This is a genomic window from Acidimicrobiales bacterium (genome assembly GCA_041394265.1).
In the GTDB taxonomy this organism is placed as follows: Bacteria; Actinomycetota; Acidimicrobiia; order Acidimicrobiales; family SZUA-35; genus JBBQUN01.
In genome coordinates this window covers 570773-1032145 of sequence record JAWKIO010000005.1, presented here as the reverse complement: position 1 = coordinate 1032145, position 461373 = coordinate 570773, and the positions used below count along the sequence as shown (strand labels likewise).

Below are 461373 nucleotides of genomic sequence, written 5' to 3'. Positions count from 1 at the left end.
CCCGTTGGGATCGAGGTAGTAGAGCGAGTGACACCACCCGTGGTCCTTCTCCATGACCGGCTCGATGCCCTCGGCAGTCATCCGCTCCCTCACGGCTTCTTGCTGCTCTGCGGTCGCGGCAAAGGCGGCGTGATTGATCCAGACCGGCAGGCCGACACCTTGGGAAAGGTCGGTGGTGTAGTCGGCTTGCTCGCCGACTGCGTTGAACTGGAAGAAGGCGATGCACTCGCCGCCGCCGGTGTCGTAGAAGACGTGGCGGAGCCAGGTGTCGCCGGCGCCTTGGACCTCGGTGTAGACGAGCGGGAAACCCATCAGACGTTCGTAGAAGTCGGTGGTGGCCTCGACGTCTCGAGTGGCGTAGGCAACATGATGAAACGGCATGCGGCACCCTAGACCGAGCGTCGACCGCTCGAAAAAGCGCCGACGCCCGAGTGGGCGACGGGCGGGCCGTCAGTCGCCGATCGGCCGAGCGAGACCTTCGACCACCTCGGCCAGCGGGTGGCTCGCGAGCGTGGTCGGGGGGACGAGGAGCTTGCGGTCGCGACTGCCGCCTCCGATGATCAACTGCGACCGTTCCATCACGGCGGCATCGATCCAGACCGGTAGGGGAGTCGAGGTGCCGAAGGGGGTCACGCCCCCGATCTCCATGCCCGTGAGTTCGCGGGTCTCCTCTGCCGAGGCGAACGAGGCCTTGCGGGTGCCGAGCCGCTTGCGGACGGCACGGTTCACGTCGAGCTTGGTCGAGGCGAGCAGCAGACACAGCACGTGCTGCGGCGGATCCGACTTGCCGATCACGACGATGGCGTTGGCCGAGTCGTCGGCCGCATAGCCGTACGCTTCGCAGAACGCTGCGGTGTCGGCCAGTGCCGGGTCACACTCGACGACCTCATGGGGCAGGCCGAGTTGGGCGAGTTGGTCCAGGACGGGATCGCTCATCGACCCCAAACCTACCGGTAGCCTCGGCCGATGGCCGAGGATCGAACCCCGCATCTGGTCGACGTCCGAGGGCGCACCTTCGCCGACGACGTCACGTTCTGGGACGACATCGAGGGCTATTGCGGTGCCCTCAGCTACCACCGTGGTGAGACCCTCGACCTGCACGTCTCCTGCAGGACCGACACCTACGACGTGACAATCGAGCGGTGGGGGGCCCACCGGCGGATCGTGCACCACGTTGCCGGCCTCGCCGGTGTGCATACGCCACCGCCGGCCGACGCCGATGCCAATGGGTGTCGTTGGCCGATCTCGCTGGCGGTCCCGATTCCGACGACGTGGGAGACCGGCTTCTATCTGGTCACCCTCACGGCACACGGTGCCCCCGATGGCCTCGATGTCGCCCACGCCTGCTTCGTGGTGCGGCCCGGCGTGCATGAACCTCGGGCCAAGGCGCTCCTGGTCCTGGCAACGAACACGTGGAATGCCTACAACACCTGGGGCGGCTGCAGTCTCTATACCGGCGGGACGCAGGTGTCGTTCCGGCGTCCGTTCGGGCGAGGCATGCTGTGCCGTCCCGAGGTCGACCGCGACGATCGCAAGGCCCGACCCGCCCGATGGGGTGAGGAACCCGATGTCGAGGGCGAGTGCTTCCAGACGTACCGGCTGAGCCATGCGTACCCGGCGGCCATCGGTTCGTCCGGGTGGTTCAGCCACGAGCGACGCTTCGTCGAGTGGGCCGAAGCTGCGGGCTATGCCTTCGACTACGCCGTGTCGAGCGATCTCGATCACGATGCTCACGCCCTCGACGACTACGAGTTGGTGATCGGGGTCGGGCACGACGAGTACTGGTCGGCGGGCCAGCGTGATGCCGTCGAGCGCCATGTCGCCGATGGCGGTCACTACGCCAGTTTCTCCGGCAACACGATGTTCTGGCAGGTGCGGCTGGAGGGCGCCGGGCCGGCCGCAACCATGGTGTGCCACAAGTACGCGGCCCACCGCACCGACCCGGTCATGGCGACCGATCCGACGAGCATGACCGGGATGTGGGCCGATCCACTCGTCGGCCGACCCGAGGCGGCGTTTCTCGGCGGCGGGTCGGCGTGGGGGCTGTACAACCGGTTCGGCCAGGCGACACCGCGGGGATCGGGCGCGTTCACCGTCTACCGAGACGACCACTGGGTCTTCGAGGGCACCGATCTTCGCTACGGCGACTTGCTCGGGGCCAAGCACGGCGTGGTCGGCTACGAGACGCTCGGTTGTCGCCTCCAGTTCGACGAGTACCAACTCCCCATCCCGGCCGGCGGTGACGACACACCCGATCAGCTCGAGATCGTCGCCTTCACCCCCTCGGCGAACATCGGCCTCGGCGAGTACCCGCTGTCGATCTCGGCCCTCGACGACCAGGGCGATCTCGAGTTCATCGCCGAGCGCCTGCACGGCGGGAGCGACGACGCCCGATCCCGGGCCCGGCACGGCAACGCCGTGATCGCCATCGGTCGTCCGAGCGGCGACGGTGGCGGTCAGGTCGTCGCCGTCGGCACCACCGATTGGGTGTTCGGCCTGGCCGACGACCGTGCGGTCGCCCGGGTCACGGAGAATGTCCTGCGCCGTCTCGGCTTGTCGCCACGGTGATCGTCAGGGGCGGTCTTCGCCAGTAGCGTGACACCGTGACCTCCAACACGAACAGCGCATCGGACCAACTGGGTATCAACGTGATCCGGGGGCTGTCGCTCGACGGTCCTCACGCCGCCAATTCGGGGCACCAGGGCACGGCCATGGCCCTCGCACCGCTGGCCCACGTGCTCTACACCCGCGTCATGCGTTACGACGCGGCCGACACCACCTGGCCCGATCGCGACCGCCTCATCCTCTCGGCCGGTCACGCCTCGATCCTGCTCTATTCCATGCTCTATCTGACTGGCTCGGGTTCGCCCGAGCAGCCGGCGCTCGACCTCGACGATCTGAAGGCCTTCCGCCAGTTCGACTCGGCGACGCCGGGGCACCCTGAAGCCGGCCACACCGCCGGTGTCGAAGTCACCACCGGGCCGCTCGGCCAGGGCTTCGCCAACGCCGTCGGCATGGCCATCGCCGAGCGCAACCTGCGGGCCCGCTTCGGCAGCGAACTCAGCGATCACTACACCTTCGTGATCGCCGGCGACGGCTGTCTGTCCGAGGGCGTGAGCCATGAGGCGGCGTCGTTGGCCGGTCACCTCGGGCTCGGCCGCTTGGTGGTCGTCTACGACGACAACCACATCACGATCGACGGCCCCACCGAGCTGGCGCTCGACGACGACGCCGGCAAGCGCTTCGAGGCCTACAACTGGCACGTCATCGAGGCCGGCGAGATCGGTGAGGATCTCGACGCACTCGAGCAGGCGTTGCTCGCCGCCAAGGCCGAGACCGAGCGGCCCACGTTGATCCGGGTGCGCACCCACATCGGCACGCCCTCGCCGTCGCTGACCGATCATCACGAGGCTCACGGTCTTGCGTTCGGCGCCGCCGAGATCACCGAGGTGAAGAACGCGATGGGCATCCCCGACGAGCCGTTCTGGGTGCCCGAAGAGGTGCTCGAGATGTACCGCTCGGCCGGCGCTGCCGGTTCCGCTGCTCATGCCGAGTGGGACGCCCGGCTCGAGGCCATGTCCGGCGATCAGCGGGCCGAGTGGGATGCCGCGTGGGACGTCACCGGTCTCGACGGTTGGGAAGACGCCCTGCCCGAGTTCGAGCGCGGCACGAAGATGGCCACCCGCAAGGCATCGCAGAAGGTCCTCGACGCCCTGGTGCCGTTCGTGCCCGGGTTCATCGGCGGCTCGGCCGACCTCACCGGCAACACCGGCACCGAGCTCGCCGGTCAGACGGCGCAGAGCGCAGCAAACCCCGCGGGTCGCCAGATCTACTTCGGTGTCCGGGAACACGCGATGGGCTCCGCTCTCGTCGGCATGGCCAAGCACGGCGGCATGCTGCCGCTCGGCGGCACCTTCTTGGTCTTCAGTGACTACATGCGTCCGGCGGTTCGGCTCGCTGCCCTGTCCGGTGCACAATGCGTCTTCGTGTGGACCCACGACTCCCTCGGTGTCGGCGAAGACGGCCCCACTCATCAGCCCGTCGAGCACGTCATGTCGTTGCGTGCCATCCCCGGCCTGCAGGTCATCCGCCCGGCGGATGCGGTCGAGACTGCCGGCGCGTGGCAGTTGGCACTCGACACCGATGGCCCGACCGCGATCATCCTGTCTCGCCAGGATCTGCCGATCCTCGAATACTCCTCGATCGACGGTGTCGCCCAGGGCGCCTATCTCGTCGCCGATCACGAGGCCCCCGAGGTCACGCTCATCGGCACCGGGAGCGAGGTCTCACTGTGCCTCGATGCTGCCGCAGCGCTCGACGAGCTCGGCATCGGTGCACGGGTCGTCTCGATGCCGTGCTGGAATGCGTTCGAGAGCCTGTCGGTCGACGAACAGGACGAGATCATCTCGCCTGATATCCCGTCGGTGTCGGTCGAAGCTGGGGTCACCCTCGGATGGGAACGTCACGCCGACCTGGCGGTCGGTATCGATCGCTTCGGTGCCTCGGCGCCGGGGAGTGTCGCCCTGTCGAACCTGGGTATGAACGTCGACAACATCGTCGGCGCCGTCAACGAACTGCTCGAAGCCGACGACGACTGAACGTCGTCACCCGCCCAACGAACGCCGAACACCGAGGACCACCATGAGCCGTCTGCACGAACTCTTCGAAGCCCAAGGTCAGAGCCCGTGGCTCGACAACCTGCGCCGGGGCTGGATGGCCTCTGGTGAGATGCAGGCCTGGCTCGACCGCGGGGTGCGTGGGCTCACGTCGAACCCGTCGATCTTCGCCAAGGCGATGATGGACACCGACGAGTACGACGCCGATCTCGAGTCACTCGTCCGCTCCGGTACCAGCGTCGAGGACGCGTACTGGTCGCTCGTCGTCGACGACATCGGTCAGGCGCTCGCCCTGCTCCGCCCGATCTTCGACCAGTCGGGCGGAGAAGACGGCTACGTGTCGGTCGAGGTGTCACCGCGGCTCGCGAACGATGAGGCGGGCACGGTCACTGCAGCTCGCGAGCTCGATGACACGATCGATGCGCCGAACCTCTACATCAAGGTCCCGGCCACGGTCGAGGGGGTCGGCGCCATCCAGACACTGGTGTCCGAGGGGCGTTCGATCAACGTCACACTGATCTTCAGCCTGTCCCGCTACCAGGCGGTGATGGAGGCCTACCTCGCCGGTCTCGAGGCGTTTGGCGGCGATCTCTCCACTGTGTCCTCGGTGGCGTCGTTCTTCATCAGCCGGGTCGACGTCGAGGTCGACAAGCGACTGGCCGCCATCGGCACCGACGAGGCGCTTGCACTGCGCGGCAAGGCGGCCATCGCCCAGGGCGTGTTGGCCTACGAGCTGTTCCAGCAGACCTTCAGCGGCGCTCGCTGGGAGGCGCTCGCAGCCAAGGGTGCGCGCTATCAGCGCCCCCTGTGGGCGTCCACGTCCACCAAGGATCCGTCGTATCCCGACACGCTCTACATCGACACCCTCATCGGACCCAACACGGTGAACACCATTCCCGATGGCACGCTGTTGGCCTTCGACGACCACGGCACCGTCGCCCGCACCATCGACGCCGATGTCGCCGGTGCGCACCAGGTGATCGAACAGCTCGCCGAGCTCGGGATCGACCTCGAAGAGGTCGCGTTGCAGCTCGAGGACGAGGGCGTCGCCAGCTTCGCCAAGGCATTCGACGATGTGCTCGACACGCTCGGCACTCGGGCCGCGGAGTTCACCGAGGGCTGACTCTGCCGACGAGGCAGCCTCCGGCCCTGCCTCCGAGGCAGCGGCCGACACGGACAGCGTGGGCGACATCTTCTGGCGCGCCAGCCCGCAGTAGGCGAAGGGCCGACCAACCACCGCGGTGTTCGACCCTCCGCCCTGCGTCATCGTAGTGTGAAATCACGGCCGATTCCTTGTGTTCTCGGGCCTCTCGTGGCACCATCCGCTCCTTCACACCAACGAAGGACTGGGCTGCAATGTTCGTTGACTCCACGGATCGTCGAGTTGAGTAGCGAAGCGGAGTCGAGCGAACGCGGGTCGGTCGAACTCATCGACGTCACCAAGCGGTTCGGCTCGATGGTGGCGGTCGACCGTCTCGACTTGCGGGTGCGTCCGGCGGAGTTCCTGTCACTCTTGGGGCCCTCGGGCTGTGGCAAGACCACCACCCTGCGGATGCTCGCCGGATTCGAACAGCCCGACGAGGGGCGGATCCGGCTCAACGGCCGTGAGATCCAGGGCGTGCCGCCCTACAAGCGAGACGTCAACACTGTCTTTCAGCAGTACGCGCTGTTTCCCCACATGACGGTCGCCGAGAACGTGGCGTACGGATTGCGGCAGAAGAAGACGCCGAAGTCCGAGATCGCCAGTCGGGTCGCCGAGGCGCTCGCGATGGTGAAGATGTCCAAGCTCGCCGACCGTCATCCTCGCCAGATGTCGGGCGGGCAGCAGCAGCGAGTCGCCGTGGCCCGAGCGCTGGTCAACCGCCCGAGCGTGCTCCTGCTCGATGAACCGCTCGGTGCGCTCGACCGCAAGCTGCGCGAGGAAATGCAGATCGAGCTGAAGTTGCTGCAGAGCGAACTCGGGATCACCTTCATCTTCGTCACGCACGACCAGGAAGAGGCGATGGGCATGAGCGATCGCATTGCGATCATGCTCGATGGCCACGTCGAGCAGCTCGCCGATCCGGAGACGGTGTATGAGAAGCCGGCGTCTGCCTTCGTCGCCGGCTTCATCGGTCGCAACAACTTCTGGAGCGGCATCGCCGTCGCCGAGGGCGTCGAGGCCAATGACGGCACCGTGTTCCATGCGACCGATCCCGAAGAGCGCGTCGCCGTCGGCCAGAAGGCGCTGGCAGCGATTCGGCCGGAGTGCGTCCAGCTCGCCGACATCGGCGAGGCCCCGGCCTCCGACCGGCCGATCAATGGGGTGTCGGGCCGGCTGGCGAGCGTGTCGCACTTCGGCGATGTCCGCCAGTTCGTGGTGCGGACTCCCGAGCGCGACGTGCTGGCCCTTCTTCCCCGCCAGAGCGCCCCGCGGCTCTCGGCCGGCGACGACGTGTGGTGTTCATGGAGCGCCGAAGACGTCTACATGTTCTCGGCCGACCAAGCCGACCTCGTGTTGGCCGACCCCGCCGAGGAGGCCATCGCCTGAGCGTCGCACGAGGCGGTCGCATCACTTCGACACCTCACCACTTCGACACAGCACCACGTCGTACCCACGCCGGGCACGACGTGGTGCCAGCAACTTCGCCCGATTCCCAATCCCTCAACCGTTACCGGGAGAAACCAGACCATGACCGAACCAACAGAGCTACGCATTCTTGCGCACCAGTCGTTCCGAGAGAAGCTGGCTCGACGCCAGTTCCTCCAGGTGGGCGGGGCCGCAGGTGCGGGACTTCTGCTCTCCGCTTGCGGGGGCAGCAGCTCGGATGCCGGCTCCTCGAGCGGCTCGTCCGACGGCGGCGGGGGCGAAGGCGTCGCCGAGGCCAGTGGCGACTACAGCCGAGTGATCAACAAGGCGTCAGGCGATCTCGCCATGTACACCTGGGGTGACTACAACGACCCCGACATCGTGGGTCAGCAGGCGGCCGACGCGCTCGACGTCACCATGCGGGTCGACTTCTACTCGAGCAACGAGGACCTCATCGCCAAGCTCGAAGGTTCCAACGGCACCAGCGGGTTCGACATCATCGCGCCGACCGGACCGTACATCCCTCAGATGGTGCAGAAGGGGCTGCTGCAGAAGCTCGACAAGACCCTGCTGCCCAACATGTCGAACATCGATCCGATCTACCTCAACCGTGACTGGGATCCCGACAACGAGTACGGCGTGTGCAAGGACTGGGGATCGACCGGTTGGCTCTACAACAAGACGATGATCTCCACCGAGATCAAGACCTGGGCCGACTTCATCTCGGTCTGTCAGACCGAGGCGTCGGGCAACTGCGCCATTCTCGATTCGCCGCCGAACCTCACCGGTATGTACTTCTGGGCCAACGGCATCAACTGGACCACGGAGGACGCCGCCGATCTGGATGCCTGCGAGGACTTCCTCGTGAACGAGTTCGCCTCGCATGTGAAGGCGTTCGACTCCTACCCGTCCGACAAGATCGCCGAAGGTGCCTACTCCATCGCCATGATGTGGAACGGTGACGCCCGGCAGGCGTACGCCAAGGTGGCCGACGCCGGTGGCAATCCCGACGACTGGGTGTGGCAGCTCGGTGCGCCCGCCACCGAGATCTGGATGGACCTCTACGCCATCCCGACCGGTGCGCCGAACCCCGAGGCCGCACACGCTTGGATCAACTGGTTGCTGATCCCCGAGATCTCCATGAAGGACCTCGCGTACCACGGCTACCACTCGGGCATGAAGAACATCGACACGCTGCTGTCGGAGCTGTATCCCGACCTGCCGCGGCCCGAGATGATCTTCTTCACCGAGGAACAGGTCGCCACCATGCAGACCGGAGCGGTGAACTCGGCGCAGGACCGCATGGTCGACATCTATAACAAGGTCCTGGCCGCCGCCGGGTCATGATCGGATGACACGAATGGCAACCGCCGCCTCCACCTCCGAAGCACCGACGCCCACTGGGCGGAGGCTGCGGTTGCCATCGTTCGCCCTCGCGCTGCCGGAGATCCTCTGGTATCTGCTGTTCTTCATCATGCCGATCCTGTTGATCGTCTGGTACTCGTTCGGCGTCAAGAACAATGCGTCGACCACCGGGGTGCCGGTCGACATGTCGCAGCTGACCCTCGACAACTACCGCAGCGCCTTCGACGACACGTTCTTCACCGTCTTCAAGACCACGCTGCGCATCTCGGTGATGGCCACGGCGCTCTGCCTGCTGATCGGCTTCCCCGTCTCCTACTTCTTGGTCTTCAAGGCGTCGGAACGGTGGAAGGGACTTCTGCTCGGGTTGATCATCGTGCCCAGCTTCACCAGCTTCTTGATCCGCACCCTGGCGTGGCGGATTCCGCTCGCCGCGAACGGCGAACTGTCACGCTGGCTGCAGGACATCGGGCTCATCGGTGGGCCGATCAGTGTGCTCGACACCAAGACGGCTGTGCAGATCGCCATCGTCTACAACTACCTCGGGTTCATGATCCTGCCGATGTTCGTCGCTCTCGACCGGATCGATCCCGGACTGCGGGAGGCCAGCAAGGATCTCGGCGCGAGCAGGCTCCGAACCTTCCTTCAGGTCACCCTTCCGCTTGCCGGTCCTGGCATCGTCGCCGGCGTGCTGATCACGTTCATCCCGATGTGCGGCGACTTCGTCACGGCGAAGCTGCTCGGTGGCACGTCGGGCAACATGATCGGATCGATGATCGAGGGGCAGTTCAAAGCCGCCCAGAATTGGCCGCTCGGCTCGGCGATGGCCGTGATGATGATCGGTGCGGTGCTGCTCGTGCTGATCGTTGCCAGCGCCGTCGTGCGGATCGTTCAGTACGCGCTGCGTCGGCGTCGCTCCTTCTTCCTGGAGGCAACCCCATGACCGCTCCCGCTCGTCAAACGCCCACCGGTCACGCGACGGCGAAGCGATCGATCGACGTCGCCAAGATCGCGATGGGCGTGTGGACTGCGCTCGTCATCACGTTCCTGTTCATCCCGATCCTCATGGTGATCCGCCACTCGTTCAACAGCGGCGGGTCCCTGATCGTGTGGGCCGGGAGCTACTCCACCGAGTGGTGGGGCAACCTGTTCGACGGCGGTCGAGTCGTGCAGGGTCTGCTGGTGTCGATCGGGGTCATCGGGATCAGCGTCATCCTTGCTCGGCTCTCGAAGCGACCGGCTCTCGTCAATTGGGCTGCCCCCGTCGGTGTGCTGCTCGCCGTGGCCGTCAACGCTGTGCTGTCCGGCAGCTTCCGCGATTTCTTCGACAACGCGAACGTCGGTGACACGCTGCGCAACTCGTTCATCGCAGCCGCGGGCGCGACCGTCATCGCCGTGATCATGGGTGGAACGGCGGGCGTGGCGTTGGCCCGACGAACCGGTCACTGGTCGAAGCCCTTCATGTTCGTGCTCTTCCTCGTACTCGTGACCCCCGAGATCATGGACGCCATCGCGCTGTTGGGTTGGTTCGTCCGTCTGGGTGGCCCGTTCAACACCTCGGTCGGTCCGGTCAACAACGGCATCCTCCGTCTGTGGGTCGGCCAGTCGCTCTACACCTCGGCACTGGTCACGCTCATCGTTCGTGCCCGACTCGAGGGCCTCGACGCCTCACTCGAAGAGGCGGCCGCCGACCTCGGAGCCACGCCCTACCGGGCGTTCCGTGAGATCACCCTGCCGCTGATTTCCTCCGCTCTGGTCGCCGGCGGGCTCCTCTCGTTCACCCTCTGTCTCGACAACACGATCATCGCCAATGCCGTCGCCACCGCCGGCTCCACGACGTTCCCCGTGTTCGTGATCGGGACGGCGAAGAGCACCACGAAGCCGTTCGTCGGTGCCGCCGCCGTCGTACTCTTCGGCGTGACCGTGGCCTCGCTGGCCTTCGTGTACTCGGTCCTCAAGCGGTCTGGGCAGTCGTCGAGCGAGATGGCGGCCACCTTCACCGGTAGCTGATCGTCGGTCGCTGCAGTCAGCTGCTTGCGCCCCTGAGGCCAAGTGCGGAGTGCGCTGCGGCCAAGCGGGCCGTGGACCGGTCTGACAAACTGTCCCGATGACCGTCGTCACCGCCGCCACTGCCTCGCACGTTCCCTCCAACGACCTGCTCGATGCCGCTCACGGTCTCGACGCGAACACCATTGAACTGCGGCGCGCCATCCACGCCGATCCCGAACTCGGGCTCGACCTTCCGGCAACCCAGGCCAAGATCCTCGACGCACTCACGGGCCTGGGGCTCGACATCACGCTCGGTGAGTCGCTCACGTCGGTCGTCGCCGATCTCGACTCGGGCAAGCCCGGCCCGACCGTCCTGCTGCGGGGCGACATGGATGCCCTGCCGTTGCAGGAGGACTACGAGACCGACTTCCAGTCCCGGCATCAGGGCAGGATGCACGCGTGCGGTCACGATGCTCACGTTGCGATGCTTGCGAGCGCCGCTCGATTGCTCAGCGAGAACACCGACGAGTTCACCGGCAAGATTCGCTTCATGTTCCAGCCCGGCGAGGAGGGGTTTGGCGGCGCCAAGCTGATGATCGACGAGGGCGTGACCAACGGCGTCGATCGGGCCTTCGCCATCCACGTCATCTCGAACATGCCCGACGGCATGATCTTCACCAAGGGCGGATCGCTGATGGCGAGCGCCGACACCTTCCACATCACGATCCACGGCGCCGGCGGGCACGCCTCGGCCCCGCACCATGCCATCGATCCGATTCCGGCGGCCGCTGCCACGGTGCTCGGTCTGCACACCATGGTCGGCCGTACCATCGACCCCACCCAGTCGGGGCTTCTCACCGTGGGTCAGATCCACGCAGGAACCACCAACAACGTGATCCCTCCGTCGGCGTTCATGGAAGGCACCGTGCGTGCGCTCGACGAAACCACTCGCGCCGAAATCAACGAGAGCATCGATCGGGTGGCCAGCGGCACGGCTGCGGCACACGGTTGTAGCTGCACCACCACGCTGGCCGCCGGCTATCCGGTCACCGTCAACGACATCGAGCAGGCGGCGCTCACCGGACTCGTTGCCTCGAGTGTGCTCGGGGCCCAGAACTACCACGAGATGCCGCGTGCGGTACTCGGCGCCGAGGACTGGAGCTACGTACTCCAGAAGGTGCCGGGGTCGATGGCCTTCCTCGGCGTGACCCCGAGCGATCTCGACCCGTCGAAAGCGGCGCCGAATCACTCCAACCTCATGCGGATCAGCGAAGAGAAGCTTGCCAACGGCGTTGCCCTCTACGCCGCCATGGCGCTGGTGCGTTGACGACCTCGGCTCGTCGGTTCGGCCCTCCGCACCAATGGTGCGTTCGGCCCGGTGGCGTAGTCAGATTGCCCTTCTGACTGCTGGTCTCGCTACCGATAGTGAAGCGTGCCCATCGATTCGCCTCGCGCTCCACGTCGTGCCCCGCGCGTCGCGTCGCTGCTGATTGCTCTGGCATTGGTGCCACTGCTCGGCGCCGGTTGGTTCGCGTTTCGCGAGCTGAGCTCGGTGCGATCCGCCCGAGACAGCGCGGCGGTGGTCGATCGCGACACCAGAGCGCTGGTCCGCTACACCGATCTGCAGGCCAGCCTGCTCGATGAGCGGAACTGGCGGCTTGCCGTCCTCGGCGTGCAGGAAATCGGGATCAGCCCGGACTTGATCACCAAGGTCATCGGCATCGATCTCGTCATCGAGTGGGAGAGCGCTGCCGCGCGGGTCGACGCCGTCGCCGCCGAGATCGACGATCCGGCCATCGACGCAGAACTGGCCGAGCTTCGCGTCGACGACGAGACCGACCTCCGACTCCTCGGCGTCCGCTATCGAGCGCTCGAGGATGAACTGAACGTGCGGAGTGATGCCCTGTTCGATGAACTGCTCGCAGTCGCTGGCGATGTGCCGGACGGCGCCGAGTTGATCGGCACGGCGCGTGTGCTCGAGGCAGCAGCGGCCACGCGCAGCAGCACGGCGCAACAACTCTCGAGCTACTTCAGTGCTCGGTTCTCGGGTGCGGAGACGGCACGGGAAGAGGTCGCCGTACTGCTGCAGCAGCAGACCGTCTACGACGACGCGATCGAACAGATCGAACGCTCCGCCGAGTCTGACTCGATGGCCGCCGAGCAGCTCGGTGTCGTTGAGACCTCCGCCGATGTCACGACGTTCAGCGATGGTGTCACCCAGATCATCGAAACGACGCAGGAACTCCTCGCCAATGGTGACGAGGGCGGCCTTGGATTCGTTACTCAGGATCTCGCCGGCGTCGCCCGCCAGTTCGAAGCGGGCAAGATCTCGTCGGAGCTCCATCTCGATCTGGTGACGGCGGCCGGCAACGACGTGATCATCTCCAGCCAGGCCCTGACCGATCGAGCGGATGCTGCAACCCGCCAGGCAATGGCGACGATTGGATTCCTGACCGTCGTCTCGGTGGCATTCACGATCGCCCTGACCCGCTTCATCGGCCAACCGCTCCACCGCCTGTCCGAGACGGCGAAGTTGCTGCGTGACGGGGCCCACCGCGACGCTGTCGTGCTCGCCGGCCCGGTGGAGGTGCGAGAGGCGGCGTCGGCGTTGAACGATGCCTCGACCCAGCTGCATCTGGCGGAGCGGCAGGCGAAGGCGCTCGCCCGCGGCGACCTCGATGCGGCGGTGCTGGCCGAGACAGCGAGTGGCGGACTTGGTGCTTCGCTGCAGGAGGCCGTGCAGACCCTCGCCGCGTCGATGGGCGAGCGCGAGGAGTTCCGTCGCCGCCTCGCGCACGAGGCCAGCCATGACGGTTTGACGCACCTACCGAACCGGAAGGCGTGCCTCGAGAAACTGCACGAAGCGCTCGCTCGGACCGACTCGAGTCGGTCGGATGTCGCCGTCATCTTCATCGATCTCGACGGCTTCAAGGTCGTCAACGATCAGTTCGGGCATCCAGCGGGCGATGTCGTGCTCGAGACCACCTCGCAGCGTCTGCTGTCGTGTGTTCGTTCCAGCGATCTGGTCGGCCGCCTCGGTGGCGATGAGTTCGTGGTGATCGTGGACCCTGTTGGCGGCATCGACGAGGTTCAGGCTTTGGCCGAGCGCCTGCTCGACGCAATCGGCCAGCCGATCTCCATTGGCAAGGCCACCGTTCGAGTGGGCGGCAGCCTGGGAATCGCCATGGCCGATGACCCCGAAGCGAGTGGTGACGATCTGCTACGGGACGCCGATCTCGCTGTCTACCGGGCCAAGGCGAACGGGCGCAATCAGGTGGTGGTCTGCGACGATGAGCTCCGCTCGGTCGTGGTGCGGCAGAACGAACTCGACGTCGCCATCCGTTCGGCGATCGCGGACGACGAGCTTTCGCTGTACTACCAGCCGATCGTGGATCCATTGACCGAGCAGCAGGTAGGGCTCGAGGCGCTGATCCGCTGGTTCCGCCCTGGTGGCGACATGATGCCGCCGGACTCGTTCATCCCGTTTGCCGAACGTAGCGACCTGATCGTCGAGATCGACTCTTGGGTGGTCGATCGCGTCGCTCGGCAGATGGCAGCGTGGCGGTCCGAGGGCGTGGATCATCTGGTGCCCGTGTCGATCAACATCTCCGGACGCCACCTGAGCGTGGATGCGTTCGTCGATGATGTGATGGCGCCACTCGAACGCTACGGCATCGACCCCGCCCTGATCGTGATCGAAGTGACCGAGAGTGCCCTCCTCGACGACCTTGGCGGCGCCGCAGCGAAGCTCCAGTCGTTGCGCGATCGCGGTGTTCGGATCGCCATCGACGACTTCGGTACCGGCTACACGTCGCTGGCCCACTTGAAGACGTTGCCGATCGACATCCTCAAGATCGACCAGAGCTTCACGAGTGACGACTCCGCCTCGTCACTCGTCAAGCTGATCATCGACACCGGTCACCTGCTCGGCGTCAGCATCACCGCCGAGGGCATCGAAACGGCGGACCAGGCACACGCACTGTCGTCGATGGGCAGTGACGATCTCCAGGGCTACTACTACGGGCGGCCGTGTCCACCCGAGGACATCACCCACCACTTCCCGTCGGCACTCGAAGACCGCTGAGAACGGCCGCTTCCGTCGAAGCCGACCGTCTCAATCCACCTCGACCTCGTTGATCAAGCCGGTGGTGACGTCGTAGACGAAGCCGCGCACGTGGTCCTTGTACATGACGAAGGGTGTGTGATGGAGCCGATGCATCGACTGCTTCACATCGGCGTAGGGATCGACGAAAGACTCGACCGCCCACCACGGCTTGATGCCGAGCTCGGCCTCGAGTTCGGCCTTGAACTGGTCTTCGGTGACTCGCTGGAGGCCGCAGTCGGTGTGGTGGAGGAGGATGATCTCCTTCGTCCCGAGGTAGCGCTGGGACAGGCAGAGCGAACGGATCACGTCGTCGGTGATCACGCCGCCGGCGTTGCGGATGATGTGGGCCTCGCCGTTGCCGAGGCCCAGCAGCTTGAAGATATCCATGCGGGAATCCATGCACGTCACTACGGCGAGATGACGCATTGGCTCGACCTGGAGGTCGGCGTCGTGGAAGTGCTCGGCGTAGGTGTCGTTGTGTTCGATCAGCTCGTCGGTGTTGGGACGAAAGGTGTCGCTCATGGAGTTCTCGTTCTCGTGCTGGGTTCGGCCTGGTGCCGGGACCGAAAGATATCACCTCGAAAGAGCATATTCGAAATGGTCAATATCGCACCCACTCGGCAAAGCGCCGGGATCGTGCTAGACCACGCCCATGATCTCCGTACTCATCATGTATCCACAGACCGCCGACTCGACCTTCGACATGGACTACTACACCTCCACCCACATGCCACTCTTCGCCGAGGTGCTGGGTGACGCCTGCAAGGGCTGGGGTGCCAGCACCGTCAAGGGCGACGAATGGGCCGCCTACGGTTGGGCGATGGTCGAGAGCCAGGAAGCGTTCGATGCCGCCATGGCGGCGGGTGGCGCCAAGGTCATGGCCGACGTCCCCAACTACACCAACATCTCGCCGCAGCTGCTGCTCGGTGAGGTGGCCCACCCGACCAGCTGAGTCGGGGCCTGTCGGCAGCAATCCTCAAGCTTGAAGCAATCGGGTGAAAAATCCTCAAGTCTGATCGGCGGGGTTCCGTTATGAATGAGGACTTCACGGGAAATCTTTTCCGGAGAGTCCCGAGCTGACCGATCCACCGGATCGGCGCTCGTCACACGCCCCCACCCACCCGACCCGAGGAGCTACCACGTGCCCCAGGCTGCCCTTCTTCGACGCGCCATGTTGTCGGTCGCGGCACTCGCCGCCGTCGGCGTGTCGGTCGCAGCAGGTACGGCCGGCAGTGAGCAGGCGGGCTCGGTGCAGCGCAGCCGCAACGAGGTCCATGCCGACTACCTCGCCGCACACGCAACCGTCGCGGCCGATCCGGGGTGGACCGGGGACGGCGCCGCGTGCGATGCCGGGACGATCTCGGTTGCGTATCAGCAGCAGCAGGTCGACCGGATCAATTACTACCGTCGGCTGGCCGGGCTCGAGCACGATGTGGAACTCGACACCGGCATGAGTGCCGAGGCCCAGGAGGCAGCGCTCATCATCTGGGCCAACGCAGCTGTCGATCACAACCCCTCGCCGAGCGCAGCCTGCTACAGCGAGACCGGTGCAACGGGATCGTTCAACTCCGATCTCTACCAGCGCACGGGCTTCGACGCCTTGCGGGGTTTCATGGAGGATCCGGGGGAGGCCAACGTGAGCGTTGGACACCGGAACTGGTTGCTGATGCCGCAGCTGCGCAGCGTCGGGATCGGTGAGGTGCCCACCACCGCCTCCGAGGTCGACGGGGGTTACGCCGTCAACTTCCGAAACGGCTTCGAGCTCGAGAAGGACACCGCTGTGGTTGCCTGGCCCAGCGCCGGCTACTTCCCCGAGGAGCTGGTCGACGAGCGGTGGTCGGTGTCGATCTACGGGGCCGACTTCTCGAACGCCTCGGTTGCGGTCCGCCGAGACGGCGAGCCGATCGATGCGCCGATCGTGTTCAACGAACGACGCCCCGGCGTGCTTCCCGCCTCGATCATCACGTTCACGCCCGAAGGCATCGACGACGCGGTCGACGGAAGAGACACGCGCTACGAGGTGAGCATCACCGGGGTGGTGAGCGATGTCGGGTCGACGATCGAGTACGAGGTCGTCACCTTCGACGCCGAAGCGCCGCTCGCCGACTGACGGCTCATCGCACCGCCGGGCGTCGGTCCATCCGGGGTGCCACACTGCTGGGACGCCCACGCTTCCGGAGGACCACCCATGCTCACCATCACTCCGCTCAGCGGCACGGTCGGTGCCGAAGTGGCCGGGATCGATCTCGCTGTCGATCTCGGCGATGACGAGATCGGCGAGCTCCGGGAGGCGTTCCTCGACCATCACGTGTTGGTTTTCAGGGAGCAACAGCTGACTCCCGAGCAGCAGATGTCGTTCGGCCGACGCTTCGGTGAGCTCGACACGCATCCGTTCGTCGAGTCGAACCCGGCCTACGCCGAGGTGCTCGAGATCGTGACCGAGCCCGAGGACCGAGCGAACTTCGGTGGTGGGTGGCACACCGACCTGACGTTCCTCGACGAACCCGATCTGGGATCGATCCTCTACGCAGTCGAGGTCCCGCCGGTCGGGGGTGACACGCTGTTCGCCAACCAGCACGCCGCATATGACGCCATGAGCGTTCCGATTCGCCAGATGCTCGACGGTCTCGTCGCCACCCACTCCGCCGGTCCGCAGTACGGCGCCGGTGGTTACTCGACCCGATCGAAGGCGATGCAAACCAAGGACGCCGATCTGGTGGATCGCGTCGTCGAACACCCGGTCGTCCGCACCCATCCCGAAACGGGGCGCAAGGGGTTGTACGTCAACCCGGCGTTCACCACCGGCATCCGAGGACTGCGACGCGACGAGTCGCAGGCGATGCTCGACCTGTTGTTCCGTCAAGCGGTGAAAGAACCGTTCACCTGCCGGGTCCGGTGGGAGCCGGGCACGCTGACGATGTGGGACAACCGGAGCGTGCAGCACTTCGCGCTGCACGACTACGCCGGGCATCGCCGTCACATGCGCCGCATCACGATCAAGGGAGATCGTCCGGTGTGACTCGGTGCGGCTCCGAGGCGAACACGCCGAAGAACACCGCCGCCGCTCCGATGAACACGGCGTTGGCGCCGATGGCGACCGGGATCGAGGTGGCGTCCGCCAACATGCCGCTGAGCACCGGTGAACCCACGACGCCGATGTCGCCGAACGTCCGGTACATGCCCATCGCCATGCCTCGTTTTTCGTCGCCCACTAGGTCGGCGACGAACGCCGCCGGTGCGGGCCCGGTGATTCCCGAGCCGATGGCCGAGATCGTGAGCCCGATCACGAACAGCGTGAGCGATTCGGCGACCGAGACCAGACCCATGCCCACCGCCATGAGTGCCGCCGTCGGGACGATGAGGATCTTGCGTCCGAATCGGTCGGCGGCCCATCCCGCAGGCCAGATCAGCACCAGCCCGATCACACCGAGAAGGGTGAACAACAGCCCGAGCTCGGAGACCTCGAGCCCGAACGCCGCGCTGAGGTGGAGCGGCACCAGCGTCTGGCGAACACCGGCTCGGATCGAGAACACGCCGATGGCGACGAAGCCGACGGCCAAGAAATCGACCGACCGCAACAGGTCGAGCCTCGATACCGCGGTGCCGCCGATGCCGGTGTTCGAGCGCTCGTCGGTGGGCGCCGATGTCGGTCGAGTTTCCGGCAGCCGGAGGTAGCCGTAGATCGCCGTGAAGAGGGCGGCGCCGGCGACGACGAGGAACGGTGCCGACAAGCCGTATCGGTCGGCGAGGAAGCCTCCCAACGCCGGGCCCGCGCTCACGCCGGCGAGCAACGCTCCCTGGTTCGTGGCGATGAACCGACCTCGTTGCTCGGGGCCGGCGATGTCGAGCAGGTAGATCTGGGCACCAGTCATGTACAGACCCGAGCCGAGGCCAGCGATGAAGCGGAAGGCGAGCAGGACCCAGATCGACGGCGAGATGCCCGAACCGAACATGCCAACGGCCGTCACGAGCGGGCCACCGATGAGCAGGAACCGTCGACCCCGCTGGTCGGCCACGACGCCGGCGGGGATGTTGACCACGAGCCGAGCCAGGCCGAAGGCGGTGACGGTGGCGCCGATGAGGGCGGTGCTCACTCCGAAATCGTCGGCGTAGAGGGGGAGGACCGGGCTGACCACACCCTGGCCCGCCATCACCATCACCGTGGAGAAACAGATGGCGATCAGGCGCTCGTACTTCATTCGTGCGACGTTAGGTCACGGCGCGGTGCGGCTGTGACTTGTGCCCGGTCGGACCAGCTCGAAGACATCCACCCAAGGTCTTGGCCGTTTGTCTACGTATCGTGGCCTGTTGCTGCAAGGAGCGTTCGCCATGAGTGACCACGAGATCGACCCGTTCTTCCCCGACGCTCAGCCGGTGGACGCCGGCTTCGCGTCGCTCGGACTGCGAGCCGAACTACTGTCGGCACTCGAGGGCCTCGGCTACGAGTCGCCAACCCCGATCCAGCGCGAGACCATTCCGCTGCTGCTGTCAGGGCGCGACATGCTCGGGCAAGCGGCAACGGGCACGGGGAAGACGGCCGCGTTTGCGCTGCCGATCCTCCACGGCATCGGGCCTGGGGCCGCCGCGATCCCGACGGCGCTGGTGCTCGTACCGACGAGGGAGCTGGCCGTACAGGTGAGCGAGGCGTTTGCCGGCTACGGGCGCGATCTCGGGATCAAGGTGGTGGCGGTCTACGGCGGCCAGCCCATCGGTCGGCAGCTCGGCGCCCTCGATCGTGGCGTGCACGTCGTGGTTGCCACCCCCGGCCGTGCGCTCGATCACATCAAGCGCCACTCGCTCGAACTCGATCAGATCCGCACCGTCGTTCTCGACGAGGCCGACGAGATGCTCGACATGGGGTTCACCGAAGACATCGAGGCCATTCTCGAAAAGACACCGGCCGACCGCCAGACGGTCATGTTCTCGGCCACCATGCCTCCTCGCATCAATGCCATCGCCGAGCAGCATCAGCGCGATCCGGCTCGCATCCAGATCGCCAAGGCCGACGCCGATGCTGCGAAGGCGCTCATTCGCCAGACCGTCTACATGGTGCAGAAGGCGCACAAGGCCGCAGCGCTCGGACGCATCCTCGACGTCGAGGCCCCCTCGTCGGCCATCGTCTTCTGCCGGACCCGGTCAGAAGTCGACGAGCTGACCGAGACCATGAACGGCCGCGGCTACCGAGCGGAAGCGCTCCACGGTGGCATGGACCAGCTCCAACGAGATCGAGTGATGGCACGTCTTCGTGAGGGAACGGCGCAGTTGTTGGTCGCCACCGACGTGGCCGCGCGCGGACTCGATGTCGACACGCTCACGCACGTGGTGAACTACGACGTGCCAACGGCACCCGAGAGCTACGTTCACCGCATCGGACGAGTGGGGCGCGCCGGTCGCGAAGGCGTCGCCATCACGCTGGCCGAGCCACGGCAGAAACGGCTCCTGCAGAACATCGAGCGCGTCACCAAGCAGACCTTCACGATGAGCACGGTGCCGACGGTGGCCGACCTGCGAGCTCGCCAACTCGATCTGACCGTCACCGCTGTGCGCGAAGCGCTGGCTTCCGACGACCTCGACGACTTCAACGCCGTGTTGAACGCGCTGGCGGGCGAGGACTCGGATCGCAACATCGCGCTGGCCGCCATCAAGCTGCTGCATCAGGCCAACAACCCGGCGGTCGACGAGATCGACATTCCCGATGCATCGGTGCGGGGGTCGAAGTTCGACCGTTCGAACAAGGGCGATCGCAGTCGCTCGGGTGGTGACCGTGGTCGCGGCGATCGAGGCGACCGCAGCGACCGGGGTGACCGTGGTCGCAGCGATCGAGGTGACCGCAGCGACCGGGGTGACCGTGGACAACGGGGCGGCGACCGCGGCGGTAGGTCGGGTGGCCGACCGAACGAGCGGCGCAGCGGCGAGACGGCATCGATCTATGTGGGCGTCGGTCGGAAGGGTGGCATGCGCCCCGGCGATCTGGTGGGGGCAATCGCGAACGAAGCCGGACTCCAGGGACGCGAGATCGGACCCATCCAGATCAGCGACCACTTCTCGGTGGTCGGCGTGCCCGAGGAAGCCGCCGAGCGAGTGATCAAGGCGATCAACAACACCTCGATCCGGGGCAAACGGGCCAAGGTGCGCCGCTTCGTCGACTGAGCCTCGGGGGCTCGCTGCACCCTGCCACTGGGCGAGAGGGCCACTGGGTGAGAGGGCCACTGGGTGAGAGGGCCACGGGGTTGGAGGGCCACGGGGTTGGACGGCCGCTGCGTTGCAGGGCCGCCGCGTGAGAGGGCCGCTGCGTTCTGACAGACTCGGCGCATGACACTTGCGATCGTGACCGGCGGATCGACCGGTATCGGCCTTGCCATCGTGCGAGCCCTCCTCGACCAGAACGTCGCCTCCGAGGTGGTGGTGTGGGATCTCCGCCCTGCGGCCGATGAGCCGTTGCTCGACGGCGTGACCCAGGTGGTGTGCGACGTCACCGATGAAGACTCGGTGCTCGAGGCGTTCGCATCCCTCGGGCGACCGCCGTCGATCCTCGTCAACAACGCCGGCGGTGACCCCAATCCGCCCGGAACGGCACGCGGAGGTTTGGCGGGGCCTGATCCCTTCGGCTCGGTCGAGGAGTTCCGGCGCATGGTCGACCTCAACTTCGTCTCGGCCCATGTCGTCACGAGCGTCGTCGGTCCGTCGATGCCGTCGGGTTCGGCGATCTGCAACACGGCGTCGATCGCCGGCCAGCGTCCCGGTGGGCTGTTCGCCTACGGGGCCGCAAAGGCGGCGATGATCCATTGGACGAAGTCGATGGCGCTCTACCTCGGCGAGCGACGCGTGCGGGTCAACGCGGTGGCCCCGGGCATCATCCGGACCCGACTCTGGGAGGAGATGGCGCCCGAGCGCGCGGCGTATGACGCCATGATCGAGCAGTTCATGCCGCTGGGTTCCGACCAGTCACCTTCCGACATCGCCAACGCCGTCGCCTTCCTCTGCTCCGACGCAGCCGCCCAGATCACCGGCCAGGTGATCGCCGTCGACGGCGGCATGACCCTCGGCCGCCCACCCGCCAAACCCTGACCCCTGTGCCCCCACCCACCCGAAAACCACCGCACCTTTGGAGAGTTGACACCTCTGAGCGGCATCAACTCTCCAAAGTTGCGATGCCTCAGATGGCGGTGGGGGCGTCGTTCGCGTGTTCGGCGCTGTAGAGGTGATCAACGACGAGGTCGAACACCCAGTCGCCGTCGATGGTCTCGGGCGAGACGGCCTCGTCGTTGAGCACCGATGAGAATCGTTCGCTCGCCTCGGTGGATGCGCCGACGAAGGCCATGTCCCACCCGCCGAACTGTCGGGCTTCGACCGGTTGCTCGGCGATCATCACCACCTTGGCGTGGCGAGGGTCGGCGAGAATCCGTTCGTGGGTGGCGATGACGGCGTCCTCCGGGCCCTCGAGCACCTGGGCGAAGCAGCCGTCGTTGAACATGAGCGCGCCGGTGATCGATGCCTCGGCGTTGCGTTGCCGTGAGGCCACCAGGATCTGCTCGACGGATGCCACCACCTCGTCGCGGCTACCGAGGATCAGGTTCTGGCTGACGTAGATCAGACGAATCAGGTTGCTCTCGATCATGGTTCGTCCTCCGGAGACGCGTCTCGGTCGGAGCTTCGGTCATCGATTCCCCGTCATGAGCCGCCCACCCCAAGGCAACTTTGGCGAGTTGGCACCTCTGAGCGGCATCAACTCTCCAAAGTTGCGTTGGGGTTGGGGTGGGGGAGGCGCAAATTCGGGGCGGGGGAGTGGGGCGTACGACAGACTCGGGGTCATGCGCCACGACGTCGAGCGATGAGGGCCCGTGACCCGCGCCTGATCTATCTGGCGAATGGGGTGATCTTCGTCGCGATGATGCGGGCGTACTGGACCGCGCTCGCCATTCGTGTGGCCATCGACCTGGCGCTGCCACCGCTGCAGCTCGTGCTCCTCGGCACGGCGATGGAACTCACCATCCTCGTGTCGGAAGTTCCCACCGGTGTCGTCGCCGACGTGGTGAGCCGGAAGCTCTCGGTCGTGCTGTCGTTCTTGCTGATCGGTGGTGCCGAGATCGTCGCCGGTTCGGTGTCGGGGTTCCCGGCGCTTCTTGCCACGCAAATGCTGTTCGGGTTCGGCTACACGTTCCAGAGCGGAGCCGAGACGGCCTGGATCACCGATGAGATCGGCTCGGCGGCCGAGGCCGAGCCGCTCGTGCTGCAGCGGGGTCGATGGCAGATGCTGGCGGCCGTGGTGGGTATCGGCGGTGGTGCTGCCCTGTCGCTCTTGACGTCGCTGACAACGACGATCGTCATCGCCGGAGCCGTGACGCTGATCTGGGGTGTCGGGCTGGCCGTGGTCATGCCCGAACACGGCTTCTCCCGTCGCCAGAGCGCCGGTGGATCTCGGAGCAGCATCTCGGAGGGGTTGGCAGACATGCGCGACACATTCCGACTGGGAACGGTGGCGGCGAGGCGGGTGCCGGCCCTGCGCGTCTTGCTCGTCGTGATGATCATGATCGGTGTGGCTTCCGAAGCCGTCGATCGCCTCGATTTGCGTCGCCTCGACCAGGTTGGCCTGTCCGCCGACACCAACGAGATCGCGGCCGTCGCCGTCATCGCCGCGCTTCAGTCGGCACTGGCCGGGTTCGCACTGTGGTTGTCCCGCAACCGGCTGTCCGAGCGTCGCCTCGCCACCGGTTTGGGCGTGCTGCTGGCGCTCGCCGGTGCGTCGATCGCCCTGCTCGCCGTCGTGCCGGTGCTGCCGGTGGCCGCCGTCGGCCTCGTCCTCCAGGGAGCCTTCCGCAATGCGGCCGGGCCGGTGACCGTGGCCTGGACCAACGCGCACGCCGAGAGCAGCCATCGAGCAACGATCCATTCGTTCGTCGGCCAGGCCGAGGCGACGGGAGAGATCGGCGGAGGGATCATCCTCGGGAGCCTCGCCGCACTCACGAACGTGTCGCTGGCAATGTCGTGCTCGGTGGTGCTGTTCATCGGTGCGTCGGTCCTGGCGCTTCGAGCCGAGCGGTCGTGGTGATCTATGGTCCGCTCATGCTGATCTCGTCGACCCCCATCACCCTCACCGGACCGGCCAGAGCCCCGAAGCAGATGCTCGCCGGGCAGACCTATGACGGGCATCTGAGTGTGCACGACGACGAGACGGCCGAGAAGCTCGGGCTGCCCGGTGCGCCAATCGAAGGGCCGACCCACTTCAGCCAGTTCGATCCGATGCTCGCGTCGTTGTGGGGCAGCCGCTGGTTCGAGCGGGGCACGCTCAGCTCGCACTTCCTCACGATGGTGGTGGAGGGCGAGGAGGTGACCGCCTCGGTGTCGATCGACGGACCCGGTGCCACGACGGCCAAGCTGTACGCCGAGAAGGCCGACGGCACGCCGGTGCTCGAAGGCACGGCATCGATCGACGGCCTCGGCTCGATCGACGGAGCGGAGTCCGGAACGGCGCTGGCGACACGACTGGCCAAAGTCCAATCCAGCCCGCCCGGCGATCTCTACATCATCGATCAGATCAGCGTCGGCCAGCGGGGTGAGGAGGCCGAGACCATTCGCATCGGCGTCGATGACCATCTGGGCAACCTCTACCCGTTCTCCCTCCGCCAGAAGCTCGACAAGATCACCGAGCCGATGCGGTGGTACGAGTCCGGTGCCGACGACAATCCATGGGGGCGGCCCATCATCCCGATCGAGATGATGAGTGTGATCACGCACTCGGGCTCGAAGCGAGTGGGGTTCAAAACCCGCCAGCCGTCGGTGGGACTCTTCATCGATCTCGAAGTCCAGATGGTCGCCGGACCGGTCTTCCGCGACCACCCGTACCGCGTCGAACGCGAGGTCGTGGCGCTCGGGCAGAGTCGGCGCACCGAGTCGTACTGGACACTGACCACGTTGACCGACGACGAGACCGACAACCTGGTTGCCAGGGTGCTCCTCCACCAGGGCGTGTTCAAGGCCTCCTACGCCGACTACCCGAGTGATCGCTGAGCGATCAGTGGAGTAGGGCGATCCCGGACTCACCGCCGAAGGCGTAGAGGAGCAGGTCCTCGAACACTGCCGGATCGCGCAACTGATTCACGAGGCCGTACGCCACGCTCCGGCGTGAGGGCTCGACCGGCTCGTCGGCGCCCTCCCAGGCTTCGACCGGACGGATCACCTCGGTGGCCGGGCCCTCACGCCACTGCGTCCACGGCACCGTCGTGTCGATGACCGACCGGAGGATCCGTTCGGGTGCGTCGCCCACTCGAGTCCAGAACACCTCGACGGCTCCGGGGACCACACGAACGGCGCAGTGGCGCATGTCGGGTTCGAAGAGCATTGGCCCGACCTCGGCGATGTCGATCCGACCCTCGGGGAGCCGGTAGAGCTGGCCGGGCATGGCCAGCCCGTAGGTGGCGCCGTCGACGTCGAAGACCCTGAGGTATGTGCGCTCGAGCGTTGCCGGCTCGGCCACGAAGTCGATCCCGTTGTGGGAGACCGCCCGTCGGGTGACCTGGCGGGCGAGGCCCTCGAGTCCGTGGAAGTACATCACGAACTGTCGCCCTCGGATGTGGACATCGGGCGACGCGATGTGTGGTGTGGTGACCTCGGTTCGCACATCGTGCAGCAGTCCGAGCCGGGCGTAACGCGCCTCGATCGCCGCCATCTGCTCGTCGGTGGCGGTTGGCGGTGTCACCGGGAAGCCGGAGTCGGCCAGGTGAAGCGACCCCGGCGCGTACACGGTCCAGGGGCCGGCCGGATCATCGGCGTACGCCAGCCGGATGTAGCTGCCCTTGTGATCGGCGAAGTACAGGTAGATGGCGCCGAGCCGGTCTTCGACCCACGCCGGGACGCGAATCATGCTCGGCCCCTGGATGTTCTCGCCGATGCTTGGATGACTCGAGGCGTCGATCAAGTGGGTGCGGCGCAAGGCCATGACTCGTCGTTCCTCGAGCGACGAGGCGCGCTCAGGTGATGGCGCCGCCGGGATGGCTTTCGTTGTGCTTGACCGTGAGCATCTTCCACACGTCGTCGGCGCTCATGGCCAAGTGCTCGTGTTCGGTGAGCGCATGGATGACCTCTTTGAGACTGGTGGACAGGTGCTCGGACTTGGCGAGCGCCTCGGGATGGATATCGCCGTGGTGCTCCTGGCTCAGGAACGCAGAGAGGTCGTCGGCGCTCGCCGCCAACTGGGTCAGATGGTGAGCGAGCGTGCCGTCCTCGTTGGCTGGATCGGTCATTCCGTCATCTCCATTCGTCGGCATCTGCAGTGTTCGGTGGTTCACCGGCAAGCCTACGCCGGTGAACCACCAGGTGACAGATCGGTCAGGGGGTCGCGACCGTCAGGCGTTCGCCTCGGCGGGAAGCCAGGCGCTGTAGCCACCGATGATGTCGGAGACATCGCTGAATCCGGCTTGACGAAGCACGCTCGCCGCCACCGAGGACCGGTATCCACCGGCGCAGAACACGACGGTCGGACGGTTGGGGTCGAGCTGGTCGACCATGCTCGGCAACTGACCGACGGGAATGAGCGTGGCCCCAGCGAGCGAGCCGAGTGCGTGCTCGCCGGGATTGCGCACATCGACGATCTGGAGATTGTCGAGCGCAGCGGCCCGCTCTTCGTACTCCGAACGGGTGAGGCGTGACGCCTGCTCGACCATGCCCGGGTTCTCGACCATCACCCGGAGGGGCTGGGCGAGGTAGCCGACCACCTTGTCGAACCCGATACGGGCCAGACGGTTCCGAGCTTCGATCTCGAAGCCCTCGTCGACCACGAGCACGATGTCGGCGTCGCTCGGCACGACGGAGCCCGCGAATTCGGCGTAGCGGCCATTGAGCCCGACATTGATGGAGCCGGCGAGATGACCTCGGGCGAACTCTTCGGGGTCGCGGCCGTCGAGGAGGAGGGCGCCGCGGGCGACCTTGTTCTCGACCTCGGCCAGCGTCAGCGCCGTCGGCATCGAGGTCTCGTCGAGCAGCGGACGTTCCTTGCGGTTGAGGATGGCGTCGTAGACGAAGTAGTCCGGTGCCGGTGGCTGGCCCTCGGTGACGAGATCGACGAAGGTCTTCTTGTCGGGAGCGAGCAGCGCGTAGTTGTTGCTTCGCTGTTCGCCGATCGTCGACTGGGTCTCGGTCGACAGGTTCTTGCCGCACGCCGAGCCGGCGCCGTGGCCGGGGAACACCCGGGTGGCATCGGGGAGGGGGAGCAACTTGGTGTGGAGGCTGTCGTAGAGCTTGTCGGCGAGCTCGTCGCGAGTGAAGCCGATCGAGGCGAGCAGGTCGGGACGGCCGACGTCGCCGATGAAGAGCGTGTCGCCGGTGAGGACGCCGTAGGGCACGGTGTCATCGGCGTGTTCGTAGACCACGATGCTGATCGATTCCGGGGTGTGGCCGGGGGTGTGGAGAATCTCGATCTGGACGTCGCCGAGCGAGATGCGCTCACCGTCGCCCAGGGGGCGGAAAGCGAACTCGGGTGAGGCCACCGACGAGAAGCCGATCTCGGCCCCGGTGGCTTCGGCCAGCTCGAGGTGGCCGGAGAGGAAGTCGGCATGGAAGTGGGTCTCGAGGATGAGCTCGATCGTGAGGCCGGCGGCCGCCGCATCGTTGACGTATTCATCGATGTCGCGGCGGGGGTCGACCACCACGGCCCGTCCGGTGGTCTCATCGCCGATGAGATAGGAGGCCTGTGAGAGGCAGTCGAGGTAGTACTGCGTGAACTTCATGCTTCGCTCCCTGTTCGGTGTTCGCTTGGGTATCGATGGGTCTTCGATCGAGAGGTTCGGCGTCGAGCCACCGATCGTGTCGGCCAGTTGTTTGAATGTACGGACAATTGTACACCATGTGATTCCGCCTCGCACCACCATGGGCCATTGGGCCCATTCCGAGGCGCCCTGCCCATGTTGCCGAGGGTTGCAACTGGTGCACGCTGGAGTCCATGACCACTCGGCTCCGCCTCCGTCGCACCCTCACTGCCGCCGCTCTCAGCCCCGTGCTGGCGCTGGCAACGCTCGGTCCGGCCGCAGCGCTCGATCCGCCGACGGTCAACGATCCGGCGGTGGAAGTGGCGACCGACAACGGCGACCTCTTTGCCTCGCCATGTCCGGAGATGACCGACTCGGTGTACCGGCTCTACCGGGCATTCTTCGGACGGGAGCCCGATGCCGTCGGGTGGCAGTACTGGATGGAGGTCTACGTCGCCCCCACCACCAATCTCGAGACGATCGCCAACGACTTCGTGCTCTCCGACGAGTTCCGTGCGACCTACGGGCCGCTGAGCAATGGCGACTTCGTGCGGCTGGTCTACAACAACGTGATGGGGCGCGAACCCGACCAGGCGGGCTACGACCACTGGGTCGGCTCGCTCGACACCGGCTACTCCCGGGGCGCGGTGATGATCGCCTTCAGCGAATCGGCCGAGTACGTGGCGCTGACCGACACCTGGCCTCCGCTCGCCGGGTACCTCCAGTGGTACGGACGTCCCCTCCAGTTCGCCTGCGGCAACGGACCGGTCATCGTGACGCCCGAACAGCAGACCGCCTTTGCCGACCTGATGATCTGGAACGACGCAGGCGAACCCGTCAGCTACCGCATGGGCGTCGAGACACCCGGCGGCACACTGATGGACGACTACCACCAGCTCGACGCCTCGAGCTACTCGATCTACTGGAACATGGAAATCGCGGTGATCGGCGGACGCTCGCTCATCATCGAGTTGCCCGACCGCAACGACGTGTTCTGGACCGCCGTGTTCTACGACGCCCCGCACGCCCCCGATCGTTCGCCCTACACCGATGGCTTCGGGGTGTTCGCTCGTACCGGTGCGCCGGTCGACGATGCCTCGTCGCTGCTGGCCGCCGTCGACGGTGGCGCTGAGATCGGGTTCGCCGACTGGGGTCGATGAACCCGACCCCGGCCGGTCACGGTCGGGCGAGCCGCTCGGCCACCGCTGCTCGATAGCGCCGGACGTTGGCGAGCTTCACGGTGTCGAACCCTCGGACCATGTCGGCGAGCGACGCAATCTCGACCGCTCGTTCGTAGGAATCGGCGGTGAGATCGCCGAGCAGGAGATCGACGAGTTCGGTGTATTCGCCGATGAGGGCACGTTCGGTTCGCCGCTCCTCGGTCCGGCCGAACGGATCGAGTCGGGTGCCCCGCAGCTTCTTGGTGCGCAGGATGCCCTTGAACATCGCCCGGCCTGCCGCCTCGGGAACGGCCACCTTCTTGTCGTAGCCGACTGCCTTCATGGTGGGCGGCTTGAGCTGGTAGCTCATGGATCCGGCGATGCCGCTGGACTCCTGGTCGAACCGGAGGGCCAACCGAGCCACCTCGTACTCGTCCTTGTAGGCCATGAACTTGTAGAGATGGCGGGCCACCGCCTGACTCAGCTCGGTCCTCGATCCCACGAGCCCGGCCTCGAGCGTGCGCACCTCACGGATCTTCGCCACGTAGCTCTCGGCGTAGGCGGCGTCTTGCCACTCGATCAGTTCGGGGATCCGCCACGCCAGGATGTCGGACAGCGCCGGATCGACACCGAGGTCGGCGGCCATCGAGTCGAGCGGTGGCGGGACGGCGACGGTGGCGTCGTCGACGTCGAGCGCCTCGAGAAGGCTGGGGTCGGCAGCGATGCGGCGACCGAGGCGGAACGCTTCCAGGTTGGTGGCAACGGCGACACCATTGAGCTCGATCGCTCGCTCGAGGCTTGCGCTCGACACCGGCAGCAGGCCCTGCTGGTAGGCGAGACCGAGCACCAGCACGTTCGCTGCGGGCTGTGACGACCACTGTCGGCGGGCGATGCCGGCGGTATCGAGCCAGAGGCTGTCGAGCGTGGCGGCCTCGACGACGGAGCGGAAACGCTCGAGCGCCGGGAAGGTCTCGTCGCCTCGCCCCGACACCATGGCACCGGTCGGGATGAGGCCGGTCGAGATGATGGCGCGAGTGCGGTCTTCGCTGGCCCGGTCGAGGTTCTTCGATGCAGCGACGAGGTCGAACACCAACATGGCATCGGCAGTGTCGACCCGATTCGATGCGCTGGCACCCGACGTATCCGCCGATGCGGGGTCGTCGGCGGTGATCCTCACGTTCGAGACGACCGGCCCGCCCTTTTGTGCGAGCCCGGTTTGATCCAGGCCGTTGGAGTGTTTGCCGTCGAGCATGGCGGCGGTGGCGAGCACCTGGCTCACCGTGACGACACCCGTGCCACCGATGCCGATGAGCAGCACGTCGGCCGAATCGGGGATCGCGGGTTCAGGCGGCAGCTCGCCGTCGGCGACCCTGGCCGGCGAGCCGCCTCGACGAGGGGTCGTCGGCGGTGCGTCGGGGTCGATCTCGATCGTGACGAAGGCCGGGCAGTTGCCGTTGAGACAGGTCAGGTCGTAGTTGCATGACTCCTGATGGATCTGGGTCTTGCGGCCGAACGGGGTCTGTACCGGGTGCACGCTGGCGCAGTTCGACACCTCGCCGCAGTCGCCACAGCCCTCGCAGATGGCTTCGTTGATCACCACACGAGTGGTCGGGGTCGCGACCAGTCCCCGTTTGCGATCACGCCGGAGTTCGGCGGCGCATCCCTGGTCGTAGATCAGCACGGTGACGCCTTCGATCTCGCGAAGCTCACGTTGCACGGCGTCGAGCTGGTCGCGGTGCTCGACCCGAACACCCTTGGCCATCGGCTCGGTGTAGCGCTTGGGGTCGTCGCTGACCACGACGGTCGTGTCGACACCTTCAGCGGCCAGCCAGTGCGTGAGTGCGGGGACCTCGATGTTGCCGGCGGCGTCCTGGCCACCGGTCATGGCGACGGTGCCGTTGTACAGGATCTTGTAGGTGATGGTGGTGCCGGCGGAGACGGCCTGGCGGATGGCGAGCGAGCCGGAGTGGGCAAGCGTGCCGTCGCCCAGGTATTGGAAGCGGTGCGTGTCGTCGACGAACGGCGACATGCCGACCCACTGCGCACCCTCGCCGCCCATGTGGGTGACACCGTGGACGCCGCGCTCCATGTAGAGCGACATCGAGTGGCAGCCGATCCCGCCGTGGGCGACCGAGCCTTCAGGAATGACCGTGGAGCGGTTGTGCGGGCATCCCGAACAGAAGTGGGCGGTACGGCCGGGGAGCTCGGCGGTGATGAGCGGGATGCGTGCCCGCTCGGACGCCAACCGGTCGGCCGGAAGGAAGACCTCGAGCCGTCGACGCAGCGGAGCGACGAGGTCATCGGCAACCAGGCCTCCGTGGCTCGCGAACAGCTCGCCGCGATCGTCGCGTTTGCCGTGAACGGCGGGCGTGTCGGCATGCCCATAGAGGAGGTCGCGGATCTGGCTCTCGATGAACGATCGCTTCTCCTCGACGACGACGATCTCGCGGAGGCCTTCGGCGAACCGCCGCAACGACGACGGCTCGAGCGGCCAGATCATGGCCGGCTTGTAGAGGCGGATGCCGGAGGCGGCGAGGTCGGCATCGGATCGCAGGCCGAGCCGCCCGAGCGCGTCGCGCAGTTCGCCGTACATCGAGCCGGCGGCGACAATGCCGAGTTCGGCTGGGCCCGCACCGATGATCCGATCGATGCCCTGCGCGGCCACGAACGCCTTCGCAGCATCGAGGCGACTGACCATCATCTCGCGCTCGAGTTCGAGTGAGAACGGGGCGATGAGCGTGGAGCTCTGCGAATGCCGCCACTCGAGATCGACCGGCGCGATGGTGAGTCGGCCCGGGTGGGGGTCGACCGTGGCGAAGGCGTCGGCAACGTTGGTGACGATCTTGAAGCCGACCCAACTGCCGGAGAACCGAGACAGTTCGTAGCCGTAGCGGCCGAAGTCGAGGACCTCCTGCACCGATCCTGGGTAGAGGGTCGGCATGGCGAGGTCGGCAAGGGCCCACTCCGACGCCGAGGCGATGGTGGAGGACTTGCAGGAAGGATCGTCACCAGCCACTGCGAGCACGCCACCGCAGTGGTCGACGCCCGAGGTGTTGGCATGGCGGAGGGCGTCGCCGGAGCGGTCGACGCCGGGACCCTTGCCGTACCACATGCCGAGGACGCCATCGAAGCGTGCGGTCGGTTCGAGTGCCGCTTGCTGGCTGCCCCAGACGATCGTGGCGCCCAGGTCTTCGTTGACGCCGCTGATGAACCGGACGTTGTTGGCCTCGAGCACAGCTCGATCGGCATCGTAGGCACCATCCATACCGCCGACGGGTGAGCCGCGATAGCCGGCGATCATGGCGGCGGTGCGCTGCCCTCGCTCCGCGTCGGCTCGGATCTGGTCGAGCGGGATGCGGATGACGGCCTGGATGCCGCTCATCGCCACGGTCCGGTCGGTCGCCTCGATGCGGTCGGTCAGCTCATAGTCGGTCACGCCGTGACACTACTGACTCTGCCCGAGCGGCGAGGATCGGAGGAGAACTCAGCCGAGGTCGGCCCAGGCCTCGACCGCGGCGATGGTGTCGCTGGTATCGGCCGCCGGCACGTTGCCCAACTCTTCGTGGGCGTAGCGGATGAACGCAGCCAGCACCTCGGCCAGTCGAGTGCGGTCGTCGACATCGAGCGTCAGTTTTGCCGGTACCCAGTCGTGAAGGAACACCTCGACCGACACCTCGCTCCAGCGCAGCGGATCGTAGGTGCCAACGCCGCCCTTGAACCACAGGAGCCGCTCGAGCAGCGGGAGATGAGCGTCGCCGAGGTCGGCGGCGTGTGGAGAACGAAGGAAGTCCTCGGTCAGCGCCTTGCTGGCGGCTCTGGTCAGCGGTTCGACGAGCGGGGCAACCCCGCCCTCGGGCAGGCGGCCCAGTACCCATTCGGTGAGCGGTCGGATGTCAGGCCAAGTGTCGGTCTCGTAGGGCGGCACGGTGTTGAAGCCGAGATCGATGGCCTCGGCGATACGGGCTCGAGCGACGGCAAGGTCGAGCGGTCGTCGGCTCATGCCGTCCTCGAGTCCCTCGTCGATCACACGGCTGAGATCGTCGAGGTCCATCGGCACGGCGAAGCCGTCGGTCACGACCACACCCTGGTTGTTGTCGATCAGCACGACGATCGAGAAGACCTTGCCGCCGGGGAACCGGACCTCGAGCGTCAGCTGGTCGGCATCGCCCAGGACGTCGACCAACTCGAAGCCGCGTTCGACGGTGGCATCATCGATCCGTCGCAACCAGGTGGGTAGCCAGTCGGTGGCGCCGATGCGCTCGCGTACCTGCTCGAGGGCATCGGTCCGGGGGAGGAGTGAGGCGACGGCGATCGCCAAGGCATCGGTCTCGCGTGCTTCCAGCCCGGCGAGTTCGAGCAGTTGGTCGATGACCTCGTCGTCGGCACGCTCCGACGCATCGAACATCGACTCGGCGCGCTGATCGTTCGAATCGACGAAGGCGGAGGCGAGACCGAGGAGCTCGATCGGATTGGCATCGATCGCCATGCGGATCGAGCGGAACAACGCGAGGTCGCCCTCGTCGAACTCATCGCCGGCGCTCGCGGCAGCGTCGAAGCCGCGCCGAGGGTCGAGTGGCGGAGGGCTGTCGGTGGTCTTCTTCGGCGTGGTGCGACCGCCGCCTTGTTTCTTGCGCGCCATGTGGTGTCCTTCGAGTCCGGGTGTTCAGCGTGACTTGCCCGCAAGGAACAGGCCGATCGACTTGTCGATGCGACGCTGGCGGGTGTCCGCAGCCTTGGCGCCGTTGATGTTGTCGATGTGGTAGCGCTGCAGGCTATTGGACAGGCCGTCGAAGAAGGCTTTCGCCTCGGGATGGGTGACGAACGCAGCAGCGAGGTCGTCGGGAATCTCGACCGAACGCGGCGTGGCATCGACGGTGGCGACCACCACGACCTCGTCTCCGGCCGACAATCCGGCTGCGGTGCGGACGGCAGCACTCACGGGGATCATCGATGTCCCGTTCATGACGCCGACCGTGGTGCGGTACTCGTGACCGTTGAGCGACACACGCAGCGGTGGTTTCTTCCCGGCGCCGAGCTGCTCGATGACCTCGGGCGGTACGACGATGCCGGTCGCCTTCTTGCCTGCGGCCTGATGGAGTTCGGCGGCGAAGGTCGCCGTTGCGGGTGATGCAGCCATCAGGCGGCTCCTCGATCGTCGTCGGTGTGAGAAGGAGCGTAGGTCTGCGATCATGGCTTGACTCGACGAGACCCGACGACCGACGGAGCGTGGGTGATGGCAGAACCGAATGGATCGACCGGCGAGCAGCGTCGACTTCACTCCGTGGAACAGCTGGCCGAGCTGGTGATCGCTGCGTCAGCAGGTCGTAGCCGCTTCGTCGTCGGGCTCGTCGGTCCGCCCGGCGTCGGCAAGTCGACGGTGTCCGGTGCGCTCACATCACTGCTCGATCCCGCTCCTCCGATCGTCGGGATGGACGGCTTCCATCTCGCCAACCAGGTGCTGGTCGACCGGGGGCTGATCGACCGCAAGGGCGCTCCCGACACCTTCGATGCCGATGGGTTCGTGGCCATCCTCGAGCGGCTCCGCTCGGCCGACACCACCGTGTGGTGTCCCCGGTTCGACCGCTCCATCGAGGACTCGATCGCGGCTGCCGTCGCCGTCACGCCCGCCGATCGGATCGTCATCGTCGAGGGCAACTACCTTCTGCTCACCGACGCGCCCTGGGACCGAGTCGCCGACCTGCTCGATCTCGCCGTCTACCTCGACCTCGCTCACGCGGCGCGGGTCGGCCGCTTGATCGCTCGCCACATCGAGTTCGGCAAGTCCGAGACCGACGCCAGGCGCTTCGTGGAAGTCTCCGACGAGGTGAACGCTGCGATGGTCGCTGCCTCCCGCTCCCGGGCGGGAGCGACGCTGACGCTCTCCTGAATCGTCCCGGTGACCTGAGCGTCCCAGTCGCGGGTCACGTGGGCCAACGCTCGGAGTCGGGCAACCGTGGGAGCGAGAGGGTCGCCGAGCACCATTGCGGCGACCCAGTTCGGGTGGCGTGCCAGGGCGCTGGCGGCGAGGTGGTCGATGGTGGCGGCGTGGGCCGCGAGGCCGTCCACGGCGACGGCGTCGCCGAGCATCTGCAGGTGGCTGACCGGGGAAGACGTGGTGATTGGTGGCATACGTCGACGGTACGCCCGAGCATTCATTACGAAAAGCGATGATTGTGAATGGAGGTGATCAGTTGTGCTGATGTATCAGCGACACTACGGTTGCAGCGCATGTGGAACGACATCAGCGCCCGCCATCTCCTTGCGCTTCGGGCGGTGAGCGACGAGGGCACCTTCGGCAAGGCGGCCCAACGGCTGGGGTTCACCCAGTCGGCGGTGTCACAACAGATTGCGGCGCTGGAACAGATCGTTGGCCAGACGCTGTTCGATCGGCCATCCGGACCGTTCCCTCCCCGGCTGACGCCTGCTGGCGCACTCCTGTTGGAACACGCCGCCGACATCATCGATTCGTTCGAGACCGCCGAACGCGAATTGGCCCGGCTGGCGCTCGGCGTCACCGGCCACCTGCGGGTCGGAACGTTCCAGTCGATCTCGGCGCGGGTCATCCCTGCCGCACTCGGCCGGCTCCACCTCGAAGCGCCCGACGTCGAGGTCACGTTGGTCGAGGGCGATCCGGAAACCGACGCTCGGATCGAGGCGATCCGACGAGGCGACCTCGACCTGGCGTTCGTGATCGGCGACGTCGACATCCCCGGCGGTTCACGTTGGTTGGGCGACGACCCCCATGTTGCGGTGGTGCCGGCCTCGACGCCCGACGGTCCGCTCGAACTGGCCGAGATGGGAACGCAGCCGATGATCGGCCAGCCGCCCGAAGACACCTGCGGGTTGCTGGTGGATCGGGAACTCGAGCGGCTCGGGATCACCCCGCGCTATGTGTTCCGCTCGCACGACAATGGCGCGGTGCAGGGCATGGTCGGGGCGGGTGTCGGGATCGCCATCGTGCCGTTGCTCGCCGTCGACGTTGCCGATCCGACCATCTCGGTACGGCCGACGGTCCCGCCCGTCACGCCGCGACGGGTGTCGATCATCTGGGACCCACAGCGGACGTTGCCGGCGACGGCCGAGCGATTCCTCGATCTCGTCACCGAGATCTGCGAGACCCGCCTCGACACCGGCGGGCGCCTGCTGGCGTCGGCGGAGTAGCTGCTCAGCTCCGGACGAGTCGACCGGGGAGCTCGCCGGTGAACGAATCGTTGACTCGGGTCACGACCCCGCCGACGACGGTGGCAACGTAGCCCTTGGCATCCTGCAGGAGGCGGGTGCCGCCGGCCGGGAGGTCGGCGACCAGGTGCGGCTGACCCAGCTCCAGATGTTCGAAGTCGATGACGTTCACGTCGGCCCGCTTGCCGACGGCGAGCACACCCCGATCGGTGAGCCCGAAGAGTGCGGCGGTGTCGCTGGTCATCTTCTTGATGACGAAGGGCAGCTCGAGCTTCGGTCCGCGGTGACGATCACGGGCCCAGTGCGTGAGCATCCAGGTCGGGGTGGAGGCATCACAGATGAAGTTGGCGTGGGCTCCGCCGTCGGCGAGGCCGAGCACCGAGCTCGGGTGCGACAGCATCTCGTAGAGGGCGTCGCCACTGCCGTGGCTGTAGCCGAGGAACGTCATGAGCAGGAAGTTGCGACCCTCGTTGTCGAGCAGGCGGTCGTAGAGCTCTTCGAGCGGGTCGACGCCACGGGCCGCGGCGCGTCCGCCGATCGAGTCTTCTTCGGTCGGCTCGTAGTTGATCGGCGTGCCGAGAACGTAGGTGCGGTTGAAGGTCTGGTTGAGCAGGGCACGAAGGGGGTCGGCGGCGGCCGCCGCCTCGTCGGCCGCTCGGCATTCCGCAAGCAGGGTCGCCTTCAGCTCGGGGTCGGCCATGGCGGCGGCCCGCTCGGCGAGCGGGAGGTCGAGCAGGGGAGCGAAGCTGGGGAGGTCGACGAATCGGTGACGGACCGACAAACCGAGCAGCACACCGAAGGGGCGGCCGGCAACCTGAGGGATGACCTGGTGGCCGTCGGCCTGCGCCTGCGCCGACAGGTCCATGAACGTTTGCCACTCGTCGGGTTCGACCAGGTTCTGCAGCATGAGCCAGGTGACCGGTCGCTCGATCTCCTGGGCGAGACGGATCATCCAGTCCATTTCGCGCTTGGGAGCGACGAGGTCTTCGCCAGCCAGACCGGCGGGCGCCACTTCGAACAGGCCCCGACCGGCCCGCTTCATCGCTCGGCCGATGGCGAACAGCTCCTCTTCGGCGGCGAACGTGCCCGGCACCGGTTCACCGCTCATCGCTCGGTGGCCGATGGTGCGGCTGGTCGAGAAGCCCATGGCGCCGGCCTCGATGGCCTCCTGCACCAGCCGTGGCCATGGCCGCGATGTCGTCGGAGCTGGCGGGTTCGTTGTCGGCACCACGCTGCCCCATGACATAGACCCGCAGTGGCCCGTGTGCGATCAGGGCAGCGACATCGGCGGCATAGCTGCGACGCTCGAGCGCATCGAGGTAATCGGGGAAGCTCTCCCAGTCCCAGCTCAGCCCCTCGCTCAGGGCGGCACCGGGGATGTCCTCGACGCCCTCCATCAGCTCGATCAGTTGGTCGTGGTCGGTCGGTTTGGCGGGGGCGAAGCCCACGCCGCAGTTGCCCATCACGACCGTGGTGACCCCGTGCGGGGTCGACGGCTCGAGGTAGGGGTCCCACGTGGCCTGGCCGTCGTAGTGGGTGTGGATGTCGACGAAGCCGGGTGTCACCAGCAGGCCCGAGGCGTCGATCTCGCGCTTGCCCGGTCCGAGATCGGGGCCGATGGCCACGATCATGTCGCCGTCGATGGCGATGTCGACCCCGTCGACCGGATCGGTGCCGGTGCCGTCGATGACCCTGCCGTTGCGGATGACCAAGTCGTGCATGTGTGTCCCCCTGCCGAGTGCGCGCCGTCGGCGCTCTCGAGACCATAGTCACGATCTTCGCAACAGGAACAATGCGGCGCCGTGCCGGAATGGTGCCGCCGACCGGCTGGTTTCGCCCCCATGCGCCCCGTCTCTCTGTTGGCAATATCGGTCTTGGTGCTCGCCTCCGCGTGCTCGCCGCAGACCGACCGGTCGAGCCCCCCGTCGTCGACCATCGAACCGGCGCTGACCGCAAACGAGATCGACTCGCAGATCGCACTCGACCCCGAGCGGGCCGTTGAATCGTCGGCGCTGCCGCCGCGGCATCTCGACACGAGCGCGTTCCCCGAGTCACTCGTCGATCGGACGTTGATCGTCTCGGGCGGCCCGCCGCCAGACGGGATTCCGTCGATCGACGCTCCGACCTTCGCCCCCGTCGGTTCGATCGACTGGCTGGACGACGACGAGGCGGTGCTCGTGCTCGATGTCGAAGGCGACGTCCACATCTACCCGACGCAGATCATGGTGTGGCACGAGATCGTCAACGACGAGATCGCCGGCCGGCCGGTGGCGGTCACCTTCTGTCCGCTCTGCAACTCCGGTCTCGCCTTCGAGCGATCGGTGCCGCATCCCAACGGAACGCACATGGTCCTCGACTTCGGTACATCGGGGTCGCTCTACCAGTCGGCGATGGTCATGTACGACCGTCAGACCGAGAGTCTGTGGACGCACTTTGACGGGCGGGCGGTCATCGGTGATCTGGTCGGCGTGGAACTCGACCGTCTCCCGCTCGGAATCACCTCGTGGCACGACGCCCGTGCGGCCCACCCCTCCGGCGAGGTCCTGCAGCGCCCCGCCACCGATCGCGACTACGGTCGCAATCCGTACGAGGGGTACGACCAGCTGGATGGCCCGATCGGTGGGTTCTTCGACGGTGACATCGACTCGAGGCTGCCGGCGATGACCCGAGTGGTCGGCCTCGACATCGGCGGCGAGACGTTGGCGATCACCCTCGACCACCTGGCCGCCGAGCGGCTGGTCGCGTTCGAGATCGGGGGTCAACGAGTCGTGCTCTGGCACCAGCCCGGCCTCACCTCGTCGCTCGAGGCGGACACCGTGGCGGGTGGTCGCGACATCGGGGCGGTCGCTGCGTTCGTCACCGACGACGTCTTCCTCCTCGGCCCCGACGGGCTGAGCGATGAAGCCACCAACAGCACGTGGAACCTCTTCGGCCGAGCGATCGCCGGTTCACGATCCGGCGAGCAGCTGACGGTGGCCGAGAAAATCGACACGTTCTGGTTCGCCTGGTCGACCTATCATCCGGCCACCGCAGTCGTCGATCGAGAGGGACCACCATGACCGAGCTCGCCACCATCGCTCCCGCGTTCAGGGACATGGCCCATCGCATCGTGTGGTGCACGGCCGCAACGGTCGACGCCTCCGGGCGGCCCCGGACCCGCGTCCTGCATCCCATTTGGGAGTGGACCGACGGCGAACTGACGGGGTGGATCGCTACGTCACCCAACTCGGTGAAGGCCAAGCATCTTGCCCATCAATCGGCGCTGTCGCTCACCTACTGGGACACCTCACACGACACCTGCACGGCCGATTGTGACTCGAGCTGGGAGACGGGCGACGCCGTGCAGGCGGGCTGGGATCGATTCGCCAACGGGCCGGCGCCGGTGGGCTATGACCCCAGCATCATCCCGCAATGGACGAGCGCCGAGGTCGCCGACTTCGGTGTGTTGCGCCTGACGCCGACCCGACTCCGGGTCATGCCGGGGACACTGATGACCGCCGGGAGCGGCGAGCTCCTGAGCTGGCGACGCTGACATCGTCGCCCGTCGGCGCTGCGACTGCTGGTTCGAGGGGCCGCTGACTCGAGGGGTTTACCGGTTCGAGTCGAAGCGCGCAACGGCAACCACGTCGCAGCGAAGCGTCTCATCGAAGGCGACCGTCGTGTACACCTCACCGGGGGTCGGCGACCCGACGGCCGCGTTTTCGACGAACGAGGTGCCGTAACCGCGTCGCACGTTCTCGGCGTCGATGAGGGCGACTTCGATGGTGTAGTCGGCAGGGGTCGCCCCACTGTTGGTCACCGTCAGATCGGCCTCGATGTAGCCGTAGCCGTTCGGTTCGCGGATCGTGCACGCCGTGAGGTCGGCGAACCTCTCGGTGGCGCTCGCCTCGTATCGGTCGGCGCCGATGACCTCGCAACCGACCCCCGCGTCGCTGAACACGTAGCTCTGCTCGATCGTGCGCTCGCCGGCGCGGAGGCTGCTCACGTAGACGTTGTCGTCACCCACCCGGACCCCGTCGGCGTCCAGGTAGGCGACCGTGAGCAGATAACTCGCCGTGCGGTCGGTCGTGTTGCGCATGTCGATCTGCAAGGTCGAGGCGTCCAGGCGCGTACAGCTCTCGATGTCGCTGAGGTCAGCTTGCGTCGATGAGGCCGGCTGGACGACACCGAGTGCAGGGTCGGCGGCCCCCGTCTCCTCGGCAGCATCGAGGAGCGACGATGTCGTGGTCGTCGCTGCTGCCTCGCCGGCGATGACCGAGCTCGAGCCGTCATCGCTCGCGGTCAGCGTGTACACCCCAGCGATCAACCCGAGCACGGCAACGGCGCCGACGACGGCCGTCAGCACTCGCCGATTGGGTGGCGTCGGGATTTCGTCGTCGGCCGCACGATCGTTGGCATCCGAGGTACGGCCCTCGGCCCCGGTGGCAGGGTTCTCGACGCCGGTGGGCATTGATGTTTCATCGCGACCAGTAGGCGAGGCGTCGGTATCCGGGAGCTGCCACGTCGGCGTCGACGATTCGATGGATTCCGGATCTGCGATGGCCGGAGCGGGCTCGGCGTGACTCCCGAACCATCCGGGCTCGACGGATGACTCCGGCGTGGACTCGAAGGTGCCATGACTCGTTGCGGGTTCCGGTTCATCGGCGGTGGTACTTGCGAACGGCTCGGGCTCGACGTCGGAGGCGAACGTCTGCTCCGGCTGGAATGGCTCGGGGTCCGATGCGGAGGGCTCGGGCTCAACTACGTAGTCGGGGTGGAGTTCGGGCGCGTACCAACGATCGTCGCTGGCGATCCAATAGCCGGTCGGCGGAGGCCAGGCGTGCACGGTGCCGTAGCCGTCGGTCCATGAATTTGGTGTGTCGGTCACGTGGTCACCCTTGGTCTGCGTCGTCGCTCTCAGCCCTCATCGGCAGGAAGAGGGATGATTTGACCCTCTGACTGGCATCGTCAGCGTCCATGGCGTAGCCAATGTCCATGACCGACCGCACCGTGCCGTCCGACCCTGCCCGCCGAGTCGATCCGCGTGAACCGGTGTTGGCGGGGGTCACGGTGGTCGATCTTTCGCAATATCTCGCCGGACCCACCTGCACCCGCATGTTGGTCGAGCTGGGTGCCGACGTGATCAAGATCGAGGTCCCGCCCTACGGCGACCCCGGTCGGTCGTTCGCTCCCCGCAAGAACCAGCGGGCCGGCTTCCATGTCCAACAGAACCGTGGCAAACGGTCGGTGTGTGTCGATCTCGGAACGGTCGAGGGGGTCGAGGTCGTTCGGCGTCTGATCGCCAAGGCCGACATCGTGGTCGAGAACTTCAGCCCCGGAGTGATGGCCCGAAAGGGGCTGTCATACGACGAGCTGAGCGCCGATCACCCTGGCCTCATCATGGTGTCGATTTCGGGCTTCGGCCAGACAGGGCCGCTGGCGTCGAAGCCTGCGTTCGACTTCATCGCCCAGGCCTATTCAGGCATCATGCACATGACCGGCGAGACCGATGGCCCGCCGCTGTTCGTCGGGATCGGGCTCGCCGATTCGAACGCCGGCGTGCATGCGTTCGCCGCCATCGGCCACGCCTTGTTCCGCCGGGAACGGACCGGTCGAGGCACCCACCTCGACATTTCGATGGTCGACTCGTTGGTCCACATGCACGAGACGGCGGTCTACGCTCCGTCGATCACCGACGGTGCGTACGAACCGATTCGCCAGGGTCGGTTCTACCAACCGGCCCAGCCCGGCGGCGTCTACCGCGGGCCGCAGGGGTGGATCGTGATCTTCTGCACCCAGGGGCAATTGGGCAATCTGTGGACCGCAATGGGTCACCCCGAGTTCGCCACCGATCCGCGTTTCGACAACAACGAGGCGAGGCTCGCCAATCGCGACGCGCTGACCGACGAGATCGAAACGTGGCTGGCAAGCTTCGAGTCGGATGCCGCTGCGCTGGCCGTGCTCGATGAACACCGTGTGCCGGCCAGTCGGGTCAACTCACCGGCCGATCTTGCGGCGAGCGACCACCTTCGCTTCCGAGGGTCGATGCGGACGGTGCACGATCCTCGGCTCGGGTCGGTCGACACGCCGGGGTTTCCGCTCGTGTTCGCCGGCGACGATGCCCCCCGAGTCATGGCCGACGACGTGGTGGCTCCGAACCTGGGCCAGCACAACCGAGAGGTCTTGGCGATGGCGGGCTACAACGACGACGAGATCGAAGCGCTCGAGGCCGCGGGAACGCTCGGTTCCAAGGACCGCTGATTCAGCGTTGAATCCAGCCGGTCGAGTACCGCTTGGACTCGTCGGCCGAATCGAACACGATGCGAAAGACCGACTGGTCATCGTGTCGGCCGACGAACATGCCGACCGATCGCTCCAGGGGTGTCACCTGCTCCGGTGAGACGAGGTGAGCGCGTGTGAAGTCGATGAGATCGTCGCAGCTGACGGCCATGACGTCGGGGCCATCGACGCGTACCGCTACCCGGCCGGGATGGAAGTCGTAGACGTAGTCGATGACGCCGACCGGTCCGTTGCTCGCACGTCGCGTCGGTACCTCGTGGACGTGCAGTTCGCCCACGATGGTCTCGGGCACCGGGGCGTGCTGCGACTCGGCCGAGCCGGGGTCGTTGCTGAACTGGGAAAGAGACATCGGTCACCTGGGGCTGCCACGGGAGAGCGTACCTTGCATCTCGCCGATCCCTGACGCGCCCGGTTCAGCCATCGAAGGGCGTCGAGCCCGGCGATTCCGAGGTGAGTCCCCTGACCTGGCCGGATGACGGCGCGGGGACGACAGATCCAAGAAAGTTTCGCTGCCGCCACGCCTCATAGACGACGATCGCTACGGCATTGGCGAGGTTCAGGCTGCGGTTGCCTGCCACCATCGGAATCGTGAGGATCCGCTCGGGCGAGAGGGCCTCCAGCACGGTCGCGGGCAGGCCCGTTCGTTCGGCGCCGAACACCAGCACGTCGTCGGTCTGGTACTCGATGTCGCTGTACCGGGTGATACCCGATGAGGAGAAGGCGAACCAGCGTCCGGGCAGGTGGTGGCGGGCCGCGTCGAGGTTCGCGTGCACCGACACGTCCACCAGCTCGTGGTAGTCGAGCCCGGCGCGTCGCAGCGATCGTTCATCGAGCGAGAACCCCAGCGGTTCCACCAGATGGAGGTGGAGTCCGGCGTTGGCGCACAGGCGGATGATGTTGCCCGTGTTCGGGGCGATTTCGGGATGGACGAGCACGACGTGCATGGTGGCGCCCTCAGTAGGTCGACGACGTGGCGATGTTGCCTGATGGATCGATCAGATACGCCGTGTCGCCATCGTTGTTCCAAATGGCCGATGTCGTGCTGCACCAGTGGAGCTCGGTTTCGGTGTCGTCACCGCATCCGGAGTAGACGACGACGTCCGCGCCGGATCCGAGCTCGATAGGTGGGAAGAGGAAGCGATGGGTCGAGGAGTCATCGCGCAGCTGCCACCCGTCCAACGCAACGGGCGACGGGCCAACGTTGACGATCCGCACCCACTCACCGTTGAGCTCGATCGAGTCGTCACCCGGGGCGTCGAACTCGATGTGGTCGATCCTCAGGTCGGTCGGTTCCCCGGCGAGGTCGGTCGAGCGCGGCCCGCAGGCGTCGGGGTCCCAGCGACCGAGGACCGCTGCTGCTGCCGACGCCTCGGCTTCCTCGAGCCGCTCGGCTTCGGCGACATCGGGGGGATAGCGGCGGGCAACGGCGAAGCCGCTGGCGACTTGTGTTTCGTTGACGAAGACGTCGCCGACCCAGGCATAGCGCAGCAGTCGGCCGAACCGATCACGATCGGTGGTGTCGACGACGAGTTCGACGTCACGACCGGCAAGGAGTTCGGCGAGCGCATCGGTGGCGGCGTCATAGAGACAGTCGCTGCGTTCCGGCGTGTCGATGCCGATCAACCGGACGCGTTCGATGTCGCCACCGATATTGACGTCGAAGGTGTCGCCGTCGATGACCGCCACCACGGTGGCCGTTGTCGAATCGCCGACCGTCGGCATTGTCGAATCGCCGACCGTCGGCATTGTCGGACCACCGACGGGCGGTGCTGTCGGAGCGTCGACGGTCGGCGTCGCCCCGTCGGCCGTCGTTGGGGTGGCGGCCGGTCCCTGGCGGCTCGTGATCGTCGTCTCGTCCGCCGCCGAATCCGGCGTGCAGCCAACGAACACGGCCAGCCCGAGGGTGATCACGGCGACGATGCCCGTTGCGGCTCGACGCCGGAGGCGGCGCTCAGCCATCGCGTCGGTCGAAGTGCTGATAATCCTGTCCGCCGGCCCAGCTTCCGCCCCATGCCCAGCCGATGGTGGCGAAGCCACTCGTGACGGCATCACCGGGTTGGATCATGCCTGGCACCTGCTGGGATCGATCGGCATAGGCCGATCCTTCGGGCGGGTCGATGCCGTTGGGCGTCACGTAGGGGTTGACGAGCGGGTTGAGGTCGATCGCCCGGCCGAATGCATGCCACGACCAGGTGGACGTGCCGGCGACGAAGCGGCAGTTGAAGGCGGAGGTGTTGTTCGCCTGCATCGAGCGGAGGTCGTCGGCGCCGAAGTCGTCGACCAGGCGCAGCGATTCGATCGGGAATGCGACAGCGAAGAGTTCGGCGAAGACGGCGACGATGTCCTCGGCAACTTCGGCATCAACGACCAGTTCGCCGACGGCCTGCCCCCCATCGGGCGTGTGGTGGGTGACCTGGACGTAGCGAAGTTGGTCGAGCGGGAACGGGCACCCCTCGGTCCAGCTCGATCCGACCATGCGATCGAGTACGACGGCATCGAGTTCATCGATCGATGACGTGAAGGCGTGCGGTGTCAGCTCGAGCGGTGACAGCGATCGAGGGGGGAGGGTGACGGAGGTGCGGGCGCTCGAAGGGACGGTCGTCGGTGACTCGCTCGTTGGTGGCGTCGACGGGGTTGGGAGGTCTGCGTCATCGGTCGCTGGGGTCACCGACGCGGCGGTGTCGGCTGCGGCGGCACTGTTGGCGGCGGCACTGTTGGCAGCGGCACGGTCGTCGGAGCATCCCGACGAGGCGGCGACACACATGATGGCGCCGGCGAGAATGGCCGAACGAGCGCAGCGTCGGCGCACCACTCGGATTCAGTCTTCCAGCGTGGCGAGGAGCTCGTCGATGGTGTGGTTCTCCTCGAGTGGGTGCCGCAGCGCAACGCCGGAGACGATCTCGTAGCGGTTGCGACGTCCGACGCGCTGGCGTCGGATGTACCCGCCTTCTTCGAGATCATCGAGGATGCGCTGGACGGCGCCCTGCGTGATCCCGACCACCTGTGAGATGTCGCGCTGGCGTAGGTCGCCGTTGCGGCTGATGGCGATCAACACGTGCGCATGGTTGGTGAGAAAGGTCCAACCGTGCTTCGGAGTGTCGAGATCGAGCAATGCCATTGCTCGATCATATGCATTCTGCTGGGTGTGTCGGTGCTCGTCGGGTTCCGCCATCTCACTCCCCCTGCTCCGACGGCCGAGCGACGGACCGTGTGGATCGGCGGCGCCGGTCCGCCGCGAACGCTTCGGCCCCGACGAGGGCGTCGGTGACCAGGTGCGTGCCCGACGTCGTGCGGTGAGTGGCTCGGAAGAGGAGATGGACACCGACGGGCAGGGTGAGGATCATCGCAGCCACGGCGACGCCGAGCAGGATGATGCCGTCCCACGTCAGTTCGGTCATGGCGCCCAGGGCAACGAGGATAAACGCAACCGGGCTTGCCTTGCCCGCCGCGTGGAATCGGGCATAGGGCGTGCGGAACCGCAGCATGCCCAAGCCGGCGGACAAGGCCAGAAGGGCACCGGCGATCATGAGACTTGCGCCGACCGGGTTCATGGTCGCTCACCGTTCGGCTGGGGCCCGAAGCTCTCGTGCTCGATGAAGCGGCTGGCAGCGACGGTTGCGGTGAAGCCCACGATGGCGACGACCAGGATCAGAGCGAGGTTCGTTGCGTCCTGACGGAACCCGGCGTCGGCGGCGATGGCGGCCATGAGCGCGACCAGCATGACGTCGAGCGCTGCCACGCGGTCGGCGAGGGATGGTCCGCGCGCCACCCGCGTTGCGCCGGCGAGAGCGGTCATGCCGAGTGCGCTGTAGACGATCACGGTCACGACGTTCATGAGGTCGCCTCCTTCGGGGTCTGGGAGCTGGTGTCGGCGGCCGGGAGCGCAGCAGCGACGAGCGCTGCCAGCCGTTCGACTTGTCGAGTGGTTGCGCTGCGGCGGTCGTCGTGGAGCAGGTGCAGGTAGAGGACACCCGAGTCGGGATCCGCATCGACGACGGCGGTCCCCGGGGTGAGGGTGATCGCGATCACCATGACGAGGAGGTGAGCCCGTGCTTCGCTGGGGAGGGGGACCTCGATGACCGACTCCTGGGTGTGGTCGGTCGGTGTAAGGGCCTCCCACGCAACGTGCACCGTCGAGGTGGCGAGATCGGCGAGCACGGGGCCGACGAGCCGCAGCAGAGCCACCGGGCGGACCCGCTCGGCGAGCGATGCCTGTCCGAGGACTGGCCAGGCGGCAACGACGGCGACGACCGAACCGGAGGCAACATTGGCAAAGCTGAACGAACCCCAGAGTGCACACCACACGAGGATCAGCGCGGCGACACCAACGATGGCCAGTGGCGAGCGCCACGGCGCAGCGCGATGGGTGGCGGCGTCACTGCTCATGGCCAGACCGCCTCGACGTAGGGCCGGGCGTCGATCAGCTCGATGGCGGCACGCTCGCTGAGATCGAACAGGGTCCCGGCAAACAGGGCGATACCGAGCGTGCCGGCGATGGCGAGGGTGGTGGCACCATTCATGATCCACTTCGACGTACCTGAAGCAGAACGTGCACGGGCACCGGGGACGGGCTCGGACGGTGTCCCCCAGAACACGCCGAGCCAGATCTTGGACATCGACAGCAGGGTGAAGAGGCTGACGACGAGCGAGACGACGACAATCGGGACCGAGCGTACGGCGATTCCCGCATCCACGAGCGAGAGCTTGGCGACGAAGCCGGACAGGGGCGGCAGGCCGGCGAGGTTCATCGCGGGCAGGGCGAACAGTGCCGCCAGGTACGGCCGGCGCGCTGCCAACCCGCTGACACGTTTGAGCGAACTGGTTCCCTGATCGTCCTCGACCAGACCGCCGACCAGGAAGAGCACGGTCTTCACCGGCATGTGGTGGATGAGGAAGAGCATCGCGCCGGCAATGCCGGCCACCGAGAACAACCCCAAGCCCATGAGCATGTAGCCGATCTGGCTCACGACGTGGAACGACAGGATCCGCTTGACGTCGTCCTGGGCAAGGGCGCCGACGACGCCGACGACCATCGTCGCCCCGGCGAGCACCAGCACGATCGGACCCAGGTCGTCCATGCCGGTGAGTACTTGGAATCGGATCATCACGTAGACACCGATCTTGCTGAGCAGCCCGGCGAACACGGCGGTGATGGTCGTCGGGGCGGTGGGGTAGGCATCAGGAAGCCAGGAGAACAGTGGGAACATCGCCGCCTTCGTGCCGAACACGACGAGGAACCACAGCCCGATCCCGAGGCGAAGCGGATCTGGCAGGTCAGGAATGCGCTCGGCGAGCAGCGCCATGTTGACCGTGCCGGTCGAGGCATAGACGATCGCCAGGCCGAAGAGGAAGAAGGTCGACGCAAGCAGATTGATCACCACGTAGGTCATGCCGGATCGAATCTGCGACCGCTGCCCCTGATGGGTCAACAGGACATAGCTCGACACGAGGATGAGCTCGAACGCGACGAACAGTGTGAACAGATCGCCGGTGAGGATCGACAGGGCAACGCCAGCCGTCAGGACGAGGAGGACCGGACCGACCAAGGAGGGGTCGACACCGGCAATGGTCCGACGCTGGCCGATGGCGAAGAGTTCGACGACCAGGATCGTGCACATCGCAACGACGAGGACCAACACGGCGAACAGGTCGGCGACCAGCACGATGCCGAGATCGGGACGCCAACCGCCGACCCTGAGCACCTGGGTGCCGTTGCGAGCAACGTCGACGGCGATCACGGCGCTGGACCCGGCGGTGAAGAGCAGTGTGATCAGGGTGACCAGATCGCGTCCGAGGTGTCGGTTGCCGGCGACGAGCACGACACCGGCCGCCAGCAGCGGCCCGAGGACGAGGAGCGCCATCAACGTGGTCATGACCACACCTCCGGTCCCGGGTTGGCTTCGACTCGTTCGGCCTCGGCCCGAGCGGCCGCCTCACGAGCGTCCTCGGCATCGGCATCGGCCGCAACGCGGTGATCCTCGAGGTCGTCCTCGACCAGGTCGTCGCCGGTGAGTTGTTGCTGACGCCGAGCGAGGGCGAGGAGGAACAGGGTGAGGCCGAACGAGATCACGATCGCCGTGAGGGCGAGCGCTTGGGGCAACGGATCAGCCGCGGCTTCGACGGTGGTCTGATCTGCGATCGGAGCATCGCCTGCCGGTCCGCCCGCAGCCAGGAGGGCGAGCACGGTCGCGTGGCCGAAGAGCGAGAACCCGAGAACGATCCGGCTGAGTGAACGCGAGGTGATCAGGTAGGTGCCGATCGTGGCGAGACCGGCGATGGCGAAGATGAGTGATGCACTCATTCGGCCGCTCCCAACTCATCGGCACCGAGCCCGTCGAGGACGGCGACGATCAGGCCAACGACGACGAGTGTGACGCCCAGGTCGAACACGAGGGCGGAACCGGCCTTCACCGTGCCGAGCAGCGGCACGCTGGTCTTGACGACGACCTGATCGAGAAGGACCGCGCCGCCGACGATCGGCGCCAGCGCCACGAGGGCGATCGTGGCGATGCCGGCGGCGAGGAAGCGAGTCGGCGCTGCGGGAAGCGGCAGGCCGGCAACGGTCCGCAGGGCAATGACGGCGCCGAGGAGCAGGCCGGCGGCGAAACCACCGCCCGGACGGTTGTGCCCAGCGAAGAACAAGAAGGTCGCCGTCATCAGTGCTGGCGGCGTGGCGGCTCGGACCCCGAGCCGGACAATGGGGGATCGGGTGGCGATCATGGTGCGTCCTCTGCTGTTTTGCTGGGTCGAGCAAGGGCGAGCACTCCGAGCGCAACGACGGCGAGGACCACGACCTCGCCGACGGTGTCGAGCGCACGAAGGTCGGTGAGGATGACGTTGACGAGGTTGTTGCCCCCTCCCTCATTGACGGCGCCGTCGGCCAGTTCGGCCGATGACGACGCAACCGTTGGTGCGGTGGCCGTAGCGGCGAGCGCAATGGCGACACCGCCACCGACGAGACCCGACACGACCACTCGCGTCGTTCTCCACACCTGGCCGCTGCGGGGGAACTCCTGATCGAGATGGCCGAGGCCGACGACGAACCCGACGACGACGACGGTTTCGACCAAGAGCTGGGTGAGGACGAGGTCGGGGGCGCCGTGGACAACGAACAGCCCGCTCACCGCGATGCCGACACTGCCCAGGGCCAGCGCGGCGCCCAGTCGAGAGGTCACGAGCAGGGTGGTCGACGCGGTGCCCACGGCAGCCAGGGCCAGCGCACCTTGGACGGGGAGGTCCCACCACCGCAGGGACGAGGTGTCGAGACTCCAGAGGAACGGTGTGGTCGCAAGGGCCGCAACGCTCGCCATCGTGGCCACGTACAGCGGGAGTGAACCATGTTGGACGCGGCCGGTGACGCGGCGTGCTCGCGAGATGGCTTCATCGATCGAAGCGTCGACGAGTGACGCCCCGAGCGGACGTGGCACCGTGGTCGAACGCCGGGCGATCGACCAGCCAACGGCGCTGCCGACGGCGACGATCGCAACGGAGAGCGCCAGCCCCACCGTCAGCCCCGGCCAACGGTAGAGCGAGTAGACGTCGGCACCCGCGTTGATTCGGACGGCCGCGGGGGACACGAGGTCGTTGACGACCCCGAGGAAGAGGTAGCCGATGACTCCGGTGGCGCCGAGCACGACCGACGGGAGTCCCAGCGTGGGTCGCGCCTTCTGGACCGGGGTCGGCGCCGCCCCCGGGTTGGAGCCGAATGGGCCGAAGACGCCGAGGAGGAACCGCACGGTGTAGGCCACGGTGAGCACCGATCCCCCGACGACGATGCCGCCGACGAAGAGCCGTTCCGCTCCCTCGAGTTTGACGATGGCCTCGACGGCCGCCTCCTTGGCGGCGAAGCCGAGCAATGGCGGCACCCCGGCCATCGAGGCGCCGGCCGCAACGGCGGTCGCAAACGCAAGGGGCATGCTGCGAGCGAGGCCACGGAGTTCGGTGATGTTGCGAGTGCCGGTGCGGACGTCGATCTCGCCGACGACCATGAAGAGGGCGGCTTTGAAGATGGCGTGTGCGAAGAGCAGTGAGATGGCGGCAAAGGCCGCCTTCGCCGTGCCGATGGCGAGCAGTGACACCAGAAGGCCGAGCTGCGACACCGTGCCCCACGCCAAGATCAGCTTGGCGTCGTGGTGGCGCAATGCACCGATGGCACCCCAGAGCATCGACGTTCCACCGAAGAACAGACCGAGTGGGGTCCACCAACTCGACGAAGCGAGCATCGGTGCCGTGAGGGCCAACAACAATACGCCCGCCTTGACCATGGTGGCGGAGTGAAGGAACGCGCTCACCGGCGTTGGGGCGGACATGGCTCCCGGCAGCCACACGTGGAAGGGGAACTGGGCGGACTTGGTGGCGGCACCAACGACGATCAGTGCAGCGGCCGCGGCGGCAGAGGTGGTCGGGAGCTCGGCGCCGTTGGCGATGGCCGCGGCCATCTCGCTGAGCCGGTCGGTGCCGGTGGCGTCGACCAGCACGACGAGTCCGGCGAGGAGAGCGAGGCCTCCGGCAACGGTGATGGTGAGTGCTCGGCGAGCGGCCGTTCGGCTCGCCGAATCGGTGTTCTTGAATCCCACGAGGAGGAAAGAGGTGATCGACGTGGCCTCCCAGAAGATGAAGAGGGTCCACGCCGAGTCGGCCCAGACGAGTCCGAGCATCGAGGTCGTGAAGGCCATGAGCGTGGCGCCGAACCGACCGAGGTTGGCGGCGGTGTCGGAGAAGTAGCCGTGGGCATAGACGAAGACGAGGGCACCGATGCCGCCGACGAGCAGGGTCATGAGCCGCGCCACCGGGCCGAGCTGGAAGGTGAGCGAGAGATCGAGGCCGCGGACCCAGCTCGCCGAGGCGGTGGGTGCTCCTGGGTTGCCTGCAGCCCAGAGCGCTGTTGTGAGCGTGGGCACGGCACCGATCAGCAGCCCACGTCGACCGAGGCGGTTCGCAGCCAGCGCGATGGCAGGAATGGCCGCAACGTGGAGTGCGAGAAGGGCAACGATCATCGTCGATCAATGTAGACACCTATCAAAATCAACGCAATAAAATACACATAAAATAATATGTCTTTCTTGTGAACGTTGTCGGCGCCGTGTGAGGGGAGATCGACACGGTCGAGTTGACGCGGTATTGAAACGTTCTTGTCAATTGCTACGCTCGGTTGCCGGCGGCCCCCACTCTCCCTGCCTCGGAGTCATGGCCACACCACCGCGTTCGCAAATCGATGTCTCAGAACAGAACCGCTCGTTGGTGCTGACGGCGCTCGTCGAGCGGTCGATGAGCCGGGCGGACCTCACTCGGGTCACCGGGTTGTCGTCGCCGACGATCACCCGGATCATCCAGTACCTCCTCGGCTCGGGGCAGGTGGTGGCCGCCGGGACCGACACCAGCCGACCGGGCCGACCGGGTGAGGTAATGCAGTACAACCCGGCGTATGGCTCGCTCCTCGGCATCAGCTTCCAGGACGGTGTCGTGACCGGAGTCGTCGCCGACGCCAGTGGCGACGTCGTCGGGCGAGTGGAGCATCGTCCGGATGATCTCGGAAGCTCGCTCACCAAGGACCTTGCGCTCGAGTACTGTTCGGTGACGCTCGGTGAGGCAAAGGCGTTGGCGGCCGACCTTGGGCTGCCGGTTCGGGCCGTGACCATCGGGGTCCCCGGACTGGTCGACTCGGCCCGCGGAATGGCGCTCGACGCCCCGAACCTCGACTGGAACGACGTGCCGCTGGGCCCGACCTTCGAGCGTCACTTCGACCCCAACGAGGTCGTCTTCATCGTGGAGAACGATGTGTCGCTCGGTGCCTACGCCCACCACTGGCAGGGTCAAGCCGTGGCCCTCGAGAGCTTCGTGGTCTTCTCGATTGGTGAGCGCGTGGGGTCGGCCATCTTCTCCGGCGGAGCGTTGCTGCGAGGTGCCCACGGCGCCGCTGGCGAGATCGGCTTCTTGATCTCGAGCATCGACAAGCTCTACTCCCGTCGTGCCGGTGGGCGTGGCCCGCTCGAGCGATTCATCAACGCCGCAGGCATCGTCGAGCGCTGGCAGCAACATCCGGATTTCGACCCGGCGGCGCTCGCCAAGCGAGAGCTCTCGGTTGCCGGGGTGCTCGATGCCGCCGAAACCGGAGACGCTGCGGGCATGGCCGTGATCGATGACACCCTCGACTACGTGATCTCGAGCATCGTTGCGCTGAGCGCACTCATCGACCCGAGTCGCATCATCATCGACGGCACGACTGGTCGAGCGCTGGCGCCCTACATTCGCTCGTTGAACGACGGCTTGCGCCGCAATCTCCGGCTGTACCCCGACGTCGTGGTTTCGCAGATCACCGATGGTCCGACAGTGAGCGGCCCCGTCCGAGCGGGACTGCTGGCCCTGCTCGGGCCAGCAGTCGGCGCCCTGGCACCGGTCGAGGTCGACCTCTCGCTCGGCTAGGAACGGCCCGAGGCGACGAGTATCGCTGCGCTCACCCGGGGAGCAAGACGCTGTCGATCACGTGGATCACGCCGTTGCTCGCGATGATGTCGGTGGTCGTGACGGTGGCGTCGTTGATCATCACCGTGTCGCCGTCGACGCTGATCGAGACCTCGGCGCCGTTGACGGTGGCGACGGACGTGCCGTCGAGCGCCACGACATCGGCCGCCAGCACGTTCCCGGGAACGACGTGATAGGTCAGGATGTCCGCCAGGTCGTCACGGGCGAGGAGGTCTTCGGCGGTGACGCCGAGGTCGGCGAGGGCTTGCTCGAACGCGGCGTTGGTCGGAGCAAACACGGTGAAGGGGCCGTCGCCGGACAGGGTCTCGACCAAGCCGGCCTCGGTGAGGGCACTCACCAGGATCGAGAAGTCGGGGTTGCCGACGGCGACGTCCACGATCGTGCCCGACGCCTCGGCGTCGGTCGCAACGACTTCCTCTTCCGCTGCGCCCTCGTCGTTGGCCGCAGCGGGTGTCGTTTCGGTGGTTGCACCCTCGGAGTCGTCAGAGCTGCAAGCAGCCGCCGCCATCGAGAGCGCGAAGAAGAAGGCCAAGAGGCCACGAAGGTTGAACATGTTGGTACTCCAGGGGTGAAGGGTCGAAGTGGTCTTCACGTCCCCTTCGTGGGTGAGTACCCGACTGGATGCACTAGTGTCCGCGCCATGGGGGGAATCGACGAAGCGACAGAGGACGGCGTACCAGCAGCACGGGAGGGGGACACACGAGCGCTGTGGCAGCGATCAGCCACCGACCTCGCTCATCTGATCGAGACGAAACAGGTGAAGAGCCGCGAGGTCATCGATGCTCACCTCGAACGGATCGCCGCCGTCAATCCACGGCTCAACGCGATCACGGTCGAGATGGCCGAGTCAGCGCAGGCCGCCGCCGACGCTGCGGACGCCACCATCACGGCGCACCAAGACCCGGGTTTCGGTCAGGGAGCTGGACTGGGCGAGCGGATCGGGCCGCTGCACGGTGTGCCGTTCACGATCAAGGAGAACATCGATCAGGTCGGCTTCCCGACCACCCAAGCGGTGGCGGCACTGGCCGAGGCGTTCCCACCACGAGATGCCGTGACCGTGGAACGAGTGTTGGCGGCCGGCGCGATTCCGATCGGGCGCACGAACATGCCCGAACTCGGGCTTCGGGTATCCACTGACAATGCCTTTCGCGGTTTGACCCGCAACCCATGGCACCACGACCGCACCGCCGGTGGTTCGAGCGGGGGCGAGGGTTCGGCCATCGGCTCGGGCATGTCGCCGTTCGGTCTCGGCAACGACATCGGTGGCTCGATTCGCAACCCGGCGCTGTGCTGCGGGGTCATGGGTCTCAAGCCGGGCTATGGACGCATCGGGCGGGCGGCGTCACTCCCGCCGTTGGATCCCGGGATCTCCGGTGCTCTCATGTCGGTCGAGGGCCCGCTCGCCCGTCATGTCGAGGACCTTCGCCTCCTGCTCGATCTGCTCGCACCACCGACATCGCTCGATCTCCGCACCGCGCCGGTGCCCGTCGATGGCGGTGAGTATCTGCGTCGTGCCGGTCTCGTCCGCTCGCTGCCCGGCGCCGAACTCGAACCGGGACAGCTCGACGCACTCGATGCGGCGGCCGCTGGTCTCGCGGCAGCGGGGTGGGAGGTCGTCGAGGTGGAGCCACCCGAGATCGAACGCACGAAAGACCTGTGGCGCCATCTCCTCGGGTTCGACTTCGCGGTGTCGATCCCGCTGCTCGAACCGATCATGGGCAGCGATGAGATCCGGGTGCTGCAACGGTTGGTCGACAGCTGCGACTTCGACCAGCTCCCGCCCCAACTCATGTTCATCGAGCGGCACCGACTGATGCGGTTGTGGGCGGAGATGTTCAACGACACGCCGGTGGTCGTCGGGCCGGGGTGGAACCGAGTGCCGTTCGAGCACGGCGCCGACATCGTCGACGGCAACGAGATGCGGGTGCTCGACGACCACCTCGGGTTCATCGTGCCTGCCAACGTCCTGGGTCTCCCCGTCGTGGCCATGAGCAATGGCGTCCATGACGGTATGCCGACCGGCGTGCAGATCTACTCCAGCCACTGGCGTGAGGACCGCTGTCTCGACGCCGCCGAGGCGGTGGAGCAACATTGCGGCGTCCCCGGCCCGATCGATCCCACCTGGAGTTGAGCATGGCGAACCGCCGCGACGTCGACCCGTACCACAGCCACTCGTTCGAGGAACTGTGCTCACTCGACACGGTGTACCGCGACGGTCTGTTCACCGACCAGGTGGTCCTGATCACCGGTGCGGCCGGCGGGATCGGACAGGCGATGTCGGTGTTGTTCGGTCGTCTTGGCGCCACCATCGTCGCCACCGGGCGCACCGAAGCAACCCTCGATGACCTCGCCGCCAAGCTGTCGACGATCGACGTGGGCTGCCAGACCATTCCGATGACCGTGCGCGATCCCGACGCCGTGCGAGCCACCATCGACGCGGCCTGGGCCGAGCACGGTCGGCTCGACCATGTGATCAACAACGCCGGTGGTCAGTTCTCGGCGCCGGCGTTCGACATCACGCCGAAGGGATGGAACGCCGTCGTCGAAACCAATCTCTACGGCCCGTGGTACATGATGCAGGAGGCGGCGCGCCGGTGGGCCGCCGAGGCCACACCTGGCAACATCATCAACATCTCGACCATCCAGGGCCGAGGGTCGATCGGCATTCCGCACACCACGGCCGCTCGAGCGGGAGGTGTGGCGCTCACCCGCACCCTCGCGGTCGAGTGGGCCCAGTACGACATCCGCGTCAACTCGATCGGTGTCGGTGTGGTCGCCAGCGAGGGACTCACCAACTACCCGCCCGAGGCCAAGGCCAGCTTCGGTCACAACCCGATGCGCCACCTCGGCGACGTGTGGGACATCGCTCAGGCGGCGATCTATCTGGCGGCGCCGTCGGGCAACTTCGTCACCGGCACCCATCTCGATGTCACCGGTGGCGAACACGTGTGGGGTGAGTACTGGCCGCTCGGCAAACCCGACTACTACCGCACCGAACAGGACTGAACCCGAAGGAACTCTCACGATGGCCGAACCCCGCGTCGACTCCACCCGCCTCCAGCACCTCGCCCGTGCATTCACCCAGTCGGCGGTGTTCTACGCCGCCATCGACATCGACCTCTTCTCCCACATCTCGGCGGGCGCCGACTCGATCGCATCGATCGCCACGGCGACCGGCATGAGCGAACTCAACGCCGAGCGGCTGGTCACGGTGGCACTGGCCATGGGCCTGCTCGAGTACGACGACGAGCGGCGCATCGTCAATGCCGCCGACTGCGAGAAGTTCCTCGTCAAGGGCACCGATCGCTACGCCGGCGCGTGGATGAACTTCACCCGGCCCGAGGTACCCCAGTGGTTCTCGATGACCGAACGGCTCCTCGACCCGACCCCGCCTCGTGAGCTCGGCATGTACGACGATCTCACCGTCGAGCAGGCCCGCCGCTATCACGCTGCCACCTACAGCATCGGCATGGGAGCCGGCCGGCGGTTCTGCCGTCAGGTCGACCTGAGCGGTCGAACGAAGCTGCTCGACCTCGGTGGCGGATCGGGGGCCTACTCGATCAACGCCGTGCAGGCCTTTCCTGGGCTGTCGGCCGTCGTCTTCGACCTCCCGCCGGTCACGGTGGTCACCCAGGAGTACCTCGACCGGAACGGCGTGGCCGACCGGGTCACGACGCACGGCGGTGACTTCATCAACGACGAGCTCCCGCAGGGCTGCGATGTCGTGGTCATGGCATCGAACCTGCCGATCTATGACGCGAAGAACATCGCCAAGGTGGTGGCCAAGGCCTTCGATGCCTTGGAGCCGGGCGGTGAGATGCATCTCGTCGGTGAGACGCTCGACGCCGACGGCGTGGGACCCCTCGACGCGGCACTGTGGGGTCTGGCCGAACTCAACTATGGCAGCGGCGGTCGGGCTCATTCCGATGCCGAGTGCATCGGCTACTTCGAAGCCGCCGGTTTCGTCGATGTCGAGAACGTCGACTTCGTCGCCGGCACCCTCACCCGCACGTTCGGCCGCAAACCCGCCTGACCGCCGCCGTTCCCGAAACCCTGCCCGTTCTCGAGACCCTGCCGTTCTCGAGACCCTGAGCGTCAGTTCTGACGCCCGGGGTCTCCGAAACGGTGGGAAATGTCGCTCGGCGTCTCGACTTGCGACGCCGAGCGGCGACGACTGGGCCTCAGCGGATGGGGTTCTTGTAGGTGTCGAGGTAGGTGATCTCCTCGACGGGCGGACGGTTGGCCGGCTTGAAGTCGGTGCCGAGGGTGTAGGCGACCGGCAGCAACCCGGCCTGGGTCATGTGGTCGGGGATGCCCAAGAGCTCGGCGGCCTCGGCTTCGGCGCCGAGATGGAGCGTGGTGTAGCAGCTGCCCAATCCCCGGCTGCGCAGGGCCAGTTGGAAGCTCCACATGGCAGGAATGATCGATCCGAGGAGCCCCGCAGCCGAGTTGGTGGTGCCGTCGTCGAGTCGTCCGATGATGAGCGGGATCACCATGACCGGAACACGCTCGAGGTTCTCGGCCAGGAAGTTCGCCGAGTCCATGACGCGTCCGGTTTGCGACCCGGCCTCGGTGGTCTTGGCCGCCTCGGCCAGGTAGGCGCCACCCACACGGCGGTAGATGTCGGCCAGCGCCAGCTTCTTCTCGGCGTCGCGGATGACCATCCAGCGCCAGCCCTGCCGGTTGGATCCCGTCGGTGCTTGCACGGCGAGCTGCAGGCACTCGAGCAGGACGTCGTCGGGGACCTCGCGGTCGAAGTCGAGGCGCTTGCGCACGGCGCGGGTGGTCGAGAGGAGGGCGTCGGTCTGGGCGAGGTCGAATTCCATGCGGTGAGTCTGCCGGGTCTCCCGGTCGCGCACCAGGTGAGTGAACGAACGAGTTGCCTCGACTCCTTGCGTCCAGCAAGCTGAGGAGATGTCAGCCAGCAGCGAGTCCAGCGCCACCGGCGATTCGAAGATGAGGAGCCTTGGCGACGCACTGCCGGTGCCGACCTTCGACACCACGCCGTGGGTCCAGCCGAAACCACTGAGCGAGTCGACCGTCGCCATCGTCACCTCCGCGGCGTTGCACCGAACGAGTGATGACCCCTTCGCGGCTGGTGACACCAGCTATCGCTTGCTCCCGTCCGATGCACGCGACCTCGTGCTCGGTCATTGGAGTCCGAACTTCGACCGCACCGGCGTGGCCATCGACCTCAATGTCGTCTACCCGATCGATCGCCTCGACGAGCTTGCGGCGCAGGGGATCATCGGCGCCGTCGCACCCCGTCACGCCTCGTTCGCCGGCAACCAGCCCGACGACGTCTCGACCATCCGCCTCGACTCGGGGCCGCGAGCGGCGGGCGAGCTGGCCGCCGACGGTGTCGACGTGGTGGTGCTCACCCCCGTTTGACCGCTTTGCACGCGTACCGTGAGTACGCTCGCCCACGTCTTCGAAGCCGCCGGAATCGCCACCGTCGTATTGGCCTCGACCCGCTCGGTCGCCGAGCGCATCGCTCCGCCTCGGGCCTTGTACTGCGACTTCCCGCTCGGTCGGCCACTCGGTCGGCCGAGTGACAGCGAGTTCCAGCATGACGTGCTCACTCGTGCGTTCGCGCTGCTCGCCGAGCCGTCGGGACCCGTGCTCGTCGACCACCCGGTCACCATCACTGCCGACGAGATTCCGCTCACCTGCACGCTGCCGCCTCGATTCGACCCGAAGCTGCCGGCTTCGGTCGACGAGGCCAACGGGCTTCGCAAGGCGTTCGACCGGGCTCGAGCCCGGCGCGGGGTGACCTCGGTCGGACGCGTCGTCGAGCCCGACGGCATTCCCGGAGCGCTTGCGGTGTTCGACGCGATCGCCAACGGTGCGGCGTGGAAGGAGGCGGGGATCCCGGGCGGCAACACCACCGCGATCTGTCACGACATCCGCACCTACTACGAGGAGGCGGCGCTCGAACTGGTTGACGGCCCGCCGCCCGATGGACGTGCCGCCGAGGCGTGGTTCTACGAACAGACCGAGGCGGGCAAGACCATCATGGCGGCCCGAGCGGCGATCAAGGAACAGGGTGCACCGCATCCGGTGTGGTTCTACATGGCCCCTGGCCATCGTTGATTGCTCGTCGGGCGGGACGGTCGTTGGCGCGCTTACGGTGTCGCCATGACTCGAATCGACCGTCACCCCACGCACACCATCAGTTGGACCGATCTCGCCGCGTCTGACATCGAAGGTGCCACCTCCTTCTACGGCGACCTGATGGGATGGTCGGTGTTCGAGGTCGAAGGTTCGCCCTACCGAATGTTCATGAGCGGTGACCAGCCGGTTGCCGGCGCGATGCAGATCACGCCCGAGATGGCGGGAATGCCGCCGGTGTGGACGGTCTATGTCGCCGTCGATGACGCCGACGCCACCGCAGCTGCCGTCACCGGTGCCGGCGGCATGGTGGCGCAGCCGCCGTTCGTGATCAACGCCGACGGGCAGCGGATTGCCATCGTGCTCGACCCGGCCAACGCGGCACTCGGGATCTTCGAAGGGTCGGCCGACAACGGCATCAGAGTGCTGGATGAACCGGGCGCTCCGTGTTGGTTCGACTGTCGGACTCGCAACGCCGACGCTTCCGAGGCGTTCTACCGGTCGCTGTTCGGCTGGTCGTTCACGGCGATGGATGGGCCGATGGACTACCGAGTCGCCGAGCTCGGCGGTCAGCCGATTGCCGGGTTGATGGCCATGGGCGATGAGGTGCCCGCGGCCGTTCCTTCTCACTGGGGCGTGTCGTTCTCGGTGCCCGACGCCGACGCAGCAGCAGAACTGACGGCGAGCCGGGGAGGGTCCGTGACGATGCCGCCGATGGACACACCCTTTGGGCGGTCCGTCTCGCTGGTCGATCCGTGGGGAGCGGCGTTCATGGTGATCGACCGCTCGAGCGCCACTACCTGAGGGTTGACGTTTGCGTCGGAGAATGAGCTAGAACGCCGGTGTGACGACCGCCGCTGCTCCCAACGCAACCGACCACATCCCGCGCGAGGCGTGGCTGGCGTTGATCATCGCCACGCTCGTCTTCTTCCTCGTCGTGGTCGATGTCTCGGCCGTCAATGTGGCCTTCCCGTCGATTGGCCGAGACTTCGAGGTCGATGAAACCACGCTTGGCTGGATTCTGTCGGGCTACAACATCACGGTCGCTGCGCTGCTCATGGTGAGCGGGCGCCTCGCCGACAGCCTCGGTCGCAAGAAGATGTTCATGCCGGGCGTCGCCATCTTCGGCCTGGGTTCACTGTTGTGCGGGCTGGCGCCCAACACGAACGTGCTGATCCTCGCTCGGGTGGTCCAGGCGATCGGTGGGGCCATCGTGTCGCCGACGGCGATCGCCGTGGTCCTCCCCGAGTTCCCGGTGGCGAAGCGCAGCATGGCGATTGGGATCACTGGCGCCACCGCCGGGCTCGGCGGGGTGTTCGGGCCTGCCGTCGGATCGCTGCTCATCGATGTTTGGTCGTGGCGAGGCATCTTCTTCATCAACGTGCCACTGTGTCTCGTCGTCTTGGTGTTGAGTCCGAGATTGCTCCGCGAGTCGAAGAACCCGGCGGCCACGGGGAAGATCGATCTTCTGGGCGTTGCCATCGGCACCGCGGCGGTCTTCCTCGTCATGTTCGCGATCGTGCAGAGCGAGACCCGTGGCATCGGCGATGTGCGTGTCCTCGCCATGTTCGTCGTCGGGTTGGCGCTCGTTCCTGTCCTGATCCGGCGATCGAGCCGCCATCCCGAGCCGCTGATCGAGCTCAACCTGTTCCGGAAGCGTTCGTTCTCGAGCACGAACGCCGGCTTGGCGTTCTACTCGATGGCCTTCACCTCGGGCTTCCTGGTCAATTCGCTCGTGCTTCAGGACCTGTGGGACCAGTCGATCACGACCACCGGCAAGGCGCTGGTCTTCTCTGCCGGCACCTCGGCGGTCCTGTCGCCGATCGCCGGGCGCATGGCCGACCGGATCGGCCACCGCTGGATCCTGATGGCCGGGTCGCTGTGCTGTGGCACGGCCTTCCTGCTCTTCCAGCTGCTACTCGACGCAGAGCCCCACGTGTTCGACCGCTACGTTCCCATCAGCCTGCTGCTCGGATTCGGTGTCGGGACGTCGATCTCGACCTGGTCGAGCGCCGGCCTGAGCGATGTCGATCCGGCACAATTCGGTACGGCGAATGCGTCGATCCGCACCACTCAGCAGGTGTTCTACGCCCTCGGGATCTCGGTGGTGATCACCCTGCTCGCTTCTCGCTCGGGCATCGGGGGCTTCCGCCTCGCGTGGGGCTGGGTGACGGCGATGTACTACCTGAGCGCAGCGGTGATCGCCTTTGGCTTCCCGGCGGGCACGAGCGCCGGACGGGGTCAGGTCACCTCGTAGCGTGGGCGATCGTCGCCCGGTTCTTCAGCACGAGGTCGCGCCGGCCGATACTCGGGCAATGGACATCTCCACCCGACTCCCGCTGCCCGAGCCCGTCCGACCGGGCCTCCTGGTGCGCACCCTCGGCACGGTGGTTCCCGGCGTGCGCCGGACGGGTGAACAGATCGAAGCGTTCGCAGCCGAGTGGCATCGCCGCAACCTGCTTGCGCTCGATTCCGATCAACCACTGCTCGTTGCGCTCGGCGACTCCCTGGCGCAGGGCATCGGGGCGACCTCGGTCGACCACGGGTACGTCGGTCGCCTCGCCGAGGCACTCCAGGATCGAGCGACGGTGCTGAACCTCTCGGCGTCGGGAGCAAAGATCTCCGACGTGCTCGATCGGCAGCTGCCCACCCTCGAGCGTCTGGGCGTCGAACCGGCCGTGGTGACCGTGACCGTCGGCAGCAACGATCTGCTCCGAGGTCTGAACCCGGCAACGCACGCGGCTCGAATGCGCCGCCTGGTCGAGGTGCTCCCCGTCAATGCCGTTGTCGCCACGCTGCCCGATCATGGATCGATGCTGGCTCGCCGGCTCAGCGCAGTCGTGCGCGCGTCGGGTCGGGAGCGAGGTGTGGCCGTCGCCGACGTCTCGGCCGAGATGGCGGGCTGGCGGGGCAAGATGGCGCCTGACGGGTTCCACCCGAACGACGCTGGCTACGACGCGTGGGTGCGAGCGTTCCTCCCGGCCGTCAGCGAGAAGCTGGGCTGACGTCCGACGACGGGGCGGTGTCGGCCTCGGGACTCGTGGACACGAGTGCGAAGCCGATGAGCGAGATCAACCCGAGTGCGCCGGCGAGGATGAACGCAAGCCGATGGTGGTCGAGGTAGATCGGCACCAAGATGATCGGTCCGACGGCGTGGCCGAGAAAGCGGAAGGCGAGCACCGACGAGAGGGCGCCGCCTCGATTGGTCGGGACGGCACTCGCTGCGAGGTGCGTGAGTGCGACGACCACTGCGGGCACGAGTGAGGCGCCAAGGAACCAGCCGACGGCGAGGAGCGGCAGGGTGTCGGCGAAGCCGAGGGTGGCAACGATGAGGCTGGCGACCGCCGTGCCAATCAGCGAGTACGTGCGGATCCCGAGCCGGTCGAGCAGGGAACCCCATCGCGGGCCGACGATGGCTGCGCCGCACCCGCCAGCGAGCAACAGCAGTCCGCTCTCGGTCGACGAGGCGTCGAGACCCTTGCGGCTGGCGACCCCGACCACGACGCCGATGCCCACCGGGCCGGTGGCGGCGGCGAACCCGGTGATCCACAGCAGCACCATGCGCCACGTCAGCAGCGGCTTGATTGGCGGCGCCTGGGCATCGGGGCGCGGTTCGCCCGGAGGCGGCCGGAAGCTCAGAAGGAACGACATGGCGGCGATGACGACGAAGGCGTAGCGCCAGTCGTAGCGGGCGGCCAGACCGCCGGCGATGGGGGAGAGTGCGCCGCCGGCGGCTTGGAAACTCGAGTACATGCCCATGACTCGACCGAGTCGCTTGGGTTCGGTGATGTCGGCCAGCCCGGCCAGCATGAGCGGCGTGAAGAAGGCGTTGCCCAGCCCCTGCAGGACCCGGGCGGCGATGAACCAGCCGAGCGACGGGGCAAGGATCGCGAGCACCGTGGCGATCGCGTAGCCGATGTAGGTGATGCGCATCACCCGGGCCCGACCGTAGCGCTCGCCGATCGTGCCCGACACCAGCATCATCACCGCCATCGGCAGGAAGTAGCCGCTGAAACCCCAGTTGACCGCCTCGGACGATGCGCTGAAGCTCTTCTCGAGCTCGGGGTAGATGGGCGTGACGACCAGCGTGCCGAACGGGCCCAGGAACCCGCCGACGTAGTAGGGGAGCGTGGCCCCGTTGACGAGACCCGGCGCCCGGTCGGAGCGCGTTCGCGTCACCGGGTCCAGCTGCCGTCGGCGCCGGGCGTGAAGCCGAGCGAGCGGTAGGTGGCGTCGACCAACGACTGTCCGCGTTCGTTGAGGAGGATGCCCGGTCCCTGCTGATTCATGACGTAGGCGAAGCTCAGGCCGGCCGATGGGTCGGCGAACCCGATCGAACCACCAGCGCCGACATGGCCGAACGCACCGGCCCCGATCACGGCGGAGTCGCGTTGGCCGGCCGGCTGATCCCGATTGTCCATCGAGAGCATGAAGCCTTCGCCGAATCGGGTGCGCACGAGGAGGGTGCGGTCGATCTCGCTGATGGTGGTGGGTCGGGCGAGGCGTTCGATCGACTCGGGTGAGAGCAGCGAGGAGTCGTTGGCCGCAAGCGGGCGGTAGAAGGTGGCGAGGCCTCGGGCCGACGCCGTGCCGTTGGCGGCACCGATCTCGGCCTCCCACACCGCCGGGTCGTTGGCGCTGAAGCCGCCACCATTGAGCAAGGCCTTCGCCTGGAGGCCCTCACGGTCGGCGACGAGTGCCTCGGTGAACGACGACGACCATCCCGGCTCGGGCCGCCAGGCCGACACCTTGGCCATGCGGTGGTGTTCGGCCCGGTCGAGCCCGATGTGGAAGTCGGCCCCGACCGGCTCGGCGATCTGTGTGCGGAAGTACTCGCCGAGGCTCATCCCCGACACTCGGCGAACGATCTCGCCCACCGTCCATCCGAAGGTGAGCATGTGATACCCATTGGCCTCGCCCGGTGTCCACCACGGTTCGGTGGCCTCGAGCGCTGCGACCATGGTGTCCCAGTCGACGCAGTCGTGCGGTCCCAATGGTCGTCGAACCGCAGGGAGGCCGAGGGAGTGGTCGAGTGCCATGTGGACTCGGGTGGGCCCGTTCGCCGCCGGCGTGGTGGCGGCGAGGAGCTCGGGCCAGATGTCGGCGAGCGGCGTCTGGAGGTCGACCTCACCCCGGTCGGCGAGCAGATGCAGACAGGCGGCGGTGGCCGCTTTCGTGCAGGAGAACACGGTGACGAGCGTGTCGGGCTGCCAGTCGGCGGCCGGGCGATCCTCACGAGGCGCGGCGACCGAACCGCCCCACAGATCGACGACTCGTTCACCGTCGACCATCACCACGACGGCGGCGCCGAGCTCGCCCCGCTCGGCGAAGTTGCGCTCGAACTCGCGCCGCACCGCAGCGAAGTCTGGGTGGTGGGTTCCGTGCACGGCGATCGAGTCGGGGTCGGTCGGACGGTCATCGGTGCTCATGGGCGCACACTATTGGACCGCACCCGATCCCTCCAGCCCGTGACGATGGGCACGTCGATGCTGGTGTTGGCGGCTCGTTCGGGTGACGCCTGACGCACCGATGCCTGATCGTTGCCCGTTCAGCACCTGATGTTCATCTTCGTCCCCCTGGCGGTTCACCTGGCACCCATAGCGTCGATTCCGTCAGGCCGGGCCTGACGACACACGATGACCTAGGAGAGGTTCACATGATGACCACGAGTGCCCAATCGGGGCGCTTCCTGAAGATCACCTCGTTGCTTGCCGCACTGGCGCTCTCGGCCAGTGCCTGCGGCGGCAGCTCTTCAGATGCGGCGACGGATGCCGGCGGTGGCGACAGCGGATCCGGGCTGTCCGGCACGCTCGTCGGTGCCGGTGCCTCCTCACAGGCGGCCGCCATGCAGGGTTGGCAGGCCGGTTTCCAGACGGCCAACCCCGACGTCACGGTCGAGTACGACCCGATCGGTTCCGGTGGCGGTCGTGAGACCTTCCTTGCCGGCGGCTCGAGCTTCGCCGGTTCCGACCGTGCGATCAACGAAGAGGAATACACCGCGTCGAAGGACGTCTGCGCCGGCGATCAGGGTGCGGTCAACCTGCCCCACTACATTTCGCCGATCGCAGTGGCCTACAACCTCCCCAGCGTCACCGACCTGAAGCTCACCACGGCCGCCCTCGCCGGCATCTTTGCCGGTGAGATCACCAACTGGAACGATCCGGCCATCGCCGACGCCAACCCCGACGCCGAGCTGCCGGACCTCACCATCAACCCGGTGCACCGCTCCGACGAGTCCGGCACCAGCGCCAACTTCACCGACTATCTCGGCGCGGTCGAGCCCGACGTGTGGACCTTCGGCTCCATTGAGGTGTGGCCGGACGTCGGCGGCGAGGGCGCACAGGGCACCTCCGGTGTCGTTGCTGCCATCGGCGCCGGCGAGGGATCGATCGGCTACGCCGACGCCTCGCAGGTCGGTTCGCTCGGCACTGCCGCCATCCAGGTCGGCGAGGACTTCGTTCCGTACAGCCCCGAGGCTGCCGCCAAGATCATGGACGTCTCCAACCGTGTCGCCCTGAGCGACAACGACTACTCGTTCGAGCTCGTGCGTGATACCACCGAATCGGGGACCTATCCGATCGTGCTCGTGTCCTACCACATCGTGTGTCTCGAGTACGCCGACGCCGCCACGGCTGATCTCGTCCGCGAGTTCATGCTCTACGTCGGCTCCGCCGAGGGCCAGGAGGCCGCTGCGGCCTCCGCCGGCTCGGCGCCGATCTCCGACACGCTGCGGGGCCAGCTCGAGGCGGTCGTCAACCAGATCACCGGCGGCTGATCCCGGTCGTCAACAGTTGCACACCAGGGCGCAGCGGGACTGTTCGTCTCGCTGCGCCCAAGTGTTCACCTGATGTACACCTCATCGCCCGATTGACCCACCACGATGAGAGAGCACTCGACACCGATGGCGACGAAAGCGACCCCCTGGTGACCACCACCGCCGAACGTACCCCTCCGGTAGGCCTCGACCAGGTCTCGCGACTCGGCGATCGGGTTTTCGGGAGCCTCTCACGAGGCGCTGGGGTCCTGATCCTCGTGACCTTGGCAGCAGTTGCCACCTTCCTGGTGAGCGAGGCGCTTCCGGCCTTCACCAACGACCTCACCGAACTCGAAGGCGATCGCACGCTCGGCGAGTACGTGGTGCCGCTGATCTTCGGCACCATCTGGGCGGCCGGGCTGGCGTTGCTGATCGCCACGCCGATGGCCGTTGCCGTTGCGCTCTTCCTCAGCCACTACGCACCGAAGAAGGTGGCAGCGACGCTCGGCTACTTCGTCGATCTCCTCGCTGCGATTCCCAGCGTCGTCTACGGCCTGTGGGGCATCTTCGTCCTGGCACCGCTGTTGGGCACGCATGTCTATCCCTGGCTCGAGGACAACGCCGGGTTCGTCCCGTTGTTCAAGGGACCGGCCGCTGCCAGCGGTCGAACGATGCTGACCGTCGCACTGGTGCTGGCCGTCATGATCCTTCCCATCATCACCGCCATCTCGCGCGAGGTCTTCATGCAGACGCCGAGGCTGCACGAAGAGGCCTCGCTCGCCCTCGGTGCCACTCGGTGGGAGATGATCCAGCAGGCGGTCATCCCCTACGGCCGAGCCGGCGTGATCTCGGGTGCCATGCTGGGTCTCGGCCGAGCACTCGGCGAGACCATGGCGGTGGCCATCATCCTGTCGCCGACCGAAGGACTCATCAGCACCAACCTGGTGTCGGTGTCCAATCCGAACACCATTGCTGCCAACATCGCGCTGAAATTCCCTGAGTCACACGGCCTCGAGGTCAACCGCCTGATCGCAAGTGGCCTGATCCTGTTCGGCATCACCTTCATCGTGAACTTCTCCGCCCGCCGCATCGCCAATGCCGGATTCTCGGGAGCAGCAGGATGAGTGCAGCCATCAGCCACGACACCAGCTCACGCTCGCCGATGTCTATGACCTCGGGCCATCTTCCCGCTGGCGCCAGCGTCGGTATCGGCATCGCAGCGATTGCCGTCGGCTCGGGACTCGCGGCCGCGCTCGGCGGCTTCCATCCCGTCAAGGCCGGGCTGATCGCTGCACCGCTGTTCCTCGGTCTCCTCTACGCCATCTCGGCCTCGGTCGAGGGTGCACGCAAGGCGAAGGATCGTGTCGCCACCGCCACCGTCACCGGAGCGTTCGGGCTGGTGATGATCCCGCTGGTCTCGCTGCTGTGGACCGTCGTCACCCGCGGGTCCGGACGCATGGACGCCACCTTCTTCACCGACACCATGCGTAACGTCGTCGGCGAAGGGGGCGGTATCAAGCACGCCCTGATCGGCACGTTGATCGTCACTGGGCTGGCCACGCTGTTCTCGGTGCCCTTCGGCCTGTTCACCGCCGTCTACCTCGTCGAGTACGGCGACACCGGGTCCCGGCTCAGCCGAGTGATCACGATGATGGTCGACGTCATGACCGGCATCCCATCGATCGTTGCCGGCTTGTTCGCCTACTCACTGTTCGTGCTCTTCCAGGGTTCGGGCGCTCGGTCGGGCCTGGCCGGCGCCGTTGCTCTCACCGTGCTCATGACCCCGGTGGTGATCCGATCGTCCGAGGAGATGCTGCGGCTCGTGCAGAACGAGCTCCGCGAGGCGTCGCTCGCCCTCGGGGTGCCGAAGTGGAAGACCATCACGAAGGTCGTGCTGCCCACCTCGATCGGCGGCATCCTCACCGGTGCCACGCTCGCCATCGCCCGAGTCATCGGCGAGACGGCGCCATTGCTCGTCACCGCCGGCCTGGCGCAGGACACCAACTGGAATCCGCTCAGCGGCCGTATGACCACCTTGCCGGTTCAGGCCTACTACAGCTTCGCCCAGCCCACGCTTCCGCCCGAGCTCTCGATCGATCGGGCGTGGGGGGCGGCGCTCGTCCTCATCATCGTCGTTGCCATCCTGTTCACACTCGCTCGAGTGCTGGCGACCATTCTGAAACCAAAGGGACTCCGATGACCCCCTCCACCTCGACCACCTCAGCCACCGGAGAGATCACCGTGACCGAGACCGCAGCCGACGCCGGACCGGTGATCATCGCCGACCGCCCGGGTGACGACCACCGGATCGAGGTCTCGAATCTCAACATCTACTACGGCAACTTCCGAGCGGTGGAAGACGTCAACATGCGCATCGAGGGTCGCTCGATCACTGCACTCATCGGCCCATCGGGGTGTGGCAAGTCGACGTTCCTTCGGTCGATCAACCGGATGCACGAGGTGATCCCGGGTGCCCGTGTCGAGGGCACGATCGAACTCAACGGGATCGATCTGTACGGTGCCGATGTCGATCCGGTGGCGGTACGGCGCAAGGTCGGCATGGTGTTCCAGCGTCCGAACCCGTTCCCCACGATGTCGATCGCCGAGAACGTGCTCGCCGGCAAGCGACTCAACTCCAAGCGCCTCAAGAAGGCCGACGCCGACGAGCTGGTCGAGTCGTCGTTGCGTGGTGCGAACCTGTGGGATGAGGTGAAGGATCGCCTCGACAAGCCGGGCTCGGGTCTCTCCGGCGGCCAGCAGCAGCGGCTGTGCATCGCTCGGGCCATCGCCGTCGAACCCGACGTGCTCCTGATGGACGAGCCGTGTTCGGCCCTCGATCCGATCTCGACCCTTGCAGTCGAGTCGCTGATGATGGAGCTCAAGGAGCGCTACACCATCGTCATCGTGACCCACAACATGCAGCAGGCCGCCCGTGTGTCGGACCGCACCGGCTTCTTCAGCATCGAGGGCACCGGCAAGCCGGGCAAGCTCGTCGAGATGGACGACACCGTCGTCATCTTCTCGAACCCGAAGCAGCAGGCAACGCAGGACTACGTCGAGGGTCGCTTCGGCTAGCGTCGTTCGGCTCGCTGTCGTTCGCTCGCTAGCGCTCGCTCTCTTACCGAGTTGTTCGCTGGGGCTCACAACTCGCAACGCTTCCGACCTCGTGGAGCGGCCCACTCATTGGACAAGCATCACCAGGAGTGACAGATCGCCACAAGTTGGTCGATGCTGTTTTGTGATTGGGGCCAAAGAACCATTGAGGAATGGGTCGATTTGTGCTCCAATGAACGACGTACCGAAGCGCAGCTGGTGGCTCCCACCAGCTGAAACAGGTGCGAAACACCAAGGAAATACAGAACACGAATAACGCATATCTACAACGGTGAGGCCCTGGTGCGCTCCGGTGACTCAGGGCTGAAGTGCCAAGTCAAGCTTGGCAGATAGGAGCGAGTTCCTGTGAGTACACGCCATCGGGCCGACGCCCTTCGATCGGATCGAGCCGACGAGATTCTTCTCCGGCCGGACAAAGACCTCCGCTCCAAGGAACACCGAAAGGCCCGGCATCGTGCCACACAGGAACTCCACACCGTTGCCGATCCCGAGGGTGAAGTGTTCACCCGACCGAAGTTCGATCACCCGCCCAGGGTGAAGCCGAAGAAAAAGAAGAAGACCAGGCACTGGAAGACCAAGGCGTGGAAGCGCCGCACGATCGAGCGCCGCCGTCGCAACCTCGAGCAAGAGCGTCTGCTCCAAGAAGCAGCCTGAACGAGGTCGAACGGGTCGACGCAGCGAACCACCCCGCCAGCCACCGCTGGCGGGGTGGTCCGGTTTTCAGGTGCCGTCTTCAGGTGCCGGTAGGCAACCCGGTGTTCAGGACCCAGTGGCGGCGTCGGGCGTCGAGGAGATACTCGAGCACCATTGTCACCTCGTCGGGATCGGCCACCCGCCACGGCGCGGCGGTCGCCCCTTCGCCGACCTTGATGCCGACATCGCCTTCGACGAGGATCTCGAACGCATCCTCGTCGGTCACGTCGTCGCCGAGATACATCACCCGCTCGACACCGCTGTCGTGGCGGATCGCCCCGATGGCGTGCCCCTTGTTCGCCGTGAACACGGCCAGTTCGATGACCATCTTCCCGAACTTCGTCTCGATGCCGGCCAACGCTCCCGGGCCGTCGAGCACCGTCGAGCGCAACGACGACGTCAGCGATGGGTCGACGTTGCGATAGTGGAACGCCACGCTGCCACTCTTTTCCTCGACGCTCGCTCCGTCGGTCGAGTTGGCGAGCGTACGAAGATCGCTGGTGACCAGATCGAGCAAGTGTTGTTGCTTCGGCTCCAACGCCGCCGGCGGACGATGACCCAGTTCGGCACCGTGGCTGCCGGCGAGCCACACACCGCTGGGTGCGCCGGGGATGTTCTGAAGGAAGTCGAGCGATCGCCCGGAGACCAGCGCGACCTCGGTGTTGTCGAGCGAACCGAGGGCGGCCAGCGCCTCGAGTGAGCCCGGCCGAGCCTGCACGGCGGCGGGGTCGGCGACGATCGGTGCGATCACGCCGTCGAAGTCCGACGCGACGAGGAGCGAGGGCGCGGTCGCCAGATCGTCGAGCGCAGCGGTCAGGGCGGGATCGAGCGTCATGTCATCCTGTGTAGCGGCTCACGCTGCGCCTCCCATGGGTGGCTCACGTCGCGCTCTCCCTCGGCAGGCCGCGCAAGGCGAGGAGTCCGGCGACGGCCAGCGCCGTCACGAGGAGGTAGGAAGCCGTGAACGATCCCCGCCAGTCGGCGATCGCTCCGACGAGGAATGGTGGCGGCACCGCGGCCATCGCGTAGAAGATCGTCATCGTGCCGTACGCCGCGCCGAACGTGCGGTCTTCGAGATGGTCGCGCATGTACGTGGCCGTGAGCGTCGGATAGCTGGCCCACATGCCACCGACGGTCAGCACGGTGAGCGCCAGCAGCGGGCCGGTGACGAGCGCGACGGTGGTCGACACCATCATGATCATGATCATCACGGCCATCAGGGCCCGCCGCCGACCGGCCCGATCCGAGATCCACCCCATGAGCGGGGCGCCGAACAGCGACGTGATCCCCAAGCCGATGTAGATGTTGGCCACGGCGGAGCGAGACAACCCGCCGTCCTCCTCGAGCGCCTCGGCGAGGAACGAGGTGTACCCCGAGGCAATGGCGCCGAACATCACGTACGCGATCGTGATCGCCTTCCAGCCCGGAACGGTGCGCAGCCCGACGAGGGAGATCCGGCCACCGGGGGTACGGGCCGTGACCCGAGCGCGGACGCCACCAAGCACGATGAGGAGCACGGCCACGGTGACGACGGCCTCGACGGTATAGATCGGTCGCCACAGGTCGGCGTTGCCGGTGCTGGTGCGGGCCAGGCGAGTGCCGAGCGCGACGGCCGAAGTGCCGAGGCCGATGGTGCCGGTGAGCAGGCCGATCACGATGCCTCGCCGGTCGGCGGCAACCCCTTCGGTGGCGAGCAGTGGGGCGGTGATCCAGATGCCGGCGCCGCCCGAACTCGACAGCACCAACCCCAGCAGTAGGAACGGAAACGATGGCGAGAGCGCGATCAGCACCAGGCCGAGGCCGGAGACGGCCAGCCCGCTGCGAAGGATCGTGACCGGTTCGACCGCTCCCGACACCAGCGTCACCACGATCACCCCCGTGAGGTAGGCGGCGAAGATGGCCGTACCTCCGACCCCGGCCTGGGTGTTGGACAACACCATGTCGTCCTTGATCGCCGGCAGGAGGAGCGGATAGGACGAGCGCGCGAACGAATGCGACACGATCGTGGTGAGAGGGACGATCACCGCTGCGGTCGAGAGTCCGGCAGCGCCCAGGCGTCGTGCGATGATCCCCGAGCGTGCCGTCACGCACGCAACCTACGTGCCTGGTCGCAGCCATGCCAGCCTGTGCATTCTCGTTCGGCTCGCACACGGCCCACCGATGGGGAAAGCTGGCGCCATGATCGAACAGTTCTTCGACCTCACGACCGCCGACGGCGACATGCCGGTGTTCAGCGTCCGCCCCGACGGCGACGGGCCCTACCCCGTGGTGGTGTTCTTGATGGACGCACCGGGCATGCGCGAGGAGCTGCGTGACATGTGTCGCCGCCTCGCCTCGGCCGGCTACTACCTGATCGCTCCGCAGCTCTACTACCGCAAGGTCCGAGAGTTCAACGTCTTCGAGACCGAGGATCGCGACACGATGTTCGAGTTGATGAACTCGTTGTCCAACACGATGGTCGACGGCGATGTCGGCGACCTGCTCGCCCATCTGGCGAAGGATCTGGCGACCGGCACGGCTGTCCGACATCACGATCCAGCGGCCGACACCAGCCGAGTGGGCACCGTCGGCTATTGCATGAGCGGCCCGTTCGCCATCACCGCAGCCGCCGCCTTCCCCGATCAGGTGAAGGCCGCGGCGTCGATCCATGGCGTTCGGCTCGCCACCGAGTTCGACGACTCGCCGCACCGCAGCCTCGCCCGGTCGAATGCCGAGGTCTACATCGGATGTGCCGAGACCGATCATTGGGCGCCGCCCGAGCTCATCGCCGAGTTCGAAGCGGCCATGGCCGAGCACGGCACCCGGGGCCGAGTCGAGTGGAACCCGGGCACCGAGCACGGCTACGCGTTCTCGCAGCGGCCCAGCTATGACAAGGCGGCCTCGGAGCAACACTGGGAACGCCTCCACGACCTGTTCCGCCGAAACATCGGCTGACCCGCAAGGAGCGCGACATGAGCGAGCAACGGCAGACGGCGATTGCCGAGTGCATGGAAGACATCCGCAACATCGAAGCGACGCAGGGCGTGACGCGATCGGGCGTCGAAGCGATCAGAGATCGTCTGCTGGCGCTCACCGCGCAGCGTGACCTGTTCCCGCTCGAGGACTTCCCGCCGCCGTCGGCCGACGAACCCTCGAAGAGCCGCCTCTACCGCATCGCCCAGGACGACGATGACCGGTTCGTGCTCTACGCCAACGCCAGCCGAGGGTCGGCTTCGAGCCCGGTGCACAACCACACCACCTGGGCCGTGGTCGTCGGCTTCCATGGGCAGGAACTGAACCGCTTCTTCGATCGCAGCGGCTCGGGCGTGTCTCAGAAGGGCGAGCACATGGTCGAGGCGGGCACCGGCGTTGCGATGCTTCCGGACGATCTCCACTCGATCCACATCGGCGGGCCCGCCCTCAACTTTCACTGCTACGGGCTCGCCCTCGAACGTCTCGACCGACGCGAGTACTACTCGGAACGCACCGATGAGTGGAAGATCTTCCCTGCCCACTCTGACATCACCGAGGCCCGCCCCGGTCGTACCCTCCTGACATGAGCGACATCACAGTGGCCCGCCCCGACCGCACGCCGTTGCCATGAATGACGGCACCGTCTCGACCGTCGATCCGAACACGCTCGCCGCCTGGCTGACCGACGGCGACGAACTGGCCCTACTCGACGCTCGCGAGGAAGGTGTCTACTTCCAGTCGCATCTCTTCCACGCCACGAATGTGCCGGTGTCGAAGCTCGAACTCGTGCTCGGCGACCTGGTGCCCCGGTTCGATACTCGGCTGGTCTGGTGTGACGACGGTGCCTCGGGCTTGGCGAGCCGAGCGGCAGCCCGAGCCGGTGAACTCGGTTGGAGCAACCAGTTTCTCCTGACCGGCGGCACCGAGGGCTGGCAGTCCAGCGGCCACGAGTTGTACGCCGGTGTCAACGTGCCCTCGAAGGCCTTCGGCGAGTTCGTCGAGCACACCTACGGCACACCGCGTCTTCCCGCCGACGAGGTGGCGAAGCTGCTCGACACCGGAGCCGATGTGGTCGTGCTCGATTCGCGGCCGCTCGGAGAGTTTCGACGCATGTCGATCCCGGCCGGTGTCGATTGCCCGGGCGCCGAACTCGTGCACCGAGTCAAGGAGGTCGCTCCCGATCCCGACACCCTCGTGATCGTCAACTGCGCCGGTCGTACCCGGAGCATCATCGGCGCCCAATCGCTGATCAACGCCGGACTCGAGAACCGAGTGGTTGCGCTCGAGAACGGCACGATGGGGTGGCAGCTCGCCGGACATCAGGTCGCCACTGGGCTCGAGATCGCCGCACCGGCGCCGAGCGACAGCAGTCGGGCCTGGGCGATCGAACGGGCCGACCGGGTGCGGGAACGCTTCGGTGTCGAGGTGATCGACGACGTAATCCTCGAGGAATGGCTCGAAGACCGAGACCGCACCACGTACCTGTTCGACGTGCGCTCACCCGAGGAATACCTCGAGGCGCACCGGCCGGGAACCCGGCATGCCGCCGGCGGGCAGCTGGTCCAGGCCACCGACACGTACATCGGCACCCGAAATGCGCGAGTGGTGCTGTTCGACGACGACGGCGTCCGTGCGTCGATGACCGCATCGTGGCTGCGCCAGATGGGTTGGCGCGACGCGGTGGTGATGACGCCTGCCCCGAGGATCGGGGAGTCCGGGCCGTCGGGTTCTGCCCGAATCGTTGCCGATCCACTGGCGCCGGTCGATCCGACCACTCTCGTCGACGGTGTCCCCGACGGCACCGTCGTGATCGACCTGGCGTCGAGCCTCGCCTACCGCAGGCACGGCCACCTACCCGGCGCCTACTGGGCGGTCCGCAGCCGACTGGCCGAGGCGAGGGCGGCGATCGGTGACGCCGAGCGCGTCATCGTGACCTCGTCCGATGGTGCGCTTGCGGCGCTCGCCGCCGGTGAGGTGGCGACCCGTTGGCCGAACGCCTCGGTGTCGGTGCTCGCCGGCGGCACCCGAGCGTGGATCGCAGTCGGCGGCGCACCCGAGCTCGGACTCACCCGACCCACCACCGAGATCGACGACATCTGGTACAAGCCCTACGACCACGATGACGATGTCCCCGAGCAACACATGCAGGACTACCTCACGTGGGAGGTCGCGCTCGTCGAACAGCTCGCACGCGACTCGACCGTCAGCTTCGAGCCCTTTTCCTAGCGGCCGGACTCAGTCGACGATCGTCGGGTCGGGCACGAGGTCCTTCACGAGCCACTGGAACAAGCGCCACCCCACCTCGGCTGGTTGCAGGGTCGAAGCCGCGATTCGAGCAGACTCTTCGGAGATGGGCTTGGCGTTGGGGGCTTTCACATGCACCTCGGCCACCCGCTCGGCCATCACGAAGAACCCGACCGCACCCTCGACCGTGGGGGAGACGGTGAGCAGCCCATGGTTGCGGAGGATGCAGAGCTTGTTCTCGCCCAGGGCAGCGGCGATCCGCTTCCCGCCGTCCGGGGAGAGCACCTCGACCTCTTCATCGTCGAAGATCGCCTGATCGAACACGAAGGCGCACGACTCCTGGCTGATGGGCTGGAACGGCTCGACGTTGGCCGACCACGGCGTGCCGAAACCGGTGTGGGTGTGAGCGGCGCTGACAACGTCGGGACGAGCAGCGAGGAGCGGAGCGTGAATGTTGTAGCCCGCGGTGTTGACGGCTCCGGTTGCTTCGCCGTCACCGTTCTTCACCGATCCGTCAGGGCCCACCAGCACGAGATCGCCGACGGTGGCCGCCCGGAACGGGATGCCCCAGTCGAGCACCCAGAAGTGGTCCGTGTACTCGGGGTCTCGGGCCGAGATGTGCCCGTCGCCGAGTTGACCCCAGCGCAGGGCACCGAAGATGCGATAGCCGAGCGCGCACATCCGCTTACGGTGGGCCCGCTCGGCTTCGATCGATCGCTCAGTGTCGATGGGCTCGACACCTTGGAATGGGGGATAGGGGCTGTGGGCCATGCCCCGAGGCTACGCCCGTCGGGTCGTGACTGTCAGCCTTCGAGCATGCTGCGGAGCATCCATGCCGTCTTCTCGTGCACCTGTAGACGCTGGGTGAGGAGGTCGGCCGTCGGCTCGTCGCTCGCCTTCTCGACGATCGGGTAGACGCTGCGTGCGGTTCGGGCGACTGCCTCGTGGCCCTTCACCAGCCGCCTGATCATCTCGGTGGCGTCGGGTTGATCGGTGTCTTCGTCGATCGTGGACAGGGCGGCGAACTCGCGGTAGGTCCCGGGTGCCGGCTCCCCCAGCGAGCGGATGCGCTCGGCGATGAGGTCGACCGCGAGGGCGAGTTCGTTGTAATGGGTCTCGAACATGAGGTGGAGCGTGTTGAACATCGGGCCCACCACGTTCCAGTGATAGTTGTGGGTCTTCAGGTAGAGCGTGTAGCTGTCGGCGAGGAGACGGGACAGGCCGTCGGCAATCGCCTTGCGGTCGTCCTCGCTGATGCCGATGTCGATGGTGATGGATTCGGACACGATGACCTCCAGAAGTGAACTTGCTACTCACGATAACCGAGCTGGATGTACGTACATTCCCGCCGTTGCGTCGAATCGGGAAGTGCGTCGCCCTCAGCTTGCTTCGGCGGCCAGTCGGTCGGCCTTGTTCTGATACTGCGGCTCGTCGCTGCGCTCGGTGCGAGTATCGCCGCTCGGACGGTCGGATGGCGCGTCGCCGGCGTCCTCTCGTTTGCGTGACCAGCTCAGCGGGTCGGCGCGCCAGTCGTCGTTCGGCCAGCGGTAACCCGAGTCGACGATCGAACCAGACGGGAGGTCGAGTTCGACCAGACCGAGCGCCATCTCGACGATCCCACGCCCGACCTCGGGCTCGTGCTTGGGGCCGGCGGTATGGCCCAGTGGTGCGTCGACGAACAGCGACCGAGGCGGCATGACCCGTTCGGTGATGGACAGGGCAGACGTGAGGGTGACGGTGGTGAAGCCGGCGGCTTCGATGCTGCGTGCGGCCAGACCGACCGACTGATGGCAGACCGGTCAGACGGGTACGAGGAGGACGACGTCGGGCTCTTCCTGCTCGCAGAGCGAGATCAGCGAGGGCACGGTCTCGGCCTCGAACCGGCGGACCGAGTAGATGCCGCCCATGAAGGCCGCGGCATGGTCGGTCATGCCGCCGATCACACCCTCGGCGGCGAGCTCACGCAGCCGGCCGAGGGGGAAGACACAATTCGGATCTTCTCTGGCATCGGTCTGGTCGTAGGCGAAATGCGCTGTCCGCAGTTCGCTGGCCGCCGTCTCGCTGGCAATGGTGCGGATGGAGGTGTCGTCCTTGGTGGCAAAGGCCACTTGGCCGTGGCGATAGATCCCGCCGGATCCGATGAGCAGCACTCGGCTGTCCGACAGCGATCGAGCCGGCGCCACGAGTGGCACCGGCTCGGTTCGTTCGGCCCAGCGGTAGGGCGTGTAGCCGAGGCTGTCGTAGAGCGATCGGGTTGCCTCGAGATAGTCGGCGGGTGCGGGCGTTGGAGCGTTCGACACCCCGCCAGTTCACTCGACCGATGGGGTCGGCATCAACCGCATGCCCCCATTGCGGTGTCCATCGCTTCGGAGGCTGCCGCCGCGTCCGGGTCGTCGTACTCCGGGAATCCTCCGAGGAACTCGTAGGTCATCGCCAACACGATCTCGTCGTCGCTGACGGCGATCTCGCAGTCGGGGGCCATGGACCGCATCGCGCCGGCAATGTCGACACATCCCAGGATGGCATCGAGCGCGACGCGCTGGACGTCGTATTCGTCGGGCAGTTGGGTGTCATCAGGGTTGTCGGCGGTGATGCCGTAACTGTTCAGCGTCTCCAGACCGACCGATGAGACGAGCGCCTCGTTGGCACATTGGACCTCGGCCTTCTCGAACGGGTTGCCTTCGGTGTACGAGCTCGCGGTGAGCGCGTCGGCCAGTGCCTGTTCGTCGGCCGAGAGGTCGCCGCTGCTCTCGGCGTCGTCGGCGTCGTCGGTGGTCTCCTCGGTTGCGGTGTCGTCGGTGGTCTCTTCGGATGCGGTGTTGTCGGTCGCTGCCTCGGCGTCGGCCCCGGTGTCGGTCACCGCCTCACCGGCGCCGTCACTGCTCGCTGCGTCGGCCGCAACGACGTCGGCAGCCTCGTCGCTGCCACTCCCGCACGCACTCATCAACAAACTCGCCGCAAAGGCCGCGGCCATCAACTTCTTCATGGTGAGGTTCCCTCCCTCGGAAATGGTTGGCGGCACCGTAGCCGCGCGTCCGGTGAACACCACGATCCAACGACGTGGTGGCGACGCGGTGTTCGGTGCTGACTAACCTCGGCGACCATGGGAGTTCACGTCATTGCGGTGTACCGACCCAAGCCCGGCGGGCAGGAAGCCCTCGAGGCCGAGGTGCTCGATCATGTGCCGCTGCTGCGGCGCATCGGTCTGGCGACGGACACGCCGTCGCTCGTCCTCCGGGCCCCGGATGGCACGATCATCGAGCACTTCGAGTGGGCGAGCCACGACGCCATCGAGGCTGCCCATTCCCATCCCGAGGTGCTCGAGATGTGGGGCCGCTACGACGCGTGTTGTGAGTACGGCACCCTCGCCGACCTCCCCAACGCCACCACGATGTTCGCCGAGTTCGAGTACGTGGGCAGGTACTGAGTCACTGCGCCGTTCAGCCGAGTCCGACTCGTTCGAGCTGTTCGGTTGGCGCCTCCAACTCGACCAGTGCAGATCGGATGAGCTCGCACAGCTGTTCGTCGAGGCGACCGCCTGCGAGGTTCTCCTGCTCGTCGGGATCGTTGGCGAGGTCGTAGAGGTGGTGCCGGCCGATGATGTGAGGGCCTCCCGCCCACATCGGCATACGGTCGCCGGCGGCGTACGGCTGGCGGATCACCGGGAGCTCGGAGCCGGGCATGGTGTCGAGCCAGGCTCGCTGGTCGGGGAGGGGGAGTGTCTCGAATCCCGGGAAGTGCACCGGCATGGTCGACCAACGATTCGAGAACATCGAGATCGGCAGGTTCGACTCGACAGGGGCGCGAGCGTACTTGTACCGGCCGTCCGTGATCTGGATCCAGTTGCCCCACACGCCGCCGATCGCCCAGTCACGCACCGACTCGGCCGAGCCGTCGAGCAGCGGCACGAGTGAGCGACCGTGGGTCCGATGTGCGACCTCGACGTCGAACACATCGACCAGCGTGGCGAACAGATCCACATTGGTGGTGAGCGCATCGATCGTGGCCCCGGGCCGCGCCCCGCGGTCGCCGCTGGCCCCAGGCCAGTGGATCAACAGCGGCGTGTGACCGAGCGGCTCGAACTGAGGTACACCGGGCTTGCCCCAGATGTCGTGGCCCTCACGAGGGTCACCGAGGTAGTGGCCGTGGTCGGTGCACACGATGAGGGCGGTGTCATCCCACAGGTTCCGGCGGTCGAACGCATCGAGGATCCGGCCGAACCAGTGGTCGATCATCGACAGTTTGGCGCCGTAGTTGGCCCGCAGATGCCGGGCTTCGGCCTCGGTGAGGTGCCCCTTCGAGACCCCTCCGTGGACGTACGGGGGCCAGATCATGTAGTCGGCGTCCCACGATCCACCGTCCTGGTACATCGACGCCCATGGCTCGGGTGTGTCGAACGGCTCGTGGGGGTCGAACTCGTCGACGAAACAGAACCAGCGATCGTGCTGTGGGGCTTCGTCCTCGAGGAAGCGGGCAGCATCGACCATGGTGCGTGGGCCGGGATAGTCGGCCTCGTCGCGGAACCAGGTGCGGCTCGTGTCGTACGGCCGGTCGTGCACCTCCTGCCCCAGCATCTTCGACAGGAACCAGCCACCACCCTGCGCCGGCACCGCGGGACGTTCGGGATTGCCGATCCACGATGGGTCGGGCACGGTTCGCCACGGATCACCCTCGTGACCTCGCACGTAGTGCCAGGCGGAGAAGTCGGTGTGGTAGTTCTCGCCACCAGTCTCGAACAGGTGTGGATGATCGGTGGCCAGGTAGCTCGTGATCCCCTTGTCTCGCAGCACTCGCGTGATCGGTTGCTCCCAGATCTCGATCGAGCCCCACGGCTTCCACAAGAAGTCGAGCGCGCCGACCAGGATGTCGTGACGGGCAGGCATGCAGGGCAGTGATCCGGTGACGTGACGCGTGAACCGTGCGGCGCGCTCCCGGGCGAAGCGGTCCAGATTCGGGGTCTCGAACTCGGTCGACCCGTACGACCCGAGCATGTGGCGGTTCAACGAGTCGAGCAGGATGACGCAGACGTTCTTCGGTGCCATGAACCTCAGCCGTTCGACTTGAGCTCGGGGAACTGGTCGTCACGCCACTCCCTCCCCCCGGCAGCGGCGATGTCGCCCTCCTCACGTTGGCGCAGCTCGATGCGACGGATCTTGCCCGAGACGGTCTTGGGGAGTTCGTAGAACTCGATCCGGCGGACGCGCTGGAACGGGGCGAGGTTCTCGCGAGCGTGCCGCAGGATCGACAGCGCCGTGTCGTCGTTGGGCTCGTGGCCTTCGGCCAACGCGATGTAGGCCTTGGGCACCGCGAGTCGGATCTCGTCGGGCGCCGGGACGACGGCGGCCTCGGCGACGGCGGGGTGCTCGATCAGCACCGACTCGAGCTCGAACGGGGAGATCTTGTAGTCGGAGGCCTTGAAGACGTCGTCGGTGCGGCCAACGAAGGTGATGTAACCCTCGTCATCGATCTCGGCGACATCGCCCGTGTGGTAGAGCCCGTTGGCCATGACCTCGTTGGTGCGCTCGGCGTCGCCGAGATACCCGGTCATCACGTTGACAGGATTCGACGACAGGTCGATGCAGATTTCACCTTCGCGGACACCGACTTCGCCGGTGACGGGGTCGGCGATGACGACCGGCACGCCGGGCAGGGCACGACCCATCGAGCCAGGCTTGATCGGCTGCCCAGGAGAGTTCCCGACCTGTGCGCTGGTCTCGGTCTGGCCGAACCCGTCGCGGATGGTGCGTCCCCATGCCCGCTCGACCTGGGTGATCACCTCGGGGTTGAGCGGCTCGCCCGCCGAGATCAGCTCGCGGAGACTGCCGGGTCCGTCGGCCAGGTCGGCCTGGATCAGCATGCGCCACACGGTGGGTGGCGCACAGAAGGTGGTGACCGAGCTCGTGCGGAGTTGCGCCAGGAGTGCGGCGGCGTCGAACCGGGTGTAGTTGTAGACGAACACACACGCTTCGGCGATCCACGGGGCGAAGAAGCAGCTCCAGGCGTGCTTCGCCCAACCGGCCGAGCTGATGTTGAGATGGACGTCGCCAGGCTCGAGACCCAGCCAGTACATGGTGCTCAAATGTCCGACCGGGTACGAGATCTGGGTGTGCTCGACCAGTTTGGGCCGGCTGGTGGTGCCGGAGGTGAAGTAGAGCAGGAGCGGATCGTCGACGGAAGTGACCGAGGTGAATGGCTCGGGTTGGTCGACGTCGTAGCCGTCGGCGAAGTGCAGCCAACCGTCGACCGCTCCGCTGACCGAGATCCGGGTGTACTCCCCGGGTACCTCGTCGAACTTGGCGGCCTCCGCCGACGCCACGATCACGTGTTTGGTACCCGTCCGTTCCATTCGGTCGACGAGGTCGGACGAGGGGAGCGCCGTGGTGGTCGGCATGATCACCGCTCCGAGCTTGAAGATGGCGAGCATGGCATCCCACAGCTCGACCTGGTTGCCCAGCATCACGATGACCGGGTCACCCTTGGCCACGCCGTTCGCCGCCAGCCATGCTGCGATGCGATCGGAGCGCTCGACCATGTCTCCGAAGCTGTAGACGTCTTCCGAGCCGTCCTCTTCGACGATCCAGAGCGCCGGGGCGTCGTTGCCGCGGGCGTAGCGCTCGAACCAGTCGATCGCCCAATTGAAGGTGCCGGTCAGTCTCGGCCACTCGAAATCCGCCGATGCTGCGGCGTAGTCGTCGCGCAGGGCGAACAACTGGTCTCGGGCGGCACGGTAGGTCTCGGTGTTGGTCATCGACGGGTTCCTTGCGAGGCGAATGTCGGCGACGGCGACGCTAGGCGATCGGAGGGTACGGCTGCATCCGGGACCCGGATGGTGTGACGGTGTCTGGCACCGCGAGATCGGCCCCTTCGATGTCGATCGTCGGAAGGAGTCGGTCAAGCCAGGCCGGGAGCCACCAGTTGGCATCGCCGAGCAGCTTCATCGTCGCCGGCACCAGCACGCAGCGCACCACGGTGGCATCGATCAGGATGGCCGAGGCAAGCCCCAGTCCCATCATCTTCACGACCGGATCGTCGCCCAGCGAGAAGGCGCCGAACACCGAGATCATGATGAGGGCCGCCGAGGTGATCACCCGCCCGGTGCCCGCCAGCCCGGCCACCACGGAGGCTTCGTTGTCGCCGGAGGCCACGTACTCCTCACGCACTCGGCTCAGCAGGAACACCTCGTAGTCCATCGACAATCCGAACAGCACGGCGAACATGAACATGGGGACGAAGGACACGATCGGTACCGTCGTCTCGAGTCCGATGAGTGATGCGCCCCAGCCCCACTGGAAGACGACGACGAGCAGTCCATAAGCGGCGCCGATGGAGAGCAGGTTCAGCAGCGCAGCCTTGAGCGGCACCAGGAGCGAACGGAAGACCACGGTCAGCAGGAGGAACGACAGCACCACGACGGACGCCACGAACAGCACGAGTCGATCGCTGACCCGCTTGGCCACGTCGCCGAAGTTCGCCGTCATCCCGCCGATGTGCGCGCTGACGCCGGTGCCGTCGAGCACCCCGGGGAAGACATCGGCGCGCAGTCGCTCGACGGTGGCATAGGTGGCGTCGTCCTGCGGCGCCGATGTGGGGAAAGCCACCAGCGTGGCGATGCCGGCGTCGGACGCAATCTCGGCCGGCGCAACGGCGGCGACACCAGGGTCGGTGGCGATCGCGGCAGCGAGTGCGTCGACCACCGCCGGCGCGGTGTCGGGGTCGTCACCGAGGTCGACGGCGATGACCAGCGGGCCGTTGACACCGGGCCCGAAGCCCTCGGCAGCGAGATCGTACGCCCGTCGCTCCGTTCGGGACTCGGGCTGGGTCCCCTCGTCGGGGAAGCCGAGCTCGAGTGCGACGACCGGGGACGCTGCAAGCAAGAGGGCGGCCGTCACGCCGACGGCGTACGTCCAGGCATGGCGCGATACGTGTGCCCCCCATCGGCGCCATCCGGCGCTGGGTCCCGATGCCGCGGCGTGACCGCGACGGTGGAGGCCGAGCCGATTGATCCACTGGCCACTGAGGCCGAGAAAGGCGGGCAGGAGGGTCAACGAGGCCACCACCATGAGGGCGACGATCAACGAGACGGCCACCGCCATCGCCGTCAGGAACGGAAGGCCGGCGATCGACAGGCCGAGAATGGCGATGACCACGGTGCCACCAGCGAACAGCACCGCTTGACCGGCGGTGGCCACCGCTCGCCCGGCTGCGTCCTCCACGCTGCAACCTCGGGCCAGGAACTCCCGATGTCGTGTCACGAGAAAGAGGGCGTAGTCGATGCCAACGCCGAGTCCGATCATTGCGCCGACGTCGGGTGCCCAACTCGACACCGGGACGAGATAGGCCACCAGGGGCATGGCCGAGACACCGAGGGCGAGACCGAACACGGCGATGCCGATCGGCAGGCCCATGGCGATCAAGGATCCGAACGCCACGAGGAGGATGACCACGGCAGCGCCCAAGCCGATGAGTTCGTGCGCCGACCCTGCCGGCTCCTCGTAGGTGAAGAACAGCTCGCCCCCGGCCTCGACCTGGAGGTCGACCTCGGTGCGAAGCTCTACCATCGCGTTCTTCAGGTGATCGAGATCCTCGGGCGCCATGTCAGAAAGCAGGGGGTACTGCACCTCGACGACGGCCACGGTCTCAGACGGCGCAATGGTCGGGACGGCGTTGATCACCTTGGGCAACGCGGACAGAGTCGTCACCACCGTGCCGAGGTCGCCCTGAGCGGTCGGGTCGGCGAAGCTTGCGCCGGCCGGGGCTGCTGCGATCACTCGTGCTGTCACACCGGCGCGGTCGGAACCGGCAGAGGACAGCAGCTCGGTCGCCAGCTGGGAGTCGACACCGGGCGCATCGAAGCTGTCTTCCAGCTGGCGGCCGACGCTGAGCGATGCCGTGATCACAAGTGCGGCAGCCGCGAGCCACAGCCCGATCACACGCCACGGTCGCAGGGCGGAGTAACGCCCCAGTCGATAGAGCAAGCCGGTCATGTCGGTCCTTTCGAGAAGTCACCTCGATCGTCGCGACGGGCTGTTCCGGCGGCATCGGGTGATCGGCTCGTTCCGGGTTGGCCGACCGGCGGGTTCGCGGATCGTCCTTTCGGCCGATCCACGTCGCTGACTGGCTGCCTACGATGGCAACCGTGATTCCGGCCAGTTGGCGAGCGTTCGCTGCGGAACCCGCGGTGCCGAACGCACCGCGACGCGTCAGCCGTGACTGGGTGATCGTCGGCGTCAGCAGCGCGATCGCCCTTGCGGAAGTGATCTTTCGGACAGATCCGGACTTCGAGGGTCTCTCGATCGCGTGGCGGGCCGCGACCATGCTCGTCTTCCTGGCCGTCGCTCCCTACTCGCTGCTGATTCGTCGCACCGCGCCCTTGCGAGCCGTGGTCGTCGGGTTCGTCCCCACCATGGTGTTCGGCGTCATCGTCCGAGTCGCCACCGGTCACGTCGGCGGGGTCGTGGCCAGTGCCGTGATCCTGATCTCTGGCTACGCCCTGTTCCGGTGGGGATCGGGACGCGACGCGCTGCGCGGGGGAGCCGTGATGGCCTGGGCCGGAGTGGTCGGCATTCTCACCGATCCCGGCACGATTGGCGAGGCCGTCGGTGGCACGATCGTGCTCCTCCTTCCGATCGAGATCGGACTCATGGTTCGGTACCGCGCTGCCGCCCAGAAGCGTGCCCTGTCCGAAGCCCAGTCACGTGAACGCGAGCTACTGGCGCGGGAGCTACACGACACCGTCGCCCACCACGTGTCGGCAATCGCCATCCAAGCCCAGGCGGGCCAGGCCATCGCCGCCACGGATCCCGAGCGGGCCCTGCGCGTCCTCGCAACCATCGAAGGCGCAGCGTCTCGTACGTTGGCGGAGATGCGAACGATCGTGTCGACGCTGCGAGCCGGGGCCGAGGCCGACCTGGCGCCGCGACGCGGTGCGGCGGATCTCCACTTGCTCGTCGACATCGTTCCCCCGTCGTTGCAGCTCGATGTCACGGTTGCCGACACGCTTGGCGTCGTCGATCCTGCGGTCGATTCGGCGATCTATCGGATTGCGCAGGAATCCATCACGAACACCGTGCGTCATGCTCGCCATCCGAACGTCGTTCACATCCAGGTCGACGGCGACCCCGGCACGATTCGGGTCCGCGTCGATGACGACGGCAACGCCGTCTCGGGCCCCGTCGACGGCCAGGGGTTCGGTCTGTTGGGCATGGCCGAGCGGGCGCATCTGCTCGGCGGTACGTTCCGGGCCGGACCGCGACCAGGCGCCGGCTGGCAGGTCGAGGTCGAACTTCCACGGTGGCCGGCACGATGAGCGACGGCGCGCCCCTGCGGCGAGTGTTGGTCGCCGACGACCAGGAGCTGGTACGAACCGGTCTGACCATGATTCTCGATGCCCAGCCGGGCATCGAGGTGGTGGCGCAGGTGGCCAACGGGCGCGAGGCGGTCGACACCGCCCGACGGTTGCGGCCCGATGTCTGCCTCCTCGACATTCGTATGCCCGAACTCAACGGGATCGAGGCCACCCGCCTGCTTGCCGGGCCCGATGTGGTCGACCCGTTGGCGGTCGTGGTGATCACGACGTTCGATCTCGATGAGTACGTGCACGGCGCGCTGAAGGCCGGTGCTCGAGGCTTCCTGCTGAAGGACGCCGGTCCGGCGCTGCTGGCCCAGGCCATCCACGCCGCAGCCGATGGAGACGCCCTGATTGCGCCCAGCGTGACGGCCCGGCTGTTGGCGACGTTTGCCTCCGGAGCACCGACCACCACCGTGCAGCCGATCGAGCCGCTTACCGAGCGGGAAGAGGAGGTGCTGCTCACCGTGGCCAGTGGCCGGACCAACGCCGAGATCGCCGACGAGTTGTTCATCTCGCTCAGCACCGTCAAGAGTCATCTGGCGAGCCTCATGACCAAGCTGGGTGCCCGAAACCGGGTCGAGATCGTGATGTGGGCCTACGAGACCGGACGGGTCGCACGCCGGGAGCGCTGATGCCTTGAACCGCAGGTGGGGCCCGAGTGGTGCTACTGCAGGCCGGCCGAGTCGGTGACGTCGACGCCGAGCGCCACCTCCCACGACCCCCAGTGGCCATGGTCGGCCATGAGGTCGGAGCCGCAGCTGCTGCACTTGTTGGCGGCATCGGCATGGAGCGGAGCGTGGCAGTTCGGGCACAACCCCGACGTCGCCCGGCGGCGCCGCCCCGCCCCCTCCTCGCCGAACCGTTCGAACCCGATGCGCATGTTGTCGGGTCCGTTGAAGTCGACGTAGTCGATCGTGCCGGACGCGAACAGATCGACCTCGCCCTTCGAGGTGTACGACACCGTGCCGCTCTCGTTGCGCCGGAACGACTGGCCGTTGTAGGTGATCGACTTGTCGTCGGGACCGCCCTTGACGTCCCACACCTCGACGTCGGACCACAGCGTTGCTCGGGTCCGATCGAAGTTCTCGACAGCCACCCACAGCCGTTCGCCGTCCTGGTGCTCGACGAGGTGCTCGATCCAGCGGTCGCCGTCTTCGGACAACAGGAGCGTCCCCTTGATGACGCCCCGCCGGCCGTTCACCGATGTGCCGGCGCCGATCGGTGCGTTCGCCAACATCTCCAGCTTCTTCGTGCGGTCGCGGCCCTTGCCGAACTTTCCGAACATCAGATGACTCCCTCCGTCTGGCTGATGTGATGTGGGTGCACACTAATCGGTGCGCTGGGTTACACCGGCACGACGAGCGAGATTGCGCTACTCTCGGCGTCGCCGAGCCACAGGAGGGAACCATGGGCCAAGGCATCATGCTCAGACGACCGCCTCGCGTCCGGCCTCCCGTGGTCACCGCACTGGCGATCGACGTAGAGAGCGTCGACACCGACGGTCGAGCGCTTCGCCTGCACACCGGTCCGACACCGCATCATGCCGTTCGCACACTCGCCGTCGACCTGGGTCCGTGGCGAGTCGATCTCGACATTCTTTCCGCCTCGCACCGAGTCACCGTCCGAGCAGGTGATGGGGCAACCGAGCTGCTGGTCAGGGAGACGGTGGCATGCGGCGCCTCCGATGACGCTGTCGACGCCGACACCCTGCCGGGCACCTACGGGTGGAGCGTGAACGAGTGGGAGGTGCAGTTCACCTCGAAGACGGTCGTCGGCGACGACGCCGTTCGGATGGCGGCCAGCCAACTCGAACATCTGCACGACGTGCCGACGGCGATCGTCGGGCGGTTCCCCGGCGACGACCTCGCCCTCACGGCCCTCGTTGCCGACCTGCAGATGCTGCCCATCAGCGGAGCTGCTCAACTGGCCTGGCACTCATGGCATCTCTATCCGGGTGTCGACCCGCACGCCGTCATCACCCATACGGTCGCTCGCCCGCCGGCGGGTGCGCGCTCGTCCATGAGCGTCGACCGCCAGCGAAAGGACCTCGTCCGATGACTGCTCTTCGCCGCCCGTTCGGGATCGTCATCGTCTTCTTGCTGTTCGCTGCCTCCTGCGGATCGAAAGGCCCCGACCTCGCCACCACGGTCAAGGACATCCCGGGTGCCGAGTCGGTCTCGCCGTCGGATATCGGAGTGAGCGCCACCGATGCGTCCGGTGACAAGGTGACGGGCACCTGGCGGATCAACGGTGAGCCCGCCACGGTGGCCGATGCCATCGCCGCCAAGGAGAAACCCGACGAGCGCACCGACGACGCCGGCGGCGACGTCTTCCTGCTCTACAAGTCGGGAACGCTGTGGCTCTCGCCCAACGAGACCGGCTCGAACGTCGTGCTCTATGCCGACAACGACAAGGCCTACAACCGCCACAGTGGCGTCTTGCTCGCCAGCAATCGGTGGGGGAGCCGCATCAACACCTACCGTTCGAGCGGTTCGAGCAGCAGCAACAGCGGCAACGGCTTCCGGGGCGGCGGGTCGTCGTCCGGTAAGTGATCGTCGGCGAGGGAACCGGCCAAGCCGCTGAGATTCGAGCAATGACAGAGGGACCAACGACATGAGTGATTTCATCAACGACCTCGGCAACACCTTCGCCTGGTTGGGAACGGCCATGGCGCTGATGGCGCTGGGATTCGTGGTCGTCGACCTCCTGACGCCCGGCAACCTCCGGGCCCAGGTGTCGCAGAACCTCAATGCCGGTCTGCTGGTCGGCGGCAAGATGGTCTCGGTCGGGATCATCATCTTCGTCGCCATCTGGACTGCCCCCGACGCCCTCGACGAAGGACTGCTCGATGCTGTCCTGTACAGCGTTCTGGGATTGATCATGTCGGCGATCGTCTTCCTCCTCGTCGACCTCGTCCTGCCGGTGCGACTCCGCCAATTGGTGGAGGAAGACCGGTTCGACCCGGCGACGTGTGTTGCGGTCGGGGCCGAGATCGGCTTGGCTCTCGTCGTTGCCGCCGCCATCTCCTGACCTCGTCGAACCGTCGACTTCCGGCGCCGAACTGATCCGGCGCCGGCGGCTCCTGCTCTTCGTCGCGGCCGTCATCGCCGGGGCTGGCGTCGCCTACGAACTGTCGCTGATGCTGCTGGGTACGGTGACCATCGGCAGTACCGAGCGGGCCAACGCCATCGTGCTCGGTACCGCCATGCTCGGGATGGGGGTCGGGGCAACGAATGGTGGCCGCTGGGCCGGCCGGCCGGTGGCGGCCTTCATCCGGGTCGAGATGGTGTTGGCGCTCCTCGGCGCCGGCGCCGCACCGCTGCTCTACTGGACCTGGGCCCGACTCGACGCCTTCTGGGGTCCGCTGCTTGGTGTGGCCTTCGCGATCGGCGTGTGCATTGGAGCCGAGATGCCACTCCTTGCGGCGTTGAACGAGCGGCTGGCTGCCCAATCGCCAACCAAGGTCGTGGCCGACTACACCGCCGCTGATTATTTCGGTGCCCTCGTCGGCGCCATCGCGTTCGCCTTCGTGGTTCGACCGTTCTTCGGCATCGTCGAGGGCACGGTGCTGGTGGCCGTGGTCAACCTGTTGGCGGCGGCGGCCGTTGCGTTGATCGTCCCTGGCTCCGACCCTCGTCGGGTGGTGCCATTGCTCGTCGGTGGCGCCGGCGCGCTGGCCGCATTGGCGCTGGTGTCGCCGACGATCGTGGCCGACGGCCAGCAGGCCCAGTTCCGCGATCCGATCGTGGCCGCCGTCGACTCCGGCATCCAGGAATTGGTCGTCACCTCCCGAACCCACCCTGGTGGTGTGGTCGACACGCGTCTCTTCCTCGACGGTGATCTCCAGCTGTCGAGTGTCGACGAGTTCCGCTACCACGAGGCGCTGGTGCATCCGGCCGTGACCGGCGCCGCCAACGTGCTGATCCTCGGTGGTGGCGACTGCCTGGCGGCGCGAGAGATCTTGCGCCATCCCGAGGTCGAGTCGATCACGATGGTGGAGCTGGATTCCGGCGTGGTCGAGTTGATGCGTACGGTGCCGGAACTGGCGGTGCTCCCGAATGGTGCGTGCGACGATCCTCGCCTCCAGATCGTCAACGACGACGCCTTCACCTGGGTCGACCGGAGGGCAAGCGAGGGTCGTGTCGGTTTCGACGCGGTGATCGTCGACTTCCCCGATCCCGACACTCCAGCATTGGGCCGGCTCTACTCGGTGGAGTTGTACGAGCGAGTGGGGCGACTGCTGCGGCCCAACGGTCGGGTCGTCGTCCAGTGTGGATCGCCGTTCTTTGCTCCCGAGGCGTTCTGGACCTGTGCCGACACGCTCGAGGCGGCTGGCTTCGTCACGCTGCCGTATCACGTCGACGTGCCGTCATTCGGCGATTGGGGCTTCCACCTCGCCACGCTCGACTCGTTGCCTCCGACGACGTTCGTGGCCCTGCCCGACAACCGGTTCCTCACTGCCGCGATGTTCGCCGCGGCCCAGAACTTCTCGCCCGACGTCGCCCGCTCGAACGTCGACACCCGGCCCTCGACCATCCTCGACCCGTCGATCGTCGAGGCCGCTCAGGGAGCGTGGATCGGCTACGGGGGCTGAGGCGCGACCGCCTCAGCTGTCGACCATGTCGGGCGCGGTGGGCGCCGCAGCCACCAGCGCGTTGAGTGCATCGACGTGTCCCTGCATCGCCGATCGACCGTCCTTGGTGATCTTGAACCAGGTCTGGCGGTCCCGGCCTCGCCCCGTCTTCTTGACGGTGACGTAGCCGGCCTCGGTGAGGGCGCTCATCTGTTTCGACAGGTCGGAGTCGCTGAGGCCCAGCACCTCACGCAGGAAGGCGAACTCGGTGTTCTTGGAGTTCGCCAGCACGCCGAGCGCTGCGAGCCGCTTGGGCTGGGTGAGCAGCGGATCGAGGTCATCGAGGCTCATCGGAGGACCTCGGGCTCGTCGATGGTCATGCGGTGATCCCTGCCTCGACCTCGGCGCGATGGGCGGCCTCGGCGTAGCGACGCTCATAGACCGCAATGCCGATCGTGAACCCGACGAACGCAACCAGCGCTCCTGCCCACCAGCCGATCGCCAGGTAGGCGGCGAGGATCGCCCCGATGAGGATCGTCAGGCCCACGAGGTAGATCACCATCTCGTGCTTGATCGGGGCGGGCGCCTGCATGGGATTCGGTGCTGCACCCCGCTTGGCGACGTACCAACGCATCAGGGCGCCGGCCGTTGATCCCAGCACGACCCAGACCAACAACGAACCCCACACCGGGAGCGCATAGGCAGCCACCCATCCGGCGGCCGCCGCGCCGAACAGTGGTGGATACCACGGGCCGAGCTTCGGGTATCGGGTGTGGGCAAGGACCTGTGCCTTGCGCAGATCGTCAAGTTGCGTGAGGGGAGTGGGTGCCGCTTCAGATTCCATGTTGGAAATTGAATACTTCACTTTCCAACATGTCAAGTGAAATGTCCGACCTGGTGGGCGGCAGCGGCCCTCGTGTCATGGCGGGCGGCAGCGGGCCCTCGTGTAGGGTGCGGCCCATGGAGCTACGTGGTGTGCATCATGTGTCGATCAATGTGAGTGATCTCGACCAGACCGTCGCCTTCTACACCGACACCCTTGGGCTCGAGCTGCTCGACCGGCCCGACGATGCGATCGCTGTCCCCGGTCGCTGGCTGAGCTGCCCCGACGGTCGTCAGATCCACCTCTTGCTCAATGACATGCCCGAGGGAAAGGGTCAGCACTTCGCGTTCGAGGTGGCCGACATCGCGGCCGTCGTCACCGAACTCGATGCTGCCGGGGTGAAGACCGGTCGGGTCTCGACCATGGACGGCATCTGCCACCAGACGTTCTGCTCCGACCCGTCCGGCAACCTCGTCGAGTTCAACCAACGCCTCTGACGGAGCTCCGCTCCACACCGCACCGCCGGCTTCCACACCGCACCGCCGGCTTCCGCCCCGCAATACCAGCGCTGCCAACCTTCGGGCCTCCGTCCAATCCCAGCCAAGCTCCGGGGCACCGTACGAGGAGCGACGCGCAACCCCGGAGGTTGTGGCGTTTTGGACGCAGCCCCGAGGGTTCGGTCCGGGTCAGGCTTCGGAGCGGATGACGTCGACCCCGCTCGGGTCGACCAGTGAGTCGAACATGAGCTTGTTGTGACTGTGGCCAACATGGTGGAGGCCGAAGGCCGACTGGAGCGAGGTGTACATGCCCATCGCATCGAGCGTGTTGTTCACGCTCTGCTTGGCGAGGGTCAACCCGATCATGGGGCGCTTGGCGATGTGGGCCGCCATCTCGAGTGTGGCGGACTCCAGCTCGTCACGCGGCACCACCTTGGTGACCATGCCGTGGCGATGGGCTTCTTCGGCGGTGATCGCCCGGCCGGTGAAGAGCATCTCCTTGGCGAGCCGTGCCCCGACCTCGTAGGGATGGGTGAAGTACTCGTGGCCGTTCACGCCGAAGGCGACGACCGGATCGGAGAACGTGGCGTCGTCGGCGCAGATGATGAGGTCCATCGGCCACACCAGCATCAATCCGCCGGCGATCACCTTGCCCTGGACCGAAGCGATCGTCGGTTTCGGGAGGTTGCGCCAGCGCCAACACAGGCCCACATACATCTCGGCCTCCCGGGCCATGTAGCCCTCGGCGCCGGGTGCATCGAAATGGCACTGGGTGCCGATCGTCGGCAGATCGTTGATGTCGGTGGTGTCGCGCAGGTCGTGACCCGATGAGAAGTGTTTGCCGTCGGCGGCAAGGACGATGACGCGGATGTTGGTGGCGCGAGCCGCAACGTCGAACGCCTCGTTGAGTTCGCTCAGCATCTGGTAGTCCTGGGCGTTGGCGGCCTCGGCCCGTGCGAGCGTGATGCGTCCGACGCCCGGGGCCGGCTCGTCGTAGCGCACCCGGCTCCACTCACGATTTGGTGAGTCGCTCGGCGTGGGCTCGGAGGCGGGAGCGTCTGATGCATCGGTCGTCATGACGCTGTGTATACACCCTCGCCTGCCGGCGGGTCGAAGTGTCGGTGCCATCGGCGGTGGGCGTAGCCTGCGCCGGTGGCCACTTCCCTGCAGCAGCGACGCGCCGACACCGTCGCTGGGCTGCGAGCCAGGGGCGCCTACCAACGATGGGTGCTGATCACCTGTCTGGTCGGTGTTTTTGCGACCTCGTTCCCCGTCACGATCCTGACCGTGTCGCTCGGCGACATCGCCAAGGACTTCGACACCTCGGAAACCACCATCGCCTGGGTGGTGTCGGCGCCCATGCTCGCCGGTGCGGTCGCGCTTCCGCTTCTCGGTCGACTCGGCGACATCATCGGCCAGCGCCGGGTGTTCCTGGTCGGCTTCTTCCTGTCGGCGGTCACCGCTGCGCTCACGGCCGCGGCATGGTCGGCCCTCTCGCTCATCGCCTTCCGCACCCTGTCGCAGGTCATTGGTGCCGGCACCGGACCGAGTTCGATGGCGCTGATCATGCGCGAGATCCCTCGCCGAGAACGGGTGAAGGCCATGGGCTGGTGGTCACTCGTCGGCGCAGGATCGCCGGCCCTCGGTCTCGCGGCCGGCGGGCCTCTGGTCGAGCTGATCGGTTGGCGCTACGTGTTCGTTGCCCAGGCGGTCTTCTCGGTCCTTCCCGTGGTCATTGCCTGGTTCGTGCTGGAGGAGGTCGAGGCCAGCGACGGGTCACGGAGTTTCGACTTGCTGGGCGCACTCACCCTGGCCCTCTCGGCCGGCGGCGTCATGTTTGCGCTGACCCAAGGTCGAGCGTGGGGATGGACACATCCGGCGGTGCTGCTGGCCGCCGGATTCGGACCGGTCTTCGGGTTCGCGTTCGTCGCCGTCGAACGGCGAGCCGAATCACCGCTGCTCCCACTCGGCTTGCTTCGACGCCCTCACTTCGTGCTGCCGCTCGGGACCGAGTTCTTCACGAGCGCGGCCTACATGGGGGCGTTCGTCGTCACACCGCTGATGATGCGGGGCGTGCTGCGATGGGAGCTGTCGGCCGTCGCGCTCATGATGCTGTTGCGGCCGGCGGCGCTGAGCCTGTCCTCGCCGGTCGGAGGTCAGCTCGGCGCCAAGGTGGGGGAGCAACGAGCGGCGCTGTCCGGAGTCGTCCTCCTCACGATCTCGATGGGAGTGTTCTCGATTGCTGCCTTCCGAGAGATCGTCGCGCTCGTCGCCGTCGCCCTCGTGCTCCAGGGCATCTCCATGGGAACGCTGGGCCCGTCGATCGGTGCGATCTACGTGAATTCGGTCGACGACGACTCCATCGGGATGGCGACCGCCACCCAACGGATGGTGCAGCAGGTGGGCAACGCGCTCGGCATCTCCCTGCTCGTTGCGGTCTACGGCGGCGTCGCCACCACCACGGCCTTCGGGCGGGCGTACGTGGCTGCCATGGTCGTCGCGATGATCGGGCTGGGCTTTGTCAGCTCGATCGGACGGACCGGACCGCTGCGGAAGCGGCCAGCGTCGGTAACGGCTGGCGATGGGTCGGACACCGACGCCTGACGGTCGACGTCAGTCGCGAAGCGAACAGAGCCACGTCCAGCAAGCATCGACTTCCGCTCGAAGTGCGGCCTCGTCGGCAGCATTGGTGATGACCCGATCGGCGACGGCTCGACGATCCTCTTCGGAGGCCTGCCGCTCCACTCGACGACGTGCATCGGCCTCGTCCATCCCGCGCTCGACCGCTCGGGTCACGCGCAGCTCCACCGGCGCCTCCACGGTGATGACCGTGGTGTAGCCCCAAGGCGGGTCGAGGCGACCGAGTTGGCTCTCCACGAGGATGGCCATGTCGAGCACGACGATCTCACTGGTGCTCGCCTGCAGTCGATCGAGGAGTTCGGCGTTGATAGCTGGGTGGCTGATCGCGTTGAGACGGGCCAGCGCCTCGGGGTCACCGAAGACCTTGCCGCCGAGCGCCGGTCGGCTGATCGTTCCGTCGTCGGCGACGATCTCGGGACCGAACGCGTCGATGAGTGCGTGATAGGCCCGACCGCCCGGCTCGAGCACGAGGTGGCCGAGACCGTCCATGTCGATCACCTCGGCCCCATGCTCGGCCAAGGCCCGGGCGACGGTCGACTTGCCGGCGCCGATCCCACCGGTGAGTCCGACGATGAGCGGTGGCTGTTGCTCACCGCTGCCCGTGGTCACAGACCCTCGATGAACTCGGCGATGAGGTCGGCGACCTCTTGGGCGTGGGAGTCCTCGTGCATGGCGTGCTCGCCACCGGCGATCGAGACGAACCGAGCGTTCGGCATCTTGCGCTCGAGGTACTGCCCGGCGCCTGCGTACTCGGGACGGTCGGCGTCGCCGGCCAACACCAGGGTCGGGGTTGCCGTCTCGGCCACACGATCCATGACCACCGAGTCCTCCTGCAAGTTGAGTTCGGCGGCTTGCGGCACCACGCCGAAACGGTGGGCGTTCCGGCGCGAGCGGTCGTTCCACGCCTCTCGCTTCTCCGGATCACGGAACCCTGGGCCGGTGTTGAGCACCACGACGCCACGGGCCACACCGGGCCTTGTTGCCGCATGGGCCAGGGCCAGGTAGCCGCCGAGCGAGTGGCCGACGAGCACGGCCGGCTCGTCGAAGGTGGCGAGCAGTTCGTCGATGTCATCGAGGGCACGGTCACGTGTGTATTCGGCCGGATCGTCGGGAACCGGTGAGGCTCCGTGGCCCATGAGGTCGATGGCAGCCACCGTGTAACGATCCTGCAGCAGTGACATGCCGGTCGCCCAGGTGGCGGAGCTCGACCCGATGCCGTGCAGGAGGACGATGGGTGGGCCGGATCCGGCAGTGGTGACGTTGACACGCATCGTCGCACCCTACTGGTCCGGCGGTGCGCGCCCCAGTTGGGCTGCGGCCCACGCCGTTCGGAGGCCGTACCCTCACGCACATGAACACGACCACGCCCGGCTGGCAGGACCGGTTCTTCGCTCGTTGTTGGTCCCATCTGGCCGGCGGTATCGACGCGACGTTCCGCCCGCACAAGGACGAGACCCTCGTGGCGCTGCCCGACCGGATCATCGAGATCGGACCGGGCCTCGGTTCGAACTTCCGCCGCTATCCGGCGGGCGCGTCGGTGCTGGCGTTTGAGCCGAATCGGGCGATGCACGATGGTCTGCGCCGGGCTGCTGTCGACGCGGGGATCCAACTCGAGATCCGATCGGACGACCTTCGGGAGGCGGGGTTGGCCGATGGCAGCGTCGCCGCTGTTGTTTCGACCCTGGTGCTCTGCAGTGTCGGCGATCAGATCGCCATGGTGCGCGAGATCCACCGGATTCTCGAGCCCGGTGGCCGCTTCCTCTTCATCGAACACGTGGCGTCCGAGCAGCCGGTGGTACGTGGACTCCAGCGAGCCATTCGTTGGCCGTGGGGTCTGGTCGGTGATGGGTGCGATCCGGCTCCCGACACCGTCGACGCCATCGAGGCCGCCGGCTTCGCCGAGGTTCGTGCCACCCGAGACACTCTCGGCAGCAAGCTCAACCCCGCCCATCCCATCTACTGGGGTGTCGCCATTCGCTAGGACGGTGGTGGAACGGTGAGCATGCTCTCGACCAGTTCCTGGACGGCCAGCGCCTCGGCGAAGTTGGCGAGTGTGTGCGATTCCCCGTCGAGCATTCGAGCCAACTGATCCAGTTGTGAGTGGTAGGCCGACGTTCCAAGTGCGAGGCGATCGTCGCCGAGGAGGTCGGCCCACTCGCCTCCGTCGGTGGCCTGCAAGCGGTACCAGTCGAGGACCCGGAGCGATCGACTGCGTCCTCGCACCGTCAGATCGACGACGTCGGGTCCGACTCCCTCGCTGGTTCCGATCATCGTCAGCGGACCACGATCGGAGGTGAGACGGGCAACGGCGTCGCACTCGGCCGCCACGCCATCGGTGCCATCGGGGAACGAGACCGACGAATGCTCGAGTGTCAGCGGTCCGAGCAGCCGCCCGGCGAGGAAGAGGAAGTGTGAGACGACTTCGCGAATCCAGCCGCCTTGGTCTCGCAGCGCCAGCCACGCTGCCTTCTGGTGCCAGATGCGCGGCCAGTGAGCGAAGTGCAGACGGAGGTCGCACCGCACGATCTCGCCGAGTTCGCCCCGCTCGACGGCGTCGACGAGACGGAGCGCCGACGGCGCAGCCCCGAAGACGAAGTTGACAGCTGCGGGCAGGCCGCTCGCTGACACGTCGTCGACCAGCTTGCGACTCGCCGCAACATCGATCCCGAGCGGCTTCTCGCAGAAGATCGCCTTTCCTGCGGCGATGCACGCCTCGACGTACTGGCCGTGGAAGAGGGGTGGTACGGCGATGTACACCATGTCGGCGGCATCGATGACCTCTGTCGGGCCCGGCTTGATGTCGACGGCGTGCGCCCGAGCGTCGCAGGCACTGGGATCCGGGTCCCATGCGGCGACGACCTCGAAGGCAGGATGCAGCGAGAACTGCTCGACGAAGCGGGAGCCGACCGTTCCGAGACCGATGATGCCAACGCGATGAGTCACGGTGAGAACGTACCGAGATCGAGCCCCACGCGCCCGAACCTCGTCTGGGTCGGCGATGGTCGACCCTCTAGAGTGCGCAGATGGAGCTCGAGAACGCAGTTGCTGTCGTCACCGGAGGCGCATCGGGATTGGGTGAGGCGACAGCCCGGGAGCTGGCGGCGGCAGGCGCATCGGTGGCGATCCTCGACATGAACCGAGAGCGTGGTCCCGAGGTGGCGAAGGAGATCGATGGACTCTTCGTTGCGTGCGACGTCGGATCGGGCGACTCGGCGGTGGTCGCAATCGAACGAGTCGTCACCGAACTCGGTGTCCCGCGAGCGCTCGTCTGCTGCGCCGGCATCGGGGCAGGGAAGCGGATGGTCGGGCGTCGCCAGCCTCATGATCTCGAGCTGTTCGAGCGGGTCGTGCGCGTGAACCTGACCGGCACGTTCAACCTGTGCCGGCTCTTCGCCTGGGAGTTGCGAGACGCCGAGCCCCTGGGCGACGACGGCGAGCGGGGGGTGATCGTCACCACCTCCTCGATCGCAGCGTTCGACGGCGTCGACGGCGGTGTCGCTTACTCGGCGTCGAAGGGCGGCGTTGCGGGGATGACACTTCCGATGGCTCGTGACCTCGCACCCGAGGGCGTCCGGGTGATGTCGATCGCTCCCGGATCGTTCGAGACCCCGATGGTCGCCGGGATGCCCCCCGAGTTCGGTGAGGCAATGGCCGACTCGACCCCGTTCCCACCCCGGTTCGGCAATCCCGCCGAATACGGACGGCTCGCCCGCCACATCATCGAGAACCCGATGCTCAACGGTGAGATCATCCGCATCGACGGAGGCCTGCGCATGAGTCCATCTCGCCTCCGGTGACACCGATGACCACGGACCACGACATCGATCTGTTGGCAGCCGAGTGCGTCGATCGTCCCCACGAGTACCTGGGGCGTGTTCGAGACCGTGCGCCCATTGCTTGGAGCGACCGACACCGCGCGTGGGTGATCACCGGTCACCCCGAACTCGAGGCCGCCTTCACCGATCCGCGACTGTCGACCGAACGGATGGACGGCTTTCGCTCCCGGCTGAGCGGCGCTCGGGCCGAGGCGCTCGACGGCGCGATCCGTCTCCTCGAAGGGTGGATGCTGTTCCACGAGCCGCCGGATCACACACGACTCCGTTCGCCGCTGTCCCGATCGTTCACCCCGAGGGCCGTTGCGCCGCTCACATCGGCGATCGAGGGGTACGTCACACGATTGTTGGATCGCTTGGCGGTCGACCTCGCCGACGGCGCGATCGTCGACCTGGTCGAGGCATTCACCCATCCACTGCCGGCGGCCGTGATCGCCGAGCTCTTCGGTGTCCCCGAGGACGAAGGGCGCTGGCTTGCCGATTGGTCACAGAAGTTCGGCGTGGTCGTCTTCGGTGCGACCGGCCGGGCCGACTACGACGAACTCGCTCGTGCCGCCGGCTCGGAGCTGGAGCAGAACCTAGGGGCGCTCATCGAGCGCTATCGCCGGGCGCCCGAGAACAATCTGCTGTCTCTCCTCCTCGAATCCGAGTCGGATCCGAGCGGCCTGACGTCGGCAGAGATGCTGGGCGCCTGTTCGCTTCTGCTCTTCGCCGGTCACGACACGACGACGTCGCACCTCGGTTCCGCCACCGCGGCACTGCTCGACGATGGACACGCGGCTCGCGACCTCCGGCACGGTGATGTCGACATCGCGCCGGCCGTCGAGGAACTCCTACGGTTCGAGAGTCCGGCGAAGGCGATGATGCGCACGGTCGCCGAGACCCACGACCGCGACGGCTGTCGCTTCGAGCAGGGGCAGACCGTGTTCTTCACGATCCTCGCCGCCAACCGAGATCCGCGTGTGTTCGAACGTGCCGAGCGTCTCGATCTGCGCCGAGATCCCAATCCCCATCTGGCGTTCGGGAGGGGTCACCACTTCTGCCTCGGGGCGTCCCTCGCTCGGCTCGAGTCGAGCATCGCCATTCCGGCGCTCCTGCGACGGTTCCCGACGCTACGCCTTGCTGGTCCCGTCGAGTGGAAGGCGACGATCAGCGATCGTTCCGCCCGGTCGATCCCCGTGGCGATCGACGGCTGACACCGGCCCGCCGGGTAACGACATCGAGTGTCGGTGTGGCCTGCCCGGATGCCGGCGTGTCGAGTCGCTACCATCGCCATCATGTCGACACCCGCCGGTTGGTATCCAGATCCCGCAGGTGACCCTGCCCTCGTCCGCTACTGGGACGGGACGGCCTGGACCAACGAGACACAGCCCGCCCAGCCGACCCCACCGCCTCCAGCGGCCGAGCCGACCCCTCCGCCTCCGGGTCCGAGTTCGACCCCACCGCCCCCGGGTCCGGGGGCCTCAGCCTCCGCCCCGATGGGAGGAGGAACCGGAGGCATCCGCTCGGAGCTTCTCGATGATCGCTACGCCGAGGTCGGGTCGGGATCGGGCCAGCGAGTCATCCGACAGAACACCAAGATGCTGAAGGTGACCCTGGGGGAGCCGGTCCTCGCCCGCCAGGGATCGATGGTGGCGTTTCAAGGCGACATCGACTTCGACTACGAGGGGTCGGGCAGCGTCGGCAAGTTCATGAAGAAGGCGCTCACCGGCGAGGGTGTGCCGCTCATGCGCTGCAGCGGTACTGGCGAACTGTTCCTCGCTCACGAGGCCGATCAGGTCCACATCCTGCATCTCGAGGGCGCCGGACTCACGATCAACGGGAAGAACGTCCTTGCCTTCGAGCCGACGCTGCAATGGGACGTCGTTCGTGTGCCGGGGGCCGGCATGGTCGCCGGTGGCATGTTCAACACGCAGATTGCGGGTCACGGGTGGGTCGCGATCACCACTCAGGGTGAGCCGGTCGTGCTCAAGACGGATCAGCCGACGTTCGCCGATCCCGATGCGGCGGTCGCCTGGAGCTCGTCGTTGTCGACGTCGCTCAACCGGACCGTGAAGGCGAAGGCACTGATCGGCCGCGGCTCGGGCGAGGCGTTCCAGTTGGCGTTCACCGGAAGCGGCATCGTCATCGTGCAGCCGGCCGAGGGGCGGATCGCTCCCACTGCCACGGCCTGAGGCGCCGCTGGCCGGGTAGTCAAGGCCTGAGGCGCCGCTGGCCGGGTAGTCAAGGCCTGAGGCGCCGCTGGCCTGGTAGTCAAGGCCTGAGGCGCCGCTGGCCGGGTGGCCGCGGCTCCGGAGGCTCAGTCGTCGGTGTCGACGGTGCCCTGGTCGAGGTAGTCGGCGTACTGGATCGGATCGACCGAGGTCCGAACGATGCCGATCAGGTTGGCCACGATTCGCTTGAGGTATCGGTAGTAGATGGCGCGGGGGACGACCTCGTGGCCGGGCCGATCCGAGCGCATGAACTCGTCGATCTTGGCCTGGGTGTCGGCGACGATGGTGTTGGCGCGGGCGACGTAGTCATCGGTCGGCACTTCTTCGGCACTGGCGAGCATCTCGGCGGCCTCGGCGAAGAGCGCCGACACGGTCGAGCGTTGAGCGAGCATTGCCTCGGTGTCGGGCTGGTTCGACAAGAGGACGCCGCCCTCGGCCAGGTCGAGAATGTTCTTCGCCTGGTCGCCGATGCGCTCGATCTTCTTGAGCAGGAGGATCAGGCCGAGCACCGTGCCGATGTCGGTGGCGCCTTTCACGGTGACGTGCACGACGAGCTCGGAGCGCAGCTCCTGCTCGGCTCGGTTGATGCGGGCGTCAGTCTCGCGGATGTCGTCTGAGACGGCGTCGACATCGGCGCCGGTGAGCAGGGCCAGCGTTGCCAGGTCGAACGAATGCCGTGCGTCGCCGAGCATCGTGACCGAGCGGTGCACGATGTGGTCGAGTCCGCCGCCGGGCGACTTCTTGAAGAAGGAGAGCATGTGCGTTACCGCCTTGTGAAGAACGCTGGGGTCAGCGGAGGAGTACCACGCCGATCAGCGGGAGGACGATGAAGGACACCAAGACATAGCCGAAGGCGAGCGAGCGGCGCTGGACGGCGATGGTTGCCAGCCCTTCGGCGAGCCTGATCGGTACGTCCCGGGCGAAGGGGAGGACGTAGAGGAACAAGATGCCGAGCACGTTGAAGGTGGTGTGCGCCAACGCAACGGTGAGTGAGTCCGGACTCGAGGCCGCGAGGGCAGCGAGGAGGGCGGTGATCGTGGTGCCCACGTTTGCGCCGAGGGTCACCGGATAGGCGTTGCGCAGCGAAAGTACGCCGGCGGCGGTGAGTGGGATGAGAATCGAGGTGGTGATGCTCGAGGACTGCACGGCGATGGTGATGGACAGGCCGAGCACCAATGCGATCACTCCGCCGCCCTTCGACAGCACGGCGTTCATGGATCGCTCGACCCGATCGGCAACCAGGGTACGCATGTTCTTGGTGATGAGGGTCAAGGAGGCCAGCACGATCAGCAAGCCTGAGATGACCATGAGCGTGCCGAGCAGATTGCCCGAGGCCACGTTCTCCCATACCCCTTCGATCGCCTGGACCGGCCACTTGACCCAAGCCTTGACCGGTGACTTCCACTCCGATCCCGATGAGCCGACCAAGGTCTCGGAGATTCGCTGCGCGGTCGTCGACACGATGCCGGTGAGCAACTCGAGTGGGAGCAGCGTCGCTACGGCGAGGACGTTGAAGAAGTCGTGCACCGTGGCCGCGGCAAACGCCCGTTTGAACTCGGCCGACTGGCGTACGTGACCGAGCGACACGAGCGTATTGGTGACGGTGGTGCCGATGTTGGCGCCCATGACCATCGGGACGGCCTGGTCGACCGAAATGGCCCCCGACGCCACGAGCCCGACGATCACCGAGGTGCTGGCCGACGACGACTGCACCAGCACCGTCCCGAGAACGCCGACGCAGAGACCGGCCACCGGATTCGTGACCGCCGAGAAGAGCCGTTCCTGGGTGTCGGCCCCCATGATCTTGATGCCGGTCTCGAGGCTCGAGACGCCGACGAGGAAGAGGTAGATGAACCCGACGACGAGCACCGAGCGAACCGGTGTCGGGAGCTCATGACTGGCAGATTCCGAGGGGGCGGTGGTGGCACTCACGTCGCAGGAACGCTAGCGCGAGGATGAACTCGATGTGACCAACAGGCAAACAGTTGATGTTGGTCTGCTCGGGCCGGCGGACACCGGGTGTGACGTCGGACTCATCTCCGTCGTCCGAGCGCCGATGGTAGGGGCAACCCGTGCCGCCCGATGTGGCGTCAGCCGATGCCAGGCGACAGGGTGGTCTACGCTCGGAATCGCCCGGGGGGTGATGGGAAACGATGTCTGACTCGTCCGCACAGGTCAAGGGTGCCCTGGTCGATGCCGTGGTCGATCTGGCGCAGCGGCGCTACCGCGGTGATGACCCTTCGGAGAGCAGTCGGGTGATGCGCCTGTACTACCGCCGGATTCCCGCCCACGACCTTGCCGACAAGGAGCCGCTCGAGCTGTACGCCTCGGCGGTGCGCCACCTCGAGATGGCCCACACCCGCCAGCCTGCCGAGACGCTGGTGAGTGTGTACAACCCACGCACCGAGGTCGACGGCTGGTCGAGTCCACATACGGTGATCGATGTGGTGTGTGAGGACATGCCCTTCATCGTCGACTCGATCCTCGCCCTCCTCGAACAACTCGACTTGCAGGTCCACCTGCTGGCGCATCCGATGGCTCATGTCCAGCGCGACGAGCACGGCGACATCGTCCGGATCGAGGACGTGTCGAACGACTGCCCGAACGAGTCGCTGGTGCACCTCGAGGTCGACCGGGTGTCGGGAACCACGGGAGTCCGCGACCTTCAAGGCGAGGTCGAATCGGTTCTCGCCGACGTCCGCAAGGCGGTCGAGGACTGGATCCCGATGCGCAATCAGGCGCTGACGCTGGCCGAGGAACTCGACGGCTGGGCGGCCGAGGCGGCGACGGGTTCGCGCCGGTACGAATCATCGATCGGCAACGATCCGGCCGAGGTTGCTGCGTTCCTGCGGTGGATGGCCGAGGGCTTCTTCACCTTCACCGGCTACCGTGAGTACGACTTCGTCGACGACGCCGAGGGCGTTCGCAACGTTTCCCGCCCGAGCACCGGTCTCGGCCTGCTTCGACAGAGCGAGCCGACGGTGCGCCACTTCGGCGAACTCCCACCGCAGATCGCCGAGATGGCGCGTCGGCCCACCATCTGCAACCTGACCAAGGCCAACTCGTACTCGACCGTGCACCGAGCGGTGCCGCTCGACTACGTGGGGATCAAGGAGATCGACGAGCACGGTCATGTGACCGGCGAGCGTCGATTCATCGGGCTCTTCACGTCGACCGTGTACACGGGCCGCGTGCAGGACATCCCGATCGTGCGGGCGCGAGTGGCGGGTGTCATCGAGCGAGCCAAGTTCCCGGCCGGCAGCCACGATCGGAGCCGGCTGCTCAACATCTTGCAGACCTATCCTCGCGATGAGCTCTTCCAGACCGACGTCGATTCGATCAGTCGGATGTCGCTCGAGATGCTCGATCTGCGAGATCGTCGCCAGGTCAGTCTGCTACTTCGCCGTGACGACTTCGGCCGGTTCCTGGTCTGCATGGTCTTCGTTCCCCGTGACCGCCACACCACCGATGTACGGCTCGAGATCCAGCGCATCCTCATGGAGGCCTACCGGGGCACATCGTGTCGTTTCTCGACCGAGATCAGCGATGCGCCACTCGCCCGTCTGCAACTGGTGATCTACACCGACCCGAGGAACACCCACCCGCTCCCCGACCCCGAAGCGTTGCAGCAGCGCCTGAGCCGGGTGATCCGCAACTGGGACGACGACCTGCGAGCGGCGATTGTCGAGGAACACGGCGAAGACGCCGGGCTCGCGCTGTACGTCCGCTACCGGCGGGTGTTCGGCGACAGCTACCGCAACTCGGTGCTCGCCGAAGCAGCGGTGTTCGACATCGAGCGGCTCGACGCCCTCGGGCCCGACGATCTCGACGCCTGGTTGTCGCGTCCTCTCGAAGCCCGCAACGGCGAGATGCGCTGCAAGGTGTACCGCAGTTCCGAAGCGATCACGTTGTCGGAGTTCATCCCGATCCTCCACGATCTGGGCGCCATCGTGACCGACGAGCGCCCGTACGAGCTCAACATCCCAGCGGCGGGTCCCGCCTTCATCTACGACATCGGTCTGCGGTTCCCGAACCCCATCGACGCCGAGGACCGCGCTCGCTTCCGCAGCGCGCTCTTGGCGGTCCACAACCACGCGTCCGAGAGCGACGTGCTGAACCGCTTGGTCACCACCGCCGACGTCGAGTGGCGCTGGGTTTCGGTGCTCCGGGCCTACACGAGGTATCTCACCCAGCTCGGTGGCAGGTTCAGCCCGAGCTATGTGCACGAGATCGTGATCCAGTACGCCGACATCGCCCGAGGGCTCATCGATCTCTTCCGGGCCCGGCTCGACCCCGAGCATGCCGATCCATCCGTGGCCCAGGCGGTCCGGACATCGCTCTTCGAAGCGATCGACGTGGTCCCCAGCCTCGATGCCGACCGGATCCTAAGGGCCCTGGTGTCCCTGGTAGAGGCGACCGTGCGTACCAATGCGTGGCAGATCGGCGACGACCCGAGCCGAGCGATCGCTCTCAAGTTCGACCCTTCGCAGATCCTCGGCATGCCCAAACCCGTGCCGGCAGCCGAGATCTTCGTCTACAGCCCTCGCAGCGAAGGTGTGCACCTGCGGGCCGGTCTCGTCGCTCGCGGTGGTCTCCGCTGGTCGGATCGGATGGAGGACTATCGCACCGAAGTCTTGGGACTCATGAAGGCGCAGTCGGTGAAGAACTCCGTCATCGTGCCGGTCGGCGCGAAGGGCGGGTTCGTCTGTCGACATCTTCCCGACGGCGATCGCGCTGCGGTTCAGGAGGAGGTCGTTGCCTGCTACCAAATGTTCGTCTCGGCGCTCCTCGACGTCACCGACAACCTCGACGGCGACGAGGTGGTCCCGCCACCCGACACCGTCCGTCTCGACGGCGACGATCCGTACCTCGTGGTCGCCGCCGACAAGGGCACGGCCACGTTCTCCGACATAGCCAACGCCATTGCGGTCGACCGAGGCTTCTGGCTGCACGACGCATTCGCCTCGGGCGGCTCCGCGGGCTACGACCACAAGGCGTTGGCGATCACCGCCCGTGGCGCGTGGTGCTCAGTGGAAGCTCACTTCCGCCAGCTCGGCCATGACCCCGACACCGAGGACTTCACGGTCGTCGGCATCGGTGACATGTCGGGCGACGTGTTCGGCAACGGGATGCTTCGCAGCCCCCATATCCGGCTGGTGGCCGCGTTCGATCATCGCCACGTCTTCATCGATCCGACTCCCGATGCCGCGACCTCGTTCGTCGAGCGCCAGCGCCTGTTCGAGCTCCCGCAGTCCAGCTGGGACAGCTACGACCGCACCCTCATCTCCGAGGGCGGAGGGGTCTTCCCCCGCACGCTCAAGTCGATCTCCCTCACGCCGCAGATGGTCAGTGCGCTCGGTTTGCCGCTCGGCGTCTCGGCACTCAGCCCCAACGAGCTCATCCACGCCATCTTGTGTGCGCCGGTCGACTTGCTGTGGAACGGGGGTATCGGCACCTACGTGAAGGCATCGAGCCAGACCGACCTCGACGTCGGCGACCGTGCCAACGACGCGGTGCGAGCCGACGCCAACGAGTTGCGATGCCGCGTGGTGGGGGAAGGCGGGAACCTCGGATTCACCCAGCAGGCCCGCATCGAGTACGCCCGAGCCGGTGGACGGATCAACACCGACGCCATCGACAACTCGGGTGGCGTCGACTGCTCGGACCACGAGGTCAACATCAAGATCTTGCTGTCGAAGGCGATGAGCGATGGCGACCTCACACGCAAGCAGCGTGACCTCCTCCTCGAGTCGATGGCCGACGACGTGTGCCGGCTCGTGCTCGACAACAACATCGTCCAGAACGAGACCCTCAATGCGGCCGAAGTCCAGGCCGGCGGCATGGTCGATGTGCACCTGCGCCTGCTCGATTGGCTGAGCGAGCGGGCGGGTCTCGACCGAGAGCTCGAGGCGCTGCCGACCGACGCCGAACTCCTGCACCGGCACATCGACAACGACGGTCTCACCCGGCCCGAACTCGCCGTGCTGCTCGCCTATACGAAGAACCTTCTGACCGCCGACCTGTCGAGCTCCGATCTCCCCGACGATCCGTGGCTCGAGGAGCGGCTGTTCGCCTACTTCCCGCCGTCGCTGCAGCGCGACTTCGAGGGGCTGATCCACTCGCACCCGCTACGCCGTGAGCTGCTCAGCACGCTGGTGGCCAACGACATCGTGAACCACGGCGGCATCTCGATGACCCACCGGCTGATCGGCGAGACCTCGGCATCGACCTCGGACGTGGCCCGGGCGCACCTGGCCGCGTGGAGGATCTACGACCTGGCCGACCTCCAGGCTCAGGTGCGCGGCCTCGCCGACCAGGTGTCGGCAGCGACCCAGATTGCGATCGATCAGGAAGTCAAGCGGCTCGGCGAGCGGGCGGCTCGTTGGCTGCTTCGCAACGAGTCGCAGCCGCTGGCCATCGGCCGAGTCATCGAGGCCTACCGGGAACCCGTCGAGGTGTTGCACTCGATCGTCTCGGTCGACGTCGATGCATCGGCGCTGATCGAGGCCGGGGTTCCGGGCCCGTTGGCCTCGCAGGTTGCCACGCTCGGTGCGGCCTACGGATTCCTCGACTTGTCACACGTGGCGTCTCGCACGGGTTCGTCACTCGAGCAGGTGGCGGCCATCTACGGGGCACTTGACGCCGAACTCGATTTGTCGTGGCTGCGTGAGCGGATCACGGCGCTGCCTCGAAGTGACCACTGGGAGGCGTTGGCCCGGAGCGCGCTGCGCGACGACTTCTTCCGGGAGCACGCCGAACTCACGGCCACGGTGGTGTCACGGGCGCAGCGGTCCGACGACGGTGCGCCGTCCGACCTCGTCGAGGCGTGGATCGCCCGGAATGCGGTGGCGGTGGACCGTTGCCGTCGCACGTTCGAGGGCATTCGCCACGACGCCGAGCGGGATCTCGCCCGAGTCTCGGTCGCCGTCCAAGCGATGAGTCAGCTCAGCCGAACGGTCTGACACCTCCAGACCGAGTCGGGTCCGCCGGACCATCCAACCCGAATCCGGTTCGGGTGCTCAGCGGCCCGTTCATGGTGGCAGAGTGGGAACGTGGACTTCGTGGCCCCTCCCGGTGTGCGGCACCTTCGCTCGATGTCGCGCTCGGATGTCCTGGCCGACCTCCTCGCCGGCCTCGTCATCACGGCCTTTCTCGTGCCGGTCGGCATGGGCTACAGCCAGGCGTCGGGACTGCCGCCGGTGTACGGCCTCTACGCCACGGTCGTCCCGCTGCTCGTCTACGCGGTCCTCGGCCCCTCGCGAATCCTGGTGCTCGGCCCCGATTCGTCCCTCGCGCCGCTGATCGCCGCAACGATCGTTCCGCTGGCCGCGGGCGATCCGGATCGGGCGGTGGCGCTGGCCGGGGCGTTGTCCATCGGCGCCGGCCTCGTCGCGCTGGCGGCGGGCATCGGCAAGTTCGGTTTCGTCACCGAGCTGCTGTCGATGCCCGTTCGGATCGGGTACCTGAACGGGATCGCCGTGGTCGTGATCATCGGCCAGCTCCCCAAGTTGCTCGGCATCTCGGTCGAGAGCGACATGCCGGTGGGGGAGTTCGTCGACCTCGTCGCAGCGTTGGGCGACATCGAACGGACCACGGCGTCGGTCGGCGTTGCCTCGCTGCTCGGTCTGGTCGCTGTCCGGGTCGTCGCGCCGAAGCTGCCACGGTCCCTGGTGGTCGTGATCGGCAGCATCGTCGCGGTCGAAGCACTGGACCTCGGCGGCGATCTTGCGCTGGTCGGGTCGCTGCCGTCGGGCTTCCCCGTCCCGGCGATTCCGCGCATCGGATGGGGTGACTTCTCCGAGCTGGCGGCGGGTTCACTGACCATCGCCGTCGTGTCGTTCGCCGACACGAGCGTGCTGTCACGTGCCTACGCCAAACGACTCGACGCCGACGTCGACCCCAACGCCGAGTTCATCGGACTGGGCGCAGCGAACGTGGTCGCCGGCTTCTTCCAGGGGTTCCCGGTGTCAGCCAGCTCGTCGCGCACGCCGGTCGCCGAGTCGGCGGGGGCGAAGACCCAACTGACGGGCGTCTTTGCCGCACTCATGATCGTGCTGCTCTTGGTCGGTGCGCCGGGGCTGCTCGCCTCGCTCCCGATTGCGACCCTCGCGGCCATCGTGATCCTGGCCGTCATCGACTTGGTCGATGTCCGCACGGTGTTCTCGCTTGCTCGTTGGCGACGCAACGAGTTCTTGCTGTCGATGATCGCGTTCGTCGGCGTCGTGGTTGCCGGTGTGGTGTGGGGCATCGGCGTCGCCGTCGGCGTGTCGCTCTTGGCGTTCGTCTCCCAGGCTTGGCGACCCCATGTCACCACGCTGGTCCGTATCGACGGCGTGAGCGGCTATCACGACATCGACCGACATCCCGAAGGTCGACAGGTCGATGGCCTGCTGTTGTTCCGTTTCGGAGCGCCGCTGTTCTTCGCCAACGCCGACGGTTTCCGAGCCGAGATCCTCGAGCGAGTGGCGGAGACGCCCGACGTGCAGTGGGTCGTGGTCACGGCGGAACCGATCACCAGCATCGACGCCACCGCTCAAGCCGTGATCCACGAACTCCACGACGACCTCGCCGAGCAAGGCATCGAGCTGGGATTCGCCGAGCTGAAGGGCGTTGTGCGGGATCAGATCGCGCCCGGTGGAACCATTGCGTTGATCGGCCACGACCGTCTCTTCCCTACGGTCGGTGAGGCGGTCAGCGCCTTCGTCGCAGCTACGGGCAGTGACTTCACCGACTGGAAGACTCGTGAGCGACCGGAAGGGAGTAGCCGTCGTGGTGAGTAGCCAGCCCGCCGCGGAGATCGATATCAGCCGCGAACTGGTGGCGGCACTGCTTCGAGACCAGATGCCCGATCTGGCCGAACTCGAGCTCGTGTTCATCGCCAACGGTTGGGACAACGCGATCTACCGACTCGGCCCCACACCAGGCGGCGAGTTCCTTGGTTTGCGATTGCCCCGGCGCCAGCTCGGAGTCGACCTGATCGTCAACGAGCAGCGCTGGCTCCCCGTGGTGGAGCCGCTGCTCACGATGAATGCTCCGATCCCGGTGCGTGTAGGAGAGCCGGGCAGCGGGTACCCGTGGCCGTGGTCGGTCTGCCGCTGGGTCGAGGGAGTGCCGGCGCTCGATCGTCCGCCTGCCGATGCCCGTTTCGCCGCCATCGAGCTGGGGGCCTTCCTCGCCGGCCTCCACGTTCGGGCGCCGCTCGACGCCCCCCACAACCCGCATCGTGGCGTGCCGCTCGCCGACAAGCGCGCCGGCTTCGAGGCGAATCTGGCGAAGGCCGGCAAGCTCGTCGATGCCGATCAGCTGTGGTCGGCGTGGACCGAGGTGCTCGCCACGCCCGCGTGGACCGGCCCCGATGTCTGGCTCCACGGCGACATGCACCCACTGAATCTGTTGGTGCACGAAGGACAGTTCTGGGGTGTCATCGACTTCGGCGACATCACCGCCGGCGATCCGGCCAGCGACCTGGCGGTGGCCTGGATGCTGTGGCCGGACCGGCCCGAGGTCCGGTCGGTCTTCCGCACCATGTTGCCCCACGATGACGCCACGTGGGAACGAGCTCGGGGCTGGGCCCTGTCGCTGGGCCTGGTGATCGCCGTGAACTCGGCCGACCGCCCGACCTTCGCCGCCATGGCCCACCGCACCATCACCGCCGCCCTCACCCCCTGACGCCCTCGCCTCTCCACCTGCCCATTCGGCGGCATCCACCCGTTCACTAGCACGTTCACGACCCGGAAATGGGTCGCCGATCCACTATCGAACTGCGCCGAACCGGTTCGACGGGCGAATCGCTACGGTTGGTTCCTCGGAGTGGCCACTCCCGTCGTTGTCAGACGAGGGAGACACCTCATGCCCCGAGAGAACGTCGGCCCCATCCGCTCCGCCATCGAACGGCGAGCGCTCGATCGGCACGGCGTGATCCTGCGCTCCGATGCCCTGACCGCAGGGATGACCCCGGCACAAGTCGACCGCAGAGTCCGCCGCGGCCAATGGGTGGTTGGACCCGGGCGAGGCGTGCTCTTGCTCGCAGCTCATGGGAACGACCCGCTCGCCAAGCTGTGCGCTGCGACGCTGTTGATCGAGGGCTCCAACGCCCATGGGCGGTCGGCGCTGGCACTGTGGGGGCTTGTCGAACACCCGAACCTCCCGACCGTGGTCACGGAGCGCCAACGAAGAGTTCGGGGTGTCGCAGTGACCACACGAGCAGGTGCGTCGGCGTTTCCCACTACCCGGCGTCGGGGGATCCCGACGGTGACGCTGGAGGTCGCCGTGGCGTCACTCGCACCGTCAAGTTCGGTCGGGGAACTGCATCGCCTGATCGACGAGGCGCTGCGGCGCAAGCTGACGACCACCGAACGCGTGCTTGCGGCGTGCGAGCTGGTGGCCGTCACTACGCGCTCCGGGCGGTCGGTCCTCCGCCAGCTGATCGACGAACGCACTGACGCCGTCGTTCCTCGGCCCTGGGGGCCTCGGCACTTGCGGAGTTGCTCGCTGGGGCTCGCAACTCCCGTGTGGTGGGGTGGGTGGTTGGTGTCGTGCCTCGGCCCTGGGGGCCTCGGCACTTACGGAGTTGCTCGCTGGGGCTCGCAACTCCCTCTCGATGGCGAGACACGGGTGCACGATTGCTGGCAGGCCGATGATTTCGATTTGGCGTCGTTCGAGAACGATCGACGTCGCGACATCGACATCGGCGACCAGGGCTGGATCGTGGACCGCATCACCTGGCGACAGTACGTCGAGGAGTGGGACTGGATCCTCGGCGTTCTCCGCCGGCGGCTGGGGATGGGGGAGAGCCTCAGATTTGTTCGGCGGCAGCGGCTTGCTCTTCGTCGACTTCTTCGCCGGCGGCGAGCTGGTCGAAGATGGCCGGCGGGTCACGCCACGGATCGATCGGGGTGCCGGCCCGTGCGGCGGTGATGTGTTCCCACACCCGTTGCGGCGTGCACGGCATGTCGATGTGGCGGATGCCGAGGTGCGACACCGCGTCGATCACGGCGTTCTGCACCGCCGGGGTGGAGCCGACGGTGCTGGCTTCGCCGATGCCCTTGGCCCCGAGCGGGTTGAGATGCGTCGTGGTCACCGTGTGCGAAGCCTCGAAGCTGGAGAACTCGGCGGCCGAAGGGAACGTGTAGTTCATGAAGTTGGCCGTGATGGGATTGCCGTCGGCGTCGTAGGCGACCTCCTCGTAGAGCGCCTGCGACGCGCCCTGGGCAATGCCGCCCTGCTGCTGGCCCTCGAACACGACGGGGTTGACCACGGTGCCGGCGTCGTCGACGGCGATGTGGCGGAGCATGGTGACCTGCCCGGTTTCGGTGTCGACCTCGACCACCGAGATGTGGGTGCCGAACGGGAAGGTGCCGTCGGCCTGCTTGAAGTCGAGTTGGGCGGCCAGGCCGACCGACTCATCGGATTGGTCGAGCACGCCGTCGGGCAGCTCACGAGCGGCGGCTTCGGCCAGTTCGCCCCAGCCGAGCGCCTTGGCGGGCACGCCGGCAACGCCGACCGTTCCCGCTTCGGTGTCGATGATGATGTCGTCGACACCGGCTTCGAGGAGGTGGGCCGCGAGGCTGCGGGCCTTGTCGACCAGGGCCTCGGTGGCTTCGTGTACCGCCGAACCACCGAGCTGCAATGATCGGGCGCCGCCGGTGCCGCCGCCGGTGCGTACCAGATCGGTATCGGACTGGATGAGACGGATGCGCTCGACCGGGATACCGGTGCGATCGGACACGATCATGGCGTAGGTGGTCTCGTGTCCCTGGCCGTGGGCCGACGTGCCTGCCTTCATGGTGGCCGAGCCGTCGGGGTTGACCTCGACCGAGGCGTACTCGCTGCCACCGCCGCCCGAGGTCACCTCGATGTAGGAGGCCACCCCGATGCCCAGCTGGAGCCGATCGCCACGCTCGCGCCGTGCGGCCTGCTCGGCCCGCAGCTCGTCGTAGCCCGCAATCCGGGCTGCCTCGTCGAGCGCCTTGGTGTAGTCGCCCGAGTCGTAGGTGACGCCGGTGAGCGTGGTGAAGGGGAAGACGTCGTTGGGGAGGAAGTTGCGACGCCGCATCGCGAGCGGATCGATGCCGAGCTCGAGGGCGGCTTGGTCGACGACGCGCTCGACGAGCGAAGCAGCCTCGGGGCGCCCGGCACCGCGATAGGCGCCGGTCGGCGTGGTGTTGGTGACGGCCACGGCGATGTCGAACCGCAGTGCCGGGAGCGCGTAGGTGCCGTTCGACATCCGGCGTGTACCTGCGGAGAGGAGCGCCCCGATGTTCGGGTAGGCGCCGGCGTCGCCGATCAAGCGCACTCGCAGCCCGGTGATCGTGCCGTCGTTCTTCACCCCGAGCTCGACGTATTGGATCTGGGCCCGAGAGTGGGCGAGCGAGAGCATCGACTCGCTGCGGGTCTCGGTCCAGATGACGCTGCGGCGCGTGAGAAGCGCGGCCTTCGCCACGACCCCATGCTCGGCGTACAGCCCGGCCTTCGCGCCGAAGCCTCCGCCGACATGCGGAGCGATGACGTGGATGGTCTTGTAGTCGACGCCGAGGGCGGCACCGAGCTGGCGCTGCAACAGGTGCGGCATCTGGGTGGCGGCGTAGAAGGTGAGGCGACCATCGTCGGCCGGAACGGCGGCGACAGAGTTGGGCTCCATGGGCGCCCCGGCAACGCGCTGGTTGACGTAGCGGCCCCGCACGACTCGATCGGCATCGGCGAGGACGTCGACATCCGGGTCGGTCGAGGTGGTGGCGAGGTTGTCGCCCTTGTCGGGATAGATCAGCTCGACACCCTCGTCGAACGCCGACTCGGGATCCACGATCGCCGGAAGCGGAGTGATGTCGGCCACCACCAGCTCGGCGGCGTCGACGCCCTGCTGGAACGTCTCGGCGATCACGACGGCGATCGGCTCGCCGACGAAGCGGACTCGGCCGTCCGCCAGCGGCGACCGAGCGAAGGCGTCGTCGACCTTGACGAACCCGTGATGCGGCTCGATTCCGAGCTCGGCAGCGGTGTACACGGCCACCACGCCGGGCGCTTGTGTCGCGGCCGTGGTGTCGATGCTGTTGATCACGCCGTGGGCGACGATCGAGCGTACGAACACCGCATGGGTGGTGTCGGGGCCGACGATGTCGTAGACGTAGCGAGCGGCGCCGGTGAGCAGCGCCGGATCTTCGATGCGTTGGACACGGTTGCCGAGAATTGATCCTGCCATGGCGCTCAGCTTGGCAGGTCAAGCTTCTTGCCGGAAACCCGACCGCAAGATTGTGCCGCACCCTCACGAACTGGGCCTTTGCCACCGAAGCTGGTCGAATGCACTTCGTCGACCGGCTTCGCATCCGGCGGGTGATCGCGCTCATCGCGATTCTGCCGATGCTGGTGGGTGCTGTCGCGGTCGGTCTCCTGGCGATCGGCGAGAGCCGAGCCCGTTCGGAGGCGGTGCAGGAGCTCGATGACCTCGAGGTGTTGCTCGTCGTTCGAGAGATGCAGTCGGGTCTGGCTGCCGAGATCGCGTTCTACGAAGGCTGGTTCTCCCTCGTCTCGGCCACCGATCGCCTCGACACCAACGGTCTCGTGAGTCCTGCCGTCCGCGCAACGATCAGCGCAGGAGTGCGTCCACTCGGCGATTCGGCGATGGCCGCCGTCGAGGGCGCGGACGTCTCGGCGACCCACCGTGAACAGCTCGACACCTTGATCGGGCATTGGCTGAAGATGCGCGAAGCGTTCGACCGTGACGATGTTGCTGCTGTGCAGGTCGAGGTGGCCGAGCTCGGTGTCGCATCCGACACGCTGGAAGCGATCGCCGATGAGCTGGTGGCCCGACAGGGCGCGCCGTGGCTTCCGGTCGATCGACAGTCTCGGTTCGGCGTGACGTTGGCGGAGGAGATGTCGTTCACCGGCGTGCTGCTGATGTCGGGAGGAACCAGCGAAACGGATCGGGTCCGCGCCGCCGTGCTGGCCGATCGGAGCATTCTGGCCTTCGACGCCATGATGGCGGTCTCGACGACCGACCAACGAGAGCGGCTCCAGTCCGTGGCGGACGCAGCCCAGATCAATGCCTTGCGCAGGCAAGCGCAGCTCGAAACGATGACATTGGCGAACAACGAGGTGATCACGGCACTCGTGCAGCTCGCCGACGTGACGAGCGTCGTGAACGATGTGCGATCGGAGTCGGCCGAAACGATTCGTGCCACTGCAGCGGACAAGGCCGCGCTGGCCTCGACCAAACGAGATCTCGCCCTTGCGCTCGTTGTTGCGGTCGTCGTCGCTCCGCTCGCACTGCTCGTCACGGTCGGCGGGCGACTGTCTCGCCGCCTCGAAGTTCTCGCCGAAGCCGCCCGCCGGGTGGCAGATGGTGAGATGGACATGCGCATCGCCGATACGAGCGGACGGGACGAGGTGGCCGAGGTCTCGGTGGCCTTCAACGATGTGGCCGAGACGATTGCGCGCTCGCATGACCAGATCTCGGCACTGGCCGAGGGCCGAATCGATGACCCGATCCTCGACGACGAACTCCCCGGCGTCATTGGCCAGACACTGCGGCTCGCACTCCGGCGCCTCGGGAATGCGACGGCCGAGCTGGCGCATCAAGCGAACCACGACAAGCTGACCGGGCTGCTGGATCGACGTGGTCTGCAGGCCGGGCTCGACTCGCTCGTCGCGCGAGACGCCGACGGTGTGCCCGTCGACCGCGGCATGATCCTCGTCGACCTCGACGACTTCAAGCAGATCAACGACGTCCACGGCCATGCCGCCGGTGACGCGGTCCTGCGAGAGGTCGCCAAGCGACTCGTTGCCGGCACTCGCAGCGGCGATCTCGTGGCGAGACTTGGTGGTGATGAGTTCCTCGTGCTGACGTCGTCGCACAGCAGCTGCGAAGCGACGGTGGATCGTCTGGCCGAGCACATCGCCATGCCGATCGAGTGGAGCGGGCTGATGCTCCCGGTGACCGCATCGATCGGCTGGACCTCGATCGGCGTCGACGAGCACTTCGAGGACGTCCTCCACCGGGCCGACAAGGCGATGTACACAGCGAAGCGGAGCGGGAAGAACCAGTCGCTGTCGAGCGAGCGGTGAACGACGGTCCGCCGACGACGGGGCATGAAGCCGGAGTGTCTTCGGAACCGTCGTCCCCTCGTCGACGACGAGTGTCGCCGCTCGATCGCGTCGGATTTCGACAGCTCATCTTGCTCATCGTCCTCGTCCCGATGGTGATCGGGAACCTGGCGACGCTCCGGCTCGCCTCGAATGCGCAGGCGGCCGAACGGCTCGCCAATGAGGAGCTGGCCGACCTCGAGCAGCTGCTGGCCCATCGCAACTTCGAGACGGCGGTGATCGCCGAGTTGGCGCTGTACCGGGGATGGCCGACGGTTCTCGCGTCGAGCGCGATCCGGGAGGACGATCCCTCGATCGTCATCACTCGACAGGTGATCGAAGGTCTTGTCCAGTCGGCAACCGACCTGGCCGCGGCGGGTGTTCGCCAAACAGCACTCGGAACCGACGAATTGGCAACGTTCGACGACATCGCGCGCTCGCTCACCGACCTGCGCGTCGGGTTTGCAGAGAATCCTCGCACCATTCGGTCGGACGAGCTGACTCGCGTCGACGCCGATCTGGCGATCTGGTCGCACCAGGTCGATTACCTGGCCCTGGGGAGGAGTGCTGCCTGGATGTCGATCGACCGGCAGGCGGAGTTCGCAACGGCGCTGTCGACCGAAGTGATCTACGCCGGGGGGCTGCTCCTGGCCGGCGAGTCGACCGAGGCCCAGCGCCAGGCGGCCGCCGTTGCCTTGGCCACGACCGACGCCGCACTCGAGCGACTTCACGTCGTCGTCACCGACGAGCAGCGGCAACGTCTCGAAGTGGCCTACGCCGACAACGAGTACCTGACGACGGTGCGATCGAGAGTGCTCGACCTCCCCAATCGATTCGAACCTCTCGGGGCTCCGGACCTCGTGTCGTCACTCACCGGACTCGCCTCGTTCACCGCGGTCACGGTCGAGATCCAGGGGGAGTCCGTCGCCTCGGTGCGCGCCGCTGCACTCCTGCGGTCGGACCGGGCGCGACACAATCGCCAACTGATGATCGGCGCCGCCCTGGCGACCCTGGTGGTTCCGGGGCTGCTGGTGGCGGTGGTCGGCGGTCGGACGACTCGCCGGGTGCAGCGTCTCGCGAGGGCGGCGGAGCGAATCTCGCAGGGCGAGCTCGGGGTCGTGGTCGACGACGTCACCGGCACCGACGAGCTCGCCGTGTTGGCGACCGCCTTCAACCAGGTCTCGGCCTCGGTGCTGATGGGCCACGATCAGGTGGCAGCGCTCGCCGACGGCCGGCTCGACGATCCGGTGTTCGACCGCGACCTGCCCGGGCCGATCGGACACACGCTTCGCGTCGCCCTTCGTCGGCTCGGGGACACGACCGCAGAGTTGGCGCACCACGCCAGCCATGATCGATTGACCGGACTCCTCGACCGCCGAGGCTTCCACTTGGCCGCGGCGGAGCTGTCAGCCGACCAACGTCGAGCCGTGTTGCTCCTCGACCTCGACGGGTTCAAGAAGGTCAACGACACCTTCGGCCATGCCGCAGGCGATGCCGTGCTCGAGGACGTCGCCGAGCGACTCCGCCGTTCGATCCGGTCGTCCGATGTCCTTGCCCGATTGGGAGGCGATGAGTTCGTCATCGTGACCGAGCGATCCGATGCCGAACGACTCGCTGCTCGTCTGCAAGGAGAGCTGACGCGAACCATCCGATGGAATGGCGAGGACCTCCGTGTGTCGGGGTCCGTGGGTTGGACGACTCTCGACCTCGGTGAGCCGGTGGGTTCGGCCCTCGCACGAGCGGATTCGGCGATGTACCGAGCCAAGGGACAGGGGCCGGGTCGAGTCGAGCACGTGGAGCATGCTGGATTTCGCGTCGAGGAGCGGGCCAAGTAGCGTCGGCGTTCATGGCCGAACGCAAGATCATCACCGTCCTCGAACCCAGCGACGAGTACTGCCACGAGCCCGACGAGGCGACCAATTACAACGAGTCGATGTATCTCAACGCCTTTGATCTCGAGCAGGAGGTCGGGGGCTGGTTCCGGCTCGGGAACCGGGTCAACGAGGGCTACGCCGAGATGACCGTGTGCGTGTACCTGCCCGGCGGTCGGGTCGGGTTCGTCTACGCCCGACCGGAGATCACGTCCAACACCGAGATGTCGGCGGGTGGCTTGACCATCGATGTCGTCGAACCGTTCGAACACCTGAAGGTGACCTACCGGGGCAAGGTCTGCCTGCTCGACGATCCCTCGCAGATGGCCGAACCGAGGGTGGCGTTCAAGGAGAATCCGTGGGTCGAGTGCGAGATCGATCTCGACTTCCATGGCGTGTCGCCCATGTACGGCGGGCGTCAGGTCTACGACGACGGCACCGAGATCGAGGTCGAGGCCGAGAAGAGTTTCGCCAAGGCGCACTACGAGCAGCACGGATCGATGAAGGGAACCATCCGGGTGGGCGAAGAGGTCATCGACCTCGACGGGTTCGGTCTCCGGGACAAGTCGTGGGGACCCCGATACTGGCAGGCCATCTCCTGGTATCGCTGGCTGCCGTTCGTCTTCGGCGCCGACTTCGCCATGATGGTGTCGACAGTCGGCGGTCGCTCCGGCGGGATGGTGCTCAAGGACGGCGCCTATCACCTGATTCGCAACGCCACCATCGAGTCGACCTGGGATGACGACAAGTACCAGACGGCCATGGTCTGCCACGTCGAGACCGACGATGACACCTACGAGGTGCGAGGCGAAGTCATCTCGCTGATCCCGTTGCGCAATCGTCGGGCCGATCCCGAGGGCAACCAGTTGGTCACTCGGATCACCGAGGCCATGACTCGTTTCGAGTGCGACGGCCGAAAGGGCATCGGGATGAGCGAGTATCTCGACCAGATCGTCGACGGTGAGCCGGTGGGGCCCGACGTCGCATGACGTCGACCCGACCCTGCGTCGGGCTCGGGATCAGCTCACGACGATGCCGACGATGCCGGCCAGGATCATTGCGCTGGCGAGGTACTCGCGCAGATGGTGCCGTTCGTGATGCACGACGATGCCGATCGCGAAGGCCAGCACGAGCTCCACCTGTCCGAGCGTTCGGACCTTCGTCGGTCCTTCGATCGCGATCGCCCAGGCCCAGCTGGCGGACCCACCGAGTGAGAGCACGCCGACCGGAAGCGCAGCTCGCCATGCCTTCAGCACCCGGACCAGTGACTCGTTCGGGGCGACGGCGAGGCCCAGCCCGTTGATCACGACCTGCGAGGAGAGCATGCCCGCCAGCGTGATGAGCGCATGTTCGAAGTCGCTGCCCCCGTCGATCGCTCGGGAGGCCGAGCGGATGCCGATCGACGTGAGGGCGAAGAGGCCGCCGGCAGCGAGCCCGAGCAGCGCCGCGGGGTCGAGGCGAGTGAAGGCCTCACCGGGGTCGGCCACGCGCTGGCTTGCGAGCCACACGATCCCTATGAACACCACGACGACACCAACCCATCCGAGCGGGCTCGGCACCTCGTGGATCAGGACGGCGGACGCTATGGCGACCAGGATGACCTCACCCTTGGAATAGACCGTTCCGACGGCGAAGTCTCGGACCCGAAACGACTGCAGCAGGCAGATGGTCCCCAAGATCTGGCAGACACCGGCGGCGATGACGATCGGCACGAACCGTGAATGCACGGTGGGGGCAGCGTCCCACGTAAGGGACGTGATGCCGAGTCCGGCAAGGGCGAACGGGAGGGCGTAGAGATACCGGACGGATCCCGCCTCGGTGACGCTCAGGACCGAACGAAGGCGGTGTTGCTCGGACGTGCGAAGGATCTGGAACACGGTCGCAGCCAGCGTGATCACGATCCACATCGCCCGACCTCCGTCTCAAATTGTGAGACACATATCTCACAAGGTGAAATCGTACCTGGAAATGATCGGGCTGACGATTCAGATGGGAGCGAAGGGGAACCGGGCGATGAACTCGTCGCCGGCGGCGACCCATCGCACGACTCCATGAGGGAGCAACACACCACGCCGAACCTGGTCGAGCCAGTAGGCCTGTCCTGCCGGGTCGGCGTCTCGGCCCAGGACGTTCCGGTAGAGCAGGGCGATGAAGGCCTCGTCGGAGAGGGCGCCGTAGCGGGTGCGGAACTCCGTCGAGGCCGCGAAGGCCCAGGCGACATCGTCGAAGGTGGCGCCCTGGTCGACGCGAGCCAGCCAATACTTGGTGCCAACGACGTCGGGGTCGCGATCGAAGAAGGCTCGGTAGAGGCGAAGGAAGGCAGCGTCGCTCGGCTGGTAGTCGGTGGCGGCGAGCACCTCGTCGAGGGTGGTGGCGTCGGCGATCGGGCCACGAGCCACATCGGGCGGCGCGGGCGACGGCGGCACCGAGTTGGTGACGAGATACACCATGTTGTTCTTCTTGGAAGTGATGTAGAGCTCGCCATCGGGCCCCTGACCGAAGCGGACGTCGGCCCGTGAGGTGCGATAGGTCGGCGCATCGTCAAACACGTCAAGCAGGGAGGTGCGAACGACCGATGGGGTCGCCGGGTTGTCGTCGTGATCGAAGAGGATCGTGCTTCGCCGCAGCGTCGCCTGGGTCAGCGTCGACGGCGGCTGCCCCGGAGCGAGTCGGCGAACGGTCGAGACCAGTTCGGCGATGGGGACGTCGAAGAGCTCACCAGAGATCGGGAAGTCCGCGGCGAAGAAGTGGCCGTCGAGTGCCGACCCGTTGGTGATGCCGAACCCACCGGCGATCGATTCGCCGGTGACCGAGGCACCTGGCGTCCCGTCGTGGCCGTACTGTGCTGCGGGGTAGGTGTAGCCACGAGTTGCTTCGTCGGCGGGCAGCGGTGCGATGCCGTTGATCACGCCACCCCCACCGTTCACGTGGACGAAGGTGCCCTCGCGGTCGGACCAGCCGTAGTCGCCTCCGGCCTCGATGATGTTCAGCTCCTCGACGTTGTCGCGGCCCGGCTCACCACTCACGAGGATGGTCTGCCCTCCGCCGATGGGCACGAATGCCAACGTGTGCGGGTTGCGGTGACCGAGCGAATAGACCTCGTCGAGCATGGAGGGGTCGCCGACGAACGGGTTGGAGGCGGGCACGGTGTAGGGCGCTGCGCCGTTCACTCGAGGGTCGATTCGCAGGATCTTGCCGAGCGCGTCGTTGCGCTGACCGCCGCCGGCCGTTGCCGAGACCTCGCTGCCGTCACCGTGTGCGATGTAGAGCAGGCCACGGTCGGGGCTACCAACGGGCGCGTAGCGGTTGAAGGCGATTTGGCGGATCGTGTGGTCGTAGACCGGCATGCCGACCCGGAAGACCTCGCGATACGAGTTCGGGTCGACCACCCCTCCCACCTGACGGAACTCGAGGAGGACGCTGTCGGCAGCCACCGGCGTGGCGACGTCGCTGAGATAGTGATGTCCGGTGGTCGACGCCGGACGAGTCTCCATCGCCGATACGTAGAGCAACCCGTTGGTCGCGAAGTCAGGGTGGAAGGCCAACGATCGCAGACCGCTGTGCATCGGATTGGACTCGTCGAGGTCTCGACCGGTCACCGACTCGATGGCGGCATCGACGTCGAGGAACACCTCGAGCCGGGGCGTTGTCGACCGGTCGAGGATCTCGTAGATGATCCCGTCGTGCTCCTCGACGACGAACAGTCGGTCGCCCGTCGTTGCCATCGCGTTGATGCGCGGAGGGTCACCGCCGTCGGTATCGGGAACCTGCACGAATGGCCGAAGCTCGACCGTGACGCCGCCATCGACGATGGCATTCGGTAGCGAGTTGTCAGCAGCTGCGGGTGGTGGCGGGAATCCCGCCACGGCGATGGCGAGCGTTGTAGCCGCCAGCAATCGCCACGAACGCGAGGCGGTGGCCATGGTCATCGAATCCCTCAATTCGTGTGTTGTCGTTCCCGACGTGTGGCCGGGCGGCCGCCCGCGTGGATGGTAGCTACTGCATCGCCTGCCAGACGCGCTGCGGCGTGAGCGGGAGGTCGACGTGCTTGACGCCGAGATAGGCGATCGCATCGATCACGGCATTCTGCACGGCGGGCACCCCGCCAATCGTTCCGGACTCGGCGATGCCCTTGGCCCCGAGCACGTTGCCAGGGGCGGGGTGCTCGGTCAGGTGGGACTCGAAGGACGGGAATTCGGCGGCAGATGGAATGCCGTAGTCGAGGAAGCTGGCGGTGATGGGGTTGCCCTCGGCGTCGTAGGCGAACTCCTCATAGAGCGCTTGCCCGATGGCCTGGCCGAGGCCGCCGTGCACCTGGCCCTGCACGATGGTCGGGTGGATCATCGTGCCGGCGTCGTCGACGGTGACGATCCGGCGAAGTTCGACCTCGCCGGTCTCGGTGTCGACCTCGACCACGGCCGCGTACATGCCGTAGGGAACGGTCGGGTTGGCCTGCTCGTAGTCGGTCTCGCACTTGAAGCCGTAGCCGGCCTCGTCGCTGTCGTCGGATGCCGCACCCTTCAGAGCGGCGATCTCGGCCCACCCGACCGTGGCTGCTGCCGGCGATCCCGCCACGGCGAAGCGGCCCGAGGTCGGATCGAGGACGATGTCGACTTCGTTGGCCTCGAGCAGGTTGGCCGCCGCCCGCTTGGCCTCGTCGACCAACATGTCGGTGGCGATGGCCACGGCAGAGCCGGCCTTCTGCGCCGATCGGGAGCCGCCGGTGATTCCGCCCCTCGGCACGATGTCGGTGTCGCCGTGGACGACGTCGATCATGTCGAGCGGAACGCCGGTGCGTTCGGCGACGAGCATCGCCCACGTGGTGTAGTGGCCCTGGCCGTAGGGCGACGAGCCGGTGAGCACGCGCATCCGCCCATCGGGCATCAGTTCGAGTGAGCCGTACTCGGTGCCGGGCACGCCGGCGGTGCGATCGATGAACGACGACAGGCCGATGCCCAGCGCCTTGGTGTCGCCGTTGGCCTGACGGTTGGCCTGTTCGTGCCGCACGGCCTCGTAGCCGACGTAGTCAGCAACGAGTTCGAGGGCTTCGGGATAGTCGCCCGAGTCGTACAGCACACCGGTGGGGTTGGTCCACGGCATCTGGTCGGGCTTCAACAGGTTGAGCCGGCGGACATCGAGGGGATCGAGCCCGGCTTCGGCGGCGTAGAGGTCGATCGCTCGGTCGACCATCGCTCCGCCCTCGGGTCGACCCGCTCCTCGATAGGCGGCGGTCGGCGTGGTGTTGGTGACCAGCGCCGTGGTGGTCCACCGGACGTTGGACACGTCCATCGGACCTGGCATCACCATGCCGGCGTTCTTGGCGAGCACCGGACCGGCGACGGGGTACGCGCCGCAGTCGACCTCGATGTGGGCCTCCATGGCGTGGATGCGGCCGTAGCGGTCGCCGCCGATGGTGATGGTCTGGCGCTGGGCTCGGGAATGGCCCAGCCCGATCATGTCCTGGGAGCGGCTCGGCAGCCACCGCACCGGGCGACCGGCCCGCTTGGCCAGGAGGGGGAGGAGGAGGTCTTCGACGTAGAAGCGGCCCTTGGCGCCGAAGCTGCCACCGACATCGGCCGTGATGACCCGCACATCGGCGAGGTCGAGCCCGTACAGCGCAGCGATGCCCTTCTGGAACGGGTGCACACCCTGGCAGCTGGCGTACTGGGTGAGTCGGCCGTCGTCGCCCCACACCGCAGCGGCGGCCCGGGTCTCGAGCGGGCACGGAGCCAACCGCTGGTTGATGAAGGTGGCGGTGACGACGTGCTCGAAGGCCGAGAAGTCGATCGGATCGGCGACGCCCCCGTTCGCTCGGTGCATCACGTTGGTGCCGACCGATTCGAAGAGGAGGGTGTCGTCGCCGGCGGCGGCATCGAATCCGATCACGGCCGGTAGCGGTTCGTAGTCGATCACCACGAGTTCGGCGGCGTCGACCGCCTGGGCCTGGGTCTCGGCCACGATGGCAACGATCGGCTCACCGACGAAGCGCACCCGGTCGGTGGCGAGTAGCGGGCGGGCCGTGCCCTCGGGGTAATCGGGAGGACTGCCGGGAAACGCCCCGAGCTCGTGGTCGTGGCCGGTTACGACATCGATGACACCGGCCGCGTTGGCCGCCTCGGCGACGTCGATGTTGGTGATCAGGGCGTGCGCCTCGATCGAGGTGACGAAGTGGACGAACGCACAGCCGGGAAGGTCGACATTGGCGACATAGGTGGTGTCGCCGACGAGGAGGTGTCGGTCCTCGAGCCGTGACGGGTCGCTCATGAGCCGGTGAACTTCGGCGGTCGCTTCTCGAAGTACGAGTCGATGCCTTCCTTGAAGTCGTTCGACTTGAACAACTGCATCACCTGGAGCAGCACATGATGACTGTGCGACTCGAAGTCTTCGGTCCAGGCATGGCGGTAGAGACGCTTCATCGCCTGCACGGCGAGCGGCGCGTTCGCCGCGATCTCGGCCGCCCAATCACGGGCGATGTCGCCGAGTTGCTCGTCGTCGGCGACGAGGTTGACGAGCCCGTAGCCCTCGGCCTCCTCGGCCGAGAGGTTCCGGCCCAAGAACCCGATCTCGGCGGCCTTGGCGTGGCCGATGAGCCGGGGGAGGTACCAGGTGCCGCCGCTCTCGGGGACCACACCTCGCTTGGCGAAACCAGGAACGATCTTGGCCGAGCGGGCCGCCAGCCGGATGTCGCAGCCGAGGGCGAGGTCGAGGCCGTAACCGGCGGCAGCGCCGTTGAGGGCGCAGATGGTGGGCTTGTCGACGTTGAACAAGATGTTGGTCGGCAGGGTGCGGGTGCTCATGTGCCGCATGCCCTTCATGGCCTGCTCGCCGCCGATACCGGATCCTTCGGCCGCATCGACGAGGTCGAGACCGGAGCAGAACCCTTTGCCTGCGCCGGTCAGGATGATGCACCGCACGTCGTCGTCTTCATCGGCCTGTTCGAGCAGACGCCCGAGGGTGGCAAGCATCTTCGACGAGATGGCGTTGAGGCGATGGGGACGGTTCAGGGTGATCGTGGCGACGTGGTCGGCCACCTCGTAGAGCACCTCGGGTGCCGGTTCGTCGGTGGCAGAGGCGTTCGGTACGGCGGATTCGGTCTCGGACATGGAGGCCTTTCTAGCCCGCGTCGGCGTAGTGAACGAACTCGACCCAGTTTCCGTCGGGGTCCTCGACCATGGCGATCGTGACCCCTGGTCGGATCTCGGTGGGCGGCACCGCCACCGGCGCACCGGCCGCTTCGCAGGTGGCCGCCATCTCTGCCACGTTCGAGCAGTTGATCGTGAAGTAGCGGATGCCCGAGGCCCCGGCGAGACCGCCGGGCGCAGCCGTCGCTGCCGGATTCGTCGGGTGCTTCACCAACTTGATCATGGTGTCGCCACACATCAACCGGTGCATGGTCGCACCACCCGATGCCGGCGTGTCGCCGATGTGCTCGAGCCCGAGGGTGTCTCGGTAGAAGGCGAGCGACGCCTCGGAGTCGGTGATGACGATGCCGAGGTCGATGGCGGATTTGGTGAAGGCGATTCCCATGCACGCGGACGCTACACCACCGTCGTCCATCGGACCGGCGGGCGCCGATCGCCGGGTGGTCGCTGACAAACGCAGTGAGGCCGCCGATCCGGCAGTGCGATACTCAGACCATGCTGACTGCCGAACGACTCGTCGGATTGCTCGCGGAACCCGACCGGCGCCGTGTGGTCGCAGCGATGGTGCTCGGAGCGATCGCCCTCGACGACATCGCCACCACCGCCGGGATCGCCACCCGAACGGCCATCGACGCCCTGCATCGTCTGGCCGATGCCGGTTTGGTCGAGTCGGGCGCCGAGGACTCCTGGATTCTCATCGAGGGCGCGTTCAAACAGGCGGCCCGTGCGGCTCGCCCGACCGGCGATCCGACGGCGCACGCCGACGAGCCCGACGATCGACGGCGGGTGCTCGAGGTGGCGTTCCGCGATGGCAAGCTGGCCCAGTGGCCGGCGAAGCGAACCAAGCGGCTGGTGGTGCTCGATCACCTGGCCCAGCGATTCGAACCGGGCGTCCGCTACTCCGAGCGCCAGGTCAATGCACTGCTCCGCCCGGTCGACGACGACACCTCGACCATGCGCCGGTACCTGGTCGACGAGGGCTTCCTCGATCGAGCCGACGGGGAGTACTGGCGCAGCGGCGGCACCGTGTGACCGAATCGACCCGTGAGACTGGACGGATCGGATACACGAACTGTCCGCACCCGAGCCCAAAACTCGGAACTGTCGACACTGAAGCTCAGAAGGGGGCTTCAGCGTCGACAGTTCGCCGGGATGGGCTCCAGCGTCGACAGTTCGCGTGCGGTCAGGCCCCGCCGAGGACCTCGCCAACGAGAGCTCGGGCGGCGTCTTGCACCTCGGCCAGGTGCTCGGCGCCGCGGAAGCTCTCGGCATAGATCTTGTAGACGTCTTCGGTGCCCGAAGGGCGGGCGGCGAACCAGGCGTTCTCGGTGGTGACCTTCAGGCCACCGATCGCGGCGCCGTTGCCAGGCGCCGATGTGAGCTTGCCCGTGATGGTCTCGCCTGCGAGGTCGGTGGCCGTGACCTGGTCGGGTGACAACGCCTTCAACACGTCCTTCTGCTCACGGTTCGCCGGAGCGTCGACCCGTGCATAGGCGGGGGCGCCATGACGTTCGGTGAGCGCGGCGTATCGTTCGCTGGGGCTCGACGAGGTGACGGCGGTGATCTCGGCGGCCAGCAGGCACAGCAGCAGGCCGTCCTTGTCGGTGGTCCAGGTGGTGCCGTCGGTGCGGAGGAACGAGGCGCCGGCGGACTCCTCGCCGCCGAAACCGACCGACCCGTCGAGCAGTCCCGGCACGAACCATTTGAAGCCGACCGGGACCTCGACCAGCGTCCGCCCGAGTTCGGCGGCCACACGGTCGATCATCGAGCTCGAGACCAGGGTCTTGCCGATGCCCGCGCTCGCTGACCATCCGGGACGATGGGCGAAGAGGTACTCGATCGCGACAGCGAGGAAGTGGTTCGGATTCATGAGTCCGCCGTCGGGCGTGACGATGCCGTGCCGGTCGGCGTCGGCATCGTTGCCGGTGGAGAGGTCGAACGCATCACGGTTGGCGATGAGCGATGCCATGGCGTCCGGCGACGAGCAGTCCATGCGGATCTTGCCGTCCCAGTCAAGGGTCATGAACCGCCACGTGGGATCGACCAGCGGATTGATGACGGTCAGATCGATGCCGTGATGCTCGGCGATCGCACCCCAGTAGTCGACACTGGCGCCGCCGAGCGGATCGGCGCCGATCCGCACGCCGGCCGAGCGGATGGCATCGAAGTCGATGGCCGTGGCGAGATCGGCGACGTAGCTGGCCCGGTAGTCGAACGTGTGCGTCGTGTTCGCGCGCATTGCGTCGGCGAGTCGCATTCGCGTGACGCCACGATTGCCGTTGGCCATGAGTTCGTTGGCCCGGTCGGCGATCCAGCCGGTGGCGTCGGTGTCGGCCGGGCCACCGTGCGGCGGGTTGTACTTGAAGCCGCCGTCGGTCGGGGGATTGTGTGACGGCGTGACGACGATCCCATCGGCCTGAGCGTTCGTACCTGAGCGATTGTGTCGCAGGATCGCCAGCGAGACCGCCGGGGTCGGCGTGAAGCGGCCGTCGACGTCGATCATCGTGGTGACACCGTTGCCTGCCAGCACCTCGAGCGCCGTTGCTGCGGAGGGCTCGGACAGGGCGTGGGTGTCCTTGCCGAGGAACAGCGGGCCGGTGATGCCCTGGGCCGCTCGGTACTCGCAGATCGCCTGGGTGGTGGCGGCGATGTGATCCTCGTTGAAGGAGCCATCGAGGCTCGTGCCTCGATGGCCCGAGGTCCCGAAGGCCACCCGCTGGTCGGGGTCGCCAGGATCGGGATGCACCGTGAAGTAGGCGGTGACGAGAGCGGCGACGTCGACGAGGTCGTCGGGGAGAGCGAGCTGGCCGGCACGTGGATGTGACATGGCTCGATGGTACGTCCCCGGTCCGTCGGACGTTGAGACCCAGCACGACACCTCCCATCGTTCTCGAGACGTAGAGCGACACATCTGTCGGCTCAGATCTCGAGTTGGTGGGGGAGTGTCGTTGTGCGTCTCAGCTACCAGCAGGAACTATGGTCGGCGACATGCGGATCATCGTGGCAGGTGCAGGGATCGGTGGGTTGGTGACGGCGATGAAGCTGCACAGTCGCGGTCACGACGTCGTGATCTATGAGTCGGTGCGTGAGCTGGCGCCGCTCGGCGTCGGGATCAACATCCTCCCGCATGCCATGGCCGTGCTCGACACGCTCGGAATGGTCGAGCCCCTGCTCGGACTGGGGGTCGCCACCGAGGAACTGGCGTTCTTCAACCGCCACGGTCAGCTGATCTGGCGTGAACCTCGTGGCCGGCACGCGGGCTACCCCGTGCCGCAGATCTCGATTCATCGAGGCCGCCTGCAGCTGGCACTGTTCGAGGAAGCGAAGCGAGTGCTCGGCGATGACGCCATCGTCCTCGGCCACGCGATCACCGGCTTCGAGCAGTCGCCGGGCACGGTCACGGTGGAACTGCTCGACCGGCAGAACGACCGAACGGTCACCGACACCGCCGAACTGCTCGTCGGGGCCGACGGGATCCACTCGACCGTCCGTCGCCACTTCGTCCCCGACGAGGGACCGCCCCAATGGAGCGGCAACATGCTGTGGCGGGCCACCAGTCAGCACGAGCCGTATCTCACTGGACGATCGATGTTCATGGCCGGTCATCGGCCGCACAAGTTCGTTGCCTACCCGATCACCGAGCCCGAGATCGGTCTGCAGACGATCAACTGGATCGCCGAACTCGACTGGACGGCGCACGGCATGCCGGCCCGGGAGAGCTGGAACCGGGTCGTCGAACGGAGCCTGTTCGACGCGGAGTTCAGCGACTGGGTGTTCGACTGGCTCGACATTCCCGAACTCATCGCCGGCGCCGACACGGTGCTCGAGTTTCCGATGGTCGATCGCGATCCCCTCGAGCGATGGACCCATGACCGAGTCACCCTGCTTGGCGATGCCGCTCACCCGATGTACCCGATCGGTTCGAACGGGGCGTCGCAGGCGATCCTCGATGCGCAGGCCCTGGCCGACGCCCTCAGCGAAGAGGTGGCACCCGGTGGAGGCGGGGTCGACGTTGCGCTCGAGCGGTACGACGTCGAGCGGCGAACGGCGACGGGTGCGATCGTGCTCGCCAACCGGGGCCACGGCCCCGAGGTGGTCATGGACTGGGCCGAGGAGCGGGCGCCCGAGGGCTTCGACTCGGTGAGCGACGTGTTCGCCGAGGGTGAACTCGAAGCTGTCAGTGATCGCTACAAGCGGGTCGCCGGCTTCGTCCGGCCGACCTGATCGTCCGGCCGATCGATTCCATCTGTCACCCGTAGATCTCGAAGGCGGTCTCGATCGAGGCGAGCGCACCGAGGACCACGTCGTCGAGGTCGAGGTCGGCGAACCCGAGACCTTCGGCGCTCACGGCACGGAGGTCGTCGAGCATGTCGGCAACGAGCTCACGCAGGGCGGGGTGTTCGGTGCTCTGGTAGAGATCGAGCAACCAGTCGATGCAGCGGTCGATCGACAGCATGGCCTCGCGGGCCTCGTCGAACGCTGCCGACCAGAAGCTCTCGCTCTGATCGATCGTCGTGTTCGGGATGTGGGTGGCGGGGGTGTGGATCATGGTCATCGTTCTGGCTCCTGGTCGGTGTCGGTGAGACGAACCTACGACGACCCCGGTTCCGGCGAATCGGGGATGTCCCCCGGCTCCACCACTAGGGTCGGGGTGTGAGTTCGTCGATCGATCGCCGCCCGTCGCCTGAGGGGACGCTGCGGATCCTCACCCTCAACATCGGCTCGTTGTTCGAGCCGGACTGGGATGCCCGCCGGCACGAGATCGTTGCCTGGATCGATCGTCTCGACCCCGACGTGATCACGCTCCAAGAGGTCCAGGAGAGCGAGGGCACGCCGAACACCGCCGGGTGGCTCGCCGACGCCGCGGAGGCCTCCTGGCACTGGGCCTTCGGTGGTGAGGGATTCGACGATGGGATCTGGCCCGACACGTCCATGCGCTTCGGGTCGGCGGTGTTGTCGCGCTGGCCGATCGAGTCGACGAGCTATCACCGTCTCGGCGTTGCCGACGGCGCCGATCGCATCGTCGCCGGGATCCCGTGGGAACTGTTCGGTGCCCGCACACAGGGGATCGACGTGTTCTCGACCCACCTGGCGCCTGCTCCGACACACGGCGCCCATCGTCAACGGCAAGTGGTCGAGATCGATCGGCTGATTCGATCCGCCAGAGGAACGCTCGATGACCTCGTGCCTGGTCGGCCACGAACCGGTCTGCCGCCGATCCTGTGCGGCGACTTCAACGCCGAGGCGGGGAGCGACGAGATCCGTTTCCTGTCCGGCTTCACCCTCCTCGACGGCGTCACGACCGCCTTCCAGGACGCGTGGGCCGTGGCCGGAAACGGCGGCGCCGGCTTCACCAACGACTGGACGATCAATCCCTATGCCGCGGCGCTGAACGTGCATCGCAAGCGGATCGACTATGTGTTCGTCGGGGATCCGTTCATGCGTTCCGGAGGGGCCGGCCGGGTGCTGGCGTGCGCCGTGGTTGCCGATGCCCCGCTCACCGGCATCGTCGCCAGCGACCACGCGGGCTTGGTGGCCGACATTGCCTGGCCCGACCGCCCAGCCTGACATCGCCCTCGAGTCGGTCGTGCGCTGCCACACTGCACCGATGGGCTTCTCTGTTCGCCGATCGTTCTGCGGCGCCACGACGCCACCCGTTGCTCTCGCCAACGTGTTCGTCGCCGCGGTGCTGGCCGTGGTCGGGGCGGTGGCGATCCAGCCCGCGTCGACGGGGGCGATGGTGGAACAGCCGGATCCGATCGAGATGGTCGCGGTGGGCGACATGGCCGACTGCCCGGCCACGGCGCCGGCCGAGGTCGGCGTGCTGCTCGACGAGCTGCCAGGTGAGATCCTCGGGCTCGGCGACTACACCTATACCGGCGGGACCGCTGCCGCCTTCGCGAACTGCTTCGGCCCGGCGTTCGGGCGCCACAAGACCCGCTTCCTGCCTGCCGTCGGCAACCACGAATACGACTCGGGCTCGGCGCAGCCCTACGTGGACTACTTCGGGCCGATTGCCGGCGACATCGACGAGCTCTACTACGTCACCCAGCGCGGCAACTGGCAGATCTTGGTGCTCAATTCGAATTGTTGGGAGGTCGGCGGGTGTGCCGTCGGCAAGCCGCAGTACAACTGGCTCCAGGGCGTGTTGGCTGCGTCGGCGCCCGACGTGTGCCGGATCGTCACGATGCATCACCCTCGCTGGTCGTCGTACTCGACGTACGGCTCGCAGCAGTACCTCGCACCGATGCTCGAGCTGCTCGAAGCGGCTGGCACCGACCTGCTGCTGACCGGCCACTCGCACCACTACGAACGGTTTGCTGCTCAATCGGTCGACGCCGAACTCGATGACAAGGGCATCCGACAGATCACGGTGGGAACGGGTGGGGTGGCCCTTCGCACCCCCGATGTCGTCGCCCCGAACTCACTGGTGCGACGCACCGACTACGGGGTGCTGACCCTGGATCTGTTGGAGGATTCTTGGGGCCTGGAGTTCGTCGGCGTCGGCGATGCCGGCGTCCTCGACCGGGCGTCGGACACCTGTGTCAACGCTCCCGTCTTACAAGTGACCGAGTCGCAGGCGCCGCTGTACCGGCTCTACAAGGCGGTGTTCCTCCGCCGTCCGGATCAGGCCGGGCTCGACTACTGGACCGGCATCTCGAACGAGGGGGTATCGCTCATGTCGATCGCCGGCCTGTTCGCCGACAGTGCCGAATTCACCAATCGCTACTCGGCGGTCGGCGACGACGAGTTCCTCACCCTGCTGTACCGCAACACGCTGGGACGGACACCGGATCCCGCCGGCTACGCCTACTGGCAGCAGCAGATGGCGAGCGGTGTCGACCGTGGCCGCATCGTGATCGCCTTCAGCGAGGCCGACGAGTTCATCCGCCGCACGCCGCTGCGCTGATCACGCCCGGCTGTTGTCACGTCCGGTCGACGGCGGCGGCACCGTCCCAGCGGTGCGACATCGAGACGTAGGTGACGGCCAAGCCGCCGGCGATCATCACGCCGCCGGCTACGAGCCCGAGCACGGTGAACGACCCGGCGGCGACGAGGGCGCCGCCGACGGTCGGCCCGATCACCCGACCCATCGACATGATGGCCTGGGCGTCGCCGATGCGATCGGCGGGGTGCCGTGATCGCTCGCTCAGCAGCGCGTAGGTCTCCGGCACGGCCAACCAGAAGGTCATGCCCCAGATAGTCACGATGGCCATGAACATCACGGTGCTGTCGGCGACGGTGAGCAGGAAGGCACAGCAGCCGGTCAACATGATGAAAACGCCCGGGAAGCGGCGACGGCCTGCGTAGCGAGCGGTCGGGATGCCGGCGACGGCATTCAGGCTGAGCGCGATGGACAGGGTGACGGTCGACATGCCGATCTGGTCTCGGGCGATGACGCCGATGAACACGAACACCGCCGACCCACCGAGGGTGAGCCCCGCCATGCCCAAGAGCACGGGCAGGATGCCCTTCGCTTCGATCGGGCGGCGACCGTGCGAGATGGCAGCTTCGACCGTGATCGGCAGGAGCATGCACAGCACGGAGACGACGGCGAGTGTGCCGTAGATGGCATCGAGCCCGCCGACGTTCACGGCGACGGCGAGCAGGGGTGCAGCGACGGCCGACGTGAGGGGGCCGACCGCAGCGATGCTGCCTCGGCGGGTGTCGTCGTCGGCCGAGTCGGCCCACGCGATCCACGTGAAGAGGCCCATCGCCAGGCCACACAGGAAACGGAGCATGACGAGCAGGGCGAAGTTCGGAGCGAAGACCGACACAAGATTCGTCACGACCATCACACCGAGGGCGCCCCGGGCCATGTCGGCCGACGGGACCAAACGCCTGCCGCCGACCAGGTTGGTCAGTGTGAAGCCACCGACCTGGGCGGTCGAGATGAGGACGGCGGCGCCCGCTGAGACCCGATAGTCGTCGATCACGGCGGGTACCGCGAACGAGGTGGCCACGAAGATCGTCGAGGTGGCGGCCGAACCGAACAGGAGCCCGGGTGACGCCGATGGCCGAAGCCGGCTCGACAGTCTGATCGGGGCGGCGAACGTCATGAGCAGCAGGGTAGGAGGGGATCGTTGCGCTGCCCCGCAGCGGCTGGGTCTCAGCCCCGCTTGCGAAGTTGGAAGCGGCGAGGGGTTCGGGCATCGAGCCAGAAGTCATCGACCGTGGCACCCAGGATGGCAGCGATGAGTTCGTCGACCGCTGACGTTTGATGGGGGAGCGAAGCGGCGTCGGGGTCACCGGCTTCCGGCCCGCCGGTCACGACGATTTCGGCCCCCTCACGGTGGATCATGATCACCATGCGGGCCGAAGGTGTCGGGTCGTCGATCATCCACGTGACGGCTTCGTTGACCGCCAAACGGAGGTCATCGAGCTGTTCGACATCCAGGTCGAGATGAGCCCCGTAGGCGGTGACATTGAGGCGGGCGATCCGCAGGAAGTCGGGGTGAGCCGGGAGTTCGACACGGATGGCCTCCCGGTCGGCGGTCACTCGTGGATCCCGAAGGTCGCCAGCAGTCCCGTGATCTCGAGCACGCGCCGGACGTTGGGGGCCGGGTGGGTGAGGCGGAACGTGGCGCCGGCGTCGAGCGCCATCTGTCGGAGTTCTACCAGGCGGCTGATGCCGGACGAGTCGATGAACTCGAGCTTGGCCACGTCGATGACGACCTCGTCGACACCGCCGGCAATCCCGCGTCCGATCTTCGTTGTGAGGACGTGACCGTTGGCGGCATCGATCTCCCCATCGATCGTCGCCGCCAGCGTGTTCGCCGTTCGGCTGATGATGACGTCCACCTGTGGCCTCCTGCGGTCGTTCGGTGTGTTCGGATGTCGGACTCGGAATGCGGTGACCCGGGAAGGGCCCCTGGTCACGGTAGGTCGATGTGCGCCCTCGGTACGACATCGGGTGAGCGTTCCGGCGTCGTCGATGATGGTCGTGATGCCCGGCTCGTGGTCTGGGTCCGCTAGACAGGTCCACCATGTTGTGGAGGATGCAGGCCGATGTCGACGTCGACGAGCTGTCGCGCCAAGTCGATCTCGACAAGATCGGTTGGACCGAGTTCGCGACCGCAGGAACGATCATCATCGTGACGTTCGTGGTGGCGAGGGTCGTGCGCTCGCTGCTGGCGCGGGCGCTGAAACGCGGGCAGGCCGACGACTTCATCTCCGAGCTGATCGGCCGCGTCGCCAGCTACCTGCTGCTGGTCTTCGGCTTGATCTATGCACTCGAGGCCCTCGGCATCGCCATCGGTCCGGCACTCGGTGCGCTCGGCATCGTGGGGATCGCGTTGGCGTTCGCGCTGCAGGACCTGCTCGAGAACTTCGTCGCAGGGGTCCTTCTCCAGCTACGGCGACCGTTCCGTCCCGGCGACGAAGTGCAAAGCGTCGACCATGAGGGCGCCATCGTGCGCATCGACTCGCGGGCGGTGGTGATCCACACGCCCGACGGCGAGATCGTTCGCATTCCGTCGGCGGCCGTGATCAAGCACCCGATCATCAACCTGACCGCCCGCAAGGCCCGCAGGACCACCGTCGAGGTGGGAGTCGCCTACGGTTCGAGTCTTGCGGAGACCACACGCTTGCTCAGCGATGCCGTGGCCGGGGTGCCGGGCGTCTACGCCTCACCGGCCCCGCAGGTGTACAGCACGGGATTCGGCGAGTCTTCGATCGACTTCGCCGTTCGCTACTGGCACGAGCCGACCATTGCCTCGATGTGGCGAGTCCGCCATGAGGTGGTGCTGTGCATCGAGCAGACGCTCGCCGATGCCGGCATTGTGATTCCCTTCCCCCAGCGGGTGGTGCACGTGGTCGGCGACCGTTCGCCTGGCGCCGAGTCGAGCGACGCCGATCGGGTCACAGACGAGGAATGACCTGCTCGCCAACTCGATGGATGGTCTCGTACCGGGGCGCCAGCGGGGGCAGCATCATCACCTGACCGAGGCCGGCGGCGTCGAGCTCGCCGAGACGCTCGACCAGTTGATCGGCGGTACCGATCATGCACGACGCCGCCATGAGTTCGGTCGTCACGAAGGGGGCTTCGTCGGGAAGGACCCAGCAGTTGTGCCCGGCATGAATCCGCTGGTGGCGGTGGGACTGCGGTGTCTGCTCGACCACGGCGACATAGTCGTCCCACACCTCGAGCATGGCAGGCGACGTAGGACGGCGACCGAAGTTGCGCCACTGCTCGTACGCATAGTGCAGGCCCGACACGGCGAACGCGCCACAGTGTTCGAACACTCGCGGCGAGTCGATGGTCTCGCCCTCGTCGAGGACGACGATGGTGGTGAGGGTCGTCAACGGGAACGTGTCGCGAGCGACCGTGCGACCGACGGCGGCGGCGCCTCGCTCGATGCTCGACCACACCCGCTCGACGAACTCGGGCTGAGGCGGGATCGACAGGACGGCGCCGTCGCCGTGGGCGCCGGCCAAAGCGAGTGATCGAGGGCCGAAGCCCGAGACGTACATCGGGATGCGCGGTTCGAACTGGACGAAGCCGTCGTCTCGCATGATGTGACGCACCGGCGCCGTGGTGCCCCGCCAGGTGACCTCGGCTTCCTCGCCTCGCAGCAGTGGCGCGAGTTCGCCGAGGTAGCGGTCGAACTCGTTGATCCGCATCGGTGGGTGGCCCATGATGCGCATCGCCGTGTTCCCCGTGCCGATGCCGAGGAATGTTCGTCCTGGCGCCAGCTCGTTGATCGTTGCGATCGACGCCGCCGTGACCGGTGCCGGCCGAGTTGCCGCAACGGCGACGCCGGTGCCGAGACGGATGGTCTTGGTCCGGGTGGCGGCGACGGCGAGGGTGGCGTAGACGTCGCTCCAGATCATCTGGGAGTCGGCGAGCCAGGCATGGGTGAACCCAAGCCGTTCGGCCTCGACGATGTAGTCGATGTCGTCGATCTTCGATGCCACACAGATCCCAAGTTCCATGGTGTCTCCTCAGTTGGCAGGGTCGCGGCGCATACCGGCCATGGGTGGTCCACCGTCGGCGGCGAACTCGGCGGTGACCCGGAACCCCAAGCGTTCGTAGAACGGGATGTTGCGGGGATTCGACGATTCCAGGTAGGCCGGGAGGCGATGGTGGTCGCAGAGATCGAGCACGGGCTGCATCACGACCTTGCCGTAGCCACGGCCCTGCCACTCGGGAGCAACACCGATGAAGGGGAGGTAGAAGTGGGCCTCGGTGAGGTGATGTTCGGCCAGGATCTCGCTGAGCTGGCCGGTGGCTGCCGCCCGCTCGGGTCCGATGGCGCCGACCACCAACTCGCCGACCGACGGTGCGTGTTCCGGGTTGAACATGCCGTGGGCACCCGGCGGCGACCAGTAGGCCACCGCCTCCCAGCCCGGTGATCGGTAGAGGTGGCCCCGGGTGAGGCCGCTGGCGATGGCGATCGGGAAGAACGAGTCGATCGCGGCGACGACATCGTCGGCCCCGGCGAAAAGCCAGTTGAGGACCGGGTCGTCGTGGAAGGCGCGAGCCAGCACGTCGGCTGCTTGCGCAGCCTCGGCCGGCAGCACGAGGCGGGCGTCGTTCGGTGGGTGAGCGGTCACGACGAGCAACGTAGTGCAGGCTGACCGATGGTCAATTCGGGCGTGCGGCCAATTCCTCGCACAGACTGATGGCCAGGCGATTCGAGCCGACACTGGTGTCCGTGCGCACTGTGTCAGGACCTCGAGAGGCTGTGTCAGGACATCGAATGGTGGTGGCGATCGTTGCGTTCGCCGTCGTGACGCTGCTCGGTCCGCCGATGGCATCGGCACAGATGGTCGATGACGAAGAGGCGAGGTCGGCCCTCGTCGATGCGATCGATCTCCTCACCGAGCTCGAAGGTGCGACCAAGGCAGTAGCCGCAGGCGGAGCGGCAGCTGCCGACATCGACGTGCTGGTCAGCCAGGGACCCGGCGTCCTACGACGGCTCTATCAACACCAGATCGATGTGCCGCCGCTCGCTCGCCTGGCGCTGTCGGGCGACGCCATGATCGACCTCGACGCCGCCAACGCCGACCAGTCCCTGCCGATCGTGTTCGCTACCGCCGCCGATCAGCTCGAGACCATCGCCGCCGATGGGAATGGCGACGCCGGCGGCAGCTCGATCGGGCAAGGCGTCTCCATCCCGCTGATTGCACTGGTCGGCGTGGTGGTCGCACTGCTGCTTCCCATCGTCGCCATGAGTTGGTTCCGCCGCCGCGCCGAGCGGATGGAAGCCCTCAGCTTCGTCGACCCGCTGACCGGGCTCGCCAACCGCCGGCGGTTGGATCAGGACCTGGCTCGACTCGATGCCGAGCGCACCGCTGCTCGCCAGCCGGTGAGCGTCGCCATGGTGGACGTCGACGAGTTCAAGCGTTTCAACGACACGTTCGGTCACAGCGAGGGCGATGTGGCGCTCCGCAACGTCAGCACGACCATTGCTGCCGCCGTCCGGTCCAGCGATTCGGTGTATCGCTACGGCGGCGAGGAGTTCCTGGTGCTGTTGCGCAACGCCCCGCAGCATGCGGCGGTCGACGTCTGTGAGGGCATCCGGTTGGCCGTCGCAAGCCTGCCGAATCTCGTCACGGTGTCGATCGGTGTCGCCACCGGTATCGATGAACCGCTCCCGACGCTGACGGTCGCCGCCGACGAAGCCCTGTATCGAGCAAAGGAAGACGGCCGCAATCGCATCGTCGCCACGTCGGTCATCAATCGCGGAGGTGCCCGGGTCTCCTCGGTCTGATCGACACTGCTCGTCGAGCGGGTTGCCGCTTCAGGGGCGGGTCGCTGCGAACTCGCCGAGCAGGCGAGCAAGTGGTTCGGTGGTAGTACCCCGATGAACGGCGAACATCGTTCGCTCGATGGCGAGTTCCTCATCGGCGACCGTGAGCGCTGGTGCCCGTCCGAGCAGCAGCTCAGGGACGATGGTCACGCCATGGCCCGCCGACACGAGCGCAAGCAGCGTCGTGTTGTCGGCAACGACGGCGGCGACCGTCGGACGGAGGCCGGCCGTTTCGAGGATCTGTGTCGTCGCAGCGGCGCAGCGAGTGCCCTGGCCATTGATCAGCCAGTCGGCGTCACCCAGGTCGGCGACCGTCGTGGTGGGTGAGCGGTCTGGAGGAAGGACGAGCCGGAGGCGGTCGGTCACGAGTGGCGTGTAGGTGAGCGCCGGATCTCGGTCGGTTCCACCCGGCAGGCTGCGCACCCCGCGGTACTCCTGAACCAACACCAGATCGACGGTGCCGAGTCGGAGGTCGCGTAGGGCATCGGCATCCTCGCTCTCCACGATCTCGAGCCGCAGATGCGGACGGAGTCGCTCGAGCCGAGGGACGACGAGCGCATCGATGGCCGAGGCCAGCCCGGCGACGACGATGCGAGGTCGCTGCTGGGGCGAACGGGCGACCTGGCGGCCGCGGGCTTCGAGATCGAGCAGCTCGAGTGCGATCGGTAGCAGCGCCTTCCCGGCGTCGGTGAGGCGGAGCCGGCGCCCGGCCCGATCGAACAAATGGGTGCCGATCTCACGCTCCAGCTTGGCGAGGTGTTGCGAGACCGCGGGAGCAGTGAAGTCACGAGCGGTGGCGGCCGCGGCGATCGTGCCTCGTTCGGCGACCTCGGCGAAGGAACGGAGGTGTCCCAGATCCATCATCGAAAGCAAACGTTATCTCGATCCGAAGAACTCGGAACTGTTCATTACGAGTCGTGTCGACGACGATCGAGCGATGACCACCAACTCGAGAACCGATCTGACGGGACTGTGGATCCCGATCGTCACCCCCTTCAGCAGCGACGGCGCACTCGACCACGTGTCGCTCCAACGGTTGGCGGAAGGGCTGTTGGCCGACGGCGCGGACGGCATCGTGGCGCTCGGCACCACTGGCGAAGCCGCCACGCTGACCCTCGAGGAGCGACGCGAGGTGGTCTCGATCTGCGACGCCGCATGTCGAAACGCCGGCCGCCCCCTGATGGTGGGCGTCGGCACGAACAGCACGCAGACAACGGTGCACGAGCTCACCCAGTTGATGTCGGTGGGCGAGGTGGCGGCCGCTCTGGTCGTCGTGCCGTACTACACCCGGCCATCCGAGGAAGCGGTCGTCGAACACTTCGGCTTGGTCGCCGACGCGAGTCCCGTGCCGGTGGTGCTCTACAACGTGCCCTACCGTACAGGACGGGGGTTGGGCGCTGCTGCGCTGCTCGAGGCGGCCCGACACCCGAACATCGCCGGTCTCAAGCAAGCCGTCGGCGCCGTCGACGTGGTCACCCTCGAGGTACTTGCCGGGTCCGGAGCGGAGTTCGCCGTTCTGGCGGGCGACGATGCGTTCATCGCTCCGATGATGGCGCTCGGGGCGCAGGGCGCGATCGCCGCCGCAGCGCACGCCTGCACCCGGCTCTTTGCGCAGTTGGTGGCACAGGCTCCGGGCGGAAACGAGACCGTCGGTTCGCCGGGCGTGCGAGCGTTGGCGCAGGCACTTCTGCCGGTTGTCACCGCAGGGTTCGCCGAGCCGAATCCGGCGGTGTGGAAGGGGTGGCTGGCCGCTGAGGGCACCATCGAGTCGCCCACGTTGCGGCGTCCGATGACCGAGGCATCCCCAGCGAGCGTCGCTCGTCTGACCGCTGCGATCGGTGAGGCGCTCACCTGGGCCGATTCCACCGCTGCGCTTTGCTCGCCCGGCCCGGTTGGTCCACTATCTCCCCCGTGATCGAACATCTGAACGCTGCTCGCGACGTCCTCCAGGCCGAGGACTCTCTCTTCTCCGTCACCGAAACCGAGGTGCGGGGGATTCCCATGAGGGTCTTCTCGAAGGCCCCGGCCACGATGCGCGACCTGTGGGCCCTGGCGGCCTTCCACGGCGACAAGACCTACATCGTCTACGAAGACGAGCGCTACACCTATGCCGAGATCGACGCCCAGGTGCGAGCGCTCGCTCACCTGCTCCGCAACGAGTACGGCGTCGCCTCCGGCGATCGAGTCGCGCTCTCGATGCGGAACTACCCCGAGTGGGTGGTGAGCTACTGGGCGATCGTGAGCGTCGGTGCCGCGGTGGTTGGGATGAACGCTTGGTGGACCGGTCCCGAGATGGAATACGGCCTCACCGACTCGGCACCGAAGGTCTTGATCGTCGACGGCGAACGGCTCGAACGAGTCGTTGCACATCTCGACACCGTGCGAGCCAAGAGCCCGTTGGCCGTGATCGCCGTACGGGCCGAGGGCGACCTCCCCGATGGCGCCGTTCGCTGGGACGACGTGGTCGACGCAGCCAACGCTCCGGCTGCCCTTCCCGACGCCGAGATCGACCCCGATGACGACGCCACCATCTTCTACACCTCCGGCACCACCGGATTCCCGAAGGGCGCCCAGCTCACCCACCGCGGGTCGGTGCACAACATCATGCACATCGCGTACATGCCCCGTTGGTTGGGGCTCGCCGTTGCCATGGAGGACGGCACGGTCGACGCCTACCAGGCCGAGCAGGTTGCCGAGCAGCCCCAGTTGGTCTTCATGGCGCCGACCCCGCTGTTCCACGTCACCGCCTGCAACTGTCTGATGCACCCGGCCACCATGGTTGGCGCCAAGTTGGTGCTCACCTACAAGTGGGACGCCGGTCGGGCCCTCGAACTGATCGAGCGAGAGGGCGTCACGAACTTCTCGGGTGTGCCCACCATGAGTCGGGAGATGCTGATGCATCCCGACTGGAACACTCGTGACACCTCGACCCTCGTGGGTATGGGCGGTGGCGGCGCGCCGCTGCACGCCGACCTGGTGGCCAAGATCGACCAGTCGCTGAAGAACGAGAAGGCCAGCCCGTCGACCGGCTACGGGCTCACCGAAACCCACGGCATCGTCACCGCCAACTCGTCTCGGACCTACCTGGCCAAGCCGGAGTCGTGCGGGCCGCTCGTCCCCACGCTCGAGGCCAAGCTCGTCGACGAACTGGGCAACGAGTTGCCGTCCGGGCCCGACACCGTCGGTCAGCTGTGCGTGCGTGGCCCCGTGGTGATCAAGGGCTACATCAACCGACCGGAAGCCACGGCCGAGGCCATCGTCGACGGCTGGTTCAACACTGGCGACGTCGCCCGCATCGACGACGAGGGCTTCGTCTACATCGTCGATCGGGCGAAGGACATGGTGCTGCGAGGCGGGGAGAACGTGTACTCGTCCGAGGTCGAGACGGCGATCTACCAGCATCCGGCGGTGGCCGAGGCGGCCGTGTTCGGTATCCCCGATGACCGGCTCGGCGAAGACGTCGCGTGCGCGATCGTCCTGCGTGAGGGACACACCCTCACCGCCGACGAACTCCGCGAGTTCCTCGCTCCCATCCTGGCCAAGCACAAGATTCCTGGCCACATCTGGTTCCGCACCGAGGCGCTGCCGCAGAACGCCAACGGCAAGTTCCTGAAGCGGGAGCTGCGAGACGCCATCCTGGCCGAGAACGCGTGATGCGGTGAGCGACCGGTCCGACCTTCGAGACCGACTGGTCGCCGCGCACACCACCATCGACCTGGATGGCGACGTCCACCTCTGGGACTTCGGAGGCAGCGGCCCGCTGATCGTGCTGGTGCACGGCCTCGGCGGATCCCGCTCGAATTGGGTGAGCGTCGTCGACGACTTCCTTCCCCTTGGCCGAGTGATCGTGCCCGATCTGATCGGCTTCGGCTCGACCCGCCTCGACGGTCGGTCCAGCGCGGTCAATCACCAGGTGGCGATGATCGCCGACCTCATCGAGCACTTCGACCAGGGCCCAGCCATCCTGGTCGGGAACTCGATGGGCGGACTGATCTCGCTGTTGGTGGCGTCTCGCCACCCTGACGTCGTCGACCGATTCGTGCTGGTCGATGCGGCCCTGCCGACGACGGAACCAAGGATCACCCCGGCGACGGCGATGCGGCTCGGGCTTCCGTTGCTTCCGGGGATCGGACCTCGGCTGTTCGAGCGACTGGCGAAGGGAAAGTCACCGCAACGGTCGGTCGACGATCTGATGAAGCTCCTCATGGCCGATCCGAAGCGGCTTCGTTCGGAGGATCGGGAGCTGTTGATCGAGTTCGCCGCCGAGCGCCGCACCATGGCGTGGATGACCCGGGCCTTCGCCGATGCGTCCCGGTCGATCGCACGCATCCTGGTGTCGCCACAACGCTTCGAACGCAGCGTGCAGCGGGTGGGTGCCCCGGGGTTGATCATCCAGGGAACGAGCGACCTCATCGTGCGGCCGTCGTCGGCTCGCTGGTTGGCCAAGCGGCGTCCGGACTGGCCGCTGGTCATGCTCGAAGGGGTCGGCCACGTCCCGCAGCTCGAGGTGCCCGAGCAGTTCAGCGAGGTCGTGCTTGGCTGGTTGGATCAGACGACACCGGACGCCGGAGCACCACGACACTGATCACCTCGTTGACCGAGACGAGTGAGCGGACGCAGATCGGCCGCTCGATCGCAAGTTCGGCCAGCGGCGACGACGGCGTCTCGACGAGATCGGCCCGAATCGGATGGGTGGCCGTTCCGAGGCTCGAGGGTGGCTCGAGATTGGCCAGTGTGACGTGCTCGAATCCCAGCCACGATCGGGTGAGTGCGAACTGGGCCTTGTAGAGCGCCTCCTTGGCGCTGAAGACGAGCGTGGCGAACCGGTCGGCATCGGTGTCGGACAGCGAGGCCCAGAGGCGTTGCTCGGCGCCGGTCATGATCGATGGAATCATTTCGGGTTCGATCCGTCCCCGCTGCTCGACGTCGATGCCGACAGCGACGTGGGTGCCCGTTTCCGAGGGTTCGGCGAGGCCGACGATCGCGTAGGCGGTCGTGTCGGTGTGGCTGATCGAGCCAACGATGCCGGTTGGCCACTGGGGCGCCCCGCCCGTGCCGATCGTGACCGGGCTCGGTGGTTCGCCGAGGGCGCCGAGTGCCGCAGCGGCCGCTGCGCGCCCCGCGGTGAAGGTGGCGAGCCGTCGTTGCGACATCGCCGTCGTGAGGCGTAGCTCATCGGGGTGCAGTTCGGCGTCGCCGGCGCCGACGACCGCCCGCATCACGACGAACCGCTGCCGACCCGAGGCGGCAACGAGTTCCTCGATCGGGGCGGAACGGGCAGGTGGCATCGCCACCAGTCTGGCCGGGACGCGCTCGGATGTTGGCGTTGCTGACTAGGATCGGTCGGGCGGAAGTGGCAATGGCGAGCGGGAGTCAAGCACATGGTTGAGGCATCGAGACGCGACGACGCGGACTGGTTCGGTTTCGGCCGATCCAGGGATCGGGTCGAATCGAGCGAGGTCGAGGTCACGACCGCTCCGGTCACCGCCTGGGGATCCGACCACCGTCGACGCCTCTTGCAGACACCGGCAGCGAAGGGGCTCGTGCCCGTGATGGGCGTGGAACGGGTCGACGATCAGTTCCGTGCCTTCGAACTGCCGGCACCAGGAGCATCGCTTGCAGCTGCCGAAGCTGATGGCAAGCGCACGAAGTGGCGTGAACAAGCAGGCATCGTCGAGGGCGCTGCGCGTGCTACTCACGAGGGTCATCTGCTCGGACTCGAGCATGGAGCGCTGAACGAGGAGTCGGTGCATGTCGCCGACCGCGAGGTGGCGGTGTCGGGCATGGGCCTGACCCGAGGCGCAACGCTTCCCAGCGATCCCGACATCGTCGCTCCCGAGGTCCTCGCCGGTGGCGCACCCACCGTTCGTTCGGATGTCTACAGCCTCGCCAAGATCCTCGATCGCGGGCTCGAAGCCGACCGAGCCGCCGCACCACTGGCGCTGCGTGAGCTGGTGCAGTCGGCCACGTCGGACGATCCGTCGCAGCGGCCCGCCTCGGCGCAGGCATTCGCCGACGCCATCCGCGCCGCCGGTGGGCCATCGATGCCGACCTACGGTCTAGCCGCACTCGGCGGCTCGACTGCTGGGCGCTCGCTGGGCAATGCGCTGGCTCGCCGAGGCGGCACACCGGTGGCGGCTCGAGGCCGTGGTGCGGCAACCGCCGCTGCTGCCGGAGCCGGGGCGCTGGCGGCCGGTGGACTTGCAGCCGCTCGAACCGTCGGCTCCTCGGGTGGATCGGGCACCGATGCTGACGCCGCCGCCGGAACCGGTGCGGCAGCCGCGTCGGGACCTGCCGCTGCCGCCGGTACGACCGCTGCTTCCGACCCACTTGCCGATCGGCCCCGCCGCAGCAAACGAGGCGCCGTGGCTGCGGGGGCGGCCCTCGTCGGCATCGCCGGGCTCGGGCTGTGGGCGGCGAACAACGACACGAACAACTCATCCGTCGCCCTGGGCGGACGCGTCACCACCACGGTTGCCTCCACCGCAACGGACGACGACGGCGACGCAGCGGGCGAGGGCACTGCGAACGAGGGCACAGCGGGCGAAGGCACCGCCGGCGGCGGTGCCGCCGAGGGCTCGACGACCACCGAGGCGTCGACCACCACTGCTGCTCCGACGACCGCAGCACCCACGACCACCGAGGCCCCGTCGACCACCGCTGCACCGAGCACGACCGAGGCTCCCAGCACGACCGAGGCGTCGACGACCACTGCTGCCCCGACCACCGCAGCACCGACCACCACCGAGGCCCCGTCGACCACGGCTGCTCCCACCACGACCGACGACGCGACCACGACCGAGGCGCCGACCGCGTCCACGGTGGCGCCGGCAGCGGTGCTCGATGCCGCAGCGGCCGCGACCAGCTACGAGATCCTCCACGCGATCCCCGGTGTCGCAGCCGACGCCTACCTTGACGGCGAGCTCGCCGCCGCCGGCTTCCAACCGGGCATGGTGGCCGGCCCGCTCGACGCCGCTCAAGGGCTTGGCACCCTGTCGCTGTTCGCGGCGGTCGACTCGCCGCCGGCATCGGCGGCCGACCGAACCGACACCCCGCTGCTCGAAACGTCACTGGCCGACGCTGCTCCGGGAACCCTCGTCGCCTACCTCGACGGTGACACGCCGACAGTGTCGGCATTCGCCAACGATCTGGCGAACACTCCGGCGGGTGAGGGTCGGGTTGCCATTCGGCAATTCAGCCCCGATGTCGCCACCGTGTTGGTCGACGGCGAACCCGTCGAGGTGGCAGCGGCACCCGCCGACGGCGCCACGCTCGACCTCCCCGCCGGTACCCACACCGTGAGCGCCGTCGATGCATCCGGCAACGTGCTCTTCGACCAGACCATCGAGGTCGCCGATGGTCGCCTCGCATCGCTGTTCGTGCGACCGGGCGACGACGGCACCGGTGCCGCCCTGTCGGTACGCGAGGTCGCCGGGTTGTCCTCGGCACCCTCGGGGATTCCCAGCGGAACCGGTGGACTCCTCGGCGAGGATCGGCCTGACGGCCTGGTGCCGGCGCTCGTGGTGATGCTCTCGCTCGGCGCCGGTGGTGTCGTCATCCAACAGCGGCGAGTGCGCCGCCTGTGATGCAAACGTGGGCGTCACGATGACGACGCACCGCTGATGCGCAGCTCCATCGTTGCGGCGATCTGCTCGATGCTCGCGCTCGGTGGGCTGGTCGCGGCCGGCCTCGACGTCCCCGACGAGGGGCTGGTGTACGAGGTCCGTGGCGGCGACGATGGTGCCACCTCCGACGTGGCTGCGCAGGACCGGGGGCCGAGTGCACTCGCCGCCGTCAGCGGTCCTCGAGCACCGTCGGTCCCAGCCTTGGCGCTGCGTTCGGCATCGCCGACGACCACGACGCCGGCGGTGCTCGCGCTGCCGGTTCGAGTCCGCGTGCCGGCGATCGACATCGACGCCCCGGTCGTCACCGCCGGGGTCGATGACGAGGGATCGCTCGAGGTGCCGGATCCACGACAGGTCGGTTGGTATGAACACGGCCCCATCCCGGGCGAGGAGGGCGCCGCGGTCCTGGCGGCGCACGTCGACCTGGGCCACGTTGCCGGCATCTTCTATCACCTGGACGACGTCCTCCTCGGTGACCGGGTGTACATCGACTACGACGACGGATCGACCCAGGTGTTCGAGGTGGTCGACGACGTGCTCTACGCCAAGACGGCGCTCCCGGCCGACGAGCTGTTCCGTCGCACGGGCGATCCGGTGCTCCACCTCGTGACCTGCGGTGGCGTCTTCGACCCCGAGACCCACCACTACCTGGGCAATCGGGTGGTCACCGCCCGCCCGGTCGATTGACCATGTGACGGGAGCATTTCGCGGTTCCCCGATCCCGGTGGCATGATCGGGGAGTTCGATCGATTCGACACACCAGACAGAAGAGGAACCTATGCCGGCAAACCCACTGAACATGGACGACTTCGGTGGCGAGATGTACCAGCTCGCCATGTCGAAAGAAGCGCAACCGCTGCTCGACGCCGTGAAGAAGTTCATCGCAGAAGAGGTCGATCCGTGGACCCAGGAGTTCCATGAACTCCAGGCGTCGCAAGAGGATCCCTGGACCTACCACCCGCGTGCGCTCGAACTGCTCGAGGGGGCCAAGGCGAAGGCCAAGGCTCAAGGGCTGTGGAACTTCTTCCTTCCCAACGCCGAGACCGGCGAAGGCCTCTCCAACCTCGACTACGCCTACATCGCCCAGGAGCTCGGCAAGAACTCGCTCGCCTCGGAGTGCCTCAACTGCGCCGCTCCCGACACCGGCAACATGGAGGTCATCGAGCGGGTCGGCACTCCCGAGCAGAAGAAGCAGTGGCTCGAGCCGCTGCTCGCCGGTGAGATCCGCTCCTGCTTCGGCATGACCGAGCCCGAGGTCGCCTCGTCCGACGCCAAGAACGTCTCCACCACTGCCGTCCTCGACGGCGACGAGTGGGTCATCAACGGCGAGAAGTACTACATCTCCGGGGCTGGCGATCCCCGCTGCAAGATCATGATCTGCATGGTCAAGACCAACCCCGACGCCGCCCCGCACCTGCAGCAGTCGCAGATCCTCGTCCCGATGGACACCCCGGGTCTGACGGTCGTCGGTCCAATGCACGTGTTCGGCAACATGGACGCCCCCCACGGTCACATGCACCTCAAGCTCGAAGACGTCCGCGTTCCCAAGGAGAACATGCTCCTCGGCGAGGGTCGTGGCTTCGAGATCTCGCAGCTCCGCCTGGGCCCGGGCCGTATCCACCACTGCATGCGTTCCATCGGTGCCGCCGAGCGTGCGCTCGACCTCATGGTCAACCGTGGCCTCACCCGCAAGGCGTTCGGCAAGCCGCTCGTCCAGCTCGGTGGCAACCTCGAGATGATCGGCAAGGCTCGCATCGAGATCGAGGCCATGCGTCTCATGGTGCTGCGGGCCGCCAAGGCCATGGACCTGCTCGGCAACGCCGAGGCCCGGGTCTGGGTGTCGGCGGTCAAGGCGATGGTTCCGATCCGCGTGTGCGAGATCGTCGACCAGGCCATCCAGATGCACGGTGCCACCGGTGTGTCGCAGTGGACCCCGCTGCCGCAGATCTACCACTCGCAGCGCACCCTGCGACTGGCCGACGGCCCGGACGAGGTCCATTGGATGGTCGTTGGCCGGGCCGAGGTGGCTCGTCACCCGTCGCCGAAGGACCAGGCGATGGATCGACGGGCCGAGAGCATCGGCGGCCTCGTCGCCGGACCCGCCTGATCCACCTCGGTCACCAAGCGCCGCGGTCGCCCTCGGGCGGCTGAACTCTCGGCGCTCGAGCCCACCCACGCGCAACTGTCGGCGCTGGAGCCCACTTCTGGGCTCTGGCGCCGACAGTTCGCTTTTGATGGGCTCGACAGCCGACAGTTCGGGCGCGCTTGGTGTCGCGCCGTCGAGATCGGTGGGGGAGCGGTCTCCATGGGCTGCTCCCGGGCCTCGTCATACGGTCATCTGCATGACCAGAACGACACGTTTCCCACGCTTGCGGTGGTGGCCGGCGATCACTGCACTGGCGCTGGCCGCGACGGCATGCACCGTCGAGTTCAGCCCCGACGACTCTCAAGCTCGGCGGAACATCGAGGCGCTCCACCAACGTCCGACCAGTGGCGTGACCAACGAGCCGGTCGCCGATGGGGACGAGGATTTCGTGCTCATCATGGAACGGCTCGCGACGGTCATCGCCGACGCCTTCGGTTCGGGTGATGTCGAGCTGCTGAGGACGGCGTCGACCCAGTCGGCTCAGCTCCGATTCCTGGAAGTCATGGTGAGTCGCGGCCAGTACTACTCGGCGACCGAGGCGGAGTACTCGGTCGAGTCGGTCGACCTCTGGCACCGATTGGCCGACGATCGCGCCGTAGTGGTGACGCAGGAGCGGTGGGGTGCTCCCGCTCACTGGTACGACGTGTGGACCGACGAGGTCGTGCTGCCGTCGTCGTGGGCGTCGGAGGAAACCCGAACGTCGCTCGTCCTCCTCGAGCGTGGACCGGACCTACGATGGCGAGTGTCGGCAGCGATTGCGGTGCTGTCGGACGCCGCCTGGGCATCCGATCCACAGGCCGTCGCCGATCGAGTGACCGCTGGCGACCACGAGGTGTATCCGTACGTCGCAGGTGACGGCAGCGTCTGCGCGCTCGTGGTGGAGCCGCTCATGACCCATTGCGTCTCGCCGTCCGACGTCGCCCTGCTCGCGGAACGACCGGCAATGGCCACCACCCGTACGTGGACCAATCCCGCGGCCGGCAAGAAGCCGGGTGCGATCGCGATCGTCGAAGGGCACGATCACCTCGAAGTCGACGGCACCCTCGTCGACACCGTTGCCATCGGGCACGGGCTCGTCCTGGCGGTCATCGAGGGCGTGACTCGCGAAACGAAGCTGACGGCCATCGCTCCCGACGGGGAGACCGTGACCATCGAGCTTCCCCTCGGGTGATCGAACCGTCGGCGCTCGAGCCCACCCGCGCGCAACTGTCGGCGCTGGAGCCCACTTCTGGGCCTAAGCGCCGACAGTTCGCTTTTGATGGGCTCGACAGCCGACAGATGGTGTTCGTCGGCCGAGGGCGCGCCGGTGGAGTCAGGGGCGTTCACCGAATTGGGGGCCGACGGTGCGGGACCGCTTGAGCTCCCAGAAGCCCTCCACGTTCATCATGGCGACGAGCGCATCCCACATGGCGAGGGAGTCCTCGGTGGGCGGCACGGCCGAGATGACCGGGCCGAAGTACGCCTGCTTCACGCCCTTGCGGTCGTTGAAGGCGATGATCGGCGTGCCGACGTCTTGGCCGGTCAGTTCGAGACCGGCATCCATCCGGGTGCGGATCTCGGCGTCCCACGCCTCGTCGTCGGCGGCCGACGCGAGCTCGGGGTCGAGTCCGACCGCCGTGAGTGCATCGGCGATGTCGAAGTCACGATCCTTGTCGTGATGGATGCGCCGCCCGTACTCGTAGTAAAGCTCGCCGAGTGGGGCGTCGCCGTTCGCAGCGCGCACCGCCTCGAAGACCCGCAGCATCTTGTGGGTCGTGAGGACGGGTGCGTAGTAGTCGGAATCTTCAGCGGGCTCGTTCTTGAACAGCAGGCTGATGGGTTGCCACGTGATGTTCAAACCACGGGCGGGTGCCACTTCGTCGACGACCCAACGGGCCGTCACCCAGCACCAGGGTCATATGGGGTCGATCCAGAATTCGATGTCGGTCGTTTCGGTCATGGCCCCAGTGTGTCACGGGTGCTTCAGAACCGAACCATCGGCGGCATTTCTCCCCGAAGCGTCGGTCGGGCGTAGTGTCGACCGTTGATGGATCTGCTTGCCGATGTTGTCGAACTCGAACGTGCCGCCGACGAAGGCTGGGATGGCACCGAGTTCGAGCCGGTGGCGATCGAGCGCACCCGCCCGGCTCCCACGGCGAACGTGCACCCCGACCGATCCCTGGGGTGGATCCGGCGCATGCTGCCGGTCGTCCTCGACAACCGCCTGACCTACTTCGGCACCATCGCCCTGGCGGCCACGGCGATGCTGCTGCAGGTGGCACTGCCGGCGGTGCTGCGCTCGGCGATCGACCAAGCGCTGACCCAACGATCGGTCGGGCTGAACCGGTTCGTGATCGCCGTGCTCGTGATCGGCCTCGTCCGGTCGGCGCTCACGCTCACGTATCGCTTCCTGTTGTACCGAGGTGCGTTCCAGATCGACACCGACCTTCGCATCCTGCTCTACGACCATCTCACCAAGCTGTCGTTCGGCTTCTACGATCGCACCCAGTCCGGCCAGGTGATCTCGCGAGCCAACTCCGACATCCGCTCGGTCCAGATGTTCCTGACCTTCGCGCCGCTCATCTCGATGACGACACTGACGTTCACGTTGGCGATCGGGTTCATGCTGTCGGTCAACGTGCCACTGACGCTGGTCGCCATCGCACCGCTGCCGGGCGTGTATTGGATGGGCGTCCTACTCAGGAACCAGGTGTTCCCGCTGTCGTGGATCGTGCAGTCCCGGCTGGCCGAGGTGGCGACGACGGTCGACGAGAACATCAACGGCGTGCGCGTGGTGCGATCGTTCGGGGCCGAAGAGCGCCAGATCAACCAGCTGGCCGATGCAGCCACAAGGGTGCGCTGGGCCAACATCAAGACCGCCGACGCACAGGCGAGCCACAATCCCCTCATCGAGAACCTGCCCCGTGTCGGCATGGGCCTGGTGCTCGTCTACGGCGGTTGGCTGGTGATCCAGGGCGAGGTCACCGAGGGCACATTGTTCGCGTTCACCGCCTACGTCACCATGCTGCAGGCGCCGTTCCGCATGCTCGGCATGTTCCTCATGCTCGGACAGCGAGCGAAAGCATCAGCCGAGCGCATCTTCGAGATCCTCGACGAGGTGCCCGATGTCCACGACCGGCCCGATGCGGCGCACCTGCGCAACGTCCGGGGTGAGATCGAGTTCGACGACGTCACCTTCGGCTACGAGTCCGCCGACCCCGTGCTGCGACACTGCAGCTTCCGCATCGAGCCGGGGGAGACCGTGGCGCTCGTCGGCCGCACCGGCTCGGGCAAGTCGACCGTGGCCCGATTGCTCAGCCGCTACTACGACATCGACGAGTCGAGCGGTGCAGTGAGGGTCGATGGCCACGACGTTCGAGACCTGACCCAAGTCAGCCTGCGGGCGAACATCGGTCTCGTTGCCGACGACCCCTTCCTGTTCTCGGTGAGCTTGGCCGACAACATCGCCTACGGCCGTCCGGGCGCGAGCCGAGACGACGTGATCGCCGCCGCCAAGGCCGCCCAGGCGCACGACTTCATCACGGCCTTGCCCGAGGGCTACGACACCGTCGTCGGCGAACGGGGCTACACCCTGTCCGGCGGCCAACGCCAGCGCATCGCCATCGCCCGTTCGCTCCTGGTGAACCCGAAGATCCTCGTGCTCGATGATGCGACGAGCGCCATCGACGTGCTCGTCGAGGAGCGGATCCACGCTGCGCTCGAACAGCGCCTCGCCGAGCGGACCACCATCGTCATCGCCCACCGGCTCTCGACCATCGCCCTCGCCGACCGGGTGCTGCTGCTCGATGAGGGGCGCGTCGTTGCATCGGGTCGCCATCGAGACCTCATGGAGTCCGAGCCTCGCTACTCAGCAGTGCTCGCCCATCTCGATGACGAGGTCGACGCCGACCCGCTCGATGACGCAACCACGACCGACGGAGGCGAACGATGAGTTTCGGACCTCCCGCCGGCTCGCCGTTCTCCGGTCCGTCGGCGTCGCAGACCGCCGCCCGCAACGGCCTGCCGTTCGCCGGCGTGCCGAGCGAATTGGCGGAGCGAGCCAAGGCGATCCTCGACACCGAACCCGAGCACCCGAAGGCCAACGTCACCTTCGTCCAGGCGGGCGCGGAGACGCAGCCGTTCACGCTCCGATCGTTCCTGGCGCCGAACCGCAACAAGCTGGTCTTTGTCGGGCTTCTCGTGATCATCGAGACCCTGTCGCTGCAGGCCGGGCCACTCCTCACGCAGCGCGGCATCGACCGCGCCATCGTGCCTCGAGACACGACGGCCCTGTGGTGGATCGGGCTCGCCTACGCGGCGTCGATCGTCGTGAACCTGGTGGCGGGAGCGGTACGGATCCGCTTCGCCAACCGCGTGGGCGAGGGCCTGATGTACGACCTGCGGGTGCGGGTGTTCTCACACCTCCAGCGGCAGTCGCTCGACTTCTTCACCCGGGAGAAGGCGGGCGTCCTGATGACCCGCATGACGTCCGATATCGACGCGCTGACCGTGCTGTTCCAGGACGGATTGGTGAACCTGGCGGTGCAGGGGCTCACGCTCGTCATCATCACGGTGGTGATGTTCACCCTCAACTCGACGCTGGCGGCCATCCTGCTCGTCATCGTGGTGCCGTCCATGCTGGCCCTCAGCGTGTGGTTCAAACGGGCGTCGGAGCGGAACTACGCCCTGGTGCGCGACAAGATCGCGCTCGTGCTCGCTGATCTGTCGGAGAGCCTGGCCGGGGTGCGGGTGATCACGGCGAACAACCGTCGCCGCCACAACAACATCCATCACGCCAACGTCGTCAACGAACACCGAGACGCCAACGTGCGAGCCTCGACGATCGGTGCCATCTATGGCCCGGCGAACGAGGCGATCGGGGTCATCGGTCAGGCGCTCCTGCTGCTGATCGGTGGACGCATGGTGCTCGATGGTCGGTTGACCGTCGGCGAGCTGTTCGCCTTCCTCCTCTATCTGACCGCCTTCTTCGCCCCGATCCAGCAACTGGTCCAGTTGTACAACTCGTACCAGCAAGGGCAGGCGGCCGTCACGAAGATCCGGGGGCTCCTCGCCACCCAACCGAGTGTGGTCGAGGCCCCCGGCGCCCACGTGCTGCCACCCATCGAGGGTCGGCTCGAACTCGAGGGGGTCACGTTCGGATACTCGCCCGACGAGCCGGTGCTGTTCGACCTCGATCTCGTGATCGAACCGGGCGAGACGATCGCCGTGGTGGGGCCGACCGGCGCCGGCAAGTCCACGGTTGCGAAGCTCGTCACTCGCTTCTACGACCCGCAGGCGGGCACGGTTCGACTCGATGGTCACGACCTGCGCGAGGTCACGATCCATTCGCTGCGGTCTCAGCTCGGTGTGGTGCCACAGGAACCCTTCCTCTTCAACGGAACGATCGGCGACAACGTGTCGTTCGCTCGCCCTGGCGCCACCGAGGCCGAGATCCTCGAAGCCTGCGCAGCGGTCGGTTTGTCCGACATGCTCGCTCGGCTGCCCGATGGCATCGACACGATCGTCCACGAACGCGGCTCGTCGTTGTCGAGCGGCGAGCGTCAGCTGCTGGCACTCGCACGGGCCTTCATGGCCAGACCCCGGGTCCTCGTTCTCGACGAGGCGACCTCGAATCTCGATCTGGCGTCGGAGACGATCATCGAGCGAGCGCTCGACGTGGTGCTCGAGGGGCGGACGGCCATCGTCATCGCCCACCGCTTGGCCACGGCCATGCGGGCCGACCGGATCGCCGTGATCGACGGTGGTCGGCTCATCGAGCTCGGCACCCATGACGATCTGGTCGCCAACAACGGCCACTACGCCGCGATGTTCGCGAGCTGGGACGCCCACACATCAGCCTGACCGTTTTCGATGGCCATGACTGCGACGTGAAGCGAAGGCGACCCTCGCCGAATCGGGCGCAGCTCAGTACCGACTGGGTTGACGCCCGTTCCCGCCGAACATGCGGGCCAGTACCAGGAGCAGGACCGCGCCGAACACCGAGCCGAGGAAACCGCTCGGCGCCACATCGAAACCGCGGCCGGCCAGGATGTCGATCACCGTGCCGCCGACGATCGAGCCGATGATGCCGAGTCCGACCGTGCCGATGCAGCCCAATGCATGCGGACCTCGGACGAGGAGCCTGGCAACCGCCCCGACGATCAGTCCGGCGATGATCCACGTGAGCAATCCCATGCACCGATTCTCGCACGGCCGGCGGGAGTTGGAGATTCGGGCAGCGAGGTGCAGGCTGATCACCCACGTTGTTCGAGAAGGAACCCATGTCGCGTTTCGAAGCTGCCGCCATCTGCACCCCCGGTCTCGAAGCCGTATGCGAGCAGGAACTGCGTGCTCTGGGCATCAAGCCGAAGCCCGGGGCCCACGGTGTGGTGGAGTTCTGGGCGACACCTCGCCAGCTCTACGCCGCCAACGTGTGGCTACGCACCGCGGCGCGAGTGCTGATCCGCATCGCCAAGTTCCGAGCAACCGACTTCGCCCATCTGCAGGAGCGGGCGGCCGAGATCGACTGGGCCACCTGGATCGCCGACGACTACGCGCCCCAGTTCCGGGTGACCGCACACAAGTCGGCGCTCTACCACACCGACGCCATCGCACAGCGGCTGCACCAGGTCGTCGGACCGCCCTCGATCGGCGAACCCGAGCAGCCGTTCATCGTGCGATTCGACCACGACATCGCCACCGTGAGCGTCGACTCCAGCGGTATCCCCCTGCACCGGCGCGGCTGGCGAGTCGACATCGGCGTTGCGCCGCTGCGCCCCACCATGGCCGCAGCGCTCTTGCTCGCCGCCGGCTACGACGGCACGGTCCCGGTCGCCGACCCGTTCTGTGGATCGGGAACGATTGCCATCGAGGCGGCGCTCATTGCCCGCAACCTGCCGCCCGGCGGTGCTCGGCGGTTTGCCTTCCAGACCTGGCCCGACTTCGACACCGGTTCGTGGGCCAGCGTGAACGGTGGGGCGAAGTCGATGGCCCGAGAGGTCGACTTCGTGATCGAGGCGAGTGATCGAGATTCCGCCGCCGTCGAGGCGACCCGAGCGAACGCCGAGCGGGCCGGGGTTGGCGACATCGTGAAGGTGGAGCAGCGGGTCGTCGCCCACCTGACCGGCGCGACCGGTCCCGGCCTGGTCGCCTCCAATCCGCCCTACGGCAAGCGAGTCGGCGACGGTGATCTCGGTGCGCTCTACAAGCGCTTCGGGGCCGTCGTGCGAGAACGCCGCCCGGAGTGGGGACTTGCGGTCGTCGCATCCGACCCCCGGCTGGCCCGAACGGCCGACAACCGGCTCCGGCCCCTGACCTCGCTGGGCCACGGAGGGATCAACGTCGAATTCCTGGCTCGCACTCCTGACCCCGCCGATCTCGCCACCGCTGAACCGGCTGCGCCCGAGGCAGCGCAGGATTCAGCCGGCTCGGAGTAGCACCAGCTCGCTGTCGGGGCCCGAAAGTGTCAGCTCGTCACCGCTGGTCGACCAGGTCTCGACCGCTCCGATGGCGGAAGCGAAGGATCGGTCGATGGCGAGGAGCCACGGCTCGGTGTCGTCGTCGCATGCCGGCTTGGTCCCGCCGGGCAACGTGAAGCCCGCTCGGCCGTCGTCGAGAAAGGTGAACGAACCGAACAGGGTCCGGCACCCGGTTGCGGCCTCGACCGAGGCGAGGCTGGTGTCGATGTCGACGACGATCACGTCGGACGCCAAGTCGACGGGCTCGCCATCGATCACCATCGACTCGACCGTCCATGTCGCATCGAAGACGGGGTCGGGCTCTGCCGCATACCCGGTGCGAGCACACCCTGCCCCCAGCAGCGCCATGAGTCCCGCCACCGCCGCCGCCGTTGGTCCACCTCGCCGCCATCGCCCCACGCACCCATTCTGTGCGTCAAACCCACCGCCATCCCCGTTCTGTGCGCCAAACGCGTCGTCTGCGGGAACTTTGACGCACAGAACGGGATGGGTGGGAAGTTTGACGCACAGTTCGAGGGGGGCGATGGGGGACGAGCGGGGCACACGGCAGGGCACACGACGACGGTACTGGTCGCCGTGAGGGTCGTGACCCACGCGCGGCACGCGAGCTAGATAGGCTTTCTATCTATGTCGGAATCCATGCTTCCTGCCGGCTGGCTTCGGGGTGTCCTCGATCCGTGCCTGCTCTCTCTGCTGTCCGAAGGTGAGGCCTACGGCTATGAACTGGCCGGGCGACTCGAAGCGGCCGGACTCGGCCGCATCCCCGGAGGTACGCTCTACCCGGCGCTCTTGCGGCTGGAGAAGCAGCAGCTCCTGTCGGCCGAGTGGCGGGCTGGCGAGGGTGGGCCCGGCCGCAAGTACTACCGGCTCAGCGACGCAGGGCGGGCAGAGCTGGCCGGCAACGCGGCCCTGTGGGGCGAATTCGCCACCTCGGTGGCAGCCGTACTGGCGATCGGCGCCCAAGCATGAGAAACGACTCGTGGCTCGATGCGTTCGCCCACGAACTCGAGCTCGCCGGTCTGCGAGCACTGGAGCGGGCCGAGATCCTGGTCGAGACCGACGGGTTCCTGTCCGACGCCGACGTCGGCGCCTTCGAGCACTTCGGCTCGCCGGTCGACTACGCGGCCGAGATCATCGCTGCGATCGGCGGGCAAAGCCAGCGTTTGGTGGCGGCTGATGCGCCGAACGTGCTCACGGTGTCAGGCGTGTCGAAGCGCTACCGACGACGACCGGTGCTGAGCGACGTCAGCTGCGACGTGCCGAGTGGGGGACTGGTGGTGCTCACCGGTCCGAATGGTGCCGGCAAGTCGACCCTCCTGCGCATCATTGCCGGACTCGAGTCGCGTGACGCGGGTTTCATCGACTGCGACGGCTCCATCGGCTACGTGCCGCAGTCCGGCGGGCTCGACCCCTACTTGCGACCGTCCGAACACTTCGCGCTGACGGGTGTGGCGGCCGGGCTGGCCGCACCCGCCGCCATCCGAGAGGGCCAACGCCTGGCCGACGAACTCGGCTGGGACGCCGCGGCGGCACCCAGGGCCGGGGAGTTGTCGGGCGGGACGCAGCAGAAGTTGAGCGTGATCATCGCCCTGATGGGAACGCCGTCGATCCTGCTCCTCGATGAGCCCTACCAAGGGATGGACGCCGAGAGCACTCACCGATTCTGGGAGTTGCTCTGGGCCTGGCAATCCGAGGGCGGCTCGACCCTCATTGCCTCCCACGCGCCCGACGCCTTGCGCACCGCCACGTCGGTGGTCGAGATCGAAGGATTGCCGACCCGATGACAACGATCACGTTGGTGACCCTCCGAGCCCGGACCACGCTCTTGGCGATTGCTCGACGGCGCCTGACCGTCGCCATCTTGGTGGCGATGCCGCTGGTGTTCTACCTGGTATCGCACGACGCCGTGGGCCGAGCGGTCCGATCGCTGGCCTTCGGCCTCAGCTGGTCGATCAGCACGGTCGCCTTCTTCGCCGCGCAGTCGGCGCGAGAACTCGAGCCCCGGCTCGGGCTCGCCGGTGCTCGTCGATCGCACCTGCTCCTTGGGCGACTGCTGGGACTGCTCGTCGCTGCGGCGGGGCTGACCACAGTGTTCAGCCTCATCGTGTCGATCGACGAGCCACGGAGCATGGCGGGGGTCGTACTCGACTTTGCCGTGACCTGCCTCGTCGCCATCGGGCTCGGGACGGCGGTCGGCGCGCTGCTCGATCGCGAGCTCGAGGGAACGCTCGTGCTCTTCTTCTTCGCCGGCCTGCAGGCGATCGTGAATCCGTTCGACACCTACTCGCGGCTGCTGCCGTTCTGGTCATCGAGGGAGCTGGGCACGTTCGCCGTCGACGGTCCCGACGTCGGATCCCTTGGCGACGGTCTGACCCATGCCGCCATCACGCTGGCGCTGTGTGTCGTCGTCGTCACCGTGTCGCTGCGAGGGACCGCTGCGAGACCGAGTCGTCTGCGTTGAGCGGCGCTCGTTCAGTCGAGCATGGTCCGCAGGATGGCGACCGCTGCGGCTCGGTTGTCGACTTCGAGTGCCTGGAACACCGCCTCGAGGTGCTTCTTGACCGTGCCCGTGGAGAGTCCGAGGGTTGACGCGAGCTGGGCGTTCGTGCCCCCCGTCTCGGCGAGTGCTCGAGCCACATCGGTCTGGCGCGGTGTGAGCCCAATGCTGCCGAGGTCGATCTTCTCAGCGCTGCTGCCGACCCGGCGTGCCATCAACACGGTCGGGCCGATGGGGAGGGAGCGGATCACGCAATGCCAGCGTTCCTCGCCGATCGTCAGCTCGTGGTGCGAAGCTCGTGGTCGGTCTGTTCGATCGGCCGGAAGCAGCTCGGCGATCTCGGCGGGGACTCGTTGCCTCTCGACCAGCGGGGTGGCCGACCGCAAGCCGGGGGGATGGCGGGGTGACGTGCTCTCGACCGTGCCGTCGGACCTCACGATGGCAACGGTCCAGCCGTCGCGTTCGGCCTCGTGCTCCATTGCGAGCGATCGCTCTCGCACCAGCACCGCCCGGTGGTGCATCGCCAAGTGCGGGACGAGCGTGTCGAGGATGGCGACGTCGCGGTCGCTGAACTCGCCTTGGTCCTCGCGTCGATTGAGGGCATACCCAACGACGACATCGGGGGGTGAGGGCAGGCTCAACACGAGCTGGTACCGCACGTCGAACGCAGCGTAGAACCGTTGGTAGAGGTCGGTGTCGGTGAAGTGCGCGCCCTCGGGTACGTCGCAGAGACGAAGTGCTCCGCAGCCAGGATCGGCAAGCATCCGAGCAACGAGCGGGTGCTGATCGGCGAACCGGTCGTACGCAGGCGCGAGTTCGGTGGCGAGTGCCTCGTCGTCGGGCGGGACGACCAGGTGGCGGTAGTCGCCGCTGGCCATCGTCATGTCGTTGAATGACGCACTGGTGCAGGCGATCAAGGACCGAAGCCCTTCCAGAACATCGGCAAACGGGGGCGGGGGGTCGGCCATCAGGCGCGTGGCGACGTCCAGCACCGCTCGAAGATCTCGCTCGTCCAATCGCACGACGGGCGGGAGACTAGTGCTACGTCGAATGACGTATGGCATCGAGCAGGCGAAACGGGCATGGTGGCGGGCATGGGGAGCGGTTGGTCGATGCTGAGATTCGTGCTGGCTCTGGTCCTGGCGGGACTGCTCGCCGGGTGCGGTGGTAGCGAAGGCGCGGATCAGGAAGGAGCCACCGCCGGCGTATCGATCGAGGAGGGGACCGACCCGTCGACGAGTGGCGATGGGTCGGCGGTCGACGAACAGGCCGACGGCAGTGGTGAGAATGCCGGCAGCGATTCCCTCGAGGACGCGCCGTTGCTCGAGCCGGTGCAGCGATTCGCCGTCGACAAAGGCGACGCCGTCGACATCGGCGGGATCGCCCTCTCGCCCGATGGTGTGACGGTGGTCGTTGCCTTGCTCGACGATCGGGGATCGCCCACGTCCCTGCAGTTCTATGACGCCGCGACCGGCACGCAGTCCCAGACCGTCGAGGTCGACGCCATCGGCATGGGGCCGCTGTACTGGAGCGCTGATGGCCGGCTCACGTCGCTGCTCTTGCAGGACGGCTTCTCCTGGCAGTCATGGGAACCAACGACCTTCGCCCCGATGGCGCCCGTGCCGGCTGATCCCGGATGTGCCGACGGGCAACTCGACAAGGCGACCGGTGCGGTGTTCTCGACCGACGACCTCGGGACGATGGGTGACACGATCTGTCGGGTCGACACCCTCAGCGGCGAAATGGCGGTCGTGCCGGACGGCACCCTCGTCACCCCCGACGAGTTCTGGGTACGCCCGGGATCGGACGAGTTGGTGATCGTGCACTACCCCGACCCCGACGCGAAGGAGCTGCTGGTCCTCGACTCGGCCACCTTCGAGCCCCGATCGAGGACCGAGTTGACCTTCGACCAGTGGGTCAAGGCGGTCGGGGCCACCACCTGGATTCAGGATGTCGCTGCAAGCACCCATGTGCTCGAGCCAGGTAGCATCGCCGCTCCCGCCATCACGGCCCCACTGCGGGCGAGTGGAGCCGGCACGATGTTCATCTCGGCCGATGGCGCGGAGAACCACGTCGTGGTGTCGGCCACCGACGGCTCGGTGATCGGCACGTTCCCGGCACAGATGAACCTGAGCAACTGGTCGGACTGGTCGATCGACGACTCGGTCTTCGCTCGGGCGACGCTCGACGACCACATCGAGATCTTCCACTTCTGACGCGAACCTCACCTGCGGGATTCACACTGCTGTCATCTGGCGACGTTGACGCTGTGTCGTTCTCTGGGCACGCTTCGTGTCATGAACGCTTCGACGTCCATCGTCATCGACCTTCCGGACTGGATCTGGGAGCGTGTGGCGGCGGTGGGTCCGCTGGCCACGGTCGAGGACCGGATGTCGTTCGTGATCGAACTGGCGGCGGCCAATGTTGCCGACGGCGGTGGCCCGTTCGGGGCTGGGGTGTTCGACGCCGACGGCTACCTGATCGCTCCCGGGGTGAACCGTGTCGTGCCGGCGTCGGCGCCGATTGCTCACGCTGAGGTGGTCGCCATCGCCATGGCCGGCCAGCGGCTCGGCACCTGGGACCTTGCATCGGCCGGCGCCTTCGAGCTGGTCACCACCACCGAGCCCTGCGCCATGTGCTTGGGCGCCGTTCCGTGGTCGGGTGTGCAACGATTGGTCTGTGGTGCCCGCGACGAAGACGCACGATCGGTCGGCTTCGACGAGGGGCACAAGCCCTCGGACTGGGTCGAGCGGTTGGTCGCCGACGGGATCGAGGTCGTGGTCGATGTCGAGCGATCGGCAGCCACCAAGGTGCTGACCGACTATGCGAGTCAGGGCGGCTCGATCTACAACGGCGGGGAGGCCGCAGGTGCATGAGGTTCAGCGGCCGGCGATCGAGCCGGTCAACTATGTCGCCCCGACCACGATCGAGGAGGTACTCGAGCTCCTCGCTCGACACGGTGAGCGAGCCAGAGTCGTCGCCGGTGGCACCGACCTCATGGTCGAGCTCGATCGACGGGTCGGTGGCGAGGTCGACGTACTGATCGATCTCACCAGGATCGACGGACTCGATGCGATCTACGAGTCTCGCCACGGCCTCCACCTCGGCCCGCTCGTCACACACAATGCCGTCGCGACCTCGCCGCTCCTGGTCGAGCGGGCGTTGCCGTTGGCTCAGGCCTGCCTCGAGGTCGGCTCGCCGGCGCTTCGCAACCGGGCGACGGTGGTGGGCAACGTCGTCACCGCCAGTCCGGCCAACGACACGATCTCGGCCTTGCGAGCGCTCGGGTGTGAGGTGTCGTTGGCGTCGACTCGAGGGATCCGCTCGGTCTCCCTTGATGAGTTCCACACCGGTGTCCGTGCGACCGTGAAAGCACCCGACGAGTTGGTCACGGGGCTGACGATCCGTCCACTGGAATCCGACGAACGAGGGCTGTACCTCAAGCTCGGCCTCCGCAAGGCCCAGGCCATTTCGGTGGTCCACGCAGCCATCGTGGTCGCCTTCGACGGCGATGTCGTCAGGTCGGCTCGCATCGCGCTGGGCTCGGTGGCGCCGACCATCGTGCGCGCCACCGCCGCCGAGGCGGCACTGATCGGCCGACGGCTCGTCGCCGACGCGATCGAAGCCGCAGCAACCGCGGCCGCTGCTGCCGTCCAACCGATCGACGACCTGCGGGCTCCGGCCGAGTATCGGGTCGACCTGCTATCGGTCATGGTCAGCCGCATGCTCGGTGCCATCGCTCGCAACGAGCAGGGTCGTATGTGGCCGGTGACCGTGCCGGTGCTCGGCGGCCCCGCTGTTGTGCCGGCCACCCCGACCTCCACGGTCGAACTGGGAGAGGGCGATGTCGTCTCGTCCACCGTCAACGGGGTGACGATCCAGGCCCCGTGGATTGGGGGCAATCTCCTCGACTGGCTGCGCGAGTCCGCGGGGCTCACGGGCACCAAGGAGGGCTGTGCAGAAGGGGAGTGCGGATCATGCACCGTGCACCTCGAGGGAACCTCGGTCTTGAGCTGTCTCGTGCCTGCTGGGCGGGCTGAGGGGGCGAACATCACCACCATCGAGGGGCTGGCCGACGGCGGCGTTCTCCATCCGCTCCAACAGGCATTCGTCGATCACGCCGCCGTCCAGTGCGGGTACTGCATCCCCGGCTTCCTGATGGCGGGCTCGGCGCTGTCCCGGGAATGCCCCGATCCGGGCGAGCACGACCTCCAACTCGGGCTGTCGGGCAACCTCTGCCGATGCACCGGCTACTACAAGATCATCGAGGCCCAGGTGTCGCTGAGCGCAACGCAGGAGGTGGCGCGATGACCGGGAGCAACGACACCGGGATGGGGCACGTCGTCGCTCGCCTCGACGCCGAGGACAAGACCACCGGGGCGGCCGAGTATCCCGGCGACCGTTGGCCCGAAGGCGTGGCCCACGCCGTCATCGTGTTCACCGACCAGCCGCACGCTCGCATCACCAAGCTCGACACTGCCGCGGCCGAGGCGGCCGATGGCGTGCTGCTGGTGATCACCGCCGCCGACGTGCCGGTCAACGAATACGGACTCACGATGGCCGACCAGCCGGTGCTCATCGGCCCGGTCACCTCTGGGCGATCGGCGGTTCCGGCCGACGTGTCCCGCTGGGAGGCCGACCAGTTGGCGGTCGTCGTCGCCGACACTGCCGCACAGGCGTTGGCCGCTGCTGCGCTGATCGAGACGGAGTGGGAAGAGCTGCCGATCCTCGCCGATCTCGACGCGGCGCTGGCCGACGGAGCGCCGATGCTCCACCCCGAGAACGGTCAAGGTTCCAACGCCTACTACCACCTCGTGGTGCGCAAAGGTGATGTCGCCGAGGCGTTCGCCCGGGCCGACGTCGTGGTCGAAGGCACCTACGAGTTCCCCTACCAGGAGCACGCCTACCTCCAGCCCGAGGCGGCATTGGCATACGTCGACGACGAGGGTCGACCGACCGTCGAGATCGCCGGACAGTGGACCCACGAAGACCGCGAACAGATCGCCCATGCGCTCGACCTGCCCGACGAGGCCGTTCGAGTGATCTACCCCTCGATCGGTGGTGCCTTCGGCGGTCGAGAAGACATGAGCATGCAGATCGTGCTCGCGCTCGCGGCCCAGCGGCTGTGGGCCAAGGGCATCGAGCGTCCGATCCGGTCGCAGTGGAGCCGCGAGGAGTCGATCGTCGGTCACCACAAACGGCATCGTGGCCGAGTGCATGCTCGCCTGGCCGCCACCAAGGATGGGCTCATCCTCGGGGTCGAGGCCGACGGGTACCTCGACGCAGGCTCGTACAACTACACCTCGAACAAGGTGCTCGGAAACATGCACCTCACCGTCGCCGGGCCCTACGAGGTGCCGAACGCCCGCATCGACTCCTACGCGGTCTATACCAACGCCGTGCCTGGCGGTGCGTTCCGAGGCTTCGGTGGACCTCAGGGTTGTTTCGTGTCCGAGAGCCAGATGAACAAGCTCGCCGAGGCGACCGGGATCGACCCCGTCGAGATCCGGCGCCGCAACGCACTCGGCGAGGGTTCGATCGGGATCACCGGCACCGAGATGCCTCCCGGCGTGTCGATCCCCGAGGTGATTGAGGCCTGTGCCGAAGCGGCCTCGTGGGAGGAACCGCCGAAGCCAGTCATGCCGATCGCCTCGTTCGCTTCGCTTCCGCCGACGAGTGGTTCGGTGCGCCGCGGTCGAGGTTTTGCCTGCGCCTACAAGAACGTCGGCTTCTCGTTCGGCTTCCCCGAACGATCGGTGGCCAAGATCGTGCTGCACGCCGACGACCGCACCGATGCCGACCACGCCGGCGACCGGCCCGACTGGGCCGAGGTGTTCCTGGCCGGGGCCGAGGTAGGCCAGGGCTCACACACCGCCTTCGTGCAGATGGTGGCCGAGGCCGTCGGCCTGCCGTTCGATCGCATTCGGCCGACGTTCTCCGACACCGCCACCACCGGCGACTCCGGGTCGGCGTCGGCGTCGCGGCTGTCGTTCATGACCGGGAACGCCATCCTCGGTGCCGCCGAGCAGGCCGACAAGGCGTGGCGCGACGGTGACCGCCCCGCCGTCGGTGAGTTTCGCTACGTGCCGCCTCCCACGGAGCCGCTCGACCCCGAGGGTGCGCCGACCACACCGAACTTCGCCTACGGCTACGTCGCCGAGGCCGTCGATCTCTCGGTCGACCTCGAGACCGGGCACATTCGCGTACACGACGTCACGTGCGCCGTCGACGCCGGTCGGGTCATCAATCCGCAGCTGGCCGTCGGTCAGGTCGAGGGAGCGATCATCCAGGCCCACGGCTACGCCCTGTCGGAGCAGCTCGTCGTCGAGAACGGACGGGTCCTCAATCCTCGCTTCAGCGGCTACCTGATTCCCGGCATCGGCGACATCCCCGAGCGCGTGGCGTCGGTGCTGGTCGAGGTCCCCGATCCTCGCGGCCCGTTCGGCGTGCGGGGCATCGCCGAGATGCCCCTCATTCCCTACGCCCCGGCGATCGCCGCGGCCCTCCACGACGCCACCGGCGTCTGGTTCGACCACTTCCCGCTCACCCCACCCAACGTTCGAGCCCAACTGAAGGCCGCCGGCGTCATCAGCTGAACCCACCTGCAAACCTCCGGGGTTCCGTTCGATCCAGGCAAAGCTCCGGGGTGGCGTTACTCGGGGCGTACGCAGGGCCGAAGGTTGTGGGGGATTGGACGGTGGACGGAAGGGTGCGGCGGTCGTAGAGTGTCGAACATGTGTTCGATGCATGCAGCTGGGAGTGCCGGGGGAGGGCCGGCGGCGGCGTCGATTCTGCATGCTGACCTCGATGCGTTCTATGCCTCGGTCGAACAGCGCGATCGGCCCGATCTGCGGGGCGTGCCGATGGCCGTCGGCGGCGGTGTCATCTTGTCGGCCAGCTACGAGGCCCGGGTGATGGGAGTGCGCACGGCGATGCCGATCCGCATGGCCCGCGAATGCTGTCCCCAGCTGATCTCGGTGTCGCCTCGGATGGAGGCCTATAGCGAGGCGAGTCGGGCGGTCTTCGAGATCTTCGAAGACACCACCCCGCTGGTCGAGCCCATCTCGATCGACGAGGCCTTCCTCGACGTCTCGGGTCTGTGGCGACTCGTGGGTTCCCCCGAACAGATCGCCTTCGAGCTTCGGCGGCGGGTGGCCGACGAGGTCGGTCTGCCCATCTCGGTGGGTGTGGCCCGCACCAAGTTCCTGGCCAAGGTGGCGAGCGGTGTGTGCAAGCCGAACGGTCTGCTTGTGGTCGAGCCCGACGGCGAGCTCGGCTTCCTCCATCCGCTCCCGGTCGGTCGTCTTTGGGGCGTCGGTCCGAAGACGGCGGCCAAGCTGGCCGAGCGGGGGATCACCACAGTGGGGCAGGTCGCCGACCTGGGCGAGACGGCGTTGGTGTCCGTGCTGGGCAAGGGATCAGGCCGCCATCTTCATGCTCTGGCCCACAACCGCGACCCCCGGCGAGTCGTCACGGGCAAACGACGATCGTCGATCGGCGCGCAGCGGGCATTGGGACGACGCGAGCGTTCGTTCGTCGACCTCGAGGGGGTGCTGCTCGAACTGGTCGATCGGGTGTCGAGGCGGTTGCGCAACGGCCATCGAGTCGGTCGCACCGTGACCCTCCGCTTCCGATTCGGCGACTTCACGCGAGACACCCGTTCGCACACCTTGCACGAAGCGACGGCGTCGACCGCGGCCTTCCTCGACGTCGCCAGGATCCTGTTGGTCGCTCGCCGGGCCGAGATCGAGCAGCGAACCCTCACACTCCTCGGCTTCACGATCTCCAACCTGGCGCCGGCCAATGCGGTGCAGCAGACCTTGCCGTTCGACTCACGGTCGTCGGCCGAGCTCGATGCCGCACTCGACACGGTGAAGGATCGGTTCGGGTCGAAGGCGATCGGTCGGGCCGCGCTCGTCGGCCAGCGGCCTGCGTTCACCGTGCCGTTGCTGCCCGACCCCATGGACGGTTGACCCGCCGAGGGGGCGAGACCGGCTCGAACCGCATCTATTGACAGGCGCTGACCTGGGCTGGACCATGTCCGGCGTGACTGTCACCTCTCCCTCGTCCGCCTTGCAGCACGGCGCCCCGCTGCGTATCGACGCCGCTCGTCTCCAGGACCGCCTTGCGATGCTGTCGAGCATCGGCGGCATCCAGGGCACCACGGGCGCCGCCCGTCTGGCCTTCTCCGACGCCGACCGCCAAGGTCGTGATCTCGTGGTCACCTGGATGGAGGACCTCGGTCTCGAGGTTCGGATCGACGCCATCGGCAACGTGGTCGGCACGCTGGCCGGCACCGAGGACCTCCCGGCGGTGATGACCGGGAGCCACATCGACACGGTGCGAACCGGCGGGCGCTACGACGGCAATCTGGGCGTGCTCGCCGGTCTCGAGGTCATCGAGACCGTGCTGGCGGCCGGCGTCCAGACCCGGCACCCGATCTCGGTCGGCTTCTTCTCCAACGAGGAAGGCGCCCGCTTCCAGCCCGACATGATGGGGTCGCTCGTCTACGTCGGCGGCCTGCCACTCGAGGAGGCGTACGACACCGTCGGGATCGACGGGGCAACGGTGCGAGACGAGCTGGATCGCATCGGCTACCTGGGGGCGGCGCCCGTTCCCGGCCTCGTTCCCCACGCCTACCTCGAGCTGCACATCGAACAGGGGCCGGTGCTCGAAGAGGCCGGCATCCAGATCGGGGTGGTCGAAGGGGTGCAAGGCATCTCGTGGACCGAACTCGAGATCGTCGGGCAGTCGAATCATGCCGGCACCACCCCGATGCGCCTGCGCCACGATCCGGCGTGGGTGGCGGCCGAGATCACCACGTTCGTTCGGTGGCTCGCGCTGGAACTGGGGCACCCGCAGGTGGCCACGGTGGGCCGACTCGAGCTGCAGCCCAATCTCGTCAATGTGGTGGCGGCCCGAGCCACGATGACCGTCGATCTCCGCAACACCGACGACGCGCTGCTCGAAGAGGCCGAGCAGCGACTGGCCGCCAAGGTGGCCGAACTGGCCGAGCGGGAGGGGGTCGACATCACCAGCAGGTCCCTTGCTCGCTTCGAGCCGGTGGCCTTCGATCCTGACGTCGTCGACCGGGTCGAACGTGCGGCGGTGGCTGCCGGGCTCACCACCATGCGGATGCCGTCGGGGGCCGGTCACGATGCCCAGATGTTCGCTCGTGTGGCGCCGACGGCGATGATCTTCACTCCGAGCCATCTGGGTATCAGCCACAACCCGGCCGAGCACACCGACCCCGACGACATCGAGGCCGGTGCGAACGTCTTGCTTTCGGTGCTGCTCGACCTCGCCGAGGTCGTCAGCGAGTGAGATCGTCGGTTGGTCGCGTGACGGCGAGCACCACGAGGAGCAGCGCGGCGAAGCTGGCGCCCAGCGTGGCGTAGGACCACCGGCTGTCGAGGAGTCGACCGGTTGCGCCGGAGAAGGCCACCGTGGCGATCGCTGCGGCCCAGAACATGGCCTGGCGCCGACCGCCGGCGAGGGGGCGGCGCCGGGTGCTCGACGGAGACACCGGTCCGTCCAGCGCGACCTCTTCGAAGGTCGGTGGTCGCGTCGGCGGCGGACCGAACGGCTCGTTCTGGCTGGTCACACTGATGGCATCGGGTCGCAACTGCGGCAGCTTGAGGCTCACGATGCGTGGTCGACGACCGAAACTGAGGCCGTGACGAACGATGAGGCGACAATGGTCGCGCCTCCGACCGGCGGCGGGGAGCGTCGGTCTGGCGGTGCGACGAAGGAATTGATCGACGAGGCGAGACGCTTCGACCTCGCCGACCTGTTCTTCTCGACCACCGATGGGCGCGGCATCATCGCGTCGGGGAACGAGGTCTTCTGCCGGGTCAGCGGCATGACCGAAGAAGAGCTGATCGGCAAACCGCACAGCATCGTGCGCCATCCCGACACCCCGCGAGCGGTGTTCCGCCTGCTGTGGAACTACCTGGAGGACAACCGACCGGTCGTCGCCTACGTGAAGAACCTGGCCAGCGACGGTCGCTACTACTGGGTGCTCGCCGCTGCGTTCCCGGTCGGCGAGGGGTATCTGTCGATCCGCTTGAAGCCGACCTCGCCGCTCGCCACCGCGGTGGCCGACATCTATCGAGAGGTTCGAGCGTTCGAGGTCGAACGTGAGCGCCGCGGTGAGCGGCGGAGTGACGTCGTCAGCCAATCGGAGCGGATGTTGTTGTCGGCGATTGCCGGCGCGGGGTTCGCAACCTACGAAGAGTTCATGCGGGCAGCCCTTGCATCGGAGATCCGACTGCGTCGGGAGGCGATGCAGCGAGCACCGACGGCGCCACCCGACCTCGACGCGCACGACCCGCTCTTCTCCCTCCTCGAGCCGGCGCGGCAGTTGGGTGTCTGGTTGGACGGTCGGTTCGCCGGGCTCGACGATCTCGCCGAGATGGACCAACAGTTGTCGAGCCGGTCGGCCTACCTCCTCTCCCTGGCCGAAGACATCCGGGTGTTCGCCTTCAACGCCGTGCTCGCGGCGAGTCAGATGAACGAAGACGGCGAGGCGCTGACGTCCGTGGCCAGCGAACTCCAGAGCCGCTGCTCGGTGGTGATCGACACGATCGAGAAGCTGGCCGACGAGATCCGCTCGGCGACGACGACGATCAACAGTCTCAGTTTCCGCACCGCCATGACGGCCTTGCAGTGTGAGGTCTTCGAGTTCTTCTGCATCGAGACCATGCTCGGGGCAGGGGTCGGGGGTGGAAGGGTCGACACCGTGCTGCATGACCTGTCCTCGCTGCACGCCGGGATGCGACGTGGACTGGAGCTGCTCGTCGAGCGGGCCCAGAGCCACGAGCAGCACCTCCAGGACCTGCGCCATTCGATCTACGACCTCCAATCGGGGCTCGCCAGCCTGTCGCGCCTCGTGTTGTCCGGCCGCATCGAGTCGGCACGCCTTCGCGACGGGTCGAGCTTCGTCTCGCTCTTCAACGAGGTCGGCGACCAGATCAAGGCCGCCAAGCGAGAGGTCAACCTCTTCCGGGACGTGGCGACGTCCGGCCACCCGATCGATGGCGCCGAGATCGACGGTGCTCGGTCGTCGCTGGCCTCGATCGACGAGCGACTCGCCTCGGTGGTCTGATCCCGGACGGCCAGCCGACTCATCGAGGAAATCTTGGCCTAGGTTCAAGCCATGGCCGAAGTCGAACCCGTGCCCGGTCAGGGCGTCACTCCTGGGCTGGTCTGCGCCCACCATCACCTCTACTCCGCCCTCGTCCGAGGCATGCCGGCACCGCCGCAGACCCCGAACTCGTTCCGCTCGGTGCTCGAACAGATCTGGTGGCGTGTCGACACCGCGCTCGACCTCGAGATGCTCGAGTGGTCGGCCAAGCTCGGGGCCCTCGAAGCACTCGAGTCGGGCTGTACGGCGATCATCGATCACCACGAATCGCCGAACGCGATCGAGGGCAGCCTGAGCGTGATCGCCGATGCCTGCGCCGAGATCGGGGTGCGAGTGAACTGCGCCTACGGCGTGACCGATCGTCATGGACCCGAGGGGGCCAAAGCCGGTCTGGCCGAGAATGATCGTTTCCTTTCCGACGGCGGGCTCGGCATGGTCGGCCTCCATGCCGCCTTCACGTGCACGGAGGACACGATCGACGCCGCTGCTGCGCTGGCCGACAAGCACGGCGTCGGCGTGCACGTGCACGTGGCCGAGGGCATGGTCGACACCGGGCCCGGCACCGAACTCGCTCGTCGAGCCGACTACGACTGGCTCCTCGTCCACGGCGTGAATCTCCCCGACGGGGTCGACTTCGACGGCATCGTCGTCCACAACCCACGCTCGAACATGAACAACGGGCTCGGCTACGCCTATCCGGCCCGGTTCTCGACGCCGGTCGTGCTCGGTACCGATGGCATCGGCGCCGACATGATCGCCGAGTTCCAGCTGGCGTTCCTCAAGCAGCGCGAGGTCGACGTCACCGTCGGCCCCGATCAGGCGTGGGGCTGGCTCGAGGGCGGCTGGGAGCTGATGCCCGACGCCAAGGACGACGTGGTCACCTGGTCGTATCCGGTCATGGACCCGTGGCATCTCGCCTACACCACCGACGTCCGCCCGATCGATGTCGTGATCGAAGGTCGCAAAGTGCTCGACAACGGTGTGGTCACCACGGTGGATGCCGCCGAGGTGCGGGCGAAGGCCGCCGAGCAGGCCAAGCGTCTCTTCGCCAGACTCTGAGGCACCGGTTCTCCATGCATTCGATGGACGACGACGCACAGCGGGCGATCGACTTGGTGCGAATGAAGCGGGTCGCCACGGCGCTGCTGGTGTTCGCTGCGATTGTCTTCGTCGTCGCTCGATGGCAGGAGGCCGACCATCACTGGGTCGGCTACGTCCGAGCCACCGCCGAGGCGGCAATGGTCGGTGCGATCGCCGACTGGTTCGCGGTCACGGCGCTGTTCCGCCATCCGCTCGGTCTGCCGATCCCGCACACGGCGATCATCCAGCGGCGCAAGGACCAGATCGGCGAGAGCCTCGGTGGGTTCGTGCGCGACAACTTCCTCACTCGCGAGGTGCTCACCGAGCGCCTCGACGATGCCCACCTCGGTCGACGTATCGGGCAGTGGTTGACCGACCCGGCGCACGCGCGGGCCGTGGGTGAGCAGAGCGCCGCCATTGTCCGTGGTGCCACCGAGGTGCTCTCCGATGACTCGGTGCAGCGGGGGATCGAGGACCTGCTCGAGCATCGGGTTCGGGCGATCCCGGTCGCTCCGTTCGTTGGGAAGGCCATCGACGCCGGGATCGATGCCGGTCACCACGATGTGGTGCTCAGCAGCACGCTGACTGGACTGAACAAGTTCCTTCTCGACAATCGGACCACGTTCCGGCGGCGGCTCGCCGAGGAATCGCCGTGGTGGGTACCCGAGCCGATCGACGATCGCATCTTCGACAAGATCTACGACGCCGTCGGTCGGTTCCTGTCCGACATCGGTTCGAACCCCGACCACGAACTGCGCCGGGAGATCAACAATCGCACGATCGAGTTCTCCGAACGGCTGAAGACGAGCCCCGAGATGATCGAGCGGGGCGAGCAACTCAAGCTCGAACTGCTCGCTCATCCCGAGGTGCGGGCTTGGTCGAACACGCTGTGGTCACGGGTGAAGTCCGGCATGATCTCGGCGGCAGAGGACCCCGAGTCCGAGCTGCGCCAGCGGCTCGAAGAGGCGCTGGTCGACGCCGGCAACTCGATCGTCGCCGACCCCTCGCTCCAGGCAAAGATCGACGACTGGGTGAGCGGGGCGACCGGCTACGTCGCCGAACAGTTTCGTGACGAGGTCGCCGGCCTCATCGCCACCACCGTTCAGCGCTGGGACACCCAGGAGACCGCCGAGCGGCTTGAGTTGCAGGTCGGGCGCGACCTCCAGTTCATCCGCATCAACGGCACCGTGGTCGGGGGCGTCGCCGGCCTCGTGATCTACACCATCTCCGAGCTGCTGCTCTAGGTTCGAGTCGATGCCTGAGGGACACGTCATCCATCGCGCGGCTCGTCTGCAGGGCCGTCGGTTCAAGGGCAAGATGGTGTCGGTGTCATCGCCCCAGGGTCGCTTCCGTGATGGAGCCGCAACCCTCGATGGTCGTCGGATCGAGCGGATGCACGCCTACGGCAAGCACCTCTTCTATGACTTCGACAACGATCTGTCGGTGCACATCCACCTGGGGCTGTTCGGCAAGTTTCGTCTGTCGAGGTTGCCGGCCAAGGTCGAGCCGTCACCGAACTGCCGCTTGCTGATCGAGAGCGAGACCGATCAGTTGCACCTGGCCGGACCCACCGTGTGCGAGCTCGTCGACGCCGAGGGCATCGAGCGCATCGTCGCTCGTCTGGGACCCGACCCGATCCTCGACCCGCCGGATGGCGCCGACCGGCTGGCCCAGCGGCTGTCGACCCGCAGCATCCCCATCGGCGCCGCCCTGCTCGATCAGAAGGTGATCGCCGGGATCGGCAACGTGTACCGGGCCGAGTTCCTCCACACGCTCGGCATCCATCCGTTTATCCCCGCGAAGCAGGTGCGCCGGCCCGATGTCGACGCGATCTGGTCGCTGGCGGTCGACGAGCTGCGCGCCGGCGAGGCACTCGGTCGCATCGTCACGGTCGATCCCGCCGAGGTCGGACGTGCAAAACGCTCGGACATCCCGAAATCGGATCGGCTGTATGCCTACAAACGCCAGGGCAAACCCTGCCGCCGTTGCGGCACCCCGATCGTGGCCGCCGACATCGACGGCCGGAACATCTGGTGGTGCCCCACCTGTCAGCCCGAGTAACGCTCAGGCCCCGAAGGCGGCGTCGGCGAAGACCTGGAGTTCGCGCTCGATGTCGCCCATCGGCTGGAAGGCGATCTCGGTGACACCCTGATCGGCGAGTCGCTGGATCCGGCCGGGAAGCTCGCTCCCGTGCACCGTGAGCGGGGCAACGTGCATGGCGCTGCCGGTGATCACTTGGCGGTCGATGTCGTTCATGACGGTGAGGTGGCCCGTGTGGAGCGCAAGGTGTCGAGTCTCGGGGTCGAGCGCCGTGGCCAGCGCTACGAACCCCTCCCCGTTGGGGAGTGAGTCGAGGCGGGCATCGCGCTGCTCGAGGAACGCGTGGTAGGCGACGGCGACGCCAGGCCCGGCCGTCTCGATGACGCGGGCGGCGTCGACCGTTTCGTCCGGGTCCATGACCGTGCCGAACCCGAGCAGGATCACGTCGTCGAGGCCGCCGTAGTCGGCATCGGGACGGGGGCGAGAGGTGAACACACCACAGCCCATCTCCTCGGCAACGGCCAGTCCCTTGGGGCCGTTGACCCCGAGCACCCACGGCACCTCGATCGGTCGGTTCGGTGCCTGCCCGTCGCCGTGCAACATCTGGGTGGGCCGACCGTCGACTTCCACGACCTCGCCCCGCAGCAGGGCCTGGACTTGCGCGACCATCGTGGGAAGTACCTTCCAGCTGAGCGGGCGCTGACCCATCGCTCGTCGCCCGGTGAACCCGGTTCCGGCCCCCACGATGACCCGCTCGGGTCCGGCCAGCTCGACGAGAGTGGCGATGGCCGACGCCGTCACCATCGGATGGCGGAGCGATGGGATCAACACGCCCGGACCGAGGCGGATGCGCTTGGTGCGGACAGCGGCGAGGGCCAGCGTCATCCAGCAATCGAGCTGGAGCGCCGGCGTGTCGTACACCCACGCGGTCTCATACCCCAGCGACTCGGCCAGCACGATGTGGTCGGGGGTCTGGGGGACCGGCGGGAACGCAACGCTGAACTTCATCTGCATTCGTTACCAGGATCAGACCCCGTCGTTCAATCGCAATGGCGAGGTCTGCGTTTGGGCAGGCCGGACAACGTCTTCTAGGTTGTGCCCCCATGTCGCTGCCCGAGCCCACCGGCACCTTGATCCATGACCGCACCTACGACGTTGCTGCCTACCGTGAGGGGCCAGACCGCCTCCGGCTGCGGGGCAAGGTCCACGACCAGAAGTCGCCGGGCATCTACATCGAAGACGACCCCGACCCGCTCTCGGTCCACCAGATGGAGGTCGACCTCCTGCTCGACTTCCCGGCCATGACGATCCTCGAGGTCGCGGTCGAGATGCAGACCACGCCACATCGGGGCTGCACGGCGATCGAGCCCGACTACCAACAGCTGGTCGGCATGTCGATCGCTCGCGGGTTTGCTCGCAAGGTGAAAGACACCCTCGGCGGACCGAAGGGCTGCACCCACATCGGCGCGTTGCTCCAGGCCATGGCGCCGGTGGCGATCCAGTCGAGCTGGTCGATGCGGAGCCTGGCCGTCCGCGAGGACCCGAGCGCTGTTCCGGTGTCGTTCACCGCCGATGACCGCATGCGGGCGATGGCCTTCAACCTGAACACCTGCCACATCTGGGACGAGGAGGGTGAGCAGGTGGCCAACGTGAAGGCGGGCGTCGAGATGGAGATCCCTGTCTGGGCCGAGGATCGTCTCGCCGCACTCGGGCGCACCCCCGAGGAGTGGCGCAAGTTCTAGAGGCCGACGATCGGCCGATCGGGGTCGAGGACCAGCGGTTGGGTCGGTAGGCCGGCCGGATCGAACCGAGCGAGCAGGTCGGCCATCGTGACCGGCTCATCGGGTTCGCACAGGCCGAGGGTGGACGCAAGGAACGACCGCACCTGCGCCGGTGTCTCGCCGAGAGCTCCGCGGTCGGCGAGGGTGACCGCACCATCGCGTTTGGCGAGGCGGTCGCCGCTCGGTGACAGGACCAGCGGGACGTGGGCATAGCGAGGAGGGGGGAGGCCGAGCACCCTCGCCACCTCGAGCTGGCGTGGCGTCGACGACAGCAGGTCGTCGGCGCGCACCACCACGTCGATCTCGCTGGCGACATCATCGATCACGACCACGAGGTTGTAGGCCGGCGTGCCGTCGTTGCGCTGGATGACGAGATCATCAACCGGGCCTTCGCTCGGCCCGGCGACCAGATCGTCGAAGCGGATCGAGCGCTCGTCGGTGCGGAGGCGATAGGCCGCTCGGCGGCCGGAACGTTCACGGGCCGAGCGCTCGGCGTGCGACAGATGGCGGCAGGTCTGCGGGTAGCCCTCGTGGGTCGACGGGCCGTTCGGCGCCTGGGCGGCCTCGCGGATCTCGCGGCGCGAGCAGTAGCAGGGATAGGCGAGCCCCTCGGCTACGAGCCGGTCGACCACGTCGTGGTAGATCGCCAGTCGGTCGCTCTGGCGGATGACGGGCTCATCCCAGTCGAGTCCGAGGGCGGCCAGGTCGTCGGCTTGGCGTTGGTAGTACTCGGGGCGGACGGTGGCGGTGTCGAGATCTTCGAACCGGAGCACGAAGGTCGCCCCGTCGCTTCGGGCGAACAGCCAGGCAACCATGGCGGTGCGAAGGTTGCCGAGGTGAAGGTCGCCCGTCGGGCTCGGCGCAAAGCGGCCAGACGGCACGATCAGTCCTCGGGAAGCTGTGGACGTTGGCCGGTCGGTCGGGTCTTGACCCGGAACCGCAGCGGTGGCTCGTCGACCTCCTCGATGGCGTGCGCGATCCAGCCGACCGTTCGGGCGATGCCGAAGAGCTCGCCGGCATCGGCATCCATCTCGGCCAACCAGGTGAGCGCGCCAAGGGCGAAGTCGACGTTCGGTGGCTTCTCGAGTCGGGTGACGATCAGGTAGCGGAGGTGCTCGATCGAGTCGTAGAGCGGGTCGTCGCCCCAACCGTCTTCGACCAGCGCGAGGAGCGCCTCCTCGCGGGGATCGCGCTTGCGGTACACCTTGTGCCCGACCCCGGGGATGGGGTGTCCGTCGGCCAGCTGCCGGCCGAACGCCTGCTCGACACCGATGGAGTCGGCCATCTCCAGGAATCGGTAGACCGCCCCGCTTGCCGCGCCGTGCAGCAAACCGCCGACCGCTCCCAGGCCGGTACTGACGAGGGAGTACGGGTCGGCTCGCACCGACGCTGCCACCCGTACCGCGAACGTCGATGCGGCCAGGTCGTGGTCGGCGAGCAACACGAGCGCGGCGTTGAGCGCCGCCCGCTGCTCCTGTGATCCGGGATCGGGCGCAAGCGCCATCCAGAGTTGATCGGCCAGCTGATCGTGCGGGCCCAGATGCTGTTTGGGTAGCGCTGCGATCATGCCGAGCAACATGCGGCGTCCGGTGGCGACGACCGAGGCGGGTGAAAGGTCGTGACGCAACGGGTCGGTGGCCGACAAGGTGGCGACCGCGACTCGGAGCCGGTCGAGCAGCGGTGTGTCGGGCGGCAGCGCCGCCTGTGTCGCCCGCAGGTGGCCGACATCTGAGGGGTCGAGGAGCCACGGGCCCTCGTGGCCCCAGATCAGATCGGCGACCGCCTCGAACGAGGTGTCGGCCTCGACGAGGCTGACGGCGTCGGTGCCCCGGTAGGTATGGCCCCGATCGGTGACCGTGGTGATCGATGAGGCGATGACGGTGCCGACCTCGCCCGGCACCGATCGATGGCGGCGTGAACGCAGGGCATCGATGTCGGCTGGGTCGAACAGGCTGGTCTTGCCGTCGAGCGACATGGTTCGCTGCAGCAACCCCCGGCTGACGTAGGCGTACAGCGTCTGGCGCTTCACACCCAACCGGGCGGCCGCCTCGGCGGCGGTCAGCTTGCGATCGTCAACCACGTCTGTTGAGCGTAATCGATCATGTAGTTGAGAGCATGATCAACCATCTCGATCATGTTGATCTCCTGGGGTCGCTGTTGGAGATGTCGAACGCACGACCGGTAGCCCGGGTCGCCGTCGCTGCCGGTGTGCCAGTGGCGCCGACGGCGAGCATCGATACGGGTGGGGTCACCACCCGAGATCTGCCGGCGGCGACATCCGAGCGGCACGGGCTCAGGCTCGGACCCATGTGGCCCCGCTGGTGTAGCGGCGAAGGCCGTAGGAGAAGGTGGCGACGGCAGCGACGGCGAACGCCGCGCTGACCGCCGCCAGCCCCAGCCCGAGCGTCAGGTCGAAGTCGTCGAGCAGGCGGACCGGGACCGACGTGACGAAGCCGGCAGGCACGACGGTGTAGAGCAGCACCTTGAACACGCCGGTGAAGATGTCGACCGGGTACGACGAGAACAGCAGGATCGCGTGGAACCCGAGCTCGCCACCTTCGTTGCGCCCGACGAAGAAGGCGAGCGAACCCATCAACAGCAAGAAGCTGAGCGTCAGGGTCGCCGAGCACACCACGGCGAACACGAACACAGCGGCTTGTCGGGGGTCGAAGCGAGCGACGTACAGGAAGAGCGCGATGCCGAATACCACGTCGCCGAGGTTCACCGGCGCCACGGCCCGGACCAGCAAATGGGTGAGGGGATGGACCGGGAGTGCCAGCGCTGCGTCCAGGCCCCCGCTCGACGCCAGTGGGCCGATGTTGCGCACGTTGTGGAACAAGCCGAGCACGAGGCCAGCACTGGTCGTGAGGACGGCGAGGAGGAGCAGGACTTGATCGACGTCCCAGCCGCGTAGCGCGCCGACCCGATCGAAGAAGATGACCCAGAACAGGACCCACACCAGGTCGTTGATCACCATCACCGTCATCTGGATCCAGAGCGCGAGACGGTTGCTCGCCGCCTCTTGCAGCGCGTAGCGCATCGTGATGAGAAGGGCCTTCATGACCGACCGCCCATCAGGTGCCGCTGTCCACGATCGAAGGCCCACCAGGCACCGACCCCCAAGACGATCAACCACCCGGCCTGGATCAGGAGCAGCTCGGGCTCGAAATGGCCAGAGGCCAGGCGAGCCGGCGCATAGGCCATGGCCATGAACGGCAGCCAGCGGGTCACCGACTCGACGGTCGGGGGCAGCACCTCGAGGGGCAGCAGCATGCCGCCGGTCACGAAGACCAGCTTCTGGTAGAGGAACCACGTCGACTTGGCGTCGCTCACCCAGAACGCTCCCGACGCGAACAGGTGCTGAGCGCAGACGTTGAGCAGGAGAGCGAGCACGACCGATGGGGCAGCGAGCAGCAGGGCGGCGGGGCTGAGGGGCGCTCCACCCGACAAGTACGCGAAGCCGAGCCCGAGCCCGGCGCACACCACGAGTCGGGGGAGCACCATCCCGAACTGGGCGCCGATCCGCACCACGATCGGTGGGATCGGCCGCAGCAGCTCGACCGCCAGCGTGTCGTCGGCGATCTCGATGCCGATGTCGTCGATGAGCTTGATCGGCAGGGGGATCGTGACCGACTCCGAGGTTGCGATGTACCACACGAGAGCCGAGGCGCTGTAGCCCGCCACCTCCCCACCGTTGGCAAGTGCGGCGACCTTCCACAGCTCGGACAAGATCGAGGTGACCATGAGATAGAAGAACCCGGCCACGACGAGGCCGCCGCGCCCGACCGCGGTGCGTGCGGCGGTGAGTCGGAGGGACCGGAGGAACGCGGCGACGTAGCGAGGGCGGGGCGCGGCGGCGACGGCGGTCATGGCCCCCCCTCGTAGATCGACGCAATGACCGACTCGAGTGGCGGATGCACCACGGTCACCTCGACCTGGGTCGGCGGCAAGCGGCGCCGCATCACCTCGACGCTGTCGTCGAAGATGACTCGACCGTGGTTCACGACGATCGCTCGGTCGGCGACGTGTTCGATGTCGGCCACGTCGTGGCTCGTGAGGAGGATAGTGGTTGCATGCTCCTCGTTGAGCCGGACGAGTAGTTCCCGGAAGACCTGTTTGCCGGTGAGGTCGAGACCGATCGTTGGCTCGTCGAGAAACAGCACCGACGGTTCGTGGAGCAGACACGCCGCGAGTTCGCAGCGCATCCGCTGCCCCAGCGACAGCGTGCGAACCGGTTGTCCGAAGAGATCGGTGGCATCGAACAACTCGCCGAGCCCGCCGATTCGGCGGGCCGCGGTATCGTCGTCGAGCCCGAAGATGGCGGCGAGCATGCGGAACGACGCCCGTGGGGTCAACTCCGCCCAGAGCTGCGACCGCTGACCGAACAGCGAACCGATCGAGCGGGCCAACTCGATGCGCTGCTCCCACGGCACGAGTCCGAGCACGCTCGCGGTGCCGCTGGTCGGTCGCAGGATCCCGGTCAGCATCTTGATCGTGGTCGACTTCCCGGCGCCGTTGGGACCGATGAACGCCAAGCGCTCACCCGGCTCGATAGCGAGGGTGATCCCTTCCACGGCCACCACCTCTCGGCGGTGCTTGCGGCGACCGGTGGTGAACGTGCGGCCGAGGCCATCGGCACGGATGGCGAGTCCGGTTCGGAGGTGGTCCATACCGCATTGTGAAACAGCTGGTCGGATCTGTCGTCGGAGTTTCCACCGAAGACGTGTCGGCGGTCGGAACATGCTTGACTCGGGGCGTGTGTGCTGAACCGAGCGTCTTGACACCCGACCGACTCGTGACCGCGGCCGAGCAGATCGCCGACGAGATCTTTGCGCCCCAGCGGGGCAACGTCGACCAGTCGGGTGTGATCCCACCCGGTCACCTGACCGCGCTCGCCGACGCCGGTCTCTACGGCGCGGTGGTGCGAGCGCCCGACGACTTCACGACGATCGTCGAGGTGCTCGCACGAGGCTGTCTGGCAACCACGTTCGTTTGGCTCCAGCACCACACGCTCGCCCGTCGGCTGGCGATGCCCGACGCGCCGGCGGAGCTGACCGCCCTGGCCGACGACCTCTGGGCCGGGCGAACACGGGCAGGCATCGTGCAGGCCGGTCTGCTTCCGGGACCCCCGATCCTCGAAGCCCGACCCATCGACGGCGAGGGCAGTTGGCAGATCGACGGGTTCTCGCCGTGGTGCACCGGGTGGGGGATGATCGACGAGCTGATGGTGGCGGCCCGTGTGGCCGACGATCCGGAACAGGTGGTCTGGCTCATGGTGCCGGCGGCCGACCAACCGGGTCTCGGTGTCCGGCGCCTCCCGCTCCAATCGGTCGATGCCACGGCAACCGTCTCCTTGAGCTTCGACAGCGTGGCGGTTGATCCCGGGCGACTGCTGGGGACCGACGACTACGCACGAGTCGGCCACCCGGCGGGACATGGCCTTCGGGGCAATGGGTCGCTGGCGCTCGGCCTTGCCACTCGGTGCGCACGGCTGATCCACGACATCGGCGGCACCGATGCCACGGATCGAGCGGATCGGCTCGTCGACACCATCGATCGTGCCCGGTCGGCGATGGATGCGGCCGACGATGTCACGATGCCGGCCCGACGGGCCGACGCAGCACTGCTCGCCGTCGACGCTGCCGTGGCGTTGGTCGCTGCGCAGGGCGCCTCAGCAGCGATGCAGGGATCGGAAGGGGAGCAGGCGATGCGGGAGGCCACGTTCCTCTTGGTCTTCGGATCACGTCCGACGATCAAGCAGGAGCTGTTGCGTCGATCGTGAACCGGCTCAGCGGTTGGGCGCGCCCGAAGTGATAGCCCTGGGCAAAGCCGAGGTGGAGCTCGCGTAGTTTTGCGACTTGGCTCTCGGTCTCGACGCCCTCGGCCACCACTTGCTTGCCGATCGATGCGGCGAGGTCGCGGATCGAGCGCACCAGCGCCGATTGCCGGGGGTCCCGACCCAGATCCTTGATGAGCGCCCCGTCCAGCTTCACGTACTCGATCGGTAGACCCAGGAGATGCTGCACCGAGGTGTGGCCGCTGCCGAAGTCGTCGAGCGCCAGGCGAACCCCCGACTCCACCAACTCGGTCAGCACCGCGTCGATGTCGGCGACGGTGTGGAGGCGCGCAGACTCGGTGAGCTCCAGGATCAGCCGGCCGTTGGGAATGGATCCGGAGGTCATCAAGAAGTTCACCCGTTCGGTGAAGCGCGGATTCGCAAGCTGGCGAGGCGACACGTTCATCGAGACCGACACCGAGCCCAACGTCGGATGGCGACGCCAGTCGGCGAGTGTCGAGATCGCCCGGTCGAGGACCTGCATCGACAGCTGGTCGATGAGTCCGGTCTCCTCGGCGAGGGGCACGAACACGTCAGGCGGGCAGAACGTACCGTCGGCGCGCGGCCAACGAGCCAGGAGTTCGACGACGGCGGTCTGCTCGGTGTCGAGATCGACGATCGGCTGGCCCCAGCAGACGATGCCGTCGGTGTCGATGGCGTCGCGGAGCGCTCCCTCGAGTTCGGATCGCTCGTCGAAGTCGTTCCGCGCCGCTTCGTCGAAGAACGCCGAACGTCGCCGGCCCTGGCCCTTGGCGACATACAGGGCGTGGTCGGCCTCACGCTGGACCGCGTCGAGATCGAAGGCACCGGGCGGCACCACGGTGATCCCGACGCTGGCCGAGATGCGAGCCTCGAACTTCTCGGTCGTGAACGGCAGCTCGAGCGCACTGATGATCGATCGGGCGATCCCCTCGCGCGCGGTCCGATCGAGCGGCGTGTCGATCAAGATCAGGAACTCGTCACCGCCGAGGCGGGCCACGATGTCGTCCGGTCGTACGGCACTCGTGAGACGATTCGCGACCTCGGCCAGCACCTGGTCGCCCATCGCGTGACCAAAGCGGTCGTTCACCATCTTGAAGTGGTCGAGGTCCACGAACATGGCCGTGACCGGGACCTGCGACCCGAACGATTCGAGTTCAGTGGCCTTGGCCAGGCCGGCTCGGTTGAGGAGGTTGGTCAGGGGGTCACGCAGGGCTTCGTCCTGTGCCGCGTCGGCCCGCCCATCGGCTTGCTCGCGATGGAACAGGATCTCGGCGAGCAACGAGTTGGTCGTCGAGAAGTCGCGGGCGAGGAGGAGGACGAAGAAGACCGTTGCCGACCCGAGGAGGAACTCACCTCGCAGGAAGAGTTCCAACGACCCCGAGATCCAGATCGGGTAGAGCATGTATCGGCCGTGGCCGGCGAGTCCGGCAAGCCCACCGACCGAGCCTGCGGAGATGGCGAGGAGGATGCAGAAGACCGTGTAGTGGAGTTCGGCATCGTCGAAGGCCCCTCGGTCGATCCACAGGAAGCTGGCAAAGCAGAGCCCGCCCGACAGTCCGAAGAGGTTGGCCATCAGCGGGGTGCCGGCTCGGTCCACCCGAAGGTGGAGTGACGGAATGTGGTTGGCGATCAGCAGGCCGGCCGAGATGAGGGTGGCGACGCCGAACCACGCCGACAGCGCCACCGGATCCATCTTGCCGTTGGCCGACCCCAGGAGGAGCAGGGCGCACACCCAGATGGCCGTCGGGGCCAGCCAGTCGTTCTGCCGAAACACGATCTGGGTGAGCTGCGTCTGGACGCCAGGAGTCAGATAGCGGGCGGTTGGCTCGACGACCGGCCTCCTGGTGAAGCGCATGAGGATTCTTCGACAAACCGACGGATTTCTTGAGGCCGCGAACGTGGGTCGTTGTACTCGTCTCACGATGGGCAGCACCCACGTTGATCAGGAACTTTGGGCTCCGCACGAGTTCGAGCGACATGCGGGCGCAGCAGCCAGCGGGCTGCCACCGGCGACGACGATTCCGGTCCGCCCGTTGCCGAGGTCCACCCGCTCGGTGCCGAAGGTCGAACGACCCTGCCGAGACCGGTCCGGGACCGTGGTGGTGGTCTGGCCGTTGGTGGGCGCGCCACTGTCGGGCGATCCATTGTCGGGCGTGCCACTGTCGGGATTTCCGGGTGAGGGCGCGGTGCCCCCTCCAGTGTCACCACCGCCGGTGCCGCCTCCTCCGCCGGTGCCGCCGCCCGAGGTTGGCGGTGCCGTGGTCGGCGTGCCAGCCGAGGGTGTACCGGGTGCCGTGCCGCCGCCCGTGCCTCCGCCTCCGGTGCTGCCGCCGGTCCCGCCGCTGGTCGGTGTGGTGGTCGGCGTGCTGGTGCCGCCGCCACTTCCTGAGCCGGTGTCGGCACCGGCTCCCGAACCACCTCCGCCCGTGCCACCGCCGCCCGTGGGTGGGGCGGTGTAGCCGCTGTCGGCGGTCTGGTAGACGAAACCGTTGCTGATCGTCAGCACTGCGACGCCGTTGCGCATGAGCCGGACCGTGACGGGACCCGCTTGGTTCGACGCTGGAGCCAACGCCACCAGACGCGAGGTGGTCTGGCTGAGCGAGGTCGCCTGTACCGAGCCGAAGTACACCTGGACCGGCTCGGGGAAGGCCCCCGTGAACGTGACCTGCGTTTGTTGGCCGACCGGCCCGACGTACGGGGCAATCGACTGCACGGCGTACTCGCCCTGCTGTACCGGCGAGGGGGCCGGGGTCGTTGCCGGAGGCTGACTCGTGCCACCGTCGGTGCTGCCTCCACCGGTCGAATCGCCGGCACCACCGCCACCGGTGGTGCCACCATCTGTCGAACCACCGGTGCCACCGCCACCGGTGCTGTCGCCGGTGTCGGACGCCGGCGGCGCCGTCGTGGTGGGGCTGGTCGGGGCGGGGTTGCTCGGGGTTGGATTGCTCGGGGTCGGGTCGCTGGTCCCGCCTCCGGTTCCACCCCCGCCGGTGCTTCCGCCGTTGTCGGTTCCCGGCGTGGCGCCACCGCCACCGGTGTCGGGGGTCGACGTTCCACCGCCCGTGCCGCCACCGGTACCACCGCCGGTGCTGTCTCCCGTACCTCCGCCGGTGCCGCCGTCATCGGCGCCGCCTCCGGTTCCGGGATCCGTGGTGCCGGGGTCGCTGGTGGTCGGCTGATCGGTCCCGGCGTCACGAACCGAGAACGATGCAACGAACGGGTTGCCGAGCCGCGTCGTCGGATCGGCCGTTGGCACGGCTTCGAACAGCAAGCCGTAGTCACCGGGCGGGAGCGAGGCCGACAGGGTCACCTCGGAGGTGCCGCTGACGCCGAGGTCGAGGAAGCCGTCGCTGCCGGTCGCGGTCGTCGTACCGGAGACGGCAATCGGGTAGTCGACCAACGCGTAGACCGCGCCGTTCTCGTTCGACAGCAGCGCCGCCTCCCAGCGGTACTCCTCGTCGAACTCGCCGTTCGGCACGGCGAAGCGGACGTTCGACGTGAAGGGCTGGGCCGACGACACGTTGCCGAGCCCAGTCATCGTCACGGCGAGTTCGGTGATCGATGAATTGTCCGGCACGACGCCACCGAGCGCTTCGCCGGCGTTCACCCGTGCCCCGTTGGCGCCGTAGTTCGCGAGCGACGTGGCGATGTCGCTCGTGGACTGCAGGGCGGCGATGACCTGCTGGGGCGTCATCGACGGATCGTCCGACAGCACCAGTGCTGCTGCACCGACGACGACGGGGGTCGCCATGCTCGTTCCACTCATGAAGGCATAGGGGTTGGCCGAACTCGAAACGGGCACGGTCGAGGCGATCGTGTCGCCGGGAGCAAAGAGGTCGACGGCAGTGCCGTAGTTCGAGAAGGACGCCTTCGTGTCATCGGGCGAGGAGGCGCCGATGGTCATCATGTTCGGCTTGTCGTAGGACGCAGGCCAGACCTGAGCCACATCGAGGTTGGTGTTGTCGTTGCCGGCAGCGACGACGACGAGCACACCCTTGGTCCCGGCATAGTCGATGGCGGCGCCGATGGCGGGCGAGGGTGCTCCTCCAGGCTTGGTGCCGAGCGACATGTTGACGACGTCGGCGCCGTTGTCGGCCGCGTAGCGAACGGCCTCTGCGATGGCCGCATCGGACAGTGAACCGTTCACGTTCGACACGTTGAGGTCCATGATTTTCGCGTCGGGTGCGACGCCGGCGACGCCGATGTTGTTGCGGGCCGCGGCGATCGTGCCGGCGACGTGCGTGCCGTGCGAGTGGGCACCGGCGTTGTAGCCCGTCCCGTCTCGGTAGACGAAGTCGAACCCGTGACAGTCGTCGACATAGCCGTTCCCGTCGTCGTCGACGCCGTTGCTACACGTCTCACCCGGGTTGTTCCAAGCGTTGGCGGCGAGATCGGGATGGGAGAAGTCGACACCGGTGTCGATGACAGCGGCAACGACGCCGGCGCCCGTGGCGTGCTGCAGGGCAACCGTGCCGTCGATGTCGGCGTCGAGGACCGTACGCAGGTTGTACGACGCCATCGTGGCGCCGTCGTTCTCGATGAACCACTCGAGCCGTTCATAGGGCTCGGTGAAGAGGGTCAGGTAGGTCTGCTCGACGACTTCGACGGCCAGGCCGTCGAGGGCGGCGGGGTCGCTCAGCGCCACCGAGTAGCTGCCGTCGCCGATGGCGTTGACCGATTCGACGCCGGGAAGGCTCGCGAGTTGCTCCGTCATCGAGGCCTCGGGTGGGAGAGCAGCGAGCGCGTCGAGCTGGCGCTGTCGAGGTGACGGGTCGTTGGCGGCCGGCCCGCCCGCATCGGTCGGTGTCGCATCGCGGTCCGACTCGTTGGTCCGCGTCGGATCGAGGACATCGTCGAGGGGAACGACCGTGCCGTCGGGGTACCGCACGGCCAGGCCGCTCGGCGTGACGACGAGCGACGATCCGGCCGGGGCATTGCTCAGCGCCTCGAGTTCGTCGAGCGAGTTGATCGAACGATCGTTGGTGCCGTCCGTCCCGGACTCGGTGTCGTCGTCTGCACCACCCGACGCGCCGAGGGCGATGTTGCGCACCGAACCCGAAGGACCGGCCGGCGCTTCGGTGTCGATCGGGGTTGCCGCGTGCTCGAGCCGTTCGGTGGTCGGCGTCACGATGAGGTGTACCAGTCCATCATCGGGCAGGACCGGCGCCCCGTTCTCGTATGGCATCACCGGAAGGGTGGGAAGGTCAGGCAGCTGATCGACCTGCTGTGCGTTGCCGAGGTCGAGGCCTGGGATCACCCCGGTCAGCAAGGCCCCTGCGGTCACGACCGACAGGCCCGATGCGGCAAGTCCCCGACCGCCGAGATCGAAGCGCTTCAGGCGCTCGAACCGGCTCGGTTCGGGCGTCGGCTGCGGGGTGATGGCATCGAGGTTGAACTTCTTCACAGGGCTTCCTTGCCGTGGTTACATCCGTTGCGACGCAGGTCGCGGACGCAGCCTCGGAAGGCGATCAGACCGTGTGAGACATCCTCGGCCGAACAATCCGGACGGCCCATTCGAGTGGGTCGTGCGGCCCACACCCAACCGGGGATAGGCGGTTCGAGGCGCACGTCGACCACTGGAACTCAGGGTTCATCGGCATCATGGCGCCGAGAACTTGAGAAGTTTCTCGAGGGCTCGAGCGCTCACGCCCAATCTTCGTCGTAGACGACCTCGAAGCGCTCGAACACCACGCTGATCTCCGCGTGGAAGTCGAGGCCGAGCGCCCGATAGGTCCGTTCGAAGAAGCGGGTGTGGACCTCGAGCCAGTACTCGCGTGACCGGTCGCCCTCTCCCTCGTCGAACGCGAACTCGTCGTCGACCGACGACAGCGGAGCGACCTCGACCTCGATCGTGCGGATCACGGCGACGGGCGTGCCGGCACCGTCGCACGCGATCCATTCGTCGCCGACCTCGGGCATCGGTGCCTGCTCGGACTCATACTCGGCAACCGCGCTGGCCGTTGCCCGTTTCGTCCCGGTCAACACCAGTTCGAGGAGCTCGTCGGCCATCTCCACGGTGTCGCCGAAACTGCCGACATCGTCGAACGGTGTGTCGTCAGGCAGGCCGGCCGCCGCCAGGTAGCGGTCCCAGAAGGCGTCGACCTCGTCCGCGTTCGGCTCGGGAAGGTGCGGAGGGTTCGCGCTCATCGCCACGACGCTAGCGCCCGCACGCCGCTGCACCCTCGACGACGACAGGGTCCTGACGGGTGCTGTTAACAGAGCCGAAACACGGTCGTGATCCTGCTGACCCTTGCTGTTGTGATGCTGACAGCTGCGTGTCGCCGACCTGATCGTTCGCGCCGCGCCTGCCCTGGTTCCCGATCGCAAAGGCTCACACTCGATGGATTCCGGCAACAACGCGTGGATTCTGGTCTCGGCGGCGCTGGTCGTCTTCATGGTCCCCGGCCTGGCGCTGTTCTACGGCGGCATGGCTCGCTCGAAGAACATGCTCAACATGCTGATGATGAACATGGTCTGCCTCGGCATCGTGCCGATCGTGTGGTTCGTCGCCGGCTACAGCCTGTCGTCGACCGGATCCAACAGCCTGTTGGGCGGATTCGACAATCTCTTTCTCTCGGGGATCTCGATCACCAACGAGGACGGCGGCGAGACCCTGCGCAACGTCTTCTTCGCCCTGACCTTCGCCTCGATCACTCCTGCGCTGATCTCCGGTGCGATCGCCGACCGGATGAAGTTCTCGGCGTGGGTCACCTTCGTACCGATCTGGTTGATGCTCGTCTTCGTCCCTGCGTGGGCGTGGGTGTTCCGACCGGGCGTCGGCTGGCTCACCGTACGCGGCAGCCTCGACTTCGCCGGCGGCACCGTCGTCCACGTCGCCGCAGGAGCCGCGTCACTCGCCCTGGCGCTCGTGCTCGGCCCGCGCCGTGGCTGGCCGAACGAGCCGATGCCACCGCACAATCTGCCCTTCACCATGCTGGGCGCAGGGATCTTGTGGTTCGGCTGGTTCGGCTTCAACGCCGGCTCGGCGCTGGCGGCCGATGGCGTCGCCATCCAGGCGTTCGCCAACACCTTCATCGCCGGTGCCGCCGCCATGCTGTCGTGGCTCGTCGTCGAGCGGATCCGAGATGGTCACGCCACATCGCTCGGCGCCGCGTCGGGCATCGTCGCCGGCCTGGTTGGCATCACCCCAGGAGCCGGCTTCATGGGGGTGGCCGGTGCGATGTCGGTTGGTCTCATCGCCGGTGCGCTCTGTGCACTCGCGGTGCGCCTCAAGTTCAGGTTCGGATTCGATGATGCGCTCGACGTCGTCGGTGTGCACTTCGTCGGTGGTCTGGTCGGCGGCATCCTGATCGGCGTCTTCGCCAGCCCCTCGGCGCTCGGTGGTGAGTTCGAGGGCGGGCTCATCGAAGGCGACGGGCTGGGTCTGCTGCTCGAGCAGATCTTCGCCAACGTCGTGGTCGCCGTCTTTGCGTTCGTCGTCACGTGGGTGCTCGCTCGAGCGCTCGACGCCACGATCGGTTTGCGGGTTTCGCCCGAGCAGGAACGAGAGGGCCTCGACTTCACCCAGCACGCCGAGTCCGCCTACAACAGCTGATCTCGGGCCGGGTCGGCGGCGGTCAGGAGGCGTTCCGCTAGTTCGACCAACGCGCTTCGTAGCTCACGTCCTTCGACCACATGGAACGCGTGCGGGACACCGGCCAGCCATTCGCCCGCATACATCGCCGGGTTGCTGGTGGTGCCGCGCAACCGGCACCGGGAGTCGTCGACTGCCTCCAATCGTCCCATTGATCGCTGAATCCACGGGGCGACCTCGGCGGCGGGCGCATCGAAGTCGATGATGACCTCGTGGTTCCAGCCCGTCGCCAGGTGGTTCTCGAGCCACTCGACCGGGTTCAGATCGACGGGAGGCTCGACGTCGACGTTCAGCGGATCGAGGCGACGGATGCGGTCGATGCGCAGCGCTCGCGCCGCCTCGGTATCGCGGGCGAGGCACAGCAGGTACCAACGGCCATGACGGACCACGATTGCCCACGGGTCGATCCGAAGCTCGGCGGTCTCGCCCGATCCGGCGACGTAGTCGACCCGGGCTCCTCGATGGTTGGCAACCGTCTCGACCAGGGCGCTCACGATGGCAGGGTCGGGGCGAGCTGCCCGTCGGTCGGGAGCTGCTCGGGCGTGGTCTCGCACCATCGCTGCGTGGCGAGCGGTGAGCCCGGGTAGGGATCCGATGAGTTTGGCCAGCGCCGACCCGACGGGATCGTCGGCGTCGGCTGCGGCGTGATGGCCGTCGAGCACGGCCATCACCAGACCGAGAGACTCGCCCGCAGTGAAGACGAGCGGCATCGGACGAAGCGACCGTCCGATGCGGTACCCGCCGTGCCGACCCTTCGTCGAGTTGATCGGGATGTCGGCCTCGCGCAGCAGTGCGACGTACCGCCGCACGGCGCGGTCGGTCACGTCGAGACGGTCGGCGATCTCGGCTGCCGTGATGCCCGGGTGCTGCTGGAGCAGTGCCAACGTCCGGAGGACCTTCACGGTCGGGTTGTCAGACGATCCCACGAATCGACCGTAACAGGACGGAAGTCGTCCGGTTGATCCTCTACCGTTCGGCCCCATGGACATCATCCTCATGCCCGGTCTCTGGTTGCCGTCATCGATCTGGGCCGACGTCCAGCGCCACCTCGTCACGCTCGGCCATCGCCCGACCGCCGTTGCGCTCCCCGGTGCCGATGACCGCAACGTCGATGCCACCCTCGATGATCAGCTGGCGGCCGCGCTCGCCTCGGTGGACGCCGCCGATCGTCCACTCGTCGTCGGTCACTCCGCTGCCTCGTCGCTCGCCTGGCTGGTGGCCGATCGACGTCCAGAAGACGTCGCCGGTGTCGTCATGATCGGCGGATTCCCATCGGCCTCAGGGTCGGCCTATGCCGAGTTCTTCCCGGTCGTCGACGGCGTGATGGGCTTCCCGGGATGGGAGCCCTTCGAGGGGCCCGACAGCGACGACCTCGATGCCCAGGCTCGGACTCGATTGGAGGCGCTGGCGGTCCCCGTGCCCGGGGGTGTGGCCGCCGCTGAGGTCGTCTTGGCCGACGAGCGCCGTCGTCACGTTCCCGTCACCATCGTCTGTCCGGAGTTCGGCCCCGACGACGCACGGTCGTGGTTGGCCGATGGTCAGATCCCGGAACTCGATGGCGTCGAGACCCTGGCGTTCGTCGACATCGATTCGGGGCATTGGCCGATGGTGACCCGACCGGCCGAACTGGCTCGGCTGCTCGCCGACATCGCCGAGGGAGCGTGATCATGTCCTATTCGGTGACCGAACTCGACCCGACGACCTGGGATGCCTTTGCGGAACTCGTCGAGCGGAACAACGGGATCTTCGGCGGCTGCTGGTGCACCGGCTTCCATGCCGAGGGGCGTGAGAAGGGAATCGATCGTCGGGCCGTCAAGTTCGAACGAGTCCAGTGTGATCGGACCCATGCCGCCCTCGTGCTCGATGCCGACGGCGTCGCCCAAGGCTGGTGCCAGTGGGGCTCGACCGAGGAGTTGCCGAACATCAAGCATCAGCGGGTCTATCTCAAGGAGCCACCGCCCGAACCAGACTGGCGAATCACCTGCTTCTACGTCGATCCCAAACATCGCGGTGAGGGCATCGCCCGCGCCGCACTCGGCGGAGCGATCGAGCAGATCGCCCGGGCCGGCGGCGGGTTGGTCGAGGCCATTCCCGAGGTGACGGCCGGTCGAGAAGCGCAGGGTCGGTTCCTCTACAGCGCCACGGTCGAGCTGTTCGAGGATCTCGGGTTCGAACGCCAGCGTCAGGTCGGCAAGCACGCCTGGATCGTCAGCCGGGTGGTCGATCCGGCCTGACCGTCCTACCGGTCGGCGAGTCGGGCCGACACCCAGCTGCCGAGCCGAGCCATGGCCTCGTCGGCCTCGGGCAGGAACCCGCCGAATGTGTGCCACACGTGCGGCACACCATCGGTCACCTCCAGGGTGACGTCGGCGCCGTGTGTGGCGGCGCGCTCGGCGAACCGTGTCGAGTCGTCGAGGAGGAGTTCGCTGCTGCTGGCATGGAGGAGGATGGGCGGTAGGCCGGAGAGGTCTCCCCACAGCGGCGAAACGTAGGGCTCACGAAGCTGCTCGGCGTCGGCGTACAGCGTGGCGGTCTCGTCGATCCCGCCGGCATCGAGCATGACCTCGGTCGCAGCGTTGGTTTGGATGGAGTCGCCCGAGTTGGTGAGATCGGTCCACGGCGAGATGGCGACGGCGCAGGCGGGGAGCGGATCACCGGCGTCGCGGAGTGCGAGCAGTGTGGCGAGCGTCAGCCCGCCCCCGGCGGAGTTGCCCACGATCGCGATCGTCGCCGGATCGGTATCGGCGACCAGCCATCGGTAGGCGGCCAGGACCGAGTCGAGCGCCGCAGGAAACCGGTGTTCGGGGGCATTCGGGTACCCGACGTTGAGGACACGGCCGCCGACCGACTCCGACAGCAGCGACGAGAACCAGCGGTTGCTGTGCAGCGACCCAAGGCAGTAGCCACCGCCCCGAAGACTCACGATGGTGGTGGCCGAACCGGCATCGGGAGTGCGGATCCACTCGCACGCCACTCCGCCGGCATCGATGGGATCGATCACGGTGCCGGTCGGGACCTGGCCGATGCCACCCTCGACCGCAGCTCGCTGCTCCTCCAGCGACAGCGATGCGAAGTCCTGGGCACGGAGCAGTTCGTTGATCATCTCGAGTTCTTCGCTCGCCATCCCGGCAACCGTAGGCGCCGGCGATCAGTCGAGCGTCAGAGAAAGAACTCCGTCAGTCGTGCTTCGGGGCTGAGCGCCACGAAGACGATCGACGATGGCAGTTGGTTCGGAAAATGTCCCGCATACTTGGTAGATGCCCGCACTCAGCGCACTCCAGCCCGGTCAGGTCATCGTCTACGGAGGCTCGAAGTACACGACCGTGCCCGAAGCGTTGGCCGAGGCCTTCGTGCCGGGCGACCGGCTCGTCGTGGTCAACGAGACGGGCGATCTGCTGCACGTGCCGGCAGCCGAAGCCGAGATCGCCGCCACGGCGGTGGGGCGTGCGGTCGATGCGTTCGCAGCGCTCGGCGCAGTGGTCGATGAGGCGATCTCCGATTTCTTCGAGCAGTTCGCCCGTCGACTCGAGGACGACACGACATTCGCACCCATCGCCGAGGCCAATGCGGCCGATGTCGCTGGGGCAAAGGCGAAAGGGCGTTCGACCACACGACTCGAGTTGTCGGCGACCATGCGCGCCGACATGGTGTCGGGCCTTCGCAGCTGGCGCGACGCCGACCCGGCTCGCGATGGCGTGATCGAGACGATCAGCCATGTCGGTTGGACCGTCGAGCAGCGGCGCGCCGGGCTCGGGGTCGTCGGCTTCGTGTTCGAGGGCCGGCCGAACGTGTTCGCCGATGCCTGCGGCGTGCTGCGCACCGGCAACACCGTGGTCTTCCGCATCGGCTCCGATGCGCTGGGTACCGCAAACGCCATCGTCGAGCACGCACTCGACCCTGCGCTTGCTGCCGCAGGACTTCCTGCCGGTGCGGCGTCGCTGGTGAACTCGGCAGCGCGCGCGGCCGGGCACGCCATGTTCGACGACCCTCGCCTGGCGCTCGCCGTGGCCCGAGGCAGCGGTCCCGCCGTCGCCCAACTGGGCGCAGTGGCTCGCCAGGCCGGGACCCCGGTGAGTCTGCACGGCACCGGCGGGGCCTGGATCGTCGCCGATGCCAGTGCCGATGCCGATCGCCTCACCGCCGTGGTCCGGCACTCGCTCGATCGCAAGGTCTGCAACACGCTCAACACGGCGGCGGTGGTTCGAGCCGACGCCGATCGGCTCGTGCCGTTGGTGCTCGCCGGGCTCGAGGCGGCTGCGGCCGGCCGACAGGCCAACCCCAAGTTGCACGTGGCCGAAGGCAGCGAGTCGTTCGTCCCCGAGGGGTGGTTCGACGCTCGTGTGGCTGTCGCTCGAGCCGAAGGCGAGGTGATCGAACCCAAGGCCGAAATGATCGGCCGCGACCACCTGGGTCACGAATGGGAGTGGGAGGGTTCGCCCGAGATCACCTTGGTCGTCGTCGACTCGGTCGAGGAAGCAGTGCAGCTGTTCAACACCCAGTCGCCGCGGTTCGTCGCCTCGCTCGTCTCCGACGACCCCGATGCCCAGCAGTCGTTTTGGCACTCGATCGACGCACCGTTCGTCGGCGATGGGTTCACTCGCTGGGTCGACGGACAGTACGCCCTCGACAAACCGGAACTCGGTTTGTCGAACTGGGATGCCGGGCGACTCTTCGCTCGGAGCGGAGTGCTGTCGGGCGACAGCGTGTTCGCCGTGCGCTGTCGTGTGACCCAAGCCGATCCAGGCGTGCATCGTTGACGGGCGGCTCGGTCAGTCGAGCGGCACGGGTGTCGGATCGCCGAGCGCAACCTGGTAGCGCTGCGCCGACTCCACGGTCGAATCGACCAGGATCACGTCCGTCACTCGCCGGTACTCGGCGGTGAGCTGTTGCTCGTCGAACGACAGCAGCAGCCAGCCGTTGTATGGCTCGAACTGAGCCATGTGCGAGTTGAGTAGCGGCAGGAGTCCGGCCGCCGCGGCATAGCGCTCGGGGAACTGCGAACTGATGGGCGGCGCCATGAACTCGGTGGCGACGACGGGCGAGTCGACGTCGCGGCGATCGGGCGAGAACTCGAACACTGCACTGGTGTGGAGGTCGCCCGACACGATGACCCGACCGTCGTGCTTGGCAAACTCGTCCCCGAGCCACCGGCGTTCGTCGGTGTGGCCGTCGAGGGTGTAGGGCAACAACACCTCGCCCTCGCCGGTGTAGATGCCCGACGCGACGACCGGGCTGGCGAGCAGCGTCCATGTCGTCGGTGCGTCGAGTTGCTCGGCGATCCACTGCTTCTGTGGTTCGCCGAAGAGCGTGGTCTCGTTCGCGTACTGGCGTACGTCGACGCCGACGATGCGCAGCCGTTCGCCCAGATCGAGCGAGCGATAGATGTCGTAGGTGGGCGCGCTCGGATCGGGGGCAGGCAAGCGCACCGGCATGAACTCCCACCACGCCTGGTAGGCGGCGGCCCGTCGGGCCGGGTCGACCGAAGCGTCGTAGTCGTTCTCGACCTCGTGATCGTCCCACAGGCAGAACCAGGGATGGGCGGCGTGGCTGGCTTGGAGCACGGGATCGGCGCGGTACTCGGCGTAGCGGTGCCGGTAGCCGTCCAACGTGGTGGCGGTGTCGCCGGTGTGGGCTCGGTCGGGAAGGTTGCTCGAGCCTCCGCCTTCATAGATGTAGTCGCCGAGCCAGCAGAAGACATCGAGGTCGGCGTTGGCGATGTCGACGTGCGCCGCCCAGTAGCCGGTCTCGCGGAGCTGGCACGAGCTGGCGCCGACGCGCACCGGCCGGGTGTCGGCGGCGTCGGGCAGCGTCCGAGTGGCGCCGATCGGCGAGACGTGGTCGCCCGAGCGGAACCGATACCACCAGCGCGAGCCAGGGGGGAGGCCGTCGGCAACGACGTGGATGCTGTGGCCGAAGGCAGCGCTCGTCGACTCGATGCCGGTCGCGAGGAGACGGTCGAAGCTCGAGGTGTCGCTCACCTCCCACACCACGTCGACGCTGTCGGGCAGGTCGCCGACGAGTCGGGTCCACAGCACCACCGAGCTGGCATCGGGATCACCGGAGGCCACCCCGAATCCGAAGCCGTTGGGACCGAGCGGGCTGGCGGGGGAGGGGAGCGGGTCGACACCGGGCTCGGTCGGCACGACCAGCGACGTGTCGGTCGGGGCATCGAGCACCGTGGGTTCGAGCTCGGGTTCGGCGGTTGGGCTGGTCGTCGCCGTCGGGTCGGTGAGCTCGTCGGAGGTTCGAGTGCAGGCCGCAACCACCGTCGCGAGCAGCGAGGCGAGGAAGTGGCGTCGGCGCATCGCCACCATCGTATTTCGATCGTCGTGGCCTACGATCCGGCCATGTCCAACGGCGCTTCTTCGACGGTCACGCACGGAACCCACGATCACCAAGACGATACTCGCAACGCCGAGATCGTGATCGGGCTCAACGGCGAGCTGGTGCCCCGAGCACAGGCGGTGGTGTCGGTGTTCGACTCCGGCTTCATCCTCGGCGACGGCATCTGGGAGGGGATCCGGGTTCACAACGGCAAGCTCGCCTTCATTGACGATCACCTTCGACGGCTCTACGAAGGGGCAGCGGCACTCGACCTCGACATCGGACTGAGCCGCGACGAGCTGACCGATCAGATCATGGCGACACTCGCCGCCAACGGGATGGGTCCCGGCACGGATGGGGTGCACATCCGGCTGATGGTCACGCGGGGCATGAAGTCGACGCCCTATCAGGATCCCCGATTCACGATCACCCCGCCCACGATCGTGATCATCCCGGAATACAAGGACCCCCGGCCCGAGACCCTGACCAAGGGCATCCGGTTGGCGACGGTCAGCGTGCGCCGAGGGCGGCCCGACGTGCAGGATCCGAAGCTGAACTCGCACTCGAAGATCAACTGCATCACCGCGTGCATCCAGGCCACCAAGGCCGGAGCCGATGAGGGGCTGATGCTCGACCCGCAGGGCTTCGTCGCCACCTGCAACTCGACCCACTTCTTCATCGTGCGTGAAGGTGACGACGGCCCCGAGGTCTGGACGTCGACCGGCGACTACTGCCTTCCCGGCATCACTCGGGCCAACGTGCTGCGGTTGTGCCGTCGGTGGGGGATCACCGAACGCGAGAAGAACTTCAGCGTGAGTCAGGTGTACGGAGCCGACGAAGCGTTCGTCACCGGCACCTTCGCCGGGATCGCGCCGGTGACCGAGGTCGACGGGAGGACGATTGGGACCGGTGAACGGGGCCCCATCACCCAGCAGCTCCAGGAGAAGTACCTCGAGCTCATCGCCGAGGCGACTCGGTGAGCGATCGGCCTGTCCGCCTGGCCATGTGGTCGGGACCCCGGAACCTGTCCACTGCCATGATGCGGTCGTGGGAGCACCGGGCCGACACGGTCGTCATGGACGAGCCGCTCTACGCCCACTATCTGGCGGCGACGGGACTCGACCATCCGATGGCGGCGGAGATCATCGCGTCGCAGCCCACCGACCCCGTCGAGGCGGTCGCTAGCTGTCTGGCGCCGTTGCCCGACGGAATCACCGTGTCCTACCAGAAGCACATGTCGCATCATCTGCTCCCCGAACTCGGTCGAGCATGGCTCGATGAGTTGCATCACGTGCTGTTGCTCCGGCATCCCGCTCGCGTGCTCGCTTCCTATCTCGACAAGCGAGAGGAGGTGACGCTCGATGACATCGGGCTGCCCCAGCAACTCGAGTTGCTCGACCGGGCGGAGCTGGTGATCGACGCCGACGACTTCCTGCGCGGGCCTCGCCCGTATCTCGTGGCGCTGTGCGAGTTGATCGGGGTCGAGTTCGACGACGCGATGCTGTCGTGGCCTGCCGGGCCACGGAGCTCCGACGGGGTGTGGGCACCGCATTGGTACGACGCCGTATGGCAATCGACCGGGTTCCAGACCATCGGTCCATCGGCTCCGGCCCGGCCGCTCCCCGCGGCGCCACCGGGGCTCGAAGCACTGCTGGGCGACGCCGTCGCGATCTACGACGAACTGGCCGCTCGCCGGCTCGTGGTGACATCCTGACCCGAGGCCCACAGCAGGTGGAGCGCAAGGCCGGTCAACACGATCGGCGCACCGATCCAGGCGGCCAACGGCGGAGTTTCAGCGAACAGCAGCCAGGTGAGCACTGACGCGCCGATCGGTTCGGCCAGCAGGGCGAGCGAGACCGTGAGCGAGCCGAGCTGTTCCAGCAGGAGATTGAGGACCGTGTGCCCGGCCAATTGGGGCCCGAGGATCATGGCGGCGATGACGAGCCAGGTCTGGGCGTCGTAACCCCAGAGCGGCGTCCGGGTGACGAGTGCGGTTGGCAGGAGCGCAGCAGCGGCGACGGCATAGGCCCGGGCGCCGTAGTCGGTCGTCGACAGTTCCGTCCGAGCCCGGCCGCCGAGCACGAGATAGACCGCCATCGCGACGGCACCGAGGAGCGCCAAGGCGTCACCGGCGAGCTCATCGCTGGACGTGCCGATGTCGCCGCCGGCGATCACGGCGACGCCGAGCAGCGTCACGGCGATGACAAGCCAGTTCCGCCGATCTGGGCGGTCGCCTCCCGCACCCCACTGGAGGAGGGCGACGCCGATCGGCGCGGTGGACACGAGGGTGACCGAGGCCGCCACGGACGTCATCTCCAGCGATGCCAGCCACGACGAGAAGTGCACGGCAAGGGCGAGTCCGGCGCCAACGATGGCCAAGGTCGTGGCGCGGGAGGGGCGCGGTCGGGTGTCGGCCGGCCGGCGCCGCGTGGCGAGCACGAGGGAACCGCCGAGGGTCCGCCAGAAGGCGAGTGCGATCGCCGGTGCCTCGGCCCAGCGAACCAGCACGGCCGAGGACGCGATGGCCATGATGGCGACCCCGAGCAGTGCGAGCGAACGCCGATCGGGCAGGTTCATCGGTGGACGCCCTCCGACCCGGCCGCTCGAATTCTTTGGTCGGTATGCGTGGAACCGAGCCGGCTTCGGCCGACGATGTGAGGGTGAGCAGGACGACGCAGCAACAACCGACCCTTCTGATCATGGCCGCCGGTCTCGGGAGCCGGTTCGGCGGCGTCAAGCAGCTCGCCCGGGTCGGCCCCAACGACGAGGCCATCCTCGATTTCAGCATCATCGACGCTCGGGCCGCCGGGTTCGGCGATGTGGTGCTGATCGTCCGCTCCGACATCGAGGCCGATGTGCGGGCGCACATCGACGCCGTCCACGGCAACGGTGGGCCCGCGGACTTCGTTCGCTACGTCCGCCAGGACGATCTGGGACCGGCTCGCGACAAGCCGTGGGGCACCCTGCACGCGGTGCTCAGCGCAGCAGGTGCGGTGACCAGCCCGTTCTGTGTGATCAATGCCGATGACTACTACGGTCCCGCCTCCTTCCAATTGGCGGCCGACCAATTGGCCAATTCGGCTCCGGGTCGGGGGGCGCTCGTTGCGTTCGAGCTCGGCAAGACCGTGCCGCCCGAAGGGACGGTGTCGCGTGGCATCTGCGACGTGGCCGATGGTGTGTTGGTCGGCGTCGATGAAACCCACGACTGTGAACGGCTCGCCGATGGCACGTTGTTCGCCAAGGGCGGACCAGTGGCCGAGGACACGGCGGTGTCGATGAACATGTGGTGTTTCCACCACGGGATCATGGCCGACTTCGCCCGTCGGTGGGAGGGCTTCTTCGCCGAGCACGGCGCCACCGAGAAGGTCGAGTGCCTGCTTCCGTCGGAGGTCGCCGCGCTCATGGACGAGGGCCTCCTGCGGGTCGAGGTCGTCTCGTCGCCCGAGGAATGGATCGGCATCACCAATCCCGACGACCTCGAACTGGCGAAAGCGAGTCTCGCCGATCGCTGAGCTCACCCTCGTGGGGGCACGGCGATGACGTCGAAGTCGTTCGCTCCGTGGACATCGGGATGATGGACGGCGGCCTCCTCGACGAAGCGTTGCGCACCGCTGCGCCTGCCGGTCGGATCGCCGTGGCCGTAGCGCTGTGAGAAATGGGTGAGGACGACCCGCCGGGCGCCGGCCAGTGCTGCCATGCGCCCCGCCTGGTCGGCAGTGAGGTGGCGGTACTGCTCGGCGAGATCTGCATCTTCCTTGACGAAGGTCGACTCGATGACGAGGAGGTCGACGTCACGGGCGAGGTCGATGATCGAGTCACACACGGCGGTGTCCATCACGAGTGCCATCGACTGCCCGGGGCGCGGCACCGAGACCTCATCGAGAGTGACACGACCGGTTGGTGAGTCGATCTCGCCATCTCGGCGGAGGCGGCCGACGTCGGGTCCGGTGATCTGACGCGCGGCGAGCTCGTCGGCATCGAAGGAGAGGCTGTCGGGTTCCTGCAGCCGGTAGCCAAAGGCGGTGACCCGATGCCGGAGCGGGAGAGCCGTGAGCGTGAGATCACCGATGGTGCCGACGACGCCCGGTGTCTCGATCGGATGGGACGTGAGCGGCGGGTGGTAGGCCGATGCGGTGCACGACTGGAGCTTGTCGTAATAGGCGATGCCGTCGGCCGGGAAGTAGACGTCGAGCGGGTCCGGCACGTTGTCGGCACCTCGGCGGGCAATGAGACCCGGGAGTCCGAGGCAGTGGTCGCCGTGGAAGTGGGTCAGGCAGACGGCGTCGGCCCGGGCGATGGCGATACCGGCGATCGTGCACTGGCGTTGGAACCCCTCACCTGGATCGAAGAACACCAGCCGGTCGTCCCAGCGCAGGGCATAGCCGTTGTGGTTGCGGTGGCGTGTCGGGCTCATGCTGGCGGTGCCGAGCATGACGATCTCGCGTGCGGTCATGCGTCGCGCCTTGCGAGTTCGCTCCGTCGCAGCTTGCCCAGCGCGGTGCGGGGGAGCGAGTCGATCAGTTCGATCCGCCGGGGCGCATACCAGACCGGGAGTTCGGCCCGCACGGCCGCACGAAGCGCATCGAGTGTGGGGGAAGGCGAGCTGGTGTCGTCGTGCGCGACGAGGGCCACCACCTCGTGGCCCCATTCCGGGTGCGGTCGCCCGACGAGCGCGATCTCCCGGAGTCCCAGCTGTCTCGTGATCACCGCCTCGGCTCGTTCGGGCCAGACCTTTTCGCCGCCGGTGATGATCACATCGCCGCGGCGTCCCTCGACCATGAGGCGTCCGTCGTCGGCCCAGTGGCCGAGATCGCCAGTCGGGAACCAGCCGTCGACCTTCGGGTCGGTGCCGTCGCGGTAGGCCCGCAGCAGCATCGGGCCCCGGAGCCAGATCTCGTGCTGGTCGTCGATGCGGATCTCGACCCCGTCGATGGGTGTGCGGTCGTAGACCACGCCCGATCCGGTCTCGGTCATGCCGTAAGTGGCGACCACGTTGGCCGGACGATCGGGAGGAGGAGCGGCGCCACCGATCACGATCATCCGGAACCGATCGGCCGGGATCTGGGCGAGTGCCCGCGTGACGAGCGAGACCAGCGTGGCGCCTCGTCTGGCGGCATCGAGGACGGCGGCGGGGTCGAAGCTCGGGTGGACTTCGAGTGGCGTGCCGGTGTGCAGGGCCCGGGTCACGACCGAAAGACCACCGATGTGGGCGAGCGGAAGGCAGCAGAGCCACCGGTCGGTCGAGGGGTCGGCGTCGATCACCGCCGATGTGGCCCGGGCCGAGGCCTCGACGGCGTCGTGGGTGAGGACGACGCCCTTTGGCAGTCCGGTGGTGCCGCTCGTGGCAACGACGAGGGCGTCGCCCGGTTCGACGGGCCGACCGCCGGTGAGCGAGCGTCGCTCCCCATCGGCTTCGATCACCGCGCTCGGTGCCAGGGCGGCCATGACCCGATCTCGCTCGGCCGGTGGCAGCCGCGGGTCGAGCGGAACGGCAGCATCGCCGTCGGCCCAGACTCGTTCGAGTGCCTCGACGAACGCCGGCCCGCCGGGAAGGTCGAGTGCGACGAGGTCGGGCATCGGTTCAGATTAGTGTCGGGATGTGCATCAGCCCCAGACAGTTTGGATCGACGGCGAGTTGCGCCCGATCGATGACGCCACGATCTCGGTCTTCTCCCACGCCGTCATGCGGGGAACCGCCGTGTTCGATGTGCTGCGGATCGTGCAGGCACCGGGCGGTCCGGCCGCCATCGGATTGCGCCCTCATCTCGCTCGGCTCGAACGATCGATGGCCATGATGGGGATGGAACCGTCGGTGTCGCTGGCCACGCTCGAGCGGGCGGTGAGCGCCGTGGTCGCCGAGAACCAGGGGGCGGCAACGGTCAAGACGGTGGCCGCATGGGCCGAGATCCCGGCGAAGAGCCTGCCGGTCTCGCTCACGCCATCGATCACCATGGGTGCCTTCGTCCCCGACCCGCTCGAGCCCACGATCCCTGCCGCCGAGCCGGTCTCGCTGCGAACGGCGCTGGCTCCGAAGTTGCCGGCCGCCATGTTGCCGCCGGCGCTCAAGGTCGCCGCGTCCTACACGGTCGGAGTGCGAGAGACCATGGCGGCGATGGCCGAGGGCTTCGACAGTGTCATCTTCAAGACCGTCGACGGGCTGCTGGCCGAGGGGACGACCCAGAGCGTGTTCGTGGTGCGCGGCGAACGACTGGTCGTGCCCCCGCTCGACGTCGTGCTCGATGGGATCACCCGGCGCCTCGTCCTCGACGTGGGTGCCTACCTCGGCTACCACTGCGAGGTCCGTCCGGTGACGTGGCCCGAGGTCGAAGCGGCCGACGAGTTGTTCCTTTGTTCGACCAATGCCCCGGTGGCGCCGGTGGCCCGCCTCGACGATCACAAGTGGTCGACGGTCGGGCCGGTGTCGAGCGCCATCGCCAACGAGATCGCCCGGATGATCGCTGACGCCGAGCATCCGCTTGCCCGTCGCTGGCTCACGCCGGTGTGAGCGTGACGCTGAAGGGAACCGGCGAGTTCAGGAACAGCCCGGCGATTTCGACGAACAGGCAATAGCTGATCAACCAGGCCTTGGCCCAGTCGGCACGGCTGAACCGGGCGCCATACTCCCGGCTCAGATGGGCCCATAGGTAAGAGGCCGCGGCGCCGATGTACGGGCCGAGCACGAGGTACGCCAGGTTGACGAAGTGCTGCTCCTCGCTGAGGACTTCGGAGGCGCTGCGGTACACGAACAGCAACGCAAGGGGCACCAACGGGGCGACCAGGATCGGGTGGTACGAACGGGGGTGGTAGCACCTGCGGTAGGCCGCCGGCGGCGGGAGACGCACTGCGTCGGGAGACGGTGGAGGTGGTGTGGTCTGTTCGGTTGTCGCATGTCGTGATTCCATGCCGAGCACTGTGGGCCCGGCGTCGGTCGTGGCGGAATGGGGACTGCGACCCGTGAGCTCGTTGGCGAGGTCTCAGGTGTTGTTGGCGACGTAGGTGTGCAAACCGCCGATGGCCGAGTCGATCGCCCCGCCCAGGATGGTGTCGAGGACGCCGCTCCAGAGGTCGCCGTCGTAGTTCAGGGTGACGTCGATGGTGCTGTGGTCGGATTCGTGACCGTCGGTCACCGCCGCCTGCATGATCCACGCCGAGTGGTCCTTGCCGTCGAGTTCGCGCCGCTCGAAGCGGACCAGCGTGGGTGCGTCGTCGACCACCCGGACCATGCGCAGCCGCTTGCTCCTCGCGAACGGGCCGACCTTGGCCCGGAGCGTGACCCACCATGCGAGCCCGTCGCCGTTCGACTCGGCGACCTCGACCCGGTGGATGAGGCTGAGCCAGTGCTCGTAGGTGCTGAGGTCGGCGACGATCGGATAGACCTTCGGCGGCGTGGCGGGGGCGGTGGTGCTGATCGTTCGATCCACGGAGACCAGTCTGCCGCTTCTACGCTCCATCAGGTGATCTCTCCGATGAACACCCGTCGGCTGCCGCCCGAGCTTGCCGGCGACCACCACCGCTTCGATCCGTTCATGGCCGGGTCCCGCTCGGGTTTGTTGTACGCCCACGGCGACTTCGCGCTCGCCGGGGTCGGCGAGGCTGGTCGGATCCCGATCGAGCGACCGGATGGTGCGGCGCAGGCCCAGGCCATGCTCAGCGTGTTGACCGGCGCCGACGAGGTCGACGTGCCCGGCTCGGGGGCGGTGGCCTTCGGCGCGTTCCCGTTCGATCGGTCGGCGCCCGGCGAACTGATCGTTCCGGAGGTCGTACTCGGGCGAGGCCCGGAAGGGCGGCGGTGGCTGACGACGTCGGAGGACATGACCGACGCCGAGGCGGTCGAGCGGCTCGAGGCATCGGCGCTCGACGCCGATCGTCGCGCGGCCGCAACGCAGGCGACGTCGTACACCCTCACGTCGCCGATGACGCCCGAGGTATGGCGCGACGCCGTGGTTGGCGGGGCGCTCGAACACATTCGCTCCGGCGACGTCGAGAAAGTCGTCATGGCTCGCGAGCTGCGGCTCGAGACCGATCAGCCCGTCGATACGGCGGCGGTGCTCGAGCGGCTGCGTCAATCGTTTCGGGCCGCCATCCTGTTCTCGATCGACGGGTTCATCGGTGCGTCCCCGGAACTGCTCGCCGGTCGGAGCAATGACATCGTGCGGGCACATCCGTTGGCTGGCACCGCACCCCGCTCGTCGGACCCCGAAGCCGATGCCCGCCTGGCCGCCGGCTTGCTGGCGTCCGACAAGAACCGCTGGGAGCACCGCATCACCATCGACTGGTTACTCGACACCCTCCTGCCGTTCTGTAGCTATGTCGACGCCGAGCCCGAGCCGTCGATCGTCACGCTCGCCAACGTCCACCATCTCGGCACGCGCGTCGAAGGCCGGTTGTCGTCACCGCCCGCCTCGATCCTCGAGCTCGTGGCGGCGCTGCATCCGACGCCGGCCGTCGGCGGCAACCCCCAGGGGCGGGCGCTCGAGATCATCTCCGAACTCGAGGGCCTCGAGCGGGGCCGCTACGCCGGTCCGGCTGGTTGGGTCGACGGCGCAGGCAACGGTGCCTTCGCCGTGGCGCTGCGTTCCGCCGAGGTGTCGGGCACCAGCGCCCGCTTCTGCGCCGGTGTCGGCGTGGTGGCCGACTCCGACCCCGAAGCCGAGCTGGCCGAAACCCGCTCCAAGTTCCAAGCCATGCTTTCCGCCCTCGTCCGCCCCTGACCCCCACCCGAACTGTGCGTCAAACCCACCGCCCAACCCGAACTGTGCGCCAAACTTCCCGACTGCGGGAACTTTGACGCACAGAACGGGGAACGCGAGGACTTTGACGCACAGAATGGGTTCGATCAGCGGTACCAGACCGACGCGACGGTGAAGCCGAGGTCCTCGACGGCCGCCCGACGTCGCTCGTCGTCGAATCCGACGGGCACGACGACGAGGGCACATTCGCCATCGACCGCCCGGGCGTAGGCAGCGAGCGAGTCCCGTTCGCCGTCCCATGTGGAGACGAGCGCCACCGGCCCGCCAGGGTCATAGACCGGCGGTGCCGGGACGATCGAGGCGACGGGCAGGTCACCGCTCGCAGCGGCGGGTGAGGCGAAGGTTGCGACCAGTGCCGGGTCGGCGACCCACCACTCCTCGTAGGGCACCAGTGCACAAGTGTCGAGGAGCGCCCGCTGCTCGACATCACGGCTGGCACACACCACGGAGATGCCAGCTCCCAGCTGTTCGCGAGCATGTTCGAGGAGGGCTCGCCCAACCGTCGACCAAGCGCCGGGGCCGGAGACGGCGAAGTCGTCGATGAGCCACGCGCCATCGCGTGGTGTGGCAATCAGGACACCGTCGACGTCGGCCGTCGTCAAACCGACGTTGGCGTCGTCACTCAGCAACCACTGCAGAAACAGCTCGTGCACCTCGACGGCACCGGCCGCCGTTCGCCAGAATTGTGGCGACCACTCGGCGAGCTGTCGACGCTTGGCCGCCAGCAGCGCCTCGACGGCAGCCACATCGTCGGACTCGAGCCTTCGAACGGTGTTCGCCATCCCCCCATTCTGTGCGCCAAACCCACCGCCAAACCCGTTCTGTGCGTCAAACTTTCCGGCTGCGGGAACTCTGACGCACAGAACGGGGAACGCGGGGAGTTTGACGCACAGAAACTTGGGTCGGGGGTGGTCGGGTCAGAAGTAGTAGGGGAAGGCGCTCCAGTTGGGGTCACGCTTCTCGAGGAAGGCGTCGCGGCCCTCTTGGGCCTCGTCGGTCATATAGGCGAGTCGGGTGGCTTCGCCGGCGAAGACCTGCTGGCCGACCATGCCGTCGTCGACCATGTTGAGCGCGTACTTTGCCATGCGCTGGGCGGTCGGCGACTTGCGGCAGACCTCGGCCGCCCACTCCAGAGCAAACGTCTCGAGCTCGGCGTGATCGACGACCGCGTTCACCACGCCCTGGGCGTGAGCTTCGTCGGCGGTATAGGTCTTGCCGAGGAAGAAGATCTCACGAGCGAACTTCTGGCCGACCTGACGAGCGAGGAGCGCCGATCCAAAGCCGCCGTCGAAGCTGGCGACGTCGGTGTCGGTCTGCTTGAAGCGAGCGTGCTGGCGGCTCGCGATCGTGAGGTCGCAGACGACATGCAGGCTGTGGCCGCCGCCCGCCGCCCATCCTGGCACCACGCAGATGACCACCTTCGGCATCATGCGGATGAGCCGCTGGACTTCGAGGATGTGCAGACGACCGGCACGACCCGGATCGATGGCTTCGGCCGTCTCGCTGGTCTCACCTTCGGCCTGGTACTTGTAGCCGTCCTTGCCCCGGATCCGCTGGTCGCCACCGGAGCAGAAGGCCCAACCGCCGTCCTTCGACGACGGACCGTTGCCGGTGAGGAGCACACAACCGACATCGGACGACATGCGGGCGTGGTCGAGCGCCCGGTAAAGCTCGTCGACGGTGTGCGGCCGGAACGCATTGCGGATGTCCGGCCGGTCGAAGGCGACGCGGACGGCCGGGACGTGCTTGGCCCGGTGGTAGGTGATGTCGGTGAACTCGAAGCCCGGCACCTCGTCCCACAGCTCGGGGTCGAAGATCTCGGATACGGCGTTCGGTGCGCTCTCGGTCATGGAGCGACAGGGTACGTGATGCCTCCACCAAGCCCGTAGCTCTGGAAGACTCGGTACATGCTCACGACCGACGACCGGCTGGAACTGCACGAGCTGCCCGGGCGCTATGGCGACGCGATCGACGATCGCGACTGGGAGGCCTTGCACCGCATCTTCACCGACGACGCCGTCTTCGACCTGACCGACCTGGGCGTGCCGCTTCTCGTGGGCATCGAGGAGATCAAGCGGTTCATGGACGAGGATGCCCGGCATCCCCGAACGCACATGATGACCAACATCTACGTCGACGAGACCGACGACGGGGTCAAGCTCGCCTTCCGCATCGTCGCCCTCCAGCCAAAGGGCCTCACCGGTACCGCTTCGTACTACGACGACGTGGTCAAGACACCTGACGGGTGGCGGGTCCGACACCGAGTGACCACGCTGCGCAGGAGACCACGCTGATGGAGCTGGACGATCGGCAGCGGGACAACCTCGCCAACTGGAGCGACCGGGCCCGTGTCCACGCTGCCTCGCAGGACTACGGCGTCGATCGGTTTGCCACCGATCCCGAACATCTCAGCGACGTCGTCCGCTTCGATGCCACTCGTATCGGCGATCTCGCCGGGCTCGACGTCGCCCACCTCCAATGCCACATCGGCACCGACACGGTGTCACTGGCTCGCCTCGGTGCTCGGGTGATCGGGCTCGACTTCTCCGAGGTGGCGATCGAGTCGGCACGGGCGTTGGCCGCGGCAGCTGGCGTCGAGGCCGAGTTCGTCGTCGCCAATGTGTACGACGCCAGCACCGCCATCGGTCGCACGGTCGATCTGGTCTACACCAGTGTCGGCGTCATCAACTGGGTGGCCGATCTCGATCGGTGGGCGGCGGCCATCGCCGGGCTCCTCGACCCCGGCGGGCGCTTCTACCTCCGGGACATGCACCCGTCGCTGTGGACCTTCGAGGAGATCGACGGCGTCATTGCGCCGCACTACCGGACGCTTCGGGCCTCCGGCGAGCCGTTCACCTTCGACCAAGCGCTGACCTATACCGACGGCGACCACTCACAGATCCTCAACACTCGCCATCACGAGTGGTTCCACTCCTTCGCCGACATCATCAACGCGCTCGTCGGCGCCGGTTTGAGCGTCACCAGGCTCGAGGAACACGCCGGGCTGGACTGGCCGATCGGTCCCTCCGCCGTGCTCGAGGGCACGCAGTTCTACCTCCCGGGCGAGCTCCGTCATCAGGTGCCACAGATGTTCTCCCTGTGGGCCGAACGATCGACGACCTGACGTTCACCGATGCCGTCGCCGAGGTGATGGGTGAGCGCCCCGGAACCGTCAAGTCCCTCGTCCACGTGTCGCCGTCTTCCCGGCCGAGTTCACCAGCAGCGAGAACTTCCATGTCGCGGCGCTCGACGCCCTTCCGGAGCTCGAAACGTTGGGCGACGACGTTGCGGTCTACTCGATTGCCGCAACGGAGGGGCCCGACGGGCCAGCTGATCCGTGGCCTTCAGGCGACGAGTGGCCCTTCACTCGTCTCGCTCCCGAGTCGGGCAGCCCGCTGCTCGGCCTCGAGGCCTAACCCCAAACCGTGGTCCTCGGTCTCGGCAACGAAGTGCTGGGATCGTTCGTCGGCTTCGATGACTACGCCGAGCACCTCGCCGAGGCCGGCGTCGACGGTTAGCCCGCAGCCGCCTCGCCGCATCAGACTGGGTCGGTGCCGATTCGTCGTCCCGAACCCAAGACGTGTGCCGTGTGCGGGCGCACGATCGAGTGGCGCAAGAAGTGGGAGCGCTCGTGGGATGAGGTCCGCTACTGCGGCGAGAAGTGCCGGCGGCAACGGCTCGGCGATGTCGACCGTCAACTCGAGCGGTCTATCGTCGAGTTGCTGGGGCGTCGGGCCGCTGATTCGACGATCTGCCCGTCCGAGGCCGCCCGAGCTGTCGACCCAGACGGGTGGCGTTCGCTGATGGAGCGAGCCCGATCGGCGGCTCGACGCCTGGTGGCGAGCGAGCAGGTGATCATCACCCAACGAGGACGAGTGGTCGACTCCTCCACCGCGAAGGGGCCGATCCGCATCGGTCGGGGCCGGGCCTACGGCAGCGACTCGCAGGCCTGACCGTCGTCGTTCCCGTCGAGATTGGCGATATCGCCGTGCTGAGGGAAGTGATGATCGAACCAGGCTTGGGCCTCGGCCTGGGTCGCGAAGTCGCCGCAGTCGACGGCGTCACCCGGATTGGTGGGAGCTTGTTCGGCGAACGGGTAGTTCACGATGAACTCGTCGTTGGCGACGACCCAGCGCACCACGAGGTGTTGCGCCAACCCGCCGTTCATCTGCCCCAGCCAGTACTCGAAGCCCTCGGCGTCAGGGGTGCGTCCGAGCATGTTGTCGTAGAGCAGGGTGAGGAAGTCCTCGTTGCTGAGGGTCCCGTAGCTCGCGATGAACTCGTCGGACTGGGCGAAGCCGTAGGCGAGATCGTCGAGCGTCGAACCGGCCCGAGTCTGCGAGATCCAGTACTTGGCGCCGGGAACATCGGGCTCGCGGTTCAGAAATGCCTGATACAGGCGGAGGGTGTCGGCATCGGACTGCTGGTAGTCAACGGCGGAGACGATGTCGGCCAACGTGGTCGCATTGGCGACATAGCCGTTCGTCGGGAGGGCCGACGCCGCCGTTGCGCCGAGTGTGATGGACAGTGACACCAGGGCTGTGACCAGCCCGAACTTTGCTCGAATCATCCGGCGACCGTAGCGGCAGCCACGGCGGCGGCAACACCGACCGTCGGAACCTGAGTGCCAGAGCGACGTCTCGCGGCGAATCGGAGTCGCAGAGCGTCAGATCTGTCGCTCTGCGTCTCGAGAACGGTGGGTGGGGTGGGTGGTGGGGTGATCAGTCCAGAGCAGCGGTCACGGCGGCGTTGAGCTTGCCGTGAAGGTCGGTGTTCGCTGCTCGGTCGGTGCGAACCCGGAGGACTCGGACGCCGTGCGGCGTGAGCACGTTGGGGTTGACGGTGTCGAGGTCGACGGTGTCGAGGCCGTGCGCCCGCGCCAACGCCAGCACGTCGGTGCCGTGGGGCGTCCCGAAGAGCTGTTCGAACCGGGCGGCGTCGAGCAGGGATCGCTGTGGCAGGAACGAGAAGATGCCGCCGCCGTCGTTGTCGACCACCATGATCGTGAGGTCGCACCGACGGCGTGCGAGCGCGGTGAGCGAGGTGGCGTCATGGAGGAAGGCCACGTCGCCGATGAGGCAGATCGTCGGCGCCCCGGTGAGCGCTACGCCGATGGCGGTGGCGATCACCCCGTCGATCCCGTTGGCGCCGCGGTTGGCGAGGACGCGCACGCCTGGCGCCGGTTGGCCGTACCACTCGACGTCCCTCACCGGCATCGATGCCGACACCACCAGCGCCGGGCTCGGGCCGAGCTGGTTGAGGCCGACCAGCGAGGCGAGTGACGCCCGGGCAACGTCGGGCTCGGTGATCCCGTCGGTGGCGGACAGGGTGGCCGTGATGGCAGCCGCTGCGGTGGCATCGGCGGTCAACCACGCCGAGGCCCGATCGCTCGGCTCGCCGAGATCGAGTGTCAACAACTGATCGGCGAGGTCGCCGCTGTCGATGACGAGCGAAGCGACCTGCGCCGGGTCGACCCAGCGGCCGGTGGTAGCGGCGATCGTTGGGCCGCTGGAGCGAGCCAGCCACTCCTCGGTGATCCTGCTCGTGAGCATCTCGCCCAGGCGCAGGACCATGCCGGGGAGCATTGCTCTGGCGAAGGCTGGGTTGCGCAGCATGGTGTCGGTGTGGGCGACCGACCGGCCGACGACTCGACAGCCGGACCGGTGGTCGGCGATGACCGGCCAGCCGAGCCGCTCACCGAGGCGCAGTACATGATCAGGGTCGCCTGCACCTCGTCCGGCCACGATCACCCCGCCGACTGCCGGATCGATGGCACGGATCATCTCGGCGACCCTGACGGCGTCGGGTCCGGCGGGCGCTCCGACCGCAACGGTTGCAGGCGCATGGACACCGGCGACGGGTGGTACCTCGGCGCCCCGTTCTGGCAGGTCGCCCGGAAGCCCGGCCAGTGGGTCGCGGAAGCTGAGGTCGAGGTGGACCGGCCCAGGCCGACCACTCCAGCCCGTCGCCTCGGCCACCGACCGTCGAGCGAGTGGTCGCCACGTGTTGCTGGTGACGGCGTCGGGCGGGCCGGGCTGGAAGAACCAGCGCGGCGCGCCGCCGTAGAGCTTGGTCTGGTCGATGGTCTGCGGTGCACCGACTTCCCACAGCTCGGGTGGACGGTTGGCGGTGCACACGATCAGCGGAACCGACGACAGTCCGGCCTCGATCACTGCTGCGTGGAAGTGGGCGGCTGCGGTACCGCTGCTGCACAACACCACCGCGGGACGGCCGGTGGCGAGACCGTGACCGAGTCCGGCGAACGAGGCTGATCGCTCGTCGTGGAGGATGTGGACGTCGAATCGATCGTCGCTCGCCAGCGCGAGCGCGAGGGGAGTGGAGCGCGATCCGGGGGCGACGAAGGCGTCGGTCAGACCCTGGTGGGCCCATTCGTCGACCAGGGTGGCGCAGAACGTGGCGGTGTCGGTCACCTGCATGGCGCCCAGCGAACCACACTTTCCGGTCATGAGTCGGCATCCTGAGAGCGTGACGCTTGCAACGACCATCATCGGGCACGGCCCTCGCGTCGTGCTGCTCCACGGTTTCACGCAGAACCGGCGGTGTTGGGGCGCCATCCCCGAGCAGCTGGCGACTTCGCATGAGGTCGTGCTGGTCGATGCGCCCGGCCACGGCGAATCGGCACACGACGACGCCGACCTGTGGACGGCCGCCGAGCTCCTCGCCGAGGTCGGTGGCCGGGCGACGTACGTTGGCTACTCGATGGGCGGCCGAATGGCGCTGCATCTGGCGCTCGAGCATCCCGAACTCGTCGACGGCCTCGTCCTCATCGGGGCGACCGCCGGGCTGACGACCGAGGAGGAACGGGCCACGCGACGGGCCGCCGACGAGGTGCTGGCGCAGCGCATCGAGACGGGTCCGCTTCGTGCGTTCCTCGAGGACTGGTTGGCCAACCCGCTCTTTGCGACGCTGCCCGCCGAGTCTCGCCGTTTGGCCGAGCGTGAGACGAATCGCCCGGCCGGACTCGCCGCCAGCCTGCGGGCCTGCGGCACCGGCAATCAGGATCCGCTGTGGGACCGCCTGGCAGAGCTGGCCATGCCGGTCGTGCTCGTCGCCGGTTCGACCGACGAGAAGTTCACCGCCCTCGCTCATCGCATGGCCGAAGCGATCGGGGCCAACGCCCGGGTGGTGATCGAGCCCGGTAGCCACGCCGTCCACCTCGAGGACGACGCCGCGATCGCCCGAGCGCTCGAGCTACTCCCGGTCGTTCCCGTCGCTGTCGATCCAGTCGCTGTCGTTCCAGTTGAAGGTGGCGCGGTCGAGGGTGAACCGATCGAGTAGTTCCCGGTCGGGCGGGGGCGCCACGCCCGCGGTGGTCGGCACGCTGATCGCTCCGTCGACCATCTCGATGTCGGCGAACGGATCGTCGGCCAGCCAACGGCGTGCGGGGGAGAGATCGCCCGTGATCGTGAAGCCCGGCAGCGAGGCCAGCGCAGCCAGCGCATAACGCCCGAGACCGCTTTCGAGCATCCCGCCGGCTGCGACGCCGACCCCGTTGGCGTGGCACCAGTCGTGCACGGCGATGGCGGGGTCGAGCCCGCCGAGCCGTCCGGGCTTGATCACGACGCCAGTGGCGGCAGCCTCGTCGACCAGTTCGATGATGGTGGCCCGATCGATGGCGGCCTCGTCGGCGAGCACCAAGGCGCTGGTCGAGGAGGCGAGACGAGCACTCGACTTCCGGTCGCCAGGAGCGAACGGCTGCTCGATCGCCGTGACCCCCGACTCGGCCAACGCAGCGAGCTCGTTTAGATCACTGGCCATGCAGGATCCGTTGGCATCGACGTGCAGTTCGACCCCGGGACAGGCGTCGTGCACCGCTGTGACCGGTTCGGTGACTCGGCCCGGCTCGATCTTCAACTTCAGTCGCCTGACACCCTGCTCCGCCCAGGCGATGGCGGCCGCAACGGTGTCGTCGATCGTGGCAAGCGGCAACACGACCCCGGCAGGCACAGAGCCCGGCGGGCTGGAGGCAGCGGTGCCGGACGCACCGTTGCTGAACACCGTGTGCAAGTGCTGCGACAACGCAAGCCCGGCCACTCGCAACCCCAGGTCCAACCTCGCCATCTCGACCCCGGCCATCGCCATCGGTGCCCCACCCCTCGGCCGCCCCTGCGTCGCTTTGAGCAGGTCGAATGCTCCACGCGCCCACTCGTGCGTGTAGCCGGGACGGGTGAGCGCCGAGCATTCGCCGAATCCGGACCGACCCTCGGCGTCGACGAGTTCGACGATCGTGAGTTCGCGCCGCTCGGCGGGACGGGGGTCGTGTGCGGCAGCGAGTTGATCGACCGTGGGAAGCGAGACCAGGCGAATCGTGCATGACACCGCCGACGAACCCTCGGGCAGGAGTCGGCGGGGAGGCGTCACGGCGGCCAGCGTAGACCGGGTTTGCGACTAGGCGGACCAGCCCAAACAGCGGGATTTCACTCAATCGAGTGAGCGAGCGCGCCGATACCTCGACTGGACCAGTCTCATGTCGATCACGACCTCTCCACCACCCGCGCCGGTGGCGCCGCCCTCGAAGCGGAGGTCGGCGCGCCCGGACAGGGACGGCCGCTGGTCCGGCCGGCCGGTCCTCGCCCGACTCTTGCGGGTGTCGATTGCCCTGGCTCCGGTGGTCGTGGCCGTCGGTGCCACCTACGGTGCCGCCGCCGTGCTGCCCGAGCCGCAAGGGATTGCCGCAACGGCCGTGTGGTTCGCCTCCCTGGTCCTACTGTCGGTCGTGGTCATGGCGGCCGTCGAACGGTTGGCTCGCCTCCTCCTGCCACTCACCCTTCTACTGCGCCTCACCCTGGTGTTCCCCGACGAAGCACCAAATCGGTTTTCGCTCGCTCTACGAACCTCGTCGACCAAGGAACTCGAGAGAACCGTTGCCCAGGTCAAGGAGCGAGGACTCGGGAGCACCGAATCGGAAGCGGCGGAAACGCTGCTCGTCCTCGTCGCGGCACTGTCGTCGCACGACCGGCTCACTCGTGGTCACAGCGAACGCGTGCGGGCGTACTCCGAGCTGATCGGTGAGGAACTCCAGCTCTCCGATGACGACCGATCGAAGCTCCGATGGGCCGGCCTGCTCCACGACGTCGGCAAGCTCTACGTGCCCGAGGAGATCCTCAACAAGCCGGGAAAGCTCACCGACGAGGAGTTCGACATCATCAAGAAGCACCCCGAATGGGGTGCGCAGCTGGTCGCACCGCTCGCCGACTGGCTCGGCCCCTGGGCCGATGCGGTCGGACAGCATCACGAACGGTGGGACGGCAAGGGCTATCCCCTCGGGCTCGCCGGCACGGACATCTCCCTCGCCGCCCGCATCGTGTCGGTGGCCGACGTGTTCGACGTCATCACCTCCATCCGCTCCTACAAGGGCGCCAGTTCGGCCGTGGATGCCCGTACCGAGATCTCGAACTGCGCCGGGACCCAGTTCGACCCGACCGTGGTGCGCGCCTTCCTCAACATCGGGATCGGCCGGGTCCGCCGCACCATGTGGCCGCTCACCTTCCTCGCCCAGATCCCTCAACTCGTCGGCGTCCTGACCGCCCCGGTCGCCGGACCGGCCATGTCGGCCACCCTCGCCGCTGCCGCCATGACCACCGGAGCCGTCGCCAGCCCCGCCATCGACGCCACCTTCCAGCGAGAGGAGCCCGCTGCCCTCGCCTTCCTGGTCGACAATCGTGAGGATGGCCTGGAGAGCTTGCGGGGCAAGGAACTCGGGGCCGACGCCGCCGTGCAGGCAGTTATCGACGAGGTGACCGCCACCACCCTTCCTCCCACGACCGCCGGCATGCCAACGACGACCACCAGCACCCCGACGACGTCGCCGGCGACGACCACCGTGACCGCAGCCCCAACGACGTCAGCACCGACGATCGTTGCCCCCACCACATCCCGGCCGACCACGACCACGACCACCAGGCCGACGACGACCACATCGACAGCAGCACCCCCTCCAACGGCGGCGGCCGACGGGGGATCAGCCGCCGCTCCACCACCTCCGCCCGCCTCGACGGTTGGTCGGTCCTGCGTCGAAGCTGACCCCGAGAACGCTGCCGACTGCGACCTCACCGGTGCCGACCTGTCAGGTTTGGATCTGACCGGCGTCGACCTCCGCAGCGTCGATCTGTCGGGCGCCAACCTCGGCGGAGCCAACCTCGCCGACGCCGACCTGCGTGAGGCCGACCTCACCGGCGCGAACCTGGCTGGCGCCGACCTCGGCGATGCCGACCTGCGAGGTGTCGACCTGACCGGTGCGAACCTGTCCGGCGCCGATCTGAGCAAGGCGAAGCTTCGAGACGCCTCGGGCACCAACGCCAACCTCACCGGTGTCAACCTCGACAAGGCCGACCTGCGAGGACTCGATCTGGAGGGTGCCATGGGCGTGCCGTCGTCGTGGGACAAGGCAAAGTTCGAGAACACGACCTGCCCCAACGGCGTCACCCAGAACACCGCCTGCTGGTAGCCAACGTGTGATCCTCCGGCGGGTCACGTAGAGTGCTGACGCCCGAACCATGCGATGGTCAACGTCGCCGGGGCCGAGCACTTCTCATTGCAGCGAAGTCCGGTGAGATCCCGGCGCTGTCCCGCAACTGTGATGCCGATTTCGATCGGTCAGCCAGGTCGCCTGCGGTGGGGAGTTTCCGAACCGTGTCCTCGGAGGAAGGACCAGTCGGCGAGTCACCACCGGGTGGCTCCTGACCTCGAAGCCCTCCGAGCAAAGGAGGCTTTCCGAGTTGTCATCTTCACATCGATCCCCGGCCCGACTGCTCGTCGTGCTCGCCCTCATGCTGCTCGCCGCATCGTGCGGCAGTTCGGCGAGCGACACCGATGCAGCAGCCACCGACGAGACCACGACCACCACCACGACGACGGACGCTGCCGACGAGACGACCACGACGGTCGCAGACGAAGCAGCAGCCGCCGATACCACCGAATATCCGAGTCGAATCGTCTCGTTGTCGGCCACGGCCACCGAGATGCTGTTCGCCATCGGCGCCGGCGACCAGGTCATCGCCGCCGACTCGTACTCCAACTATCCGGCCGAGGCCCCGACCACCGAACTGTCGAGCTTCGAACCCAACCTCGAGGCGATCGCCGCCGAGGAGCCCGACCTCGTGGTCTTCTCCTTCGATCCGGGCGAGCTCGCAACCGGGCTCGAGAGCGTCGGTATCGACGCCATGTTCCTTCCGGCGGCCGTTGCCCTCGACGACGTCTACGCCCAGATCGCCGATCTCGGTGTCGCCACGGGCCACGAAGACGAAGCGGCGGCCGTGGTCGCCGACATGCGGACCCGGATCGACGAGATCGTCGCCGGCGTGGCGGCCGAGGGCGAGCCGATCCGCATCTACCACGAGCTCGACGACACCTTCTACAGCGCCAGCTCGAACGCATTCATCGGCCAGCTCTACGCCCTGTTCGAGACGACCAACATCGCCGACGAGGCCGACGCCGACGGTTATGGCTACCCGCAGCTGAACCCGGAGTACATCCTCGAAGCCGATCCTCAGCTGATCGTGATCACTGACCAGGTCGCCTACACCCCCGACGACGTGGCAGCCCGGCCGGGCTGGGACGCCATCTCGGCGGTGCAGTCGGGAAGCGTTGTCGTGGTCGACGCCGACATTGCCTCTCGCTGGGGTCCACGTCTGCCCGACTTCCTCGAATCGATCGCCGCGGCGCTGGCGAAGGTTCCGGTCACCGCAGGGTCATGACCATGGCCGGGCTGACCACAGCGCACGTCGACCACACCCTCTCTGATGGTGTGGCGACGCGTGCTGCGGTCGCCCGGGCGTTCCGCCTCCCGGGGCGTTCGCTGACGATCTCGTTGCTCGTACTCGTCGCTGCCGTCATGGTGGGCACGCTCGTCGGTCCGGCCGGTCTCGGTCCGAAGGCCGTCGTGCTCGAGTTCGTCGACAAGCTGCCGTTCGTTTCGGCCGAGTCGGGGTTGACCGAGAACCAGCAGGTGATCCTGTGGCAGTGGCGGTTCTCTCGGGTCGTGCTCGGTGGTTGCGTGGGGGCGTCGCTCGCCATGGCCGGCGCTGGGTATCAGGGGGTGTTCCGCAACCCGCTCGCCGACCCCTTCCTGCTCGGCGCCGCCGCCGGTGCCGGACTCGGCGCCACGCTCGTCTTCGCCTTCGACCTTGCCGTCGGTTGGGGGCCGTTCGACTCGGTGGCCGTCGCCGCGTTCGTGGGCGCGCTCCTCGGTGTCGGGCTGTCGGCCTTCCTCGGCCAGAGTGCCGATCGCTCGCCAGCCGGTCTGCTCCTTGCCGGTGTCGCCGTCGCCTCATTCCTCACGGCCGTGCAGACCTATGTGCTGCAGCGTCAGACCGACGTGATCCGCGACGTCTATTCGTGGATCTTCGGTCGGCTCACCACCGCCGGTTGGCAGGAACCGGGACTCCTCGCCCCGTATCTGGTGGTGTGCGGCGGCGTGCTGTTCGTCCATCGCCGCCACCTCGACGTGCTCCGGCTGGGCGACGACGAGGCTCGCAGCCTGGGTGTCCAGCCCGGCCGGGTGCGGCTGATCGTGGTGATCGCCGCCTCGTTGCTGACCGCCGCCGCGGTCGCGGTCAGCGGACTGATCGGCTTCATCGGTGTTGTCGTGCCCCACGTCGTCCGCCTCCTCTTCGGATCGAGCTATCGCATCGTGGTGCCGCTCTCCGCCGTCCTCGGTGCCGCCTTCATGGTGCTCGCCGATGTCGGCGCCCGTACCGTCGTGAGCCCGGGTGAACTACCGATCGGCGTACTCACCTCCTTCGTCGGCGCTCCGTTCTTCGCACTCGTGCTCCGTATGCAACGGCGGGTGAACCTGTGAGGGCGCCGTCGGCCGCCGTCGGGCTCGATGTCTCGGTGCGCAATGTCGGGGTCACGCTCGGCCGCACGCCGATCCTGATCGATGCCAGCTTCGATGCCGCTCCCGGTGAGTGGGTGGGGCTGATCGGACCGAACGGCGCCGGCAAGTCGACCCTCCTCCGAGCGCTCGTCGGTCTTGTCGAGCACACCGGTTCGGTGTCGATCGGTGGTCGGGCCGAGCAGCGAGTCGACCGGGCTCGCACCATTGCCTTCGTTCCGCAGTCACCGGTGCTCCCGCCCGGTATGACGGTGGGGGAGTACGTGCTGCTCGGTCGCACCGCGCACCTGAGCTGGTTGGGTCGCGAGTCGGCTGCCGATCGCGACGCCGCCATCGAGGCGTTGGAACGCCTGGAACTCGGGCGTTTCGTCGATCGCGACGTGACAGCGCTCTCCGGAGGCGAGGTCCAACGAGTGTCGCTCGCTCGTGCGATCGCCTCGGCCTGCCCCGTACTCCTGCTCGACGAGCCGACCAGCGCGCTCGACATCGGGCATCAGGTGGCGGTACTCGAACTCGTCGACGAGCTGCGGGCCCACGACGGACTGACCGTCATCTCGGCCATGCATGACCTGACCTCGGCCGGTCGCTTCGCCGATCGGCTGCTCCTGCTGAGCTGTGGCAGTGTGGCGGCGTTCGGTGCTCCGGACGCCGTGTTGACCGAGGAACTGCTCAGCACGTACTACCAGACCCCGGTGACGGTGATGACGGCCCCTGACGGGTCCTTCGTCGTCGTGCCACTCCGTTCCAGCCAAAGGTGACACGCCATGACCGACGAGATCCCCCGCGAAGCGCCCGACAAGTCCTCGATGGTCGTCGCTCCGTCGCTCGTGCTGGTGAACACGGGCAACGGTAAGGGCAAGTCGACCGCGGCGTTCGGCACCGCCATCCGGGCGGTCGCCCAGGGATGGCCGGTCGCCGTCGTCCAGTTCTTGAAGAGTGGCGACTGGAACACCGGCGAGGAGAAGATCCTGCGCGACCTCGGCGTCGAGTGGCATGCCGAGGGCGACGGCTTCACGTGGGACTCCGAGGACCTCGACGAGAGTCAGGCGCACGCCAAGGGCGCGTGGTCGTTGGCGAAGCGGCTCATCACGTCGGGTGACCATCGCCTGGTGGTGCTCGACGAGATCAGCTACGCCCTGACGTGGCACTGGATCGATCTCGACGATGTGGTCGACACCATCACGAACCGCCCGACCAAGACCAGCGTGATCCTCACGGGACGCGACATGGTGCAGCCCATCGTCGACATCGCCGACACCGTCACCGAGATGCGCCAGATCAAGCATGCGTTCGACAAGGGGATCGTGGCGAAGAAGGGCATCGATTACTGATGCCACGGTCGATCCTGCTGATCGGCGGTGCCCGTTCGGGCAAGTCCCGCACCGGTCAGTCGGTGGCCGAGTCGAGCGGTGAGCCGGTCACGATCGTGGTCACCGCCGAACCATTCGACGACGAGATGACCGATCGCATTGGTCGCCACCGAGCCGACCGCCCGGCGACCTGGACCACCATCGAAGCCCCGCTCGACCTCGCCGACGGTGTCGCCGCAGTGCCCGACGGCGACACCCTCCTCCTGGATTGCCTCACCCTCTGGATCTCCAATCGAATGCTCAACGACACGCCCACCGAGGACATCGAGGCCGAGGCGGAGCGAGTTAGTGCGCTCCTGGCGGCCCGGTCCGGACGGTCGATCGTGATCAGCAACGAGGTGGGTCTGGGAATCGTGCCGGGCGACCCGGTCAGCCGCGCCTTTCGTGACGTGCACGGACGCGTGAACCAGATCATCGCCGACTGCGTCGAGGCCACCTACCTCGTCGTCGCCGGCCGCCTTCTCCCAACGCTCGATCCTCTGCAGGTGCTGTCATGACGCCGCTCGAACATCTCCAGGCGGCCATGGCTGCGGTGCCCGGGCCTGATGAGTCGGCGGTCGCCGCCGTCACCGAGCGTTCCTCGAGTGTGCTTCGCCCGGCTGGTGCCTTCGCCCGTCTCGACGAGGTGGCGATCTGGTTGGGTGGCTGGCAGCGCCGACCCGACCCGCTGGTTCGGCAGGCGGCGGTCGTGATTTTCGGCGGTGACCATGGTGTGGCCGCCCAGGGGGTGAGCGCCTATCCGGCCGAGGTCACCGTCGCGATGGCCGGCGCCATCACCGGCGGACTCGCCACGAGTTCGGCACTCGCCGCCGCACACGGTGCACCGCTGCACTTCGTCGACGTCGGTGTCGGCCAGCCGACCGAGGACTTCTCCATCGGCGACGCCATGGATGCCGAGCGCTTCGCGGCGTCGTGGCATGTCGGCCGTGAGGCGATCGCCGGGCTCGACACCGACCTGCTGATCATCGGCGAACTCGGGATCGGCAACACCACAGCGGCAGCGGCGGTGGCTGCCGGTCTCTTCGGCGGGACGGCGGCTGACTGGGTCGGCCTCGGCACCGGTGTCGACGACGATGGACTGGCCCGCAAGCGAACGGTGGTCGACGCTGGATTGGCCCGCGTCGGAAGCGCCGACCCACTCGAGGTCCTGCGCTGCCTCGGCGGCACCGAACTCGTCGCAATGGCGGGGGCCGCCACCGAGGCTCGGCGGCGCTCGATTCCCGTGCTGCTCGACGGGTTCATTGCCACCTCGGCCATGGCAACCATCGAACGAGCCGCGCCCGGCGCGCTCGATCACGCCCTCGCCGGTCACTGTTCGGCGGAGCCTGGACACCGGCGGCTGCTCGCCGCGCTCGGCAAGCAACCGTTGCTCGATCTCGATCTCCGACTCGGCGAGGCGAGTGGTGCGCTGGTGGCGCTGTCGGTCGTCACGTCGGCGGCGGCCGCGGTCACGAATGTCGCCACGTTCGCCGACCTCGAGGTCACCGAGCCGTCGTGAGCGGGTTCCCTTGACAGCGTTGCGGACGGCGCTGGCGTTCCTCACCCGGCTCCCCGGCGGACGACACCCCGAGAACGGCGAGCAGCTCACCGCCTCGGTCCCGTGGTTCGGTGTCGTCGGCCTGGTGGTCGGAGCGCTCGGTGCTGCGGTGTTCTGGCTGGCCCACCAACTCGAGCTCGGCCCGTGGATTCCCGCTGTCGCAGCGCTCACCGTCACCGGCCTGGCGACCGGTGGCTTCCACGAGGACGGACTCGCCGACAGCTTCGATGCACTCGCCGGCGGGTGGACGGTCGAGGACCGGCTGCGGATTCTCAAGGACTCTCGGCACGGCACGTTCGGCGTCCTCGCCATCGTGTTGATCACGGCCTGGAAGTTCGGCGCACTGGCGGCGCTCGATGCCACCGACGGCGCCGTCGCCCTCGTCGTCGCCCACACCATGGGCCGCTCCGCCGCCGTGGCGCTGATGGGCACCTTCCCGTCAGCCCGCAACGTCGGCCTCGGCGCCGACTACACCCGCGACCTCCGACCGCTGCCCACCGCCGTCGGCGCGTCGGTCGGTGTGGTTGCCAGCGTGGTGGCCTATGGCCTGTGGGCACCGGTCGTGTTGATCCCGGCGGTGGCCGGCGCCGCTGCCGTCGGGTGGTGGGCACTCCGCAAGATCCACGGCGTCACCGGCGACCTCCTGGGCGCAGCAGAACAGGTGGCCGAAGCGCTCGTGCTCGTCGCCGCCGTCTGGCTCGCCAACAACGTCACGTAGCCACGTCCAGATCGAGCTTCTGGCCAGACCTAGTGGGCCTACGGTGATCGACATTACGCGCAATCAATCGATTGCGGTAAGGTGCTGGCATGACGACGGCAGGCATCACCTTCGGGGTGCAGGTCGGTCTCGAGTCCAAGCGACAGCTGCTCGAGACCGCGAAGCGAGTCGAGGCGCTGGGCTTCGACTCGCTCACCGTGGCCGATCATCCCGGCTCCTCTGCGTCGCCATTCCCCGTGCTGGCCGCGGCGGCAGCGGTCACCGAGCGACTTCGGCTCGGTCCCTACGTCGCCAACGCCGGACTGCGACGCCCGCTCGACCTGGCGGTCGATACGGCAACCCTCGACGTCGTGTCCGACGGTCGAGCCTTCCTCGGTCTCGGCGCCGGCCACAGCCCGAGCGAGTGGTCCACCCAAGGCATGGTGCGTCCCGACGGCCGAGGCCGGATCCAACAGCTCATCGAGACGGCCGAAGCGGTGCAGGCGCTGCTGGACGGCGAACGGGTCACCACCAACACGGCGTTCGTCTCGCTCGTCGATGCGTACCTCGAACAGCCGCAGCCGCTACAGGACCGCGTGCCGATGTGGATCGGCGGCAACAACACCGAACTCCTCCGCTACGCCGGCGCCAACGCAGACGTCGTAGCGTTCTCCGGACTCGGCAAGACCCTGCCCGACGGACATCGACACGAGGTGAAGTGGCGACCCGACCAGATCGACCACAGCGTAGGGATCGTCGAGCAGGCCGGTGCGGAGAGAGCAGCGCCTCCCGTGCGCCAGGCGCTCGTCCAGGTCGTCACGGTCACCGATCACCGCAAGCGCGAGGCAGCAAGCATTGCCAGCCGCATCGGCGCACCGACCGATGTCGTGCTCGACTCCCCGTACCTCCTGATCGGAACCATCGAGGAACTGGTCGACCAACTCGTCGCCAACCGCGAACGGTGGGGCTTCACGTCGTATGTCGTCCGTGCGCCCGCGATCGACGCCATCGCCGAGGTGATCGATCGCATCGGGGCGTGAGATATGTGAGCCTGGCGAGATGATCCGACTGGTGGTGACTGACCTCGACGGCACGTTCTGGGACCACGACCTGACCGTTCCCGAAGCGCACCTCAACGCCGTCGACGAACTCCAACGCCGAGGCATCGAGGTGATCGTGGCGACATCGCGGCGCCGGCGTGTCGTCGAGCACCACATGGGTCGGGTCGGCCGCTCGTTCGCCGCAGTGGTCCTCGATGGTGCGATGGGTGTCGATCTCCGCAACGGCACGCGATTCCACGACGCACCGTTCGCCGCCGACGCTGCGGTCGAAGTGCTCCAACGATTTCGCCTCCACGGATTCGAGCCCTGTGTCTACGTCGATGAGTCCGACGTCGACGTGGTCCTTCCAACGATGCCTTCGACCTGTCGGGCCCACGCCGACTACCTGGCGCCGATCGCTCGCACCGGCGATCTCGATCTCGAAGTGGCGTCAGGGCCGGTCTACGGATTCTCCGTTGTTGGTCGACCGCGGGAGGATCTCGCACGCCTCGCCACCGAGCTGACGAACGACGGCGCCGAACTGATGCTGTTCCCGGAACGCACCTACGGCGGTTGGGGCCTGGTCGTCGCCCCGCCCAGCGTGACGAAGTGGTCGGGTGTGCTGGCCTACTGCGAGCCGCGTGGGATCCAGCCCCGCGAAGTCATGGCCGTCGGGGACGGCGACAATGACATCGACATGTTGCGTCGCTGTGGTGTGGCGGTAGCCGTGCGGGGTGGAACCGAGGGTGCCGTTGCGGTGGCCGACGACCTGATCGAGCCTCCCGAGGCACGGGGATGGGCGGCCGTTGTCGACATCGTCGACGGCGCCGGCGGGTGACCTATTCGAACTTGCGGCGGGTGACGGCGATCATCGTCGCCATGAACCAGATCCCGCCGAACACGGCGATCGGTCCCCAGAACTCCGGGCTCCAGCGTTCCACGAACTCATAACCCAGTGCCCGGCCGAAGGCGACGGCAGCGAGGAGCGTCGTCGCCACCTGCACCTTCGGGTTGTACCGGACGATCCCGACGGCTTCGGCGACATAGGCGAGGGTGGCGGGAATCGACAGCAGCCAGATCGGCCACGGATCGATCGACTCGGGCCACGGCGCCAGGCCGATGGCCGACACGATGGCCACGAGGATGCCCAGCGGGTAGAGCGATGCGCATCGGCGGCACACCCATCGGCTTCCGACGTGGACACACCGTTCGGCGTAGTCGTCGTACCAGTGGTGGGCGAGCCACATGTTCTGGCGTGAGATCCGATCCTTCTCGGCCCGGCCCATCGCCGCCAGCCGGGCTTCGAACATCGCCATGGCTGCACCGTCGAGTGCCGCCTCGCTGTCGCCGGTGGCGGCTTCAGCAGAGCGGTGGTTGGCCGCGGGCTGGTCGGCAGCGATGTCGGGGTGGACGGCGCGTTCGTCGATCTCGTTCACCTGGGCCTATCGGCCCAGATCACGCGTTGCTGAGGAGTCGGGGCTCAGCGAGAACCGCCGATGCCGCAGTCGGCAATGGCGGCGTCGATGTCGTCCTGGAAGCCCTCGACCTCCGACGGGTTGCGCGACGCCTCGTTCAGTTGGCTTTGGGAGTAGGCGCCGTCGGCGAAGATGACGTCGGCGACACAGTTCGCCTGCTCGTCGGTGATGTCGCCCGGGTTCTCGCCGCCTCGCTCGGTGAGCATGGTGACCAGGTCGTCTCGGGTGACGTCGGGATCGCCACAGGCGCCCAGGCCAAAGGTGAGAGCGATCACGGCGAAACTGGTACGAACGAGAGGCGCGCGCATCCGGACAGTCAATCGTGAATCAGGCTCGATCGGACCCTGCCCCTGCTGCCCCTCCCAAAACCCACCGCAACTTTGGAGAGTTGATGCCGCTCAGAGGTGTCAACTCGCCAAAGTTGCTGGGGTTCTTGGGTCAGGCGCGGCGGCTGGAGATGACGCCGGTGTCGAAGCCGGCCAGGTGGAGCCCGCCGTGGAATCGGGCGTGTTCGATCTTGACGCACTTGTCCATGACCAGGTCGAGTCCGCCCTCGAGGGCGATCGCCGCCGCCTCCTCGCTCCAGATCCCGAGCTGGAGCCACAATGCCTTCGCCCCGAGCTCGACCGCTTCGCGAGCGACACCCGGGCAGTCGGCCGGGGCACGGAACACGTCGACGATGTCGGGCACGACCGGGAGGTCGGCGAGCGATGGGTAGCAGGTCAAGCCGTTGATCTCGTCGGTGGTCGGGTTGACCGGGTAGAGGTCGAAGTCCGACGAGCAACCCTTGAGGTAGGTGATCACGAAGTTGGACGCTCGTGACGGGTTGGCCGACGCACCGACGATGGCAATGGAACGAGTGCGGTCGAGAAGCTCCTTGATCGAGCGGGCCGACGGAGGGTTCCAACCCTCGATTTCGGTGTGTGCTGTTGCCATGGTGGGCGTCCGTTCGTGATGGGGTGCAGGTGGCGGAGCTTGAGGTGCAGGGAGTCGGGGTCAGTCGACCTGTGAGGCGACGAGTGCCTGGTCGAGGTCCCAGAGGATGTCATCGAGGTCTTCGAGGCCGACCGACAGGCGGATCATGTCGGGGCCGACGCCGGCGGCGGTCAGCTGTTCCTCGGTCATCTGCTGATGCGTGGTGCTGGCGGGGTGGATGACGAGCGTGCGGGCGTCGCCGACGTTGGCCAGGTGGCTCACCAGTTCGAGTGCCTCGATGAAGCGCCTCCCGGATCGGCGGCCGCCCTTGACGCCGAACGTGAAGATGGCCCCGGCTCCCTTCGGTAGGTACTTCGCCGCCAGCGAGCGGTAGGGCGAGTCGGGGAGGTCGGCATGGTTGACCCATGTGACCAGTGGGTGGTCGACCAACCATGACGACACCTCGCGGGCGTTGGCGACGTGGGCGTCCATCCGGTGGGGGAGGGTCTCGATGCCCTGCAGCAGCATGAACGCGTTGAACGGCGACAGGCACGCGCCGACGTCTCGCAACTGCTCGGACCGCAGCGCGGTGCAGAACGCGTACTCGCCGAAGTTCCCGGCCCATTGCAGACCGTTGTAGGTGGGGACGGGTTCGGTGAAGCGGGGGAACCGGCCCGACGCCCAGTCGAAACGGCCGGCCTCGGCGACCACGCCGCCAATGCTCGTGCCGTGCCCACCGAGGAACTTGGTAGCCGAGTGGACGACGATGTCGGCGCCCCATTCCATCGGCCGGCACAGGTACGGGGTCGCGAAGGTCGAATCGACGACGAGCGGCAGATTGGCGGCGTGGGCGACGTCGGCCAGCGCTTCGAGGTCGGCGACGGCGCCGGTCGGATTGCCGATGATCTCGGTGTAGATGAGCTTCGTCTCGGGGCGGATGGCGGCGGCGAACGACTCGGGCTCGGTGTTGGGGACGAAGGTTGTTTCGATGCCCAACCGGGCGAGGGTGGTGGCCATCAGCGTGTACGAGCCGCCGTAGATGCTGGCGGCGGCGACGATGTGGTCGCCGGCGCCGGCCAGCGTGGTGATCGCCATGAACTCCGCCGCCTGACCGCTCGATGTTGCGACCGCGCCGATCGCCCCCTCGAGCGAGGCGATGCGTTCCTCGAACGCGGCGACCGTCGGATTCGAGATGCGGGAGTAGATCGTGCCGTACTTCTGGAGCGCGAACAGGTCGGCGGCGTCGGCGGTGTCTTCGAACACGAAGCTCGTCGACTGATAGATCGGCACCGCCCGAGCGCCGGTCGCCGCGTCGGGTTGGCCGCCGGCGTGCAGTGCTCGTGTTCGGAAGCCCCAGGTGCGGTTCGACATGGTCAGCATCTTGGCACGACGCAGTGGGGAGGGCGACTGGGCAAATATTGGGAATGAATGAGAATTGATGGAGGGTCCTGGTACCGTCGTCGGCATGCACCGCAACGGCCAGTCCGACTGATGGGTCATGACCACGATCACGGCACCGGTCTGGCCCGGGCCGGCGAACGCCATCGCGGCAGGCTCACCGCCGCCTTCTGCGTGATCGCGGCCTTCTTCGTCGTCGAGGCCGTCGCCGGGATCATGACCAACTCGCTGGCGTTGCTGTCCGATGCCGGGCACATGCTCACCGATGTCATCGGTATCGGGATGGCGCTGGCCGCGATCCAACTGGCTTCCCGCCATGCCGATCGTCATGCCGAGGGCCAGTCGAACGGCCACGGTGGCGATGCCCACGACTCGTCCCACACCTTCGGCCTCTACCGGCTCGAGATCCTCGCTGCCTTCGTCAACGCACTCCTGCTGTTCGGTGTTGCGATCTGGGTGTTGATCGAGGCGGTGCGCCGCCTGTTCGGCGAGCCCGAGGTGCTCGGGGTGCCGATGATGATCGTCGCCGTCCTCGGCCTGGCCGCCAACATCGTGGCGTTCCTGCTGCTGCGAGAAGGTTCGAAGGAGTCGCTGAACGTCGAGGGTGCCTATCTCGAGGTGCTGGCCGACACCGTCGGATCCGTCGGGGTGATCCTCGCCGCGGTGCTGCTCGAGCTGTTCGGTTGGACCTGGATCGATCCGGTCGTCGCCGCCTTGATCGGCGTGTGGATCCTGCCCCGTACGTGGCGGCTCGGACGCTCGTCGGTGCGGGTGCTGCTCCAGGCGGCCCCGGCCGACGTCGACCTCGCTGCGCTTGCGGCCGATCTCGGTGCGATCGAGGGCGTGATCGACGTTCACGATCTCCACGTGTGGACGCTCACCTCCGAGATGGATGCCGCCTCGGCTCACCTCATGACCGGCGACGGGTGCGACGCCCACAGCGTGCTCGATCAGGCCCGAGATCTCCTCCAGCGCCAGTACGGCATCGCCCACGGCACGTTTCAGGTGGAGCCGCACACCCACGACGGATGCGGCGACGTCACCTGGTAGCCCTTCTCATCCTGACCGACGCCGGGCTCGCCACCATGCCAGCACCGCTGCCGGCCCAATGATCAGAGCGAGTCCCACCACGGTCTCGGTCCCACTCGGTCGAGCGATCCGATCGACGCCGAGGACCGGTAGCGCCCACACCATCAACACGGCGTTGCGTACCACGTGGCCGATGTCGACCGGTTCGGAGTTGCCGCCGCCGAAGCACGCGCAGGACACCACTCGACCCGCCCGGATCACCCCGATCAGCACCGTGGTGAAGGCCGCCAGGAGCACGAACGCAGCGACGGCTCCCCACCCGGGGGCGACGACGAGCATCAGTGCGACCGCCAGTTCGGCCAGTGGCACCAGGGCGGCGAGGGTCGCCGGTCTCGGTAGGCCGAGCGAGGCGAAGTCGTCGGTCGTACCTCGCCGGTCGCGGAGCTTGAGCACGGCCGCAACCACGAACGTGGCGGCCAAAGTGACGGCCAACAGGCCGGCGATCCCCTCCATGGCGGGCTAGGGGAGAGCTGCGAACTTCTCGGTTTCGGCGACCTCGCCCGCGATCACCAAGATGTCGCCGGCCTGGATCTCGGTTTCCGGCGTGGCGTAGGTGAACCCCATCCCCTCGGGTTTGACGCACACGATCGTGACCCCGTACTTCTCGCGAATGTGAGCGTCGCGCAGCGACAGGCCGATCAACTCGGCAGGCGGCCGCACCTCGGCGAGTACGAAGCCCTCGTCGAGCTGGAAGTAGTCGATGACCTGGCCCGAAACCGCATGGGCGACCCGAATGCCCATCTGCTTCTCCGGGTAGATGACGTGGTTGGCGCCGACCCGTTCGAGGATGCTGCCGTGGTCGTCGCGAATCGCCTTCGCCCAGATGTTCTTCACCCCGACATCGGCCAGCGCCGCCGTCGTGAGGATCGACGCCTCGATGCCGGTGCCGATGGCCACCACCGCAACGTCGAACTCGGTGGCACCGAGTTGTCGGAGCACTTTGGGGTTGGTGGCGTCGGCCTCGCGCACGTGGGTCAGACGGGTCGACCACTCCTGGACGAGGGTGGCGTCGAGGTCGATGGCCATCACCTCGGTGCCGAGCTCGACGAGCGTCTCGGCGAGCGAGGAACCGAAGCGGCCGAGGCCGATGACGAGCACCGAGGATGCCAGCAGGGTCTGGGGTTCGGACTCTTGCCCGGTGAGGATCTGGCGGAGATTGCGTGACACGGAGAGCTCCTTCGAGCGACGTGATGGGGGAGGTGGCCGAGCGGCTGGCTACCGCTCAGCCGACGAGGAGCTTTTCCTCGGGGTAGCGGAACATGTGGGGGCGGCTGCGGAACAGAATGGCCGTGCCGAAGGTGACAGGGCCGACACGGCCGATGAACATGAGCGCCATGATCAGCAGCCGGCTGAAGGTGTTGAGTTCGGTGGTGATGCCGGTCGAAAGGCCGACGGTGCCGAAGGCCGACGCCGCCTCGAAGAGCAACGACTGCAGGGTCAATTTCGGCTGTGACAGCGAGAGCAGGAAGGTGGCGGTGCCGACCGTGCCGAGGGCGGCGATCACGAGCGCCAGCGCTTGACGCTGGAGCGACGACGACAGCCGACGATGGAACAGGTTGACTTCGGTGTCACCTCGGAACTCGGCGATGGAGGTCCACACGACGACGGCAAAGGTCGAGGTCTTGATACCGCCACCGGTCGAGGCGCTGCTGGCCCCGATCATCATCAGGAGCAGCATCAGCAGGATCGAGCCGCCGCGAAGGGCTCCGATCGGCACCGTGTTGAAGCCGGCGGTGCGGGTGGTGACCGACTGGAAGAAGCTGGAGAGCACCTTCTGCGGCACCGAGAGGTTGCCCATGGTGGCGGGGTTGGTCCACTCGATCGCGAGGATGGCCACCGTGCCCCCGACGATCAGCAGCGTGGTCGCCACGATGGTCACCTTGGTGTGGAGCGACCACTGACGAGGCTGACGGAAATGGTGTGACAGTTCCGTGGCGACGGGAAAACCCAGGCCGCCGGAGATGATCGCGATCGAGACGATCACGTTGACCCAGGGGTCGGTGACGTAGCGCTCCAGTCCACCGCCGAGAACCGAGAAGCCGGCGTTGTTGAACGCCGAGATGGCGTGGAACACCCCGAGGTAGATCGAGCCGCCGATCGTGTGTTCATCCTCGAGGATGAAGCGAATGCTGAGCGTGGCGGCGGCCAGGCCCTCGAATGCCAGCGTGTACCGAAAGATGGCACGAATCACCGGACGGAGTTCGCCGAAATCGCCGAGACCGATCTCGGTGCCGGCCAGCAGTCCCCGCTTGATGCCGAGGCGACGGCTGAGGAAGACCGTGGCCAGCGAGGCGAGCGTCATGATCCCGAGGCCGCCGATCTGGATCATCGTGAGGATGACCAGCTCCCCGAAGCGGGAGAACGTGGCGCCGGTGTCGACGACGGCCAGTCCCGTGACGGTGGTCGCCGAGACCGAAGTGAAGAAGGCATCGAAGAGTGAGACCTGGGGAGCGGTCGTCTCGTGGGCGAAGGGAAGGCGCAACAACAGGGTGCCGGTGGCGATCAGCACCGAGAAGCCGATGATGACCAACTGACCCGGGTGAGTCGTCTGCCAATGAAAGCGTGACCGCGCCGGAAGGATCGCCATGAAACGACGATGCTAACTCGCCTCATTCGCCTGAATGCGCGGACCCGGCCACATCCGGTGGCATCATCGAAGACGAACGATGTGCCATCCTCACGATGGCAGGGCGCCGCAGTGAAGGAAGGACGCCGGTTGCGTAGGAGAAGCAGACTCGGAGGACCAATCGCGCTGCTCGCGGCGTTGCTGTGTGCCGTCACACTCACCGTGACGCCCGCTGGTGCCCAGACCGACACGACGGCACCCGACACGACGGCAGCCGACACGACCAGCCCCGAGGCACCGGCCGCTCCCGTGGGCGACGAGCCGGTCGATCCGGCTGACGATCCCGGCGTGCGGGGCAGTGTCGAACGGCTCTACGGCGCCGTCTTTGGGCGCTCCCCCGACCAGGCGGGGTTCGACTATTGGGTCGATGTCTACGTGGCGGGAACACCCCTCACGAGCGTCGCTCGCGAGTTCATGGCCTCTCCCGAGTGGACCTCGACCTACGGCGATCTCGACAACGCCGCCTTCGTGCACGTCATCTACTCGAACGTGCTCGGCCGAGAGCCCGACGAGGCGGGCTATGCGTACTGGCTCGGACTGGTCGACGGCGGTTTGAGTCGAACCAAACTGCTGCTCGGCTTCAGTGAATCCCCCGAGTACGTCACCGCCACGGGAACCGCAGCGCCAGTGGCGCCACCTCCGGTGTTCGAGCCGCTGCCGGCCAATTCCGGCAGTGGTCGCCGCATCGTCTATTCCAACACCGCGCAACGCGTCTGGTGGGTCGAGTCCGACGGTCGGGTGTCGAACAGCTATCTCGTCTCCGGGCGCGACAACGTCCCCGATCCGGCCACGTACTCGATCTACTCGAAATCGCCGATCGCCTACGCCGGACACAACGGCATCACGATGAAGCACATGGTCCGGTTCACCTACAGCAAGTACGGCAACCGGCTCCCCATCGGCTTCCATTCGATCCCGCGCTACGCCAATGGCACCCCGATGCAGACCGTGGAGCAGCTCGGCACGTACCAGTCGGCGGGATGCGTGCGCCAGCGAGACGACCAGGCCGAAGCCCTCTACCAGTGGGCGCGTCTCGGCGACACCGTCGTGGTGCTGCCCTGAAGACGTCGGTCGCTCACGCATGTGACAGAGATTTCACGTCATGACGTTCGGGTGGGCGCCGCGACCCTGTCGCTCACCGAAACTCCACGTGGGAGTAGGGATTCGCGCCGGCGGTGTGCCGTGCGGACCATGACGATTCGGCGCTGTGGGTGGATCAACTCCGCCCGTGATGCCCCATTCGGGGTCGCGAGGTGGCACGATGGACCCCGTGATGTCGAACCTGATCGCAGAACTTCGTACCGCCGAGCTCGCTGCCGCCGAACCGGGGCAGCTGATCGACCGTGGCCGGATCTTCGACCACCTGCTCGATCTCCGTCTCGAAGCCGGTGCCGACTCCGCCCTGGTGTCGATGATCGACGGCGTGCTCGCATCGGTCCCCGGCAAGTCCGTGGTCGAACTGGTGTGGTGGCGCGACACGCTCGACCAGATCGCCGACGCGGCGGAGTGCCTGCCCACCGCCTGAGCGGCCGTCAGCATCGCTACTGAGGCCGCTTGCGCCGCTCCAACCGATCAGCCCCGGGGTCGATGCCCGGGAGTTGCGGCTGGATCGCGCCCTTGGCCGCTGCCAGTTCGATGACGATCGCCTCGACCTCCTGCCAGGTCGATGCCCGCGGGCCGGCGAGCCCCTGGTTGTAGGGCGCATCGAACACGATGACGTCGTTGTCGGCGGCGCGCAGCCCGTCGACGTTGTGCGGCGCGTCATCGATGTAGACATCCGCCTCGACCTGCGGCTTGGCGCCGAGGAAGCAGATGTCTCGATAGGGAATGCGGACGTCGTCGAGCCACGCGACCGTGTCGGCCACCGCTTCGGCGTGACCCCAGTTGGTGTAGAGCCGATGCGTGATGATGCGGATCCAGACCCCGGCATCGGAGAGCCGCCACAGTGCTTCGGCGCAGCCCTCGATGACGGGCAGGGTGCGGAACAGGTGGCGTTCGGTGACGGCGAGGCGATGGAGGCGAGCGAACTCGTCGGGATCGAGGCCCCATTCGGAGAAGTCCCACGACCGTTCTTCGGGGAGTGAGGACGGATCGACACCCTTCTCTTCGGCCACCACGGCCCGGAAGCCGAGGGTGTAGTCGGCGCACACACCGTCGAGGTCGACGCCGAAGACAAAGGACCCAGTCACGGCGGCCACCGTAGCCCCCGGCATCTCTCACTTTTTGTTGAAATCGTTCGGGATTCGCAGATGGGGGTCGGGATCTGTCCATGCTTGCTGGGTGGGCAGCAACGTCGAAACTGCAGGGTCCGGATCCGCTCGCGACGGGGTCGCTGAGCACGTCGTCGTCGTGGGGCCGGGCGTGGTCGATGCCGGGCCCGACGGTCCACTGGCTCGAGCCCGCCTCTTCCACCTCCCGGTGCGCAGCATCGAGCGTTTCGACCTGGCCCACATTCGGGGCGAGCTTTCGAACGAACAGCTGAACCTGCTGGCCGAACGTCTCCTCGTCGAGCCGGTCGGTCAGTGGTGCGTGATCGCCTCGAGCGATGACAACGCCGATCTCAACACCACGCTCACCCAGGGTGACGACCACCGTCTCGTGATCGAAACCGGCCTGCGCCCCGGTGTCACCGACCGAGAAGGCGCCGAGCTGGTTCGCAGTGCCAACCAACTCGGCCTCGCCGTCGAGGCCGCCACCATGGCCAGCCGGTGGGTCGTCGACGCCGATCTCGATGACGCCCAGATCGGCGAACTGGCTCGCCGGGTGCTCCACAATGACGTCATCGAACGGTGGGCCATCGGCTCGCTGCCGGCGGCATTCACCGATACGTCCGCCCAGGCGCCCGACACCACCACGGTGGCCATTCGCGGGCTCGACGCCGACGGTCTGGCCGGTGTGAACCAGCAGCGTCGCCTTGGGCTCGACCCCGAAGAGATGATCGTCATCCGCGACCACTTCGAGTCGCTCGACCGCGATCCCTCCGACGCCGAGCTCGAGACCCTCGCCCAGACCTGGTCGGAACACTGTGCGCACAAGACCTTCCGTGGTCTGATCCACCTCGACACGGGCGAAGTCATCGACTCGCTGATGAAGACCTACCTTCGCTCGGCCACCGACACCATCGCAGCGCCGTGGGTGCGGTCCGCCTTCGTCGACAATGCGGGCATCGTGGCCTTCGAGGACGGGTGGGACGTCGCCATCAAGGCCGAGACCCACAATCACCCCTCTGCGATCGAACCGTTCGGTGGTTCCAACACCGGCGTGGGTGGTGTGGTGCGAGACATCCTCGGTGTGTCCGCCAAACCGATCGCCGTCACCGACATCTTGTGCTTCGGCCCCCAGGACACCGATCCCGACACCCTGCCCGACGGGGTGCTGCATCCCCAGCGAATCCGGGCCGGCGTGATTGCCGGCGTCGGCGACTACGGCAACAAGATCGGCGTCCCGAACATCGCCGGTGCGATCGTGCACGACCCGTCGTACACCACCACGCCCTTGGTCTTCGCCGGCTGCCTCGGTCTGTTGCCGCACGGCTCGAATCCGACGAACGCCCAGGCCGGTGACTCGGTCGTGGTCCTCGGTGGCGCCGTGGGGCGCGATGGCGTCGGCGGTGCCACGTTCTCCTCGCAGACCATGGGCGTCGAGACCGCAGCGGTTGCCGGGTCGTCGGTGCAGATCGGCGACCCGATCGTCGAGAAGGGTTTGATCGACGTCATCGTCGCCGCTCGCGGCGCGGGGCTGTATTCCGCCGTCACCGACTGCGGCGCCGGCGGCCTGTCATCGGCCGTGGGTGAGATGGCCGAGGTGCTCGGGGCTCGAGTCGATCTCGCTCTCGTGCCCCGCAAGTACCCGGGTCTCGCCCCGTGGGAGGTCTGGCTGTCCGAGGCGCAGGAGCGCATGGTCGTCGCCACCGCCGATCCTGCCCCGATCCTGGCGTTGGCCGAGCGTTGGGGTGTCGGTGCCGCAACGATCGGCACGTTCACCGGCGACGGCCGGCTGGTGGTCGTCGACGGAGACGCCGATGTGATCGACCTCGACTGCGGCTTCCTGCACGACGGTCGTCCGCAGCGTTCGATGCAGGCCATCGCCGTCGACACCTCCCGCACCGCACGTCAGCCGTTGCCCGATGGCGCCGACGCTCACGAGCTGTTGCTGGGCCTGCTCGCTCACCCGTCGATCCGCTCCAACGAGTCGGTGATCCGCACCTACGACCACGAGGTGCTTGGCGGCACCCTGGTGCGCCCCTACGGCGGTCCGCACGGCGACGGGCCGGGCGACGGCACGGTGATGGTGCCGCCCGGCACTTCCGGCACCCGCGGGGTGGTGCTCGGCATCGGCGTCAACGCCGTCATCGGTCGTCACGACCCCGAGGCCATGGCCTGGTCGGTCATCGACGAAGCCGTCCGCAACGCCGTCGTCGCCGGCGCCGACCCCGACGAGCTGTCGCTGCTCGACAACTTCGGTTGGGGCAACCCCACCGACCCGGCCACCCTCGGCGGACTCGTCGCCGCCTGCAAGGGGTGCCACGACGCCGCCATCGCCTTCGGTGCGCCGTTCGTGTCGGGCAAGGATTCGCTCTACAACGTCTACGTTCCCGAGGGCGGCGAGCCCGACCCCGTCACCCCCACACTCGTCATCACGGCCATGGGGCTGGTGCATAACCTCGACGTCGTGCCGCTCACCGGGGTGGTGGCTCCCGATGACGAGGTATGGCTCGTCGGTCCCGACGCCGGGGCCCTCGGTGGGTCGCATCTCGATCAGGTGATCGGCACCGATCTCGGCGGCCCGGTTCCCGCCATCGACCCGAGCGCGATCGAGCGACATCGGTCGCTGGCCTCGGCCATCGGTGCCGGACTCGTCCGCAGCGCTCACGATCTGGCCGAGGGAGGACTCGCCGTCGCCGCCGCCGAATGGGCCTTCGCCGGTCGCCTCGGCATCACGCTCGACGCCGTCGACCACACCTCACCCGAGATCCTCTTCGGTGAGGGACCGGGCCGCTACCTGGTCGAGATCGCAGCCGCCGACGCCGACACGTTCGCGTCGTTGGTGCCATCGGCCAGGCGCGTCGGGCGGGTCACCAACGAGCCCCGCGTCGAGATCGGCGAACTCACCTGGACGCTCGCCGACATCGAAGCGGCCTACGTCCACGACCAGCACGCCACCACCGGGAGCAACCGATGACCAAGCCCCGAGTCCTCATTCCCGTGGCCCTTGGCACCAACCGGGACCACGACCTCGCCCTCGCCTTCGAGGCCGCCGGTGCCGAGGCCACCTCGGTGCCACTCACCGCCCTGCGATCCGGCGAGGTCGCGCTGACCGACTTCCAGATGCTCGGCGTGCCCGGTGGCTTCAGCTATGGCGACGCCCTCGGCGCCGGTCGCCTGCTCGGTCTCGACCTCGGCAGCTGGTTCGCCGATCAACTCGCCGAGGCCGTCGCTCGTGAGATGCCGATCATCGGGGTCTGCAATGGTTTCCAGGCGCTGGTGAGCGCCGGTCTGTTGCCGGGCGCTCCGGCGAAGGCAGTGCTCACCGAGAACCAGTCGCACGTCTTCGAGTGCCGCTGGGTCATGCTCCAGCCCGGTCTCGCCAGCAACTCGGTGTGGACCAACGGACTCACCGAACCCCTTCGCTGCCCGGTGGCCCATGCCGAGGGGCGGTTCGTCGCCGACGATCTCGCCGCCCTCGAGGCCGCGGGTCAGGTGGCGCTGCGCTACGCGAACCCCGACGGCACCCTCGCCGACACCGCTTATCCCGCCAACCCGAACGGATCGGCCGGCGATGTCGCCGGCATCAGCGATGCCACCGGCCTGGTGCTCGGCCTGATGCCGCACCCCGAAGACCACATCCTCGATCGCCACGATCCGCTGCGGGGGCGGGCCGGGAGCGACGCCGGGCGTTGTCTCCCGCTGTTCGAAGCCGGCGTCGCCGCGGTGAAGGGATGACCGGCCGATGACCGAGCAGACAACGACCCATCGCCCCCTGCGGGTGGCCGTCGTCATGGGAAGCCAGTCCGACTGGGCGACCATGCGCAACGCCGTCGAGACACTCGACGCACTGGGCGTCGACAACGAGGCCCGCATCATCTCGGCCCATCGCACCCCCGACCGCATGTTCGAGTTCGCCCGGGGCGCTCGCGACGAGGGGTTCGCCGTCATCATCGCCGGCGCCGGTGGCGCCGCCCACCTGCCGGGGATGGTCGCCGCCCTCACCTCGCTCCCGGTGTTCGGCGTGCCGGTCGAGTCCAAGGCGCTGTCGGGCCAGGACTCGCTGCTCTCGATCGTGCAGATGCCGGCCGGGATCCCCGTCGGCACGCTCGCCATCGGCCGCAGCGGTGCCGTCAATGCGGCGTTGCTCGCCGGTGCCGTCGTGGCCCTCCATGATCCCGGAGTCGCCGAGCGACTCGAGACCTGGCGGGCCAACCAGACCGCCGCCGTGGGTTTCGCTCCGATCGACGACACGCCTCCGGCCGAGGGCATCCCCAACTCGTGACCACGATCGGTGTGCTCGGGGGCGGTCAGCTCGGTCGCATGCTGGCGATGGCTGCCGCCCGACTCGGGCACCGAGTCGTCGTCCTCGACCCCGACCCCGAGGCTCCCGCCGCCCAGGTCGCCAACCGGCACCTGTGTGCTGCCTACGACGACGCCGCTGCGCTCGATGAGCTCGCAACGGCCTGCGATGTCGTCACCTATGAATTCGAGAACGTGCCGGAGGTCGCGGTTCACGCACTCGACCAGCGAGTTGCGGTGCATCCCAACGCCCACGCGCTGGCGACTGCGCAGGATCGACTGGTCGAGAAGACCTTCCTGGTCGAACTCGGCATCGGCACGGCGCCATTTCGTGCGGTCGACCATCAGCAGCAGTTGGACGACGCGGTGGCCGACCTCGGCGGCCGAGCCGTCCTCAAGACCCGTCGCTTCGGCTACGACGGCAAGGGGCAGCTCCGGGTCGAGCCGGGGAACGACCACTCGACGGCGTTCGCCGATCTCGGGGGTGTTCCGTTGATCGCCGAGGGGTTCGTCGACTTCGAGTGCGAGATCTCGGCGATCGCCGCCCGCTCGATCGACGGCGAGGTGCGGTGCTACGACCCGGTCCGCAACGTGCATCGCAACGGCATCCTCCACACGTCCACTGTCCCTGCCGCCATCGACGAGGCCACCGCCGAGGCAGCACGCAAAGCCGCCACAGCGCTCGCCAATGCCCTCGACTACGTCGGTGTGCTGGGTCTCGAACTCTTCGTCCTCGCCGACGGATCGGTCGTGGCCAACGAGTTCGCGCCACGGGTCCACAACTCCGGCCACTGGACCGAGGCGGCCTGCGCCGTGTCGCAGTTCGAGCAGCACATACGGGCCGTGACCGGGCAGCCACTCGGAGCCACCGGTCGACTGCGCGATGCCGTGATGACCAACCTCATCGGTCACGACGTCGACCGGGTGCCCGACCTGTTGACCAGGCCTGACACCGTCGTCCATCTCTACGGCAAGCGGGAGGTGCGAGCCGGTCGGAAGATGGGACACGTCACCGAATTGCTCCCTTCCAACGGCGTCGACGAACCCAGAATCTGACTTTTTGTGGAAACCGCGACGATGCTTCCGAACCCATCGGCGAGGTCTCCACAATGAACGGCGTGGGCGTTCTCTCCGACCTGACCCTGGACCTTCCCGGCCACCGCTCCGGCAAGGTCCGTGAGACCTGGCAACTGCCCGGCAGCGAACCCCGCCGGCTCCTGGTCACCACCGATCGGTTGAGCGCATTCGACCGCGTGATCGGTCTGGTGCCGCACAAGGGGCAGGTGCTCAACCAGCTTGCGGCCTGGTGGTTCGAGCAAACATCCGACATCGTCGCCAACCATGTCGTGTCGATGCCCGACCCCAACGTGCTGATCGCCCTCGACGCCACCCCGCTGCCGGTCGAGGTCGTCGTGCGGGCCCGTCTCACCGGCTCGACCTCCACGGCCGTGCTGCCTCGCTACCTGGCGGGGGAGCGGGTGCTCTACGGCTACACCCTGCCCGACGGTCTCACCCCGCACGGCCCCCTGCCCGAACCGATCGTCACCCCCACCACCAAGGCCGCCGACGGCGAGCACGACGAACCGATCACCGTGGCCGAGGTCGCCGAACAGGGCCTCGTCGAGCCGGCGCTGTGGAAGCGGATCCAGCAGGTTGCCCTCGACCTCTTCGCTCGGGGTGCGGCCATCGCCGATGCGGCCGGGTTCGTGCTCGCCGACACCAAATACGAGTTCGGCCTCGGTCCCGACGGTGAGCTCCTCCTGATCGACGAGATGCACACCCCAGACTCGTCGCGCTACTGGGCGAAGGACACGCTCGACGAGCGCCTCGCCAACGGGCAGGCGCCCGACGGCTACGACAAGGAGCCCGTCCGGCTCGCCCTCAAAGCGGCCGGCTACCACGGCGACGGCCAGCCACCCGAGCTGCCACCCGAGGTCTGGGAACAGACCTCGGCCCGCTACGTCGAACTCTACGAACGCCTCACCGGTCGCACGTTCGTGCCCGGAGCCCAACCAGCCCAACAGCGGATCCTCGCCAACCTCTCGGAGCTCGTATCCCATGAGTAGCGCCTTTCACCCCGACGACATGCCCAAGGAGGAATGCGGGGTGATCGGCATCTCGAGTTCGGGGCACGACGCCGCCCGGCAAGCATTCTTCGGCCTGTACGCCCTGCAGCACCGAGGTCAGGAAGCGGCCGGCATCGCCGTTGCCGACGGCAGGGCGGTGCGGGTGCACAAGGGGCAGGGGCTGGTCAACCAGGTCTTCAACCCCGACGTGCTTCGCCCGCTCACCGGTGGGATGGCGATCGGGCACACCCGGTACTCCACCACGGGCGCCAACTCCGATCGCAACGTCCAGCCCTACGTGATCGAGACCATGCACGGGCCGCTCGGTGTGGCCCACAACGGCAACCTCGTCAACACCGACCAGCTCCGTCAGAAGCTGCTCGAGCGAGGGGCCGGTCTCCAGTCGTCGTCGGATTCCGAAGTCATCGCGCTGATGCTTGCAGCGTCTGAGGGATCGACCTGGGAAGAGCGCCTCGTCAACGTCATGCCGCAGTGGCAGGGCGCCTACTCGCTGGTGATCATCGCCGGCACGAAGGTGGTGGCCTGCCGAGATCCATGGGGCTTCCGACCGCTCTCGATCGGCAAGCTGGCCTCTGGCGGCCACGTCGTTGCGTCGGAGACCGGCGCCCTCGAAACCCTCGGCTGCAAGGCGATCCGCGAGATCGAGCCGGGCGAGGTCGTGATGCTGCAAGGGGATCTGGCCCGCTCCACGCATGCCCTGCCGGCCGAGCCGCAGCAGGCGCGCTGCACGTTCGAGCACATCTACTTCTCCCGCCCGGATGCGTTCTGGGACGGCATGAACGTGCACCAGGCCCGGCAGCGCCTCGGCGAGGAGCTGGCCCGTGAGCATCCGGTCGAGGCCGACGTCGTGATCCCGGTTCCCGATTCCTCGATGCCTGCTGCCATCGGGTACGCCGCCGTCTCCGGCATCACCTACAACGAGGGGTTCGTGAAGAACCGCTACATCGGTCGCACGTTCATCGAGCCCACCGACGAATTGCGCAAGCAAGGTGTGGCCCTCAAGTTCAACACGCTCGAGGAGAACATCCGGGGCAAGCGGGTGATCGTGATCGACGACTCGATCGTTCGTGGCACTACCTCGGGTCCGTTGGTGAAGCTGGTGCGCGACGCCGGGGCCACCGAAGTGCACATGCGGGTCACCTGCCCGCCCATCGCCCACCCGTGCTTCTTCGGGGTCGACATGGGCACGTACGAAGAACTCATCGCCCACCAGCTCGGTGTTCCCGAGATCTGCGACCACATCGGTGCCGACAGCCTCGGCTTCTTGTCGGTCGAGCGCATGATGAAGGCGCTGGGCAAGGACGACGGCTACTGCAACGCCTGTTTCACCGGTCACTACCCGATTCCGGTCCAGCTGTCGCTGGCCAGCTCGAAGGCCCGTTTCGACGGAGTGTTCGGCTGATGCGGGTCCTGCTCATCGGATCCGGCGGTCGTGAACACGCCATGGCAAACGCCATCCTGGCCTCACCGCTGCTGAGCGAACTCCAGGTGGCGCCGGGCAATCCGGGCACCGAACCTCACAACGTGGTGCTCGAGGTCGCCGACCACGCCCAGGTGGTGGCGCACTGCCGCGACGCCGCCGTCGACCTCGTCGTCGTCGGACCCGAAGTTCCGCTCGTGGCCGGTCTGGCCGACGCAGTCACCGACGCCGGGATCGCCTGCTTCGGACCCAGCAAAGTCGCCGCACAACTCGAAGGGTCGAAGGCATTCGCCCGGGCCTTCGCCGAACGTCACGGCATCCCCGGCCCGGCCTTCGAGCGCTTCACCGATGCGGACGCGGCGATCGCCTACCTCGATGTGATCGGCGGACCGGTCGTGGTGAAGGCCGACGGTCTGGCCGCCGGCAAAGGTGTCATCATCCCCGAGGGCCGCACCGAGACCGAGCAGGCAATTCGAGAGATGCTGAGCGGAGCCTCGATGGGCGACGCGGGCACGGCCATCGTGCTCGAGGAGCGGATGGAGGGCGAGGAGCTCTCCCTCTTCGGGATCTCGAGCGCCACCCAACTCGATCCGCTCGGCGGCCTCACCGCACAGGACCACAAGCGAGTGGGCGACGGCGACACCGGGCCCAACACCGGTGGCATGGGCGCCTTCGCTCCGGTCCCGGGTGTCGATCCGGCGCTGGTCGCCGAGCTGGTCGACACCTTCCTCGTCCGAGCATCGCAGGGTATGGCCGCCGAGGGCACGCCCTATGTCGGGGTCATCTATGCCGGCATCATGCTCACACCCAAGGGCCCCCGCCTCGTCGAGTACAACTGCCGCTTCGGTGATCCCGAGACCCAGGTCCTGCTCCCGCTGCTCGACAGCGACCTGCTCGCCGTCATGGCAGCCGCCGCCAACGGCGAAGCGTGGACTCCTCTCACCGTGCGCCCCGACACCACAGCCGCCACGGTGGTGGTCGCCGCCAACGGCTATCCAGCCGACCCGGTCAAGGGTGTGCCCATCCCCGATGTGATCGACCTCGATCAGGTCGACGTGCGCGTGCTCCACGCCGGCACCACCCGCACCGCCGACGGCCATCTCGTGTCGTCCGGCGGCCGAGTCCTCAATGTGGTCGGCGTCGGTGCCGACCTCGACCAAGCCCTGCGAAAGGCCTACACCGTGGTCGACGACGTCACCAGCAACACCGAGCTCTTTGCTCGGTCCGACATCGGTTGGCGTCATGCCACCGGCGAACGGGCCGGGTCACTGCGATGACCACAGAGGATGCCTACGCCGCCGCCGGCGTGAGTTTCAGCGCCGGCGACGAAGCCATCGAGCAGATCGCCGAGGCGGTCAAGGAAACCCACACCGAGCGCGTCGTCGCCGGGGTCGGGAGCTTCGGTGGTGTGTTCGACATGGCCAACCTGGGCATGGATCAGCCATTGCTGGTGAGCTCCACCGACACCTGCGGCACCAAGACCGTGCTCGCGGCCGAACTCAGCATGTGGGACAACATCGGCGCCGACATCGTGAACCACGGGGTCAACGACGTGTTGGTGCAGGGGGCCCGGCCGCTCTTCATGCTCGACACGATCTCGGCGGGAGTACTCGACCCCGACATCGTCGGCCGGGTCGTTCGTTCGATGGCGGCCGCCTGCAAGAAGAATGGTTGCGTCCTGCTGGGCGGGGAGACCGCCGAGGTCCCCGATCTCATCGTGGCCGGCGGTGTCGACGTCGCCGGCACCATGGTCGGTGTCGTCGATCGTGGCGAGCTCCTGCCGACCAACGACATCGCCGCCGGTGATGTGCTGATCGGGCTCGAGTCCAACGGCCTCCACACCAACGGCTACTCGCTCGCCCGCCGCCTCGGCGCCGTCCATGGCTACGACACGCCAGTGCCCGGGTCCGATGTTCCGCTCGGCGAAGCCCTGCTCGCCCCACATCGCAGCTACCTCGAACCGTTGGCGAAGGTGCTCGACGCCAAGATCGTCAAGTCGCTGGCCCACCTCACCGGCGGTGGGTTCCCCGACAACATTCCGCGCTGTTTGCCCAAGGGCCTCGGCGCCACGGTCGACACCTCCGCCTGGGAGACCCCGCCGCTGTTCGCCTGGCTGCAGGAAGCCGGTGGGCTCGGTCTGGTCGAAGCCCACCGGATCTTCAACATGGGGATCGGCATGGTCGCCATCGTCGCGGCCGAGCACGTCGAGACCTTCCGCTCGCTGGTCGACGAACCGACCTACGTCCTCGGCGAGGTCGTCGACGGCGAGGGCGTGACCCTCTCCTGAGGGCACCAGAGATGACGACCACCAAACGACTCGTCGTCCTGGTCTCGGGTTCGGGCACGAATCTGGGCGCCGTTCTGGACGCCTGCAACGCCGGGCGGCTCGACGCCGGCGTGGTTGCGGTCGTGTGCAATCGGGCGGGCGCCTACGCCCTCACGCGAGCCGCCGACCATGACGTGCCGGCGCTGCTGCTCGAACGGTTGCCCGGTGAGGCCCGGGCCGACTACGACGCCCGGCTGGTCGAACTGGTCGCACCGTTCGAGCCCGACCTGGTGGTGTTGGCCGGATGGATGCGGATCCTCACCCCGACCTTCGTCGGCCGCTTCCCGGTGATCAACCTGCACCCGGCCCTGCCCGGCCAGTTCCCCGGTGCCCACGCCATCGACGAAGCGTTCGCCGCCTGGGAAGCCGGTGAGATCACCGAGTCGGGCGTGATGATCCACTGGGTCCCCGATGCCGGCGTCGACGAGGGTCCGGTCATCCTGCATGCCGTGGTCCCGTTCGAAGCCGGTGACACACTGGAGACCTTCGAAGCCCGCGTCCACACCGTCGAACATCGCGCCATCGTCGAGGCCATCGACCTGGCGCTCGCCACCGCCGAGGAGCACCATGCCGCACATCAATGACGCCGTCTTCCGTGGCGCCGAAGCCCTGACGTTCGACGACCTGCTCGTCGTCCCAGGATGGAGCGAAGTGCTGCCCCACGACGTCGACACCAGCACCCAGCTCGGCGAGCTGACCCTGCGGGTGCCGCTCATGTCGGCCGCCATGGACACCGTCACCGAAGCCCCGCTGGCCGTGGCGATTGCCCGTGAGGGCGGCATCGGCATCCTGCACCGCAACCTTTCGATCGACGAGCAGGCCGAGCAGGTCGAGCGTGTGAAGAAGGCCCAGTCGGGGATGATCTCGGCCCCGGTTCGCCTCGGCCCCGACGCGTCGCTGGCCGATGCCGAGGTCATCATGAATCGCCACAAGATCTCGGGTGTACCGATCTGTGATGCCGACGACCATCTCCTCGGCATCCTCACCAACCGCGACATTCGCTTCTGCGGCGACGACGAGTACGAGCGGAACGTCACCGAATACATGACCCAGGCACCCCTCGTCACGGCGCCGGTCGGCACCACGCTCGACGAGGCGGTGGCGATCCTGCACAAGCACCGGATCGAGAAGCTCCCACTGGTCGACGCCGACAACCGGCTGGCCGGCCTCATCACGGTCAAGGACATCAACAAACGGATCGAGAAGCCCGACGCCACGCTCGATGCCGATGGCCGACTCTGCGTCGGTGCCGCCGTCGGGGTCACCGACACCGCCGAGCGAGCCGAGGCGCTGGCCGCCTCCGGTGTCGACATGCTCGTGATCGACACGGCGCACGGCCACACCCGTGGCGTGATCGACGCGATCCGCACCATCAAGAAGGGATGGCCGCACGTCATGGTGGTCGGCGGCAACGTCGTCACCCGCGAAGGTGTCGACGCCCTCGTCGAGGCCGGGGCCGACGTCGTCAAGGTCGGCGTGGGTGCCGGGTCGATCTGCACCACCCGCATCGTCTCCGGTGCCGGCATGCCACAGATGTCGGCGATCTACGAATGTGCCGAGGCGGCGCGCTCACACCGTGGTGCCGGCCGGCCGCTGCCGATCATCGCCGATGGTGGCGTGGTGTCGTCGGGCGACATCGTGAAGGCATTCGCCGCCGGCGCCGATGCGGTCATGCTCGGCAATCTCCTGGCCGGCGTCGACGAGGCGCCGGGCGATCTCGAGTTGGTCGACGGCGCGATGTGGAAGACCTACCGGGGGATGGGATCCGCCGGTGCCATGCGTGGCCGGGCGACCGATCGCTACGGCACCGGTCAAGCACCGGGCAAGCACGTGCCCGAAGGTGTCGAGGCCCGTGTCCGCTACGCCGGTGCGTTGACCGAGCTGATGAGCCAGCTGGTCGGCGGGCTGCGCTCGGGCATGGGCTATGCCGGGGCGGCCGAGTTGTCCGATCTCCAGGAGCGCACCCGTCTGGTGCGCATCACCGGTGCCGGCTTGCGCGAGAGCCATCCGCACGATGTCGCAGTGACCCGCGACTGAATTTCACCCCACGCGGAACCGGTCGCGATACCGGGCCGTGAACAGTGCCGGCATCCCGCCGGTATGGACGAACACGATGGTGGTTTCGCCCGTGAACTCGCCCCGTGCCACCCCGCCGATGAGTCCGGCCATCGCGCGACCCGAGTACACCGGGTCGAGCACCACGCCCTCGGTGTCGGCGACGAGTCGCAACGCCTCGAACACCGCGTCGGTGGGCTCGCCGTAGGGCACCGACGCCTGCGAACGATCGAGTCGAACCTCGCCGGTCGGTCGTTCTTGGCCGAGGAGATCGGCGATGGCATCCGCCAACGGGGCGATGTGTGCGTCCACCGTCGGCACCGCAGCAACGTCATAGCCCTGCACTCGCGAATGATCGCCGAATCCTGCAGCGAGCCCCGCGTGGGTGCCGCCGGTGCCGACGGCGGTGACGACCAGTGGGCGGGCCGATCCCGCGGCATCGAGTGCCAACTCGATCTCGGTCGCACACGTGGCGTAGGCGGCGGCACCGACCGGTGACGATCCCCCGAGCGGGATCTCGTAGGGCCGCCGGCCCTCGGACCGTAGCCGCTCGATCGTGGCATCGAAGGCGGCAGCACGCTGCTCGACGGTGGTCCACACGATGTCGATCCCGAAGAGGTCGTCGAGCACGAGATTGCCCTCGGGGACGGTCTTCGGTTCCGACTCGGCCAGCACGGCAACGCAGTCCAGCCCCGCCGCACGCGCCGCCGACCCGGTGGCTCGCACATGGTTCGACTGAGCCGCGCCCCCGGTGACGAGCACATCACAGCCCTGGGCGAGTGCATCCCCGACGAGCAGCTCGAGCTTGCGCGACTTGTTCCCTCCGCCGGCGAGACCCGTGAGATCGTCCCGCTTGAACCAGAGGGTGCCGGCGGGGAGTCCGAGCGCTGCTCCCAACCGGTCGGCCGGCCGGATCGGCGTGTTGCGGGCAGCAAAGTCGACCATGGGTGGGAGCATCAGACCATTCAAGCAGGGGCTCGCCGTGATGTCCGATTTCCGCTCGTCATCCTCGACGAGGTCCGCCAGGATGATCGACATGACACCACCGACGGTCGATCCACCCCTCGAAGCCTGGATGCTCGCGGTCGAGAGCCGGGACGCTCGCTTCGATGGTTGGGTGATCGTCGGCGTGACCTCGACCGGCATCTATTGCCGGCCGAGCTGTCCAACACCGGTCCGGCCCAAGCGGTCGAACATGGCGTTCTTCCCCACGCCGGCCTCGGCGCAGGCTGCCGGCTTCCGGGCGTGCAAGCGTTGTGCTCCTGATGCGTCGCCGGGATCGCCGGAGTGGAACCGACGCGACGATCTCGTTGCCCGAGCGGTGCGAGCGGTCGATGACGGTGTCGTCGACCGAGAGGGCGTCGACGGCCTGGCTCGTCGATTGCACGTGAGTGCTCGGCACCTGCACCGTCTGCTCGCCCGAGAACTCGGGGTCGGTCCGCTGGCGTTGGCTCGAGCCCGCCGGGCCCGAACAGCCCGAGCGCTCATCGAGACGACCGACCTGGCTTTCTCCGACGTCGCGTTCGCCTCAGGTTTCGAGAGCATCCGCCAGTTCAACGACACGATCCGAGAGGTGTTCGCCCAGACGCCGACCCAGCTTCGAGCGGCCACCTCCCACCGACGAGACGTGGCCGCGCCGAACTGGATCGACGTGCGACTCGGAGTGCGCGAACCCTTTGCCGTCGATCAGGTGTGGGGCTGGCTGGCCGCTCACGCGATCGCCGGTGTCGAAGAGGTCGACGGCGCCATCTTCCGGCGGAGTCTCCGCCTCCCGGGCGGGCATGGTGTCGTCGAGCTCGAACCGGTCACCGCGTCGGGTGGTGGTGCCTGGATCCAGGCTCGCTACCGGCTCGACGATTTCGCCGATCTCGCAGCGGCGGTCCAGGCGAGTCGCCGCCTCCTCGACCTCGATGCCGATCCGACCATCATCGACGACGCCCTCACCCGGGACCGCTCGATCGCCGCACTGGTGCAGCGCCAGCCCGGGCTCCGCTCGCCCGGCGACGTTTCGGGCAGCGATGCGACCATCCGAGCCGTCCTGCACCAGCAGGTGTCGTTGGCGAGTGCCCGGGCGATGGCTGCTCGACTCGTCGGGCAGTTGGGTGAGCCGTTAGCCGAGCCGGTGGGCGCTGTCACGACCGTCTTCCCCGGTGCCGAGGTCTGGGCTGCGGCCGATCCGAGTTCGCTGGGACTCACCACGGCCCGCGCCGACACCGTCGTGCGGGTCGCAACCGCACTCGCCGACGACACCCTCGATGTCTCGCCGTTGGCGGACCGAGCCGCGGCGCGAGCACAGCTCCTGGCGATCAAGGGCATCGGCCCGTGGACCGCTTCGATCGTCGCCCTTCGAGGACTCGCCGATCCCGACGCCTTCACCACGAGCGATCTGGCGTTGAACCGTGTCGCGCAGGAGCTCGGTGTCGCCGAGGTGGGTGATGCGGCCGGACTCGAGCGGGCCGCAACGGCGTGGCGACCGTGGCGGTCGTACGCCATGCACCACCTGTGGCACCACTATCTGACGAAGAAGGACGAGGATTGACATGCGTACACCACGAGACGCCACCAGGCACGCGACGGCCACGATCGACACACCGGTCGGTCGGCTCCATGTGTTGGCGACATCGGAAGGGCTCTCCGCCCTGCTGTGGCCCGACCTCGACGCCGAGCTCGAACGCATCCGCGTGAGTCCAGAACAGCTCGATGACCGGCGGCCAGCGATGGCAGGCGACGTCGAGCGGCAGCTCGAGCAGTATTTCGCCGGTGCCCGGACCGAGTTCGACCTCCCGCTCGACCCGCACGGCACCGACTTCCAACTCACGGTCTGGGCGGCGCTCCGGGAGATCCCGTTCGGTCTCACGTCGAGCTACGGCCAGCAGGCCCGGGCCATCAACCGACCCCGAGCCATTCGAGCCGTGGCCGCCGCCAACGGCAGGAATCCGATCTCGATCATCGTGCCGTGTCATCGGGTGATCGGGGCGGACGGATCACTCACCGGTTTCGCCGGCGGACTCGACACCAAAGCCTGGCTGCTGGAGCACGAACGACGTCGCTAGGGTTGAGAGATGTCACTCGTCGATGCATCGCCCCGTCAGATCGGCTCCTTCGAGGTGGGACCGCTCGGGTTCGGTTGTTGGCGCTTCACCCATGCCTCGGTCGACGAGGCCACAGCGATCCTCGAGGTGGCCTTGGACGCAGGGATGAACCTCATCGACACCGCCGATGTCTATGGCCTCGACTGGGGTGGCACCGGCTTCGGGCTGAACGAGGAGATCCTCGGCAAGGTGCTCGCAGCCCATCCCGGCCTGCGCGACCGGATGGTGTTGGCGACCAAGGGCGGCATCCGGCCGCCGGTTCCCTACAACAGCGGGCGCGACTACATCGTGTCAGCCTGCGACGACAGCCTGCGGCGGCTCGGCGTCGAACGAATCGACCTCTACCAGATCCACCGTCCCGACTTCTACACCCATCCCGAAGAGCTCGCCGGAGCGCTCACGGAGCTGCGAACGGCGGGCAAGATCGCCGAGGTCGGCGTGTCGAACTACCTGCCGGCGCAGACCGACGCCCTGCAGGCCTACCTCGACTTCCCGATCGTCACCGACCAGCCGCAGTTCTCGCTGCTGTTCACCGATCCGCTGCGAGACGGCAGCCTCGACCGTGCGATGCGCGTCAAGGCCACACCGCTTGCGTGGAGCCCCCTCGGTGGTGGCTCGTTGGCGACGGGTGAGGGCCTCGACGAGGCACTGCTCGGCGTGCTCGACGGACTCGCTCAGCGCGAAGGCGTCGATCGCGCCGCCATTGCCCTGGCGTGGGTGCTCGCGCATCCGTCGCGACCCGTGGCCCTGGTCGGATCGCAGACGCCGTCGCGCCTGTCGGGCTACGGCAACGCGCTCGGTGTCACACTCGAACGGAGCGATGTCTACGCGCTCCTGCAGGCGGCCGAAGGTGTTCCCTTGCCATGAACCTCGGATCGCTGCCCGGCATCGGCTGGACCGCCGACGACATCCCCGATCAGCAGGGTCGAGTCGCCATCGTTACCGGTGGCAACAGCGGGCTCGGCTTCGAGACGGCGAAGGCACTGGCCAAGGCCGGCGCACGAGTCGTCCTCGCGGTTCGAACCCCGGCGAAGGGTGAGGTGGCTGCCGAGGCGATCGTTCGCAACCTCGGACCGGGCGCATCGGTCTCGGTGACCCGGGTCGACCTGTCGAGCGTGGCGACGGTGCGAGCGGCAGCCGACCAGCTCCTCGCCGATCTGGACCGCCTCGATCTCTTGATCAACAACGCAGGGATCATGGCGACACCACCCCAGCTCAGCGTCGACGGGGTCGAGCTGCAGTTCGCCAGCAACCACCTCGGCCATTTCGCACTCACCGGACTCCTCTTGCCGCTGCTGCTGGCCACGCCCAGCTCGCGAGTGGTGAGTGTGTCGAGCCTGGCCGCCAACTCCGGCTCGCTCATCGACCATGACCCCACCTCGCTGATCGGCTACGAGCGTTTCAAGGCCTATGGCACCACCAAGCTGGCCAACCAGGTCTTCACCGCCGAACTCGATCGGCGCTGCACCGCCGCAGGGGTCGACGTTGCCGCCGTCGCCGCCCATCCCGGGCTGGCGCACACCAACCTCCAGAACGGCTTCTCACTCGGCAGCATCGCCCAGACGCTCACCAACATCGGCGCCAGGTTCGTCACCCAGCCAGCCTCGATCGGCGCCCTCGCCACCCTGCGCGCCGCCACCGATCCCAACGTCCGAAGCGGCGACTACTTCGGGCCAGCACTCCCCGGCGAGTTCTTCGGGACGCCCAAGAAGCTCGAACTCTTGCCCACCGCGCTCGACCGCGAGACGGGTCGAAGATTGTGGGTACGCTCGGTCGAACTGAGCGGTGTCGGCTACGCAGCGTTGGAGGGACGCAATGGCGAGTGAAATGCATCTTCCGACGCAAGCGCGCGACTCGGTCGTTTCCTGGAGAGCCGACGTCGATGAACTCGTCGGCCGACTCCACCGCGATGTCGGCGAGCTGCCGTACGACCCCACACCCGAGCGGCTCTACTGCGCGGCCGATCTCTATGCCGGGTTCGAGGGAGGCTTCGCCAACACCGTCGACCAGCAGATCTACGCTCGAGCCCGCGCCGCCGGCGGTCCCATGCTCGACCCGACCGAGGAGATCGTCCAGCGGCTCCACGATCACGGCATTTCCCTTGCGTTGGAGCACTTCCGCCGAGACCGCACGCTCGTCGGGGTGATGGGTGGCCACGCCATGGTGCGAGGATCGGCGGTGTATCGCAGCGTGGTCGAGCTGGGACGACAGCTGGCGCGCGCCGGCTTTTGCGTGACGACCGGCGGTGGACCGGGGGCGATGGAGGCCGCCAACCTCGGTGCGGCCTCCGCTCACCTGGAGCTGGCGGTCGTCGACGAGATCGTCGCCGAGCTCGCGATGGCACCCTCGTTCGAGGATGATCCGACGGCCTTCGTGGGCGTGGCCCTCGCCATGGCCGGGAGCATCGAAGCCCAGGGAGGATTGGCGACCTCGCTCGCCGTGCCGACCTGGTTCTACGGGCACGAACCGTCGAACCCCTTTGCGTCGCACCTCGCCAAGTACTTCTCGAACTCCGAACGCGAGGCCGGCCTGCTGGCGATCGCCGACGGCGGGATCGTCTACGTACCGGGAGGGCCGGGTACGATGCAGGAGGTCTTCCAGGACGCAGCGCAGAACGCCTATCGCACGTTCGGGGGTCCGTTTCCGATGGTCTTCCTGGATCCTCCCGACGACCCGGACTGGTGGCAACTCTCTGGCATCCTCACCGCGCTCGATCAGGTCTTCATCGACGGTGAAGGTGAGGACCGCCCCGGGCGTGAGTTGCTTTGCTCAGCGAGTTCGGTGGCTGACGTGGTCGCTGCGCTGGTGCATCAGGAGGTGCAGCCCTCGGCGCCGGGCTCGCACTCCGGGACCGTCAAGCGGTCGTAGATCTTCGAGAAGTCGTACTCGAACGTGGTGCTCTGGGCGAGCAAGGCGGCGCCGAGCATCAGACCGACGAACATCCACAGCAGGTACTGTGACCTGCCCCAATTCGCCGTGGGATCGGGAATCGACTCGAGGAACGAGCGCTGCCGCTTGCCTGAACCAAGTTGTTCGGTGGTCGACATGGGGGCTCCCGGCCGGGCGATGAACTCGAGGGTGTGTAAACACCATTGCAGTCGAAGCGAAGGCCAGATTGTAGTCACCCCGCCCTCGGTGCGCCTCCCCCGGCCTGCCGCGATAGCTTGCGACGGAGCATCGCCAGGTTCGACGAGAGGGGGTGATGCCACATGGTCAAACGACTCACCGAGTTCAGCCACGGCGCTGGTTGAGCATGCAAGCTCGCCCCGAGCGAGTTGGCCCACGTGTTGGGCCGTCTCACCCCCAACAGTGACGAACGCATCCTGGTCGACGCCGCAACCGGCGACGACGCCGCCGTCTGGCGTCTCGATGACGACCGGGCACTCGTGTTCACCGCCGACTTCATCACTCCCGTCGTCGATGATGCGACGACCTGGGGTCGGATCGCCGCGTGCAATGCGGTGTCCGACGTCTATGCCATGGGTGGCCGCCCGTTGATCGCCCTGAACCTGGTCGGCTGGAACAACGACGAGCTCCCAGCCGACCTGTTGGGCGACGTCCTTGCGGGCGCCGCCGAGGTGGCAGCCGAGGGTGGGTTCTTCCTCGTGGGCGGGCACACCGTCGACGACCCCGAGCCGAAGTTCGGGCTGGCCGTGGTGGGCGAGGCCGACCCCGATCACCTGATCACCAATGCCGGCCTGCGACCCGATCAAACGCTCGTTCTCACCAAGCCGCTCGGCATCGGCGTGATCTCGACCGCACTCAAGGCGGGTTCGGCGCCAGTCGACGTGGTCGAAGCCGCCGTCAACCAGATGACCAGACTCAACGCCGAGGCGTCACGCGTGGCGCTCGCTCACGGCGCGACCGGAGGCACCGACGTCACCGGGTTCGGACTCATCGGCCATCTGGGCCGGGCCGCCCGTGAATCCGGTGTCGACGTCGACCTGTCGGTCGGTTCCGTGCCGTTCATCGACGGTGTGCGAGCGCTGGCCGACGCCGGCTTCGTTCCCGGCGGTTCCCGACGCAATCTGGCCTCGCTGATCGACCAGGTCGACGAGGGCGACACCGACGATCTCACGGTGCTCCTCCTCGCCGACGCCCAGACCTCGGGCGGTCTCGTCTTCGGTGTCGACCCCGACCATGTCGACGACGTCCTCGCCCAGCTCGCGGCGACCGGCCACACCGCCGCTGCGATCGGCCGCACCCGGGATCCCGACGACGCCGCCAACCCCGGCATGCTCCACCTGCTCGCATGACCCTCCACCGCACCGAGATCTCCGTTCGATGGGCCGAGCTCGACCCGTACGCCCATGTCAACCACGCCGTCTACGTCGGGTATCTCGAAGTGGCCCGTGCCGAAGCACTCGACCACATCGGATTGTCGCTGCCCATGGTGAGCAAGGCTGGCCTGCAATTCGTGGTCGTCGAACTCAACGTGAAGTACAAGCGAGCCGCGGAGATGGGCGACCAACTTGTCGTCGAAACCAGCCTCGACCGGACGAGCCGAGCCACCTCGACCTGGCACCAGCGCATCCTGCGCGGCGACGAGGTCATGATCGTCGGGTCGGTCACCGCCGCCGTCACCGACGCCACCGGCCGTCCGGTCCGCCCGCCCCAGTGGATCTCCGACGCCCTCGAGCGCTTGCGGCCTTGAACTGGGTGTCGATCGGCGACGCCCAGTAGGGTCGCACGCATGGCCGGACCTGCCTTCAACACCGACTTCGAGCCCGAGTACGGCGCCGTCGTCGAGCTCTCCCCACTCATCCGACGCGTCGTCGCTCCCAACGCCAACCCCTTCACGTTCAAGGGCACCGGTGTGTATCTGATCGGGCGGGGTGAGGTGGCCGTGATCGATCCGGGGCCGAGTCTCGACACCCATCTCGACGCCGTACTCGACGCCCTCGACGAAGGGGAACAGGTCACCCAGATCCTCGTCACCCACACCCACACCGACCACACCGCCGGCGTGGCCAAGTTGGTCGAGCGCACCGGCGCCCCCACCTACGGGTTCGGGCCCCATGGCCCGGTGCCCGAGCACGATCCGCTCGAAGCGATCAGTTTCGACGAGTACTTCACCGCCGAGGAGAAGCAGAAGATCGAGAAGATGTGGAACGACATGCCCGAGGAACTCAAACGTGAGGGCCCCGACACCGAGTTCGTTCCCGACCACGCAGTGGGCGACGGCGACCGGATCTCGAGCGAGGCCGGCGGCTGGACCATCGAGGTCGTCCACACGCCGGGCCACACGTCCAACCATGTGTGCTTCGGCCTGGTGGAAGAGAAGACGCTGTTCACCGGCGATCACGTGATGGGCTGGGCCACGTCGGTCATCTCGCCACCCGATGGCGACCTGTTCGACTACATGGCCTCGCTGCGCAAGCTGCTCGAACGAGACGACGAGCGTTTCTGGCCCACCCACGGACCGGCGATCGACGATCCGAAGACCTACGTCCAGTCGTTCCTCGACCATCGCAACGGGCGTGAGGCCCAGATCGTGGCGGCGCTGGGGGAGGGACCCAGCACGATCAAGGACCTGGTTCCGGCCATGTACGCCGACACCACCAAGCAGCTGTGGCGAGCGGCCGCCAACTCGGTCTACTCCCACCTCCTCGCCCTGCATCGAGAAGGGCGGGCCACCACCGACTCGGGCGAACCGAGCCTGGTCGCCACCTGGCGTCTCAGCTGAGCGCTCTGCCCTCGGCCTCGTCGGCGGCCTCGATCTCGTCTCGGCTGATCCCGAGCACGAAGAGCACGGCGTCAAGGTAGGGCACGTTCACCGAGGTGTCGGCCCGTTCGGCCACGATCGGCTTGGCGTTGAAGGCGATGCCGAGGCCGGCGGCGGAGAGCATGTCGAGATCGTTCGCACCGTCGCCGACGGCGACCACCTGGTCGAGCGGGATGCCGTGCTGGGCGGCGATTCGCCGAACGAAATCCGCCTTCGCAGCGCGGTCGACGATGTCGCCGAGCACCCGGCCGGTGAGCACACCGTCGATGATCTCGAGCTCGTTGGCGTGCGCATGGTCGATGCCGAGGTCGGCGGCGAGATGGTCGGTGACCGCCGTGAACCCGCCGCTCACGATGGCGGTGTGGTAGCCCAGCCGCTGCAGGGTGCGGATGAACGTGCGTGCGCCGGGCGTGAGGGTGACCCGCTCCCGCACCGCATCGAGGCGTGCGGCGTCGAGCCCGGCGAGCAGGGCGACCCGCTCCCGCAACGAGGCCGCAAAGTCGAGTTCGCCGCGCATGGCGCGATCGGTGATGGCCGCCACCTCGTCTCGGCAACCGACCTCGTCGGCGATGAGCTCGATGACCTCGTCGGCAATCAGGGTGGAGTCGACGTCGAGCACGACGAGGCGGGCGGCGCGTCGGCCGAGACCCTCTCGATGCACGGCGAGGTCGCAGACCAGATCCTTGGCCACCGTGAGCAAGGCCGAGCGGATCGGTTCGACGTCCACACCTGACACGACCAGCTCGTAGGCCATCACCGGATACTTGGCGAGGCGGACGATGCGGTCGATGTTGCCGTGATTGGCCGAGATGACCGACGCCACTGCACCGAACTCGTTGGGGTGGACATGCGGAGCAATGAGCGTGACGATCAGCCCCTGATGCCGCCGCGGTGAGCTCTCGGGCACGACGTCGAAGTCGACGTCGACGTCGTACTCCCAACCGAAGAGCAGGAGCTCCTTGAGGAGATCCTTGCCCTTGGGGACGGTGATCACGAGGCTGAGCGACAGGCGGCCGCGGATGATGATCTGCTCGATGTCCTGGATCTGGGCGTCGGCGATCCCGAGGACGTCCATCAGCCCGGCGGTGATGCCGGGCTGGTCAGGTCCGGAGATGCGGACCAGGATCGTCTCGGTCGCCCGTTCGTTCACGCGTCGGCCAGTGCGGCGAGAGCGCTCTGGGCGGCGGCGAGGTCGGCCTGGGCAGCAGCGAGCTTCTCCCTGGTCTCGGCCACCAGTTCGGGCTTGGCGTTGTTGACGTAGCCAGCATTGCCGAGCTTGCCCTCGAAACCCTTGATCTGTGTGGTCTTGGCGTCGATCACCTTCGTGATGCGAGCCCGCTCGGCGTCGAGGTCGATCTCGTCCGTGAGGCCCGACAGGAAGACCTGGTGGCCCTCGAAGGCGATGGGGCTGGCGACGGCAGCCTTCGCCTCGGCCGCGGTGACCTCACCGATGCCGGCGAGCGCCTCGATGTAGCCACCGGCCGTGGCAATGAGTTCGAGCACCGGCTGGGGTGCGTGGACCGAGATGCGCTGCTTCGGCTTGACGCCCTGGCTCGAGCGCAGTGACCGGATGGCGGCGACGAGCGCGTCGGCCCGTTCGAAGTCGGCGATGACCGACCGATCGACGAGGTCGACGGCCACGGTCGGCCAGGCGGCACCGGCGAGGACCTCGGCCGGGGGAAGCTCGACCCCGACGACCGAACCGGAACGGGTGGCCGACACATGGGGCCACAGGGCCTCGGTGACGAACGGGGTGACGGGGTGCAGGATGCGCAGGACCGAGTCGAGCACCGTGCCGAGCACGACCTGCTGGACCGGGTCGTCGTCGATGGTCGGCTTGACCGCCTCGAGGTAGCGGTCGCACACATCACGCCACACGAAGTCGTAGAGCGCGTCGACGAAGAAGTTGAACTGGTAGTTGTCGAGAGCTGCCTCGGCAGTGTCGAGGGTCTCGCCCAGGCGAGCGAGGATCCAGCGATCGACGAAGCGAGTGTCGGCTGCACGGACCGGTTCGGCGGCCGGGGACGCATCGGCCAGGCGGCGCAGGGCGAACCGGGTGGCGTTCCAGGTCTTGTTGGCGAAGTTCCGGCCGATGTCGAACTTGGACGAGGTGTTGCGGGCCAGCGGCTGCTCGGTCGAGGGCGTGGCAACACCGGTGGCGGCACCGAAGGCCGACACCATCGTCTTCGAGGGATCACCGGGCGAGGTCTGGATGGGGGCGGCCACCGTGTGGCCGGCGGGCGTGGTGATGAAGGTCGGGGTGAAGGCCTCGCCAGTGTGTGGGCACACCATGTCGACCGGCATGCGGACGTCTTGGGTGTCGGTGGTCATCTGCACGAGCGTGAAGCGCATGGCGTCGGCGCCATGGCTGTGGATGATGTCTCGCGGGTCGACGCCGTTGCCCAGCGTCTTCGACATCTTCTGGCCGTGACCGTCTTGGATCATGGCGTGGATGAACACGTCGGTGAAAGGCAGCTGGCCGTTCATGAAGTAGCGATTGAACATGACCATGCGGCTGACCCACAGGGTGATGATCTCGCGGGCGGTGGTGAGCACCGAGGTGGGATTGAACGCGTCGAGGATGCCGTCGGTCTCGGGGAAGTCGTCGGTCCAGGGCCAGGCCATGGTGGACATCGGCCACAGTCCCGACGAGAACCAGGTGTCGAGCACGTCGGGATCCCGAACGAAGCCATCGGCCTCGAGCGCCGCGACCACGCCCGCTTCGTCGAGGGAGGCATCGGCCCGGTCGAGGCGACGCAGGGTGGCCTGGGGCGGAACGCAGACCGACTCCTCGACCTCGTCGTCGGTGACCCGGCGCACCAGGTGGGCACAGCCGGCGTCGGCCCAGCGGCCCCCGACCTTGACGGCCACGTCGATGCCGACGCCGTCGAGTGCCGCTGCCAGTTCCGGTGCGAGATCGGCGTTGGCGACCAAGCGATTCCACACCGGGATCTGATGGCCCCACCACAACTGCCGAGAGATGCACCAGTCGCGGATGTTCTCGTGCCAGGTCTGGTAGGTCTTGGCGTAGCGCTCGGGGTAGAAGCGCAGCTCGCCGTCGCCAGGTTCGCCGGTGCGGGGGCTGACACCCTCGGGGAGGTCGGCGATCTGCTCGGGCGTCTGGGCTCGCAACGCCGAGCCACGCAGGCGGTCGTCGGTGACGGCCACATACCACTGATCGCTGAGCCACGGCTCGATCGGGACGTGACTGCGATAGGAGTGTCCGACCGAGTGGGAGTAGTCGCGCACCTCGTGCAGCAGTCCGTGTTCGTCGAACCAGGTGACGACGGCCGTGCGGGCGTCTTCTCGGCTGAGGCCGAGGAAGGGCTGGCACTCGGCGCTGGCGTCGTCCCAGCCGTACTGGTCGGTGATCGAGCCATCGGGGCCCATGATGTTGATGATCGGCAGGTCGTGGCGCTGGCCGATCTCGTAGTCGTTGGGGTCGTGGGCGGGGGTCACCTTCAAGAAGCCGGTGGCGATCTTGGCCTTGGCGTCCTCGCCGTCGGGATCGGCCATCACGACGTAGTCGTCCTCGACGATCGGGATGACCCGACCGACGATGGGGAGCGTGACGGTCTTGCCGCGCAGACCGGCGGCCCGAGGATCGTTCGGATTCACGGCGACGGCGGTGTCACCGAACATCGTCTCGGGGCGGGTGGTCGCCACCGTGACGTGGCCGGAGCCGTCGGTGAGCGGGTAGTCGAGGTACCACATGTGGCCCTCGACCTCTTCCATCTCGACCTCGTCGTCGGAGAGGGCGGTGCGACTGACGGGGTCCCAGTTGACGAGCCGCTTGCCCCGGTAGATCAGCCCGTCGTCGAACAGTTCGAAGAAGGCGTGGCGCACGGCGGTGGCACACATGTCGTCCATGGTGAAGCGGGTGCGGTCGAAGTCGCACGAGGCGCCCATCTCGCGCAGCTGCCCGAGAATGACCTCCTCGTACTCGTCCTTCCACTCCTGCGTCTTGGCGATGAACGCCTCCCGCCCCATCTCGAGCCGTTTGGTCCCCTCGGCGAGGAGTCGCTTCTCGACGACGGTCTGGGTGGCGATTCCGGCGTGATCGGTGCCCGGCATCCACAGGGTGGGCACGCCCCGCATCCGGTGGTAGCGGATGAGGACGTCTTGCAGCGTGTTGTTCAGCGCATGCCCGAGGTGAAGGGCCGCAGTGACGTTCGGCGGTGGGATGACGATCGAGTAGGTGTCCTCGTCGGGATCTTCCGGTTCCTCGACGTGGAACACGCCGGCGGCTTCCCACACGGCGAGCACCGCAGCCTCGGTGTCGGCCGGCTGGTAGGCAGTGGGGAGCTCGGGCAGAGAAGTCGCGGAGGTCATCGTGGGCAAAGGGTACCGTGAGGGGATGATCAGGCTCTACGACACCGCACGACGCTCGGTGGTTCCCCTCGAACTCCGCGATCCCGGCAAGGTCTCGATCTACGTCTGCGGTCCCACGGTCTACGCTCCGCCGCATCTCGGGCACGGCCGCATGGCGCTGTCCTACGACATCCTCCGTCGCTACCTGGTCTTCCGTGGCTACGACGTCGAGTTCGTCTCGAACATCACCGACATCGAGGACAAGATCATCCAGCGAGCGGCCGAGGAGGGTCGCCCGTGGCAGGAGGTCACGGCCGAGTTCGAGCGGGTCTGGTTCGACGCGATGGAGCGCATCAACGTCCTCCGCCCCGATCACACCCCACACGCCACCGAGTACGTCGACCAGATGGTGCAGCTCATCGCCGCGTTGATCGAACGGGAGCGAGCCTACGTCACCTCCGACGGCATCTACCTCGCCGTCCAACAGGTCGAGGGCTACGGGCTGCTCGCTCACCAGAGCATCGACGAACTGGTCGAGGGCGCAGGTGATCGAGCCTTGGTGGGCACCGAAAAGCAGCACCCGGCCGACTTCGCGCTCTGGAAGTTCACCAAGGAAGGTGAGCCGTCGTGGCCCTCACCGTGGGGTGACGGCCGCCCGGGATGGCACACCGAATGTGTCGTGATGAGCCTCGACCTCCTCGGCGAGGGGTTCGATCTGCACACCGGCGGACTCGATCTTGCGTTCCCGCACCACGAGAACGAGCGGGCGCAGGCCATCGCCGTCGACCGTCCGTTCGCCAAGCATTGGATGCACAACGGGTTCGTCGAACTCGAAGGCGAGAAGATGTCCAAGTCGCTCGGGAACGTGACCAACCTGCTCGACCTGACCGAGCAGTACGACCAGCGGGCCTACCGCCTGCTGGTCCTGCAGTCGCATTATCGGTCACCGATCGAGATCACCGACACCACGCTCAACAACGCCGAGGCGGCGCTGGGTCGGCTCGACGCCTTCGGTCGTCGGACCGCTGCGCTTGGCGGCGACCCGGATCCGGCCGCAGTCGAGCGATTCACGTCGGTGATGGACGACGATCTCGACACCCCGGGTGCGGTCGACCAAATGTTCCGTCTCGTCCGCGAGACGAACTCGGCACTCGACGCCGGCAACGACGACGCGGCGGCCACGGCTGCCGCCGGTGCGCTGCTCATCGCCGACACGCTCGGTCTCGTCATCAACACCGGTGGTGCCGACGTGCCACCCGAGGTGCAGGCCCTTGCCGAGGAGCGCCAGGCCGCTCGAGCGGCGAAGGACTTCGCCCGGTCCGACGCGATCCGTGACCAGTTGGCCGGCGATGGCTGGATCATCGAGGACTCGCCCGACGGCCCGATCGTCCGACCCGCCTGATCCACCTTCTGAAGAAAGGGGAATCCGGCCCTCCTCAAGCGCCGTTGGTCGGGCGTGTGATGGAGGCGTGACCACCGATCTGCAACCGACGCTGGAGCGAGAGGTGTCGCTCCCGATGCTGGTGCTGTACGGCCTGGGCACGACCGTCGGGGCCGGGATCTATGCGTTGACCGGCGAGGTCGCCGGTGAGGCGGGGATGCGGGCACCGCTGGCGTTTCTCCTCTCCGCCGTGCTGGCCGGTACGACGGCGCTGGGGTTCGCCGAGCTGACAGGACGGTTGCCCAGGGCGGCAGGTGAGGCGGTGTTCGTCGACACGGCCTTCGGTCATCGCCCGTTGACCCGATTGGTCGGGTTCGCGGTGATCGCAGCGGGAGCGGTGGCCGCGGCCACGATCACCAACGCGTTCGGGGGCTATGTCGCCGAGCTGATCGCTGCTCCGGAATGGCTGATGGTCGTCGCCTTGATCGCCGGCCTCACGGTGGTTGCGGTCGCCGGGGCGAAGGAGTCGGTGGTCGCCGCCGCCGTCTTCACGGTCGTCGAGATCTTCGGGCTCGGCCTGGTGCTGTGGGCGGGCCGGGGCAGCCTCGGCGATCTGGTGTCCAACGTCGACGTGCTGCTCGGTCCCCCGACCAGCGTCGAGGGGTGGTCGGGAGTGCTCGCTGGAGCTTTTCTCGCCTTCTTCGCCTTCCTCGGTTTCGAGGACATCGATGCGGTTGCGGAGGAGACGAACGACGCCAGGGTCACCCTGCCCCGGGCGATCGTCGTGACCCTCGGGCTGACCACCGGACTCTATGTTGCGGTGTCGGCGGTCGCCGTGCTCGAGGTCGATCCCGAGCACCTGGCCAACTCGACGGCGCCCTTGGCGCTCATCTACGAGCAGGCGGGCGGCAACCCCGACGTGCTGGCGTTCATCGCCGCGCTCGCCATGGTGAACGGGGCACTCGTCCAACTCGTCATGATCCCGAGGGTGGTGTACGGCCTGTCGAATCTCGGACTCTTGCCCGCCGCCGTCGGCGCAGTGTCGGCCAAGACACACACGCCATTGCGAGCGACGGTGGTTGCCGCCTCCGTGATCGTCGTGCTGGCCGTTGGCGTCGAGCTCGGTTGGCTGGCTCGCGTCACCTCCGCGTTGGCCATGGGGATCTTCGTCGCCGTCAACGCGGCGCTCCTGGTGATCAAGCATCGCGACGGCCCCACGACGACCTTTCAGGTTCCGATCTGGGTGCCTGCAATCGGCATCGTCGCCTCCGCTGCGATGTGGCTCTCCGAACTCGGTCGCCTGATCGGCGTGCTTGACTGAGCGACAGTGGACGGGCTGCTGCGGTGTGTGTCGAGGCGAGCTGCGGTCGCTGTCGCGTGGTGCGTGATCCTGGTCGGCTGTGTGAGCGACGATGCGGCGCTGCCGACGGCAGGCCCGACGGTCCGCGTCGTGGTGGTCGGCGACGTCATGCTCGGACGCGGGGTGGCAGCGGCGATCGATGCCGACGGTCCCGAGGTCTTCGCAGAGGTTCGACACCTCCTCGGCGCCAACGACATCGCCGCAGCGAACCTCGAGTCGCCGCTGACGTTCCGACCACACCAGTCCGACAACCCGAACGCACTCGAGGCGGACCCAGCATTGGCACAGGTACTTTCAGTCGCCGGCTTCGATCTCGTGGCGCTCGCCAACAATCACCTCGGCGACACCGGCCCCGAGGGGATCGGCGACACCATTGCTGCGGCCGAGGCCGCCGCGATGCTCACGGTCGGTGCGGGCGGTGACGCGGCAGCGGCGGCAGCTTCGCAGGTGTTCGATGTCGGCGGCATGCGCGTCGGATTCCTGGCCTACGACGTGACCGACGCCGGCCTGTCTGCCGGCGATGAGGCCGGTGTGTCGTCATGGCGTTCGGAGACGGCAGCCCCGGCCATCGCCGAACTGGCGTCCAGCACGGATCTTGTCGTCGTGTCACTCCACGGCGGGACCGAGTACCTGCCGGTGAACGATCCGGCAATGACCGAGGTCGCCGGCCTCGCCGCGTCGGCCGGGGCCGATGTGGTCTGGGGTCACGGCGCCCATGTCATCCAACCGATCACGGTGCTCGACGGCGCCCGTCCGACCGTCGTCGCCACGTCGCTCGGCAACTTCCTGTTCGATCAGGTCGGTGCCGACCGAACGACCGGCGCCCTCCTCGAGGTGCTCGCCGACCCCGACGGCGTCATCGCGTACCGGGTGGGGATCACCGAGCATGCCGATCGGCGAGTGCACTTCGTCGACTGGCTATCGCCCAGCGGCGATGCGGCCTTGTTCGATCGCTCATGGTGGCAGCTGGTACAGCCGCCGCTCCTCGCCCCGAGTTCGGCGGTAGCGACGCCCGAGTTCCGCCACGGTGACCTCATCGCCGCCGGTGCGGGCGACATCGACGACAATGGCGCCGACGAGATCGTGGCGTCGTTTCGGCGTCCGGCGGAAGCGACGCCGCTCAACGAGTGGCGCTCCGATCTGACCTGGACCGACGACCGGGGGCGGAGCGCCCACCTCGGGGTGTACCGAGGTGACGAGCTGAGCGAGGTGTGGGTTGCGGGCACGGTGATCGAGCCGATCGCTGCGCTCGAGGTGTGCGACGGATCGATGGCGTTGGTGCACGACCGTCTGGACGACACCACTCCCGTTGCCACCAGCGCATGGACCTGGAACGGATTCGGCTTCGACGCCGCCGACCTGCTCGACGGTGGCGGAACACCGGGCTGCGCCGACGTCAACAGCGACGGAAGGACGGAGCCGATCATCCTCCGTCCGTCGGATGACCTTGGCCCCTGATCAGCAGTCGGCGGCGACATCAGACTGCGGTGGCAGACTGAGCTGGCGACCGAAAGGACGACATGCCGACATCGACCATCACCCGGGCCGTCGCCGCCGTTCTGGCATCGCTGCTGCTCCTCGCGGCCTGCACGTCGAGCGCTGACCAGGCCGACCCGGTGTCGACCTCGTCGACGGTGCCTCCGACGTCGGCGTCGAGCACCTCGACCAGCGAGCCTGCCGTCACACCGGGAGTGGCGACGGCACCCTTCGGGCGTCTCGTCGAGATCGAGCGGCTCACCGACGCTGCGACCTACGCCGGTCCGACCCACCCGACGAGCCTCGATGGTGTGATCGTGGCCGAATGGATCCAGCAATCATTGGCCGACTCCGGTGCCGAGCCGCTCCTCACCGCCAACGGCTTCGTCGTCGTTCCCTCTTCCATCAGTCAGTTCCACCACGTCTACGAGGGCGCCGCCTACGACGGCTATCCGGTGTTCGTCACGACCGACGTCGCGTATCACGTGTGGCATCTCGCCTTCGACAAGCTGCTGCGCGAAACCGAACAACAGACGCTGCTTCCGGTGCTGGAGACCTTGGTGGGCGGATGGGTGAACGAGGCCCGTGCGCAGGCCGAAGAGCTGGCGGGCACTGCGCTCGAAGACCAGGCGATGCGCGTTGCCGACTTCTACGAGGTCGCCGCCACGCTGCTCGAACTCGACGTCGGCCCCATTGGATCCAGGGCGGAGGCCGAGGTGGCGTTGGCGCTTGCCGCCGACCAGGTGGCGGTGTCGCCGACGATCGGCATCGACACCGGCTCGGAACTCCTCGCGCTGAAGACCGACTACTCGCTGTTCCGCCCTCGTGGGCACTACACCCGCAACACCGACCTCGAGCGCTACTTCCGTGCGATGTCGCAGCTCGGTAGCAACGGGTTCTTGCTCGAGCCGACGACCCTGCAACTCGGGCTGCTCGCGAGCCGGGTCGTGTTGGCCGATCCCGCTGCGGCCGCCGACTGGCAGACCATCTACCAGGCCACCGCGTTCCTGGTCGGGGCGGCCGATGACTACACACCGTTCGAGGCGACGTCGGCCGTCGACGCGGTGGTGGATTCGGGCTGGGATGACCCGATGGCCTTCGCCGACGATGCGACCGTGCAACGCATCGGTGAGGCGCTGGCATCGTCCAGTCCGGTCGCCATCAATCCCGAGGCGGCGTCGCTCCGCGTGATGGGGACACGTTTCGTGATCGACTCGTATGTGCTCGATCAGCTCGTCGCACCGAACGTCGCCGGGCGCGAAACTGCCTCGCCCCTCGACCTGGCTGCGGCCTTCGGGTCGACATGGGCTCGAGACCAACTCGATCGAACGGGGTCGACAGACTTCGCCGGCTACGACGAACAGCTCGGCGCCATGCAAGAACTGGTCGCCAGCCGTTCGATCGAGGACTGGGGTCGGACGGTCTATGACGCCTGGCACTACGCCATCGAGCCGTCCTGGTTGCCACATGGGGGAGCGTTCCCCGACTTCATGCAGTCGGAGGCATGGACGGCGAAGGCGCACCAGAGTGGGTTCGGGTCCTACACCGAGTTGAAGCACGACACGATCCTCTACGCCAAGCAGGCAGTGGCCGAGGGTGGGGGCGACGAGCCGCCGGTCCCGCCGCGCCACTGGGTCGAGCCCGACCCGGTCGTGTTCCGTCGTCTCGGCGCACTCGCCGACCTGATGGCGAGCGGACTCGACCAACGGGGTCTCCTTCCCACCAATCAGGGTGCACTGCTCGCCGACCTGTCCGACCTGTACGCATGGTTGGGCCAAATCGCCGAGGACGAGCTGGCCGGCCTCCCGATCAGCGACGCCGACAACGATCAGCTCGCCGCAATCGGCGCAGTGCTGGAGGGGTTCTGGATCCGCACCTCCGACAGCGATCACGACATCGACGACGGTCCTGACAATCGCTCGGCGTTGGTCGCCGACATCATGCGCAATGCGTCGGGCGTGCTCGAATTGGGCACAGGCGACGTCGACCAGATCTTCGTGCTCGTCGCGAACGACGAGGGCGCCTTCCAGGTTGCGGTGGGTGGCGTCTACTCGTACCACGAGTTCTGGAGCCCCACTCGCCTCACCGACGAGGAGTGGCGGGCGATGCTCGACAACGGTTCGGCACCCGAGAGGCCAACCTGGCAGGCCAGCTTCCTCGCCGACTGAGCCAAGCCATAGCAGCAACTTTGGTGCGGGGAACATCAAAACGAGTGCCGCAGCACCAAAGTTGGGCTGGTTCGGACCTATTGCGCAGCGATGGGTCCGGTGGTGGCGCCGAGGATGGCGATCAGGTCGGGCGGGGCCAGCACGATCTCGAGCCCACGACGACCGCCGCTCACGTACATCTCATCGAGGCCGAGAGCCGACTCGTCGACGAACGTGGGTAGCCGCTTGCGCTGCCCGAGTGGGCTGATGCCGCCGACCACGTAGCCGGTCGTCCGTTCGGCGACGGCGGGGTCGGCCATCGTCGCCTTCTTCCCCCTGGCAGCTCGGGCCAGCGCCTTCAGATCGAGCATGCCGGTGACGGGGACGACGGCAACGACCAGCGTGGTGTCGACGTTGGCGAGCAAGGTCTTGAACACGATCGACGGGTCGATGCCCAGCGTCTCGGCCGCCTCGGTTCCGTAGCTCGCCGCCGACGGATCGTGGTCGTAGCTGACGGTCCGGTGGGCGATCTTTCGGGATTCGAGCAGCTTGATGGCCGGGGTCACCCGATTATGATGCCAGCGACAACCACGAACCGGGGAGCTCGAGTCAGTCGGGCTGAGAGGGCAGCCAAGGCGTGAGCCGGCGCTGTTGACCCGCCGAACCTGCTCTGGATAATTCCAGCGAAGGGAGACTCACATGCGTTCCATTCGTCCGATTTTCGCCGTTGGTCTGGCCGTGGCGGCAAGCCTCACGGCGTGCACCTCCGCCGACTCGGCCGGCAGCGCCGACTCCGCCGGCGGCGACAACAGCGCCGGCGGCGATGTCACCGGCCAGACCGTTCGGCTCATCACCCACGACTCGTTCCTGGTGACCGACGGCCTGTTCGACCTCTTCACCGATGACACCGGGGTGAACGTCGAGGTGCTCTCGGCCGGTGACGCCGGCGAGGTCGTGGCGAGAGCGGTCCTGACCGCCGGTGATCCGGAGGGCGACGTGCTGTTCGGCATCGACAACACCTTCCTCCAGCGGGGTCTCGACGCCGAGCTGTTCGTGCCGTATGCCTCTCCGAATCTCGATGCGGTTCCCGACGAGTACGAACTGGATCCCGAGCATCGGGTCGTGCCGGTCGACGTCGGCGATGTCTGCGTCAACTACTGGACCGACCGTCTCCCGGGTGGCGAGCCGACCTCGCTCGACGACCTGCGTGACCCGGCGAACGCTGCGTCGTTCGTGACGGAGAACCCCGAATCGTCATCGCCCGGGTTCGCCTTCCTCCTCGCGACCATCGCCCGCTACGGCGAGGACGGATGGGAGCAGTACTGGCAGGACTTGGTCGACGGCGGGCTGTCGGTGACTGCCGGTTGGACCGAGGCGTACAGCGGCGAGTTCATCGCCGGCGGTGGCGACCGCGCCATCGTCACCTCGTATGCCACGAGCCCGGTCGCCGAAGTGGTGTTCGCCGCTGAGCCGATCGACAGCCCACCGACGAAGGTGCTGACCGACTCCTGCTTCCGCCAGATCGAGTTCGCCGGCGTGCTCGCCGGCACCGAGCATCCCGAAGCCGCCAAGTTGCTGATCGACTTCCTGCTGGGACCGGCGTTCCAGGCCGACATTCCGCTCAACATGTTCGTCCAGCCGGTGCGAGACGATGTCGAGCTGCCCGAGGTCTTCACCGACCACGCCGTCGAGATCACCGATCCGCTCACGCTGACGCCCGCCGAGATCGAGGCGGGACGCGCCGATTGGACCGAACGGTGGAACGAGATCGTCGCCGGCTGATGCCGGGGGCGAAGCGTTCGTCGTCGTGGCTCGACGCCGTAGCGGCGGTCATCGCGGTCGGCTTCCTCGTGGCCATGGTCGTGTGGCCACTGGTGGCGATCGGTGAGCGGAGCCTCGCCGGTTCGGGCCTCGGTGAGATCATCGACATCACCCGTCGTCCGGCGACCTGGCGAGTGCTGCGCTTCACCATCTGGCAGGCGCTGGTGTCGACGGCGGCAACGGTCGTGGTCGGACTCCCGATCGCCCATGTTCTCGCTCGCTATCGGTTCGTTGGTCGCAACGTCGTGCGAGTGCTCACCGTGGTGCCGTTCGTACTGCCGACGGTGGTCGTTGCCGCTGCGCTCTCGGCCCTGTTCGACACCGTGGGCATCGACCTCGGTCGAACGTTGCCGGCGATCGTCGCGGCGCACGTGTTCTTCAACCTCGCCGTGATCGTTCGAGTGGTCGGCGGGCATTGGGCGACGCTCGATCGGTCGGCCGAGGAAGCGGCAGCAGTGCTCGGTGCCAGTCCCGTGCAAGTGTTCCGGTCGATCACGCTGCCCCGCATCGTCCCCGTGCTGGCCGGCTCCGCCCTCGTGGTGTTCCTGTTCTGTTTCACCAGCTACGGCATCATCTTGATCCTCGGCGGGCCGGGCACGGCCACCATGGAGACCGAGATCCGGCGGTACGCCATCTTCCGCCAGGAGTTCGACGTTGCCGCCGTCCTGGCGTTCATCCAATTGGTCGTGGTCGTGGTGCTCTCGGTCGCGTCGGCACGACTGCAACGCCGCCTCAGCGTGGCGTCGCGCAGCCGCCGAGTGGCCCCCGGGCTTCGCGTCGATTCCTGGCGTCGTCGTCTGTACGTCGGTGCGGTTCTGCTGGTCGTCGCCGCTGTGGTGGTGAGTCCCATGGTGGCGCTCGTGGAGCAATCGCTGCGGGTCGGCGACCGCCACGGACTCGAGCACTATCGGGCGCTGACCCACGAGCTGCCCCTGCTGCCCGTGTCGCCGGCGACCGCGCTGTGGCACTCGGTCCGCTTGGCGTTCGGCGCGGCGCTGGTGGCGGCACTCGTCGGCGTGCCGGCCGCTCGGGTCATCGCCGGCGGCCGCCGGCTCGGCCGCGTGCTCGAAGCCGCCGTCCTGATTCCTCTCGGTGTGTCGGCTGCGACGCTTGGGTTCGGCTACCTCCTTGCCTTCCGGTTCTTCGACCTCCGCCGCTCACCACTCCTGCTCCCCCTGGCGCACGCCGTGGTCGCGCTGCCCTTCGTGATGGCGGCGGTGGTCCCAGCACTCCGCAACATCGACGCTCGGGTTCGCGAAGCGGCGGCGACGCTTGGTGCCGGCCCCCTCGCCATCGTCCGGTTCGTCGACTGGCCGCTGGCCCGTGCCGGATTGATGACCGGACTCGGCTTTGCCGTTGCGGTGTCGCTCGGCGAGTTCGGCGCGACGTCGTTCATCTCGCGCGGGGCAGACTCCTTCACGGCACCGTTGGCCGTCTTCCGGCTCCTGTCGCAACCTGGCGAGGAGTTGCGAGGCCAGGCGATGGCGGTCAGTGTGATCATCGGCGTCGCCGTGGGGGCGACCGCTGCACTTCTCGAACGAACACGGCAAGGCGGAACAGGTTTCCTATGAGCGGTCAAGTTCATCCATCGCTGGTCGTCGCCGACGTCAGTGTGCGATACGGCGACGTGCTGGCGCTCGACGGCGTCGATCTCGAGGTCGGGGCCGGCGAGGTGGTGGCCATCCTCGGTCCCAGCGGCAGCGGCAAGAGCACGCTGCTGCGAGCCATCGCCGGTCTCGAACCGATCGCCACCGGACGATTGCTCGCCGACGGCGTCGACCTGGCTGGCCTCCCGACGCACGAGCGCGGCCTGGGGCTGATGTTCCAGGATCATGCGCTCTTCCCGCACGAGACTGTTGCCGGCAACATCGCCTTCGGTCTTCGCATGGCCGGTGTCGATCGGGACACGCAGCGGGCCCGCATCCGTGAGCTGCTCGCCATGGTCGGCCTCACCGGCTTCGAGAGCCGATCGGTGTCGCAGCTCTCGGGTGGCGAGGCGCAACGAGTCGCGCTGGCCCGGTCGCTCGCGCCGGCACCGGCACTGCTGATGCTCGACGAACCGCTCGGATCGCTCGATCGGGTGCTGCGCGAACAGCTCACCGACGACCTTCGACTGTTGCTCGGGACGGTCGGCGTCAGCGCCCTGCATGTCACGCACGACCAGTCGGAGGCGTTCGCCGTCGCCGACCGTGTGGTGATCATGCGTGATGGCAAGGTGGTGCAGAGCGGCGAACCCGAGGAGCTCTGGCACCGGCCGGCCACGCGGTTCGTGGCCGAGTTTCTCGGCCATCCCAACGTCTGGGACTTTGGCGGCGAGGTGGTGTTGGCCCCGCTCACCTCGCTTGCGGTCGATCCCGAAGGCGATCTCGACGTGGTGGTCGTCGACGCCGTGTTCGTCGACGGCCGTTTCCGTGTCACCGCCATGGCCGACGATCGACAGGTCGTGTTCGAGGCTCGGCACCGGCCGCAGCTCGGCGAGACGGTCAGGCTGCAGGTCGACGGCAGCCTCATCCGCACCCTGGAGCGGGGTTCGAGCGGAAACTGACGGCGGTTCAGCTGGTGCGGTTGTTCCGGAACTGCGCCGGGGTCTGGCCGGTGAGTCGGGCGAATCGTCGGGTGAAGCTGGCCTGATCGTAGAACCCGACGTCGTTGGCGATCGTGGCCAGTGGTGTGTCGGTGGTCAGGAGGAGCTCACGGGCTCGGTCGACTCGCACCTTCAGCAAATACTGGGTTGCGGTGAGTCCGAAGACCCGTTTCATCCGCCGTTCGAGCTGGGTCTCGGAGCACTCGGCGGCTGCTGCGAGATCACCGACTCGCAGCGAGTCGGCCAGCCGATCGCGAACCAGGTCGACGACTCGACTCAACGTCACGAGCTCGCTGTCGTCGGGTGCCTGCAGATCGCGGCTGATCGACACGAGTCCCGCCACCTCGCCGTCGTCGACGATCGCGAGCTTGGTCGTGAGGTACCAGCCGTGGCTGCCATCAGGTCGTCGGATCAGCTCGAGCTCGTCGCGCAGTGGCGCCCCGGTGGCGAAGATGTGCTGGTCCTGTTCCTCGTACCGCTCAGCCAGAAGCGGCGGAAACAGATCGGCGGCGCGGCGACCGATCACGTCTCGCCGCGACACCTTGCCCGAGCGGTGAACGAAGGCTGGATTGACGGCGATGTAGCGACCGTCGGTGCTCTTGGCACAGAACATCACGTTCACCAGCTCGTCGAGCAGGGCGAGCATCGCCGGCTCGAGCGCACCGCGCCCGAGCAAGGAGGCGTCGGGACCGTTGGCATTGTCGGTTCGATCAGGCATCGGTGCCGGAATCGTACAAGACTCGCAGGAGCGCCAAGATCGACGATGGGGGACATGACCATGACCCTGCAGCGCAATGATGCCGACGAACTGACCGACGATGCCGTCGCACTGGTCGAGACCTGGTTGCGGCGGGCCCGCGAGATCGAGACGGCCAACGACCGCGCCACGTCGGGCCAACTCCACGAACTGATCGAGGACCCCAACGGCGTGGCCTTCACGATGGCCTTTGTCGATCGTGTCGCTCGACCCGACGACGACCGGGCGGCCGCCGACCAGCTCGCATCGCTCGTCGCCGAAGGGGAGCTTCCCGCCTTTCTGTCGCGGGTCGACCGTCTGCTGCTCCAGGCCGGTGCGAGGTTGGCGCCGCGCCTGCCGGCGATCGTGATGCCGCTCGCTCGCCGACGCATGCGAATGATCGTCGGTCACCTCGTGGCCGACGCCCGGCCGGAACGCCTGGCAGCGCATCTCGCCGAACGCCAGGCAGCGGGCTACGCGCTGAACGTGAACCTGCTCGGCGAAGCCGTGCTGGGCGAGGCGGAAGCGGATCGCCGACTCGAGCGAACCAAGGCACTGCTCGACCAACCCGACGTCGACTACGTCTCGGTGAAGGTCTCCGCCGTCGCGTCGCAGCTCAACCCCTGGGCGTACGACGAGGGTGTGGAACGTGTCGCGGATCGTCTGCGAGAACTGTTCCGCCGGGCGGCAGCGTCGGACCCGGTGACCTTCGTGAACCTCGACATGGAGGAGTACCACGACCTCGAGCTGACGATCGACGTGTTCACGAGGCTGCTCGACGAGCCCGAGTTCCAAGCACTCGATGCCGGCATTGTGTTGCAGGCCTACCTACCCGATGCCTTGGGTGCCCTGCAGCATCTCGTCGCCTGGTCGGATCGGCGCGCTGCCAACGGCGGAGCGAGCATCAAGATCCGACTCGTCAAGGGCGCCAACCTGGCGATGGAGAAGGTCGACGCCGCAATGCACGGGTGGGAGCAGACGCCGTACGACATCAAGGCCGACACCGACGCCAACTACAAGCGCTGCCTCGACTGGGTGCTGCGACCCGAACACCTCGGCTCGGTCCGCATCGGCGTTGCCAGCCACAACCTGTTCGATGTCGCCTGGGCTCGGTTGGTGAGCACGCGTCGTGGCGTCGCCGAGCGCGTCGAGTTCGAAATGCTGCAGGGCATGGCCCCAGCGCAGGCTCGGGTCGTCCGCGATGACGCAGCCGGTCTGCTGCTCTACACCCCGGCCGTTGCGCCTGCGGACTTCGACGTGGCGATCAGCTACCTCTTCCGGCGACTCGAAGAGAACGCCGCCCCCGACAACTTCCTGCGGGTGCTCGGCACGCTGGCGCCCGGCACCGTCGAGTTCGCCCGGTCCGCACAGGGCTTTCGCGAAGCGGTGGCTCGTCGGTGGGACATCGAGCTCGGACCACGGCGTCAGCAGGATCGTCTACTCCCGCCGGCCCCGTGGCCCGCCGATCGTGGCTTCGAGAACGAACCCGACACCGACCCGGCGCTGCCAGCCAACCGGGCCTGGGCGGCGGCCGCCGTTGCCGCTCCGTTCATTCCCGTCCAAACCCCGATCACCACGACCATCGCCGGGGTCGACGAGGTGCTCGAACGACTGCGGGCGGGCCAGCCCGCATGGGCGGCGATCGAACCGGCGCACCGGCGGGCCACGCTCTATCGAATCGCCGACGAACTGTCGAAGCGGCGAGCCGAGCTCCTCGGTGCCATGGTCCACGAGGGCCGCAAGACCATTGCCGAAGCCGACCCCGAGATCTCCGAGGGGATCGACTTCGCCCGGTGGTACGGCGACGCCTGTCTCGACCTCGCCTCCGACCAGTGGACCGATGATGGTGCGCTGTGCTTCGAGCCGATGGGCGTCATCGCGGTGGTCCCGCCGTGGAACTTCCCGATGGCGATCCCCGCTGGCGGTGTGTTGGCCGCGCTCGCCGCCGGCAACACGGTGGCGTTCAAGCCCGCCCCTGAGACACCACGCGTTGCGGAGATCGTGGCCGAGGCGTGTTGGGCTGCCGGCGTGCCCAAGGATGCGCTGGCCTTCATCCGTATCCCCGACGACGAGGTCGGTCGACGGCTCGTGATCTCGGCCGACGGCGTGATCCTGACCGGATCGTTGGAGACAGCCCGGCTCTTCCGCTCGTGGAAGCCCGACATCTCCCTGTTCGCCGAGACCTCCGGGAAGAACGCGCTCGTCGTCACGCCGCATGCCGACATCGACCTCGCCGTCGCCGATCTTGTCCGCTCGGCATTCGGCCACAGCGGGCAGAAGTGTTCGGCAGCATCGCTCGGCATCCTCGTTGGCGAGGTCTACGAGTCCCCCCGCTTTCGGCGCCAGCTCATCGACGCCGTGCAGAGCCTCGAGGTCGGCATGCCGACAGACCTCGCCACCACCACCGGACCCCTGATCCTGCCGGCCGAGGGCAAGTTGCTGCGGGCATTCGAGCAACTCGACGACGGTGAGGAGTGGCTGGTCGAACCGCGACAGCTCGACGCGTCGGGGTCGCTCTGGTCACCGGGTGTCCGGATCGGTGTGCGCCCGGGAAGCTGGTTCCACCAGACCGAGTGCTTCGGACCTGTCCTCGGGCTGATGTCCGCCGACACACTCGATGAGGCCATCGAGTTGCAGAACACCACCGACTTCGGTCTGACCGGTGGCATTCACACCCTCGAACCGCGCGAGGTGGACCACTGGCTCGAGCGCGTCGAGATCGGCAACGCCTACGTGAATCGCCACATCACCGGAGCGATCGTGCGCCGCCAACCCTTCGGCGGCTGGAAGCGCTCCTCGATCGGCCCCGGCGCCAAGGCCGGAGGGCCCAACTATGTGATGCAGTTCGGCCAATGGGTCGACGAGCGGCCTCGCAACCAACGGTGGTTGGACGATGCCCGGCGTAGCGACGATCGCTGGTGGCACGAGACCTTCGACCGCGAGCACGACCCGAGCGGCCTGTTCTGCGAGTCGAACGTCTTCCGCTACCGGTCACGGGGTCCGGTCGGTCTGCGCATCGGCGAGGACGCCGACACGTTCGAGCTGCAGCGGATCCGAGAGGCAGCGGCTCGCTGCGGGGTGACGCTCGTGGAATCGTTGTCGTCGACGGAGTCGGCCGAGGAGGCAGTGCAGAGGTTCTGCGCGCTGGGCTGCGAGCGTCTTCGGGTTGTCGGTGGCAGGGAGCACGACCTCGTGACCGCTGCCGCTGCGGTCGACATGGACGTCCTCCATGCTCCGGTGGTCGGCAACGGTCGGGTCGAGCTGCTCCACTACCTGCGGGAACAGGCGGTCAGTCGCACGCTGCACCGCTTCGGGAACCTCGTGGCCAACTCCTGAGGCGGTTTGCTGCATCGAGAACTGGGTCCGCGACCCGTACACTCAGGCGTTGGAACACGGCGCACCACGGCGGGGCGTCCAGCGCGAGGCGGAGCGAGCATGAACACATCTCTGGCGAACCATGGATTCCGGGCGACCCGAGCCGTTGCGGTTGCCCTGCTCATGCTGGCCGGCGTCGTGTTCGGCATCGGCTCGTCGGTGGCACCTGTCGGTGCCGAGCTGGCGTCGTTGCCAACGACCACCTGGGGCGTGAGCGGTCTGCAGACCGGCACCGAGACCGACAACATCGATGCGCCGATCTTCGACATGGCCCGCATCGGGAACGTGCTCTACGTGGGCGGTCGCTTCACCGATGTCACCGATGGCGTGGCCACCGTCGCCCAGTCGAGCCTTGCCGCATTCGATGCCACCACCGGCGAGTGGATCCCCACCTTCACCCCGAGCTTCGACGGCGCCGTCTATGCCCTCGAGGCGTCACCCGACGGCAGCCGCCTCTTCGTCGGCGGTGACTTCACCACCGTCAACGGCACCAGCACCGGGGCCCTCATCGCCCTGGATCCGGCGACCGGCGCGATCGACACCGGCTGGAGCGGGCGGGTCGGTGGCTACCAGCTTGTCCGCGACTTCGACATCGATGGCACCCAGCTCTACGCGGCCGGGGGCTTCACCTCGATCTCGAGCTCGGCCGGCGGCAACGTGGCCAACCGCGTCGCTCGCTTCGACCTCACCACCGGTGCCCACGATCCGTCGTGGCGTCCGGTGCTCAGCAACGGCTCGGTGTGGGGCATCGACGTCTCCCCGTCGGCCGGTCGGGTGTACGCCGTCGGCACGATCAAGATGGCCAACGGTTCGCCCATCGTCGGCGGCTTCGTGAGCCTCGAGTTGTCGGACGGCACCAACACCGTTGGCGTCGAGCCGCTGCAGGTCAATGCCACGAGCATCTACAACCAGTACGCCTACGACGTCCTCGCCGTGAACGGCAAGGTGTTCGTTGCCGGCAGTCAGTACTACCTCCAGGTGCTGAACGAGTCCGACCTGTCGCTCGAGACCTTCCACCTGTCGAAGTATCGGGGCGACTACCAGGTGCTCGAGCTGGTCGGCGACCGGGTGTACGCCGGCTGCCACTGCCGCCAGGACACCATCCTCGCCAGCGCCGATGGCGTCATGTGGGCGGGCACTCCGCCCGTCGGTGAGACCAACGCCGTGCCGTTCGCCCAGAGCCCCAACTCGTGGGTGTCGGCGTTCGATGCCACCACCGGGCTGCACATCATCAGCTTCCGGCCCGACATCAACTCCTCGGGCTCGGGCCTCTGGGCGATCCAGGATGACGGCAATGGCTGTCTCTGGCTGGGCGGCGCACTGATCTCGACCAACAACGTCACCCAGTACGCCATGACCCGGCTGTGTGACACGTCGAGCTTCGACTTCGTGCGGCCCAGCACCCCGGGCGCAGCCCAGGTGACCAACATCGGCGTCGACTCGGTCGATCTGGTCTGGGGAGCGTCGACCGACGCGGTCGGGGTCGAGGGCTACCGGATCTACGACTCGACCACGAACGCCGTGCTACTCGATGCCCTCACCGAATCGGGCACCATCATCGAGCTGGCACCGGGCACCTACACCGTCTACGTGAAGGCCTACGACGCAGCAGGAAACATCTCCTGGCGATCGGGCTTCACCACCTTCACGGTCACCGGCATCCCCGTCGACACCGAGCGCCCGTCCACCCCGGGGTCGCCGAGCATCGTGTCGAACGTGAACGGCACGGTGGTGTTGGACTGGACGCCGTCAACCGACAACATCGGTGTCGCCGGCTACACGCTCTACGACTCGGCAACGAACGCCGTGGTGTCGACCTCGGCAACGGCATCGCTGACGCTCACCGGTCTGGCCGACGGTACCTACAGCTACTACCTGAAGGCGTTCGACGAAGCGGGCAACATCTCGTGGCGCTCCGGCAGCCGTTCGGTCACCGTGGTCACCGGCCCGCCGCCCGACACCCAGCGCCCCACCGTGCCGGGTGCCCCCAACGTCGTGTCCAACATCGATGACACCGTCGAGCTCGACTGGACGCCGTCGACCGACAACGTGGGCGTCGCCGGCTACACGCTCTATGACGCAGCTACGAATGCGGTGGTCGCCACCTCGCCGAGCGAGACACTGACCCTCACGGGGCTGACCGACGGCACCTACAGCTACTACCTGAAGGCGTTCGACGCCGCCGGCAACACGTCGTGGAAGTCGGGCAATCGGTCGGTCACCGTGGTGAACACGCCGGCGCCCGACATCGAGGCACCGACGGCCCCGAGCGATCTGACCGCGATCACGATCGGCGTCGACTCGGTCGACCTGGAATGGCTGGCCTCCACCGACAACGTCGCCGTCGCCGGCTATCAGATCGTCGATCCCCTCACCGACACGGTGCTCCTCGATGTGGTGTCGGTGAGCGGGACCATCACTGGGCTGGCGCCCGGTAGCTACGACTTCGTGGTGCGGGCCTACGACGCGGCGGGCAACGTCTCGGTGGCGTCCGCGGTCCTCACGGTCGTCATCGTCTGACGTTGACCGAGGCCGACGATCAGTCGGTGAACCAGGAGCCGTGGAAGCCGAAGGGCACCCGGCGGGGGAGCTGGACCGTCGCGACGGGCTCGGCAGCGACGTTCGTCGCGTCGAGCACCACCAGTGCACTGGTGTCACTCGGCTTGTCGTAGACGAACGACATGAGCCATCCCTCGTCTTCGCTCGTGGCTGCCTCGGCCGGGACGAACACCGCCTCGCCGGTGATCCGGTCGGTGCCGAAATCGTGGACCTCGCTGGCACCCGACTCGAGGTCGTACTTCACCAGCTGGCTCTTCGGCGCCGAGTCACCGATCTGCTCGGTCGCCACCGCGTAGCCGTAGCGGTTGACCAGGCCGACGAGGTCGTCGTGCACCCGGGGAAACTCGATGAGACGATCGTCGAGGGGTTCCTCGGCGACCGAGCCGGTGTCGAGATCGAGCGTCCAGCGGTGGAGCGCAGCATCGTTGTTGAACTTGGCCGAGTCGGCCCGCCACAGGTCGGGGTAGCGGGCAGTATCGACCACGATCGACGTTCCGCCGCCGGCCGTCGACTGCTCGAAGCTGTTCATGGGGTGGAACACGTAGCAGGGGTCGACGTCGAACCAGCGAACGTCGTTGCCCGTACCGCCTCGGGGCATCACACCGACCCGCGCTGCGTAGTCGTCGTCCCATCGGTAGGGCATGCCGCCCTTCATGGCCAGGTCGAGGTCGAACACGACCGGCAGGTCCATGAACAGCACGTGGTGCTCGGTGATCGAGAAGTCGTGGATCATGGTCGGACCGGCGACGTCGATGACCTCGGACTGCACGAGCTCGCCGTCGGCGGACACCCGGTGGTAGGTGAGGTAGGGCGGGAAGAAGCCGTAGCCGAAGAAGTGCATCTCGCCCGTGAGTGCGCAGATCTTCGGGTGGGCGGTCATCGCCGTGTCGAGGCGACCGTCGAAGTCGTAGACGCCGACCGTGTCGAGCTCGGGGGTCATCTCGCAGGGAAAGCTCGACTCGACCAGCGACAGGATCTTGCCGGCGTGACGGACGATGTGGGTGTTGTTGACACCGATGGTCCGGTCGACCGAGCCGTCGGGTCCGATCTGACGGGCTTTCGGATCGTCGAGGTGCTTGGTCCGTACCCAGCGATTGCGGTACCACGAGGCGTTCCCGCCATCGATGCGCACCCCGTGCAACATGCCGTCACCGGCGAACCAGTGGGGTGAGCGGCCCGTCTTCGGGTTGGCGCCATTGCGGACGTAGAGCCCGGTGAGTTCGGCCGGCAGCTGCCCCTCGACGGTCAGCTCGGTCTCGGTCACCTCCTCGAAGACCGGGGCGTAGTTACCCCGCAGGTGAAAGGGGAGCGGACGATCATCATCGGTCACAGTCACGGCGCGACCCTACCTCTAGCCTGCTGTGCGATGACCATTCCTTCGTCTGCCTTCACCCGGCCCATCGACAAGCACGACGCCTTCATGCGCGGAGCGAAAGCGATGGCGCTGATTGCCAAGGCGGCGGCACGGCTCGACCTCCCCGAGACGCTCGGCCTCGTCGAGAACCGGCCGATGCTGTTTGCCGGTAACCATCGGAGCCTGTTCGACATGGTCGCCACCATGGCCATCTTCGACAAGTTCGGGCTGTCGTGCCGAATCATGCTCCGCGGTGACCTGATGGAGAAGGGTCCCGGTGCCGCCTTCCTCCACGCCATCGGTTGCATCCCTACCTCCAAGGCCCATCGGGAGGAAGCCGAAGCCGATGCGATCGCCAGCCTGCGAAGTGGTCAGCTCGTGGCGATGATGCCCGAGGGGCGACTCGTGCCGCCCGACCAGTGGGTCGACGGCGTCGGCCACGCGCGACCTGGCGTTGCCCGCATCGCCCGTGAAGCGGGTGCTGTCGTCATTCCCGTCGCCTTCTCGGGCACCGAGGTGCTGTGGCCCCGGGGTCGCATGCCGCAACCGCGGATTCCTCGCCCCCCCGTCCGGCTACGGGTCGGGCCGGCAATCGAATTGAGCGGCGACGACGATCCGGCCGACGCCGCCCGCGTCATGGCGGCCATCGCCAAACTTCTTCCGCCCACGACCTGAGCCCATTCGCAGCCCTCACCTGCTCATCCTTCGCCCCGTTCGGCCGATGCTGATACCGGCCGGTAACTTTTCGTTGCGCTTGCTCCTCCCGGAGGCGTATCCTCTTGTTACTCGCCGGTAACAAGTTGCCCGTTTACTCTGGAGGTTCCCCGATGGCCGAGTTCTCGCTCGCACTCAACGAAGATCAGGTGCAGCTGCAGAAGTGGATCCACGGATTCGCCGAAGATGTCATGCGGGTGCAGGCAGCCGAATGGGACGAGCGCGAGGAGTTCCCGTGGTCGTTCGTCCAGGAGGCGGCGTCGATCGGGCTCTACGGCTGGGAATTCATGGCCGAGATGATGATGAACGACCCCACCGGTCAGTCGATGATGGTGGCGCTCGAGGAGATGTTCTGGGGCGACGCCGGACTCGGCATGGCGATCATGGGCTCCGGTCTCGCCGCCGCCGGCATTGCTGCCAGTGGGACCAGCGAGCAGGTGCTCGAGTGGGTGCCCCAGTGCTACGGCACCGCCGACGATGTCAAGGTCGGCGCCTTCTGTGCGTCCGAGCCCGACGCCGGTTCCGACGTCAATGCCTACCGCCTGCGGGCCAAGTACGACGAGGCGAATGACGAGTGGGTGCTCAACGGCACCAAGGCGTGGATCACCAACGGTGGCATCGCCAACATCCACGTGGTGGTGGCCGTCGTCGATCCCGAGCTCGGCTCGAAGGGTCACGCCAGCTTCATCGTGCCGCCCAACACCCCCGGGCTGTCGATGGGCCAGAAGTACGCCAAGCACGGCATCCGTGCGTCGCACACTGCAGAGGTCGTGCTCGATGACTGTCGCATCCCTGGTCGCTGCCTGCTCGGCGGCAAGGAGAAGCTCGATGAGCGACTGGCTCGGGTCCGTGAGGGCAAGTCCGGCAACTCACAGGCTGCCATGCAGACCTTCGAGGCCACTCGCCCCGCTGTCGGTGCCCAGGCGCTCGGTATCGCCCGGGCGGCGTACGAGTACTCGCTCGAGTACGCGAAGGAGCGTCACGCCTTCGGTCGGCCGATCATCATGAATCAGTCGATCGCCTTCATGCTGGCCGACATGGCCACCGAGATCGATGCCGCCCGCCTGCTCGTGCGTCGGGCCGCATGGCTCGGCAAGCAGCGCCAGTTCAAGTGCGCCGAAGGTTCCATGGCCAAGCTCAAGGCCGGCCGAGTCGCCGTCCAGGCCACCGAGCGAGCCATCCAGATCCTCGGCGGCTACGGCTACACCCGGGAGTATCCGGTCGAGCGCTGGCACCGTGACGCCAAGATCTACGACATCTTCGAAGGCACCGAGCAGATCCAGCAGCTCGTGATCTCCCGGGCCATCTCGGGGATGCGTATCGAATAGCGCTGACCTGGACCTTTGCTGCCTCCGAGGCCGATTCGGTCACAGGGGGCAGCAAGGGTCACCAGCGGTCACTCGGGCCGAGGAATCGGTCCATCCCTACTCTCATCCCTACTCCCGTGGGATGCAACGCGACTAGGGTTCACCCCTATGGCGAGCATCCGGGAACGGCGAAGCGGGGTGTGGGAGGTGCGGGGCTACACCGGTCGCGACCGCACCGGAAAGCCGACCCAGGTGTCGCGCACGATCTACGGCACCAAGCGCGACGCGCAGCGTGCGGCGGCCGAGCTGACCGTGAAGCCGGCGCGCAACGCCGGCGGACGCAAGGTCGCGCAGCTGCTCGACGAGTGGCTCGAGACCAAGACGCCGAGCTGGGCGCCGCTGACCGTGCGAGATCAGACCTCGCGGGCGACGCAGGTGAAGAAGGACCCGATCGCGTCGATGTCGGTGGCGTCGCTCGGCGTGTCCGACATCGACCGCTGGGTGGCTCGGCTCCGGCGGGCCGGGGCGGGGGAGGCGTCGATTCGCAACCAGCACACGGTGTTGCGGGCGGCGCTGCAGCAGGCGGTGCGGTGGGAGTGGATCCCGACGAACCCGGCGTCGGCTGCGCCGGTCGAGCAGCCGAAGCGGCGGCAGAAGGGGACGCTCACCAACGACGAGGTGCGGCGCCTGATCGAGGTGGCTGCCGAGGTGCACGAGATGGCGCCGCTGGCGTTCCGGTTGGCGGCCGAGACCGGGGCGCGGCGTGGTGAGCTGGCGGCGTTGCGGTGGGACAAGTTCGTCGACGACAAGGTGGTGGTCGACGGCCAGATCATCGTGTCGACGCAGGGTGGGGTGCGGGCGCCGAGGCTGGAGCCGACGAAGACCGGGAGCCGGCGGGTGGTGACGTTGAGCGCGTCGTTGGTGGCGCAGGTGGGGGAGAAGGCGGCGAAGTACGGCGAGGTGACCGAGTGGCTGTTCACGCCCGATGCGGAGCCGCCGAACCCGGACCGCATCGGTTGGTGGTGGCGCCGGAGTCGTGAGCTGGCCGGTGTCGACGAGTGCTGGCGGCTGCACGATCTGCGGCACTGGTCGGCCACGCAGTCGATCGCCTCGGGCCAGGATGTTCGCACGGTGGCGCACCGCCTCGGCCACGCAGATCCGTCGATGACGCTCCGGGTCTACGCGCACGCCGTCGAGCGAGCCGACGAGGCGTTGGCGCAGATCCTCGGAGACACGCTCGACGAGTAGGGCGGCCTCTCGCAGCCGGGGAGCATGTCAGCGGGCAGGCCTACGATGTGCTGTGCCACTTCGATCCTTCGTCTACAGAGACGATCAGCAGATTGGCGAGTTCCTCGAGCAGATTCAAGAAGGCTCCGTTGCGGAGACGACGGTTCGTCGCAAGGGCCAAACCTCGAAGGGTGGCCGGATCGGGGTCGGCGGGTTCGCCGATGCGAGCCTTGACTCATCGAAGACGACGTCGGAGTCCTTCACGCTCGCCAGCACGCGGGTGAGCCGTGCAGCCCAGCTCGAGAATGTCCTCGGCGATGAGGTTGCACCGCTGAGTCCGATGGATTCCGCGGCGTTCGTTCAGATCACACGAGGCGAGTTCGTACGTTTCGAGGGAGTCCTGGAGGTTCCCGAGATCATCCGGATGGCCTTCGTCGGGGCTGCGCTCGGCCAGCTCGCTGGTCTTGCAAGCGCGCTCGCCAAACCCTTGACGGTGCCGACGAGCTGGTCAGCCAGGTGGAGGCGCTGCAACAGCTCGTTCGTCTCGACGGCTTCCCGATCGTGGCGCAGGAGCGCCACGGCGGGCCAGGGATCATGTTCATCGCCCGACCCGAACTCATAGTCGGGGAGCCGATGGGTCTCCACGGCGAGGAGCTGATCGTCTTCGGCAGGGTCAAGCGCACCATCCAGGAAGGCGACTCGATGTCTCAGAGCGAGATTCTTCCGAGCCTCACGGCCAACCTGCCCCAGCCGAATCGCAAGCAGCGAAGGGCAACCGGTACGAGTCGCAGCGAGGTAACTCTTAGGGGACCAGCCGTGTTGGTTGAACCGATCGCCATCTACTCGTAGCTTGCGGCGGGTCGGCGTTGCTGATCGACCCACTCGTCGATCTCGCGTGGATCGAAGCGTACGAATTTGCCGATCTTCAAGAAGGGCACACGCCGCTCGGACACGAGCCTGCGGACGAACCGAGGCGTGACACCGAGCAGATCGCTCAGGGCGTCCACGTCAAGCAGGCCGGTCGAGCGGGAGGCGTCTGTCCCAGCTCGTCCGATTCGCCCTGTTCGATTGATCGTGTGTTCCATCGCAGGCTCCCTCGTGGTCCCGGTGGGGCTGCTGGTACCTGTGGGGGCGGGGTTGGGCAGGCTGGGACACCGAACTCGACGCCGCTCGCGCGCTGCGCCACGCGAGATCACCAAGCGTGACGGTGGGCCATCTCGCGTGATCTCGCGTTGGAGGTCCCAGCGGGACCTCCAGTTGTGTCTCCGGTTTTCCCTTGTGTGCTGAGCGCGTAGGGTTCAGGATCGTGGGACCGCTGAGCGTGGCTGCGTCGGTGGCGATGCCAGACCTCATGCGGGCGGAGCAAGCGCAGGCATGGTCAGCACGTGGTCGAAGACTGCGGCGACTTTGGCATCGAATACCTCCGGTGGGTACGGGTCGGCGGGCAAGTCCGCGTCGAGGACGTCCTTGATGGTGGTCTTCACCCCAGCGGTGGCCGCGGCCTTGCGGCGCCAGTCGAGGACCAGCTTCTCGTGGAGGTGCTCGAGCAGCTTCTTGGCGCTCTGCTTCACGATCTCGCGCTCGTCGTCGGTCAAGACGGGCTCTGGCTTGGTGAGCAGGTCGAAGACCGCCAGCTCGTGCTCGGTCATCCCTTCGCTGACGGCTCGCTGCTCCTCATCGCTGAGGCCGCCGGACAATGCGATCAGGCGTCGGAGGTACTCGTCGATGTTCAGGCTTCCGGCGTTGTAGTCGGCGATCAGCGCCTCGATGCGCTCCACGAACTCCAGCCGGGAGGGGTTGATGGCCGCTCCTGCCTCGGCTCGGCCCTTGAGTATCGCAGCGAGACGCTCGGTCTCGGCGCGCTTCTTGTTGCCGAACTGCGCAGCCAGGGACTCGAAGTCGATCTGGGAGAGGTCGATGTGCGGGTCGAGCGCCGCATCCTCGGCCGCCGTTCGAATCACGTACTCCTCGGCACCGACGGATCGATCGAGAAGCGCATCGACAGCGTCGGTCACGTCTCCTAGGTCGTAGACGACACGGTTCAAGCTGGCGATGTGTTCCGCGAGTGCTCGGATCACCGCAACCTTCGACTGCCACCGTGCTGCGGCCGGATCGGGCAATACCGCCTTGAAGAGCTTGCGGGCGACGGTGGCCGCCGACATGAACTCGGCCCGTACGTCGGGGTCCGCGATCAGCGCCTCGGTTGCCGCATCGCGCAGACTGATGAACTCGAAGCCGCTCGCCGCCCACAGCTCGTCGAGGTCGACGTCATAGCGCGCACACAGGTCGGCGACCCCCTCCACCGCAGTGCCGAGGGCTTCGACCAGCTCGGACTTGTCCTGAATCGGGGAGTCGACGTCAGCGTTGGCCGCTCCGTAGATGGCGAGCGCCTTCTCGAGATTGCGGAAGACGCCGATGTAGTCGACAATCAGCCCGTTCTCCTTGTCCGGGAAGACTCGATTGGCCCGGGCAATGGTCTGCATGAGCGTGTGGTTGCGCATCGGCCGGTCGAGGTAGATGGTCGACACGCTCGGAGCGTCGAAACCGGTCATCCACATCGCGCACACGAAGACAAGCCGCAGTGGGTCGTCGGCGTCCTTGAACTTCTCGTCGAGTGCCTCGTCGTTCATGCGCTGGCGGTGGGGGCGGATGTCCAGCCCTTTGGCATCGAGATGCGCGAGCTCGTTCTGGCTCTGGCTGACCACGACTGCCATGTCGGTCGTCTCCATCAGCTCAATACGGCTGGCCAGCCACGGCCGTTCGGCTTCGGGGAGCACGTCGTGCTGAGCCCTAAGGCCGTCGAGGTGCGATGCCCATTCCTCTTGGACCAGGTCGAAGATGGCGACAGCCGCTGCCTTGTCGATGCCGACGTACATTGCCTTGCCGGCGAACCCGCGTCCGACGAAATGGGCGACCAGGTCCTTGGCGACGGTTCGCAGCCGTTCGGGCCGGGTGATGAAGGTGTGTTGTTGTGTGAACTGGCGGATCAGCTGCCCCTCGGCGTCGTCGTCGAGTTCCGCCGCTTCGAGAAGTTCCTCCAGTTCGTCCTCGAAGTCCTCGTTGACGAGTTGCAGTTCGGGGATGCGGTTCTCGTAGAACAGCGGAACGGTGGCGCCGTCTTCGATGGCATCACGGAAGTTGTAGGTGCTGACGTACTCGCCGAACTCTTGGCGGGTCAGTTCTTCCCCGGCCAACAGCGGCGTGCCCGTGAAGCCCATGAACGAGGCGTTGGGCAGGGCCTGGCGCATGTTCAACGCCAACGTGTCGTACTGGCTGCGGTGCGCCTCGTCTGTGATCACGATGATGTCGTCGCGATCCGACAGCACGGGCATCTCGGTTTCGCCAGCGTCCTTGTCGATCCGGAACTTGTGGATCAGCGTGAACACGTAGCGGTGGTCGGCGGCGAGCAGCTCTCGCAGGTGAGATGCCGACCGTGCATGCACGTTCTCGGTCTCGGAGATCGCACCGGCCCTCGCGAACTCCTGGTGGAGCTGGGTGTCGAGCTCGGTGCGGTCGGTGACCATTACGAACGTCCACTTGCCGGGCAGCCGGCGCAGCACCTTCTGGGTGAACCACAGCATCGACAGGCTCTTGCCCGACCCTTGGGTGTGCCAGAACACGCCGAGTTTCTTGTCGCCCTGGCTGCGGACTCGGTGCATGTTCTCGATCGAGGCGTTGACACCGAGCACCTGATGGTTGCGCCCGACGCTCTTGACTAGGCCTCCGGGCCGTTCGAGGTAGGCCACGAAGTTCTCGATGATGTCGAGCAGGTAGTCCTGCGTGCACGTGCCGCGGATCGCGGTTTCGAGGGCGACGACACCTCGGTTGCCAGCTGCGTCGATCACCTTCCAGTCGCCAAAGAACTCCCACATGGCGTAGGTGGCGCCGACCTTGGCCTCGGTCCCGTTCGAGATGATGATGAATCCGTTCGGCCAAAAAAGCTGAGGCACGGTGTCGCGGTAGTCGCAGATGTTGTCCTCATAGCCGTGTTCGACGGAGATCGACGCGCCCTTGAACTCGAGCAGCACCAGCGGGATGCCGTTGACGAACAGCACGGCGTCGGGGCGCCGGTCATGCAGTGCTCCTTTGAGCCAGAACTGGTTGACGGCGAGCCAGTCGTTCTTCGTCGAGTCGTACAGGTCGATGTAGCGGACGTTGGCGAACTGCTCCTCCCCCTGGTCGTCCATCCACTGCGCCTGGTAGCCCTCGCGGAGCAGCTCGTGGATCTCTTGGTTGGCCCGCACCGGCTGCATCAGCGAGCGGTCGCGGGTGATCTCGGCGAGGGCTTCCTCGCGGATTGATCCGGGGACTCCGGGATTTAAGACCGTGAGGGCATCGCGCAGCCGATGAGTCAAGAACGCGTCGTGCTGCGAATCCCGACCCAGGGTGCCCGCAGGACCGAGCGCCTCGCTGTAGGCGTTGACGGTCTCCCATCCGAGTTCAGCGAGCAGGTCCATCGCCGGTCGCTCGACGAGCTCGTCCTCGCTGAACTTCTTCGGGCTCACCGGGCCCCCTCGACGACCGCATTCAGCTCCTGCTCCGACATGTCGATCTCGCCGGTGACGAGCTTCGGAAGGAGAAGATCGCGAATAGCGGCAAGCCGGTCGGCGGATTCTCGCAACTCGTCGAGGCTCGTCACCATCGGTTCAACGAGATCCCCAAAACGACCACGGACGGCCTCCTGCGGCCATACAAGTTCGTTCTCTTCGACGAACTTGGGTGAAAGGTGGAGCACCGTCGATCCGTTGGCGTACTCCTTGACCCGTTCGGCGAAGTCGCTGCAGCGGAGGGCGAAGAACAGCGAGAGGCGATCTTCGGGACCCTTCGGGAGGATCCGTGCAACGTCGAGCGAGATGACTCCTGCTTCCTCGGCCAGTCGTGGCACGAGGGTGGCCTGCGCGAGAATCTCACGCCCTTGGGTGAGGTCGGTGACAGCGAGGACGATGTCTCCGTGATACACGAGCTGTGCAGGCTTGTAGTCGCCGGTGTATCGCTTCAGACCGCCGAGCCGGAAACCGCCGCCGCGCATCATGCACTTGAGGTTCACGAACGGTAGGCCGCCCTCCTCGGCCAACTCGTACTTGCGGTACGAGCGCCCGCGGACGACGGTTGCGAGTTCGGAAAGGGGATGGACGTCCCACCCCTCCGGGATTGGACCGAGGGGGGAGTCGACGAAGGTGGCGTCTTCATGGCCGGGGTAACGGAAGTGAACGAACCACTCCTGGTAGATGATCTGTGCCATCTTCTCCAACATCTCGATCCGCCGCCGGTTGTTGTCGATCAGGTCATCGATCGAGCCGAGGGCCTCGGCTGCCCTCGCCTGATGGTCGGCAGGCGGTATGGGCACAGGGAGCGAGTTGACGATCCCGGCGTTCAGGTTCGGCATCGTGGCGCCGACGGCATGCCCTTCGAGGAAGTCGATGACCTGGCGGGACCGCATGAAGTACGCGAAGTACCTGGGTTGCATGCGCTTGGGAGATCCGAGGTGGATGCGGATTGACCCGGTTCCAACCAGCGCCGGGATGTCCGCCTCTCGAATCGAAACGCTTCGGCCAACGTCCCCGCGCCGAGACAAGATGACATCGCCATCCTCGACAAGATGGTGGGCGAGACGCTCGACCGTGTCGTCATCGATCCGCGCAACAGACTCTTGGTCGATTCGGCCGTTGACCATGTCCTTGGGCATGACCACTGGGGTCGCTGCTGGATCATCGACGTAGTCGCGCTTGTGAAGCTGCGAACCGAACGGGCCGGTCCGTACGAAGCCGCCGCCCTCCTCGCAGAGCGCCTCGAGCGTCGCCAACTCCCAGTCGTTCACGCGTCAAGCACTCCTCTCACCGCAGCATCGACCTTCGCCCGCAAGATCTCCGCCTCGTCGCTGAGCTTGGTGAACTCCTCGTACAACTCCTCCAGCTTCTCCTGGAAGTCGACGCCGTCGTCCTCCACCGCGGCGCTGCCGGTGTAGCGGCCGGGGTTGAGGCTCCACCCCTGAGACTCGATCTCGCCGATGGTTGCGACCTTGCACAGGCCGGGGACGTCAACGTAGATACCATCAGGGAAGTTGGCGTCCATCAGCTCGTCGCTGCCGTCGGCGGACTCGGCGTCTTCGCCCCGGTAGAGCCTCACGACGTTGGCGAGCAGCTCGATCTGCTCGGGCAAGAAGTCGCGGTGGGCACGGTCGATCTGGCGAAATAGCTTCCGAGCGTCGACGAACAGCACCGTATCTTCTCGGTCGGTCCCGGCCTTCCCCTTGTCGAGGAACCACAACGTCACCGGCAAGGTGACCGTGTAGAAGAAGTTGGTGCCGATCGCGACCATGACGTCAACGGACTTCGACTCGATCAGCTTCTGGCGGATGTCGCGCTCGCTGTGTCCGGCGTCGCCGGCCGAGTTCGCCATCACGAATCCGGCCCGGCCGCGCTCGTTGAGCGCCGAGGCGAACATCTGGATCCACAGGTAGTTGCCGTTGTCGGGCTTGGGAATGCCGTAGGGGAAGCGCTTGTCGCCGGCGAGGTCGTCCTTGCGGATGCCGTCGACGTTGAACGGCGGGTTGGCCATCACGAAGTCGAACGCGCCGAGGCTCTTGTGGATGTCATCGTAGTAGCTGTTGCCGAGGCCGATCTCGCCTGAGAGTCCGTGCAGCGCAAGGTTCATCTTCGCCAGCGGGACTGTGGCCTCCTTCTGCTCCTGGCCGAAGACCGACAAGTCATCGTTGGCCGAGCCCCGATGGCGGGCGACGAATTTGGCGCACTGCACGAACATGCCGCCCGAGCCGCAGGCCGGATCGAACACGCGTCCGTGAAAGGGCTCGATGATCTCCACGATCAGGCGAACGATCGAATACGGGGTGAAGAACTCGCCGCCAAGCTTCCCTTCGGCGGCTGCGAAGTTCGACAGGAAGTCCTCGTAGATCAGACCGAACGCGTCGCCCGCTAGTGTGCGAGGCAGCGGCGCAAACAGCCGCAGGAGCGCGATCAGAACCTCCTTCTCCATCCGCTGGTAGCCCTTGGGCAGCACATCCTTCAGTTCGGGGTTGTGCGTCTCGATGTGTCGCATCGCCGCATCGACCGCCGCACCGAGGTCGGCGGCTTCCGGTAGTGCGACGAGCGTCGAGAGCCGAGCCTCGTCTGGCACGTACAGCACCGACCGGGCCTTGTAGTCGTCTGCGGTCACAGGTCGCCGGGCAGTTGCCTTGACCTCGAGTTCGGGGCGGACCTCCTCGAAGCGATGCTCGGCGTAGGCGAGGAAGATCAGCCCGAGGACCGGCCCGCGGTACTCAGCCGGGCCGAGCGTGGAGTTCGCCCGCATCTGATCGGCGGCTGCCCACAGCGTTCGGCGCACATCCGCCAGTTCGTCCGTCTTCACGCGATCCTTCCTCCAGACCGATCGTCGATCGGATCAAACTAGAGCCCGCATCGCGCGCCGGCCAGCATTTCGGACGAAGCCCGTCGCGCAAGGTGCGCGGCTCGAAGCGCAGTGCATACCCGAGCTGTGGCTCCTCGCCGGCCTCGCTTCAGCGACCACCGTCCGCAGTCGCCACACATCGTTGATCACGACGGGAAACGTCAGACACAACTGGAGGTTCGTTCGAACCTCCCGGCGCGAGACGCCGCGAGATCACCGAGCGTGCTCGACTACTCGCTTCGGCGCTTCAGTCACCTCTGTCGCTCTGCGTCAAGGCCCCGTGGCAGCCCTGTCGCAGTGGTCCCGTCGACGTCAGGTTGCTCGAACCCGATGGCTCAGCGGGGGTGTCGATTTCAGTCCGGCTGTGCCGGGTCCGATGGGGCCTGGGAGTGTTGAGGCCGAGGAGCGAACCGCAAGCTCGCCTGACCTAGGCTTGGCCTCCGCATCGGCCGGCCGTAGTGTGAGGTCGATGGCATCGGTTGGCCAGAGGCAGATGTTCGGTGTCTTTGAACTTGAATGGTCTTGGCCCCTGCAGCGTGAGGTCCTAGGGCTCGACTTGGTGCTGCGAACAGATTCAGGCATCAATCGGATTCGGATCCCCTCACAAACCAATGCCGGTGCATTGCACTGCGAGCTTCCAAATGGGATGGAGCCTGCTGGGCGCCCGTGGGGCCGGACCCGTGCGGCGGACGAATTTCGTGTCTATGCAGTCGGCTTCAGCTTCTTCTCTGACCTGCGACGCTACTCGCTGAGGGTAGGGGAGCTCGATCGGTCGCTAGCACTAGTGTCCGAGTGGATTGCATGGTCGTGTGGGGAACCGCTCCACGTCGAGCCTCGCATCCACGTTCACGAGGTGCCGCTCTTCATTGGCTCCACACAGCAGATGCTCTCATCCATGCACAGGAAGATCGAACATCAAGGCTCAGGAGGAATCTACGCGTCTGCGGTTGAAGTCAATCGCGCTTTCACGAAGGTTTCTGAGGGAGAGCCCTTGACGATTTCTCGATCCCTGTGGTGCGAGGCCAAGAGCTATTTGAGCCGTAGGCAGGACCGCCAGGCCCTCGTGGCGGCTGTGTCAGCCGCGGAAGTTGCCGTTGAACAGGCTATCCAGCGACACTTCGAGTCGATACTTCAGCCGGAGACAGTTGCTTCGGTGCTCAAGCGAGCAGGCGGTATTGTCGAGAAGCTCCGGATACTTGAGGCCGAACGTGTTCTGCCGCCAGGCCTTCCATCTATTGGAAAGGGGATTGACATAGCAGGCGCGAGAAACCAGGCCATCCATTCTGGATCTTGGCCGGAACGGTCCACTGCCGCCGAAGCTGTCGAGTGGTCTCGCAAAGTAGTCATTGAGTTGGACGCAGACGGATGATCGTTGAGCTCAGGTCAGCGGTCGGCTAGATCGGGGATCATCTTTGGGGTCCTGAAGTTCGTCGCCATCAGCATCTCGAGCGTGACCTGATTGGCAGAGAACTCTTTTAGCGCCTTCTTCACAAGCTGGCGCTCCTCACCGCAGGAAAGAGCCGCCAGCGCTAGAACTCGTCGCTCAAGGGGATGATCGGAGTTCTTGAGGGCGGCTCTTATTGCCGCCCGGTAGTTCTCGGGATCCTTAATGGCAAGTCGGCTCGCCGCAAAGGATGTCTTGGCAAGACTTCCACCGGGCTGACTGATATGTGACGCCAGAAGCTCCCTCATTGGCTTGCGAATATTGGCGACCGGGAACATCGTGGCTAGAGAGGCGACCGACCAATCGGAGACTGCCCAGGAGCTCTTCCAGTGCTTTACAAACCACCCGTGAAGATCCTTGTATGTCTCGGAATCCCGAAAGAGCCTTGCATAGGCATCTGCGGCATGCGGAGCGCGATGGGCAACTTCTACTAAGTCATCGAGCCGATAGTCAACTGCGTGCTCACGCATTCTCCGGAAGGTGAACTTAAATGTAGATCGATTTGATGACTCTGGCGAAGCGATGAGCAGATCAATGAGGTCGCGTAGGGGCTGGTAGTCCTTCGGGTCGCCGAGGAGGGAGGTCTCTGCTGCGCTGTGGGCGAAGTTCAGGATTTCCGCTCTGAGATCTTCGCCCTCGAGCACAGCGGTCTTGGCAATGTTGATGTCTAGGCCGAGATCTCGAAGTATTCCCTCGATCTGTGCCTGCATTGTTCGAAGCTCTCCGACATCCCTGCGAAAGACCCAGATATCATCCATCCAGCGGGCCGATTGACCTCCGTCGAGGATCCGTTCGTACATCATGAGGCTGTGAAAGATGTCGCGCAGGGTTCGACCTCGACGACGAGTGGGCACCCTCACTTTCTCCAGGAGGGCATCATCCAGCGGCTGGAGATAGAGATTCGCCAACAGCGCTGAGGCCGCACTTCTCTGAGGCAGTCCTTTGCGGGGCGATCCGTCCCATGAGGCGAGCATATCGATGAGTCGGTCGGCGGGCTTGGATCTTCCTGCTCGCTCCACAATTCGCTCAGACAGCCGATCGATCGGAATGTTAGAAAAGAAGGAAACAATATCGGTCTTAAGGCCGGACATGCTATCGTGTGCGCCGAACGTGGAAATGTGTCGGCGATACATTTCGTTCTCTGTCCGGTTGGGTGAGTAAGATCCTCTCTCGGGATCTCGGCGTGGGAGCCTCCAACCATAGACGGTTTCCGGTAGGCCGGTCCCCAGTTTCAGGCTGAGAGAATCGACAATCGCCTGGTACGCAAGTCGGTCGATTGGGTCCATTACTATCGCTGGCCGAATGCCGAAGTTCTCTTTGGCGACGTCGATTTTCGCTGCGCGTGCGACACCCTCGGCGCCCAACCTCGCATAGAGGATGTCGGGGCGCTTTTTGGCGACGAAGTCCAGCTCGGGCCAATCCCAGGGATCGCGAAACCAGTCGCCGACGAGATCGTTTTTGACGTTCTTCAACGCTCGGTCGATGTCAACGACCTTGTCCCAATCCACGTGTCTAGTATTACCGACCGATCTCTTCCGATCTTGGATTTGCTCGCTGGGCGGCTTCGCGGTTGGGCGTCGCCTGGAGTCTGGTCAGCCGAATCGGAGCGCTGCGACGGTCCGCGGGAGTCCGGACCGGGAGAGTGGTCGCGCACCTCGGTCACGGTCATCGGTGGGATCTTCAGTGCCGCTGCTTGGGATTGGATGGTCGCTTGAACGGTGCTCGGAGCGAGATCGATCAGGTCGAAACGGCTTCGGGTTGAGGTTGAGCCCGCTCATCCCTACTTTCATCCCTACTTTTCGCTCGGAACAGGGGTCGGCGGCGGTCAACGACGGATCGCGGCGGGCAGCGTTCTCCCAGCTCAATGGCCATATCGGACAGCAACGGCGAACAGCGGAAATCGCTGGGAGAGACCTACGACATCTTCGAAGGCACCGAGCAGATCCAGCAGCTCGTGATCTCCCGGGCCATCTCGGGGATGCGAATCGAGTAGGTATTTGCTGGTCAAATCAAGGCGGGCTTCGTAGGTGGTCGGCTGGCCCTACTCCGCCTCACTCGGCACGTCGGTCGTCGCCAACGGCCGCGAGAGGAGCGTTGCCGTGGCATCATGGTTCCCATGAGTTCCGCCGCTGACCCCGATGCTCTGGCTGCGCTGGTGGAAGATCTGGCCGCCGATATCGAGCGGGGTCGTCGAGGTCGGGCTCGGGTGTACGGGCCCGACGATGAGCTAACGCCAGCGGCCCAAGCGTCGCTCGACCGCATGGCGCCGCTGCTGGAGGAACGGCACAGGACCGTCTTCGGCGACAAGTGATCCCTCGTCCGGTCCGGGTCGCTGGTGCCGCGCTGGAGGACATCGCTCGCCAGCTCGACGATGAGGGGACGATCGTCGTCTACGCCATCGACATCTGGCCGGACCGCTGGCCTACCGAGTAGGGGCCTTGGGCGGCGTTTCGACGACTACCAAGATGCCTCCAAGATCTTCCAGGATCTGTCCCTAGCCGGCCCTAGAGCGCCCTCCGATAGAAAGCGATCTGGCGTCACGAGGTGGACAGCGGAAGCCAGATTCGTCTCGAAGCTTGCCGACCACCCCAACGCTCATGTGACCGTGGCTCCAGCAGTCAGCTCTCCACACCGTCGAGTACGGGACGAGTCGTCGGTCCTGACCGGCGCGGAGTACCGCATCAACCGAGGGCGTTGGAGAGGGACGTAACGATCTCCACGAACGCGTCGCACCCTCGTTCTTCCGGCGTTCGAAGGGCAGTGTCTGGGCCGAATGCAGCCGCTTCGTCGAGTAGGAGCCTCGCTTCGGCTCGCATGAGCGCCCGTATGAGCGGCGATGCCTCCTCCGACGAAAGCGTGAGATCGATCTCGACCATGCCCGAGGCCGTGGTCTGACCTCGGTTCTTGGACAAGGCCCGGAGGAGTTCATGGGCGGACTCGCCGTAGACCAGATTGTGCTCGTTCGCTGTCGCATTGCGTGATGTCATGGCCGAACGGTAATGACGCAGTGTGACATCGCTGGACCGCTTGCACCTAGCCACCGCCGGGCGCGGCAGTGGCCCCGCCTGTGGCGGGGTGCCGGGTGGTTCGGTTGGGTCAGGTACTGGGTGGCCAGAGTCCGAGGTTTTCGAGCCGGGTTTTGTGCCGGTGACACGGAGCACAGACGGTGGTGAGGTTGGTGGGGACGGTGAGTCCGCCGTCGGTGTGGCGGATGGTGTGGTCGGCCTGGCAGTGCACGGCGGAGGTGTCGCAACCTGGACTTTGGCAGTGCCGGTCTCGGATGAGAGCTCCGATGCGCTGGTCTCGGCCGAAGAGGCGTTGTTTCTCTGATCGGGTGAAGTCGCGGGTGGCGGTGTTCATGACGAACAGCTGCACGCGTCCGGCGATGGCGAAGTCGAGGGCATCAGCCGGTGCGATGGGGCGGCCGTGGGCGGTGTGGCAGCGGCGGGTCTTGACCCGTTCCATCACCTCCTCCGCGGTGAGGGGCCGACGCACGGTGTCTTCACCGCGTGCTGCGGCGTCGCGTCGTTCGGCTTCGTCGGCGAGTGTTTGGTGGTCGGCGACGATGTCGGCGACCACGTTCGCAGTGGAGGGGTCGGCACCGATGCCGTTGCGGATCAACCGGAGCAGGGCATCGTGCCGTCGCTGGGTATCGGTGCGTAGGAGGTCGTCCATGGTTGCGTCGTCACCGACGCGTGCTCGGGCTTCGGCCCAGTCGGCTTCGAACATCTCGTCGACCAGGACCTTGAGTGCGGGTTCGATGGTGGCGTAGATGGCGGTGGTGGTGAGGATCTCGAGTAGTACTTGTTGTTGGACGGGGTCGGTGGTGACCATCGACCGATCGGCGTACGCACGGGCGGCGTGGTCGTTGGGGTCGATCGGGTCGACCAGGACTTCCCATGCGGTGAACAGTTCGCGGCACTCGTACCACGGGTGACTGGTGAAGCGGATCAGGCCATCCAGGTCGCGAGCCAGGAACGGCCGTAGGCACGGTTTGTTCCAGATGCGCCAGAACAGGTCGAGGTGGTGTTCGCCGATGCGTCCGTCGCGGAACGCTTCACCGAGTTCGGGATGCGTGGTGAACAGGAGTGAGCCGCGGTTGAGCATCGCGCCGGCGGCGCCTTTGGCCATGCGGAGTGAGTCGGCGAGCCAGAGTGCTTCGTTGCGGTGCTGGTGGATCGACGGTCCCTTGCGGCGTTTGGCTTCGGCGCAGAGCTCGTAGTAGTCGGCCTTCGCCTGCCGGGCCGCGGTCTCGGCAGCGAGCATCCGTTCGTGCAGCTCGGTTCGCGAAAGGTTCGAGAGGTCGCCGGATCCGTCCGCCGTGTTGTTGGTCCCGCCAAGGATCATGGGTCAAGAATAGCGAACATGTGTACCGTAAACAACACTGATGCAACTATTTGTTATGAAGTAAATGGTTGTTGAAGATGTACAAGCGTGATCGAGCGTCGATCAGCGCACCACCCCTCGGAAAGACCCCACTCGCCGCCCGGCTGGATCGGCGGTGTGGGCCGTTTGTAGTGTCCGATGTGGTGAACGCTCAGGGGACAGCGAACGACCATCCGACCTTCGACGCCATCATCATCGGTGCCGGCTTCGGTGGGCTCTATGCGCTGCATCACCTGCGCGACGAGATGGGCCTGTCGGTCCGCGCCTTCGACGGCGCGAGCGACGTGGGCGGCACCTGGTGGTACAACCGCTACCCGGGGGCTCGGGTCGATGCGCCGAGTAGCCCGTTCTACGCCTATACGTTCAGCCAGGATCTGGTCAACGAGTGGGTGTGGCCCGAGACCCAGAGTGCTCAGGCCGACGTGCTCGCCTACCTCGAGCACGTGGCCGACAAGTTCGATCTCCGGAAGGACATCACCTTCGACACGGTCGTCGCCGACGCCCGCTACGACGAAGCGCTCCAGCGCTGGACGATCGAGACCGACGGAGGCCAACAAGCCAGCGCTCGATTCCTGATCTGCGCCACGGGTGCGCTCTTCGTCGCCAACACGCCCGCCTATCCCGGCATTGGCGACTTCGTGGGCGAGATCCACCACACCGGTCGGTGGCCCCACGAACCGGTGTCGTTCGAGGGCAAGCGGATCGGTGTCATCGGTACGGGGTCGTCCGGTATCCAAGCGATCCCCGAGATCGCGAAGACGGCCGACCACGTCACGGTGTTCCAGCGCACACCGCAGTTCTCCCTGCCCGCCCGCAACCAGCCGCTCGCGGAAGAAGACCTCGACCAGTACCGGCAGGAGTGGGACACACTCCGGGGTTCGATGCGTCGCCGAGGCGGCTGGCCGTTCAAGGTGAGCAAGCTCCGCGCCTCCGACTACTCCTTCGAGGAGCGCCAGGCTCGCTACGAGGAGATGTGGGAGCGAGGGGGTATGCACCTCGCCATCAACAGCTACACCGGCGTCTACTCCGACGAAGACTTGAACAACGAGATCGGCGAGTTCGTGCGGGGCAAGATCCGCGACATCGTGCATGACCCCGAGACGGCCGAGAAGCTGATGCCCGACTACGCCTTCGGGACGAAGCGTCTCATCCTCGACAACGGCTACTTCGAGACCTACAACCGCGACAACGTCACGCTGGTCGACCTACGCGCCGACCCGATCGAGTCGTTCACCGAGTCCGGCATCCGTACAACGAGTGGTGAGCATCCGATCGACATGCTCGTGCTCGCCACCGGCTTCGACGCCGTGAGCGGCTCGATGCTCCGACTCAATCCGAAGGGTCGCGACGGCCGGGCGCTGAGGGACAAATGGTCGGAGCGGTTCGACAACCACTTGGGCATGACGATCGCCGGGTTCCCGAACCTGTTCATGATCCATGGCCCGGGAGCGCCCGGGGTGTTCTTCACGATGCCGTTGGGTGGCGAGCTCCAGACCGCATGGATCGACTCGTGCATCCGTCATCTCGACGAAGCCGGGCTCGGCTCGATCGAGGCCACCGAAGCCCAGGAGGCGAGCTGGGACGCCGAGATCAACGGCATCGCCAACCGCACCCTCTACCCCCGAACCGACTCGTGGTACATGGGCGCCAACATTCCGGGCAAACCCCGCCAGTTCCTCGGCCACCTCATGGGGTCGCAGTACTTCGACCGTCTCACGCAGGTCGCCGACGACGGTTTCGAAGACTTCATCCTCGAGGAGCGTCGCTGAGTTCGGCGATCAGGTCGATCGTGCGGAGGATGTCGTCGACGGCTATCGGGCGGTGGCGATCCTCGCTCGCCGCCGTTGGGTCGGGGAGCAGGATGAGACGGTCCACACCGAGGGCGGCGTAGCGCTCCACCGCCGCGGCGTCGATTGGAGCGTTCGGAGTCACCGAGATCTCGAGGCGCCCGAGGTGCTCAGGCCGCTCGATCTCTTGCTGCTCGTTGGTGATGATTGCCATGGCTTCTTCGACGATCGCAAGGTCGGCGTTGAACAGGTACCAGCCGTTCGCCTTCCGGATCGTGCGACGGCGCGCTCCCTCGCTGACGCCGCCGGTGACGATCGGAATGCCTTCCGGGGCCACCGGTCGGGGGAAGGCATTGATCTCGCTGAACGAGACGAGCTCACCGTGATACTCGGGCTGGGGCATGGTCCACAGTGCTCGCATCGCGTCGAGGTACTCGTCCATGCGTCGCCCTCGCTCCGACATGGGAACGCCCATGGCATCGAACTCGGGGACGAGGTGCCCGGCCCCGATCCCGAGGATGAGGCGACCGTTCGAGATCTGATCGATACTTGCGCACTGCTTCGCCAGCATGATCGGGTGGTGCAGCGGCAGCTCGATGATCCCACTCCCGAGGTGGATCCGAGTCGTCTCCGCCGCGAGGAGCGTGAGCGCAACCACGGAGTCGAGGAACGGCAGCGTCGGCGCCATGTGGACGCCGACCGGTTGCGGATCGGGCAGCACGAGATGCTCGCCGGTCCACAACGACTCGAGGCCGGCGTCCTCGGCGTAGCGGGCCACCTGCACCGCAACTGAGGGGTCCGCGCACGTGCCGTAGTTGAGAGCGAACAGTCCGAACTTCACGACGCGACCCTCGGCGCACAACCGCCGACTACAGGCCGCCGCGGGCGTTGTTGGCCTCGATGTCTCGCTGTGTCTGTTCGGGCAAGCGGTCCAACACCCTTGTCCGACGCGCGAGCATCGGTGGGCCGAGTAGGCGCTTCAGCTTGCTGATGATGCTCGAGATCACGTCGGCCTCCTCAGGGATGTTCGGATGGCTGGTTTCGCCACACTAGTCCCGCTTGTTCAAGTGCTCAGGTCGTCGGTCCTGCACCTACCTGTGCTGACCCGAGTCCGTCAGCCGTAGAGATGATCCGCTGCATCAGCACCAGATCCAGCCAACGATCGAACTTTCGACCGACTTCCGGCATTCGAGCGACTTCGACGAAGCCCATGCGTTCGTGGAATCTGATCGACTCGATGTTGGCGCCATCAACGGCGCCGACCATTGCGTGCACTCCCGTCGCTCGGCCGCGCTCGATGAGCTCTTGTAGGAGCGCACGCCCGATGCCTTGGCCCCAACAAGCGCCGTCGACATGGATCGTATGCTCGACCGTGTACCGGTACCCCGGCCACTTGCCCGAGCCGCGAAAGCTGCCGTAGGCAGCGAACCCCACGACATCGCCCGCTTGCTCGGCCACCAGCACGGGGTGGCCAGCGCGAGTCTGACGGGCGAACCACGCCTTGCGCTGCCGGAGTGTCTGATGCTCCTCGGTCCATGCGACAGTGGTCGTGTCGATCAGCGCGTTGTACAGGTCGCGGCAGCGCGCCATGTCCGCAACCGTTGCGTCTCGAACCAGCATCAGCCGACCTCCTGCCGCCACAGCATCGCATAGCCTCATGTCGATCACTCACATTGATCGCGCCACGACGGGAGCACCATGCGACTTCTTCTCACCTCCGCCGGCGTCCGCAACCCCAGCATCCGCGCCGCCCTGGTGTCGATGCTCGGCAAACCGGTGGAGGAGTGCAGCGCTCTGTGCATCCCGACGGCGATGTATGGCCACCCCGTGCTCGGGCCGGGCGAGATGGTGTGGAAGTTCGCCGCCGGGAAGGCTGGCGAGCGCATGGTCGAACTGGGCTGGAAGTCGATGGGCATGCTGGAGCTGACGGCGTTGCCGAGTCTCGACGAGGACCGCTGGGTTCCGGTGGTTCGCGACGCCGATGTGCTGTTGGCATCGGGCGGCGACGCCCTCTACCTCGCCCACTGGATGCGCGAGTCCGGTTTCGCCGACCTCCTGCCCTCGCTCGACGCCGTGTGGGTCGGTATGAGCGCAGGCAGCATGGTGATGACGCCACGGATCGGCGAGCCGTTCGTCGGCTGGCCCTCGCCCACCGGCGACGATCGGGCGCTGGGTGTCGTCGACTTCGCGATCTACCCCCACCTCGACAACCCGATGTTGCCGACCAACACGATGGCCAACGCCGAGGCGTGGGCGGCCGATCTCGACTGCCCGTCCTACGCCATCGACGACGACACGGCCATCGCCGTGGTCGACGGCACCGTCGACGTCATTTCCGAAGGGAACTGGCGCCGCTTCGGTTAGCGAGAAGCCCGCACGGTGGGCATGACCTCGGTGAGGTAGGCCTCGAGCGCCTCCTGGTCGAACGGGGCCCGCAGCGCGATGTTGACCATGTCGGCGCCGGCATCGAGGTAGCGGTTGACCGTGTCGATCGCTTGCTCGGGGAGTCCGCCGATGGCGCCACCCTTCACACGATCGGCCATCGGCCCCCACTGGGCGGCCAGCGCAGCCTCGGCCCGGTCGGCGCCGGCCTGGTCGGCGCCCATCAGGAACATGAGGTTCACCGAGCGCTCGATCGTGCCTGGGTCACGGCCGAGCTTCTCGCACCACTGATCGAGCACGCCGTTGAGGCGCCCGAACTCGTCCGGCGGGATGTAGGCAGCGTTCCAGCCATTCGCCTTCGCTGCGACGGTCTTGAGCGTGCGCTTCTCGCCGACACCACCAATCCACAACGGGAGGTGTCCCCGAACGGGGGGCGGAAGACATGACGCGTCCTCGGCCCGATAGTGCGTGCCCTGGAAGGTCGTGCGCTCTTGGGTGAGCAAGCTCGTGATGAGTTCGGTGGCCTCGTCGAGCATGTCGAGGCGGGTGCCCACGGACGGGAAGTCGTAGCCGTACGCCTTCGCCTCCCATTCGTGCCAACCGCCACCGATGCCCAGCTCGAAGCGACCGCCCGAGATGTGGTCGATGGTGACCGCCGCCTTCGCCAGCAGTCCCGGGTTGCGGTAGCCGACGTAGAACACCAGGCAACCGAGCCGGGCGTTGGTCGTGTCGGCCGCCAACGCACCCAGCGTGGCCACGCCCTCGAAGTGGGGGAGCGTGCCGCCAGCCGGTGGGGCCTCGTAGATGTGGTCCCATGCCGAGATCCAGTCGCAGCCCGCCTCGTCGAGGCGGCGCCACAGCGCCCGCATCTCGTCCATGGTCATGTTCTGCTGACCGACGTGGGCTCCGAGTGACAACGGGAACTGGCTCATGGCGGGATGCTTGCACTCGCCGTGCACCCCGGCCAAATCCCACGGCGAGCCGTCATCCGGCCGGCGGCTCGGACTCCTCGTTGCCCACCGTCACCATCCATTCGGCCACCTTCGCGGTCACCACCGCGAACGCGGAGATCCCGACGAACATGGTCACGATGCCGATCAGCCGTCCGACAGTGGTCACCGGCGCGATATCGCCGTACCCGACGGTTGTGATGGTGGCTGACGACCACCACAGCGCATCCATGAACGACTCGAGTCGCCCGCCCTCACCGACGTCTTCGACCAGGGTGAAGGCGACAGCCGACGACAACCAGGTGAGTCCAGCAGCTCCGAGCGCCAGGTTGCCAGCCTCACGCCGCAGACGCTGCCGGCCCTCGGCCCGAGCCGCCCCACCGATGGCGACGATGCGCGCAGTCACCACCACGATCCGGAGGAGTCGGGCGCCGCGCAACGCCCGCAATACCCCGAACCCGGCAAGGTTCGGGGCGAACACGAGTGCCTGGGCGACCACGATCGCCGCACTGGACCATTCGCTCCGCACGTAGCTCGATCGCCGCCGGGCGAACGCGAACTCGACCCCGTAGTCGACGGCGAAGGCGAGCAGCACGATCACGTTGACCACGTCCAGGAAGACCTGATCGGCTCGAATGAGGTCGTCGCGCTGGATCTCGAGCAGCAGGATCGGCAGCGAACCGATCGCCAGGATCATCAGTGGCGTGTCGGTCCAGCGACGCCAAGCGAGCAGTCGCGGAGTCACGTACTCGGGACGGCCGTTGTTCACCGGGCGACCGATCTATCGGGACGGATCACGGTCCGGCGGAGCGGCCCGACCGTTGCCGCGGCGTGTGCGACCGCTGCGTTGGCGTCGTCGAGCGCAAACTCGTGGAGATCGAAGGTCGAGAGGTCGAGGTGGCCACTGCGGATGAGTGCGATCATTCGCGGAATGGCGCTTCGGGGATACATCCACGTGCCCCGCAGCGTGATGTCGTTCCGCATCAACCACGGGTAGGGCAGCGCAAGGTCGTCGCCGCCTTGCCGACCGACACCGCCCATCAACGAGATGCGTCCACCGTGTCGCACGGCGAGGACGGCCGCTCGAACCTGCGTGGCCGTCGCTTCTCGTGGCAACAGATCGAGGACGCAGTCGATGGGAGCGCCGGCTGCCTCGACAATGCGCCGTCGGTCCTCGGCTTCATCGCCCGACATGGGCGCCGGGACGACACGAGGACCGAGTCGCTCTGCGATGAGCGCCAGTGACGCTTCATTGCGGCCGGTCGCGACAACCGTCGCCGCCCCCATCGCCAGGGCAACCGCAACGCCGGCACTGCCGAAGCCTCCGGTGGCGCCGTTGACGACGATCGTCTCGCCCACCCGTAAGTCCACGGCGAGCAAGCCGCCGAAGGGGACGAGGACCTGACTCAGCCCGCACCAACGGCCGGCGTCGACCTGGTCGATGTCGCCGAGAGGAGTGACGTTCTCGAGCGGGACCAGGACCTGTTCGGCATAGGAACCGTTGTGATATGTCCGATGCAGCGGCAACGAGGCCTCGCTGTGCGCTGTCCAACCGAGCAGCATCTGTTCCGGGACCAGCGCATCGTCGCGCGCCCGGATCGTCGCATCGCAGTACACCCAATCGCCAACCTCCAACCGAGTGGTATCCGGACCGACAGCCCGCACCCGGCCAACGCCGCCTGGCCCGGGGACAATGGGAAGTTCGAGGAGGTAGTTCCTCGCGCCTGAGAGAATTCCCGCGGTGTAGCTGGCGACGCCGGCGGCCGCCACGTCGAGGACGACCTCACCACCGCCGGGGATCGGATCCTCGATGGTCTCGATGCTCAGTGGCTCCCCGAGCGCGTGCAGAACGGCAGCTTTCATCGGTCCCTCCAGGTGGCTTCGTTTGTTGGGCGCAGAGTATCGAAACGGCGACGACGACCTCGAAGCAGCAGGTACCAGCCATGCTCTATCGTGCGGGCATGAATGACGCAGGTTCACATCCCCCCGCCTGGCACCCCGACCCGTCGGGTCGCAACGAGCAGCGCTACTGGGACGGCACCTCCTGGACCGAGCACGTCGCGAACCGGGGTGAGACCGGCGTCGATCCGATGGCCGTTGCCACCCCGCCTGCGCCGAGTGCGCTCGATCGCGTCGACTCCGGACTCACCATCGGCAACGAGGGATCGAAGGTCCAAGAGCAGCTGACGGGGACCGGCTACCGCGGCGTCGGGCTCAGCGGCCCGGTGGCCGGTGGCGGAGGGAGCCTCCTGAACGAGCCGATCCTCGTCGTGAACCAGAAGGCGAAGCTGATCGAACTCAACAACGAGTACAGCGTGTTCGACCAGAACGGCACCAAGATTGCCGCGGTCACCCAGGTCGGCCAGTCGGCGTTCCGCAAGCTGCTGCGCCTGTTCTTCAGCTTCGACCAGTTCCTGACCCATCGCCTCGCCGTCGTCGACGCTGCGGGTTCTGTCCAACTCAAGCTGACGCGTCCCGGCAAGATCTTCAAGTCCAAGGTCATCGTCGAGGATGGCAACGGCAACGAGCTCGGGCGGATCATCCAGAAGAACATGATCGGCAAGATCAACTTCGACCTCGAGTCCGGCGGGCAGACACTTGGCGCCATCAAGGCCGAGAACTGGCGAGCATGGAACTTCCGAATCGAGGACACCTCGGGTACCGAGATCGCCCGGGTCACCAAGACCTGGGAAGGCTTGGCGAAGACCATGTTCACCACGGCCGACAACTACGTCGTTCAGATCAGCCAGCGACCACCAGAACCGCTCAACTCACTGGTCGTGGCGAGCGCGCTTTCGATCGACACCGCGCTCAAGCAGGACAATCGAGGATTCGGCTGATCGAGTCCCGTCGATCAGCCGGCCGGGAGCTCCACGTGCACCGTGGTGCCGACGTGCTCGGCCGGTTCCATCCAGATCTCACCGTCGAAGCCACCGATGATGCGGCGGCAGATCGCCAGGCCGAAACCGAGGCCTGACGTCGCGCCCGGCTCGAGCCGCTCGAGGATGCGGAACACTCGCTCGCAGGCTTCGGCCGGTACACCCTTGCCGTTGTCGGTGAACGACAGACGAACCATCGGCCCGACCCGGCGAGCCGCCACGCTGATGTGCAGCGGCCGATCCGGTGAACGGTACTTCACCGAGTTGGTGAGGATGTTCACGCACACTCGGGCGAAGAGGTCGCGTTCGGCAATGACACGCAGCTCCCCATCGAGGTCGACCGTGGTCGACGCCGCAACCTCGAGCACGTCCGCACTCACCAGATCGAACACCTCTTTGATCAAGGTGTCGAGCGGAAGCACTGCGGTCTCCGGGAACTGCTGGCGAAGTGCCGAATAGTCGAGCATCGACAGGATCATCGAGTCCACCCGGCCCAGGCATTCATCGAGGCGCTCCCCGAACTCGGAGGCAATCGAGTTGGAGTCGCCGAGGGAATGCACGAGCCGATCGGCGAACAGGCGAGCGGTGCGAACCGGCGCTCGCAGATCATGGGCCACCACATGGGCGAAGTCGTCGAGCTCGGCGTCGGTCTCGTGGAGCTCGTTGGTGCGCTTGGTCAGCTCCTGGAGCGTGTGGTGACGGGCCAGTGAGTGCCGCAGCGACCGCTCGAGCATCTCACGGTCGAGCTTCCCCTTCACCAGATAGTCCTGCGCTCCGAGCTCGAGTGCAGCAATCGGGGTCTTGTCGTCGTCGACGCCGGTCTGCACGATGATCGGGCAGTCGGGAGAGTGGTCGAGAATCGTGTGGATGCAGTCGAGCCCACTCGCATCGGGCAGGGTGAGATCGACCACGATCACGATCGGGTCGTACTCGGCCAGGAGTTGCACCGCTTCGCCAAGTGTGGTTGCCCAGATGACCTCGAGCTCGACGTTCTCGATTTGGCGCATCCAGCGCGTCATCCGTTCGGCATCGATCTCGTAGTCCTCGATGAGCAGGACCTTCCCGGACGTGATGCCATAGTGCCGCACGCGCTCACCGGCAGCGGAGCTTCGTTCTGTGGTGACAGGCATCGGTGTCAGTCATCCATTCGAAGCGCTGCTTCGATGTCGTCGAAGATTCGAGGATCGAAGCGAAGTCTCGTCGGATCAAACGTCACGCCTCGCCGATGACGAGTCCTGCTCGGTTTGACTGGAGCAGAGCCCGACACGGTCACGTACTGTCCAATCCGTCGGGCGAAAGCCACCATGTCGGGGAAGCGGCTGGGCTTGGTCTCGAACCAGCGGGCACCACGATCGAAGCTGGTGGTTTGGTCGACCGGTCGGGTCGACGAGGTGTAGACGATCACCGGGATCTGCCAGAGATCGGGATGCTCCTGGAGCTGCTTCAGGGTTCCGTGCCCGTCGAGTCGTGGCATGCGGAGATCGAGCACGATGATGTCGGGAAGGTCGGTCGGATCGTTCACCGACGTGAGGGCCAGCATGAGCTGGGCGCCGTCGTCGAGGAACCGGAAGTCGGCATCCAACCGAGCCTCCTCGGCCGCCATGAGCATGAAAAGATGATCGTTGTAGTCGTCGTCTGCCATCCATACCCGGAATCGGTCGCTCCCTGATCCCGCAAGGCTTCGAGACTTCTCCCTGGTTGCCGCCATGGTCTGCATCTGGTCCCCGATCTCGATAGCTGTTCGGCCTCAGTTTCGGAAGTAAGGGAGCCTCCAGAAGGACCATGTCGCAGAATGAGGCGAGCGGCTCACGCGAACGGGAGCGGATCGGCCACCGGCCATCGGATGGCGACGACCGTGTGCCCGGGCCGGTGGTCGACGATGGCGAGCGAGCCGCCGTGCGCCGCTGCGGTGGCGGAGGCGGTGGCGAGCCCGAGCCCGGACCGACGAGTGATCTGATCCGGTGGCGGCGGCCCGGTGAAGAACGGATCGAATGCGTGAGCAGCCGTGCGCGGGTCCATACCCGGCCCGTCGTCGCTCACCGTGACGGTGGCGAATCCGTCGGCGATCGAGGCGCCGATCGTGATGGTCCCCTCGAGGTCGCCTGGGTTGGCGTGGTGCCAGGCATTCTCGACGACCCGTTCGACGACACGGCCGATGGCGACCAGCGGCAGATGGACGACCGCGCCGCTTGCTTCGACCTCGCACCGGAAACGAGCCGGCAACCCGACGGCGACGATGACGTCGTCGATGATGTCGGCCAGGGTCGTCGGCCGAGGAGCTTCATGCCGGTCCCCGCTACGAGCGAAGGCAGTGAGCGACTGGACGACCTGCTCCATCAGCACGACACGACCGTCGATCCGTTCCAGCAGCTCCAGCGCATCGCCATCGAGCCCGTCGGCCGCGTCCTCACGGAGGAACGACGTCAGACTGCGTAGACCGCGCAACGGGGCGGCGAGGTCATGTCCGGCGCGCCGAGCGAACTCCCGGTGCTGGTCGCGCTCGGTGCTGAGCAACGACCGAAGCGCCTGGATCTCTGTTTCCAGGCCCTGAACGTCAATCATGGGACAAGCTTCGGCCTCTTGCCCTCAACAAGTTGGCATCGCTGTCGAAAGCTGTCGGATGCCTCGCATTCTGGTCGCCGACGACGAGTCGGACATTCGCTTTCTCTATTCCCGATGGCTCACCGCCGGTGGCTACACACCGATCGAAGCCCACGACGGGCCGATCGTGCTCGACAAGTTCGCCGAGAACGACGTCGACATGGTGCTCCTCGACGTGATGATGCCGCGCATGGACGGCTACGAGGTGTGCGAGAAGCTTCGAGCCGGCGGCTGTACGGCGCCGATCGTCATGGTGTCGGCGCTCTCCAGTCCCGCTGATGTGGCACGGGGCGAGGCAGCGGGAGCGACGGCGTATGTCGAGAAGGTGGCCAGCAAGGACAACCTGCTGACGCTCGTCGCTCGCATGCTCGCCGGCTAGACCAATCCGCCGGCCGTTCGGTTCCGAACTCGATCCATCAATCGACGAGAGGAACTGCGACGATGGGCGAGGTGAGCCCCTTCAAACGACGAGCGGCGACGCCACCCGCCGAAGCGGACCGTGCGTCAACGCTGATGGCAGCGGTGTCGAGGGGCGACGAATCGGCCTTCGCCGAGCTCTACGACCTCTTCGCCGGGCTGTTGTTCGGCATCGTCGTGAGCGTCGTTCGTGATCCGGCCCAGAGCGAGGAGGTGACCCAGGAGGTCTTCCTCGAGATCTGGCGCATCGCCCCTCGCTTCGATCGATCGAAGGGCACCGTCAAGAGTTGGATGGCCGCCATCGCCCACCGGCGAGCGGTCGACCGGGTGCGCTCGGAACAAGCGGCCCGCAACCGTGAGGACCGAGAGCACCAGCTCTCGGTCGAAGCGCCGGACCCGATCGCCGAGGCGGTCAACGACGAGCTGCAACACGAACGGGTACGACAGGCGCTGCACACCCTGACCGAGACCCAGCGTTCGGCCATCGAACTCGCCTACTTCGGCGGGCGTACCTACCGTGAGGTCGCCGTGCTCCTCGACATCCCGGAAGGGACCGCCAAAACTCGCATTCGTGACGGCCTGATCAGGCTGCGAGATCACCTGGGGGTGACCGTATGAACCACCACGATGTCCACCAGCTCGCCGGCGCCTACGCACTCGATGCCCTGGACCCATCGGAGCGGGAGGCCTTCGAGACGCACCTCGCAGGCTGCGACTCCTGCTCGACCGCCGTCGCGGAATACTCGCTCACGGCCGCCGAGCTCGGCACGGTGGCCCGCCGTCCACCACCGGCAGGGCTTCGAGCGAAGGTTCTTGCCGATGTTGCCACCACCCGGCAGGTGTCACCGCTCGTCCCGATGCGCCGCACCACTTCCACCCGAGTGCTCGCGGCTGCAGCGGCGCTGTTGCTGGTCGCCGTCGGTTCGGTGGCCGCACTTACACTGAGCCGTCAGGGCTCGAGTGACGTCGAGGTGGCCGCTGCACCCGATGCCATCACGCTCCAACTCGATCCGATCGACGAGTCCTCGGGCGACGCCACCATCGAGGTCGTGTGGTCACCCGAGCAGGATCGAGCGGTTGTGCGCTCGGCGGGCCTCCCCGACCCGGGCGAGGGCAAGGTCTACGAGCTGTGGTTCCTGCTGCCCGATGGTGTCGCCGCCGCCGGGCTCTTCACCCCGGAAGATGGCGACGCCGAGGTCATGCTCGAGCTGGACGACATCGACGGTCGAGGATGGGGCGTCACCATCGAACCCGATGGAGGTTCCGACCAGCCGACCAGCCCCGTACTCTTCGCCGGCGAGCTCTGACGCCCAACCTCAGTTTTCGATCAGGTCACGGATCATGGCTTCAGTCCCGATCGGATGTGTCCGATATCTCCCGCATCCCCCGACCCGGAGCCGACCGACATGAAGAGCAAGAGCCGAGCCGTCCGTCGAACCCTGGTCGCGTCGACGCTCGCCACGATCCTGGCTTCGGCCGGCACCGCTACCGCCCTGGCCGTCCCGGCACCGACCGTGGAGACACCGGCGCCGACAACGGATCTTCACCCGCTGCCCTTCGATCCCTCGCTGCCGTTCGAGGTCGTACCCGGTGGCGACTCGGTCGAGACGCACGTCGACACCGTCGATGAGCAGCCGCTGTCGCCGCAAGAGGTCGAGGCGGTCTTCGCTCGCGCCGAGTTCGACGCGAGCCCTGGCATGGCGTTGGCGACCACGACCAACACCTTCCACTGGCGCAACAGCTCCGACCCGAACAACCCCGCCAACCCCGACATCCTGATCGAGGCCGATGCCAACGTGCCATCCGTCGTCATCGATCTGCTCGGCGAAGTGTTCGTCGACTGGCGATCGGTGATCGACCTCGACATCCCGGCCCCCGAATGGCATCACGTCAGGGTTGCCTGGAGCGACCAGCTCCCGACGGGTGTGCTCGGTGGGGCGGCGACCGGTTGGGTCACGGTCAACCAGAACGGGTCGACGTTCGTGGTCCCGCGCTTCCTGGCCAACGTGAACGGAGCGTCGACGGCGTCCGGTGCGTACGCCCTCGACCTCGTGCTGAACTCACAGATCAACTGGGACTACACCCTCGACCCCAACGACTCGGCGCCCAACGACAACTACTACCTGAAGACGGTCTTGCTCCACGAGGTCGGCCACTCGCTCGGCGTGGCGTCAGGCGTGGATCGCGAGCAGTCGATCGACTCCTCGGTTTTGAGCACCTGGGGCGCCACCTTCTTCGGCAACCAGAGTGCGTCGCAGTCGTTCGCCAGCCTCCGATCCGATGTGGTGCGGACCAACAACCTTTGGTCGATGAACACCGACGGCACGTGGGAGAAGATCTACGACCCGTCGACGTGGAGTACCGGATCCAGCCTGAGCCACCTCGACGAGAACACCTACACCTACCAGCGTGGTCAATATCGCACGCCCGGTGCACTCATGACGCCGTTCCTGACCAACGGTGAAGTGAACCACGTCGACGGAGTGATCGCTGGGTTGCTCAGCCAGGCGGGCTACGAGACCTTCCTGTCACCGGCGGCGCCGCTGGTGTCGGGCTCCACCACAAATGGGGTGCTGACGGTCAACATCACGCCCGGGTTCAACGCCGAGATGAACGTGCCGGCCAAGCAGTGGCTGGTGACGCTCAAGGACCCATCGGGCAACGTGGTGCGCCAGTCCACGCTGCCGGCCACGGCACGCAGCGTCGAGTTCGGCGGCTTCACCACCAGCGGCACCTACACCGCCGTGGTCACCGCCGAGATCGATGGCCAGACCGCCACCGCCAACGGCGTCGGTATCGGCTACTCGCCCGTCGAGCGCACGACCGTCGCCCAGGCCGGGAGCCTCTTCGGCGTGATCTACGCCACCGACTATCGAGCATCCGACGCCGACACGCTCCGCCTCTACCGGGCCTTCTTCGAGCGTGACCCCGACCTGGTCGGTATCAAGTACTGGATCGACCAGTCCCGCAACGGCACCAGCTACGACGACATGGCCTACTCCTTCGCCTACAGCCAGGAGTTCACGACCCGGTACAGCAACCTGACCGACCGGCAGTTCCTCGAGGTCGTCTACCGCAACGTGCTCGGTCGGGCCCCCGACCAGGCGGGCTTCGACTACTGGTACAACGAGATCCTGAAGGGCCTGCCGAGGCATCTCACCGTTCGCTGGGTGGCGGGGAGCACCGAGTTCAGCAACCGCTTCGCCTATCTCCCGCAGTAGCTGCGGGAGCGCTCACAGCAGCTGGCCGTACTCCGATTCGAGCTGGTCGAAGTCGAGGTTGCGCAGGAACCGGCTGAACGCGATCTGCGCCGTGAGGGCCTCGAGATCTCGGAACGGTTCGGGGACGAACTGCGGCGGCTCGAGCAATCCTTCGTCGAACAGATGATTGACCAGGCCCATGGCCTGGAGATCGACCTTGCCGCAGAACAGCATGGGAATGCGGTCGGGGCGCCCCTGGCGTAGTGCCAGGCGGACGTAGACGTATGACAGCACGAGGCCCTTGCCGTAGGCGAGGTCCTTGGTGAACGGGGGACCGGTCGGGGTACTGCCACGGAAGATCCGGGCCGCGATCGACCAGCACTCGTCCTCGGTCAAGCCCTCGGTACGGAAGAACTCGAACAGGTCGACGAAGGTGGCGCCGTCGAGCACGAGCGCCACGCCCCGCACCCGATTGGCGATTCGGCGGAGCCGCCCGGGGTGGCTCCGGAGGGCGAACATCTCGGTGAGGGTGGCGAGGCCCTCCTGGGTCACCGTGGCCGGAGGGGCGGCCTTGCCGAGGAAGTTGCACCACGGCTGCGCCAGCCCGTTGCGGGTAGTGCCGACGTGCACCCAACCCTCGTGGGCCTCGAGCGTTGCCAGGTCTTGCGGGCTGAAGGTCGCGTCGGATCGCAACTTGATGTAGGTCGAGCCGGCGGCAGCGTCGGCGACGAGACCGTCGTCGAGCCGGACGTCGACGGCGCCTGCGCCCATGGAGCTGTCGAGTCGGGCCTGGAGGTCGGCGACCGCCGCCTGAGCATCGAGCTCGTGCGCGGAGGTGTCGATCAGCAACGACGGCTCGAGAGCCGAGAGCGATTCCTCGAGCGACTCGGCCAGGTCGATGACCGTCGGCCCACCGGCGTGGAACACCTCGTCGGGGGTGCCGTAGAGCAGCGTGGCATAGCTGCCGAAGCTCGGCTTGCCCCGGGCGACCAGCATGTCGATCGTGAGGCGATACTGCTCGCAGGTCCGACGCAGGAGCTGTGAGGCTGCCGTCACCGATCCGAGTTGGGTGGCGATCTCGGTTTCGAGGGCGATGAACCGATCGCGCACCTCGTCGGCATCGAATTTGAGCGGATTGCGCTCGTAGTAGTCGGCGTCGACGGCCGGCTGCTCTTTGTACTTCGAGGCGAAGAATTGGTCTCGGATGTCGTCGGTCCACTTCACGGCGTCGAGCACTCGGATCTCGGCCTGCGCCTCGATGAGGCGATCGGAGAGCTCACGGATCGTGGCCCGATGGTCATCCTGCATCTACCCAGTGAACAGCTTCTGCAGGTCGAGAGCACCGACTCCGTAGAATCGTGTGATGACGAAGCCCTTCTTCCAGGTCGATGTCTTCACCAGCGAGGCCTACCGCGGCAACCCACTCGCGGTGGTGCTCGACGCCGAGTCGATGACGTCCGAGGAGATGCAGCGGTTCGCGAACTGGACGAACCTGTCCGAAACGACCTTCCTCCTGCCACCGACCGATCCGGCCGCCGACTACCGGGTTCGGATCTTCACCCCGAGTGTCGAGTTCCCATTCGCCGGGCACCCGACCCTCGGATCGGCGCACGTCTGGCTCGAAGCCGGAGGCCAACCCAAGGATCCGGAGCTCATCGTGCAGGAATGCGGCGTCGGCCTGGTCCCGATCCGGCGGTCGGGCACCTCGCTGGCGTTCGCTGCTCCACCGCTGATCCGCAGCGGTCCGGTCGACGATCTCGACATCGAGCGGGTCGCCACCATGCTCGGCATCGCGCCCGACGCGATCGTCGATGCCACGTGGGCCGACAATGGCCCGGGCTGGATCGCGGTTCGGCTGTCATCGGTCGACGAGGTCCGTGCCCTCCAGCCGGGCCCGTCCGATTTGAAGGTGGGGGTGGTGGCGCTGACCGACGGCGCCGGCGATGCCGACATCGAGGCACGGGCCTTCTTCCCCCGATCGGGAACGACCGCCGAAGATCCCGTCACGGGCAGCCTCAACGCGTCGATCGCTCAATGGCTGCTCGGAAACGGCACCCTGCAGGCCCCGTACGTAGCGGCACAGGGAACGATGCTCGGACGTTCGGGGCGGGTCACGGTCGCGCAGGAGGACGCCCCCGATGGGGGCGAGCCGGTCATCTGGGTGGGTGGCGACGTCGTCACCTGCATCCGCGGCGACGTGGCGCTGGCGTGAGCGGATCGCCACGCGTCGGACTCGTCCTGGGGGCCGGCGGGGTGCCCGGAGGGGCCTACATCCGTGCCGCCCTCGCCGAGCTGGAGACGATCGTCGGTTGGTCGCCAGGGAGTGCAACCACCATCGTCGGCACGTCCGTCGGAGCACTCAACGGGGCTCGCCAACCGCTGCCCGAGGTCTCGTCGCCGGCGACCGACGACCACTTGGTGTCGTTCCAGCGGATGGGTCAGGTGCTCGCTCCGCCAGCATCGGGACCATTCACCCCCGTGGTGGCGCGGGTGCGAAGCATGGGTGGCCGAGTCGTGGCCCGGCTCGCACCGGCCGGCTCGCATGCCCAGGACTACGAGGTGGCCGACGCGCCCTATCACCCGGGCGTCGTCACCATCTCGGTTCGGCGGGGCGGGGGACAACGTCGACCGGCCCGGCTGGTCGACGCCGCCCAACCACAGGCGGAGCTGTACGCGTCGGCGGCCGTTCCCGGCTTCGTGACACCCGTCGTGATCGACGGCGACGAGTGGATCGACGGCGCGGTCTGGTCCTCGACCAACGCCGATCTCGTTCGAGTCGAGGACCACGATGCGCTCGTGGTGATCGCACCGATGGCTGCCCGCACGGGCGGCAATCTCTTGGCCCGCACCCACCGAGCCCAACTCGGCATGGAGCTCCGCCCGTGGCTGGCGTCGGGAAAGCCACTGGTCGTGGTGTCGCCGACCGGCGATGAGCAGAAGCTCCGTCCCGATCATTCGGCATTTGCCGCAGCAGCACTCGAACGGGTCCGCACTGGTTGGGGCGAGGCGGTCGTGGCCCCGTAGGGTGCCCGCAATGGTCCGCCGCCCGCCTCTGGTCTTCATCTTCTCCGTCACCGTTGCGGGGATCCTCGCCAACACCCTTCTCAGCCCGAACATCCCCGACATCCTCGCCACGTTCGACCAGCCCGAGTCTCGGGCTGGTCTGCTGGTGGCGAGCGGCCCGTTGCCGGGTGTCCTGGTGGCGCCCATCATCGGCATCGTGGCCGACCGGCTCGGTCGGCGACGGGTGCTCCTGCCCTGCCTGGTGCTGTTCGGCGGGGCCGGTCTGGCGGTGGCGCTCGCACCGTCGTTCGAACTGCTCCTCGTGGCACGTGTGGTGCAGGGCGTTGGCGGGGCCGGGCTGATCAACCTCGCCGTCGTGATGATCGGCGACTTCTGGACCGGCGTCGAGCGCACCACATTGATCGGACGCAACAGCGCCGTCCTCACGGTCTGCCTGGCGCTGATGCCGTCGTTCAGTGGTCTGATCGCATCGGTGTCGAACTGGCGCTGGTCGCTCGCCTGTTCGTCGCTGGCCCTGCCGATCGCAGCGTTCGGCTACCGAACGATGCCTCGTGTCGACACGGTGGCGACGCGAACCATCGGGGAACAATTGCTCGACACCCGCCGGGCGCTCCGCCAGCCCGTGATCCTGGCGGTCATCGCATCGGCCACCTTGCTGTTCATGGTGATCTTCGGCGTCTTCCTGACCACGCTGCCCGTCCATCTCGAGAAGGACTTCGGCCTCGGTCCTGGCGCCCGAGGCCTCATCCTCTCGGCGCCGGCGATCGGGTCCACCCTCGTGGCCTTCAACCTCGGCCGCATCCGGTCCCGCTCGACCGTGCGAACCGTGCTCGTCGCCTCCAGCGCCCTCATCTCGATCTCGGCGCTCGCGATCGGCATCGCACCCACGGTGGTGCTGATCGTCGTTGCCTCGGTCATCTACGGACTGGGCGACGGTCTGGCCATTCCCACGTTGCAGGACGTCACGGCAAGCTCGGCTCCCGACGGCCAGCGAGCGTCGGTGATGGCGGGCTTCGTTTCCGCCACCCGGCTCGGTCAGACCATCGGTCCCATCGGAGCGTCGGCCATCTTCGCTGCCACCTCCACCTCGGCCGCCATGCTGGTCGGTGCGGCGGTCTTCGCGGTCGTGGCCGTTGGCTTCCTCATCGGGCCGATCGACGAGAAGGCGATCGCTCGTTCGGCCGGCGCTCCCGTTGCCTGATCAGGCGGGTGGATCCCACGGCGTGCAGGCCATGAGCTGGCGGGCCTGGGCGAGGAGGCGGCCGTCGGGCGTCCACGCCTCGGTCTCGGAGTCGACATAGCCGTCGACCGAGATGGTTGCCCGGTTGGTCATCGCGACCCAGCCGTCGTACGGCGTCTCGAGCGTGTCGAACAGGTGCACGGTGAGATCGATCGTGGTCGCCATCAGGCTCGGGCCATCGAGCATCAGCAGTGGGGGCGGCCAGGCGTCGCACAGCGCGACGAGCATGGCGAGATCGACAGGGGAGTGGTCGGCCGGTCGGATCCATCCCGACACCTCGGCCACCGGACCACGCACCGCGGGGAAGCCTCCGACGACGTATCGGGTGTCGTAGCGGGACCGGATCATCTTCGGGTCGGGCCACTGCTCCCGCTCGATCGACTCGGGATCGGGGAAGTCGGGTGCCGAGCGCACATTCCATGCCGGACCTTCACGATCGGCCGCCAGCACGCCGCGAGCCACGGCGAGCAGCTTGCCGTCCCGGCTGAGGTTGGCGTCGATCACCGTGGCCGAGCGGCCTTCGCGAAGGATGCCCGTCTGCAGCTCGGCCATGCCGGGTGTGCCAGGGGCGAGACAGTGAACCGTGAGGGAGCGGAGGTCGCCCCGGCCGGTCGCCGTCAGCAGTCCTTTCGCCAGAAGACCGGCGAGATATCCGCCGTTGGCACCGGCCCCAACGGACCAGCGATCGGACACGTCGACCCGGTACCCGCCGGTGCGGGTTTCCTCGAGGCGGGTATCGGTGTGGAACTCGTTCACGTCGCTCTCCTCTACAGCGCGCCGGCCCCGAGGGCGGCGAAGGCGGCCAGACCGATGGCGATCCGGTAGTACCCGAAGATGTCGAAGCCCTTCTGTTCGAGCCATGCCACCATCCACTTGACCGCCGCCATGGCCGAGATGAAGGCGACCACGAGGCCGATCAGCGGATTCACCACCCCGAACTGGTCGATCAACGCCGGACCGTTCTGCAATCCTTCGTAGGCAGTTGCGGCGGTGAGGGTGATGAGCCCGAGCAGGAAGCTGAACTCGACCGCCGCTTTCAGCGACAGGCCGATGAGAATGCCGGCCAGGATCGTGACGAGGCTGCGGCTGGTGCCGGGCCACATGGCGATGGCCTGCAGCACACCGATCACGAGCGCGTTCTGGGCGGTGATCTCGCCGAGCGCCTTGCCCGGGCGGTTCATGAAGCCGGTGCGGCCGAGCACGAGGATCCCGATGCCGCCGACGAGCCACGACAGCGCGATCGGCCAGACACCGAAGAGGTATTCACGAACCGGATCCTGGATGACGAGACCGATGATGGCCGTCGGGATGAACGCGGTGATCACTGCGATGAGGACGTGTCGACCCTCCTCGCTCCGCCCGATCAGACCATCGAGCATCTGGCGGATGCGACCCCAGTAGAGGAAGAGTACGGCAAGGATCGCACCGGCCTGGATGCAGATGGCGAAGGTCTCGAGCGCGAGATCGGTGGCTTCGTCACCCCCGAGGCCGAGGATTTTCTGGGCGACGAGCAGGTGCCCCGTCGAGCTGACCGGCAGGTATTCGGTGAGTCCTTCCACCAGCCCGAGGATGATCGAATCGAGTGCGGAGAGATCGGCGGAGTTCGACACCTACTCGACGGTACTCCGTCGTGGGCGTGATGCCGGTGAGCAACCCTACGAGTCGATCAGGTCGTCTTCGAGCGGTTTGAGCAGGGCCAGTACCTGGTCGCCCTTCGTCTCGCCGAAGCGCACCGACGGCCCCTCACCGATCGCGGCGAGCACGACATGACGGAGCGGGTCGAGCCGGTCGTGGTCGACGAGCACGATCGTGCTGCCCCCGCCGACCAACTGATCGACCTCCTCGATCGACAGTTCCCCGAAGGCCGGGCGGCTCGTGAGCGTGGCGCCCACGCCACCCTCGGCGTGCGCTCCCGCCAGGCTGTAGATGTTGGCGCGACCGACGTGATGACCGAGCCGCGAAGTGACGGCGGTGGCCAACTCGGTGCGGTCGGACAGCACCAGCACGGTGCCGACGCCGAGTGCATCGGCTGCCTCCTCGGGTTCCTCGCTCTGCAGGTCGCCATCGAAGGCCAGGATCGTTCGTTGTCGGGCTCGCCGCCGCTCGATCTCTCGGTCGGTGAAGACGATGGACGGGATACCGATCTCCTGGAGCCGTTCGGCGACGTCGAGATGCCATTGCGAACCGCCGACGATGGCGATGGCACGATCGGCGGGGCGAGCGAGGTGGAGGAGCCTCGCCATCGGTACGGCGCTGAGGCCGTACAGCAGGACGGTGGCGATGATCACCACGAAGGTTGCCGATGCGAGCGGGCCCGGGTCACGGCCGGCCTCTTCCAGCTCGAGGGCGAACACCGACGACACGGCGGCCGCGACGATGCCTCGAGGGGCGACGCCCACCAGGAACGCTCGCTCTCGCAGCGTGAGCCCGGACCGCACGGTCGAGGTCCAGACGGTCAGCGGTCGGGCGATGACGGCCAACACCAGCGTGAGCACCAGGGCGGGGATGGCGACGTCGGCCAGGTCGGACGGTTCGATCCTGGCGCCCAGCACGAGGAACAGCCCGCCGAGCACCATGTAGCTCAGGTCCTCCTGGAACTCGAGGATGTGGCGAACCGGGGCGATCTTCTGGTTGGCGAGCACCAGGCCGATCACCGTGGTGGCCATCAATCCGGCCTCGGACCGCAACATGTCGGAGACGGCGAATGCGCCGATCGCGGTGGCCAGGGCCAGCGGGTTCTGGAGGTGGTCGGGGATCCAGTGCTGACGCAGCGCCCACAGCAGCAAGCCGCCGGCGGCGAGACCGACGAAGAGTCCGCTTCCCAGCGTGTAGAGCACGTGAACGGCGCTCGACACCGGGCCGGCGTCCTCGATCACCGCATCGAGGACGACGACACCAAGTGTGGCGCCGACGGGGTCGATGACGATGCCCTCCCATCGCAACACCTCGGCGACCGAGCGCCGGGGTCGGGCCAGGCGGAGGAGCGGAATGACGACGGTCGGGCCCGAGACGACGAGCACGGCACCCAGGAGAGCAGCGATCCCGCGGGTGATGTCGAAGATCAGGTACGCCGCAATCGAGCCGATCACCCAGGTGACGAATGCGCCCACGGTGACGAGGCGGAACACGACGCTGCGCACCTCGTCGGTTCGCTCCCAGCGCAAGTTCAGCCCGCCCTCGAAGAGCAGGATGCCGACGCCGAGCGAGATCAAGGGGAACAGCAGATCGCCGAATTGCTCGTCGGGCTCGACCAAGCCAAGCACCGGGCCGGCGAGGATGCCAGCGGGCAGGAGGAGGAGGATCGACGGAATCCGCAGCCGCGAACCGAGCCACAGTGAGGCGACACCGAGGATGGCGATGACGGCGATGGCCGGGGTGACCTCTCCGCCGCTGGCGAGCATCAGGTTGGACAACGGTGCTTCCTCGGGCCGGTGGGCAGGGGGCGAAGGTGACGAAGCGCCGATCCTAGGTGAGGAGTCGGTGTGACTGTCGGCTCAACCGTCTGACGCTCACGAAACCATCACATCGTACCGATACTCTTTCGTAGCGTTATAGGCTGCGAACCGCCCGCCCGACGCCCCGCAGGTCACACGGAGGACTCATCTCATGTTTGCTCGTCTTGGACGCTGGTGTTTCCGCCACCACTGGGAGACCGTGATCGGGTGGGTCGTGCTGTTGGTCGGCATGACCGTCGTGGGGCAGGTCGTGGTCGGTGCGTCCTTCAACGGCGAGTTCTCGATCCCCGCGTCGGAGAGCTCGTCCGGATTCGAGGTGCTCGGCGAGTACTTCCCCGGCCAGGGCACAGGAGGCCAGGTCGGCAACATCGTGTTCAAGGCAGAGCAAGGGGTGAACGACCCCGAGGTCGTCGAGGCGATGTCCGAGCTGTTCGACGAGGTCGACAAGATCGACGGTGTCTCGCTCACGAGTCCGTACACCCCGTTCGGTGCCAGCCAGATCAATCAGTCCGGCGACGTTGCCTTCGCCCAGCTGAACCTCGACGCCGACATCGACCAGACGGAATCCGCCGTCATCGGCGGCGACATCCACGACATGCTCCCGTCGATCGACGGGGTCCAGATCGAGGTCGGTGGCGCTGCGCTCGGCGAGTTCGAGCCGCCCGAGTCCGAGCTCATCGGCCTGGCCTTCGCCATCGTCGTCCTCATCCTGTCGTTCGGCTCCGTGCTGGCCATGGGCCTGCCCATCGGGGTTGCCCTCTTCGGTGTCGGTACCGGCGCCGGAGTGATCGCTCTGGTCTCGAATCTCACCACCATGCCCGACTTTGCCCCGACCCTCGGGGCGATGATCGGCCTCGGTGTCGGCATCGACTACGCCCTCTTCATCGTCACCCGCTACCGCGAAGGCACCCGCGCCGGGTTCTCGCCCGAGGAAGCAACAGTTCGTGCCATGGACACCGCCGGCCGCGCCGTGGCGTTCGCCGGGGTCACCGTCGTGGTCTCGTTGCTCGGGATGCTGCTGATCGGCCTGGCCTTCATCTCCGGGCTCGGCATCGGCGCCGCCGTCGTGGTCACCGTCACCCTTGCCGCCTCGCTCACGCTGCTGCCCGCCATGCTCGGCATTGCCCGCCACCGGGTCGAGATCACTCGCTACCGGGGCCTGATCGCGGCCTCCTTCATCGCCATAGCGCTTCTTGGTGTCGGTCTCGGGATCCGTCCGCTCCTGATCGGTGCCCCTCTGGCGATCCTGACGCTCATCGCGGGCTTCATCCCCGGTGTCCCGTTCCTCGGCAATGAGGTCCCCCGACGCGAACCGAAGCCGGTCCGTGAGACGTTCTCGTACCGCTGGGCCCACCTTGTGCAGGACCACCCGGTGCTTGCGCTGCTCGCCGGCGGCGGCCTGTTGTTGGCGCTCGCCTTCCCCGTGCTCAGCCTCCGCCTCGGCTTCTCCGACGAAGGCAACTTCAGCGAGGAGACCACCACTCGCAAGGCCTACGACCTGCTCGCCGAGGGGTTCGGCCCCGGCTTCAACGGCCCGTTCGTGGTGGTGGCCGAGCTTGGTTCGCCCCAGGATCTCGCCGCCATGCAGGGGCTGCAGGCCGCGCTGTCCGCCGATCCGGGGGTTGCCTTCGTGAGCCCGCCGTTCCCGAACAACATCGATGATCCGACAGCGTCGGAAGCGGCACTCCTCCAGGTGATCCCCACCACCTCGCCCCAAGACGCCGAGACCTCCGACCTCGTCGAGCACCTGCGCGACACCGTCATCCCGGCCGCCATCGAGGGCAGCTCGGCCACGGTGCATCTCACCGGGGCAGTGCCGGCGTCGATCGACTTCACGTCATACCTGGCGCAGCGCATCTTCGTCTTCTTCGGCGTGGTGCTCGCCGTGTCGTTCGTGTTGTTGATGATGGTGTTCCGCTCGTTGCTCGTGCCCCTCAAGGCGGTGGTCATGAACATGCTGTCGATCGCCTCGGCGTTCGGTGTCGCCGTGATGATCTTCCAGTGGGGCTGGGGATCGGCCATCTTCGGGGTGGAGGCGGCACCGATCGAGCCGTTCGTGCCGATGATGTTGTTCGCCATCGTCTTCGGTCTGTCGATGGACTACGAGGTCTTCCTGCTGTCCCGGGTGAAGGAGGAGTATGACCACTCCGGCGACCCAGTCGGCTCGGTGGCCGACGGTCTCGCTGCGACCGCCCGAGTCATCACCGCAGCGGCGGCGATCATGGTCGTGGTCTTCGGCAGCTTCCTGTTCGAGGACAACCGCATCATCAAGCTGTTCGGTGTCGGTCTCGCCGTCGCCGTGCTGCTCGACGCCACGCTCGTCCGCATGCTGCTCGTGCCGGCCACGATGCGCCTCCTCGGCGCCAAGAACTGGTGGCTGCCGAGCTGGCTCGACAAGATCCTGCCGTCACTCAACGTCGAAGGGCCGGTCGACGCCCACGAGCATCACCCCGGCGACGACGATGACGACGGCACCCACGGTCCCGCCGATCGCGAGCCGGCGCTGGTCTGATTCAGTCGGCTCGCAGCTCGTGCAGTGACGGGTCGGCGGCGATGTGGCCGGCCGCGAACGGACAGATCGGGTCGATCCGTCGCCCGTCGGCCCGGATGATCTCGAGCAGGCCGTCCATCAGGCGAGCGCCATAGCCCTGCCCCCGGTGAGGGCGGAGCGTCTCCACATGGGGGACCGCCAAGGTGTTGCCCCGCACTCGGTAGTCGGCGAACCCGACGAGCTCGCCGTCGCGGTGCATCTCGAAGCGATTGGCTTCTGGGTGATCGGTGACCACGAAGTTCGGCTCGGTCATGGTTCGAGTAAACCCGAACGGGCGGGCTGATGCTTACCGATAGCCTCGGCGGATGCGTTGGTCCCAGCTGTTCGTCCCCACCCTTCGCGACGCTCCCGGCGATGCCGTGGCGCCGAGCCACGCCCTCCTGGTGCGGGGCGGTTTCATCCGTCAGCTCCACGCCGGTCACTACTCGATGCTGCCGATGGGGTGGCGGGTCCACCAGAAGGTGGCCAACATCGTGCGCGAGGAGATCAACGCCATCGGCGGCCAGGAGTTCCTGCTGCCCACCATGCACCCGGCATCGATCTGGCAGCAGTCGGGCCGCTGGGACACCATGGGCGAGATCATGTTCCGGTTGAAGGACCGGCGCGACAACGAGCTGGCGCTCGGCATCACGCACGAAGAGATCTTCGCCACCGTCGCCGCCGAGATCAGCTCCTACAAGCAGCTGCCCCAGTGCTGGTACCACATCCAGACCAAGTTCCGCGACGAGGCCCGCCCCAAGTCGGGTCTGTTGCGGGTACGCGAGTTCGCGATGAAGGACTCCTACAGCTTCGACATCGACGAGGCCGGCCTCGACGCCCAGTTCGACGCTCACGACCGTGCGTATCGGCGGATCTTCGACCGCTTGTGCGTCCCCGCGTTCGGCGTACAGGCCAGCTCGGGCGCGATGGGCGGCAACTCCTCGGTCGAGTTCATGACCCCGTCCGACGCGGGCGAAGACGACGTCGCTCGCTGCGCCGGTTGCGGCTACTCGGCCAACATCGAAAAGGCCACGTCGCAGGTCGATGTCGTCGTCGACGACGCACCGCCCGCTGCCCCGGAGATGTTCGACACCCCCGGCGTTCGAACGATCGCTGCGCTCGAGGACTTCGACGGCGGTGCCGCTGCCAATCGCCAGCTGAAGACGCTGGTCATGGTGGCCGACGGCAACACCATCCTCGTCGTCGTTCGCGGCGACCATCAGCTCAACGTGCAGAAGTTGCTCGACTCCACCGGCGCCATCACGATCCGGCCCGCCGAGGCCGAAGAGGCCGTCGCCGCGCTGGGTGCCCACCCCGGCAGCCTCGGCGCGGTGGGTGTCGACCACCTGCCCGTCTATGTCGACGAAGCTCTACGTGGTCGCACCAACATGACCACCGGCGCCAACATCGACGACAAGCACTACCGCGGCGTCGATGTCGACCGCGACCTGCACGTCACCCAGTGGGTCGAGGTGCGCGAGGTCGCGGCGGGCGAGCCCTGCCCCACTTGCGGCGAGCCCATCGAGATCGTTCGCTGCATCGAGATCGGTCACATCTTCAAGCTCGGCACGGTCTACGCCGAGGAGTTCGGCGTCACCGTCTCCGACGCCGATGGCAAGGTGGCGCCCGTCGTTATGGGCAGTTACGGCATCGGGATCGGTCGCAACATGGCGGCGGTGATCGAGGCCAACCACGATGACAAGGGCATGATCTGGCCGGTGTCGGTGGCGCCGTTCGAAGCCGTCATCACGCTGATGCGGGTCGACGAGGAGACCCTGGCGGTCGGCAACGAGCTCTACCGAGACCTGAAAGTTGCCGGTGTCGACGTGCTCATCGACGATCGCGACGCTCGAGCCGGCGTGAAGTTCGCCGACGCCGAGCTGGTGGGCATCCCGTACCGACTCACCGTCGGCCCGAAAGGTCTCGCCGCCGGCGAGATCGAACTCACCGAGCGCCGCAGCGGCGAGACCACCAACGTCGCCCTCGCCGACATCGTGTCGGTCGTTGCCGACCAGATCAATGCAGCCCGGCGCGGGCCCGATTGAGCTGAGCCACCAACACCTGCTCGGTGCCGACATCGGTCGGACCCGGCCGGTCGTGTAGCACGGCGAGGCGGGCCAGTGCTGCGTGGACGGCGTCGAAGCGTCGTCGGTCGGCCTTGGTCAGCTGTCGGCGCGCCGACAGCATCGTCGCGAAGTTGCCGAACAACGCGATCTCGTTCGCCGGCAACCCGTAGCGCTGGGCGAGCCACGGCACGAGCTGGACCAGGCGCCGCTCCTCGGCCCGGCGAGTGCGATACAGCACGATCACCGAGGTGAAGAACAGCAGCACGAACACCACGATGGCGGTGAGGAGCAGCACCGCGCCGGAGTCACCCCACGCCGCAGCGCCGGCCAACGAGCCGTTCCACAGCGCGTGGGAGGCCACCGCGGCGACATAACCCCAGACCGCATTCGGGAACACCGGCTTGCCCTTCGAGACAGCCCGACCGATCGCCAGTCCGGTCCATGCCGTGAACAGCGGGTGGGCGAACGGGCCGAAGAGGGCGCGCAGCACGAAGGTCTGGGCCAGCACGCCGCCGTCGGGCGATTGTGCGAAGTAGCTGATGTCCTCGATCACGGCGAAGCCGAGCGCCACCCAGCCGGCGTACACGATGCCGTCCATGACACCGTCGATCTCCTTGCGCCGTAGGGCGTAGATGATTCCGCAGGCCTTCATCGCCTCTTCGACGAGTGGGGCGGAGACCACGGCCGCCAGGACCTCGCCACCAGCGATGGCGACGATGGTGTTGACGATGCCGGCGACGGTCACCGCGACCGTTGCGCCCCAGAGGAAGGCGTGGATCAACGCCGGTCTCGGTTCTGGTTCGACCCGATCGAGCCACAGCATGACGGGCAGCACGATCACGATCGGGACGATGCCGAGTAGGACCGAGATCGGGCTGACGACGGCGAGGGCAATGAAGCTGGGTACGGCGATCAGCGACGAGAGGATGATCGGAAGGCTGATCCAGTCGGGGAGGCGGCGCTTCGCCTGGTCGCCACTGACGTGCACTGTCCACGCGTGCCCGTCCCACCAACGCCACGGAGAAACGCCCCACGGATCGGGCAGCCAGCCCGGTGGGGTGGAGGCAGGAACGTCGGCGGAGGTCGGTTGGGCGTCGATGTCGGCAGATCCTAGGTCAGGGCGAGCAGGACCCAGAAGACCACCATGCCGGCGGCCATCGTGACGAGCAGGTTCTTCGAGTACCAGGCGACGGGCCCGGCGACGACGACACCGGCGACCTCCGGCAACGAGATGCCGACGTTCGGGGCGTCGGGGTTGGCGATGAGGCTGATCACCAGGGTCGACAGCACCGCCGGCGCCACGTTGCGTAGCGCTCGGGTGACAATGGTGGGGATCTCGCGGTCGGCGAGGGCCAGGATCAGCCCCGCTCGCATGGCGTAGGTGATGGCGCCGACCACGAGAACGAGCGCCAGGGCGGTGATCGAACTCAACGGCTGCCCGCCCCGTTCCGTTCGAGCCGCAGGTCGACCGCCAACCCGGCGAGCACCCCGGCCATCGCCCCGATCAGGAGGCCGACCCGATTCGGCAGGCCGATCGTGAGAAGACACACCGCAGCGCCGACGATCGCTGCCGCCACGGCCGGACGGCGGGACAGGCCCATGACCACCAGGCCGGTGAACATCACGGCAGGTGCGTAGCCCAGGTGCCAGCTGTCGGGGATGAACGAGCCGAAGAACAACCCGGCGATCGTCGCCAGCACCCAACCACCGAGGAAGATGGCCGACGTGACGAGGTAGTACCGGCGGAAGAGGTCGGGGTGGTCCCGCGACCGGGGCTCGCTCAACGCAAAGACCTGGTCGATCAGGGTGAACGGGCCGAGGTAGCGGAACCATCGTGGCTGATGCTTGAACGCGGGCGCCATTGCGGCCGAGTACATGATGTGTCGGGCGTTGATCACCACGGCGGCCAGACCGGCCGCCCACACAGAAGCGGTGCCCAGCAACGTGACCATGGCGAGCTGGGCGGCACCGGCGAAGATCGGCAACGACGAGAAGATGCCGATGCCGTTGGGCATCGGCGACTCCCGCACGGCGAGTCCGAAGACGAACGCGAACGGGATGGCGGGGATGAACAGCGGAACGGCGAGCGAGACCGCCGACCGACTCGCTGCTCGAAGCGCCTCTGGGGTGGGCGGAGTCGAGTGGTCGGCCAGTGACGTCACCAGCCGAAACTATCCGCCTCGGACCTCAGCTCGCGATGAATTGTGCTCGTAGCTCGCGCTTGAGCACCTTCCCCGTGGCGTTGTGCGGAATCTCGTCGATGAACTCGACGGTCTGCGGCACCTTGTAGCGGGCGAGGTTGGTGCGGCAGTGGTTGATGATCTCCTGCTCCGTGAGGGTGGCACCCGGCGTGAGCACCACGATCGCTTTCCCCACCTCGACCCAGCGCTCGTCGGGCACGCCGATCACCGACACCTCACCGATGCCGTCGAGTTGGTAGATCACACTCTCGACCTCGGCCGGATAGACATTCTCCCCGCCGGAGATGTACATGTCCTTCCACCGGTCGACCACGTAGAAGTAGCCCTCGTCGTCCTGACGAGCGGCGTCGCCGGTGTGCAGCCAGCCATCGGTGAACGAGTCGGCGGTCGCTTCGGGCCGATTCCAGTAGCCGGGGGTGACGTTGGCTCCCCGCACCCACAGTTCGCCCGTCTCGCCCTGGACCACGTCGTTGCCCTGGTCGTCGACGATTCGCACCTCGACGTGCATCGCCGGGAGTCCGGCCGAGCCGATCTTGGTGAGCGCATCCTCGGGCCCGAGCGCCAACACGAGCGGCGCCGTCTCGGTCATGCCGAACGCCTGCTGCAACGGCAGTCCCTTGGTCTTCCAGGTCTCGATGAGCGGAACCGGGGTGGGCGATCCGCCGACGCCGGCAGCCACGATCGTCGGGAAGGTCGCATCGGCGAACGCCGGGACCTGGCTCATGAACAAGAAGTTGGCGGGCACACCGAGGAAGTGGGTGATGCCGACGCTCTCGTCGCACAGCAGCCGCAACGCTTCGGCCGGGTCGAACGACCTCATCACGACGGTCGACCCACCCATGTGGAACGACGGGTTGGAGAAGGTGTTGAGGCCGCCGGTGTGGAAGAGCGGGAGGAAGGCGAGGTTCACCATCGAGGTGCTGAGTTGGTAGAACTCGAGCACGTTGACCGCATTCCAGAAGGTCATGCCCTGGGTGATCATCGCCCCCTTCGGGCGACCGGTGGTTCCCGAGGTGTACATGATGGTGAGGACGTCATCGTGGGTGGTGGGCACCGCCGTGGCGAGCGGCTCGACCGTTCGCAGCAGTTCCTCGTAGTCGGCCATCTCGTGGGACCGGGCCGGGTCGACCGGGTCCCAGCAGATGCGATGCGGGATGCCCGGCGAGGCGGCAAGGGTGGCCGCGGCCTCGGCGAACTCGTGGTCGTGGATCATGACCGTCGGTGCGCAGTCACCGACGATGAACTCGAGCTCGGGGATCGTGAGCCGCCAGTTGAGCGGGACGAAGATGGCCCCGAGCTTCCAGCAGGCGAACTGGACCTCGAAGGTGTTCGTGTTGTTGTTGGCGAGCACTGCCACCCGGTCGCCGTGCCCGATCCCGAACTCGCCAGCCAGCGCTGCGGCCAACCGCGACGTGCGATCGTTCATCTCGGCGTAGGTGAACGAGCGATTCGTCGCCAGATCGACCGCCGCCGGAGCATCCGGTCGGTTCGTGGCATGGTGAGCAATCCAGTCGAAGCTGGCAGGCGCAGAGTTCATGGCCCTCGTCTAGCAGAATCCCCCGGACTGTGCGTCAAACGCGTCGGCAGCGGGAACTTCGACGCACAGAACGGTGGGGACCGGTGACAGTGACGCACAGAACGGTGGGTGGGGTCCTACGGTAGGACGATGGTGGTTCGGCGATGATCGAGCGGAGGAGGTGGCTGTTGGTGCTGGCAGCGCTGCTGCTGGCGTCGGCATGCAGCCGATTCGAGCAGGCAACCCAGCCCACCACGACCACCCAGCCGACGACCACCACACAGCCGACGACGACCACGACCGAGGCGACGACGACCACGACCGAGGCGGCAATGACCACGACCGAGCCGCCGGTGGCGCTCGCATCGGGACCGTCGGCCGGCTGCGAACAGCCTCGGCCGGCGTCGCTGCCGACGACGATCACCACCTCCGACGGCGAGACCCGCACGTTCCGGGTGTCGCTGCCCCGGGTGTACGACCAGTCCGTGCCGGCCCCGCTGGTGTTCGACTTCCACGGTCTCGGCAGCGAAGGCTTCCAGGAGGCGTTGGTCAGCGGCGTCGACCTGGCCGCCGACCGAGCCGGCTACATCGCCGTGATCCCCGACGGGGCGACGAACGAACTGCTCGGCACCCGATTCTGGAACCTGTCGACCGACGGCTCCCTGGACGGACTGGCGGTCGACGACGTCGCCTTCGTCACCGAACTGCTCGACTCGCTCGAGGCCCAACTGTGTATCGACACCGGCCGGGTGTTCTCGATGGGGCTGTCGAACGGCGGCTTCTTCTCGACCGTGCTCGCCTGCGAGATGGCCGACCGCATCGCTGCGGTCGCCACGGTCGCCGGGATCACACACCCCGACGATTGTGACCCGGTGCGTCCGGTCCCGGTCCTGCACTTCCACGGCACCGGCGACGCGATCGTGCCCTTCGATGGTGGCGACTCGATCCTGACCCAGGGCGGCGCTGCGATCCCCGGACTCGATGCCGAGCAGCTGGAGAGCTTCGGCGACGATCTGTTCGTGCCGATCGAAGACGAAGTGGCCCAATGGGCGGCGACCGACAGCTGTACCCCAGATGCCGAGGTGATCGCCGTGTCGGACAGCGTCGAGCGGCGGGTGTACGAGCAGTGCGATGCGTCGGTCGAGTTCTATGTCATCGACGGTGGCGGGCACACCTGGCCTGGCTCGTTGGCGACGGCGCTGATCTCGTCACTCGGCCCCACCACGTTCGATGTCAACGCCACACAGCTGGCGTTCGCCTGGTTCGCCGGCCATCCGATGCCAGCCAACTGATCAGCGAACGAGTTCGAGCGGAACCCAGCCCCGGATCGCGTTGATCATGAACAGGGCGTCGGCCGTTGCGAGCTCGTCGACCGTGACCACGCCTTCGACGATCTTGTCGTGGGCGAGCAGCTCGGCTCGGAAGGTGCCGGGCAACAGACCGCTCGACAGCGGCGGTGTGACCAGCCAGCCATTCCGCTCGATCACGATGTTGCCGATCGTGGTCTCGGTGACCTCGCCGCGCTCGTTCCACAAGATCACCTCGTCGGCCTCGGGGTGCTGGGAACGATGATGGTCGTAAACGTGGCGCTGGGTCGTCTTGTGGCGCAGGGCCGGGTCGGTCGATGACACCGGCGTGGTGGCGAGGGCCACTCGCCACGGTCGGCAGGCCGGGCGGGGGAGCGGAGCGAGGGTGAGTTCGAGCTCTCCGTCGGGCAGTGCGAGCAGTCGGACTCGCTGGGGTTCGTCGCCCTGGATGCTGTCGAGGAGTGCTCGCACGGCCGGGAGATCGATCGTGTGTCCGAGCTCTTCTGCCGAACGGGTCAGACGCTCGAGGTGGCGGTCGACGTTGGCGATGCCGAGCGCTGGGTCCCACGACATCGTCTCGATCAGACCGATCGGCTCGCACGCCCGGTCGAGCACTCGGGTCTTGACCTTGGTCTCGACCCACTCGTCGTGTGGGTCGGAGTCCCACACGATCCCGCCGCCGGTGCCGTAGGTGGCCGTGGCCGCCTCGTGATCGACCCAGACGGTGCGGATGGCGACGTTGAAGGTGCTCACGCCGCTGGGGGCCAACACACCGGCGGCCCCGCAGTACACCCCGCGCGGGGTGGTCTCGAGTTCGGTGATGAGCTCGGTGGTGCGCACCTTCGGCGCACCCGTGATCGACGCCGGCGGAAAGCTGGCGGCGAACACCTCGGGCAGCGTGGCCGAGGACGTGGCGGTCACGGTCGAGGTGAGGTGCATCACGGTGGGATAGCGCTCGACGGTGTGCAGCGCCGGCACCCGCACCGATCCGATGTCGGCGATGCGCCCGAAGTCGTTGCGCATCATGTCGAGGATCATCGTGTTCTCGGCTCGGTCCTTGGTGCTCGCCACCAACTCCTCGGCCAGCGCGTCGTCTTCGGCGTCGCTGATGCCGCGACGGCGCGTGCCCTTCATCGGGAGCGAGGTCAATTCGTAGCCACCACCGTCGAGCGGTGTGCGATGGAGGAACAGCTCGGGCGAGGCCGAGCACAGGGCGAAGCGGCCGAGATCGAGATAGACGCCGTACGGCGCCCGCTGGGCATCCATGAGCGAGCGGAACAGCCCGAGTGCCGAGCCGCTGAAGGTTGCGGTCCGGCGGTACGTGAGGTTGATCTGGTAGGTGTCGCCGTCGGCGATGTGCTCCTTGACCGCGCCGACACCGGCCCGGAACTCCTCGGCCATGACCGAATCCGTCCAGTCCCCACACGAGAAGACCCCACCGTCGAGTGGATCGTCGTCGGCGTCGGCGTAGACGCCGAACACGGCGAGCGGTACCCGCTCGTTGCGCAGCGCTCGGTTCGCCCGATCGAAAGCTGGCCCGGCGTCGTAGCTCACGAATCCGACGACCCAGGAGCCCTGTGCTGCGTGCCGTTCGGCGGCGGCGAGAACAGGTGACACTTCGTCGAGGGTCCACGCCGTGAGGGTGGTCAACGGTCGCTCGAACGAGTGCCAGCGGTCGGTCTGTGGATCTCGGGCGATAGCCCGCTCGGCGATCAGTGGCTGGTCGTTGGAGGGAAGCGCAAGAGACAACTGGTTTGCCGTTCGTTGGTACATGCCGCTGGTCAAACGTCAGGCCCAGGCGGAAACGTTCCCGTTACCCTTGCCCACGTGGCCAGCTCCTACGACCCCCGCAACGATATCGACGCCGTGACGTCGATGGTCCAGGAGGCGAGCAACCTCGCGCTGCGTTGGTTCCGCCAGCCGCTCGACGTCGTGAACAAGCTGGCCGGAGAGCGTGCGGTGGGCACCGATGCTGCGCCATTCGATCCGGTGACCGAAGCCGATCGGGCCGTCGAAGATGCGCTGCGCACGGCACTCACCGACCGCTTCCCCGACCACGAGGTGCTGGGTGAGGAACGCGGGCTCACCGGGTCGGGTGACCACCGCTGGATCATCGACCCGATCGACGGCACCCGGGCCTTCATCACCGGTCAACCCCTGTGGGGCACCCTGCTCGGTCTGCGCCACGGCGACGCCATGCTCGCCGGCTGGCTCCACAACCCGGTCCTGGGTGAGACCTACGTCGGCAGCGAGGCCGGTTCGTTCCGCATCTCGACCGACGGCGCCGTGCGGATCGCCACCAGTTCGGTCACTCGTCTCGATCAGGCGGTCGTGCTGTGCACCCACCCCGATCTGTTCGCTCCGGGCCCCGAGTCCGACGGGTTCGCTCGTCTCGACCGCGCCACCAAGATGGTCCGCTACAGCGGCGACTGCATGAACTACGCCCTGCTCGCGTCCGGCTTCGGTGATCTCGTGGTCGAGAACCTGCTCCAGTCCTACGACATCGCCGCGCTCATCCCGATCATCGAACACGCCGGCGGGGTGATCACCGGGCTCGACGGCGGCAGTGCCATCGACGGCGGCTACGTCGTTGCCGCCGCCAACGCCGAACTCCACGCCGCCGCCCTCGCCGTGCTGAACGGTTGACACCTTGCCCCTCGGTCGCCACCTCGTTGCGGTCGCGATCCTGCTGACGGCGATCCTCGGGTTGGCGACCACCGCCGGGGCGGCCCAGGTGCCGACACCGGTCGCCACCTGCGACACGGGCGGACCGTTCGCCTTCGGTGTCGGCATCGACTGCACCATCGCCTTCGACCCGCCGCTCGACCCCGACCAGGTGTACTCGGGCGGACTCGTCGACCAGAACGGCGAGTACTGGCCCTGCGACCTCGAAGCCGAGCGCCTCGAGTGCCGCGGCATCGGCAAGGAGCGGTACGACCTCGCCAGCCGTCGCCTCGATCTCGAACTCGACCATCAGGTCGAGGGCTTCCTCACGTTCGCCGACGTCGCCGAGATCGAGACCACGCTCGACCAGCAATCGACGCTCTACACCTTCATCGATGGGAACGAGCCGGTCGTCTTCGACGGGCGTCCACTCCCGATCGAGCTGTTCGCCATCGGCGAGCTGGACCGCACGTTCATCGTGGTTCGCGACCGCCGGACCGGCGACCTCATCGAGTCGATCGAGGTGTCGGCGCCCGGCCGGGACCGCTCTGTGTCGACCCGACTCGCCATCGATGCACCGCCGGGCCGGTATCGGATCTGGCCCTGTGTCGGTGCCGACGCCGACGCATGCGAGCCACAGCCCGCTGGGTTCGCCGTGCAGGTGATCGATCCGGAGATCGCCGAACTCATTCCCGGTCACAACCGGCCGAGCGCCGAACGGATCAACATGGTGTTCGCCGGGAGCAACCTCGGCTCTGCCGACGACCTCGTGGACGTTGCGACCGCCATGCTCACGCTCGGCGGGCCGGCCGCCGGTCCCTACGACATGAACTTCGGGCCGATGGCCATCGAGCCGCTGGCGTCGAATGCCCACAAGTTCAACTTCTGGTATCTCGTCGATCCGCTGGCCGACGAGCGCTCGCTGCTGGTCGACGGCACCGACCCGACCGCTCTCGCCGGCTTCGACCTCGACAACATGGCGGTCACCGTGTTGTACGGCCCCGGCTACGGGGCGTCGGACGCCCGGCTGACGTCGATGTGGAACCTGATCAACGCACCGGCCGCCGACCAGTTGCGGTTCGGCGGTGCCCGTGTCTCGGTCGACCTCGACGACCCCCTCGCCCGCGCCGCCACGTTGGCGCATGAGTGGGGCCACAGCCTGTTCGAATTGCGCGACGAGTACGTCGGCTTCGACGACCGAGCCGTCCTCACCCAGTACCCGAACTGTGCGCCGACCGCAGAGCTCGCTGACGACTGGTGGGGCTCGCTCGACGGGACGATCGATCCGTTCGTCTACGAGGTGTTGCGGGCCCGTCGGGCGGCCGGGTTCCCGGGCGAACCCCGCGAGGGATCGAACCTCGCCACCAGTGTCCGCATCGGTGTCCACCCCGGCGGCTGCTACGACACCGCCGACGCCAACACGGCATTCCGCCCCAGCAGTGACTCGCTGATGAACTCGGAGATCCCGGTCTGGGGCGCGGTCAACCGTCGGCGGGTGGAGCAGGTGCTCGCCCGATTCTCCGGTCGCGGCCCGCTCGACGATCTCGATGCGATCGAGCTGGCGTGCGAGCGACAGTCGGGCACCGTGGACTGCGCCGGCACGCTCGACCGCTACCTCGATCCGCCCGACCGTCGCGTGGCGCTCGACGGTCGTTCGTGCACACTCGCGCCGCCGGTCGAGGCGTCGAGCACCGGCGAGGAAGGACGAGCGACGATCCAGTGCTCCGCTCCGTCGACGGCCGGACCGGTGACCCTGGTGCTCGGCGATCAGGAGCGTTCGATCACTGTGGTCGACCTGCCCGACCCGGAGCCGGTGACACCTCCTGAGATCGTCGGCGAGCCCTCCACCGAGTCGTCGTCAAACGGGTCACGCACGACGCTGGTCGTCTGGAGCGGTGTCATGATGCTCTTCCTGCTGGTCAGCACCAGTGTGAGGGTGTGGCGTCGCCAGAAGTGAGACACTGGCAACGTCCGATCAAAGGGGGATTCGACATGCAGGTAGCCGACATTCTGGCGCGCAAGGGCACGGCGGTGGCGACCGTGGCTCCCGACGACACGGTGCGAGCGGTCGTGGCCAAACTCAAAGAAATCGGCGTCGGTGCGCTGGTGGTCTCGGCCAACGGCACGACCATCGACGGCATCGTCTCCGAGCGTGACATCGTGCGTCGCCTCGACACCGACGGCGCCGACCTCCTCGATCTGACCGTCGATCAGATCATGACCCGCGACGTCGTCACCTGCTCGCTTCCGGACCGCGCCGACGGCCTGTTGTCGATGATGACCGGACGCCGCATCCGACATCTCCCGGTCATCGAGGGCAACAGCCTGGCCGGGATCGTCAGTATCGGCGACGTCGTGAAGAGCCGCCTCGACGAACTCGTCGAAGAAGCGAAGGCGCTCGAGGGCTACATCCAGAACAGCGGCTACTAGCAGGATGCGGAAAATCGGCTCTCGGCCGGTGTTGCGGGTTCAAGGTTTGCGAGTAAGTGCTCGATGGGGGCGAAGGGCCGGTCCGGGGGCCAGGCTCCAGGCTCGGGGGGTGGGGCTTGCGGGCGTGTCAGCGCCCCCTGTTTCGGGGTTCAGGCGGTCGCAGCGTCGAGGGAGCAGATCCGGATCAGGTTGTAGACAGCGGCTTCGATCTTGAACCAGGCCCGGTTACGTTCTTGGCCGATGTAGCGGAGCTTGCGGCCAGCGCCGACAGTCTTGATCCAACCGAAGGGTTCCTCGACGCGTTTGCGGATCCGTTGGGACACAGCGTGTCCGGCGTGGCGGGTCGTGCGGCCATCGATCGCAGAGCGGCGGTTGCTGGTGTTCTGCGCAACATGCGGAGTGAACCCCAACTCGCGGATACCAGCGACGAAGCCCGCGGTGTCGTAGTTCTTGTCCGCCGCCACGGTCCGGCGACGTTTCGTCTTCGGCAACCGGGCCAACATGTCGGTCGCGCAGTCCCGCTCGGCGTAGCCGGTCGCCTGAGTCAACTCGGCATCCACGATCAACGCGGTCCGGTTCTCGATCAACAGATGCCCCATGTAGGACAGCTCCGCGGCGGCGTTGTTGGACTTGCGGAACAACATCGCCTCGGGATCCGTGGTGGAGGTGTGGGTCTTGTTCGACCGTTTCTGGCCCTTGAAATCGACCTCGGCGTTGCGGCCGGCGAACCCGTTCCCATCACCGTCATCGGGTTGGTCGTTGGGTTTGAAGCTCTTGTTCGACGCCCACGCCTGCAACAGCGTCCCGTCCACCGAGAAGTGATCCGAGGACATATAGCGACGCAGTTTCGCCTGGGTCACGACCGCAGCGAAGAACTGGTCCGCGATCTGGTGGTCGAGGAGACGCTTCCGGTTCTTCGTGAACGTCGTCGCATCGAACGCCCGATCATCGATCGCCAGATCCAAGAACCACTTGAACAACATGTCGTAGTTCAGGCGCTCACAGAACGCCCGCTCCGAGCGGATCGAGTACATCGCCATCAACACCGTCGCCTTCAACAGCGTCTCAGGCGGCACCGAACGGCGACCCGACGCCGCGTACATCGCGTCGAACTCGCCGTCCATCGATGCCAGGACCTCATCGACCACGACCCGGATCCGCCGTATCGGATGATCAGCCGGGATCAGATCCTCGGTCGACAACGACGACAACATCGACAACTGACGCTCAGGGATCCCACGCATGCCCCCATGCTCACCGATACCCGCCCCGAACGCGAGCACCAATCAGGAGAATTTCAGCACCCTGCTAGCCGCGGTTCGCAATGCCGTTGATCGCGTCGGCGATCTGCGGCAGCAAAGGGATCGGCATGTCGTGCCCCATCTGGGCCAGGACCAGCATGTCGGCGTTGGGAACGGCCTCGGCCGTCGCTGCGCCGCCGGACCACGAGATGAGCTCGTCGGCCCGGCCGTGGATCACGAGGAACGGCAGATCGACGTCGGCCAGCCGTTCGGTGCGGTCGCCGGAGGCGAAGATCGCGGCCATCTGGAAGGCCGCACCAACGGGGTAGAAGGCCCGGTCATACGACGCCGCCGTTCGGATGGCGGCGAGTTCACGGTTCCACAGCGGCCCACTGATGGCTTTGCTGCCCTCGATGCCCTGGGCGATCATCGCCTCCCGACCATCGGCTGGCGGCGCCAGTAGTGCGGCCATTGCTGCCGGGGTCGCCTGGCCGACCGACTGATCACCAGTGGTCGACATGATCGAGGTGACCGACCGAAGACGCTCGGGGCACTCGATCGCCATGGTCTGCACGATCATGCCGCCCATCGAGGCGCCAACGACATGGGCGCTGTCGATCCCGAGATGGTCGAGCACGCCGAACGCATCGTTGGACATGTCGGACAGGGTGTAGGGCGCCATCCCGCTCACATCGCCACCCGACATCGCCTGCGCCATGATCGCTGCCGCATCGGGCGGGTCGCCCGGGGTTTTGTGCGACAGGCCGCAGTCACGGTTGTCATGGCGGATCACGAAGTAGCCACGGTCGCACAACGCCTGCACGAACTCGTCGGGCCAGACGATCAGCTGGGCGGTGAATCCCATGACCAGCAGCAACGGCTCGTCGTCGGGGTTTCCGGAGGTCTCGTAGTACAGGTCGATTCCGTTGGCGTTCGCAATAGGCACGCCGGGCATCCTGGCACGAGGCCGGTCAGCCCGTCGACCCCAACCCTCGCAGGCCACCCCAGGCCAGCGTCGCCATGTCGGCGGCAAGCGAGTCGACATCGTGGTCGGCCGCCAGTGAGTGGCGGACCATCCCCTCGGCCAAACCGACCATGCCGTGGGCGAAGGTGATGCGGCGCTCGGTCGACATGCCGGGAACATCGATCAGGTCGGCGATCGAGCGAGCGATCGACCCCTCGACCCGCTGGGTGATCCGAACCCACTCGTCGTCTTCTCGGCTGGTGCCGGTGAACAACAGGCGGAAACCGTCGCCGTCGGTCTCGACGAACTGGAGGTAGGCGCTCAGCCCTCGCTCGACCTGTTCACGCGGTGTCATCGCCTTGGCCGCCGACTGGATGATGTCGTGCTCGAGGCGGCGGCCGACGTCGTCGAGCACTGCCCGGAACAGGTCCCGCTTCGAGGCGAAGTGCTGGTAGAGCACGGGCTTGGTGACGCCCGCCTCGGCCGCGACGTCGTTCATCGATGTTTCGTGGAAGCCGCTCCGGGCAAAGACCATGCGGGCCGTGTCGAGTAGCTGCTGACGTCGCTCCGGGGCGGGAAGCCGCACCGCACTCACCATGAGCCGTCTCGGTCGGCCCGGTCGGCCGCCTTCACGCCGTACTTGAACACCAACGCCGGTGCGAGGAGCATCGACCCGATCACCATCGTCACGATGATCACGATGACGGCCGGTTGCTTGAAGCCGGTCATGAACGACGCGAAGAACACCACGCTGGCGAACACGTAGAGGGCGCTCCCCAGACGGATGCCCTTCGACACGAGGTCGGCCACCTTGGCTCGCTGCACCCGCACCGGGTCGATCGGCTGATTCATGGTTGCCAGCCTGCCTGCTCCAGCACGTAAAGCAACCGCGCCGTCGCCACCCCGATGTCCAGTCGTTCGATCGCCACCGCCCGATTGTGGTCGAGAACGGCAGGGTCAGGCGAGACGATTTCTCGTCGAGCGACCTCCACCACGTCGGGGTCGACCCCGCTGAACACGGGCCACTCGAATCCCATCGCTCGCTGTTCGGCCGCGACCGGATACGAGCCGACGAGGACCGGCCGACGATGGATCGCCGCCTCGACCGGCGGATTGCCGAAGCCCTCCCACGTCGACGGGAACACCACGAGATCGGCGGCGGCATAGAGCGAAGGGAGCGAGACGGCCGGTTCGTGGATCACTCGGGTGCGGGCCGTGTCGAGCAGACGGGCCAGCGTCGGCGCATAGTCCTCCTCGGCCGGACCGGTCAGCCAGTACGTGGCGCCGATCGCCTCGGCCAGGGCCAGCGCAGCCGGCAGATTCTTGCGCTCGATCGCTCGCACCGGGTGCACGATCAGTGGCTCATCGTCGCCAACGCCGAGATGTTCGCGCTGGTCACGACGGAGCTGGGTGCGCTCGCGCTCGGTCAGGGCGGTCGTGTCGAACGGGTTGTAGATCGTCGTGGCCTCGATGCCCCGATCTCGCAGCTGTCGCTCGGTCAACTGGTTGATCGTGACGTGGCGCCACGCCGGGTCGGTCGCCGGGAGTTCCGTGATCGAAGCGAACCGCTCGCGCTGCCACGGCGGGTCGTGATGATGCAGCAGCGCCGGCCGGCCAGCCAACACCTCGGCCGCCACTCGACTGGCCGACAGCTGCATCGGGATCGTGAGCAGGTTCTCGACCACGACCAGATCGCAGTCGTCGAGCGCAGCCTCGAGGTCGGCTCGAGACGGCGGGGTCGCTGATCCGATGGCCAAGCCCTCGATGATCCGGTCGACCGGCCCCTCGCCGGCAACGGTCACCGTCGACCACCCGAGCCGCCCGAACATCGTCTGGCACTGGTCGGCCACGATCGACACGCCATCGGACCCACCGAGTCGAAACGAGAGGAATGCGCACCGGCCCATCAGGCGACGACGGTACCCAACCGCCCGAGATGTGCCATAGCGTCGTGCAGGTGACCGTCGATCGAGAAGCTGTTCGAGCGCTGATGCATGCCGCATGGCGCGACGAGGGATTCTGTGTGCCCAACGACTCGGTCTATCCCTTCCAGTGGCTGTGGGACTCCTGCTTCCACGCACTCGTGTGGGCCGAGCTCGACGACCCCCGAGCCCTGACCGAGATCCGCTCGGCGCTCGCGAACCAGGATCCGGCGACCGGCTTCGTGCCCCACCTCACCTACTGGGCCCGCCCCGACCACCACGCCTCGTTCTGGGGGCGCGAGCTCACGTCGTCGATCACCCAACCGCCGATGTATGGGCACGCCCTCGCCCGGCTGGTCGACCACGGCGTCGACATCGACGACGACACCTTCGCCCGGGCCCGGGCTGGGCTCCGGCACCTCCTCGGCCGTCGACGCGACCGTGAGGCGCTCGTCCCCGTGTTCCATCCCTGGGAGACCGGCTGTGACGACTCGCCGCGCTGGGACGCCTGGGACCGATCGCGGTGGAGGGAGGTCAAGGGTGAACTCGTCGCCGACCTGGTCCTCGACTCCAGCGGTTTCGCCGTCGACTCCGACACCTTCCGGGTCCCGTCGTGCGGCTTCAACGCGCTCGTCGCGTGGAACATCGCCGAGCTCGACCGTGTCGGCCAAGCCGATCCCGAATTGGTGGAAGGAGCGGGCGCCCTGGTGGCAGGTCTGCGCGACCGCTGGGATCCGATCCCGGCCATCTGGACCGACCCAACCCCGTCCGGGTCGATCCGCACCGCCGACGCCCTGCTCTGCATGCTGGTCGACCCCCGGCCCGAGGCGGCGGCCCTGCTCTGCGATGCCGACGCCTTTGCCGGGCCGTACGGGATTCGGGGCGTCCACTGCGACGAGCCGACCTATGACCCCGACACCTACTGGCGTGGCTCGTCGTGGCCGCAGCTCGACTACCTGCTCCTCGTGGCGTTGCGAGCCGCCGGCTTCACCGAGCAGGCGGCCGAGCTGGCCCAGCAGTGCGCCGCCGGAGCGGTCGGATCGGGTTGGGCCGAGTACTGGAACGCCGACACCGGCGTCGGTGGCGGGGCCACGCCCCAGACGTGGACGGCCCTTGCCCTCTTGTTCGGTTAGCCGAGTCCGAGCGCGGCCCGATAGCCGGCGATCCCGCCGGCATAGATGCGGCCGGCAAGGTGCTCGGCCTTCTCGGCCGGGACGCCGTTCGCCTCGAACGTGCCGGTCCAGGTGAGCGTGCACGACTCGGCGTCGTCCTCAGTGACGACCATCGTGGCCGAATAGTCCTTGAACGGCAGTGGACCCGACACGATCGAGTAGGTCAGCGTCATCGCTTCGGGGTCGAGCACGTCGAGCGATTCGATGACCTGCGTCTCACCGGACGGGACCATGCGCCGCATACCGACGCCCTCGCCCTCGGTCGTCACCCCCGTCACGCCCGGCATGAACTTCTCCAGCCCACCGAAGTCGGCGACGAGCTCCCAGAGCGCAGCGGCGGGGACGGCGAATGAACCAGTTTCGGTGACCTCGGACATGGCCACATGCTGGTCGTGTCCATGGCATCCCGCAAGCTCAGCGCTTGCTCGCCACCACCCGGGCGAAGCCGAGCTCGGCTCCCTGATCGGCCACCAGCATGTCGTGCGTCGTTGCCACCTCGTCGACCCACCACCCCTCGACGTGCGGCGCGATGTAGTCGTTGAACTGGAGCCAGTCACGCCACCCGTCCTCGATCAGATCGGCCTGGTCGACCGTCACCTTCTGTGTCTTTGCCCAATGCGTCCGCCACCAGCCGGGCGTGTGGAAGCAGCAGAAGTCCCACTCCCAGTACGGGGCGAGTGTCTCGGGGATCTCCATCCCCAGCTCGCGAGTCGTTGCCGGCATGACAGCGCCCAGCCGACCACCGGCGTTCAGGAAGTCGAGCAGGTAGCCCAGGTAGAGGTCGGCCGTCCCGAAGTACTGGTAGGCGTCGAGACTCACGATCGCATCGAAGAAGCCGGCCGCGTACGGCAACGTGTGAGCCTCGGCGTGGATGGGGGTCACGAGATCGGTGACGCCCGCCTCGACGATTCGCTGCTGGTTCTCCGCCGCCGGGATCCACAGATCCGTCGCCCAGACCTGTGCCCCGAACTCCTTGGCGAGGAAGATCGAACTCATCGCCTTGCCACACCCGAGGTCGAGGACCTTCATGCCCGGCTCGATCGTCATGACCTCGGTGAGCGCCTCGGTCAGCCACAGGGCGTTCGGCCCCATCTGGTTCTCGGTGACCCACGCCGGGTCGTAGCCGTTGGAGCGGGTGTAGCGAGGATGGTGGAGCGTGTCGGGGCTCGTCATGCCGACGTCCTACTTCGCCGACCGTCGAGGTGGCAACATCTTTTCGTGGCGAGCGACGACTTCGAGATCAGATCCGACCGGCTCATCCTTCGACCGTGGCGCAGTGCCGACAGCAGCGACTTCGCACACATGAATGCGGATCCCGAGGTGATGGCCGACCTCGGTGGGCCACTGTCGCGTGCGGCCAGCGACGCCAAGCTCGAACGATTCCGTGGCGTTTGGTTGGAACACGGCATCACACGATGGGTCGTGACTGATCAGCATGACCGTTTCCTCGGCTACTGCGGCATCGTCGTGCAGCCCGACGATCACCCGCTCGGCGCTCACCACGAAATCGGCTGGCGGCTGGCTCGTGACGCATGGGGTCATGGGTTCGCCTCGGAGGCGGCGCGTGCCGCCCTCACCGACGCATTCGGCCGGGTCGGCTGCCAGGAGGTCTTCGCCTACACCGCTGCGGACAACGTTCGGTCCGAGGCGGTCATGGAGCGGCTGGGACTCGAGCGTCGGAGCGAACTCGACTTCGCTCACGACTACGCCGGCGTCGGCCCATGGCACGGGCTGGTCTGGGCGGCAACAGCTCCAACGCCGTAGCGCCAAGCGCGACGCGCCGCCACCCGGATGGGATCCGGGTGGCGACTGCGGGCGGTGTCAAGGCGCGGGTGGCCAGAGGCCGAGCATTTCGAGCCGGGATTTGTGACGGTGGCAGGGTCCGCACAACGGTTGCCCGTTGGTGGGCGTGGTGGCGCCGCCGTCTTCGTATCGAGTGGTGTGGTCGATGTCGCAGTGGCGGGCGTGGGTGTCGCAGCCGGGCCCTTGGCAATGCCGGTCTCTGATGAGGATTCCGGTGCGGAGGGCGCCTTTGAACAGGCGGGTTCGGGGTGATTGGCTGAACTCGCCGGTGGTGGTGTTCATCCGGTAGAGGCGGACGTGCCCGGCAATGGTGTAGTCGAACGCATCGGCGGGGGAGAGGGCCATGCCGGTGATGGTTTCGCAGCGGCGGGTGCGGGCCCGTTCGATCGCTTCGCCAGGTGCGAGCGGTCGTCGGACCGGCTCTTGGCCATTCGCGATGGCGTCGCGGCGCTCGGCTTCTTCTTGGAAGGTCTGGTCGTCCATGACCGCGTTGCCGGTGACGTTGGCGAGCGTCGGGTCGGCGCCGATGCCGTGGCGCATGATGATCACGAAGGCGTCGTGGCGGCGCTGGCTGTCGCTGCGTCCGAGGTCGGCCATGGTGGCGTCGTCGCCGAGCCGGGCTCGGGCGTTGGCCCAGTCGGCTTCGAAGAGTTCGGCGGTCTTGGCTTCGAGCGCAGGCTGGATCTGGGCCCAGGCGGCGGTGGTGGACAGGATCTGGATGAGGACCTGTTGGCTGACGGGTTCGGTGGTGGCGAGGCCCCGGTCGGCGTGGGCTCGCTCGGCGTATTCGTTGGGGTCGATCGGGTCGACGATGGTTTCCCAGGCGTCGAAGAGTTCCTTGCAGGTGGCCCAGTCGTTGCGGGCGAACCCGATGAGGCCATCGAGATCGGCAGTGAGATGGGCCCGGAGTTCGGGACGCCGCCACAGGCGGTGGAACAGGCCGACGTGTTCCTCGTTGATGACGCCGTGGTCGAAGGCGTCGCCGAGGGCGGGGAGGTGGTGGTAGAGGAGCCGGCCTCGGTGGCAGTGGCTGCCGGCGGTGCCCTTGGGGATGCGGAGGGAGTCGGCGAGCCAGAGCGCTTCGTTGCGATGTTGGCTGACCGACGGGCCGGCATGTTCGGCCGCCTCGGCGAGCAGTTTCCAATAGGTGGCGCGGGCCTGTCGGACGGCAGCTTCGGCGTCGAGGATCCGGTCGTGCAGCGACGGCTCGGGACCGCTGGGGGTCGGTTCGTCGGGGGTGGCGTCGCCTGCCCCGTTGCTGCCGCCAAGGAACATCTGCACATGGTAACGAACAATTGTTCTGTAAACAACCTTATATAGCTAACGTGATAGAGTTATAGAGGCGTTCACTGGCCCGACACACCTCCACCTACGCCACACCCGGACGGACCGTTCGGGAGTGATCAGAACCTGGCGAGCCGCGCGACAAGAGCGCCCGCGCCGCCTTTCGGGGCGGGCGGGCCTCCTCCAGGCCGGCGTGGAGCGCCGTCGATTTGCGCCGGCCCGCGTGCGTCCGGGCTTGTTCAGCCTCTGGCGATCCGCCCTCGGGCTGCCTCGGCGTCGGGGCTACTGCGGACCGGACTCGGGTTCGGGGCGGCCGCCGAGTTCGTCGAGGTCGATCGGGTCGTCGTCGAAGTCGGGGACCGAGGCGAACAGGGCGTCGCTGATCGCCGCTCCATCGGGCGCCGGCGCCGCGGCACCGTCGGGCTCGGGCGCCGGCGACGACGCTGGATCGATGAGCTCGACCGACTCGGCTGCGTCGGTGACACCAGCTGCAGGTGACGAACCGGTCGGGCCGATGACGACCACGGCGTCGCGCAGGTCGATGTCGTCGTCGACGTCGATCACGGCGTCGGCGCCGAGACCGGGGAGCCCGGCACCCGGGTTGCTCGCCGTTCGGTCGTCGGCGAACAGGTCGTCGGGGTCGATGCCTCGGGCCTGGCCCTTGAGCACCACATTCATGGCGATCACCATGAGTCCGGCGAGCATGATGAGGTCGCCGAACGAGATCGGGGTGTGCAGCACCGGGGTGGGCACGATGTCGCCCAGGAACGACAGCGAGGTGTCGTCGGTCTCGATCTGCCAGAGCCCGGTGGCAGCGGGGTTGATGGTGACGTCGTTACCGAAGGCGGTGAGCGCATCGAAGCTCACGGGGATGTGGCCGTTCACCACGAGAACCGCCATGTTGAGGGTGACGCCGATGCCGGCGACGGCGGTGCCAGGGATGTGGATGTTGCGCATGGCGCAACCGATCAGGCACAGCAGACCGAGAGTGACGACGAACGGCCGACCGGGAACATCGAAGGACTCACCGATGGTCTGGAGCACGATGCCGGCGGCGAGGAGCGGCCAGGCCATCACTCGGTTCTTGAACACGGCGTCGAGGGTGCCGCCGCGTAGGAAGCCGATGATCAGGCCGATTGCGATTGCGAGGGGGGTCAGCACCATGCCGTTGTCTCCAGTCCAACGGGGAGCATAGTCAGACACGTCGCGCTTGACCTGGTCGAATCAGCCCAGATCCCACTCCTGGAGCGGCGACGAAGGGCTACGGCGCCGGCTCCTCGACGAGGCACACGACCCGGCGATCGTCGAGCCCCCATAGACCCTCGGTCGGCACGAACTCGGTGGCGATGCGCTCCGAGGTGGCGTAGTCCTCCTCGAACCGTTCGGTGAACCGCTGCAGGCAGATGCGGGAAGCAGCGCGGCGAATCGTGCGGTCGCCCGGGTACTCGATCGTCGGGTCGCCGGGGCAGGCCGCCGCCGTGAGGTCGTCGGCGAACTCGGCGTGGGGGCCGAGGCAGAAGGCGGCATACACGGTGCCGTCGTTGTTCTCGGCACAGTCGACCATGGCGACGATGGTCGGGCGGGGCGTGGTGGTCGGGGCGGCGACGGTTGGCGGCACCGTCGGCTCGGTGGCCACCGCCGTTTCGCCCTCCACTGTCGTCGTGGTGGGGTCGGGCACCTGTGCCGTGGGCGGTGGGAGGTCGGCGTAGCACTGGCCCTCGGCCAGTTCGAGGTTGCCGACCAGGGCAAGGATGGGAGCCGGCACCGTCGTGGTGGACTCGGTCGACGAGGTGGACTCGGACGTGTCGACCGCAGCATCGCCGGACGACGACGAGCACGACACGGCGACCACGCAGGCGGCGACGATGGTGGCGAGACGGCGAATCCCCACGGTCAGAGTGCAGGGAGCCACTTGTCGAGGTGCGTGAAGCACCCCCACAGCACATAGAGGAAGACCGGCGTGATGACAACGTACGCCGGGAGCCGCTGCCACGCCCGCCCGAGCAGGTAGCCGGCGAGAGCGACGAGGGCGGCGGCGGCGCCCCACAGGATGGTCGGCCACTTCTCCTCGTTGTTCCACCCCAGTGACTCGGTGAGCACGTTCTCCTCGGGGAGGGCTTCGGCCACCTCGGGTTCGGTCGGTTCGTCGGCCAGCTCGTCGATGGAGGTCGAGGTGGTGGTCGGCAGCTCGGGGGCCGGCGCCGACACGAGCTTGGCCGACACGATGATTCGTTGAGCGGCGGAGTACTTGGGATGGCAGGCGGTGAGCGTGAGCCGATTGTCGCCCTGGTCGTCGACCACCTCGACCGCCGAATCGTCGACGATGAAGTGACCGCTGACGTTGCCGTCGTCGTCGGTCTGCGGGAGGACCTCGTAGTAGTAGGTGCCGTACAGCGTCTCGACGATGATCTGGTCGCCGGGCTGGATCAGGTCGAGATCGCCGAAGGGGGCGCCGTAGGTGGTGCGGTGACCGGCGATGGCGGTGTTGCCCGCTTGGCCGGGGAAGGGAGTGCTCGGATACATGCCCGGGCCTTCACGCAGATCACCACGGCGGGTCCCGTACACGATGCTCTTGTCGACGCCGATCGATGGGATCTCGATGTTTCCCAACACGTCACCGAGGTCGGGGATCAGCTCGTCGCCGAGTTCGGCGATGACTTCGGGGGCGAGCGTGGTCGGCGGCGCCGTGGTCGTGGTCTCGCCGACGATCGTCTCGGGTGGAGCGGTGGTGGTCGTGGTCCCGGTGAGCTCGGCGATCGCCGCCTGCTGCTCGGCGAACTCGTCGTCGAGTGCGTTCTGATTCCTGGCCTCTTGCAGGTTGGTTCCCCACAGCTGGAAGGCAGCGAACGACAGCACGAGCAGACCGAGGGCGATCAGGGTGCGGCCGATACCGCCGACGATGGTGGCTGTGCGATGGTTCATGGGGTCACGGGAGGGAGCGTTGCGGGGTGCCGGGACAGGGTAGAGCCGTCGGCAGATGGAACGGGGTCATGACCCTGATCGGCCCTATCGTGAGCGGTCGTGTCCGAGCCGTCGTCCCCACCGGTGATCCAACTGGCCGGTGCCGTGTCGTTGCTCGGTCAGTTCCCCGCCCTGGCCGGGGCCGACCTCGAGATCGGTGCCGGCGAGATCGCCCTGCTCGAAGGACCGAACGGCGCAGGCAAGTCCACCCTGCTCCGGCTGTGTGCCGGGCTCGCGCCGCTGCACCACGGGTCGGGGCGAGTGCTGGACCACGACCTTGGCGGTCGGGCATCGCGGCGGGCGTTACGGCGTGACGTCGGGCTGCTGTCGCACGCCACGGCCCTGTACGACGAGCTCACGGTCGAGCAGAACATCCGGTTCTGGGCGAAGGCGAACGGCACCGTCGACGCCGACATCGAACCGGCGATGGACGCGCTGGGACTCGCCGGACGGCTCCGCACCGTGCCGGTCGCCGGGCTGTCGGCCGGGCAGCGACGCCGCACATCGATGGCGATCCTGGTGTGTCGCCGCCCGTTGCTGTGGCTGCTCGACGAGCCCCACGCCGGGCTCGACGCCGCCGGCCGCGACCTGATCGACGACCTCGTGCGGCGAGCGGTGGCCGCCGGAGCGACCGTGGTCCTGGCCTCCCACGAATCGGACCGGGCGAACGACCTCGCCACGATGCACGTCTCGGTGGTGGGCGGACACACCACGATCGTTGGCACGCCATGTTGAGCGACGCCCTGCTGATCGCCCGCAAGGACCTGCTGATCGAACGTCGGTCGAAGGTGCTGACCACGCAGCTCCTGCCGTTCGGGATGATCGTGCTGATCCTGTTCGGCTTTGGCCTCTCGCCGGATCGTCGAGTGGCGACGGGCGACGGCGAGGGCCGGGCCGTACTGGCACAGGTGTCGCCCGGGCTCTTCTGGCTCGCCGTCTTCTTCTCCGCCCTCCTCGCCTTCAGCCGGGCCTTCGCCATCGAAGCCGGCGATGGCAACCTCGACGCGCTCCGCCTCACCGGACTCGACCCTGCCGGCATCTTCCTCGGCAAGGCGACCGCCATCGCGGTCGAACTGTTCGTGGTCGAACTGGTGCTCGGCGCCGGCTCGTTCCTCCTCTACGCACCGGAGTTGTCGCACCCGCTGCTGCTGGCCGTGACGGTCGTCTCGACCACGCTGGCCGTGGCGCTGGCGGGTACGCTCTACGCAGCGTTGGCCTCGGGGATGCGCGTCCGAGACACTCTCGTTCCGCTTCTCTCGTTGCCGGCGCTGTCGCCGGTCCTGCTCGGCGCATCCATCGCCACCGAGGCCGCGTTGTTCGGCCCCAGTTCCGACGGATGGGCGTGGGCTGGCCTGCTCGGAGCTTTCGCTCTCCTTTACCTGGGGGCGGGGATCCTGGCGTTCGGACGAGTGCTGGAGGAAGCGTGACGACAACCGACATCCCGGCCAGCACGTCGTCGAAGCTCACCCGCCGCATCGGGTTCGCCGCGCTCGTCAGCATGGCGATCTTCCTGGCCATGGCGCTCGTCATCTCGCCGCCCGAGGTCTCGCAGCGAGACGCCGTCCGCCTCTTCTACCTCCACGTTCCCACCGCCACGATCGCCTTCTACTTCGCTCCCGGCATCGTTGCCCTGGGCAGCGTCATGTACCTGTGGAAGAAGTCGACCTTCTGGGACCTGGCCGCCGGCGCAGCGGGTGAACTCGCCGTGCTCTTCTGCGCGTTCACCCTCGCCACCGGCATGCTCTGGGGCAAGCCCACATGGGGCCTGTACTGGACGTGGGAACCACGGCTCACTGCCACCGCCGTCTCCTTCGTGCTCTTCGTCGGCTACCTCGCCGTACGCAAGCTCGACCTCGACCCCGTGATCCGTTCACAGCGGGCGGCCGTGCTCGGACTCGTCGCCGCCGCCAACACCCTGCTGGTGCGCTACTCGGTCCAGATCTGGAAGGGCGTCCACCAAGGGACCACCATCTCGCCGCTCGACATGCAGATCACCGGTGTGATGTGGGGCACGGCCCTGGTCGGGTTCGGCTCGTTCACGCTGGTCTTCGCCTGGCTCTTGATCCACCGGTTCCGAGTCGCCTGGCTCGAGCATCAGGTGGCGGCGGTCGGGCTCGATCGTGCGATCAGCGAGCGGCGCGCCGAGCGCGAAGGTGTCGAATCGACGAATCTCCCGAACGACGTTCGGCTCACCGGAGAGGGTGCCTGATGCATTGGGAGTATGTGATCCCCGGCTACCTGATCGTCTTCCTCAGCCTGGCGGCCTACAGCCTGTACGTGGTCCGAAAGGGCCGGTCGCTGTCGGAGCAGCTGCCACCCGAGAAGAGGCGCTTCCTTGACTGACGACATCGACCTGACACCCCGCGCCGGCGGAGGGGCCACCACCGAGCGGAAGAGCCTCCGCAACATCGGCATTGTCGGCACCCTCGTGGTGGTGCTCGGCTTCGTGCTGTTCAAGGCGGTCACGAGCGCGTCGGTCTACTACTACAACGTCGACGAGGCGCTCGACCGCCAGGCCGAACTGGCCGACCGCACGTTCCGCCTTCAGGGCACCGTTGTGACCGAACCCCAGACCGACGCCAGCGGGGCCATCTTGTTCGACGTCGCGTTCAACGACGAGAGGGTCTCGGTGCGTCACGTTGGCGAGGAGCCGACCGATCTGTTCGAGCTGTCGATTCCCGTCGTCGCCGAAGGCCACTTCGAGGGCGACGTCTTCGTGTCACGCCAACTGTTGATCAAGCACTCCGAGTCCTACGTCGCCGACAACCCGGACCGCATCGACCCCGAGATCGAATCCAAGATCGACGACGCCGACACGTCGAACCTCGATGCAGGCTGATCGAGCCGGAGCACGTCCATGAACTCGATCCTCGGCTTTGCCTTCACGATGCTCGGACTGACCATGTCGGTCGTCGGTGCCTTCTCGGGTGGCTACGCGCTCATCACCAAGCAGCACCGCCTCCTCGCCAACGTCCGGCAGTGGGCGTGGAGCCTGCCGGTTGCGGGGATCGGGATCTTCGTCGTCATGGAGGTTGCGCTCTTCCAGCGTGACTACGGCGTCAGCTATGTGCAGCGAGTCGGCAGCGACCTCACACCACCGCTCTACAACTTCGCTGCCCTGTGGTCGGCGCTCGAGGGCTCGATCATCCTCTGGGCGATGATCCTCACGTTGTACGTCGGGGCGGTGCTCTACAAGTTCCGAGCGAGAGGGAACGACCCGTTGCTCGGGTGGGCGCTCGTCGTACTGCTGTGCATCAGCGCGTTCTTCTTCGCTCTGCTCGCCGGACCGGCCAACCCCTTCACGCCGGTGACCGTGCCGCTCGGCTTCCAAGGACCCGGACCGAACCCGCTCCTGCAGAACCATCTGCTGGTCGCCTTCCACCCACCCATGCTCTACCTCGGCTACGTCGGGTTCTCCGTGCCGTTCGCGTTCGCCATCGCGGCCCTGATCACCGGCCGGGTCGGTGAGGGATGGTTGATCGAGACCCGCCGCTGGACGGTGGCGGCCTGGGGCTTCCTCACGGCCGGCATCGTGCTCGGCGCCTGGTGGAGCTACGAGGTCCTCGGCTGGGGCGGCTACTGGGCGTGGGATCCGGTCGAGAATGCATCGCTGCTGCCGTGGCTCACCGGCACGGCCTACCTCCACTCGGTCATGGTGCAGGAACGCCGCGGCATGTTGCGAGTGTGGAACCTGTCGCTGCTCTGCGCCACGTTCAGCCTCACCATCCTGGGCACCTTCCTCACCCGGTCGGGCGTGGTCGAGTCCGTGCATGCGTTCGCCGACGGAGCGATCGGACCATGGCTGCTCGCGTTCTTCACGGTCGTCGCCGTCGGGTCGATCGGCCTGATCGGCTGGCGCGGTGATCGCCTGCGTTCGCCCGGTGCCATCGACTCGCCACTGTCACGCGAAGCGTCATTCCTCGCCAACAACGTCGCCTTCGGAGCGCTCACCTTCGTGGTCCTGCTCGGCACGGTCTTCCCCCTCCTCGCCGAGGCCTACGACGACAGCCGGCTCACCATCGGCCGGCCCTACTTCGACTCGCTCGGTCGACCGATCGCCTTCGTGCTGCTGTTCCTGATGGCGTCGGCGCCCGTGCTGCCTTGGCGTAAGGCCTCCGGTGAGTTGTTGGCCGATCGCCTGTTCTGGCCGAGCGTGGCCGGCGTGGCGGCCATGGTCCTGGCCGTGGCGCTGGGCGGGCGTGGTGTCTACCCGATCATCACCTTCGGGCTCGGTGGATTCGCCGGTGGCGCAGCCGTGCGACAGGTGGTGCTCGCCACTCGTCGCCAGGGATGGCGGGGCTTCGTGGGACGCACGAACGGCGGCATGATCGTGCACATCGGTGTGGTCCTCATCGCCGTCGGCATCGCCTCCAGCGAGGCCTACAAGATCGACCGGACCGCCACGCTCGCCATCGGTGAATCGGTCACCGTGGCCGATCACGAGTTCACCTACCTCGGCCTCGGTGCCGACACCAACGACCGTCGCAACCGGGTCTGGGCCGACATCGACATCGACGGCACCGACCTCTATCAGCCGGCGCGTACTCAGTTCCGCCAGATGGGCACACCCGTCGCCACCCCATCGGTTCGGGCCGGGTTCACCGAAGACCTGTTCCTCGTGCTCGATCAGGTGCCATCCGACGCTCAGGGCCCGATCCGGCTGCGGGTGATCGTGCGGCCGATGATCTCCTGGCTGTGGGCTGGTGGCGGCCTCATGGCCCTCGGCAGCGTGCTCGCGATCTTCCCCGGCAAGCGCCGTAGGGGCACCGAAGCTGTGTCGGCCCGACTCGCCACCGGTGCGACAGCGGATGATTCCGCCGAATCCGACGAACCGGCCGAACGAGTCGAGGTGCACACATGACTCCCGACGAAGTCACTCACGACGAAGCCCCACTGCCCGCATCCGGCTCGACCGGGAACACCGCCCGCACGATCTCGATCGTCGTCGGTGTGGTCGTCGTGGCCTTCATCGCCCTCCTCGCCTACGGCGGCACCAACCCCACGCAAGCCTCGAGCCGACTCGTCGACAAGCGGGTGCCGGCCGTCCAGGGTGAGACCCTCGCCGGCGGAACGTACGACATCGACTCGGCCCGCGGTCGCTGGGTGCTGGTCAACTTCTTCGCCACCTGGTGCCCCGGCTGCATCGACGAGCACCCCGATCTGGTCGAGCTCGAGCAGTACGGCAACGAGACCGGCGCCATCGAGGTCGTGTCGATCGTGTTCGATGACGACCCGGACAAGGTCGCCGAACTCTTTGCCGAGCTCGGCGGGTCGTGGCCCGTCCTGGCCGATGACGGTCAGCTCGCCGTCACCTTCCAGATCGCCCAGGTCCCCGAGAGCTTCCTCGTCGACCCGAGTGGGGTCGTGGTCGCGCACGCGACCGGTGGCATCAAGGCCGACGACATCATCGCGGTGATCTCGTGAGCGCAGCCCGTCGGGTGCTGTGGCTACTCCTGCTCGTCGCGGGGGTCGCTGCGCTCAGCATCGCTGCGCTCGACTCGCCGCCCGAGACCACCGGTGAACGCATCCAACGCCTGGCCGACTCCTACGCCTGCCCGACCTGCAAGGGCCAAACCGTCGCCGAGTCGAACGCGTCGGCTGCCACCGTCGTCCGTGACTTCATTCGCGTGAGTGTCGACCAGGGTCGAACCGACGAGGAGATCCGCGACCTGCTCGTCCAGTCCTACGGTGGGCGCGTCCTCCTGACGCCGCGCGCCGACGGCATCTCGGCGCTCATCTGGATCCTGCCTGCGGTCGTCGCCATCGGTGGTGGCGCGGTCGTGGTCGCCTCGCTCCGTCGCTCGCCGCCGGCCCAACGCGTCGCCACCGATGCCGACCGCGAGCTGGTCGCCGCGGCCAAGCGCTCGGCGCAACACGCGCCGGGGGAGGGCGGATCGTGACCCAAGCCAGTCGGCTGAGCCCCGATCGCCTTGCTGCGCTCGAAGAAGAGCGCGACTTCCTGCTGCGTTCGCTCGATGATCTCGAGTCCGAGCACGACGCCGGCGATCTCGACGACGCCGACTACGCGTCACTTCGAGACGACTACACCGTGCGCGCTGCGGCCGTGATCCGCTCGATCGACGACCACGAGACGGAGGTGGCCGCGCTCCATGCGGCCAAGGCGTCACCCACCCGTCGCGTGGCCTGGATCGTCGCCACCTTGGCCGGTGCCATCCTCGCCGGGGTCCTGGTCGCCCGTACCGCAGGCGAGCGGGGGGTCGGTGACTCGCTCACCGGCGCTGTGCCCGAGTCGATCCGAGACCAGGTGCTCGAATGTCAGCAGCTCGGCACCCAGGGAGCCGAGGGCCTGCAGGCCTCGTTGGTGTGTTTCGACACCGTGCTCGATCAGGACCCGAACAACGTCGAAGCGCTCACCTATCGGGCGTGGTACCTCAGCCTCGTCGCCGCCTCCGCCAGCGAGCAAGGGTTCGATGACGACGCCGCCGAGCTCTACACCGCCGCGGCCGGCCAACTCGACCGAGCGATCGAGGTCGACACCACCTTCCCCGACGCGCACGCCTTCCGGGCGGTGGTCGCCGACCGCATGGGCGATCCCGAACGGGCCTGCTCGGAACTGGCCGAGCTCGGCACGCTCGATGCTCCGCCGATGATGGGCCAGCTCACCGCCTCGCTCGACGAGCGCCTCGACTGCGCCGACTGACCGATCCGGTCGCTCAGATCGACTCGGCGTGCTTGCCGACCTTGCGGCCGTTGGTCCATCGCTTGCCGTCGTGGGTCAACACCCAGATCGAGCCCTTCTCACAGCCGTGGCCGCTCAGGTTGGTGCCGTTGTCGCCGAGCCAGTCGATCAGTTCGGGGATGATGTCACCGTGTGAACAGGCGACGAGTCCCTTGTCGACGTGACGCTCCAACAGGGCGAGGACCTGATCGATGGGGCCGCCCTCCCACAACACGTCGGTCTCCTTGACCGCCAGACCCTTCGACGCCGCCAGCGGCTCGACCGTCTGCACACAGCGGGTGGCAGTGCTCGAGACGATGCGGCAGACGTCGATCGAGGCGAACAGCTCGGCGATCGCCTCGGCCCTCGCCTTTCCCTTGTCGCTCAGCTGGCGGTACTTGTCTTGACTGCCACCGGAGCGAGAACCGGCGTGGGCGTGACGGATGAGATAGACGTCCATGGCACCCGGCAGGCTACCGCCCGATCAGGTGTGCTCGATCGTGTCGGGCGCCAGTTCGAGCACCGTCACCCGTCCGGTCGAGCCGTCGACTTCGACCAGTGCCCCATCGGGGATCCGGAGCGTTGCGCCGGCGACCGACACCGCGCACGGGATGCCGAGTTCACGACTGACGATGACGGCATGGCTCATCACGGCGCCGACGTCGACGACGACCGCCTCGGCCGGGATGAACAGTGGTGTCCACGACGGATCGGTGATCGGTGCGATCAACACGTCGCCCGGCTCGAGCCCGTTGGGATCGCCGGGATCGGTGACGACTCGGGCCCGGCCGCGAGCGATACCCGGACAACCCGGTAGGCCGACGATCGACTCACCGACACTGATCGTGCCCCGCAGATCGATCTTGCGGTCCCACGTCTCGAGGGGTGGGAGCTGGCCGCTGAAGGCGAACGGCGGTACCCGAGCATCGAGTTCGGCATGGACCCTGCGGCGCTCGGCGATGGTGTCGGCGAACGAGGCAGGATCGGCGACGTAGGCATCGAGTTCGTCGCTCGTGAGGTACCACAGGTCGCCGGCCGTGCCGCCCGAGCGTTCGACAAGGCGGCGGTCGAGTTCCTTTGCCCGCAGGCGCGATCCGTGGATTGCGAGTACGACCGTGGTCTTGGAGCGTTCACGTCCCCGGCTCCAGACTCGAGCCGCTGCCAGCACCCGGTCGAAGATCGGCCGGATCGGGCGCTTGATCCGAGCCCGGGTCTCGACCTCGAGCTCGGCCGACTCCTTGGCCAGCCGAGTGAGCTGGGTGTGAGGATCGTGGCTCTCGTCGGCGGCTCGCATCCGATCGACGAGCACCATGGCGAGGGCCGGCTTGGTCTCCCAGGTGTCGAACGCGGTGTCCCACTCGTTCGGCCCACGGGAACCGAACGCGGCGAGGAACGATCGGAAGGCATCGGCGAACTCCGCAGCGCTCGGGTCGGCCTGGACGGCAGGCCACAGGGCGTCATCGATGCCCGCGTCGAACCGCGCCGCGAGGGCCGGATTGGCGTTGACGAGGCGGCTCAGGTCCCACAACGCGAGCGACGGTGCGGCCGAGTCGACGTCGCCGAGGCCCGCCAGCAGACGGACGGCCAAGTTCGGGTCGCCGAGCTGCTTGTCGCAGATCTGCGTGAGGAGGCTGACGGCGGTGCTGGCGCCCGCCGTGACCTCGAGGTGGTGTTGGAAGAGGCCTTCGAACATCGTCATGAGTTCGTCGGTGGCGGCGTTCGCCAGTTCGTCGTCGCCGGCAGCCGTCGGGTCGCCGAGCGAGCCGAGGTAGGTGGCCACCTTCGCCTGGTCCTCGCCCAACAGCGGGATCTCACGGGTGCGAACGACCCGCCATACGTAGCGAAGGCCTCGAAGCCCGGCCATGAAGTTCTTCTCGCCGTCGATCGACTCGTGCGGTGGGATCTCCTGACCGACCCCGAAGATCGTGACGTCGGCGTCGCTCGCGTTGCCACCGGGAATACGGGCGGCGAGCAGCCGCTGCATCGACAGGTTGAGATAGGCGTAGCCACCGAAGACGCCGTTGGCGATCCCGGTGCTCAACGGCTTGTCCTCGAACTCGCTGGCGGCGATGAGCCCGGTGCCGAGGACGGCGTTGCGCATTGCCTTCTCGCCGATCTCGGAGGCGATCGAGAAGCTCAGCGGGGTGAAGACCTCGGGGTAGACCTCGCCGGCGTTGCCCCGGGTGTACACCGGGAACTTCTCGCTGACATCGCTGCCGACCCACTCACCGTCGCCAATTGGTTTCCACAGTCCCATGGCGGAGCGTTGTAGCACGCGGAGGTCGCCTGCGTATAGCCAATGCGACACTCGTTCAATAGTCGTCGAGGCCCGGGAGTTGGTCGTTGAACCAGATCTTGCGGCGGAAACGCGGGTTCTTCGACGACATGTCGATCTGGTAGAGCGACTGCAGTGCGGGGCGGGGGAGGCCGAGGGTCACACACAGGTTCAGCGCCAGCCACTGCTCGATCTTGAGCACGACCATCTTCTTGCGCAAACGGCCTTGTACGTCTCGGTTCAGCACGGTGGGGAGCGTGTTGAGCGTGAGGATCTCGTCGATGGCGGGGTGGGCCATCTTCTCGCGGCCTTCGCCGCTCGCGTAGAAGTGCGTGACCCCGAACACGATGCGATTGGGTGCCGCCTTCTGCAGGAACTCGCACGACTCGACCACGGTCGATCCGGTACGCACCATGTCGTCGAAGAGCACGACGTCGCAGCTCCGGATCTCGTCGAGCGTGGTGTCGCTCTCCGGGTCGAGCGTGATCTCGACACTGCGTTCGCCGGAGCGCTCCTTGGACAGCGTGATCAGCTTCGCCTCGCTCAAGCCCAGCTGGTCGTACATGCCCCGCACGAAGTCTCTGGCGCCTTTGTCGGGTGCGCAGAGCACGAGGCCCTCGCCGTTGGTGCCGTAGCTGACCACGTTCGACTTCTCGAGGTAGTCGGCGTAGATCTCGTAGGGGATCAGATTTTGGAATCGCCCCTCGAAGACGTCGTTGAACTCGGCCTGGACCGACACCGAGTGGTTGTGGACCGTCATGACCCGGTCGACGCCGGCCAGGTGGAGCATCTGGGCGTAGAGGCGCGACGAGAAGGGCTGGCCGTCGAACTTCTTGCGGTCGTGCTCGTCGCGTTCGAACGAGGTGCGGCCCTGGTCGGGTCGGGGTCCGCGGTCCTGGGCGCTGTAGTAGAGATCGGGCTCGACGAGCACCACCGATTCGGCGCCGTTGTCCTTGGCCGCACGAGCGAGGAGCAGATTACGCATCGCCAGGTTGTTGCGGGTCATGGTCAGGCTCGAGGTGCTGACGATGACGACCGTCTTGCCGACGAGGTGCTCACCGATGGCCGACAGGTCGTGCTCGTCGTTGATGAAGCGAGGGCAGAACTCGGTGTTCGCGAACGTCTTCATGCTGATGAGATCGGCGATGTCCTCGGTCTGCCCTGCGGCATAGGCGACATCGATGGCGAAGGGATCGTCGGAGAAGTTGCCGACGACGATCACGTCGCTCGGTGCGATGCTCATGCTGTGCGACCCCGGCTCATCGGCAACCCCGCTTCATCGCCCACCGGCGTGATTTCGACCCTGCACGTTGTAGCCGATGGGAGTCCGGATCGGCACGCTGACCTCAAATCGAGGTCCACCCGCCGTCGACGAAGAGGGTCTGGCCGGTGACGTAGGTGGAGGCGTCGGAGGCGAGGAACAGCATGGCCCCCTGGAGTTCATCGATCTGTCCGGGACGACCCATCGGGGTGTTGTCGGTGATGTAGCGCATCCCGCCGTCGGTGGCGAACATGTCGGTGTTCATCTCGGTCTCGAACCAGCCCGGTCCGATCGCGTTGACGCGGATGCCCTTGCGGGCCCACTGTGAGCCGAGCTCGCGGGTCAGGTTGTGGAGCCCGCCCTTGGCGGCTGCGTAACCCGGCACCTTCAGCCGGCCGCCGCCGCCGTGTCCCAGGACCGAGCCGATGTTGATGATCGAACCGGGGCGACCGGCGGCCAGCATCCATCGGGCGGCGGTGCGAGCGAGCTCGTACGGGGCGATCAGATCGATCTCGATCTCGCTTCGGAACTCGTCGATGTCGTCGTCGATCGCGGCAATGACTCGGGAGATGCCGGCGTTGTTGATGACGATGTCGACCGAGCCGTAGGTGTCGACCGCAGCATCGACCAGTTGGGCAGCGGCACCGGGAGCGGTGACATCGCAGGCGACGGCGGTGGTATTCGGCACCGATGCCGTGAGTTCGGCGAGCCGTTCGGCCCGCCTCGCGGCCACCACGACACTGGCCCCGGCGGCCGACAGGGTCCGGGCGAAGCCCTCGCCGAGTCCGGAACTGGCGCCGGTCAGTACGGCCACCTTGCCATCGAGTCGGAACATGTCGGCGATCGGGTCACTCATGCGACTCATCGTGCCACCATGAGGCGATGAATCGCGAACTGATGCCATCCGGCATGGCGCCGCCAGCGGCCAACTACGCCCACGCCATGCTGTCCGAGGTGGCCGAAGGAACGAGGATGCTCCACACGTCGGGGGTGGTGCCGACCCGGCCGGACGGCACGGTGCCAGAGTCGCTCGCCGACCAGGCCGAAGCCGTCTGGTCGAGTCTGACTGCGCTGCTCGCCGAGGCCCGGATGACGCCGAGCGACATCGTGTCGGTCACGACCTACGTCGTGGTGGGCGAGGATCTCGCCACGGTGATGGCGGCACGCGATCGAGTGCTCGGCGACCACCGAGCCGCCTCGACGCTCGTCACCGTTCCCGCGCTGGCCCAACCCGCGTGGCGGATGGAGATCGCCATCGTCGCGATCGCGTGATGGTGGGTCGCGCTCAGTCCGGCGACGTCACCAAGGCGCCGATCAGGCGGCGGGTGGTGATCAGGCCGAGGTAACGGCCGGCGTTGTCAGTCACCATGACGGGCGTGGCGATGTCATGGGCGGAGGTGACGAGTCGTCCGGCCAGTTCATTCGGGTCGGAGTGGACATTGGCCACGAGGCCCCGAACGAGTTCGCCGCTCAGCGCGGCCTCGGCATCCACGAGTCCGAGCGGCCGCCGATGCTGGTCGATGACGGGGACCCACGGATCGCTGCGGCTCGACCAACCGAGGGCCACGTCCTCACCCTGGCGAAGAGCGGCCACCGGGTCGACCAAACGATGCAGCGTGGCGCGGTTGGCATCGACGAAGTCTGCCAGGTCGAGGACCGACGCCGGGTCGATAGCCGCCCACGGGGGTTCGGGGCGAGCGAAGTAGTAGCCCTGGGCGAGTGGCACCTCGAGGTCGATGAGTGCCCTGGCCTCGCCGATGGTCTCGACGCCCTCGGCCAGGATCCACGCGTCGACGCGGTTGGCGAACAGGCCGAGCATCTCGACCAGCGCCTGTTTCGGTTCGTCGGTGTCGATCCCTTCGACGAGCGCACGGTCGAGCTTCAGCAACGACGGACGGAGCTGCAGGATCTGCTGCAGCCCGGAGTACCCGGCGCCGGCGTCATCGACGGCGAACAGCGCGCCGGCCGAACGGAGCCGGGCGACCACCGGTGACAGTGACGCCCAGTCCCACGGGCGGTGCTCGGTGATCTCGATCACGACACCACCGAGGTGGCCGTGTCGAGCGAAGACCTCGAGCACCTGACGCTCGACCAGCGACTCCGGATCCACGTTGACGGTGAGGAAGCAGTTGGTGGGCAGGTCGGCCCGGGCGGACAATGCCGACGACACCGCCGCGGCATCGAGCGCCGAGCCGAGGCCGGCGGCGTGTGCCGCCTGGAACCAGACATCAGGCCCGACGAACGTCCCATCGATCGGATCGAAGCGAGTCAGTGCTTCGTAGCCGACGACCGTCCGCCGCTGGAGGTCGACGATCGGTTGGAAGACGGAGCGGAGGCCGCGTCCGTCGATTGCGTCACCGATGCGGTCGGCCCAGTCGACGGTGGTGGCCGCCGACGTTGGAGTCATCGAGCCGACGGTCGACCCGACCGTCGACCGGGTCTCAGGCAACGACCTGGATCCGTCCGATCACCTGGTCGATGACTTCCTGCGGGATGTCGGTGAGACCGTGGGCCGCGGCGGCGTGCTCGGCGACCTGCGCCAGCACCTCTTCGTCGGATGAGCACACGAAGCGGGCATCACACCCGGGAACGACGTCACCGCAAGCAAACTTCTTCATCGAGATCTCCTGATCGAGTGAGGGATACGTCACCATCGGCAGGAAAGACCATCTGTATGAGGCCTATTGTGGATGAGTTGTTCTGCCCGGAGACGTGAGATTCGGAGGCGTTCGCTCAGCCGTTGCCGACCCGGTCGAGGTCGACGCTTCGACTGACTGCCCAGTCTCGGACGTCGGGGCGGATCTCGACTGGCACCTCGATACGGAACCGCCGCCCTTGCCGGGTCGTCACCGAGAGATAGCGATGGCCGAGGGCAGCCTCGAAATCTCCGACGTCGGCCGAGATGGTGCTGCCGAGGCGCCGATGGGTCAGGTGGTCGTCGTGGAGTTCGCAGCGACGGTAGGCGACCGCACCTGACGCGACGAACAGGGCCAGGGTGGCGGCCATCGGCCACCCGACGACGCTGTCGCGCCACACGATGGCGATCATCGCGCCGCAAACCGCATAGATCAGCGACTGCAGATGGCTGCCACCGATGATCAGCGGCTCGGTCGGTCGGTCCGGCTCGGGGCCGCGGCTCACGGTGTCGTCGCTTGCGGTGTCGTCGCTCACGATGTCGACAGTGTCGCCCGGAGGCGTCGGGCGGCTTCGGTGGTCGGCCGTGTGCCCTTCCACACCAGACGGACAGGTTGTTCGAGCACGGCGTCGGCCACGTTGAAGCGCACGAGTCGGCCGGTGGCCAGGTCGGCCTCGACCAGCTCGGTCGGGAGGATGGCGAGACCTGAACCGTTCACGGCGCTCAGTCTGGCGGCTGCGTTGCTCGGTACCTCCAACTGACGGTGAGTCGGGTCGAAGCCGAACGGCCCGAGCAACGCGTCGACGACGTCGCGAGTACCTGAACCGCTTCGCCGAATGATCACGTCGGCCCCCGCCAGCTCCTGGAGCCGCAGCCGCTTGCGTTGCCGCTTCGTCAGGCGGTGGGACGGCGCAGCGACCACGGCGAGTTCGATGGTGTGGATGACCTCTGACCGCAGCCCCAGTGGAGGGTGGGGGCCGTCGCAGATGCCCATGGCCGCCTCACCGTGACGAACGCTCTCGGCGACCCGCCGGGTCTCGAGCTCGTCCACCTGGATCGTGATCCGTGCCAGTTCGGGGGAGCCGAGGCGAAGCGGGAGGATGTGATCGATGGCCGTGCGGGTGGCGGCGAGGAGGACCGTGTCGGTTGCGTGTCGCTGGTCGGACGCCAGCTCGATGAGGTGGCGGGTGGCGCCGAGGACCTCGCGGCACGAGTCGACGAGGTCGACTCCGGCGGTGGTCGGTACCGATCCGGTCGGGCCTCGCTCGAGCAGTCCGACACCGAGCACTCGTTCGAGCTTCTGGAGGCGGGCCGTTGCGGAGGGCTGCGCGATGCCGCTCCTCGCCGCAGCCTTCGACACGCTGCCGAGCTCCACGACGTCGAGGAACAACTGGACCGCCCCGAGGTCGACGTCGTCGATCGCTTGCCATGTCATCAACGAATCATGCCACCGTCATCGGAATTTTCGATATCGGTGAAGGAAGTTCGGTGGTGCTCAGCAGCGAGCCGAAGTGCTTGGATGAGGGTCGTGCCCACGATCGTGGGCTTGATGAGGAGCGTCACGTGATCCGATACGGGGTCATCGGCACCGGCATGATGGGTGTCGAACACATCGAGAACATCTTGGCGATCGACGGCGCTGTCGTCACGGCGATCGCCGACCCGGTCGAGGCCTCGCGAGTGCAGGGCCTCGCTGCGGCGGCGCCCTCGGGTTCGGAGGTCGTGGCCTTCGAGGGGCACCGTGAGCTGCTGGCGAGCGGGCTGGTCGACGCGGTCGTGGTCGTCACACCGAACCACACCCACATCGACGTCATGCACGACGTGCTCGACGCCGGCGTGCACGTGATGTGTGAGAAGCCGCTGTGCACGACGGTCGAAGACGTCCAGTCGCTCATCGCGAAGGCCGAGGCGACCGGCGGCACCGACGGAGCCCGTAAGGTGTGGGTCGGCCTCGAGTACCGCTACATGCCGGCCGTCGCCGAGCTCGTCGACGACGTCCGATCCGGCACCGTCGGGACACCGAAGATGGTCGCCATTCGTGAGCACCGGTTTCCTTTCCTCGTGAAGGTCGGCAACTGGAACCGATTCTCCGCGAACACCGGGGGCACCCTGGTCGAGAAGTGTTGCCACTTCTTCGATCTGATGAATCTGGTGCTCGATGAGCGCCCCAGCCGAGTCATGGCGTCGGGAGCGCAGGACGTCAATCATCTCGACGAGGTCTACGACGGCCGCCGGTCCGACATCCTCGACAACGCTTTTGTCATCGTCGACTACCCGAGCGGCGCTCGGGCCCTGCTCGATCTCTGCATGTTCGCCGAGGCGACGAACAGCCAGGAGGAGATCTCGGTGGTGGGGGATCGAGGCAAGCTCGAAGCCAACCTGCCGCAGGGCGTGATTCGCACCGGCATCCGAGGTGAGCACTGGATCGGCAAGGTCGATGAGCGTCACGCCGACGAGTCCCACGTCGCCTACGAGGGACTGCACCACGGCTCGAGCTACGTCGAGCATCTTCGGTTCTTTGCCGCGATCAAGGGTGAGAACCCGATCGAGGTGACCCTCGACGATGGCCTGTGGTCGGTGGCAATGGGGGTCGCCGCCCATCGCAGCATCGAGTCCGGACGACCGATTCTCATGAGTGAGGTGTTGTGATGACCACGAACGAATCCCCTGCCGTCTCCTCTGCGTCCGCTGTCGGGCCGGTCGAGATGGCCTGGTTCAGCGCACTGTGCGACGACGACTACGAGTTCCTCGGCGTTCCCGACCCCCAGCTCGCCAGCTCGTTCGAGCACTGCCGGAACATCACCCTGACCGCCGACCGCTATGGGTTCGACAACATCTTGTTGCCGTCGGGCTATGCACTCGGTATCGACAACACTGCGTTCGCGGCGGCGATGGGTCCGATGACCAGCCTCCGCATGCTCCTCGCCGTTCGCTGTGGCGAACTCGTCGTGCCCCAGCTGGCCCGTCAGCTCGCCACCGTCGACCAGATCCTCGACGGTCGGCTGGCCATCAACATCATCTCGAGTGACGTTCCCGGCGAAGTGCTCGACTCCGAGCCTCGATACCGCCGATCGACCGAGATCATGTACGTCCTGCGCGAACTGCTCGACGGGCGCGGCGTCGACTTCCACGGCGATCACCTCGATCTCACCATCGAGCCGCCTCGGGCCCGCACCGTGTCCGGGAAGAGTCCGCTGTTCTACTTCGGTGGCTTGTCGCCCGCAGCGCGCGAGTGCGCCGCTGCCGCCGCCGACGTGTTCCTGATGTGGCCCGATACGACCGAGAAGGTGCTCGAGGTCAAAGCCGACATGGACGCCCGTGCTGCGGCCAAGGGCCGATCGCTGCGCTACGGATGGCGCTCCCACGTGATCGTCCGCGAGACCGAGGACGAGGCCCGCGCTGCCGCACGCCGACTGCTGTCCAAGCTCGACGCCGAGACCGGTGAAGCGATCCGCAAGAAGTCGCTCGACTCCGCCTCGGCCGGCGTCGCCGCCCAGTCCGCACTGCGTGACCGATCCGACGACGACGGCTACGTCGAGCGTCACCTGTGGACCGGTGTCGGTCGGGCACGCTCGGGGGCGGGGGCTGCGATCGTGGGTGACCCCGATCAGGTGCTGGCCAAGATCAACGAACTCACCGCCGCCGGCATCGGCGCCTTCATCCTGTCGGGCTACCCCCACGCGGCCGAGTGCGATCTGTTCGCTCGTCACGTGCTGCCGTCGATCACCCATGCGCGGCTGGAGTTCGAGCCGCATCCGGTGAACCTCGGGTAGCGGTCGGCGAGTGGCAGCCATCAGGAGCGTCGCGCCCGGCCTCGGGCTCGTCGTCGCGCTCTCGGTGCTGGCGACGGTCATTGCCGATCAGGTCGACGCGGTCTCGCCGCTGGTGGCGGGGGTGGTGCTCGGGGCGCTGGTCGTCAACGCCACTGCGCTGCCGGCGGGGTTGCAGCCGGGTGTCGTCTTCGCCGCCAAGCAGCTCCTCCGCCTCGGCATCGTGCTCTTGGGCTTCCGGCTCTCACTGGGCGATCTGGGCGAACTCGGTCTTCGCGGTCTCGTCGTCGTTGCGATGGTGGTTGCCTGCACCTTCTTCGGCACCCAGTGGCTCGGGGCCCGCATGGGCCTGTCGAAGGACCTGTCGCTCCTCGTGGCCACCGGGTACTCGATCTGTGGAGCGTCGGCCGTCGCCGCGATGGACGGGGTGATCGAGGCCGACGAGGAGGAGACGGCCTACGCCGTCGCCCTGGTCACGTTGTGCGGCTCGCTGTCGATCGGCGTGCTCCCACTCATCGGCCACCTGCTGGGGCTCGAGGGCGCCACCTTCGGCACGTGGGTCGGCGCCGCCGTGCACGACGTCGCTCAGGTGGTGGCCACCGCATCGACCGATGGCCCCGCAGCCCTGGAGGCTGCCACGGTCGTCAAGCTCACCCGGGTCGTGCTCCTGGCACCGCTGGTCGCCCTCGTCGCATTGCGTCGACGCCGCAACCACGTCGGATCGGCCATTGAGGGCGACGCGGTGGCGTCGCATCCTCCGATCGTCCCGCTGTTCGTCGCCGGGTTCCTCGGCGCCGTCCTGGTGCGGAGTTCCGGCGTCTTGTCGAGCGAGTCGCTGGCCGGGATCAAGGACGCGGAAAAGGTGCTGCTGACGCTGGCGCTGGTCGGCCTCGGGATGGGGGTCCGGCTGGATCGGCTCCGTCGCCTCGGCGGCCGACCGCTCGTGCTCGGACTCGTGGCGTGGCTGATGGTGGCGGGTGTCGCGCTCGCAGGGGTGGGCATCATCAACGCGTGATCAGGGCAAGATGGGGTCGTGACCTCACGCCTGTTGTGCCGACCGCTCGAAACCTCGTCGATGGCGATGACGATCCACGACATGGACCAGCTCGACACCATGCTCGAGGCTGGGCAGCTGATGTGGCTCGACGTGATCACGACCGACCCCGACGAGCTCGATGCGCTCGGCGAACGGTTCAGCTTCGACCCGGGAGCGATCGAAGACATTCTCGACGTCGAGCAGCTGCCGAAGTTCGAGGACTACGACGACCACGTGTTCGTCGTGATCCACGGCCTGTCGAGCGACGGCGACCGGGTCGACACCCGTGAGGTCGATTGCTTCATCGGTCAGAACCTGTTCGTCACCGTGCACGCCGAGCCGGTCGTCGGCATCGATTGGCTGTGGGACGCCGTGCAACGCCACGAACACCTGGCGGGTGACAGCGCCGACGAACTCTTCGGTCAGCTGGCCGAGGTCGTCGGCCGCCGCTACATCGAGATCGCGAACGAGATCGAGTCCCGGATCGATCGACTGGCAGAAGCCGCCCTCGATGCCGATCCGTCCGTCCTCCAGGAGGTGCAGACCCTGCGCCGCGAGGAGGCCACCGTTCGCAAGATGTTGCGACCCCAGCTGCTCGTCATCCGTGATCTGCGGAAGCGCAACATGAACGAGATCGGCAAGGAGGCAGCCCGGCTGCTCGGCGACGCCTACGACGTGCACCGCCAGGTGGTCGAGTCGCTCTCGGCCACGCGAGGCCTCCTGACCGACACCCTCGACACCTATCGAGGTGCGTCGGCCGATCAGCAGGCTCGGGCCACGACACTGCTGGCGGTGTATTCGGCACTTCTCCTCCCGCTGACCCTGATCACCGGGTGGTACGGCATGAACGTGCGTGGCCTGCCGGCGGCCGAGCGTCAGCACTCGTGGTGGATCGTGACCCTGATCATGCTGGCCATCGCACTGGTGAGTGCGATCGTCTTCGTACAGATCGGGCTGATTCGCCTGCCGGGAACGAGACAGGGGCGGGTCACTGCCGGTCTGGCCGCCGCAGCCAAGGCGCCGGTGAAGCCGTTCACCATGCTGCGCAAGCCGGTGACCTCGGGCAGCAAGACCATCGTGGCCAGTGCCCGACGCGCCACCGGACGAGCGAGCCTCCGGCGCCCGTCGTCCTAGCGACCCGCCTTCGGGCGAACCGCAACCGGCGAGACCGGTCAGCGGATGGCGACCGTACCTGCCGGCGCCAACGCAACCCAGGTCTCACCGGGGGTGAGGAGGATCTCTGCGCCGTTGGCGTCTCGCAGCACCATGCGCGAGTCGACCGTCGGTCGCTGCCACGTACCGGTGACCACAACGCCGTTCGTGAATACGTCGACTCGACCTGAGCCGACCGTGATTGCCTCGGGTGACTCGGCATCGGCAATGCTCACCGCGTAGTCGGTGGTCATCACGATGACGTTCTCGGGGGCAACCTGTGCGCCGCCCGGCTCGGTGTGGAGCGTGCCATCCTGGCGGCGGACCCAGCCGCTGCGGGCACCGTCCCATCGGTACGACACGCTGGTGCGACCAAACTCGATATCGACACCTGTCGACGCACTCGCCGGGTTGGTCACCCCAGCGTCGGCGGGGCGATAGCGGAAGAGCGGCGCCGGGGTCGAGGTGGGGTTCGGGGCGATCGCGTACAGCCTGGATGTGGTCGCAAAGAGGTTGTGCGGTGCCCTGCGGTTGGCGTCTCGGTAGTAGGCGTTGCCCCCGACCAGTGCGTTGACATTCTGCACCGGCGCCGACTCGAGCAGCCGGAGCACGGTGGCGTTGGCACCGGAGGCGGCGAGCATCGGGTTGTTGAACTGGGCGAGGACATCGAAATCGGTCGTTCGGATCGAGCGCACCGGACCGACGACGGCGGGAACGTCCGACTGGAAGATGGCGATCAGCCGAGTGAGATCGCCCTCGACCTTTTCCTCGAACACGATGTCGGCCTGGTTGAGGCCAGTTTGGGGTCGGGCCAGCGGGACGTTGTCGATCTTCACCGCGAGGGCGGTGCGGTTTGCCGCGGCTCGGGTGGCCTCGCCGGTGAGCGGGTTGCGTTCGGTCAGCATCGACGCCAGCCGGGCTTCGTATTCACCCGACTCGAGGAAGCCGGCGATGACATCGGCGTAGGACGTGCCGCCGTTGATCAGCCCCGCCCAGTAGGCGAGCCCTTCGGGTTCCGGTGCCCGGTCGAGCATGCCGACGTACAACATGGTGGCGCGGACATCGCCGTAGGTGGCTCGCCGGTTCTCGGCCGACTCGGAGAACGCGGTCATGACCCGGCCGCGGTCGATCCCCCCGGCCATCTGTTCCAGCCAGTACGCCCGTCCGGCGTCGTCGGAGTTGCGCCCAAGCACGTTGCGGTAGACCAGGTCGATGAACGCGGCGTCGTCGAGCGCGCCGTAGGTGTTCTGGAATTCGGCCGAACCGGCAAAGTTCTGCGAGATGGATTCGATGCCCTGACCGGCGCGGATCCGACCGATCCAGAACTCGAGACCGGCGAGATCTGGAGAGCGGAGGAAGTAGGCGACGTAGAGCCGGACCAGTGGTGCGACCACGCTTTCGAATTCGGGCTGCTCGGCCATCGACTGGATGAGCGTTGCTGGGTGGACGCCGCTGTCGAGTTGGTGGTTCCAGAAGGCGAGGCCGGCCTCGTCGGGGGCTCGGGACAAGAAGTCGAGGTATTGCTGGGTGATCAGATCCCTGCCGGCCGGCGGGGCCGGTGCGTCAGCTGCGGCCGCTGGTGCAACGCCGCCGAGGGCGGTGGACGAGATGGCGGCAGCCAGCCCCGCAGTGGCGATCGCTCGGCGAGCGCCACGGTGCGATGACGGTCGGGTCTGGAGTCGAGAAGCGCCCATCCGCCTGACCATAGTCACCCCGACACACCCCCGCCCCGCCCGCCTGGCCCCCAACCCCCAGCAACTTTGGCGAGTTGTTGCCGCTCACAGGTGTCAACTCGCCAAAGTTGCTGATCGGGGTGGGGTGGGGTGGTGGGGTCAGGGGCGGAGGGCGCGGAGGTCGGCGATGATGCGGGGGAGGGCGTCGAGCGCGGCGTCGATGTCGTCGTCGGTGGTGGACCAGCCGACCGAGAGGCGTAGGGAGCGGTGGGCGTCGACTCCCATCGCCTCGAGGACCGGTGACGGTTCGAGACCCTCCGATGCGCACGCCGACCCGGAGTGGGCGGCGATCCCGGCTCGATCGAGGCCGAGGATCACCGCTTGCGGTTCGATGTCGGCGATGCCCACGCAGACCAGGTGGGGAAGGCGCTGCTCGGGATGGCCGTACGGGGTGATGCCCTCGATGGCGGCCAGTCCCGCTCGCAGCCGGTTGGTCAGCCGCTCGGCTTCGGCCGCTTCGTCGGCGAGGGTCTCGACGAGCTCGGCTGCCGCCGCGCCGAAGGCGACGGCGGCCGGCATGTTCTCGAGCCCGGCTCGTCGGGCCCGCTCCTGTTCGCCTCCGACCAGCAGTGGTGCGATCCGGATGCCGCGCCGCACGACCAGGGCCCCACTGCCCGCCGGGCCGCCGAGCTTGTGCCCCGATACGGCGAGGAAGTCGGCATCGAGGGCTCGCATGTCGACCGGGATGCGACCAACCGCCTGAGCGGCGTCGACCAGCGTCCGGACGCCCCTCGCCTTGGCCCGCTCCATCACCTCGACCACCGGCTGGATCGTCCCCACCTCATGATTGGCCAATTGGCAGCACACGAGTGAGACGGAGCGCCCGCTGCGTTGCTCGTCGTCGATGGCGTCGGCGACCGCCTGCGGATCCACCAGTCCGTGACCGTCGACGCCGACCGTGCGGAGCTTGCCGACGCGGTCGGCGGATGCTCGGACCGCCGAATGTTCGACGGCGGTGGCGATCACCGTGCCCGGGATCGTGGTGAGGCTGCCCCACACGGCGCTGACGATCGCCTCGGTGGCCGAGGAGGTGAAGACGACCTCACTCGCTCGAGCCCCGACCAGTTCGGCCACCGACGTGCGGGCCAGTTCGAGCGCCTGGCGTGTTGTCAGGCCCTCCTCGTGGAGCCGCCCGGGATCGGCCGCCGGGAGTTCGAGCGCCTGAGCCAGCGCAGCGCGAGCGATCGGGCGCAGGGGTGAAGTCGAGGCGTGGTCGAGATAGTGCCGGGTCATGCGGTGGGGTCAGACAGATTCGACGTCGTCGCCGCCGTCGTCGGCAGGGTGCTCGGTGACAGGGTGCTCGGTGGCAGGGTGTTCGGTGACGTCGGTGATGCACGCCTCGTCGCCGCGAGCCACCGATCCGAGGAGCGCCACCTGGGTTTCGCCGTAGAGCGATCCGAGCAGACCCTTCACCATGCCGCGGTCGACGGCGCAGATCACCGGGTGTTCGATCGCCACGTCGCCGAACGGGCAGTGGCCGGAGACGATGCGTAGCTCGTCGCCGTGGCGTTCGGCGTGGGCCGAGAACCCGTGGGCCGACAGGGCGTCGGCCACCACGTGGAGAGCGGACCGGAACGAGCGCTGCCCCTCGTTGGCCTCGGGTCCGTGCAGGGTGGCGGCCATCTGCTTGCCGAACTCGAGACCTACCTCTTCGGCCAACTCGGCCGCCTCGCCGGCCGGCAACCGCGACAGCGCCTTGCCGAGCAAGGTGACGAGGATGTCGTCGTGGCCCACATCGAACTCGAGGTGGAGTTCGGGCTCGGTGGCCCGGTAGACCTTCGCCGGGCGACCGGCGCGTGCCGTGGAGCGCTGGGTGACCTCGAGGTAGGCGCCGTTGACCAGTTTGTCGAGGTGGTGACGGGCCACGTTGGCGTGCAGCCCCGTGCTCTCGGCGACCTCACCGGCGGTCAGGCCATCGGGATGTTCGTGGAGCAAGAGGTAGATACTGCGGCGCGTCGGGTCGCCAAAGGCCGAGGTGATGGCGTTCACCAGATTGGCGAATTCCGTCGGCTTCAACGAGCGAGTTGGGTTGAGGGCGCGGCCGGACACCTCGCTAGCCTACAAAACGAATTCTCCCTATGTGGATAGGAGAAATCATGAGCCGACGAATCCACGACTGCCCGACAACCACCGCCGAGGAGCCCCTGTGAGTCTGAGCCAAGAGATGGTGATCGACGCCCTGCGTCCGGTCGAAGACCCCGAGCTGCACCGTTCGATCGTCGATCTCGGCATGGTTCGTGGCATCGACATCTCGCTCCCGGTCGTCACCGTCGGCATCGACCTCACCGTCGCCGGCTGTCCGCTGCGGGCCGAGATCGACCGCCGGGTCACCGACGCCGTGCTGGCGCTCGACGGAGCCGAGTCGGTCAACATCGAGTTCGGCGTCATGACCGACGAACAACGCCAGGCCGTGCGGGTTGCGCTCCACGGCGATCCCGGCGCCACCGCCGGTTCGCAGCAGGCCCACGGCCACGCCGAGGGCCGGGCCATCCCGTTCGCCGATCCCGACAACCGCACCCGCGTCCTGTTGATCGCCTCCGGCAAGGGCGGCGTGGGCAAGAGCTCGGTCACCACCAATCTCGCCGTGGCGCTCGCCGCCATCGGCAAGAAGGTCGCCGTCGTCGACGCCGACGTCTGGGGGTTCTCGATCCCGCGCATGCTCGGCGTCGATCGTGATCCCACCATCATCGACGAGATGATCGTCCCTCCGGTCGCCCACGGCGTGAGCTGCATCTCGATGGGCTTCTTCGTCGAGGAGAACCAGCCGGTGATCTGGCGTGGCCCGATGCTGCACAAGGCGCTCGAGCAGTTCCTCACCGACGTCTTCTGGGACGAACCCGACTACCTCCTGGTCGATCTCCCGCCCGGCACCGGCGACATCTCGCTGTCGATCTCGCAGTTCCTGCCGCGGGCCGAGTTGATCGTGGTCACCACCCCGCAGCCGGCAGCGCAGAAGGTCGCCCAGCGTGCGGCCTACATGGCCCACAAGGTGAACATCACCGTCGCCGGCGTCATCGAGAACATGAGCTGGTTCACCGGCGACGACGGCAAGCGCTACGAGATCTTCGGGTCCGGCGGCGGCCAGGAGTTGGCCGACCAGCTCGAGGTCCCGATGCTCGGCAACATCCCGCTGGTGCCCCAGCTGCGTGAGGGCGGCGACGACGGCGACCCCATCGCCTCCAAGCCCGACACCGAGGCCGGTGCCATGTTCCTTGCCCTGGCCGAACGCCTCGACACCGAGCTCGCACCCAAGCGTCGCTACCGAAGCGAGCTGCGGGTCATCTGAGCGGATAGGTTCGGAGCCGTCGGCGAACCGGCACGAACATCGTTGGAGGCTTGGTCATGGACATCCGCATCGGCATCGCCCAGAGTGCGTCGGTCATCGAACTCGAGATGAGCGACGATACCGATCGGGCGGCGCTCAAGGCCGAGATCGATGCGTCGCTCGGAGCAGACAGCGGCGTGCTCTGGCTGACCGACAAGCGAGGCAAGGACGTCGCCGTGCCGGTGGCACGGGTCGCCTTCGTCGAGATCGGCAAGGACGACGCTGAGCGTCGCATCGGCTTCGGCGCCTGACCTCGATCGGCGCCTGCTGATCGTCGCCGGCAAGGGCGGGGTCGGCCGGTCGTCGTTCGCCGCCGCGCTCGCCCGACACCGGGCCGACGCTGCGGCTGCGGGTGAGATCATACGAGCCGGTCGAGGAGTCCTCGCCGTCGACTCGATCGCCGACGGCGGGCTCGCCGCGGCGCTCGGACCGTCGGTCCCCGGCGTCGAGTGCCTCGAACTCGACACCGAGGCTGCGCTCGACGAGTACCTGAAGATCTACATGAAGTTCCCCATCCCGCCGAGTCGGTTGGGGCCACTGGCGAAGATCTTCGACTACGTCGCCACGGCCGCACCCGGCGTGCGCGAGATCCTCACCATCGGCAAGATCGCCTGGGAGGTTCGAGAAGGGGACTGGCGGGCCGTCGTCGTCGACGCTCCGGCGACCGGGCACGTGGTCGAGCTGCTGAACGCGCCGGCGAATCTTGCGCGACTCATCGGGGTCGGTCCGCTCGCCGAGCAGACGAGATGGGTCGAAGCGATCCTGGCCGACCCGGCACAGACCGGGGTCGTGCTCGTCACCACCACCGAGGAGCTCCCGGTCACCGAACTCCTCGAGCTGCACCAACGACTGGTGAGCACCACCGCCGTCGACGTCGTCGGCATCGTCGCCAATCGGATGCCACCGCTCCTCGGACCCAAGGCGATGGCCGAGGCTGGCGAGCTGCGTGGAGCGCTCGGGCTGGCGGGACGAGTGGTCGCCGAGCGGTCCGAGGAAGCCCGCACCGGCCTGGCCCGGCTGGGTGCACTCGGACTCCCGATCATCCGAGTGGCCGAGAGTGATCGTCCGGTCGACGACATGGTGGCGGCCATCGCCGAGGCGGCAGGGCGCGGTAGCGCCGCAGTGGCAGGGCGTTCCGGTGCTCCGGACGCGGGCGAGGCACCGACCACCGCAACGACGAGGAGCGCACCGTGAGTCACCCACCCGCCACCGGGATCTTCTGCAACCGCACGCTCAACCTCCGCTCGGTCAAGGTGATCGGCTACGACATGGACTACACCCTGGTCCATTACCGGGTCGAGGAGTGGGAACGCAGCGCGTTCGAGCACGCCCGATCTCGACTCGCGGCGCGGGGGTGGCCGGTCGACGATCTGATCTTCGAGCCCGAACGCTTCACGCTGGGCCTCGTGTTCGATCTGGCGACCGGCAACCTGGTCAAGGCCACCCGCTTCGGCTACGTGGTGCGGGCGCTGCACGGCACACATCTGCTCGACTTCGACTCCCAACGCGAGGCCTACGCCGAGACGGTCGTCGAACTGTCGTCGGAGCGGTTCGAATTCATGAACACCCTGTTCGAGCTGAGCCGGGCCGCGCTGTGGACCCAGCTCGTCGACCAGCACGATGCGGGTCGACTTCCGGGTGTCATGAGCTACCACGACCTCTACTGGCAGATCGACGACGCCCTCGGCTGGGCCCATGCCGAGGGCATGCTCAAGGCCGAGATCCTGGCCGACCCGGAACGCTTCATCGACCCGAACCCCGAGATCGTGCCGACGATCGTCGACCAGCGGCTGGCGGGCAAGAAGATCGTCCTGATCACCAACTCCGACTGGGCCTACACCCGAGCCACCATGGCCCGAGCGATCGACGCGTACTGTGCCGAGGGCACCACGTGGCGCGACCTGTTCGATCTCGTGATCGTCTCGGCCGCCAAGCCTCGGTTCTTCGCCGATCGTGACCCGATCTACCGAGTGGTCGACGAGGAGCGTTCGCTGCTGCAGCCGCACTTCGGACCATTGATCAAGGGCGAGGTGTACTTCGGGGGGCATGCTCGACTGGTCGAGGAGTGGTCGGGTCTGACGCCGGCCCAGATGCTCTACGTCGGCGACCACCTGTTCGGCGACGTGCACGTGACCAAGGACATCCTGCGCTGGCGCACCGCCCTGATCTCACGGGAGCTCGAAGCCGAGGTCGACGACGCCATCGCCTTCGCTCCCCAGGAGCGCCAGCTCATTGAGCTGATGCGGCAGAAGGTCGCCGTCGAACAACGTCAGGCCACGCTGCGCATGGAGCGGCGGCGAGCCATCGCCAGCGGCGACCCGATCGTCGACATCGAACGGTCGCTCGCCGGAGCCGGCGCCGACGCCACCCGTCTCGACGGCGAGGTGGCGCCGCTGGCCAAGGCGGCCACCCAGCTGGGCAACCCGAACTGGGGGCCGCTCATGCGAGCCGGGAACGACAAGAGCCTGTTCGCCCGCCAGGTCGAGCGGTACGCCGACGTCTACCTCTCACGCGTGTCGAACTTCCGGCACGTGACGCCCTACGCCTACCTCCGGGCGGCTCGGGGCTCGTTGCCGCACGACGCCAGCCCGTTGTTCGACGACGGCCAGGGGGTCGACGCGCACGGGGCCGACGACACCGGCGGAGTGGGTGACGACACGTGAGCGCGAACGACGTCGCCACTCGCGATGCGTCCACGCTCGATCGGCTGCTCGCCGAGGCCAAGGTGGTGGTCGTCGTCGGGCCGGGAGGGGTCGGCAAGACCACCCTGGCCGCGGCCATGGCAGCTCGCGCCGCGATCGAGCACGGACGCCGAGCGTTGGTGGTGACGGTCGACCCCGCACGGCGCTTGGCCGATGCGCTGGGGGTGGGCGAGTCGGGGGCGGGGGGTGTCGCCGAGGTGCCGATGAGCGTTCCCCTGGGCCCGACCGCCGACCACGACGGCGGGGCGGGTGCCATGTGGGCCGTGATGGTCGACATGGAGCAGAGTTGGGACCGACTGGTGCGACGCCACGCGCCCGACAACGCAACACGCGACGGACTGCTCGACAACGAGCTCTACCAGACCCTCACCACCCGCTTCGTGCAGAGCCACGACTACATCGCGCTCGACCGACTCGTCGACCTTGCCGATCAGGACGACTACGACCTCGTGGTCATTGACACCCCGCCGTCGGTCCATGCGCTCGACGTACTCGACGCTCCGGACCGCATGCTCGAGTTCTTCGGCAGCCGGTTGCTGACCTGGCTCACGGCTCCCTATCGCACGCGCATGGTGCGGGTGGCAGCCAAGCCGTTCCTGGTGGTGGCCGAGCGGCTGCTCGGCGGCCCCTTCCTCGAGCAGATCGCCGAGTTCTTCTGGCTGTTCTCGAGTCTCCAGCCCGGCTTTGCCCGACGTGCCCGAGCGGTGAAGCGGCGGTTGTCGGATCCCGACACCCGCTACGTGGTGGTGCAGACTCCCGAGGCGGTGCCCCGGGCACGTGGCACCGAACTGGCCGCCGAGCTGCGTCGGCGTGGCCATCCGCCGGCGCTCACGATCGTGAATCGCACCCTCGACCCTTCGGTGCGAGCACTCGACGATGCGGCGATCGATGCGATCGGTCATCGCACGCTGCGTGACGCCGTCCGAACGCTGCGCGATACCGCCGAGGCCGACGCTGCGGCCCCGGCGGCGATCGGGCCCACGCATCAGGTGCTGTGGACTGCGGGTTCGTTGGTGGATGCCAGCGACTTGTCGGCACTGTTCGGCTGAACAGCGGGGGTGGAGTTCGGCTGAACAGCGGGGGTGGAGTTCGGCTGAACGGCGAGGGCGAGCGCATCGGCGAGTTGGCGAGCCAGTGGGCTGGCGGCGTGCGGCGCGTGTGTCGCCAGCAGGCCGAGCGCCCGGAGGAGGACGACGGCGGGGTCGTGCCGATCGAACGGGCACGGGAGACCGGCGTCGTCGGCCAGATCGGTCAGCACCGTGGCGAGTTCGTGCTGCCATCCCGCCAGACGTGCGATGGGAAGCGAACCGAGGATCCGAGCGATGTCGCGTGCCGTCATCGGTGGGATGGCGTCGAGATCGTTCGACCGATCAATGGTCCAATGTTGGTCGATTGGCGCAGGAGCGTTCGTGATCATTGGACTAGTGTCGTGGACCATGTCGGCGAGATCGAGTGCCAATGCCCGGAAATTGGACGCAAACGAGCTGAGCCACCGGTTGGGGCCGTGGTCCGGTGGCGATGGCCCGCTCTATCTCCAGCTGGCGTCGGCGATTGCGACGCTCATCGATGAGGGCGTGCTCGGTGATGGCGATCTGCTCCCGGCCGAGCGGTCGCTGGCGGCCGAGCTCTCGGTGTCGCGAGGAACGGTCGTTGCGTCCTACGAGAAGCTGTCCGAACTCGGCGCGGTGCAGCGTCGGCAGGGGAGCGGCACCCGAGTGGTTGCGAGCAGTGCGTCGTATCGGGCGCTCGATGAGCCTCGTCTCAGCGACTCGCTCTTCGACACTCGCCGCCATTCGATCGACATGCTGTTGGCCGTCAATCAGATCACTCCCATCGTGTTCGACGTGATCCAACAGGTACGCCTCGACGCCCGGCCGGAGCTTCTCGACTCGTCGGAACCGGCCGGACTCGCTCCGCTGCGCGTGGCCATCGCCGAGCACTTCACCCGCAACGGTCTGCCCACTACGGCCGAACAGATCGTGGTCACCAACGGTGCGCAGCAGGCGGTGGCCCTGCTGGTCGACTTGGTGGTGCGCCCGGGCGATGTCGTGCTGACCGAATCGACCACCTGGCCGGGCCTGGTCGACCTCGTCCGGTCGCGTGGCGCTCGGGTGCACGGGGTCGCAATGGACCACGACGGCATCGTGGTCGACGATCTGATCGCGTCGATCGATCGGCTGCGTCCGACACTGATCGCTCTCAACCCGCACCATCACAATCCGACCGGGTCGCGGCTCGCTGCCCATCGTCGGCCGCTCGTCGCCGATGCTGCCGCCGACTACGGCGTACCGCTCCTCGAAGATCGGGTCGTGGCATCACTGGCCTTCGACCACCACGTGGCGCCGCCGTTGGCCGCCTGCCGCCCCGATGGCGTCAACTTCGTTGCGGATTCGATCAACAAGGTGGCGTGGCCCGGGCTACGTATCGGCTGGGTGCGGGCCGACGCCCAGGCCATCCACCAACTGCGGGCGCGCAAGGCGGCCATGGACCTGTTCGCCCCGCTGCCGTCCCAACTCATGGCGCTTGCCGTCCTCGAGAACTTCGATCGCATCCGCGCCGACCGGGTGGCGCAACTCGAGCACCGCTCTCGTGTCCTCGCCGATGCACTCTCGGCCCAACTCCCGACCTGGCGCCAGCATCCGGTGCGGGGCGGACTCGTGACGTGGGTCGAGTTGCCGGAAGGTGCGGCGTCGGACTTCGCCCGCTTTGCGGCGAGATTCGGTGTGAGCGTGGCCGGAAGTCGCGAGTTCGCCTCGTCGTCCTACGTCGACGATCACCTTCGCCTCCCGTACACCAACCCTCCGGCGCAGATCGAAGAGGCAGTCCGGCGACTCGCTGCTGCCTGGGCGGCCTACGAACCCGGGATGGTGGCGTCGCCGATGACGAGCGAGCTGGCAACCGCGTCGCTGGTGTGAGTCAGCGTCCGGCCTGATCGTCGTCGTCGAGGATCGACACCTCGACCAACATCGAGACGAACGAGTCGAGGAACGGCGCAAAGCCGGCGTGTACGGCCTCGGGGCTGCCGCCCATGAGGAGCGGGCGACGCAGGAGTCCAACCAGCGCACTGACGGTCGAGCCCTGGTGGAACTGGTTCTCGGGGATCGTGGGCCACACCACGGCGTCGACGTCGATCGTGGCGATTTCGGCGTCGCTCAGTCCTCGGATCGTCTGACCGCTGAGAAGCGACTCGGTTGCGCCCTCGGGTCCGAGTTCGTCGATCTGGTGGCCGATCAATGCGTCGCTGACCGGATCGCCGGCGGTGGCCGGCCACGCGAGGACGAGCCGAGCCACGAGATCGGGACGGTCGACCGCAAGGCGCAGCGCAGCCGAACAGCCGTTGGATGCTGCCACCACGGCGACCTCTCGCCAGCCTTGCCGGTCGATGATCTCGGCGAGCGCGCCCGCCTCGTCGGACCAGGTGGAGGGCTGGTCCGGCCGATCTTCGGCGGTGTAGACGACGATGTGTCGATCGAGCGCGGGCGTGACACCCGTCGCCGTCCAGAACGCCACCGCCGTCATGTCGTCGTACAGACCCCCGTGCACCAGGAGGAGCGGGAGTCGTGTGGTCGGCAGCGGGTCGGTCACGCCGGTGACGGTACTCTCAACGGCGTGGCCAGCCTCAGCGATCTCGCCCGACAGCACACCTCGCTCGGACCCGAGGAGCGGACCCACCTGCGCCGGCTGGTGGCGTCGTGGGGCCTGCTGGCCGATCTGAGCTTCGCCGACCTGCTGTTGTTCGGGGTTGCCGAGGGCACCGAGGAGCGGTTCGTGATCTTGGGTCAGATCCGGCCGACCACGGCCCAGACGCTCTACCGCGACGACCTCGTCGGCCGCTTCATCTCGGCCGAACATCGGCCGCTGGTGGCGGCAGCCATGGCGGATGGGCAGCGAGTCGATGACGAGATCGACCTGCCATTGGCCGGGCGGCGAGCGGCGGTGCAGGCGGTGCCGGTCGTGTTCGGTGGCCGCCCGATTGCCGTGCTCACCAGCGAGACCCCGCGCCTCGGGGCTCGAATGCCGGGCGAGCTCGAGCACACCTATCTCGGGGTGTTCCAGAAGTTCGTTGCCATGATCCAGGCCGGCACGTTCCCGTTCGCCTACGAAGACGCCGAAACCGAGCAGTCGCCCCGAGTCGGCGATGGCGTGATGGTGCTCGACGAGCGGGGCACCATCGTCTTCACGTCGCCGAATGCGGTATCGGCCCTGCACCGCATCGGGTTCCATGCCAACGCCATCGGTCGAGAGCTCGAAGACGTGGGGTTCCAGGCCGACGCGCTGCGGACGGCCTACCGCCTACGCGTGCCGGTCACCGAAGACATCGAGCGAGGTCCGTCGGTGTCGATGGTGGCCCGGGTGTTGCCGCTGGTCGACAACGATGCCGTCGACGGCGCCATCGTGCTGATTCGCGATGTGTCGGAACTGCGGCGCCAAGAGCGGTTGCTCGTTTCGATGGATGCCACGATTCGCGAGATCCACCACCGGGTGAAGAACAACCTCCAGACCGTGTCGTCGCTGCTGCGATTGCAGGGACGGCGAATGGAGTCGGTCGAGGCGAAGGCGGCCATCGAGGAATCGGTTCGCCGCATCCGATCGATTGCGCTCGTCCACGAGATCCTCGCCCGCAAGGGCGGCGACGACGTGGCCTTCGGCGAGGTCGTTCGTCCGATCGTGTCGATGGTCGAGCAGGCCCTCGTGGCCCCGGACCGGCCGATCACCTTCCGTGTGGTGGGTGACGGTCCGACCCTGCCGGCGAGCACTGTGAGTTCGCTCGCCGTGATCCTCACCGAACTGCTGCAGAACGCCGTCGAGCACGGCTACCCGCCGGGATCGACGGGTGGCACCGTGGTGGTGGAGCTCGAGACCGGTTCGGAGGAGCTGGTCGTTCGGGTGCACGACGACGGGGTGGGTCTGGCGCCCGACTTCGATCTCGAGCGTCAGAACGGGCTCGGTCTGACCATCGTGCGCACGCTGGCGTCAGGCGAACTCCACGGCGACGTCACCATCCGGCCGGCGATCGGCGGAGGTAAAGGCGCAGTAGCCCAGCTGAAGGTGCTCCTCAGTGAAACGCTCTGAGTGAGCCATACGACGTGGAGAGCGAGATTCGCTCCCTGCGTTGCTCAGAGGCGGCTGCGGCGACGCCCGAGGTAGGTGCGGCGGAGGTGGCGACGCTCCTCTTCGGAGGTGCCTCCCCACACGCCGGAGTCCTGATTGCTACGGAGGGCGAACTCGAGGCACTGCAGCTGAGCGGCGCAACCGAGGCAGACTTCCTTGGCTTCTTCGATCTGCGTGATGGCGAGTCCGGTGGTTCCGACCGGGAAAAACAGGTCGGGATCGGTGTCGCGGCACGACGCGATGTCGCGCCAACTGGTGTCGAGTGGGGCATCAGGTCGCTCGGCGACCTTTCGAGCGACCCGATCACCCATGGTGAGTTCGGCCGTGTGAGCATCCCAGGACTCGACGATTGCCACTACTGCTCCTCCAGCGTTTGCAGTCGACCTCGTCGTCGCTGCCGTTGCGCACCGTAGCGAATACTTAGAGCCCCGTAAAGAGTTTGTTAACGACTATTTCCCGGCGGTGAACGGCCAGCGGTCCGATGCTCCCCTCGACGTGGTGTCGGCCCGCTGACACCGACAGCATCGGCCCTGGTGTCACCGGCGTCGATGGGTCAAGATGTCGAGTGTGCAACCAGAACCTGGCGCCGAGTCCGATCGACCACGAGACCTCGAGAGTCAGGTGCCCGAGGGTGTGTCACCCGAGGGGCTGATGAAGGTCCTCGGCCATCGAGGAGCTTCTCGCGACCACGCCGAGAACAGCCAGGAGGCGTTTGCGGCTTGTGCGGCGCTCGGGGCCGATGGCTTCGAACTCGATGTGCGCCGCAGCGCCGACGACGTCCTCGTCGTGGTGCACGACGCGGTACTGCCCGACGGTCGGGTGGTCCGCGAGACCATGGCTGCCGACCTCCCCGAGACGATTCCGTTGCTCGCCGACGCCCTCGAGCGCAATGCCGGGCAGTTCATCAACATCGAGATCAAGAACCACCCGTCCGATCCGGACTACGACGCCGAATTCGGCATCTCGATCGCCGTTGCCGGTTTGGTCGCCGCCTTCTCGGCGGCCCACCGAGTGTTGATCTCCTCATTCGACATGGCGACGATCCTGCGGATTCGCGAGGCCGACGAGACCATCCCCTTGGCCTGGTTGACCTTCGGTCAGGCCGATCCCCGCCAGATCATCGCTCGGGCCCAAGCCCACGAGCTCGCTGCGATCAACCCGCACGACCTGCTCGTCGATCAGGCCTTCGTCGACCGGGCCCACGAGGCCGGTCTCGATGTCTACACCTGGACCGTCGATGACCCCGAGCGCATCGTCGAGCTCGATCGGTTCGGCGTCGACGGCGTCATCACCAACGATCCGGCAGGAGCGCTGTCGGCGTTGGGTCGTCGCTGACGAGCCGGATCGACAACCCGCAACGGCTCGACGACCCAGCTCAGTCGGCGAGCGGGAGGACAAAGCGGACCGCGGTCGGGCGGTTGGCGAGCCGCAGACTCGTCACCGGCGGCATGGGTTCGCCGTCGAGTTGGTAGGTGAACGGTTGCGTCGAGGTGATGTAGGCCCCCTGCACGCCGGGCCAGTGGGCGAACGGTCCGCTGCTGGGCAGGCCTTGCGTGCTGCGGCGCAGGGTCGAGCTGATGCCCGGGAGGACCTTGGTCAGTGCCAGCGAGGTGGTGGCCACCAATGACAGCGGCTGGTCGAGCCCGGCCTCGGGCGCCAGGCTGATCGGGGTGTTGCCGAGGAAGGTGTAGGGGTTCACGTTGAGGGCCACCGCCATCTTGGCGTCGGTGAGGAGGCGGCCGTCGTCGGTCCGTACGGCCAACGAGAGCTGTCGCTGCTGCTCGGAGGTCAACGTGGCGATCGCGCTCGCAATGAACCACGGGTGCCCGGCGTACTTCTTCAACGGCGAGCGACGCTCGACTCGGGTCACCACCGCGGCGTCGAAGCCCGCGCCGACGTGGAAGACGAAGGCGCGATCGTTGGCGATGCCGACGCTGCCAGGGGAGATCGAACGCGCCCGGGTCTCAGGCGTCTCGAGGCTCGCCAGCAGCACCTTCGTGGCTTCGACGGCATTGTTCGGATAGCCGATGGCTCGGGCGAAGACGTTGGTCGAGCCGCCGGGCAAAGGGGCGACGGCGGTCGAGGTGCCGAGCAGGCCGTTCACCGCCTCGTTGACCGTGCCGTCGCCGCCGAGGGTGACGACGACGTCGGCTCCCTCCTTCATCGACCGATGGGCGAGCCGCGTGGCGTGACCCTGACGAGAGGTCTCGTGGACCGTGAGCTCGTGCTTCGACGACAGTCCTTTCTGGATGATCACCCGGCTCCGGGCCGACACCGACGACGCGGCGGGATTGATGATCAGGGACAGTCGCACCGGCCAACTCTAAACCAGCGGTGCTGGCCGAACGTGCAGGCGTCGTCGCCCATCTCGCTCCGCCGGTCGAGTCAGACAAAGTTCACATCGATCCGGCTTGACCGCTTGGTCAAGGAGCGGCCTACGATGCCCGGCATGAAGGTTGTCGTCTGTGTCAAGCAGATCCCGGACCCCGCCGATCCCGGCGCCCTGGATCCTGAAACCCGAACGCTCAAGCGGGATGTGAAGCTCATCCTCGACGAGTCCGACAGCTACGGCGTCGAAATGGCGCTGCAGCTGGTCGATACCGCCGGTGAGGGCGAAGTCACGCTGGTGTCGATGGCTCCCAACGGGGAGCGGTCCGGCCTGGCCACGGCGCTCGCCATGGGCGCGGCGTCGGCCACGCTCATCAGCGATCCCGAGCTCGTGGGGTCTGACGCCCTCACGACCGCCAAGATCCTGGCTGCCGCCATCCGCGACCAGTCGCCCGATCTCGTCATCGCCGGCTCCGAGAGCTCCGATGGCTACACCGGCACCGTGCCCGAGATGATCGCTGCGGTGCTCGACCTCCCGTCGGTCACCGCCGCCAAGTCCGTCGAGGTCGACGGCAGCGCCATCAAGGTGCAGCGTCAGACCAACGCCGGCTACGACGACGTCGAGTGCCCGCTGCCCGCCGTCATCAGCGTCACCGCCGGTGTCGTCGAACCCCGCTATCCGTCCTTCAAGGGCATCATGGCGGCCAAGTCCAAGCCGGTCGACGAGAAGTCGGCATCCGACCTCGGTTTCGACGCCGACGCCGTCGGTTGGGCCGGGTCGGGCCAGGAGATCATCGATGTCGCCCAGGCGCCCGTGCGTGAAGCCGGCGACATCATCGAAGACGACGGCGAGGCCCACCTGAAGATCGTGGCGTTCCTCGAAAACCTCAAGGTCATCTAGGAGCAGACATGACACTCGATTCCATTTGGGTCTTCGCCGAAGCCATCGACGGCGAAGTCGACAGCACCACCCTCGAACTGCTCACCAAGGCTCGCAGCCTCGCCGACTCTGTCTCGTGCGTGTTCGCCGGTGATGCCGACGACGTCGCCGAGAAGCTCGGTGAGTACGGCGCCGAGACCGTCTACGGCGTCGACGTCGACGACGCGCTGGTCGGCGTCCCGGTGGCTGCCGCCATCGCCGCCGCGGTCGATGCCGGTGATGGTCCCGATGCCATCCTGTTCGCCACCACCTACGACGCCCGTGACATCGCCGCCCGGCTGTCGGTCAAGCTCGACCGCACCGTCCTCAGCAACCTGATCGGGCTCGAGGCCGACGACGACACCCTCGTCGGCACGGCGTCGATCTTCGGTGGCCAGACCGACATCAAGACCAAGTTCACCGGTGAGGGTCCGTTCCTCGCCCTGGTGCGCCCGAAGTCGTTCGCCGCCGAAGCCAGCGGCGGCGACGCTGCCGACACCGAAGAACTCGACGTCCCCGATCTCGGGAGCGCCGGTGGTGCCACCGTCACCGATCGCTTCGTCGAAGAGTCCGACGGCCCCAAGCTCGACGAGGCGGCCATCGTGGTGGCCGGCGGTCGTGGTCTCGGCGAAGCCGAGAAGTTCGAGATGGTCGCCGATCTCGCCAAGAAGCTCAAGGGTGCCGCTGGCGCCTCGCGAGCCATCGTCGACGCCGGCTGGGTGCCCTACTCCCAGCAGGTCGGCCAGACCGGCAAGGTCGTCAAGCCCGATGTCTACATCGCCTGCGGTATCTCGGGTGCCACCCAGCACCTCGTTGGCATGAAGGGCTCGAAGAACATCATCGCCATCAACAAAGACGCCGAGGCCCCGATCTTCGGGATCGCCGATCTCGGCATCGTGGGCGACGTCCACAAGGTGATGCCTGCGCTCCTCGAGGCCCTCGCCAGCCGCTGACGGGGGAACCCGTCGGCGCTGGGGCGCCTTGGGGGTTCCTCGGAGTTCCTCGCTGCGCTCCGAACTCCCAACCTGGGCGACTAATGTCCAGGCATGAGTATTGATGAATCTACGCTCGACCGTCTCAGCAATGAGACGGTCGAGCTGCTTCAGGCCCTCATCCGCAACCAGTGCGTCAACGACGGGCGGCCCGAGTCAGGCCAAGAAGACGTCTCGGCGCGCCTGTTGCGCGACGAACTCGCTGGCACCGGTGTCGACCTCCAGATGTACGAGCCGACACCGGGGCGGTCGTCGCTGATCGCTCGCTATCCCGGCACCGATCCGTCGGCGCCGGCGCTGTGCCTGATGGGCCACACCGACGTCGTGCCCGTGTCGCCCGACGGCTGGGACCGTGATCCGTTCGGTGGCGAACTGGTCGATGGCGAGGTCTGGGGTCGGGGTGCGGTCGACATGCTCAACCTGACGTCCTCGATGGCCGTGGCGTTCAAGCACATCGTCTCGTCGGGCCGACGTCTTCCGGGCGATCTGATCTACTTCGCCGTTGCCGACGAAGAGGCCGGCGGGCGTCACGGCGCCGAGGTGCTCGTGCGCGACGAATGGGACGCGCTGAAGTGTGACTATGTGCTGACCGAGTTCGGTGGCATCCCCTTCCACAGCCCCAAGGGCATGTCGATGCTCATCACCACCGCCGAGAAAGGCCTCGGCTGGCGGCGTCTGACGGTCAAGGGCACGCCCGGCCACGGCTCCCAGCCCTACGCCACCGACAACGCACTGGTGAAGGCGGCCGAGGTGGTGCGGCGGCTCGCGGCCTACAACCCGAAGCCGAAGCTCGACGAGCTATGGGGGGCGAGGGTGCTTGCGCTCGGCCTCGACGACGACACCACGGCGAAGCTCCTCGATCCGGGAGCAATCGCCGAGACCCTGGCCGACCTCCCCACCGGCATGGCGCGCACGCTGCACGCCTGCTGCCACACCACATTCAGCCCCAACGTGGTCGAAGGCGGCGTGAAGACCAACGTCATCCCCGACTCGGTGGTGGTCGAGGTCGACATCCGCACCCTTCCCGGCGAGACCCACGACGACGTCGAACAACACCTACGTGACGCGCTCGGCGATGCCATGGACTACGTCGAGGTCGAGGTCATCCAAGACGACGAGTCGACGGCGTCACCGATCGGCAACCCGCTGTGGAGTGCGTTGAGCGATTCCGTGAAGATGGCCTACCCCGAGGCCAACGTCATCCCGAGCATCGTGACCGGTGGAACCGACAGCCGGTTCTTCCGCGGTCGGGGCGCGATCGCCTACGGCGCGGGCCTCCTGAGCCCGAGCATCGATGCCGGCGAGTTCTTCCGTCGGTTCCACGGCCACAACGAGCGCATCGACACCGAGTCGCTGAAGATGACTACGCGACTGTGGTTCGACGTGATCGATCGGTTGTGGGATTGACCAGCTGAAGCGGACGGCGACCGATTGCGGTCACCGTGACCGCCGGTTGCTGATCTTCGGCGATCAGCGGCCACGCCACCGAGAAGGTCAGGGGACGAACACCGGCCGGGCCGAGCACCAGGACACGTCCGTCGGCGAGCACCCGAAGGGTGAGCTCACCTTGCAGATCTCGTGGGAGCTGGAGACCCTCGGCCAGCATCGATCCAACTCGCAGTGGCACGGCCGAGCCGTCGGGGCGGGTGAGGGTGAGGGCGGCCTTGGCCGGCACGGTGATCTCGACGTCGAGCGCGTCGGCGTCGAGATCACCGGCCGGGACGGCCAAGCGATCGTCGACCCGTAGGTCGAGCGTGGGCCAGCCGGCACTCCAGTCCGCAAGTGCGGCGAGGCTCACGAGCCCCGCACCAACGACGTCGCCCTGATCGGCGATGATCGGGTCGCGCACGATGGCCGCCGCCGGGAGGACCCGGGCCAGCAGGTCGAGGAACAGGGGGTGCTCGCTCATCGAGCCGGCGACGGCGACCTGGCTGACGGCGGCCGAGACGTTGGACCATTCGTCGGATCGCACCAGACCATGACCGGACCGAAGCCGGTCGAGCTCTCGGACGACCGAGTGCAACCGGTCGATGATGACCTCGGCGGGTTCGTCGGGACCGGCCGACAGCGGGGTGGTGAACACGATGCGGCGGGCATCGGCGTCGATGGCCGCCGCCGAGATCTGTCCGCCGTCGTTGTCGAGAACCAGCATGGGTCCGATCGGTCCGGGACTGCCGAGCTGGCGCCGATGATGGAGCCATGAGGCGAAGGCCGCAACCGGGCGTTCGACCAGATGCTGGTCGTCGATCGGCAGACCTGCGTCGGCGAAGCCTTCGAGCAGCGCCGCGCGACACGCCGGCCCGAAAGCACTCGGAATGGCGATGTAGGGACGGGTGGGTAGCGACTCGGGGAAGACACACTCGGCCACCGACCGGGCGATGGCCACGGCGGCCGGCCGGTCGGGTCCGGCCAACTCGAGCAAGCGATCGGTGATCCGGTGCTTGCGTTCGTTGCGGTCGACCCAGCGCATGATCAGCCCCCGGTGCCCGGGAGCGAGTGGGATGATCGATCGTTCTCCATCGATCCTGGCCACACAGAGTGACCGATGGCGCGCAAGATCGAGTCCGATCACGAGCTCGGGGGTGGAGGGGGAGTCGACGGTCATGGTGCGGGGGCTCAGTTCGGTCGAAGGCGGGCAAACGCTGCTCGGATGGACCATCAGGGATGATTCGTACCCGGACACGCTAGCGGCTCGGCGTCGGCGCTCGCCAGAGTCATCCATCCTGATCGGCCCTCGTGGGTGCGTTGGAGCGACCGTCTGGCCACACTGGGTGGTCGCGAGGTCGGCATCGTCGCACCCGGTGAATCCGCAACCACGCAAACGGCTCACACTACGATCTCGTGGTCGACGGAGGGGGGCCGATGCGAAGCAACAACGACCGACCGATCAGCCGAGGTCGACTGAGCCTCATTGGCCTTGCGCTCGCTGCGGCGTCGTGCGGCGGCACCGGCGATCTGACCGTTTCCCAGAGCCAGGTCGGGACCACGGTCGCACCGGCGACGACCTCGGCGACCTCATGGAGTACGACCTCGACCGCCAACAGCACGACCACCGCCAGCACGACAACGACCACCGCCAGCACGACAACGACCACCGAGCCGCCACGTTCGCCGATCGTCGTCGCCGTGGCCGGCGATACCTCGTTCACCAACGGTCTCGACCAGCGCGATCCCCTGGGGCAAGTGGCCGAGTTGTTGTCGGCGCCCGACCTCATGATCGTCAATCTCGAGACGTCGGTCGCCGATCCCGATGTCGGCCGCGTTGCGGTGGACAAGCCCTTCTTGTTCAAGTCGCCGCCGGCGTCACTGCAGCTTCTCGTCGATGCCGGCGTGGATGTGGTGGGCCTGGCGAACAACCACACGCTCGATTTCGGCCCCGACGCACTGGAGCAGACGTTGCGGGAGGTCGATGCTGCGGGGTTGGCGCGGGTGGGCGCCGGGGTCGACGAGGCCGATGCCTACCGCACCCTCGTGGTCGATGTCGAGGGATGGAAGGTGGGGGTCGTCTCGCTGTCACGCGTTCCGTGCGACTGGTCGGCGTCGGGCGAGAACGTGCGGCCGCAGGTCGCCTGGGCCTGCCCGGCGTTCCTCGACCAGGCCGATGCCATGGTGAGTGACACCGTCGCCGCCGCCGATGTGACCGTGGTGATGGTCCACGGGGGCGAGGAGGGTGTCCTGTGCCCGTCGTCGTTCATGGTCGAACTGAGTGAGCGGTGGGCGGCCGCGGGCGTCGATGCGATCGTGAACGGCCACCCCCACGTGGTGCAGGGGCTCACCATCATCGGCGACACGTTGGTGGCCCGTTCGAGCGGCAACTTTGCGTTTCCGTCGGCCAGAGGGATCACGGCCAACAGCGCTATCTTCTCGTTCACGGTGACCGAAGCTGCCGACGGTGCGCCCGAGCTCGCGTTGCGAGTCGAGCCGGTTCGCGTCGATCACGGCGTTGCCCGCCCGCCGTCCGAGTCCGAACGAGCCGGCATCATCGAGCAGATTGCCGGGCACTCATCGGGGGTGCAGATCGCCGCAGACGGCTCGGTCGTCGCCGACCCCGAACAGCGCGGCCGCTGCGACTGAGGACCGAGCGAGCAGCCCTGGCCGGAAATGCGACGGCGGGTCGCGCCTTGGCCTACGCTCGGCCCGGGCACTGGTGGGAGAGAGGGACGACATGACGACCCAGGCGGATCGTCGTGCGCTGCACGCGTACGTGAGCAACGAGGCGCACGAGCGCTGGCACGACTTCGCAGCGGAACAGGGTGTCAGCGTCAGCGCCGTGCTCGAGGCCCTGGCATCCCACGTGCTCGGCGTGGTCGATGGTGACAGCGAGGCCGGTGGGCTGCGATCGGTGGTGCAGGAGGCCCGCAGGATCGATGCGCAGCGCCGTCGGCGACGTCCGGGGTGAACGCCGCCCGCCTCAGATGGCCGACAGGATCAGCAGGAGCAGCCCTGGCACGGCGTCGGGCCGAAGTGGGTGACGTGGTCGGTCCACTCGGTCCCCGAGAAGTAGCGCATGCGGTGCTGTCCGAACGGGTCGCTGTACCACCCGGCGGCGGTCACATCGGCCGCACTGCTCGGATCGGTGGACGTGACGTCCCCAGGTCGTGTCTCGAACGTTGTCATGGTCACCTGTCATCTCCGTTGATGTGGTGATGTACCGCGCGCTGTGCTCGGTCCCCGCCGTCCATGGAGGAGCTCTATGGACTGTCGGCCCGAGAGTACGGCCCCTTGAGAAAATCGCCATGTGAAATCTGCCCAAGCTGGGCAGATTCGCCCACAACAGGCCCGGGTCACACCCCGATCAGTGCCGCGCCGGGTGCATGTGCATGCAGAATCCCCTCGGCGTGACGCCGTTGGAGCTCGGCTCGGCCCTCGTCGCACTGGGCGGCAAACGGACACCATCCGCACAGCACCCCGGGCTTCGGGTCGAACGTATCGGCACTGCAGGCCGTGGTGATCGCCGACCAGGTGGTCGCCAGCTGATCGGTGACCTCGCCGATCCGGCTCTCGGTGACATCGATGTCGATCGTCTCCTGGCCCAGGTAGAGCAGGCGGGAGCGATGCGGGAGCTCGCCATCGGCGGCGGCGACGGCCGCCGCGTAGAGCAACACCTGTTGGATCTTTTCGTCTCGGTAGCGAACGTGTGGCGCCTGACCGGACTTGTAGTCGCTGATCACGAGCTTGCCGTCGAGACGCTCGATCCGGTCGACGATGCCGAGGAACGGAACGTCGGCCAGCGTGGCCTCGACCTTGCGTTCGGTGGCGACGACCTCGACCCGAGCCGGATCCTCGAGCTTCCACAGGCCGGCGATGGCGGTCCACGCCTGCCAGCGGAAGGCTCGCGCGTCGTCGTCGGACAGCGCGAGGTCGGCGAAGTCGGGCATGAGCTCGACGTCGGGCCAGCGCTCGCGTGCGATCAGCTTGGCCCGGTCGAGGGTGCGTTCCGGAGCGTCGAGTTGGCAGAGATGTTCGAGGACGAGATGGGCGAACGTGCCGACGACGGCGGACTGACCCGAGGGTTCCCGCAGCCCGTCGACGTACTTGAACTTCCAGCGGCGGGGGCAACCGTCGAAGGACGCCGCCGAGGAGGGTGACAAGTGCGGGGGGAGCTCGGCCATGTATGCATCATGGCAACCCCGTGTGACAATGGCGGCGATCGACGCCGATTTCTGCCCGTTCAGCGGCGGCGGGAGCCGCCGGCCCGCCGGCTCGAGGTCGACCGGTTCCGCGACCCGCCGGCCCGCCGGGTGCCGCTGCTGCGGGCCCCGCTCGATCGGGACGAGCGCGATCGGCCCAACCCGCCACCAGACGACCGGTTCGATCGGCCGAAGGGATCGGGGAACGAGCTGGAGGAGCGGCGAGGTGAGCCGAACGCTCCACCGAAGCCCCCCGACGACGCCGTGCGGCGCTGGGTACGGCGGCTGGTGGTCCGAGGGCGTCCACCACCGAGCAGGATCTGACCGAGGATACTCCCGAGCATGCCGCCCATGCCGCTGCTCATCCCTCCACCGCGTGACGACCGGCGTCGGGGTGCGGGCTGGGGCTGGGGCGGTGGCAAACGGCTCGACGACGTTCGGCCGCTGGGGCGGGGACCGAAGACCGAGTCATCGGGACCGAGCGCCGGGCCCGTCGGTGCCGGCGGCATGGCGGCCCGTTCTCGCTCAGCCGGCGACAGTGGCTCAGGCTCGCCGGCGAGACGGGCCGCAATGACCTCGAGCTGCCACTCGGCCTCGTCGATCCGATCGTCGAGCGCATCGATCTCGGCGGCAGTCGTGGCGTCGGGCAGGGCAAGCGACACTTCCTGGTAGGTGGCGCTCGCCTGTTCGTACAGGGCGATGAGTTCCGCATCCTTCGTTGCGATGACGGGGTCACCAAGATCGATCACGCGGTCGGCGTTGTTTCGAAGCTGCTCGGCGATCTCGGCCCGGTCGACCTCGATGGCCGCCTGCTCGGCCGCTCGCCGCTTGCGCCGGTTGGTGAAGAACCGTAGCCCGAAGAATCCGGCGATTGCCACCAGGATCACGAACAGCCAGGGGAAGCCGCCGCCGGAATCGGTGTTGTCCGTACCGGTGCCGGTGTCGGTCGCTCCTGAGGTCGAGTTCCCGGTGTCGGTGTCGGTGTCGGTCGCCGTGGTGGTTGCCGTCGTGGCCGGCGGGTTCTCACCGGTGAGCGAGGCAACGAACGCGTCGATCGCATCGGCGTCGCCTGCCGTGGCGAAGGCCGCGTCGAGCGCGGCGTCGAGTTCGGCCTCACTCACGTCGCCGACCTCGGCCGCGATGACGGTGGGGGTGAGCACGAGCACCGAGTCGAACCTCGATCCGCTCGATCGCATCGCCTCGTCGACGGCCAACGTGAGCTTCTGCGCGTCGGACGCAGGATCGGGAAGGACGACGGCGATGCCGGCGGCATTGGCCCGTCCGATGGCGGCATCGACGCCAGTGGCAAGCGGGAGCGCTGCCGGGTCGACCGAGCGGCCCGAGGCCTCGAGCTCGTCGACGATCGCCGTGATGGCATCGCTCGCCGTGGACTGGGCGCCGGCAGCGAGCGGGGCGAGACCGAGGCCCGGAAGCAGGAGAACGAGGAGGAGCAGAAGTCGTCGCACGGGGCGACTCTAGCGCTCCACCCACGGCGGCTTCGCCGCGTGCTCACGGCGGCTTCGCCGCGTGCTCACGGCGGCTTCGCCGCTGTGTCGAGGGCAGCTTGGCCGGTGCGATCAGAGGATCCCGAGCGGTGTCGCCGACTCCGGGAGCACGCTGGCGGCTTCCACCCCGAGCCATTCCTCGGCCAGGGTTGCGAGATACCGGTCGAACGGCACGGTGGTGCGCAGGTTGCCATCGTCGTCGAGATCGCCGAGGTCGGGCCGCTCGCCCGCCTGCCGGGCGTGAAGCGGTCCGGCGAGCAGCATGGTTGAAGCCGAGCCGTGATCGAGTCCGCCGTCGTGCTCTTCGACCCGACGCCCGAACTCCGAGACGGTGGCGACGAGCACACGATCGGAGGCGCCGGCCTCGTCGATGCGCCGGAGGAAGCCGTCGAGTGCGGCGTCGAGCCGTTGCAGATTGTCCTGCTGCTTCCATTGGTGCCCGACGTGGGTGTCGAAATCGCCATAGCCGACATACACCACGCGTGTTCCGACCCCGGCCGTGATCAGCGACGCTGCGGCCGCGAGCTTCGCGCCCAGGTCGCCTCCTTCGGAGAACATCGGATCCTCCCAGTTGTTCTCCTCCTCATCGCGACTGGCGAGCTCGGTCGAGAGGGCGAGGAGGCGCTCGTAGGCGTCGGCCACCGGTCCGGCGTCGTCGGTTCGCACAAAGCGTTCGATGCCCTGACGGAAGGCGGCGGCCGGGGCCCAGTCGGTCGGCTCGAAGAACCACAAGTCATCGAGTCCGTCGAGGGCGAGGGTGGCAGCTCGCGTGTTGGTGAGGTGGTTGGTGTAGCCCGACAGCGAAAGGCCGACCAGCGGGCTGCCGTCGTCGAGCGCGTCGGTGAGCCGGCCGAGGAATCCGGTGTGCGGGGCATAGCTGCCGGCAGCGTCGCCCCGTTCCCACCGCTCGGTCATGGCGAAGTGCGACAGATCACCCGCCACCGGGCCGACGCCTTCGACGGTGATCAGCGGCCGCTCGCGCAGGCGAGCCATTGCCGGGTGGAGCCCGACCTCGTCGTCGAGCCACAGGGCATCCTCCTCTGCGATCGCGAGCGACGGTCGCAGATCGTGGTAGCGGCCATCGGCCACCGGCGCAAGCAGCGACAGCCCGTCATTGCCACCCCGAAAGTCGATCACGACGAGCACTCGGTCGACGACGGCGCCGGGGAGTACTCGGCCGGACGGGACCGCTGTCGGGGTCGAACGGCCACCGGTCGGCAGCGGTCGCCCAAGCGATCCTGACGGTCGGGGGCCGGACGACGATCGGAGATAGCCGGTCGTTGCCAGCGCCGCCGCCGAGGCGCCGAGACCGCCCAAGACGGCACGGCGTGACAGCCGACGTCCGGCCGGCAGGGGTGTAGCAGGCCGAGGAGAGCCCGACGGCGGCGAGGACGGGTTCGATCGAGAGGTGAGGGTCATGCGCGCTGGAACTCCGGTGAGGCGAGGGCAAGTCGCCAGCGAGCCGCCACGCGGCTCGCCGGGTCGATATCGGGGATCGAGGCAACCGATTCGATGGCGTCTCGGGTCGACGGGTCGACGTCGACCAGCGAACACCGTTCGAGGATGGCGTCGGTCGCCGCCGGAAGATCGGGGAGCTCGGCGGGATCGATGCCGTAGAGGAATCGCACGCGACCGAGCATCGAGCCCGGCGACAGCCACCGATCGCCGGCAGGCCAGCCCGCGACGTTCGGGGGATCGTAGGGATACTGGCCGAGCTGGCGGATCGCCCAGGGGTCCGAACGCTCAAGCCCGAGGGCGGTCGTGGTTGCAGCCCACCACTCGATCGGGGAGCGGACCCCGGCCCCGATCGAATCGGCGAAGGCGTCGTCGGCACAGATCCGCTCGACCAGCGGGCGGATCTCGAGGTCGCGACCAGCCCACCAACGCCCCAGTTCCTCGCGCCCCTCGTCGGTCAGTGGTCGTCGCACCACGTGGTCCCACAGCGCCGAGGCGACGCGCGCCGCCGTTGCCGGGTCGTCACACAGCCGGTCGATGACGAGCTCGGTGTCCCACTTGGCCTGTTCACCGAGGAAGAGCAGCGGAGCGATGAAGGCCCGGTCGCGGTGCCAGGTGACCGTCGTCGGTCCGTCGTCGGTCGACTCGACGATCCAGCCGGCGAGCGCTCGGGCGGCGGCTCGAACATCGTCCTCGCTGTAGTGCCCGCGTCCCACGGTGAAGAGCTCCATCAGCTCGCGGGCGAGGTTCTCGTTCGGGTTCGACGCCTCGGAGTAGTTGGCGTCGAGATACTCGAGCATGGCGCCACCGGTGATCACCTCGTGGAGAAGGGTTCGGAAGTTGCCGAGACCGCCCGAACGCAGGGTGTCGAGCTGCTGCGCGATCAGTAGCGGGTCGCCCACCTTCTGGGCGTTCGTCGTGAGGTGTCCATGCCAGAACCACGCCATGCGGTCGACGATGCCCGTGTCGGCCGCCGCCATCTGGTCGAGCCACCACGCCACGATGTCGTCGGTGTCGAGGTCGCCGTCGTCGTCATCGGACGGTGGGGCGGTGGGGGCGGAGGCTGCCTGATGGCGACGGATCGTCCCCTCGTCGAACATCGCAGCAACGGTGTCGCTCAATGTGCGGCCGGCGAGCTCGTCGACACGGTCGGGATGCGGACTCAGGGCGAGGCGTCGTAGCACATGCGCCGCCGTCCGGCGCTCGGTGGCCTGCTCACGTCCTGCATCGACCGGTCGTGACGGCGGGGTTCGGCGCTGGCGCAGCATCGTCCGATCATGCGCGGTCGTCGGTGAAACGAACATGAAGGCCGCCTTCATCGTTCCTTCATCGAACCCGTGCGACACTGGTGCGATGCGCCTCCTCGTGGTCGAAGACGATGCGTCACTCGGCCGCGTGCTCGTACGAGGGCTCGTCGAGGAGGGCCACGCCGTCGATCTCGTCGGCACGATCGCCGATGCCGTCGAGGCGACCAGCGTGCACGGCTACGACCTCCTCGTCCTCGACGTTGGACTGCCGGATGGCGACGGCGTGTCACTCTGCCGGCAACTCCGCGCCGAGGGGTTCCGCACGCCGGTCCTGCTGCTCACTGCTCGCGATGGTCTGTCCGACAAGGTGGCCGGGCTCGATGCCGGCGCCGACGACTACCTGACGAAGCCCTTTGCGTACCCCGAGTTGGCGGCTCGCGTTCGTGCCCTGCTCCGTCGACCGGCCGAAACGGCGACGCCCGTCCTCGAGTTCGGCGACCTGCGGCTCGATCCGGCGGCGCACACGGTCTTCCGGGGAGCGATCATGATCCCGCTCACGCCCAAGGAGTTCAGCTTGCTCGACTATCTGCTGCGGCGCCCGGGCACCGTGGTCTCCCGGGAGGACTTGCTCGAGCACGTGTGGGATGCCCACTACGACGGTCTGTCCAACGTGGTCGATGTGCACGTGGCCAACCTGCGACGCAAGCTGGAGCTCCCGGGTGGGGGAGCGGCCGGTGAGCACGGCGTGGCCATCGACACCGTTCGTGGTGTCGGCTACCGCATGGTCGTCCCCACGTGACCACGCCGTCGCGACGAGATCGCATCAGGGGAACGGCCCTGATGGCGCTGGCGGCGACGATCATCGTCGGCCCGCTCGGCCTCGTCGGCTACAGCCGGGCAGTCGACCGGGCGAGGGCCGAGATCGAACGAGCGGCAACCGGCAACGTCGACGCCGCCTCGATGTCGATGCGACTCGAAGACGGCCCGACCCCGGCCAACACATGGATCGTCAACGTCGACGGGCCGTGGTGGGACACGTTCGGCGACACCTGGATCGAGCCTCCGCTGCAGAGCCTGGGCGACGCGGGGCTCGACGGTGAGCACTGGCGGGAGTTCGACATCGATGGCCCGCTGCTCGCTTACGCACGAGGCATCGGCAACAACGAATCGCTCGTCACCGTGGTGGATCGGTCGTCGTTCGAGCGTGACCGGTCGAGTGCTCGCTGGCGGTGGCTGGCCATGGGCCTCATGGCGATCGCGGCGCTCACTGCCGTCGCCTGGTGGCTGCTCGGCCGCCGACCGGCTCCCGTGCACATCGTGCCGAGCGTCGGGAACGACTTCGTCGCCGACGCCGCTCACGAATTGCGGACACCGCTGTCGATCATCCAGGCCTCGGCCGGCCATGCGCTTGCCCGCGAGCGAGACGCCGCCGCCTACCGGGAGTCGCTGTCGGAGATCCTCGATGCGGCTGAGCGTGCCGGCTCGAGCGTCGGCGAACTTCTCGAGTTCGCCCGGTTGCAGGACGGCCAGGCCCAGCCTCGCCTGGCGCCGCTTCGTCTCGACCTTCTGGTCGAGGAGGTCGCCGCGTCGGTCCGCGTCGACGACGTCACCATCACGGCCGTCCCGGGCAACGCCGCGGTGGTCAACGCCGACTACCACCTCATCCGCCAGGTGGTCGACAACATCACGAGGAACGCAGCCGCCAGAGCCACCGTCGTCACCCTGTCGACCCGGCTCGACGAAACGTTTGCCACGATCGAGGTCAGCGACAACGGTCCAGGGTTCGACCCCGGAATGATCGACCACGTTTTCGAGCGCTTCCGGCGCGGCGACCGCAGCGGTGCGGTCGGACTCGGCATGGCGATCGCTCGCAGCATCGTGGAGTTGCACGGCGGCACGTGCGCAGCCGAGAACGCCGAGTCCGGTGGGGCTCGGGTCTCGGTGCGATTGCCGTTGGCGTGACGCAGCTGCCGCCCCAATTCGGAGCGTCAGCCCTTGACCGATCCGGCCAGGAGGCCCTTCACGAAGAAGCGCTGGAGCGAGAAGAACACGACGAGCGGGAAGAACGCCTGAACGAATGCACCAGCGGTGAGGAGGTGCTCGTTCTTGCCGAAGTCACCGGCAAGGTTGGCGATGGCCACGGTGGTCGGCAAGGCGTCGCCGCCCGCGGAGCCGAGCATCGTGACGGCAATGAGATAGTCATTCCAGGTCCAGAGGAACTGGAAGATGGCGAACGCAGCCAGCACTGGCACCGAGAGCGGCAGCACCAGGCGCCAGAAGATGGTGAAGTGGTCGGCGCCGTCGATGCGAGCCGATTCGAAGATGTCCTTCGGCAGGCTCACGATGTAGTTGTGCAACAAGAAGATGGCGAACGGCATGGCGAAGCCGGTGTGGGTGAGCCAGACCGAGATGGCCTTGCCGTTGAGTCCCCATGCCGGGACCAATGTGAGCGTCTTGTCGATGATCGGCAGGGTGAGATGGGCGCCGCCCACATACATGCGAAGGAGCGGAATGAGCGCGACCTGGAGCGGGATGGCGAGGAACGACACCACGGCGATGAACAACCACTTGCGACCCTTGAAGTCGATCCAGGCGAAGCCGTACGCGGCGAACGCCGCGACGGCAATCGGGATGATCGTCGCCGGAATGGCGATCGCCGCAGAGTTGAGCAACGAATCCTTGATCGAGTTCACCGTGCCCGCACCGAGCACCGTGTCGTAGTTGTCGAGCGTGAATCGTGTGCCCTCTCCGTCGCTCGCCAGCGTCCACCAGCCGCTGTTGCGCTGGGCGTCGCGAGGACGGAGTGAGTTGACGAAGAGCCCGAACGTGGGGAGGAGCCACAGGATGGCCATGGCCCACATGGGCACCCGACTCAGGGCGGTGTAGATCTTCCCGGCCGTGCTCGTAGCACCGGCGGTCGTCACGGCTGCAGCCATGTCAGTCCTCCTTCGTCAGGTTGTAGATGTTGAAGACCATCACGGGCAGGATGCCGAGGAAGAGCACCATGGCCAGTGCGGCACCGACGCCTCGGTTGCCGAATTGGAAGGCTTCGTTGTACATCGCATTGGCCAACACCTGGGTGTCGAACTGGCCGTTGGTCGTGACTTTCACGATGTCGAAGACCTTCATCACGTTCACCATGATCGTGGTGGCCACCACACCGATCGTCGGCAGGATCTGGGGCACGGTGATCCGCCAGAAGATCTGGCCATCGGTTGCGCCGTCGATCTTGGCCGCTTCGATGAAGTCCTCGGGCACCGCCTTGATGGCGGCCGAGAGGATCACCATGGCGAACCCGGTCTGGATCCAGATGAGGATCATCATCAGCCAGAAGTTGTTGAAGGGGATGCCCTGCACGAAGTTGATCGGGTTGGCTCGGACCACGTCACCCTCGATCGGTGTGTATCCGCCGATGCCGTCGCCGAAGGTCCGGAAGGCGACCCACAGGGGGATGACGCTGAGGACTCCATACAGCCCGGCGACGGCAGGCGAGTTGGCGAGGGCACGGACCGTGGCGACGAGCAGCGCCACGGCGGCCAACAGGAAGATGCCGCCAATGATCACTTTGCCTGGTGATTGGGTGGTGACTTTGCCCAGCCAGACCCAGATCGAGTTGAGCAAACCGGTCTGAGACTTCGAGGCATCACGGGCTTGATACATCATCAATCGCCAGATGATCGAGGCACTGACGAACGAGATCGCCATGGGCATGAAGACGAACGATTTGGCCATCGGTTCGAACTTCGCCCCGTCGGCGAGTTTGGCGACGGCGAGACCGAGCGCTGTCGACAGCGAGGTGACGGCGATGACCCACCAGATGTTGTTGATGATCGTGCCCCGAAGATGGGTGAAGAGCGCAAAGCTGAAGAGCCCGATGCCCATCATCAGCGGCATCAGCGGGGCACCGCCGAAGTTCATTCCCTGCTTGGTTTCGCGGCCGAGCAGGATGGCGAGCAGGACCGCCGCGGCGATGAAGAAGCCGGCCCAGGGCAGGATGGCCGAGCCCCACAGGGTCGCCGAAGCGACTGGTGTCGAAGTTGTCGTCGTTGGTGAAGATCGACTGGTAGTTGTCCAACCCGACGAAGGCGTAGTCCTGGGACCCGGGTTCGACCGGCTTGTTCGCGTGGGCAGCCCCGCCGACCCCGACATCTCCCGCCCGCCATGACATCGTCGGCTCGACCACGACGTGCTGCTCGGCACTGCAAACGTTTACACTCTCCCCGCCTGGTTGCTGAGTCCTCGACGCAGCCGGCACGAGAGGTGTCACCATGGAGCGAAAACCCGCCACGATTGCCGATGTCGCTCGTGCGGCGCGCGTGTCGAGCGCCACGGTGAGTCGGGCGCTTCGTGGGCACAGCAACGTGAGCGACGAGACCCGTATGCGGATCGAGCAGGTCGCCAACGAACTCAACTACCGGCCGAACGCGTCGGCGGCCCGTCTGGCCAGCAAGACCAGCGCCGGCGTCGCATTGGTGGTGCCTGCGCTCGACAGTTGGTACTTCTCCACCGTCATGGCCGGCGTCGAGTCGGCGCTCTCGGCCGAGGGATTCGAACTGTTCATCTACGTCACGGGTGATCAGCAGGCTCGCCACCGGCTGATGTCCAGCTCACTTCCGCCGGGAACTGGTGGCGTGGTCCTGGTCGATGTGGCGTTGCGTCGGTCCGACATCGATCGGCTCGGTCACCGGGACATGCCGGCGGTCAGTATCGGTCTCGAGTTCGACGGGATGTCGAGCGTGGTCATCGACGACGTACGAGTCGGCGAGCTCGCCACTCGGCATCTCCTCGACCTGGGTCACCGCTCGATTGCGTTGATTGGTGGCCAGCCGGAGGACCCCATGGGTTTCGACGTGTCGCGTCATCGCCGGAGCGGCTACCTCCAGGCGCTGGCGGCCGCAGGAGTGACGCCGCAGCCCGATCTCGAAGTTCGTGGCGACTTCACCGTCTACGGGGGTTACCAAGCCATGAATCAACTCCTCGATCTCGACCCCCGGCCAACGGCGGTGTTCGCAATGTCCGACGAGATGGCCTTCGGCGCCCTGCGGGCCGTACGTGAACGCGGTCTCGACGTCCCCCGCGATCTCTCGCTGATCGGCGTCGACGATCACCCGATCGCCTGGGTCGAGGACCTCACCACCATCCATCAGTCGATCAGGAACCACGGCGCCACGGCAGCCAGGCTCGTGCTCGAGTTGATGGCGAGCGACGACCCACAAGCGCAACGCCGGATCGAACTCGGCACCACCCTGGTCGAGCGCCGCTCGACCGCCCCGCCCGACCCGAACGGAGCACCTCGATGACCACCCCCGTCCCACCTGACACCGCGCCTCGGCGATTCCCCGAAGGATTCCGATGGGGCACGGCGACCTCCTCCTACCAGATCGAAGGGGCGCACGACGTCGACGGGAAGAGCGAGAGCATCTGGGACCGGTTCTGCACCCAGCCTGGCGTGATCGCCGACGGTAGTGACGGCACGGTGGCGTGCGACCACTACCACCGCTACGACCACGACGTCGCGATGATGGCCGACATGGGGCTGGGCGCGTATCGGTTCTCGATCGCCTGGCCTCGGGTCCTCCCTGGCGGAACGGGTCCAATCAACCAGGCCGGACTCGATTTCTACGATCGGCTGGTCGACCGGCTCCTCGAGGCCGGCATCGAGCCGCACCCGACCCTCTATCACTGGGATCTTCCTCAGGTCCTCGAAGACCGTGGCGGGTGGCCGGTCCGAGCGACCGCCGAGGCCTTCGCCGAGTACGCGTCCGCGGTCGCCGAGCGACTCGGTGATCGCGTGAAGAACTGGATGACGATCAACGAACCATGGGTGATCGCCAACCTCGGCTACCTCACCGGTGAACACGCGCCCGGACGCTCGAGTCTCTCCGATGCGCTGGCGGCCAGTCACCACATCCTGTTGGCGCATGGCCTCGGCATGCAGGCCGTTCGCGCCGCAGTGCCCGACGCCAACGTCGGCATCGTCCTCAACTTCACGCCGGTGACCCGCATCGGTGACTCACCGGCGGCGCTCGAACGTCAGCAGTTGATCGACGAGTACGACAACCGGTGGTACTCCGACCCCCTCGGTGGCCGCGGGTACCCGGCCTTCGCCACCGAACGATTGGCCTGGGACCAGGCCGAGGTCCTCGACGGCGACCTCGACTTGATCGCCCAGCCGATCGACGTACTCGGTATCAACTACTACACCCGCCAACTGATCGGTGCGTTCTTCGGTGAGAAGCAGGGCCGGGGCGCCGAAACCGCCATGAAGTGGGAGATCCATCCGCCGTCCCTCGGCAAGCTGCTGAACGATCTGCACGAACGTCATGGCTTCCCCCGCATCATGATCACCGAGAACGGGGCGGCCATGGCCGATCACGACCGAATCGGCGATCGCATCGACGACGCTGACCGCATCGACTACCTCGCTCGTCACCTCAACCAGGTGGCCGACGCCATCGACCGCGGCGTGCCGATCGACGGATACTTCGCCTGGTCGCTGCTCGACAACTTCGAATGGGCCTGGGGTTACGGGCCCACGTTCGGACTCGTCGAGGTCGACCTCGAGACCCAGCAACGGCGGCCGAAGGCCAGCGCGGGGTGGTACGCCGCCGTCGCGTCGGCGAACGCCGTGGAGCCGTGGCACGAGCCGACGGCGTGATCATGCACCCCTGAGTGCGCCGCGGCGAAGTGGCACCGAGTGGCGCTTCGCGACAGACTGCGGTTCGTGGTGACGCCTGTCACCTCGAAGGCATCGTTTCGGTGACATCGTTTCGATGGCACTGCTTCCCAGCGTCCGAGGGGGACTCATGGATCTGCTCACCGCCCACGCCCAGGCCACACCCGACAAGGTCGCCGTCGTCGACGATCGACCGGGGCAGGAGCCCCGGCAGATGACCTTCGCCGAGTTCAACGCCTGCGCCAATCGACTGGCGAATGGCATCGTCGATGCGGGGATCGACGCCGGCGCCAAGGTGATGTGGCTCGGGCAGAATTCGCTCGAGGTCTTCGCCTTCTACCACGCCGCCCGCAAGGCGAGCACCATCTCGGTGCCGCTCAACTACCGCCTTTCGGACCCCGAGTCGGTCTACGTGATCAACAACTCCGACTCGGAGCTGATCTTCGCCGACGTGGAGTTCGCCCCGTTGCTCGCCCGGATCCGCGGCGAGATCCCGGCCGTGAAGCAGGTCGTGATCTTCGGTGGGGAGCCCCTCGAAGGCCAGATCTCGCAGGACGACTTCTTCGGTTCTGACGCCGAGGTCGACCGTGACCAGGCCGCCGCCGGCACGATGATCTACACCTCGGGCACGACGGGCAATCCCAAGGGTGCGGTGCGCCACGCCACCTCGTCGCCCGAACAGGGCGCCGGGTTGCTGAACCTGATCGGCTACGGCCCCGGCGATGTCTACATCACCTGTGGCCCGCTCTATCACAGCGGTCCCGGGGGCTTCGCCGGGATCGCTCACACGCTCGGCAACACCGTGGTGCTGCAGCACAAGTTCGACCCCGAGGACTGGCTGCGCCTCATCGACACCTACAAGGCCTCATCGACCTTCTCGGCGCCCACCCCGATCCGGATGGTGGTGAACCTCCCCGACGAGGTCAAGGCAAAGTACGACACGTCCAGCATGAAGATCATGATCGCCAACGCTGCGCCCTGGCCGCACCCGCTCAAAGAGGCGTACATCAAGGACTTCCCGCCCGAGTCGCTGTGGGAGGTCTACGGCTCCACCGAGATGGGCGTCAACACCGTCCTGGCCCCCGAAGACCAGATGCGCAAGCCCGGATCGTGCGGCAAGCCGGCGCCATTCGTCGAGGTCGCCCTGTTCGACGACGACGGCAACACGATCGACGAACCCAACGTGCCGGGCGAGTTGTTCGTGCGGGCATCGTCGGTGTTCGACACCTACTACAAGGCCGAGGAAAAGTACGCCGCCGACGATCGCGATGGCTGGCACACCGTCGGCGACATCGCCTACCGCGACGACGAGGGCTACCTCTTCATCTGCGACCGCAAGAAGGACATGATCATCAGCGGCGGGATGAACATCTATCCCGCCGAGATCGAGGCGGCGCTCGAGAAGCACGAAGGGATCTACGAGGTCGCCGTGATCGGTGTCGAGTCCGAACAATGGGGCGAGACCGTCATGGCGATCGTCGTGCCGAACGGGCCGGGGCCCGACGGCAAGGTCATCGACGTCGAGGAGATCGACCGCTACGCCCGCCAACAGCTCGCCAGCTACAAGGTGCCCCGGATCATCGAACTGATCGACGAGATCCCCAAGACCGGCTCGAACAAGATCCTCAAGCGCGAGCTGCGTGAACGGTTCGCCGACGTGAAGGGCTGAGTCGCTCGCCGAACGCCGACGAGATCAGGTCGAGGCGTCGGTGTCGGGAAGGCACCGGCGCTGCTCGGCCCACTTCGAGGCCTCGGCCCGGGCTTCGACCTCGGCCGGAATGTTGCGATACGCCTCGTGCCAACGTCGGCACTGCCACCAGCCGGTGGCAAACGAGCGGAGGTAGTTGGCCGCGAACCCGACCGTCCCCTGCTCCCGCCACTGCCGGACGTGCACCAACTCGTGCGCGAGGAGTGCACTGGTGCCGTCGTCAGGCTCACAGCTCTGCATCAGCACGAGCGGGCCGAGGGTCATGCCCAGATACCGGCCCGGGAGGAGCGGGATCTTCGCGACCCGGACCCGGCGAGCCAGTGCGGGGTCGAGGTGCTCATAGGACGCAATCTCGGTGTCGCTGAGTCGCCGTAGCCGTGGTGTCGCCGGCTTCACGAGCGCACCTCGCCTGGTTCCCGCTGTGCCGTGGTGCGCTCGCCCGGCTCCCGCCATGCCTCGAGCGTGATCGAGAAGCGATCCACCCACGTGCCCGTCGATGCCTCGAGCGTCCGAGCACCGTTGCTGAGTCCCGCCGCTCGTGCGGTGGCGGTCGATGCTGCGTCGTCTGCGCTCACGCTCGCGGCGAGGAGGTCGACATCCAGCAGACCGAATGCCCAGTCGATCACCGCCATGAGCGCCTCGGCGGCGAGGTCGTCCGTCGGTGTCTCGGCGGCGGTCGCGCCGCCGTTGCCAAGACGCCACACCATGTCGAGCGAGCGACCGTGGTTGGCCTCGGCGGGAAGGAGCCCAGCGAGTCCGACGAAGCCACCGTCGTCGAGTGACTCCAGCGCGAACACCCCGAAGCCGTCGTCGTCCCATGCCCGTTGGAGGGTGCCGACCGGGTCGGTGATCTCGTTGTCGATGCCATCGACGAGATTGCCGACCGAGGACGCCGCACCGCTCAACAGGTGATCGAGGTCGGCTCGGTCCTCGGCCCGCCACGTTCGCAGCAGCAATCGCGGCGTCGCCAGACAGATCATGGCCTCACGGTAGAGGCGTTTCCGCCTGAGTTCTCCTGCGCCCGGCCTTCTCGTAGCATCGAGAGATGAATTTTCGCCGGTTCCTCGGACTCGCCGGGCTTGCGTCCGTGATCGGCGCCGTGGCGGTACGCCGGCGTTCGGCCACCGCCACCGAGCAGGCGGTGCTCGGCAACCGGATGGCGGCCCGCAACCTTCGGCTGGCCCGCATGGGCCTGCGAGGTGGGCGGCGGTATGCGGTGAGCAAGGCTCGGCAGACCTTCGCCTCGGCCGAACGCAAGGAGGAGCTGGCGCTCGAGTTCCAGATGCAAACGGCCGCCGACGTGACCCGTGAGCTGGGGAACATGAAGGGCGCCATGATGAAGATTGGGCAGATGGCGAGCTACATCGACACCGGCCTGCCCGACAACGTGCGCCAGACCTTGGCGTCGCTGCAACACGATGCGCCGCCGATGAGTCCCGAGTTGGCGGCGGCCACCCTGCGAGCCGAGCTCGGCGCCGGACCCGACGAGCTGTTCGCCGAGTGGGACCCCATTCCGATCGCCTCGGCATCGATCGGGCAGGTCCACCGGGCCATCACGCTCGACGACCGGGCCGTCGCCGTGAAGATCCAGTACCCGGGCGTGGCCGACGCCGTCCGCTCCGACCTCGGCAACGCCGACTGGATCTTCGGGGCCATGTCGTCGATGTTCCCCGGTCTCGAATCGGGTCCGATCGCCAACGAGCTCAAGGAGCGGCTGTACGAGGAACTCGACTACGAGAACGAGGCCGCCAACCAGCGCTACTTCGCCGAGTTCTTCGACGGCCATCCCCGCGTCCACGTGCCGAAGGTGATCGACGAGCTCTCGGGCCCTCGGGTGCTCACCACCGAACTGGCCACCGGTCATCGGTTCGACGAGGTCCTCACGTGGGACCAACACGAGAAGAACCTGATCGGCGAGACGATCTTCCGGTTCTCCTTCGGCTCGATCTATCGACTCCATGCCTTCAACGGCGATCCCCACCCCGGGAACTACCTCTTCGACAAGGGCGGTCGGGTCACCTTCCTCGACTTCGGCCTCGTGAAGCGGTTCACTCCTGAGGAGACCCAGCTGTTCGAAGACCTCATCACCAAGATGGTGCTCGAGCGCGACGATGCCGGCTTCCGGAAGCTGGTCGAAGACGCCGGCCTGCTCAAACCGAACGCCCCGTTCAGCGACGAGCAGGTCGAGGACTACTTCCGCTTCTACTACCGCTATGTCTTGGATGACGCCGTCATCACGATCGACCAGGAGTACGCCGAGGGCGGGGTCAACCACCTGTTCGACAAGTCCGGGCCGCACAGCGAGCTGATGGCGATGCTCAATGTGCCGCCGTCGTTCGTGGTGCTCCAACGCATCACCCTCGGACTCATCGGGATCCTCGCCCAGCTCGAGGCGACCCTCAACTACCGTCGCGTGGCCGAGGAACTGTGGCCGTTCGTCGGCGCCCCACCGTCCACCCCGATGGGCGAGGAGATCGAGCACTGGCGTCGCGGCCGCCACGAATCCCACGTGGGCCTCTGACTGCTCATCCAACTGCCGGGGCTACGTCCAATCCAGCCAAAGCTCCGGGGCTGCGTACGCTCAGCCGCGCAGAACCCCGGAGGTTGGATGATTTTGGACGGTGCCCCGGAGGTTGGTGCGGTGGTGCGGTGGGGCCGGACGGCGGGGGCAGGGCCGGGGGCGGTCGTGTCAGGGGCGGCGGGCGATGAGTTCGATCTCGACGTTGGAGCCGAGGGGCAGCGAGGCCACGCCGATGGTGGTGCGGGCGGGAAACGGCTGCTCGAAGCGAGTGGCGTAGGCCGCATTCATCTCGGCGAAGTCGTCCATGTCGGTGAGATACACGTTGACCTTCACCACGTGCTCCGGCCCGAGTCCAGCCGCTTCGAGCACCGAGAACAGATTGTCGAAGCACCGGTGTGTCCTGGCTCCGACGTCACCGTCGAGCAGTGAGCCGGTGGCCGGGTCGACGGGGGTCTGACCCGAGCAGTAGACGAACGGGTCGGCATCGATGCCGTGGCTGTAGGGCCCGACCGAGTTCGCTGTCGGGCTGACGATGGGTTGGCGCATCGCCTCACCTTAGGACCACTGGCCACGGGCGGCGGTCGAGGACGGTGCCCGGCACCACGGATGCGCTGGCTCAGGTTGGTCGGCGGACGGTCGATAGTGAGGGGATGACCGTTCTGCGCGCCCACGAGCAGGGTGAGCTCACTCCCTCTCGGCACTCGGCGCTCTTCTTCCTGATTGCGGTCGCGTCGGCGGCGCTTGCCGTCGTCGTGGCCTTGACGACCACGGACCGAACGCTCCCGGTCTTCGCCGATGTCGATCCCGTGTTGTCGTCGGGTGCGATCGATACCGCCGACGAGCTGCTGTCACAGACCGGTCACCGCGTCGAGCGGGTCGATGAGCACGCTGCCGCGACGCTCGCGGGCTACTACACGGCCATTGGCACGGCGACCGACACCGGCTGGCGGCTGAGCTTCGACCCCAGCGACGACGGGACCCCGCTCGCCATCGAACGGTCGATGGCGGGTGCCTACGCCGCCGGTCAGTCGGTCGAGCGGGTCGGTGATTTCGAGATCGTCGGCACCGGGCCCGCGCCGGCGTTGTCGCTCGACGCACCGCTCGATGAGCGGGTGGCGACGCTCGCTGCCATCGTCGAACTCGGCGGCAGCCTGGATGGTCGCCTCGCCACCCTCAGCGTCGATCGCACCGACGCCGTGATGTCGCTGGCCCGATCGGTTGGGCTCGAGCCTCGGATCGTTGCCGGCGCATCGACCGACGCCGTCGTCCTCGATCGAGTGGTCGACCGGGCAACGGTCGCCGACTGGACCTACGGTTGTCTCGACCGCGTGCCGTTGGTCGGGGAGCGGGGCTGCGCCGGACCGGGGTCGAGGCTCGCGTACGTCGATCCTTCGCTTGCGCTCACCCCCGACCGGCCGATCGACGCCTGGATCGCCGGGATCACCGGACCGCTCGATCGGACCGAGCCCCACTGGCTGACCCCGGCCGAGGGTGCGGTCGGCTGGACCAATGGTGAAGCGCAGCAGTACCGCGACACCTCGGTGACCCGGACCGACGAGCGCGTCATCTTGACCGCGAGTCCCCATCCCGAGCCACGGGTCGATCGAGCGCCGTTCGACTCGGGCATGGTCATCTCGCAGGCGACCTTCGGCTGGGGACTGCTCGAGGTCGACGTGACCATCCCGGTCGGTGGCGGGCTGTGGCCGGCGGTCTGGCTTCTCGACGCGGAGGCCTGCGTCGCCCCGGGCATGTGTGATGGCTACGACACGCCGAGCTATCACGAGATCGATCTCCTGGAGACGTCGGGCGACACCGAAGTGTCGACCTCTGTCCACTGGTTCGACGAGCGTCTGCGTTCGGCGTCGACCGCCAACGACATCCCGACGATCGCCGATGGTGGCACCCACACGATTGCGATCGACCGTCGCCCCGGCCTCCTCATCTGGTCGATCGACGGCGTCGAGATCGATCGGATGACCGGGCCGGCCACCGCCGATGAGGGCCCGCACCGTGCCGCACCCATGCGGCTCGTGGTGAACCTGGCCGTCGGTGGCACACTTGCCGGCGACCGTCTCCTTGGTCCCACCAGCCCGTGGTGGGGATCATCGATGGTGCCTGCCGCGTATCCCGATCTCGGGTGGTCGAGTGCCTCGATGACGATCGTCGACGCCCGTTTCACCGCGCTCGACGACCTCCTGCTCGGCTGAGCCCGCCGACGGTTCGCTCAGCTCGAAGGTCGTCCACCGGGACGACCTGTCGGGCGTTCGGGCACCGCACAGTGACCCTCGGGGCAGCTGTCGGGCCACGGCCCCGACGCTCCGAGAAACAGGCGCGGTGCCTCGTTGCGGCGTTCCTCGACCAGCGCTCGGATCATCGACACGAACGCCGGCGCGTTGCCGACGGTGGCGGCCCGCACCATCGTGATGCCGACCTCGTCGGCGACCGAGGCGGCGAGTGTGTCGAGGTCGTAGAGCACTTCCATGTGGTCGCTGACGAACCCCAGCGGGCACACCACGACCTCGTCGACGCCGTCGGCGGCAAGGGAGCGAAGGTGGTCGCCGATGTCGGGTTCGAGCCACGGCACCTGCGGTGGCCCACTTCGCGACTGGAACACCAGGTCCCACTCGCCGCGGTAGCCGGCGAGGTCGGCAACGATCGCCGCAGCTTCTTCGAGCTGGGACACATAGTCAGACGTCGCCGCCATCGCCGTCGGCACCGAATGCGCCGTGAAGAGCAACCGGGGCCGTCGATCGGGATCGAACTGCGCCAACGCCTCGGCGACATTGGCCGCCGCCGGTTCGAGGAAGCCGGGGTGGTTGTAAAAGAGCCGTAGCTTGTCGAGCGTGGGGCCTCCCGGTACCGCCGCTCGCTCGAGGTCTTCGCGGTACTGACGACAGCCGGAGTACGAGCTGAAGGCCGAGGTGGCGAAGACCAGCGCGTGCTGCACACCGTCGTCGGCCATCTGCGCCACCGTGTCGGCGAGATAGGGGTGCCAGTTCCGGTTTCCCCAGTAGATCGGAAGGTCGACGCCGTGCGTCTCGAACTCCGCTTCGAGCGCAGCGATCAGCGCTCGATTGTGATCGTTGATGGGTGAGACGCCGCCGAAGAGCGCGTACTGCTCGGCCACCACCGCCAGCCGTTCATCGGGCACGTTGCGCCCCCGAGTGACATTGCGCAGGAACGGCATCACGTCGTCGGGACCCTCCGGGCCGCCGAACGACAGGATCAGGAGCGCATCGAACACGTCCGCAACCTAGCGGGCGGTGGCACCTGCCTGTTCGAGTGAGTACTCGACCGTCCGCTTGGACCGGTCACGAGCCTCGATGACCGCCCGGCGGCTCGGCGAGCGGGGGGCGTAGCCGGCCGCCGCCCGCTGCTCGTCGTTCTCGCCGCCCCAGAAGCCGTGTTCATGGTTGAGTCTGGCGTTGCGCCGACACGGCAGGATCGCCGGGCAGGACAAGCAGTACGTGAGCGCAAGTGCCTCACGTTCGACCCGCCGCTCGGGACGCTCCGCCTGGGGACCGAAGAACACATGGGTCACCCCCTTGCACATGGCGAGGTCCTGCCAAGCCACGTCGGTGTCGGGGTGAAGCGTGAACTCGGTGTCCATGACGGTCACTTTCTGCTGGTGGGGCGGTGGCGACAGCGCTACCGGAACGGGCTCGTCCTTTCCGGTCACACCTTGTACGAAACACCTTTCGCCCGAATTCCCTCGATGGATGCACCAACCAAGGAGCAGGCGAAACAATTCCGCCTTCGGGGTACCCTCGTCACTCGGCATCGGCCTGGCCCGGCGCCACGAGCGCCGAAGAGGGGAGGAGGCGACACATGCGAGTCGCAACCTGGAACCTGTGGTGGCGCTTCGGGCCATGGGAGGAACGCCAACCGGCCATTCGTGCGGCGCTGGCCGACATCGACGCCGACGTCGTACTACTCCAGGAGGTGTTCGGCCCCACCGCCGATCATCACGATCAGGCCGAAGACCTGGCCGATCACCTCGGGATGCACTGGGTCGCCACCACCAACCACACCTCCCAAACGTCGTTCGGCTCTCACACCGGCCGAACTTCGTTCGGCTCTGACACGTCCCGAACTTCGTTCGGCTCTGACACGTCCCGAACTTCGTTCGGCTCTGACACGTCCCGAACTTCGTTCGGCTCTGACACGTCCCGAACTTCGTTCGGGAATGCGATTCTCTCCCGCTGGCCCGTGCTCGACGCCGATCAGCGAAACCTCCCCGATCGATCCGGCAGACCGGCTCACCGCACCGGACTCTGGGCGCTGCTCGATCACCCCGACGGGCCACAACCCGTTGCCACGACCCATCTCGAATGGCGCTATGACGACTCGCGGCTACGACAAGCCCAGCTCGATGATCTTGTCCATTGGCTCGACCAGCACCATCGCGGGCTGGGTGCGTTGCTCGACGCCCCACCCGACGAACACCGACCCCTCATCTTCGGCGGCGATCTCAACGCCACCCCCGATTCCGACGAGGTACGACGACTGGTCGGCCTCGCGCCGGGGTACAGCGACCACGGCGACGCCGTCCGCGTGTTCACCGACGCCTGGGCGGCCTGCGGCGACGGCGACGGGTTCACCTGGACCCGAGACAATCCCCACTCGAGCGACGCCCAGTGGCCTCGCCGCCGCCTCGACTACCTGTTCACCTCCTGGCCCCGACCGAAGCCGACCGGCAATCCGGTCGCCTGTTGGGTCGCGGGCTCAGAACCGGTGGACGGCGTCGTAGCATCGGACCACGCCTGCGTGGTCGCCGAGTTCGACGACCGACCACCGTTCGACGAGCACCGCACCTCATGACCACGCCGACACCTCCCTCCGAACCGAACCAGCCCGTCGCCGGTTGGTACCCCGACCCCAACGGGTCCCAGTTGCGCTACTGGGACGGTCAACGCTGGACCGAACACGTTGCGCCCTACCCCGACGGGGATCCCGGCGCTCCGGCACCGTCACAACGCAGCGGTCCACCGTCACCGAGCGCGCCGCCGCCACCGCAGTTCGGTGACGCCGTTCACTTGCACGACCCGTCGCAGGCCGGCGACCGGCTCCCGGCGATCAATCAGTGGATGTCGGAGACCTTCCGGCTGGTCATCGACCAGGCCGGTCACTTGTTCACGATGCTGGTGGTCCTGACCTTCGCGATCGACCTCATCGCGGCCGGATCGACTTGGGTTGCCGTACGAGACCTCGTCCTGACCTTCAACGACGACGACTCCGTCAGCGTCGATGGTGCCACGTCGTGGATCGCCGTTGCGCTCGGGGTGTCGGTGTTGTCGATGGCGGCGAAGATCGCGTTGGCGGCGTGCGCCGCCCGCCACGTCCTTGCCGCTCGAACCGGCGTGCCCGAGTCGTGGTCCGACACCTTGCGCGAAGCGGGCGTTCGAGCACCTCGCCTCATCGGCTCGATCGTGGCGTTCTTCGCCGCCTTCGTGGTGCTGTACCTCATCGTGGTGCTGCCGCTCGGCGTGATCGCCGCCGTCATCCCGGTGCTCGGCCTCTTCGCGTTCGTCGCGGTCTTCGTCGGCCTCCTTGCCGGACTCGCCCGCATCGGGTTCGCTCCGCTGATGGCGCTCATCGCGCCGGTCGGCCAGGGCGGGATCGGGCGCAGCATCGCCCTCACCAACGGTGCCACCCGTGCGGTCATCAAGCGGTTGGCGATGCTGGCGCTGATCGGCTTCACCATGATCTTCATCGCCAGTCTGTTCACTGCGCCGCTGCTCGGTGGTGGCTCGGAGCTGACGATGGCCGACCGGGTCATCGATTTTGGCGAGGTCGTCGGCGACAACGCTGCAGCCTTCGGCATCGGCCAGGTGATCAGCGGCCTGGTTGCCGGCGCTTTTGCCGCACTGGTCGGCGGAGGCTTGGGCTTGCTCTACGCCGATCTCGGCGGCGCCATCGAACCGTCGATCACCGATGTCGATCCGACTGGCGCGCCGCCTGCCTCGCAGCCATGAGTGAGTCTTTGGCCGACGCGCCCGACCCACTCATCGCCAGCGAACAGCTCGTCATCGACCACGCCTACGCCTGCCTCGATGCGATGTTGTTGCGAGCTCGTGCGGCGCGCGAAGTCACCGATCGAGCGGTCCGAGACGAGAACACCGCCGACGCTCGCATCGCCCAGTGGCATCTTCGCAAGCGCGAGGCCGAGCTTTCTGCGGGATCCGGTCCGCTCAGCTTCGGTCGGATCGACGAGGAGCCGGTGCGTGTCGGATCTCCCGGCGACCACTGGTACATCGGCCGCCGCCACGTGGAAGACGCCGGTGGCGATCCGGTCGTCGTCGACTGGCGAGCGCCGGTGTCGGCACCGTTCTACCGAGCGACCAGTGTCGATCCCTGCGGACTCACCAACCGCCGTCGCTTCAGCCTCGACGATCGCACGCTCGTCGCCGTGTTCGACGAGGACCTGACCGATCCCGACGGTGACAGCCACGGCGGTCTGCCCGATCCGCTGCTCGCCGAACTGGAACGGGCTCGCAGCGGGCAGATGCGAGACATCGTCGCCACGATCGCGGCCGAGCAGGACGAGATCATCCGCGCCGATCTCGACGAACTCCTGGTGGTCCAGGGCGGACCGGGAACGGGGAAGACCGCCGTCGGTCTCCACCGGGCGGCCTTCCTGCTCTTCCAGCATCGCCATCATCTCGAGGAGCGCAAGATTCTCGTCGTCGGACCGAACCCGCTCTTCCTCCGCTACATCGCCGACGTGCTGCCCTCACTCGGCGAGTCGGCGGTGGTGCAAGCCACCGTGCCCGGGCTCATGGCTGCTCGCTACCCGGTGCGAGCCGTCGACCCCGACGCCGTCGCAGTGGTGAAGGGCGACCGTCGCATGGTCGAGGTCATCGATCGCTTCCTGATGGCCAAGATCTCGGTGCCTGCCGAGGGGTTCGAGTTGCGTTCAGGGGTCGCGGTGATCCGCTTCGATGCCGTCGATATCGAGCAGCTGCAGAAGACGGCGTTGGCACGACGATTGCCGCTCAACGCCGCCCGTGACATCTTCCGCCAGATGATCGTCCAGGAGGCGTGGCGTCGGCACAGTGAGCGACCGGGTGTCGACCCGGGTGGCCAGCCCGGTTTCGTCGCCGGGGTCAACCGTGACGCCCAGTTCAAGAAGGACTTCGACCGGAGCTGGCCGGCGTTCTCCGCCCCGGTCGTCGTGCGTGAGATGTACAGCTCGAAGCGCAAGCTTGCTGCGGCGGCCAAGGGTGTCCTCGATCCTGACGAAATCGTCCAGCTGGCCCGAACGGCGACCAAGAAGGCAACCGACGAGCGGTGGACCGCAGCCGATCTCGGTGTGATCGATGAAGTGGTCGACCGTACCGTTGGGGTGCCGACCACCTACGGACACCTCGTGGTCGACGAGGCGCAGGACCACTCGGCGATGAACCTTCGACTGCTCGCTCGCCGGGCCGAACGCGGATCGATGACCATTCTCGGCGACCTCGCCCAGGCCACGAGCCCCGTCGCCGTTCGTAGCTGGGAGCGATCGATCGAGCTGCTCAGCGAACAGCGGGGCGACGAGAACGCTCGAGTGGTCGAACTGACCGTCGGCTACCGCGTCCCGGCGAGCATTCTCGACCTGGCGAACCGGCTGCTACCCGTCGCAACCCCCGAGATCACCCCGACCCGATCGATCCGGCCCGGGGGTACCGATCCGCTGATCGTGTCGACGACGAGCGACCACCTCGGTCCGAGCGTCGTCGAGGAGGTTGCGGTGCTGCGGGAGCAGACCGAGAGCCTGGCGGTCATCGCCGTCGACGCCGACCTCGAACTCGTTGCCGCTGCGCTCGAGTCGGCTGAGATTCCTCATGACCGGGTTGGGCGCGGCTCGTTGCCGGGCGCCGCAGCGGTGGCGCTGATCGATCCGGATGCGGTGAAGGGGCTCGAGTTCGATGCCGTCGTCGTCGTCGAGCCGGCGGCGATCGCCGAACTCGACGCCGGTCTGTTGCGGCTCTATGTGGCGATGACCCGTCCGGTGCAGCACCTGGGCATCGTGCATGCGCGCCCGCTGCCGCCCTCGCTCGTCGCGGCCGCCGAAAACAACGAGCGCCCCGATCGCTGATTGCGCAAATCTGCTGCCACAATCACGCGATGCTCCTCGCCGCCGAGTCGTCCCGCTCCAACTTCGCGTCGATCGACGTGCCGGCCAGCGACTGGATCGCCCTGGCCGTCGTCGTCGCCGTGATGCTCGGCATCGACCTGTACCGCCACCGTGAGGCCCATGCGCCGACACAGCGCGAAGCGCTGATCGAGTCGTTGGTCTGGGTGATGACCGGGGTGGCGTTCGGCGTCTTCCTCTTCCTCGTGCACGGCGGCCAGGTGTTCGGTGAGTACATCAGCGGTTACTTGATCGAGAAGTCGCTCAGCGTCGACAACGTCTTCGTCTGGTCGCTGCTGTTCACCACCATGTCGATCCCGATCAAGTATCAACATCGGGTCCTGTTCTGGGGCATCTTCGGCGCACTGACCCTGCGGGGCATCTTCATCGCCGCCGGCAGTGCGCTCATCTCGGCCTTCTGGTGGGTGCTGCTGATCTTCGGCGTGTTCTTGATCTTCACCGGTTTCAAGATTCTGCGCCACCGGGAAGACGAGGGGGAGGACGCGAGCGTGCGAGGAATGGCCACCCTCGAGAAGCTCATGCCCGTCAGCCACGAACTCGACGGCCAGAAGTTCTTCACCACGCTCAACGGCAAGCGGGCCGCCACGCCGCTGCTCGCGGCGCTGGTCGTGATCGAGCTGACCGACGTCATCTTCGCCGTCGACTCGGTGCCTGCGATCCTCGCTGTGTCACACGAGCCATACATCGTGTTCGCCTCGAATGCGTTCGCGATCCTCGGCCTGCGAGCCATGTACTTCCTTTTGGCCAACGCTCGGGAGCAGTTCCACTACCTGTCCCATGGTCTCGGGGCGATCCTGATCTTCGTCGGCATCAAGATGACGATCTCGCACTGGTATCACCTCAACACGTACGTGTCGTTGGCGATCATCGCCACGATGCTGGTCGCCGCCATCGTCTTCAGCCTGCAGCGAGCCAAGCAGCTCGGGATCCGACCCACCGAACTGCACGAGCACCACGACCACTGAGCCGGCGCCAATCGGCGCAGGTCAGCAGTTGTCGTCGCGCTCCTCGTTGGTGCCGCCGACCGGCTCGATATCGGGCAGCCGGGCGCCCGGGAGGGTGAAGCAACCGTCGACCTCGTAACCCTCGACGTGTTCGATGATCGATTCGTGGTTCGGCTTCCGCCAGAACATGATCTTGTCGAGCCAGCCCATCGCCTCAGTGTGCCACGACGACCCGGTGCGTGCCTCGTTTGGCGGCCACGCAGACATCAGACGTCAGACTTCAGACGTCGAGCAGGTCCTTGTCGATCAGGTCGGAGTTGCCGATGATGTAGTCCTTTCGGGTCGACACATCGGACCCCATCAGCACGTCGAACAGCTCGGCGGCGCGAACGGCCTCTTCACCGTGCGCCATGCCCATGCGTTTGAGGACTCGAGTGTCGGGGTTGAGCGTGGTCTCCGCCAGCTCGTCGACGTTCATCTCGCCGAGACCCTTGAATCGCTGCCAGCGGCCAGGATCGATGTTCTTCTCGGCGCCGATGCGATCGCGCTCGGCCTCGTCGAAGGCGTAGATCTGCTCGCCCCGCCACTTCACACCGAAGAGCGGTGGCTGCGCCGCGTAGACCATGCCGTGCTCGAGGAGCGGGCGCATGTGGTGGTAGATCAGCGTGAGCAGCAGACAGCGGATATGGCTGCCGTCGACGTCGGCGTCGCACAGGATGATGATGCGGCCGTACCGGGCCGAGGCGAGATCGAAGTCGCGCCCACTGCCGGCGCCGATGGCGGTGATGAGGGCTTGCGCCTCGGCGTTGTCGAGCACCTGCTTGAGTGATGCTTTGCCGGCGTTGACGACCTTGCCCCGCAAGGGGAGCACCGCCATGATCTCGGCGTCGCGCCCGGCTTTGGCCGGTCCGGCCGCCGAGTTGCCCTCCACGATCAGCAGTTCGGAGTCGGGGCCGTGGTTGCGGCAGTCGGCCAGCTTGTCGGGCATGCCGTTGTTGCCGAGGTTGGCGGCCTTGCGGCGGGTTTCGAGCTGCTGCTTGGCCAGCACCCGGTTGAGGACCGCCTGGGTCATCTTGTCCTTGAGTGCGTTGACCTGGACCTTCTTGCCGCCGCCGCTGGCCCAATCGCCGAAGCCCGCCTTCACGGCGTCGTAGACGATCTTCTGGGCGGCCGGGGTACCGAGTTCCTGCTTGGTCTGACCCTTGAACTGAGGCTCGGGGAATGTCACCTTGATGGCAGCGACGAGACCTTCCTGCACGTCGGACGGCGTGGCCTTGTCGTTGCCGTCCTTGGCGAGCTTCTTCAGCTTCTTGGCATCGCCGAGCAGCAGATCGTTGGCGACGAACGACAGGGCCCGTTCGAACCCCTTCACGTGGGTGCCGCCCTCGGACGTGGGAATCGTATTGACGAAGCTGACGATGGTCGAGTCGTAGCCCTTGACCCAGCGCATCGCGACGTCCACCGTGCACGGCCGCATGACGTCGGTCATCTTGCCGTCGACCGGGACCTTCTCTTCGAAGCTGGCCTCTTGGTGGACGGTGACGATGTCGGTGATGTTCTCGCCGATCGACAGATAGTCGACGTAGTCGGCGAGGCCGCCGGCGGCGATGAACTCCTCGGGCTCGATGCCGGGAGTGCGGCGGTCGTGGAGCTTGATGTGCAACCCGGGGACGAGGAAGCAGACCCGAGCCACGTGGTCGCGCACCCGCTGGTATTCGAGTGCGGCGTCGGGATCGAAGATGTCGAGATCGGGCCAGTAGCGAACTCGGGTACCGGTTCGGCTCTTGGGGATCTCCTTGACCTTGGCGAGGGTCGACGTTTCCTTGAACGTGCCGTTCTTCAGGTAGTTGCCCGGCACGCGGGCCTCGAAGCACAGCCGCCAGGTGGCGCCGTCGCGGTCGACCTCGGCAACGAGTTTGGACGCCAGCGCGTTGACGACCGACGCGCCCACACCGTGGAGACCGCCGGAGGAGTTGTAGGCACCGGAGCCGAACTTGCCGCCAGCGTGGAGCTCGGTGAACACGATTTCGAGGGCGGTACGGCCGTCGGGCTTCTTGTCAATGGGGATACCGCGGCCGTCGTCGCTCACCTCGATGGAGCCGTCGCGGTGCAGCACGACCTCGATGTGGGACGCGAAACCGGCGGCGGCCTCGTCGACGCCGTTGTCGATGATCTCCCAGACCAGGTGGTGCAGGCCGTCGGTCCCGGTGCCACCGATGTACATGCCGGGGCGCTTGCGCACCGCTTCGAGGCCCTCGAGGACCTGGATGTGCGTTGCGTTGTAGTCGTTCTTCTTCGTTGCCATGTGCGAGCTACTTTCCTACCAACGGAGCGAGCCGATGTGGAGGATCCTGCGGGGAGTGGTGGTGCTGAACCCATCGCGGCGTGTCGGGCGCATGGCGAAGGACTCGGGCGAGTTGTCGGGCTTGGTCGGTGCGTCGGTCTGTCCGACGATGGCGACGATGCGATCGGGAACGCCGATCCAGGCGTAGTCGAGTCGCTGCTCGTCTTTGAACTTGGTGAGACGAACCCCGCCGGTGCCGCGGCCCTTGACCGGGATCTCCTCGACCGAGGTGGACTTGGCCGTGCCGGTGTCGGTGATCGAGATGATCACGGTGTCGTCGGTGGCCAGGCCGGCAGCAAGGATCTTCGCATTCCCCTTGAGCGACATGGCGGCGACGCCCCGCGCCGCGGGCCCCTGGATGCTCACGCTGTCGACGGTGGTGCGCAGTGCCTGGGCATCGGTCGTGGTCATCACGATGTCGGCGTCGTTCGGCGCCGACAGCACGGCGATGATCCGGTCCTTCTCGTCGAGCTTCATGACAAGGCGGCCGCTCGTGACCTCGATGATGGCCGGGAGTTCGATCCGCTTGGCCTTGCCGAGCGCAGTGACGAACAGCACCGGGGGATCGACGGCCTCACCCTGGGCGATGCCGGGGAGCAGGCCCACGATGGTCTCGTTGCGGTCGGCCGAGAACACCTCGTTGGCATCGCGCCCTCGGCTCCGCCCTCCGACCTCGGGAAGATCGTTGGCGATGATCGACAGCACTCGGCCGTTGGACGTGACGGCGAGCACGGGTGATCGCAGCGACGTGGTGAGCGACGCCGCGAGCACGTCGTGGCGGCTCGGCGTGAACGACTTTGATGTGCCGATCGGTTCACGCCCGATCAGGCCCGATGCCGACAGGGTGACGACACACGGGTCGTCTTCGATGTCGGCCACCACCGCCTCGACGAGCGCCTCGAGGTCGGGCACGTCGTGGGCACCGATGATGCGGGTGCGGCGCGGGGTGCCGTAGCGCTCGGCCACCTCGCCGAGTTCCTTGAGCACGATGGTGCGCTGACGCTGCTCGGAGCCGAGGATCTTCTCGAGTTCGGCGATCGTGGTGACGAGTTCGTTCTTCTCGGTGACCAGTTCGTCGTAGGCGAGCGCCGTCAGCCGGCGGAGCCGGAGCTCGAGGATCCACTCGGCCTGCTCGTAGCTCAGCGTGAGCTGGTCCATGAGCCGTTCGCGAGCCTCACCAGAATTGGCCGAGGTGCGGATGATCGACACCACCAGATCGATGTTGTCGATCGCGATCAGCAAGCCTTCGATGATGTGGAGGCGCTCGGTGGCCTTGCGGAGTCGGAACTCGGACCGCTTGACCACCACGTCGAGGCGATGATCGATGTAGTGCTGGCACAGGTCGTAGAGCCCGACCGTGGTCGGCGTGCCGTCGACGAGCACGACGTTGTTGACGCCGAAGCTCTCCTCGAGCGGCGTCAGCTTGTAGAGCTGCTCGAGGAGCAGTTCGGGCTTGATGCCTGCCTTGGCCTCGATCACCAGTCGCATGCCGGACTTGCGATCCGACAGGTTCTTCACGTCGGCAACACCGTTGAGCTTGCCGGCGTTGACGAGCTCCTTGACCTTCGAGATGACGCGCTCGATCCCGACGAGGTAGGGGAGTTCGGTAAAGACGAGGCCCTGACGGGCCCGCGTGATGTCGACGATCTCGGCGGTGGCCCGCATGCGGATCGAGCCGCGACCGGTCTCGTAGATGGTGCGCAGATCATCGTCGATCGCAATGCCGCCGGTGGGGAAGTCGGGGCCGGGAAGCACGGCCATGAGCTCATCGATGGTCGGCTTCGGGCGGCGTTTGGTCATCACCAGCTTGATGGCTTCGTAGACCTCCACCAGGTTGTGGGTCGGCATGTTCGTGGCCATGCCGACGGCGATCCCGGACGTGCCGTTGACCAACAGGTTCGGGAGGAGGCCCGGAAGGTACGCCGGTTCCTGGGTCTCGCCGTCATAGGTGGCACGGAACTCGACGGTCTCTTCGTCGATCTCGGCGACGAGATCGATCGCGGCCGGAGTCAGCTTGCACTCGGTGTAGCGCTGGGCGGCGGGGGGATCGTCGAGCGTGCCGAAGTTGCCCTGGGGGTCGATCAGCATGACCGGCTTGGCGAAGTCCTGCCCCAAACGGACCAGCGCGTCGTAGATGGCGGCGTCGCCGTGCGGGTGGAACTTGCCCATCACATCGCCGGTGACGTGGGCACACTTGCGGTGCGAGTTCTCCGGCAGCAGGCGCATCCGATACATGGAGTAGAGGATGCGTCGCTGCACCGGCTTGAGGCCGTCGCGCACGTCGGGGATGGCCCGTGACGTGATGACCGACAGGGAGTAGGCGAGGAACGATTCGCCGAGTTCGTCGGCAACGGGGACGTCGATCACCTCACGGGCGAAGGGGAACAATCCGTCGTTCGTAGCCAAGTCCGTCTCCTTTCGGCTGCGCGGGCAAGCAGCGGGTCAGACGGTAGCGAACCGAAGCGCCGCTGCGGGCGCATCTCGTGGCAATCGCGCCACAGCCTGCGCGAACGTCGAACGTGAAAATGGCCGGCCGAAGTGCTTCGGACCGACCAGGTGGGGGTCGTTCGCCGTGGGGCGAGTGACGGTGGGCTGTGCTGCCTCGAATCGGGACCGATACGAGGCGTTGGGGTCAGCGGCGGCGGCGGCGACGCTCGGCGTCGATGCGACGGGCGGCGCGGATCACGGTGTCGAGGCGTTCGCTCAGCTTCTCGCCGTCGGCCGGCTCGTCGTCGACGATCAGTTCCGGGGCCAGCGCCTCGAGAATGGCGCTGACACTGACGCCTTGCTCGGCGGCGAAGCCATGCCACTGGTCATGGGCGTCATCACTGACGTAAGCATGAAGCGCTTTTCTTCCGTTGTCTTGCGACACGGTGAATCTCCAATGTGCTGGGCTGCGGTGGTGACTCCATCGGCCGCCGGAGCCGCCAGTTGAGTCGACCGATCATATTGCAAAATCGAATCGTGTACAGGGCGTGACCGTTCGGATCCGTTCGAACTCGTCCGATATGGGCAGCTCAGACCGTAGATGGACCAGCTTCGTCAAGGTTTAGCAAAGAAGTTCCGGCGCCTCGGTCGAGATGGCAGCAACGACGTCCTTGGCTGACGGATTGACCCCGAACCAGCTACCGACGACGACGGTGGGCACGGTCTCGTTCCCGTTCGCGAGCGATCGGACCACCGCAGCATGCGCCGCGTCGTCCCAGATGTTCTTCTTGGTGAAGGGGATGCGCTTCTTCTTGAGCGACCGTTCCAGGAGCATGCAGAACGGGCAACCCGGTCGCCAGTAGAACTCGACGGTCGGGGTATCGGCGCTTGCGGTCATGGCTGATCCAACCCTTCGTCGTCGTTCGCTGTTCCACCGCCATCGGGGCCGGCGTCGGGGGTGAGGGAAGCGCCGAGCACGTCGCCGAGGCTGGTGGGCGCGTCGTCGGATCGGCCGGTGGGGTCGCCGGGTCGCCCCCGCTGATCAACGAGTCGGTTCTCGACCAGCTCGTGCCGCTCGATGTAGGCGGTGGAGAACGCCGTGACCGTGGCAAAGAGCGGCAGCGACAGCAGGGCACCGGCGATCCCGAACAGGGAGGTGCCGCCGATCACGACCGCAATGGCGATCGCGGGGTGCATATCGAGGGTCTGGGCCGTGATGCGTGGCTGGAGGACGTAGTTCTCGATTTGCTGGTAGACGACGATCGCACCAATGACCCACAGCGCCTTGGCGGGCTCGATACCGACGGCGACGAGGACCGGGAGGATGCCGGCCAGGTAGGTGCCGATTGCCGGGATGAACTGCGAGATGATGCCGACCCAGAGGCCCAGGGCGATGGGCGACGGCAACCCGAGTGTGCGGAACACGACCCAGTGGAACGTCGCGGAGATGACGGCCAGGATCATGCGAGAGCTGATGTAGCCACCGGTCTTGGTGATGGCCAGCTCCCAGACCCGAAGGATCTCGTGCTGACGAGCGGGTGGGAAGACCGAGCAGACGCTCTGGCGCAGCCGCGGGCCGTCGGCCGAGAAGTAGTAGGCGAAGATCGTGACGGTGAGAACCTGGAACAAGACGTTGGCGATGGTCGAGCCGAAGCCGAGGAGATCGCCGGCAAGGTTGCTCGCGAACTTGGATGCCTCGCCTCCGGGCTGCAGCTGAGCGAGGAGATCGTCGGCACTCACCTGGATCCCGACCGTGGAGTCGAGCCACTCCTGTGCGCTCTCGACGTACGCCGGCAGCTCGTCGACGAGTTGGTTGAGCTGGTCGGCGATGAGGGTGCCCATCATCGCCAGGAACACGATGATCGCAGCGACGACGCCCAGCAGGGTCAGGACCGACGCCAGGCTGCGGCGCACACCGCGCCGCTCGAGCTTGTCCACCACCGGCTCGATCGCGAACGACAGGAACAGCGCCATCACGATCTGGGTCAGCAGACTCTGCAGCTCGCGTACGAGGAGGACGACCAGGACCAGGACGAGTCCGGTCAACCACCAGGTGATGATGGCACGACGAATCCACGGTGGCGGGCGGCGTCGATCGCGACTGGGGGCTTCGACGCTCGTCACGCCGATGATGCTAGCGAGCGCGTGCCTGCGGCGAGGTGGAACTCAGCGGGAGCCGACGAGTGCCGGAGCGGTTGCCGGCAATGCGGCGATCGGCGGCGTGCGGTCTCGCCCCCACCAGTCGGGTGGCGCGAACAGGGCGACGATCTGGTCGTCGCTCACTGTGCCCAGCGGCTGCCGGGTGCGAGGGTCGTGGACGACGATGACCGAGGGCAGGGACACGTCGAGTCGGTCGAGCACGGTGGCGACCGACTCGAAGTCCCACGCCCGCGGCGTGAGGTGAGCGGGAAGCATGATGCCGCCGACCGTGGTCCACGACCGGTCGGCTTCGGGCACTTGGGCCGCCATCGACGAGGTCAGGTAGCCGAGCGGTTCGTTGCCCCAGCGGACGACGGGGTTGGCAGAGCGGATCGGTTGGGTGTTGCTCCAGTCGAGGAACTGCTTGGCGGTCGATCCGTCGGGCACGGCGACGGGATGGCGGACCATGAGGGCGTCGAGCCGCATGGCATCGAGCCGGGCCCGCACGGCGGCGCCGGCGATGTCGTTCTTCGCCGCCGCTGCGACGAACACGCCGATCGCGATGGTGAGGTAGCCCGAGATCCGTCCGACCCACAGCGCCTCGGCCAGACCGAGGATCACGATGCCAAGGCCCATCGCAAGTCCGAGACGGGCGGCGATCAGGCGTGATCGTTCGGCATTGCCGTTTCGGCGCCACAGGAACGCGGCCAACACCCGGCCGCCGTCGAGCGGCGACCCGGGCGCCAGATTGGTGACCGCCAGCAGCACGTTGACCGCTGCGAGCCAGACGCATACCGCCCCGCCGAGTAGCCAGTACTCGTTGCCGTAGAGGAGCCAGGCCAGTCCGCCGAAGAGCAGGCCACCGATCGCATTCGCAGCCGGCCCCGCGATCGCAATCTGGAACTCTGCCCGAGGGGTCGGGGCCTGCCTGGTCAGCTTGGCCATGCCTCCGAGCACCCAGAGCGTGAGCCCGGCGACGCCGACATCGTGGCGGCGGGCCATGATGGCATGCCCGAATTCGTGGGCCAGGAGTGACACGAAGAACAGCAGCGTGCCGGCGCCGGCGGCGATCCAGAGATCGGTCGAGGTGGCGCTCCGATCGGCGCCCGGCAGGATCTGCAGCGCCAACAGGACCGTCACGGCGATACCGACGACGAGCGCACTCCAGTGGATGCCGACCGGGATCCCGGCGACACGACCCAGGCGAATGGTGTCGGTCAACGGAGCAGCCTTCTGGGAACGGTCGAGGTCACGGGCACCAGTTTGGCGCAGATTTGTCGGCAATGACGGGCGGGGCGGCAGGCTCAGACGGCACGAACCGAACTGGCGAGGAAGGCAGCTGCCCGCGCAGCGAAGTGGTCGGGAAACTCGGCGAATGCGAAGAGCTTGCCCCGCTCGATCGACTCGAACGCGGCCGGGCCTGCGAACTGGTCGAGCATCCCGCGGGCCGTGTCGGCCGGAAAGACCGGGTCGTTCGCTCCCCACAACAGCAGCGTGGGCGCGCTGATCCTGGCGTGAACGTCGAGCAGCGCATCCACATCGGACCAGCGATAGGACCGCAGCACCTCGAGCTGCCGCTTCATCAGCGACCGATCGGTGAGCAGCGGCTCCACGAACGACCGGTGGAACGCGCCGTCGATGAGCGACCGGTCGTCGAAGGCACCGCCGAGCACGAGCGGCGAATGGAGCAGCAGCCTGGTCCCGAGGTTGAGCCGGAGCAAGCTTGCTGCAAACGGGAGGCGGCTCACGGCGAGAAAGAGGCGGAGGAGCCATGGCCGTTCGTTGGGAATCTCGGTGCCGGTCAAGACGAGCGCGGTCACCTGCTCGCCCCGATCGGCAACCAGACGACGGGCCACCATCCCGCCCGAGTCGCTCGCAACGACGGCGAAACGCTCGAGACTGAGCTCATCGATCGCTTCACCGAGACCTCGCAACAGCGAGTCGAAGCCGAGTTCGACGGCGTCGTCCATGACCGAGTCCCCGGCGCCGGGGAGGTCGATGAGATGGCATCGATGGCCGGGAAGGGCCGCCGCGACCTCGGCCCAGATCTCGCGATGGAGCGGCCATCCGTGGACGAAGACGATGTCGGGGCCGTCGCCGACACAGCGATAGCCGAGCCGACCGTTGGTGATGGGGACATGGGTGCGTGGTGTCATGGGATCGAACCTACGGATGTGCGACTCATTGGGCCATGACCTGTACGGGTAACTGCCGCCCGAGGCCCGAGCATCCTACGCTCGCGTTCATGTCCACAGATCGAGCGCTTCCCGCCCTACTTCGCTACTGGCGATCGCAGCGGGGGCTGAGCCAGCTCGACCTCAGCCTCAACGCCGGCGTGTCGACTCGACACCTGAGCTTTCTCGAGACCGGCCGATCGCGTCCGAGCGTCGAGATGGTCATGTTGTTGCTCGAAACGCTCGATGTCCCACTGCGATCACGCAATGAAGTCCTGCGGGCAGCCGGGTTCGACGCCCACTATCCCGACCCCGGGGTCGAGGCCATGCTCAACGGGCCGCTCCAACTGACGCTCGAACTCATGCTGCGCCACCACGAGCCCTTCCCGATGCTGGTGGTCGATCGCTGGTACGAGCTCGCTGCGACGAATCAGGCGGCGGCACGATTCATGTCGCTCGCCGGCCTCGATCTTCACCGCAACGTCGCTCGGCTGCTGTTCGACCCCGCAGCTCGACCACTGATCGACGACTGGCCGCGAACGGCGAGCGAGATCCTGCGCCGTATCCAGCGCGAGGTCCTCCACCGACCCAACGACGAAGCCATGGCCGACCTCTTGGCCGATCTGCTCGACGCCCCCGACGTGCCCGACGACTGGCGGCAACCCGACCTGGCAGCCGGCGCCGAGCCGGCGATCCCGCTCCGGTTCCGGGTCGGCGATGCGGTCTTGTCGTTCATGACCACCATCACGGCCTTCAACGCGCCGAGCAACATCACGCTCGACGAACTGCGGCTCGAGAGCTTCTTTCCGCTCGACGCCGAGACCGAAGCCTTCTGCCGATCGGTGCTCGGCGCCCCCTGAGGTGCACCTTCGCCGAGGAGCGCCGATGGTCGGTCAGTCGAAGGCAGGGAAGGCCACGAGACCGCCGCCGTCGAGGACGATCTTCTGGCCGGTCATCCAGCTCCCGGCGTCGCTCGCCAGGTAGAGAGCGGCCGCAGCGATGTCTTCGGGCTCACCCAGGCGCTTCAGCGGATAGCGCTCGGCCACCTCGGCGCCCCGTTCGCCCTCCCAGAGCATGCGAGCGAAATCGGTCTTGATGAGGCCGGGGCAGATCACGTTGACCCGCACCTTGGGGCCGAGTTCCGCGCCGAGCTGCTCGGTCATGTGGATGAGCGCCGACTTGGTGAGGTCGTAGACCCCGAGCACGGCACTGGTGCTGAGCCCACCGACCGACGAGATGTTGATGACGACGCCGCCGTTGTCCTTCATCGCCTTCTGCCACGCCGTCTGGGTCCACAGCAGGGGAGCGGTGAGGTTGACCTGGAGCGTCTTCTCCCAGCGGCCCTGGTCGACGTCGATCATCGGTCCGGCATAGGGGTTCGTCGCGGCGTTGTTGACGAGGATGTCGAGACCACCCAGGCGCTCGATGGTGGCGTCGATGGCCATGGCAGCCGAGTCGGCATCGCCGGTGTTGGCCGAGATCCATTGGCATCCGTGGCCGATCTCGGCGGCGGCGGCCTCGAGCGACTCGGCCTTGCGGGACACGATCATCACCCGGGCACCGGCTTCGGCGTACATGGTGGCGATCGCCTTGCCGATTCCTCGTGATCCACCGGTCACGAGGGCTACTTTGTCGTCGAGTCGAAGGTCCATGGCGCCCGACGTTAGGTCAGAACCAACGGTAGGTTCACGTCCATGCAGCAGCGACGCTCGATCTCGGTGCCCGTCGCGGGTGGGGAGCTGTCGGTCGAGGTCAGCGGCGCGTCGCCCGAGCGCTCGAACGGCAGCGTGGTGTTCCTTCACGACCTTGCAGCGAACTCGGTGAGTTGGCGCTCGGTGACCTCACGACTCGACCCGGCGACGACCGCACTGGCGCCGGACCTTCGCGGCCGCGCCGCGAGCGGCGAGCTCCCCGAACCCTTCGGCATCGATGCGCACGTTGCCGACGTGATCGCCGTGCTCGATCACACCGGAGCCGGCTCCTGCGTCCTCGTCGGACACGGCACGGGAGCGTCGATCGCCACCTCCATGGCCGAACGTCACCCGGACCGCGTCCACGGTTGCGTCCTGATCGACGGCGGTGTTCCGATCCGCGTGATCGGCGATCACGCCGTAGTGATCGACGCAGCGTTGCTCCCACTGCTGCAACGGTTGCGGACGGTCTATCCGGATCGCGACACGGCACTGCTCGCCGCCCGAGCACGAGGGATGTCGACCGGTACGGCCGACGACGTGTTCGTGGCGACCGTGCTCCACGACCTCGGTGGGACACCACCTCAGGTTCGTAGCCGCACCAACGAGTCAGCCGTCTGGTTCGACGGAAGCGAACTCCTCCTCGACCCGGCGAAATCCAGCGCCATCGAGCGGATCGGCGTCCCTGTCGAGGTGCTCAGCGTTGCCGCGTGGGCCCGGCCTGTCGTCGCCGATGACGTGGTGCTCGGCGATCCGCTGGAACTCGAGCGTCGCCACGCCCACGTCGCTGCCGCCATCGTTCCCGGCGTCGACCACGACGGTCTCCTGCTGCACCCGCAAGGTGCGGACGCCGTTCGGCGCTGTGTCGACCGTGTGATGGCGCGAGCAACCCGCCGCCCGAACTGAGCCTCAGGGGAGGAAGTCGGCCGAGCCGAGATCGAGGATGGTGGTCGAGTATCGGGTGAACATCGTCTCGATGAGCTCCCGGCCGCGATCGTTCAACGTGTCGAGGTCGACATCGTTGGCTCCGGTCACCAGGTAGCCGAGCAGCACGAGTCCTGCGGCGCGATAGTCCTCCCGACAGTGTTCGAGCGAGTAGTCCTCGACACCATTCGCCACCAGCACCTGGTGGTATCGAACGAGCAACTCGTCCTCGTGGGTGCGTCGCCACGCAGGCTCGAAGTTGCCGCCGAGGAAGTAGACGACATCCCACAATGGGTTGGCCTGGAACGGCAGTTGCCAGTCGAGCAGGGCGAACGGTGGGTCGTCGGGTCCGTCCCCGAACATCATGTTGTCGAGTCGGAAGTCACCGTGGATGAAGGTGTGTGGATGCCGTCCTGCCCCGGCCGCGACCATGGCCTCGTAGTCCTCGGCAGCTCGGTTCACGAGCAATTCGATGTCCGGGCTGACGAGGTGGCCGAAGACGGTGTGGAACCGCTCGAGCCCACCGAGATACGCACCCTTCAGGATCTGGAAGTAGGGGCTGTCCGGACCGGGGAGCCATGACGAGAACTCCTCGAGACGGGGGTTCTGCCACCAGTGGGCATGAAGCAGCGCCACCGCCTCGAGCGCCAGCCCGGCTTCCTCCAAGGTGCAGGAGGCGAGCTGGTTCCCGGCGCGCATCGGCGCGAGGTCCTCGAGCAGGAGGATGAAGTCGTTGTCGTGGGCTGCGTTGTGGAAGCACGCTGGGATCCGGAGTTGGATCTCGGGCGCGACGTCACGGAAGAACCCCGACTCCTTCTCGTAGAAGCCGAGCATGAGTCCGAGATGCTTGAACCCCTCATTGGTCGTCGGCAGCTTGGAAATCATCGACGTCGTGGATGAAGGCGTCGGCGCGTCGTAGGTCAGGGTCAGCCGAGCCACCTCGCCGATGAAGCCGACGCCTTCGCCGATGACCTCGGCATCGACCTTCGTGACGCGGGCGCCATCTCGTACCTCGTCGCTCAAGGCGATGTTGAGCCAGTCGACCGTGATGGCCTGGCTCGATGTGGGTAGTGCGTTCACGTCGGTCCCCCCGTCGTCGCTCGGACGCTAGCACCGACGCCGGGCTGGTACCGCTGGACCGTCAGGTCTGGGCGAGCAGGACCATGACCACGAGCATCACGGCGATGAAGCTGACGAAGAGCCATTCCACGCGATTGCGAGTGATTCGCTCGAACTCGATGGCCGTTGCCAGTTCCGTGGCACGCCCCTCGCGTTCGAGCAGTTCCTGTTCGAGCTGCGTGAGGCGGAGTTGTTTGCCGGCCGAGGCCTTGCGGCTCACGTCCAGCTGCTTCTTCATGTTGTCGAGCTGCGACTGCACCTCTTGGAATGCGCCTTCACTCTCGCCGAGTTGGGCCCTGAGCGCGACGATGTCGATCGATGCCTCGAGATCGGAGGCTTCGGTGTCGTCAGTGGTCGGATTCTTCAGCCGGCCGCGGAGCTGGCGCAGCTGACGGACCGGATCGGGATCGACCGGCGCGAGGATGCGCTCGATGGCGAGGAGGATTCGGTCGAGATAGGCCGTGTCGTCGGGCAGATTGAAGTGCGCCCACAGATTCCGGGCCTCGACGAGTTGGGCAACCAGACCACGGAGATCCTGGCCGAAGAACTCGGCGAAGACGGGGCCCCAGAACCGTCGCATGACCAGCAGCTGGAACAGCGGGTCGGCTGCCCCGTGCTCGTTGGCGCGACCCATTCGATTCGCCGCCGCTTCCTCCCAGGAGGGGTCGTCGGCGAAGTAGCGGGTCATGCGCTCGTCGATGAAGGGGCCCATGCCCGCGGCGAAGATCTCGAAGGCCTCGGCCATCTGGGCATGGCGGCTGAGCGCCAGACTCGGGGTACGGGAACGTTCGGTTGTCATGGAGAGTCCGAAGCCCCCTTTCCGGTGCGAGCGTGGTCGAGAACGAGGGTGGGCGCCCGTGAGCGACACCTCCCCGGTGCTGTCTCACTATCGGCAGCGAATCGGCGGACCTGAGCGCTCAACTCGGCCGATCTTCTGCCGTTAATGGAAGGGTGTACGACCGGCGAGTAGCCCTGTCACCAGGGATCGTGATCGGCTGTGGTATCGCCACCGCCGTTGTTTGGCTTGCCGCGCTCTTCATCGTTGCCGACCTCTCACAGTCGTCGCTCGTCATCGCCGGAGCCTCTGGCGCCGTCGGTGCCATCGGTGGTGGCGTCGGCGCCATCTGGCAGAACTGGTCCCAGCGCCACAACGTGCACTCGTTGGCGCAAGTCGAGCACCAGGCGCAGCACGACAACCTCACCGGACTCGCCAACCGGAACTCGCTGTTCGTCGAACTCGAACGGGCTTCGGCTCGCGCCAAGAAGAACGACACCGTCCTCGGTGTGCTGTTCCTCGATCTCGACCGGTTCAAGGTCATCAACGACTCGATGGGGCACGAAGCCGGCGATGAGCTGCTGCGGATCGTCGCCACCCGACTCAAGAGTGCCGTGCGCGGCAGCGACATGGTGGCCCGCTTCGGCGGCGACGAGTTCGTCGTCGTCTGCCGAGATCTGCTCTCGGAACGCTCCGTGCTCGCCGTCGCCGAACAGATCCTCAAGTCGTTCCAGCAGCCGGTCTCGCTGAACGGTGCCGCCCAGGTCGTCTCGACATCGATCGGTGTGGCCATCGCACTGCCGGCCGACACCCGCAAGCCCGAAGACCTCGTTCGCGACGCCGACGCCGCCATGTACCGGGCCAAGAAGAGCCGCAGCGGCTACGCCGTGTTCGACGAAGCTCAGCGCCAGCAGGTGATGAACCGCCTCGACATCGAGCGCGACCTCGTTCGAGCCCTCGACGAGGAACAGCTCGTCGTCTTCTACCAGCCACTCGTCAACGTGCCGCAGAAGCGGCTCTACGGCTTCGAGGCGCTGGTCCGCTGGAACCACCCGACTCGCGGCCTGATCGGTCCCGGCGAGTTCCTCGGGGTTGCCGAGGAGACCGGCATGATAGCACGTATCGGCGAGATGGTGCTGAAGGAAGCGTGCGCCCAGGCCGCGGTGTGGAACCACCTGTCGCCCGATGCTCGCAACATCCGCATGGCAGTCAACATCGCCGAGCAGCAACTCCTCGATACCCAGCTGCCCCAACGCGTGGCCGACATCCTGGCCTGGAGTGGGCTGCCGCCCCAGCAACTCGTGCTCGAGATCATCGAGGACGTGATCGTCGATCATCTCGACGGCCTGAAGATGCTGCGCGACATCCGCGACCTCGGCGTCAACCTGGCGATCGATGACTTCGGCACGGGCCAGTCCTCGTTGAGCTACGTCAAGCAGTTCGACATGGTGACCACGCTGAAGATCGACAAGACCTTCGTCGACTCCATGGAGCAGGGCACGTCGAATCGCGCGATCATCGAGGCCATCATCGCCATGGCCAAGGCGCTCGACATGAACATCGTGGCCGAAGGTGTCGAGAACGAGCGCCAAGTTCGTCAGCTGCTCGACCTGGGCGTCAACGTCATGCAGGGCTACCTCTTCAACAAGCCGGTCGACGCGTCGGTGATCGACCCCGAGGTCTGGTTCAAGCCCCGCGACACGGTTTCGAACACGCCGGGCATGACCTCGCTCGAAGTGAGTCGAGCGCTTGCCGACACCGGCTCCTCGCGCCCGGCTCGGCGGGGCTGACGTCGCTCGCTCGGACGTACGGTCTGCCCAGCCTCGGTCCGTCCAGCCTCGGTCGGCGCCGTCAGTCGACGGGAGGAGGCGAGACGAAGTCGATCAGCTGCTCGACGGCGCCGACGAGTCCCGGCTCGAGATCCCGGTAGCCGGTCACCCGGTCGAGGATTCGCTTCCACAGCTCACCCGGCTCACCCTTGAAGCCGAACTCGTCGCAGATCCCTCGTTTCCAATCGGTGCCCTTCGGGATCGTCGGCCAGGCGCCGATGCCGAGCACCGATGGGCGGACCGCCTGCCAGATGTCGACGTACGGGTGGCCCGTGATGAGGACGTCGGGATGGTCGATCGTGTCGGCGATGCGGGTTTCCTTGGAACCGTCGACCAGATGGTCGAGTAGGACCCCGAGGCGGCGACCGGGACGCGGGCCGAACCGGCTCACGATCTCCCGCAGGTCGTCGGCGCCGTGGAGCGGTTGCACCACGACACCCTCGATCCGAAGATCGGCACCCCACACCTTCTCGACGAGTTCGGCATCGTGAATGCCCTCGACGAGGATTCGACTCGGCTGGGCCACCCGGGCTGCCACGTTGTCGAGCGCCACCGACCCGGAAGCAGTGAACTCGGTCGCCTTGGTCGGCTTGGGCGGTGCCACCAGCACCACCGTCTTCCCCTCGTGTGAGAAGGCGCCGCGATCGTTGCGGAGCACGTGCTCCCGGCCCTGTTGATCGCGCAGCGTGATCCAATCCGGGCTGTAGCGCATCACATGGCCGACGTAGCCCGTCGTCCGATGCCGCACGACGAGCCCACGAGTGGCCGGCAGCTTCGGCCACGATGGCCGACGCCGAGCAGGATCGTGCATGTCGAGCGGGTCACCGAGAATGCCAGCCATGAATTGGACTCTATTGCTTGGACCGTGTCCGCCGGTCCCGGCTTCGCCGATCTGGTCCGGCTGTTCGTGGGCGTGCCTCCTTCGTCGGCCACGCGTGACGACGTCGTTGGCCTTGGACCGTGTCTGCCGGTCCCGGCTTCGCCGATCTGGTCCGGGGTTCGTGGGCGTGGGCGTGGGCGTGCCTCCTTCGTCGGCCACGCGTGACGACGTCGTTGGCCTTGGACCGTGTCCGCCGGTCCCGGCTTCGCCGATCTGGTCCGGGTGTTCGTGGGCGTGCCTCCTCCGTCGGCCACGTGACGACGTCGTTGGCCTTGGACCGTGTCTGCCGGTCCCGGCTTCGCCGATCTGGTCCGGGTGTTCGTGGGCGTGCCTCCTTCGTCGGCCACGCGTGACGACGTCGTTGGCCTTGGACCGTGTCCGCCGGTCCCGGCTTCGCCGATCTGGTCCGGGTGTTCGTGGGCGTACCTCTTCCGTCGGCCACGCGTGACGACGTCGTTGGCCTTGGACCGTGTCCGCCGGTCCCGGCTTCGCCGATCTGGTCCGGGTGTTCGTGGGCGTACCTCTTCCGTCGGCCACGCGACGACGTCGTTGGCCTTGGACCGTGTCCGCCGGTCCCGGCTTCGCCGATCTGGTCCGGCTGTTCGTGGGCGTGCCTCCTTCGTCGGCCACGCGTGACGACGTCGTTAGCCTTGCACGGTGATTCTGATCGACGCCGATGCCGTGACCATGTCTCGTCCCGACCGCGACCTGTTCCGAGACGTCTCGGTCACCGTTCGCACCGGGGATCGACTCGGCATCGTCGGCATCAACGGCACCGGCAAGTCCACGCTGCTCCGGGTCCTCGCCGGCCGTCAGCAACCCGAGAGTGGCACCGTGATCTTCGGCCGCGGAGTCCGGGTCGTCATGCTCGACCAAGACGCACCTCTGCCCGCCGGCACCGTGCTCGAGGCAGTCACCGCAGCCGACGGCGTCGAGCAGTGGGAGGCCGAGTCGGTGCTCACCCGCCTCGGCATGGGGAACCACTTCGATCGGCAGACCAATGCACTGTCGGGCGGTGAGGTGAAGCGAGTGGGTCTGGCGAAGGCCCTGGTGACGCCGAGCGACCTCCTCATCCTCGACGAGCCGACCAACCATCTCGACCTCGAAGGCATCGAGTGGCTCGAAGACTGGCTTGCGGCTTACCGAGGTGCGCTGCTGCTCGTCACCCACGACCGCCACGTCCTCGATCGGGTCACGACCCGGATGCTCGAACTCGACCGCGGTTCGTCATACGTCCACGAGGGGAACTACGCCGACTACCTCGACAGCAAGGCCGGCCGGGCCGAAGCCGCCGCCGCAGCCGATGCCATCCGCCGCAATCTGGCACGCAGCGAACTCGAATGGCTGCGCCGTGGAGCGAAGGCCCGCACGTCCAAACCCAAGTACCGGGTCGAAGCGGCCAAGGAGCTCATCGGCCAGAAGCTGGAGGGCCCGGCCCGCCCGGCGCAGCTCCACATGGAGTTCGGCACCCCGAGGCTCGGCGACGTCGTCATCGAACTCGAGGGCGTCACCGCCGTTGCGCCCGATGGACGCACGCTGTTCGACGACATCGAGCTGCGCCTCGATCCTCGTGAGCGGTTGGGCATCGTCGGCCCGAACGGCGCAGGCAAGACCACGATGCTCGACTTCATGGCGAAACGGCGCGAGCCGCAGCATGGCACGGTGACGTGGGGGTCGACGGTGCAGCTCGGCTACTACACCCAGCAGGATCAAGAACTCGACCCGAACGCCCGGGTCCGCGAAGTCATCGCCGGCCCCCATCGCCAGCCCGACTGGACCGATGCCCGGCTGCTCGAGAGCTTCTGGTTCGACTCCGACGCCCAGTGGGCCGAGGTCCACACGCTGTCCGGTGGTGAACGCCGCCGGCTCCAGCTCCTCACGATCCTGGCCTCCAAACCCAATGTGTTGCTGCTCGACGAACCGACCAACGACCTCGATCTCGAGACCCTGCGAGCGCTCGAGGACTTCCTCGAGGACTGGCCGGGCGCCGTGGTCGTGGTCTCACACGATCGGGCGTTCCTCGAACGGGTCGTTGCCGACGCGCTGATCATCGACGGCAGCGGGAGCGCCGGTCGCTATCCCGGGGGTTACAACGCCTGGGACGAACACCGGCGAGCGAACGCCAAGTCCGGCGCTGCCCGGTCCAGCGGTGCCGGGCAGGCTGCGGCCGGCAAGGGGCAGGGCCAGTCGGCGAGCGACGACCAGCCGGCACGCAAGGGCGACACGAGGACGAAGGTCAAGTCCGGGCGCTCATCGAGCACGCTGGGGCACCTGATCCGGGAAACCGAGAAGGCGATGGCCCGACTCGAGCGCTCGAAGACCTCGCTGCACGCCGACCTCGCAGCCGCCGGATCCGATCACGTGAAGCTCACCGACATCGGCAACGCTCTGGCCAAAATCGAATCGGAACTGGCCGAGCAGGAGGAGCGGTGGCTAGAACTCTCTGCAGAACGCGAGGGCAGCTGACCTCGCGCCGACCCGAGGAGCGAGCACATGTCCGATTCTGAACAGCCGACGTCCGCAGGTGGCAACGACGCCCCGGTCGCCATCGTCACCGGGGGCGGTCGAGGAATCGGCCGTGGTATCGCCGTCGGTCTCGCAGCCGACGGTTTCGACGTCGTCGTCACCTACCGTCGAGACGCCGACGCGGCGAATGAGGCTGTCGCCGAGATCGAGTCGATGGGCCGCCAGGGACTCGCCGTCGCCGCCGACGTGTCGAAGACCGAAGACAACGAGCACACCATCGCCGCCACACTCGAACGGTTCGGACACATCGACGCCCTGGTGTCGAACGGCGGGATCGCCAGCCGCGGCCTGGCCGTGGTCGACACCACGCCCGAGGAGCTCCAGCGGGTGATGGCCACCCATGCCCTCGGTCCTCACCACCTCTGCTCGCTCGCCGTCCCTCACCTCCGAGAGGCCGCCGCCACCCGTGGCCGAGGCGATGTCGTGGTCATCTCGTCGGTCGCCACCCTCGGCCATGCGGCCAACGGAGCTCCGTACTCGATGGGCAAGGCCGCTCTGGAGTCGCTCGCCTGGGTACTGGCCAAGGAGGAGCGTCCATACGGGGTGCACGTCAACATCGTGGCACCGGGCCTGGTCGAGACCGACATGGGACGCCGACTCGTCAAGGGCGCCGCCGGGATCGACGACATCCACTCACTCGATGCGTCCATGCCCTTCTCGCGTGTGTGCCAGCCCGAGGACATCGCCAACGCCGTCCGGTTCTTCCTGTCCGACAAGGCGTCCTATGTGACCGGCGAGAAGCTCAACGTTCACGGCGGCGGGCAGGCCTGGAAATGAACACCAGCGGCTCGACGGTCGAACTCGAGATCTCCCTCGAGCGCCTGCGCTCGCTCCAGGGCACGAAGTGGGCCCGAGACGGCGCCGACCACTGGCCGGCGTGGGTGGCCGACACCGACATCACACCGCCCGCCGTGGCCATCGATGCGGTGCGCCGACTCGTCGAGGTCGGCGACTTCGGCTACGGCCAGCGGGCCAACGGGTTGCTCGCCGACGCCTTTGCAGCGTTCACCGAAGCCGAACACGGCTGGCGTCCCGACACCGAACGCCTGCAGATCTTCTCCAATGTGCTCCAGGCGATCGAGATGACGCTGTACCTGCACACCGAACCGGGCGACGGTGTGGTGCTGTTCACCCCGATCTACCCACCCTTCATCGCCGGGATCGAGAGCGGTGGCCGTCGAGTCGTCGATTGTCTCCTCGATGAGGCCTCCGGTTGGCGGCTCGACGCCGAACGGCTCGAGTCCGTCATCGACGAGGGCACCAAGGCGATCCTCATGTGCAACCCGCACAACCCGACCGGTCGGATCTTCGATCGAAGCGAGCTCGAGGCCATCGCCGAGGTCGCCGAGCGTCACGACCTCCTCGTGATCGCCGACGAGGTGTGGTCGGGCCTCACCCACCCCGGCAAGGATCATCTCGCCTTCCCGCTGATCTCCGAGACGGCCGCCAATCGCACCGTCACCGTCGGCAGCGCCTCGAAGTCGTTCAATCTCGCCGGTCTCCGCTGCGCCATCGCCCACCTCGGTCACCCCGGCGTCGAAGCGGCGTACGCCTCACTTCCCACCCACCTCCTCGGTGGCGTCAACGTCTTGGGCACGGCGGCCACGCTGGCGGTCTGGAACGAAGGCCGGCCGTATCTCGATGCGGTTCGCTCGCACCTCACGACCGTACGAGACCATGTCGCCCGGCGGATCGCCAACGATCTCCCGGGGGTGTCGTGGCATCTTCCGGAAGCCACGTATCTCGGGTGGCTCGACTTCCGCCAGGCCGGACTCGGTCCCGATCCGTCGGCCGTACTGTTCGAACGGGGCAAGGTCGCACTGTCACCGGGCCCCGACTTCGGACGGCACGGCACCGGGTTCGCCCGGCTGAATTTCGCCACCTCGATCCCGATCATCGACACCATCCTCGATCGAATCGCCGAAACGGTCGACGACGTCTCGAGCATGACCACCTGGTGACACCGGTGGGGAGCGGTCCCCACCGACCACTGCCGTTTGCGTCGGTACGTTCGAGGCGATGGAGTTCATCGTCGAGGACGGCCGGGGATCTGCATCGTTCAGTGTCGAGCTGGGCACCGACCTGAGCCGACACACCCTGGCCGATCTCCGATCGGCGCTGGGCCTCCGGGTGGCCGAGTCACACGGGTCGATCTCGCTGGCCGACATCGGGCTGCATCGAGCGATGGTGTTCGCCGGCGAGGCCGAGCAGGCCGTGCCGTCCAGCGCGCACCTGCAAGCTGGCTGGCGCCCCGACCGAGAGGGCCGAATCTCGGTGATCCGGCCGCCGCACGGGGCAGCGCCTCGGCCCGAGCGGCCATCGCCGCCCGAGCATCCGCAACCGCTGGACCCGCTACCGGCGATCCCGTATGCGACGGTGATCCCCATGCTGATGGTCAGCGCCCTGATGGCCACGCTGTGGTCGCCGACCTTTGCGCTACTGGGTGCCGCATCGGCAGCGATCCCACTGTTCCGGGCGCTGGGGCCGCGGCTGACCCGGACCCGAGCCGAGCGCCGTCACGCCGAGGAGTGGCGTGAGTACGAGCTGGCGTGTCGAGCGAACGAAGCGGCGTGGGGTCACGCGGTCGCCGAGTGGTTGGAGCGCCTGGTCTTCAGCCCGGGAGAGATCGATCGGCTGGTCGAGTCAGTGACCCTGCGGCCGTGGACTCGGCGGTTGGCCACCGGGGTGTGCCTCCCGGTCGCTGTCGGGCGGGGCGGACTCGTGATCCCCGATGGTCCGGCGATCGGACTCGACGACGTGCCGCTCGTTGTCGACATCGAGCGCGGGTTGGCCGTCACCGGCGATCGGGCCGAAGTGCTCGCCCTGGCGCGCTGGATCGGCATCGAGACTGCCTATCGCCACGGCCCGGCCGATCTGGAGTGCACGATCATCACGACACCCGACCGTCGAGCGGACTGGGAATGGGCCCGCTGGCTGCCCGGCTTCGCCACGGTCGAAGTCGAGCATGCGGGCGCCAACGCGGTCGCTGCCCGCATGGCCGAGGCAGCCGCCACCCAACTGGTCATCGCCGACGGTCCGACACCATCGGGCCCCGGCGCCTTCGCCCGGCTTCTCAGCGGTCAGATGGCGGCCGCCCGAGTGCTCTGGCTCGGTGCGGTGCACGACGTTCCCGCCGTCTGCGAGCAGGTGCTCGAGGTGACCGCCGACGGCTACGTCCGTTCGCTCGATGGCGCCGTTGCCGGGTGGACATGGCGGCTCGCGGCGAACGAAGCCGAGACCTTCGCCCGCTTCCTCGCTCCGTTCGCCGACCCCGAAGTCGAGGAACGGTCGGCGCCCTTGCCCGACGCCGTACCCCTCGCTCGCCTGTGTCCGCTCGGTACCGGTTCGACGGGAGAGGAGGAACTGCGGGCCTCTTGGGACCGGGCTCGCCCCGACCAGCTCCGGATCCCGCTCGGTATGAGCTCCGACGGTCCATTGGTGGTCGACGTCGTGTGCGATGGGCCCCACGCGCTGGTGGCCGGCACCACCGGCTCGGGCAAGTCCGAGCTGTTGCGCTCCCTGGTGCTCGCCGCTGCGTTGCAGCAGTCGCCGGACGATCTTGCCTTCGTGCTCGTCGACTTCAAGGGCGGTGGTGCGTTCGATGTCGTCGCACCGCTGCCCCATGTGGCGGCGCTCGTGACAGATCTCGAGCCTGCCCATGCCACCCGAGCGCTTCGGAGCCTACGAGCCGAGTTGAAGTATCGCGAGGTGGTCCTTCGCCAGCACGGTGCGAGCGATCTGTCGATGCTCGAGCGCGGCACGTCGCCGCCGCGCCTGATGATCGTGGTAGACGAGTTTGCGGCGCTGGCCGAGGAGCTTCCCGAGTTCCTCGACGGCCTGGTCGACGTGGCCCGTCGGGGCCGCTCGCTCGGGGTGCACCTCGTCCTCGCGACACAGCGCCCGGCGGGCGTCGTCACGAGCGAGATCCGGGCCAACACGAACCTGCGCATCTGCCTCCGAGTGCGCGAGGCGGCCGACAGCGTCGATGTGATCGACCGGCCCGATGCCGCCAACCTCCCGCCGCTGCCGGGTCGGGCGATCGTGACGGTCGGGGGCGAGCAGCATCGCTTGGCGCAAGTCGGGTATCTGGCGGGCGCCGAGCTGATGACGGCCCGGCCGTTCACCCTCGAGCCATCGGTCGGGCCGACGGGCGCAACATCGTGGCCTTCGCAGATCATCGACATGATTGGTCGGTGTCACCCCGAGCGGGCACGAGCGCCATGGCTTCCACCGCTGCCACCGTCGATTCCCGCCGAGCGGCTGTGGGTCATCGGCGATGCGTCCGATCGTCAGCGCTCGACCCCCGGCGGCCGAGCAGTCCTCGGAGTGCTCGACGATGCCGATCGACGGCTGCAACTACCGATCGCCTGGTCGCCGGCTGATGGTGGCGTGGTCGTCGCCGCTGCCGATCCAGCCCGCCTGGCGGCCACCATCGCCACGATCGTCGGCTCGATGGCCCTCGACGCTCCCGACACCGAGGTGTTGATCCTCGACGGTTCCGGTGGTCTGGTCGACCGGCTCGGTGTGCTCGGGTCGGTCGCCGACGTGGTCCACCATCGCGACGCGGATCGATTGTCGAGAGCCCTCGTGGTCATCGATCGACGACGGCGGTGCGGCTCGAGTGATGGTTCGCCGGCCTTGGTGGTGGTCGTCAACCGCTGGGGTCCCGTCGTCGACACACTGAGCGACGTGGTTGGTCCGGATGCTCCGCTGCATCTGGCGCGCGCATTCGCCGATGGTGCGATCGTGCCCGTGATCGGGGTGACATCGGATCGTGAGCTGCCGTCGCGGGTGCTGGGCTCGATCCGCCGTCGACTCGTGCATCGCCTGGGCGACGCCAGTTCGGGTTTGGCGCTCGACGTCCATCACTCGAACTTGCCGGGCCCAGGTGCGGCGGTGTTCGATGCCGATGCCGGCCTTCCCGGTGTCGTCGTCGATCTCTCCGACCATGCGCTGGCCCGGTTGGCCGCCTGGTCGAAGCCGACGACGCTGCCGGAGCCGGTGCGGGTGTTGGCCGAGCAGATGCCACTCGATGGTCTCCCTGTCGGCAGCGGTGACCAGCAGGGCTGGTCGGTGCCGATCGGTTTCGACGAAGATCTCGAGCCCGTGACCGTCCGGCTCGCCGCCGGCCGCCGCCTCATTGTGCTCGGTCGTCCCGGCGGCGGTCGCACCACCACGTTGGCCACGCTCGTCGCCGGTCTCGACCGGCTCGGTGCGGCGAGCGACGTCGAGGTCATCGATGACGGCGACCGCCTTGCCGACGACGAGGTTCGTCGTCGGCTGGAGTTGGCGGATCGGGCTGGTCGCCCCGTCGTCGTCGCTGCCTCGACGTCGACAGCTCGAACCTTCGGCGGGTGGTTGGCGCCGATGCTGGCCGACGCCACCGTGCTGCTGCTCAACCCCAGCCGCCTCGACGCCGAAGCGGTGCGGCTCGTCGTTCCCGATCTGAGTCAGCACCCGACCGGACGCTCGATTCTGCTGGATCGGGGCCGTGCCACCGTGTTGCACGTTGCCATGGCCGAGGTTGCCTGACATCGTTCAGTCCCCGAACGGCTTCCACCAACGGGTGTCGCTGAGGCTCACGTCGAGCCCGAGCGGTCCGGCGCCGATGACCGTGCTGACCTTGCCGTTCTCGTCGATGTTGCCGCCGCCGCACACCCAATCGCACGCCATGATCTGGAGGCTCACGCCGTCTTCGGGCACCTCGTTGGTCGGCGTGAACGTGGCGTAGGGCAGATAGGAGGTAGGCGGGTTCAGCGGGACCGATAGGCCGAGTCGCAGCTCGCCGTCGCCCGCCCGGGTGTACGACAGCCCGCCGCCCAGGATGCCGACGCTGAGGATGCCGTACTGGGCCAAGACCTCGGCCGCGATGACCGGGATGCCGCCGGGCAGTGTTTCGCCTCGCATCATTCGCTCGACGTCGGTGGCGGCCTGCACTCGCTCGATGAAGAGGTCGATGTCATCCCGATCGATCGATGGCAGCGCGTCGGCGACGCCATCGGCCACCATTCTCCACGGTTCGAGGGCGATGTCGGACCACGTCGACGGTGACAGGAACGGATCATCCAGGACATCGTCGAACCAGGGGATGATCGGCGTCAGACGCCGGTCGGACTGGGCGGGCTCGATGCCGCCGATGGAGCCCGAACCGTTGCCGACGGCGCCGGCGAAGGTGGGCCGATTGGTCGGAGGGCCGATCACCGGGAACAGTTCGCCGGGCGTCGGCGGCGTGGCGCCGTAGAGCAACATGGTGAGGTCACCCAACGCCATGCTGCGAGATTGGTAGGGGAGCAGCCCACTGCAGTCGGCGGCATCGGAACGCTCCTCGAGCACGGTGGCCAGCTCGGCGAGCGCCTCGGCGACGTCGGTGAGTCTGCCTCCCGAGTCGTTCGCGAGATCGGCGAGTCGGCAGGCCCGGGCGATGGTCGACGCGTGGTCGACGCCCGCGGCCGAGACGGCTCGCAACGCTTGCGCGGCGGTGCGTGCTCTGGTCGTGTCGATGTACAGGTAGTCGGTCATTGGCTTCCTCTCGGTGGGAAGACGGGTGGTCAGGGGGCGAAGCCGGGTTTGGCCGGACGGATCGGCATGGCGGGTGCTGCGACGCCGGAGGGAAGGTCGTTGACGGTGTCCCGCCAGTCGTTCATCGCGGCCTGGTAGCTGCCGAGCGCCGCCTCGTAGCTCCGCACGGCGGCCGCCCGTTGGCGGCAGAGGGCCGCTTGGGAGCGCAGCGCCTCGGCGGTCGACGTCGCGAGTTGCTCCGCCTCGTCGACCGCCTGATGGCACACCTGCGTGAGCGCACCACCCGAGATGGTGTCGGGTCCGAAACGGTCTCGGGTCCCGACCATCCACTCCGTCAGCTCGGCGGCGGCCTTCGTCAGGGCAGTCGCCGCCGCGTCGAAATCGGATGCGCTCGGCATGTCAGCTGAACGCGAGCCCGGTGTTCATCACCGAGTCGAGGTTCGAGCGCTGGTGATCCACCGCTTGCGACATCTGCTGCACCGACTGCTCGGCATCGCTCAACTGGGTGCCGAGGGCGGCCGCGTAGGAGTCGAGGGTGTCCGACAGTGAGGCGATGGTGGCACGGAACTGGCTGAACACGTCGGTGGTGGTGTTCTGCGCCGCCTGCATGGACCGCTGGAAGGTGGTGGCCCCGTCGCGGAACCGATCGGCGTTGCTGCCGGTCCAATTCGTCGCGCCCGCCTCGGCGACCGAGGCCGCCACCGACTGACCGAGCTGGTCCATGTGGGTCATGATCTGTTCGAGCGCGGCCTGCGCCGCCTCCTGCACCCCAGTGACCACCTGGGTCGTGGTGCGAATCGCGCCGTCGCGCGATCCGCCGACGTCGCCGGCCGTTGTGGTGAGCCGCTGGCTGAGTCGGCTGAGGTCGTCGAGTTGAGCACCGAGGATGGTCATGGCTGGGTTCGCTTTCTGTTGAAGGTGAGCGGTCGCCCACCGGTGGAATGAAGAGAAGTTAAACGTAAATAAACGTAGAAAGCAAGAAAAAAGATCAACCCGAGGTGTTGGTCGAGTGTCCACGGCGTGGCCAGGTTGGATCCCTACACTTCGTGGCATCGACTCCCGGCGACTGCATCCCCTTCTGCCAGCGACGGTGCTGGGATTCATCGGCACCCTGACCCTGGTCGTCGGCGGTGCACTGTCGGGCGCCTCCACCCACCTCGGCGGTGGGCGCTGGTGGTCGGTGCCGACCGTGCCCGTGCGGCCGTCGGTCGACGTCGTGGTCGCTCTGGTCATCTTCTACGCCGGCCTGATCGTGTTGGCCCGGGCCTGGCTGCGTCTGCGACGCGACGCCGCTTCGGCGGGTGTCACGGTCGGTGCCATCGCCTTGGTGGTCGTGATCTGGGCGCTGCCGCTCCTCGCCGGGCCGCCGCTCGGGAGCCGCGACGTCTACGCGTACGCCGCCCAAGGCAAGCTCGCCGACGAGGGCTTCGACCCGTACATCCAGGGTCCCTCGGCGCTCGGTGACGATCCGGTCCTCGAGCCCGTCGACCCCATCTATCTCGACGCTCCGGTGCTCTACGGCCCGGTGTTCGTAGCGGTGTCATCGGGGGTGAGCCGGGCGGCGACCGACCTGGTGGTGGTCGTGATGGTGTTCCGGGCGATCGCTGTGCTCGGGCTGCTCGTCACCGCCCTTGCGGTGTATGACCTGGCAAAGGGGTGGGGGCGCGATCCAGTCGACGCCATCGTGCTCACCATGGCCAACCCCCTCGTGCTCCTCCATCTGGTCTCGGGAGCGCACAACGAGTCGTTGATGCTGGCCTTCCTCGTCGGTGGTGTCGCCGTAGGACGTCGCCCGCAGCTGCGTTTGGTGGGCATCGGACTGTGTGCGTTCGCCGCGTCGATCAAGATGCCGGCCTTCTTCGGCGTCGCCTTCTTGACGTGGCCATGGATCGCCGAATCGGGTCTGGCCCTCGCCACCCGGATCCGCCGAGCTGGCGCAGCTACCGTCGAGGCGTTCGCTGTGATCGCGCTCGCCGGGCACTTCACGGGCTGGGGATGGGGCTGGGTCGATGCCATCACGGGTGCCAAGCCGGTCGATGCCTATCTCAGTCTGACCCGGCTCGCCGGCGGCGCCGTCCAGCTGTCGGCCGGACTCGAAGGTGACGACGTGCTCGAGCTCTTCCGGGTCGGCGGCCTGGCCGTGGTCGTGGTGACGTCCGCCTTCTTGTTGTTCCGGCGCTCGCACCATCCACGTGCGCTCGCGCTCGCGCTGTTGGTGTTCGCCGTTCTCCATCCGACCACCCAGCCCTGGTACCTCACGTGGGGTCTGATGCTGTGGGCGGCTGCGTCGGCCGGAGAGGAGAACCGCACCTTTGTGTGGGGTTGCATCGCTGCCGCCTTCGTCGTGCTGCCGATGGGGCCACACCTCGGCCATCTCGTGCTCGACAACTCGAGTCGTCGATCGATCGCTCTTGCGGCGGCGGCGCTCTTGACGCTGATCGCGGCCGGCCCCATCGGGGCCCGCCTGCCTCGACCGTCTGCATTGCTTGCCGAGTCGACGCGCTGATGGAAGCGTCGAGCGACGGCTACTCTCGGGACCAGCTGGAATTGTGTGAGGGAGCACCATGACCGATTCGAACCCGTACGGCGGGAACCCGGCGATGCCCGAGCGGCCGTCGCGCCCGGGGGAACCGCCAACGCCGCCGGCGTCCACGCCGCCGACTCCACCCGCACCGCCCAGCTACGCGCCCTCACCCGACGCTCCGCCCAGCTACGCGCCCTCACCCGACGCTCCGCCCAGCTACGCGCCCCCCTCCTACGAGCCGCCGACCACCCAGATCCCCCAGTACTCGCCGCCCGCGGCACCCGCCGGCTACCCGGCTCCAGGATCGACGGTGCCGCCGAGCAGTCCCGGCACGCAGCCGGCGTACGGCGGGGGAACACCGCCACCGTTTCAGCCCCCTGGCTACGGCGGTGGAAGCGGGGGAGCGGAGCCGCCCTCTGGTGGTGGCTCGGGTCGCGGCCTGTGGCTCGCGCTCGGTGGCCTCGTTGGCGCGCTGATCCTCGCCGTTGGCGGGTTCCTCGCGCTGAGAGGCGGGGACGACGACACCTCAGGTGTCATCGCCGGCGAGGAAACGACCACCACGGTCGCCACCTCGTCCACTTCGACGACGGTGACGACAGTCGAAGAGACCACCACCACGACCGCCGACATGCCCGACCCGCTCACCACCGACCTCGTGGCGACGTCCGTGGTGCAGATCTTCCCGGCCGTCAACGGCGTGCCCGTTTGTCAGGGGTCAGGAACGATCGTCACGGCCGACGGTCTCATCGTGACCAACGCCCACGTCGTGGAGGCGTTCGGTGCCTGCAACTACGACAGCCTGCAGGTGGCCATCACCTCCTCGGCCGACGCCGCACCCGAGGTCCGGTACCTGGCCGAGGTCTATGCCCTCGACACGGCGCTCGACCTCGCCGTCATCGGCATCGCCTACGACCTCGACTTCAATCCGATCACCGTGTCGGATCTGCCGTCGATCACGGTCGGCGACTCCGATCTCGTCGGGCTGGGCGACACCATCCGCATTCTGGGATATCCGGCGTTGGGCGGTGACACCATCACGTTCACCAGCGGGTCGGTGTCGGGCTTCACGTCCGAGGCCGGCATCGCCGATCGGGCGTTCATCAAGACCGACGCCACCATCTCGGGCGGCAACAGCGGTGGGCTCGCCATCAACGACGCGTTCGAGATGATCGGGATCCCCACCCAGGCCTCGGGCGGCGCCGACCTCGACGTCGCCGACTGCCGGGTCGTCACCGACACCAACGGCGACGGCTTCGTCGACGATCTCGACTCGTGTATCCCGATCGGCGGCTTCATCAACGGCATCCGACCGGTGAACCTCGCCAAAGACCTCATCACGGCCGCTGCCGCCCGAGTGCCGGTGCAGGCCGCCCCTCCCGTTGTCGGCGCTGCCAGCGGCGACTTCTTCAACGTCGTCATGACCTCGGGGATCGGCGACGACGAACGTGCGATCGACGATGTCAAGGTGCTGCCAAGCGGCGCCAGCGAAGTGTGCGCCACCTTCGATTACGAGGGCATGGTCGACGGCACCAGCTGGGATGCGCTCTGGTCGATCGACGGTGAGTTCATCGAGGAGATCTCGATCGTGGCGTCCGAGTGGATCGGTGGTGCCGAGGGCGAGAGCTGGTGGGTCTGCGCCACCGGCGACATCGATGGTCTTCCCGACGGCATGTACGAGGTGAACCTCTACATCCAAGACGAGTTCAACAGCTCGAACACGGTCTACGTCGGTGGTCCGGGTCTGGTCGAGTTCACGGTCGTGAACGACACGCCCGATCCGGTCTGCTACCTGCAGATCGCCCCCACCCTGGCCAACGGCTGGGGACCCGACGACCTCGGCGACGACCAGACACTGGCACCCGGTGACGAGGCGGTCATCTCGATGCCGCCCGACCTCTACGACTTCAAGAGCCAGGACTGCAACTTCACTCCCGGTCCCGAGGTGTACGAGGTGGCCATCACCGGCGGCGAGCGGGTGCTGCTGTCGGGCAACTGATCTCGAGACGATCACCCAGGTGCCCGATCGGGGCATGGGAATGATCCGTCGTTATCGTGGTTGTGTAGGGCACACGAGCCCCTGAGGAGCGAACCCACCGTGAGTACGACCGATCTCGATCCCACCAACGTCGACGCCCCCGTGCTCGCGGTGAGCGAGCAGGCGCTGGCCACCGTGCTCGAGGTCCGAGCGTCCGAAGACGATCCTGCGGGCACGGCGCTGCGGGTCGAGATCACGGGCTCGAACATGACCGAGTTCCAGTACGCGCTCGAACTGGTCGCCGTCAGCGAGGCCGCCGCCGACGATGCGGTCTACACCCAGGGCGATCACGGTGAACTCACCGTCATCATTCCCGCCAACTCGGTCGAGAACATGGCCGGTTCGGTGCTCGACGTGCCGGCGAACGCCTCGGCCGGCGGTCTCGTCATCCGGAATCCGAACCAGCCGAATCCGCTGGCCGGCCTCGATCTCGACCTCGAAGGTGAGCTCCCGCAGAAGGTGCAGGCCGTGCTCGATCAGGCGATCAACCCGGCGCTCGCCTCTCATGGGGGCTACGCCGCCCTCGCCGGCATCGACGGCACCAAGGTGTACGTCACGATGGGCGGTGGCTGCCAGGGCTGCGCCGCCAGCGCGATGACGCTGCAGGAGGGCATCAAGTCCATGCTGATGGACGCCCTGCCCGAGATCACCGAGGTGCTCGACGCCACCGATCATTCGGCCGGCGAGAACCCCTTCTACACCTGATCGAGGCGCCGCGCTGCCTCTAAGCCGGGAACGCGCCCAGCATCCGGGCGGCCGACAGCGTGTTCTCGAGGACACATGCGATGGTCATCGGCCCGGTCCCGCCGGGCATGGGCGTGATCGCGCCGGCGACGGCCTGGACGGCGTCGAAGTCGACGTCACCCACGATGCCGGCCTCGGTTCGCGACACACCGACATCGATCACGGCGGCTCCCGGCTTCACGTGAGCCGGCGTGATCATGCGAGCATTCCCCGCGGCCGCCACGATGATGTCGGCCTCGCGGCAGACCTCGACCATGTCGGTGGTCCGCGAGTGGGCCAGCGTGACCGTGGCGTCCGTGCCACGGCGAGCGAACAACAGCTGCATCGGCAGTCCGACCAGCGTGGACCGGCCGATGACGACGGCCCGCTTGCCGACGGTTTCCACGCCATAGCGCTGCAGGAGCCGGATGACGCCGAGCGGTGTGGCCGGAACGTGGCCGGGGAGGTCGCGTACGAGACGCCCGAGCGACTGGGTGGTCAAGCCGTCGACGTCTTTCTCGGCCGGGAGCAACGCCAAGACCGGCTCGGGATCGAGGTGGTCGGGGAGAGGGAGCTGGCAGAGGATGCCGTGCACGGCGGGGTCGGCAGCCAGCTCGGCGACTGCCGCCTCGACCTGTTCCTGCGTGGCGTCCTGCGGCAGCTCGACGTGGCGAGAGATCATCCCCGCCTCCTCGGCCTTGCGCTGCTTCATCCGGACGTAGATCTGACTGGGCTTGTCGGCGCCGACCAGCACGGTGGCGAGACACACCGGCGGGTTACCGGCGGCCGCGATCGATGCCGCGAGGCCAGCCACCGTTTCGTCGCGGAGACGATTGCCGTCCAACAAGATCGCACCACCCGGGGTGTACTCGATGGGTCGCTCAGGTGTGGCGGCGTCGTTGGTCATCGTGAAACCTCGGTGGTGGCGGGGGCGGCGGCCCGAGTCGGGCCTCGATCAACGATGCTAGGCGGCGAGTGAACGCACCCCTCCGGCTGCATCCCGGAGGGCGGGCGGCTCAGGAGAAGCTGACGAGCTCGACGTCGAACGTGAGCGCCTGGCCGGCGAGTCGATGGTTGGCGTCGATCGTCACCGACGTGTCGTCGACGGCGATGATCTGTGCCGGCATGTTGCCTGCCGACACCTGGTCGCCGACCTTGAGTCCCGGGGGAGCCTGCTCGGCGGGAACCGTGATGATCATGTCGTCACGCCGCTCGCCGTAGGCGTCGGCCGGTTCCATACGCACGGTGCGAGACTCGCCGACGGCCAGACCGCGCACGGCCTGATCGAAGCCACTGATGACCTGACCCGAGCCGACGACGAACTCGAGCGGATCCCGTCCGGAGGAGGAATCGAACTGGCTGCCGTCGTCGAGGGTCCCGGTGTAGTGGACGGCAACGGCGTCGCCGTCTTTCGCAGTGCGGGTCTCGTTCATGTCAGCAGCTCCTCTGGCTTGTCGAGACGTCCACGATAGGAAGGCAGCGCTCCTCCGGCAACGGCGAGGATCGGCTCATAGATCGACTGGTGGTCACCGAAGCTGTCGAGGACCCACGACCATCGAGGAGACGCCTACGTGGCCGACGACGAGATCCACAACACCACGGTCCGCACCGTGCTGGGTTCCTCGCGCCGTGAACACCGTTGGGATCTCGCCCACGAGGTCGACGTGACCACGGTGCTCGGCAAGTCGTTCTTCGACCTTCGCCTGGCCCGACCCATGGGCGAGGACGATGTCGAGATCTCCATCTCGTGCTTCCTCGGCTCGGTCGAACTCCTCGTTCCGGTCGGGACTCGGGTCACGCTCGAGGGCTCCACGTTCCTGGCCGGTGCGTCGTCGGACGTGTCAGGAGAGGACGAGGCCCCTCCCTCCGACGACGAAGGGGTCGACCTCGCCGGCAAGCAGTTGCCGCGGCTCGACATCGCCGCCACCGCCGTGCTCGGCCGCGTGCGGGTTCGCACGCCCGATCGCCCCGAACGAGTGCAGCCGGACCGGTTCGCCCGCTTCCGGCGCAAGAAGTCGAAGGCCACACCCCCGCCCCAGCGCGGACTTGCCGACATCCTCGCCGACGCCGACGAGGAACAGCGCCAGCTCGCCGAAATGGCAGCCGAGGAGGCTCGACTGCTTGCCGAGATCGCCGCTGAGGAAGCGGCCACCGCTCAGGCGGCTGCTGCCACTGCGGAAGCGACGGCGGCACCTGCAGCGCCGACGCCTGCACCACCGCCCACCCACGCTGCTCACGCCGCGGCAGAGGCTGCTGCCGTCGACGCGTCGATTGCGACGTCGACCCCGGCCGAGTCGGCTCCGGTCGACGCCGAGATCACCCGGTCGACGCCCGAGGCCGACGCCGGACCCGTCGACATGAGCTTCTCCTCGAGCGAGGCCGATCCGCTGGACGACTTCGATCCAGCGGACTTCCCCGACGACGCCCCGGTTGCCAGCTGAGCGACTGACCGCTCAGTAGGCGATGCCGCCGTCGATCTTGATGATCGAACCGGTGGTGTAACTCGAGGCGTCCGACGCGAGATACAGCGCAGCGCCCACCACCTCGTGGGGGAGGCCACCGCGCTGGAGCGGGATCGTGGTTTCGGCTCGCTTGGCGAACGCATCGAGATCCCAGGCATCGGCGATGTCGGTGAGGAACGGGCCGGGCATGATCGTGTTGACCCGCACACTCGGCGCGTACTCCCGGGCGAACGCACTGCTCAGCGCGTTGAGTCCGGCCTTGGCCGCTCCGTAGGCCGCCTCGTTCGGTGTTGGCTGGACGGCGGCGATCGAGCTGATGTTGATGATCGAGCCGCCGGTGCCGCTGTCGGCCATGCGCTTGCCCATCGCCGCCATCAAGCGGAACGGCCCCTTGAGGTTGACTTCGAGCACCTTGTCGTAGAGCGCCTCGGTGACATTGGCGAGCGAGTCATACAGCGGGGACAGGCCGGCGTTGTTCACCAACACGTCGCAGCGGCCGAACTCGTCGTAGACCTTGTCGACCAGTTCATCGCACTGGTCCCAGTATCCGACGTGGCAGGCGACGGGAAGCGCTCGCCGACCGGTCGTTGACTCGACCTCGGTGGCGAGCAGTTCGCACGCCTGGATCTTGCGGCTGGCGATCACCACGTCGGCCCCGCAGCGGGCGAACGCTCGGATCATCTGTCGGCCGAGGCCACGGCTACCGCCGGTGACCACGGCCACCTTGCCGCTCAGGTCGAACAGGTTGAGCGGCTGCTCGGTGATCTGGTCGGCTTCGTCATCGTGTGATCCGGTACCGCTCATGGTGCGATCACGACCTTTCCCTTGGTACGTCGGTTGTCGAGGTCATCGAGCGCCGCCACCGCTTCGTCGAGCGGGCGCACGGCGTCGATCAGCGGGTCGATGTGACCGGTGGCGTAGAGCTCACAGATCCGATCCCAACCTCGACGCAGTGCCGATGGGTCGCGGTCGAGGCTGGCACCCCAGTGGACACCGACGATCGAGTAGTTCTTCAGCAAGATGTGGTTGGCCGGCGCTTCGGGAATCCGCCCGCTCGTGAACCCGATGACCAGGAGGCGGCCGTCCCACGCCATCGTGCGGCGTACCTGGTCGAAGATGTCGCCCCCGACGGCCTCGTAGCAGACGTCGACGCCACGGCCGTCGGTCGCCGCCCGCACCGCCTCGACCACGTCGACTTCTTTGTAATCGAACGCCGCATCGGCGCCGAGGTCGAGCACGGTCTTGACCTTGTCGGGGCCGCCGGCAAGGCCGATGACGTTCGCTCCCATGGCCTTGCCAACCTGGATGGCGGAGGACCCCACGCCGCCGGCGGCTGCGGTGACGAGCATCGTCTCGCCCGGCTGCAGATGGGCTCGGTCGTCGAGCGCGAACACGGTGGTCCCGTAGTTCGTGAGGAGGCACGCCGCATGTTCGAACGACATCGCGTCGGGAATCGGGAAACAAGCAGCTGCGGGGAACTCGACCTTCTCGGCGAGGCCACCGTTGCCCATGACCAACACCCGATCGCCAACCGCGACGGACGTGACACCATCACCCACGGCCGAGATGACACCGGCGATCTCGCCGCCCGGCGTGAACGGCAGCTTCGGCTTGACCTGGTAGCCACCGCGGATCTGGAGGAGATCGGGAAACTTCAACCCGCATGCCTTGATGTCGATCACCACGTTGCCCGCTCGGGGTGTCGGATCGTCGACCTCGACGAGCTGGAGTACCTCGGTCGGCTCTCCCAGTTCGGTCACTTGCCATGCTCGCATGGTGTCTTCCCCTCGTTCTGTCGGCGTTCTCGAACGCCTGTGATCTTGGTGGAAATCCGCTGAGCACGCCATTCGGGCGTGCGACCGGTCAGTCGGCCTCGTTGCGACGCAGCGCGCGCACGATGAGGTCGACCATCAGGCGTTCCTCGTCACGGTCTCGCCCCACGCGGCGAAGGATGAATCGAGACATGAACGGTCCCTCGATCATGTCGACGATCGTGTCCATCGGCAGGTCGTCACGGATCTCGCCCCGGGCCAGCGCACGGTCGATCATCTCCCGGATCGGCCGCTTGCGCTCGGTCATCAGTTCCTGATGGATGCGGTTCAGTTCCTCGTCGAACGACGCTGCCGCCATCGTTCCGAGCATGGTTCGCACCATCGTCGGATCGTCGAACACCGGCCCCAGCACGTCGAGAAAAGCCTGCAGGTCCGATCCCAACGAACCGGTGTCGGGGGTCGGAAACGGCACGACCATGCAGTCGATCGTGTCGATCAACAGCGCATTCGCCGAATCCCAGTGTCGGTAGATGGTCGTCTTCGCCACGCCGGACAACTTTGCGACGGCGTCGACGGTGAACCCTGCGACACCCGCCCGGGCAATGACCTCCAAGGCCGCCGCCTGCGCCTTGTCTCGTGCTGCTTCGCTCAGTGGACGGCCCATATCGCTTCGGCATCGTAGCGAAACGGCCAGGACCGCCAGCCGCGCCAAAGGTCCCGAATTTCGGGGCTCTCGAGCGGTGCCCCGTGGCAGAGTGGACCCGTGACCGCCCAGCTCCACCTCACCGACCTCGGCTTCGATCGCGGTGGCACGACCATCCTCGACGGCGTGACCCTCACGGTCGGTGCCGGCGACCGGATCGGTCTGGTCGGTCCGAACGGTGCCGGAAAGTCGACCCTGCTGCGTCTCGCCACCGGCGAGCTCACGCCGACCCGCGGCCGGGTGTCACTCATCCCCGAGTCCTCGACCATCGGACTGCTCGCCCAGGAACTCGCTCCCGAGCCCGGCGCCACCGTGCTCGACGTCGTCGCCGACCGTACTGGCGTCGCTGCTGCCCAACGAGAGCTCGACGCCGCCACCAACGACCTGGCCTCGTCGGCTCCCGACGCTGCCGATCGCTACGACCTCGCCCTCGACCGTTGGCTCCGCCTGGGCGCCGCCGACCTTGATCAGCGGCTCGCCGCCACCCTCGACCGCATCGGACTCCGAGCCAGCGTGCTCGACCAGGAGGCGGCGAGCCTGTCGGGCGGCGAGCAAGCCCGAGTCGGGCTCGCCATCATCTTGGTCTCCCAGTTCGACATCCTCCTGCTCGACGAACCGACCAACGACCTCGACATCGCCGGTCTCGCCCAGCTCGAGTCCTTCCTCGTCGGCGTCGACCGACCCGTCATGCTCGTCTCCCACGACCGGCGCTTCCTCGACCGAGTGATCTCGTCCGTGGTCGAGCTCGATCCCTACACCTTCACCTCGGCCGTCTATGGCGGAGGGTGGCAGGGATACCTCGAGGCCCGAGCGGTCGCCAAACGCCATGCCGAGGAGAAGTACGCGAACTATGTCGGCCAACGATCCGAGCTCACCGACCGAGCCCGGACCGAGCGGGAGTGGGCCACCACCGGCGTGGCCAAGGCCAAGAAGAATCCGAGCGACGGCGACAAGCTCCTCCGCAAGGCCAAGATCGAGCGAACCGAACAACTTGCCGCCAGGGCCCGACGCACCGAGCGAGCCATCGAGCGGCTCGAGGTCGTCGACAAACCCTGGGAGCCATGGCAGCTCCACTTCGAGATCGGCAGCGTCGAACGGTCGGGCGACCTCGTTGCCGAACTGCGTGACGCCGTGATCGAGCAGGGGAGCTTCCGTCTCGGTCCGGTCACGCTCGAGATCAATGCCGGTGATCGGGTGCTGATCTCGGGGCCGAACGGTGCGGGCAAGAGCACCTTGCTCGACGCACTTCTCGGCGATCGGCCGCTCACCACCGGCACCCAACGGCTCGGCCGATCCGTCATCGTCGGTCGCATCGATCAGCAGCGAACCCGCTTCGATGACACACCCCAGCTCCTCGGCGGCTTCATCGAGGCCACCGGTGTCACCGTCGCCGACGCTCGCTCCACCCTCGCCAAATTCGGCCTCGGCGCCGACCATGTGCAACGGCCGACCAGCGAGCTGTCGCCGGGGGAGCGCACCCGAGCGCTCCTCGCCGTGTTCCAGGCTTCAGGCGTCAACACCCTCGTCCTCGACGAGCCCACCAACCACCTCGATCTTCCCGCCATCGAGCAGCTCGAGCAGGCGTTGACCAAGTTCACCGGCACCGCTCTCATCGTCTCCCACGACCGAGCGTTCCGCGACGCCATCAGCTGCACCCGGTCGATCGAGGTCGCCAACGGCTTGATTTCGGAGGACGGGAGGTAGGCCATCTGCCTCAATCTCGTCGTCGACCATTCCATTGGGCGTTCGCGCACCGACACTCCGGCCGTCGGGAGGCGGCGACCGCTGTCTGTCGACGACCGAGGAGGCACGGATGCAGCAGTCACTGGTCGGACCCAACGCACGCCCCACATCACCCGCGGGGTCGTCGAAGTCGTTGCAGGTCTGGATGGTCGACGATGACCCGAATGACCTGCTCTTCCTCGAGCTGGCCATCACCGACGCCGGGCTCGATGCCGAGGTGACCTACCTCGATGACGGCACCAAGCTGATCGACAAGCTGCACGCCGCCGACGCCGACCGCTTCCCGGCCATCGTCGTCCTCGACCTGATGATGCCCGGGATCAACGGCCACGAGGTCCTCGAACTGCTGCAGAACGACTCCGCCCTGTGGTCGCTGCCTGTCGTCGTCTTCTCGCACTCCAGCCGCCCGACCGACAAGGTCAAGGGCTTCGATCGTGGCGCTCGCTGGTTCCGGACCAAGCCGAGCGACTTCGACGAGATGGTCCGCTTCGCCGAGTCGCTGCCGTCGATGGCGCAGGCCGGCGCCGAGCAGGCCGGTCTCGTCAGCGACGACACGGCCGAAGCGCTCGGTCTCGACGAGGACACCGTCGCCCAACTCGAAACCGCACTCCGCACGGTCCGCTGGCACGGCACCGACGACCTGCTGGGGTAGTTCGCGACTAAACCAATCCGGGTGGAGCGGCGTTTGTCCACCCGATGACCGGAATCTCTGTCCAGCCTGAGCAGCACGTCGCGCTCGATCTCGATGCCTTCATCGAGGCCCACTACGCGCGCCTGCTCGGCCTGCTGACACTTAAGACCGGGAGCCGAGAAGAGGCCGAGGATCTCGCGCAAGAGGCGATGCTGAAGCTGGTCCGATCGTGGCCTGAGGTGTCGCAGATGGAGCATCCGTGGGGTTGGCTCGCGACCGTGGCGGTGAACTCGTCGACGAGTTCGTGGCGGCGCGTGTTTCGTGGCCGCGCTGTGGCTGCCCGCCTCGCTCGAGCGGACCACCACCTCGACGAGACCGGGACCGTCGAGATGCTTGCGGTGATCCGTGACCTTCCGCACCGCCAGCGCACCGCGCTGCTGCTTCGCCACTACGCACGGCTGAGCGTTCGTGACACGGCCATCGCCATGAACTGTGCCGAGGGCACGGTCAAGGCACTCGTTCACCAGGCGATCGCACGACTGCGATCCGAGCTGCAAGAGGAGATCGATGATGCAGATCGATGAACTGCTCGACCGCGTGACGCCGACGGTCAGCGAAACCCCGACCGCCAACGCCCTCCGGGCCCACATCGACCGCAGCGAGCGACGGCGGCGCGCCGCGTCGGTGGCAATGGTTGCCGTCATGGCGGTCGCAGTCGCTTCTGCCGGATGGCTGCTGGGCACCTCGGATGGCGACCAGGCGATCGAGACGTCCGTGCCCACGACGGCGCTTGCGCCGACGACGGCGCCCATCGCCGATTCCCCGACGACGGTTGCCGAATCGGCATCGCTCGCCACCGATCGGTGGTTCCTGGTACCGCCCGACACGATCGACCTCGCCACCGTGAGCGATCAGCACCTCGTGTGGAGCAATGCGCAGGGCGAGGACTGGGGACCGACGACCGCCGTCATGAAGCAGCCCGTCGCCAACGGTGCGGTCACGGTGTACTTCTTGGACTACGTGGGGGTCGAGATCACCGATGGACCCGAGGAGTTCACCGAGGTCTTCCGAGAGGTCGACGTCGATGGCGACGCGGTTCGTATCGGTTCCGACCCCGAGCGCGGCAGCGTGAAGGTGTTCCGTCAGTGGGGCGACGGGGTGGTGTGCGTGGTCGGCTGGGGTCTCAGCGAAGAGGAGGCCTTCGCTGTGGCCACCGATGCCCGAGTGGTCGACGGTGAGATCGTCATGAGTGGCGAACTACCCCAGGGCCTGTCGCATGCGACGTTTCCTGCGGCCCGACCGACCGATCACCGCACCGTGCTGGGTTGGTCGCTCGACGCGTCGACCGAGGTGCGGCTCACCATGGCGCCGGGACCGCTCGTCGCTGGTGCGCTCGAGACCTTGGGGTCCGATCGTCAGCATGTCGAGGTGCGCTCGACCGAGGGGGTCTACGTAGCGGCCACCCCCGACCGCGAGCCGGCGACGATGGTCTGGGCCGAGGACGGCTACTGGTTCTCGCTCGCCATGGAACGGGTCGGGGCGGACGTCGAGCTCGGCGATCTGACGAGCGTCGCCGAGTCGCTGGAGCGCATCGTCCAACCCGATCTGGTGAAACGACTGGGCGACCCGTTCATGTTCGATCAGGCGGGCACGGTCGAGCGATGGCTCGACAACAACGCCCTCGCTCCAGGATGGGATCCTCAGCCATTGATCGATGCCGTCCCCGGGGGTGAGTTCACCGTCGCCTTCTTCACGAGGCAGTTCGTGGCGTGTACCTGGGGAGCTGAGTGGCTCGACGCCGCTCGAGCCGGCGACGACGCTCGGCGCCAGCGAGCGATCGACGCGCTGTCCAGCGGAGCTCGCTGGTCGGTGGTGCAAGCCGAAGCCCGAGCCTACGAAGCCATCGGGGGCGGAGCGGCCGACGAGCGCCTCGAATGGCTTCGGCAGGAGTTCCAGGCCACGGTCGACCGCATGGCCGGGGCCACGACTCCCGCCGAGATCGAGGCGATCGGCGGCGAGGTCAGCTGCGCCTTCCAACACCCAAAGGGTTGACCCCGATCGGTCGTCCACCCGGCGCACGGTGCTGCGTCTGGATCGCCATACGTCCGCGGACGCGTGGCATCAGATTCTGATTGCGGAACACCTGTTCCTGGCGTGTCACACCCCCTGAGTACGCTGGTCGAGCGCAGCTCGACCGGGACGATTCGCCGGCGAGCAGGATCGAAAGAAGCGGGGACACCATGACCACCGGAACGTTGATGTCGTTGAAGGACCGGCTGCGAGACACTGCTGCGATCTGGGCCCGGAGCCAGTTCGAACTGGTCAACCTTGCGGCCGAATTCGCCGATTCGGGCGAGTGGCTCATCGACGGGGCGGCGAGCGCTGCAGCCTGGCTGTCGGCCGAGGCCGACATCGAGCCGTCGACGGCTCGCGAATGGATACGCATCGGACGTTGTCTGCGGTCCCTGCCCGCGTCCGCGGACGCGTTCGAGCAAGGTGAGCTCTCCTACTCAAAGATCCGAACACTCACCCGAGTCGCCACCGCTGCGAACGAAGTCGAGCTGGTCGAACTGGCGAAGACCGTCCCGGCATCGGATCTGGGTCGGGCAATCGCCGAATGGCTGCTACGACACGGCGAACCCGAAGCCATCGAGAAGTACCAACACCGCCGCCGCGGTGTCTCATGTCGAGTCGAACCCGACGGGATGATGGCCTTCACCCTTCGACTCCCGCCGCTCGAGGGCGGAACGTTCCGTGCGGCTTTGACAGCGAGGGTGATGCGATCAACGCCACGGAAGCACGACGGCGTGTGGCCGACACTGTCACAGCAATACGCCGACGCGTTCGTCGAGCTGCTCACCAGCGGCGCCGGCACTCCGTCCTACGAGATCGTGCTGCATGTGCGGGGCGATGGCTCCGCGATGGACGACGGCATCCCGATACCGGTGAGCGTGCTCGAACGCATTGCCCCCGAGGCGTTCCTTCGGGCGTTGATCCACGATGCCGACGGGAGGCCGATCAATGCGTCAGGCAAGCAGCGGTACCCGACCGAACGGCAGAAGCGGGTGGTGATCGAACGCGATCGGGCCTGTGTCGACTGTGGCAGCACCCAGCTTCTCACCTTCGACCATTGCCCCGAGTTCGCTGCCAGCCGCCGCACAATCGTCGACGAACTCCACACTCGGTGCGCCCCCTGCCACTGGTCCCGCCACCGCAACTGACGGGTGGGTCAGCTCAGGGCCTCGGTGATGGCGGTGGTCCACGCGGCCTCGAGGGAGCGGGAGCCGACGGGGCTGAGGTGGTGATCGTCGGCGTAGAGCCAGGTGCCGTCGGCGACGGGGGTACAGGTGTCGCCGCCACACAGCGCCCCGGTGGGATCGAACACGGTGACGAGATCCGATGCGGCGGCCACATCGGCCTCGGCCGAGACCACGGGGCCTCGCCGGTCCTGGACGGCGCCGAGCACCTCGATTTCGGGCGGCGTCGGCGAGCTGCGAAGGAGCGACAGCATCCGCCGAGGGTCGTTCTCGTACTCGGGGACCACGGCCATGAACAGCACCCGGCTGCCGTTGTCGGTGAAGGTGGAGGTCAGTTCCTCGAGGCCTCGGGACCACACGCCGAGGGCTTCGTCCTGTTCGGTGGCAGCGTCGCCGGCGCGGTGGGCGATGACCCGGCCGACGTCGTCGTCGGGGAACGACGGCAGGGTGTAGAGGGTCGAGCGGTTGGCGATGACAACCAGCTCGGGTGAGCGCTCGGAGATGGTGGCGATCGCTTCGTCCTGCCAGTCGGCGCAGTCGGGGAGCGTCGCAGGCACGCGTGTCTGGATGGGGCACGACGTTCGGTACCAGACGGCGACGTCGTAGCCGAGACCGTTGCCGGCGGCGATGACGCCGTCGGCCGCAGCGCCGGCGTGGGAATCGCCGACGAGGAAGATGGTGCCCTTGGCGTTGTCGACGGCGAAGGTGCAGCGGTCGGCATCCCAGCCGGTGCCGCCGTCGCGACAGCCCGCCTCGGCTGCGAGGCCTTCGGCGCCCCAGCCGTCGGGAACGACGAGCCCCCAGTTGCGGTCGGACCCTCGCTGGACGACGAGCCCGATCAGGATCGGGAGGATCGTGGCCGTGGCGAGGAGGCGAGGTGCACCCCACGAGGGCAGGGCGCGGCCTCGGCGGATCGGCTCCTCGATCAGGTCGTACGACAGGATTGCCGGCACCAGCGACAACACGGCGGCGATGGGAACGGCCATGGCGTTCGAGGGCCACAGCACGTCGGCGAAGACGATGAACGGCCAATGCCACAGATACCAGCTGTAGGACCGGTCGCCGATCCAGACCGCCGGGGCGGTGGCGAGCACCCGTTGGATGGGTCCTGTTGGGTCGACCGAGAGGATGAGGGCGACCGTGCCGACGACCGGTACCAGTGCCGTGGCGCCGGGGAAGATGGTGAGGGCGTCGAAGGTGAAGGACGCAAGACCGATCGCAACGAGGCCGAGGACCGAAGCGGCGGTGGCGAAGACGCCGCGTACGGCGAGGCGCTCGCCGGCAAGGGCGAGGAGCACGCCGGCGGTGAACTCCCAGAACCGGGTGGGGGTGCTGTAGAACGCCATGCGTTCGGGGGCACCGAGGACCCCGAGTCCATCGCCATTGCTGAGGACGATCGACAGCGCGAGCGAGATCACCGAGCCGATGACGAGGACGACGGCAAGGAGCGAGCGGGGGCCGAGGCGCTCCGATCGTCGAAACAACGATGTCTGTCCGAGCCACCACACGGCGGCGACGACGGCAGGGAGCACGAAATAGAACTGCTCCTCGACCGAGAGCGACCACAGATGCAACAGCGGGTTCGACTCTGCGTCGACCTCGAAGTAGCCACCGCCGGAGGTGGCCAGGTAGTAGTTCGATGAGAACAGCAGGGCGGCGATGCCCGTGCCGGCGGCGGCCGACTGCGGACCGAGCGGGCTGGACAACAACACCGCAGCGAGGAGGGTGAGGGCGATCGTGACCGACAGTGCCGGCAGGAGCCGGCGGACTCGCCGTCGGTAGAAGTTGGTGAGCGAGATCTGGCCGGTTCGTTCGGCTTCGGCGAAGAGCGAGCCGCCGATGACGAAGCCGGACACGACGAAGAACACGTCGACGCCAACGAAGCCCCCGGTCAGGGGCCCGCCCGCGTGATAGATGACGACCAAGAGCACAGCGAGTGCCCGGATGCCCTGGATGTCGAGTCTGAAGTGCGACGCCACGAGCGCTGCCTCCTCCCGCATCGACAGCCCCTCGTTTGTAGCACAGGTCGGCCGCGAAGCGTGAGCGAGGGAGGTAAGAGTCGCGCGCTCTGTGACCAATCACTCACCTCAGTGGCGGTCAGTTGACCATGCGCTCCTGACCCTCCCAGAACGGCTTGCGGAGCTCGGTCTTCAAGATCTTGCCCGATGGATTGCGAGGCAGCGCATCGATCCAGTCGACCGAGGTGGGGCACTTGTAGGAGGCCAGGTTTTCGCGAGCGAAGGCGATGACGTCGGCCTCGGTGAGGTCGGGATCGGATTTCGTGACCATGGCCTTCACGGTCTCGCCCCACTTCTCGCTCGGCACGCCGATGACGGCCACGTCGGCGATGCCGGGGTGCTTCATCAGGGCGTTCTCGATCTCGGCGGGATAGATGTTCTCGCCGCCCGACACGATCATGTCCTTGACCCGGTCGTGGATGAAGAGGAAGCCATCGCGTAGGTAGCCGGCGTCGCCGGTGCGGAACCAGCCGTCGATGATCGAGTTGCGGGTGGCTTCCTCGTTGCGCCAGTAGCCCTTCATCACCTGGGCCGATTTCACCCAGACCTCGCCGACCTCACCGTCGGGGACGTCTTCGAGCGACTCGGCGTCGACGATGCGGAGCTGGACGTCGCCCCACGGTTTGCCGGCCGAGCGGAGCAGGTGCGCCCGATCGCCGCCCGGGTCGTGGTCTTCCGGATCGAGTTGGACGACACCGCCGGTGGTCTCGGTGAGCCCGTAGGCCTGCATGAACTCGCAGCCGAACAAAGCGAGCGAACCGACGAGTACGGCCTCGGTGATGGGCGAGGCCCCGTAGACCACGGCTCGCATCGAGGAAAGGTCGGCGTCGCTGGCGCCGGGCACGCTCAGGATGAACTGGAGCACGGCGGGGACGATGAGGGCGTGGGTGATGCCGAACTTCGGGATGAGCTCGAGCATCTCCATCGGGTTGACCTCTTTGGTCATTACGGTGTGAGCGCCGTTCACCATGCCGGCCAGGGCCCAGCCGCTCCCGGCGATGTGGAACAGGGGCATGGCGACGAGGTTGACGGCGGTCGAGTCGAACTTCCAGTTCTCGCGACCGACGCTCATGGTGGCCATGAAGTTGTCGTTGGTGAGCTCGACCCCCTTCGGGAGGCCGGTGGTGCCCGAGGTGTAGAGCTGGTAGCAGGTGTCGCTGCCCAGGATCTCGACCTCGGGATCGATGGCGGGGAAGGACGCGACCCAGTCGGCGTACCCCTCGTGGCCGGAGTCGCCGGGATCGCCGAGGACGAGCACCTTCTTCACCGTGTCGAGCTGCATCTTGTCGAGGTGACCCAGGAAGTCGGGCCCGATGAACAACACCTCGGCGAGGGCGTTGTTGATGATGAACTCCATCTCGGGCGGAGCGAGCCGCCAGTTGACTGCGACCGAGACGGCGTTGAGTTTGGCTCCGCCGAAGAGGTGGGGGAAGTACTCGGGGGCGTTCTTGTCGAGGAAGGCGATGCGGCTCCCGGCGGCGACGCCGAGCGAGGCCAACCCCTGCGCCACGCGCTGGGATTCGGTCTCGATTTCGCCGAAGGTCCAGGTGCGGTCGCCCGCCGTCAGGGCGAGACGATCCGGGGCGGTGCGGCCCCAGTAGCGGCTGATGCCGGCGAGGTTGGTGATGTCACCGGGTTGAGGTTCGCGGACGTCGGTCATGTCGGTGCTCCGTGGGAACTGTGTCGTCAGTCACACTCACCCTAGCTCAGCGGTCGTGGAGCGCGAAGTGCTGGTAGTCGACCAGCGACGACCAGTCGCCGCCCCAGCCCCAGCCGATCGCAGCGAAGGCCTCGACTACTACATCGCCGCTGGTGATCTGGCCCGGAGCGCCAAGCTCTCGGGGCAGGTAGTGGCGAGCAAGCTCGGGCAGCAGCAGCTCGCCCCGCAGGTAGGGATTCAGGAACGGGTTGACGTCGATCGCCAGCCCGTACGCGTGCTCGGAGTAACGGGTTCCGCCGCGGACGGCGCGGCACACGAACGCCGTGGTGATGTTCCCGTCGCCGCTGTTCGGTCCGGCCACGTCTTCCTCGGTGATGATGCGCATCTCCTCGATCGGGTAGCGGGCGTCGAACAGCGTGCGGAAGACCTCGACGACATCGTCGGCGACGTCGGCGTTGACGATCATCTGCCCGGTGTGCGGACGCTCGTCGAAGCCCCAGAAACTCATGGTGAGCAGGCGAAGCTGGTCGGGCGGTACAGGGCATCCCTCCTCCCACGTGGACGATTCGAGCGCGCTCGCGTCAAGCGAGTCGATGACCGCTTCGAAGGGAGCATCGAGCGCAGGCGGGGGGAGCAGATCGATGGTGGCGAATCGACGATCGGTGAGTTCGTGCGGGGTGTCGAGACCGGTGGCGATCGAGCCATCGGGGAGGAGGAGATCGCGAGTGCCGAGCCACGCCGGCCGAGGCGGCAGTTCGATCGCGGTGGTCGTGGTCGTGGGCTCGGCCGTGGTCGGCGGCGCGGCAGCAGTGGTCACGGGCGACGTCGCATCGCTCGTGGCGAGTGTGGTGGTCGGCTCGGTCCGTTCGACGCCACCGGCGCTCGAACAGCCGGCCAGCAAGACCATGGCGAGGACGTATCGAGCCAGCCGGTTCGCCGCTCGGTGCGGCATCTGCTTCGATGTCGCCATGGCGAAGAACGTACTTGGTGGCGAACTCGAATCCTGTTCGCTCGATCCGTTGACCGGGTTCTATCGCGACGGCTGCTGCTCGACCGGGGCCAACGACACCGGCGTGCACATCGTGTGTGCTCGGGTCACCGAGGACTTCCTCGCCTTCTCGAAGGCGATGGGAAACGATCTGAGCACGCCGATGCCGATGTACGGCTTCGATGGCCTGGTGCCCGGCGATCAGTGGTGCCTGTGTGCCGACCGCTGGGTCGAGGCGTTCGATGCCGGCAAGGCGCCGCAGGTCGTGCTCGAAGCGACTCACGCCGCCATGCTCGAATGGGTTACGCTCGACACGCTCCGCCAGTACGAATACCGACCAGCGGCCTGACCGGGCGCCGAGCAGGCGATACTCGGACTCGATGATCGAGCCAACGTCCCCTGTCCCCGAGTCCAGCGAACCGCAGCGCACCCGCGACCCCGATCGGCTGCGGATCTCCGACGTCAGCTTCGTGGAGCTGATGGACCTGGACGAGCACGGACCCGACACCTATGTCGGCCTCGCCCCTCGCTACCCGTGGGGTCGTCTCTTCGGCGGTCAGGTCGTGGCGCAGGCGCTGCGAGCGGCGCAGCTGACGGTCGACGAGGACTACGCCGTCCACTCGCTGCACGCCTACTTCATCCAGGGCGGCACCCACCGCGAGCCGGTTCGGTTCGAGGTGAATCGGCTGCGCAACGGCACCTCGTTCTGGGTACGTCAGGTCGTCGCCCGTCAGTCGAGTGGCGCGATCCTCAACTTGTCGGCATCGTTCCAGCGGGCCGAAGACGCTGCCGACGTGCAGACCCAGTACCGGCCAGAAGGGCTGATCGGTCCCGACGACGCGGAGGAGCAGGGGTGGGGCCGAATGCTCGATCGTCGGGTGGCGGTGCGCGAGTTCGGCCACACCAGCCTGTGGCTCCGGCTCGCCCAAGAATTGCCCAACGATGCTCGTCTCCGGGCCTGTGCGCTGGCCTTTCTCTCGGACTCCGTCCCCACCGGTGCGGTCCGAGCCACCCACCCGGTGCAGGTGCCTCGTGAACAGACTCGGGAGCGCTTCGTCGGGGCGAGTCTCGACCATGCCGTCCACTTCCATCGCCCGGCCGATCCCACGCAATGGATGCTGGCCGACGTGGTATGTCACGGCCTCAGCGGCGCACGAGGGCTCTCGGTCGCGAACATGTTCGACTCCACCGGCGTCCAGGTCGCCAGTGTCGTGCAAGAGGTGCTCCTTCGGGAACGCCGGCAGGAGTCGAGCGCCGATGCAGGTTTTGGAGGAAAGTCGGTCTAGGCCGCCTTCGAAACCTCAAGTTGCAAAGGCCCCCGCCGATGTGAGGAGGGATCCACCGAAAGCGCGGGCCACATGGGATTTCGTCGAACAGTTGAAGAACAGCCACCTGCTCCGGTCGACGACGAGAACGTCGACGGGCTCACAGGCCTGCCCGACCGTTGGCAACTGGAGAACTGGGTGTCGAGCCAGCTGCAGCGCTCGCGCCGCACGGGCGATCGCTTCGGCTTGTTCCTGGTCTCGGTGTCGAACCTTGCCGAGATCAACGGTGGCTATGGCAGTGCCGTCGGTGATGACGTGCTCCAGGCCGTGGCGGAAGCCCTGAGCGCTGCCGTCGGTGCCCGCGGCCAGCTGGCTCGCTACCTGGGATCGGAATTCGCCGTGGTCTGGCCCGGGCTCTTCGGTGCCGAGGAGGCCCAACGCGTCGCGGCCGATCTGATCTCGTCGCTGCCCCATCAGGTCACCTTCGAGCGCTTCGTGGTCCCGGTGCGCGCTGCGGTGTCGGGTGTCATGAGCGACACCGATCTCAACGAACGACTGCTCCTGGTCGAGGCCGAGGCGGCGCTGGCCGAGGCACGCTCGACCGTCGGCAACAACATGGTGCTGCGTGACGACGCCTACGGCGTGCGACGCAAGCCCGAGGTGCTGGCCGTTCGACTCCAACGTGCGTTCGAGCACGACGAGTTCCAGCTCTACTACCAACCGGTGGTCTCACTCGCCGCCGGCACGGTCGTGGGCTTCGAGGCCATGCTGCGCTGGCTGTCGGCCGACGCCGGACCCACCGGCGCCGAACTGCTGGCACCCGGCATGTTCCTCGACGCGCTCCGGGCGTCGCCCATCGTGGTGCCGCTGCATGCCTGGGTCCTCCAGGAGTGCCTGACGACGGTTCGAGGCTGGAGCCGACTGATGGGAAGCCCGAGTCTGTTCGGCGCCACCAATCTCGATCCGAGCTTCATCCGCCATGATCGGTTCGCGAACGTCGTGATGAAGACGATCGAGGACCTCGACATCAAGCCGACTCAGGTGCTGCTCGACCTCAACGGCGCCACCGCCGGACCTCAGATCGGACTGCTGTGGCCGCGTCTGCAGCATCTGAAGGCGGCCGGTGTCGGCATCGCCCTCGAGGACTTCGGCATCGGCCACGGCTCACCGGATCTGCTGCGCCGCTGCCGCTTCGATGTGATCCGTCTGCCCCGCGTGCTCGTCGGGGGACTGGGACTGGCCGAGGAGGACCGGATCATCGTCACCGGTCTCATCCGTCTGGCCCATGATCTCGGCTGCTATGTGATCGCGGAGGGTGTCGAGAACGACATCCAGGCTCGGATCTTGCGCGAGGCTGGCTGTGACCTCGCCCAGGGCTTCATCTTCGGACGCCCGCAGGCCGCCGACGACATCACTCGTGATCTCGACGAGGTCCGCAAACGGGCCAAGCAGGCGGTCGCTCTGGCGGCGGGCGAGAAGCCCGAAGCGACCAACAAGCGCCCGAACGCCTAGGTGCCCGAACCGCCGCTCAGGCGTCGGTCAGTGACAGCGCCTCGAGCGCAGAGGCCGCCACACCGGCGCCGTCGAGACCGAGTGACGCCAGGATCTGGTCGGCGTTGCCGTGCGGGATGTAGACGTCGGGCACACCGAGCACCTCGACCGTGGTCGATCCGCGCAGCTCGTCGGCGATGGACGCACCGATGCCGCCGTCGCGCAGACCGTCTTCGATGGTGACGACGAGTCGATGGCCGGCGGCGTCTTCGAGCATCGCTGGATCGAGCGGCTTGACCACTCGCGGGTCCCAGACGGTGACCGAGACGCCCTCTCGAGCGAGGAGGTCGGCGGCCTGTTGCGCGGCGGCAAGCATCTTGCCGACCCCGATCAAGCAGACGTCGGTGCCGGCCCGTTCGCGCCGAGCGTTGAGACCCCGACCGACCTGATCTTCCGACACCGACGGAGCGGCCGTCTTGGGCCAGCGCAGGGCGACGGGTCCGCCGTCGAGTTGGTAGGCGTCGGCCATCATCTGCTGCAGCTCCTGGTAGGAGGAGGGAGCGAAGATGGTCATGTTCGGCACCTTCGACAACAGCACGAGGTCGAGGACGCCGTGATGTGACGGCCCGTCGTCGCCGGTGATCCCGGCCCGATCGAGGCAGAAGATCACCGGTTGGCCATGCAAGCCGACGTCGAGATTCACCTGGTCGAAAGCACGGGTCAAGAAGGTGGCGTACACGGCGAAGACGGGGCGGAGCCCGCCCATGGCCATGCCGGCGGCGGCGGTGACGGCGTGCTGCTCGGCGATGCCGACATCGAAGGCCCGATCCGGGAAGCGTTCGATGAACGGCAGGAGCCCGGTGGAGTCGGGCATCGCTGCAGTGATGGCGACGAGCTCGGCGTGTTCCTCACCCAGCTTCACGAGCGACTCGGTGAAGGCCGAGGTGTAACTCTCGGGCTTGGGGCCGCCGAGGTCGTGCATGTTCTTGATCGTGTCGTTCTCGGCCGGTGCGTACCCTCGCCCCTTCTGCGTGAGCACGTGGACGACGACCGGTCCCTCGAACTCGGCGGCGTTCACCAACGCGGTTTCGAGTTCCTGGATGTCGTGGCCGTCGAACGGGCCCATGTAGCGGGCGCCGAGGTGCTCGAAGAAGGTCTTGGGTTCGAAGGCCTCGCGGATCGCGGCCTTCGAAACGTTGATCCCGAGCTCGCTGAGCTTGCCGATGTAGGGCGCCTTGGCGGCGACCCGCTCGAGCCGATGCTGGCGCCGCATGTAGACCGGGTTGGAGCGGATCTTGACCAGGCTCTCCGACAGCAGGGAGATGGTGGGGGCGTAGCTGCGACCGTTGTCGTTCAACACGATCGTGACGTTGCGACCCGAGTGTCCGAGGTTGTTGAGACCCTCGAACGCCATACCACCGGTCATCGATCCGTCGCCGAGCACGGCGACCACTCGACGGTTCTCGCCCCGGGTCTCGAAGGCGGTGGCCAGACCGTGGGCGTAGCTCAGCACGGTGGACGCGTGGCTGTTCTCGATCCAGTCGTGCTCGGACTCTTCGCGGCTCGGATACCCCGACATGCCGCCGGCCTGACGCAGATGGTCGAAGCCGGCCTGGCGCCCGGTGAGCATCTTGTGGACGTAGGTCTGATGACCGGTGTCCCACAAGATGACGTCTCGCGGCGAGTCGAGGACGCGGTGCAGCGCGAGCGTGAGTTCGACGTCGCCGAGGTTGGAGCCGAGGTGCCCGCTACCGGCCTTGGTGACCTTCTCGACGATGAATTCGCGGATCTCGTTGCACAGCTGGTCGAGCTGGCCGGCATCGAGTCGACGCAGGTCAGCAGGTCCGTGCAGGGTCGAGAGCAACTCCATGGCGAACTACGGTAGCCGACCCGTCGCGAAGTCGACCTGCCGGGATTGTGGATCTGTTGAAGGTTGTGTGGATCTGCTCAGCGAGATCGTGGCGACGATGCGATCGCGCTCACGTGCACTTGCTCATGAAGTGCTCGACGTCGACGATGACCCGCACCACCTTGCCGGCGGCGACCAGGCCGCGACCGTCTCGGGCCGAGGTGGTGAAGAAGAGCTTGCGGCCCACCACCTTCTCGAGCGTGGCCTCGGCGGTGATGGTCTCACCGACCGGACTCGGCGCCACGTGGTCGAGCATGACCTGGACGCCGACCGAAGTCATACCCTCACCCAGCTCACTGGCCACGGCATCCGAGGCCGCTTGCTCGCAGATCGCCAACACCCGGGGTGTGCCGAGTACCGGCACCGTTCCCGAGCCCAGGGCGATGGCGGTGTCGTCGTCGGTGACCGAGACGATCACGGTGGCCGAGAGGCCGGTCTGCAATGGCATCACTCCACCGTAATGGGAACCGAACCCGGTGGGTACCCCGATCGGTAGGTGCCGTTGCTCGGCCGGCGTGCCCGATCGGGAGGCTCGAACCGGGTGCCGGTAGTCTGGGAACGTGACTGCGACGCCAACTGCCCCACCCGAAGCCGAGGCCGGCGAGCCTCTCCTCCTCGAACCCGAACTCATCGAACGGGTGCTCGGCACCGCCCGGGGCGAGGGAGCCGACTTCGCCGAAGTGTTCGTCGAAGACGTACGTGCCGAGGGCATCACCTTCGACGACGGCAAGGTCGAGAATCTCGCCAGCAGTCGCGACCTGGGTGCCGGCATCAGGGTGCTGGCTGGCTCGAAGACCGGCTTCGCCCACACGTCCGACCTGAGCGAAGCCGGGCTCGTCGCTGCCGCTCGCGCCGCCGCGGCCTCGGCCCGCATCGAGCCGGTCGAGGGGGGAGCCGTCGTGCCCGTCACGCTGCGCCGGGTCGACGCGGCACCGATCGCCGTGCGACCCGAGAACGTCGACACCGATGCCAAGGTGGTGCTGCTGCGCAAGGCCGATGCGGCAGCGAGGGCCCACGACGACGCCATCACCCAGGTGAGCGTCAGCTATGCAGGCAGCCGCCGTCGCATCCTGGTCGCCAACTCCGATGGCCTCCTGACCACCGACGACCAGACCCGCACTCGCTTTGCCGTCAACTGCGTCGCCACCGGCGACACCGGGCTGCAGACGGGCACCGAGTCCGTCGGCAACACCGTCGGCTTCGAACTGTTCGACACCGTCGATGTCGAGGCCGCCGCTCGCGCCGCCGGCCAGCGGGCCACCACCAAGCTCGAGGCCGTGCCGGCACCGTCAGGAACGCACACGGTGGTGATCGGACCCGGCTCCGGTGGCGTGCTGTTCCACGAGGCCTGTGGCCACGGGCTCGAAGCCGATCTGGTGGCCAAGGGAGCCTCGGTCTTCGCCGGTCGGATCGGCCAGCAGGTGGCCTCGCCGCTCGTCACGCTGATCGACGACGGCACGATGCCGGGTGAGTGGGGGAACGTCGCGATCGACGACGAGGGCCAACCCGCGGCTCGCAACGTCCTGATCGAGAAGGGGATCCTCGTCGACTACATGTGGGATGCCCAGCGGGCCAAGGCGAAGGGCCGGGCGAGTTCGGGCAACGGTCGCCGCCAGAGCTACCGCCACCTGCCGATGGTGCGGATGACCAACACCTATCTCGAAGGTGGCGACATGACGCCCGACGAGATCATCGCCGGGGTCGACTACGGCGTCTACGTCGCCCGGCTGGGCGGTGGACAGGTCGATACCGGATCGGGCGACTTCGTGTTCGGCATGACCGAGGCCTATCTGATCGAGAACGGCGAGATCACCTCACCACTTCGTGAGGGGCAGCTGATCGGCAACGGTCCGAAGGTGCTGCAGCTGATCGACGCCGTGGGGAACGACTTCGACATGGGCAGTCCAGGCACGTGTGGCAAGGACGGCCAAGGCGTCCCCGTCGGCGACGGCGTGCCGACCCTGCGGGTCACCGAGCTCACCATCGGCGGCACGTCCGCATGACCGCTCCCGACACCTCGCCCGAGGCGCTCCTCGGATTGGCCCGCGAACTGGTCGACCGGGCCAAGGGCAACGAGCAGGTCGAGGTCGTGCTCAGCCATTCCACCAGCACGACCATCCGGGCCTACGAACAAGACGTCGAATCGTTCACCACCGCCACGGCGAGCGCCATCGGTATTCGGGTCATCGAAGACGGTCGCGCCGGGTTCGCATCGGCCGGCACCCACGATCGTCTCGTCATCGACGAACTGCTCGACCAAGCTCGCACGAACGCTCGCTTCGCCGAACCCGACGAGTTCGTTGCCCTCGCCCAACCCGACGGTGTCGAGGCCACCGAGTTCGAGCGATTCAGCGAAGCGCTCGCATCGGTCAGCGCCGAGGAGAAGATCGCGCTCGCGCTCGAGGTCGAACGCCGGGTCAAGGCTGCCGACACCCGTATCACCGGCGTTCGCACGGCGGCGTACGGCGACAACACCGTGTCGTTCGCCCTCGCCTCCAGCACCGGCCTCGGCTACGGCGAGCGCGCCACCAGCGCCAGCGTGAGTGTCCATGCCCTTGCGGCCGACGGCGATCGCACCATGAGCGGCGGTGGGGGCGACGCAGCCGCCGACCCATCCGGACTCGACCTCGACGGGGTGGTCGAACGAGCGGTTCGCCAGGCCGTCGACCTGATCGGTTCGACCAAGCCCAAGAGCGTTCCGGTGCAGTTGGTGCTCGACCAGCGCATCGCCGCATCCCTCTACGGCATCATCGCCGGGATGCTGACCGGCGACCGGATCGTGAAGGGGCGATCGCCATTCGTCCATCGGCTGGGTGAAGCCATCGCCTCGCCACTGCTGTCGATCGCCGATACCCCGCTCGACCGCGAGTCGCTCGCCGCCACCAGCTACGACGGCGAGGGTCTCGCTTGCCGCAATCTGCCGCTGATCACCGACGGTGTGCTCGAGAACTTCCTCTTCGACGACCTCAACGCCCGCAAGTACGGCACCACCTCGACCGCCTCGGCCCAGCGAAGCACCCGCGGCCTACCGAGCCCCGGCGTGCACGTGCTGTCGGTGCCGGCAGGCGACGGTGGCGACCTCGAGCAGCTCATTGCCGGCGTCGATCAGGGGGTGCTGGTCTTCGGGCTCGCCGGCTTCCACTCGGGCGTCAACCCGGTGTCGGGCGATCTCTCACTCGGTGTCGATGGCCGCATGATCCGCAACGGTCAGGTCGCCGAGCCGATCAGCGAGGCCACCGTCGGCTCCACCTTGCAGCGGATGATGCTCGGGATCACCGCCGTCGGATCCGACCGGCTTCACCTGCCGGGTGGTGCGGTCTGCCCGAGTCTGGTGGTGGGCGATGTGATGCTGTCGGGGGCGAGCGGGTGAACGAGGCGGCGATCCGCCGTCATCCCCACCTCGCCGAGCCTCGACCGCCGGGAACGGTGCGCGTCGACATGCACTCGCACACGATGTGGTCGGGCGACTGCACCACGACCCCCGACGAATTGATCGCAGCGATCGAGGCGTCGGGCATCGATGTGCTGTGCATCACCGATCACAACACCGTCGCCGGAGCGAAGCGCCTCGCCGACGAGTTGCCGTGCCGGGTCGTGGTCGGCGAGGAGCTTCGGATCGGGCAGGGCGAGCTGATCGGGTTGTTCCTGGCCGAAGCCATTCCTCCGGGGCTGAGCGTGTGCGACACGGCCCGAGCCATCCGTGACCAGGGCGGCATCGTCTATGTTCCGCATCCGTTCGATCCGATGCGCAACGCGCTGATGCCTGCGCAGATCGACGAGCTGGCCGATGCTGGGCTGATCGACGCGTTCGAGGTTCGCAACGCGAAGACCAGCCTGGAATCGCTCAACCGTCGGGCGGCCGACTACGCCCGAGCGCACGGATTGGCGGCCGGGGCGGGGAGCGATGCCCATGTCCCCGATGCCCTCGGGGCGGCCTATGTCGAGGTGGCCGATTTCGTCGACGCCGCAGGGTTTCTGGCTGGCCTCGCAACTGGGCGGATCGTCGGCCATCACAGCGATCCGGCGCGGCCCTGGACACCGCGCATCGTCCCGTCGGTCCCCGACGAGCGCTGATCGCGGCGCGACGGCGTGCCGCGATTGCCTGACCAGGGGAGAACGGTGCTCATAAGTCGGCGCTCGATGCCGACTGGAGCGAGGTGCCGAGTGCAAACGCGCCATCGGTGGGCCTCGCCACCGATCAAGGATCGATCGACCATCGCGTGACGATGGCCTTGATCGATGGCGTCTGGGGACGTCTCCAGGCTCGGCTCGAACGCGGGTTGACCCGTATCGACCGTGTGGTTTCGGCCCTGTTCGACCGACCGCTCGAGCCCAGTGAAGTGGCCGAAGCGGTGGCACTCGGCGAACTCGTTGCCGCCAAGCTCGGTCTGCTCGGTCTGGGTTCGGCGGCCGAACTGCTGCGCAAGGCCAACGCCATGCTCGAGCAGGATGAGCTGGGCATCTCGCACGCCATCGGTCTGTCCAGTCTCCTGGACGATGCCCGGATGGCCATCGCAAACAGCGTGGCCGAGCTCAAGTTGCTGAGCCGGACCGGCGAACCGCTCGCCGTCGTCGGTGCCGTCACCGAGACGACCGACGAGCTGATCTGGGTCGCTGCGGCGCAGGGAATGCCGGTGTCGCAGCACGTCGACGGGGTGATCGGGGCCGACCGTGATGTTGCGGGTGTGATCGTGGTGCTCGACGACGAGAACACGGCCCGGTCCAAGCCGCTGCTGCGCAGCATTCGGGAGAGCCACCCGATGCAGCCGATGGTGCTGCTGGCCCCCGGCGTCGACCTCGACGGTCGGGCCGCCGTAGCCGATCTCGTTTCGCTGGTGCTGCCGCGAGACACCCATCCGATCGAAGTGATCACCGAGGTCCGCAAGGAGATCACCCGGAGTCGTCAGCCTCGCTCCGTCAGCGTGTTCGGCACGAATGCCCAGCTCCTCACCGAGCCCCTGTGGCGGCGCGGTCTGGCGGCTCGAATCGAGACCCGTATCGACGACCTCGTCGCTCGGCTGATCAACGGCGACGCCCGCGCCGTGGTGCTCATGCCCGATACCGGGGCGCTGACGCCGGACCAGATCGTGCGGTTGATCCGCACCGATCGCCGGACCCGCTCGTCGGTAGTCGTCATGATCAGCGAAGCGACCGACGCCGCCCGGGTACAGAACGCCCTCCGGGATGGGGTCGACGACGTCTTCGGCCCGGAGGTCGACGCCGACGATCTCGCCGTTGCCCTGAAGTCGCGCCTCCAACGCCGGGCCGAACTCGAGCCGGTCGTCGATCCGAGCGAGCATCGCGGCACCGTGCCGTGGGCAACGGCGACCATGATGATCGAGCGCATGCTGCTGGTCGGGTTCCGCCGCAGCACGCCGGTGGGTTTGGGCGTCATCCGGCTGCACAACCCCAATGTCGCCACTGCCGCGACCGCTGCCCTTGGCGGGCCCGGCTCGGCGCAGACACTGCGTGGCCACGACGCAGCGGCCGATGAACTCGACGAGGCGATCGCCCGGGAGTTCCGAGGCGAGGACGTGATCTCACGTCTCGACGGCGATCACCTGATCATTGCCCTCCAGGGAGTGTCTCGACGGACCTTGATGGGGCGGCTCGGCGACCTCCAGCACAAGTATCAACTGGCGGAGCGGCACTGCCGGGCGATCGGTCTCGAGTTCCCCATTGACGGGCGCTCACTCGGTGAGCTGATCGAGGAGGCCCGTCGATCGTTGGATCGGATCGCTGACGAGGGTGGGCCGTGGCTCGCCGGAGCGGACTGGCGACCCTGGGCGGCGGAAGCGCCCGACGTGATGCTCGTCGATCCCGATCGTCATCTCGGCGTCGTGGTCGGCGAGGCGCTCGGACGGCGAGGCATCAAGGTCGTGCACGAGCCCGATGCCTTGATCGCACTCGACGACCTCGCCGGTCGCGGCGGCAAGCCCCTGCCGCGGATCGTGCTCATGGAACTGGATCAGCGGGGTATCGACGGGATGGCCTTCCTGCGTCAGCTCCGAGACGCCGGCACCCTCCACCGCACCAAGGTGGTGGTGCTGTCCGGCCGCGCCCACGAGTCCGATCTCCGCATGGCCTTCGAACTCGGGGCCGACGACTTCGTCGGCAAGCCCTTCTCGACGCCGTTGCTCGTCCATCGTCTGTCGCGGGTGCTGGAACAGTGAGCAGGTTCGACCTCTTCGTCGCGGCGTGGGCTCTCGTCGGAGGGCTCGTCGTGCTCTATCTGGTGACGGGTTTCGTCAGCGACGTGACGACCAAGTTCCTCGAGCGGCGCCGTGAACGAGTGCTGCAGGTCATCGGCGTCGTACTGTTCGAGCACGATCGTGATGCCGAAGCCGTGCACGAGGACGTGGCCGATCTGCCTCGACGGATGTTGCTACGGGTGTTGCAGAACCTGGCCGTCGATCTCGACGGTGTGGCGCAGCAGCGGGTTCGTCAGCTCGTCCGCACCACCGGACTCGAACGGTTCATCCGTCGGCGCTCTCGCGCTCGCCGCTGGCGGCTGCGGGTGCAAGCGGCACAGCTCCACCACCTCGTTTCCGATCCCGACTTCGACCGGCGTCGCCTGCTCGAAGACCGTCACCCCTTGGTGCGGGCCCGAGCGGCAGAAGCGCTGACACCCGAGCAGGCCGCCGGTCATCTCGACTCGCTGATGCCGATGCTCGCCGCCGATGACACCGTGGTGCGGATGGCAGCCCAGCAGGCCGTGCTCGCGGCCGGTGGTGCATCGGTGCCTCGCCTCATCGAGCAGTTGGCGCAGGGCAAGGTCGACGCAAACGCGGCGCTCGCCGTCATCGCCAACCTTCCTGATCCTCGATTCATCCCGCTCCTCGAGGAGTATGCATCTTCGGACGACGACCGCACCAGGACCCTCATCGCCAAGGCGCTCGGCAACGGCGGCAGCTCCTCGGTGCCGCAGCTACTCACCATGCTGGAGGACGCCGACGAGACGGTTCGAGCCACGGCCATCGACTCACTCGCCCGTCTCGACGCCATGGCGTCGGTCAACGCGATCGGGGCCTGTCTGGCCGACCGCTCGTTCATGGTCCGCCGGGCTGCCGGCGAAGCACTGGACCGGCTGGGCGCCGCCGGGCGACTGGTGCTGCGTCGCCATCTCGAACACCACGACCGCTTCGCCGCCGACATGGCCCGTCAGGTGCTCGACAGCGCCAGCGCCAGGCTCGGCGTCAGCCTCCTACCGGCCAGCGACGAGGTGCTGATCGATCTCGATGAACCCGATGCCTATGCCGCAGTGGAGGTGGCCAAGCCGGTCGATCTCACGGTGTATCGGCCCGACCAGATCCGTGCGACCGTTCACGCCGAGGCCAACCGGGCCCTCGGTCAGGTCAGCGACGAGGCCGGGAGTGGCCCGCTGACGCACGCCGAGATGACCAATGCGATGTTCTTCGCCATCACCGCCGCCGATGTGATCGAGGCGCTGCTCGCGCCGGTCGAGCCCGCCTCATGACCGCGCACCTCGGGCACAGCGACGCTCCGCTGACCGTTGCCACCGTGAGCGGTGAGCTGAACAACATGTGGTCGTCGATCGTCGACTTCTTCACGGTTGCCAACCTCTTCGATCGCGTCGCCGACATCGCCGCCGGATGGGTCATCGTGGTCACGCTGCTCCAGCTGACGATGGTCGTGGCGGCGGTCGTGGAGTTGCGACGGCTCCGTCAGCGTGACCGTCACCAGATGTGGCGCCGGGTGATGACTTCGCCGCTCGCGCCACGAGTGTCGGTGCTGGTACCCGCCTACAACGAGGAGATCACGGTCACCGACACGGTGCAGGGCCTGCTCGCGCTGTCGTATCCTAACCTCGAGATCGTCGTCATCAACGACGGCTCGCCCGACCGCACGATCGATGTACTGGTCGAGGCGTTCGACCTCCGCCCGATTCACCCCATCTACCACCGGGTGATCCCGCACGCCGATGTGAAGACGATCTATCGATCGAGCCGGGAACCTCGGCTCGTGCTCGTCGACAAGTTCAACGGTGGCAAGGCCGACTCGCTCAACGCCGGGGTGAACGTCGCCACGGGTGACCTCGTCTGCGCGATCGACGCCGACACGCTGGTTGCGCCCGACGCGCTCCAACAGCTCGTCGCTCCGTTCATCATCCGCGAGGGAACGGTCGCGGTCGGTGGCAGTGTCCGGCTCACCAACGACTCGCCGGTCCATGGTGCCCGCATCACCAAACTCGTCGTGCCCAAGAAGCCACTGCCGGCGCTGCAGGCCGTGGAGTACATGCGGGCGTTCATCGTCGGGCGACTGGGTTGGAACCCCCTCGGTGGCAACCTGATCATCTCGGGCGCCTTCGGTGTGTTCGACCGTCAGGCGGTGCTGGCAGCGGGAGGCTACGAGAAGTCCTCGATCGGTGAGGACATGGAACTGATCGTCCGTTTGCGGCGGGTGGGCTACGAGAATCGGGAGTACGCCCGAGTCGAGTTCCTGCCCGACCCGGTGGCGTGGACCGAGGCACCCGAGTCGATGAAGGTGCTCGCCCGCCAGCGCAACCGGTGGGAGCGAGGCCTCATGGACGTGTTGTTGCGGCACCGGCGCATGATCCTGAACTACCGATACGGCACCGCGGGAATGCTGTCGATGCCGTTCTTCTTCATCGTCGAGTTCCTCTCACCGATCGTCGAGGCCATGGCCCTGTTGCTCCTGCTCGCCGGTCTGCTCGCCGGTCTGGTGGACCCGGGCTCGCTCTGGGTACTCGGTGCGGCGTACGGGTTCGGCACGGCGGTCACGGTGCTGACGTTGTGGTTCGACGACCTCGCCTTCCACTCCTACCCGAAGACCCGCTTCCGGCTGAAGCTGGCGGCCTATGCCGCCATCGAACAGATCATCTACCGGCAGCTCACGATCGCCTGGCGCATGTGGGGGATCCGTCTGTTCCTGATGGGTCGGACCGA

426 protein-coding genes and 2 riboswitches (2 of these 428 only partly in view) are annotated in these 461373 nt (G+C 67.2%); of the genes, 231 read left to right on the top strand and 195 right to left on the bottom strand.

Annotated elements, in window-relative coordinates:
* Together R2733_04955 and R2733_04950 are read right to left on the bottom strand one after the other, a co-directional pair.
* Positions 1–381, bottom strand: partial view of a VOC family protein gene (locus R2733_04955; GenBank protein MEZ5375841.1) — the 5' portion only. It extends 111 nt beyond the left edge of the window; the window shows 381 of its 492 coding nt (coding positions 1–381); it begins with the start codon at positions 379–381; its stop codon lies off the left edge, out of view.
* A 69-nt stretch (positions 382–450) separates the two neighbouring features.
* Positions 451–936, bottom strand: coding sequence for a YbaK/EbsC family protein (locus R2733_04950; GenBank protein ID MEZ5375840.1), 486 nt, complete (start codon positions 934–936; stop codon positions 451–453).
* A 30-nt stretch (positions 937–966) separates the two neighbouring features.
* On the opposite strand from R2733_04950, the gene R2733_04945 reads away from it, so the two are divergent.
* The 9 genes from R2733_04945 to R2733_04905 all read left to right on the top strand — a co-directional run bounded on the left by R2733_04945 (position 967) and on the right by R2733_04905 (position 14620).
* Positions 967–2568, top strand: a complete 1602-nt coding sequence (locus R2733_04945; protein ID MEZ5375839.1) for a DUF6605 domain-containing protein — start codon at positions 967–969, stop codon at positions 2566–2568.
* Between the two features lie 35 nt (positions 2569–2603).
* Positions 2604–4598 (top strand): transketolase, encoded by a 1995-nt coding sequence (gene tkt / locus R2733_04940; GenBank protein MEZ5375838.1) that lies wholly within the window; start codon positions 2604–2606, stop codon positions 4596–4598.
* Positions 4599–4641: 43 nt separating this feature from the next.
* Entirely contained in the window at positions 4642–5739 is a 1098-nt protein-coding gene (gene tal / locus R2733_04935) for a transaldolase (GenBank protein ID MEZ5375837.1), read from the top strand.
* A gap of 261 nt (positions 5740–6000) precedes the next feature.
* Positions 6001–7146 (top strand): ABC transporter ATP-binding protein, encoded by a 1146-nt coding sequence (locus tag R2733_04930; protein MEZ5375836.1) that lies wholly within the window; start codon positions 6001–6003, stop codon positions 7144–7146.
* A gap of 141 nt (positions 7147–7287) precedes the next feature.
* Entirely contained in the window at positions 7288–8532 is a 1245-nt protein-coding gene (locus R2733_04925; protein MEZ5375835.1) for a spermidine/putrescine ABC transporter substrate-binding protein, read from the top strand.
* A 13-nt stretch (positions 8533–8545) separates the two neighbouring features.
* Complete coding sequence (locus R2733_04920; protein MEZ5375834.1) at positions 8546–9490, top strand: ABC transporter permease; 945 nt, start codon at positions 8546–8548, stop codon at positions 9488–9490.
* On the top strand, positions 9487–10557 hold the full coding sequence (locus R2733_04915; protein MEZ5375833.1) for an ABC transporter permease subunit: 1071 nt from the start codon (positions 9487–9489) through the stop codon (positions 10555–10557). Before R2733_04920 ends, R2733_04915 begins: the two co-directional genes overlap by 4 nt.
* A gap of 97 nt (positions 10558–10654) precedes the next feature.
* On the top strand, positions 10655–11863 hold the full coding sequence (locus R2733_04910; protein ID MEZ5375832.1) for a M20 family metallopeptidase: 1209 nt from the start codon (positions 10655–10657) through the stop codon (positions 11861–11863).
* 225 nt (positions 11864–12088) lie between these two features.
* Positions 12089–14620 carry an EAL domain-containing protein gene (locus tag R2733_04905; protein ID MEZ5375831.1) on the top strand — a complete coding sequence of 844 codons (2532 nt, stop codon included), beginning with the start codon at positions 12089–12091 and terminating at the stop codon, positions 14618–14620.
* A gap of 30 nt (positions 14621–14650) precedes the next feature.
* Here the strand turns inward: R2733_04905 and R2733_04900 are convergent, their stop codons facing one another.
* Positions 14651–15163 carry a carbonic anhydrase gene (locus tag R2733_04900; protein MEZ5375830.1) on the bottom strand — a complete coding sequence of 171 codons (513 nt, stop codon included), beginning with the start codon at positions 15161–15163 and terminating at the stop codon, positions 14651–14653.
* A gap of 130 nt (positions 15164–15293) precedes the next feature.
* On the opposite strand from R2733_04900, the gene R2733_04895 reads away from it, so the two are divergent.
* From R2733_04895 to R2733_04885, 3 genes are all read left to right on the top strand, one after another.
* Positions 15294–15593, top strand: coding sequence for an EthD family reductase (locus tag R2733_04895; protein ID MEZ5375829.1), 300 nt, complete (start codon positions 15294–15296; stop codon positions 15591–15593).
* A gap of 189 nt (positions 15594–15782) precedes the next feature.
* Positions 15783–16751, top strand: coding sequence for a CAP domain-containing protein (locus R2733_04890; protein MEZ5375828.1), 969 nt, complete (start codon positions 15783–15785; stop codon positions 16749–16751).
* 78 nt (positions 16752–16829) lie between these two features.
* Positions 16830–17660, top strand: coding sequence for a TauD/TfdA family dioxygenase (locus tag R2733_04885; GenBank protein MEZ5375827.1), 831 nt, complete (start codon positions 16830–16832; stop codon positions 17658–17660).
* On the opposite strand, the gene R2733_04880 is transcribed toward R2733_04885, so the two are convergent.
* Positions 17638–18840: an MFS transporter gene (locus R2733_04880; GenBank protein MEZ5375826.1), complete on the bottom strand. Its 1203-nt coding sequence runs from the start codon at positions 18838–18840 to the stop codon at positions 17638–17640. The genes R2733_04885 and R2733_04880 overlap by 23 nt on opposite strands.
* Before the next feature lie 130 nt (positions 18841–18970).
* Here R2733_04880 and R2733_04875 point away from each other — a divergent pair, with 130 nt between their 5' ends.
* Positions 18971–20791 (top strand): DEAD/DEAH box helicase, encoded by a 1821-nt coding sequence (locus R2733_04875; protein ID MEZ5375825.1) that lies wholly within the window; start codon positions 18971–18973, stop codon positions 20789–20791.
* A 162-nt stretch (positions 20792–20953) separates the two neighbouring features.
* Positions 20954–21709: an SDR family oxidoreductase gene (locus R2733_04870; protein MEZ5375824.1), complete on the top strand. Its 756-nt coding sequence runs from the start codon at positions 20954–20956 to the stop codon at positions 21707–21709.
* A gap of 88 nt (positions 21710–21797) precedes the next feature.
* Here the strand turns inward: R2733_04870 and R2733_04865 are convergent, their stop codons facing one another.
* The gene (locus tag R2733_04865) at positions 21798–22259 is read right to left on the bottom strand and encodes a BLUF domain-containing protein (protein ID MEZ5375823.1); all 462 of its coding nucleotides are present in this window, start codon (positions 22257–22259) and stop codon (positions 21798–21800) included.
* 213 nt (positions 22260–22472) lie between these two features.
* Here R2733_04865 and R2733_04860 point away from each other — a divergent pair, with 213 nt between their 5' ends.
* Together R2733_04860 and R2733_04855 are read left to right on the top strand one after the other, a co-directional pair.
* Entirely contained in the window at positions 22473–23690 is a 1218-nt protein-coding gene (locus tag R2733_04860; protein MEZ5375822.1) for a hypothetical protein, read from the top strand.
* Positions 23691–23704: 14 nt separating this feature from the next.
* A complete protein-coding gene (locus R2733_04855) occupies positions 23705–24649 on the top strand; it encodes a hypothetical protein (protein MEZ5375821.1) in 945 nt (314 codons plus the stop codon).
* A gap of 4 nt (positions 24650–24653) precedes the next feature.
* Here R2733_04855 and R2733_04850 read toward each other — a convergent pair whose 3' ends face one another.
* The 3 genes from R2733_04850 to R2733_04840 form a co-directional block, all read right to left on the bottom strand.
* Positions 24654–25577 (bottom strand): hypothetical protein, encoded by a 924-nt coding sequence (locus R2733_04850; protein MEZ5375820.1) that lies wholly within the window; start codon positions 25575–25577, stop codon positions 24654–24656.
* A 31-nt stretch (positions 25578–25608) separates the two neighbouring features.
* Positions 25609–25881, bottom strand: coding sequence for a hypothetical protein (locus R2733_04845; protein ID MEZ5375819.1), 273 nt, complete (start codon positions 25879–25881; stop codon positions 25609–25611).
* A 102-nt stretch (positions 25882–25983) separates the two neighbouring features.
* Positions 25984–27363 carry an MBL fold metallo-hydrolase gene (locus R2733_04840; GenBank protein MEZ5375818.1) on the bottom strand — a complete coding sequence of 460 codons (1380 nt, stop codon included), beginning with the start codon at positions 27361–27363 and terminating at the stop codon, positions 25984–25986.
* Between the two features lie 212 nt (positions 27364–27575).
* On the opposite strand from R2733_04840, the gene R2733_04835 reads away from it, so the two are divergent.
* Positions 27576–28541, top strand: a complete 966-nt coding sequence (locus R2733_04835) for a DUF4214 domain-containing protein (GenBank protein ID MEZ5375817.1) — start codon at positions 27576–27578, stop codon at positions 28539–28541.
* A gap of 16 nt (positions 28542–28557) precedes the next feature.
* On the opposite strand, the gene R2733_04830 is transcribed toward R2733_04835, so the two are convergent.
* From R2733_04830 to R2733_04820, 3 genes are read right to left on the bottom strand one after another with little or no spacing between them, the layout of a single operon-like run.
* Positions 28558–31977 (bottom strand): indolepyruvate ferredoxin oxidoreductase family protein, encoded by a 3420-nt coding sequence (locus R2733_04830; GenBank protein MEZ5375816.1) that lies wholly within the window; start codon positions 31975–31977, stop codon positions 28558–28560.
* Positions 31978–32025: 48 nt separating this feature from the next.
* The gene (locus tag R2733_04825; GenBank protein ID MEZ5375815.1) at positions 32026–33180 is read right to left on the bottom strand and encodes a hypothetical protein; all 1155 of its coding nucleotides are present in this window, start codon (positions 33178–33180) and stop codon (positions 32026–32028) included.
* A gap of 24 nt (positions 33181–33204) precedes the next feature.
* Positions 33205–33678: a YdeI/OmpD-associated family protein gene (locus tag R2733_04820; protein ID MEZ5375814.1), complete on the bottom strand. Its 474-nt coding sequence runs from the start codon at positions 33676–33678 to the stop codon at positions 33205–33207.
* 96 nt (positions 33679–33774) lie between these two features.
* On the opposite strand from R2733_04820, the gene R2733_04815 reads away from it, so the two are divergent.
* A complete protein-coding gene (locus R2733_04815; GenBank protein ID MEZ5375813.1) occupies positions 33775–34428 on the top strand; it encodes a nucleoside/nucleotide kinase family protein in 654 nt (217 codons plus the stop codon).
* Positions 34429–34769: 341 nt separating this feature from the next.
* A complete protein-coding gene (locus tag R2733_04810) occupies positions 34770–35702 on the top strand; it encodes a LysR family transcriptional regulator (GenBank protein ID MEZ5375812.1) in 933 nt (310 codons plus the stop codon).
* A gap of 4 nt (positions 35703–35706) precedes the next feature.
* On the opposite strand, the gene R2733_04805 is transcribed toward R2733_04810, so the two are convergent.
* Positions 35707–36894 carry an amidohydrolase family protein gene (locus R2733_04805; GenBank protein ID MEZ5375811.1) on the bottom strand — a complete coding sequence of 396 codons (1188 nt, stop codon included), beginning with the start codon at positions 36892–36894 and terminating at the stop codon, positions 35707–35709.
* The gene (locus tag R2733_04800; protein MEZ5375810.1) at positions 36818–37441 is read right to left on the bottom strand and encodes an amidohydrolase family protein; all 624 of its coding nucleotides are present in this window, start codon (positions 37439–37441) and stop codon (positions 36818–36820) included. The genes R2733_04805 and R2733_04800 overlap by 77 nt, the downstream gene beginning before the upstream one ends.
* Positions 37442–37561: 120 nt before the next feature.
* On the opposite strand from R2733_04800, the gene R2733_04795 reads away from it, so the two are divergent.
* A complete protein-coding gene (locus R2733_04795; GenBank protein ID MEZ5375809.1) occupies positions 37562–38779 on the top strand; it encodes a DUF3179 domain-containing protein in 1218 nt (405 codons plus the stop codon).
* Positions 38776–39252 (top strand): pyridoxamine 5'-phosphate oxidase family protein, encoded by a 477-nt coding sequence (locus R2733_04790; protein ID MEZ5375808.1) that lies wholly within the window; start codon positions 38776–38778, stop codon positions 39250–39252. The genes R2733_04795 and R2733_04790 overlap by 4 nt, the downstream gene beginning before the upstream one ends.
* A 57-nt stretch (positions 39253–39309) precedes the next feature.
* On the opposite strand, the gene R2733_04785 is transcribed toward R2733_04790, so the two are convergent.
* Entirely contained in the window at positions 39310–40587 is a 1278-nt protein-coding gene (locus R2733_04785; GenBank protein MEZ5375807.1) for an FxLYD domain-containing protein, read from the bottom strand.
* Between the two features lie 107 nt (positions 40588–40694).
* Between R2733_04785 and R2733_04780 the strand changes: the two genes are divergently transcribed.
* The gene (locus tag R2733_04780) at positions 40695–41960 is read left to right on the top strand and encodes a CaiB/BaiF CoA-transferase family protein (protein MEZ5375806.1); all 1266 of its coding nucleotides are present in this window, start codon (positions 40695–40697) and stop codon (positions 41958–41960) included.
* Position 41961: 1 nt separating this feature from the next.
* On the opposite strand, the gene R2733_04775 is transcribed toward R2733_04780, so the two are convergent.
* From R2733_04775 to mbhE, 12 genes are all read right to left on the bottom strand, one after another.
* Entirely contained in the window at positions 41962–42348 is a 387-nt protein-coding gene (locus tag R2733_04775) for a hypothetical protein (GenBank protein MEZ5375805.1), read from the bottom strand.
* Positions 42349–42412: 64 nt separating this feature from the next.
* Positions 42413–42943 (bottom strand): tRNA (cytidine(34)-2'-O)-methyltransferase, encoded by a 531-nt coding sequence (locus R2733_04770; protein MEZ5375804.1) that lies wholly within the window; start codon positions 42941–42943, stop codon positions 42413–42415.
* A 10-nt stretch (positions 42944–42953) separates the two neighbouring features.
* Entirely contained in the window at positions 42954–43958 is a 1005-nt protein-coding gene (locus tag R2733_04765) for a lamin tail domain-containing protein (GenBank protein ID MEZ5375803.1), read from the bottom strand.
* Positions 43951–44811, bottom strand: a complete 861-nt coding sequence (locus tag R2733_04760) for a M15 family metallopeptidase (GenBank protein ID MEZ5375802.1) — start codon at positions 44809–44811, stop codon at positions 43951–43953. Before R2733_04760 ends, R2733_04765 begins: the two co-directional genes overlap by 8 nt.
* 6 nt (positions 44812–44817) lie before the next feature.
* Complete coding sequence (locus R2733_04755; GenBank protein ID MEZ5375801.1) at positions 44818–45117, bottom strand: helix-turn-helix domain-containing protein; 300 nt, start codon at positions 45115–45117, stop codon at positions 44818–44820.
* A 55-nt stretch (positions 45118–45172) separates the two neighbouring features.
* Entirely contained in the window at positions 45173–45550 is a 378-nt protein-coding gene (locus tag R2733_04750) for a monovalent cation/H(+) antiporter subunit G (GenBank protein ID MEZ5375800.1), read from the bottom strand.
* Positions 45547–45834, bottom strand: a complete 288-nt coding sequence (locus R2733_04745) for a monovalent cation/H+ antiporter complex subunit F (GenBank protein MEZ5375799.1) — start codon at positions 45832–45834, stop codon at positions 45547–45549. The genes R2733_04750 and R2733_04745 overlap by 4 nt, the downstream gene beginning before the upstream one ends.
* A complete protein-coding gene (locus tag R2733_04740; protein ID MEZ5375798.1) occupies positions 45831–46385 on the bottom strand; it encodes a Na+/H+ antiporter subunit E in 555 nt (184 codons plus the stop codon). The genes R2733_04745 and R2733_04740 overlap by 4 nt, the downstream gene beginning before the upstream one ends.
* Positions 46382–47872, bottom strand: coding sequence for a proton-conducting transporter membrane subunit (locus R2733_04735; protein ID MEZ5375797.1), 1491 nt, complete (start codon positions 47870–47872; stop codon positions 46382–46384). The genes R2733_04740 and R2733_04735 overlap by 4 nt, the downstream gene beginning before the upstream one ends.
* Complete coding sequence (locus R2733_04730; protein MEZ5375796.1) at positions 47869–48300, bottom strand: NADH-quinone oxidoreductase subunit K; 432 nt, start codon at positions 48298–48300, stop codon at positions 47869–47871. Before R2733_04730 ends, R2733_04735 begins: the two co-directional genes overlap by 4 nt.
* Positions 48297–48719, bottom strand: a complete 423-nt coding sequence (locus R2733_04725; GenBank protein ID MEZ5375795.1) for an MnhB domain-containing protein — start codon at positions 48717–48719, stop codon at positions 48297–48299. Before R2733_04725 ends, R2733_04730 begins: the two co-directional genes overlap by 4 nt.
* Positions 48716–50995, bottom strand: a complete 2280-nt coding sequence (gene mbhE / locus R2733_04720) for a hydrogen gas-evolving membrane-bound hydrogenase subunit E (protein MEZ5375794.1) — start codon at positions 50993–50995, stop codon at positions 48716–48718. The genes R2733_04725 and mbhE overlap by 4 nt, the downstream gene beginning before the upstream one ends.
* A 190-nt stretch (positions 50996–51185) precedes the next feature.
* Here mbhE and R2733_04715 point away from each other — a divergent pair, with 190 nt between their 5' ends.
* On the top strand, positions 51186–52421 hold the full coding sequence (locus tag R2733_04715; GenBank protein ID MEZ5375793.1) for an ROK family protein: 1236 nt from the start codon (positions 51186–51188) through the stop codon (positions 52419–52421).
* Positions 52422–52452: 31 nt separating this feature from the next.
* Here R2733_04715 and R2733_04710 read toward each other — a convergent pair whose 3' ends face one another.
* Positions 52453–53034, bottom strand: a complete 582-nt coding sequence (locus R2733_04710) for a fasciclin domain-containing protein (protein ID MEZ5375792.1) — start codon at positions 53032–53034, stop codon at positions 52453–52455.
* Positions 53035–53121: 87 nt separating this feature from the next.
* Between R2733_04710 and R2733_04705 the strand changes: the two genes are divergently transcribed.
* Genes R2733_04705 through R2733_04695 form a run of 3 tightly spaced genes read left to right on the top strand, consistent with a single transcriptional unit; the run spans position 53122 to position 56514 of the window.
* On the top strand, positions 53122–54612 hold the full coding sequence (locus R2733_04705) for an amidase family protein (GenBank protein MEZ5375791.1): 1491 nt from the start codon (positions 53122–53124) through the stop codon (positions 54610–54612).
* Between the two features lie 2 nt (positions 54613–54614).
* Entirely contained in the window at positions 54615–55487 is an 873-nt protein-coding gene (locus R2733_04700) for an SDR family oxidoreductase (protein MEZ5375790.1), read from the top strand.
* Between the two features lie 19 nt (positions 55488–55506).
* Positions 55507–56514: a methyltransferase gene (locus R2733_04695; protein ID MEZ5375789.1), complete on the top strand. Its 1008-nt coding sequence runs from the start codon at positions 55507–55509 to the stop codon at positions 56512–56514.
* 148 nt (positions 56515–56662) lie between these two features.
* Here R2733_04695 and R2733_04690 read toward each other — a convergent pair whose 3' ends face one another.
* The gene (locus R2733_04690) at positions 56663–57307 is read right to left on the bottom strand and encodes a nitroreductase family protein (GenBank protein ID MEZ5375788.1); all 645 of its coding nucleotides are present in this window, start codon (positions 57305–57307) and stop codon (positions 56663–56665) included.
* 88 nt (positions 57308–57395) lie between these two features.
* Here R2733_04690 and R2733_04685 point away from each other — a divergent pair, with 88 nt between their 5' ends.
* From R2733_04685 to R2733_04665, 5 genes are read left to right on the top strand one after another with little or no spacing between them, the layout of a single operon-like run.
* Complete coding sequence (locus tag R2733_04685; protein ID MEZ5375787.1) at positions 57396–57872, top strand: glycine/sarcosine/betaine reductase selenoprotein B family protein; 477 nt, start codon at positions 57396–57398, stop codon at positions 57870–57872.
* Positions 57873–57890: 18 nt separating this feature from the next.
* The gene (locus R2733_04680; protein ID MEZ5375786.1) at positions 57891–58574 is read left to right on the top strand and encodes a hypothetical protein; all 684 of its coding nucleotides are present in this window, start codon (positions 57891–57893) and stop codon (positions 58572–58574) included.
* 45 nt (positions 58575–58619) lie between these two features.
* A complete protein-coding gene (locus tag R2733_04675; protein ID MEZ5375785.1) occupies positions 58620–59396 on the top strand; it encodes a VOC family protein in 777 nt (258 codons plus the stop codon).
* 40 nt (positions 59397–59436) lie between these two features.
* The gene (locus R2733_04670) at positions 59437–60849 is read left to right on the top strand and encodes an MFS transporter (protein MEZ5375784.1); all 1413 of its coding nucleotides are present in this window, start codon (positions 59437–59439) and stop codon (positions 60847–60849) included.
* 58 nt (positions 60850–60907) lie between these two features.
* Positions 60908–61597 (top strand): SGNH/GDSL hydrolase family protein, encoded by a 690-nt coding sequence (locus tag R2733_04665; protein MEZ5375783.1) that lies wholly within the window; start codon positions 60908–60910, stop codon positions 61595–61597.
* Here R2733_04665 and R2733_04660 read toward each other — a convergent pair.
* The gene (locus R2733_04660) at positions 61578–62771 is read right to left on the bottom strand and encodes an MFS transporter (protein ID MEZ5375782.1); all 1194 of its coding nucleotides are present in this window, start codon (positions 62769–62771) and stop codon (positions 61578–61580) included. The two genes, R2733_04665 and R2733_04660, sit on opposite strands and share 20 nt — an antisense overlap.
* Complete coding sequence (locus R2733_04655; GenBank protein ID MEZ5375781.1) at positions 62768–64021, bottom strand: serine hydrolase domain-containing protein; 1254 nt, start codon at positions 64019–64021, stop codon at positions 62768–62770. Before R2733_04655 ends, R2733_04660 begins: the two co-directional genes overlap by 4 nt.
* A 227-nt stretch (positions 64022–64248) precedes the next feature.
* On the opposite strand from R2733_04655, the gene pstS reads away from it, so the two are divergent.
* The 5 genes from pstS to R2733_04630 all read left to right on the top strand — a co-directional run bounded on the left by pstS (position 64249) and on the right by R2733_04630 (position 69114).
* Positions 64249–65367 carry a phosphate ABC transporter substrate-binding protein PstS gene (gene pstS / locus R2733_04650; GenBank protein ID MEZ5375780.1) on the top strand — a complete coding sequence of 373 codons (1119 nt, stop codon included), beginning with the start codon at positions 64249–64251 and terminating at the stop codon, positions 65365–65367.
* A 149-nt stretch (positions 65368–65516) separates the two neighbouring features.
* Complete coding sequence (gene pstC / locus R2733_04645; GenBank protein MEZ5375779.1) at positions 65517–66470, top strand: phosphate ABC transporter permease subunit PstC; 954 nt, start codon at positions 65517–65519, stop codon at positions 66468–66470.
* A 38-nt stretch (positions 66471–66508) separates the two neighbouring features.
* Positions 66509–67546 (top strand): phosphate ABC transporter permease PstA, encoded by a 1038-nt coding sequence (gene pstA, locus R2733_04640; protein MEZ5375778.1) that lies wholly within the window; start codon positions 66509–66511, stop codon positions 67544–67546.
* Positions 67543–68421 carry a phosphate ABC transporter ATP-binding protein PstB gene (gene pstB / locus R2733_04635; GenBank protein ID MEZ5375777.1) on the top strand — a complete coding sequence of 293 codons (879 nt, stop codon included), beginning with the start codon at positions 67543–67545 and terminating at the stop codon, positions 68419–68421. Before pstA ends, pstB begins: the two co-directional genes overlap by 4 nt.
* A 384-nt stretch (positions 68422–68805) precedes the next feature.
* Entirely contained in the window at positions 68806–69114 is a 309-nt protein-coding gene (locus R2733_04630) for a hypothetical protein (protein ID MEZ5375776.1), read from the top strand.
* Positions 69115–69193: 79 nt separating this feature from the next.
* Here R2733_04630 and otsB read toward each other — a convergent pair whose 3' ends face one another.
* Positions 69194–69988, bottom strand: a complete 795-nt coding sequence (otsB, locus tag R2733_04625) for a trehalose-phosphatase (protein ID MEZ5375775.1) — start codon at positions 69986–69988, stop codon at positions 69194–69196.
* Positions 69989–70031: 43 nt separating this feature from the next.
* Positions 70032–71240, bottom strand: coding sequence for an MFS transporter (locus R2733_04620; protein MEZ5375774.1), 1209 nt, complete (start codon positions 71238–71240; stop codon positions 70032–70034).
* Positions 71241–71331: 91 nt separating this feature from the next.
* Here R2733_04620 and R2733_04615 point away from each other — a divergent pair, with 91 nt between their 5' ends.
* Genes R2733_04615 through R2733_04605 form a run of 3 tightly spaced genes read left to right on the top strand, consistent with a single transcriptional unit; the run spans position 71332 to position 74331 of the window.
* Entirely contained in the window at positions 71332–72087 is a 756-nt protein-coding gene (locus R2733_04615) for a dienelactone hydrolase family protein (protein ID MEZ5375773.1), read from the top strand.
* A gap of 17 nt (positions 72088–72104) precedes the next feature.
* Complete coding sequence (locus tag R2733_04610) at positions 72105–72692, top strand: hypothetical protein (GenBank protein MEZ5375772.1); 588 nt, start codon at positions 72105–72107, stop codon at positions 72690–72692.
* A 40-nt stretch (positions 72693–72732) separates the two neighbouring features.
* Positions 72733–74331, top strand: coding sequence for a rhodanese-like domain-containing protein (locus R2733_04605; GenBank protein MEZ5375771.1), 1599 nt, complete (start codon positions 72733–72735; stop codon positions 74329–74331).
* Between the two features lie 9 nt (positions 74332–74340).
* On the opposite strand, the gene R2733_04600 is transcribed toward R2733_04605, so the two are convergent.
* The 5 genes from R2733_04600 to R2733_04580 form a co-directional block, all read right to left on the bottom strand.
* Entirely contained in the window at positions 74341–75120 is a 780-nt protein-coding gene (locus R2733_04600) for a class II aldolase/adducin family protein (GenBank protein MEZ5375770.1), read from the bottom strand.
* 32 nt (positions 75121–75152) lie between these two features.
* On the bottom strand, positions 75153–75635 hold the full coding sequence (locus R2733_04595; GenBank protein MEZ5375769.1) for a Dps family protein: 483 nt from the start codon (positions 75633–75635) through the stop codon (positions 75153–75155).
* Between the two features lie 93 nt (positions 75636–75728).
* On the bottom strand, positions 75729–76046 hold the full coding sequence (locus R2733_04590; GenBank protein MEZ5375768.1) for a hypothetical protein: 318 nt from the start codon (positions 76044–76046) through the stop codon (positions 75729–75731).
* Positions 76047–76148: 102 nt separating this feature from the next.
* Positions 76149–76649: a glycine/sarcosine/betaine reductase selenoprotein B family protein gene (locus R2733_04585; protein MEZ5375767.1), complete on the bottom strand. Its 501-nt coding sequence runs from the start codon at positions 76647–76649 to the stop codon at positions 76149–76151.
* Positions 76650–76681: 32 nt separating this feature from the next.
* Positions 76682–77335: a hypothetical protein gene (locus tag R2733_04580; GenBank protein MEZ5375766.1), complete on the bottom strand. Its 654-nt coding sequence runs from the start codon at positions 77333–77335 to the stop codon at positions 76682–76684.
* 117 nt (positions 77336–77452) lie between these two features.
* Between R2733_04580 and R2733_04575 the strand changes: the two genes are divergently transcribed.
* On the top strand, positions 77453–77776 hold the full coding sequence (locus tag R2733_04575) for a hypothetical protein (GenBank protein MEZ5375765.1): 324 nt from the start codon (positions 77453–77455) through the stop codon (positions 77774–77776).
* Positions 77777–77789: 13 nt separating this feature from the next.
* Here the strand turns inward: R2733_04575 and R2733_04570 are convergent, their stop codons facing one another.
* The 3 genes from R2733_04570 to R2733_04560 are packed head-to-tail and all read right to left on the bottom strand — an operon-like array spanning position 77790 to position 83333.
* Complete coding sequence (locus R2733_04570; GenBank protein MEZ5375764.1) at positions 77790–79391, bottom strand: sulfatase; 1602 nt, start codon at positions 79389–79391, stop codon at positions 77790–77792.
* A 5-nt stretch (positions 79392–79396) separates the two neighbouring features.
* Positions 79397–81097: an AMP-binding protein gene (locus R2733_04565; protein ID MEZ5375763.1), complete on the bottom strand. Its 1701-nt coding sequence runs from the start codon at positions 81095–81097 to the stop codon at positions 79397–79399.
* A 40-nt stretch (positions 81098–81137) separates the two neighbouring features.
* Positions 81138–83333 carry an MMPL family transporter gene (locus R2733_04560; protein ID MEZ5375762.1) on the bottom strand — a complete coding sequence of 732 codons (2196 nt, stop codon included), beginning with the start codon at positions 83331–83333 and terminating at the stop codon, positions 81138–81140.
* A 152-nt stretch (positions 83334–83485) separates the two neighbouring features.
* Between R2733_04560 and R2733_04555 the strand changes: the two genes are divergently transcribed.
* Positions 83486–84655, top strand: a complete 1170-nt coding sequence (locus R2733_04555) for a sensor histidine kinase (GenBank protein MEZ5375761.1) — start codon at positions 83486–83488, stop codon at positions 84653–84655.
* Positions 84652–85329 (top strand): response regulator transcription factor, encoded by a 678-nt coding sequence (locus R2733_04550; GenBank protein MEZ5375760.1) that lies wholly within the window; start codon positions 84652–84654, stop codon positions 85327–85329. Before R2733_04555 ends, R2733_04550 begins: the two co-directional genes overlap by 4 nt.
* Positions 85330–85361: 32 nt before the next feature.
* Here R2733_04550 and R2733_04545 read toward each other — a convergent pair whose 3' ends face one another.
* A complete protein-coding gene (locus tag R2733_04545) occupies positions 85362–85982 on the bottom strand; it encodes a DUF4178 domain-containing protein (protein ID MEZ5375759.1) in 621 nt (206 codons plus the stop codon).
* A 122-nt stretch (positions 85983–86104) separates the two neighbouring features.
* Here R2733_04545 and R2733_04540 point away from each other — a divergent pair, with 122 nt between their 5' ends.
* From R2733_04540 to R2733_04525, 4 genes are all read left to right on the top strand, one after another.
* On the top strand, positions 86105–86755 hold the full coding sequence (locus R2733_04540) for a DUF2617 family protein (protein ID MEZ5375758.1): 651 nt from the start codon (positions 86105–86107) through the stop codon (positions 86753–86755).
* A complete protein-coding gene (locus tag R2733_04535) occupies positions 86752–87249 on the top strand; it encodes a DUF4247 domain-containing protein (protein ID MEZ5375757.1) in 498 nt (165 codons plus the stop codon). The genes R2733_04540 and R2733_04535 overlap by 4 nt, the downstream gene beginning before the upstream one ends.
* Positions 87250–87310: 61 nt before the next feature.
* On the top strand, positions 87311–87727 hold the full coding sequence (locus R2733_04530) for a DUF350 domain-containing protein (protein ID MEZ5375756.1): 417 nt from the start codon (positions 87311–87313) through the stop codon (positions 87725–87727).
* Complete coding sequence (locus R2733_04525; GenBank protein MEZ5375755.1) at positions 87708–89291, top strand: polyamine aminopropyltransferase; 1584 nt, start codon at positions 87708–87710, stop codon at positions 89289–89291. Before R2733_04530 ends, R2733_04525 begins: the two co-directional genes overlap by 20 nt.
* 12 nt (positions 89292–89303) lie before the next feature.
* On the opposite strand, the gene R2733_04520 is transcribed toward R2733_04525, so the two are convergent.
* Positions 89304–89621 (bottom strand): transcriptional regulator, encoded by a 318-nt coding sequence (locus tag R2733_04520; GenBank protein ID MEZ5375754.1) that lies wholly within the window; start codon positions 89619–89621, stop codon positions 89304–89306.
* Between the two features lie 25 nt (positions 89622–89646).
* Positions 89647–90114, bottom strand: coding sequence for a hypothetical protein (locus R2733_04515; protein MEZ5375753.1), 468 nt, complete (start codon positions 90112–90114; stop codon positions 89647–89649).
* Between the two features lie 116 nt (positions 90115–90230).
* On the opposite strand from R2733_04515, the gene R2733_04510 reads away from it, so the two are divergent.
* Positions 90231–90590, top strand: coding sequence for a VOC family protein (locus R2733_04510; GenBank protein MEZ5375752.1), 360 nt, complete (start codon positions 90231–90233; stop codon positions 90588–90590).
* Positions 90591–90779: 189 nt separating this feature from the next.
* Here R2733_04510 and R2733_04505 read toward each other — a convergent pair whose 3' ends face one another.
* Positions 90780–91667 carry an enoyl-CoA hydratase gene (locus R2733_04505; protein MEZ5375751.1) on the bottom strand — a complete coding sequence of 296 codons (888 nt, stop codon included), beginning with the start codon at positions 91665–91667 and terminating at the stop codon, positions 90780–90782.
* A 75-nt stretch (positions 91668–91742) separates the two neighbouring features.
* Here R2733_04505 and R2733_04500 point away from each other — a divergent pair, with 75 nt between their 5' ends.
* Positions 91743–93194 (top strand): MFS transporter, encoded by a 1452-nt coding sequence (locus R2733_04500; protein MEZ5375750.1) that lies wholly within the window; start codon positions 91743–91745, stop codon positions 93192–93194.
* Between the two features lie 9 nt (positions 93195–93203).
* Here R2733_04500 and coaE read toward each other — a convergent pair whose 3' ends face one another.
* Both coaE and R2733_04490 read right to left on the bottom strand, forming a co-directional pair.
* The gene (coaE, locus tag R2733_04495; GenBank protein ID MEZ5375749.1) at positions 93204–93839 is read right to left on the bottom strand and encodes a dephospho-CoA kinase; all 636 of its coding nucleotides are present in this window, start codon (positions 93837–93839) and stop codon (positions 93204–93206) included.
* On the bottom strand, positions 93836–94501 hold the full coding sequence (locus R2733_04490) for an alpha/beta fold hydrolase (protein MEZ5375748.1): 666 nt from the start codon (positions 94499–94501) through the stop codon (positions 93836–93838). Before R2733_04490 ends, coaE begins: the two co-directional genes overlap by 4 nt.
* Positions 94502–94581: 80 nt before the next feature.
* Here R2733_04490 and R2733_04485 point away from each other — a divergent pair, with 80 nt between their 5' ends.
* Positions 94582–95211 (top strand): class I SAM-dependent methyltransferase, encoded by a 630-nt coding sequence (locus R2733_04485; GenBank protein MEZ5375747.1) that lies wholly within the window; start codon positions 94582–94584, stop codon positions 95209–95211.
* Here the strand turns inward: R2733_04485 and R2733_04480 are convergent.
* A complete protein-coding gene (locus R2733_04480; protein ID MEZ5375746.1) occupies positions 95208–96173 on the bottom strand; it encodes a Gfo/Idh/MocA family oxidoreductase in 966 nt (321 codons plus the stop codon). The genes R2733_04485 and R2733_04480 overlap by 4 nt on opposite strands.
* A gap of 80 nt (positions 96174–96253) precedes the next feature.
* Between R2733_04480 and R2733_04475 the strand changes: the two genes are divergently transcribed.
* From R2733_04475 to R2733_04465, 3 genes are all read left to right on the top strand, one after another.
* Positions 96254–97027: an SDR family NAD(P)-dependent oxidoreductase gene (locus tag R2733_04475; GenBank protein ID MEZ5375745.1), complete on the top strand. Its 774-nt coding sequence runs from the start codon at positions 96254–96256 to the stop codon at positions 97025–97027.
* Positions 97028–97032: 5 nt separating this feature from the next.
* Positions 97033–98259 (top strand): cytochrome P450, encoded by a 1227-nt coding sequence (locus R2733_04470; GenBank protein ID MEZ5375744.1) that lies wholly within the window; start codon positions 97033–97035, stop codon positions 98257–98259.
* 282 nt (positions 98260–98541) lie between these two features.
* A complete protein-coding gene (locus R2733_04465; protein MEZ5375743.1) occupies positions 98542–99237 on the top strand; it encodes an AIM24 family protein in 696 nt (231 codons plus the stop codon).
* A gap of 125 nt (positions 99238–99362) precedes the next feature.
* Here the strand turns inward: R2733_04465 and R2733_04460 are convergent, their stop codons facing one another.
* On the bottom strand, positions 99363–100034 hold the full coding sequence (locus R2733_04460; GenBank protein MEZ5375742.1) for a PhoU domain-containing protein: 672 nt from the start codon (positions 100032–100034) through the stop codon (positions 99363–99365).
* A gap of 31 nt (positions 100035–100065) precedes the next feature.
* Positions 100066–101208, bottom strand: coding sequence for a Na/Pi symporter (locus tag R2733_04455; GenBank protein MEZ5375741.1), 1143 nt, complete (start codon positions 101206–101208; stop codon positions 100066–100068).
* Positions 101209–101429: 221 nt separating this feature from the next.
* Between R2733_04455 and R2733_04450 the strand changes: the two genes are divergently transcribed.
* The 3 genes from R2733_04450 to R2733_04440 all read left to right on the top strand — a co-directional run bounded on the left by R2733_04450 (position 101430) and on the right by R2733_04440 (position 108945).
* Positions 101430–106238, top strand: coding sequence for an NAD-glutamate dehydrogenase (locus tag R2733_04450; protein ID MEZ5375740.1), 4809 nt, complete (start codon positions 101430–101432; stop codon positions 106236–106238).
* Between the two features lie 132 nt (positions 106239–106370).
* Positions 106371–108056: a SulP family inorganic anion transporter gene (locus tag R2733_04445; protein ID MEZ5375739.1), complete on the top strand. Its 1686-nt coding sequence runs from the start codon at positions 106371–106373 to the stop codon at positions 108054–108056.
* Positions 108049–108945 carry an aminoglycoside phosphotransferase family protein gene (locus tag R2733_04440; GenBank protein ID MEZ5375738.1) on the top strand — a complete coding sequence of 299 codons (897 nt, stop codon included), beginning with the start codon at positions 108049–108051 and terminating at the stop codon, positions 108943–108945. The genes R2733_04445 and R2733_04440 overlap by 8 nt, the downstream gene beginning before the upstream one ends.
* Before the next feature lie 1126 nt (positions 108946–110071).
* Here the strand turns inward: R2733_04440 and R2733_04435 are convergent.
* Positions 110072–112474 carry a xanthine dehydrogenase family protein molybdopterin-binding subunit gene (locus R2733_04435; protein ID MEZ5375737.1) on the bottom strand — a complete coding sequence of 801 codons (2403 nt, stop codon included), beginning with the start codon at positions 112472–112474 and terminating at the stop codon, positions 110072–110074.
* 98 nt (positions 112475–112572) lie between these two features.
* Here R2733_04435 and R2733_04430 point away from each other — a divergent pair, with 98 nt between their 5' ends.
* Genes R2733_04430 through R2733_04420 form a run of 3 tightly spaced genes read left to right on the top strand, consistent with a single transcriptional unit; the run spans position 112573 to position 117214 of the window.
* Positions 112573–114336, top strand: coding sequence for a GGDEF domain-containing protein (locus tag R2733_04430; protein MEZ5375736.1), 1764 nt, complete (start codon positions 112573–112575; stop codon positions 114334–114336).
* 35 nt (positions 114337–114371) lie between these two features.
* Complete coding sequence (locus tag R2733_04425) at positions 114372–116189, top strand: GGDEF domain-containing protein (GenBank protein MEZ5375735.1); 1818 nt, start codon at positions 114372–114374, stop codon at positions 116187–116189.
* Between the two features lie 11 nt (positions 116190–116200).
* Positions 116201–117214 (top strand): hypothetical protein, encoded by a 1014-nt coding sequence (locus R2733_04420; GenBank protein MEZ5375734.1) that lies wholly within the window; start codon positions 116201–116203, stop codon positions 117212–117214.
* A 30-nt stretch (positions 117215–117244) separates the two neighbouring features.
* Here the strand turns inward: R2733_04420 and R2733_04415 are convergent, their stop codons facing one another.
* The 5 genes from R2733_04415 to R2733_04395 form a co-directional block, all read right to left on the bottom strand.
* Positions 117245–118132, bottom strand: a complete 888-nt coding sequence (locus tag R2733_04415; GenBank protein ID MEZ5375733.1) for an EamA family transporter — start codon at positions 118130–118132, stop codon at positions 117245–117247.
* Positions 118133–118210: 78 nt separating this feature from the next.
* A complete protein-coding gene (locus R2733_04410; GenBank protein MEZ5375732.1) occupies positions 118211–120154 on the bottom strand; it encodes a DUF4214 domain-containing protein in 1944 nt (647 codons plus the stop codon).
* Positions 120155–120221: 67 nt separating this feature from the next.
* Entirely contained in the window at positions 120222–122489 is a 2268-nt protein-coding gene (locus R2733_04405; protein MEZ5375731.1) for a xanthine dehydrogenase family protein molybdopterin-binding subunit, read from the bottom strand.
* Positions 122486–123328, bottom strand: coding sequence for an enoyl-CoA hydratase-related protein (locus R2733_04400; protein ID MEZ5375730.1), 843 nt, complete (start codon positions 123326–123328; stop codon positions 122486–122488). The genes R2733_04405 and R2733_04400 overlap by 4 nt, the downstream gene beginning before the upstream one ends.
* A 10-nt stretch (positions 123329–123338) precedes the next feature.
* On the bottom strand, positions 123339–123752 hold the full coding sequence (locus R2733_04395; GenBank protein ID MEZ5375729.1) for a VOC family protein: 414 nt from the start codon (positions 123750–123752) through the stop codon (positions 123339–123341).
* A 110-nt stretch (positions 123753–123862) separates the two neighbouring features.
* On the opposite strand from R2733_04395, the gene R2733_04390 reads away from it, so the two are divergent.
* A complete protein-coding gene (locus R2733_04390) occupies positions 123863–124399 on the top strand; it encodes a DUF2087 domain-containing protein (protein MEZ5375728.1) in 537 nt (178 codons plus the stop codon).
* A 151-nt stretch (positions 124400–124550) separates the two neighbouring features.
* On the opposite strand, the gene pgm is transcribed toward R2733_04390, so the two are convergent.
* Positions 124551–126194, bottom strand: coding sequence for a phosphoglucomutase (alpha-D-glucose-1,6-bisphosphate-dependent) (gene pgm / locus R2733_04385; GenBank protein MEZ5375727.1), 1644 nt, complete (start codon positions 126192–126194; stop codon positions 124551–124553).
* Positions 126195–126355: 161 nt separating this feature from the next.
* On the opposite strand from pgm, the gene R2733_04380 reads away from it, so the two are divergent.
* The gene (locus tag R2733_04380) at positions 126356–127591 is read left to right on the top strand and encodes a flavin-dependent oxidoreductase (GenBank protein MEZ5375726.1); all 1236 of its coding nucleotides are present in this window, start codon (positions 126356–126358) and stop codon (positions 127589–127591) included.
* A gap of 25 nt (positions 127592–127616) precedes the next feature.
* On the opposite strand, the gene R2733_04375 is transcribed toward R2733_04380, so the two are convergent.
* A complete protein-coding gene (locus R2733_04375; GenBank protein ID MEZ5375725.1) occupies positions 127617–127922 on the bottom strand; it encodes a hypothetical protein in 306 nt (101 codons plus the stop codon).
* A gap of 98 nt (positions 127923–128020) precedes the next feature.
* Between R2733_04375 and R2733_04370 the strand changes: the two genes are divergently transcribed.
* Together R2733_04370 and R2733_04365 are read left to right on the top strand one after the other, a co-directional pair.
* Entirely contained in the window at positions 128021–128935 is a 915-nt protein-coding gene (locus tag R2733_04370; GenBank protein MEZ5375724.1) for an endonuclease/exonuclease/phosphatase family protein, read from the top strand.
* Positions 128936–128975: 40 nt separating this feature from the next.
* Positions 128976–130277 carry a DUF4214 domain-containing protein gene (locus tag R2733_04365; GenBank protein ID MEZ5375723.1) on the top strand — a complete coding sequence of 434 codons (1302 nt, stop codon included), beginning with the start codon at positions 128976–128978 and terminating at the stop codon, positions 130275–130277.
* A gap of 16 nt (positions 130278–130293) precedes the next feature.
* Here R2733_04365 and R2733_04360 read toward each other — a convergent pair whose 3' ends face one another.
* From R2733_04360 to R2733_04350, 3 genes are read right to left on the bottom strand one after another with little or no spacing between them, the layout of a single operon-like run.
* Positions 130294–131427, bottom strand: a complete 1134-nt coding sequence (locus R2733_04360; protein MEZ5375722.1) for an MFS transporter — start codon at positions 131425–131427, stop codon at positions 130294–130296.
* 50 nt (positions 131428–131477) lie between these two features.
* Positions 131478–131867, bottom strand: coding sequence for a hypothetical protein (locus R2733_04355; GenBank protein ID MEZ5375721.1), 390 nt, complete (start codon positions 131865–131867; stop codon positions 131478–131480).
* On the bottom strand, positions 131864–132169 hold the full coding sequence (locus R2733_04350; protein ID MEZ5375720.1) for an STAS domain-containing protein: 306 nt from the start codon (positions 132167–132169) through the stop codon (positions 131864–131866). Before R2733_04350 ends, R2733_04355 begins: the two co-directional genes overlap by 4 nt.
* Positions 132170–132354: 185 nt before the next feature.
* On the opposite strand from R2733_04350, the gene R2733_04345 reads away from it, so the two are divergent.
* On the top strand, positions 132355–133245 hold the full coding sequence (locus R2733_04345) for a mechanosensitive ion channel family protein (protein ID MEZ5375719.1): 891 nt from the start codon (positions 132355–132357) through the stop codon (positions 133243–133245).
* On the opposite strand, the gene R2733_04340 is transcribed toward R2733_04345, so the two are convergent.
* Positions 133229–134302, bottom strand: a complete 1074-nt coding sequence (locus R2733_04340) for an LLM class flavin-dependent oxidoreductase (protein ID MEZ5375718.1) — start codon at positions 134300–134302, stop codon at positions 133229–133231. The two genes, R2733_04345 and R2733_04340, sit on opposite strands and share 17 nt — an antisense overlap.
* 9 nt (positions 134303–134311) lie before the next feature.
* Positions 134312–134923, bottom strand: coding sequence for a GNAT family N-acetyltransferase (locus tag R2733_04335; protein ID MEZ5375717.1), 612 nt, complete (start codon positions 134921–134923; stop codon positions 134312–134314).
* A 146-nt stretch (positions 134924–135069) separates the two neighbouring features.
* Here R2733_04335 and R2733_04330 point away from each other — a divergent pair, with 146 nt between their 5' ends.
* On the top strand, positions 135070–136083 hold the full coding sequence (locus tag R2733_04330) for a GGDEF domain-containing protein (protein MEZ5375716.1): 1014 nt from the start codon (positions 135070–135072) through the stop codon (positions 136081–136083).
* 30 nt (positions 136084–136113) lie between these two features.
* Here R2733_04330 and R2733_04325 read toward each other — a convergent pair whose 3' ends face one another.
* Positions 136114–136986 (bottom strand): LysR family transcriptional regulator, encoded by an 873-nt coding sequence (locus tag R2733_04325; protein ID MEZ5375715.1) that lies wholly within the window; start codon positions 136984–136986, stop codon positions 136114–136116.
* Between the two features lie 73 nt (positions 136987–137059).
* On the opposite strand from R2733_04325, the gene dapA reads away from it, so the two are divergent.
* From dapA to R2733_04310, 3 genes are read left to right on the top strand one after another with little or no spacing between them, the layout of a single operon-like run.
* Positions 137060–138037: a 4-hydroxy-tetrahydrodipicolinate synthase gene (gene dapA / locus R2733_04320; protein ID MEZ5375714.1), complete on the top strand. Its 978-nt coding sequence runs from the start codon at positions 137060–137062 to the stop codon at positions 138035–138037.
* Positions 138034–139776: an AMP-binding protein gene (locus R2733_04315; GenBank protein MEZ5375713.1), complete on the top strand. Its 1743-nt coding sequence runs from the start codon at positions 138034–138036 to the stop codon at positions 139774–139776. The genes dapA and R2733_04315 overlap by 4 nt, the downstream gene beginning before the upstream one ends.
* Positions 139777–139780: 4 nt before the next feature.
* On the top strand, positions 139781–140707 hold the full coding sequence (locus R2733_04310; GenBank protein MEZ5375712.1) for an alpha/beta hydrolase: 927 nt from the start codon (positions 139781–139783) through the stop codon (positions 140705–140707).
* Here R2733_04310 and R2733_04305 read toward each other — a convergent pair.
* Positions 140643–141410 (bottom strand): 4'-phosphopantetheinyl transferase superfamily protein, encoded by a 768-nt coding sequence (locus R2733_04305; protein ID MEZ5375711.1) that lies wholly within the window; start codon positions 141408–141410, stop codon positions 140643–140645. The two genes, R2733_04310 and R2733_04305, sit on opposite strands and share 65 nt — an antisense overlap.
* A gap of 93 nt (positions 141411–141503) precedes the next feature.
* Between R2733_04305 and R2733_04300 the strand changes: the two genes are divergently transcribed.
* The 4 genes from R2733_04300 (at position 141504) to R2733_04285 (ending at position 147064) form a co-directional block, all read left to right on the top strand.
* Complete coding sequence (locus R2733_04300; protein ID MEZ5375710.1) at positions 141504–143708, top strand: DUF4397 domain-containing protein; 2205 nt, start codon at positions 141504–141506, stop codon at positions 143706–143708.
* 36 nt (positions 143709–143744) lie between these two features.
* Positions 143745–144434, top strand: a complete 690-nt coding sequence (locus R2733_04295) for a class F sortase (GenBank protein MEZ5375709.1) — start codon at positions 143745–143747, stop codon at positions 144432–144434.
* A gap of 112 nt (positions 144435–144546) precedes the next feature.
* The gene (locus R2733_04290) at positions 144547–145854 is read left to right on the top strand and encodes an acyl-CoA dehydrogenase family protein (GenBank protein MEZ5375708.1); all 1308 of its coding nucleotides are present in this window, start codon (positions 144547–144549) and stop codon (positions 145852–145854) included.
* Positions 145855–146089: 235 nt separating this feature from the next.
* Positions 146090–147064: a hypothetical protein gene (locus R2733_04285; GenBank protein ID MEZ5375707.1), complete on the top strand. Its 975-nt coding sequence runs from the start codon at positions 146090–146092 to the stop codon at positions 147062–147064.
* A gap of 141 nt (positions 147065–147205) precedes the next feature.
* On the opposite strand, the gene R2733_04280 is transcribed toward R2733_04285, so the two are convergent.
* Complete coding sequence (locus R2733_04280) at positions 147206–147775, bottom strand: hypothetical protein (protein MEZ5375706.1); 570 nt, start codon at positions 147773–147775, stop codon at positions 147206–147208.
* A 144-nt stretch (positions 147776–147919) separates the two neighbouring features.
* Here R2733_04280 and R2733_04275 point away from each other — a divergent pair, with 144 nt between their 5' ends.
* Together R2733_04275 and R2733_04270 are read left to right on the top strand one after the other, a co-directional pair.
* Complete coding sequence (locus R2733_04275) at positions 147920–149824, top strand: ABC transporter ATP-binding protein (protein ID MEZ5375705.1); 1905 nt, start codon at positions 147920–147922, stop codon at positions 149822–149824.
* Entirely contained in the window at positions 149821–151734 is a 1914-nt protein-coding gene (locus R2733_04270; protein ID MEZ5375704.1) for an ABC transporter ATP-binding protein, read from the top strand. Before R2733_04275 ends, R2733_04270 begins: the two co-directional genes overlap by 4 nt.
* Before the next feature lie 63 nt (positions 151735–151797).
* Here R2733_04270 and R2733_04265 read toward each other — a convergent pair whose 3' ends face one another.
* On the bottom strand, positions 151798–152067 hold the full coding sequence (locus R2733_04265) for a GlsB/YeaQ/YmgE family stress response membrane protein (protein ID MEZ5375703.1): 270 nt from the start codon (positions 152065–152067) through the stop codon (positions 151798–151800).
* Positions 152068–152153: 86 nt separating this feature from the next.
* Between R2733_04265 and R2733_04260 the strand changes: the two genes are divergently transcribed.
* Entirely contained in the window at positions 152154–153308 is a 1155-nt protein-coding gene (locus tag R2733_04260) for a hypothetical protein (protein ID MEZ5375702.1), read from the top strand.
* On the opposite strand, the gene R2733_04255 is transcribed toward R2733_04260, so the two are convergent.
* Complete coding sequence (locus R2733_04255; protein ID MEZ5375701.1) at positions 153291–153749, bottom strand: META domain-containing protein; 459 nt, start codon at positions 153747–153749, stop codon at positions 153291–153293. The two genes, R2733_04260 and R2733_04255, sit on opposite strands and share 18 nt — an antisense overlap.
* 228 nt (positions 153750–153977) lie before the next feature.
* Between R2733_04255 and R2733_04250 the strand changes: the two genes are divergently transcribed.
* The 3 genes from R2733_04250 to R2733_04240 are packed head-to-tail and all read left to right on the top strand — an operon-like array spanning position 153978 to position 155811.
* Positions 153978–154319 (top strand): PadR family transcriptional regulator, encoded by a 342-nt coding sequence (locus tag R2733_04250; protein ID MEZ5375700.1) that lies wholly within the window; start codon positions 153978–153980, stop codon positions 154317–154319.
* The gene (locus tag R2733_04245) at positions 154316–155134 is read left to right on the top strand and encodes an ATP-binding cassette domain-containing protein (GenBank protein ID MEZ5375699.1); all 819 of its coding nucleotides are present in this window, start codon (positions 154316–154318) and stop codon (positions 155132–155134) included. The genes R2733_04250 and R2733_04245 overlap by 4 nt, the downstream gene beginning before the upstream one ends.
* Positions 155131–155811 carry a hypothetical protein gene (locus R2733_04240; protein ID MEZ5375698.1) on the top strand — a complete coding sequence of 227 codons (681 nt, stop codon included), beginning with the start codon at positions 155131–155133 and terminating at the stop codon, positions 155809–155811. Before R2733_04245 ends, R2733_04240 begins: the two co-directional genes overlap by 4 nt.
* A gap of 11 nt (positions 155812–155822) precedes the next feature.
* On the opposite strand, the gene R2733_04235 is transcribed toward R2733_04240, so the two are convergent.
* Complete coding sequence (locus tag R2733_04235) at positions 155823–156869, bottom strand: helix-turn-helix transcriptional regulator (protein MEZ5375697.1); 1047 nt, start codon at positions 156867–156869, stop codon at positions 155823–155825.
* A 72-nt stretch (positions 156870–156941) separates the two neighbouring features.
* Here R2733_04235 and R2733_04230 point away from each other — a divergent pair, with 72 nt between their 5' ends.
* The 6 genes from R2733_04230 (at position 156942) to R2733_04205 (ending at position 165171) form a co-directional block, all read left to right on the top strand.
* The gene (locus tag R2733_04230) at positions 156942–158063 is read left to right on the top strand and encodes a hypothetical protein (protein MEZ5375696.1); all 1122 of its coding nucleotides are present in this window, start codon (positions 156942–156944) and stop codon (positions 158061–158063) included.
* An 81-nt stretch (positions 158064–158144) separates the two neighbouring features.
* Complete coding sequence (locus R2733_04225; GenBank protein MEZ5375695.1) at positions 158145–158723, top strand: nucleoside deaminase; 579 nt, start codon at positions 158145–158147, stop codon at positions 158721–158723.
* Positions 158716–160158, top strand: a complete 1443-nt coding sequence (locus R2733_04220; protein ID MEZ5375694.1) for an FAD binding domain-containing protein — start codon at positions 158716–158718, stop codon at positions 160156–160158. The genes R2733_04225 and R2733_04220 overlap by 8 nt, the downstream gene beginning before the upstream one ends.
* Positions 160155–162443 (top strand): xanthine dehydrogenase family protein molybdopterin-binding subunit, encoded by a 2289-nt coding sequence (locus R2733_04215; GenBank protein ID MEZ5375693.1) that lies wholly within the window; start codon positions 160155–160157, stop codon positions 162441–162443. Before R2733_04220 ends, R2733_04215 begins: the two co-directional genes overlap by 4 nt.
* Positions 162444–162581: 138 nt before the next feature.
* A complete protein-coding gene (dinB, locus tag R2733_04210) occupies positions 162582–163820 on the top strand; it encodes a DNA polymerase IV (protein ID MEZ5375692.1) in 1239 nt (412 codons plus the stop codon).
* A 73-nt stretch (positions 163821–163893) separates the two neighbouring features.
* The gene (locus R2733_04205) at positions 163894–165171 is read left to right on the top strand and encodes a Zn-dependent hydrolase (protein ID MEZ5375691.1); all 1278 of its coding nucleotides are present in this window, start codon (positions 163894–163896) and stop codon (positions 165169–165171) included.
* Here the strand turns inward: R2733_04205 and R2733_04200 are convergent.
* On the bottom strand, positions 165161–165493 hold the full coding sequence (locus R2733_04200) for a hypothetical protein (GenBank protein ID MEZ5375690.1): 333 nt from the start codon (positions 165491–165493) through the stop codon (positions 165161–165163). The two genes, R2733_04205 and R2733_04200, sit on opposite strands and share 11 nt — an antisense overlap.
* 30 nt (positions 165494–165523) lie before the next feature.
* Here R2733_04200 and R2733_04195 point away from each other — a divergent pair, with 30 nt between their 5' ends.
* The 4 genes from R2733_04195 to R2733_04180 are packed head-to-tail and all read left to right on the top strand — an operon-like array spanning position 165524 to position 170134.
* On the top strand, positions 165524–166954 hold the full coding sequence (locus R2733_04195; GenBank protein MEZ5375689.1) for a PAS domain S-box protein: 1431 nt from the start codon (positions 165524–165526) through the stop codon (positions 166952–166954).
* A gap of 51 nt (positions 166955–167005) precedes the next feature.
* Complete coding sequence (locus R2733_04190; protein MEZ5375688.1) at positions 167006–168052, top strand: amidohydrolase family protein; 1047 nt, start codon at positions 167006–167008, stop codon at positions 168050–168052.
* Positions 168053–168075: 23 nt separating this feature from the next.
* On the top strand, positions 168076–169317 hold the full coding sequence (locus R2733_04185) for a DUF445 family protein (GenBank protein MEZ5375687.1): 1242 nt from the start codon (positions 168076–168078) through the stop codon (positions 169315–169317).
* 10 nt (positions 169318–169327) lie between these two features.
* Positions 169328–170134 (top strand): DNA-formamidopyrimidine glycosylase family protein, encoded by an 807-nt coding sequence (locus R2733_04180; GenBank protein MEZ5375686.1) that lies wholly within the window; start codon positions 169328–169330, stop codon positions 170132–170134.
* Positions 170135–170137: 3 nt separating this feature from the next.
* Here R2733_04180 and R2733_04175 read toward each other — a convergent pair whose 3' ends face one another.
* On the bottom strand, positions 170138–171127 hold the full coding sequence (locus R2733_04175; protein MEZ5375685.1) for an LLM class flavin-dependent oxidoreductase: 990 nt from the start codon (positions 171125–171127) through the stop codon (positions 170138–170140).
* Between the two features lie 89 nt (positions 171128–171216).
* Between R2733_04175 and R2733_04170 the strand changes: the two genes are divergently transcribed.
* Complete coding sequence (locus tag R2733_04170; protein MEZ5375684.1) at positions 171217–171855, top strand: DUF2889 domain-containing protein; 639 nt, start codon at positions 171217–171219, stop codon at positions 171853–171855.
* On the opposite strand, the gene gluQRS is transcribed toward R2733_04170, so the two are convergent.
* The 6 genes from gluQRS to R2733_04140 are packed head-to-tail and all read right to left on the bottom strand — an operon-like array spanning position 171852 to position 176564.
* Positions 171852–172775 carry a tRNA glutamyl-Q(34) synthetase GluQRS gene (gene gluQRS / locus R2733_04165; GenBank protein ID MEZ5375683.1) on the bottom strand — a complete coding sequence of 308 codons (924 nt, stop codon included), beginning with the start codon at positions 172773–172775 and terminating at the stop codon, positions 171852–171854. The two genes, R2733_04170 and gluQRS, sit on opposite strands and share 4 nt — an antisense overlap.
* 2 nt (positions 172776–172777) lie before the next feature.
* Positions 172778–173974: a citrate/2-methylcitrate synthase gene (locus R2733_04160; GenBank protein ID MEZ5375682.1), complete on the bottom strand. Its 1197-nt coding sequence runs from the start codon at positions 173972–173974 to the stop codon at positions 172778–172780.
* Positions 173953–174183: a hypothetical protein gene (locus R2733_04155; protein MEZ5375681.1), complete on the bottom strand. Its 231-nt coding sequence runs from the start codon at positions 174181–174183 to the stop codon at positions 173953–173955. The genes R2733_04160 and R2733_04155 overlap by 22 nt, the downstream gene beginning before the upstream one ends.
* A gap of 4 nt (positions 174184–174187) precedes the next feature.
* Positions 174188–174955 carry an ABC-2 family transporter protein gene (locus tag R2733_04150; protein MEZ5375680.1) on the bottom strand — a complete coding sequence of 256 codons (768 nt, stop codon included), beginning with the start codon at positions 174953–174955 and terminating at the stop codon, positions 174188–174190.
* A complete protein-coding gene (locus R2733_04145) occupies positions 174952–175764 on the bottom strand; it encodes an ABC-2 family transporter protein (GenBank protein MEZ5375679.1) in 813 nt (270 codons plus the stop codon). Before R2733_04145 ends, R2733_04150 begins: the two co-directional genes overlap by 4 nt.
* The gene (locus tag R2733_04140) at positions 175761–176564 is read right to left on the bottom strand and encodes an ATP-binding cassette domain-containing protein (GenBank protein MEZ5375678.1); all 804 of its coding nucleotides are present in this window, start codon (positions 176562–176564) and stop codon (positions 175761–175763) included. The genes R2733_04145 and R2733_04140 overlap by 4 nt, the downstream gene beginning before the upstream one ends.
* 86 nt (positions 176565–176650) lie before the next feature.
* Between R2733_04140 and R2733_04135 the strand changes: the two genes are divergently transcribed.
* Positions 176651–177676 (top strand): acyl-CoA dehydrogenase family protein, encoded by a 1026-nt coding sequence (locus tag R2733_04135; protein MEZ5375677.1) that lies wholly within the window; start codon positions 176651–176653, stop codon positions 177674–177676.
* Here the strand turns inward: R2733_04135 and R2733_04130 are convergent.
* The 3 genes from R2733_04130 to R2733_04120 all read right to left on the bottom strand — a co-directional run bounded on the left by R2733_04130 (position 177648) and on the right by R2733_04120 (position 183859).
* Positions 177648–179567 carry an EAL domain-containing protein gene (locus R2733_04130; GenBank protein ID MEZ5375676.1) on the bottom strand — a complete coding sequence of 640 codons (1920 nt, stop codon included), beginning with the start codon at positions 179565–179567 and terminating at the stop codon, positions 177648–177650. The genes R2733_04135 and R2733_04130 overlap by 29 nt on opposite strands.
* A gap of 87 nt (positions 179568–179654) precedes the next feature.
* Positions 179655–183116 (bottom strand): S8 family serine peptidase, encoded by a 3462-nt coding sequence (locus tag R2733_04125; protein MEZ5375675.1) that lies wholly within the window; start codon positions 183114–183116, stop codon positions 179655–179657.
* A 239-nt stretch (positions 183117–183355) separates the two neighbouring features.
* The gene (locus R2733_04120) at positions 183356–183859 is read right to left on the bottom strand and encodes an ASCH domain-containing protein (protein ID MEZ5375674.1); all 504 of its coding nucleotides are present in this window, start codon (positions 183857–183859) and stop codon (positions 183356–183358) included.
* A 193-nt stretch (positions 183860–184052) separates the two neighbouring features.
* On the opposite strand from R2733_04120, the gene R2733_04115 reads away from it, so the two are divergent.
* On the top strand, positions 184053–185267 hold the full coding sequence (locus tag R2733_04115) for an ammonium transporter (GenBank protein MEZ5375673.1): 1215 nt from the start codon (positions 184053–184055) through the stop codon (positions 185265–185267).
* On the opposite strand, the gene R2733_04110 is transcribed toward R2733_04115, so the two are convergent.
* Entirely contained in the window at positions 185255–186232 is a 978-nt protein-coding gene (locus R2733_04110; protein ID MEZ5375672.1) for a WYL domain-containing protein, read from the bottom strand. The genes R2733_04115 and R2733_04110 overlap by 13 nt on opposite strands.
* A gap of 55 nt (positions 186233–186287) precedes the next feature.
* Between R2733_04110 and R2733_04105 the strand changes: the two genes are divergently transcribed.
* Positions 186288–186971 carry an alpha/beta hydrolase gene (locus R2733_04105; protein MEZ5375671.1) on the top strand — a complete coding sequence of 228 codons (684 nt, stop codon included), beginning with the start codon at positions 186288–186290 and terminating at the stop codon, positions 186969–186971.
* Positions 186972–186973: 2 nt separating this feature from the next.
* Positions 186974–187540 (top strand): GNAT family N-acetyltransferase, encoded by a 567-nt coding sequence (locus R2733_04100; protein ID MEZ5375670.1) that lies wholly within the window; start codon positions 186974–186976, stop codon positions 187538–187540.
* A 5-nt stretch (positions 187541–187545) separates the two neighbouring features.
* Here R2733_04100 and R2733_04095 read toward each other — a convergent pair whose 3' ends face one another.
* Complete coding sequence (locus tag R2733_04095) at positions 187546–188430, bottom strand: alpha/beta hydrolase (GenBank protein MEZ5375669.1); 885 nt, start codon at positions 188428–188430, stop codon at positions 187546–187548.
* 133 nt (positions 188431–188563) lie between these two features.
* Between R2733_04095 and R2733_04090 the strand changes: the two genes are divergently transcribed.
* Positions 188564–190063, top strand: a complete 1500-nt coding sequence (locus R2733_04090) for an aldehyde dehydrogenase family protein (GenBank protein MEZ5375668.1) — start codon at positions 188564–188566, stop codon at positions 190061–190063.
* A gap of 12 nt (positions 190064–190075) precedes the next feature.
* Here the strand turns inward: R2733_04090 and R2733_04085 are convergent, their stop codons facing one another.
* Positions 190076–191611, bottom strand: coding sequence for an alkaline phosphatase D family protein (locus R2733_04085; GenBank protein MEZ5375667.1), 1536 nt, complete (start codon positions 191609–191611; stop codon positions 190076–190078).
* 42 nt (positions 191612–191653) lie between these two features.
* Between R2733_04085 and R2733_04080 the strand changes: the two genes are divergently transcribed.
* Both R2733_04080 and R2733_04075 read left to right on the top strand, forming a co-directional pair.
* Positions 191654–192610 (top strand): aminotransferase class IV, encoded by a 957-nt coding sequence (locus R2733_04080; protein MEZ5375666.1) that lies wholly within the window; start codon positions 191654–191656, stop codon positions 192608–192610.
* Positions 192607–193344 (top strand): hypothetical protein, encoded by a 738-nt coding sequence (locus R2733_04075; GenBank protein ID MEZ5375665.1) that lies wholly within the window; start codon positions 192607–192609, stop codon positions 193342–193344. Before R2733_04080 ends, R2733_04075 begins: the two co-directional genes overlap by 4 nt.
* On the opposite strand, the gene R2733_04070 is transcribed toward R2733_04075, so the two are convergent.
* Positions 193302–194207, bottom strand: coding sequence for a DMT family transporter (locus R2733_04070; GenBank protein MEZ5375664.1), 906 nt, complete (start codon positions 194205–194207; stop codon positions 193302–193304). The two genes, R2733_04075 and R2733_04070, sit on opposite strands and share 43 nt — an antisense overlap.
* A gap of 83 nt (positions 194208–194290) precedes the next feature.
* Between R2733_04070 and R2733_04065 the strand changes: the two genes are divergently transcribed.
* Positions 194291–195142 (top strand): NTP transferase domain-containing protein, encoded by an 852-nt coding sequence (locus R2733_04065; GenBank protein ID MEZ5375663.1) that lies wholly within the window; start codon positions 194291–194293, stop codon positions 195140–195142.
* Positions 195143–195144: 2 nt separating this feature from the next.
* On the opposite strand, the gene R2733_04060 is transcribed toward R2733_04065, so the two are convergent.
* Both R2733_04060 and R2733_04055 read right to left on the bottom strand, forming a co-directional pair.
* Positions 195145–196083: a ribonuclease Z gene (locus R2733_04060; protein ID MEZ5375662.1), complete on the bottom strand. Its 939-nt coding sequence runs from the start codon at positions 196081–196083 to the stop codon at positions 195145–195147.
* Positions 196080–197207 carry an AMP-binding protein gene (locus R2733_04055; protein ID MEZ5375661.1) on the bottom strand — a complete coding sequence of 376 codons (1128 nt, stop codon included), beginning with the start codon at positions 197205–197207 and terminating at the stop codon, positions 196080–196082. Before R2733_04055 ends, R2733_04060 begins: the two co-directional genes overlap by 4 nt.
* A gap of 22 nt (positions 197208–197229) precedes the next feature.
* On the opposite strand from R2733_04055, the gene R2733_04050 reads away from it, so the two are divergent.
* Positions 197230–198135, top strand: coding sequence for an aminotransferase class IV (locus R2733_04050; GenBank protein MEZ5375660.1), 906 nt, complete (start codon positions 197230–197232; stop codon positions 198133–198135).
* On the opposite strand, the gene R2733_04045 is transcribed toward R2733_04050, so the two are convergent.
* Together R2733_04045 and R2733_04040 are read right to left on the bottom strand one after the other, a co-directional pair.
* The gene (locus tag R2733_04045) at positions 198122–198532 is read right to left on the bottom strand and encodes a hypothetical protein (GenBank protein MEZ5375659.1); all 411 of its coding nucleotides are present in this window, start codon (positions 198530–198532) and stop codon (positions 198122–198124) included. The genes R2733_04050 and R2733_04045 overlap by 14 nt on opposite strands.
* A 72-nt stretch (positions 198533–198604) precedes the next feature.
* Positions 198605–199051, bottom strand: coding sequence for an SRPBCC family protein (locus R2733_04040; protein MEZ5375658.1), 447 nt, complete (start codon positions 199049–199051; stop codon positions 198605–198607).
* A 33-nt stretch (positions 199052–199084) separates the two neighbouring features.
* On the opposite strand from R2733_04040, the gene R2733_04035 reads away from it, so the two are divergent.
* Complete coding sequence (locus tag R2733_04035; protein ID MEZ5375657.1) at positions 199085–200341, top strand: isochorismate synthase; 1257 nt, start codon at positions 199085–199087, stop codon at positions 200339–200341.
* Positions 200342–200466: 125 nt separating this feature from the next.
* On the opposite strand, the gene R2733_04030 is transcribed toward R2733_04035, so the two are convergent.
* Positions 200467–201162: a hypothetical protein gene (locus R2733_04030; protein ID MEZ5375656.1), complete on the bottom strand. Its 696-nt coding sequence runs from the start codon at positions 201160–201162 to the stop codon at positions 200467–200469.
* 135 nt (positions 201163–201297) lie between these two features.
* A complete protein-coding gene (locus R2733_04025; GenBank protein MEZ5375655.1) occupies positions 201298–202230 on the bottom strand; it encodes a 1,4-dihydroxy-2-naphthoyl-CoA synthase in 933 nt (310 codons plus the stop codon).
* A 57-nt stretch (positions 202231–202287) separates the two neighbouring features.
* On the opposite strand from R2733_04025, the gene R2733_04020 reads away from it, so the two are divergent.
* The 3 genes from R2733_04020 (at position 202288) to R2733_04010 (ending at position 204333) form a co-directional block, all read left to right on the top strand.
* Positions 202288–202674, top strand: a complete 387-nt coding sequence (locus R2733_04020) for a nuclear transport factor 2 family protein (protein ID MEZ5375654.1) — start codon at positions 202288–202290, stop codon at positions 202672–202674.
* On the top strand, positions 202674–203504 hold the full coding sequence (locus R2733_04015) for a class I SAM-dependent methyltransferase (GenBank protein ID MEZ5375653.1): 831 nt from the start codon (positions 202674–202676) through the stop codon (positions 203502–203504). Before R2733_04020 ends, R2733_04015 begins: the two co-directional genes overlap by 1 nt.
* A gap of 427 nt (positions 203505–203931) precedes the next feature.
* Positions 203932–204333, top strand: coding sequence for a DUF2256 and DUF3253 domain-containing protein (locus R2733_04010; GenBank protein ID MEZ5375652.1), 402 nt, complete (start codon positions 203932–203934; stop codon positions 204331–204333).
* On the opposite strand, the gene R2733_04005 is transcribed toward R2733_04010, so the two are convergent.
* Together R2733_04005 and menD are read right to left on the bottom strand one after the other, a co-directional pair.
* Positions 204309–204950, bottom strand: coding sequence for a DUF4214 domain-containing protein (locus R2733_04005; protein MEZ5375651.1), 642 nt, complete (start codon positions 204948–204950; stop codon positions 204309–204311). The two genes, R2733_04010 and R2733_04005, sit on opposite strands and share 25 nt — an antisense overlap.
* Before the next feature lie 151 nt (positions 204951–205101).
* Positions 205102–206847 (bottom strand): 2-succinyl-5-enolpyruvyl-6-hydroxy-3-cyclohexene-1-carboxylic-acid synthase, encoded by a 1746-nt coding sequence (gene menD / locus R2733_04000; GenBank protein MEZ5375650.1) that lies wholly within the window; start codon positions 206845–206847, stop codon positions 205102–205104.
* Between the two features lie 19 nt (positions 206848–206866).
* On the opposite strand from menD, the gene R2733_03995 reads away from it, so the two are divergent.
* Positions 206867–207679 (top strand): alpha/beta fold hydrolase, encoded by an 813-nt coding sequence (locus R2733_03995; protein ID MEZ5375649.1) that lies wholly within the window; start codon positions 206867–206869, stop codon positions 207677–207679.
* Here R2733_03995 and R2733_03990 read toward each other — a convergent pair.
* Positions 207593–208762 (bottom strand): enolase C-terminal domain-like protein, encoded by a 1170-nt coding sequence (locus tag R2733_03990; GenBank protein ID MEZ5375648.1) that lies wholly within the window; start codon positions 208760–208762, stop codon positions 207593–207595. The two genes, R2733_03995 and R2733_03990, sit on opposite strands and share 87 nt — an antisense overlap.
* A 226-nt stretch (positions 208763–208988) precedes the next feature.
* Between R2733_03990 and R2733_03985 the strand changes: the two genes are divergently transcribed.
* The 10 genes from R2733_03985 (at position 208989) to R2733_03940 (ending at position 218718) form a co-directional block, all read left to right on the top strand.
* Positions 208989–210848: a pentapeptide repeat-containing protein gene (locus R2733_03985; protein MEZ5375647.1), complete on the top strand. Its 1860-nt coding sequence runs from the start codon at positions 208989–208991 to the stop codon at positions 210846–210848.
* 44 nt (positions 210849–210892) lie between these two features.
* A riboswitch (cobalamin riboswitch) is annotated at positions 210893–211033 on the top strand.
* A gap of 86 nt (positions 211034–211119) precedes the next feature.
* On the top strand, positions 211120–212097 hold the full coding sequence (locus R2733_03980) for an ABC transporter substrate-binding protein (protein MEZ5375646.1): 978 nt from the start codon (positions 211120–211122) through the stop codon (positions 212095–212097).
* Positions 212098–212099: 2 nt separating this feature from the next.
* Complete coding sequence (locus R2733_03975; GenBank protein MEZ5375645.1) at positions 212100–213200, top strand: iron ABC transporter permease; 1101 nt, start codon at positions 212100–212102, stop codon at positions 213198–213200.
* Positions 213197–213994 (top strand): ABC transporter ATP-binding protein, encoded by a 798-nt coding sequence (locus R2733_03970; GenBank protein ID MEZ5375644.1) that lies wholly within the window; start codon positions 213197–213199, stop codon positions 213992–213994. Before R2733_03975 ends, R2733_03970 begins: the two co-directional genes overlap by 4 nt.
* A gap of 6 nt (positions 213995–214000) precedes the next feature.
* Complete coding sequence (cobO, locus tag R2733_03965; protein MEZ5375643.1) at positions 214001–214567, top strand: cob(I)yrinic acid a,c-diamide adenosyltransferase; 567 nt, start codon at positions 214001–214003, stop codon at positions 214565–214567.
* Positions 214567–215103: a bifunctional adenosylcobinamide kinase/adenosylcobinamide-phosphate guanylyltransferase gene (gene cobU, locus R2733_03960; protein ID MEZ5375642.1), complete on the top strand. Its 537-nt coding sequence runs from the start codon at positions 214567–214569 to the stop codon at positions 215101–215103. Before cobO ends, cobU begins: the two co-directional genes overlap by 1 nt.
* The gene (locus R2733_03955; GenBank protein MEZ5375641.1) at positions 215100–216104 is read left to right on the top strand and encodes a nicotinate-nucleotide--dimethylbenzimidazole phosphoribosyltransferase; all 1005 of its coding nucleotides are present in this window, start codon (positions 215100–215102) and stop codon (positions 216102–216104) included. Before cobU ends, R2733_03955 begins: the two co-directional genes overlap by 4 nt.
* Positions 216105–216114: 10 nt before the next feature.
* On the top strand, positions 216115–216861 hold the full coding sequence (locus R2733_03950; protein MEZ5375640.1) for an adenosylcobinamide-GDP ribazoletransferase: 747 nt from the start codon (positions 216115–216117) through the stop codon (positions 216859–216861).
* Positions 216862–216950: 89 nt separating this feature from the next.
* Positions 216951–217880: a TIGR03621 family F420-dependent LLM class oxidoreductase gene (locus R2733_03945; GenBank protein MEZ5375639.1), complete on the top strand. Its 930-nt coding sequence runs from the start codon at positions 216951–216953 to the stop codon at positions 217878–217880.
* Positions 217881–217899: 19 nt separating this feature from the next.
* Positions 217900–218718: an HAD family hydrolase gene (locus R2733_03940; GenBank protein ID MEZ5375638.1), complete on the top strand. Its 819-nt coding sequence runs from the start codon at positions 217900–217902 to the stop codon at positions 218716–218718.
* A gap of 1 nt (position 218719) precedes the next feature.
* On the opposite strand, the gene R2733_03935 is transcribed toward R2733_03940, so the two are convergent.
* The 4 genes from R2733_03935 to R2733_03920 all read right to left on the bottom strand — a co-directional run bounded on the left by R2733_03935 (position 218720) and on the right by R2733_03920 (position 221641).
* Entirely contained in the window at positions 218720–219316 is a 597-nt protein-coding gene (locus tag R2733_03935) for a hypothetical protein (protein MEZ5375637.1), read from the bottom strand.
* A gap of 44 nt (positions 219317–219360) precedes the next feature.
* Positions 219361–219663, bottom strand: a complete 303-nt coding sequence (locus R2733_03930) for a hypothetical protein (protein MEZ5375636.1) — start codon at positions 219661–219663, stop codon at positions 219361–219363.
* 130 nt (positions 219664–219793) lie between these two features.
* Complete coding sequence (locus R2733_03925) at positions 219794–220291, bottom strand: CoA-binding protein (GenBank protein MEZ5375635.1); 498 nt, start codon at positions 220289–220291, stop codon at positions 219794–219796.
* Between the two features lie 60 nt (positions 220292–220351).
* On the bottom strand, positions 220352–221641 hold the full coding sequence (locus R2733_03920; GenBank protein ID MEZ5375634.1) for an O-acetylhomoserine aminocarboxypropyltransferase/cysteine synthase family protein: 1290 nt from the start codon (positions 221639–221641) through the stop codon (positions 220352–220354).
* 120 nt (positions 221642–221761) lie between these two features.
* Here R2733_03920 and R2733_03915 point away from each other — a divergent pair, with 120 nt between their 5' ends.
* Complete coding sequence (locus tag R2733_03915) at positions 221762–222718, top strand: cation diffusion facilitator family transporter (GenBank protein ID MEZ5375633.1); 957 nt, start codon at positions 221762–221764, stop codon at positions 222716–222718.
* A 6-nt stretch (positions 222719–222724) separates the two neighbouring features.
* Here the strand turns inward: R2733_03915 and R2733_03910 are convergent, their stop codons facing one another.
* Genes R2733_03910 through R2733_03900 form a run of 3 tightly spaced genes read right to left on the bottom strand, consistent with a single transcriptional unit; the run spans position 222725 to position 225344 of the window.
* Entirely contained in the window at positions 222725–223210 is a 486-nt protein-coding gene (locus R2733_03910) for a MauE/DoxX family redox-associated membrane protein (protein MEZ5375632.1), read from the bottom strand.
* A 6-nt stretch (positions 223211–223216) separates the two neighbouring features.
* Positions 223217–223924 (bottom strand): TrkA family potassium uptake protein, encoded by a 708-nt coding sequence (locus R2733_03905; GenBank protein MEZ5375631.1) that lies wholly within the window; start codon positions 223922–223924, stop codon positions 223217–223219.
* A gap of 55 nt (positions 223925–223979) precedes the next feature.
* On the bottom strand, positions 223980–225344 hold the full coding sequence (locus tag R2733_03900) for a potassium transporter TrkG (protein ID MEZ5375630.1): 1365 nt from the start codon (positions 225342–225344) through the stop codon (positions 223980–223982).
* Between the two features lie 81 nt (positions 225345–225425).
* On the opposite strand from R2733_03900, the gene R2733_03895 reads away from it, so the two are divergent.
* The gene (locus R2733_03895; GenBank protein MEZ5375629.1) at positions 225426–226445 is read left to right on the top strand and encodes a DUF4214 domain-containing protein; all 1020 of its coding nucleotides are present in this window, start codon (positions 225426–225428) and stop codon (positions 226443–226445) included.
* A 199-nt stretch (positions 226446–226644) separates the two neighbouring features.
* On the top strand, positions 226645–226908 hold the full coding sequence (locus R2733_03890; GenBank protein MEZ5375628.1) for a hypothetical protein: 264 nt from the start codon (positions 226645–226647) through the stop codon (positions 226906–226908).
* Positions 226909–226924: 16 nt separating this feature from the next.
* On the opposite strand, the gene R2733_03885 is transcribed toward R2733_03890, so the two are convergent.
* Positions 226925–227572, bottom strand: a complete 648-nt coding sequence (locus R2733_03885; GenBank protein MEZ5375627.1) for a hypothetical protein — start codon at positions 227570–227572, stop codon at positions 226925–226927.
* A 91-nt stretch (positions 227573–227663) separates the two neighbouring features.
* On the opposite strand from R2733_03885, the gene purL reads away from it, so the two are divergent.
* From purL to guaB, 10 genes are all read left to right on the top strand, one after another.
* Positions 227664–230564 (top strand): phosphoribosylformylglycinamidine synthase subunit PurL, encoded by a 2901-nt coding sequence (gene purL, locus R2733_03880; GenBank protein ID MEZ5375626.1) that lies wholly within the window; start codon positions 227664–227666, stop codon positions 230562–230564.
* Positions 230561–231325 (top strand): phosphoribosylformylglycinamidine synthase subunit PurQ, encoded by a 765-nt coding sequence (locus tag R2733_03875; protein ID MEZ5375625.1) that lies wholly within the window; start codon positions 230561–230563, stop codon positions 231323–231325. The genes purL and R2733_03875 overlap by 4 nt, the downstream gene beginning before the upstream one ends.
* Before the next feature lie 7 nt (positions 231326–231332).
* Positions 231333–231872 carry a 5-(carboxyamino)imidazole ribonucleotide mutase gene (gene purE / locus R2733_03870; protein ID MEZ5375624.1) on the top strand — a complete coding sequence of 180 codons (540 nt, stop codon included), beginning with the start codon at positions 231333–231335 and terminating at the stop codon, positions 231870–231872.
* On the top strand, positions 231869–232945 hold the full coding sequence (locus R2733_03865) for a 5-(carboxyamino)imidazole ribonucleotide synthase (protein MEZ5375623.1): 1077 nt from the start codon (positions 231869–231871) through the stop codon (positions 232943–232945). The genes purE and R2733_03865 overlap by 4 nt, the downstream gene beginning before the upstream one ends.
* Before the next feature lie 62 nt (positions 232946–233007).
* Positions 233008–233955 carry a phosphoribosylaminoimidazolesuccinocarboxamide synthase gene (locus R2733_03860; protein ID MEZ5375622.1) on the top strand — a complete coding sequence of 316 codons (948 nt, stop codon included), beginning with the start codon at positions 233008–233010 and terminating at the stop codon, positions 233953–233955.
* On the top strand, positions 233948–235378 hold the full coding sequence (purF, locus tag R2733_03855) for an amidophosphoribosyltransferase (protein MEZ5375621.1): 1431 nt from the start codon (positions 233948–233950) through the stop codon (positions 235376–235378). The genes R2733_03860 and purF overlap by 8 nt, the downstream gene beginning before the upstream one ends.
* The gene (purD, locus tag R2733_03850; protein ID MEZ5375620.1) at positions 235378–236673 is read left to right on the top strand and encodes a phosphoribosylamine--glycine ligase; all 1296 of its coding nucleotides are present in this window, start codon (positions 235378–235380) and stop codon (positions 236671–236673) included. Before purF ends, purD begins: the two co-directional genes overlap by 1 nt.
* Complete coding sequence (gene purM, locus R2733_03845; protein ID MEZ5375619.1) at positions 236670–237683, top strand: phosphoribosylformylglycinamidine cyclo-ligase; 1014 nt, start codon at positions 236670–236672, stop codon at positions 237681–237683. The genes purD and purM overlap by 4 nt, the downstream gene beginning before the upstream one ends.
* An 11-nt stretch (positions 237684–237694) precedes the next feature.
* Positions 237695–238306 (top strand): phosphoribosylglycinamide formyltransferase, encoded by a 612-nt coding sequence (gene purN, locus R2733_03840; protein ID MEZ5375618.1) that lies wholly within the window; start codon positions 237695–237697, stop codon positions 238304–238306.
* The gene (guaB, locus tag R2733_03835) at positions 238290–239759 is read left to right on the top strand and encodes an IMP dehydrogenase (GenBank protein MEZ5375617.1); all 1470 of its coding nucleotides are present in this window, start codon (positions 238290–238292) and stop codon (positions 239757–239759) included. The genes purN and guaB overlap by 17 nt, the downstream gene beginning before the upstream one ends.
* Positions 239760–239762: 3 nt before the next feature.
* On the opposite strand, the gene R2733_03830 is transcribed toward guaB, so the two are convergent.
* Complete coding sequence (locus tag R2733_03830; protein MEZ5375616.1) at positions 239763–240734, bottom strand: D-cysteine desulfhydrase family protein; 972 nt, start codon at positions 240732–240734, stop codon at positions 239763–239765.
* Positions 240735–240813: 79 nt separating this feature from the next.
* Between R2733_03830 and R2733_03825 the strand changes: the two genes are divergently transcribed.
* The 5 genes from R2733_03825 to R2733_03805 are packed head-to-tail and all read left to right on the top strand — an operon-like array spanning position 240814 to position 245737.
* A complete protein-coding gene (locus tag R2733_03825) occupies positions 240814–242316 on the top strand; it encodes an AlkA N-terminal domain-containing protein (protein MEZ5375615.1) in 1503 nt (500 codons plus the stop codon).
* Position 242317: 1 nt separating this feature from the next.
* Positions 242318–242830, top strand: a complete 513-nt coding sequence (locus R2733_03820) for a methylated-DNA--[protein]-cysteine S-methyltransferase (protein ID MEZ5375614.1) — start codon at positions 242318–242320, stop codon at positions 242828–242830.
* A 9-nt stretch (positions 242831–242839) separates the two neighbouring features.
* Positions 242840–243736 carry an aldo/keto reductase gene (locus R2733_03815; protein ID MEZ5375613.1) on the top strand — a complete coding sequence of 299 codons (897 nt, stop codon included), beginning with the start codon at positions 242840–242842 and terminating at the stop codon, positions 243734–243736.
* Positions 243733–244695, top strand: coding sequence for an oxidoreductase (locus tag R2733_03810; protein MEZ5375612.1), 963 nt, complete (start codon positions 243733–243735; stop codon positions 244693–244695). Before R2733_03815 ends, R2733_03810 begins: the two co-directional genes overlap by 4 nt.
* Position 244696: 1 nt before the next feature.
* The gene (locus R2733_03805) at positions 244697–245737 is read left to right on the top strand and encodes a hypothetical protein (protein MEZ5375611.1); all 1041 of its coding nucleotides are present in this window, start codon (positions 244697–244699) and stop codon (positions 245735–245737) included.
* Here the strand turns inward: R2733_03805 and R2733_03800 are convergent.
* On the bottom strand, positions 245680–245916 hold the full coding sequence (locus R2733_03800; protein ID MEZ5375610.1) for a hypothetical protein: 237 nt from the start codon (positions 245914–245916) through the stop codon (positions 245680–245682). The two genes, R2733_03805 and R2733_03800, sit on opposite strands and share 58 nt — an antisense overlap.
* A 162-nt stretch (positions 245917–246078) precedes the next feature.
* Between R2733_03800 and selD the strand changes: the two genes are divergently transcribed.
* From selD to R2733_03785, 3 genes are read left to right on the top strand one after another with little or no spacing between them, the layout of a single operon-like run.
* The gene (gene selD, locus R2733_03795; GenBank protein ID MEZ5375609.1) at positions 246079–247125 is read left to right on the top strand and encodes a selenide, water dikinase SelD; all 1047 of its coding nucleotides are present in this window, start codon (positions 246079–246081) and stop codon (positions 247123–247125) included.
* On the top strand, positions 247122–247523 hold the full coding sequence (locus tag R2733_03790; GenBank protein ID MEZ5375608.1) for a thioesterase family protein: 402 nt from the start codon (positions 247122–247124) through the stop codon (positions 247521–247523). The genes selD and R2733_03790 overlap by 4 nt, the downstream gene beginning before the upstream one ends.
* Before the next feature lie 39 nt (positions 247524–247562).
* Entirely contained in the window at positions 247563–248555 is a 993-nt protein-coding gene (locus R2733_03785; protein ID MEZ5375607.1) for an MBL fold metallo-hydrolase, read from the top strand.
* On the opposite strand, the gene serB is transcribed toward R2733_03785, so the two are convergent.
* Both serB and R2733_03775 read right to left on the bottom strand, forming a co-directional pair.
* Complete coding sequence (serB, locus tag R2733_03780; GenBank protein MEZ5375606.1) at positions 248548–249744, bottom strand: phosphoserine phosphatase SerB; 1197 nt, start codon at positions 249742–249744, stop codon at positions 248548–248550. The genes R2733_03785 and serB overlap by 8 nt on opposite strands.
* Positions 249741–252926 (bottom strand): valine--tRNA ligase, encoded by a 3186-nt coding sequence (locus R2733_03775; GenBank protein MEZ5375605.1) that lies wholly within the window; start codon positions 252924–252926, stop codon positions 249741–249743. Before R2733_03775 ends, serB begins: the two co-directional genes overlap by 4 nt.
* A gap of 25 nt (positions 252927–252951) precedes the next feature.
* Between R2733_03775 and cysS the strand changes: the two genes are divergently transcribed.
* The 4 genes from cysS to R2733_03755 all read left to right on the top strand — a co-directional run bounded on the left by cysS (position 252952) and on the right by R2733_03755 (position 259290).
* The gene (cysS, locus tag R2733_03770) at positions 252952–254307 is read left to right on the top strand and encodes a cysteine--tRNA ligase (protein MEZ5375604.1); all 1356 of its coding nucleotides are present in this window, start codon (positions 252952–252954) and stop codon (positions 254305–254307) included.
* Between the two features lie 67 nt (positions 254308–254374).
* Positions 254375–255607 carry an APC family permease gene (locus R2733_03765; protein ID MEZ5375603.1) on the top strand — a complete coding sequence of 411 codons (1233 nt, stop codon included), beginning with the start codon at positions 254375–254377 and terminating at the stop codon, positions 255605–255607.
* 81 nt (positions 255608–255688) lie between these two features.
* Entirely contained in the window at positions 255689–257104 is a 1416-nt protein-coding gene (locus R2733_03760; GenBank protein ID MEZ5375602.1) for a CapA family protein, read from the top strand.
* 62 nt (positions 257105–257166) lie between these two features.
* The gene (locus tag R2733_03755) at positions 257167–259290 is read left to right on the top strand and encodes a DUF3160 domain-containing protein (protein ID MEZ5375601.1); all 2124 of its coding nucleotides are present in this window, start codon (positions 257167–257169) and stop codon (positions 259288–259290) included.
* A gap of 77 nt (positions 259291–259367) precedes the next feature.
* Here R2733_03755 and ybaK read toward each other — a convergent pair whose 3' ends face one another.
* Positions 259368–259835 carry a Cys-tRNA(Pro) deacylase gene (gene ybaK, locus R2733_03750; GenBank protein ID MEZ5375600.1) on the bottom strand — a complete coding sequence of 156 codons (468 nt, stop codon included), beginning with the start codon at positions 259833–259835 and terminating at the stop codon, positions 259368–259370.
* Between the two features lie 20 nt (positions 259836–259855).
* Positions 259856–259978: riboswitch (TPP riboswitch) on the top strand.
* Here ybaK and R2733_03745 point away from each other — a divergent pair.
* The 3 genes from R2733_03745 to R2733_03735 all read left to right on the top strand — a co-directional run bounded on the left by R2733_03745 (position 259969) and on the right by R2733_03735 (position 263635).
* Positions 259969–261051 (top strand): thiamine ABC transporter substrate-binding protein, encoded by a 1083-nt coding sequence (locus tag R2733_03745; protein ID MEZ5375599.1) that lies wholly within the window; start codon positions 259969–259971, stop codon positions 261049–261051. Its footprint overlaps the riboswitch before it by 10 nt.
* On the top strand, positions 261027–262661 hold the full coding sequence (locus R2733_03740; GenBank protein ID MEZ5375598.1) for an iron ABC transporter permease: 1635 nt from the start codon (positions 261027–261029) through the stop codon (positions 262659–262661). The genes R2733_03745 and R2733_03740 overlap by 25 nt, the downstream gene beginning before the upstream one ends.
* Positions 262658–263635, top strand: a complete 978-nt coding sequence (locus tag R2733_03735; protein ID MEZ5375597.1) for an ABC transporter ATP-binding protein — start codon at positions 262658–262660, stop codon at positions 263633–263635. The genes R2733_03740 and R2733_03735 overlap by 4 nt, the downstream gene beginning before the upstream one ends.
* A 7-nt stretch (positions 263636–263642) precedes the next feature.
* Here R2733_03735 and R2733_03730 read toward each other — a convergent pair whose 3' ends face one another.
* The gene (locus R2733_03730; GenBank protein ID MEZ5375596.1) at positions 263643–264392 is read right to left on the bottom strand and encodes an AraC family transcriptional regulator; all 750 of its coding nucleotides are present in this window, start codon (positions 264390–264392) and stop codon (positions 263643–263645) included.
* Between the two features lie 54 nt (positions 264393–264446).
* Between R2733_03730 and R2733_03725 the strand changes: the two genes are divergently transcribed.
* Both R2733_03725 and R2733_03720 read left to right on the top strand, forming a co-directional pair.
* A complete protein-coding gene (locus tag R2733_03725; protein ID MEZ5375595.1) occupies positions 264447–267746 on the top strand; it encodes a bifunctional proline dehydrogenase/L-glutamate gamma-semialdehyde dehydrogenase in 3300 nt (1099 codons plus the stop codon).
* Between the two features lie 99 nt (positions 267747–267845).
* The gene (locus R2733_03720; GenBank protein MEZ5375594.1) at positions 267846–270305 is read left to right on the top strand and encodes a hypothetical protein; all 2460 of its coding nucleotides are present in this window, start codon (positions 267846–267848) and stop codon (positions 270303–270305) included.
* 19 nt (positions 270306–270324) lie between these two features.
* Here the strand turns inward: R2733_03720 and R2733_03715 are convergent, their stop codons facing one another.
* A complete protein-coding gene (locus R2733_03715) occupies positions 270325–271680 on the bottom strand; it encodes a carotenoid oxygenase family protein (protein MEZ5375593.1) in 1356 nt (451 codons plus the stop codon).
* 30 nt (positions 271681–271710) lie between these two features.
* Between R2733_03715 and R2733_03710 the strand changes: the two genes are divergently transcribed.
* The 4 genes from R2733_03710 to R2733_03695 all read left to right on the top strand — a co-directional run bounded on the left by R2733_03710 (position 271711) and on the right by R2733_03695 (position 275795).
* A complete protein-coding gene (locus tag R2733_03710) occupies positions 271711–272373 on the top strand; it encodes a lysophospholipid acyltransferase family protein (GenBank protein MEZ5375592.1) in 663 nt (220 codons plus the stop codon).
* Positions 272374–272525: 152 nt separating this feature from the next.
* Positions 272526–273740, top strand: a complete 1215-nt coding sequence (locus R2733_03705) for an acyl-CoA dehydrogenase family protein (GenBank protein MEZ5375591.1) — start codon at positions 272526–272528, stop codon at positions 273738–273740.
* A gap of 147 nt (positions 273741–273887) precedes the next feature.
* Positions 273888–274967 (top strand): site-specific integrase, encoded by a 1080-nt coding sequence (locus R2733_03700; protein ID MEZ5375590.1) that lies wholly within the window; start codon positions 273888–273890, stop codon positions 274965–274967.
* Between the two features lie 495 nt (positions 274968–275462).
* Positions 275463–275795, top strand: a complete 333-nt coding sequence (locus tag R2733_03695) for a hypothetical protein (GenBank protein MEZ5375589.1) — start codon at positions 275463–275465, stop codon at positions 275793–275795.
* A gap of 500 nt (positions 275796–276295) precedes the next feature.
* On the opposite strand, the gene R2733_03690 is transcribed toward R2733_03695, so the two are convergent.
* Genes R2733_03690 through R2733_03680 form a run of 3 tightly spaced genes read right to left on the bottom strand, consistent with a single transcriptional unit; the run spans position 276296 to position 282311 of the window.
* Positions 276296–279451, bottom strand: coding sequence for a type I restriction endonuclease subunit R (locus tag R2733_03690; GenBank protein MEZ5375588.1), 3156 nt, complete (start codon positions 279449–279451; stop codon positions 276296–276298).
* Complete coding sequence (locus tag R2733_03685) at positions 279448–280764, bottom strand: restriction endonuclease subunit S (GenBank protein ID MEZ5375587.1); 1317 nt, start codon at positions 280762–280764, stop codon at positions 279448–279450. The genes R2733_03690 and R2733_03685 overlap by 4 nt, the downstream gene beginning before the upstream one ends.
* The gene (locus tag R2733_03680; GenBank protein ID MEZ5375586.1) at positions 280761–282311 is read right to left on the bottom strand and encodes a class I SAM-dependent DNA methyltransferase; all 1551 of its coding nucleotides are present in this window, start codon (positions 282309–282311) and stop codon (positions 280761–280763) included. Before R2733_03680 ends, R2733_03685 begins: the two co-directional genes overlap by 4 nt.
* An 892-nt stretch (positions 282312–283203) precedes the next feature.
* On the opposite strand from R2733_03680, the gene R2733_03675 reads away from it, so the two are divergent.
* The gene (locus R2733_03675; GenBank protein ID MEZ5375585.1) at positions 283204–283719 is read left to right on the top strand and encodes a hypothetical protein; all 516 of its coding nucleotides are present in this window, start codon (positions 283204–283206) and stop codon (positions 283717–283719) included.
* A 14-nt stretch (positions 283720–283733) separates the two neighbouring features.
* Here the strand turns inward: R2733_03675 and R2733_03670 are convergent, their stop codons facing one another.
* Positions 283734–285302 carry an RNA-directed DNA polymerase gene (locus R2733_03670; GenBank protein ID MEZ5375584.1) on the bottom strand — a complete coding sequence of 523 codons (1569 nt, stop codon included), beginning with the start codon at positions 285300–285302 and terminating at the stop codon, positions 283734–283736.
* Positions 285303–285658: 356 nt separating this feature from the next.
* Here R2733_03670 and R2733_03665 point away from each other — a divergent pair, with 356 nt between their 5' ends.
* From R2733_03665 to R2733_03655, 3 genes are all read left to right on the top strand, one after another.
* Entirely contained in the window at positions 285659–285787 is a 129-nt protein-coding gene (locus tag R2733_03665) for a hypothetical protein (protein ID MEZ5375583.1), read from the top strand.
* A 123-nt stretch (positions 285788–285910) separates the two neighbouring features.
* Positions 285911–286105 (top strand): hypothetical protein, encoded by a 195-nt coding sequence (locus R2733_03660; protein ID MEZ5375582.1) that lies wholly within the window; start codon positions 285911–285913, stop codon positions 286103–286105.
* Complete coding sequence (locus R2733_03655; GenBank protein ID MEZ5375581.1) at positions 286102–286227, top strand: hypothetical protein; 126 nt, start codon at positions 286102–286104, stop codon at positions 286225–286227. The genes R2733_03660 and R2733_03655 overlap by 4 nt, the downstream gene beginning before the upstream one ends.
* Before the next feature lie 248 nt (positions 286228–286475).
* Here the strand turns inward: R2733_03655 and R2733_03650 are convergent, their stop codons facing one another.
* On the bottom strand, positions 286476–286781 hold the full coding sequence (locus R2733_03650; protein ID MEZ5375580.1) for a hypothetical protein: 306 nt from the start codon (positions 286779–286781) through the stop codon (positions 286476–286478).
* Between the two features lie 109 nt (positions 286782–286890).
* On the bottom strand, positions 286891–288141 hold the full coding sequence (locus R2733_03645) for a DUF222 domain-containing protein (protein MEZ5375579.1): 1251 nt from the start codon (positions 288139–288141) through the stop codon (positions 286891–286893).
* Positions 288142–288323: 182 nt separating this feature from the next.
* On the opposite strand from R2733_03645, the gene R2733_03640 reads away from it, so the two are divergent.
* Entirely contained in the window at positions 288324–289949 is a 1626-nt protein-coding gene (locus tag R2733_03640; GenBank protein MEZ5375578.1) for an NAD(P)/FAD-dependent oxidoreductase, read from the top strand.
* Here R2733_03640 and R2733_03635 read toward each other — a convergent pair.
* Positions 289927–290808, bottom strand: coding sequence for a TIGR03619 family F420-dependent LLM class oxidoreductase (locus tag R2733_03635; GenBank protein MEZ5375577.1), 882 nt, complete (start codon positions 290806–290808; stop codon positions 289927–289929). The two genes, R2733_03640 and R2733_03635, sit on opposite strands and share 23 nt — an antisense overlap.
* A gap of 230 nt (positions 290809–291038) precedes the next feature.
* Positions 291039–291587, bottom strand: a complete 549-nt coding sequence (locus R2733_03630) for an N-acetyltransferase family protein (GenBank protein MEZ5375576.1) — start codon at positions 291585–291587, stop codon at positions 291039–291041.
* 78 nt (positions 291588–291665) lie between these two features.
* Between R2733_03630 and R2733_03625 the strand changes: the two genes are divergently transcribed.
* On the top strand, positions 291666–292331 hold the full coding sequence (locus R2733_03625) for a Type 1 glutamine amidotransferase-like domain-containing protein (GenBank protein ID MEZ5375575.1): 666 nt from the start codon (positions 291666–291668) through the stop codon (positions 292329–292331).
* On the opposite strand, the gene R2733_03620 is transcribed toward R2733_03625, so the two are convergent.
* Genes R2733_03620 through R2733_03610 form a run of 3 tightly spaced genes read right to left on the bottom strand, consistent with a single transcriptional unit; the run spans position 292328 to position 295162 of the window.
* On the bottom strand, positions 292328–293281 hold the full coding sequence (locus R2733_03620; protein ID MEZ5375574.1) for an LLM class flavin-dependent oxidoreductase: 954 nt from the start codon (positions 293279–293281) through the stop codon (positions 292328–292330). The genes R2733_03625 and R2733_03620 overlap by 4 nt on opposite strands.
* A 52-nt stretch (positions 293282–293333) precedes the next feature.
* Positions 293334–294068, bottom strand: a complete 735-nt coding sequence (locus R2733_03615) for an ion channel (protein MEZ5375573.1) — start codon at positions 294066–294068, stop codon at positions 293334–293336.
* Positions 294065–295162 carry a zinc-binding dehydrogenase gene (locus tag R2733_03610; protein MEZ5375572.1) on the bottom strand — a complete coding sequence of 366 codons (1098 nt, stop codon included), beginning with the start codon at positions 295160–295162 and terminating at the stop codon, positions 294065–294067. The genes R2733_03615 and R2733_03610 overlap by 4 nt, the downstream gene beginning before the upstream one ends.
* Before the next feature lie 98 nt (positions 295163–295260).
* Between R2733_03610 and R2733_03605 the strand changes: the two genes are divergently transcribed.
* Positions 295261–296139 carry a phospholipid scramblase-related protein gene (locus R2733_03605; GenBank protein MEZ5375571.1) on the top strand — a complete coding sequence of 293 codons (879 nt, stop codon included), beginning with the start codon at positions 295261–295263 and terminating at the stop codon, positions 296137–296139.
* Positions 296140–296153: 14 nt separating this feature from the next.
* On the opposite strand, the gene R2733_03600 is transcribed toward R2733_03605, so the two are convergent.
* The 3 genes from R2733_03600 to R2733_03590 form a co-directional block, all read right to left on the bottom strand.
* The gene (locus tag R2733_03600; GenBank protein MEZ5375570.1) at positions 296154–297308 is read right to left on the bottom strand and encodes a hybrid sensor histidine kinase/response regulator; all 1155 of its coding nucleotides are present in this window, start codon (positions 297306–297308) and stop codon (positions 296154–296156) included.
* A 5-nt stretch (positions 297309–297313) separates the two neighbouring features.
* Positions 297314–297820: a response regulator gene (locus R2733_03595; GenBank protein ID MEZ5375569.1), complete on the bottom strand. Its 507-nt coding sequence runs from the start codon at positions 297818–297820 to the stop codon at positions 297314–297316.
* Between the two features lie 164 nt (positions 297821–297984).
* Positions 297985–298740, bottom strand: a complete 756-nt coding sequence (locus R2733_03590) for a HAMP domain-containing sensor histidine kinase (protein ID MEZ5375568.1) — start codon at positions 298738–298740, stop codon at positions 297985–297987.
* 58 nt (positions 298741–298798) lie between these two features.
* On the opposite strand from R2733_03590, the gene R2733_03585 reads away from it, so the two are divergent.
* From R2733_03585 to R2733_03570, 4 genes are all read left to right on the top strand, one after another.
* Positions 298799–299158 carry a response regulator gene (locus R2733_03585; GenBank protein ID MEZ5375567.1) on the top strand — a complete coding sequence of 120 codons (360 nt, stop codon included), beginning with the start codon at positions 298799–298801 and terminating at the stop codon, positions 299156–299158.
* A gap of 62 nt (positions 299159–299220) precedes the next feature.
* The gene (sigK, locus tag R2733_03580) at positions 299221–299814 is read left to right on the top strand and encodes an ECF RNA polymerase sigma factor SigK (protein ID MEZ5375566.1); all 594 of its coding nucleotides are present in this window, start codon (positions 299221–299223) and stop codon (positions 299812–299814) included.
* Positions 299811–300503, top strand: coding sequence for an anti-sigma factor (locus R2733_03575; protein MEZ5375565.1), 693 nt, complete (start codon positions 299811–299813; stop codon positions 300501–300503). The genes sigK and R2733_03575 overlap by 4 nt, the downstream gene beginning before the upstream one ends.
* 99 nt (positions 300504–300602) lie before the next feature.
* On the top strand, positions 300603–302417 hold the full coding sequence (locus tag R2733_03570) for a DUF4214 domain-containing protein (protein MEZ5375564.1): 1815 nt from the start codon (positions 300603–300605) through the stop codon (positions 302415–302417).
* Positions 302418–302429: 12 nt separating this feature from the next.
* On the opposite strand, the gene R2733_03565 is transcribed toward R2733_03570, so the two are convergent.
* On the bottom strand, positions 302430–303704 hold the full coding sequence (locus R2733_03565) for a flavohemoglobin expression-modulating QEGLA motif protein (GenBank protein MEZ5375563.1): 1275 nt from the start codon (positions 303702–303704) through the stop codon (positions 302430–302432).
* A 55-nt stretch (positions 303705–303759) separates the two neighbouring features.
* On the opposite strand from R2733_03565, the gene R2733_03560 reads away from it, so the two are divergent.
* The 3 genes from R2733_03560 to R2733_03550 are packed head-to-tail and all read left to right on the top strand — an operon-like array spanning position 303760 to position 306621.
* Positions 303760–304608 (top strand): PhzF family phenazine biosynthesis protein, encoded by an 849-nt coding sequence (locus R2733_03560; GenBank protein MEZ5375562.1) that lies wholly within the window; start codon positions 303760–303762, stop codon positions 304606–304608.
* Positions 304605–305420 carry a hypothetical protein gene (locus R2733_03555; protein ID MEZ5375561.1) on the top strand — a complete coding sequence of 272 codons (816 nt, stop codon included), beginning with the start codon at positions 304605–304607 and terminating at the stop codon, positions 305418–305420. Before R2733_03560 ends, R2733_03555 begins: the two co-directional genes overlap by 4 nt.
* Before the next feature lie 10 nt (positions 305421–305430).
* Positions 305431–306621, top strand: a complete 1191-nt coding sequence (locus R2733_03550; GenBank protein MEZ5375560.1) for an MFS transporter — start codon at positions 305431–305433, stop codon at positions 306619–306621.
* Here the strand turns inward: R2733_03550 and R2733_03545 are convergent, their stop codons facing one another.
* Genes R2733_03545 through R2733_03535 form a run of 3 tightly spaced genes read right to left on the bottom strand, consistent with a single transcriptional unit; the run spans position 306622 to position 310073 of the window.
* Entirely contained in the window at positions 306622–307416 is a 795-nt protein-coding gene (locus tag R2733_03545; GenBank protein ID MEZ5375559.1) for a thioesterase family protein, read from the bottom strand. It abuts the gene before it with no gap.
* A gap of 11 nt (positions 307417–307427) precedes the next feature.
* Positions 307428–308270, bottom strand: coding sequence for an undecaprenyl-diphosphate phosphatase (locus tag R2733_03540; protein ID MEZ5375558.1), 843 nt, complete (start codon positions 308268–308270; stop codon positions 307428–307430).
* Between the two features lie 45 nt (positions 308271–308315).
* Positions 308316–310073, bottom strand: a complete 1758-nt coding sequence (locus tag R2733_03535; GenBank protein MEZ5375557.1) for a sodium:proton antiporter — start codon at positions 310071–310073, stop codon at positions 308316–308318.
* A 193-nt stretch (positions 310074–310266) separates the two neighbouring features.
* Between R2733_03535 and R2733_03530 the strand changes: the two genes are divergently transcribed.
* A complete protein-coding gene (locus tag R2733_03530; GenBank protein MEZ5375556.1) occupies positions 310267–312627 on the top strand; it encodes an MMPL family transporter in 2361 nt (786 codons plus the stop codon).
* Between the two features lies 1 nt (position 312628).
* Here R2733_03530 and R2733_03525 read toward each other — a convergent pair whose 3' ends face one another.
* Positions 312629–312919 carry a GNAT family N-acetyltransferase gene (locus tag R2733_03525; GenBank protein MEZ5375555.1) on the bottom strand — a complete coding sequence of 97 codons (291 nt, stop codon included), beginning with the start codon at positions 312917–312919 and terminating at the stop codon, positions 312629–312631.
* A gap of 52 nt (positions 312920–312971) precedes the next feature.
* Between R2733_03525 and R2733_03520 the strand changes: the two genes are divergently transcribed.
* Complete coding sequence (locus tag R2733_03520; protein ID MEZ5375554.1) at positions 312972–314690, top strand: proline--tRNA ligase; 1719 nt, start codon at positions 312972–312974, stop codon at positions 314688–314690.
* Here R2733_03520 and R2733_03515 read toward each other — a convergent pair.
* The 4 genes from R2733_03515 to R2733_03500 all read right to left on the bottom strand — a co-directional run bounded on the left by R2733_03515 (position 314662) and on the right by R2733_03500 (position 318449).
* Entirely contained in the window at positions 314662–315756 is a 1095-nt protein-coding gene (locus R2733_03515; protein MEZ5375553.1) for a PrsW family glutamic-type intramembrane protease, read from the bottom strand. The two genes, R2733_03520 and R2733_03515, sit on opposite strands and share 29 nt — an antisense overlap.
* A gap of 65 nt (positions 315757–315821) precedes the next feature.
* Positions 315822–316142, bottom strand: a complete 321-nt coding sequence (locus tag R2733_03510; GenBank protein MEZ5375552.1) for an AzlD domain-containing protein — start codon at positions 316140–316142, stop codon at positions 315822–315824.
* Positions 316139–316873: an AzlC family ABC transporter permease gene (locus R2733_03505; protein MEZ5375551.1), complete on the bottom strand. Its 735-nt coding sequence runs from the start codon at positions 316871–316873 to the stop codon at positions 316139–316141. The genes R2733_03510 and R2733_03505 overlap by 4 nt, the downstream gene beginning before the upstream one ends.
* 25 nt (positions 316874–316898) lie before the next feature.
* Positions 316899–318449 carry a long-chain fatty acid--CoA ligase gene (locus R2733_03500; protein MEZ5375550.1) on the bottom strand — a complete coding sequence of 517 codons (1551 nt, stop codon included), beginning with the start codon at positions 318447–318449 and terminating at the stop codon, positions 316899–316901.
* A gap of 143 nt (positions 318450–318592) precedes the next feature.
* Here R2733_03500 and R2733_03495 point away from each other — a divergent pair, with 143 nt between their 5' ends.
* Positions 318593–319720 (top strand): PHB depolymerase family esterase, encoded by a 1128-nt coding sequence (locus tag R2733_03495; protein ID MEZ5375549.1) that lies wholly within the window; start codon positions 318593–318595, stop codon positions 319718–319720.
* On the opposite strand, the gene R2733_03490 is transcribed toward R2733_03495, so the two are convergent.
* Entirely contained in the window at positions 319721–321508 is a 1788-nt protein-coding gene (locus R2733_03490) for a chorismate-binding protein (GenBank protein ID MEZ5375548.1), read from the bottom strand. It abuts the gene before it with no gap.
* A 54-nt stretch (positions 321509–321562) separates the two neighbouring features.
* On the opposite strand from R2733_03490, the gene R2733_03485 reads away from it, so the two are divergent.
* From R2733_03485 to R2733_03475, 3 genes are read left to right on the top strand one after another with little or no spacing between them, the layout of a single operon-like run.
* A complete protein-coding gene (locus R2733_03485; GenBank protein MEZ5375547.1) occupies positions 321563–322381 on the top strand; it encodes an inositol monophosphatase family protein in 819 nt (272 codons plus the stop codon).
* A 4-nt stretch (positions 322382–322385) separates the two neighbouring features.
* Complete coding sequence (locus R2733_03480) at positions 322386–324356, top strand: hypothetical protein (GenBank protein ID MEZ5375546.1); 1971 nt, start codon at positions 322386–322388, stop codon at positions 324354–324356.
* Positions 324357–324391: 35 nt separating this feature from the next.
* Positions 324392–324829: a CBS domain-containing protein gene (locus R2733_03475; GenBank protein ID MEZ5375545.1), complete on the top strand. Its 438-nt coding sequence runs from the start codon at positions 324392–324394 to the stop codon at positions 324827–324829.
* 149 nt (positions 324830–324978) lie between these two features.
* On the opposite strand, the gene R2733_03470 is transcribed toward R2733_03475, so the two are convergent.
* The 5 genes from R2733_03470 to R2733_03450 form a co-directional block, all read right to left on the bottom strand.
* Positions 324979–326073: an IS5 family transposase gene (locus tag R2733_03470; protein ID MEZ5375544.1), complete on the bottom strand. Its 1095-nt coding sequence runs from the start codon at positions 326071–326073 to the stop codon at positions 324979–324981.
* Between the two features lie 64 nt (positions 326074–326137).
* Complete coding sequence (locus R2733_03465) at positions 326138–327025, bottom strand: alpha/beta hydrolase (GenBank protein ID MEZ5375543.1); 888 nt, start codon at positions 327023–327025, stop codon at positions 326138–326140.
* A 16-nt stretch (positions 327026–327041) separates the two neighbouring features.
* A complete protein-coding gene (locus R2733_03460; GenBank protein ID MEZ5375542.1) occupies positions 327042–327620 on the bottom strand; it encodes a TetR/AcrR family transcriptional regulator in 579 nt (192 codons plus the stop codon).
* 5 nt (positions 327621–327625) lie between these two features.
* The gene (locus R2733_03455; protein ID MEZ5375541.1) at positions 327626–327886 is read right to left on the bottom strand and encodes a hypothetical protein; all 261 of its coding nucleotides are present in this window, start codon (positions 327884–327886) and stop codon (positions 327626–327628) included.
* Positions 327883–328941, bottom strand: coding sequence for a glycosyltransferase (locus tag R2733_03450; protein MEZ5375540.1), 1059 nt, complete (start codon positions 328939–328941; stop codon positions 327883–327885). The genes R2733_03455 and R2733_03450 overlap by 4 nt, the downstream gene beginning before the upstream one ends.
* 50 nt (positions 328942–328991) lie before the next feature.
* On the opposite strand from R2733_03450, the gene R2733_03445 reads away from it, so the two are divergent.
* The gene (locus tag R2733_03445; protein MEZ5375539.1) at positions 328992–330089 is read left to right on the top strand and encodes a hypothetical protein; all 1098 of its coding nucleotides are present in this window, start codon (positions 328992–328994) and stop codon (positions 330087–330089) included.
* Here the strand turns inward: R2733_03445 and R2733_03440 are convergent.
* Together R2733_03440 and R2733_03435 are read right to left on the bottom strand one after the other, a co-directional pair.
* A complete protein-coding gene (locus R2733_03440) occupies positions 330086–330505 on the bottom strand; it encodes an SRPBCC family protein (GenBank protein ID MEZ5375538.1) in 420 nt (139 codons plus the stop codon). The genes R2733_03445 and R2733_03440 overlap by 4 nt on opposite strands.
* A gap of 37 nt (positions 330506–330542) precedes the next feature.
* Positions 330543–331301, bottom strand: a complete 759-nt coding sequence (locus R2733_03435; GenBank protein MEZ5375537.1) for a methyltransferase domain-containing protein — start codon at positions 331299–331301, stop codon at positions 330543–330545.
* Positions 331302–331346: 45 nt separating this feature from the next.
* On the opposite strand from R2733_03435, the gene R2733_03430 reads away from it, so the two are divergent.
* Positions 331347–331892: a GNAT family N-acetyltransferase gene (locus R2733_03430; GenBank protein MEZ5375536.1), complete on the top strand. Its 546-nt coding sequence runs from the start codon at positions 331347–331349 to the stop codon at positions 331890–331892.
* A gap of 57 nt (positions 331893–331949) precedes the next feature.
* On the opposite strand, the gene R2733_03425 is transcribed toward R2733_03430, so the two are convergent.
* The 4 genes from R2733_03425 to R2733_03410 form a co-directional block, all read right to left on the bottom strand.
* Positions 331950–333206: a DUF222 domain-containing protein gene (locus R2733_03425; protein ID MEZ5375535.1), complete on the bottom strand. Its 1257-nt coding sequence runs from the start codon at positions 333204–333206 to the stop codon at positions 331950–331952.
* Positions 333207–333497: 291 nt separating this feature from the next.
* The gene (locus R2733_03420; protein ID MEZ5375534.1) at positions 333498–334379 is read right to left on the bottom strand and encodes a DUF5317 family protein; all 882 of its coding nucleotides are present in this window, start codon (positions 334377–334379) and stop codon (positions 333498–333500) included.
* A 97-nt stretch (positions 334380–334476) separates the two neighbouring features.
* Positions 334477–335106: a hypothetical protein gene (locus R2733_03415; protein ID MEZ5375533.1), complete on the bottom strand. Its 630-nt coding sequence runs from the start codon at positions 335104–335106 to the stop codon at positions 334477–334479.
* Between the two features lie 2 nt (positions 335107–335108).
* Positions 335109–336137, bottom strand: a complete 1029-nt coding sequence (locus R2733_03410) for a sortase (protein ID MEZ5375532.1) — start codon at positions 336135–336137, stop codon at positions 335109–335111.
* Positions 336138–336236: 99 nt separating this feature from the next.
* On the opposite strand from R2733_03410, the gene ccmA reads away from it, so the two are divergent.
* Genes ccmA through R2733_03365 form a run of 9 tightly spaced genes read left to right on the top strand, consistent with a single transcriptional unit; the run spans position 336237 to position 342837 of the window.
* A complete protein-coding gene (gene ccmA, locus R2733_03405; protein ID MEZ5375531.1) occupies positions 336237–336911 on the top strand; it encodes a heme ABC exporter ATP-binding protein CcmA in 675 nt (224 codons plus the stop codon).
* Positions 336905–337603 carry a heme exporter protein CcmB gene (locus R2733_03400; GenBank protein ID MEZ5375530.1) on the top strand — a complete coding sequence of 233 codons (699 nt, stop codon included), beginning with the start codon at positions 336905–336907 and terminating at the stop codon, positions 337601–337603. The genes ccmA and R2733_03400 overlap by 7 nt, the downstream gene beginning before the upstream one ends.
* Positions 337600–338385, top strand: a complete 786-nt coding sequence (gene ccsA, locus R2733_03395) for a cytochrome c biogenesis protein CcsA (protein ID MEZ5375529.1) — start codon at positions 337600–337602, stop codon at positions 338383–338385. The genes R2733_03400 and ccsA overlap by 4 nt, the downstream gene beginning before the upstream one ends.
* A complete protein-coding gene (locus R2733_03390) occupies positions 338385–338519 on the top strand; it encodes a hypothetical protein (protein MEZ5375528.1) in 135 nt (44 codons plus the stop codon). Before ccsA ends, R2733_03390 begins: the two co-directional genes overlap by 1 nt.
* Positions 338512–339015 (top strand): cytochrome c maturation protein CcmE, encoded by a 504-nt coding sequence (locus tag R2733_03385; protein MEZ5375527.1) that lies wholly within the window; start codon positions 338512–338514, stop codon positions 339013–339015. The genes R2733_03390 and R2733_03385 overlap by 8 nt, the downstream gene beginning before the upstream one ends.
* Positions 339016–339033: 18 nt before the next feature.
* Positions 339034–341037, top strand: a complete 2004-nt coding sequence (locus tag R2733_03380; protein ID MEZ5375526.1) for a heme lyase CcmF/NrfE family subunit — start codon at positions 339034–339036, stop codon at positions 341035–341037.
* Entirely contained in the window at positions 341034–341600 is a 567-nt protein-coding gene (locus tag R2733_03375) for a TlpA disulfide reductase family protein (GenBank protein ID MEZ5375525.1), read from the top strand. Before R2733_03380 ends, R2733_03375 begins: the two co-directional genes overlap by 4 nt.
* The gene (locus R2733_03370; protein ID MEZ5375524.1) at positions 341597–342076 is read left to right on the top strand and encodes a cytochrome c-type biogenesis protein CcmH; all 480 of its coding nucleotides are present in this window, start codon (positions 341597–341599) and stop codon (positions 342074–342076) included. The genes R2733_03375 and R2733_03370 overlap by 4 nt, the downstream gene beginning before the upstream one ends.
* Entirely contained in the window at positions 342073–342837 is a 765-nt protein-coding gene (locus R2733_03365) for a hypothetical protein (protein ID MEZ5375523.1), read from the top strand. The genes R2733_03370 and R2733_03365 overlap by 4 nt, the downstream gene beginning before the upstream one ends.
* Before the next feature lie 13 nt (positions 342838–342850).
* On the opposite strand, the gene R2733_03360 is transcribed toward R2733_03365, so the two are convergent.
* The 4 genes from R2733_03360 to R2733_03345 form a co-directional block, all read right to left on the bottom strand.
* Positions 342851–343315 carry a histidine phosphatase family protein gene (locus tag R2733_03360; protein MEZ5375522.1) on the bottom strand — a complete coding sequence of 155 codons (465 nt, stop codon included), beginning with the start codon at positions 343313–343315 and terminating at the stop codon, positions 342851–342853.
* A gap of 24 nt (positions 343316–343339) precedes the next feature.
* The gene (locus R2733_03355; GenBank protein ID MEZ5375521.1) at positions 343340–345112 is read right to left on the bottom strand and encodes a PEP-utilizing enzyme; all 1773 of its coding nucleotides are present in this window, start codon (positions 345110–345112) and stop codon (positions 343340–343342) included.
* 55 nt (positions 345113–345167) lie between these two features.
* Complete coding sequence (locus R2733_03350; protein MEZ5375520.1) at positions 345168–346373, bottom strand: ribose-phosphate pyrophosphokinase-like domain-containing protein; 1206 nt, start codon at positions 346371–346373, stop codon at positions 345168–345170.
* A gap of 103 nt (positions 346374–346476) precedes the next feature.
* Entirely contained in the window at positions 346477–347247 is a 771-nt protein-coding gene (locus tag R2733_03345; protein MEZ5375519.1) for an SDR family oxidoreductase, read from the bottom strand.
* Positions 347248–347273: 26 nt separating this feature from the next.
* On the opposite strand from R2733_03345, the gene R2733_03340 reads away from it, so the two are divergent.
* Entirely contained in the window at positions 347274–347663 is a 390-nt protein-coding gene (locus R2733_03340; protein ID MEZ5375518.1) for a RidA family protein, read from the top strand.
* 13 nt (positions 347664–347676) lie between these two features.
* On the opposite strand, the gene R2733_03335 is transcribed toward R2733_03340, so the two are convergent.
* The 4 genes from R2733_03335 to R2733_03320 form a co-directional block, all read right to left on the bottom strand.
* Entirely contained in the window at positions 347677–348798 is a 1122-nt protein-coding gene (locus R2733_03335; protein MEZ5375517.1) for an EAL domain-containing protein, read from the bottom strand.
* Between the two features lie 34 nt (positions 348799–348832).
* Positions 348833–349009, bottom strand: coding sequence for a DUF1059 domain-containing protein (locus R2733_03330; protein MEZ5375516.1), 177 nt, complete (start codon positions 349007–349009; stop codon positions 348833–348835).
* 115 nt (positions 349010–349124) lie between these two features.
* Complete coding sequence (locus R2733_03325) at positions 349125–349562, bottom strand: hypothetical protein (protein ID MEZ5375515.1); 438 nt, start codon at positions 349560–349562, stop codon at positions 349125–349127.
* A complete protein-coding gene (locus tag R2733_03320; GenBank protein MEZ5375514.1) occupies positions 349559–350461 on the bottom strand; it encodes a LysR family transcriptional regulator in 903 nt (300 codons plus the stop codon). Before R2733_03320 ends, R2733_03325 begins: the two co-directional genes overlap by 4 nt.
* A gap of 128 nt (positions 350462–350589) precedes the next feature.
* On the opposite strand from R2733_03320, the gene R2733_03315 reads away from it, so the two are divergent.
* The 4 genes from R2733_03315 to R2733_03300 are packed head-to-tail and all read left to right on the top strand — an operon-like array spanning position 350590 to position 354966.
* A complete protein-coding gene (locus R2733_03315; GenBank protein ID MEZ5375513.1) occupies positions 350590–351675 on the top strand; it encodes a Gfo/Idh/MocA family oxidoreductase in 1086 nt (361 codons plus the stop codon).
* The gene (locus R2733_03310; GenBank protein ID MEZ5375512.1) at positions 351675–352799 is read left to right on the top strand and encodes an LLM class flavin-dependent oxidoreductase; all 1125 of its coding nucleotides are present in this window, start codon (positions 351675–351677) and stop codon (positions 352797–352799) included. The genes R2733_03315 and R2733_03310 overlap by 1 nt, the downstream gene beginning before the upstream one ends.
* A gap of 10 nt (positions 352800–352809) precedes the next feature.
* Positions 352810–353811, top strand: a complete 1002-nt coding sequence (locus R2733_03305) for a putative sulfate exporter family transporter (protein MEZ5375511.1) — start codon at positions 352810–352812, stop codon at positions 353809–353811.
* Between the two features lie 18 nt (positions 353812–353829).
* Positions 353830–354966 (top strand): magnesium transporter CorA family protein, encoded by a 1137-nt coding sequence (locus R2733_03300; protein MEZ5375510.1) that lies wholly within the window; start codon positions 353830–353832, stop codon positions 354964–354966.
* Between the two features lie 38 nt (positions 354967–355004).
* On the opposite strand, the gene R2733_03295 is transcribed toward R2733_03300, so the two are convergent.
* The 3 genes from R2733_03295 to R2733_03285 form a co-directional block, all read right to left on the bottom strand.
* Entirely contained in the window at positions 355005–356678 is a 1674-nt protein-coding gene (locus tag R2733_03295; GenBank protein ID MEZ5375509.1) for a DUF4214 domain-containing protein, read from the bottom strand.
* A gap of 138 nt (positions 356679–356816) precedes the next feature.
* On the bottom strand, positions 356817–357950 hold the full coding sequence (locus tag R2733_03290) for a cysteine desulfurase family protein (protein MEZ5375508.1): 1134 nt from the start codon (positions 357948–357950) through the stop codon (positions 356817–356819).
* A gap of 9 nt (positions 357951–357959) precedes the next feature.
* The gene (locus R2733_03285) at positions 357960–358766 is read right to left on the bottom strand and encodes a helix-turn-helix domain-containing protein (protein MEZ5375507.1); all 807 of its coding nucleotides are present in this window, start codon (positions 358764–358766) and stop codon (positions 357960–357962) included.
* 97 nt (positions 358767–358863) lie between these two features.
* Here R2733_03285 and R2733_03280 point away from each other — a divergent pair, with 97 nt between their 5' ends.
* Genes R2733_03280 through R2733_03260 form a run of 5 tightly spaced genes read left to right on the top strand, consistent with a single transcriptional unit; the run spans position 358864 to position 363793 of the window.
* A complete protein-coding gene (locus R2733_03280) occupies positions 358864–360003 on the top strand; it encodes an Mrp/NBP35 family ATP-binding protein (protein ID MEZ5375506.1) in 1140 nt (379 codons plus the stop codon).
* 56 nt (positions 360004–360059) lie between these two features.
* Entirely contained in the window at positions 360060–360293 is a 234-nt protein-coding gene (locus tag R2733_03275) for a DUF3107 domain-containing protein (GenBank protein MEZ5375505.1), read from the top strand.
* Positions 360265–361236 carry an ArsA-related P-loop ATPase gene (locus tag R2733_03270; protein ID MEZ5375504.1) on the top strand — a complete coding sequence of 324 codons (972 nt, stop codon included), beginning with the start codon at positions 360265–360267 and terminating at the stop codon, positions 361234–361236. The genes R2733_03275 and R2733_03270 overlap by 29 nt, the downstream gene beginning before the upstream one ends.
* A complete protein-coding gene (locus tag R2733_03265; protein MEZ5375503.1) occupies positions 361233–362705 on the top strand; it encodes an HAD-IG family 5'-nucleotidase in 1473 nt (490 codons plus the stop codon). Before R2733_03270 ends, R2733_03265 begins: the two co-directional genes overlap by 4 nt.
* The gene (locus tag R2733_03260) at positions 362702–363793 is read left to right on the top strand and encodes an ArsA-related P-loop ATPase (protein ID MEZ5375502.1); all 1092 of its coding nucleotides are present in this window, start codon (positions 362702–362704) and stop codon (positions 363791–363793) included. The genes R2733_03265 and R2733_03260 overlap by 4 nt, the downstream gene beginning before the upstream one ends.
* On the opposite strand, the gene R2733_03255 is transcribed toward R2733_03260, so the two are convergent.
* Positions 363730–364161, bottom strand: a complete 432-nt coding sequence (locus R2733_03255) for a hypothetical protein (GenBank protein MEZ5375501.1) — start codon at positions 364159–364161, stop codon at positions 363730–363732. The genes R2733_03260 and R2733_03255 overlap by 64 nt on opposite strands.
* On the opposite strand from R2733_03255, the gene R2733_03250 reads away from it, so the two are divergent.
* Entirely contained in the window at positions 364154–365659 is a 1506-nt protein-coding gene (locus R2733_03250; protein MEZ5375500.1) for a PLP-dependent aminotransferase family protein, read from the top strand. The two genes, R2733_03255 and R2733_03250, sit on opposite strands and share 8 nt — an antisense overlap.
* A gap of 1 nt (position 365660) precedes the next feature.
* Here R2733_03250 and R2733_03245 read toward each other — a convergent pair whose 3' ends face one another.
* Positions 365661–366329, bottom strand: a complete 669-nt coding sequence (locus tag R2733_03245; protein ID MEZ5375499.1) for an alpha/beta hydrolase — start codon at positions 366327–366329, stop codon at positions 365661–365663.
* A gap of 24 nt (positions 366330–366353) precedes the next feature.
* Between R2733_03245 and R2733_03240 the strand changes: the two genes are divergently transcribed.
* Positions 366354–367817, top strand: coding sequence for a histidine kinase N-terminal domain-containing protein (locus R2733_03240; GenBank protein MEZ5375498.1), 1464 nt, complete (start codon positions 366354–366356; stop codon positions 367815–367817).
* A 44-nt stretch (positions 367818–367861) separates the two neighbouring features.
* Here R2733_03240 and R2733_03235 read toward each other — a convergent pair whose 3' ends face one another.
* A complete protein-coding gene (locus R2733_03235; protein ID MEZ5375497.1) occupies positions 367862–368167 on the bottom strand; it encodes a WhiB family transcriptional regulator in 306 nt (101 codons plus the stop codon).
* Between the two features lie 256 nt (positions 368168–368423).
* Here R2733_03235 and R2733_03230 point away from each other — a divergent pair, with 256 nt between their 5' ends.
* Positions 368424–369191, top strand: coding sequence for a glycerophosphodiester phosphodiesterase (locus R2733_03230; GenBank protein MEZ5375496.1), 768 nt, complete (start codon positions 368424–368426; stop codon positions 369189–369191).
* 40 nt (positions 369192–369231) lie between these two features.
* Here the strand turns inward: R2733_03230 and R2733_03225 are convergent, their stop codons facing one another.
* On the bottom strand, positions 369232–370170 hold the full coding sequence (locus R2733_03225) for a diacylglycerol kinase family protein (protein MEZ5375495.1): 939 nt from the start codon (positions 370168–370170) through the stop codon (positions 369232–369234).
* 135 nt (positions 370171–370305) lie between these two features.
* Between R2733_03225 and R2733_03220 the strand changes: the two genes are divergently transcribed.
* The 3 genes from R2733_03220 (at position 370306) to R2733_03210 (ending at position 373502) form a co-directional block, all read left to right on the top strand.
* Positions 370306–371085, top strand: coding sequence for an electron transfer flavoprotein subunit beta/FixA family protein (locus R2733_03220; protein ID MEZ5375494.1), 780 nt, complete (start codon positions 370306–370308; stop codon positions 371083–371085).
* Positions 371086–371093: 8 nt separating this feature from the next.
* Positions 371094–372056 carry an electron transfer flavoprotein subunit alpha/FixB family protein gene (locus R2733_03215; protein MEZ5375493.1) on the top strand — a complete coding sequence of 321 codons (963 nt, stop codon included), beginning with the start codon at positions 371094–371096 and terminating at the stop codon, positions 372054–372056.
* Between the two features lie 93 nt (positions 372057–372149).
* A complete protein-coding gene (locus tag R2733_03210; GenBank protein MEZ5375492.1) occupies positions 372150–373502 on the top strand; it encodes a M20/M25/M40 family metallo-hydrolase in 1353 nt (450 codons plus the stop codon).
* On the opposite strand, the gene R2733_03205 is transcribed toward R2733_03210, so the two are convergent.
* The gene (locus tag R2733_03205) at positions 373459–374700 is read right to left on the bottom strand and encodes a hypothetical protein (GenBank protein MEZ5375491.1); all 1242 of its coding nucleotides are present in this window, start codon (positions 374698–374700) and stop codon (positions 373459–373461) included. The two genes, R2733_03210 and R2733_03205, sit on opposite strands and share 44 nt — an antisense overlap.
* A 257-nt stretch (positions 374701–374957) precedes the next feature.
* On the opposite strand from R2733_03205, the gene R2733_03200 reads away from it, so the two are divergent.
* The gene (locus tag R2733_03200; GenBank protein MEZ5375490.1) at positions 374958–376169 is read left to right on the top strand and encodes a CapA family protein; all 1212 of its coding nucleotides are present in this window, start codon (positions 374958–374960) and stop codon (positions 376167–376169) included.
* A 91-nt stretch (positions 376170–376260) separates the two neighbouring features.
* Complete coding sequence (locus R2733_03195; GenBank protein MEZ5375489.1) at positions 376261–376494, top strand: hypothetical protein; 234 nt, start codon at positions 376261–376263, stop codon at positions 376492–376494.
* 29 nt (positions 376495–376523) lie between these two features.
* On the opposite strand, the gene R2733_03190 is transcribed toward R2733_03195, so the two are convergent.
* From R2733_03190 to R2733_03170, 5 genes are all read right to left on the bottom strand, one after another.
* Positions 376524–376712, bottom strand: a complete 189-nt coding sequence (locus R2733_03190; GenBank protein ID MEZ5375488.1) for a DUF2510 domain-containing protein — start codon at positions 376710–376712, stop codon at positions 376524–376526.
* Between the two features lie 167 nt (positions 376713–376879).
* A complete protein-coding gene (locus R2733_03185) occupies positions 376880–377707 on the bottom strand; it encodes a PD-(D/E)XK nuclease family protein (protein MEZ5375487.1) in 828 nt (275 codons plus the stop codon).
* 59 nt (positions 377708–377766) lie between these two features.
* Positions 377767–379191, bottom strand: coding sequence for a hypothetical protein (locus tag R2733_03180; GenBank protein MEZ5375486.1), 1425 nt, complete (start codon positions 379189–379191; stop codon positions 377767–377769).
* Between the two features lie 111 nt (positions 379192–379302).
* The gene (locus R2733_03175; protein ID MEZ5375485.1) at positions 379303–380547 is read right to left on the bottom strand and encodes a DUF1501 domain-containing protein; all 1245 of its coding nucleotides are present in this window, start codon (positions 380545–380547) and stop codon (positions 379303–379305) included.
* Between the two features lie 98 nt (positions 380548–380645).
* Positions 380646–381989, bottom strand: a complete 1344-nt coding sequence (locus R2733_03170) for a DUF1800 family protein (protein ID MEZ5375484.1) — start codon at positions 381987–381989, stop codon at positions 380646–380648.
* Between the two features lie 49 nt (positions 381990–382038).
* Here R2733_03170 and R2733_03165 point away from each other — a divergent pair, with 49 nt between their 5' ends.
* Both R2733_03165 and R2733_03160 read left to right on the top strand, forming a co-directional pair.
* Positions 382039–382731: a response regulator transcription factor gene (locus R2733_03165; GenBank protein MEZ5375483.1), complete on the top strand. Its 693-nt coding sequence runs from the start codon at positions 382039–382041 to the stop codon at positions 382729–382731.
* Positions 382728–383894 (top strand): HAMP domain-containing sensor histidine kinase, encoded by a 1167-nt coding sequence (locus tag R2733_03160; protein ID MEZ5375482.1) that lies wholly within the window; start codon positions 382728–382730, stop codon positions 383892–383894. Before R2733_03165 ends, R2733_03160 begins: the two co-directional genes overlap by 4 nt.
* Before the next feature lie 26 nt (positions 383895–383920).
* On the opposite strand, the gene R2733_03155 is transcribed toward R2733_03160, so the two are convergent.
* Together R2733_03155 and R2733_03150 are read right to left on the bottom strand one after the other, a co-directional pair.
* Positions 383921–384868, bottom strand: a complete 948-nt coding sequence (locus R2733_03155) for a carbohydrate ABC transporter permease (protein ID MEZ5375481.1) — start codon at positions 384866–384868, stop codon at positions 383921–383923.
* A gap of 1 nt (position 384869) precedes the next feature.
* On the bottom strand, positions 384870–385850 hold the full coding sequence (locus R2733_03150) for a sugar ABC transporter permease (protein MEZ5375480.1): 981 nt from the start codon (positions 385848–385850) through the stop codon (positions 384870–384872).
* A 350-nt stretch (positions 385851–386200) separates the two neighbouring features.
* On the opposite strand from R2733_03150, the gene R2733_03145 reads away from it, so the two are divergent.
* The 3 genes from R2733_03145 to R2733_03135 all read left to right on the top strand — a co-directional run bounded on the left by R2733_03145 (position 386201) and on the right by R2733_03135 (position 390277).
* Positions 386201–387232, top strand: a complete 1032-nt coding sequence (locus tag R2733_03145) for a LacI family DNA-binding transcriptional regulator (protein ID MEZ5375479.1) — start codon at positions 386201–386203, stop codon at positions 387230–387232.
* A complete protein-coding gene (locus R2733_03140) occupies positions 387229–388590 on the top strand; it encodes a GH1 family beta-glucosidase (protein MEZ5375478.1) in 1362 nt (453 codons plus the stop codon). Before R2733_03145 ends, R2733_03140 begins: the two co-directional genes overlap by 4 nt.
* Positions 388591–388738: 148 nt before the next feature.
* Positions 388739–390277: an AMP-binding protein gene (locus R2733_03135; protein ID MEZ5375477.1), complete on the top strand. Its 1539-nt coding sequence runs from the start codon at positions 388739–388741 to the stop codon at positions 390275–390277.
* A 24-nt stretch (positions 390278–390301) separates the two neighbouring features.
* On the opposite strand, the gene R2733_03130 is transcribed toward R2733_03135, so the two are convergent.
* Both R2733_03130 and R2733_03125 read right to left on the bottom strand, forming a co-directional pair.
* Complete coding sequence (locus tag R2733_03130; GenBank protein ID MEZ5375476.1) at positions 390302–390712, bottom strand: hypothetical protein; 411 nt, start codon at positions 390710–390712, stop codon at positions 390302–390304.
* Positions 390709–391296 (bottom strand): GNAT family N-acetyltransferase, encoded by a 588-nt coding sequence (locus R2733_03125; protein MEZ5375475.1) that lies wholly within the window; start codon positions 391294–391296, stop codon positions 390709–390711. Before R2733_03125 ends, R2733_03130 begins: the two co-directional genes overlap by 4 nt.
* Positions 391297–391361: 65 nt before the next feature.
* Between R2733_03125 and R2733_03120 the strand changes: the two genes are divergently transcribed.
* On the top strand, positions 391362–392837 hold the full coding sequence (locus R2733_03120; protein MEZ5375474.1) for an AarF/ABC1/UbiB kinase family protein: 1476 nt from the start codon (positions 391362–391364) through the stop codon (positions 392835–392837).
* Between the two features lie 168 nt (positions 392838–393005).
* On the opposite strand, the gene R2733_03115 is transcribed toward R2733_03120, so the two are convergent.
* On the bottom strand, positions 393006–393383 hold the full coding sequence (locus tag R2733_03115; protein ID MEZ5375473.1) for a Rid family detoxifying hydrolase: 378 nt from the start codon (positions 393381–393383) through the stop codon (positions 393006–393008).
* Between the two features lie 104 nt (positions 393384–393487).
* Here R2733_03115 and R2733_03110 point away from each other — a divergent pair, with 104 nt between their 5' ends.
* Positions 393488–395044 carry a glycoside hydrolase family 16 protein gene (locus R2733_03110; protein ID MEZ5375472.1) on the top strand — a complete coding sequence of 519 codons (1557 nt, stop codon included), beginning with the start codon at positions 393488–393490 and terminating at the stop codon, positions 395042–395044.
* Positions 395045–395061: 17 nt separating this feature from the next.
* Here the strand turns inward: R2733_03110 and R2733_03105 are convergent, their stop codons facing one another.
* Together R2733_03105 and R2733_03100 are read right to left on the bottom strand one after the other, a co-directional pair.
* The gene (locus R2733_03105; protein ID MEZ5375471.1) at positions 395062–396081 is read right to left on the bottom strand and encodes a ferrochelatase; all 1020 of its coding nucleotides are present in this window, start codon (positions 396079–396081) and stop codon (positions 395062–395064) included.
* A 9-nt stretch (positions 396082–396090) separates the two neighbouring features.
* Positions 396091–396447 carry a WhiB family transcriptional regulator gene (locus R2733_03100; protein ID MEZ5375470.1) on the bottom strand — a complete coding sequence of 119 codons (357 nt, stop codon included), beginning with the start codon at positions 396445–396447 and terminating at the stop codon, positions 396091–396093.
* A 218-nt stretch (positions 396448–396665) separates the two neighbouring features.
* Here R2733_03100 and R2733_03095 point away from each other — a divergent pair, with 218 nt between their 5' ends.
* Genes R2733_03095 through R2733_03080 form a run of 4 tightly spaced genes read left to right on the top strand, consistent with a single transcriptional unit; the run spans position 396666 to position 401939 of the window.
* A complete protein-coding gene (locus tag R2733_03095; protein MEZ5375469.1) occupies positions 396666–397658 on the top strand; it encodes an endonuclease/exonuclease/phosphatase family protein in 993 nt (330 codons plus the stop codon).
* Positions 397655–398812, top strand: coding sequence for a DUF2510 domain-containing protein (locus R2733_03090; protein MEZ5375468.1), 1158 nt, complete (start codon positions 397655–397657; stop codon positions 398810–398812). The genes R2733_03095 and R2733_03090 overlap by 4 nt, the downstream gene beginning before the upstream one ends.
* Positions 398809–400917, top strand: a complete 2109-nt coding sequence (locus R2733_03085) for an AAA family ATPase (protein ID MEZ5375467.1) — start codon at positions 398809–398811, stop codon at positions 400915–400917. Before R2733_03090 ends, R2733_03085 begins: the two co-directional genes overlap by 4 nt.
* Positions 400918–400946: 29 nt before the next feature.
* Positions 400947–401939: a TerC family protein gene (locus R2733_03080; GenBank protein MEZ5375466.1), complete on the top strand. Its 993-nt coding sequence runs from the start codon at positions 400947–400949 to the stop codon at positions 401937–401939.
* 21 nt (positions 401940–401960) lie between these two features.
* Here the strand turns inward: R2733_03080 and R2733_03075 are convergent, their stop codons facing one another.
* From R2733_03075 to R2733_03040, 8 genes are all read right to left on the bottom strand, one after another.
* On the bottom strand, positions 401961–402128 hold the full coding sequence (locus tag R2733_03075) for a hypothetical protein (GenBank protein MEZ5375465.1): 168 nt from the start codon (positions 402126–402128) through the stop codon (positions 401961–401963).
* 70 nt (positions 402129–402198) lie between these two features.
* Entirely contained in the window at positions 402199–404223 is a 2025-nt protein-coding gene (locus R2733_03070; protein MEZ5375464.1) for a DNA topoisomerase IV subunit B, read from the bottom strand.
* A 15-nt stretch (positions 404224–404238) separates the two neighbouring features.
* The gene (locus tag R2733_03065) at positions 404239–406668 is read right to left on the bottom strand and encodes a DNA topoisomerase (ATP-hydrolyzing) (GenBank protein ID MEZ5375463.1); all 2430 of its coding nucleotides are present in this window, start codon (positions 406666–406668) and stop codon (positions 404239–404241) included.
* A 226-nt stretch (positions 406669–406894) separates the two neighbouring features.
* Positions 406895–407134 carry a hypothetical protein gene (locus tag R2733_03060; protein ID MEZ5375462.1) on the bottom strand — a complete coding sequence of 80 codons (240 nt, stop codon included), beginning with the start codon at positions 407132–407134 and terminating at the stop codon, positions 406895–406897.
* A gap of 177 nt (positions 407135–407311) precedes the next feature.
* Complete coding sequence (locus tag R2733_03055; GenBank protein ID MEZ5375461.1) at positions 407312–407587, bottom strand: glutaredoxin domain-containing protein; 276 nt, start codon at positions 407585–407587, stop codon at positions 407312–407314.
* Complete coding sequence (locus tag R2733_03050; GenBank protein ID MEZ5375460.1) at positions 407584–408813, bottom strand: AI-2E family transporter; 1230 nt, start codon at positions 408811–408813, stop codon at positions 407584–407586. The genes R2733_03055 and R2733_03050 overlap by 4 nt, the downstream gene beginning before the upstream one ends.
* Positions 408814–408855: 42 nt before the next feature.
* Entirely contained in the window at positions 408856–410049 is a 1194-nt protein-coding gene (locus R2733_03045) for a site-2 protease family protein (GenBank protein ID MEZ5375459.1), read from the bottom strand.
* Between the two features lie 83 nt (positions 410050–410132).
* On the bottom strand, positions 410133–410984 hold the full coding sequence (locus tag R2733_03040; GenBank protein ID MEZ5375458.1) for an alpha/beta hydrolase: 852 nt from the start codon (positions 410982–410984) through the stop codon (positions 410133–410135).
* A gap of 89 nt (positions 410985–411073) precedes the next feature.
* Here R2733_03040 and R2733_03035 point away from each other — a divergent pair, with 89 nt between their 5' ends.
* Positions 411074–411862: a helix-turn-helix transcriptional regulator gene (locus tag R2733_03035; protein MEZ5375457.1), complete on the top strand. Its 789-nt coding sequence runs from the start codon at positions 411074–411076 to the stop codon at positions 411860–411862.
* Positions 411863–411895: 33 nt separating this feature from the next.
* On the opposite strand, the gene R2733_03030 is transcribed toward R2733_03035, so the two are convergent.
* Positions 411896–412654 carry an SDR family oxidoreductase gene (locus R2733_03030; GenBank protein ID MEZ5375456.1) on the bottom strand — a complete coding sequence of 253 codons (759 nt, stop codon included), beginning with the start codon at positions 412652–412654 and terminating at the stop codon, positions 411896–411898.
* Positions 412655–412696: 42 nt separating this feature from the next.
* On the opposite strand from R2733_03030, the gene R2733_03025 reads away from it, so the two are divergent.
* Positions 412697–413599, top strand: a complete 903-nt coding sequence (locus R2733_03025; protein MEZ5375455.1) for an alpha/beta hydrolase — start codon at positions 412697–412699, stop codon at positions 413597–413599.
* A 3-nt stretch (positions 413600–413602) separates the two neighbouring features.
* Here R2733_03025 and R2733_03020 read toward each other — a convergent pair whose 3' ends face one another.
* Both R2733_03020 and R2733_03015 read right to left on the bottom strand, forming a co-directional pair.
* On the bottom strand, positions 413603–414697 hold the full coding sequence (locus R2733_03020; protein MEZ5375454.1) for a phosphotransferase: 1095 nt from the start codon (positions 414695–414697) through the stop codon (positions 413603–413605).
* Between the two features lie 61 nt (positions 414698–414758).
* The gene (locus R2733_03015) at positions 414759–415535 is read right to left on the bottom strand and encodes a Swt1 family HEPN domain-containing protein (GenBank protein MEZ5375453.1); all 777 of its coding nucleotides are present in this window, start codon (positions 415533–415535) and stop codon (positions 414759–414761) included.
* A gap of 152 nt (positions 415536–415687) precedes the next feature.
* Between R2733_03015 and R2733_03010 the strand changes: the two genes are divergently transcribed.
* The gene (locus R2733_03010) at positions 415688–417301 is read left to right on the top strand and encodes an EAL domain-containing protein (protein MEZ5375452.1); all 1614 of its coding nucleotides are present in this window, start codon (positions 415688–415690) and stop codon (positions 417299–417301) included.
* A 61-nt stretch (positions 417302–417362) separates the two neighbouring features.
* Here R2733_03010 and R2733_03005 read toward each other — a convergent pair whose 3' ends face one another.
* Positions 417363–418181 (bottom strand): DUF3097 family protein, encoded by an 819-nt coding sequence (locus tag R2733_03005; protein ID MEZ5375451.1) that lies wholly within the window; start codon positions 418179–418181, stop codon positions 417363–417365.
* Between the two features lie 696 nt (positions 418182–418877).
* Between R2733_03005 and R2733_03000 the strand changes: the two genes are divergently transcribed.
* Genes R2733_03000 through R2733_02985 form a run of 4 tightly spaced genes read left to right on the top strand, consistent with a single transcriptional unit; the run spans position 418878 to position 426278 of the window.
* Entirely contained in the window at positions 418878–420686 is a 1809-nt protein-coding gene (locus R2733_03000) for an ABC-F family ATP-binding cassette domain-containing protein (protein MEZ5375450.1), read from the top strand.
* A gap of 27 nt (positions 420687–420713) precedes the next feature.
* Complete coding sequence (locus R2733_02995) at positions 420714–421523, top strand: SDR family oxidoreductase (protein ID MEZ5375449.1); 810 nt, start codon at positions 420714–420716, stop codon at positions 421521–421523.
* A complete protein-coding gene (locus R2733_02990) occupies positions 421520–422707 on the top strand; it encodes an aminotransferase class I/II-fold pyridoxal phosphate-dependent enzyme (GenBank protein ID MEZ5375448.1) in 1188 nt (395 codons plus the stop codon). The genes R2733_02995 and R2733_02990 overlap by 4 nt, the downstream gene beginning before the upstream one ends.
* Positions 422708–422765: 58 nt before the next feature.
* Positions 422766–426278: an FtsK/SpoIIIE domain-containing protein gene (locus tag R2733_02985; protein ID MEZ5375447.1), complete on the top strand. Its 3513-nt coding sequence runs from the start codon at positions 422766–422768 to the stop codon at positions 426276–426278.
* Between the two features lie 6 nt (positions 426279–426284).
* Here the strand turns inward: R2733_02985 and R2733_02980 are convergent, their stop codons facing one another.
* Genes R2733_02980 through R2733_02970 form a run of 3 tightly spaced genes read right to left on the bottom strand, consistent with a single transcriptional unit; the run spans position 426285 to position 428159 of the window.
* Positions 426285–427265 carry a hypothetical protein gene (locus R2733_02980; GenBank protein MEZ5375446.1) on the bottom strand — a complete coding sequence of 327 codons (981 nt, stop codon included), beginning with the start codon at positions 427263–427265 and terminating at the stop codon, positions 426285–426287.
* A 29-nt stretch (positions 427266–427294) separates the two neighbouring features.
* Positions 427295–427663: a hypothetical protein gene (locus R2733_02975; protein ID MEZ5375445.1), complete on the bottom strand. Its 369-nt coding sequence runs from the start codon at positions 427661–427663 to the stop codon at positions 427295–427297.
* Position 427664: 1 nt separating this feature from the next.
* Positions 427665–428159 (bottom strand): hypothetical protein, encoded by a 495-nt coding sequence (locus R2733_02970; protein ID MEZ5375444.1) that lies wholly within the window; start codon positions 428157–428159, stop codon positions 427665–427667.
* A 196-nt stretch (positions 428160–428355) separates the two neighbouring features.
* On the opposite strand from R2733_02970, the gene mptB reads away from it, so the two are divergent.
* The 3 genes from mptB (at position 428356) to R2733_02955 (ending at position 432529) form a co-directional block, all read left to right on the top strand.
* Entirely contained in the window at positions 428356–429771 is a 1416-nt protein-coding gene (gene mptB / locus R2733_02965; GenBank protein ID MEZ5375443.1) for a polyprenol phosphomannose-dependent alpha 1,6 mannosyltransferase MptB, read from the top strand.
* A 58-nt stretch (positions 429772–429829) separates the two neighbouring features.
* Entirely contained in the window at positions 429830–431785 is a 1956-nt protein-coding gene (locus tag R2733_02960; GenBank protein ID MEZ5375442.1) for a serine protease, read from the top strand.
* A gap of 99 nt (positions 431786–431884) precedes the next feature.
* Entirely contained in the window at positions 431885–432529 is a 645-nt protein-coding gene (locus R2733_02955; GenBank protein MEZ5375441.1) for a NifU family protein, read from the top strand.
* Positions 432530–432548: 19 nt separating this feature from the next.
* On the opposite strand, the gene R2733_02950 is transcribed toward R2733_02955, so the two are convergent.
* Both R2733_02950 and R2733_02945 read right to left on the bottom strand, forming a co-directional pair.
* Positions 432549–433454: a bifunctional 5,10-methylenetetrahydrofolate dehydrogenase/5,10-methenyltetrahydrofolate cyclohydrolase gene (locus R2733_02950; GenBank protein MEZ5375440.1), complete on the bottom strand. Its 906-nt coding sequence runs from the start codon at positions 433452–433454 to the stop codon at positions 432549–432551.
* Positions 433455–433563: 109 nt separating this feature from the next.
* Complete coding sequence (locus R2733_02945; protein ID MEZ5375439.1) at positions 433564–433980, bottom strand: peptidylprolyl isomerase; 417 nt, start codon at positions 433978–433980, stop codon at positions 433564–433566.
* A gap of 138 nt (positions 433981–434118) precedes the next feature.
* Between R2733_02945 and R2733_02940 the strand changes: the two genes are divergently transcribed.
* Positions 434119–434988 (top strand): hypothetical protein, encoded by an 870-nt coding sequence (locus R2733_02940; protein ID MEZ5375438.1) that lies wholly within the window; start codon positions 434119–434121, stop codon positions 434986–434988.
* A gap of 12 nt (positions 434989–435000) precedes the next feature.
* On the opposite strand, the gene R2733_02935 is transcribed toward R2733_02940, so the two are convergent.
* The 3 genes from R2733_02935 to R2733_02925 form a co-directional block, all read right to left on the bottom strand.
* Positions 435001–435813, bottom strand: coding sequence for a glucose 1-dehydrogenase (locus R2733_02935; GenBank protein MEZ5375437.1), 813 nt, complete (start codon positions 435811–435813; stop codon positions 435001–435003).
* On the bottom strand, positions 435810–436769 hold the full coding sequence (locus R2733_02930; GenBank protein MEZ5375436.1) for an NADPH:quinone oxidoreductase family protein: 960 nt from the start codon (positions 436767–436769) through the stop codon (positions 435810–435812). Before R2733_02930 ends, R2733_02935 begins: the two co-directional genes overlap by 4 nt.
* A 103-nt stretch (positions 436770–436872) precedes the next feature.
* The gene (locus R2733_02925) at positions 436873–437445 is read right to left on the bottom strand and encodes a TetR/AcrR family transcriptional regulator (GenBank protein MEZ5375435.1); all 573 of its coding nucleotides are present in this window, start codon (positions 437443–437445) and stop codon (positions 436873–436875) included.
* A gap of 99 nt (positions 437446–437544) precedes the next feature.
* Here R2733_02925 and R2733_02920 point away from each other — a divergent pair, with 99 nt between their 5' ends.
* The 5 genes from R2733_02920 (at position 437545) to R2733_02900 (ending at position 443079) form a co-directional block, all read left to right on the top strand.
* The gene (locus R2733_02920; protein ID MEZ5375434.1) at positions 437545–439188 is read left to right on the top strand and encodes an ABC-F family ATP-binding cassette domain-containing protein; all 1644 of its coding nucleotides are present in this window, start codon (positions 437545–437547) and stop codon (positions 439186–439188) included.
* A gap of 109 nt (positions 439189–439297) precedes the next feature.
* On the top strand, positions 439298–439879 hold the full coding sequence (locus tag R2733_02915) for a response regulator (GenBank protein MEZ5375433.1): 582 nt from the start codon (positions 439298–439300) through the stop codon (positions 439877–439879).
* Positions 439880–439923: 44 nt separating this feature from the next.
* Entirely contained in the window at positions 439924–440442 is a 519-nt protein-coding gene (locus R2733_02910; GenBank protein MEZ5375432.1) for a sigma-70 family RNA polymerase sigma factor, read from the top strand.
* Complete coding sequence (locus R2733_02905; GenBank protein MEZ5375431.1) at positions 440426–441910, top strand: hypothetical protein; 1485 nt, start codon at positions 440426–440428, stop codon at positions 441908–441910. Before R2733_02910 ends, R2733_02905 begins: the two co-directional genes overlap by 17 nt.
* A gap of 188 nt (positions 441911–442098) precedes the next feature.
* On the top strand, positions 442099–443079 hold the full coding sequence (locus tag R2733_02900) for a DUF222 domain-containing protein (protein ID MEZ5375430.1): 981 nt from the start codon (positions 442099–442101) through the stop codon (positions 443077–443079).
* An 8-nt stretch (positions 443080–443087) separates the two neighbouring features.
* On the opposite strand, the gene R2733_02895 is transcribed toward R2733_02900, so the two are convergent.
* The 3 genes from R2733_02895 to R2733_02885 all read right to left on the bottom strand — a co-directional run bounded on the left by R2733_02895 (position 443088) and on the right by R2733_02885 (position 447763).
* Positions 443088–445115 (bottom strand): acyltransferase family protein, encoded by a 2028-nt coding sequence (locus R2733_02895; GenBank protein MEZ5375429.1) that lies wholly within the window; start codon positions 445113–445115, stop codon positions 443088–443090.
* Between the two features lie 97 nt (positions 445116–445212).
* A complete protein-coding gene (locus tag R2733_02890) occupies positions 445213–446793 on the bottom strand; it encodes a long-chain-fatty-acid--CoA ligase (protein MEZ5375428.1) in 1581 nt (526 codons plus the stop codon).
* 46 nt (positions 446794–446839) lie between these two features.
* On the bottom strand, positions 446840–447763 hold the full coding sequence (locus R2733_02885; GenBank protein ID MEZ5375427.1) for a M15 family metallopeptidase: 924 nt from the start codon (positions 447761–447763) through the stop codon (positions 446840–446842).
* On the opposite strand from R2733_02885, the gene R2733_02880 reads away from it, so the two are divergent.
* From R2733_02880 to R2733_02870, 3 genes are all read left to right on the top strand, one after another.
* Entirely contained in the window at positions 447762–448130 is a 369-nt protein-coding gene (locus R2733_02880) for a DUF2237 domain-containing protein (protein MEZ5375426.1), read from the top strand. The genes R2733_02885 and R2733_02880 overlap by 2 nt on opposite strands.
* 31 nt (positions 448131–448161) lie before the next feature.
* Positions 448162–449067, top strand: coding sequence for a thioesterase family protein (locus R2733_02875; GenBank protein MEZ5375425.1), 906 nt, complete (start codon positions 448162–448164; stop codon positions 449065–449067).
* 72 nt (positions 449068–449139) lie between these two features.
* The gene (locus R2733_02870; GenBank protein MEZ5375424.1) at positions 449140–450558 is read left to right on the top strand and encodes a bifunctional diguanylate cyclase/phosphodiesterase; all 1419 of its coding nucleotides are present in this window, start codon (positions 449140–449142) and stop codon (positions 450556–450558) included.
* Positions 450559–450574: 16 nt separating this feature from the next.
* On the opposite strand, the gene dxs is transcribed toward R2733_02870, so the two are convergent.
* Positions 450575–452407: a 1-deoxy-D-xylulose-5-phosphate synthase gene (gene dxs / locus R2733_02865; protein ID MEZ5375423.1), complete on the bottom strand. Its 1833-nt coding sequence runs from the start codon at positions 452405–452407 to the stop codon at positions 450575–450577.
* A gap of 109 nt (positions 452408–452516) precedes the next feature.
* On the bottom strand, positions 452517–452894 hold the full coding sequence (locus R2733_02860) for a hotdog domain-containing protein (protein MEZ5375422.1): 378 nt from the start codon (positions 452892–452894) through the stop codon (positions 452517–452519).
* A gap of 112 nt (positions 452895–453006) precedes the next feature.
* On the opposite strand from R2733_02860, the gene R2733_02855 reads away from it, so the two are divergent.
* The 6 genes from R2733_02855 to R2733_02830 all read left to right on the top strand — a co-directional run.
* Positions 453007–454449 (top strand): TldD/PmbA family protein, encoded by a 1443-nt coding sequence (locus tag R2733_02855; GenBank protein ID MEZ5375421.1) that lies wholly within the window; start codon positions 453007–453009, stop codon positions 454447–454449.
* A complete protein-coding gene (locus tag R2733_02850; GenBank protein MEZ5375420.1) occupies positions 454446–455816 on the top strand; it encodes a TldD/PmbA family protein in 1371 nt (456 codons plus the stop codon). The genes R2733_02855 and R2733_02850 overlap by 4 nt, the downstream gene beginning before the upstream one ends.
* Positions 455817–455884: 68 nt before the next feature.
* The gene (locus tag R2733_02845) at positions 455885–456520 is read left to right on the top strand and encodes a PHP-associated domain-containing protein (protein MEZ5375419.1); all 636 of its coding nucleotides are present in this window, start codon (positions 455885–455887) and stop codon (positions 456518–456520) included.
* Positions 456521–456672: 152 nt separating this feature from the next.
* Positions 456673–458619, top strand: coding sequence for a response regulator (locus tag R2733_02840; GenBank protein ID MEZ5375418.1), 1947 nt, complete (start codon positions 456673–456675; stop codon positions 458617–458619).
* Positions 458616–459923, top strand: a complete 1308-nt coding sequence (locus R2733_02835) for a HEAT repeat domain-containing protein (protein ID MEZ5375417.1) — start codon at positions 458616–458618, stop codon at positions 459921–459923. The genes R2733_02840 and R2733_02835 overlap by 4 nt, the downstream gene beginning before the upstream one ends.
* Positions 459920–461373, top strand: partial view of a glycosyltransferase family 2 protein gene (locus R2733_02830; GenBank protein MEZ5375416.1) — the 5' portion only. Its footprint extends 43 nt past the window's final position; only the first 1454 of its 1497 coding nucleotides appear in the window; its start codon is at positions 459920–459922; its stop codon lies off the right edge, out of view. The genes R2733_02835 and R2733_02830 overlap by 4 nt, the downstream gene beginning before the upstream one ends.

Bases quoted from the DNA above. Each gene is read 5' to 3' on its own strand.
- R2733_03095 (MEZ5375469.1), top strand. From the start codon at position 396,666: ATGCGAGTCGCAACCTGGAACCTGTGGTGGCGCTTCGGGCCATGGGAG.
- R2733_04085 (MEZ5375667.1), bottom strand. From the start codon at position 191,611: ATGCGCCGACGCCACTTCCTCGCCTCGCTGCTCGCGACGGTGGTTGCG.
- R2733_03275 (MEZ5375505.1), top strand. From the start codon at position 360,060: ATGGACATCCGCATCGGCATCGCCCAGAGTGCGTCGGTCATCGAACTC.
- R2733_03825 (MEZ5375615.1), top strand. From the start codon at position 240,814: ATGACACCACCGACGGTCGATCCACCCCTCGAAGCCTGGATGCTCGCG.
- R2733_03145 (MEZ5375479.1), top strand. From the start codon at position 386,201: ATGGAGCGAAAACCCGCCACGATTGCCGATGTCGCTCGTGCGGCGCGC.
- R2733_04470 (MEZ5375744.1), top strand. From the start codon at position 97,033: ATGACCACGGACCACGACATCGATCTGTTGGCAGCCGAGTGCGTCGAT.
- R2733_04850 (MEZ5375820.1), bottom strand. From the start codon at position 25,577: ATGGCCTTGCGCCGCACCCACTTGATCGACGCCTCGAGTCATCCAAGC.
- R2733_04750 (MEZ5375800.1), bottom strand. From the start codon at position 45,550: ATGAACCCGGTCGGCGCAAGTCTCATGATCGCCGGTGCCCTTCTGGCC.
- R2733_04855 (MEZ5375821.1), top strand. From the start codon at position 23,705: ATGCTGATCTCGTCGACCCCCATCACCCTCACCGGACCGGCCAGAGCC.
- R2733_03785 (MEZ5375607.1), top strand. From the start codon at position 247,563: ATGGCCGGACCTGCCTTCAACACCGACTTCGAGCCCGAGTACGGCGCC.
- R2733_04300 (MEZ5375710.1), top strand. From the start codon at position 141,504: ATGGTTGAGGCATCGAGACGCGACGACGCGGACTGGTTCGGTTTCGGC.
- R2733_03820 (MEZ5375614.1), top strand. From the start codon at position 242,318: ATGCGTACACCACGAGACGCCACCAGGCACGCGACGGCCACGATCGAC.
- R2733_03310 (MEZ5375512.1), top strand. From the start codon at position 351,675: ATGACCACGAACGAATCCCCTGCCGTCTCCTCTGCGTCCGCTGTCGGG.
- R2733_03150 (MEZ5375480.1), bottom strand. From the start codon at position 385,850: ATGAACTTCGGCGGTGCCCCGCTGATGCCGCTGATGATGGGCATCGGG.
- R2733_03920 (MEZ5375634.1), bottom strand. From the start codon at position 221,641: ATGTCGAACCGCACCTGGGGCTTCCGAACACGAGCACTGCACGCCGGC.
- R2733_02905 (MEZ5375431.1), top strand. From the start codon at position 440,426: ATGATGCAGATCGATGAACTGCTCGACCGCGTGACGCCGACGGTCAGC.
- R2733_04535 (MEZ5375757.1), top strand. From the start codon at position 86,752: ATGACTGCTCTTCGCCGCCCGTTCGGGATCGTCATCGTCTTCTTGCTG.
- R2733_04520 (MEZ5375754.1), bottom strand. From the start codon at position 89,621: ATGAGCCTCGATGACCTCGATCCGCTGCTCACCCAGCCCAAGCGGCTC.
- R2733_03380 (MEZ5375526.1), top strand. From the start codon at position 339,034: ATGAACTCGATCCTCGGCTTTGCCTTCACGATGCTCGGACTGACCATG.
- R2733_03575 (MEZ5375565.1), top strand. From the start codon at position 299,811: ATGAACCACCACGATGTCCACCAGCTCGCCGGCGCCTACGCACTCGAT.
- R2733_04835 (MEZ5375817.1), top strand. From the start codon at position 27,576: ATGACCACTCGGCTCCGCCTCCGTCGCACCCTCACTGCCGCCGCTCTC.
- otsB (MEZ5375775.1), bottom strand. From the start codon at position 69,988: ATGACGCTCGATCCCGCCCTGACCGCTGCGCTCGACGATCTGGCGACC.
- R2733_04285 (MEZ5375707.1), top strand. From the start codon at position 146,090: ATGACCAGAACGACACGTTTCCCACGCTTGCGGTGGTGGCCGGCGATC.
- R2733_04485 (MEZ5375747.1), top strand. From the start codon at position 94,582: ATGAACACGACCACGCCCGGCTGGCAGGACCGGTTCTTCGCTCGTTGT.
- R2733_04510 (MEZ5375752.1), top strand. From the start codon at position 90,231: ATGGAGCTACGTGGTGTGCATCATGTGTCGATCAATGTGAGTGATCTC.
- cysS (MEZ5375604.1), top strand. From the start codon at position 252,952: ATGATCAGGCTCTACGACACCGCACGACGCTCGGTGGTTCCCCTCGAA.
- R2733_04435 (MEZ5375737.1), bottom strand. From the start codon at position 112,474: ATGGCAGGATCAATTCTCGGCAACCGTGTCCAACGCATCGAAGATCCG.
- R2733_04580 (MEZ5375766.1), bottom strand. From the start codon at position 77,335: ATGAAGAAGTTGATGGCCGCGGCCTTTGCGGCGAGTTTGTTGATGAGT.
- R2733_04225 (MEZ5375695.1), top strand. From the start codon at position 158,145: ATGAACGCTTCGACGTCCATCGTCATCGACCTTCCGGACTGGATCTGG.
- R2733_04490 (MEZ5375748.1), bottom strand. From the start codon at position 94,501: ATGCGTGTCAACGTCACCACTGCCGGATCCGGCCCACCCATCGTCCTC.
- R2733_04275 (MEZ5375705.1), top strand. From the start codon at position 147,920: ATGGATCTGCTTGCCGATGTTGTCGAACTCGAACGTGCCGCCGACGAA.
- R2733_04230 (MEZ5375696.1), top strand. From the start codon at position 156,942: ATGGGGAGCGGTTGGTCGATGCTGAGATTCGTGCTGGCTCTGGTCCTG.
- R2733_04175 (MEZ5375685.1), bottom strand. From the start codon at position 171,127: ATGCAGATGAAGTTCAGCGTTGCGTTCCCGCCGGTCCCCCAGACCCCC.
- R2733_03030 (MEZ5375456.1), bottom strand. From the start codon at position 412,654: ATGGACCTTCGACTCGACGACAAAGTAGCCCTCGTGACCGGTGGATCA.
- R2733_04900 (MEZ5375830.1), bottom strand. From the start codon at position 15,163: ATGAGCGACACCTTTCGTCCCAACACCGACGAGCTGATCGAACACAAC.
- guaB (MEZ5375617.1), top strand. From the start codon at position 238,290: ATGCCGCACATCAATGACGCCGTCTTCCGTGGCGCCGAAGCCCTGACG.
- R2733_04515 (MEZ5375753.1), bottom strand. From the start codon at position 90,114: ATGGAATCTGAAGCGGCACCCACTCCCCTCACGCAACTTGACGATCTG.
- R2733_04420 (MEZ5375734.1), top strand. From the start codon at position 116,201: ATGGCCGAACGCAAGATCATCACCGTCCTCGAACCCAGCGACGAGTAC.
- R2733_03355 (MEZ5375521.1), bottom strand. From the start codon at position 345,112: ATGGGACTGTGGAAACCAATTGGCGACGGTGAGTGGGTCGGCAGCGAT.
- R2733_03550 (MEZ5375560.1), top strand. From the start codon at position 305,431: ATGGTCCGCCGCCCGCCTCTGGTCTTCATCTTCTCCGTCACCGTTGCG.
- R2733_04105 (MEZ5375671.1), top strand. From the start codon at position 186,288: ATGGACATCATCCTCATGCCCGGTCTCTGGTTGCCGTCATCGATCTGG.
- R2733_02985 (MEZ5375447.1), top strand. From the start codon at position 422,766: ATGGAGTTCATCGTCGAGGACGGCCGGGGATCTGCATCGTTCAGTGTC.
- R2733_04270 (MEZ5375704.1), top strand. From the start codon at position 149,821: ATGAGTTTCGGACCTCCCGCCGGCTCGCCGTTCTCCGGTCCGTCGGCG.
- R2733_03600 (MEZ5375570.1), bottom strand. From the start codon at position 297,308: ATGCCTGTCACCACAGAACGAAGCTCCGCTGCCGGTGAGCGCGTGCGG.
- dinB (MEZ5375692.1), top strand. From the start codon at position 162,582: ATGTGTTCGATGCATGCAGCTGGGAGTGCCGGGGGAGGGCCGGCGGCG.
- R2733_03500 (MEZ5375550.1), bottom strand. From the start codon at position 318,449: ATGAACTCTGCGCCTGCCAGCTTCGACTGGATTGCTCACCATGCCACG.
- purD (MEZ5375620.1), top strand. From the start codon at position 235,378: ATGCGGGTCCTGCTCATCGGATCCGGCGGTCGTGAACACGCCATGGCA.
- R2733_04815 (MEZ5375813.1), top strand. From the start codon at position 33,775: ATGGCAGAACCGAATGGATCGACCGGCGAGCAGCGTCGACTTCACTCC.
- R2733_03015 (MEZ5375453.1), bottom strand. From the start codon at position 415,535: ATGACAACCGAACGTTCCCGTACCCCGAGTCTGGCGCTCAGCCGCCAT.
- R2733_02960 (MEZ5375442.1), top strand. From the start codon at position 429,830: ATGACCGATTCGAACCCGTACGGCGGGAACCCGGCGATGCCCGAGCGG.
- R2733_02950 (MEZ5375440.1), bottom strand. From the start codon at position 433,454: ATGACCAACGACGCCGCCACACCTGAGCGACCCATCGAGTACACCCCG.
- R2733_04145 (MEZ5375679.1), bottom strand. From the start codon at position 175,764: ATGACCGCCGTCGCCGCCGCGCCCCGCCCTCGCTACGTCGCCGCGTTC.
- R2733_03210 (MEZ5375492.1), top strand. From the start codon at position 372,150: ATGAGTATTGATGAATCTACGCTCGACCGTCTCAGCAATGAGACGGTC.
- R2733_03930 (MEZ5375636.1), bottom strand. From the start codon at position 219,663: ATGCGCGCGCCTCTCGTTCGTACCAGTTTCGCCGTGATCGCTCTCACC.
- R2733_03645 (MEZ5375579.1), bottom strand. From the start codon at position 288,141: ATGATCCTTGGCGGGACCAACAACACGGCGGACGGATCCGGCGACCTC.
- R2733_03195 (MEZ5375489.1), top strand. From the start codon at position 376,261: ATGACGACCCAGGCGGATCGTCGTGCGCTGCACGCGTACGTGAGCAAC.
- R2733_04060 (MEZ5375662.1), bottom strand. From the start codon at position 196,083: ATGACCGCACGCGAGATCGTCATGCTCGGCACCGCCAGCATGAGCCCG.
- R2733_03525 (MEZ5375555.1), bottom strand. From the start codon at position 312,919: ATGACCGAGCCGAACTTCGTGGTCACCGATCACCCAGAAGCCAATCGC.
- R2733_04415 (MEZ5375733.1), bottom strand. From the start codon at position 118,132: ATGTGGATCGTGATCACGCTGGCTGCGACCGTGTTCCAGATCCTTCGC.
- R2733_04265 (MEZ5375703.1), bottom strand. From the start codon at position 152,067: ATGGGATTGCTCACGTGGATCATCGCCGGACTGATCGTCGGGGCGGTT.
- R2733_04030 (MEZ5375656.1), bottom strand. From the start codon at position 201,162: ATGGCGAACACCGTTCGAAGGCTCGAGTCCGACGATGTGGCTGCCGTC.
- R2733_04375 (MEZ5375725.1), bottom strand. From the start codon at position 127,922: ATGACCATGATCCACACCCCCGCCACCCACATCCCGAACACGACGATC.
- R2733_04140 (MEZ5375678.1), bottom strand. From the start codon at position 176,564: ATGGACCACCTCCGAACCGGACTCGCCATCCGTGCCGATGGCCTCGGC.
- R2733_03090 (MEZ5375468.1), top strand. From the start codon at position 397,655: ATGACCACGCCGACACCTCCCTCCGAACCGAACCAGCCCGTCGCCGGT.
- R2733_03200 (MEZ5375490.1), top strand. From the start codon at position 374,958: ATGCGAAGCAACAACGACCGACCGATCAGCCGAGGTCGACTGAGCCTC.
- R2733_03155 (MEZ5375481.1), bottom strand. From the start codon at position 384,868: ATGGCTGCAGCCGTGACGACCGCCGGTGCTACGAGCACGGCCGGGAAG.
- R2733_04845 (MEZ5375819.1), bottom strand. From the start codon at position 25,881: ATGACCGATCCAGCCAACGAGGACGGCACGCTCGCTCACCATCTGACC.
- R2733_03170 (MEZ5375484.1), bottom strand. From the start codon at position 381,989: ATGTTCGTTTCACCGACGACCGCGCATGATCGGACGATGCTGCGCCAG.
- R2733_04745 (MEZ5375799.1), bottom strand. From the start codon at position 45,834: ATGAACGTCGTGACCGTGATCGTCTACAGCGCACTCGGCATGACCGCT.
- pstB (MEZ5375777.1), top strand. From the start codon at position 67,543: ATGACCCCCTCCACCTCGACCACCTCAGCCACCGGAGAGATCACCGTG.
- R2733_03070 (MEZ5375464.1), bottom strand. From the start codon at position 404,223: ATGGCAACGAAGAAGAACGACTACAACGCAACGCACATCCAGGTCCTC.
- R2733_04665 (MEZ5375783.1), top strand. From the start codon at position 60,908: ATGGACATCTCCACCCGACTCCCGCTGCCCGAGCCCGTCCGACCGGGC.
- R2733_02910 (MEZ5375432.1), top strand. From the start codon at position 439,924: ATGACCGGAATCTCTGTCCAGCCTGAGCAGCACGTCGCGCTCGATCTC.
- R2733_04430 (MEZ5375736.1), top strand. From the start codon at position 112,573: ATGCACTTCGTCGACCGGCTTCGCATCCGGCGGGTGATCGCGCTCATC.
- R2733_02860 (MEZ5375422.1), bottom strand. From the start codon at position 452,894: ATGCCATTGCAGACCGGCCTCTCGGCCACCGTGATCGTCTCGGTCACC.
- R2733_04340 (MEZ5375718.1), bottom strand. From the start codon at position 134,302: ATGGAACTTGGGATCTGTGTGGCATCGAAGATCGACGACATCGACTAC.
- R2733_04655 (MEZ5375781.1), bottom strand. From the start codon at position 64,021: ATGAGCACCGATGACCGTCCGACCGACCCCGACTCGATCGCCGTGCAC.
- R2733_03410 (MEZ5375532.1), bottom strand. From the start codon at position 336,137: ATGAACCATCGCACAGCCACCATCGTCGGCGGTATCGGCCGCACCCTG.
- R2733_03120 (MEZ5375474.1), top strand. From the start codon at position 391,362: ATGAATTTTCGCCGGTTCCTCGGACTCGCCGGGCTTGCGTCCGTGATC.
- R2733_04045 (MEZ5375659.1), bottom strand. From the start codon at position 198,532: ATGGAATCACGACATGCGACAACCGAACAGACCACACCACCTCCACCG.
- R2733_04910 (MEZ5375832.1), top strand. From the start codon at position 10,655: ATGACCGTCGTCACCGCCGCCACTGCCTCGCACGTTCCCTCCAACGAC.
- R2733_03330 (MEZ5375516.1), bottom strand. From the start codon at position 349,009: ATGAAGAAGTTTGCTTGCGGTGACGTCGTTCCCGGGTGTGATGCCCGC.
- R2733_03810 (MEZ5375612.1), top strand. From the start codon at position 243,733: ATGAACCTCGGATCGCTGCCCGGCATCGGCTGGACCGCCGACGACATC.
- R2733_03350 (MEZ5375520.1), bottom strand. From the start codon at position 346,373: ATGAGCATCGCACCGAGCGACGTGATCGTCGTCGGCAACTTCTCCGAC.
- R2733_03185 (MEZ5375487.1), bottom strand. From the start codon at position 377,707: ATGGCCGAGCTCCCCCCGCACTTGTCACCCTCCTCGGCGGCGTCCTTC.
- R2733_04795 (MEZ5375809.1), top strand. From the start codon at position 37,562: ATGCGCCCCGTCTCTCTGTTGGCAATATCGGTCTTGGTGCTCGCCTCC.
- R2733_03235 (MEZ5375497.1), bottom strand. From the start codon at position 368,167: ATGGGTGATCGGGTCGCTCGAAAGGTCGCCGAGCGACCTGATGCCCCA.
- R2733_04445 (MEZ5375739.1), top strand. From the start codon at position 106,371: ATGTCGCGCTCGGATGTCCTGGCCGACCTCCTCGCCGGCCTCGTCATC.
- R2733_03910 (MEZ5375632.1), bottom strand. From the start codon at position 223,210: ATGGAGGGGATCGCCGGCCTGTTGGCCGTCACTTTGGCCGCCACGTTC.
- R2733_04460 (MEZ5375742.1), bottom strand. From the start codon at position 100,034: ATGCTCTCCTTCTTCAAGAAGTCGCCCGGCGGCGGACTCGACCACATC.
- R2733_04575 (MEZ5375765.1), top strand. From the start codon at position 77,453: ATGGGAGTTCACGTCATTGCGGTGTACCGACCCAAGCCCGGCGGGCAG.
- R2733_03890 (MEZ5375628.1), top strand. From the start codon at position 226,645: ATGGACCCCGTGATGTCGAACCTGATCGCAGAACTTCGTACCGCCGAG.
- R2733_03605 (MEZ5375571.1), top strand. From the start codon at position 295,261: ATGAATGACGCAGGTTCACATCCCCCCGCCTGGCACCCCGACCCGTCG.
- R2733_03625 (MEZ5375575.1), top strand. From the start codon at position 291,666: ATGCGACTTCTTCTCACCTCCGCCGGCGTCCGCAACCCCAGCATCCGC.
- R2733_03925 (MEZ5375635.1), bottom strand. From the start codon at position 220,291: ATGGCAACAGCACACACCGAAATCGAGGGTTGGAACCCTCCGTCGGCC.
- R2733_04005 (MEZ5375651.1), bottom strand. From the start codon at position 204,950: ATGATTCGAGCAAAGTTCGGGCTGGTCACAGCCCTGGTGTCACTGTCC.
- R2733_03055 (MEZ5375461.1), bottom strand. From the start codon at position 407,587: ATGACCGCAAGCGCCGATACCCCGACCGTCGAGTTCTACTGGCGACCG.
- R2733_03190 (MEZ5375488.1), bottom strand. From the start codon at position 376,712: ATGACAACGTTCGAGACACGACCTGGGGACGTCACGTCCACCGATCCG.
- R2733_04190 (MEZ5375688.1), top strand. From the start codon at position 167,006: ATGGCCGAAGTCGAACCCGTGCCCGGTCAGGGCGTCACTCCTGGGCTG.
- R2733_04730 (MEZ5375796.1), bottom strand. From the start codon at position 48,300: ATGAGTGCATCACTCATCTTCGCCATCGCCGGTCTCGCCACGATCGGC.
- R2733_02870 (MEZ5375424.1), top strand. From the start codon at position 449,140: ATGGGATTTCGTCGAACAGTTGAAGAACAGCCACCTGCTCCGGTCGAC.
- R2733_04695 (MEZ5375789.1), top strand. From the start codon at position 55,507: ATGGCCGAACCCCGCGTCGACTCCACCCGCCTCCAGCACCTCGCCCGT.
- R2733_03730 (MEZ5375596.1), bottom strand. From the start codon at position 264,392: ATGCCTGATCGAACCGACAATGCCAACGGTCCCGACGCCTCCTTGCTC.
- R2733_03335 (MEZ5375517.1), bottom strand. From the start codon at position 348,798: ATGACTCCAACGTCGGCGGCCACCACCGTCGACTGGGCCGACCGCATC.
- R2733_03005 (MEZ5375451.1), bottom strand. From the start codon at position 418,181: ATGGCTGGCATTCTCGGTGACCCGCTCGACATGCACGATCCTGCTCGG.
- R2733_04020 (MEZ5375654.1), top strand. From the start codon at position 202,288: ATGCTCACGACCGACGACCGGCTGGAACTGCACGAGCTGCCCGGGCGC.
- R2733_03440 (MEZ5375538.1), bottom strand. From the start codon at position 330,505: ATGTCCGAGGTCACCGAAACTGGTTCATTCGCCGTCCCCGCCGCTGCG.
- R2733_03215 (MEZ5375493.1), top strand. From the start codon at position 371,094: ATGACACTCGATTCCATTTGGGTCTTCGCCGAAGCCATCGACGGCGAA.
- R2733_04115 (MEZ5375673.1), top strand. From the start codon at position 184,053: ATGGATTCCGGCAACAACGCGTGGATTCTGGTCTCGGCGGCGCTGGTC.
- R2733_04780 (MEZ5375806.1), top strand. From the start codon at position 40,695: ATGACCGACCGCACCGTGCCGTCCGACCCTGCCCGCCGAGTCGATCCG.
- pgm (MEZ5375727.1), bottom strand. From the start codon at position 126,194: ATGTCACATCCACGTGCCGGCCAGCTCGCTCTCCCCGACGACCTCGTC.
- R2733_03650 (MEZ5375580.1), bottom strand. From the start codon at position 286,781: ATGACATCACGCAATGCGACAGCGAACGAGCACAATCTGGTCTACGGC.
- R2733_03560 (MEZ5375562.1), top strand. From the start codon at position 303,760: ATGACGAAGCCCTTCTTCCAGGTCGATGTCTTCACCAGCGAGGCCTAC.
- R2733_03940 (MEZ5375638.1), top strand. From the start codon at position 217,900: ATGATCCGACTGGTGGTGACTGACCTCGACGGCACGTTCTGGGACCAC.
- R2733_04530 (MEZ5375756.1), top strand. From the start codon at position 87,311: ATGAGTGATTTCATCAACGACCTCGGCAACACCTTCGCCTGGTTGGGA.
- R2733_02840 (MEZ5375418.1), top strand. From the start codon at position 456,673: ATGGCCTTGATCGATGGCGTCTGGGGACGTCTCCAGGCTCGGCTCGAA.
- R2733_04840 (MEZ5375818.1), bottom strand. From the start codon at position 27,363: ATGAAGTTCACGCAGTACTACCTCGACTGCCTCTCACAGGCCTCCTAT.
- R2733_04915 (MEZ5375833.1), top strand. From the start codon at position 9,487: ATGACCGCTCCCGCTCGTCAAACGCCCACCGGTCACGCGACGGCGAAG.
- R2733_03945 (MEZ5375639.1), top strand. From the start codon at position 216,951: ATGACGACGGCAGGCATCACCTTCGGGGTGCAGGTCGGTCTCGAGTCC.
- R2733_03595 (MEZ5375569.1), bottom strand. From the start codon at position 297,820: ATGGCAGACGACGACTACAACGATCATCTTTTCATGCTCATGGCGGCC.
- purE (MEZ5375624.1), top strand. From the start codon at position 231,333: ATGACCGAGCAGACAACGACCCATCGCCCCCTGCGGGTGGCCGTCGTC.
- R2733_03660 (MEZ5375582.1), top strand. From the start codon at position 285,911: ATGAGTTCCGCCGCTGACCCCGATGCTCTGGCTGCGCTGGTGGAAGAT.
- R2733_03290 (MEZ5375508.1), bottom strand. From the start codon at position 357,950: ATGACCCGGCACTATCTCGACCACGCCTCGACTTCACCCCTGCGCCCG.
- R2733_04395 (MEZ5375729.1), bottom strand. From the start codon at position 123,752: ATGGGAATCGCCTTCACCAAATCCGCCATCGACCTCGGCATCGTCATC.
- sigK (MEZ5375566.1), top strand. From the start codon at position 299,221: ATGGGCGAGGTGAGCCCCTTCAAACGACGAGCGGCGACGCCACCCGCC.
- R2733_03295 (MEZ5375509.1), bottom strand. From the start codon at position 356,678: ATGGGCGCTTCTCGACTCCAGACCCGACCGTCATCGCACCGTGGCGCT.
- R2733_04330 (MEZ5375716.1), top strand. From the start codon at position 135,070: ATGGTGGTGGCGATCGTTGCGTTCGCCGTCGTGACGCTGCTCGGTCCG.
- R2733_04025 (MEZ5375655.1), bottom strand. From the start codon at position 202,230: ATGACCGAGAGCGCACCGAACGCCGTATCCGAGATCTTCGACCCCGAG.
- purF (MEZ5375621.1), top strand. From the start codon at position 233,948: ATGAGTAGCGCCTTTCACCCCGACGACATGCCCAAGGAGGAATGCGGG.
- R2733_04895 (MEZ5375829.1), top strand. From the start codon at position 15,294: ATGATCTCCGTACTCATCATGTATCCACAGACCGCCGACTCGACCTTC.
- menD (MEZ5375650.1), bottom strand. From the start codon at position 206,847: ATGACCGGAAAGTGTGGTTCGCTGGGCGCCATGCAGGTGACCGACACC.
- R2733_04505 (MEZ5375751.1), bottom strand. From the start codon at position 91,667: ATGACGACCGATGCATCAGACGCTCCCGCCTCCGAGCCCACGCCGAGC.
- R2733_03620 (MEZ5375574.1), bottom strand. From the start codon at position 293,281: ATGAGCCAGTTCCCGTTGTCACTCGGAGCCCACGTCGGTCAGCAGAAC.
- R2733_03800 (MEZ5375610.1), bottom strand. From the start codon at position 245,916: ATGTCGACCACCGAACAACTTGGTTCAGGCAAGCGGCAGCGCTCGTTC.
- tal (MEZ5375837.1), top strand. From the start codon at position 4,642: ATGAGCCGTCTGCACGAACTCTTCGAAGCCCAAGGTCAGAGCCCGTGG.
- R2733_02885 (MEZ5375427.1), bottom strand. From the start codon at position 447,763: ATGGCGACATCGAAGCAGATGCCGCACCGAGCGGCGAACCGGCTGGCT.
- R2733_02915 (MEZ5375433.1), top strand. From the start codon at position 439,298: ATGCAGCAGTCACTGGTCGGACCCAACGCACGCCCCACATCACCCGCG.
- R2733_04240 (MEZ5375698.1), top strand. From the start codon at position 155,131: ATGACAACGATCACGTTGGTGACCCTCCGAGCCCGGACCACGCTCTTG.
- R2733_04705 (MEZ5375791.1), top strand. From the start codon at position 53,122: ATGGGGGGAATCGACGAAGCGACAGAGGACGGCGTACCAGCAGCACGG.
- R2733_03320 (MEZ5375514.1), bottom strand. From the start codon at position 350,461: ATGACATGGCAAGCGATCGACGACGTCGACCTCGGGGCGGTCCAGTTG.
- R2733_02925 (MEZ5375435.1), bottom strand. From the start codon at position 437,445: ATGGGCCGTCCACTGAGCGAAGCAGCACGAGACAAGGCGCAGGCGGCG.
- R2733_04565 (MEZ5375763.1), bottom strand. From the start codon at position 81,097: ATGACCAACACCGAGACCTACCGTGCCGCCCGAGACCAGTTGTTCGCC.
- R2733_04600 (MEZ5375770.1), bottom strand. From the start codon at position 75,120: ATGGCCCACAGCCCCTATCCCCCATTCCAAGGTGTCGAGCCCATCGAC.
- R2733_03100 (MEZ5375470.1), bottom strand. From the start codon at position 396,447: ATGGACACCGAGTTCACGCTTCACCCCGACACCGACGTGGCTTGGCAG.
- R2733_03110 (MEZ5375472.1), top strand. From the start codon at position 393,488: ATGACCGTTCTGCGCGCCCACGAGCAGGGTGAGCTCACTCCCTCTCGG.
- R2733_03735 (MEZ5375597.1), top strand. From the start codon at position 262,658: ATGAGCGGTCAAGTTCATCCATCGCTGGTCGTCGCCGACGTCAGTGTG.
- R2733_04560 (MEZ5375762.1), bottom strand. From the start codon at position 83,333: ATGACCGGCTTGCTCTATCGACTGGGGCGTTACTCCGCCCTGCGACCG.
- R2733_04875 (MEZ5375825.1), top strand. From the start codon at position 18,971: ATGAGTGACCACGAGATCGACCCGTTCTTCCCCGACGCTCAGCCGGTG.
- R2733_03035 (MEZ5375457.1), top strand. From the start codon at position 411,074: ATGTCCACAGATCGAGCGCTTCCCGCCCTACTTCGCTACTGGCGATCG.
- R2733_04550 (MEZ5375760.1), top strand. From the start codon at position 84,652: ATGAGCGACGGCGCGCCCCTGCGGCGAGTGTTGGTCGCCGACGACCAG.
- R2733_04770 (MEZ5375804.1), bottom strand. From the start codon at position 42,943: ATGCACGTCGTGCTCGTCCATCCCGAAATCGCCCCGAACACGGGCAAC.
- R2733_04150 (MEZ5375680.1), bottom strand. From the start codon at position 174,955: ATGAAGGCCCTTCTCATCACGATGCGCTACGCGCTGCAAGAGGCGGCG.
- R2733_02970 (MEZ5375444.1), bottom strand. From the start codon at position 428,159: ATGACCATCCTCGGTGCTCAACTCGACGACCTCAGCCGACTCAGCCAG.
- purM (MEZ5375619.1), top strand. From the start codon at position 236,670: ATGACCACAGAGGATGCCTACGCCGCCGCCGGCGTGAGTTTCAGCGCC.
- R2733_03435 (MEZ5375537.1), bottom strand. From the start codon at position 331,301: ATGACGAGCCCCGACACGCTCCACCATCCTCGCTACACCCGCTCCAAC.
- R2733_03470 (MEZ5375544.1), bottom strand. From the start codon at position 326,073: ATGCGTGGGATCCCTGAGCGTCAGTTGTCGATGTTGTCGTCGTTGTCG.
- cobO (MEZ5375643.1), top strand. From the start codon at position 214,001: ATGACCGACGAGATCCCCCGCGAAGCGCCCGACAAGTCCTCGATGGTC.
- R2733_04810 (MEZ5375812.1), top strand. From the start codon at position 34,770: ATGTGGAACGACATCAGCGCCCGCCATCTCCTTGCGCTTCGGGCGGTG.
- R2733_04365 (MEZ5375723.1), top strand. From the start codon at position 128,976: ATGGGCTTCTCTGTTCGCCGATCGTTCTGCGGCGCCACGACGCCACCC.
- R2733_02975 (MEZ5375445.1), bottom strand. From the start codon at position 427,663: ATGCCGAGCGCATCCGATTTCGACGCGGCGGCGACTGCCCTGACGAAG.
- R2733_04700 (MEZ5375790.1), top strand. From the start codon at position 54,615: ATGGCGAACCGCCGCGACGTCGACCCGTACCACAGCCACTCGTTCGAG.
- R2733_03125 (MEZ5375475.1), bottom strand. From the start codon at position 391,296: ATGATCTGTCTGGCGACGCCGCGATTGCTGCTGCGAACGTGGCGGGCC.
- R2733_04410 (MEZ5375732.1), bottom strand. From the start codon at position 120,154: ATGACCATGGCCACCGCCTCGCGTTCGTGGCGATTGCTGGCGGCTACA.
- R2733_04590 (MEZ5375768.1), bottom strand. From the start codon at position 76,046: ATGCCGCCTCGGTCGCTGTTCGTCGACGCACCACTGGGCCATACCGCC.
- R2733_04345 (MEZ5375719.1), top strand. From the start codon at position 132,355: ATGTTGTGGAGGATGCAGGCCGATGTCGACGTCGACGAGCTGTCGCGC.
- R2733_02880 (MEZ5375426.1), top strand. From the start codon at position 447,762: ATGGCGAAGAACGTACTTGGTGGCGAACTCGAATCCTGTTCGCTCGAT.
- R2733_03520 (MEZ5375554.1), top strand. From the start codon at position 312,972: ATGCGTTGGTCCCAGCTGTTCGTCCCCACCCTTCGCGACGCTCCCGGC.
- R2733_04605 (MEZ5375771.1), top strand. From the start codon at position 72,733: ATGAATGACGGCACCGTCTCGACCGTCGATCCGAACACGCTCGCCGCC.
- R2733_03495 (MEZ5375549.1), top strand. From the start codon at position 318,593: ATGATCGAGCGGAGGAGGTGGCTGTTGGTGCTGGCAGCGCTGCTGCTG.
- R2733_04615 (MEZ5375773.1), top strand. From the start codon at position 71,332: ATGATCGAACAGTTCTTCGACCTCACGACCGCCGACGGCGACATGCCG.
- R2733_04775 (MEZ5375805.1), bottom strand. From the start codon at position 42,348: ATGTCTCTTTCCCAGTTCAGCAACGACCCCGGCTCGGCCGAGTCGCAG.
- R2733_03255 (MEZ5375501.1), bottom strand. From the start codon at position 364,161: ATGATCACGAACGCTCCTGCGCCAATCGACCAACATTGGACCATTGAT.
- R2733_02845 (MEZ5375419.1), top strand. From the start codon at position 455,885: ATGCACTCGCACACGATGTGGTCGGGCGACTGCACCACGACCCCCGAC.
- R2733_03630 (MEZ5375576.1), bottom strand. From the start codon at position 291,587: ATGCTGGTTCGAGACGCAACGGTTGCGGACATGGCGCGCTGCCGCGAC.
- dxs (MEZ5375423.1), bottom strand. From the start codon at position 452,407: ATGGAGTTGCTCTCGACCCTGCACGGACCTGCTGACCTGCGTCGACTC.
- R2733_03755 (MEZ5375601.1), top strand. From the start codon at position 257,167: ATGCCGACATCGACCATCACCCGGGCCGTCGCCGCCGTTCTGGCATCG.
- R2733_03710 (MEZ5375592.1), top strand. From the start codon at position 271,711: ATGACCATTCCTTCGTCTGCCTTCACCCGGCCCATCGACAAGCACGAC.
- R2733_03915 (MEZ5375633.1), top strand. From the start codon at position 221,762: ATGGGTCATGACCACGATCACGGCACCGGTCTGGCCCGGGCCGGCGAA.
- R2733_04735 (MEZ5375797.1), bottom strand. From the start codon at position 47,872: ATGACCACGTTGATGGCGCTCCTCGTCCTCGGGCCGCTGCTGGCGGCC.
- R2733_02995 (MEZ5375449.1), top strand. From the start codon at position 420,714: ATGTCCGATTCTGAACAGCCGACGTCCGCAGGTGGCAACGACGCCCCG.
- R2733_03590 (MEZ5375568.1), bottom strand. From the start codon at position 298,740: ATGATTGACGTTCAGGGCCTGGAAACAGAGATCCAGGCGCTTCGGTCG.
- R2733_03425 (MEZ5375535.1), bottom strand. From the start codon at position 333,206: ATGTTCCTTGGCGGCAGCAACGGGGCAGGCGACGCCACCCCCGACGAA.
- R2733_04015 (MEZ5375653.1), top strand. From the start codon at position 202,674: ATGGAGCTGGACGATCGGCAGCGGGACAACCTCGCCAACTGGAGCGAC.
- R2733_02875 (MEZ5375425.1), top strand. From the start codon at position 448,162: ATGATCGAGCCAACGTCCCCTGTCCCCGAGTCCAGCGAACCGCAGCGC.
- R2733_03875 (MEZ5375625.1), top strand. From the start codon at position 230,561: ATGACCAAGCCCCGAGTCCTCATTCCCGTGGCCCTTGGCACCAACCGG.
- R2733_03475 (MEZ5375545.1), top strand. From the start codon at position 324,392: ATGCAGGTAGCCGACATTCTGGCGCGCAAGGGCACGGCGGTGGCGACC.
- R2733_03700 (MEZ5375590.1), top strand. From the start codon at position 273,888: ATGGCGAGCATCCGGGAACGGCGAAGCGGGGTGTGGGAGGTGCGGGGC.
- R2733_04765 (MEZ5375803.1), bottom strand. From the start codon at position 43,958: ATGGCTGAGCGCCGCCTCCGGCGTCGAGCCGCAACGGGCATCGTCGCC.
- R2733_03140 (MEZ5375478.1), top strand. From the start codon at position 387,229: ATGACCACCCCCGTCCCACCTGACACCGCGCCTCGGCGATTCCCCGAA.
- R2733_04305 (MEZ5375711.1), bottom strand. From the start codon at position 141,410: ATGCCACCTGCCCGTTCCGCCCCGATCGAGGAACTCGTTGCCGCCTCG.
- R2733_03610 (MEZ5375572.1), bottom strand. From the start codon at position 295,162: ATGAAAGCTGCCGTTCTGCACGCGCTCGGGGAGCCACTGAGCATCGAG.
- R2733_03040 (MEZ5375458.1), bottom strand. From the start codon at position 410,984: ATGACACCACGCACCCATGTCCCCATCACCAACGGTCGGCTCGGCTAT.
- R2733_03340 (MEZ5375518.1), top strand. From the start codon at position 347,274: ATGAATCGCGAACTGATGCCATCCGGCATGGCGCCGCCAGCGGCCAAC.
- R2733_04880 (MEZ5375826.1), bottom strand. From the start codon at position 18,840: ATGAAGTACGAGCGCCTGATCGCCATCTGTTTCTCCACGGTGATGGTG.
- R2733_04180 (MEZ5375686.1), top strand. From the start codon at position 169,328: ATGCCTGAGGGACACGTCATCCATCGCGCGGCTCGTCTGCAGGGCCGT.
- R2733_04380 (MEZ5375726.1), top strand. From the start codon at position 126,356: ATGCGGATCATCGTGGCAGGTGCAGGGATCGGTGGGTTGGTGACGGCG.
- R2733_04465 (MEZ5375743.1), top strand. From the start codon at position 98,542: ATGGGAGGAGGAACCGGAGGCATCCGCTCGGAGCTTCTCGATGATCGC.
- R2733_03490 (MEZ5375548.1), bottom strand. From the start codon at position 321,508: ATGTACCAACGAACGGCAAACCAGTTGTCTCTTGCGCTTCCCTCCAAC.
- mbhE (MEZ5375794.1), bottom strand. From the start codon at position 50,995: ATGATCGTTGCCCTTCTCGCACTCCACGTTGCGGCCATTCCTGCCATC.
- dapA (MEZ5375714.1), top strand. From the start codon at position 137,060: ATGACCACCAACTCGAGAACCGATCTGACGGGACTGTGGATCCCGATC.
- R2733_03725 (MEZ5375595.1), top strand. From the start codon at position 264,447: ATGACCATGACCCTGCAGCGCAATGATGCCGACGAACTGACCGACGAT.
- R2733_03830 (MEZ5375616.1), bottom strand. From the start codon at position 240,734: ATGCTCCCACCCATGGTCGACTTTGCTGCCCGCAACACGCCGATCCGG.
- R2733_04675 (MEZ5375785.1), top strand. From the start codon at position 58,620: ATGACTCGAATCGACCGTCACCCCACGCACACCATCAGTTGGACCGAT.
- R2733_04215 (MEZ5375693.1), top strand. From the start codon at position 160,155: ATGACCGGGAGCAACGACACCGGGATGGGGCACGTCGTCGCTCGCCTC.
- R2733_04100 (MEZ5375670.1), top strand. From the start codon at position 186,974: ATGTCCTATTCGGTGACCGAACTCGACCCGACGACCTGGGATGCCTTT.
- purN (MEZ5375618.1), top strand. From the start codon at position 237,695: ATGACGACCACCAAACGACTCGTCGTCCTGGTCTCGGGTTCGGGCACG.
- R2733_04185 (MEZ5375687.1), top strand. From the start codon at position 168,076: ATGGACGACGACGCACAGCGGGCGATCGACTTGGTGCGAATGAAGCGG.
- R2733_03360 (MEZ5375522.1), bottom strand. From the start codon at position 343,315: ATGGACGTCTATCTCATCCGTCACGCCCACGCCGGTTCTCGCTCCGGT.
- R2733_04945 (MEZ5375839.1), top strand. From the start codon at position 967: ATGGCCGAGGATCGAACCCCGCATCTGGTCGACGTCCGAGGGCGCACC.
- R2733_04450 (MEZ5375740.1), top strand. From the start codon at position 101,430: ATGTCTGACTCGTCCGCACAGGTCAAGGGTGCCCTGGTCGATGCCGTG.
- R2733_04740 (MEZ5375798.1), bottom strand. From the start codon at position 46,385: ATGAGCAGTGACGCCGCCACCCATCGCGCTGCGCCGTGGCGCTCGCCA.
- R2733_03220 (MEZ5375494.1), top strand. From the start codon at position 370,306: ATGAAGGTTGTCGTCTGTGTCAAGCAGATCCCGGACCCCGCCGATCCC.
- R2733_04800 (MEZ5375810.1), bottom strand. From the start codon at position 37,441: ATGCACGACTTGGTCATCCGCAACGGCAGGGTCATCGACGGCACCGGC.
- R2733_03075 (MEZ5375465.1), bottom strand. From the start codon at position 402,128: ATGGGCTGGCTCGACAAGATCATGTTCTGGCGGAAGCCGAACCACGAA.
- R2733_03135 (MEZ5375477.1), top strand. From the start codon at position 388,739: ATGGATCTGCTCACCGCCCACGCCCAGGCCACACCCGACAAGGTCGCC.
- R2733_04130 (MEZ5375676.1), bottom strand. From the start codon at position 179,567: ATGCGCTTCACCAGGAGGCCGGTCGTCGAGCCAACCGCCCGCTATCTG.
- R2733_02980 (MEZ5375446.1), bottom strand. From the start codon at position 427,265: ATGACCGACTACCTGTACATCGACACGACCAGAGCACGCACCGCCGCG.
- R2733_04405 (MEZ5375731.1), bottom strand. From the start codon at position 122,489: ATGAGCGACCCGTCACGGCTCGAGGACCGACACCTCCTCGTCGGCGAC.
- R2733_04095 (MEZ5375669.1), bottom strand. From the start codon at position 188,430: ATGGCGAGCGAAGAACTCGAGATGATCAACGAACTGCTCCGTGCCCAG.
- R2733_04120 (MEZ5375674.1), bottom strand. From the start codon at position 183,859: ATGAGCGCGAACCCTCCGCACCTTCCCGAGCCGAACGCGGACGAGGTC.
- R2733_03085 (MEZ5375467.1), top strand. From the start codon at position 398,809: ATGAGTGAGTCTTTGGCCGACGCGCCCGACCCACTCATCGCCAGCGAA.
- R2733_04715 (MEZ5375793.1), top strand. From the start codon at position 51,186: ATGGCCACACCACCGCGTTCGCAAATCGATGTCTCAGAACAGAACCGC.
- R2733_04610 (MEZ5375772.1), top strand. From the start codon at position 72,105: ATGAGCGAGCAACGGCAGACGGCGATTGCCGAGTGCATGGAAGACATC.
- R2733_04570 (MEZ5375764.1), bottom strand. From the start codon at position 79,391: ATGGCACCGAAGAACGTCTGCGTCATCCTGCTCGACTCGTTGAACCGC.
- R2733_04090 (MEZ5375668.1), top strand. From the start codon at position 188,564: ATGCCCGCACTCAGCGCACTCCAGCCCGGTCAGGTCATCGTCTACGGA.
- R2733_03805 (MEZ5375611.1), top strand. From the start codon at position 244,697: ATGCATCTTCCGACGCAAGCGCGCGACTCGGTCGTTTCCTGGAGAGCC.
- R2733_04080 (MEZ5375666.1), top strand. From the start codon at position 191,654: ATGTCCAACGGCGCTTCTTCGACGGTCACGCACGGAACCCACGATCAC.
- R2733_04865 (MEZ5375823.1), bottom strand. From the start codon at position 22,259: ATGATCGAGAGCAACCTGATTCGTCTGATCTACGTCAGCCAGAACCTG.
- R2733_04860 (MEZ5375822.1), top strand. From the start codon at position 22,473: ATGAGGGCCCGTGACCCGCGCCTGATCTATCTGGCGAATGGGGTGATC.
- R2733_04755 (MEZ5375801.1), bottom strand. From the start codon at position 45,117: ATGGCATTGCTCGATCTCGACACTCCGAAGCACGGTTGGACCTTTCTC.
- R2733_03530 (MEZ5375556.1), top strand. From the start codon at position 310,267: ATGTTTGCTCGTCTTGGACGCTGGTGTTTCCGCCACCACTGGGAGACC.
- R2733_02900 (MEZ5375430.1), top strand. From the start codon at position 442,099: ATGACCACCGGAACGTTGATGTCGTTGAAGGACCGGCTGCGAGACACT.
- R2733_03745 (MEZ5375599.1), top strand. From the start codon at position 259,969: ATGCGTTCCATTCGTCCGATTTTCGCCGTTGGTCTGGCCGTGGCGGCA.
- R2733_03375 (MEZ5375525.1), top strand. From the start codon at position 341,034: ATGACTCCCGACGAAGTCACTCACGACGAAGCCCCACTGCCCGCATCC.
- R2733_03025 (MEZ5375455.1), top strand. From the start codon at position 412,697: ATGCAGCAGCGACGCTCGATCTCGGTGCCCGTCGCGGGTGGGGAGCTG.
- R2733_04245 (MEZ5375699.1), top strand. From the start codon at position 154,316: ATGAGAAACGACTCGTGGCTCGATGCGTTCGCCCACGAACTCGAGCTC.
- R2733_03420 (MEZ5375534.1), bottom strand. From the start codon at position 334,379: ATGGTGCTGACCCCCCTCGCAATCGCAATCGGCCTGATCATCGGCTTC.
- R2733_04250 (MEZ5375700.1), top strand. From the start codon at position 153,978: ATGTCGGAATCCATGCTTCCTGCCGGCTGGCTTCGGGGTGTCCTCGAT.
- R2733_03790 (MEZ5375608.1), top strand. From the start codon at position 247,122: ATGACCCTCCACCGCACCGAGATCTCCGTTCGATGGGCCGAGCTCGAC.
- R2733_04170 (MEZ5375684.1), top strand. From the start codon at position 171,217: ATGTCGCTGCCCGAGCCCACCGGCACCTTGATCCATGACCGCACCTAC.
- R2733_02850 (MEZ5375420.1), top strand. From the start codon at position 454,446: ATGACCGCTCCCGACACCTCGCCCGAGGCGCTCCTCGGATTGGCCCGC.
- R2733_02935 (MEZ5375437.1), bottom strand. From the start codon at position 435,813: ATGAGCGGTACCGGATCACACGATGACGAAGCCGACCAGATCACCGAG.
- R2733_02990 (MEZ5375448.1), top strand. From the start codon at position 421,520: ATGAACACCAGCGGCTCGACGGTCGAACTCGAGATCTCCCTCGAGCGC.
- R2733_03570 (MEZ5375564.1), top strand. From the start codon at position 300,603: ATGAAGAGCAAGAGCCGAGCCGTCCGTCGAACCCTGGTCGCGTCGACG.
- R2733_03115 (MEZ5375473.1), bottom strand. From the start codon at position 393,383: ATGCGCCAACCCATCGTCAGCCCGACAGCGAACTCGGTCGGGCCCTAC.
- R2733_04295 (MEZ5375709.1), top strand. From the start codon at position 143,745: ATGCGCAGCTCCATCGTTGCGGCGATCTGCTCGATGCTCGCGCTCGGT.
- R2733_04870 (MEZ5375824.1), top strand. From the start codon at position 20,954: ATGACACTTGCGATCGTGACCGGCGGATCGACCGGTATCGGCCTTGCC.
- cobU (MEZ5375642.1), top strand. From the start codon at position 214,567: ATGCCACGGTCGATCCTGCTGATCGGCGGTGCCCGTTCGGGCAAGTCC.
- R2733_04540 (MEZ5375758.1), top strand. From the start codon at position 86,105: ATGGGCCAAGGCATCATGCTCAGACGACCGCCTCGCGTCCGGCCTCCC.
- R2733_04925 (MEZ5375835.1), top strand. From the start codon at position 7,288: ATGACCGAACCAACAGAGCTACGCATTCTTGCGCACCAGTCGTTCCGA.
- R2733_03815 (MEZ5375613.1), top strand. From the start codon at position 242,840: ATGTCACTCGTCGATGCATCGCCCCGTCAGATCGGCTCCTTCGAGGTG.
- R2733_04820 (MEZ5375814.1), bottom strand. From the start codon at position 33,678: ATGGCTGCATCACCCGCAACGGCGACCTTCGCCGCCGAACTCCATCAG.
- R2733_04685 (MEZ5375787.1), top strand. From the start codon at position 57,396: ATGTCAGCCAGCAGCGAGTCCAGCGCCACCGGCGATTCGAAGATGAGG.
- R2733_04885 (MEZ5375827.1), top strand. From the start codon at position 16,830: ATGCTCACCATCACTCCGCTCAGCGGCACGGTCGGTGCCGAAGTGGCC.
- R2733_03665 (MEZ5375583.1), top strand. From the start codon at position 285,659: ATGGCCATATCGGACAGCAACGGCGAACAGCGGAAATCGCTGGGAGAG.
- R2733_03390 (MEZ5375528.1), top strand. From the start codon at position 338,385: ATGCATTGGGAGTATGTGATCCCCGGCTACCTGATCGTCTTCCTCAGC.
- R2733_04360 (MEZ5375722.1), bottom strand. From the start codon at position 131,427: ATGACGTTCGCCGCCCCGATCAGACTGTCGAGCCGGCTTCGGCCATCG.
- R2733_04920 (MEZ5375834.1), top strand. From the start codon at position 8,546: ATGGCAACCGCCGCCTCCACCTCCGAAGCACCGACGCCCACTGGGCGG.
- R2733_04400 (MEZ5375730.1), bottom strand. From the start codon at position 123,328: ATGTCCGAGACCGAATCCGCCGTACCGAACGCCTCTGCCACCGACGAA.
- R2733_03465 (MEZ5375543.1), bottom strand. From the start codon at position 327,025: ATGCCCGGCGTGCCTATTGCGAACGCCAACGGAATCGACCTGTACTAC.
- R2733_03705 (MEZ5375591.1), top strand. From the start codon at position 272,526: ATGGCCGAGTTCTCGCTCGCACTCAACGAAGATCAGGTGCAGCTGCAG.
- R2733_03720 (MEZ5375594.1), top strand. From the start codon at position 267,846: ATGAACACATCTCTGGCGAACCATGGATTCCGGGCGACCCGAGCCGTT.
- R2733_03165 (MEZ5375483.1), top strand. From the start codon at position 382,039: ATGCGCCTCCTCGTGGTCGAAGACGATGCGTCACTCGGCCGCGTGCTC.
- R2733_04725 (MEZ5375795.1), bottom strand. From the start codon at position 48,719: ATGATCGCCACCCGATCCCCCATTGTCCGGCTCGGGGTCCGAGCCGCC.
- R2733_03450 (MEZ5375540.1), bottom strand. From the start codon at position 328,941: ATGGGCCGGTGCGCATTCCTCTCGTTTCGACTCGGTGGGTCCGATGGC.
- R2733_03205 (MEZ5375491.1), bottom strand. From the start codon at position 374,700: ATGACCGTCGACTCCCCCTCCACCCCCGAGCTCGTGATCGGACTCGAT.
- R2733_04055 (MEZ5375661.1), bottom strand. From the start codon at position 197,207: ATGCCCGACCTCGTCGCACTCGACCTTCCCGGCGGGCCGGCGTTCGTC.
- R2733_04710 (MEZ5375792.1), bottom strand. From the start codon at position 53,034: ATGTTCAACCTTCGTGGCCTCTTGGCCTTCTTCTTCGCGCTCTCGATG.
- R2733_03900 (MEZ5375630.1), bottom strand. From the start codon at position 225,344: ATGGCGATCCTTCCGGCGCGGTCACGCTTTCATTGGCAGACGACTCAC.
- R2733_04790 (MEZ5375808.1), top strand. From the start codon at position 38,776: ATGACCGAGCTCGCCACCATCGCTCCCGCGTTCAGGGACATGGCCCAT.
- R2733_04260 (MEZ5375702.1), top strand. From the start codon at position 152,154: ATGTCGCGTTTCGAAGCTGCCGCCATCTGCACCCCCGGTCTCGAAGCC.
- R2733_04070 (MEZ5375664.1), bottom strand. From the start codon at position 194,207: ATGAACCTGCCCGATCGGCGTTCGCTCGCACTGCTCGGGGTCGCCATC.
- R2733_04290 (MEZ5375708.1), top strand. From the start codon at position 144,547: ATGGACGACTTCGGTGGCGAGATGTACCAGCTCGCCATGTCGAAAGAA.
- R2733_03455 (MEZ5375541.1), bottom strand. From the start codon at position 327,886: ATGAATCAGCCGATCGACCCGGTGCGGGTGCAGCGAGCCAAGGTGGCC.
- pstA (MEZ5375778.1), top strand. From the start codon at position 66,509: ATGTCTATGACCTCGGGCCATCTTCCCGCTGGCGCCAGCGTCGGTATC.
- R2733_03775 (MEZ5375605.1), bottom strand. From the start codon at position 252,926: ATGACCTCCGCGACTTCTCTGCCCGAGCTCCCCACTGCCTACCAGCCG.
- R2733_03565 (MEZ5375563.1), bottom strand. From the start codon at position 303,704: ATGCAGGATGACCATCGGGCCACGATCCGTGAGCTCTCCGATCGCCTC.
- R2733_03975 (MEZ5375645.1), top strand. From the start codon at position 212,100: ATGGCCGGGCTGACCACAGCGCACGTCGACCACACCCTCTCTGATGGT.
- R2733_04950 (MEZ5375840.1), bottom strand. From the start codon at position 936: ATGAGCGATCCCGTCCTGGACCAACTCGCCCAACTCGGCCTGCCCCAT.
- R2733_02890 (MEZ5375428.1), bottom strand. From the start codon at position 446,793: ATGACCGACGTCCGCGAACCTCAACCCGGTGACATCACCAACCTCGCC.
- R2733_04690 (MEZ5375788.1), bottom strand. From the start codon at position 57,307: ATGGAATTCGACCTCGCCCAGACCGACGCCCTCCTCTCGACCACCCGC.
- R2733_04545 (MEZ5375759.1), bottom strand. From the start codon at position 85,982: ATGTTCGGAAAGTTCGGCAAGGGCCGCGACCGCACGAAGAAGCTGGAG.
- pstS (MEZ5375780.1), top strand. From the start codon at position 64,249: ATGATGACCACGAGTGCCCAATCGGGGCGCTTCCTGAAGATCACCTCG.
- R2733_03400 (MEZ5375530.1), top strand. From the start codon at position 336,905: ATGTTGAGCGACGCCCTGCTGATCGCCCGCAAGGACCTGCTGATCGAA.
- R2733_02895 (MEZ5375429.1), bottom strand. From the start codon at position 445,115: ATGCGGGAGGAGGCAGCGCTCGTGGCGTCGCACTTCAGACTCGACATC.
- R2733_03080 (MEZ5375466.1), top strand. From the start codon at position 400,947: ATGCTCCTCGCCGCCGAGTCGTCCCGCTCCAACTTCGCGTCGATCGAC.
- R2733_04475 (MEZ5375745.1), top strand. From the start codon at position 96,254: ATGGAGCTCGAGAACGCAGTTGCTGTCGTCACCGGAGGCGCATCGGGA.
- R2733_03345 (MEZ5375519.1), bottom strand. From the start codon at position 347,247: ATGAGTGACCCGATCGCCGACATGTTCCGACTCGATGGCAAGGTGGCC.
- R2733_04825 (MEZ5375815.1), bottom strand. From the start codon at position 33,180: ATGGCGCGCAAGAAACAAGGCGGCGGTCGCACCACGCCGAAGAAGACC.
- R2733_04390 (MEZ5375728.1), top strand. From the start codon at position 123,863: ATGCTGACTGCCGAACGACTCGTCGGATTGCTCGCGGAACCCGACCGG.
- R2733_03585 (MEZ5375567.1), top strand. From the start codon at position 298,799: ATGCCTCGCATTCTGGTCGCCGACGACGAGTCGGACATTCGCTTTCTC.
- R2733_02945 (MEZ5375439.1), bottom strand. From the start codon at position 433,980: ATGAACGAGACCCGCACTGCGAAAGACGGCGACGCCGTTGCCGTCCAC.
- R2733_04325 (MEZ5375715.1), bottom strand. From the start codon at position 136,986: ATGATGGATCTGGGACACCTCCGTTCCTTCGCCGAGGTCGCCGAACGA.
- R2733_03955 (MEZ5375641.1), top strand. From the start codon at position 215,100: ATGACGCCGCTCGAACATCTCCAGGCGGCCATGGCTGCGGTGCCCGGG.